This window comes from Niabella pedocola, assembly GCF_021044425.1.
Classification (GTDB): Bacteria; Bacteroidota; Bacteroidia; order Chitinophagales; family Chitinophagaceae; genus Niabella; species Niabella pedocola.
The window spans coordinates 57,497-518,869 of record NZ_JAJNEC010000007.1 but is presented as its reverse complement, the minus strand read 5'-3'; the positions used below and the strand labels follow the sequence as shown (position 1 = coordinate 518,869).

General features: G+C 47.6%; 348 protein-coding genes and 1 tRNA gene (2 of these 349 only partly in view). 201 read left to right on the top strand and 148 right to left on the bottom strand.

From position 1 onward, the window contains the following. The 11 genes from LQ567_RS23080 to LQ567_RS23030 all read left to right on the top strand — a co-directional run. A protein-coding gene (locus tag LQ567_RS23080) for a FecR family protein (protein ID WP_231008240.1) crosses the window boundary here: on the top strand, window positions 1-896 show its 3' portion. The gene continues 265 nt to the left of window position 1, outside the view; only the last 896 of its 1,161 coding nucleotides appear in the window; the start codon falls outside the window, past its left edge; it ends in the stop codon at window positions 894-896. 223 nt (window positions 897-1,119) lie between these two features. After that, window positions 1,120-5,178: a SusC/RagA family TonB-linked outer membrane protein gene (locus LQ567_RS23075; RefSeq protein ID WP_231008239.1), complete on the top strand. Its 4,059-nt coding sequence runs from the start codon at window positions 1,120-1,122 to the stop codon at window positions 5,176-5,178. 26 nt (window positions 5,179-5,204) lie between these two features. Next, window positions 5,205-6,599, top strand: a complete 1,395-nt coding sequence (locus tag LQ567_RS23070) for a RagB/SusD family nutrient uptake outer membrane protein (protein ID WP_231008238.1) — start codon at window positions 5,205-5,207, stop codon at window positions 6,597-6,599. Window positions 6,600-6,617: 18 nt separating this feature from the next. Continuing rightward, complete coding sequence (locus LQ567_RS23065; RefSeq protein WP_231008237.1) at window positions 6,618-7,373, top strand: RNA polymerase sigma factor; 756 nt, start codon at window positions 6,618-6,620, stop codon at window positions 7,371-7,373. A gap of 98 nt (window positions 7,374-7,471) precedes the next feature. Continuing rightward, window positions 7,472-8,395 carry an ABC transporter ATP-binding protein gene (locus LQ567_RS23060; protein ID WP_231008236.1) on the top strand — a complete coding sequence of 308 codons (924 nt, stop codon included), beginning with the start codon at window positions 7,472-7,474 and terminating at the stop codon, window positions 8,393-8,395. A gap of 108 nt (window positions 8,396-8,503) precedes the next feature. After that, on the top strand, window positions 8,504-10,876 hold the full coding sequence (locus LQ567_RS23055; RefSeq protein WP_231008235.1) for a Gldg family protein: 2,373 nt from the start codon (window positions 8,504-8,506) through the stop codon (window positions 10,874-10,876). Window positions 10,877-10,967: 91 nt separating this feature from the next. Further along, window positions 10,968-13,277 (top strand): Gldg family protein, encoded by a 2,310-nt coding sequence (locus LQ567_RS23050; protein ID WP_231008234.1) that lies wholly within the window; start codon window positions 10,968-10,970, stop codon window positions 13,275-13,277. A gap of 10 nt (window positions 13,278-13,287) precedes the next feature. Further along, window positions 13,288-14,637: a MutS-related protein gene (locus LQ567_RS23045; protein ID WP_231008233.1), complete on the top strand. Its 1,350-nt coding sequence runs from the start codon at window positions 13,288-13,290 to the stop codon at window positions 14,635-14,637. Then, entirely contained in the window at window positions 14,634-15,788 is a 1,155-nt protein-coding gene (locus tag LQ567_RS23040) for a TlpA disulfide reductase family protein (protein ID WP_231008232.1), read from the top strand. Before LQ567_RS23045 ends, LQ567_RS23040 begins: the two co-directional genes overlap by 4 nt. 31 nt (window positions 15,789-15,819) lie before the next feature. Continuing rightward, complete coding sequence (locus LQ567_RS23035) at window positions 15,820-17,133, top strand: MutS-related protein (protein ID WP_231008231.1); 1,314 nt, start codon at window positions 15,820-15,822, stop codon at window positions 17,131-17,133. Window positions 17,134-17,177: 44 nt separating this feature from the next. Then, a complete protein-coding gene (locus LQ567_RS23030; RefSeq protein WP_231008230.1) occupies window positions 17,178-18,656 on the top strand; it encodes a S41 family peptidase in 1,479 nt (492 codons plus the stop codon). A gap of 449 nt (window positions 18,657-19,105) precedes the next feature. Here the strand turns inward: LQ567_RS23030 and LQ567_RS23025 are convergent, their stop codons facing one another. The 3 genes from LQ567_RS23025 to LQ567_RS23015 all read right to left on the bottom strand — a co-directional run bounded on the left by LQ567_RS23025 (window position 19,106) and on the right by LQ567_RS23015 (window position 24,496). Beyond that, window positions 19,106-22,006: an outer membrane beta-barrel protein gene (locus tag LQ567_RS23025; RefSeq protein ID WP_231008229.1), complete on the bottom strand. Its 2,901-nt coding sequence runs from the start codon at window positions 22,004-22,006 to the stop codon at window positions 19,106-19,108. Window positions 22,007-22,028: 22 nt separating this feature from the next. Then, entirely contained in the window at window positions 22,029-23,294 is a 1,266-nt protein-coding gene (locus LQ567_RS23020; protein ID WP_231008227.1) for a 6-bladed beta-propeller, read from the bottom strand. Between the two features lie 314 nt (window positions 23,295-23,608). After that, entirely contained in the window at window positions 23,609-24,496 is an 888-nt protein-coding gene (locus tag LQ567_RS23015; protein WP_231008226.1) for an AraC family transcriptional regulator, read from the bottom strand. A gap of 331 nt (window positions 24,497-24,827) precedes the next feature. On the opposite strand from LQ567_RS23015, the gene LQ567_RS23010 reads away from it, so the two are divergent. From LQ567_RS23010 to LQ567_RS22975, 8 genes are all read left to right on the top strand, one after another. After that, a complete protein-coding gene (locus LQ567_RS23010) occupies window positions 24,828-26,393 on the top strand; it encodes a glycoside hydrolase (RefSeq protein ID WP_231008225.1) in 1,566 nt (521 codons plus the stop codon). A gap of 315 nt (window positions 26,394-26,708) precedes the next feature. Then, window positions 26,709-29,474 (top strand): sugar-binding domain-containing protein, encoded by a 2,766-nt coding sequence (locus LQ567_RS23005; protein ID WP_231008224.1) that lies wholly within the window; start codon window positions 26,709-26,711, stop codon window positions 29,472-29,474. 194 nt (window positions 29,475-29,668) lie between these two features. Next, window positions 29,669-31,006, top strand: coding sequence for a sugar porter family MFS transporter (locus LQ567_RS23000; RefSeq protein ID WP_231008223.1), 1,338 nt, complete (start codon window positions 29,669-29,671; stop codon window positions 31,004-31,006). A gap of 42 nt (window positions 31,007-31,048) precedes the next feature. Further along, the gene (locus tag LQ567_RS22995) at window positions 31,049-34,360 is read left to right on the top strand and encodes a DUF5107 domain-containing protein (RefSeq protein ID WP_231008222.1); all 3,312 of its coding nucleotides are present in this window, start codon (window positions 31,049-31,051) and stop codon (window positions 34,358-34,360) included. A gap of 1,171 nt (window positions 34,361-35,531) precedes the next feature. Next, a complete protein-coding gene (gene istB / locus LQ567_RS22990; RefSeq protein WP_231008221.1) occupies window positions 35,532-36,278 on the top strand; it encodes an IS21-like element helper ATPase IstB in 747 nt (248 codons plus the stop codon). Window positions 36,279-36,845: 567 nt separating this feature from the next. After that, complete coding sequence (locus LQ567_RS22985) at window positions 36,846-37,937, top strand: family 43 glycosylhydrolase (RefSeq protein WP_231008220.1); 1,092 nt, start codon at window positions 36,846-36,848, stop codon at window positions 37,935-37,937. A 118-nt stretch (window positions 37,938-38,055) separates the two neighbouring features. Next, the gene (locus LQ567_RS22980; RefSeq protein WP_231008219.1) at window positions 38,056-41,142 is read left to right on the top strand and encodes a DUF5107 domain-containing protein; all 3,087 of its coding nucleotides are present in this window, start codon (window positions 38,056-38,058) and stop codon (window positions 41,140-41,142) included. A 152-nt stretch (window positions 41,143-41,294) separates the two neighbouring features. Further along, the gene (locus LQ567_RS22975) at window positions 41,295-43,010 is read left to right on the top strand and encodes a DUF4091 domain-containing protein (protein ID WP_231008218.1); all 1,716 of its coding nucleotides are present in this window, start codon (window positions 41,295-41,297) and stop codon (window positions 43,008-43,010) included. Between the two features lie 447 nt (window positions 43,011-43,457). On the opposite strand, the gene LQ567_RS22970 is transcribed toward LQ567_RS22975, so the two are convergent. Beyond that, complete coding sequence (locus LQ567_RS22970) at window positions 43,458-44,642, bottom strand: hypothetical protein (RefSeq protein WP_231008217.1); 1,185 nt, start codon at window positions 44,640-44,642, stop codon at window positions 43,458-43,460. 192 nt (window positions 44,643-44,834) lie between these two features. Then, window positions 44,835-45,305 (bottom strand): response regulator, encoded by a 471-nt coding sequence (locus LQ567_RS22965; protein ID WP_231008216.1) that lies wholly within the window; start codon window positions 45,303-45,305, stop codon window positions 44,835-44,837. A gap of 77 nt (window positions 45,306-45,382) precedes the next feature. Between LQ567_RS22965 and LQ567_RS22960 the strand changes: the two genes are divergently transcribed. From LQ567_RS22960 to dcp, 5 genes are read left to right on the top strand one after another with little or no spacing between them, the layout of a single operon-like run. Next, window positions 45,383-46,504 carry a ThiF family adenylyltransferase gene (locus LQ567_RS22960; protein ID WP_231008215.1) on the top strand — a complete coding sequence of 374 codons (1,122 nt, stop codon included), beginning with the start codon at window positions 45,383-45,385 and terminating at the stop codon, window positions 46,502-46,504. Between the two features lie 10 nt (window positions 46,505-46,514). Continuing rightward, on the top strand, window positions 46,515-47,201 hold the full coding sequence (locus tag LQ567_RS22955; RefSeq protein WP_231008214.1) for a hypothetical protein: 687 nt from the start codon (window positions 46,515-46,517) through the stop codon (window positions 47,199-47,201). Window positions 47,202-47,205: 4 nt separating this feature from the next. Next, complete coding sequence (locus tag LQ567_RS22950) at window positions 47,206-49,344, top strand: sensor histidine kinase (RefSeq protein ID WP_231008213.1); 2,139 nt, start codon at window positions 47,206-47,208, stop codon at window positions 49,342-49,344. A gap of 14 nt (window positions 49,345-49,358) precedes the next feature. Beyond that, complete coding sequence (locus tag LQ567_RS22945) at window positions 49,359-50,453, top strand: hybrid sensor histidine kinase/response regulator (protein ID WP_231008212.1); 1,095 nt, start codon at window positions 49,359-49,361, stop codon at window positions 50,451-50,453. 51 nt (window positions 50,454-50,504) lie between these two features. Continuing rightward, window positions 50,505-52,640 carry a peptidyl-dipeptidase Dcp gene (gene dcp / locus LQ567_RS22940; RefSeq protein WP_231008211.1) on the top strand — a complete coding sequence of 712 codons (2,136 nt, stop codon included), beginning with the start codon at window positions 50,505-50,507 and terminating at the stop codon, window positions 52,638-52,640. Window positions 52,641-52,791: 151 nt separating this feature from the next. On the opposite strand, the gene LQ567_RS22935 is transcribed toward dcp, so the two are convergent. The 8 genes from LQ567_RS22935 to LQ567_RS22900 all read right to left on the bottom strand — a co-directional run bounded on the left by LQ567_RS22935 (window position 52,792) and on the right by LQ567_RS22900 (window position 64,055). Next, window positions 52,792-54,261, bottom strand: a complete 1,470-nt coding sequence (locus LQ567_RS22935) for an alpha-L-fucosidase (protein WP_231008209.1) — start codon at window positions 54,259-54,261, stop codon at window positions 52,792-52,794. 166 nt (window positions 54,262-54,427) lie between these two features. Continuing rightward, a complete protein-coding gene (locus LQ567_RS22930) occupies window positions 54,428-55,180 on the bottom strand; it encodes a DUF4998 domain-containing protein (protein ID WP_231008207.1) in 753 nt (250 codons plus the stop codon). Between the two features lie 44 nt (window positions 55,181-55,224). Then, window positions 55,225-56,466 carry a DUF4959 domain-containing protein gene (locus LQ567_RS22925; RefSeq protein ID WP_231008205.1) on the bottom strand — a complete coding sequence of 414 codons (1,242 nt, stop codon included), beginning with the start codon at window positions 56,464-56,466 and terminating at the stop codon, window positions 55,225-55,227. A 38-nt stretch (window positions 56,467-56,504) separates the two neighbouring features. Next, entirely contained in the window at window positions 56,505-58,412 is a 1,908-nt protein-coding gene (locus LQ567_RS22920) for a RagB/SusD family nutrient uptake outer membrane protein (protein WP_231008203.1), read from the bottom strand. 15 nt (window positions 58,413-58,427) lie between these two features. Next, window positions 58,428-58,778 carry a hypothetical protein gene (locus tag LQ567_RS22915; RefSeq protein WP_231008201.1) on the bottom strand — a complete coding sequence of 117 codons (351 nt, stop codon included), beginning with the start codon at window positions 58,776-58,778 and terminating at the stop codon, window positions 58,428-58,430. Beyond that, window positions 58,756-61,887: a TonB-dependent receptor gene (locus tag LQ567_RS22910; protein WP_231008200.1), complete on the bottom strand. Its 3,132-nt coding sequence runs from the start codon at window positions 61,885-61,887 to the stop codon at window positions 58,756-58,758. The genes LQ567_RS22915 and LQ567_RS22910 overlap by 23 nt, the downstream gene beginning before the upstream one ends. Window positions 61,888-62,183: 296 nt before the next feature. Next, the gene (locus LQ567_RS22905; RefSeq protein ID WP_231008199.1) at window positions 62,184-63,389 is read right to left on the bottom strand and encodes a FecR family protein; all 1,206 of its coding nucleotides are present in this window, start codon (window positions 63,387-63,389) and stop codon (window positions 62,184-62,186) included. Between the two features lie 93 nt (window positions 63,390-63,482). After that, window positions 63,483-64,055 carry an RNA polymerase sigma factor gene (locus LQ567_RS22900; RefSeq protein ID WP_231008198.1) on the bottom strand — a complete coding sequence of 191 codons (573 nt, stop codon included), beginning with the start codon at window positions 64,053-64,055 and terminating at the stop codon, window positions 63,483-63,485. 358 nt (window positions 64,056-64,413) lie between these two features. Here LQ567_RS22900 and LQ567_RS22895 point away from each other — a divergent pair, with 358 nt between their 5' ends. The 6 genes from LQ567_RS22895 (at window position 64,414) to LQ567_RS22870 (ending at window position 71,478) form a co-directional block, all read left to right on the top strand. After that, window positions 64,414-65,598, top strand: coding sequence for an acyl-CoA dehydrogenase family protein (locus LQ567_RS22895; RefSeq protein ID WP_231008197.1), 1,185 nt, complete (start codon window positions 64,414-64,416; stop codon window positions 65,596-65,598). 415 nt (window positions 65,599-66,013) lie between these two features. After that, on the top strand, window positions 66,014-66,520 hold the full coding sequence (locus tag LQ567_RS22890) for a shikimate kinase (protein ID WP_231008196.1): 507 nt from the start codon (window positions 66,014-66,016) through the stop codon (window positions 66,518-66,520). Next, on the top strand, window positions 66,513-66,899 hold the full coding sequence (locus LQ567_RS22885; RefSeq protein WP_231008195.1) for a DUF423 domain-containing protein: 387 nt from the start codon (window positions 66,513-66,515) through the stop codon (window positions 66,897-66,899). The genes LQ567_RS22890 and LQ567_RS22885 overlap by 8 nt, the downstream gene beginning before the upstream one ends. 147 nt (window positions 66,900-67,046) lie before the next feature. Next, a complete protein-coding gene (locus tag LQ567_RS22880) occupies window positions 67,047-69,632 on the top strand; it encodes a DNA translocase FtsK (RefSeq protein ID WP_231008193.1) in 2,586 nt (861 codons plus the stop codon). Window positions 69,633-69,723: 91 nt separating this feature from the next. Continuing rightward, window positions 69,724-70,371, top strand: coding sequence for a LolA family protein (locus LQ567_RS22875; protein WP_231008192.1), 648 nt, complete (start codon window positions 69,724-69,726; stop codon window positions 70,369-70,371). A 72-nt stretch (window positions 70,372-70,443) separates the two neighbouring features. Further along, window positions 70,444-71,478: a S66 family peptidase gene (locus LQ567_RS22870; protein ID WP_231008191.1), complete on the top strand. Its 1,035-nt coding sequence runs from the start codon at window positions 70,444-70,446 to the stop codon at window positions 71,476-71,478. A 21-nt stretch (window positions 71,479-71,499) separates the two neighbouring features. Here the strand turns inward: LQ567_RS22870 and LQ567_RS22865 are convergent, their stop codons facing one another. Beyond that, complete coding sequence (locus LQ567_RS22865) at window positions 71,500-72,513, bottom strand: LacI family DNA-binding transcriptional regulator (protein WP_231008190.1); 1,014 nt, start codon at window positions 72,511-72,513, stop codon at window positions 71,500-71,502. A gap of 232 nt (window positions 72,514-72,745) precedes the next feature. Here LQ567_RS22865 and LQ567_RS22860 point away from each other — a divergent pair, with 232 nt between their 5' ends. The 5 genes from LQ567_RS22860 (at window position 72,746) to LQ567_RS22840 (ending at window position 78,790) form a co-directional block, all read left to right on the top strand. Next, complete coding sequence (locus LQ567_RS22860) at window positions 72,746-73,558, top strand: SDR family oxidoreductase (RefSeq protein WP_231008189.1); 813 nt, start codon at window positions 72,746-72,748, stop codon at window positions 73,556-73,558. A 49-nt stretch (window positions 73,559-73,607) separates the two neighbouring features. Then, complete coding sequence (locus LQ567_RS22855) at window positions 73,608-75,101, top strand: sulfatase (protein ID WP_231008188.1); 1,494 nt, start codon at window positions 73,608-73,610, stop codon at window positions 75,099-75,101. Between the two features lie 884 nt (window positions 75,102-75,985). Next, on the top strand, window positions 75,986-77,653 hold the full coding sequence (locus tag LQ567_RS22850; RefSeq protein WP_231008187.1) for a hypothetical protein: 1,668 nt from the start codon (window positions 75,986-75,988) through the stop codon (window positions 77,651-77,653). Further along, the gene (locus tag LQ567_RS22845) at window positions 77,650-78,228 is read left to right on the top strand and encodes a hypothetical protein (protein ID WP_231008185.1); all 579 of its coding nucleotides are present in this window, start codon (window positions 77,650-77,652) and stop codon (window positions 78,226-78,228) included. The genes LQ567_RS22850 and LQ567_RS22845 overlap by 4 nt, the downstream gene beginning before the upstream one ends. Continuing rightward, on the top strand, window positions 78,212-78,790 hold the full coding sequence (locus LQ567_RS22840; protein ID WP_231008184.1) for a hypothetical protein: 579 nt from the start codon (window positions 78,212-78,214) through the stop codon (window positions 78,788-78,790). The genes LQ567_RS22845 and LQ567_RS22840 overlap by 17 nt, the downstream gene beginning before the upstream one ends. Window positions 78,791-79,147: 357 nt before the next feature. Here LQ567_RS22840 and LQ567_RS22835 read toward each other — a convergent pair whose 3' ends face one another. Together LQ567_RS22835 and kdsA are read right to left on the bottom strand one after the other, a co-directional pair. Beyond that, on the bottom strand, window positions 79,148-80,236 hold the full coding sequence (locus tag LQ567_RS22835) for a calcium:proton antiporter (protein ID WP_231008182.1): 1,089 nt from the start codon (window positions 80,234-80,236) through the stop codon (window positions 79,148-79,150). Between the two features lie 10 nt (window positions 80,237-80,246). Continuing rightward, complete coding sequence (gene kdsA / locus LQ567_RS22830) at window positions 80,247-81,074, bottom strand: 3-deoxy-8-phosphooctulonate synthase (protein WP_231008181.1); 828 nt, start codon at window positions 81,072-81,074, stop codon at window positions 80,247-80,249. A 177-nt stretch (window positions 81,075-81,251) separates the two neighbouring features. On the opposite strand from kdsA, the gene LQ567_RS22825 reads away from it, so the two are divergent. Continuing rightward, on the top strand, window positions 81,252-82,214 hold the full coding sequence (locus tag LQ567_RS22825) for an NAD-dependent epimerase/dehydratase family protein (protein WP_231008180.1): 963 nt from the start codon (window positions 81,252-81,254) through the stop codon (window positions 82,212-82,214). Between the two features lie 655 nt (window positions 82,215-82,869). Here the strand turns inward: LQ567_RS22825 and LQ567_RS22820 are convergent. The 3 genes from LQ567_RS22820 to sucC form a co-directional block, all read right to left on the bottom strand. Then, window positions 82,870-84,315: a SusD/RagB family nutrient-binding outer membrane lipoprotein gene (locus LQ567_RS22820; protein ID WP_231008179.1), complete on the bottom strand. Its 1,446-nt coding sequence runs from the start codon at window positions 84,313-84,315 to the stop codon at window positions 82,870-82,872. Between the two features lie 12 nt (window positions 84,316-84,327). Beyond that, the gene (locus LQ567_RS22815; RefSeq protein ID WP_231008178.1) at window positions 84,328-87,933 is read right to left on the bottom strand and encodes a SusC/RagA family TonB-linked outer membrane protein; all 3,606 of its coding nucleotides are present in this window, start codon (window positions 87,931-87,933) and stop codon (window positions 84,328-84,330) included. 486 nt (window positions 87,934-88,419) lie between these two features. Continuing rightward, window positions 88,420-89,631, bottom strand: a complete 1,212-nt coding sequence (gene sucC / locus LQ567_RS22810) for an ADP-forming succinate--CoA ligase subunit beta (RefSeq protein ID WP_231008177.1) — start codon at window positions 89,629-89,631, stop codon at window positions 88,420-88,422. A gap of 394 nt (window positions 89,632-90,025) precedes the next feature. Here sucC and LQ567_RS22805 point away from each other — a divergent pair, with 394 nt between their 5' ends. The 17 genes from LQ567_RS22805 to LQ567_RS22725 all read left to right on the top strand — a co-directional run bounded on the left by LQ567_RS22805 (window position 90,026) and on the right by LQ567_RS22725 (window position 105,222). After that, complete coding sequence (locus tag LQ567_RS22805) at window positions 90,026-90,484, top strand: hypothetical protein (protein ID WP_231008176.1); 459 nt, start codon at window positions 90,026-90,028, stop codon at window positions 90,482-90,484. A gap of 133 nt (window positions 90,485-90,617) precedes the next feature. Next, window positions 90,618-91,442 carry a purine-nucleoside phosphorylase gene (locus tag LQ567_RS22800; protein WP_231008174.1) on the top strand — a complete coding sequence of 275 codons (825 nt, stop codon included), beginning with the start codon at window positions 90,618-90,620 and terminating at the stop codon, window positions 91,440-91,442. Window positions 91,443-91,451: 9 nt separating this feature from the next. After that, window positions 91,452-93,503, top strand: a complete 2,052-nt coding sequence (locus LQ567_RS22795) for a putative porin (protein WP_231008173.1) — start codon at window positions 91,452-91,454, stop codon at window positions 93,501-93,503. 87 nt (window positions 93,504-93,590) lie between these two features. After that, window positions 93,591-93,947 carry a heavy-metal-associated domain-containing protein gene (locus LQ567_RS22790; protein ID WP_231008172.1) on the top strand — a complete coding sequence of 119 codons (357 nt, stop codon included), beginning with the start codon at window positions 93,591-93,593 and terminating at the stop codon, window positions 93,945-93,947. 84 nt (window positions 93,948-94,031) lie between these two features. Beyond that, entirely contained in the window at window positions 94,032-94,469 is a 438-nt protein-coding gene (locus tag LQ567_RS22785) for a peroxiredoxin family protein (protein WP_231008171.1), read from the top strand. Window positions 94,470-94,542: 73 nt separating this feature from the next. Continuing rightward, window positions 94,543-95,721 (top strand): PepSY-associated TM helix domain-containing protein, encoded by a 1,179-nt coding sequence (locus LQ567_RS22780; RefSeq protein ID WP_231008170.1) that lies wholly within the window; start codon window positions 94,543-94,545, stop codon window positions 95,719-95,721. 373 nt (window positions 95,722-96,094) lie between these two features. Next, complete coding sequence (locus LQ567_RS22775; protein WP_231008169.1) at window positions 96,095-97,126, top strand: LacI family DNA-binding transcriptional regulator; 1,032 nt, start codon at window positions 96,095-96,097, stop codon at window positions 97,124-97,126. A 117-nt stretch (window positions 97,127-97,243) separates the two neighbouring features. Next, complete coding sequence (locus LQ567_RS22770) at window positions 97,244-98,086, top strand: AraC family transcriptional regulator (protein WP_231008168.1); 843 nt, start codon at window positions 97,244-97,246, stop codon at window positions 98,084-98,086. Between the two features lie 10 nt (window positions 98,087-98,096). After that, window positions 98,097-98,561, top strand: a complete 465-nt coding sequence (locus LQ567_RS22765) for a DUF983 domain-containing protein (protein ID WP_231008167.1) — start codon at window positions 98,097-98,099, stop codon at window positions 98,559-98,561. A gap of 303 nt (window positions 98,562-98,864) precedes the next feature. Further along, window positions 98,865-100,799 (top strand): 30S ribosomal protein S1, encoded by a 1,935-nt coding sequence (gene rpsA, locus LQ567_RS22760; RefSeq protein WP_231008166.1) that lies wholly within the window; start codon window positions 98,865-98,867, stop codon window positions 100,797-100,799. 147 nt (window positions 100,800-100,946) lie between these two features. Further along, entirely contained in the window at window positions 100,947-101,438 is a 492-nt protein-coding gene (locus tag LQ567_RS22755; protein ID WP_231008165.1) for an RNA polymerase sigma factor, read from the top strand. 5 nt (window positions 101,439-101,443) lie between these two features. After that, complete coding sequence (locus tag LQ567_RS22750; protein WP_231008164.1) at window positions 101,444-102,007, top strand: hypothetical protein; 564 nt, start codon at window positions 101,444-101,446, stop codon at window positions 102,005-102,007. Window positions 102,008-102,431: 424 nt separating this feature from the next. After that, window positions 102,432-102,995, top strand: coding sequence for a Crp/Fnr family transcriptional regulator (locus LQ567_RS22745; RefSeq protein ID WP_231008163.1), 564 nt, complete (start codon window positions 102,432-102,434; stop codon window positions 102,993-102,995). A 72-nt stretch (window positions 102,996-103,067) separates the two neighbouring features. Further along, window positions 103,068-103,397, top strand: a complete 330-nt coding sequence (locus tag LQ567_RS22740) for a DMT family transporter (protein ID WP_231008162.1) — start codon at window positions 103,068-103,070, stop codon at window positions 103,395-103,397. An 86-nt stretch (window positions 103,398-103,483) separates the two neighbouring features. Beyond that, on the top strand, window positions 103,484-104,317 hold the full coding sequence (locus tag LQ567_RS22735; RefSeq protein WP_231008161.1) for a helix-turn-helix domain-containing protein: 834 nt from the start codon (window positions 103,484-103,486) through the stop codon (window positions 104,315-104,317). Between the two features lie 79 nt (window positions 104,318-104,396). Next, the gene (locus LQ567_RS22730) at window positions 104,397-104,972 is read left to right on the top strand and encodes a DUF417 family protein (protein ID WP_231008160.1); all 576 of its coding nucleotides are present in this window, start codon (window positions 104,397-104,399) and stop codon (window positions 104,970-104,972) included. Window positions 104,973-105,024: 52 nt separating this feature from the next. After that, a complete protein-coding gene (locus LQ567_RS22725) occupies window positions 105,025-105,222 on the top strand; it encodes a hypothetical protein (RefSeq protein ID WP_231008158.1) in 198 nt (65 codons plus the stop codon). Between the two features lie 328 nt (window positions 105,223-105,550). Here the strand turns inward: LQ567_RS22725 and LQ567_RS22720 are convergent, their stop codons facing one another. Beyond that, on the bottom strand, window positions 105,551-106,702 hold the full coding sequence (locus tag LQ567_RS22720; RefSeq protein ID WP_231008156.1) for a serine hydrolase: 1,152 nt from the start codon (window positions 106,700-106,702) through the stop codon (window positions 105,551-105,553). Between the two features lie 447 nt (window positions 106,703-107,149). On the opposite strand from LQ567_RS22720, the gene LQ567_RS22715 reads away from it, so the two are divergent. Then, complete coding sequence (locus tag LQ567_RS22715; RefSeq protein ID WP_231008154.1) at window positions 107,150-107,548, top strand: hypothetical protein; 399 nt, start codon at window positions 107,150-107,152, stop codon at window positions 107,546-107,548. 164 nt (window positions 107,549-107,712) lie between these two features. Here LQ567_RS22715 and LQ567_RS22710 read toward each other — a convergent pair whose 3' ends face one another. The 12 genes from LQ567_RS22710 to LQ567_RS22655 form a co-directional block, all read right to left on the bottom strand. Further along, window positions 107,713-108,384, bottom strand: coding sequence for a YceI family protein (locus LQ567_RS22710; RefSeq protein ID WP_231008152.1), 672 nt, complete (start codon window positions 108,382-108,384; stop codon window positions 107,713-107,715). 126 nt (window positions 108,385-108,510) lie between these two features. Beyond that, window positions 108,511-108,945, bottom strand: a complete 435-nt coding sequence (locus LQ567_RS22705; RefSeq protein ID WP_231008151.1) for a hypothetical protein — start codon at window positions 108,943-108,945, stop codon at window positions 108,511-108,513. 158 nt (window positions 108,946-109,103) lie between these two features. Beyond that, entirely contained in the window at window positions 109,104-111,452 is a 2,349-nt protein-coding gene (locus LQ567_RS22700; protein ID WP_231008149.1) for a multicopper oxidase domain-containing protein, read from the bottom strand. 63 nt (window positions 111,453-111,515) lie between these two features. Further along, on the bottom strand, window positions 111,516-111,968 hold the full coding sequence (locus LQ567_RS22695) for a heme-binding domain-containing protein (RefSeq protein ID WP_231008147.1): 453 nt from the start codon (window positions 111,966-111,968) through the stop codon (window positions 111,516-111,518). After that, entirely contained in the window at window positions 111,965-112,543 is a 579-nt protein-coding gene (locus LQ567_RS22690; RefSeq protein ID WP_231008146.1) for a DUF3347 domain-containing protein, read from the bottom strand. The genes LQ567_RS22695 and LQ567_RS22690 overlap by 4 nt, the downstream gene beginning before the upstream one ends. A 28-nt stretch (window positions 112,544-112,571) precedes the next feature. After that, window positions 112,572-113,429, bottom strand: a complete 858-nt coding sequence (locus LQ567_RS22685; protein WP_231008144.1) for a DUF3347 domain-containing protein — start codon at window positions 113,427-113,429, stop codon at window positions 112,572-112,574. 105 nt (window positions 113,430-113,534) lie between these two features. Further along, window positions 113,535-113,915 (bottom strand): hypothetical protein, encoded by a 381-nt coding sequence (locus LQ567_RS22680; RefSeq protein WP_231008143.1) that lies wholly within the window; start codon window positions 113,913-113,915, stop codon window positions 113,535-113,537. A 180-nt stretch (window positions 113,916-114,095) separates the two neighbouring features. Further along, window positions 114,096-114,539 carry a GNAT family N-acetyltransferase gene (locus tag LQ567_RS22675; protein ID WP_231008142.1) on the bottom strand — a complete coding sequence of 148 codons (444 nt, stop codon included), beginning with the start codon at window positions 114,537-114,539 and terminating at the stop codon, window positions 114,096-114,098. A 23-nt stretch (window positions 114,540-114,562) separates the two neighbouring features. Next, window positions 114,563-115,024, bottom strand: a complete 462-nt coding sequence (locus LQ567_RS22670) for a GNAT family N-acetyltransferase (RefSeq protein ID WP_231008141.1) — start codon at window positions 115,022-115,024, stop codon at window positions 114,563-114,565. 165 nt (window positions 115,025-115,189) lie between these two features. Next, a complete protein-coding gene (locus LQ567_RS22665) occupies window positions 115,190-115,555 on the bottom strand; it encodes a DUF1801 domain-containing protein (protein ID WP_231008140.1) in 366 nt (121 codons plus the stop codon). Continuing rightward, a complete protein-coding gene (locus LQ567_RS22660) occupies window positions 115,552-116,016 on the bottom strand; it encodes a GyrI-like domain-containing protein (RefSeq protein WP_231008139.1) in 465 nt (154 codons plus the stop codon). Before LQ567_RS22660 ends, LQ567_RS22665 begins: the two co-directional genes overlap by 4 nt. A 51-nt stretch (window positions 116,017-116,067) precedes the next feature. After that, window positions 116,068-116,778: a helix-turn-helix transcriptional regulator gene (locus LQ567_RS22655; protein WP_231008138.1), complete on the bottom strand. Its 711-nt coding sequence runs from the start codon at window positions 116,776-116,778 to the stop codon at window positions 116,068-116,070. Window positions 116,779-116,916: 138 nt separating this feature from the next. Here LQ567_RS22655 and LQ567_RS22650 point away from each other — a divergent pair, with 138 nt between their 5' ends. Both LQ567_RS22650 and LQ567_RS22645 read left to right on the top strand, forming a co-directional pair. Next, window positions 116,917-117,417: a methylated-DNA--[protein]-cysteine S-methyltransferase gene (locus tag LQ567_RS22650; protein ID WP_231008137.1), complete on the top strand. Its 501-nt coding sequence runs from the start codon at window positions 116,917-116,919 to the stop codon at window positions 117,415-117,417. Between the two features lie 12 nt (window positions 117,418-117,429). Further along, a complete protein-coding gene (locus LQ567_RS22645; protein WP_231008135.1) occupies window positions 117,430-118,062 on the top strand; it encodes a DNA-3-methyladenine glycosylase family protein in 633 nt (210 codons plus the stop codon). A 107-nt stretch (window positions 118,063-118,169) separates the two neighbouring features. Here LQ567_RS22645 and LQ567_RS22640 read toward each other — a convergent pair whose 3' ends face one another. Both LQ567_RS22640 and LQ567_RS22635 read right to left on the bottom strand, forming a co-directional pair. Then, window positions 118,170-118,724: an NADPH-dependent FMN reductase gene (locus LQ567_RS22640; RefSeq protein WP_231008134.1), complete on the bottom strand. Its 555-nt coding sequence runs from the start codon at window positions 118,722-118,724 to the stop codon at window positions 118,170-118,172. Beyond that, on the bottom strand, window positions 118,721-119,284 hold the full coding sequence (locus LQ567_RS22635; protein ID WP_231008133.1) for a DUF2480 family protein: 564 nt from the start codon (window positions 119,282-119,284) through the stop codon (window positions 118,721-118,723). The genes LQ567_RS22640 and LQ567_RS22635 overlap by 4 nt, the downstream gene beginning before the upstream one ends. Window positions 119,285-119,328: 44 nt before the next feature. Between LQ567_RS22635 and LQ567_RS22630 the strand changes: the two genes are divergently transcribed. Beyond that, window positions 119,329-119,964 (top strand): helix-turn-helix transcriptional regulator, encoded by a 636-nt coding sequence (locus tag LQ567_RS22630; RefSeq protein WP_231008132.1) that lies wholly within the window; start codon window positions 119,329-119,331, stop codon window positions 119,962-119,964. A gap of 103 nt (window positions 119,965-120,067) precedes the next feature. Here LQ567_RS22630 and LQ567_RS22625 read toward each other — a convergent pair whose 3' ends face one another. From LQ567_RS22625 to LQ567_RS22610, 4 genes are all read right to left on the bottom strand, one after another. Further along, complete coding sequence (locus LQ567_RS22625) at window positions 120,068-120,547, bottom strand: DinB family protein (protein WP_231008131.1); 480 nt, start codon at window positions 120,545-120,547, stop codon at window positions 120,068-120,070. A gap of 11 nt (window positions 120,548-120,558) precedes the next feature. Continuing rightward, complete coding sequence (locus LQ567_RS22620) at window positions 120,559-121,032, bottom strand: hypothetical protein (protein WP_231008130.1); 474 nt, start codon at window positions 121,030-121,032, stop codon at window positions 120,559-120,561. 276 nt (window positions 121,033-121,308) lie between these two features. Continuing rightward, complete coding sequence (tamL, locus tag LQ567_RS22615; RefSeq protein ID WP_231008129.1) at window positions 121,309-123,597, bottom strand: translocation and assembly module lipoprotein TamL; 2,289 nt, start codon at window positions 123,595-123,597, stop codon at window positions 121,309-121,311. 193 nt (window positions 123,598-123,790) lie between these two features. Next, on the bottom strand, window positions 123,791-128,818 hold the full coding sequence (locus LQ567_RS22610; protein WP_231008128.1) for a translocation/assembly module TamB domain-containing protein: 5,028 nt from the start codon (window positions 128,816-128,818) through the stop codon (window positions 123,791-123,793). A 286-nt stretch (window positions 128,819-129,104) separates the two neighbouring features. Here LQ567_RS22610 and LQ567_RS22605 point away from each other — a divergent pair, with 286 nt between their 5' ends. Together LQ567_RS22605 and LQ567_RS22600 are read left to right on the top strand one after the other, a co-directional pair. After that, the gene (locus LQ567_RS22605) at window positions 129,105-129,257 is read left to right on the top strand and encodes a hypothetical protein (protein WP_231008127.1); all 153 of its coding nucleotides are present in this window, start codon (window positions 129,105-129,107) and stop codon (window positions 129,255-129,257) included. Between the two features lie 202 nt (window positions 129,258-129,459). After that, window positions 129,460-131,256, top strand: coding sequence for an alpha-L-fucosidase (locus LQ567_RS22600; protein WP_231008125.1), 1,797 nt, complete (start codon window positions 129,460-129,462; stop codon window positions 131,254-131,256). Window positions 131,257-131,265: 9 nt separating this feature from the next. Here the strand turns inward: LQ567_RS22600 and LQ567_RS22595 are convergent, their stop codons facing one another. Genes LQ567_RS22595 through LQ567_RS22565 form a run of 7 tightly spaced genes read right to left on the bottom strand, consistent with a single transcriptional unit; the run spans window position 131,266 to window position 138,138 of the window. After that, window positions 131,266-132,381: an ABC transporter permease gene (locus tag LQ567_RS22595; protein ID WP_231008123.1), complete on the bottom strand. Its 1,116-nt coding sequence runs from the start codon at window positions 132,379-132,381 to the stop codon at window positions 131,266-131,268. Then, window positions 132,378-133,484 carry an ABC transporter permease gene (locus tag LQ567_RS22590; RefSeq protein WP_231008122.1) on the bottom strand — a complete coding sequence of 369 codons (1,107 nt, stop codon included), beginning with the start codon at window positions 133,482-133,484 and terminating at the stop codon, window positions 132,378-132,380. Before LQ567_RS22590 ends, LQ567_RS22595 begins: the two co-directional genes overlap by 4 nt. 55 nt (window positions 133,485-133,539) lie before the next feature. Continuing rightward, window positions 133,540-134,322, bottom strand: a complete 783-nt coding sequence (locus tag LQ567_RS22585) for an ABC transporter ATP-binding protein (RefSeq protein ID WP_231008120.1) — start codon at window positions 134,320-134,322, stop codon at window positions 133,540-133,542. Further along, window positions 134,306-135,295, bottom strand: coding sequence for an ABC transporter ATP-binding protein (locus LQ567_RS22580; protein ID WP_231008119.1), 990 nt, complete (start codon window positions 135,293-135,295; stop codon window positions 134,306-134,308). The genes LQ567_RS22585 and LQ567_RS22580 overlap by 17 nt, the downstream gene beginning before the upstream one ends. Beyond that, window positions 135,282-136,223, bottom strand: coding sequence for an HlyD family secretion protein (locus tag LQ567_RS22575; protein ID WP_231008118.1), 942 nt, complete (start codon window positions 136,221-136,223; stop codon window positions 135,282-135,284). The genes LQ567_RS22580 and LQ567_RS22575 overlap by 14 nt, the downstream gene beginning before the upstream one ends. Window positions 136,224-136,234: 11 nt before the next feature. Further along, entirely contained in the window at window positions 136,235-137,473 is a 1,239-nt protein-coding gene (locus LQ567_RS22570; protein WP_231008117.1) for a TolC family protein, read from the bottom strand. A 53-nt stretch (window positions 137,474-137,526) separates the two neighbouring features. Continuing rightward, entirely contained in the window at window positions 137,527-138,138 is a 612-nt protein-coding gene (locus LQ567_RS22565; protein ID WP_231008116.1) for a TetR/AcrR family transcriptional regulator, read from the bottom strand. 268 nt (window positions 138,139-138,406) lie between these two features. Between LQ567_RS22565 and LQ567_RS22560 the strand changes: the two genes are divergently transcribed. Then, a complete protein-coding gene (locus tag LQ567_RS22560) occupies window positions 138,407-138,619 on the top strand; it encodes a hypothetical protein (RefSeq protein WP_231008115.1) in 213 nt (70 codons plus the stop codon). A 22-nt stretch (window positions 138,620-138,641) separates the two neighbouring features. Here LQ567_RS22560 and LQ567_RS22555 read toward each other — a convergent pair whose 3' ends face one another. After that, the gene (locus LQ567_RS22555) at window positions 138,642-139,718 is read right to left on the bottom strand and encodes an NAD(P)/FAD-dependent oxidoreductase (RefSeq protein ID WP_231008114.1); all 1,077 of its coding nucleotides are present in this window, start codon (window positions 139,716-139,718) and stop codon (window positions 138,642-138,644) included. Further along, complete coding sequence (locus LQ567_RS22550) at window positions 139,718-140,506, bottom strand: Fic family protein (protein ID WP_231008113.1); 789 nt, start codon at window positions 140,504-140,506, stop codon at window positions 139,718-139,720. The genes LQ567_RS22555 and LQ567_RS22550 overlap by 1 nt, the downstream gene beginning before the upstream one ends. A gap of 161 nt (window positions 140,507-140,667) precedes the next feature. Between LQ567_RS22550 and LQ567_RS22545 the strand changes: the two genes are divergently transcribed. Then, complete coding sequence (locus tag LQ567_RS22545) at window positions 140,668-141,378, top strand: tRNA1(Val) (adenine(37)-N6)-methyltransferase (protein WP_231008112.1); 711 nt, start codon at window positions 140,668-140,670, stop codon at window positions 141,376-141,378. Here the strand turns inward: LQ567_RS22545 and LQ567_RS22540 are convergent, their stop codons facing one another. The 13 genes from LQ567_RS22540 to LQ567_RS22480 all read right to left on the bottom strand — a co-directional run bounded on the left by LQ567_RS22540 (window position 141,379) and on the right by LQ567_RS22480 (window position 158,044). Then, the gene (locus tag LQ567_RS22540; RefSeq protein ID WP_231008111.1) at window positions 141,379-142,659 is read right to left on the bottom strand and encodes an HAD-IIIA family hydrolase; all 1,281 of its coding nucleotides are present in this window, start codon (window positions 142,657-142,659) and stop codon (window positions 141,379-141,381) included. It abuts the gene before it with no gap. Between the two features lie 95 nt (window positions 142,660-142,754). After that, the gene (locus LQ567_RS22535) at window positions 142,755-143,330 is read right to left on the bottom strand and encodes a D-sedoheptulose-7-phosphate isomerase (protein ID WP_231008109.1); all 576 of its coding nucleotides are present in this window, start codon (window positions 143,328-143,330) and stop codon (window positions 142,755-142,757) included. Window positions 143,331-143,332: 2 nt separating this feature from the next. Further along, window positions 143,333-144,355: a GHMP family kinase ATP-binding protein gene (locus LQ567_RS22530; RefSeq protein WP_231008108.1), complete on the bottom strand. Its 1,023-nt coding sequence runs from the start codon at window positions 144,353-144,355 to the stop codon at window positions 143,333-143,335. Then, complete coding sequence (locus LQ567_RS22525) at window positions 144,339-145,538, bottom strand: glycosyltransferase (protein ID WP_231008107.1); 1,200 nt, start codon at window positions 145,536-145,538, stop codon at window positions 144,339-144,341. The genes LQ567_RS22530 and LQ567_RS22525 overlap by 17 nt, the downstream gene beginning before the upstream one ends. A gap of 59 nt (window positions 145,539-145,597) precedes the next feature. Further along, the gene (locus LQ567_RS22520) at window positions 145,598-146,542 is read right to left on the bottom strand and encodes a glycosyltransferase family 2 protein (RefSeq protein WP_231008106.1); all 945 of its coding nucleotides are present in this window, start codon (window positions 146,540-146,542) and stop codon (window positions 145,598-145,600) included. Between the two features lie 2 nt (window positions 146,543-146,544). Next, the gene (locus tag LQ567_RS22515; RefSeq protein ID WP_231008105.1) at window positions 146,545-147,027 is read right to left on the bottom strand and encodes a DUF4199 domain-containing protein; all 483 of its coding nucleotides are present in this window, start codon (window positions 147,025-147,027) and stop codon (window positions 146,545-146,547) included. Between the two features lie 11 nt (window positions 147,028-147,038). Further along, on the bottom strand, window positions 147,039-148,304 hold the full coding sequence (locus LQ567_RS22510) for a dihydroorotase (protein WP_231008104.1): 1,266 nt from the start codon (window positions 148,302-148,304) through the stop codon (window positions 147,039-147,041). A gap of 477 nt (window positions 148,305-148,781) precedes the next feature. Then, window positions 148,782-148,855 (bottom strand) — tRNA-Pro (locus tag LQ567_RS22505). A 104-nt stretch (window positions 148,856-148,959) separates the two neighbouring features. Continuing rightward, window positions 148,960-150,225: a histidine-type phosphatase gene (locus LQ567_RS22500; protein WP_231008103.1), complete on the bottom strand. Its 1,266-nt coding sequence runs from the start codon at window positions 150,223-150,225 to the stop codon at window positions 148,960-148,962. A 79-nt stretch (window positions 150,226-150,304) separates the two neighbouring features. Then, window positions 150,305-151,990 (bottom strand): RagB/SusD family nutrient uptake outer membrane protein, encoded by a 1,686-nt coding sequence (locus tag LQ567_RS22495; protein WP_231008102.1) that lies wholly within the window; start codon window positions 151,988-151,990, stop codon window positions 150,305-150,307. A gap of 14 nt (window positions 151,991-152,004) precedes the next feature. Continuing rightward, on the bottom strand, window positions 152,005-154,953 hold the full coding sequence (locus tag LQ567_RS22490; RefSeq protein ID WP_231008100.1) for a SusC/RagA family TonB-linked outer membrane protein: 2,949 nt from the start codon (window positions 154,951-154,953) through the stop codon (window positions 152,005-152,007). A 217-nt stretch (window positions 154,954-155,170) separates the two neighbouring features. After that, entirely contained in the window at window positions 155,171-156,781 is a 1,611-nt protein-coding gene (locus tag LQ567_RS22485; protein ID WP_231008098.1) for a DUF6377 domain-containing protein, read from the bottom strand. 216 nt (window positions 156,782-156,997) lie between these two features. Beyond that, window positions 156,998-158,044, bottom strand: a complete 1,047-nt coding sequence (locus LQ567_RS22480; protein ID WP_231008097.1) for a LacI family DNA-binding transcriptional regulator — start codon at window positions 158,042-158,044, stop codon at window positions 156,998-157,000. 112 nt (window positions 158,045-158,156) lie between these two features. Here LQ567_RS22480 and LQ567_RS22475 point away from each other — a divergent pair, with 112 nt between their 5' ends. Together LQ567_RS22475 and xylA are read left to right on the top strand one after the other, a co-directional pair. Beyond that, a complete protein-coding gene (locus LQ567_RS22475; RefSeq protein ID WP_231008096.1) occupies window positions 158,157-159,671 on the top strand; it encodes a xylulokinase in 1,515 nt (504 codons plus the stop codon). Between the two features lie 4 nt (window positions 159,672-159,675). Then, window positions 159,676-161,004 carry a xylose isomerase gene (gene xylA, locus LQ567_RS22470; RefSeq protein ID WP_231008095.1) on the top strand — a complete coding sequence of 443 codons (1,329 nt, stop codon included), beginning with the start codon at window positions 159,676-159,678 and terminating at the stop codon, window positions 161,002-161,004. 39 nt (window positions 161,005-161,043) lie between these two features. On the opposite strand, the gene LQ567_RS22465 is transcribed toward xylA, so the two are convergent. Further along, window positions 161,044-162,207, bottom strand: a complete 1,164-nt coding sequence (locus LQ567_RS22465; RefSeq protein WP_231008094.1) for a serine hydrolase domain-containing protein — start codon at window positions 162,205-162,207, stop codon at window positions 161,044-161,046. Between the two features lie 531 nt (window positions 162,208-162,738). Between LQ567_RS22465 and LQ567_RS22460 the strand changes: the two genes are divergently transcribed. From LQ567_RS22460 to LQ567_RS22375, 18 genes are all read left to right on the top strand, one after another. After that, on the top strand, window positions 162,739-164,163 hold the full coding sequence (locus LQ567_RS22460; RefSeq protein ID WP_231008093.1) for an MATE family efflux transporter: 1,425 nt from the start codon (window positions 162,739-162,741) through the stop codon (window positions 164,161-164,163). Window positions 164,164-164,304: 141 nt separating this feature from the next. After that, window positions 164,305-165,333: a LacI family DNA-binding transcriptional regulator gene (locus tag LQ567_RS22455; protein WP_231008092.1), complete on the top strand. Its 1,029-nt coding sequence runs from the start codon at window positions 164,305-164,307 to the stop codon at window positions 165,331-165,333. Between the two features lie 130 nt (window positions 165,334-165,463). Then, complete coding sequence (locus tag LQ567_RS22450; protein WP_231008091.1) at window positions 165,464-168,658, top strand: SusC/RagA family TonB-linked outer membrane protein; 3,195 nt, start codon at window positions 165,464-165,466, stop codon at window positions 168,656-168,658. A gap of 17 nt (window positions 168,659-168,675) precedes the next feature. Beyond that, window positions 168,676-170,532, top strand: coding sequence for a RagB/SusD family nutrient uptake outer membrane protein (locus LQ567_RS22445; RefSeq protein ID WP_231008090.1), 1,857 nt, complete (start codon window positions 168,676-168,678; stop codon window positions 170,530-170,532). 15 nt (window positions 170,533-170,547) lie between these two features. Next, complete coding sequence (locus tag LQ567_RS22440; protein WP_231008088.1) at window positions 170,548-171,786, top strand: glycoside hydrolase family 172 protein; 1,239 nt, start codon at window positions 170,548-170,550, stop codon at window positions 171,784-171,786. Between the two features lie 60 nt (window positions 171,787-171,846). Next, the gene (locus tag LQ567_RS22435) at window positions 171,847-175,023 is read left to right on the top strand and encodes a SusC/RagA family TonB-linked outer membrane protein (protein WP_231008087.1); all 3,177 of its coding nucleotides are present in this window, start codon (window positions 171,847-171,849) and stop codon (window positions 175,021-175,023) included. A 19-nt stretch (window positions 175,024-175,042) separates the two neighbouring features. Then, window positions 175,043-176,785 (top strand): RagB/SusD family nutrient uptake outer membrane protein, encoded by a 1,743-nt coding sequence (locus LQ567_RS22430; RefSeq protein WP_231008086.1) that lies wholly within the window; start codon window positions 175,043-175,045, stop codon window positions 176,783-176,785. Window positions 176,786-176,815: 30 nt separating this feature from the next. Further along, the gene (locus LQ567_RS22425; protein WP_231008085.1) at window positions 176,816-178,654 is read left to right on the top strand and encodes a sodium:solute symporter family transporter; all 1,839 of its coding nucleotides are present in this window, start codon (window positions 176,816-176,818) and stop codon (window positions 178,652-178,654) included. Between the two features lie 39 nt (window positions 178,655-178,693). After that, a complete protein-coding gene (locus tag LQ567_RS22420) occupies window positions 178,694-179,506 on the top strand; it encodes a glutamine amidotransferase (protein ID WP_231008084.1) in 813 nt (270 codons plus the stop codon). After that, window positions 179,503-180,738: a hypothetical protein gene (locus tag LQ567_RS22415; protein ID WP_231008083.1), complete on the top strand. Its 1,236-nt coding sequence runs from the start codon at window positions 179,503-179,505 to the stop codon at window positions 180,736-180,738. The genes LQ567_RS22420 and LQ567_RS22415 overlap by 4 nt, the downstream gene beginning before the upstream one ends. Before the next feature lie 4 nt (window positions 180,739-180,742). Continuing rightward, window positions 180,743-182,896, top strand: coding sequence for a hypothetical protein (locus tag LQ567_RS22410; protein ID WP_231008082.1), 2,154 nt, complete (start codon window positions 180,743-180,745; stop codon window positions 182,894-182,896). Further along, on the top strand, window positions 182,896-184,077 hold the full coding sequence (locus LQ567_RS22405) for a glycoside hydrolase family 172 protein (protein WP_231008081.1): 1,182 nt from the start codon (window positions 182,896-182,898) through the stop codon (window positions 184,075-184,077). Before LQ567_RS22410 ends, LQ567_RS22405 begins: the two co-directional genes overlap by 1 nt. A 379-nt stretch (window positions 184,078-184,456) precedes the next feature. Next, window positions 184,457-185,629: a glycoside hydrolase family 172 protein gene (locus LQ567_RS22400; RefSeq protein ID WP_231008079.1), complete on the top strand. Its 1,173-nt coding sequence runs from the start codon at window positions 184,457-184,459 to the stop codon at window positions 185,627-185,629. Between the two features lie 56 nt (window positions 185,630-185,685). Further along, window positions 185,686-186,963: a histidinol dehydrogenase gene (gene hisD / locus LQ567_RS22395; protein WP_231008077.1), complete on the top strand. Its 1,278-nt coding sequence runs from the start codon at window positions 185,686-185,688 to the stop codon at window positions 186,961-186,963. Window positions 186,964-187,044: 81 nt separating this feature from the next. Then, window positions 187,045-188,736 (top strand): DUF4091 domain-containing protein, encoded by a 1,692-nt coding sequence (locus LQ567_RS22390; RefSeq protein ID WP_231008075.1) that lies wholly within the window; start codon window positions 187,045-187,047, stop codon window positions 188,734-188,736. Window positions 188,737-188,784: 48 nt separating this feature from the next. Next, window positions 188,785-189,741, top strand: coding sequence for a family 43 glycosylhydrolase (locus tag LQ567_RS22385; protein WP_231008073.1), 957 nt, complete (start codon window positions 188,785-188,787; stop codon window positions 189,739-189,741). Window position 189,742: 1 nt separating this feature from the next. Further along, the gene (locus LQ567_RS22380; protein WP_231008071.1) at window positions 189,743-192,010 is read left to right on the top strand and encodes a DUF2961 domain-containing protein; all 2,268 of its coding nucleotides are present in this window, start codon (window positions 189,743-189,745) and stop codon (window positions 192,008-192,010) included. Next, entirely contained in the window at window positions 192,007-193,410 is a 1,404-nt protein-coding gene (locus LQ567_RS22375) for a sialate O-acetylesterase (RefSeq protein WP_231008070.1), read from the top strand. Before LQ567_RS22380 ends, LQ567_RS22375 begins: the two co-directional genes overlap by 4 nt. A gap of 22 nt (window positions 193,411-193,432) precedes the next feature. On the opposite strand, the gene LQ567_RS22370 is transcribed toward LQ567_RS22375, so the two are convergent. The 8 genes from LQ567_RS22370 to LQ567_RS22335 all read right to left on the bottom strand — a co-directional run bounded on the left by LQ567_RS22370 (window position 193,433) and on the right by LQ567_RS22335 (window position 200,887). Further along, the gene (locus LQ567_RS22370) at window positions 193,433-194,782 is read right to left on the bottom strand and encodes an alpha-L-fucosidase (RefSeq protein WP_231008068.1); all 1,350 of its coding nucleotides are present in this window, start codon (window positions 194,780-194,782) and stop codon (window positions 193,433-193,435) included. A gap of 252 nt (window positions 194,783-195,034) precedes the next feature. Then, complete coding sequence (locus LQ567_RS22365; protein WP_231008066.1) at window positions 195,035-195,841, bottom strand: DUF4382 domain-containing protein; 807 nt, start codon at window positions 195,839-195,841, stop codon at window positions 195,035-195,037. A 72-nt stretch (window positions 195,842-195,913) separates the two neighbouring features. Then, window positions 195,914-197,236, bottom strand: coding sequence for a sensor histidine kinase (locus LQ567_RS22360; RefSeq protein WP_231008065.1), 1,323 nt, complete (start codon window positions 197,234-197,236; stop codon window positions 195,914-195,916). Then, on the bottom strand, window positions 197,233-197,913 hold the full coding sequence (locus tag LQ567_RS22355; RefSeq protein WP_231008064.1) for a response regulator transcription factor: 681 nt from the start codon (window positions 197,911-197,913) through the stop codon (window positions 197,233-197,235). Before LQ567_RS22355 ends, LQ567_RS22360 begins: the two co-directional genes overlap by 4 nt. Window positions 197,914-197,922: 9 nt before the next feature. Next, window positions 197,923-198,783, bottom strand: a complete 861-nt coding sequence (locus LQ567_RS22350) for a hypothetical protein (RefSeq protein ID WP_231008063.1) — start codon at window positions 198,781-198,783, stop codon at window positions 197,923-197,925. Window positions 198,784-198,828: 45 nt separating this feature from the next. Continuing rightward, a complete protein-coding gene (locus tag LQ567_RS22345) occupies window positions 198,829-199,140 on the bottom strand; it encodes a hypothetical protein (RefSeq protein ID WP_231008062.1) in 312 nt (103 codons plus the stop codon). 78 nt (window positions 199,141-199,218) lie between these two features. Continuing rightward, window positions 199,219-199,488 carry a hypothetical protein gene (locus LQ567_RS22340; RefSeq protein ID WP_231008061.1) on the bottom strand — a complete coding sequence of 90 codons (270 nt, stop codon included), beginning with the start codon at window positions 199,486-199,488 and terminating at the stop codon, window positions 199,219-199,221. 112 nt (window positions 199,489-199,600) lie between these two features. Then, window positions 199,601-200,887, bottom strand: coding sequence for a dicarboxylate/amino acid:cation symporter (locus LQ567_RS22335; RefSeq protein WP_317206847.1), 1,287 nt, complete (start codon window positions 200,885-200,887; stop codon window positions 199,601-199,603). A 350-nt stretch (window positions 200,888-201,237) separates the two neighbouring features. Between LQ567_RS22335 and LQ567_RS22330 the strand changes: the two genes are divergently transcribed. After that, complete coding sequence (locus LQ567_RS22330) at window positions 201,238-201,816, top strand: hypothetical protein (protein ID WP_231008060.1); 579 nt, start codon at window positions 201,238-201,240, stop codon at window positions 201,814-201,816. A gap of 95 nt (window positions 201,817-201,911) precedes the next feature. On the opposite strand, the gene LQ567_RS22325 is transcribed toward LQ567_RS22330, so the two are convergent. From LQ567_RS22325 to lpdA, 3 genes are all read right to left on the bottom strand, one after another. Further along, the gene (locus LQ567_RS22325) at window positions 201,912-202,262 is read right to left on the bottom strand and encodes a DUF5615 family PIN-like protein (RefSeq protein ID WP_231008059.1); all 351 of its coding nucleotides are present in this window, start codon (window positions 202,260-202,262) and stop codon (window positions 201,912-201,914) included. Next, window positions 202,259-202,552 carry a DUF433 domain-containing protein gene (locus LQ567_RS22320; protein WP_231008057.1) on the bottom strand — a complete coding sequence of 98 codons (294 nt, stop codon included), beginning with the start codon at window positions 202,550-202,552 and terminating at the stop codon, window positions 202,259-202,261. The genes LQ567_RS22325 and LQ567_RS22320 overlap by 4 nt, the downstream gene beginning before the upstream one ends. 89 nt (window positions 202,553-202,641) lie before the next feature. Then, on the bottom strand, window positions 202,642-204,045 hold the full coding sequence (gene lpdA / locus LQ567_RS22315) for a dihydrolipoyl dehydrogenase (RefSeq protein WP_231008056.1): 1,404 nt from the start codon (window positions 204,043-204,045) through the stop codon (window positions 202,642-202,644). 440 nt (window positions 204,046-204,485) lie between these two features. On the opposite strand from lpdA, the gene LQ567_RS22310 reads away from it, so the two are divergent. From LQ567_RS22310 to ftsY, 6 genes are all read left to right on the top strand, one after another. Next, window positions 204,486-205,115 (top strand): DUF5034 domain-containing protein, encoded by a 630-nt coding sequence (locus tag LQ567_RS22310; protein WP_231008055.1) that lies wholly within the window; start codon window positions 204,486-204,488, stop codon window positions 205,113-205,115. Window positions 205,116-205,120: 5 nt separating this feature from the next. Beyond that, the gene (locus LQ567_RS22305; RefSeq protein ID WP_231008054.1) at window positions 205,121-205,918 is read left to right on the top strand and encodes an outer membrane beta-barrel protein; all 798 of its coding nucleotides are present in this window, start codon (window positions 205,121-205,123) and stop codon (window positions 205,916-205,918) included. A 250-nt stretch (window positions 205,919-206,168) separates the two neighbouring features. Further along, complete coding sequence (gene rpmB, locus LQ567_RS22300; RefSeq protein WP_231008053.1) at window positions 206,169-206,405, top strand: 50S ribosomal protein L28; 237 nt, start codon at window positions 206,169-206,171, stop codon at window positions 206,403-206,405. Window positions 206,406-206,430: 25 nt separating this feature from the next. Further along, on the top strand, window positions 206,431-206,619 hold the full coding sequence (rpmG, locus tag LQ567_RS22295; protein WP_231008052.1) for a 50S ribosomal protein L33: 189 nt from the start codon (window positions 206,431-206,433) through the stop codon (window positions 206,617-206,619). A 90-nt stretch (window positions 206,620-206,709) separates the two neighbouring features. After that, window positions 206,710-206,883, top strand: a complete 174-nt coding sequence (locus LQ567_RS22290) for a DUF4295 domain-containing protein (RefSeq protein WP_018628658.1) — start codon at window positions 206,710-206,712, stop codon at window positions 206,881-206,883. 173 nt (window positions 206,884-207,056) lie between these two features. Continuing rightward, on the top strand, window positions 207,057-208,019 hold the full coding sequence (ftsY, locus tag LQ567_RS22285; RefSeq protein ID WP_231008051.1) for a signal recognition particle-docking protein FtsY: 963 nt from the start codon (window positions 207,057-207,059) through the stop codon (window positions 208,017-208,019). A gap of 212 nt (window positions 208,020-208,231) precedes the next feature. Here the strand turns inward: ftsY and LQ567_RS22280 are convergent, their stop codons facing one another. After that, entirely contained in the window at window positions 208,232-208,825 is a 594-nt protein-coding gene (locus LQ567_RS22280; protein ID WP_231008050.1) for a hypothetical protein, read from the bottom strand. Further along, window positions 208,812-209,414 carry a hypothetical protein gene (locus tag LQ567_RS22275; RefSeq protein WP_231008049.1) on the bottom strand — a complete coding sequence of 201 codons (603 nt, stop codon included), beginning with the start codon at window positions 209,412-209,414 and terminating at the stop codon, window positions 208,812-208,814. The genes LQ567_RS22280 and LQ567_RS22275 overlap by 14 nt, the downstream gene beginning before the upstream one ends. Before the next feature lie 276 nt (window positions 209,415-209,690). On the opposite strand from LQ567_RS22275, the gene LQ567_RS22270 reads away from it, so the two are divergent. Next, on the top strand, window positions 209,691-210,056 hold the full coding sequence (locus LQ567_RS22270; RefSeq protein WP_231008047.1) for a hypothetical protein: 366 nt from the start codon (window positions 209,691-209,693) through the stop codon (window positions 210,054-210,056). A 146-nt stretch (window positions 210,057-210,202) separates the two neighbouring features. Here the strand turns inward: LQ567_RS22270 and LQ567_RS22265 are convergent, their stop codons facing one another. Continuing rightward, complete coding sequence (locus LQ567_RS22265; protein WP_231008046.1) at window positions 210,203-210,715, bottom strand: outer membrane beta-barrel protein; 513 nt, start codon at window positions 210,713-210,715, stop codon at window positions 210,203-210,205. Window positions 210,716-211,000: 285 nt separating this feature from the next. Beyond that, complete coding sequence (locus tag LQ567_RS22260; protein ID WP_231008045.1) at window positions 211,001-213,640, bottom strand: valine--tRNA ligase; 2,640 nt, start codon at window positions 213,638-213,640, stop codon at window positions 211,001-211,003. 513 nt (window positions 213,641-214,153) lie between these two features. Here LQ567_RS22260 and LQ567_RS22255 point away from each other — a divergent pair. The 8 genes from LQ567_RS22255 (at window position 214,154) to LQ567_RS22225 (ending at window position 218,655) form a co-directional block, all read left to right on the top strand. Continuing rightward, entirely contained in the window at window positions 214,154-215,083 is a 930-nt protein-coding gene (locus LQ567_RS22255; protein ID WP_231008044.1) for a pentapeptide repeat-containing protein, read from the top strand. A 20-nt stretch (window positions 215,084-215,103) separates the two neighbouring features. Next, entirely contained in the window at window positions 215,104-215,316 is a 213-nt protein-coding gene (locus tag LQ567_RS22250) for a hypothetical protein (protein ID WP_231008043.1), read from the top strand. A gap of 132 nt (window positions 215,317-215,448) precedes the next feature. Continuing rightward, window positions 215,449-216,171 (top strand): hypothetical protein, encoded by a 723-nt coding sequence (locus LQ567_RS22245; RefSeq protein ID WP_231008042.1) that lies wholly within the window; start codon window positions 215,449-215,451, stop codon window positions 216,169-216,171. 19 nt (window positions 216,172-216,190) lie between these two features. Beyond that, on the top strand, window positions 216,191-216,667 hold the full coding sequence (locus tag LQ567_RS22240) for a VOC family protein (protein ID WP_231008041.1): 477 nt from the start codon (window positions 216,191-216,193) through the stop codon (window positions 216,665-216,667). Between the two features lie 470 nt (window positions 216,668-217,137). Beyond that, the gene (locus LQ567_RS22235) at window positions 217,138-217,767 is read left to right on the top strand and encodes a DUF4240 domain-containing protein (RefSeq protein WP_231008039.1); all 630 of its coding nucleotides are present in this window, start codon (window positions 217,138-217,140) and stop codon (window positions 217,765-217,767) included. 39 nt (window positions 217,768-217,806) lie between these two features. After that, window positions 217,807-218,118, top strand: a complete 312-nt coding sequence (locus tag LQ567_RS26135; protein ID WP_262909694.1) for an RNA 2'-phosphotransferase — start codon at window positions 217,807-217,809, stop codon at window positions 218,116-218,118. Next, window positions 218,111-218,347, top strand: coding sequence for an RNA 2'-phosphotransferase (locus LQ567_RS26130; RefSeq protein ID WP_262909693.1), 237 nt, complete (start codon window positions 218,111-218,113; stop codon window positions 218,345-218,347). The genes LQ567_RS26135 and LQ567_RS26130 overlap by 8 nt, the downstream gene beginning before the upstream one ends. 29 nt (window positions 218,348-218,376) lie before the next feature. Next, the gene (locus LQ567_RS22225; RefSeq protein ID WP_231008037.1) at window positions 218,377-218,655 is read left to right on the top strand and encodes a hypothetical protein; all 279 of its coding nucleotides are present in this window, start codon (window positions 218,377-218,379) and stop codon (window positions 218,653-218,655) included. Between the two features lie 471 nt (window positions 218,656-219,126). Here the strand turns inward: LQ567_RS22225 and LQ567_RS22220 are convergent, their stop codons facing one another. Beyond that, a complete protein-coding gene (locus tag LQ567_RS22220) occupies window positions 219,127-221,526 on the bottom strand; it encodes an ABC transporter permease (RefSeq protein WP_231008035.1) in 2,400 nt (799 codons plus the stop codon). A gap of 892 nt (window positions 221,527-222,418) precedes the next feature. Between LQ567_RS22220 and LQ567_RS26345 the strand changes: the two genes are divergently transcribed. Further along, window positions 222,419-222,802 carry a transposase gene (locus tag LQ567_RS26345; protein ID WP_394800433.1) on the top strand — a complete coding sequence of 128 codons (384 nt, stop codon included), beginning with the start codon at window positions 222,419-222,421 and terminating at the stop codon, window positions 222,800-222,802. A 373-nt stretch (window positions 222,803-223,175) separates the two neighbouring features. Here LQ567_RS26345 and LQ567_RS22215 read toward each other — a convergent pair whose 3' ends face one another. Together LQ567_RS22215 and LQ567_RS22210 are read right to left on the bottom strand one after the other, a co-directional pair. Then, entirely contained in the window at window positions 223,176-223,958 is a 783-nt protein-coding gene (locus LQ567_RS22215; RefSeq protein ID WP_231008033.1) for an NIPSNAP family protein, read from the bottom strand. A 409-nt stretch (window positions 223,959-224,367) separates the two neighbouring features. Beyond that, window positions 224,368-225,960: an FG-GAP repeat domain-containing protein gene (locus tag LQ567_RS22210; RefSeq protein ID WP_231008032.1), complete on the bottom strand. Its 1,593-nt coding sequence runs from the start codon at window positions 225,958-225,960 to the stop codon at window positions 224,368-224,370. 436 nt (window positions 225,961-226,396) lie between these two features. Here LQ567_RS22210 and LQ567_RS22205 point away from each other — a divergent pair, with 436 nt between their 5' ends. The 4 genes from LQ567_RS22205 to LQ567_RS22190 all read left to right on the top strand — a co-directional run bounded on the left by LQ567_RS22205 (window position 226,397) and on the right by LQ567_RS22190 (window position 229,509). After that, entirely contained in the window at window positions 226,397-227,164 is a 768-nt protein-coding gene (locus tag LQ567_RS22205) for a DUF4262 domain-containing protein (RefSeq protein ID WP_231008030.1), read from the top strand. A gap of 122 nt (window positions 227,165-227,286) precedes the next feature. After that, window positions 227,287-227,883 (top strand): hypothetical protein, encoded by a 597-nt coding sequence (locus LQ567_RS22200; protein WP_231008029.1) that lies wholly within the window; start codon window positions 227,287-227,289, stop codon window positions 227,881-227,883. 128 nt (window positions 227,884-228,011) lie between these two features. Further along, window positions 228,012-228,905 (top strand): hypothetical protein, encoded by an 894-nt coding sequence (locus LQ567_RS22195; RefSeq protein WP_231008027.1) that lies wholly within the window; start codon window positions 228,012-228,014, stop codon window positions 228,903-228,905. Between the two features lie 154 nt (window positions 228,906-229,059). Beyond that, window positions 229,060-229,509 (top strand): hypothetical protein, encoded by a 450-nt coding sequence (locus tag LQ567_RS22190; RefSeq protein ID WP_231008026.1) that lies wholly within the window; start codon window positions 229,060-229,062, stop codon window positions 229,507-229,509. A 350-nt stretch (window positions 229,510-229,859) separates the two neighbouring features. Here LQ567_RS22190 and LQ567_RS22185 read toward each other — a convergent pair whose 3' ends face one another. Then, the gene (locus tag LQ567_RS22185) at window positions 229,860-230,393 is read right to left on the bottom strand and encodes a helix-turn-helix domain-containing protein (RefSeq protein WP_231008024.1); all 534 of its coding nucleotides are present in this window, start codon (window positions 230,391-230,393) and stop codon (window positions 229,860-229,862) included. A 429-nt stretch (window positions 230,394-230,822) separates the two neighbouring features. Here LQ567_RS22185 and LQ567_RS22180 point away from each other — a divergent pair, with 429 nt between their 5' ends. The 8 genes from LQ567_RS22180 (at window position 230,823) to LQ567_RS22150 (ending at window position 236,503) form a co-directional block, all read left to right on the top strand. Further along, window positions 230,823-231,119, top strand: a complete 297-nt coding sequence (locus LQ567_RS22180; protein ID WP_231008023.1) for a YciI family protein — start codon at window positions 230,823-230,825, stop codon at window positions 231,117-231,119. A 111-nt stretch (window positions 231,120-231,230) separates the two neighbouring features. Further along, complete coding sequence (locus LQ567_RS22175) at window positions 231,231-231,569, top strand: hypothetical protein (protein ID WP_231008022.1); 339 nt, start codon at window positions 231,231-231,233, stop codon at window positions 231,567-231,569. Between the two features lie 130 nt (window positions 231,570-231,699). After that, entirely contained in the window at window positions 231,700-231,972 is a 273-nt protein-coding gene (locus LQ567_RS22170; RefSeq protein ID WP_231008021.1) for a hypothetical protein, read from the top strand. A gap of 35 nt (window positions 231,973-232,007) precedes the next feature. Next, window positions 232,008-232,292 (top strand): hypothetical protein, encoded by a 285-nt coding sequence (locus LQ567_RS26340; protein ID WP_394800432.1) that lies wholly within the window; start codon window positions 232,008-232,010, stop codon window positions 232,290-232,292. A gap of 555 nt (window positions 232,293-232,847) precedes the next feature. Continuing rightward, entirely contained in the window at window positions 232,848-233,378 is a 531-nt protein-coding gene (locus LQ567_RS22165) for a hypothetical protein (RefSeq protein ID WP_231008020.1), read from the top strand. A 731-nt stretch (window positions 233,379-234,109) separates the two neighbouring features. Continuing rightward, window positions 234,110-234,622: a hypothetical protein gene (locus tag LQ567_RS22160; protein ID WP_231008019.1), complete on the top strand. Its 513-nt coding sequence runs from the start codon at window positions 234,110-234,112 to the stop codon at window positions 234,620-234,622. Between the two features lie 265 nt (window positions 234,623-234,887). Continuing rightward, window positions 234,888-235,502, top strand: coding sequence for a DUF4304 domain-containing protein (locus tag LQ567_RS22155; protein ID WP_231008018.1), 615 nt, complete (start codon window positions 234,888-234,890; stop codon window positions 235,500-235,502). A gap of 437 nt (window positions 235,503-235,939) precedes the next feature. Continuing rightward, a complete protein-coding gene (locus tag LQ567_RS22150; RefSeq protein WP_231008016.1) occupies window positions 235,940-236,503 on the top strand; it encodes a hypothetical protein in 564 nt (187 codons plus the stop codon). On the opposite strand, the gene LQ567_RS22145 is transcribed toward LQ567_RS22150, so the two are convergent. After that, entirely contained in the window at window positions 236,444-236,818 is a 375-nt protein-coding gene (locus LQ567_RS22145) for an ATP-binding protein (RefSeq protein ID WP_231008014.1), read from the bottom strand. The genes LQ567_RS22150 and LQ567_RS22145 overlap by 60 nt on opposite strands. Window positions 236,819-237,480: 662 nt before the next feature. On the opposite strand from LQ567_RS22145, the gene LQ567_RS22140 reads away from it, so the two are divergent. The 4 genes from LQ567_RS22140 (at window position 237,481) to LQ567_RS22125 (ending at window position 241,955) form a co-directional block, all read left to right on the top strand. After that, window positions 237,481-238,659: a hypothetical protein gene (locus LQ567_RS22140; RefSeq protein ID WP_231008012.1), complete on the top strand. Its 1,179-nt coding sequence runs from the start codon at window positions 237,481-237,483 to the stop codon at window positions 238,657-238,659. 135 nt (window positions 238,660-238,794) lie between these two features. After that, complete coding sequence (locus LQ567_RS22135) at window positions 238,795-239,889, top strand: ParA family protein (protein ID WP_231008011.1); 1,095 nt, start codon at window positions 238,795-238,797, stop codon at window positions 239,887-239,889. Between the two features lie 187 nt (window positions 239,890-240,076). Beyond that, window positions 240,077-240,961, top strand: a complete 885-nt coding sequence (locus LQ567_RS22130; RefSeq protein ID WP_231008009.1) for a hypothetical protein — start codon at window positions 240,077-240,079, stop codon at window positions 240,959-240,961. Between the two features lie 94 nt (window positions 240,962-241,055). Continuing rightward, the gene (locus tag LQ567_RS22125; RefSeq protein WP_231008007.1) at window positions 241,056-241,955 is read left to right on the top strand and encodes a hypothetical protein; all 900 of its coding nucleotides are present in this window, start codon (window positions 241,056-241,058) and stop codon (window positions 241,953-241,955) included. Between the two features lie 175 nt (window positions 241,956-242,130). Here the strand turns inward: LQ567_RS22125 and LQ567_RS22120 are convergent, their stop codons facing one another. Beyond that, a complete protein-coding gene (locus LQ567_RS22120; protein WP_231008558.1) occupies window positions 242,131-242,370 on the bottom strand; it encodes a helix-turn-helix domain-containing protein in 240 nt (79 codons plus the stop codon). Between the two features lie 306 nt (window positions 242,371-242,676). Here LQ567_RS22120 and LQ567_RS22115 point away from each other — a divergent pair, with 306 nt between their 5' ends. Together LQ567_RS22115 and LQ567_RS22110 are read left to right on the top strand one after the other, a co-directional pair. After that, window positions 242,677-243,180, top strand: a complete 504-nt coding sequence (locus tag LQ567_RS22115) for a hypothetical protein (protein ID WP_231008002.1) — start codon at window positions 242,677-242,679, stop codon at window positions 243,178-243,180. Between the two features lie 412 nt (window positions 243,181-243,592). Continuing rightward, on the top strand, window positions 243,593-244,171 hold the full coding sequence (locus LQ567_RS22110; protein WP_231008000.1) for a hypothetical protein: 579 nt from the start codon (window positions 243,593-243,595) through the stop codon (window positions 244,169-244,171). 430 nt (window positions 244,172-244,601) lie between these two features. Here LQ567_RS22110 and LQ567_RS22105 read toward each other — a convergent pair whose 3' ends face one another. The 8 genes from LQ567_RS22105 to LQ567_RS22070 form a co-directional block, all read right to left on the bottom strand. Next, window positions 244,602-244,919 carry a GIY-YIG nuclease family protein gene (locus LQ567_RS22105; RefSeq protein WP_231007998.1) on the bottom strand — a complete coding sequence of 106 codons (318 nt, stop codon included), beginning with the start codon at window positions 244,917-244,919 and terminating at the stop codon, window positions 244,602-244,604. Between the two features lie 1,342 nt (window positions 244,920-246,261). Then, entirely contained in the window at window positions 246,262-247,542 is a 1,281-nt protein-coding gene (locus tag LQ567_RS22100; RefSeq protein WP_231007997.1) for a multidrug effflux MFS transporter, read from the bottom strand. 102 nt (window positions 247,543-247,644) lie between these two features. Further along, entirely contained in the window at window positions 247,645-249,081 is a 1,437-nt protein-coding gene (locus LQ567_RS22095; RefSeq protein ID WP_231007996.1) for an efflux transporter outer membrane subunit, read from the bottom strand. A gap of 383 nt (window positions 249,082-249,464) precedes the next feature. Continuing rightward, window positions 249,465-252,629, bottom strand: coding sequence for an efflux RND transporter permease subunit (locus LQ567_RS22090; RefSeq protein ID WP_231007994.1), 3,165 nt, complete (start codon window positions 252,627-252,629; stop codon window positions 249,465-249,467). 270 nt (window positions 252,630-252,899) lie between these two features. Beyond that, entirely contained in the window at window positions 252,900-254,075 is a 1,176-nt protein-coding gene (locus LQ567_RS22085; RefSeq protein ID WP_231007992.1) for an efflux RND transporter periplasmic adaptor subunit, read from the bottom strand. A gap of 204 nt (window positions 254,076-254,279) precedes the next feature. Continuing rightward, window positions 254,280-254,876, bottom strand: a complete 597-nt coding sequence (locus tag LQ567_RS22080) for a TetR/AcrR family transcriptional regulator (RefSeq protein WP_090388972.1) — start codon at window positions 254,874-254,876, stop codon at window positions 254,280-254,282. Window positions 254,877-255,257: 381 nt separating this feature from the next. Next, on the bottom strand, window positions 255,258-256,367 hold the full coding sequence (locus LQ567_RS22075; RefSeq protein WP_231007991.1) for a PDDEXK nuclease domain-containing protein: 1,110 nt from the start codon (window positions 256,365-256,367) through the stop codon (window positions 255,258-255,260). Between the two features lie 246 nt (window positions 256,368-256,613). Beyond that, window positions 256,614-257,648 (bottom strand): hypothetical protein, encoded by a 1,035-nt coding sequence (locus LQ567_RS22070; protein ID WP_231007990.1) that lies wholly within the window; start codon window positions 257,646-257,648, stop codon window positions 256,614-256,616. A gap of 70 nt (window positions 257,649-257,718) precedes the next feature. Between LQ567_RS22070 and LQ567_RS22065 the strand changes: the two genes are divergently transcribed. From LQ567_RS22065 to LQ567_RS22055, 3 genes are all read left to right on the top strand, one after another. Then, the gene (locus LQ567_RS22065; protein WP_231007989.1) at window positions 257,719-258,324 is read left to right on the top strand and encodes a hypothetical protein; all 606 of its coding nucleotides are present in this window, start codon (window positions 257,719-257,721) and stop codon (window positions 258,322-258,324) included. A 32-nt stretch (window positions 258,325-258,356) separates the two neighbouring features. Next, window positions 258,357-258,632 carry a helix-hairpin-helix domain-containing protein gene (locus tag LQ567_RS22060; RefSeq protein WP_231007988.1) on the top strand — a complete coding sequence of 92 codons (276 nt, stop codon included), beginning with the start codon at window positions 258,357-258,359 and terminating at the stop codon, window positions 258,630-258,632. 274 nt (window positions 258,633-258,906) lie between these two features. After that, window positions 258,907-259,560 (top strand): hypothetical protein, encoded by a 654-nt coding sequence (locus tag LQ567_RS22055; RefSeq protein WP_231007987.1) that lies wholly within the window; start codon window positions 258,907-258,909, stop codon window positions 259,558-259,560. A gap of 39 nt (window positions 259,561-259,599) precedes the next feature. On the opposite strand, the gene LQ567_RS22050 is transcribed toward LQ567_RS22055, so the two are convergent. The 7 genes from LQ567_RS22050 to LQ567_RS22020 all read right to left on the bottom strand — a co-directional run bounded on the left by LQ567_RS22050 (window position 259,600) and on the right by LQ567_RS22020 (window position 271,116). Beyond that, entirely contained in the window at window positions 259,600-259,938 is a 339-nt protein-coding gene (locus LQ567_RS22050) for a DUF3574 domain-containing protein (RefSeq protein ID WP_231007986.1), read from the bottom strand. A 295-nt stretch (window positions 259,939-260,233) separates the two neighbouring features. Continuing rightward, on the bottom strand, window positions 260,234-261,817 hold the full coding sequence (locus tag LQ567_RS22045) for an alpha-L-arabinofuranosidase C-terminal domain-containing protein (RefSeq protein WP_231007985.1): 1,584 nt from the start codon (window positions 261,815-261,817) through the stop codon (window positions 260,234-260,236). 68 nt (window positions 261,818-261,885) lie between these two features. Further along, a complete protein-coding gene (locus tag LQ567_RS22040) occupies window positions 261,886-263,499 on the bottom strand; it encodes an alpha-L-arabinofuranosidase C-terminal domain-containing protein (protein WP_231007983.1) in 1,614 nt (537 codons plus the stop codon). 33 nt (window positions 263,500-263,532) lie between these two features. Further along, a complete protein-coding gene (locus LQ567_RS22035) occupies window positions 263,533-265,167 on the bottom strand; it encodes a RagB/SusD family nutrient uptake outer membrane protein (protein ID WP_231007981.1) in 1,635 nt (544 codons plus the stop codon). 57 nt (window positions 265,168-265,224) lie between these two features. Then, on the bottom strand, window positions 265,225-268,302 hold the full coding sequence (locus LQ567_RS22030; RefSeq protein ID WP_231007980.1) for a SusC/RagA family TonB-linked outer membrane protein: 3,078 nt from the start codon (window positions 268,300-268,302) through the stop codon (window positions 265,225-265,227). 74 nt (window positions 268,303-268,376) lie between these two features. Next, entirely contained in the window at window positions 268,377-269,630 is a 1,254-nt protein-coding gene (locus LQ567_RS22025) for an MFS transporter (RefSeq protein ID WP_231007979.1), read from the bottom strand. Then, the gene (locus LQ567_RS22020; protein WP_231007978.1) at window positions 269,623-271,116 is read right to left on the bottom strand and encodes an FAD-dependent oxidoreductase; all 1,494 of its coding nucleotides are present in this window, start codon (window positions 271,114-271,116) and stop codon (window positions 269,623-269,625) included. The genes LQ567_RS22025 and LQ567_RS22020 overlap by 8 nt, the downstream gene beginning before the upstream one ends. 244 nt (window positions 271,117-271,360) lie before the next feature. On the opposite strand from LQ567_RS22020, the gene LQ567_RS22015 reads away from it, so the two are divergent. From LQ567_RS22015 to LQ567_RS21995, 5 genes are all read left to right on the top strand, one after another. Then, window positions 271,361-272,377, top strand: a complete 1,017-nt coding sequence (locus LQ567_RS22015) for a LacI family DNA-binding transcriptional regulator (RefSeq protein WP_231007977.1) — start codon at window positions 271,361-271,363, stop codon at window positions 272,375-272,377. Window positions 272,378-272,629: 252 nt separating this feature from the next. Next, on the top strand, window positions 272,630-273,307 hold the full coding sequence (locus LQ567_RS22010; protein WP_231007976.1) for a DUF2625 domain-containing protein: 678 nt from the start codon (window positions 272,630-272,632) through the stop codon (window positions 273,305-273,307). 123 nt (window positions 273,308-273,430) lie between these two features. Continuing rightward, window positions 273,431-274,060, top strand: a complete 630-nt coding sequence (locus tag LQ567_RS22005) for a TetR/AcrR family transcriptional regulator (RefSeq protein WP_231007975.1) — start codon at window positions 273,431-273,433, stop codon at window positions 274,058-274,060. A 5-nt stretch (window positions 274,061-274,065) separates the two neighbouring features. Further along, entirely contained in the window at window positions 274,066-274,293 is a 228-nt protein-coding gene (locus tag LQ567_RS22000) for a hypothetical protein (protein ID WP_231007974.1), read from the top strand. Between the two features lie 31 nt (window positions 274,294-274,324). Then, window positions 274,325-275,596, top strand: coding sequence for an MFS transporter (locus LQ567_RS21995; protein WP_231007973.1), 1,272 nt, complete (start codon window positions 274,325-274,327; stop codon window positions 275,594-275,596). Between the two features lie 130 nt (window positions 275,597-275,726). Here LQ567_RS21995 and LQ567_RS21990 read toward each other — a convergent pair whose 3' ends face one another. The 4 genes from LQ567_RS21990 to LQ567_RS21975 all read right to left on the bottom strand — a co-directional run bounded on the left by LQ567_RS21990 (window position 275,727) and on the right by LQ567_RS21975 (window position 283,674). Then, a complete protein-coding gene (locus LQ567_RS21990; protein WP_231007971.1) occupies window positions 275,727-276,257 on the bottom strand; it encodes an outer membrane beta-barrel protein in 531 nt (176 codons plus the stop codon). Window positions 276,258-276,303: 46 nt separating this feature from the next. Continuing rightward, entirely contained in the window at window positions 276,304-276,984 is a 681-nt protein-coding gene (locus LQ567_RS21985) for a hypothetical protein (protein ID WP_231007969.1), read from the bottom strand. A gap of 43 nt (window positions 276,985-277,027) precedes the next feature. Next, window positions 277,028-277,417 (bottom strand): VOC family protein, encoded by a 390-nt coding sequence (locus LQ567_RS21980; protein ID WP_231007967.1) that lies wholly within the window; start codon window positions 277,415-277,417, stop codon window positions 277,028-277,030. A 119-nt stretch (window positions 277,418-277,536) separates the two neighbouring features. Beyond that, window positions 277,537-283,674 carry an alpha-2-macroglobulin family protein gene (locus LQ567_RS21975; protein ID WP_231007965.1) on the bottom strand — a complete coding sequence of 2,046 codons (6,138 nt, stop codon included), beginning with the start codon at window positions 283,672-283,674 and terminating at the stop codon, window positions 277,537-277,539. A 180-nt stretch (window positions 283,675-283,854) separates the two neighbouring features. Between LQ567_RS21975 and LQ567_RS21970 the strand changes: the two genes are divergently transcribed. Both LQ567_RS21970 and LQ567_RS21965 read left to right on the top strand, forming a co-directional pair. Continuing rightward, the gene (locus LQ567_RS21970) at window positions 283,855-284,511 is read left to right on the top strand and encodes a protein-L-isoaspartate(D-aspartate) O-methyltransferase (protein WP_231007964.1); all 657 of its coding nucleotides are present in this window, start codon (window positions 283,855-283,857) and stop codon (window positions 284,509-284,511) included. Window positions 284,512-284,521: 10 nt separating this feature from the next. Further along, on the top strand, window positions 284,522-285,214 hold the full coding sequence (locus tag LQ567_RS21965) for a LysE family translocator (protein ID WP_231007963.1): 693 nt from the start codon (window positions 284,522-284,524) through the stop codon (window positions 285,212-285,214). 24 nt (window positions 285,215-285,238) lie between these two features. On the opposite strand, the gene LQ567_RS21960 is transcribed toward LQ567_RS21965, so the two are convergent. Together LQ567_RS21960 and LQ567_RS21955 are read right to left on the bottom strand one after the other, a co-directional pair. Further along, window positions 285,239-285,793 (bottom strand): FEKKY domain-containing protein, encoded by a 555-nt coding sequence (locus LQ567_RS21960; protein WP_231007962.1) that lies wholly within the window; start codon window positions 285,791-285,793, stop codon window positions 285,239-285,241. A 297-nt stretch (window positions 285,794-286,090) separates the two neighbouring features. Continuing rightward, the gene (locus LQ567_RS21955; RefSeq protein WP_231007961.1) at window positions 286,091-287,407 is read right to left on the bottom strand and encodes a (Fe-S)-binding protein; all 1,317 of its coding nucleotides are present in this window, start codon (window positions 287,405-287,407) and stop codon (window positions 286,091-286,093) included. Window positions 287,408-287,487: 80 nt separating this feature from the next. Here LQ567_RS21955 and LQ567_RS21950 point away from each other — a divergent pair, with 80 nt between their 5' ends. Continuing rightward, window positions 287,488-287,979, top strand: a complete 492-nt coding sequence (locus tag LQ567_RS21950; protein ID WP_231007960.1) for a phosphoribosyltransferase family protein — start codon at window positions 287,488-287,490, stop codon at window positions 287,977-287,979. Between the two features lie 424 nt (window positions 287,980-288,403). Here the strand turns inward: LQ567_RS21950 and LQ567_RS21945 are convergent, their stop codons facing one another. Beyond that, the gene (locus tag LQ567_RS21945) at window positions 288,404-289,285 is read right to left on the bottom strand and encodes a dienelactone hydrolase family protein (RefSeq protein WP_231007959.1); all 882 of its coding nucleotides are present in this window, start codon (window positions 289,283-289,285) and stop codon (window positions 288,404-288,406) included. A gap of 155 nt (window positions 289,286-289,440) precedes the next feature. Between LQ567_RS21945 and cmk the strand changes: the two genes are divergently transcribed. From cmk to LQ567_RS21930, 3 genes are all read left to right on the top strand, one after another. Next, entirely contained in the window at window positions 289,441-290,118 is a 678-nt protein-coding gene (gene cmk / locus LQ567_RS21940; protein WP_231007958.1) for a (d)CMP kinase, read from the top strand. A gap of 72 nt (window positions 290,119-290,190) precedes the next feature. After that, window positions 290,191-291,309, top strand: coding sequence for a Gfo/Idh/MocA family protein (locus tag LQ567_RS21935; protein WP_231007957.1), 1,119 nt, complete (start codon window positions 290,191-290,193; stop codon window positions 291,307-291,309). A 137-nt stretch (window positions 291,310-291,446) separates the two neighbouring features. Then, window positions 291,447-293,042, top strand: a complete 1,596-nt coding sequence (locus tag LQ567_RS21930; RefSeq protein ID WP_231007955.1) for a C1 family peptidase — start codon at window positions 291,447-291,449, stop codon at window positions 293,040-293,042. Between the two features lie 83 nt (window positions 293,043-293,125). Here LQ567_RS21930 and LQ567_RS21925 read toward each other — a convergent pair whose 3' ends face one another. Next, window positions 293,126-294,352, bottom strand: a complete 1,227-nt coding sequence (locus tag LQ567_RS21925; protein ID WP_231007953.1) for a transglutaminase domain-containing protein — start codon at window positions 294,350-294,352, stop codon at window positions 293,126-293,128. 173 nt (window positions 294,353-294,525) lie between these two features. On the opposite strand from LQ567_RS21925, the gene LQ567_RS21920 reads away from it, so the two are divergent. From LQ567_RS21920 to LQ567_RS21830, 19 genes are all read left to right on the top strand, one after another. Next, the gene (locus LQ567_RS21920; protein ID WP_231007951.1) at window positions 294,526-296,268 is read left to right on the top strand and encodes a leucine-rich repeat domain-containing protein; all 1,743 of its coding nucleotides are present in this window, start codon (window positions 294,526-294,528) and stop codon (window positions 296,266-296,268) included. 1,048 nt (window positions 296,269-297,316) lie between these two features. Beyond that, entirely contained in the window at window positions 297,317-297,970 is a 654-nt protein-coding gene (locus LQ567_RS21915) for a response regulator transcription factor (RefSeq protein ID WP_231007950.1), read from the top strand. Window positions 297,971-298,516: 546 nt separating this feature from the next. Continuing rightward, the gene (locus LQ567_RS21910) at window positions 298,517-299,908 is read left to right on the top strand and encodes an exopolysaccharide biosynthesis polyprenyl glycosylphosphotransferase (RefSeq protein WP_231007948.1); all 1,392 of its coding nucleotides are present in this window, start codon (window positions 298,517-298,519) and stop codon (window positions 299,906-299,908) included. A 48-nt stretch (window positions 299,909-299,956) separates the two neighbouring features. Beyond that, window positions 299,957-300,655, top strand: coding sequence for a hypothetical protein (locus LQ567_RS21905; RefSeq protein WP_231007947.1), 699 nt, complete (start codon window positions 299,957-299,959; stop codon window positions 300,653-300,655). Between the two features lie 21 nt (window positions 300,656-300,676). After that, window positions 300,677-302,332, top strand: a complete 1,656-nt coding sequence (locus LQ567_RS21900; protein WP_231007946.1) for a hypothetical protein — start codon at window positions 300,677-300,679, stop codon at window positions 302,330-302,332. A gap of 345 nt (window positions 302,333-302,677) precedes the next feature. Beyond that, window positions 302,678-303,475: a polysaccharide biosynthesis/export family protein gene (locus tag LQ567_RS21895; RefSeq protein WP_231007945.1), complete on the top strand. Its 798-nt coding sequence runs from the start codon at window positions 302,678-302,680 to the stop codon at window positions 303,473-303,475. Between the two features lie 65 nt (window positions 303,476-303,540). Further along, window positions 303,541-305,916, top strand: coding sequence for a GumC family protein (locus tag LQ567_RS21890; protein WP_231007944.1), 2,376 nt, complete (start codon window positions 303,541-303,543; stop codon window positions 305,914-305,916). Between the two features lie 134 nt (window positions 305,917-306,050). Further along, entirely contained in the window at window positions 306,051-307,544 is a 1,494-nt protein-coding gene (locus LQ567_RS21885) for an MATE family efflux transporter (RefSeq protein ID WP_231007943.1), read from the top strand. Continuing rightward, window positions 307,541-308,602, top strand: a complete 1,062-nt coding sequence (locus LQ567_RS21880) for an NAD-dependent epimerase/dehydratase family protein (protein ID WP_231007942.1) — start codon at window positions 307,541-307,543, stop codon at window positions 308,600-308,602. Before LQ567_RS21885 ends, LQ567_RS21880 begins: the two co-directional genes overlap by 4 nt. Window positions 308,603-308,613: 11 nt before the next feature. Beyond that, window positions 308,614-310,362, top strand: coding sequence for a thiamine pyrophosphate-binding protein (locus LQ567_RS21875; RefSeq protein WP_231007941.1), 1,749 nt, complete (start codon window positions 308,614-308,616; stop codon window positions 310,360-310,362). 55 nt (window positions 310,363-310,417) lie between these two features. Next, on the top strand, window positions 310,418-311,557 hold the full coding sequence (locus LQ567_RS21870; RefSeq protein ID WP_231007940.1) for a polysaccharide pyruvyl transferase family protein: 1,140 nt from the start codon (window positions 310,418-310,420) through the stop codon (window positions 311,555-311,557). Next, entirely contained in the window at window positions 311,554-312,597 is a 1,044-nt protein-coding gene (locus LQ567_RS21865; RefSeq protein ID WP_231007939.1) for a glycosyltransferase family 2 protein, read from the top strand. Before LQ567_RS21870 ends, LQ567_RS21865 begins: the two co-directional genes overlap by 4 nt. Before the next feature lie 327 nt (window positions 312,598-312,924). Next, entirely contained in the window at window positions 312,925-314,040 is a 1,116-nt protein-coding gene (locus LQ567_RS21860; RefSeq protein ID WP_231007937.1) for an O-antigen ligase family protein, read from the top strand. Then, entirely contained in the window at window positions 314,006-315,022 is a 1,017-nt protein-coding gene (locus LQ567_RS21855; RefSeq protein ID WP_231007936.1) for a glycosyltransferase, read from the top strand. The genes LQ567_RS21860 and LQ567_RS21855 overlap by 35 nt, the downstream gene beginning before the upstream one ends. Window positions 315,023-315,037: 15 nt before the next feature. Next, window positions 315,038-316,147, top strand: a complete 1,110-nt coding sequence (locus LQ567_RS21850; RefSeq protein WP_231007934.1) for a glycosyltransferase — start codon at window positions 315,038-315,040, stop codon at window positions 316,145-316,147. A 40-nt stretch (window positions 316,148-316,187) separates the two neighbouring features. Further along, a complete protein-coding gene (locus LQ567_RS21845; RefSeq protein ID WP_231007932.1) occupies window positions 316,188-317,264 on the top strand; it encodes a glycosyltransferase family 4 protein in 1,077 nt (358 codons plus the stop codon). Further along, window positions 317,261-318,361: a glycosyltransferase family 4 protein gene (locus tag LQ567_RS21840; RefSeq protein WP_231007930.1), complete on the top strand. Its 1,101-nt coding sequence runs from the start codon at window positions 317,261-317,263 to the stop codon at window positions 318,359-318,361. The genes LQ567_RS21845 and LQ567_RS21840 overlap by 4 nt, the downstream gene beginning before the upstream one ends. Window positions 318,362-318,517: 156 nt before the next feature. Further along, the gene (locus tag LQ567_RS21835) at window positions 318,518-319,486 is read left to right on the top strand and encodes an SDR family oxidoreductase (RefSeq protein ID WP_231007929.1); all 969 of its coding nucleotides are present in this window, start codon (window positions 318,518-318,520) and stop codon (window positions 319,484-319,486) included. 22 nt (window positions 319,487-319,508) lie between these two features. Beyond that, window positions 319,509-320,789 carry a nucleotide sugar dehydrogenase gene (locus tag LQ567_RS21830; RefSeq protein WP_231007927.1) on the top strand — a complete coding sequence of 427 codons (1,281 nt, stop codon included), beginning with the start codon at window positions 319,509-319,511 and terminating at the stop codon, window positions 320,787-320,789. A 284-nt stretch (window positions 320,790-321,073) separates the two neighbouring features. Here the strand turns inward: LQ567_RS21830 and LQ567_RS21825 are convergent, their stop codons facing one another. The 3 genes from LQ567_RS21825 to mtaB form a co-directional block, all read right to left on the bottom strand. Beyond that, a complete protein-coding gene (locus tag LQ567_RS21825) occupies window positions 321,074-322,336 on the bottom strand; it encodes a DUF2130 domain-containing protein (RefSeq protein ID WP_231007926.1) in 1,263 nt (420 codons plus the stop codon). A gap of 85 nt (window positions 322,337-322,421) precedes the next feature. Further along, a complete protein-coding gene (locus LQ567_RS21820) occupies window positions 322,422-322,715 on the bottom strand; it encodes a hypothetical protein (RefSeq protein ID WP_231007925.1) in 294 nt (97 codons plus the stop codon). A 340-nt stretch (window positions 322,716-323,055) separates the two neighbouring features. Beyond that, the gene (mtaB, locus tag LQ567_RS21815) at window positions 323,056-324,345 is read right to left on the bottom strand and encodes a tRNA (N(6)-L-threonylcarbamoyladenosine(37)-C(2))-methylthiotransferase MtaB (RefSeq protein WP_231007924.1); all 1,290 of its coding nucleotides are present in this window, start codon (window positions 324,343-324,345) and stop codon (window positions 323,056-323,058) included. 111 nt (window positions 324,346-324,456) lie between these two features. Between mtaB and LQ567_RS21810 the strand changes: the two genes are divergently transcribed. Beyond that, a complete protein-coding gene (locus tag LQ567_RS21810; RefSeq protein ID WP_231007923.1) occupies window positions 324,457-325,221 on the top strand; it encodes a lysophospholipid acyltransferase family protein in 765 nt (254 codons plus the stop codon). After that, window positions 325,218-327,710: a replication restart helicase PriA gene (priA, locus tag LQ567_RS21805; RefSeq protein ID WP_231007922.1), complete on the top strand. Its 2,493-nt coding sequence runs from the start codon at window positions 325,218-325,220 to the stop codon at window positions 327,708-327,710. The genes LQ567_RS21810 and priA overlap by 4 nt, the downstream gene beginning before the upstream one ends. Before the next feature lie 149 nt (window positions 327,711-327,859). Here priA and LQ567_RS21800 read toward each other — a convergent pair whose 3' ends face one another. Next, window positions 327,860-329,002 carry a S1C family serine protease gene (locus tag LQ567_RS21800; protein WP_231007921.1) on the bottom strand — a complete coding sequence of 381 codons (1,143 nt, stop codon included), beginning with the start codon at window positions 329,000-329,002 and terminating at the stop codon, window positions 327,860-327,862. Between the two features lie 7 nt (window positions 329,003-329,009). After that, complete coding sequence (locus tag LQ567_RS21795) at window positions 329,010-329,576, bottom strand: RNA polymerase sigma factor (protein ID WP_231007920.1); 567 nt, start codon at window positions 329,574-329,576, stop codon at window positions 329,010-329,012. Between the two features lie 137 nt (window positions 329,577-329,713). On the opposite strand from LQ567_RS21795, the gene LQ567_RS21790 reads away from it, so the two are divergent. Both LQ567_RS21790 and LQ567_RS21785 read left to right on the top strand, forming a co-directional pair. Next, a complete protein-coding gene (locus tag LQ567_RS21790) occupies window positions 329,714-329,923 on the top strand; it encodes a hypothetical protein (RefSeq protein ID WP_231007918.1) in 210 nt (69 codons plus the stop codon). 145 nt (window positions 329,924-330,068) lie between these two features. Then, complete coding sequence (locus tag LQ567_RS21785; RefSeq protein WP_231007917.1) at window positions 330,069-331,730, top strand: DEAD/DEAH box helicase; 1,662 nt, start codon at window positions 330,069-330,071, stop codon at window positions 331,728-331,730. A 69-nt stretch (window positions 331,731-331,799) separates the two neighbouring features. Here the strand turns inward: LQ567_RS21785 and LQ567_RS21780 are convergent, their stop codons facing one another. Further along, on the bottom strand, window positions 331,800-332,573 hold the full coding sequence (locus tag LQ567_RS21780; protein WP_231007916.1) for an SIMPL domain-containing protein: 774 nt from the start codon (window positions 332,571-332,573) through the stop codon (window positions 331,800-331,802). A 404-nt stretch (window positions 332,574-332,977) separates the two neighbouring features. Here LQ567_RS21780 and LQ567_RS21775 point away from each other — a divergent pair, with 404 nt between their 5' ends. Together LQ567_RS21775 and LQ567_RS21770 are read left to right on the top strand one after the other, a co-directional pair. Beyond that, window positions 332,978-335,419 (top strand): outer membrane beta-barrel family protein, encoded by a 2,442-nt coding sequence (locus LQ567_RS21775; RefSeq protein ID WP_231007915.1) that lies wholly within the window; start codon window positions 332,978-332,980, stop codon window positions 335,417-335,419. 117 nt (window positions 335,420-335,536) lie between these two features. Then, on the top strand, window positions 335,537-336,172 hold the full coding sequence (locus tag LQ567_RS21770; RefSeq protein ID WP_231007914.1) for a DUF4136 domain-containing protein: 636 nt from the start codon (window positions 335,537-335,539) through the stop codon (window positions 336,170-336,172). Window positions 336,173-336,332: 160 nt separating this feature from the next. On the opposite strand, the gene LQ567_RS21765 is transcribed toward LQ567_RS21770, so the two are convergent. The 3 genes from LQ567_RS21765 to LQ567_RS21755 form a co-directional block, all read right to left on the bottom strand. Then, window positions 336,333-336,821: a VOC family protein gene (locus LQ567_RS21765; protein WP_231007913.1), complete on the bottom strand. Its 489-nt coding sequence runs from the start codon at window positions 336,819-336,821 to the stop codon at window positions 336,333-336,335. Window positions 336,822-336,903: 82 nt separating this feature from the next. After that, on the bottom strand, window positions 336,904-337,869 hold the full coding sequence (locus LQ567_RS21760; RefSeq protein WP_231007912.1) for an ROK family protein: 966 nt from the start codon (window positions 337,867-337,869) through the stop codon (window positions 336,904-336,906). A 22-nt stretch (window positions 337,870-337,891) separates the two neighbouring features. Continuing rightward, window positions 337,892-339,382, bottom strand: coding sequence for an MFS transporter (locus LQ567_RS21755; protein WP_231007911.1), 1,491 nt, complete (start codon window positions 339,380-339,382; stop codon window positions 337,892-337,894). A gap of 97 nt (window positions 339,383-339,479) precedes the next feature. Here LQ567_RS21755 and LQ567_RS21750 point away from each other — a divergent pair, with 97 nt between their 5' ends. The 4 genes from LQ567_RS21750 (at window position 339,480) to LQ567_RS21735 (ending at window position 345,737) form a co-directional block, all read left to right on the top strand. Then, complete coding sequence (locus LQ567_RS21750; protein ID WP_231007910.1) at window positions 339,480-340,943, top strand: glycogen synthase; 1,464 nt, start codon at window positions 339,480-339,482, stop codon at window positions 340,941-340,943. Window positions 340,944-341,011: 68 nt separating this feature from the next. Beyond that, entirely contained in the window at window positions 341,012-342,292 is a 1,281-nt protein-coding gene (locus LQ567_RS21745; RefSeq protein WP_231007909.1) for a glucose-1-phosphate adenylyltransferase, read from the top strand. 148 nt (window positions 342,293-342,440) lie between these two features. Beyond that, window positions 342,441-343,793: an MFS transporter gene (locus LQ567_RS21740; RefSeq protein WP_231007908.1), complete on the top strand. Its 1,353-nt coding sequence runs from the start codon at window positions 342,441-342,443 to the stop codon at window positions 343,791-343,793. A gap of 108 nt (window positions 343,794-343,901) precedes the next feature. Further along, the gene (locus LQ567_RS21735; RefSeq protein WP_231007907.1) at window positions 343,902-345,737 is read left to right on the top strand and encodes a glycoside hydrolase family 13 protein; all 1,836 of its coding nucleotides are present in this window, start codon (window positions 343,902-343,904) and stop codon (window positions 345,735-345,737) included. Window positions 345,738-346,034: 297 nt separating this feature from the next. On the opposite strand, the gene LQ567_RS21730 is transcribed toward LQ567_RS21735, so the two are convergent. Together LQ567_RS21730 and LQ567_RS21725 are read right to left on the bottom strand one after the other, a co-directional pair. Then, a complete protein-coding gene (locus tag LQ567_RS21730) occupies window positions 346,035-346,787 on the bottom strand; it encodes a GLPGLI family protein (RefSeq protein ID WP_231007906.1) in 753 nt (250 codons plus the stop codon). Between the two features lie 15 nt (window positions 346,788-346,802). Then, on the bottom strand, window positions 346,803-349,622 hold the full coding sequence (locus LQ567_RS21725; protein ID WP_231007905.1) for an outer membrane beta-barrel protein: 2,820 nt from the start codon (window positions 349,620-349,622) through the stop codon (window positions 346,803-346,805). A 504-nt stretch (window positions 349,623-350,126) separates the two neighbouring features. Here LQ567_RS21725 and glgB point away from each other — a divergent pair. Continuing rightward, window positions 350,127-352,091 (top strand): 1,4-alpha-glucan branching protein GlgB, encoded by a 1,965-nt coding sequence (gene glgB / locus LQ567_RS21720; RefSeq protein ID WP_231007904.1) that lies wholly within the window; start codon window positions 350,127-350,129, stop codon window positions 352,089-352,091. A 52-nt stretch (window positions 352,092-352,143) separates the two neighbouring features. Here glgB and LQ567_RS21715 read toward each other — a convergent pair whose 3' ends face one another. Further along, a complete protein-coding gene (locus LQ567_RS21715; RefSeq protein ID WP_231007903.1) occupies window positions 352,144-352,533 on the bottom strand; it encodes a hypothetical protein in 390 nt (129 codons plus the stop codon). Window positions 352,534-352,975: 442 nt separating this feature from the next. Between LQ567_RS21715 and glgP the strand changes: the two genes are divergently transcribed. Further along, the gene (gene glgP, locus LQ567_RS21710; protein WP_231007902.1) at window positions 352,976-354,640 is read left to right on the top strand and encodes an alpha-glucan family phosphorylase; all 1,665 of its coding nucleotides are present in this window, start codon (window positions 352,976-352,978) and stop codon (window positions 354,638-354,640) included. A gap of 116 nt (window positions 354,641-354,756) precedes the next feature. Here glgP and LQ567_RS21705 read toward each other — a convergent pair whose 3' ends face one another. From LQ567_RS21705 to LQ567_RS21695, 3 genes are all read right to left on the bottom strand, one after another. Continuing rightward, the gene (locus LQ567_RS21705; RefSeq protein ID WP_231007901.1) at window positions 354,757-356,142 is read right to left on the bottom strand and encodes a sulfatase; all 1,386 of its coding nucleotides are present in this window, start codon (window positions 356,140-356,142) and stop codon (window positions 354,757-354,759) included. A gap of 143 nt (window positions 356,143-356,285) precedes the next feature. Beyond that, window positions 356,286-358,400: a polysaccharide lyase 8 family protein gene (locus LQ567_RS21700; protein WP_231007899.1), complete on the bottom strand. Its 2,115-nt coding sequence runs from the start codon at window positions 358,398-358,400 to the stop codon at window positions 356,286-356,288. Between the two features lie 101 nt (window positions 358,401-358,501). Further along, window positions 358,502-359,749: a glycoside hydrolase family 88 protein gene (locus LQ567_RS21695; RefSeq protein WP_231007897.1), complete on the bottom strand. Its 1,248-nt coding sequence runs from the start codon at window positions 359,747-359,749 to the stop codon at window positions 358,502-358,504. 680 nt (window positions 359,750-360,429) lie between these two features. On the opposite strand from LQ567_RS21695, the gene LQ567_RS21690 reads away from it, so the two are divergent. From LQ567_RS21690 to LQ567_RS21670, 6 genes are all read left to right on the top strand, one after another. Continuing rightward, window positions 360,430-363,558 (top strand): SusC/RagA family TonB-linked outer membrane protein, encoded by a 3,129-nt coding sequence (locus LQ567_RS21690; protein WP_231007896.1) that lies wholly within the window; start codon window positions 360,430-360,432, stop codon window positions 363,556-363,558. A gap of 20 nt (window positions 363,559-363,578) precedes the next feature. Further along, on the top strand, window positions 363,579-365,186 hold the full coding sequence (locus LQ567_RS21685) for a RagB/SusD family nutrient uptake outer membrane protein (protein WP_231007895.1): 1,608 nt from the start codon (window positions 363,579-363,581) through the stop codon (window positions 365,184-365,186). 52 nt (window positions 365,187-365,238) lie between these two features. Further along, window positions 365,239-366,177, top strand: coding sequence for a DUF5017 domain-containing protein (locus LQ567_RS21680; RefSeq protein WP_231007894.1), 939 nt, complete (start codon window positions 365,239-365,241; stop codon window positions 366,175-366,177). A gap of 128 nt (window positions 366,178-366,305) precedes the next feature. Beyond that, window positions 366,306-367,844: an alpha-L-fucosidase gene (locus tag LQ567_RS21675; RefSeq protein ID WP_231007893.1), complete on the top strand. Its 1,539-nt coding sequence runs from the start codon at window positions 366,306-366,308 to the stop codon at window positions 367,842-367,844. Window positions 367,845-367,899: 55 nt separating this feature from the next. Continuing rightward, entirely contained in the window at window positions 367,900-368,262 is a 363-nt protein-coding gene (locus tag LQ567_RS26335) for a glycoside hydrolase family 16 protein (protein ID WP_394800430.1), read from the top strand. A gap of 15 nt (window positions 368,263-368,277) precedes the next feature. Next, window positions 368,278-368,688 (top strand): glycoside hydrolase family 16 protein, encoded by a 411-nt coding sequence (locus LQ567_RS21670; protein WP_394800429.1) that lies wholly within the window; start codon window positions 368,278-368,280, stop codon window positions 368,686-368,688. A gap of 16 nt (window positions 368,689-368,704) precedes the next feature. On the opposite strand, the gene LQ567_RS21665 is transcribed toward LQ567_RS21670, so the two are convergent. The 10 genes from LQ567_RS21665 to LQ567_RS21620 all read right to left on the bottom strand — a co-directional run bounded on the left by LQ567_RS21665 (window position 368,705) and on the right by LQ567_RS21620 (window position 380,962). Beyond that, entirely contained in the window at window positions 368,705-369,457 is a 753-nt protein-coding gene (locus LQ567_RS21665; protein ID WP_231007892.1) for a response regulator transcription factor, read from the bottom strand. Further along, entirely contained in the window at window positions 369,454-372,690 is a 3,237-nt protein-coding gene (locus LQ567_RS21660; RefSeq protein ID WP_231007891.1) for a ligand-binding sensor domain-containing protein, read from the bottom strand. Before LQ567_RS21660 ends, LQ567_RS21665 begins: the two co-directional genes overlap by 4 nt. Window positions 372,691-372,853: 163 nt before the next feature. Next, window positions 372,854-373,957, bottom strand: coding sequence for a hypothetical protein (locus LQ567_RS21655; protein ID WP_231007890.1), 1,104 nt, complete (start codon window positions 373,955-373,957; stop codon window positions 372,854-372,856). Beyond that, a complete protein-coding gene (locus LQ567_RS21650; RefSeq protein WP_231007889.1) occupies window positions 373,947-375,551 on the bottom strand; it encodes an FAD-dependent oxidoreductase in 1,605 nt (534 codons plus the stop codon). The genes LQ567_RS21655 and LQ567_RS21650 overlap by 11 nt, the downstream gene beginning before the upstream one ends. Beyond that, complete coding sequence (locus tag LQ567_RS21645; RefSeq protein WP_231007888.1) at window positions 375,551-377,077, bottom strand: polyamine aminopropyltransferase; 1,527 nt, start codon at window positions 377,075-377,077, stop codon at window positions 375,551-375,553. Before LQ567_RS21645 ends, LQ567_RS21650 begins: the two co-directional genes overlap by 1 nt. A gap of 1 nt (window position 377,078) precedes the next feature. Beyond that, window positions 377,079-377,282 (bottom strand): DUF350 domain-containing protein, encoded by a 204-nt coding sequence (locus LQ567_RS21640; RefSeq protein WP_231007887.1) that lies wholly within the window; start codon window positions 377,280-377,282, stop codon window positions 377,079-377,081. A 16-nt stretch (window positions 377,283-377,298) separates the two neighbouring features. Continuing rightward, window positions 377,299-377,484, bottom strand: a complete 186-nt coding sequence (locus LQ567_RS21635; protein WP_231007886.1) for a hypothetical protein — start codon at window positions 377,482-377,484, stop codon at window positions 377,299-377,301. 6 nt (window positions 377,485-377,490) lie between these two features. Continuing rightward, window positions 377,491-379,362, bottom strand: a complete 1,872-nt coding sequence (locus tag LQ567_RS21630) for a DUF4178 domain-containing protein (RefSeq protein WP_231007885.1) — start codon at window positions 379,360-379,362, stop codon at window positions 377,491-377,493. A gap of 4 nt (window positions 379,363-379,366) precedes the next feature. Continuing rightward, a complete protein-coding gene (speD, locus tag LQ567_RS21625; protein WP_231008557.1) occupies window positions 379,367-379,717 on the bottom strand; it encodes an adenosylmethionine decarboxylase in 351 nt (116 codons plus the stop codon). Window positions 379,718-379,735: 18 nt separating this feature from the next. Next, entirely contained in the window at window positions 379,736-380,962 is a 1,227-nt protein-coding gene (locus LQ567_RS21620) for a 4-hydroxy-3-methylbut-2-enyl diphosphate reductase (RefSeq protein ID WP_231007884.1), read from the bottom strand. Between the two features lie 299 nt (window positions 380,963-381,261). Here LQ567_RS21620 and LQ567_RS21615 point away from each other — a divergent pair, with 299 nt between their 5' ends. Further along, window positions 381,262-382,569, top strand: coding sequence for an alpha-amylase family glycosyl hydrolase (locus LQ567_RS21615; RefSeq protein ID WP_231007883.1), 1,308 nt, complete (start codon window positions 381,262-381,264; stop codon window positions 382,567-382,569). Window positions 382,570-382,894: 325 nt separating this feature from the next. Here LQ567_RS21615 and LQ567_RS21610 read toward each other — a convergent pair whose 3' ends face one another. Further along, window positions 382,895-383,329, bottom strand: a complete 435-nt coding sequence (locus LQ567_RS21610) for a CBS domain-containing protein (protein ID WP_231007882.1) — start codon at window positions 383,327-383,329, stop codon at window positions 382,895-382,897. Window positions 383,330-383,442: 113 nt separating this feature from the next. Further along, window positions 383,443-384,582, bottom strand: coding sequence for an aminofutalosine synthase MqnE (gene mqnE / locus LQ567_RS21605; RefSeq protein WP_231007880.1), 1,140 nt, complete (start codon window positions 384,580-384,582; stop codon window positions 383,443-383,445). A gap of 242 nt (window positions 384,583-384,824) precedes the next feature. Between mqnE and LQ567_RS21600 the strand changes: the two genes are divergently transcribed. The 25 genes from LQ567_RS21600 to LQ567_RS21480 all read left to right on the top strand — a co-directional run bounded on the left by LQ567_RS21600 (window position 384,825) and on the right by LQ567_RS21480 (window position 427,817). Then, on the top strand, window positions 384,825-386,084 hold the full coding sequence (locus tag LQ567_RS21600; protein ID WP_231007879.1) for a nucleoside permease: 1,260 nt from the start codon (window positions 384,825-384,827) through the stop codon (window positions 386,082-386,084). Window positions 386,085-386,228: 144 nt separating this feature from the next. Continuing rightward, window positions 386,229-386,549 carry a thioredoxin gene (gene trxA, locus LQ567_RS21595; protein ID WP_090388478.1) on the top strand — a complete coding sequence of 107 codons (321 nt, stop codon included), beginning with the start codon at window positions 386,229-386,231 and terminating at the stop codon, window positions 386,547-386,549. 400 nt (window positions 386,550-386,949) lie between these two features. Next, window positions 386,950-387,963: a LacI family DNA-binding transcriptional regulator gene (locus tag LQ567_RS21590; protein WP_231007877.1), complete on the top strand. Its 1,014-nt coding sequence runs from the start codon at window positions 386,950-386,952 to the stop codon at window positions 387,961-387,963. A 388-nt stretch (window positions 387,964-388,351) separates the two neighbouring features. Continuing rightward, a complete protein-coding gene (locus tag LQ567_RS21585) occupies window positions 388,352-391,438 on the top strand; it encodes a SusC/RagA family TonB-linked outer membrane protein (RefSeq protein WP_231007875.1) in 3,087 nt (1,028 codons plus the stop codon). Between the two features lie 22 nt (window positions 391,439-391,460). Beyond that, window positions 391,461-393,311 (top strand): RagB/SusD family nutrient uptake outer membrane protein, encoded by a 1,851-nt coding sequence (locus LQ567_RS21580; protein ID WP_231007873.1) that lies wholly within the window; start codon window positions 391,461-391,463, stop codon window positions 393,309-393,311. Between the two features lie 52 nt (window positions 393,312-393,363). Next, window positions 393,364-394,341, top strand: coding sequence for a BT_3987 domain-containing protein (locus tag LQ567_RS21575; RefSeq protein WP_231007871.1), 978 nt, complete (start codon window positions 393,364-393,366; stop codon window positions 394,339-394,341). A gap of 160 nt (window positions 394,342-394,501) precedes the next feature. Further along, window positions 394,502-396,616: a hypothetical protein gene (locus LQ567_RS21570; RefSeq protein ID WP_394800427.1), complete on the top strand. Its 2,115-nt coding sequence runs from the start codon at window positions 394,502-394,504 to the stop codon at window positions 396,614-396,616. Between the two features lie 115 nt (window positions 396,617-396,731). Further along, complete coding sequence (locus tag LQ567_RS21565; protein ID WP_231007867.1) at window positions 396,732-398,663, top strand: glycoside hydrolase family 172 protein; 1,932 nt, start codon at window positions 396,732-396,734, stop codon at window positions 398,661-398,663. Window positions 398,664-399,007: 344 nt separating this feature from the next. Then, window positions 399,008-400,051 (top strand): LacI family DNA-binding transcriptional regulator, encoded by a 1,044-nt coding sequence (locus LQ567_RS21560; RefSeq protein WP_231007865.1) that lies wholly within the window; start codon window positions 399,008-399,010, stop codon window positions 400,049-400,051. 140 nt (window positions 400,052-400,191) lie between these two features. Continuing rightward, on the top strand, window positions 400,192-401,358 hold the full coding sequence (locus LQ567_RS21555) for a glycoside hydrolase family 172 protein (protein WP_231007864.1): 1,167 nt from the start codon (window positions 400,192-400,194) through the stop codon (window positions 401,356-401,358). A gap of 166 nt (window positions 401,359-401,524) precedes the next feature. Beyond that, window positions 401,525-402,787: a DUF6786 family protein gene (locus LQ567_RS21550; RefSeq protein ID WP_231007862.1), complete on the top strand. Its 1,263-nt coding sequence runs from the start codon at window positions 401,525-401,527 to the stop codon at window positions 402,785-402,787. Window positions 402,788-402,880: 93 nt separating this feature from the next. Beyond that, window positions 402,881-404,668 carry an L-fucose isomerase gene (locus LQ567_RS21545; protein WP_231007861.1) on the top strand — a complete coding sequence of 596 codons (1,788 nt, stop codon included), beginning with the start codon at window positions 402,881-402,883 and terminating at the stop codon, window positions 404,666-404,668. 355 nt (window positions 404,669-405,023) lie between these two features. Beyond that, the gene (locus LQ567_RS21540) at window positions 405,024-406,316 is read left to right on the top strand and encodes a sugar MFS transporter (protein ID WP_231007859.1); all 1,293 of its coding nucleotides are present in this window, start codon (window positions 405,024-405,026) and stop codon (window positions 406,314-406,316) included. Window positions 406,317-406,703: 387 nt separating this feature from the next. Beyond that, window positions 406,704-409,886 carry a SusC/RagA family TonB-linked outer membrane protein gene (locus LQ567_RS21535; protein WP_231007856.1) on the top strand — a complete coding sequence of 1,061 codons (3,183 nt, stop codon included), beginning with the start codon at window positions 406,704-406,706 and terminating at the stop codon, window positions 409,884-409,886. Between the two features lie 18 nt (window positions 409,887-409,904). Further along, window positions 409,905-411,689: a RagB/SusD family nutrient uptake outer membrane protein gene (locus LQ567_RS21530; protein WP_231007855.1), complete on the top strand. Its 1,785-nt coding sequence runs from the start codon at window positions 409,905-409,907 to the stop codon at window positions 411,687-411,689. A 27-nt stretch (window positions 411,690-411,716) separates the two neighbouring features. Further along, window positions 411,717-412,934: a DUF1735 domain-containing protein gene (locus LQ567_RS21525; protein WP_231007854.1), complete on the top strand. Its 1,218-nt coding sequence runs from the start codon at window positions 411,717-411,719 to the stop codon at window positions 412,932-412,934. A gap of 63 nt (window positions 412,935-412,997) precedes the next feature. Then, window positions 412,998-413,993, top strand: coding sequence for a glycoside hydrolase family 43 protein (locus tag LQ567_RS21520; RefSeq protein WP_231007853.1), 996 nt, complete (start codon window positions 412,998-413,000; stop codon window positions 413,991-413,993). A gap of 319 nt (window positions 413,994-414,312) precedes the next feature. Further along, window positions 414,313-417,570, top strand: coding sequence for a SusC/RagA family TonB-linked outer membrane protein (locus LQ567_RS21515; protein ID WP_231007852.1), 3,258 nt, complete (start codon window positions 414,313-414,315; stop codon window positions 417,568-417,570). A 15-nt stretch (window positions 417,571-417,585) separates the two neighbouring features. After that, a complete protein-coding gene (locus LQ567_RS21510; protein WP_231007851.1) occupies window positions 417,586-419,331 on the top strand; it encodes a RagB/SusD family nutrient uptake outer membrane protein in 1,746 nt (581 codons plus the stop codon). 1 nt (window position 419,332) lies between these two features. Then, window positions 419,333-419,803: a TlpA family protein disulfide reductase gene (locus tag LQ567_RS21505; RefSeq protein WP_231007850.1), complete on the top strand. Its 471-nt coding sequence runs from the start codon at window positions 419,333-419,335 to the stop codon at window positions 419,801-419,803. Between the two features lie 123 nt (window positions 419,804-419,926). Further along, window positions 419,927-421,996, top strand: coding sequence for a glycoside hydrolase family 88 protein (locus tag LQ567_RS21500; RefSeq protein ID WP_231007849.1), 2,070 nt, complete (start codon window positions 419,927-419,929; stop codon window positions 421,994-421,996). 91 nt (window positions 421,997-422,087) lie between these two features. After that, on the top strand, window positions 422,088-422,888 hold the full coding sequence (locus LQ567_RS21495) for an MIP/aquaporin family protein (RefSeq protein WP_231007848.1): 801 nt from the start codon (window positions 422,088-422,090) through the stop codon (window positions 422,886-422,888). Beyond that, window positions 422,881-423,978, top strand: a complete 1,098-nt coding sequence (locus LQ567_RS21490; RefSeq protein WP_231007847.1) for a GTP-binding protein — start codon at window positions 422,881-422,883, stop codon at window positions 423,976-423,978. Before LQ567_RS21495 ends, LQ567_RS21490 begins: the two co-directional genes overlap by 8 nt. Window positions 423,979-424,012: 34 nt before the next feature. Next, window positions 424,013-426,625 (top strand): GH116 family glycosyl hydrolase, encoded by a 2,613-nt coding sequence (locus tag LQ567_RS21485; RefSeq protein WP_231007845.1) that lies wholly within the window; start codon window positions 424,013-424,015, stop codon window positions 426,623-426,625. Window positions 426,626-426,641: 16 nt separating this feature from the next. Beyond that, window positions 426,642-427,817, top strand: coding sequence for a DUF4185 domain-containing protein (locus LQ567_RS21480; protein ID WP_231007844.1), 1,176 nt, complete (start codon window positions 426,642-426,644; stop codon window positions 427,815-427,817). A 186-nt stretch (window positions 427,818-428,003) separates the two neighbouring features. Here LQ567_RS21480 and LQ567_RS21475 read toward each other — a convergent pair whose 3' ends face one another. The 3 genes from LQ567_RS21475 to LQ567_RS21465 form a co-directional block, all read right to left on the bottom strand. Then, window positions 428,004-429,578, bottom strand: a complete 1,575-nt coding sequence (locus LQ567_RS21475; RefSeq protein ID WP_231007843.1) for a SusD/RagB family nutrient-binding outer membrane lipoprotein — start codon at window positions 429,576-429,578, stop codon at window positions 428,004-428,006. A 19-nt stretch (window positions 429,579-429,597) separates the two neighbouring features. Next, complete coding sequence (locus tag LQ567_RS21470; RefSeq protein ID WP_231007841.1) at window positions 429,598-432,711, bottom strand: SusC/RagA family TonB-linked outer membrane protein; 3,114 nt, start codon at window positions 432,709-432,711, stop codon at window positions 429,598-429,600. A gap of 460 nt (window positions 432,712-433,171) precedes the next feature. Further along, window positions 433,172-434,398 carry an ROK family protein gene (locus tag LQ567_RS21465; protein ID WP_231007840.1) on the bottom strand — a complete coding sequence of 409 codons (1,227 nt, stop codon included), beginning with the start codon at window positions 434,396-434,398 and terminating at the stop codon, window positions 433,172-433,174. 177 nt (window positions 434,399-434,575) lie between these two features. Between LQ567_RS21465 and LQ567_RS21460 the strand changes: the two genes are divergently transcribed. After that, window positions 434,576-436,246 (top strand): glutamine--tRNA ligase/YqeY domain fusion protein, encoded by a 1,671-nt coding sequence (locus tag LQ567_RS21460; RefSeq protein WP_231007838.1) that lies wholly within the window; start codon window positions 434,576-434,578, stop codon window positions 436,244-436,246. 73 nt (window positions 436,247-436,319) lie between these two features. On the opposite strand, the gene LQ567_RS21455 is transcribed toward LQ567_RS21460, so the two are convergent. Continuing rightward, complete coding sequence (locus LQ567_RS21455) at window positions 436,320-436,625, bottom strand: hypothetical protein (protein ID WP_231007836.1); 306 nt, start codon at window positions 436,623-436,625, stop codon at window positions 436,320-436,322. Window positions 436,626-436,847: 222 nt separating this feature from the next. Here LQ567_RS21455 and LQ567_RS21450 point away from each other — a divergent pair, with 222 nt between their 5' ends. From LQ567_RS21450 to LQ567_RS21440, 3 genes are all read left to right on the top strand, one after another. Further along, complete coding sequence (locus tag LQ567_RS21450) at window positions 436,848-437,057, top strand: hypothetical protein (protein WP_231007835.1); 210 nt, start codon at window positions 436,848-436,850, stop codon at window positions 437,055-437,057. Window positions 437,058-437,141: 84 nt separating this feature from the next. Further along, window positions 437,142-438,329: a cupin domain-containing protein gene (locus tag LQ567_RS21445; RefSeq protein WP_231007834.1), complete on the top strand. Its 1,188-nt coding sequence runs from the start codon at window positions 437,142-437,144 to the stop codon at window positions 438,327-438,329. A gap of 19 nt (window positions 438,330-438,348) precedes the next feature. Continuing rightward, the gene (locus LQ567_RS21440; RefSeq protein WP_231007831.1) at window positions 438,349-439,242 is read left to right on the top strand and encodes a sucrase ferredoxin; all 894 of its coding nucleotides are present in this window, start codon (window positions 438,349-438,351) and stop codon (window positions 439,240-439,242) included. Between the two features lie 24 nt (window positions 439,243-439,266). On the opposite strand, the gene LQ567_RS21435 is transcribed toward LQ567_RS21440, so the two are convergent. The 4 genes from LQ567_RS21435 to LQ567_RS21420 form a co-directional block, all read right to left on the bottom strand. Further along, a complete protein-coding gene (locus LQ567_RS21435; protein ID WP_231007830.1) occupies window positions 439,267-439,755 on the bottom strand; it encodes a hypothetical protein in 489 nt (162 codons plus the stop codon). Between the two features lie 82 nt (window positions 439,756-439,837). Further along, window positions 439,838-440,794, bottom strand: a complete 957-nt coding sequence (locus tag LQ567_RS21430; protein WP_231007829.1) for a bifunctional helix-turn-helix transcriptional regulator/GNAT family N-acetyltransferase — start codon at window positions 440,792-440,794, stop codon at window positions 439,838-439,840. Between the two features lie 119 nt (window positions 440,795-440,913). Then, window positions 440,914-441,315, bottom strand: coding sequence for a hypothetical protein (locus tag LQ567_RS21425; protein ID WP_231007828.1), 402 nt, complete (start codon window positions 441,313-441,315; stop codon window positions 440,914-440,916). A gap of 65 nt (window positions 441,316-441,380) precedes the next feature. Beyond that, window positions 441,381-442,919 carry a serine hydrolase gene (locus LQ567_RS21420; RefSeq protein ID WP_231007827.1) on the bottom strand — a complete coding sequence of 513 codons (1,539 nt, stop codon included), beginning with the start codon at window positions 442,917-442,919 and terminating at the stop codon, window positions 441,381-441,383. A 494-nt stretch (window positions 442,920-443,413) separates the two neighbouring features. Here LQ567_RS21420 and LQ567_RS21415 point away from each other — a divergent pair, with 494 nt between their 5' ends. Next, on the top strand, window positions 443,414-444,457 hold the full coding sequence (locus tag LQ567_RS21415) for a flavin reductase family protein (protein WP_231007826.1): 1,044 nt from the start codon (window positions 443,414-443,416) through the stop codon (window positions 444,455-444,457). 227 nt (window positions 444,458-444,684) lie between these two features. Here the strand turns inward: LQ567_RS21415 and LQ567_RS21410 are convergent, their stop codons facing one another. Further along, the gene (locus tag LQ567_RS21410) at window positions 444,685-445,581 is read right to left on the bottom strand and encodes a L,D-transpeptidase (RefSeq protein ID WP_231007825.1); all 897 of its coding nucleotides are present in this window, start codon (window positions 445,579-445,581) and stop codon (window positions 444,685-444,687) included. A gap of 209 nt (window positions 445,582-445,790) precedes the next feature. On the opposite strand from LQ567_RS21410, the gene LQ567_RS21405 reads away from it, so the two are divergent. After that, complete coding sequence (locus tag LQ567_RS21405) at window positions 445,791-446,951, top strand: Gfo/Idh/MocA family protein (protein ID WP_231007824.1); 1,161 nt, start codon at window positions 445,791-445,793, stop codon at window positions 446,949-446,951. 210 nt (window positions 446,952-447,161) lie between these two features. On the opposite strand, the gene LQ567_RS21400 is transcribed toward LQ567_RS21405, so the two are convergent. The 7 genes from LQ567_RS21400 to LQ567_RS21370 form a co-directional block, all read right to left on the bottom strand. Next, on the bottom strand, window positions 447,162-448,499 hold the full coding sequence (locus LQ567_RS21400) for a TolC family protein (RefSeq protein WP_231007822.1): 1,338 nt from the start codon (window positions 448,497-448,499) through the stop codon (window positions 447,162-447,164). 48 nt (window positions 448,500-448,547) lie between these two features. Next, a complete protein-coding gene (locus LQ567_RS21395; RefSeq protein WP_231007820.1) occupies window positions 448,548-451,643 on the bottom strand; it encodes an efflux RND transporter permease subunit in 3,096 nt (1,031 codons plus the stop codon). A 25-nt stretch (window positions 451,644-451,668) separates the two neighbouring features. After that, window positions 451,669-452,718: an efflux RND transporter periplasmic adaptor subunit gene (locus LQ567_RS21390; protein ID WP_231007818.1), complete on the bottom strand. Its 1,050-nt coding sequence runs from the start codon at window positions 452,716-452,718 to the stop codon at window positions 451,669-451,671. Between the two features lie 105 nt (window positions 452,719-452,823). Beyond that, complete coding sequence (locus tag LQ567_RS21385) at window positions 452,824-454,497, bottom strand: PNGase F N-terminal domain-containing protein (protein WP_231007817.1); 1,674 nt, start codon at window positions 454,495-454,497, stop codon at window positions 452,824-452,826. Window positions 454,498-454,732: 235 nt separating this feature from the next. Further along, a complete protein-coding gene (locus tag LQ567_RS21380) occupies window positions 454,733-455,671 on the bottom strand; it encodes an XAC2610-related protein (RefSeq protein WP_231007816.1) in 939 nt (312 codons plus the stop codon). A 15-nt stretch (window positions 455,672-455,686) separates the two neighbouring features. Continuing rightward, on the bottom strand, window positions 455,687-456,877 hold the full coding sequence (locus LQ567_RS21375) for a dipeptidase (RefSeq protein ID WP_231007815.1): 1,191 nt from the start codon (window positions 456,875-456,877) through the stop codon (window positions 455,687-455,689). A gap of 266 nt (window positions 456,878-457,143) precedes the next feature. Next, window positions 457,144-459,528 (bottom strand): outer membrane beta-barrel protein, encoded by a 2,385-nt coding sequence (locus LQ567_RS21370; RefSeq protein ID WP_231007814.1) that lies wholly within the window; start codon window positions 459,526-459,528, stop codon window positions 457,144-457,146. 253 nt (window positions 459,529-459,781) lie between these two features. Here LQ567_RS21370 and LQ567_RS21365 point away from each other — a divergent pair, with 253 nt between their 5' ends. Both LQ567_RS21365 and LQ567_RS21360 read left to right on the top strand, forming a co-directional pair. Continuing rightward, complete coding sequence (locus LQ567_RS21365; RefSeq protein WP_231007813.1) at window positions 459,782-460,381, top strand: sigma-70 family RNA polymerase sigma factor; 600 nt, start codon at window positions 459,782-459,784, stop codon at window positions 460,379-460,381. 60 nt (window positions 460,382-460,441) lie between these two features. Then, window positions 460,442-461,373 carry the 5' portion of a FecR family protein gene (locus tag LQ567_RS21360; RefSeq protein WP_231007812.1) on the top strand. Its footprint extends 112 nt past the window's final position, so the window shows 932 of its 1,044 coding nt (coding positions 1-932); the start codon lies at window positions 460,442-460,444; the stop codon falls past the right edge of the window.

Sequence of the window (461,373 nt, the reverse complement as noted above, 5' to 3'; positions counted from 1 at the left end):
CGGCGGCCGTTTTAACGCTGGCAGTATTAGGCGGTGTTTTTTACCAGATGCAAAAAACGGACTGGCAAAAACCGGTCGCGCAAACGGTCATTAAAAATGATGTACATCCGGGCCGGAATGGGGCGGTACTAACCCTTTCAGACGGAAGACAGGTGTTGCTGGACAGTGCGGGTAACGGATTCATTGCCATGCAATCGGGAGCAGAAGTAGAATACAGGGACGGGCAGATATTGTATAACAAAGGCGCAGCTGCTGTTGCCGTTACCAATACCATGACTACAGACCGAGGCCGGAAGTACCAGTTAACACTGGCGGATGGCACGAGGGTTTGGTTAAATGCGGCTTCTTCCATTCGTTTCCCAACGGCTTTTACCGGTGCAGACCGGAGCGTTTCAATTACCGGGGAGGCCTATTTTGAAGTAACAAAAGATGCAGCAAAACCCTTTCATGTAAAAGTGAATAATATGGAAGTAGAAGTACTGGGCACTCATTTTAACATCAATGCATATGGGGACGAACCGGTCATAAAGACCACCTTGCTGGAAGGATCCGTTAAAGTAACCAAAGGCGCCGGCAGCCAGCTGTTAAAGCCTGGGCAGCAGGCTCAATTAAATCAAAACGATCAGCTGAAACTGATAACAGATGTAGATACCGGTTACGAGATGGCGTGGAAGAATAATGAATTTAGTTTTAAATATACCGATCTGAAAACGGTAATGCGGCAGCTGGCACGTTGGTACGACCTGGATATAGCTTATGCGGACGGTGCCCCGGTTGAAAAGCGGTTCAGCGGCACCTTGCCCATGGATGCAATGGCCTCCCAGGTATTAAATGTGCTGGAAAAGAGTGGCGTACATTTTCGATTGGAAGGGAAAAAACTGACCGTATTACCCTAAGTGTTAATACAATTTTGATCCGAATAGCTTGTTAAAAGCGAAACCTGTAAAGGTTGGCAGGCTTGCCATTTTATTTTAGTGATTGTCATCAATTAAAAAAATGCGATACATTTTTAGGAGAATTATTTGCCCTGTAAAAAAAGAAGGGAGCGCTAAAAAACTGCTGTTGTTGGGAATGATTTTCTTTTCAATTCCTTTTAACGGTCGGGGTCAGACAGTGACATTGAAGGCCAGTAATGTTGCGATTCAATCGCTCTTCCCGGAAATAAAAAAGCAGACGGGCTATAGCTTTTTTTATGATGTGGATCTGATTGCACGGGCAAAAAAAGTGTCCGTCAATATTAAAAAGCAACCCCTGAAAGCGGTGCTGGAACTTTTATTTTCGGGGCAGCCCTTTACCTATTCCATAGAAGGCAGGATTATTACGCTTAGTCCGCTGCCGGTACAAAGACCCACGGCCGCTGTTCAAACGCAAATCGAAATTGTTGTGGTACAAAACCAGCTGGTACCGGGAGCCGTGAAAACAAAGACCGGCGCCGCGATACCCGGTGTTACCATCAAAAAAACGGGGAGCCGAACGGCCATATTTTCCGCAGATGCACAGGGCCAGTTTATTATTTCATTAAGGAAAGGTGATAAATTATTGTTGACGGCCGTTGGATTTGAAGATGCTGAAATTGAATATGCGGGGCAGCCGCAACTACAGATCGTTATGAACCAGGAAGTGACCCTGATGGAGAGTATTGAAGTTTCTGACGGGGATTTTTTCAAGAAGAGAAAAGTACCATGGACGGATACCGTTGATCTTACTCATCGCAGTCACCTGAACCTGGGGCAGGTATTGCAAGGCACCGTGCCCGGGCTTACACTACAAAATTCATCTCAAAGCGAGCGGGTACTGAGCGGACTTACAGTAGGCCGTAACGGATCGTTTCAGGACCTTGAATATCTTAAACAGACATATGCAGATTTAAAGAAACAGATCCCGCACTATATGGAGTTTGATAAGTTTATTGCTGCATTGATGCAAAGTAGCTCGCTCATCAAAGCCAATTACGGTACGTCTGTTAGCAACAACGGTCTGATACCTCAATTAAGGGGTGTGAGCGGCTTCAATGGAAATACTTCAGGAATGTTGATTGTGATTGATGGTTTTCCGCAGAAAGGGTTTCCCGCAGATTATCCGATGAATAATGTAGAATCAGTAAAAGTGATAAAAGACCCCGAAGAACTTGCAAAATGGGGGCCGGGGGCTTCGGGAGGTGTGATCTTGATTACCACAAAAAAAGGTACTTCAGGCAAGATAGAACTAAACTACAGCACCAATCTGTATTATGCACCGGCACCGGTCTTTAATCGTAAGGCGCTGCGTTTGGCTTCATCGCCAGATGTGCTGGACTATCTTAAAGCTGCCTCTGATTCGGGATTTATCAATTTAGCCCAAAAAAGGGGAAATGGGTTTACCTATGACGGATTTAATAAAAACCCGGCTCAGCAGTTACTTCAGGGCTTAATAACAGGAAGAATTTCGGGAGAAGCCTTCAATGAAAAATGGGATTCGCTTGCTGCAATCGATAACGAAGCACAAATGCACCTGCTGCAGCAAAGCAGTTTCCGGCAGAACCATATGCTTACATTATCGGGGAGCACAAAGGGGTGGCAATTTCGTGGTACCGGAAGTTATAATACGGATCGCTCTACAGCTCTCAACGATGAGAACCATGGTATGGGTTTGAATTTGATGAATAATTTTGACTTGCTAAAGGGCAAACTCAGGGCTACCTGGTTTGCAGCTGTTGGCAGACAAAAAGGGCGGCGGGGTTCTTCGTTTGATCCTTTAAATAATAGCCTTCAGCCATATCAGTTGTTACTAGACCCTCAGGGAAATTATGTATATGATTATTCAGGATTCAACCCGGATGCCAATGCGATCCTGGAACACTATGGATATGAAAACCATGGTGTCAATCTGTTGCAGGACGCCCGGGTTAATAAGCAGTTTACCAACGTATTGAATCTTCAATCTAGATTGAATATGGATTGGAAGCTGTTGCCTGGCTTAATATGGACCACCGCGTTGCAATATAGTTCCACTGAAAGCAACAGCCGGTACCTGCAGGATGCTTTAAGCAGCCAGACAAGGCAATTGATAAATAATTATGGCAGCCCGGTTACCGACGAGGAGGGCAATATTTCCGGGATTGATTTTTATGTACCGAGGGGCAGCATTTTGAAGGAGTTTAACGTTCGGGCACTGAGCTGGAACCTGCGCTCTGCGTTATTGTACGACCGTTATTTTGGGCAGCATCATATTGCCATCAGTTTGGGTGGCGGCGGTTTCGATAATACACAAAAAAGACCTTCATATAATACAATATATGGGTACGATCCGGAAACGGGGGGCCACCAGGCGGTGAAACTTCCTTCCGCAGACCCTCAGAGTGCGCTGTCTAAATATTATACATCGCTGCCGTTGCCAACATCCATCTCCACCATTGGCTGGGGTGCGCATACGCTTTCATATCCTTATACGTTATTAACACCCAATGCGGGCGACACAAGCGTTAACCGGGGACTTAACTGGAACGGTAATTTCAGCTATTCGTTTAAGAATATTTATATGTTGAAAGGTCGCTATAACGCAATCCTCAATCCCAGGTACGGCAGCAATCCGCCCTTCAGCCGGTTTGATAATTATTATGGAGAGGCAATATGGCGTCTGTCAAACTATTCATTTATACCCTTACCCGAATGGATAAGCGATCTTAGTCTATCATCCGGGATTTCAGGGATGCAAATGCCGGATCTGCCGGTGCAGATCAATGCTATACGCAGCCTGCAGAATAGCTGGAATAATTATGGCATTTGGGTTAATGAGTATAATACGGCGCAGCAATCCGGCCAAAGCATGCACCATGTTTTTGAGAAAATGAGCCTCGGATTTGACCAGAACCGGTTCCGTTTCGATATCAGCTATAATACCCGTCGTTTGCAAAACAATGCCAATGGAGCGGATACGGTCATCAGGTATATCGGTGTTCAGTCGAAACTGAATTTGAGAAATGCAGCGTTAAAATTATTGGCCGGATATGGACGCTCGCCCGAGGGGCAGCCGCAATCCAATATATCAATGCAATATGATATAGCCCGGGAATCTTATTTTCATTCGAAAAAGATCAGCAGCTTATCGCTTGACTATATTCTTCAGCAAATCAGTTCCTTTCAGGGCATGGAGCTGATGGCAGATACCTATGTTCCTGAATCCGGCGGCGGATATAATATAGCTGTAAGCAACAATTTTGGATTGTTGCCGCCAAGAGTTAAAAATATGGAAGTACATGCCGGGATCGGTTTTTTAAAAGACCGGTACCTGTTGGATCTGCGTTATTATCATAAAACCACCGACGGGCTGAATAATAATACCCAACAACCCGTAGATCCGGCTACCGGACTGCAAACGCAGGTTTCCTATAGCCAGATCATAAATAAGGGGCTTGAATTGTATCTCAAAGTACAACTGATTGCACGAAAGAAATTGAATTATACGGTTATTTTAAATGGCGCGTACAACCAAAGCATCGCAGAGAATGTGCCGGTTGTAAACTATTCCCAATCCGTATCTTATTTAAGCGCCCCCAGAAATGGGTTCAATACGGATAATCTGTGGAGTTATCGATGGGGTGGGCTTGACCCGAAGGGTGATCCGCAGATTTATACTGCCAACGGACAAAAAACAGCTGCACCAGACAGTGCAATCCTGGCCTCGGCATTGGTGTATAGTGGTGTTACGCGGGCGCCGTATACCGGAGGTTTTATACAGGAATTGAATGTTAGCGGTTTTTTTGCCAGGATAACGATGTTGTTTAACCTGGGCCACGTGATGCGGGAATATATTCCTGTACCATCCGGGGCTATAGATAACAGTGTTTTAATACGTGACCGCTGGCGTAAACCGGGTGATGAATTGTTTACAAATGTGCCGGCGATGGCCAATACCAATGCCACCAACGCACGGGCCTTTATTACCCAAAACGCCACCAACAGCATTCTTCCGGCAGATTATATGCGTCTTCAGGAAGTACAATTCGGCTGGCAATTACCCCGAAGTCTGCTACGGCACTTGTTTATTAAAGATCTTACCGCGTCGGTACAGGTGTTGAACCTTGCTTTTTGGGCCAGGAACAAATATCATATAGATCCCGAAACGGTTGCCAGTGGCGGGCAAATAGGACTTACGCAAAATCCAAGGCAGTATTCCTTAACGCTTAATGTCGATTTTTAATTAATAACAACGAAAAAAAGACACAGATGCAAAATAGAAAAGCTTTTTTGAGTATAGTGCCACTTTGTTTATGCATGTTGCTCTTGCTATCCGCATGCCGGAAATTCTTAGATCAACCGGCGGGTACCACTGTCATTAATCCATCTACGATAAAGGACCTGCAGGAAATGCTCAATCACGATTCCATAGCACTTTGCAATTTTATTCTGGCTGATATTATGAGCGATGATATGAAGATAAGCGATAATGCGCTGCAACTTGATACTTCATCTTATTATGCACGGACTTATTTGTGGGGCAAGGATATCTGGAACTCCGGAGATCCTGATTTTATATACAACAGTGCCTATCGCCGTATTTTACAAATGAATATCATATTAAACAAGATTGATGCAGTTGAAGGTAGTGCACAACAGAAAAATATACCGCGGGCTCAGGCGCAGATCAACCGCGCCTGGTATTACCTGCAGTTGGCTAATCTCTACGGGCCGCATTATCAAAGCACAACAGCCGCTGCTGATTTATCGGTGCCGTTGATCCTGCAGCCTGATGCCGGCACATTGCCGGCAAGAGCTACGGTGCAGGATGTTTACAATCAGATATTGAAAGATCTGAATGCTGCGGTGTCGAATCCCGATCTGCCGGATATGGGTGCAACGATCGTGCAACCCGGCAAAGCCGCTGCGCTGGCCTTGTTGGCACGTACGTATTTATATATGGGCAATTATCAGCAGGCGGAAGAGGCAGCCCATCGCTCACTGGTCATGCGGAATGAACTGCTGGACTATAACGTTCATTTTATTCCGACCACTTCTTTATTGGATTTGTCAAAAAACCCGGAAACATTGATGGGGAAGCTCCGGATGGATTACTCCGGATTTTATTCTAAATATACTTCTTCCTTTTTTATCAGCAAGACACTAGGAGACCTTTTCGATACAAATGACAATCGGCTTATAAAGTTTTTCAAACAGGACGGAGATGTTTATATACTAAACTGGATTGATGGGGGGCAGGATCTTACCTATATGTACTTTAATTACAGTATCGGCGTGCCGGAAGTCTTGCTCACAGAGGCCGAATGCCTGGCGCGACGGGGAGATACTGCGGGAGCTCTGGCGCTTGTGAACCGGCTACGACAAAACCGCCTGATCCAATACACTCCAATAGAGGGCGCTACTGATGTATTGGCCACAGTATTACAGGAGCGGAGAAGGGAACTGTTTTATCACGGCGGCCTGCGGCTCTTTGATCTGAAGCGGCTTAACAGGGATCCCCGTTTTGCACAAACACTTCAACGGACAGCCGATGATGGAAGTACGGTATTAGCTGTATTGGAGCCCGGCGCACCGCGCTACCTGATGCAGTTTTCTCCACTCATTATTGCCAATAATCCTCATATGATACAGAACCCAAGATAACAAATTAAAGTGTTAACAATGATCTCAACCCATCGGCTTCGTAAGGATCCCTGTTCGTTTACTTCCATTGCATTGGGTGATGAGCGGGCGTTTAACGAACTGGTTGTAGCGCATATGCCTCATCTAATAACGGCTATTGCTGCTATTACCAAATGCCGGCATACAGCAGAAGATATTGTACAGGATACCTTTTTAAAACTATGGTCAAAACCGGAAGCGCTTATTTATGAAAATCCGGGCGGATGGCTGTACCGGGTAGCTGTGCATGCGGCATATAAATACCTTAAAAAGGAAGCCAAAAGAACAGCTTTCTTAAATGGCTTCAAAGCAATTAATGAACCCGTTTGTGCGGCTGCGGAGAACCGGTTGATCAGTAAGGAACGACTGGGTCAGCTAGAACAGTTATTTGCCCGCTTACCAAAAATGCAGAAAAAAGTATTCTGGCTGAGCCGGGAAGCAGGATTGAGCCGCGATGAAATTGCGGACAGGCTGGAAATATCCTGTAATACCGTTAAAGTACATTTAACCCGGGCACAGCGTTTTTTCAAGGAGCAGTTAAATGCCGTTGGTCTTTTCCTGGTTTTTTTCGGATTTAATATTTTTTGTTCAAATGTAAGTAATACCAAAACCCAACGCGAGGATTTATATAATACAGGTAAAGGTATTTATCAAATGCTGCCTGAAAAAAATGAAGATGATTTTTTGAATGATGAAATTTCATTGCGTATTACAGTGACCGATGAAAACCGTTTGATACCACCTGGCCGTGGGTAGCTACGGCAAAGATAAGCGACCTGGTTGTTACAGCTAGAAGCAGGCGTGAACCCTGTTAGCAACGTACCGTATTTGTTTAGTCATTTATAACAAGAACCATGATACTTAAAACTGAAAACCTATCGCATAAATATACCAGTACCTGGGCGATCCGCGATATTAATATTGAAATTGCAGACCCGGGTATCATCGGGCTGCTGGGATCTAATGGCGCCGGTAAATCCACTACCATGAATATCATTTGTGGTACGTTAAACCAAACGGAGGGGAATGTATATGTCAACGATATTGATTTAAGAAAACATCCGCTCGAGGCAAAAAAGCAAATCGGTTTTTTGCCGCAAATTGCGCCGTTGTATACAGACCTTACCATTGATGAGTACCTGGTATATTGTGCAGAGCTACGGCTGATGGAGAAGAATAAAATAAAGGCCGCCGTAGAAGAAGTAAAGGAACGCTGCGGCATTGCACATTTCGCCTCCCGGCTGATAAAAAATCTTTCAGGCGGCTACCGTCAGCGGGTGGGTATTGCCCAGTCCATTATCCATAAGCCCAAACTGGTGGTAATGGATGAGCCAACCAATGGGCTGGACCCTAACCAAATGATTGAGGCGCGAAAACTCATCCGGGAAATTGCAGAAGAACATACGGTGCTTTTTTCATCGCATGTATTATCAGAAGTAAACCTGCTTTGCCGGGAGGTGATCATGATTGAAGGAGGGCGAATCGTTTTTTCGGATAGCATGGATGCATTTAACAACTATGCACAATCCAGTGCGGTGCTGATGCGGATGGATCATCCGCCGGCGGTAGCTGAATTACTAAAGGTTGCAGGTGTGACAGGGGTGGATTTTGTTTCGGACAAGCAGGCCAGAATACATTTCGAGGGCAGTGAAGAAGAGGTTACCGACCGGCTGGTTGCAGCCAGTGTGGCCGGTGGCTGGCGCCTTAAGGAAATTAACCCGGATAAGGGTGTGCTGGACGATGTGTTTAAACAGCTGTCCCAAACCGCAGGGCAATAGTTTTTTCATAATGGCATATTGATACGTTTTATGGCGAAAGCCAGCCGGGAGCCTGTTGCTGCTGCCGGAACGGGGATGCTATCAAATTAAAAAAGTAAAAGATCTGGGATGCGATTAATACTCAAAATAGCGAAGAACGAGTTACGGAATCTCTTTTATACACCGGTGGCCTGGTTTACCTTGATCGTTTTTTGGGTGATGTGTGCATTTTTCTATACACACCGCCTTCAACGTATTGGGCCCAGGATGTATAGTACGGCTAAGGAATACCCCTATCTTCCTCATGTTAATCCGGGGACGCTCACCGAAGGGTTTATCACCGGTCCTGGTTCGGGTATGCTCTCGGACGTATTACAATACCTTTATTTGTTTATACCATTGCTTACTATGGGGATAATCAGCCGCGAGTTTAATGCTGGTACGTACCGGTTATTACATTCATCGCCGTTGCGGCTGCGCCAGTTGATAATCGGCAAATTTTTAGGTGCTACCTTTTTTAACCTATTTTTTATGGTTATGCTGGCCGCTTTTATGCTAACAGCGGCATTCGATATAAAATCCATTGATTATGGGTTATTGGTTTCGGCAAGCATAGGTATTTTCCTGTTGCTTTCTGCTTATACGGCCGTCAGCTTCTTTGCTTCCAGCCTTACCCGCTATCCGATCGTAGCAGCGGTGGTCAGTTTCACGATCCTGATTAGTTTGAATAAAATAGATGCATTGTGGCAACAGTATGATTTTGTAAGAGACCTTACCTATTTTCTTAGTCTCAAGGGTCGAACAGGAAGAATGCTAAAAGGGCTTATTACTACCAGGGATATCATTTACTTTATGATCATCATTGTGATGTTTGTTTCTTTTGCCTTATTGGTAATAAAGAGTAGTATGCAGCAAACTTCACGTTATCTTAAAGTGGGGAGATACCTGGCAGTTATTATTTTATGCCTGACGGCGGGCTATTTTTCATCCCGGCAAAATGCCATCGGATACCTGGATGTATCCGCAGGAAAAACGAATTCACTGCATCCTAAAACACAACAGCGCCTGCAACTACTTGATGGGGCACCAATGGAGGTGACCCTTTATACAAACTTGTTACCTCCGGATCCCAACAGGCAGTACGCCTTTATTGGGTTTCCCGAAAACATGAATGCATATTTGGATTTATGGGAGCCTTACCGGAGATATAAGCGGGATATCCGGTTTAAGTATGTGTATTATTATGCTCTTGCGCCCGGCGATAGTTTGAGATACAAAACTTTTCCGGGAAAAAACCTGGAACAGATTGCAGGCCTCACGGCACGGGCTATGAAAATTGACGCATCCTTGTTTATGGGACCGGAGGAGATAAAAAAAATAATAGACCCGGGTGTATTGGGCTATGAAAGGGGCATGAAAATAACCTGGAAAGACCGTTCGGTTTATATCAGATACTTCCCTTCAAAAACCGGGGAGTCTATATTTAATGGTGTTGAGGCAACCAGTGAACCTCCTTTTAATGCCGCTTTTCAACGCCTGGCAGGTGCGAGAATGCCACATGTAGGGTTTGTTACCGGGCAGCTGGAGCGCAGTATTACCAAAACCGGCGAGCGGGAATATGCGTGGCTGAATGAATTATATCCCCTCGGCTTCGACCTGGACACGCTGAATCTTAAAACACAAAACATACCGGCTGATATTACAACCCTGGTTCTTGCCGATCCAAAGCAGGAGTTGAGTGCCGGCGTGGAAGAGAAGCTGAAAAGCTATATTTCCCGTGGTGGTAATATGTTCATTCTGGGCGAACCGGGGAAGCAAAATGTGCTGAATCCTTTGTTACAACAACTGGGCGTGAAATTGCTGCCCGGTCAACTGGTACATCCTTCATTTCATAATGAGCCGGATGTAATATCGTGCTATGAAACTCCCTTCATATATGGATTGGCCGATGAGTATCGTTTATCAATAAACCGGCGTTTGATGAAGGTTACGAACTACCGTATACCTTCCGGTGATACATCCGCTTTGGTAATGAACGGTGTTGCCGGACTTTCTTATAACAAGGACAGCGGCTTTAATATGGCTCCGTTGATTATGACCATTCCGGAAAAATCATGGCAGGAAATGGGAAAGCTGGTGCAGGACTCGGTGGTACCACAGTTTGAACCGCAACGAGGAGATCTGAAAGCGCATTCCTATCCCGTTGCCATAAAGCTAACAAGGCCTTTTAAGGGAAAAGAGCAGCGCATAGTTGTTACCGGGGATGCAGATTTTGCGAGCCCGTTGCGGTTGGAAGGGAACGCATATTATGTACGTGGTATTTTTAGCTGGCTGGATTATAACCGGAACCCGGCTTATACATTGTTCCCTTTTCCCCGGGATAACTGGCTCTTAATGACGCCTTCCTGGGTGAAACTGGAGCGGCTGACTTATGTATGGGTCATTCCGTCGCTTTTATTACTGCTGGGCATTGTACTGCTGGTAAGAAGAAAAAGGCGATAACGATAAATCGCATTGATACACGGATCCGAATAATTGTTGCCGGGTGTAGTTGTATGAAGCGAATCTGTATTTAACAAAAATAAAAACGCACATGCGATTAATCATTAAAATAGCCAGGAACGAATTGAGGTACCTGTTTTATTCGCCCATTGCCTGGATTGTACTGCTGGTGTTTTGGGTAATGATCGCAGTGGCATATTTTAACCCACTGCATGATATGGCCAATTTTCAGGAAATTATGATTAAGAACAGCAATTCAAAGTGGACCTGGCCATCTACCAAATCTTTAACGGGCAGTCTGTTTGGTGGTGTATATACTACCGCTGTATCCTATCTCTATCTTTTTATACCACTGCTTACTATGGGGCTTGTCAGCCGTGAAAAGAATACCGGTGCTATCCGATTACTGTATTCATCTCCCGCCAGGCTTCGCCAGATTGTACTGGGTAAATACCTGGGGATTGTGCTGTACCTTTTATTGCAGGTGGTAATTGTTGGTATGGTAATGGTGGTAGGCGCACTCAATATCAGGGATGAAGATTACGGGTTGTTCCTGTCGGGCCTGCTGGGGTTTTATTTGCTGGTATGTACTTATTCAGCCATCGGATTGTTCATGTCTGCTATTTCGGTACACCCGGTCATATCGGGGATCGGCACTTTTATGATCATTTTCGTGCTGGACAGAATCGGGGGACTTTGGCAGCAATATGATTTCATCAGGGACCTTACCTGGTTTCTTTCCCTGCAGAACCGCAACCAGAAAATGATCTTTGGCCTGATTGTAACCCGGGATATTGTTTACTTTATGGCCATCGCTTTTATTTTTGTAAGTTTTACCATTATTAAATTGCGTGCAGAGCGGGAGTCCAAACCCTGGTATATAAATGCAGGTCGTTATATATTGGTAATGATACTGGCACTGTCAGTAGGGTATATAACCTCCCGCCCGGTACTTACAGGCTACTGGGATACAACGGCTGCAAAAAAGAATACAATATCCACGGAACTGCAAAAAATGATCAAAGCCTTGGGTGACAGTACGCTGGAAGTAACGCTTTATGTGAACTTGCTAAGTAGAACATCAAAAATGGCGCGTGGTCTTCCGGAGGCTCGTAATCCCAGTTATCTTACCTCATTTTGGGAGCGGTACCTGCGCTTTAAGCCGGATATCAAATTCAACTACGTATATTTTTATGATATAGACCCGCAATCAAGCGACAGTAGCTGGTATCATATATATCCTGGTAAAACCGTACAGCAGATTGCGGCAAAGGTGGCAGAAAGAAGTGAGCTCGATCTGGATATGTTTAAAACGCCGGAACAAATACGCAAGCTGATTGATCTGAAGTCGGAAGGCAACCGGATGGTGATGCAATTGAAATACCGGGGGCGTACCGAAATATTGCGAACCATGGATGATGTGGAGTGCTGGCCCGATGGGTCCAATATGGCATCGGTACTGAAGCGGTTGCTGGAGCCGGATAAGATTTTCAAAGTGTATTTTTTGACGGGCGATCTGGAACGCGATATCCATAAGGTGGGCGACCGGGGCTATGCAGCGCATACAGCTAAAAGCATAAGAGCATCTATTGCCAATATGGGACTGGATGTGGATACGCTGAATTTAAATGTGCAGGATGTGCCTGCGGATGTGGCAACACTGGTGCTGGCGGATCCGGTTATGAACCTGAGCGCCGCAGTGCAGAAAAAAATAGAAGGCTATATTGCCGCCGGTGGTAATATGCTTATTTTGGGAAAACCCGGTAAGCAGTATGTGTTGAACCCCTTGTTACGGCAGCTGGGTGTACAATTAATGAGCGGTCAGCTGGTGCAACCCACGTATGACGAAACGCCCGAGAAGGTGGTTTGTTTAACCACTCCGTATATAGATACGCTTTCTTTTTTGACCCAAGGACTGAGGGGCGTAGGAATGCCCTTTGTTGCAGGCCTTACCCAGCTAAATGACAGTATTTATAAATTCAGGCCGTTGTTGTTGGGCCTGCCAGGTAAAACCTGGCTCAAAGCCGGCGATCTGGTTATTGATTCAACACTGCCGCCTTTCAATCCCCTGGCGGGTGATATACTGCGGGATACGTTTATCACTTCAGCGCAGCTAAGGCGGAATATCCGTCAAAAAGAGCAACGGATCATTCTTTTCGGGAGTGCAGATTTTATCAGCAACCTGCGGATTGCGCAGAATCGTGATCTTATCGCAGGCGCATACAGCCACCTTACCTATAACCATTTTCCGGTTCAACTATCAATAATATTATCCAAGGATATTTTACTGACAATTTCCGAGCAGGGTGCATACATAGAAAGGATTGTATTTATATGGGTGCTGCCGGGATGCATATTGTTGGCGGGAACTATATTGTTGATCAGGAGAAAAAGGCAATAAAACAGCGATTATGAATTTACTACGAACAGATGAGCAGACGATTGGAGACCTGGAGATTTTTGGAAAAAAAAGCGGCAGCGGGATCTTCGATCTTTACAATCATGCGTATACCCGTGGTGGGGCAATGCTGCTGAGTGAACTATTCCGGAATCCGCTTTCGGATAAAGAAGCCATTAACCGGCGCAGCAGTATCATTGAAAGCTTTGCCCGGTTACAGCTCCGGTTTCCTTATGAGGCGGCGCTGTTTGATACCGCTGAAAAATACTTAAGTCATACAGAAGAGGAAATGAAGGCGAAGGGCAACCGGGTGGCCCTGGGTGAAAAGGAGATCCAGAGCGGGGTGAATGCGCTTATTGATATTATTAAAGCCACAGCCCGGTTTATGGAGCTGCCCGATATAAAGAACATTAATGCCTATGATATGGAACGTAGTACAACGGTAGCACTACTGGCAGACCCGGCTTTTGAGCCGGTGTTAAAGGAAGCAGGTAAAGGGAAAATTTCGTACAGTGCGGTAACGGCCTATGATGTGTTATTGCGGATTACTGAAAAGCAAAAGGTAAAGGAATTGCTGGAACATATTTACCTGCTGGATGTATACATGTCTGTAGCCATGACGGCTTTGGAACGGAGTTTTGTTTTTCCCAGGGCATTGGAAAAAGGAAAATGTTTCTTAAAGCTGGAGGGCGTATACCATCCGTCTTTAAAAAAGCCTGTGGCAAATGATCTTGAAATGAAGGCTTCAAAAAATGTGCTGTTTTTAACGGGGGCCAATATGGCCGGGAAGTCTACCTTTTTACGCTCGGTAAGCACGGCCCTTTATATTGCACATATGGGTTTTCCGGTGGCGGCATCGGTAATGGAGTTTTCTGTACTGGACGGCATTTATACAACCGTAAATCTTCCGGATAACCTGGGTATCGGGGCCAGTCATTTTTATGTGGAAGTATTGCGGGTAAAAAAGATGGCCAGGGAGCTGAGTACCGGGCAGTCCTTTTTTATCCTCTTTGATGAACTCTTCAGGGGCACGAACGTAAAGGATGCGCATGAGGCTACCGTGGCTGTTATAAAAGGATTTGCGCGTAAAAGCAACAGCATGTTCATCGTTTCCTCACACATTGTGGAAGCCGGCGATCCGTTGAAAGCAATGGATAATGTAGACTTCCGGTACCTGCCCACGCGTATGAACGGCCATGTACCGGAGTACACCTATAAACTGGAAGCAGGTATTACGGATGACCGGCATGGAATGATCATCATTCGCAATGAAGGCATACTGGAGCTGTTGAAAAATGGAAAGCAAAAGAACAGTAGCGCCGGATCGATAACCTTACGGGATCCTAAACAAATACAATTATGAAGCAAAAATACTTCCTGCGCATGTTGCTGCGCTGTACAGGAGCTGCTCTGTTATGGGGGTGCGCGTCAAAACAAGAAGGATTTCAATTAGAAGGGAAGATAAAGAACCTGAAACATCCGGCTACCATTTACCTGGTGTATGCGGTTGCCGATACCGGCCGGGTGATCGACTCAGCCCGGATCCAAGATGGCGTATTTGCATTTACAGGATCCGTGCCAGACACAACTCCTGCCGATCTTGTAGTGGACCATGCCGGTTTGGGGCTGGATAAGCTGAACAGGGAAACCGCCGACTACCTGAGGATCTATCTTCACAATAATGCATTTTCCGTTACTGCCACTGATTCTATAAATAAAGGCACTGTTAAGGGATCGGCGGTAAATGATGCGTTTATTACCTACAACGCTTTATTGAAAGGATGGCGGGAGCGGAATCAGCAGTTGCTTGCCGAAGTGCAGCGCATGACTCCGGAACAGCGGGCAGATATTGCGATGCAGAAACAACTCGAGGCCAGGCAACGGGCCATAGCGGAAGAAGGAATCCGAACCATGGAAAGCTATATTGGGAAGTATCCGGGTGTTTACTTTAGTCTGGATGCCCTGGCGCAGCTTTTGACCCTGAAAGCGGATCCAAAAAAGATCGGAAAGCTGTATGCGTCCATGCCGCAGCCCTTGCGGCGGTCGCTCAGAGGTAAACTGCTTCAACACCGGGTCGAAACACTGCTCACCACTTCAATTGGAGCAAAGGTACCTGCATTTACCCAGGAGGATATTAACGGTAGGCTGATACAACCCTCCAACTATACCGGTAAATACCTGCTGCTGGATTTTTGGGCCAGCTGGTGCGGACCGTGCAGACAGGAAAATCCCAACCTGGTAGCGGCCTACCGCAGCTATCAGTCAAAGGGGTTTGAGATCCTGGGTATATCGCTGGATGAGTCGGCTGAAAAATGGCAGGACGCGATCTTCCGGGATGGGCTCACATGGACGCAGGTGAGTGATTTAAAAGGAGGCAGGAATGCGATAGCACAGCTATATGGGATCACGGCCATCCCGCAGAATTTTCTGATCGACCCCCAGGGCACCATCATTGCCACCAACCTCCGGGGCAACGCCCTTCAGGATAAGTTAAAAGAACTGTTCAAAAACTGATCATTCATCTGTTACATCTAAACTCACTTTCATGTTCAATAACGACAAACAAACGATCGAAGAGTTAAATATCATGGGCCGGTTCCGGCAGGGCTCTGTATATGGTCTGTTCAGCCAGGTGAAAACCCGTGGCGGTGAGCAGTTGCTGGATCAGATGTTCCGTAATCCTTTGCAGGATGCGGCGGCCATCAACCAACGCAGCGGTATTTTCCGCTTTTTTCAGGAGGCCGCACTTGTATTTCCTTTTGATCCGGCAATGTTAACCACTATGCGGGAGTTTTTGGATACGGATGCGCATGCAAACAAGGCGCTGGTTGTTGCTGCTACGCTGATAAAAAAAATGCTCTCTTCTCTTACCAGAGATGAACGCTATAAAAAAATGATGCAGGGATTGCACGCAACCATCCTTACACTGAACCGGTGTTTTCAGTTTGTAACGCCGCTTGCTGATATGCCGGGGCCCTATGAGGAGCGCTTCCGGGAAATAAAAAACATCCTGCTTGCCCCGGAACTGGGGCGGTTGCGGATGATCGATATTTACCAGGAACTCCCGGTAAAAGCACTGGCCGGTTATGAACACCTGTTAAAGGGGCGACTAAAAGAGCAGCTGATGGGAGTGTTGTTGTTTATCAGTGAGGTGGATGTAAATATCGCGGTGAGCAACACGGCTGTATCCAAAAGGTTTAACTATGCAACGGCGTTGCCGGCAGCAGCCAATAAACTGGAGGCCTTAAACCTGACCCATCCCTGTGTGGAACATGCAATCGGCAATGACCTGAAAATGGATGGGGCCTCTAATGTGCTGTTCTTAACAGGTGCTAATATGGCGGGAAAGTCAACCCTGATGAAAGCGGTCGGAATTAACTTTTATCTTGCTCATATGGGGTTTCCGGTGGCAGCCAGTGCCATGGAATTTTCGGTAAGGGAAGGCCTCTATTCCTCTATCAACGTGGCCGATAACATCGGGTTGGGATACAGTCATTTTTATGCCGAGGTAGTGCGCGTAAAACAGGCAGCGGTGGCGGCGGCCAGCGGAAGGAAGCTGCTGCTAATGTTCGACGAGCTTTTCAAAGGTACCAACGTTAAAGACGCTTATGATGGTACATTGGCGGTTACGGAAGGATTTGCAGATTACCAGAATTGCCTTTTTATCGTATCTACGCATATTATTGAAGTTGGGGCTGCATTAAAAGGAAAACACAATATCCAGTTTGTTTATATGCCTACAGTTATGGATGGTCCGCACCCGAAGTATCCGTATAAACTGGAAAAGGGCATTACTGAAGACCGACAGGGGATGCTTATTATTAAAAACGAAGGAATACTGGAGCTGCTGAATTCCTGATGACAACTAATTTTCTTTCATCATTTGAATAAAATCTTAATAATATGAAGTATGATCTGCGATCCTTTTTCGTAATGTTCCTGTTTGGCTGTTTTCTGAATGTGGGAGGGCAGGTAAAAGAATTGCCCGGTCTAAAGAAGGAAGACATTATTGCAGATTACCGCCTCGCAATGGATATTCTGAAAAAGCAGCATCCCAACCCCTATAAGTTCATAGACTCGATTGCCCTGGAACGAAAGGTAGACAGCCTGATGAAGGAGGCCGCAAAACAGGAAGATGTATTTGCACTTGCTAACTATTCACCGGTTTATCTGATCCGGGATGTGCATCTGAACCTGCGATGGTCGGCGGATAATGGAAAGGAAGCGATTAAAGCAACAAATTTTTTTCCTGTTCCCGTGATGATTGAGCGAGGAAGGGTATTTGTAAATTCAAAAGAAACGGAATTGCCGTTTGCTGCTGAAATTATGACGATTAATCTACAGCCGGTAGCATCCGTGCTGGATGGGATCAGTTCCCAGATCTATGCAGATGGCAACATAGCAACCGCTACCGACCGCTTTTACGGAGAATTTCAGGCAGCCTTAAGCTTGAAAAATCATAATCGGAAAAGCTACGAGATCGGGTACAGGGAACCATTTAAAAACGAAATAAAGCGGGTGACCCTTTCTGCCGAAAATCCATCGGAGGGGATCCGGCGGGCACGTCACGCATTTTACCCGGTAAATGTATTGCAACGCAGCTACTGGATCTATAGCGATTTTGATGATGTTTCAAAATTAGCCGTACTAACAGTGAACTCGTTCAATCTGGCGGAATCTTATGCCTATAAAGAGTTCAGTACTTTCTTTAAGGAGGTCAATAAACGGGGATACAAAAATGTGATCATCGATATCCGCAGCAACGGGGGGGGCAATCCCAATATATCGGCATTGCTTTATTCTTTTCTTTCGCTGATGCCGTTTCATAATATCTTTAACTACCGGACCAGGACAATTGATATCGCCTACCCGGAGTACGCCATAGCAGACGGCAGGAAAATGTCGGATGACGATATTCAGAGTCAAAAGAATTTCCTGTACCAGCGTTACGATAAAGATGATAAAGCAGGCTTTTACATCGGCAACACCCGTTTAAGAGAAGGCCAGCTGGAAAATTTTCCGCCCGATAAAGACGCATTTAAAGGCAGCGTATACGTTTTAACGGGTGGGGGAACGGTATCGGCCGCAACTTATTTTGCTTCCCTGGTGCAAAAAAACAACAGGGGACTGATTGTTGGAAAGGAAACAGGAAGCGGGGAAAACGCCACCACGGCAGCCTGGTTCCTAACCTATCAGCTGCCCCGCACAAAATCCATACTGACGGTTCCGATGTCGGAACTGTATTTTTTTAATGCAACAATAGATAAAGGCCGGGGAATAATGCCCGATAAAGAAGTTCCCATGGATCAGTTTATGACCTATATGAAAAATGGCAAGGATCCGGAACTGTGTTCTGTAAAGGACATGATCCTGTTGAAATAAACAACGGGATATTGCGGATCCTGGTTCCCGGCCTGATTTGCTGATAAAAAGTTTAGCGTTCCTTATGATTTGTTTGATAGTCAGTCTCATGTTATACCCGGTAATGTTTTTACGTTGGCCGGTTTTAAATAAACCGATTAAGATTGCATAACAGCATCCATTATAGCATTTTTGTAATGCAGCAGGCGATCGTGCGGGGCAAAAAGACTGTCAATAACAACTGCGGTGGCACATCTATATATTTAAAATTTGGCACAGAGATCTTTGCCCGACGGTCCTTACCGGGCCAGGCTGTATAAAAATATAGAGCCCGGCCCTTGCAACAGGGGAATAACAAGGAACCTGCCTGCAGCAATGCTCTCGAAAGTGCAGGCATATGATGCCCGCTCCGGGTAGCAACAAATTACCGGTAGAAGCCAGGAAGTGTGTTACAACCGGGTATTTGCCGGCTATCTGGCCCGGCCGCCAAATTGTTTGGGAAAATAGGAAAGTGTAAGCTGGAAATAGCGCTGCAGCCCTTGCGACACGGAAGTGGTAGTAGTGCTGCCGTTTGAATAGCTGTTCACTGCCTGGTTTTGGCCCAGGATATTGAATACAGAAACCCGGGTTTCAAACATTTTTTTCTTTTTGGGAAAGGCATAGCTGGCATACGCATCCCAATTGATATTTTGGATGGGCTGCCGGTTTACCGAAATGTTTTTGCTGTAACGGAAGCTGTTTCCTAATGTAAAATTTTTGGGCACCTTCAATGTAGCTCTTGCGGTGGTATTGAACGATTGTGTTTTTGTAGGCGTATAGGCGCTGCGTCCGCCAAACTGTTCAGCATTGGTGCCTGAAATTGATTGCTGTACTGATACCTCAATAATCCCCGGTGCATTAAAGGATACAGCAAAATAGTGATTCCGCCGGTCATTTCTGTAAGTTAATAGGTCGCCATCGATATATTGCGGACCCTGCGAGCTTCCCCAGTTTCCACTATAGTTGAACTGGTAAATATTCTTGCGTACAGGGTAGGATACGTTCATACTGATACCGCTATTAAAGGAGCTGTTGCTGCCGGAGCCGGCGGTATAATAAATACTGCCATTAGTATATCCTCCATTGGTGTTTACCTGAAAGGTTGCTTTTTTAAATGTAAGTGATAACCCCGCATTTAAACCCGCGTTGAATGTTTTCGTGCCGGGTGTATTAATAAAATAACTGGTGCTGCCACCATTGCCATCATAGATCGTGCTGTCTGATATACCATTCCGCTCCTTATTATACCCCATGTTAAATGCTGTGTTGTAGGAATACTTGGTTTCAAACCCCCCGTTGTTATTATACGAAAAATTGAAATTATACGTATTGTTGAGCCGCGATTTTAAATAGGGGTTGCCTACCGTCATATGATACCGGTCGGCCGCACTATCCTGGATGGGGTATAGCTGGTCGATGGTTGGGGCGGTTGCCGTACTGCTGTGCGTCAGGTTCATATTGATATTCGGCCCCTGTATTTTGGAATAATTATACGAGATGCCGGATGTGGGCGTAAAAAAGTTGTATACAAATGTCCGGTTGCGATAGCTGAGGGTTGAAACATTTTTTTGATACAGCAACTGGTTTTGCAGGTTGGTGCTGATACGTATGGTTCGCTGGAACCGGTCGGTAATTGTTTTTGAAAAAGTTTTTTCCAGCTGGAACCCGGTCCGGTTATTAATATTAGAGGTACTGCTAAGGTTTGAAAGGCCTGGGTTGCGGGTATACAAATGGGTGAGTGTATCCCTGTCACTTACCAATGCATTGATTTCCGCGCCCGAATATTGAATATGATTGTTCAATCCCATATTAATATTCCAGAAATTGTGATCTTTTAGCAGCAATTGCCGCAAACCACCGTAATTCAATCCCAGGCTGCCGTTCAGGTTTGAATTTCTGGTAACATATTTCCGGTCATAAAGATTGGTGTAAATGCTGTCTGCGAGTGCTTCAAAGCGGCTGTAGGTATTGCTGTTGCTGATGGTGTTTCCGTAACTGACTGAATAAGTAGCTGAAAAATTTTTTGCGTCCGGGTCTTCATTCACTGAAGTATTGCTGTAGTTTCCATTAAGACTGAAATCGTTGCCGGCGCTCTCCGTTTGGGAAGTATTGTTGGAGCGGCTTGCCAGCGTAGAGTCATTCCGGTATGAGGTTACATTTGCTTCAGATGCGGAGCTGGAATTTGTGCGGCGATAGGAAACATTTGTTGAAAAGGACTGTTCTTTTTTCCGGGCATTGTATTCTCCCCGGAGCGATTGGGATAGTAGGCGCGACAGTCCATAGCCGTTGCTTACATCAGTGAACCGGGTGTCGCCCAGCGTTCTTACGGTAGTACGGTTATTAATGGAGCTGTTCCGGTTGCCGGATATATAATACTGCCCGTTGAACGATTTTTCATTAAAGAAGTCGCTGGCTTCATTGAAGCTTTTTCGTAAAGAGATGCCTGATGTCCAGTTGTTTTGAATGTTCAGATCTTTGTTTTGCAGTACCGGCTCAATTTCGCCCAGTGCCTTTTTTATCGTGTTGACATTTGCGTTCAGGCCCAGATTTGTTTTTTTATTATAAAGCTGCATGGAAGTGTTGCCGCCATAACTTTTATTGGTTCCGGTGCTGGCTGTAACTGTTCCGAAATACCCTTTTCGCTTATTGGGTTTCAGCTTTATATTCATCACTACCGTGGTGTCTTTCTGAATATCTTCTATTTTCTGTTTATAAAGATCGCGCTCCTGGTATACCTGTATTTTTTCAATGGCATGTTTCGGCAGGTTCTTGAGTGCCATATTAAAGCTGCCGTCGAAAAACGGCCGGCCATCCACATATATTTTTTTTACCCGTTTCCCGTTCACGGTAATGGAGCTGTCCAGCCATTGCGCTACACCGGGTGTTCTTAATAAAACTTCTTCGGCAACTTCTGTAGAATCCAGCCGGATACCAGCCGGATTAATTTCCAGTGTATCTCCATTAATGGTTACGGGGGCTACGGTTTTTACCGTTACCTCCTCCAATACCTGCCCGGTATCGCTGATCAGGTTTATTCTATTGAAGGTAATGGTATTTGTTGCGGAGTCCAGGTAAAGATCTTTTATAAAAGATACAAAACCGGTGTGGCTCACAGAAATATAAAGCGGTGTTTTGAGTGGCAGCGCTTTTATTTCAAAAAATCCCTGCTCTGTGGTTATCTGGTAATCGATGGCTGATGAATCTGCTTTTTTAAAAACGGTGACCGTTGCGGAGGGAAGTGCGCTGCTGTCTATTGAGCTGAGCACCGTGCCTTTAATGCTACCTTTGTTTTGAGCAAAAGATGCCAGTTGAAAAAGGAGTAATATGATCAACAGCCATTGTTTCATGCATGCATTAATCTGCTTTGGTTTTAAGGCGAAGAATAACAGGGTTGTTCACCGGTTTACCGGTGTCGTAAAAACGGGAGAGGCTTGCCTCATATTGCAGCTTTGCAGACCCGGTGCTTTTTTTCAGGTTGAAAAGCACTCTCGAGGAAAAGCCCTGGTAGATGTTGTTTTCATCAAACGCCAGTACCGGTCCCTGAAGAGAGAATTGAAAACGGCTGCTGTCTGCTTTTAATTTATTCCGGTTGTAAAGAATCTGTTCCTTTTTGTCGAACACATAGTAGTTGTAATAGCCCATCGGTTGCCGTACATTAAAAAAAAGAAATCGCTTCTGGTCAACGAAATTATTGACGGTATTTGTATTGCTCAGGAAAATAGGGGCTTCCCGGCCGGATCTTGCAGTAGTAATTGTCATACTGCTTATAGAAATGCGGTCAACAGCTGTAAATGAAAAGGCTCCCGCCGTGGCCGGGGCACGATCCGTTTTCGGGGCTACTATTTGGTACGCCTCTGTAAGCGAATCCGGTGTAAGCCGGTAAATATAGGGCTGAAAAGGACGTGAAATAAAAAATACAGCATCATTCAGGGTTGGGAAAAAATTGCATTGGTAGGCAGACCTTCCATAAAATGCGGAATCCGTCTTTGTATGATACGGGAAAAAGCGTTGTGCCACGTTGCCGTTGTTCATCATCTTTAATCCATAATCCTGTGTATCGGTATTTTTGCCATTGGATCTGATAAAACTAAAGGCAAATCTGCCCGCACCCAGGCCCACCGGATTGGTCAGCAGGTATGCTGATGGGGGTAAGGTTTCTGTAGATAAAGTATCCAGGTTGTTAAGAGAAAGCCGTGCGGCCATTACCCGGGTTGATAACTGTTCTCCTGGCCCCTTTGCCAGTAAGGCTTGCAGCTTTGCCGCCGTAATGGTATAGTTCCTGTTTTGACTGAAGATCAGCAGTGCATGATGATTCTTGTCCAGCTGGATAAAGTTGATCCGGTAACGTTTGGGTTTGTTCTTATATTTTGTTATGAATTTTCCTTGCCGGTCAAAAAAAAGAACCGCATCGGTATCCGTATCCAGGATGATGAAGTACCGGTCAGTGACCACCAACTGGCTAATCACTCCAAAAGTGGATTGACGGGTTGTTTCCAGGGGAATAACCTCGGTTTCTTCGAAAATGCAAGAGAGCGTGGTGTCTTTTGCTTTAGCAGGATCTAATAATACCGGTGGAAGCTGGGCCCATGCAATATGCCAGACCCCTATCAGCAAACTCAAAAGCATTCGTTTTTTCATACCCGGATGAGTGTCAATCAATGCTCCAAATGTACGCGCGCAAAACCAGTTGATGCCCTTTTTTTATATAGGAATTTGTTAATTCTGAAAACTGGTGCCAGAGGATCCGGGCCGGCGACGCACAAATGTTTTTGGAGCCGGCTGAATGCGGTAGTTTGAATACGGGCGTCGCCAAGCATAAAGGCCGTGGTGTGGCCTCCTGGTTAAGGAAAAAGAGGCATCAGTGCTTTATAGAATAAACACTGAATAGCTTGCACAGAAGCCGGCGCGGTCATTAAAAAGCCTGTTATCCTGTGTTATTTATTCTTAAAATGTTTGGGGGCAATGCCCATGATCTTTTTAAAAACCCTGGAAAAATGGTACTGGTCCTCATATCCCAGGCTATAGGAAATGGTTTTGATGTTGTGCGAACTATCCATCAGCATCTGGCAGGCCTTCTGTATTTTGAGGGAGGTGAAGAGGTGAACGGGGCTGGATTTGACCTGCTTTTTAAACAGGGAAGACAGATGGGAGGCCGAAAGTCCAACGGCGGCACTGATTTCATCCAGCCGCAGCGGCTTGTCCAGGTTTTGTTTCATAAATTGAATACACTGCTGAATGATATCCTTTTCGTTGGCCGTGCGCTTGATCTGGGTATTTTGAAAAGAAGCCAGGTATGCATGCACAAAGCTGCAGCTGTAAAAAATATTATCCGTGTTGTCCATTAACTCAAGGTGCTGCAGCATATCATAGAAGATAAGTTGCCGTGAAGTGTTTACGACCGCATTCGCCGGTGCCTTGCCCTGTGCTTTTGTAAGAAACCGGTAGTAAAAATCGGCGTCGGAGCCGGAAAAATGCAGCCAGTAAATGCTCCAGGGGTCGTTGACATCGGCTCCGTAATGATGCGCAGTACCTGCGGGGATGATAAAGAATTCGTTGGGGTTTACCGTGTAGTGATGCTTTCCGCTGGCGTACCAGCCCCGTCCTTTTACGCAGTATATGAGGATGTATTGGGCACATCCCTGCTGACGCTCCCGTTCATGGAGCGCTGCGTTAGGGTAATAACCGATATCGGTTATATAAAGTTTTTTGCAAAAAATATGTTGGGCACAGAACCTGACTTTAGCCTGTGGCAGGATATAGGTGAGCTGGCCTGCAAAGCCCTCCATCTTTTTCTGAGCGTTTTCTGAATTAAATGATTTCATCGAAGATCCGTTTTGTTGCGGAAACTTCCGCAGCCTTGATCCTGTAAAAGTATTTATATTTTTCACAGCCTGTTATATCGGGGTAAAAATAATACAGGCAGGCTGGTATTGCCGGTATACTGTCCGGCCCGTTGCCTTGCAAACCGGAAGGTAACGGGTTTGAAAGGCGTTCGCCGGGCAACCCAGAAAAAGCAGTATTTTTACCGGAAGCAGTATGTTCCTGCGTTCCGGTTGCCCCGGGGAATTTGAAAGCCGATTGTTTGCCGGGTAGTGTTTTGTAGCCTTGCCACCTGGCTAAAAAGGAATAACGCAAATACAATAGAAAGATCGTATGGTTAAAAAGATATGGTTCGCTTTGCTGTTGGTGCCGGTGGGATTGCTGTTGGGATATGATGAACAACAGGGTGCCCGTGATGCATGTTTAGAGGATCCTTTGGAAAAAATAACCGTTACCGTTGATCCGGAGGCAATACAACAGACGATACATAGCTTTGGAGCTTCTGATTGCTGGACGGCCAAGTTCATCGGCAGCTGGCAGGATGCGCAGAAAAAGGAACGGATCGCAGACCTGCTCTTTAGCATGGATACATTAAAGGACGGAAGCCCCAGAGGTATCGGGCTGTCGCTATGGCGCTTTAATATTGGTGGCGGAAGTTTTGAACAGGGTGTCGCCAGTAATATTAAAGATGAGTGGCGAAGAGAAGAATGCTTTATGAATGAAGATGGTTCCTATCGTTGGGATAAGCAGCAAGGACAACAATGGTTTCTGCAGGCGGCGCGTAAGCGGGGAGTGCGGTACACACTGGGCTTTTCACTAACGCCCCCTGTTTTTATGACTCGAAATGGGAAAGCGTATAATGCTTCTGGCAATACACAGATGAATATCCGGGAGGGAATGATGGATGCCTATGCCGGTTTTTTAGCGAAAGTTGCTGGTCATTTTAAATTTGATTTTCTGAGTCCGGTGAATGAACCGCAATGGAAATGGGGACGGGCAGATGGTGCCAGCCAGGAGGGTACACAGGCGGTGAATACAGAGATTTCGGGGCTTGTAAAGGCGGTTGCCTCTAAGATGAAAGGGACGCGCACAAGAATCGTAGTGGGCGAGGCCGGGCAGTGGGATTATCTGTTTGGTAAAAATGAGCAGGAATGCGGAGACCAGATCAACCAGTTCTTTGCACCGGCCGGGCCCGCGTATCTGGGGGGGCTGCCGGCAGTGGCCAAAATTATTTCAGGCCATAGTTATTTTACCACCTGTCCGGATACTGTGGCTGTGCGCATCCGGGAACAGGTGCAGGCTGCAGCTGCGCGTATCCCCTCGTTACAGGTTTGGCAAACCGAATTTGGTATCCTGGGTAATATCTGTAATCAATACAATGGTGCACCCCGCAATACCGGTATCGAATACGGTCTTTATGTAGCAAAAGTAATCCACCAGGATCTTACCGTTGCCAATGTTAGTTCCTGGCAATGGTGGCTGGCAATGGCACCCTATGATTATAGCGACGCCCTGGTGTATATAAATGCGCCTTCCGGTAACATTGATGTGCCGGCCTGTAAATCAGATGGTGTGATCTTGGATTCAAAACAGCTTTGGGTAATGGGCAACTTCGCCCGGTTTGTAAGGCCCGGTATGAAACGGATGGCCGTAACCCTGTCCGCAAACGCAGGTAGTGTATTGGCATCCGCCTATAAGGATACAAAAAAAATGGTATGGGTGCTGATCAATCCAACACTTCAGGCAAAAACCGTACAGCTCAGGGGATCGGATGATCAATGGCTTGATGTGTATACAACAGACCGGACGCAAAACCTGAAACGGTCGGCGGCGCGTGCAGGCGAAATACAGCTTCCTGCCCAATCGGTGGTAACGGTCACCGGAAAGGGCCAACGATGATATCCATAATGCACTGAAAAGCAGGACCCGGCGGGCTTAAAAAAACGGATCGCAATTGTTCCACTAAGCCCTTCGCCTCGCCGTAGCTGTATTACAGCCTTTCTTAACAGATACTCATGCACATCCGGGGCAACCGGCAGCATCAGAAAATCTATCATTTTCCGAAGATTAGCCATTGAAAACCTGGCAGCAGGGTGCTATGTTTGACCTTTCAATGTGGACGCTGCCTGCTATATGTATATGGCCGGCGTGCCGGCTTCAGGAATGCGCCATATCCATCTTTTAAAAAAAAGTTGAACTGCGATGATACAACCAATGCGTAGATTATTACCAGCTACAACGCGAAGCGGGTGGCTGTGCTTTTTCCTTTTTTTATTTGTACAGGCTCATGCACAGCAGGATATTTCGCTGGCGGGGTCATGGAAGCTGCGGCTGGATAAAGAAGACCGCGGAATAAAAGAGCAATGGTTCCTTAAAGATGAAGGCCAGGCTATACAATTGCCGGGAACCCTTGATGATGCAGGTATCGGAGAAGCAATAAAGCGGGATACCAACCAGATGAATAAGGAGGTGATGATCCGGCTAACCCGTAAGCATGCATATACCGGGGCCGCCTGGTATAGCAAACAGATCGTGATTCCTCAGGGATGGAATGATAAAATGATCCGGTTATACCTGGAGCGTGTGATCTGGAATACACGGGTTTGGGTAGATGGCCGCGAAACGGGAACCGGTGAAAGCCTGAGCGTGCCGCATGAATTTGAGTTGAGCAGGTATCTTACACCGGGCGTGCATCTTTTAACGATCCGTATCGACAACCGGAAACAATATGATATTTCGGTGAATGAGATGGCCCATGCCTATACCGACGGAACCCAGATCATTTGGAACGGTATCATCGGTGCCATAAAATTAAGTGCCCGGAACCGGCTGTCGGTGGGTATGATACAAACCTACCCGGATGCCGTACAAAAAAGGGTAGGCCTGAAAATAAGATTGGAGAACCAGCATCCCGGCATCCAGAAAGCAGTATTGAAAACAGCCATATTTTTTGGAGCAAAGCAGGTAGCCGTACGTACCATACCGGTTAGCCTGGCATCCGGTACATCGGATAGTGAAATGGAATGCGCCTTGGGGAACCAGGCAAAGCTATGGGATGAGTTTCATCCGCAGTTATACCAGGTGGAGGTAACACTACAAACAACCGGTGGAAAATTGCTGGATCGCAGCAAAACCAGCTTCGGGTTAAGAACCCTGACGAATGACCGGCAAACCCTGCGTATCAATGGCCGTCCGGTGTTTTTAAGAGGCACGCTGGAGTGTAATATATTCCCGTTAACAGGCTACCCGCCAATGACAAAAGAGGGCTGGTTAAAGGTATTCCGTGCAGCAAAAAGCTACGGCCTGAATCACCTGCGTTTTCACTCCTGGTGCCCGCCGGAGGCTGCTTTTGAAGTAGCCGATGCTATGGGTTTTTACCTTCAGGTAGAATTGCCGTTATGGAGTATGCATGCAGGAGAGGCTGCGGCAACCAACCGGTTCCTGGAAAAGGAAGCCATACGGATCAGCGAAACCTATGGCAACCATCCCTCATTTTGCCTGTGGTCGCTGGGCAATGAACTGGAGGGCGATTTTAACTGGTTACATGGATTGCTGATGCAGCTGAAACAAAAGGATGGCCGCCACCTGTATACAACAACCACGTTTACCTTTCAGAAAGATCACGGCCGCTGGCCGGAAACAGGAGATGATTTTTTTATTACACAGTACACACAGAAGGGATGGGTAAGAGGGCAGGGAGTATTTAATGATCATGCGCCCGATTTCTCCACTGATTATACCGGGGCTGTTGAAGGTGCTTCAGTGCCCCTGATCACCCATGAGATCGGGCAGTACTCTGTATATCCCAATCTCAGGGAGATTCATAAATATACCGGCGTCCTGGATCCGCTCAATTTTAAAGCAGTCCGGAATGATCTCCGGAAAAAGAACCTTTTATCGCTGGCCGATTCATTTACACGCGCCAGCGGCGTTTTTGCAGCGCAGCTATACAAAGAAGAAATGGAACGTGCATTAAAAACCAATGGCATCAGCGGCTATCAGTTGCTGGACCTGCATGATTTTCCCGGACAGGGTACGGCACTGGTAGGGATCCTCGATGCATTCTGGGATAGCAAGCAATTGGTAAGCCCTGAGGCACACCGGATGTACAGCTCGGAAGTAGTACCCCTGATCCGCTTTAGCAAAGCGGTGTATACAAACAACGAAGTATTTAAGGTGGCGGCATCGGTAGCCAATTTCAGTGCAGGCCCGCTCACAAAGGCGTTGCCGCAGCTTACTATAAAAGACCAATCAGGAAAACTGCTGTTTAAAAAAGAATGGCCGGCGGCGGACCTGCCGGTTGGAAACGGCAGCCGGATCGGGGAAACCCGCTTTGCATTGCATGGCTTAAAAAATGCAACAGCACTTACCGTTGAACTGAAGCTTAACGGTACGCCGTATAAAAATCAATGGCGGATCTGGGTATACCCTGCAACCATCGAGGACAACGCAGACGAGGTATACGTTACCCGTTCCTTTTCAGAAACCCGGCGGTTATTAGCAGAAGGAAAGAAGGTATTGTTCAACCCGGATACCGCTGCTCTGAAGGGTGTTAACGGCCGTTTTGCCCCGGTGTTCTGGAGTCCGGTGCATTTCCCCGACCAACCCGGCACAATGGGTATTCTTTGCAATCCGCAGCATCCGGCGCTGCAGCAGTTTCCTACGGCATTTCACAGCGACTGGCAGTGGTGGGATCTGATCACCTCTTCAAAAACGATGATCCTCGATGCATTGCCCGCCATGACGCCTGTAGTGCGTGTGATTGACAATTTTTTTAAGAACCGGAAAATGGCCAATGTGATCGAGGCCCGTGTGGGAAAAGGAAGGCTGCTGATGACCTCCGTTAATATTACCGACGGGTTGGAGCAGCGGCCGGCGGCACGCCAGCTGCGATACAGTTTCATCCGGTACATGAACAGTACCCGGTTTATGCCGGAAACCCTGCTGACGCCGGAACAGTTGCAGTTGTTGATTCAATAGCCGGCTGTTGCGTTTTGGTTACTGTGCTGGAGTAGCGGAGCAGAACAGGAAGACTGTTTACCGGTGACCAATGGGCTGCCGGCCGGTGCAAACGGACCATACTGCTTCATAAGATCATCCTTTTTTTTCGTAAGGATATCCATTCTATTTACCTTTTTATGTGCGCATCTTTGTATTTCTAAAATCGCTTCAATATGAAAAGTCAGTATCCGTTTAATACTTCCTATATTATCGGTATTTCATTTATTTCGGCGCTGGGCGGTTATCTGTTCGGGTTCGACTTTGCGGTGATTGCAGGAGCACTGCCATTCCTGAAAGAACAGTTTGGGTTCAATGAGGTACAGGAAGGATTTGCGACGGCTTCGCTGGCGCTGGGTTGTATTGCAGGATGCTTGCTGGCCGGCAGGATCTCCGATCGCTGGGGACGCCGGCGCGGATTGATGCTGGCCGCCGCGGTATTTTTTGTTTCTTCACTGGCGATGGCCTTCTCACACAACAGCGCCGTATTCATTGCAGCGCGTTTTGCTGCGGGCATAGGAGTAGGGATGGCTTCCGTATTATCGCCCATGTATATTGCAGAAGTAGCGCCCGCCAATATGCGTGGCCGTATGGTAGCAATCAACCAGCTCACCATCGTAATCGGGATTTTTGTTACCAACCTGGTAAACTATAGTTTGCGGAACGAAGGTGCAGATGCCTGGCGTTGGATGGTGGGGCTGGGGGCCGTACCTGCTGCACTTTTTTTACTTGGTGTTTGCTGGTTGCCGGAAAGCCCGCGCTGGCTGGCCAAGGCAGGCAAGCTTGCCCTTGCGGAAAAAATATTGAAAAAGATCGGTGGCGCTGATTATGCCACAGATACGCTGAAGGCTATCCGCCGGTCGGTTGCCGGCGATACCGTGGTGCGCTATAAGGATGTATTCCAGCGCGCGGTTTTTCCCGTGGTAATGATCGGTATCGGGTTGGCCGTGTTTCAGCAGCTTTGCGGTATCAACGTAGTATTTAATTATACGGCAAACATTTTTGAAAGTGTGGGTTTTAGCCAGGATGATCAGCTGAAACAAACCGTGTTTATCGGGTTGGTCAATATGATTTGCACCTTGATAGCCATGTGGCAGGTAGATAAACTTGGGCGCAAACCACTGATGTTGTTGGGAGCAATCGGACTAACCATTCTGTATGTGATCAGTGCCGCCTTGCTGAAACAGCAATCAGCCGCTGCCTCCTGGTCGCTGCTGGCTGCCATCGGGTTATATGCCATGTCCCTGGCTCCGGTTACCTGGGTACTCATTTCAGAAATTTTTCCGAATAAGGTTAGAGGTGCTGCTACCTCCATTGCCGTGCTGGCCCTCTGGGCTTCCTATGCGATACTTACGTTTACATTTCCGATACTGGCAAAAAAACTGGGTACCTACACGCCTTTCTATATATATGCAGGTATCTGTGTGCTTGGATTTTTGTTTGTAAAATTCCGGGTAAAAGAAACCAAAGGAAAATCGCTGGAGGAAATGGACACTGTTTTCTCCGGACATTGATAACGACTACAATTTAAGTTCTACAATTATAAAAAGATGACTATGGAAGTGCAAGCATGGCAGGAAGTAGTTAAGATTCCTACTTACAAAACCGGCCATCCAGACAAAAACCCGATGTTCCTGGAAAAACGGGTGTACCAGGGAAGCAGCGGCGTGGTATATCCGTACCAGGTGATCGATAAAGTATACGATGAAAAGGAAGAAAAAGAATGGACCGCTTTATACCTGGAGAACGATTACCTGAAGGTAATGATCCTGCCGGAACTGGGCGGGAGGATACAGATGGCCTATGATAAAACAAATGACTATCATTTTGTGTACCATAACCGGGTTATTAAACCGGCGCTGGTGGGGTTGCTGGGGCCCTGGATCAGCGGAGGAATCGAGTTCAACTGGCCGCAGCATCACCGGCCCACTACCTTTGATGCAACCGATTTTCAGATCGTTGAAAATAAAGACGGCAGTAAAACGGTATGGGTGAATGAGTATGAGCAGATGTTTGGAACCAAGTGCGCCCTGGGTTTTACCCTTTATGCTGATAAAGCCTATATTGAGCTGGAGGCAAAATTGTATAACCGCACACCGTTTCCGCAAACTTTTTTGTGGTGGGCCAACCCGGCTGTGGCGGTAGACGAACATTATCAAAGTGTATTTCCCCCGGATGTAAATGCGGTCTTTGATCATGGAAAAAGGGACGTAAGTTCATTTCCCATTGCAACCGGTACCTATTATAAGGTGGACTATTCGCCGGGTACCGATATCTCAATTTATACCAATATTCCCGTGCCTACTTCGTATATGGCCGTTAACAGTGCATTCAATTTTGTAGGAGGCTATCATCATCAAAAAAAGGCGGGTATCATGCACGTGGCCGATCATCATGTAAGTCCCGGTAAAAAACAATGGACCTGGGGCTGTGGCGCGTTCGGCAAGGCCTGGGACCGCCAGCTCACCGATGAAGACGGCCCTTATTTTGAACTGATGTGCGGGGTATATACCGATAACCAGCCGGATTTCAGCTGGATCATGCCCAATGAAGTAAGAACATTCAAACAGTACTTCATGCCCTATAAGAACATCGGATATGTAAAGAATGCTTCCATAGATGCCATGATAAACCTGGAAGTTGTGGCAGATACCGCCACCGTACAGGTGTACGTAACAAAGGAGCAGGCGGTAACGATACAATTAATGCAGGCAGGGGATCTGCTTTTTTCAGAAACGGTACAGCTCTCTCCCCGGAAGAGTTTTGAAAAACAGGTTCCCATCAAAGATGCATCGGATACCGAAGGGCTTGTTGCAGAAGTACGGGATGCCGGTGGTAAGTTGCTGATCGCCTATACACCGGTAGCACGCAATACGGAGGCGATACCCGATCCGGCAAAGCCTGTATTGCAACCCGAAGCACTGACTACCAATGAAGAACTCTACCTGGCCGGTTTGCACCTGGAGCAATACCGGCATGCCACGTATGCACCGCTGGATTATTACCGTGAAGCATTAAAACGGGATGCAACAGATGTGCGCTGTAATAATGCCGTGGGACTATGGTACCTGCGCCGCGGTCAGTTTGAAACCGCAGAGCCGTATCTCCGCGCTGCAACGGAAAAACTTACACAAAAAAACCCCAATCCTTATGATGGTGAGCCACTGTATAACCTGGGACTTTGCTTGCGCTACCAGCACCGTTTGGAAGAAGCTGCGGCCTGGCTGCATAAAAGTGCCTGGAATGCCGCCATGCAGGACAATGCTTACCTGCAGCTGGCATACATTCGTGCGCTGCAGCATAACTGGGAGGCTTGCGCGGGGTTTGCAGAAAAATCCGTTTTAAGAAACTATAACAGCCTGAAGGCACGCCATATAAAAGCAGTAGCATTACGGCAGCTGCAGCGCTGGGAAGAGGCAGCCGCCTTGTTAAAGGAAACGCTGGCTATTGATGTGTTTGATTTTGCGGCCCGGTTTGAGTGGTGCCGCTACCTGCAGCAGCAGGGAAATGACGGAGCTGCTGAAACGGAACGCAGGCTGCTTCAACAGCAAATGCGCAACCGGGCTTATTCTTTTGTCGAAATGGCCCTGCAATATGCTGTTGCGGGCTTGTATGAAGATGCGATTACATTTTTATCAATGACCGCCGGTCATACAAAGGACCCCCTGGTATATTATTACCTGGGGTATTTCAACTATTTATCCGGCAAGCACGAACAGGCTGCGGCATGGCTTGGAGATGCGTTTAAGATGGATCCGGATGGCGTATTTCCCAACCGCATTGAAGACATCGCGGTGCTGGCAACTTCAGCAGAACTAAATCCCGGCGACTACAAAGCGTTGTATTACCTGGGTAACTTTTATTATGGAAAACGTTTGTACGATTCTGCCCGCAGCTGCTGGGAGCAATCGCTGGCCATAAATCCCGGCTTTGCCACCACTAACCGGAATCTCGGCATCGCCTACTATAATAAGTTTGGTAAAAAACAGGAAGCCCTCCGTTTGTTTCAAAAGGCATTTGATGCGGATCCTTCAGATTCAAGGATATTATTTGAACTGGATCAGTTGAAGAAGCGGTTTAACCTGCATCCGGAGCAGCGCCTTTCGTATTTAAATCAATATCCGGAGCAGGTACGGGAGCGGGATGATCTTTATATCGAATACATCGGGCTGCATTCCCTGCTGGGCCGGTTTGAAGAAGCAAACCAGCTGCTGAAAGCCCGGAATTTTCATCCCTGGGAGGGGGGCGAGGGCCGCACTTCTGGTCAGCATGTGCTGATCCACGTAGAACGGGCGAAACAGGCACTGGCGAAAAACGATCTGGATGAGGCCGAACGTTTGTTACATAAGGCTCAGGAATACCCGGCAAACCTGGGTGAAGGAAAACTGTATGGCGCGCAGGAGAATGACATTGATTACTGGCTCGGATGCATGGAGGAGGCCGGCGGCAATTTGCCCGCGGCAAAGATCTACTGGGAGAAGGCTGCCGTAGGGCTTTCGGAGCCCGCACCTGCTATTTATTACAATGACCAGCAACCCGATAAGATCTTTTACCAGGGAATGGCATTGCAGAAACTGGGAAGACCGGAGGAGGCGATACAACGTTTTCGCAACCTGATCCGCTATGGGGAAACGCATTTAAAGGATACGGTTACGATCGACTTTTTTGCAGTCTCGCTGCCGGACCTGATGATCTTTGATGACGATCTGAACCTGCGGAACAGGATCCATTGCTACTACCTGATGGGGCTGGGATACCTGGGGCTGGGTAACGCTGCAATGGCAGATCAATACCTGGGCCAGGTGCTGGAGCTGGACCCTGCGCATTCCGGTGCTGTTCTGCACCGGAATCTGGTACCCGTGTACTGACCGGATCGGTTTTACAAAAATATTGAATAGTATAAACCGGATTTTATCATTAAGATCCGGTTTTTTTATGGCCGGCGTTTTAAAAAAGCCTGCTTTTCCCGGACCGGAAAGGGGGGCTGACCGGCCTTAATGTATTTTCCCCGATGAGTATCTTACACAGCCTCAATGTGCTTTGGTGTTTTTTACGGGTACGTACACTTTTTTTCGGCAGTTTCTTATAAAATTGTTATTTTGCGTAAGATGTTATTGGACGATCGACTGCTGATGCAACTGAAAAACGGTGATGGGAAGGCGTTCGTTGCGATTTATAACCAATACCATCAGCAATTATATTCCTATATGTTATCCCTTATAAAGACCGTCAGTTTGCGGGAGATGTGCTGCAGGGAGTGTTTGTAAAGATCTGGGAACATAAAAGCAGGATCAACCTGCGGCTGCCTTGAATGCGTATGTATGCCGTATTGTCTGTAACGCAGTGCTGAAGCGGATGCGAGTATGGTCTATGAAAAAGTGATCGCAGATGCCGGCGCGGAACAATGCTTCCATTGCAATAGTGAAGATGCACTTTTAAGGAAGTTATACAGCGCGCAGTTCCGGTAAACCGTGGCGCTTCTTTCGGGGCAGCGTAGGAACATTTTTAAGCGTTGCAGGAAATGATCATATAATCAAAGTGATCCGGTTTATGGACGCATGCAAATAAAGCGGCCGATCTGCAGCGGATCTGTTCAGGTTGATGATCGCCGTTCATGTTTTGAGGAAGCATTCCCTGGCTGTTGCTTTTGGGATAATGGTAAGTGTATAGGGCATTCATTAGAAAAAATAACGATTGCGCGCTTGAAGGATCTGGGGTAACGGGCGCATATCCTGGCGGTGATGATCCGGCAGGTACGGTTTTGGGCTGTGGCGCGGAGGTACATCGCCGCGGGAATACGCTTGTTATGGGGTGTTGGGCAACCGGATACGCACTGTATAAATAGTTTCAGAAATCTTGGTTGTGTCAAAAGTCGTTTAAACAAACGGTGTTCTGTCTGCTGCGGTGAATCAGCATCTATTGTGGATCACTTTTTAAGATACCGGAACGACCCCGGTGGGAGGGCAGGACAAATAGCGACTTTGATACCGCCCATGGGCAACAATTTTCTAGGTTATCAACATTTAAATAATACAGATTATGAATGCCGCAACACTTAACAAAATGAAGGAGATGAAACTCCTGGGCATGCACCGGGCGTTTAAGGCCAGCCTGGAAGCCGCCAAATCCGGCGCCTGCTCACCCGATGAGCTTATTGCTCAGCTGGTGGAGGCAGAGTGGAATGACCGCCAGAACCGCCATATCGGGCAGCGGATAAAAAATGCCCGGTTCCGGTACAAAGCCGAAATAGAAGATATTTATTATCATGGCGACCGTAACCTCGACCATCGCCAGATGATGCAGCTTTCGGACTGTGGTTTTATAGACCGGGCCGAATGTGTACTGATTACGGGCAGTGCCGGTATCGGTAAAAGCTATATCGCCTCCGCGCTGGGCCATCATGCCTGCAGCATGGGCTACAGGGTTATGTATCATAATGCATCCCGGTTGTTTTCTATGCTTAAAATGAGCAGGATCAATGAATCCTATAACAAGGAGATCGGCCGCATCGAACGGCAGCAGTTATTGATACTGGATGATTTTGGCTTGCAGCCACTTGATGCGCAAAGCCGTACAGCACTGATGGAGATTATAGAAGACCGGCATGGAAAGAGCGCCCTGATCATTACGTCGCAGGTACCGGTAAGTAAATGGTACGATATCATTGGAGATCCAACGATCGCAGATGCGGTTCTTGACCGGATCATACACCAGGCACACCGGCTGGAACTTAAAGGCGCATCGTTGCGAAAAAGCAGGAGTGCCGAATACGCAATGATCGCGTAGACTTGTACGACCGGCAAAAGAGGAGGCAGCCGGTTTACATTGATGTCTGCCCCGATCAGCTGTACCTGCTACACGAAGTGGCTTTTGAGCCTCATACAACAAGGATAACGAATTGAAAAGGCGTTCCAGGAACGCCGGAGAAAAGCTATGTTTCAGCCGTTTAATGATCAACCCTGGCTGCCACCTGATTCCGGCAGGATTTTTATAAAGATTTTGACGGCGTTTGCTTGTTTTACGCGGTTACCGGATATGAATCATTAAACAATGAAGATTGTTTAATGATTGCTCCATTTTTATTTTTTTGATCAGTACCCGCCGGCCCTTATGTTGGGCAATGACGTCATATGATGTCAAAGGCAACCACATATTATGGTTGATTCAATCACAGCTGTCTGCTCCACAGGTTCTTAGCTGGCCTGTACCTGAAAAAATAACGGTGCGGAAACGTAGGTATTGTTTTGGAATTGGTGAATGGCAGAACCGTGAAAGGGAACGTGAACGATGGATGTATACGTACAAGCACTATCGGCTACACATTTTCTCTTAAAACCAATAAATCAAAAATGTATGAAAACATGTAAAACGTTCATGGCCATTGCAGCTGCTGCAATGTTGTTCACCGCCTGTTCCCGTAAGGATGCCGTACCGGAAACCAAAACCTCCGCGGCCGGTACAGTGCCCGCAAAGACAGCGCTTGCGGCTGCCACACAATATTTCTATAATCCGCTTTTTGCGGGCGACCAGCCGGATCCGTATTTCTATCCGGAAAAGGATGCCCTGGGTAATTATTACTACTTTTTTTCGGAGGGCGACCGGCTGAGCATTCGTAAAGTAAGCAACCCGGCCTATGTGCAATGGAGCACTGTAACCACCTTATTTATGGGTGCTGCTTACGGCCTGAAACAGATCTGGGCTCCGGAGCTGCACCGTATCAACGGCTTCTGGTACCTGTATTTTACGGCCACCAAAACCGATGATGCCGGGCACCGGATCTACATGATGAAAAACACGCACGCAGATCCCACGGATCAAACCTGGACGGAACCCTATCCGATGGAAAATATGCCTAACAGCTTTGCCATTGATCCCAATATTATGCAAACGGCAGACGGATCAAAGAAATGGCTGTTGTGGACCGGCCGTGGCAGCGATGGGGTCATGCGCATTTATTATGGGAAGCTGATCTATCCCCAGCGGGTTGATCCTGCAACGATCAAATTACTGGCACAACCTACCTATGCGTGGGAAAAGGCGGATGGGCCGGTAAACGAGGCTCCGGAATTTCTCCGAAAGGATGCACAGGGCATCTGGTTTATTTATTTCTCTGCAAACGGAACGAACAGTCCGGATAAGTATTGCCTGGGAAGGATCTTTTTAAAACAGGGTGGTAATCCGGATAACCCGGCCGACTGGGTGAAGCATCCTTCCCCGGTTTTTCAGACCAGTGTTACCAACTCCGTATATTCCCCTGGGCATTGCAGTTTTTTCACCGCAGGCACCGAGTGGTGGGTTGCGTATCACGCCAAGAGCGTAAAACAAAATACCTATGGCGGGCGCACAGCAAGGATACAGGAGTTTACCTGGTATGACGGCCATACACCGGTATTGGGAACGCCGGTAAAAACGGGTATACAAACCCCGGTTCCGGGCAGTAATTAGCAGAAAGGCCTCCCCGGGGTGTTCAAATGGAGCAGCAGGCGTCTGCAGATAAAACATGAAGACAAACGTTTGCATGGGAGTCTTCGGTTAAGATTCGATAAATTCGAAAAAAAGAAACATGAAACGAGCTTGCTTCTGTATGACCGCCCTGTTGTTTTTTTTCCTGCCGGCAGCGGCACAACGCAATGCAACCATTAGCGAGCAAATAAGGATGTATAGTACCTATCCGTTTTCGGACCCGAACCCGGTACCGTCATTTGGTAAAATATATCCTTATTTCCGCTTTGATGGTTTTGCTGCCACACCGGTTCAGAAGGAGTGGAAGGTGGTGCGGCTCGAAAATGATTACATCCGGGTGGAGGTATTTCCCGAGATCGGAGGCAAGATATGGTCTGCCTACGATAAAATACATCAGCGCTATTTTTTGTACAATAATAATGTAGTAAAGTTCCGGGACATTGCCATGCGCGGTCCCTGGACGAGTGGCGGGGTAGAGTTTAATTATGGCATTATCGGGCATACACCCAATACCGCAACGCCGGTTGATTACCGGTTGCATACCGGAACAGATGGCAGCGTGAGCTGTACGATCGGATACCTGGAGCTGCTGACCCGCACACGGTGGAATGTGGAAATAAAGATTGAAAAGGATAAGGCCTGCTTTACCACCCGTTCCTCCTGGTTCAACGCCACTGCTGCTGAGCAACCCTATTATCAATGGTCCAACGCTGCGGTTCCCGCAAAGAACGATCTGCAACTGGTTTACCCGGGAACCGCAGCCATTGGCCATTCCGGGGAGCGCATTCAATGGCCTTATGATTCCGTTGCCGGGAAGGATATTTCACAATGGAAAGCGAATGATTATGGCGGCTCTAAATCCTTTCATATCATCAATAGCGGTAAACCCTATTTTGGAGCGCATTGGAAGGCGGAAGATTTTGGTATGCTGCATTATACTGCCAGTGATGAAAAACTGGGCCGTAAAATGTTCTCCTGGGCATTGAGCGACCAGGGCGATATCTGGAAGGAATTGCTAACCGATAAAGACGGGCAGTACGTGGAAATGCAGAGCGGGCGTTTGTTTAATCAAAACTCCATACCCAGCAGCTTAACGCCGTTTAAACAAACACAGTTCATACCCTATGGTACCGATCAATGGACGGAATACTGGTATCCCTTTGCAGGTACCGGTGGGGTTACCGATGCCAATGATATGGGGGTGGTACATGTAAACGGTACGCTGCTCACCATTTCCCCGCTGAAAGCCGTTCGGGATACCCTGTATATCCGGGATGCGGACGGAAGGGTGTTGTATGCCGGATGGGCAGACCTGAAGCCGCTGACGGCAAAAAAAATGGAAACAGGATTGTTGCCGGAGCAATGGAAAACCGCCACCATCAGCCTGGGTGCTGATACCTGGACGGTGGATGATAAAGCATTGCAACGGCCGCTTACTGCCCCGGCTGATTTTAACTGGGAGGATGCCTATGGATGCTATTTGTATGCGAGAGACCTGGCAGGATTGAGAAATTATACGGAGGCAGAACAAAAAGTACGGCAGGCGCTGGATAAAAATAAAAACTATGTACCGGCCCTTACCTTGCTATCGCAGTTACTTTATAACCGGATGCAATATGATGCTGCTTTTTATACCGCTAAACAAGCGCTGAGCATCGATACCTATGATGCTGCCGCCAATTATTATTATGCATTGGCGGCATTAAAAACCGGAAGAATGAATGATGCGGTAGACGGACTGAACGTAGCTGTACTTACCACGGAGTTCCGGAGTGCCGCTTATACGGCAATGAGCAGGATCTGCTTTCTCCGGAAAGACCTGGCCGGAACGGCAACGTATGCGGAGAAAGCCCTGCTTCAAAACCGGTACAATGTTGAAGGATTGCAGTTGCAGTACCTGGTCAACCGTATAAAAGGAAACAACAACCACGAAGTGGCGGAACGTATAATGGAGGCCGAACCGCTGAATCATTTCCTGCTGTTTGAAACGTTTCTTGCAGCGCCTACGCCTGAAAATGAAAAAGCCTTTACCGGCAGCATCCGCAGTGAACTGCCTTACCAAACCTATCTGGAACTGGCGATCTGGTACGAGCAACTGGGCTGTATTGAAGAAGCCCGGAGATTATTGTTGCTGGCTCCGCAACATAATGAGATCCGCTACTGGCAGGCGTACCTCAACCGTGACCGGCCGGCCGGCGCAACCTATCTGAAGGAAGCCATTGCTGCGGACCCGGATTTTGTATTCCCGTTCCGGGAAGAAGCAAAACCGGTGTTTGACTGGGCCATCAGCCAAACAAAAAGCTGGAAACCGGTGTATCTGCTGGCGCTATTGCAGCTGGCAAAAAACAACCGGGATGAAGCACGTTCAGTACTGAACCGTATCAGCGAGCCCGTCGGCTTTGCCCCTCTTTACATTGTAAGGGCATCGTTGGGCGAGCACGCGGCATTACAACTCAGGGACCTGCAACTGGCCGCTAAAGTGGACAGCGGTTGGCGGTATCAGAACTACCTGACACGATTCCATCTGTCCGCAGGTTCGTATAAAACGGCCTTACAAACTATCGAGCCCTATTTTAAAAACCATCCCGCTGATTATATAAACGGAATGTTATATGTACGCGCACTGATGCGGAATGACCGGTACCGGCAGGCAGACGAAGTATTACAGCGGCTGACGATACTGCCCTTTGAAGGTGCCGGTGAAGGACGGCGGTTGTATGAAGAAACAAAACTGATGCTGGCGTTGGAAATGCTTGCGGGGAAAAAATATGCCACCGCCCTGCAGTATGTCAACAAGGCTACATTATGGCCCCGGAATATGGGATCAGGTAAGCCTTATGATGATCTTATAGACAACCGGCTGGAGCTTTTTTTTGAAGGGATTATTAAACTGGCCATGAAAAAAGAACGGGAGGGACGTCTTCTGATGGAACAGCTTTCCGGGGCAGATCAACCCTCCGGCTCCGTAAATGCATTGGTGCAGGTGGCGGCGCTAAACTGGCTGAACCGGGAGGAAGCAGCGGCCGCACTGTTTAATAAATGGGCTTCCGGCCAAAAAGAAGCAGACCGGGTTCAGTGGGGAAAGCGGTTCCTGGAGGAACCCGTGCATACCGGTCAGCCGGATCTTAACCTGTACAAGCAACTGGTAAAAAAGATCACGGAAACAGAAGATAAACGGTTGTTTTAAAGATACATGAGTGGATGTTTAATACAGGATGAACAACGTTCTGTTGAAAAATCGCTGGTATTAGATGCAGTGACGTTGGATGGACGGGCTAAAGGGCATAGAAAGTGACTAATAAATTTTATCAATATATTAAACGTGTCAATTAAAAATATATGATCAGGAAATTAGGATTACTGGCAGTTATGGTTGCCTTTTTGAAAGGGTATGGTCAAAGCGGTGCCGATCTTTACCAGGTAGATGCACTGGAAAAAGTGTTTAAAGAACGCGCGTATTTCCCGCCGCTTACAGATGATACCATCCGGGCCGCCGCTGGTGAAACGGCATCCATTCAATTGGTGTTAAGGGCCAACCGGCCCCTGCGGGGTTTATCAGCTCTAGCCGTTTGTTTACCGGGTACGCTACCGGCGCTTGCGGCAAAAACGGGTTGGGTAACCTACGTTCCGGTGGGGCGCAGCTATACGCCGGCTTCCAAGGACCTGCTGCATTCGGTTTCGGGGTACTTTCCGGACCCGATCGTAGATGATACTTTGCTCAACCTGTCTCAGGGCGAGATCAATCCGCTGTGGATATCTGTACCCATACCTGCAAACACGGTGGCCGGTATCTACCGGGTGCAGGTAAGCGTAAGCGGGCTTGCGAACGGAAAAAAGGAACAGTTCCGCCGCACCATTCCGGTTAAGGTATATCCCGTAAAAGTGCCGGAAACCTCGTTGTGGATCAGCAACTGGTCTGCGCATTTCAGCCCGGTATCGCTGGAGTTATTGAATAAAGGGAATAAGGTAGTATTATATTCACCGCTGTACTGGGAGCTGCTAAAGGTGCACGCTGCTATGATGGCGGGGCACAATCAGAATGTACATCGGATTTATGCAGCATGGAATACACGGTATACGCTGCACAACGGACAATATACCTTCGACTTTTCCAACTTTGATAAAGAGGCGGGATTGTTTGAAGAGGCCGGAGCGCTCAAACGGATCGAGGGCGGGCACCTGGCGTGGAGGTCCGGCGCCTGGGACGATCCGTTTTTCGTAGAAGTGCCCCTGGAAGATAATGCGGAAACAAGGAAGCTGAAACAGGCACCCAACCCATCTATCAGCCTGTCCGGCATGCGTTCCGTGCTGTTGCCGGTAACCGATAGCCGGACCCAGAACTTTCTCAACCAGTTCCTGCCGGCCCTGAAAGCGCATCTTGAGAAAAAAGGATGGCTGGGAAAATATATGCAGCATATTTCCGATGAACCAACGGCAAAGAATGCGTCTTCCTATGTGGCCATCAGCGATTATGTGCGGAAATACCTGCCCGGTGTAAAGATCATGGATGCGGTACTGACCTCAAAAGAATTGAAAGATGGAATTGATATATGGGTACCGGTGCTGGATGTATACCACAAGGACTACGCCTTTTACCAGGAGCTGAAGAAAAACGGGAAGGAAATATGGTTTTATACCTGTGTAGGCCCGCGGGGCAATTATGCCAACCGTTTTATCGAGCAGCCGCTGATCCAGACCCGTTACCTGCACTGGATCAATTATAAGTACGGGGCTACCGGCTATCTGCACTGGGGACTCAACTATTGGGGCGGAAGGGATCCGTTGCGGGACGATGCTTCCAGGGATGGTGGCAAACTACCTGCAGGCGATGCCAATATTGTATATCCCGGTTATAAAAAGCTATACACGTCTATCCGGTTTGAGGCGATGCGCGATGGTATCTACGATTACGAACTGCTGAAAATGATGGAGCGGAAGGACCCGGCAAAAGCGAAACGTTTTGTAAACGACCTGGTCCTGAATTTTAACGATTACGATAACAGCATCCGGTATTTCCGGAAAATAAGAAAACAATTGCTGGAGGCGTTGGAGTGAGGGCTGGTTCGTGAGATTTGAGATACCGGATTCGAGAGGTTAGATTCGATATATCATATCGTTACTTAAGCGATTGTTTCATAATTGCCGCAGATATGCTGATTGCGCCTGCGGCATTTTCGCCGCGGTATAGTTGAGTACTGTTACAGCCTTTACAATATCTGCGCGTCTGCGGCCATAACGAAATGATATTGATCCCGGACTCCGGATTTGAGCGTTAAAGAGATTGCCTGGCGGCGGGTTTATACCGGAATCTGGCCTCAGGCATGTATGGGGCCGGCATCCGCCGGAAACGATCGCTGGAAGCCACAGGAGCAGCCCCGCCCGCCATCAGCTATTTATCTCAATCCGAAGGTTCGAATTTCAAATCTCAAGTCTGAAATCTGGTATCTCAAATCTGGTATCTCGAATCCGGTATCTCGAATCTCAAATCTGAAGTCTGAATGCTCACACCTTATACATCCTGTTTGCGGAGTTAATATACTCCAGCGGGTCAAATGTTTTATCAAATGATTCCTGCAGGTCTTTCATTTTAATTTCAAGATCCTTGATCCGGCTTCCCAGCTGCGGGTCCGTCCGGTATTTATCAAAAAGCTCTTTATATTTTAAAAGATTCTGACTGATGCGGAAGGTGACCTGGCCGAACCGTTGTTTTAACGATTGTACATCATTCATCTGAACATAGGCCGCCTGGCGCCATTCTTTGGGATTGTTCTTTTTTTCATTGGCTACAAACCGGGCGGCCTCATCCCTTACCCTTGTGAGGTACTGATAGCGTCTTTCCGCATCATTCTGCCGGGAAAAATTATTGTCAAAATCAGCCTGGGATACCTTGATGATGCCCAGGTTTTCCTTCAGTGACTTGTCGTATTTTTTTTGCAGATCCTGTAATTCAGTGGTAATGGCTTCCCATTCGTTTTCGATCTGGCCGTTATCAAAATTAAACTGGCTGATCTTCATGGTAAGCGTCAGCATCTCTTCGCTTTGGGTTTTCAGGGCCTTTTCCTTTTTGCCGATATTGTCGATATAGGTGGTCATGCTGGAGAAAAGCGCAGAAGTGATGGGCCCTGTAACCGGAACACCCTTGGCAAAACCACTGGCAAAATTGAGCAGGTTGCTGGTTACGTTCAGTACAGGGCTCTCGGCTTTCTTTTCTTTTACAAATGCGGCGTAAGCGTTATACCATTTTGTATATCCTTCGTAGTTCATCGGGTTGCCCGTTTCGCTTAAGGAATTAAAAAAGGCCTTTGTGGAATTAAAAAGTACCAGTGGTTTGATCTCGCGTTCCATGGAAATGAGGTTGACCATGGCCGACTGGTAATTGGCCTGGAAAATATTCAGCTCATTCTGCTCAATGGCTTTTTGTTTTTCCTCCACCGCCTGAACCCGCAGTACCAGTTTGTCTGCTTTGTCCCTTACATCCTTGGATTCGTTGATCGATTTGTCCAGTGCCGACATACGCTGGTCCAGCTGCGACACGGTTGAGTCGAACGATTTTGTCTTTATAGTAAAATTTTTCTGAATATCATCTAGCACTTTATCCCTCAGGGATTGGGCCCCGGCCGGGTCCTGTGCATGGGCGGAAAGAAGAGTATACAAAAAAACTGACAGCAACGCGCATTTTTTCATCATGTACATTTATAGTTTTAAAATAGGATCCATTCGCAGATTTCCTGATCTACATTGCCAGACAGCAACATTTTCCTGCTGGTTGTAAAAACACAAATAACCAGCCAAAATTGGCTTTTACAATCGAAACAGGAGGGGCAGTCCGGTATAATAAAATTGGGAATCAGCGGTTTAGGAGCGAAAATACTAAAAACTTCAGGAAAGAAGCGATTGTCTTAGTAAGAATTCCATTTGTTTATTGTTCTCTTCCAGCTCCTCGGTGAGCTTTTTGTTGGCACGAGTAAGGGCATAAAGCTCCAGGCCTTCCTGGATGGTTTTTCTTAAAACGGCCTCTTCCCAGGGTTTCTGTATATATTTGAAAACCCGGCCTTTATTGATGGCATCTACAACGGCATCAATATCGGCATAACCGGTAAGCAACATGCGGACAGCATCCGGATAGTCTTTTATAATTGACTCCAGGAACTCAATACCGGTGGTTTCCGGCATCCGCTGGTCGGTGACGATCAGATGGATTTCCTGCTCCTTCAAAATCCGCAAGGCTTCGTCTACTGTTTGTGCGGTGAAGACGGAAAAATCTCGCCTGAAACATGCTTTAAATGAATTCAGGTTATGCAATTCGTCATCAACATACAAAACGTTTGAATACTGAAGACTTTGTTCCATAATTTCTTTGGAATTAATATTTGTGTAAGTTTGTGTTTATGTTTATATGTGTATAACTTCAAAATTACTTAATATTTATGGAAAAAAACGCAACGGCTAGAGAATCAGCCTTGTTGCAGGTATTATCGGATCCCGGTAAAACCTACAGACCCCTGTTTTTCAGGGTATATAACCAAGAAGATCAAAAATTACTCCAACAACTGCAGCAAACCGTAAAAGACCTGGAAGTTCATGACCAGATTTTAAGTCAGCTTCACGAATATGTAAAGATTTGTTACCTTACGAAGTTAAACACGGGAGAGGATCCCGCGCCTTTTATAGCGGAAGTTCTGGGAACACACACACCAGAAACATATGGGGTATGGGTGTATTACCCCTGGTCGAAAAAACTGGTGCACCTGTTGGATGAAGAAGCCTTTGTGGCACTGCGAACCAGCAGGAACACCTATAAGATAACGCCGGAGGAGCGGGAAGTGTTACGGTCGAAAAAAATCGGGGTGATCGGGCTGTCTGTAGGGCAGGCCATTGCCCAGACGCTTGCCATGGAGCGGGTATGTGGCGCCCTGCACCTGGCAGACTTTGATTCCATCGAATTGAGTAATATGAACCGGCTGAACGTTGGCGTACAGGATATCGGGCTGAACAAGGCTATTTTAGCCGCGCGGAAAATAGCAGAACTGGATCCCTTCCTGGATGTATTATGCTTTACCGAAGGCATTACGGAAGACAATCTGGAGGCATTTTTCCTGGAGAATGGCAAAATCGATATTCTTGTAGAGGAATGCGACGGCATTGATGTGAAAATTTCCAGCCGTTTAAAAGCGCGCTCCCTGGGGATTCCGGTGGTAATGGATACCAACGACCGGGGTATGCTTGATGTGGAACGGTTTGACCTGGAGCCCGAAAGGCCCATATTCCATGGCAGTATAGACGAGGGAATGGATACCGCGAAGCTGAAAGGATTAACAAATGAAGAAAAAATTGTTATTCTGGGCAAGATATTTGATCTTTCAAAAATTTCCGACAGGATGAAGATGTCACTTGGTGAAATGCGAAAAACAATCAATGCCTGGCCACAACTTGCATCCTCCGTAGCTCTGGGCGGAGCCATGGTGACGGATACCTGTAGAAGGATTTTACTATCAGAGATCCACAATTCCGGCCGGTATTATATTGATTTTAATGATTTAATAAAATAAGATCTGACCATTGGAAATTGTAATAAGAGCGTTCAGAGCTACTACAGACTCCGTTACGTGTTTGAATTTTATCGAAGGTCATCGTCGGCTGCTTGAGTTACATTTCGGTATTGTTGCCATTACGTCAAGTAACCAGGACTGGATGTATCATGACAATACATTTGTGATCGTAGCCGAAGATAAAGAACGAACCAAGGTTTATGGCGGAGCCAGGGTGCAAATGGCAGACGGAAAGCTGCAGTTGCCCATTGAAACGGCGATCAGCAAATATGATCCGTCTGTACATGCCATGGCCCAACAACCCGGTGTTTCGGAGATCTGTGGTTTATGGAATTCGACGGAAGTGGTCGGATGGGGTATCGGCAGCTTTTTCATGAGCCGTGCCGGAGTAGCGGTTGCCTGTATGCTGAAATCTACAAAAGTGCTGTTCCTGGCAGCGCCCATTACCGTGCGCATGGGCAAAAGAATGGGCGCGGAAATCGAAACATCATTGGGAAATAAAGGAAATTTCTTCTACCCGAAGGATGACTTTATTGCCACGGCGATGGCTATTAATGATTGCCCGGTGCTTTCCAAAGCCGATGAAAACGAACGGAAAAGGATCTATAATATTTTGGAGCATCCGGTGCAGCAAACGCCGGAAGATGGCCCCAAAGGACAATTGATGATCGACTACCAACTGGATATAACCGGCTAATAGCATGCATAAGCTGATAACTATACTTTTTTTATCTTTTTTTATTATACGTGCGCAGGGGCAGCAGGTAACCAGTATCGACGACAGTAAAAAAACATACCTGGTTACCCATGCGCAGATTGAATACCTGGAGGACCAAAAAGGCCAGTACAGCTTTCCATCGGTTACCCAGATGCCTTTTCAATCGTATAAAGGGCAGGTACCTAATTTCTTCATCAGTCACTCCGTATTCTGGTTGCGGATCCGGGTACGGAACAATACCGATTTTACCCGTTTGTTGATTTCGCTGAGCCATCCTACCCTGGATGAAGTGGTGTTTTATGCTATGAAAACAGACGGAGCATTGATCGACTCGGTGATGATGTCTGAAAAAGAACCGTTCGGCAGCCGGGCCAATAAAAATCAGAATTATCTGTTTAATGTTACAATGGATAAGGGCAGCGAGCAGATTATTTATATCAAACTCTACGCGTCCGAACAGATACTGGTGCCCATAGAAGTAGGTACCATTAAATCGATCCAGGAGGGGCTTGCTTTAAAGGACCTGGTTTTCGGCCTGTACACCGGGTTGATTTTGGCGATGTTCCTGTATAACTTTTTCCTGCTCTTTTCAACCAACGATAAAAGTTATTTTTACTATATCCTCTACGTTCTTTTGGTGGGGCTGAGCCAGGCCATGCTCCAGGGATATTCCTTCCGGTTTTTGTGGCCCGGCATTCCCGGCATTAACGATTATGCAAATGTGCTGATCCCGTTCTTCAATGGTATTGCCGCGGCTGAATTTATCCGGCATTTTCTGAATCTCAAACAGCTGTCTGTAAAACTGAACCGGCGCATGCTGATTATAGAGCTGGCCTATTGCGTGGCCTTTGTACTCTGTATCCTGAAATTCCGGCAGGAGGCCCAGGTGGTCGTGCAGTTTGTTGCAGCGGCCGGATCTGCCTACGTGTTGGTGATGTTAAGTAACCTGAGTTACCGGAAAATAAGAGAAGCAAAATTCCTGTTGCTGGCATGGACGGTTTTTTTATGCAGCGTTATTATTTTCGTATTAAGGAACGCCGGATTGCTGCCCTATAATGACCTTACCTATTACGCCCTGCAGATCGGATCGGCAGCGGAGGCCATATTGCTTTCCCTGGCCCTGGCAGATAAGATCAATACCTATCGGCGGGAGGAAGAACTGGCCCGTAAGGAAGCGTTAAGGGTTTCCAGGGAAAATGAGCAATTGATAAAAGAACAGAACATCGTCCTCGAAAAAGAAGTAATGATCCGTACGGAAGAGTTGCAACATACCAACGAAGAACTGAAGGCCGCGATGATCCAGATACAGCATACACAGGCTAAACTGGTAGAAAATGAAAAAATGGCTTCACTCGGTCAGCTTACCGCGGGAATTGCCCATGAGATCAATAATCCCATAAATTTTGTAACTTCAAATATCCGTCCGCTGGAAGCCGATGTAATGGATCTGCAAAAAGTGATCCGCCGGTACGAAACGCTGGATCTTACAAAAGAGGTGCCGCCGCAACTGCTCGATATCGAAAAGTTTAAAAAGGAAATTGACCTGGAATATGTGTATGAAGAGATCGCGATCCTGCTTTCCGGAATAAAAGAAGGTGCAAGCCGCACTTCTGAAATTGTAAAGGGGCTGAAAAGTTTTGCAAGGGTAGATGAGGCCAACTGGAAGCGTGTGGATATCAATGAGGGCATCGACTCTACCCTGTTGCTGGTAAAGAACAGTTTTCCCCAGAATTTCCAGTTGATAAAAGAACTGGGCGCCATCCCCAGGATTGAGTGCGAACCGGGAAAGATCAACCAGGTGATCATGAACATTGTTACCAATGCGGTTCAGGCGATCCTGGAACGTATCCAGGAAGACGGCAAACAGGGCGTGTTAACCATAAAAACCTGGGAGGAAGATCAGATGGTGAAAGTGAGCATCGGCGACAACGGGATGGGAATGACGGAGGAAGTAAAAAATAAAATATTTGATCCTTTTTTTACCACAAAAGATGTTGGTGCGGGAACCGGGCTCGGCCTGGCTATTGTTCAGGGCATTGTAGAGCGGCATAATGGCACGATTCAGGTATTTACGGAAAGAGGAAGAGGCACTACTTTTGTAATTAGTTTACCCGTTCGTTAAAATACAGATCTTACATGGCACCCGAAATTAACGTACTCTATGTAGATGATGAGCAGCAGAACCTGAACTCCTTTAAAGCTTCTTTCCGTTCGCGGTACAAGATCTTTACGGCAGTATCTGTACCCGTGGCGCTGGAAATCCTGGAGCGGGAGGAGATTCATGTGCTGATATCCGATCAGCGGATGCCGGAGATCTCCGGGGTTGAATTTTTTAAAATTACAAAAGAACGCTTTCCGCATATCCCAAGGGTATTATTAACCGGGTATACCGATATTGAAGTGCTGGCCGAAGCAGTTAACCAGGGCGATATTTACCGGTATATTACCAAGCCCTGGAACGAACTGGAATTACACAACAGCGTGCTGAACGCCTATGATCATTATAAAGCGAACCGCGACCTTGAGGAAAAAATAACCGAACTGCAAAAAGCCAATGACGGGCTGAACCGGTTTGTATACAGCCTTTCACATGAGTTACGGGCGCCCATTGCTTCGGCAACCGGCATCCTGGACCTGGTAAAGATGGAGGGACGGATCGAAGACTCCGGCGGTTACTGGAAGTTGATGGATGCCTGTATTCAAAAGCTGGATTACTATGTGTCGCAAACCGTTCAGTTCTATAAAACCGCCCGCTTTAAAGCAGTGCAGGAAGAAATTCATTTCGAAACGCTGGTACACTCACTCATTGACCTGTACCGTACATCCAATGGTACCAAGGGTATTACGTTTGATATCGGTGTGGAAGAGCAGCAGGCGTTTTACGGAGACCTGTTTCGCGTGGAGATCGTGATTGCCAACCTGCTTTCCAATGCCATCAAATGCCAAAGGCCGGAAGAACCGGATAAAAAGGTAGCCATCCGCATCACTACTACTGCGGAGGAAGCCCGCATCCTCATTACAGATAACGGTATCGGTATGGAAGTGGAAGAGGCTACAAAGATCTTCGATCCCTTTTTTAAAGGAGCGCAGCCCGGAAGTTTGGGACTGGGACTCTTTATTCTGAGAGAGGCACTGGAAAAACAGAACGGAACGGTAACGGTAACATCCGAAAAAGGCAGGGGAAGCACCTTTGAAGTTCATATTCCCAATAACCCGGAACAAAAAGATTAAAACGGTGCCGTTATAACGGTCACATCGTCGTTTTTATTTAAAACAAATTTTATGAAGCAGCACTTATTTGTATTTTTCATTTTTTTAATCCTAAGTTCCTGTAACATGCCTGGCAAAGCCCCCGACACCACTTCAGTTTCCATAAACCCGTTATTTGAGGAAAGTACGCTGCCGTACCACACCATACCATTTGATAAAATAAGGGAAAGTGATTTTGAGCCCGCTTTTGACAGCGGAATGAAGGAAGAAATGGCGGCAGTAGACAGTATTGCACAGAACCCGGCGGCCCCAACCTTTGAAAATACGCTGGTTGCCCTTGAAAAATCAGGCCGGCTGCTGCACCGGGTGAACAGTGCGTTCAATGCACTCACCAGTGCCAATACCAATGATCATCTCCAAAAGATCCAGGAGGCGCTGGCGCCCCGCCTCTCAGCGCACGGAGACTCTATTTATATGAATAGGCGGCTGTATGAACGGATCGATACCATCTATAAAAAACTGAGCCAGGTTCAGCTGGATCCGGAATCCAGGCGGCTGGTAGAATATTATCACCAGAAATTTGTGATGAACGGGGCGGCACTTCCTGATTCGGCCAAGGCGCAGCTGAAAAAATTAAATGAGGAAGAAGCAACATTAAGCACAAAGTTCAGCAACCAGTTGCTGGCCGCAGCTAAGGCCGGTGCACTGATTGTAAAAACGCCCCAGGAACTGGCAGGGTTATCCGATGCCGAGATACAGGCGGCGGGAGAAGCCGCAAAAAAGGCCAATCATGAAGGAAATTACCTGCTTGCGCTGATCAATACCACGCAGCAGCCGGCATTGCAATCGCTTAGTAACCGGGACACGCGTAAAAATCTTTTCGAGGCTTCCTGGACAAGAGCGGAGCGGGGCGATTCGAACGATACGCGTAAAAACATATTGCGGATCGCTGCCATCCGCCAGGAAAAAGCGCGGATCCTGGGCTTTTCTGATTATGCTGCCTGGAAGCTGCAGGATCAGATGGCAAAAACACCCCAGGCGGTGAATGCATTTTTAGGGAAACTGGTGCCGGCGGCGCTCGCTAAAGCAGCCGCAGAAGCGGTGGATATAAAGGCAATGAAGCAGCGGGAAAAAGACACTTCCGCGCTGGAGCCTTACGATTGGGATTTTTATGCGGAAAAGGTGCGCAAAGAAAAATATGACCTGGACGAATCGGTGATAAAGCCCTATTTCGTACTGGACAGCGTGTTAAAGAACGGCGTGTTTTACGCGGCTACTCAATTATATGGCATTACATTTAAAGAGCGTACCGACCTGCCCGTATATCAGGAAGATGTAAAGGTATACGAAGTATTTGACCAGGACGGATCGCCCATGGCCCTGTTTTACTGTGATTATTTTAAGCGGGACAACAAAAACGGCGGGGCCTGGATGGATAATTTTGTAACACAGTCGAAGCTGCTCAATACCCGGCCGGTGATCGTAAACGTATGCAATTTTGCCAAACCGGTAAAAGGGCAGCCGGCATTGCTGAGTTTTGACGATGTAACCACGATGTTTCATGAATTTGGCCATGCCCTGCATGGGCTGTTTGCCAATCAAACCTATCCATCCTTATCCGGAACCAGTGTGGCCCGCGACTTTGTGGAAATGCCATCGCAGTTCAATGAGCACTGGGCGCTCGATTCAACCGTGTTGAAGCATTATGCCCGCAATTATAAAACAGGAGAAACCATCCCGCAGGTATTGGTTGACAAGATCAGGAATGCGGCAACTTTTAACCAGGGATATGCCATGACCGAATTGCTGGCGGCGGCAAAGCTCGACATGCAGTGGCACCTGCTTGCAGCCTCGGACAGCGCGGTTACGGACGTGGATGCATTTGAACAGGCGGCACTTCAAAAGAACGGTCTTCTCATAGCGTATATTCCTCCACGGTACCGCTCTTCTTATTTTTTACATATATGGGCCAACGGTTATTCCGCGGGCTACTATGCGTATAGCTGGGCAGAGATGCTGGATCATGATGCCTATGCCTGGTTTATGGAAAACGGCGGGCTCAGGCGGGAGAACGGACAACGGTTCCGGGAAATGGTTCTTTCCAAAGGGAATTCGGAAGACCTGGCGGCGATGTATAAAACATTCCGGGGAAAAGAACCCAGTATTACACCCTTGCTGGAAAACCGGGGATTGGTTCCGGGAAAATAGTTCGGGGAAACACCGAACGATAGAGGAACGGAAAAATGCATGCGGCCCTTGCCGCTTTCCTGCAGCACGAATATTCGGTATGCCAGGGCTTGGTGTTCATGCACAGGCGGGGATAGTTATCATCTGTTGCGGCATGCATCAGTGAGTATTCTTAATTTATTATTTGGCGTTTGGTATTTGAAACTTGTTCTTCCAAAACTACTTTAAACACGTTTACATTAACATTTGTATTGGTTAATGGGGGTAAAGGCAATATCAATGCGGTTGCTTTTTGCTGCCATTTTACTTTTTTACCGGAGCCCAGCATTGAAACCGATTTTATTTTTTCTCCGGATGCTTTCCCCAGGGCTTTTACTGCAACCTGTTTTTCATGCATGCTGTTGGCAAAAACATAGACCACATTTTTTTTTGCTGTAAACCGTATTTCAGGAAATATATGTTTTGAAGTGGCATCATTCAATACATCCTTCATGGAATTGCTGGCTGCAGTATGCGTTGCTATCGCAATAGTGTCAGGGAGCTCACCCGCCGTTTTCCATGGCGTTGTTCCGTAGATGGCTTCGCCGTTTATCCGCATCCATTTTCCCAATACGGATAACCTTGTGATTGCCTGATCGGGGAAGCTGCCATCACCCTTCGGGCCAACATTCAGTAAGTAATTTCCACCTTTGCTCACAATTTCTGTTAGCTGGCGTACCAATAGTTCCGGGCTTTTCCATACAGAATCGTAGCGGTTATATCCCCACATGCCACTCATGGTAATGCATGATTCCCATGGCCGGGTTCGGATGGCATTGCCGATTTCCTGTTCCATTACGGTATAATCGCCAAAGCCTCCGCCGATCCTGTTGTTTACGATGCAATTGGGTTGAATGGACAATACCAGTTTTTTTAACGCTTCGCTTTGCCGGGGCGTAACCAGCTCAAAGGTGTCAAACCAAACGATGCCTATTTCGCCATATTGTGTTAGCAGTTCCCGTAACTGGGGCTTTACTTTCCGTTCAAGATAGCGGGTTAATACTTTCGCATCTTCATCCGGATAATCCCAGGTATTGCTTCTGCCGCCTTTTACCGGCCAATTGGTGGGTACATCCGGATCCTGCCAATCCCTGCCCAGGGAATAATAGATGCAGAACCTGAGGCCATACTTTTGGCAGGCAGCGGCAATAGCTTTTAAGGGGTCTTTGGCAAACGGTGTTTGCTTTACAATGTTATAATCGCTTGAAGGGGAGTTGTACATGGCAAAACCATCGTGGTGCTTGGCCGTGATGACCACATATTTCATACCGGCGTCCCGTGCCATGCGTACCCAGGCGTCTGCATCAAATTTTTGAGGATTAAAGCGGTGGCCCAGTACGGATCCGTATTCTTTCCAGGGAATTTTTTCGTACAGCATAAAATGCTCGTTACCCCGGTAAGGTTTTCCCTTCCAGTCGCCCGCGGCTTCGGAATAAAGTCCCCAATGTAAAAACATGCCAAACCTTGCATCCGTCCACCATTGCATTCGCTTTGTGCCGGCTTCAGCCGTTTGATTATCCGCGCCCGGCGTTGCGGTTTGCGCGGTTGCGTTTGCAAATAAGAAAAGAATAACGGTGAATAGGATGAGGTTCCGATGCATCATTTGAAATGATTCTGTTTTTTGGGTAAATAAATACAGGCCTGTGTTTCAGCCGGCCTGGAACGAAATTATTAAAAAGATCCTTTGTACGATAGCTCCTGAAACGGGTCCGGGGCAAAGCTTTTTTGAATAGGTCCTGCTGAATTTGTTTCAGCAGGACCTATCTTCATTACTGCAGGGCCAGTGAAAGACTCCCATTTGCGGCCTGTACAATTTTTATAGAGTCTTTACCCCGCACGGGCGTGTACATTTCATCTGTGAACCTGTTGGGTTTGTAAAATGAAAGATAGTATACCCAGGTATTGATTTTGAAACCGGGCAACAGCACTTTTGCATTCTTATTGTCTATTTCCGTAATTTTTGCGTTGCCCGACTGATCTGTCCAGTAAATTTCTGTTTTGACATTTACGGTGTCTACAATCCCTTTAAATGCCAGATACACGGAATCCATGGGTATCTTGGTGCCAAGCTTGGTGGCGGCAGCAACACCGGTTACCAGCCTGTTATTAAGCCCCGCCAGGTACACGTCGCCGATACTCCGTACATTGCTTAAATAGATGGCCTTGGAATAGGTGCCATTGCTGTAAACAGACTGGATGGTAAAATTATTTACCATATAATCTGCAATGTTGGGAATGGTTAGCTTCATGAAGGACGCGGGATCATTGGATGTGGCCGGAAACCGCATCGAATCGTTTTTGTTGTTCCAGTAAACCATGTATGCCGCCACCCTGGGGTCGGGGCTGGGGTTGAACCGGAACGTGATCTGGTGATATTGTGGTTGAATGACTACGTTTTGAGGCGCTCCGGGGTAATTGATTTCATCATCACCCAGGTACTTCCTGTATTCTGTAGGTTTATTGCAGGCATAGATAACGGCCATGATCAACACGATGCCCAGCAGTAGATATTTACCTCTCATTTTATTTTCGTTTAATGTTATTTTAAGAATGTGCCGGCCTGCGTTTATTTTGCAATCTGCCCGAAAAATATAAGTTCGTTAAAAAGGCATTCTCCCAATGTGCCATCAAAATTCTGTTCGCAGGAGAACCGGATATATCTTACGTCAGGAATGTCGAGGTCAAAATCAAACGGGAAGCCGGCGTTCAGCAGCGCCACATCGGCCGTACTTACGCCGCTTGCCTGCCCGGATGGTTTTGGGGGATGAAGAAACCTGCCCAGGCACACCCAGTTACCGGCAGCGGTTCCTTTTTCGGCACCCAGGGGCAACGGAACATCCTGGGGAACAACATCGCTGCAGCCCCATATGGTCCACTCCATCGGGTTTTGGTTGGTCCATGCAAATTGGTTCGAGGCCCCGTTTCTTGTATATAATAAATACCGGCTTAAGGTTCTTTTACCGCCCAGGTCAATGGTGCAGGAAACGGGGAAGGCAGGAGCACCGGTGCCACGCCAGCAGTTGGCCGCATCATTATTATTCGCAAAGGTGTTGTTTACCAGGTTCACTACCGGCCAGGCAGGATTGGCATCTGTGGTTAACGCATAGCTTTGCATGGTAGGAAATTTGGGTAATTGTATTTCAAATATGGGCTTTATCCATTGATAAATGGTGTCCGAGTGGTTGCCAAACTGATCCATGGTCACAAAGCCCCAATAATAGTTTAATGAATCATATCCGCGCACGGTAGTGGAAAGCATCGAGTCTTTCCCGAAATGCTGGGTAATGGGTTTCATTACCTGGTAGGCAGAATCATACTTTAAAATGGCTACGCCTACATTAGAGCGGCTTTGATTGTTGAGTACCACATTTACGCCACCGAAAGTGCTCCGGATCACCATGTCGTCTTTTACCAGCAAATATGGCGGTTTGGTAGGGCGCACGGTGGTACTTACCGGTTCCGAGCGTACATTGGCCCTGCTTACAGTAACCAGCTCCACCTTATAATCTGCATCCGTTGCAAAACCGTCCACTACCATCTTGTTGGAGTAATAGCTGGAAACGGATTGCCGCCTGATGCCGGGTCTTATTTCGTAGGTAGCTTCTACATACAAAATATTATCTGAGTGGGGGAGGGTATACGTGATGGTTGCTGTACCGGCGTCGTTTTGCACCTGTACGTTTGATACCTGGCCGGGAGGAGTTTTGTCTGCAGCTACAATATCGTTGTAGCTAACCGGCTTGGTGCAGGCCACCGGCAAAAAAGCGGCTATTAAAAGGATCCATATAATATTGAATATCGTTTTCATTCTTTTATGATTTTTGTCCAAGTGCTCAGTTAATAGGGCTACCAATATAAATTTTGCACGATAAGTGGATTGTTTAAAATAACCGTTTCATCAAACGGCCAGAAGTAGTTCTTCTCCGTTATATTGGGAGAGAATAAGTTGGTTAGCCGGTAGAAATCAGCGGCCGTAGTGGTACCCCGGTAATTCCAGCCCTGGTACGGGAGCGAATTCACCGCAATGTACTCTTTCCATCGTTTCAGATCCCATCCAACTTCTCCCTCAAAGCATAATTCAATTCTGCGTTCCTGGTGTATAATGCTTCGCAACCCTTCTTTTGAAAACGGTTTGGACGCGTTTGAGGAATAGCTGGTCCATGACTGTACAACACCCTGCAGGCCTGCTCTCAGCCGTACGGAATCGATATACCGGTAGGCTTCTGCATTGGGGCCCTGAGCCTCATTCAGCGCTTCGGCATATAATAATTGTAAATCGGCCAACCGGATAATTGGGGGGTAATACGCTACTTCTGTGAGCGAATTGCCGTTAAACGTGGTTTTATAATTGACCAGCTTTTTAGGCCAGTAACCGGTATAACTGGATACCAGGCCCGGGTACCCCTTTGCATAATTGAGGCCGCTGGGGTTGGCTGCGTTTTCTACACCCATGCCGTACCAGATGCCACGGTCAAAAGCCAGGCTGGCATAAAATCGCGGCTCGCGGTTAAAATGCAATTTCGCTGTGGGACCGCTGGAGCTGATATAGTATTTATGATCGGCGCCGGCGGTTGTGGTCGTATACCGGCCTGCATAATCATAGGTTAAATCTTCGTCAATCGGCACTCCGTGATTGCTGTAAAAGAGCTCAGCAATATTTAAGGGAACGGCGATCACCGCATCACCGTCAACGCTCCTTGTGGCGCTTGCAGAGGCCAGCGGGGCAAAGTAGCGCTGATGCCTGTTGATAATGTTGCCGGGCCAGATCACCTCGGGAATGATGGCATTGACAGACCGGTCAAAATTAACCGGCCCCTGGATGGAAAGCAATTGCATGATCGAATCGGGAATGTAATTCGTATTATTGGTGGGCTTTACATATTTATACAGGGTTGCTCCAAGCTCTTCACACATATCGAGTGCTTTGCGGCAGGCTCCGGCAGCAGCGCTCCATTTGGATGCATCAAATGTTTGGGGAAACAACCGTACCCCATCTTTGTTGGCCAGTGCTTTAAAACTTTCATCACCGTTAAATAAGGGGCTGGCCTGCAATACCGCAGCCTTTGCTTTAAGGGTGGCCGCCATTACCTGGGTAAACCGGCCATATTCCGTTGTTACATCGTAAACCGCAGGGGGCAAACCGGGAAGCGCTTCATCTATTAAGGAATAAATATGTGCAAATACCGAGTCGCTCGGAGCTCTTGGCACGCGTGCTTCTTCCGTTGGGGTATAGATGGGCTGGTTTGTTTTTACTAAAGGAACCGGTCCATATTTTCTTACCAGCCAGTAATAGTAAAAGGCTTTGAGTGTTTTAGCTTCAGAGATCCACCTGGTTTTTTCATCCAGCCCCAGGTCTGGTGCTGTGTTTACGTTTTCCAGGAAGGTATTGCACCGTCTGATGGCTACATAAGTACTCGCAAAATCATTTTGAATATTGGTATTGGCCGCCGTTCCATAGGGCGATAAGTTGCCATACAGTACCCAGAAGCCATTTACATTATATTCACTTCCGAAATTAATTCCGGTAAGGTTGTTCCGCATGATCAATTCGCCCGAACTCGTCCAGCCCGGATTGTTTTCCGGTGCTTCTAAAGCCTGCATGCGCTGGTAACAGGAAAATAAATAATTTTCTGTTTCATTCCTGTTCCTGAACGCATATTCGATCGTAGCCACATTGTCTGGTATAATATCCAGGTACTTTTTGCAGGAAACGGCCATAAAGATCGCAAGGCAGATGATAATATATTTTTTCATACACTTGACTATAAATTAGTTTATACTTATTTGTGCGCCAATATTTACTACTTTTTGAATGGGATACGCAAAGCCGTTGCCGCCCTGCTCTACATCCCATAGTTTAAACCCGCTGATGGTGAGCAAATTCATGCCGCTGGCATACAACCGCAGGCTTTTTATCCGGAGCCTTTGTAAAAGCTGAGGGGACAGGGAGTATCCCAGCTCCACGCTTTTTAATCTCAGGAACGAACCATTGCGCATCCACCAGGTGCTGGTTTGCAGGTTATTGGTAATTTGATTGGAGGCGGTTGCAAAGCGCGGATATAATGCATACAGGTTTCTGTCCGACTCGGACCAGTGGTCATCTGCAAACGCCTGCAGCAAGAGCGTGGTACTGGCCGGTGCTCCACCACCTAAAAACGGGCTTACGGCGCTGGGGGTTTATAAAGAGGCTTGTTTTGGCATTGCCCTGGAAAAAGAAAGCGATGTCAAATTGTTTGATCCTGCTGCTTAAGCCGAAACCGTAGGTGATCTGGGGTGTTGCAGGGTCGCCGATGGGTACCATATCGGCCGTGGTGATTTGTCCGTCGCCGTTTACATCGCGGTACTTGATATCGCCACCCATGGTTCCGGCAAACTGGTAGGGCGAATTTGCAACCTCCTGGTCATCTACAAACAACCGTTCTGCAACGTAGCCGTACCGCTGGTTAATGAGCGCGCCGGTTTTGCGGCGCCAGGGCTCACCGGGATAATCGGGCTCTTCGTTGAAGATGTATTTTGACTGTGTTGCTGTCAGATTCGCCCGGCCGGCAATCATAACATCTTTTGCCACCATGGTACTATAATCGAGGGAGAGATCAAGTCCTTTGGATTCAGCCTTGCCCAGATTGGCGCCGATACCCGTTTCCAAACCCATAGATGCAATCGGCAGCCTGGTTTGGTAAATATTATCCCGTTTTTGTTTGTAAACCTCCACAACCGTTTTCAAATCTTTTAATATGGTTAACTCTGCACCCAGGCTCAACTGGTTAGACCGCTCCCAGGTAACAAGCGGGTTGGGATAGTTGGAGATTGCAACCCCGGGCCGGGAATAACCGTTTACAACTCCAAAGGAGGCGCCGTTGCCACCGGTTAAGTCCACATTGGAAAGATAAAAGAACCGGTTGCCCGAGATATTATCGTTACCGGCAAAGCCGTAGGAGCCCCGTAGCTTGAAGGAGCTGATCAAATCGGCCAGGAAGGATTCCTGCCAGAACTTTTCACGGGAAAGTACCCATGCGGCACCCACTGTTGGGAAAAATCCAAACCGCTTCTCTTCCGAAAAGCGCTCCGATCCATTGTATCCGAAACTGAAATCGGTGATGTATTTACGCGCGTAGGTATAGGTAACACTACCCGAGTAGTTGAGATTCCTGTAAGGCAAGGTTCCCTGCAGGGAACCGTCGAAAGTGCCGTTGGCCGAGGTGCTCAGCACCCGTTCCTGGCGGGCGCCGATTAATTTTGCACTGATATTATGATCGCTTGCAAAGGTTTTATCATAACTCAATACGCCCTGCATATATACCTGTGACGTAACGATATTGGGCGATCTGCTAAAATCCAGGTATTCCGTTGGCTTATTGCCATCTGTAACATTGTTCAGCCACAATAAGCTGTACTGGTCCTTAACCGCGTTATAGTTCTGCACTGCATAATAAAACGGATTATAGGTGCGGTTGATGCTATAATTGGAGAACCGGGTAGTGGAGATCATTCCCGAAAACTTTAAACCGGGTAATAACATTTTCAGATCCTGTGCAATATTGAGCTGCGCATTAATGGTAGACCGGTAAAACTGGGAGTATCCTCTCATCAGGTTTGCATAGGGGTTCACGGACAGGCCTCCATTGGTATTTCCAAATAAAAGATGCTTTGTGTAGAGGTTGGCGGAGTCCGGTAAAAAATAAGCAGGGAACGCAACGGGATCCGTATGCATTACAATATTCCATAAATCGGAGGCACCGCTCGGATCGCTGGTTATAGGACCGTTGTACTGGTCAAAAATACCGCCCAGCAGTACGGATAAAACGGTTGTTTTGGTAAGGTTCATATCAATGTTCGACCGCAGCTGATAGCTGTTGAGTTTAACATTGTTATTAAAATTGTTGATTGGATCTACCTTGAGGATGCCATTATCTACATTATACGAACCCGACACAAAATATTTTGCAAGGTTGCTACCGCCCCTGATATTTATATTGGCCCGCTGGTTATTGGTATACTTTTTAAATAAAAGATCCATCCAGTCATTTACCGGGTACACATAAGGGTTATATCCGGGGGCTTTATCAATCGTTTGTTGGGTAAAGTAGATCTTGTCTGCAGTGTAACGTTCGCCGGCATAGGGATCACGGGTAACGGAGGCCTCGTTGTAGAGCTTCATAAAAGTGATAGGGTCTGCAAGCTGCAGGTTTTTTGTAGGCCGCGACAGCGAGTTGTCAAACTGGCCGCTTACAACAGGGGTTCCGATCTTTCCTCTTTTTGTCATTACCAGCACAACCCCGTTGGCACCGCGGGATCCGTACAGGGCCGTAGCCCCGGCATCCTTCAATATAGAAAACGACTCAATATCATTCACCTGCAGGCGTGCCAGGTCGTTGGTACTGGATTCGAGGTTGTCAATGATAATTAACGGGCTGCTGGAGTAACCAAAGGTGGTTACACCGCGTATAAAGAACTGGGCATTGTCGTAGCCGGGCTGCCCGCCGGGCTGATAGGCGATGATACCGGCTATCTGGCCGGCCAGCGAAGTGGTTAAGTTGCTGGAGGGGATGCGCAGGTTCTCCGGGTTAACGGTGGTTACCGACCCGGTAACAGCCTCACGCATCTTTTTTTCGCCGTATGCCGTAATTACAATTTCTTCCGCCCGCGTATCTGCCAGGCTTAAAACGGCATCGATCACGCCTGTTTTGCTTACGGGAATTTCGACCGTATTATATCCTGTATAGGAAATTTCGAGTGTTCCTCCTTCGTCTGGTATCGAAAGGGAATAGTTACCGTTCGCATCGGTTTTGGTGGCAATAGCCGTTCCTTTGAGGGCCACGGTAGCGCCGGCAAGCGGGTTCCCCGTTGAGTCTTTTACAGAACCAACTATATTAATACGCGGTGGGGCAGCCGGCTCCTTCCGGACTGGTTTTATGGCGGGGGCAACATCCCGCTTTTGCTCACTTTTAGAAACCACAATGGTTTTGCCAACAATTTTGTAGTCGAGCCCTTTCCCATCCAAACAAGCATCCAGCGCTTCTTTTAAAGGAACGTTTTTTACATTTACGGTTATGGGTCCAACCTCCTGTGTCAGTTCATACCGATACAAAATATCATAACCGCTTTGCCGCTGAATTTTCCGGAGCACATTTGACAGGGGCACACTTTTTTCCGAAAGGGTTATTTGTGAAAACCCCGTAGCGCTCGCAGCCAAACATGTAAACAGCAGCAGGATCGTCGTTAATTTCATAACACGCAATACTTGTTTGATGAAGATTTTTTGTTTTGATTCCTTTTCCGGCAGCAGGCGCTTTGCTTCATTCGCAAAAGAACTGCGGGAGAAACAGCACATCTGACCGTACGATTTTAATACCATACCTTTGTTCTGATTTGAGCGTTAATAAATAAAAAATGGCAATCAGTTGTTATTGATTGTTGTTTACCGACCATGCCTCCAAGCCCGGACGGATAAAAAGTTAACCTCTAAGAGACCGGGGCGTTGCTGCGCCACCGGTCATTTATTTTTAGTTAATTGAAAATGTATAATCAGGGGGTAATCGTTACCGTTTTTCCTTCTATCCTGAATTTTGCACCGCCGGTAGCTTCTAAAAGCTTCAGCACCCCGGAGACGTTTACCTGTCTCGATATGGAGCCGCCAAAATGCGCGTTGATCTTTCCTGCATAATGCACATCTATATCATACCATCTTGCGAGTTGTCGCATGAGGGTTTCTATATCGGTTTTCTCCCCAAAATCAAACCGGTCATTTTTCCAGGCCATCACTTCTTCCAGGTTCGGATCACTGGCCACAACCAGGTCGTCTGCGATGCGGGCTTGCTGGCCGGGCCGCAGCCGCGCCGTCTGTTTTGTTTGAGACGGCGATGAAAGATTCAGGAGTACACTGCCTTCCAGAAGGGTGGTTTTTATTGCTTTTTCATCATCATAAGCATTTACATTGAAGTGTGTACCCAATACTGTTATTTCACCGCCCCGTACGCCTTTGAAAGAAGGCAGTACCACCTTAAAGGGCTTTTTTGTATCCCGCGCCACTTCAAAATAGGCCTCCCCGGTAATGGACACCTTTCGTTCATCGCCCACAAAAGCCGCGGGATAACGGATGGACGAACCTGAGTTCAGCCAGATATGTGTGCCGTCTGCCAGTATCATATCAATTACCTTGCTGCCCCGGGGGTTGGTAAGGGTATTGTATAACTCTTCGGAGGCTGCGCCTTTATAAATGATCCGGCCGTCCGCAAGTTTAAGCACCTGCACACCACCCTGGGCAACAAGTGCTCCCCGGGCCATGCTATCCAGGTAAACTTTTTGCCCGTTTGAAAGGGTGATGGTCGCCCGGTTTGTTTGCGGCGCTTTTATGTCGTGAAGCGCAGTAACCGGTTGCTGACTGTGGTCTTTTTTGAAAAAGGCAAAATAAAAGCCGGCCGACAATACCGCCAAAATAGCAACGGCCGCAGCAACCTGGTGCCAGCGCATAAACAGGCGTTTTCTCCGGGGTATTGTTGGCACCATTTCGTTTCGGGAAACAATGGCATCGAACATCCGGTCCCAGTCTACCTGGTTAAATGTTTGATCCGGCGGTTGCCCGTTCCAAAGTTTATGAACATAATCTCTTAATACAATATCTTCCTGCGCATGCTGCACCCAGTCCCAAAGCTCTTTTTCTTCCTGCGAAGTGGCTTTTTGCGACGTATATGCTTCCAATAAAAAAATGATCCGTTCTCTGGATAATGGCATACAATTCAAATTATAAAAAGCAGTTTGCTAACTGGTTCCTAATAAAGATCCCTGAAAAAGGCGCTTGTACTACCCAGGTTGCTATTTTTTTTATTATTTTCCTATGCTGTTGAAAATCATTAGCATATAAACTAATGCAGCTTTGTCTAAATAGGTCCGGATAAATTTGGTGGCATCTGCAAGATGGTTGCGCACCGTATGCGGCGAAATATGCAGTTTTTCGGCGATCTGTTCCCTGGAAAACCCGTCCTGCCTGGATAGTTTGAATACTTTTTGCTGCTGCAGCGGCAGTTTAGCTACGGCCTCGTTAATAAGCCGTTCACTTTCGCGAAGCAGCAATGTTTCTTCGGTAATATTATGGAACCGGGGAGATTCGGAGATCAGTTTTAGTAGTTTACGGTCTAATGCCAGTTTTTTGTAATGTTTGTACACCTGGCGGTAAAGTGTTGTAAAAAAATAGGCATCCAGGTTTTCAATATGCGTCAGTTCTTCTTTTTTCTGCCATATTTTAATAAAAATATCCTGCACCATTTCCTCTGCAATCACATCCGATACCGTCATTTTTAATGCAACCGCATAAAACCGGCTTCTGTATTTGTCGAATAGCACACGGAAAGATTTTTCGTCGCCCGCTGCAACCAGCCTCAGCAGTTCATGGGATACCATATGATCGATTTGAATAACTCAGCGTATTTAAGTAACGGGCGAAAGATAGCAAAAAGTTAAAACAAGTATACACTTCAGGGCAGGAGGATGCATTGGCCCCGGAGGAATGTTAAAGATGTGCCGGGAACTCTTTTGGCGTTTTCCTGGTAGTGCATCTTTCGGGCAGCAGGGCAATCTGCGAGGACTGCGACCGATTCTCCGGCAAATGACCTGTTCGCAGATCCTGCATTTTTTCTGCGAACTCCCTATTCCGTGTTTCCGTGGCTTGCGGGTTCCAAACTTCGAGTTTCCCGGCATCCGGGCGCCTTCGTTGCGATTCTTAAAATCAGTTACCTTTGAGGATCATCAAATTTCTGTTATGTCTGTAAAAGCTGATTTGTTTCAAAGCCCGGATTATTTTGCAGTGGACGCGCTTTTTACCGAGGAGCACCGCATGATCCGTGATGCGGTACGCGCCTATGTAAAAAAGGAGATTTCACCCATCATTGAAACCTGTGCGCAGGAGGCCGCGTTCCCGGAGCATATTGTAAAACAGTTGGGCGCGTTGGGTTGTTTTGGTCCAACGGTACCGGTGCAATATGGCGGCGGCGGGTTGGATTATATCAGCTATGGGTTAATGATGCAGGAGTTGGAAAGAGGCGATAGCGGCGTGCGTTCCACCGCATCGGTTCAGGGGTCACTGGTAATGTTCCCGATCCTGGCATATGGCAGTGAAGAACAGAAAATGAAATACCTGCCGCGGCTGGCCAGCGGTGAATGGCTGGGCTGTTTCGGGCTTACCGAGCCGGATCATGGCAGCGATCCTTCCAGCATGGCAACCCGTTATGTGGAGGACGGAGACCACATCATTCTGAACGGCGCCAAGATGTGGATCAGTAATGCCCCTTTTTCGCAGGTGGCCGTGGTTTGGGCAAAGGACCCATCCGGTATCGTACATGGTGTGATCGTAGAGCGGGGTATGGAAGGCTTTTCCACACCAACCACCCATAATAAATGGAGCCTGAGGGCATCGGCTACGGGTGAACTGGTTTTTGATAATGTAAGGATCCCCAAAACAAATATTCTTCCCGGGGTAACCGGTATGAAGGGACCGTTGAGCTGCCTGAACAAGGCGCGGTATGGCATTGCATGGGGGGTAATTGGTGCGGCTATGGATTGTTATGATACGGCGCTGCGTTATGCAAAAGAGCGCATCCAGTTTGAAAAGCCCATTGCGGCCTTCCAGTTACAACAAAAAAAGCTGGCGGAAATGATCACCGAAATCACAAAGGCACAATTGCTCAACTGGCGGCTGGGTGTACTGATGAATGAAGGCAAGGCATCGCCCCAGCAGGTAAGCATGGCCAAACGCAACTCCTGTGCCATCGCCACACAGATCTGCCGGGATGCCCGCCAGATACTGGGCGGAATGGGCATTACCGGCGAATACCCCGTTATGCGACATATGATGAACCTGGAAAGTGTGATCACGTATGAAGGCACGCACGATATTCATTTACTTATCACAGGTATGGATATAACAGGGATCAATGCGTTTAAATAAGTATATTTCTGGTTGTGGGTTTAAAGTTTCTGGTTCCAGGTTGGATAGCGTTTGATGCCTGATTCCCCATACTCCATTCTTTAACAGGTGTGAATTCTGTTGATAGGATTGCGTTCTTGGTTCTTTGGATCTTGGAATTTAGAGTTTGAATGGCATTCATGGTAACAGGCGAAACATTGATTGCCTTGTCACGTTTTGAGATCATGATCCTGGGTTCTCGCTTTTTGATGCGTGGTCTTTTGGCCCTTGGAATTTGGATTTTAGGATTTAGTATGTAAAATTTAGTTCACCATCCACCCCGAATACCGGATATTTGCCGGAGTCCGTATAGGTATTTAACATTTAGTATTAGAGTTTAGTATTTAGAATTTAGGGTTTAGAATTTGATATTTAGTATTTAGAATTTACCACCGTTATGCGTATATATCTGATCGGTTTTATGGGTGCGGGAAAAACACATTGGGGAAAGATCCTGAGTAAAAAGCTGGAGCTGCCGTTTTATGACCTGGATGAGCTGATTGTGGCGTCCGAGGGACGGCCCATCACCCGCATCTTTGAAGAGGAAGGAGAAGAGTATTTCAGGATGAAGGAAAAAGAAGTCCTGTATATGATCACCGACAGCCATCCTAATATCCTGCTTTCCTGTGGCGGCGGCGCGCCCTGTTATTTTAATAACATCGATTATATGAACCAGCATGGAACCACGGTGTGGCTGAACACGCCTTTCGATATCCTGCTGGGAAGGTTGCGGCAGCAAAAAGCACACCGCCCGCTTTTAAGGGATCTGGACGATGAACAATTGCAGGCGTACATTGTTAAGAAAAACAACGACCGGCGAATCTATTATGATCAGGCAAAACTAAAAGTAGACGATTGTCATATCCGGCCGGAGGAATTTGTAAAAAAGATCATCGATGCATAAAGCTTATCTTTCTTTAGGTGCCGCACTGTCCGGACTGGGTGTAATACTGGGGGCTTTCGGAGCGCATAAATTAAAACAAATAGCACCGGATTCGGTACCCACCTTTCAAACCGGCGTCCAATACCAGATGTATCATGCCATTGCATTGATCCTTGTGGCCATTCTTTTCGAAAAGTACCCCGTGAAGCTGATGTCCTGGGCCGGTATCGCCTTTTTGATCGGCATCCTGCTCTTCTCCGGGTCACTATATGCACTGGCTGCGCTTAAAGCCACTGGTAAAGTGGGCCTGGGCGGCTTAGGAATTCTTACGCCCATTGGCGGATTGTTCTTTATTGCCGGATGGGTGTTCTTTACGCTTAGCGTGCTCAATAGCAAATAGTTAGGATCGGTTCCATGTTACAGGCTTCTATGCTGGCTGAACGTTCGGGGATTGATGCTGACTGCGGGATCTGGTCGCCCGGTTTTCAAATCTCAAATCCCGATTCCCGATGCTCAAATCTTTAACCAGTAATAGTATCTTTGCTCCATGGCGACTAAGAGTAAACCGAAGAATAAAAAACCAATAGCGCGGAATCATAATACGACTGGAACCTGGAAAGTTGAAAAAGAAGAAAAAGTTCAGCTGAGGGAGTTGGCCAAAGACGAACGCACCTGGAAAATTGCCGGAACCACATTTCTGCTGGTCTCCGTTTTCCTGATCATTTCCTTTATTTCCTATTTCTTTACCTGGAGGCAGGATTTTACCCAGATCTCACGGGGAAGCGATATCCTTTGGGACCCCGATGTAAAGGTGCTCAACCTGCTGGGAAAGCTGGGCGCGCTAACGGCTCATTATTTTATTTACCGCTTATTTGGCGTAGCGGCTATTTTGATCTGCACCTTCTTTTTTGTAGTAGGAGTAAATCTTTTATGGCGGCGGCGGGTGTTTTCAGTTTGGCGTAACCTCAAATATGTAACCCTGGGCATGCTGGTGGTATCTGCCATCTTAGCCTTCCTGTTGCCCGATGAAGAATTTCGCTGGGGCGGGGGTGTAGGAAATATGATCGCCAGCTGGCTGCGTGGTTCGCTGGGTACCATTGGCGCGGGGGCTGTGCTCGGCTTGATCGTGATCGCTTACTTTATCTGGCAGTTTAACCCTGCGTTCAGTTTCCCTAAAAAGCTGAAACGGGCACAACCGGAAGCGGATACCGCGGCAGCAACGGAAGCGATGGAGCAACCCGTTGAAGAAGAAGCGGTGCCGGAAATAAAGAAGCCGGCTGCCGGCGAAACGAAGGGCGCGAAGCTCGTGATCGATACCGAGGTTGAAAAACCGAAATATGACATTAAACTGATCAATAAGGAACCGGTGGTTCAGGCCAAGGAAGAAGAGGAGGGCTATGAGCGGATCACGGTGCTGAAACCGGAAGTGCGGAAACCAACGCCCCCTGTGAAGGAAGCCGTTGCCGAACCGGAGCCGGATCCTGCACAGGAGCTGGAAATGCCGGCTGCTGTAAAACCCGTAAAACCAGTGAAGCCTCTTTCGGATGAAGCATTGAAACTGGAGATCAATTCAGGACCGATTGCGCCAACGCCCGAAGCCGCAACGCCCGCCCCGGTAGAAAAAACAAAGGCATACGAACCCGCGCTGGATCTGAAACATTATAAAAAACCATCTGCGGATCTGCTGGAATCGCACGGCAGTGAAAAAGTAGTGCAGGATCCTGCAGAACTGGAAAATAACAAGAACCAGATTATTAAGACCCTTGCCAACTACGACATCGAGATCCAGAAGATAAGTGCCACCGTAGGACCAACGGTAACCCTCTACGAAATTGTGCCTGCTGCCGGCGTGCGCATTTCAAAGATCAAGAACCTGGAGGATGATATTGCGTTGAGCTTATCGGCACTGGGCATCCGGATCATTGCGCCCATTCCCGGACGTGGAACCATCGGTATTGAAGTACCCAACGCGCGTAAAACAATCGTAAGCATGAAAACCCTGCTGGCGTCGGATGCATTCCGGAACAGCAGCTTCTCATTACCCATCGCATTGGGAAAACGGATCGACAATGAAAACTTTATCGTAGACCTGGCCACGATGCCGCACCTGCTGATGGCGGGCGCTACCGGCCAGGGGAAATCTGTTGGGATCAATGCCATTCTGGTATCCTTGTTGTACAGCAAACATCCTTCACAGCTGAAGTTCGTATTGGTGGATCCCAAAAAGGTGGAGTTAAGTGTATACAGCCAGATCGTTAATCATTTCCTGGCGCGTTTGCCTAATGAAGAGGATGCCATCATTACCGACACCAAAAAAGTAATCAATACATTGAATGCATTGTGTATTGAAATGGATAACCGGTATGACCTGTTAAAGGATGCCGGTTGCCGGAACATTAAAGAATACAACGCCAAGTTTACCGCGCGTAAGCTGAATCCCGAGAAAGGACATCAGTTCCTTCCTTTTATTGTGCTGGTGGTGGATGAGTTTGCAGACCTGATCATGACGGCCGGTAAGGAAGTGGAAATGCCCATTGCGCGCCTGGCACAGCTGGCGCGGGCTATTGGCATCCACCTGATCATTGCCACCCAGCGTCCGTCCGTAAACATCATCACCGGTATCATTAAAGCCAACTTCCCGGCCCGTATTGCCTTTAAAGTGAGCAGTAAGATCGACAGCCGTACCATCCTGGATGCGGGTGGGGCCGATCAGTTGATCGGGAAAGGAGACATGCTGATCAGCCTGAATGGCGAGCTCTCCAGGTTGCAATGTGCTTTTGTGGATACACCGGAAGTGGATAAAGTGGTAGATTTTATTGCCTACCAGGAAGGATACCCGCAACCCTTCCTGCTGCCGGAATACATTGATGAAAAAGACCTGGAAACGGGCGATTTTGACCTGGACGACCGCGATTCATTGTTTGAAGATGCAGCCCGGCTCATTGTGGCCAACCAGATCGGATCTACCTCCTTGCTGCAGCGCCGCATGAAACTGGGATACAACCGCGCCGGGCGTTTGATGGACCAGCTGGAGCAAGCCGGCATTGTGGGGCCCAACCAGGGAAGCAAGGCCCGGGAGGTGCTGATTAAAACAGAATCGGAGCTGCAACAGCACCTCGATATGCTGGGTTAAAATCTGTTAAAATCTGTTAAACGCCGCAACCCGGTATAAATCTTGACGTCTAAGGAGTATAAAAATTATCAAAACCAATTTAAAAAAGAATATGAAGAAAGCATATGTAAGTGCCGTGTTTTTATTAATGACCGTGTGTTCGTTTGCGCAGCAGCGGGATCCGGCGGCAAAAGCGATCCTGGATGAGGCCAGTGCAAAATTCAAAACCTATAAAACAGTAGTGGCCACGTTTGGATATCAGATCCAGAGCGCAGTAGGAAAAGTGCTGACGAGAAAAAGCGGTACGGTGAATATGAAGGGCGATAAATTCAATATCACTTTTGGCAGTAATAAAATTATCAGTGATGGTGCTACGGTGTGGAATTATGACCCTGGTACCAAGGAAGTAACCGTTAATAATGCCAACAAATCGGAGAGTACGATCACCCCGCAGAAATTGTTTACCGATTTCTACAATAAGGATTTTATGTATACCATGTCGAAGGACAGCAAGGTAAACGGAAAGCCAGTATCGGTGATCCTGATGCAGCCGATCGATAAAAACAAACCGTTCAGCCGCTTGTACCTGGCCATCGATAAAGCCACCAAAACCGTGGTAAGTGCTACGGTGGTTGAAAAAAACGGCAACAAATATGTATACAGCATCGGAAGTTTAAAACCCAATGTAGCGCTGTCGGATGCCCAGTTTGCATTTAATAAGGCCAGCTACCCGGGGGTGGAAGTGGTAGACCTGCGTTAAATAAACCGGTATAGAACGAATAATAAGTGCTCCGGGAACGGGGCATTTTTTTTTAATAGCTATTAGCTGCACATGCAATTAATGATTCCCCAGGCGTTGAAAAGTGGTGATACCGTAGCAACGATTTCCCTGTCGTGGGGCGGTGCCGGCGATCTGCCGCGCCGGTATGCGAAGGGAAAGGAACGGCTGGAACGTATTTTCAACCTAAACGTTATCGAAACCCCGCATGCGCTGAAACCCGCTGACTGGGTGTATAGGCATCCCGAGGAACGTGCCCGGGATCTGATGGATGCGTTTGCAGACCCCTTTGTAAAAGCGATCATTTCCAATATCGGAGGTGAGGATAGCATCCGGATATTAAACTATGTAGATGTAGCGGTTATTCAAAGAAATCCCAAGATATTCCTGGGGTTTTCAGACAGTACCATCACTCATTTTCTTTGCCTGAAGGCGGGACTTAGTTCTTTTTACGGTCCTGCGCTGTTAACGGCATTTGCAGAGAACGTGGAAATGCACCGCTATCAGATCGACGATATCCGCCGGACACTTTTTTCAACCGGTATCATCGGGCCCATTGCTCCCAATAAAAGCGGGTGGACATCCGAATACCTGGATTGGTTTGATCCGGCGTTACAGCACACCAGGCGCAGCCTGAATCCGCATCCGGGATGGCGCTTTATTCGGGGCAATACGGTGGTAAGCGGGCGGCTGATAGGGGGATGCCTGGAAGTAATGGAAATGCTTAAAGGAACAAGCTGGTGGCCTGAGCCGGAGGTATGGGAAAACGCTATTTTATTTTTTGAAACTTCAGAGGAAAAACCACGGCCCGAATTTGTAAGGTATTGGCTGAGGAACTATGCGGCCACAGGAATTCTTAAACAGGCCAACGGCATCCTTATGGGCCGGCCTTATGATAATTGCTATGCGCAGGAATATGAAACGGAGCTGTTAAAAGTATTGGATGAGGAAGGATTATATGACCTGCCGGTGATTACACAAATGGATTTCGGGCATACCTGCCCGGTGTTTACTATTCCCTATGGGCGGTTGGCTGAAATCAATTGCCGGAGCCAAACCTTTTCCATCCTGGAGAACGGTGTACAGTAGCGGGTGAGGTAATGGGAATCTTCAGTTTTGGTGCACAATCAGTTTACACGGGATCCGTACCGTTGAAACCGGCAGTGGGTCTGCTTCGTTATTTTCAATGTGCTTCAATAATAGTTCCGCAGCGGCTATACCCATGTCGAATGAATTTTCATCAATGGATGCACTGGGCTTAAGATCCAGGTACTGGATCAGCGGCAGGTTTCCAAAGCCTACAATATCCACCTGCTGTAATTGCTGCGGGTATTGCGCTTTGATGAAACGCAGGGCATCGAGGCTTACATAGCTTTTGAAGGTAAAAAAGGCGGTGGGCGGATCGGGAAGGGCAAACAAGGCCTCCATCATTTTGTCGGTTTGTGTGGCTGAAAAATCAATTTCCCGAACCAGGCTGGCATCGTAGGGGATGCCGCGTTTTTCAAGGGCCTTGCGATAGCCTTCATGCCGGAGATGACTGGTGCCCAAAGCCTTTGGCCCCATCAGGTGCGCAATGCGGCGGTGCTGCTTTTTTACAAGGTAATCGATGGCCAGTTCCGCAGCATGCGCATTATCGGTAACAACGGCGTCAAAGCCGGGATCGTTCAGTGAGCGCGACAGAAAAACCACGGGGATACCGGTTTGCTCCAGTCGCTGGAAGAGTGCGGTCTTTTTGGTGTTTTTGGAAATAGCGATGATCACGCCGTCTACGCGGTTGCTGATCAGGTTCTGGATGATCTGTTCTTCCTTGCTGCTGTCTTCATGCGACTGGGCCACAATTACCTGGTATTTATTGGCACCGGCAACGGCTTCCACGCCGTTAATCGCCAGTACATAAAACTGGTCCAGCAGATCGGGGATCACCAACCCGAGGGTAAACGATTTGCTTTGTTTAAAATGCCGGGCCGCTTCATTGGGAACGTAATTCCATTCGTTTGCCAGTTTTACCACGCGTTCCTTGGTCATGGTGCTAATGCTGGAATTATCATTCAGCGCTTTTGAAACCGTGGAAACGGACATGTTCAGTTTTGCCGCAATATCTTTTATAGTAACGCCCTTTTTCACGATAAATACACTCGGTTATTTTTCAAAAGTTCTGAAAAAAAATGTGATTTTCAAAAAAAACTCAAAATATTCAAACGTTGTAATAGAACCTTCCCGGGCTTTTAGCATCTTTGCTCTTGAAAACAGGCTGTATAAATAATATATTCGTGCTGTTGATAAAGTTGCCGTCTATTGCCATTCAAAGAAAAGCATGCACGGTTTTTCGCTTGTCGTTCAGATTTAAAAAAGAAGTATGACTGCATTTGATCTTGCCGGTAAAGTTGTTGTAATTACAGGTGCCACGGGTATTTTGGGAAAAGCGTTTGTAGCGGGCGTGGCTGCTGCCGGCGGGGCAGTGGTTATTGCCGGCCGCAACGAGCAAGTGGCAAAGGAGCGGGAAATGGAGGTAAAGGCCAATGGCGGCCGGGCGCTTTCGGTGATTGCGGATGTTACAAAAGAAGATGAGCTGGAGGCTGCGCGGGACCAGGTGCTGCATACGTTTGGAAGGATCGACGGGTTGGTAAATGCCGCCGGCGGCAACATAAAGAATGCCATCATTCAAAAAGATATGGGGCTTTTCGACCTGGATATTGCCGCCCTGCGTGCGGTGATGGACCTCAACCTGATGGGAACGGTGCTGCCCACACAGGTTTTTGGAAAAGTGATCGCCGAAAATGGCGGCGGCAGTATTGTAAATATATCGTCCATGGCTTCGCAGCGGGCCATCACCCGGGTATTGGGATATAGCCTTGCCAAAAGTGCCATTGATGCCTATACCAAGTGGTTTTCCATGGAACTGGGAAACCGTTATGGCGATGCCGTCCGCATGAACGCCATCGCACCGGGGTTCTTTCTTACCGAACAAAATCGCGAGTTGCTTACAACACAGGAAGGCGGAATGACGGAGCGCGGCGCGGCCGTAGTGCAGCATACGCCCTTTAAACGGTTTGGAGATCCTCAGGAGCTAACCGGTGCGCTGGTATGGTTACTGAGCGATGCCGCCCGGTTCGTAACGGGAACGGTGATCAATGTGGACGGCGGGTTTTCTATCTTCAGTGGTGTATAAGCGTGGCGGCACCAGAGGGGCGCCGTTTAAAATATAAATTCAGGTGTCTATGCAGCGCATCCGTTCTGTTTTTTTTTATATATTGTTGTTGCTGTTAATACCTGTTTCAACAACGGGCCAGCGCAAGCCGGCAGCTCCGTCTTATAACATTCTTTTTATAGCGGTAGACGATCTGCGGCCCGAACTGGGAGCGTATGGAAAAAGCTATATGCATACGCCGCATATAGACCAGCTGGCCCGCACCGGGCGGGTATTCCTGAATCATTATGTAAATGTGCCCACCTGCGGGGCATCCCGCTACGCCCTGCTTACGGGCCGTTTGCCGCAAACACCTGCTGCGCTTGCAAATGAAGCGTTTGAAACGTTTACGGCCGGCGAACCGCGCAAGGCGCAACCGGAATCTTTTGCGGCGCTGTTCAGGCGTAACGGGTATACAACGGTGGGTATCGGAAAGATCAGTCATGCGCCCGATGGAAAGGTGTACGGCTATAACGCCCCTGTATCAGATAAGTGGGAGCTGCCCAACAGTTGGGATGCTTTTTATATGGATGCCGGCAAATGGGGTACCGGCTGGAATGCTTTTTTTGGTTATGCAGGGGGCACAAACCGCCAGGGTATGAAAAACGAGGTGTTCCCTTATGAAGAAAAAGATGTGCCGGATACGGCGTATCCCGATGGCTTAACGGCCCGGCTGGCGGTACAGCAACTATCCGCATTGAAAAAACAGGGGAAGCCCTTCCTGCTGGCCGTGGGCTTTTTTAAGCCGCATCTGCCGTTTACGGCACCCAAAAAATACTGGGACCTGTATGAGGAAGCCGCATTGCCCTTATCGGCTTCGCCGGCTATACCGGCAGATGTGAACGGTAAGAGCCTGCATAACAGCAATGAGTTTAACCAGTATAAAATGGGGATCGAAAAGCCTTCGTTGAAAACGCCGGTATCGGATGCCTATGCGCGAAAATTGCGACATGCCTATTTTGCTGCGGTCAGTTATGTGGATGCGCAGGTAGGGCAGGTGCTGGACGCACTGGTTGAAACGGGGCTGGATAAAAATACCATCGTGGTATTATGGGGCGATCATGGCTGGCACCTGGGAGATGAACGGGTATGGGGTAAACATACCCTGTCCGAATATTCGTTACGCAGCCCGCTGATCATCCGCGTTCCGGGGATGCCTGCGGCGGGTTCTTCCTCCGGCAGGATCGTGCAGTCTGTGGATATTTATCCAACCCTGCTGGAGCTGGCTAAACTGGCACCTGCCGATACATTAGACGGCAAGTCGTTATACCCGGCACTGATGCGCAGGCTCGGTAAACCGGAGCCATCCGTTGCTTACAGTTATTTTAACCGGGGCATCAGCATCCGTACCGGCCGGTACCGGCTTACAAAATATTACCGGAAGGAGATGCCGGTTATTGAATTGTATGATTATAGCGCCGATCCCAATGAAACCCGCAACCAGGCGGCACAGCAACCATCGGTTGTGAAGCAGTTGCTGCCATTGATCGAAAACAAAAAAACATCGATACAGCAATACTGGTAGAAAAGCCACCCATAATCATATGGACAGTAAATTCATCCGCGGGGACTATAGCCGCTGATGCGCATTACGGTAGCCATCTATCTGTGGAGATCAGCAGAAACTATAGCCGCAGATGCATTGATTATCTATTTGTGAAGATCAGCAGGGACTATAGCCGCTGATGCGCAGATTGATATGCGTTAGCCATTACCGGAGATCAGTGATAAATAGCTGCTGATGCGCAGATTATATGCATCAGTCGTTATATAGACGTGCTCTTCGTATTATTAATAGAAGCAGTGACCCTTCCAGACATGAGACCTTGAAGCTGTATGAGTCAATTTTTAAGACGTACGCTCTTTCTAATCAATAATGATAGAGACCTGGTAACCGATGCCCCTTATACAGACGCCGGCAGTATTTACAGAGATGTCCTTAGCTATATAGCTGCAGACACCCAGTATGTGAGGATAATGGAAGATGATGACATTTTTCTGCCCCAACATTTTCAAAAGGCGCTAAGCAACTGTCCGAAAATAATCAATTTAAAGTTTGGCAGCCTGGTTACTATTTCTATAAAACCAGCCATAGCGATGTCGATTATGCAAAGACAGACAGTCACCTGGTATGTACTTTTTATGTTCAGGTTCTGTTGCGGAAGCAATCTCTTTACTTAGGGAGCTTTTAATTTATGCTGCGATTGAAGAAATATTTTATCTATATACTATATATTTGCACTAACCAAATGAAGCATTAAAATGGACATGTGATAAACCTGTAACCATAACTCGGCTTAGAAGAAACGGAAAATTAAATATTGAAATTCCACTGTTTGATGCAGTCATTGATAAATATATGGGCTGAATCATGGGAATATTTTATACCAACACACCAAATAAAAGAATATGAAAATCCCTAAACAACTATCTGCTCTATTACTGCTTATTGCTTTTTTCTTCATTTTTCATGGGTGTAGCCGAAAGGATTTTTCCGAATCCGGCATAATGAAAGATGGATCAGTAAACGTAAGCTGGCTGAAAAGCAATTTTGAGAAAAGTAATGCCAATGGACTACTAAAAGTTACCTACGGTGCGGATCTTTCCTATAATCAGACTCCTCAATGGGATAAAGCATCTAGCGCTCGAAACGCAGCTGGCAAAAATTACTATTTTGTACCGTTGATTAATGACGAGTTTGTCACTATGAACGGCCAGAAGCGAAAATTAAGTGTAGTAAATCAAAAATCGTATCTAGTTGCTTACTCGGCAGCTAATAATTCAGAAACTCTAACCTTCCTGAAAGGGGACTACCAGCTTACAGACAATCTGTTGCCTGGGAGCGCTCCAATTAATGGGAGCACAACAGAAAAGATATTTTCAGGTATTGTAAACTACACTGACATCAATAAAAGAGTTGCTTCATACTCTTATTCTTCTAAGCCAAGAAAAACTTCAAATAAACGTACACTCTCCCGAGCCGCGACGGACTCCATCGTTATCGACGCCGTCTGGCTCGAAATGTTTTTGTATAAGAAAAAAGCCGATACTTTAATGGCAGAGTGGAATATGCCGATCACTGTAGATTCACTAATACAACTTAAAGGCAGTGACGAGGAATATTTGATGCCGGGTCAGTACGTTTTCAATATAAATACGCTTCAAAAAGTTGAACTACAGTCTTACCTGCGATTGTTTGGCATTATCGTGGAGTATGGTCTTGACATATTACCAGTCGGTGAATCAACAATGGTTTGTACCAGAATATGCCGCTGGGGCGCTGAATGTCCAGGAACAGGCGAGGTATTTGTAGCTGTTACAACGATAGCGGATGACCGGTTAAACTGCGAGGCGCCGACATGGAATGGCGCTTGCGGGTCGAATTGGACACTTGTGGAGAGTGAAACTGGCTCCTGCGGATGGACCGAGGGGACTGGCGGGGCTTATCCGGGAGGAGGAACACCACTTCCTGGGGATGGAGGTATAGGAGGCGGCGGAGACGGTGGCGGAGGTGGAACCACGACTCCTGCTGTAAGAGTTAACGATAAGCTGTGCCCCCAAACATTTAAATCATTTACAAAGGGCAATGATAAATCTTTTTTTAAAACCAATGCCAAAGGTCTTAAATTTGAAACAACAGCAACTCAGGTTAACAATGTGCCTAGCACGTTGATACATCTAACAAATGGTATTTCTGATATAGCGATGAACACGGTGCCTACAAATGATTATCTTAATTTACATAAAACCTCGATGGGGTACCTAAAAGAGATCTTCCCGCAACTAATTGCGCATGGAGATGTATACTATCAAATAGAGGGTGGTCAAAAGTATTGGTATTTCAGCGATTATGCTGCAGCAGTAATTACAACATGGAGTTTGGACTTTGCCGGCAGGGAAGTGGCATTGTTTGATAGATTTGCTTCGAATCCCGGGAACCAACGAGCCTGGGGGGCTTTATGGAATCAAGCTAATACGTACATAAGAACTTTTATGCCTGGTTCAAATATCAGACAAGGTGAAGATCCGAATGCAACAACGTCTAACGCAATTTACGACCCAAAATGTCAATTTTGAAACCAGAAAAGTATATCGAGCTTCTGAATAATTATTTTTATTCATTTCCTGTAGACATTGAAGGCTCGGGCGAAGCCGCGGCAGCAGGGGAAGATCGTTTCAACGCAGAGCAGAAAATGTATCTTTTATTGCAAAGTGAGCACTGGAAAAACTTTTACAATTTACTAGCAAGAATCCAAGGTATACGAAAGATCAGGGAATTCCAGCCCACCAGACATTCTATAAAAATATTGTGTGCTTTGGAAAATTCTATGATCAACGGAATCGGTATGTACCTAAGTTTGTTGGGTGACTTTTATGGCTTGTACTACATTACCGAAAGCTCCACAGAACATGTTGAATACTTTGGTAAAGAATTTGGAGCCGATCTTTCTTATGTTCCGCTAACTGATCAGCAAAAGAAAATTTCTACGCTGATAGAAGAACTGATAGCTAAGCATTTTCCGGCTTTTCAAAAGTTCGATAATAAATGGGCTGACTATCCAGTTCAAATGCCCATGGACCTTAACTTTGAAGAAAAGTCTACTCTTTTTAAGGTGTTTTTTGAAAAAGACCCCGGTGGAATATTTTTCTAGATATAACAATAGCTATAAGAAACTGGTAAAAATCATATTTTTTATTGGAGTATTTGGCCAATCCTTTATTACTCCCAATATGGTACAGGCACAGTTTATATTTGACGGAAAAGGTATTGATTCCATTTTACTGGGTCGAAAAGTTTCTAAGTGCTGGGTATCTGAGTTAAAAGCTGAGGACCTTTTATATGTGCAACTGGGAATCCTAAAAATTGACGGTACTTGCAACATCAATAAGGGGAAAATAAATGAAGCCACTCCTGTAACAGAGAGAATATATTGCCGTAGAATAGGTGGTAAAATTCGCACGCTTTACTGGCTCGTAACAAAAAGTGATACTAGTTTGACAAATAGACTGCAAGCACTGTATGGAAAGCCCTATCAAACAATACGACCTATCATGCGATCATCCGATGATGAAATTGCAAGCATGGTTTGGGTGTTTTCGGATTATTCAATTTATTATTGGCCTGATTTTGTTGAGTATAAGAATAGGGATCTAATTGTTGTTAACTATCACAAGGAAGCGGACTTTTTAAGAAGCTTTCCAGAAAAGAAATGATCGCTTTCTGAGCGATCATTAGATAATCGAGGTGGAATATGTATCTCAACCTGGCAGGGGGGTGTGAGGAGTGTGAACAAGTTCAATTTTAAATGCATAGACAACAAGTCCGGTTCTCGATTTTATGTTCAGCTTTTCAAAAAAATTATCGCGATAGGTATAATTCAAGAACAGCAAAAGACTCCTACGCAGAATACCGTTGATTTTGGAATAGTTGTTGATTTTAATGGGATTTGGTACTGTTTTCTTTTGACAGGGTAGAATGGAATGATCTAAAAAATACTGGCAGAAAGCTTTTTTATTTTATCACAAGGGGGCCGGGCGGCGAGGTATCCGGAAGCCGGAGGGTTCCGGTGGTTATGGGAAAATCGTCAGGAATAAATAGGCCGCAAAAATAACAAGCAGCACCACCCCGTACAGGATATTGGTTTTACCGGTTACCAGCGACAGCATTACCGTAAAAATGGAAAGGATCAGCAATACCACGGACGTGGTGTCGATGCCCAGCAGCACGGGGGTATGACTAACCATGGTATAAATGGCAACAGCGGGAATGGTAAGGCCGATGCTGGCCAGCGCGGAGCCCAGGGCCAGGTTCATACTGGTTTGCAGCCGGTTTCTGCGGGCGGCCTGTATGGCGGCAATACATTCGGGCAATAAAACCACCATCGCAATAATGATCCCTACCAGCGAGGCGGGCGCACCAATGGAAGCCACACCGGCTTCTATGGCCGGAGAAAGCATTTTTGCCAGCAATACCACCGCACCCAGGCTGGCGATCAGTAATGCCAGGCTGGTAAACGTGGTTCTGTTGGTGGGCGGAGCCGCATGCACGTCCTCGTTTTCCTTCCCCTCCGGGTCGGCCGGCAAAAAATAATCGCGGTGCCGGATGGATTGGATCATAATAAAACTGGCATAAATGATGAGGCTGACCACAGCGGCAAATACCAGCTGCGGCTGGGTATATTGGGGGCCGGGCTGGCTAACGGTATAGTTGGGCAGCACAAGGGTTAATACCAGGATGGCTGTAAGCGCCACCAGCGCCGATGTGGTGGAATGTTTTGTTACAAACTGTTCCCGGAACTTGGCACCGCCGATAAGAATACAGATTCCGATAATAAAGGTGAGAATGATCATGATAGCTGCAAAGACCGTATCCCGTGCCAGCGTGGCGGTATTGGCCCCGCCGGAAGACATCAGCGATACCAGCAGCGAAACTTCGATAACGGTAACTGCCAATGCCAGGATGATGGTACCAAAAGGTTCTCCTACCCGGTGTGCCACCACTTCCGCATGGTGCACGGCGGCCAGTACACCGGCAATAAGCACCACACATAGAACAACCAGGGGCAGGGTCCCTGTCATTGAGCCCATGGTGAAATAGGCGATCCATGCAATAACGGGCGTAATTAACGTCCAGACGGGCAATGACAGGTTGAACTTCATAAAATACGATTTAGGTAGAAATAACGGCTTTCCGGATCCGGATCAGTTGCTCCAGCAGGGGCTCCAGGTAATCCAGCTTCAGCATATTGGCCCCGTCGCTTTTGGCTACCGCCGGGTTGGGATGGGTTTCTATAAAGAGGCCATCGGCACCCGTGGCAATTGCCGCTTTGGCAATGGTACCGATCAGCTCCGGGTTACCGCCGGTAACACCACTGGTTTGATTGGGTTGCTGCAGGCTATGCGTACAATCCATCACCACCGGCACCTGGTGTTCCTTCATCCAGGGAATATTCCGGAAGTCTACTACCAGGTCCTGGTATCCGAATGTATTGCCCCGTTCGGTGAGGATCACTTTTTCATTGCCGGCATGTGTTACCTTATCTACCGCAAATTTCATCGAAGGCCCGCTGAGGAACTGTCCTTTTTTTATGTTTACAACTTTTCCTGTTTTGGCGGCTGCTTCCAGCAGGTCTGTTTGACGGCTCAGGAAGGCAGGGATCTGCAGCATATCTACATATTCCGCAGCAATAGCGGCTTCTTCATGTGCGTGGATATCGCTTACGGTAGGGATATGAAAACGTTCTTTAACCTGTTTGAGTAATTGCAGGGCTGCTTCGTCGCCGATGCCGGTAAATGAATTGACGCTGGTACGGTTTGCCTTCCGGTAAGATGATTTAAATACATAGGGGATACCCAGGTTTTTGCAGATGCCGGAAACTTTTTCGGCTACTTCCATCACCAGGGGTTCACTTTCGGCCACACAGGGGCCTGCCAGCAGGAAAAAATGATCCGCATCGTATTGCTGACCGGCAAAAAGATCCGTTAGGAATTGATTCATAATTGCAAATATAGCCCGTAAGGGGGCGTTCAGCCAAAACAGGTTTTTTGTCCGGAAAACGGCCCGTTTATCGTTGCGCAATAGTATTTGCACAAAAAAAATCAAATTTCAATCGTTTGCGCAGGAATTGCATCCTGAACAATCTGCCAGTATATTTGCATTTTAAAATACTGCGGCATGACAAAAGAAAAGATCCTGGTGATCGGCGCCTCCGGTCAGATCGGTGTGGAACTGACCCTGGCTTTAAGGGAAATTTACGGAAATAACAATGTGGTGGCTTCTGATCTGAGAGAGGAAAATCCCCTGCTGAAAGGTTCTGGTCCTTACGTTAGCCTGGATGTAATGAACAAGGAAATGCTGCATGTACAGGTGATCCGGCAAAACGTTACGCAGATCTATCTCCTGGCGGCCATTTTATCCGCCACCGGTGAAAAGAACCCCGGACTGGCCTGGCACCTGAATATGCAGGGGCTTTTGAATGTACTGGATATTGCCCGGGAAGAGCATATCAGCAAAGTGTACTGGCCCTCATCTATTGCCGTATTTGGCCCTACTTCCCCCAAACAGAACTGTCCGCAGCAAACCATTATTGAGCCTACAACCGTGTATGGTATCAGTAAATATGCCGGGGAGTTCTGGTGCAATTATTATAATATGAAATACGGGGTGGATGTAAGAAGCATCCGGTACCCGGGACTGATCTCTTATAAATCGGCTCCGGGCGGAGGTACCACCGATTACGCCGTTGAAATTTTTCACGACGCACTGGAAGAGAAAAAATACACCAGCTTTTTAAGTAAAGACACCTATCTGCCGATGATGTATATGCCGGACGCGATCCGCGCCACCGTCGAATTGATGGAAGCGCCTGCAGACCGGATCTCCATCCGGACCTCGTACAATGTAGCGGGCATCAGTTTTTCTCCAAAGGAGATCGGGGCGGAAATAAAAAAACATATACCGGAGTTTGAAATGACGTATGAACCGGATTACCGCCAGGAAATTGCCAACAGCTGGCCCGAGAGCATCGACGATACCGTTGCCCGCAACGACTGGGGATGGAAGCATGAATACAGCCTGGCCACCATGACGGAGGATATGCTGAAAAACCTGCAGGAAGCGGAAGTATTTACGGTTTAGGGATTAAATTCTGAATACTAAATATCAAATTCTAAATCCTAAACTCTAAATACTAAATGTTAAATACCTATACGGACTCCGGCAAATACCCGGTATTCGGGGTGGATGGTAAACTAAATTTTAAATACTACATTCCAAGATCCAAAGAACCAAGAACCAAAAGACCAAAGAAGCAAAAGGCAGGAACCCGGATCATAATCTCAATGCGTGGTAAGGCAGTCAATGTCCCGCTTGTCGCCCTGTCACCCGATACTAAAGACGATACTTTTTAAGTAACCGGTAAGAGGTGAAAAGTCAATGATATTGCAGCGAGGGCAAGCTCCAAGGCCGGGCACCAAAATTCAAAAATCAAGATCCGAAAAGAAAACACCAACTGTAAATTTTAAAATGCTTCCAAAACCAATCAACCTTCAAAACCAAACGCGACCAGCAGGCAACTGAAAACTTAGAGCTAAATGCTCTTTCGCAACGTCCCCTGCGGGAGACATCGCGGGAAAGGAGAGAATTAAATTCTAAAAACCAAGCCCCCAAATCCCATCAACAGGATTTACATCTGTTATAAGAATGAGACATAGGGAATCGGCAGAACATCAGGTATCAAACGCCATTCAACCTTACCTGAAACTTTAAACCTGAAACCTTAAATATCACCCTCTCACTGCCACCAAAGCTTTGTTCCCTTGGTATCGCCGCCAATGGCTGCCGCAGCGGCTTCTTTATTTTTATTATTGGTATTGGATTCTACAACCGGGTAGGTTAACCGGCTGGGCACCATCGTTACATTGGCATCCAGTGAGCCGGCAACAGGCGCAATGAACAGCGGCGTTCCGTCTGGTTTTGTAAAGGATAGCCGGAGCCGCTCAAACCATGCCTGCAAACCCTGCATATACAACGCGAGCCATTTTTGGGAACCGATCTGGTTTTTCCAGTTGGCGCTCTTGTAAGGAACGGAGTTGATATAGGTTGTGGCCGCTGCCTCCGGGATCTTCCAGAAGTTCATACTGGCCCGGATCCCCGCTTTATAAAAAGTTTCTGCGGTTCCGCCCACATTCATGCCTCTGGCAGCCGCTTCGGCCATCAGGAACTGTACTTCTGAAGCTGTTATCAGGATACCGGGGAAATCCGGCGCGTACACACGCACACCCGGTGTAGAATATTTCTGGGCATCGGCTGCAGAATTGGTTCCAAGTCCGTAAGGCTTGCCCACAATGGTTTTTGAGGTTTTTGCCGGGCGGGCATAGATCTCCAGCCGGGGATCGTTCAAGGCCTGCATATAGTTGACCATCGTTTCACTTACCACAAATTCTACCTGCTCTCTTCCGAAATCATTATACGGATACTGGTTCGGTGCCTGGCTGGTATAGGGGAACAAGGCATTGTCGGCACCGTCTGTGATCACCCCGTTCGTTACGGCGGTTTCGATGGCAGATTTGGCTTCCGCAGGTTTTGCTTTGCTCATGCGCATGGCAATCCGCAGGATGAGCGAATTGGCTAGCTTTTTCCACTTCATTACATCCCCGTTATAGATCACATCGCCGGACTTGTAACTGTCTTTGGAGGCGTCCAGCACACCCTGGTATTCCTGCAGTCTGCTTAAAAGACTGGCATACATACCGGCCGCATCGTCGTAAGCCGGTGCGGGAATGCTATCGGATAAAGCCTTGGAATAGGGAATATTGCCGTAAGCGTCTGCCAGGGTTTGATACAGCCATACCTGCAGGATACCGGCAATGGCGTTTTGATTGGGAACGGGATCCTGGATGGCCGCGGTGCGGTTCAGATCGATCAACGTTTGAAGGTCTTTCAGGGGGCGGTTATAAAGCGACCATAGGGTGGAGTTACCGGCTTCGCCAAGACTATAGCGGCTGTCTTCCTCCTTATCGGATGCAGCCCAGTATTGGGCATAGTGCATCCCGATGCGGTTATTGACCACCGAATTATATAAAATGTCCATGGCGTTCTTTTCTGCTGAAAGCAATAATTGTTCGGGTGTTACGGCAGATGGCTTTACCGGGTCTGTGTTTAGCGAATCAAATTTGCTGCAGGACGTTACCGCAAATACCAGGGATAACAGCAGGTATGTATGAAACAACGATTTCATGGGTATGTATTTTTAAAATCCGATATTGAGGTTTAAACCAAAGGAGCGGATGGAGGGCAGGGCGCCTCCTTCCAGCCCCTGTATATTCCCCGTGCCGTTGGCAATATTGGAGGGATCTACATTGGGCGCGTTGGATTTGATCAGCCACAGGTTGCGCCCGTAAAGCGAGAGCCTGATATTGCTGGCGCTTATTTTATCGGCCCAGGTGGGAGGCAGCTGATAACCCAATGTAACTTCGCGGAGGTATACATAGCTGGCATCATAGATATTGGCAGCGTTGATGTTTTTACCAAAGTTATTTTTGAAATGATCCATCGCCGGGATGGTCTTCGTGAAAGGTGTTCCATCTGCTAATACACCCGATACGTCTACCCCCGTTTCTCTTATATTACCGTCGGCAGTTTCTTCCAGCAGCCCTGATGCCAGCCCGTACATATTGGTATAGGAGAAGAATTTACCACCCTTGCTGTAATCGACCAGCGCCCCTAATGAAATGTTTTTGTACGTGAGGTTATTGGTAATGCCGCCTACGTAATCGGGGTATACACTGCCTAAGGGAACAACGGTGGCCGTTTTAATATAATGACCAGATTCATCCAGTACTTTTTGTCCGTTCAGATAGGTGTAATCAAACCCATAGAGTGTACCCAGCGGCTGACCCTTAACAGCCACCACCGATACCTGGTTCAATCTTCTTTCGGTACCGATATTGATCCGGTCGATGACTTCATTGCCATTTTGTGCCAGGTCCAGGATCTTGTTTTTGTTTTTTGAAAAGTTGAAGCCGATATTCCATTTGAAATGCTCCGATTGTACAGGGGTTCCGTCAAGCCGGAGTTCGATCCCCTTGTTGCTTACACTGCCGGCATTTAGCAGGTATTGCGTGTAGCCATCGGCCGGTGAAACGTTCACGGGGATGATCTGGTTTTTTGTAACGCGGTCGTAATAAGTAAAATCAATACCCACCCGGTTATTGAAGAGTTTCAATTCGATCCCGGCTTCTTTTTCAGTGGTTTTTTCCGGTAACAGGGAAGGGTTCCGTTTCAGGTCATCTACAGATACATAGGGTGTTCCGTTAAAGAGCTGGGGCAGGCCATAGGTCAGGTAAATATTATAGGGGTCGGTATCGCTGCCCACCTGTGCAATCCCAGCCCGTACTTTACCAAAGCTCAACCATTTTGCGTTCTTCAGCCAATCTGAAAAAACGATGGAAGTGGAGGCGGAGGGATAAAAGTAAGAACGGTTTGCTGCAGGCAGTGTGGAAGACCAGTCATTTCTTCCGCTTAGTTCAAGGAAAATATTGTTATTATAACCAATGGTGGCCGTTCCAAACAGGGAATTGATCTGCTTGCGCGGGCGTGCTTCGGTGATGGTTGGTGGTGCCGAAATATTGACCAATGTGTATACGCCCGGTGTGATAAGACCGGCTCCTGCAGGAGTGGCTCCTGTAAAAAGATGTACATTTTGTTTCATGATATTGCCGCCGATGGTAGCCCCTATATTGAACCGCTGACCAATATCCTTTTTTATATTGGCGGTCAGCATATAATTCATTTCCCGGAAGTCGATGGTATTGCGGGCATAGCTCCCCAGGAAATAATCCTTGGCGGTCCGTTCTTCCTGCAGCGTGTTATAGCTGTCCATAAACGCTTGTGCATTGAAGGAGAGCCAGTCAAGTGGTTTGTATTCCAGCCCTACGGAACCAAAAAGGCGGCTCCGGTCGTCGTTCTGGTATTCCATATAGCGGGTCCAGTAAGGATTGTTGGCAAAGTTGGGTGTGGGATCATCAAAGGTTTTCCGGTTCCAGCTGATCTGTGTGCCGTCTGCATATTTATAGTTTTTCATCCGGCTCATATCCCATTGCCGCTGGCCATATTCGCTAAACAGGTTCATTACATTTTGCCCCGTAAAGCCGGTGCCCGGCCGTCCTTTTGCCTTTGTATAGGAGTACCGCATCCCGGCGCTGGCGGTTAACTGCCCGGTTATTTTGTAGGTTCCGTTAATGCCAACATTGGTTCTTGAAAGCTGTGAATTGGGTAATACAAAACGCTGGCGGGTATCTGCCAGTCCAATCCGGATGGAGCCCTTATCACTGTTGCCCCCGGCACTTACGCTGTTGGTAACGGTTAGGCCTGTTTGGAAAAAATCTTTGATATTAGAAGGCTGGGGAGCCCAGGGGGCTGCTTGTCCGAAATAGGGATTGTTCTTATTGGGATCGAACGACCAGTAATGGCGCACCAAACGCCCGTCGAGCGCAGGCCCCCAGGATTCATCCACTGCAAATTCCGGCAGCAGGTCGTACCCGCCCGATATGGGGTCCCGGTAAGTGGGGGCTGTACTGTTTAAGAATTGTTCGGGGTTCTTATTATAAAAAAGCGTATCAAATGTTGGCTTGGAGCCACCACCATATTTGTTTTGATAGCTGGGTAATACATATACCTTGTCGCTTTGTACATTCAGGCTGTAGTTGATACCGATCTTTTTGCCGCCACCATTGGTCTTTTTGGTAGTTACCAGTATCACTCCATTCTGGCCACGGCTTCCATAGAGTGCAGTGGCGGCTGCGCCTTTTAATACGGATATCTGGTCAATATCATCGGGGTTGATATCCTGCACGGGGCTGCCATAGTCAAAACCACCGCCACCGATCTGCTGGCCATAGGAATTGGTGTTCAGGTTGCTGAAGGGGATGCCATCCACCACAAACAAGGCATTGTTATCTCCTAAAATAGACTTGGGTCCCCGGATAGTAACCTTACTGGAACCGCCCATGGATCCGCTGTTGGTGGTGATGTTTACACCGGGCACCCTTCCCGCCAGGTTATTAACAAAATTAACTTCCTTGGCTGTTTGGATTTCAGATCCCTTCACTTCGGATATCGCATAGCCTACCGACCGGCTTTTTTTGGAGATGCCCATCGCGGTAACCGTTACCTGCTCCAGTTCTTCGGATGATTTTTTGCCGCCTAAACGCACGGATAGTGGTTTGTTGGGATTGGTGAGCGTTACTTCAAGGTTGGGTGTGCCTACATTGGAGAACACTACTTTTGCACCCTGCTGAAAGGGAATGGCAAAAGTACCGTCCGCACCTGCGGTATACATTTTTCCATTAGGATAAGTGATGCTGGCATTGGCAAGGGGCTGGCCATTGCTGTTGGTAACCCGCCCTTTTATGAGCACGGTATCACCGGTAGCGGGTGCGGGAGCAGGGGTGGCGGGCACCGTATCGGCACGGGTGATAGGCGTATTGGTAGCTTCAGAAACCGTGTCTTTCAAAGTACCTGCGGAGCTGCTCCATTTGCCGGTCCGGATCTGCCGGTCTTCAATGCGGATCAGCACACTGTCGTAACCGGGAACGGCGATGGTATAGGTTTCCGGCAACAAGGCACTTTCAATCCGCAGGGAATCGCCCTGTTTGGCTTTTATGGAAAAGAGGCCTTCAGCGTCCGTTCGTGCAGAATCACCGGTAGCGGTAAGTCTGAGGGTGGTATTGGGAAGGCCGAGCCCCGACCTGCCAATGATTTTCCCATGTATACCGGGAGCGGTTTGAGCCTGCAAATGGATCGTTGTGGTTAACAAAACTACGGTGATGAGTAGCCGGATAGGTCTGCAAATCATAATAGAATTTCAGGTTTAGTAGCATAAAAGATCAGACCCGGGTTAGAGGACGGGTCCGGATAGAGGTTATTATGTATCTAACGCGGGAGGTTGCGGAAGATTGCCTGCTCAATCGTTAAAGTTGGCTTAATTGTCCGGGGAGATAGTATGCAGATTGGAGATTCGAGATTCCAGAATCCAGAGTTCAGCGTTCAGAATCCAGAAACCAGAATTCAGATTCCAGATTTAAGCATGCTGATTCCGGGTTCCGGCGTTGAAGGTATGGGTGGAAGCGTAGATACAGCCGGAATGGCGCAGCCCATATACTCGGCACCCGCATCCGGAAGTTCAATCTCGAATCTCAAGTCTGGATTCTCAAATCTGAAATCTCAAATCTCAAATCTGAAATCTCAAATCTGAAATCTCAAATCTGTATTCTCGCTACTGCACAAAAAAAGCGGTCACTTTTAAAAGTAACCGCTCTCATTAATTGTAAATAAAATCAAACTATGCCACGGCCTTCTTCACCAGGTCAGCTGCTTCACTCAACAAGATGGCGGATTGTACTTTCAGTCCGCTCTCATCAATGAGTTTTTTTGCTTCCTCTGCATTGGTTCCCTGCAAACGCACAATGATCGGAATATTAATATTTCCCAGGTTTTTGTAGGCATCAATAACGCCGGCGGCCACACGGTCGCAACGTACAATACCTCCAAAAATGTTGATCAGGATTGCTTTTACTGCGGGGTCTTTCATAATGATTTTAAAACCGGCTTCAACGGTTTGGGCATTTGCGGTACCGCCTACATCCAGGAAGTTGGCAGGCTCACCACCGCTCAGTTTGATCATGTCCATGGTAGCCATGGCCAAACCGGCACCGTTTACCATACAACCCACGTTACCATCCAGTTTTACAAAGTTCAGGTTGTATTTCCCGGCTTCCACTTCCGTAGGATCTTCTTCGGTAATATCTCTCAGGGATGCCAGGTCTGCGTGGCGCATCATGGCGTTATCATCCAGGTTCATCTTACAGTCAACGGCGATGATCTTATCATCGGCCGCCTTAAACAGCGGGTTGATCTCCAGCATGCTGCAGTCGAGCCCTACGTATGCGTCATAAAGATTGGTTACAAACTTTACACAGTTTTTAAAAGCGGCACCGGTGAGCCCCAGGTTAAAGGCAATTTTACGTGCCTGAAACCCCAGTAAACGGCCGGAAGGATGTACCCACTCTTTAAAGATCTTTTCAGGTGTTTCATGCGCCACATCTTCAATGCTCATACCTCCTTCGGTACTGTACATGATCACATTTTGCCCATTGCTGCGGTCCAGGAGGATGGATAAATAAAATTCCTGTCTTTCAGAAGGACCATCATAATACATATCCTGGCCTACAAAAATTTTGTTTACTACTTTTCCTGCAGGTCCGGTTTGAATGGTTACCAGTGTTCCGCCCAGGATGCCTTTTGCAAATTCCTCCACGTCTTCCAGGGACTTGGCTACTTTAACCCCATTGATACCGGTTTCTTTAATAGCGCCCTTTCCGCGGCCGCCCGCATGGATCTGTGCTTTTACCACCGCAAACTTGCTGCCGGTATCCGTTTTGATCTTCCGGTATGCTTCTTCAGCTTCCTGTACGGAGCTGCATGCATAACCTTCCTGTACCGGAACATTGTATTTTTTTAATAATTCCTTGGCCTGATATTCGTGAAGATTCATCTGTAAATAGTTTTTTTGTTTATGGATGATCACATGAAATACGCCCCTTCGGTCCTCATGCAGAATGATGAAGTCGTTAGGACCCATTTCATTAAAAGAACTTTGCCACGAAGATAAGGATTCAACGGAAACGGGCGTCATTCAAATTTTTGCGGTGCCGCGTGCATTTGTTTATGGCTGATTTATGAGCAGGGAAGAGCATGCGCAGCCTACAGCGTAAGGATTCATTTTGGGACTTTGTGCCGTTGCAACCTCCGGAACATGGAAGCGTCTTCTATAAAACCGTATCTTTAATATACAACGGAAGCGACGGTACATAATGTTGTTCTGCCGGGGAAAACAAGCGCTGTAAAAGCGAAATTCCGGAACCCCATCGTTAACAAAACAAAAAACAATGAAAAAAAACACACCATGTCTGCTTTTAATGCTGGCTTTTATGCTGGCTGCAACCAGTTTTACACAGGCTCAATCCGTTTCTGCGGATTCCATCAAAGCGTTAAAGCTGCACAAAGAGATCCTGAAACAAACCACGGAACTGAACAAGCAGAAACTGAACCTGGCCGATTACCAGAACAAACTGGTAAAACTTCAGAGCGATCTTGAAAAGGCGAATAAGGATGCCGCAAAATCGGCGGCGGAGAGTAAGGACTATTCCCAGAAAATGGCAAAGAATCCCGGCGATGAGAAACTGGCCCGGAAGGCAAAAAAAGCCGCGAAGAGCGCTTCATCCAGTAATAACAAGGCAGAAAAACTAACCTCCGGTGTGGCCAGTACGCAACGGAACATTAACAAGACCAGCGATAAAATAAGTGATCTTGAAAAAAAGATCGCCGGCCTGCGCAGCAAGGGCTGACCCTTCCGGCCGGCTGTCAAATGCTGCTAAGCATCTGGATGTTAAGAGTTTTAAAAGAAACACCCGATTCTTAACAGGAGCGTGTGTAGCGCTGTTAGTTTCATTATATTTGCCCACACTTAATGCAGGATTTATGTCAGAATCAATTGTGGAGCAGGTACAGGAAACCGTTGCTTTTTTAAAAGCGCAATACCCGGAGACTCCGGAGGTAGGAATCGTGCTGGGCAGCGGGCTGGGAAACTTTGCGTCGGCCATTACCGTAGAAAAAGAAGTACCGTACGCGGCTATTCCCAATTTTCCCGTGTCTACAGTAAAAGGACATTCCGGCAAGTTGATCTTTGGAGAACTGGCCGGCAAAAAAGTGGTGGCTATGGCGGGGCGGTTTCATTTTTATGAAGGGTACACGCCCCTGGAGATCGTTTTCCCCATCCGGGTAATGCAATTGCTGGGCATCCGGCAGCTGCTGCTGAGCAATGCTGCGGGAGGCGTGAATCCGGGGTTTTCCGTAGGCGATATTATGATCATTACCGATCATATCAGCTTTGGTACACCTAATCCGCTGGTAGGAAAAAACATTGAAGAATGGGGCACCCGTTTTCCGGATATGAGCGAGCCCTATAAAAAAAGCCTTATCACAAAAGCGAAAGCGATCTGTGGAGAAGCGGGTATCGCGATACGGGAGGGCGTTTACTATGCCGTTACCGGCCCAACGTTTGAAACACGCGCCGAATACAAAATGATTCATATACTGGGAGCTGATGCCGTGGGAATGAGCACCGTGCAGGAAACCATCGTGGCCAACCATATGGGGCTGGAGGTTTTTGCCGTAAGCATTATTACCGACCTGGGCATCCGGGAAGAAGAAAATGTAATTACACACGAGGAGGTACTGGAAGCGGCCCGGGCGGCAGAGCCGAAACTGGCGCATTTATTTACGGAAATGGTGGCCCGCGCATAAACTCAATAAATGAAATTCTATTTTATTTTATTTCTTATGGTGACGGGAATCTGCGCACAGGCGCAGGATCCATTGGGTGGGATGGGTAACCGGTTCCGGGGGATCAAAAACGCCGGTTCGGGAAACGACAGCCTGACTCGGAGAAATAAATTTGAAGATTCTGTAACCATTACTTACCGCTACCTGGATACCCTCCGGGGGTATAAACTGGACTCCTCTATTAACGATTTTACGAAGTATTATCCCATTCCGGCTGATTATAATTATCTCGGGAATTTTGGAAATGCAGCGCAATCCTATGTGTTTAAACCAAGGATGCAAACGGGCTGGGATCCGGGGTTTCATGCATTTGATATATATAAGTATACGGTAGAAAAAGCCCGGTTCTTTACCGCCACCCGGCCTTATTCAGAATTAAACTACCTGTTAGGTGCGCGTTCCGAGCAATTTATCGAGCTGATGCATACGCAAAATATCCGGCCTAACTGGAATGTGCATTTTTCATACCGCCTGGTAAATTCACCCGGATTGTTCCAGAATCAAAAGTCGGCCCACAATAGCTACTATGTTACCAACTGGGTGCAATCCACGAATAAGCGCTATAATAACTATTTTATTCTTGCAGCCAATAAATTGCAGAACACTGAAAACGGCGGTGTTGTAAACAGCAGCTATATCGACAGCGTGGATTACGCCCGGAGAGATTATATCCCCGTGCGTTTGGGCGGCAGTACCCGTTATTCTGCTGATTTTTTTAATACCAATATTTCCACGGGGAACCGGTACGCAGATTTTAACGTGCTGATGCGCCAGCAATATGACCTGGGCCGGAAAGATTCGCTGGTAACCGATAGTTCCGTGGTGCCGCTGTTTTTCCCAAGGATCCGTTTGGAGCATACCGTACGGTACAGTAAGTATACCTTCGAATTTACAGACGCCGCTCCGGACGCTGCCTATTATAAACAATATTATGCCTTGTCCGGCGGTAGCGCTACCACCGGTTTTTCAAAGCGGGACGACTGGAAAGAAATCGTGAATGATTTTTCCATTTATACATTCCCGGATTCGAAGAATACCCAACAGTTTATTAAACTGGGTGCCGCTGTTCAGAATCTGTCGGGTGTGTTTGATACCCTGCGGCGGGAGAGCCCGCTGGAGCTGATCCGGGACCGGGAGAAGAAGAATTATTATAACATTTTTGGACACGGGGAATACCGTAACCGTACAAAGAACCAGAAATGGGATATGATGCTGAATGGGAAGCTCTATTTTACGGGTATGAATGCCGGTGATTATGAAGCCGGGGCCAGCATCCAGAGCCTGCTGGGCAAAAAGATCGGCAGCCTGATGCTGGGTGCACAAAACGTGAACCGGACGCCTTCTTTTATTATGCAGAACCCGCTCAGCAGTTTTTACCTGATGGAAGGAGAGAATCCGGGTCTGAAAAAAGAGAATATCACCCATTTATATGCCACCGTGTATCAGCCCGTGCTCAAACTGGGGCTGGTGGGGCATTATTACCTGATGACTAACTATACCTACTACACCGACTATTACAAGGTGAATCAATATAATTCCCTGTTTAATGTGTTACAGATTGGCGTAAACAAAGTGTTTGAGGCCGGGAAAACCAAACAGTGGAAATGGCGTACCGAAGTGTATTTCCAGCAGGTAGTGGGTGGGGCACCGCTGCATATACCGGCCATCTATACACGTAACAGGCTGGGTTATGAAGGAAAACTGGGCTATCCCCGGTTAAATATCGCCATGGGACTGGAAGCTAAATACCGGACCAATTATAAAGGCGATGGCTATTCGCCGGTGCTGGGGCAGTTCTTTTACCAGGATGATCAAACGGTACAATATAAATTGCCCAATATCGCCGCTTACCTCAACTTCCGGATCAATTCCTTTAAGGCATTTGTGCGGGCCGAGAACCTGAATACCTTCCGCAATCTGGATGGAAGCTGGGGCTTTACCAATAATAACTTTGCTGGACCGGACTATCCTTATCCCGGATTGCTGATCCGCCTGGGCGTTTTCTGGGGATTTGTGAACTAGGGCCGGAGGCGTTGAACAATTACGCATACAACCTGTTTTGAAACCGTGCAGTCTTATAAGGGTAGGTTTATATAAAATAGATTAAATATGAAAAGAGTTGGATCAATGCTCCTGGGGATGCTGCTGTTATTAGCGGCCTACGGAGCCCAGGCACAAACAAAGACCGATAAGATCGCCGTTTCCGGTAATTGCGGTATGTGCAAGAAAACGATTGAAAAAGCGGCGAAGGCGGCCGGCGCCCGGGAAGCCGTTTGGGACATCCCTTCAAAAACACTTGCGGTAACATACAACGCAAAAAATACCAGCAACACCAAAATTCAGCAGGCGGTTGCCGGTGCAGGCTACGATACCCAGGAGGTAAAGGGCAGCGACGCCGCCTATGAAAAGCTGCATGCCTGTTGCCGGTATGAGCGTACGAAAACATATGCGGCTGCCAAACCTTAGCCGCATCGCTGTTAGCCGATGATAAAACGGAGCATCTGCATATTTTTAGGGTGTTTGTGCGCAGCCTTGGCTCCGGCGCAAACGATGGTTACCCCAACGCCTGCCATCCCGTTTACCTTAACCAGCCCGAAAGGAAATCTTGTTTCACTAAGCGACTATAAGGGAAAAACCGTGCTCGTAATTTTTTGGGCCTCCTGGTGTGCGCCCTGCAGGGTAGAAAACCGGAAGCTGGCGCGCCGGTACCACCGGTTTAAAGACCTGCCTTTTGAAGTGATAAGCATTTCGGTTGATACCGAACGGGAAAAATGGGAACACGCCATTGCTGCCGACAAGATGGCCTGGCCGCAGCTGATCGATACCAAAGAAGCATGTGCTGCGTGCCGGTGGAATGCGCGTGCTTTACCCGCTTCCTTCCTGGTGGATCCGAAAGGGGTCATTCTTGCCTTGGATGCCGCAAGGCTCCCGGTAGCCGATCCCGGTGGATTCCGGAGCCTCCTCAAAAAACTGGCCGGTATGGAGTAAAACGGGGTGCTTTTTAAAAAAATTCCCGATTTCGTAAATGCCGGAGAACCGGTCCCGGATAATTTTGCCGCCTATGCAGCGGGGAAAATTCAGGAAATTCTTTAATGACATCCATTTGTGGCTTGGACTGGCCAGCGGAATCGTACTTTTTCTGGTATGCCTTTCCGGTACCATTTATACGTTCCGTACGGAAATAGAGGAACGCGTTAATAAAAACGTATATTTTGTTACCTATAAAGAAGGGATGCAAGCGCAGTCATTAACCACGCTGGTGGCTGCTGTTGAAAAGGTACAGGGGAGCCCGGTTACAGGAATAACCATTCCCGGTCAGCCGGAAAAGGCCTGGTCTTTTTCCGTAAAACCCAAGGGCAAGGAAAAGGGCAGGGGAAAAACGGTGTTGGTAAACCCCTACGCCGGCACCATTACGGGCGATACCGAAACCGGGAGCAGTAAGTTTTTTATGACCATGATGAAACTGCACCGCTGGCTGCTGATGGAGCAATCTACCGGTCGCATCATTGTAGGTATTGCCACCCTTATTTTTGTAGTGTTGCTGCTTTCAGGGATTATCTTATGGCTTCCCCGGAGGTTACGCTACTGGAAGCAGGGGTTCGTGATCCTGTTTTCGGGAAAATGGAAACGGATCAATCATGATCTGCACAATGTACTGGGGTTTTATTCTTTTATTTTTTTATTGATCATGTCGCTCACGGGTTTGTGCTGGTCATTTGAGTGGTATAAAAAGGGCGCGTCCACGGTATTGGGGGCAGAAGTGTTTGGTGGTAAGAAGGAAAAACCGCTCAAATCATTGGCTTCCGGCACGGCAATGCTTTCTGCGGATGATGTATTAAAAGTGGCCAACGGCCAGCTCACCTATACCGGCATCACGCGTCTGGGTTTCCCGGCCGACAGCTCCGGAACCTTCAGCGTTTCAAAAATTAATGCCGCTTCCTGGAACAATGCGGCAACGGATCGCGTTATGATCGATGCATACAGTGGTGTGGTATTGAAAAAGGAACTTTTTGCCTCCAAAACCGCCGGCCAGAAAATAGCCGCGAGCATCCGGCCGATACATACCGGTGAAATCTACGGACTTTTTTCAAAGATCATCTATTTTATCTGTTGTTTGATTGCTACCAGTTTGCCGGTAACCGGCACCATTATCTGGCTCAATAAACTAAAAAAGAAAAAGCCCAGGAACAAAGCGGTAAAACTGCCGGCAAAAGCACAACCGGTGGCGGCGGCTGTCTGAGTTTAGCATCGGGATCTGAGAATTCAGAGTCCAGATTCCAGAGTCCATGCCGGTTACCAGGCGATTTTTGTCATTGCCGCAGATGCGCTGATGTTGCCTGCGGCGCTTTGGCTGCGATTCTATTAAAGCTTGTACCATATCTGCACATCTGGGCCTTAACAAAATGGTATCGGATCCGGAATCGGACGCTGGCATCCAGGCCCGGCATTCCTCATCTCAATTCTGAACTCTGAGATCTGAATTCTGGATACTCAATTCCCGGCTACCGGCAACGATTCCGTAATTATTGGATGAGCGGCAACCCCGAGGGGTGTTTACCATTATTAATTTCTTATCTTCATTCCCGAAAAGGATTTATAAAAAAGGGGTAAGGATGAACATGGAACCGATCAACTTAAAAAAGCTGGCTTCTCTTTTACATCTTTCTATAAGCACTGTTTCAAAGGCACTGCGCGACAGTCATGAGATCAGTGCGGATACAAAGAAACGGGTAATGGATCTGGCCCGTGAGCTGAACTATGAACCCAATCCTTATGCCGGCAGCCTGCGGAAGTTTAAAAGCAAAACAATCGCGGTGATCGTACCGGATATTATCAACAATTTTTTCATTTTTGCTATCAAGGGGATACAGGAAATGGCACATGCCCGGGGGTATCATGTACTCATTTATATTACCAATGAAAACCCGGAATATGAAAAAGATGTGGTGCGGCATATGACCAACGGCCGTGTAGATGGTGTGGTGATTTCCCTTACAAGTCCTCTTGATGATACCGAACATTTGCAAGCCCTGCAGGAAAAGGGGTTGCCCATTGTATTTTTTGACCGGGTGGCGGAAGGGTTTGGTAACAGCAGTATTATTGCTACCAATAATTATGAAAGTGCCTATAATGGTACCCGTTACCTGATAGAACAGGGGTGTAAACGCATTGCGCATTGCCAGGTGTCGGACAAAATATCTATTGGCATCGACCGGCTGCAGGGGTATCAAAAGGCCCTGGAAGATGCCGGTATTGCCGTTCGCCCCGAATGGATCCTTACCAGCCGAAAGGATTATATGCACGATACCGCGCTGATTGAGCAAACCCTGTTACAGAAAAATGCCCCGGACGGTTTATTTACATCGGTGGAAACGCATGCGTTGATTGCATACGACATTTGCCGGAAACACCAGATCGATATACCCGGGCAACTGAAGCTGCTGAGCTTTAGCAATATGCCAACGGCACACCTGCTGAAACCATCGTTGTCGACCATTACCCAGCCGGCCTTTGAAATCGGACAGGCGGCGGTACAGCAACTGATCCTGGCCCTGGAAAAACCCGCCCGCTATGTGCCGGAACAGATCAATATGGATTCGGTACTCGTCAAACGGGAATCCACCGCCAAACAGCCTGATCAGTAAAAAGTACCATAAATAGCTGTTTTTAGTCCGGGTTGTGGCAAAACCGTTCTGTACCTTTGCAGTATCAAATGCAGGATGGTACAAAAAGAGAAAATACCCGTTTATTCAATCCAAAACATGGTTCGGGAGCCGTTGCAGCAAACAGAATTGCAGGCGGAGCGTTTTTCGGGATACCTGGAAAAGCATTATGAGCATTTGCACCGCCCGCATCGCCACTCCTTTTACCATATGGTACTTTTTACTTCTGGTGAGGGGATGCATACGATCGATTTTGACCGGTTTGAGGTAAAGCCCTTCCAGGTATATTGTATGATCCCGGGGCAGGTGCACAGCTGGCATTTTACCGCGCCTGTGGATGGGTATGTGGTCAACTTTCCCGATCATTTTTTCAGGGACTTTTTGTACAATCCCTACTACCTGGAGCGGTTTCCTTTTTTTAGCGGTATCAGTGCGGAAGGTGTATTCCAGCTGCCGGCATCGCTTCAAAAAAAAGTACCGGCTCTTTTTGATGAACTGATCGCAGCGGCGTTGGATGCGGCAGCGCCGCCCGATATGAACCGGGTGCTTTTATTACGCATCCTGTTACTGATGAGCAACGCCGTGGCGGGGTACCCTGCCAAAGCAATACCGGAGCAGAAGAAAATGATTTTACATAACTTGCGGCGGTTGATCGATATGCATTACAAATCCATACGACTGCCGAAAGAATATGCAGATCTCTTATACATTACGCCCAATCATTTGAATGCGCTTTGTAAGGATCTGTTGGGGCAAACAGCAGGGGAGCTGATCCGTAACCGGGTATTGCTGGAAGCCAAACGCCTGCTGATCAATGTAAATAAAACAGTGGCGGAGATCGCTTATGAACTTGATTTTCAGGATAACTCTTATTTTAACCGCTTTTTTAAGAAATATGAAGGGGTGACTCCTGATGAATTCCGAAAACAATTTTTAAAGTAACCAATATATCATGGAAACGGTATCTACAACAGCAGCAACCGATAACGAAAAAGATAAAGTGCCCAGTTATTTAAACGTGGTGGCCTCTAAATGCCCCCGCTGCAGGCGGCACAGCATGTTTGAGGTAAAAAATCCGTACAAGTTAAAAACGACCATGCGGATGTACCAGGCATGTCCTGTTTGTAAACAGCCTTTTGAATTGGAAACCGGCTTTTATTTTGGGGCGGGCTATGTGAGTTATGCGCTGGCCGTGGCATTCAGTGTGGCTACGCTGGTGGCCTGGTGGGTTTTTATCGGGTTGAGTATTTATGACGACCGGTGGATTTACTGGCTGATCTTTAACGCCCTGTTTCTTATTTGTATGCAGCCGGTGCTGATGCGGATGGCCCGGAGCATCTGGCTTTCTTTTTTTGTACGGTACGACCGTAAATGGTATGCGAACGCCCCGTCGAGGGTAAAGAAAAAGGGCTCCTGATCGTTCCTTCATTAGCCGCAGCGTCCCCTTTGGGAGACGCCGCGGGGAAAAATGTTTCTAACAAGCGAATGAGTGACTTATTAGACGCAGGGCACTGTCCCACAGGTGGCCCTTGTCCCCGGAGGCGGGTACCAAACTGCTGCCATATATTCCGCAGTACAAGTGTGCGACGCAAGCATGTTGATCATAGTACTGAAGATGACTAAATGATAATCAGTCGGTTAGGTATTAAAGGCCAATTAGGTGAATCCCCCGGAATTTCGTAACTTTGCAGTCCGAATTTAAAAACCTTCGGATTTATTTATGTTTCAATTATTTTTTAAACAATTAAACGCTGATGCACAGGAGAATGCGGGAGCTGCCGGAGAACCGGTGGAAGAAGCATCTACAGCGACAACCACTGCACCTGTAGAAGCTGCTAAGCCCGTAGAAGCACCTGTTGCTGTTGAAACTGCGCACGACGATTTCGATTGGAGCGTGGACAAACGCAATGTTTCTTCTTACTCAAAAGAAGAAAAAGAAAAGTACGATAAGGTGTATGAAAATACTTTCGTACAATTAAACGATGGTGAACTGATCAACGGTACCGTTGTAGGTATTACCAACACAGATGTAGTATTGAACATCGGTTTTAAAAGCGATGGTTTGATCTCTCTGAACGAATTCCGCGATCTTCAGGGATTGAAAGTAGGTGATGAAGTAGAGGTGATGATCGTTGAGAAAGAAGACCGGGATGGTCATCTGAACCTGAGCCGTAAACAAGCCCGCACTACCCGTGCATGGGAGCGCATTGTTGAGGTGAACAAAACAGGAGAAGTAGTTACCGGACAGGTTACATCAAAAACCAAAGGTGGTTTGATCGTAGATGTATTTGGTATGGAAACCTTCCTGCCAGGTTCTCAGATCGATGTAAAACCCGTTACCGACTACGATCAGTTTGTGGGTAAAACCATGGAGTTTAAAGTGGTTAAGATCAACGAAACCATTAAGAATGCCGTGGTATCGCACAAAGCGCTTATCGAAAGCGATATTGAAGCACAACGTGCTGAAATCATCGGTAAACTGGAAAAAGGTCAGGTACTGGAAGGTACCGTTAAGAACATCACCGACTTTGGTGCGTTTATGGACCTGGGCGGACTGGATGGTTTGCTGTATATCACCGATATTTCATGGGGACGTATCTCTCATCCGAACGAAGTGCTGAAGATCGATCAGAAAGTGAACGTGGTAGTACTGGATTTCGACGACGAGAAAAAACGGATCAGCCTGGGTCTGAAACAACTGACTCCGCACCCATGGGATGTATTACCCGAAGGTATTGTTGAAGGCAACACTGTAAAAGGTAAAGTAGTAAATATTGAAGACTACGGTGCATTCCTGGAAATCACTCCAGGTGTTGAAGGTCTGGTTCACGTAAGTGAAATTACATGGGCAAATACCCCTGTAAACGCCAAAGACTTCTTCAAACTGGGTGATGAGCATGAAGCGAAGATCGTAACACTGGATAAAGATACCCGCAAAATGAGCCTGTCTATCAAACAACTGACAGAAGACCCATGGAGCGATATCGAAACCCGTTTTGCAGAAGGTACCAAGCATACCGGCGAAGTGAAGAACATCACCAACTATGGTGTGTTTGTAGAACTGGCACAGGGTATTGGCGGTATGATCCATATCAGCGACCTGAGCTGGCTGAAACGCTTCAACCATCCGGGGGAGTACACGAAAGTGGGCGAAAATATCGACGTGGTTATCCTGGGTATCGACAAAGAAAACCGCAAACTGCAGCTGGGACACAAACAGCTGGAAGAAGATCCCTGGAATACCCTTCAGGACACTTTTGCCATCGGCAGTGTGCATGAAGGAACCATCGTACGCAGAGACGATAAAGGAGCTACCGTTCAGCTGCCTTATGGCCTGGAAGGATTTGCACCTAACCGTCACCTGGCTACACAGGATGGTAAGTCTGTAAGCCTGGATGAAACGGCTCCGTTCATGGTGATCGAATTCGATCGCAATGAAAAGCGCATTGTACTGTCGCACGCACGCGTGTGGGAACAGTCTGCATACGAAGAAAGAGAGTCTGTGAAGAAGGATGCACGTGCTGAAGCAGAAAAAACCAAGAAAGCAGTGAAGAGTATCCAGAACAAAGTTGAAAAAGCAACACTGGGTGATCTGAGCGCTTTGGCGGATATCCGGAAAAAACTGGATCAGGAAAATTCTGGTAAATCAGAATAATACGATCCGTTTTGATATTAAAAAGCTGCACTGTTTTAACAGTGCAGCTTTTTTTATGGGCATTATTGAAATTGTTTGATAGATCTGTAATATTTTATCCTAATAAGCAACTTATGTAGTATACGGCGGAACTTTAAAGTGTATTGAATGACTACAAATAAGGATGGCATGGAAACAGAAATTTTAAAGACAATCCATGAACATCAGAAAATTATCTATAAAATCTGCAACCTGTACCGGAACAACCGGGAGGATCAGGAAGACTTATTTCAGGAGATCGTTTACCAGCTCTGGAAATCGTATCCGTCATTCAAAGGCGCCTCTAAAGTGAGCTCATGGATCTACCGGATTGCGCTGAATACGGCGCTTACTATTTACCGGAAACCATCCATAGCAATTGACTACTACCGGGAATTGCCTGAAGGTATTCATCCATTTGAAGACTGGAAGACCCCAGAACATACAGAACGGTTGTTTTGGGCTTTGCGTACTTTAAGTGATTCCGAAAAAGCCATTATAGCGCTGTATCTCGAAGACTTTAATTATAAAGAAATTGCGGCAATAACCGGTTTGAGTGTAACGAATGTGGGGGTGCGTTTAAACAGGATAAAAGTGAAACTGAAGGAACTATTAAAATAGATATTATGGACCTAAATGAACTGAAATCGGGATGGCAAAAAGCCGGAGGCTCATTCAAAAGCGAGGCCGACCTGCGGCGAATGACCAGGATCATGAACCATCCGTCAATAAAGAAAATAAGAACCAAGCTGGTTATTGAAATCATAGTCCTGTTATTTATCTTATTTATTTACTACGATTGGTTTGACGGAGATCAAAAGCCTTTTTACGCAAACCTGGCCCTGGTTGCAGGTTTATTGTTATATATTGTCAATGATGTTATTGGCCTTATTTGCATACTGAAGCCCGTAAACACAATGAATTTAAAAGAAAGTGTAGCGGAGTACCTGATGCGTGTCAAACGCCTGTCTGTTTTTTCTGTAATCATCGCCTTCCTTTACAGCATTTCCATAATGATCTTTTTTGCATCGGCCATAAATTTTACAAAGGAAAAAGGGCTGGTACTGGTATTTAGTTCAGTGATTATGTTTCAGCTGATCCTGTTATCCTTTAATGTATGGAAGAAGCGGATTAACAATTTAAAGCAGCAGGTAGCCGACTTTGGTCCGGATGAAGCCATATCGGTTTGATGCTCCGGATCTGTTATGGGATCAGCCTTTGTTCAGGCACAAACAGCCGGAAGGCATATGCGCCTGGTTCATTTTGGCCGATGAAACACTGTTGGACAGCGGAGTGCTCTTTCGTAAACGGCGCAAAGTTGTACCGGCTGGGGCATGGAATTACCAGCACGCCGCGGCATTCGTTTTTCAATATGGGTTACAAAGATTTCCGGTGTGCCGGGCCTTTATTTATTCTTTGCTGTTATCGGGCACTGTGCAACAGAGCGACTGACACCCGGCGCATTTCATTTGGAACAGGTCTTTCTTAGCCACACGCGCATGCGAGGGGCCGGGATCGCATGACGATACACGATGGATGGGCGTTTGAACCTCTTTTTATTGCAGGGTAGAATCCGGAAATAGTTTAATTTAGGTGCTTTGATAATCAGAAGTGATGCAGCTTACACAGATACTGGAACAGGTATATCCCTTGCCTGCAACCGCCCTGGAAAAAATTACCAGGCGGGTAGTGGAGGTTGGGTTTGAAAAAAATCATTTACTGATGCGGGCCGGCCGGATTGAGCGGAACTTGTACTTCATCAAAAGTGGCATTGTGCGGGCATATGCTCACACGGAGGATCATGAAATAACCTTCTGGTTTGGCGGCGAAGGTGAAACCATTGTATCGATGAACAGCTATGTGACGGGCAAACCAGGTTATGAGCATATTGAATTACTGGAACCCTGTGTTTTGTTTGCACTCCGGGCGGAGGAACTGCAACAGCTTTACCAGGAAGATCTGCAGATTGCCAATTGGGGACGGAAATTTGCGGAAGGGGAACTGATCAAAACGGAGGAGCGGCTGATCTCCCGGCAGTTTAAAACGGCCGCCCAGCGGTATAAGGAACTGCTGGCAGATAATCCGGGCCTGCTGCAGCGGGTAGCCCTGTGTCATATCGCTTCTTACCTGGGCATTACACAGGTAAGCCTGAGCCGGATCCGGTCGGAGATCCGCTGAAGCGTGTTTTATTTATCATTTGTAAAATTTTATTTCCGTGCTTCAACAGAACTTTGCAGGAAATTTAAAGATATGAACTGGATTATTCTGATCATTGCGGGTTTGTGTGAAGTGGCGTTTACTTCCTGCCTGGGTAAAGCAAAGGAAACAACAGGGGCTGCCATGTACTGGTGGTATGCCGGTTTTTTTATAGCGCTTACAGCGAGTATGTTATTGCTTATGAAAGCCATCCAGGGACTGCCAATTGGAACGGCTTATGCGGTGTGGACGGGTATCGGTGCTGTGGGCGCTGCATTGATGGGGATCCTGGTGTTTAAGGAACCGGCAACATTCTGGAGATTGTTTTTTATCACCACGCTGATCGCCTCTATTGTAGGGCTAAAAGTGGTTTCATCACATTAACGGGCGACCAGAGCTGATCCGTCAGGCGGCAGGATAACCGGCTTCCGCGGCAGATGCGTTCGGATCAAAAACAGCTTAAAATCATCGTGAAAAAAGAGCAGGCACTGATCAATGTTTCCAAGCGGAAAGGGCACTATTTTCAACGGCCATTTTCATCATCCTTTTACCAACTGCTGGTGTTTGAAGGAGAGGGCCGTTTTGAGGTAGACCTGACGGAATATAGCTGTTCAGGAAAAACGGTATTGTGTTTAGCACCCTATCAGCATTTTAAATGGAAGAGCGCTCCTTTAACAGCAATGCAGCAGCTGGAGTTCCATGGTGATTTTTACTGTATTGAGTATCATAAAGAAGAAGTGGCCTGTAACGGATTGTTGTTTAATAATATTTACCTGGTGCCGCATGTGCGCCTGGCGCCGGCTGTATTTAATGAAGTATGCGCCGTGTTTGCAAAAATAGAGAAAGAGCAGCGGGTGGGAGCGGTATTCTCTACGGCAGTGCTTAAGGCATACCTGCAACTGGTTTTGGCTTTGTGCAGCAAGGAGAAAAAGGCATTCCTGGATAAAAGAACTGCACAGATGCCGGTGCCTGAGGGCGATCGCGCTTTTCAGCAGCTGTTGGAGCAGTATTATCTTACAGAGCGGACACCTGCCTTTTATGCGGCACAGCTTTCCCTGTCGGTTGATGCTTTTAGTAAAAAGATCCGCCGCGGGTTTGGAAAAACACCATCGAAGCTGATTCAGGACCGGGTGATCCTGGAAGCAAAAAAGCTCCTGCATCTTTCCAGGAAGTCGGTTAAAGAGATTGCGGCCCAATTGAAATTTGAAGACGTATTTTACTTCAGCCGGTATTTTAAAAAACATACCGGGTGCGCACCGACCGTTTTTAGATCACAGACCGGTATTTCCATTGTGGCAAAATAATCTATAGGAATGCCGGGTTTGTCCATGTTTCCTGCCATACAGATGGTCTATTTTTGGGCGGAATAAAACCGCAAAAAATATGAACCGACTTCTCCTACTCTTAGTTCAATGCCGTGCAGGGCTGGTGCAGCTGATGCGCATCGCTATATTTATTGTAATGGCCTGGATCGGTGGGCTTAAGGCATTTCAGTATGAAGCCGAAGGTATTGTTCCGTTTGTGGCCAACAGTCCGCTTATGCATTTTTTTTATAAAGATCCGGCAGCATACCAGGCGCACAAAAATCCTGAGGGAAAAGTTGTAAACAGGAATATTGAATGGCATAAGGCAAATGGTACCTATACTTTTTCCTACCTGTTGGGTGCGTGTATTGTACTCATCGGATTTTTAACCCTGGCCGGGATCTGGTGGCCCGGGACCGGTGTTGCGGGCGGATTGCTCACCTTTGGGATGTCGCTGGTGACGCTCTCGTTTCTGATAACGACTCCCGAGGTCTATGTGCCGGCATTGGGCGGAGACGGGCCCACGCCGCAGCATGGGTTCCCTTATTTGTCGGGCGCAGGGCGACTGGTGCTCAAGGATATTATCATGATGGCAGGGGGGCTTATTGTTGCAGCGGAGGCGGCAGAGCGGGTATTAAAACGGAGCGGGTCCTGAACGTGGCGGAACGTTGATGAACCCCGGAGATTGAAAAATTATAAACGGGATTATGCTGATCATTGCGGGAATATTTGAAGTGGTATTTACCCCATCCTGGGTAAAGCAACGGAAACAACAGGGCTGCTATGTACCGGTGGTATGGCGCGTTTACAGCGAGTATGTTATTGCTTATGAAAACCATCCAGGAACTGCCGATTGGAACGGCTTATGCGTGTGGACGGGTATCGATGCTGTGGTCGCAGCATGAATGGGCATCCTGGTATTTAGGGAACCGGCAACATTCCGGAAATTTTTTTTATCACCCCGCTGATTGTCTCTATTGTTGGGGTTAAAAGTAGTTTCATCACATGCATGTTATGGCCACAGAACCTGGTGCATGTGATGTGCAGGCAATCCTGTGCATACAAAAAAATCCGATCGCCGGATCGGATTTTGAAACAGGAAGATGTATCCCGTTAATTTTTATGAAGCCTCAGATCCCGGGTAGCGGTTTTACCGGTATGGTTTTTTGTGCATTCCCCTGATCGTTTTCTTGTATGGCAATAATTCACCTGTAGCTGTTGCATGAACAATAGTTACCTCCAGGCATTATCGTAGGCTTTACCCGTTATTCCCATTGGATCTCCAATATCGGTTTGGATGGAATTGGTATGCCATGCAATCTGCACATTGTTGGGGAAGTGCATGATTACCGTAAAAATGCCCCGCGTTTGATCATCGTACCAATAACCGTTTTTCCAGTGGTATTCACCTCTTTCACCGGTAACAAAGCCATCGTAGCCCATGAGCAGATCCTTCATCTTATCCAGCATCAGGCCCGATACATATTTTCCGGCTTCGGCTGTCAGCAATACCTGCGCCATCTCAGGAGTGTTGATAAACCAGCCGCCAGCACCGGCATCCTTGTAGGTAGTGTAAGCCATGATGCCCGGGAGCAAAGGCTTGGAATAATTATAATACATCGTCATCTGGCGGTCGGGCGCGGCTTCGGTAATGGATCCGTTGGCGTTCCAGGGGCCGATATTGATCTTTTGCCAGTCGGGCAGCCCGGCTACTTTGAAGATCTTTTCGCGCACATAATCACGATGCGCCTGAGATACGGCTTCATCGGCCTGCGCATCGGTCAGATTTGCATAACTTTCTTTACCGTTTACTACACATGGAATTAATACACGGCACATAAGGTAATTGACGTTATCATATTTCTTTTGGGTAAGATAGCCGAAGCCGGTAGTAGGTGTTTTCATCGTTTTGCGCAGCGATGCATAGTCGTTACCGAAGTATGTAAGACCCGCCTTATGTGTAAGCATGTCCATAACCCTGATCTTCCGGTTTTCCGCAGCAATATCCCATGATGAAGGTAGCAGGTCTGCAAGGTACGTATACTCATCAAGATCTTTTGCTTCCAGCGCGCCCAGGAGTGCCAGCGCCGAGATGGTCTTGCTGCAGCTGCCTATGGCCTGGCGGGTAGTATATGTGTATTTTACTTCCGGATTGTTGGTACTGAGGCGTGCATATCCGTCTGCATCATATTGAACGATTTTTCCATTCTGGGATATGGCGAAAGACCAGCCAACCGTTTTTTCATTAAGGCTTTCCCGCATGTTCTTTGCAAAAAGCGCGGCATCGAATCCTTTGTTTACAATACTGCCGGACTTTTGACAGGCGGTGAACGTCATTGTTGTAAGCCCAAGGATGATCCAGGAGTTTTTTAATACATGTTTCATTTTTCTTGATTTTTAAAGTTTAGTCCTGTAAAGATGTGGTATGGAAAGAAGCGTTGAATAGCAGAATGAACAAATAGCGCTTCCGGATTAACGAAACAGAAAGTTTACATCACAATGCCTGTTGCTGCCTGCCGTTAACGTATACATGAACGACTATGGATTGGAAATCCCAATGTTTGAAGGGATACACGGGCGGCTGTGCTGCTTCTTTTTGTTTGTTATTCGCTCGCCGGAGATTTGGAGCGATTCAAACATATGCTTCTTCCCGTGTTTTATAAGCCTGAAAAGAATAGGCCGCCTTGCTTAAGCAGCTGTGCTGTTTTATTAAGCCAATCAACCGTTCTGTTAAAGGCCGCTGGCAACAGCGTTACATCACAATAATTTGCATTGATTCTTTTACAGAGGCGTAACACATTTAAACAAATAAAACAATTAAATCTTTAAACGATGAACGTTAAAAACCGACTACTCATTACACTGAGTTTGGTGTTGATGGCTGCAGCGATAGCCTGCAAAAAAGACCGTAGCGCTTCTCATGATGCCCTTGCCAATAGTACCTGGAAGGGGACATTTGTTGTTAAGAACAACGGGCCCGATCCGCTTGTTATTAAATTCAGCGAAAGCAAAGAGACTGCTTTATTTTTTGGTGATTTGAATGCGCCTGCTGAACACCAGGCCAAGGGCAGTTATACGTTCGCCAATAACAAATTGATATTTAGCGTTACCGATTATTATAACGAAAAGATGTCGTTTACCGGAACCCTTACTAATAATACGATTACCGGCACCTGGGGGCATGCGGATGCCGATAATGGCGGAGGTTCTTTTAGTATTACCCGGCAATAACACAGCAGCAACAACGGATCTTCATTTCTTTTGTTGGAACGTTCCCCGCACAGAAAAGAGGCTGTCTTAAAACAAGACAGCCTCTTTTCTGTTATTTGAGTAGTGATCGGTTTTTAGTGAGCAGCTTTAAATTTTTTCACTGCAGACGCATCACCTTTCACGATCTATTTCTTCGCAGCCTTCAGGTTAAACCCTACTTCCACGTCCTTACTGATCATCCAGTTTTCGGGACTGCCGTCTGTTTTATAGCTGATACCCCAGGCGCTCCGGTCGATGGTGAATTTTGCAGTTGCATTCACTTCGTTATCGGTAATGGTAACCTGTGCCGGGAATGTAATGTTCAGGGTGCTGTCTTTTAATGTAAGATTGCCGCTGATCAGATTGGTAGCGCCGGGTAACAGGCTTTTTTGCACAGTACTGTCGTAAGGGGCTACTTTTGTGATCACAAATTTTGCGGCCGGGTGTTTAGCCACATCAAAAAAGTCGGGGCTTTTCAGGTGCGCTTCGAGGTCGGCTGCCTTTTTATCGGGCTCGGTAACCGATGCGGTATCTACCTTTAAACCGGTGAGGTTAATGGTGAAGTTACCACCGGTAATGGCACCATTTTCAACGGAAAGCGATCCGTCATTTACACTGATTACACCAAAGCGGGGTGCGAAGCCGCCTTTGTGCGTTGCCCGCCAGTCTACGCTGGTAGACAGGGTGTCAATTACATAGGAGCTTCCGGTAGCTACAGCAGCTTCCTGTTTTTCTTCGGTTTTAGCTTGGTCGCTCGAAGCACCGCCGCAGGCGGCCAGGGTGAGCGCAAGGGCAAAGATGGAGATTGTTTGTTTCATATTTACGTGTTATTTTTAAAAACTGGGAACAAAATTAAATGGTTCTTTCTAAAAACAATGTTTAAACACTAAATATGGCAATTTCATAACAATTGGCGTTTGTCTAAATTACCATTTGTTAGTTGTTTATGGATGCTGCCTGCTCTTTTTATAGGTATCGGCGCTTTCAAAATACGAAACCTCGCCATTATTTCCGGTAATTACAATGTAGGCGGATGCCTTATCCACTATATTGCCTGTAGCGGGGTCGGTAGCTTTTCGTACCGCGGCATCCTGCGGGATCCTGTTTTTACACATTTCGCAACAGCCATAATAGGTTTTGCCATTAAACGGCACCGCAATTTGCGCTTTGTTCATAAAGGCGTCATTAACCATACATACAAGGTTGGCGGGCACGGCGTCTCCTTTTGTATAGTTGACGGTTCCCGGTTGTAATAATGCCGGCGCTGCTGCGGATGCCGGCGGCGTATTGATTGCCTTTTGCTGTTCTGCAGTGTTGCCGCAGGCCGTTAAGAAAACGGCTATACCAATGATGAGACTGGTTTTTGTAACGTGATTCATTGTAACTGTTTTTGTTTTTCTTTAATAAAATATCGGTTCTCGCGGATTTGCTCAGATGAACACAGAAGATTGGAGAACCGGTCTGACTGATTCTTCTGTGTTGAACCGGGGATTCTGTGAGCAGCTTTTGTATTGCTTTGCGTCCGCAGGGGCCGTTATTAATAAGTAAGCACCAATCCGCCTCCAAAGCCATATTCGGTATTGTAGTTGGCAGATATGCTGAAGTTCCGGTTAACGATGTACCGCAATCCGCCCATATATTCCCTGCGGGTGTCGAGTGAGAAAGCACCTCTCAACCGTTTTGAAAGCGGAATATCTTCCCTGCCCAGCTCAACGCGTACCTGCCCCCGGGTGTCGATCTGTGTTTGTAAGAGCACCAGCCAGGGAAGGGTATAGGCAAACCCGGCCGTGTAGCGTAGCTTGCCATCATGTTTGAACGTTTGTCCAAACAGGTCCCGCTCTTCGTGGCTATCCTTCCTGTAGGTCCACTCAACCCCTACAAAGGGACGGAACCATTGCATCTGCCCCAGGAAACGGCCGAAATTGGCTTCAATCTCATGCCCTCTGCTGGCGGTATAACCCAGTTTCCATTCGGCATTCAGGGCCCAACGGGTATTGTGGTAGAGTGCGGATCCGAAATTACCGTTGGATGCTACTTCGTTCTCGGCCATCAGGAAAAACATACGGTCATCGCGGTATAGTTTTTTAATGGTTTTCTGCGGGTTTGAAATATAGGGATTGGGCGCCTGGTTCTGATACGTGAAAATCCGCCCCATGCCTGCCATCATATGGTACAGGATATGACAGTGAAAAAACCAGTCGCCTTCCACGTTGGCTTCAAACTCGATCACGTCGGTTTCCATGGGCATGATATCAATTACGTTTTTCAGTGGGGCATATTCACCCTTGTCATTGAGCACCCGGAAATCATGTCCATGCAAATGCATGGGATGCCGCATCATGGAGGCATTGTATAATTTGATACGAACGATCTCGCCTTTTTTGATCTGTATCTTATCTGTTTCGGAAACCACCTTGTTATCAAGGCTCCATACATAGCGGTTCATATTACCGGTGAGGGTGAACGTAAGCTCTTTAACCGGTGCATTTTCCGGTAAAACGGTTTTGCTCGGCGCCTTCAGCATATTGTAGTTGAGCGTAAGGATGGCCGGAGGCATACCCGGATCTGCCGGCATGGAGTGCCCTGCATGCGCTGCCATACTGCTGTTGTCCTGTTTCATAGATGTGGGCTCCTGCATTGCCGGATGTGCAGTATGGGCGGTTGGATTTTCGTGCATATGCATTGGAACTTCTTTGCCGGCTTCCGGCTTTCTTTTCCCTATCCTGGGTGTGGCAGGGCCGGTAACCTCGGGGTACATGACAGTATTCATATCCATCTGCTGTAAACGCATGGCCATACCCATATCATTCATTGTGCCGTTCATGCGCATCATGCCGTTCATCATTTTCATCCCTTCAAAATACTTGAGCCGGCCGAGTGGTTGGGCCAGTTGTTTTTTGCCCTCCCCGATAAAGAGCGCGGTGCTGTTGGTGCGGTCTTCCGATGTGGCCAGCAGTTCGTAGGAAATGCCGGGTTCGGGAATGGTTACCACGATGTCGATGGTTTCGGACGGCGGCAAAATAAACCGGTCTACCTCCACCGGCACCACATCATTTCCGTCATTGGCCACTACGGTTATTTTGCCACCGGCATAATGTACCCAGAAGTAAGTGGAGGCACCTCCATTGGAAATCTGTAGCCGTACTTTATCGCCTGCTTTAAATTGGTCGAGCTGGCTTTCATTCCGGCCGTTGATCAGCATCTTATCGTAATAAACATCGCTTACATCCATGGCCAGCATCCGCTTCCATTCGTTCACGAGTTTGGTTTTAAAATGACCGGCTTTTATGGCTTCCGCATAGCTTTGTACGGCATTCTTTTTAATGGCCGCCCAATCATTGGCATTGCGCAACATGCGGTGAATATTATGGGGCATGATGTCGGTCCATTCGCTTAAAATTACCGGAACAGATGGCAGGTCGTCAATGCCTTTGCGAAAAGCAGGATCTCCTGGTTTTTTATGAAAGATCATCGATCCGTACATACCTGTTTGTTCCTGGAAGCCATAGTGACTGTGATACCAGTGGGTGCCGTTCTGGATGATGGGAAAACGATACGTATATGTTGTTCCCGGCTCGATGGGCATTTGTGTTAAATAGGGAACTCCATCTTCTTTATTGGGAAGGAATACCCCATGCCAGTGCAGGGCGGTTGGCTCTTTAAGCCGGTTATGCACCACGATCTCCGCAGTATCTCCTTCGGTAAATTCCAGGGTGGGCATAGGGATCTGCCCGTTAACCGCAATGGCCATTTTATGTTTACCGGAATAATTGACCATGGTATCTGTTACATACAGGTCATAGCGCTTTACGCGTTGGGCCTGCGGGTGCAGCATCGCCATTATAAAAAAGATAAAGATCCCTGCTGTTTTTATTTGTTGTTTCATTTCTGTTCTGCTTTATCAGGTAGAGCTACCTGTTTGTCTGTAGTATATTGCCCGAAGGCGGTTCTATTTCCCGGAGCGGTCTTTCAGCCCTGTAAAATAACGGATCAGCATTTCCTTGTCTTCTGCAGCAAGACGCCCGTGTACCAGGGTATAAGATCTCAGTGGCATGGACCCTTCATTCAGCGCGTTGATGATTCCGCTGAATTGCATACGTTGTTTACGTATTCCATAACCGGCCACTTCATCAAAGTTCAGTTTTTTCTTTCCTTTTTGGATATGCCGGTTCATCCATGCATTTGCCGGTTGCAATACCGTATACCAGGGATAACGGGTATTGTTACTGTGGCAATCGAGGCAGGCAGCTATTAATGCCCGCTGTACCTGCTGCGGAGGTGCAAAACGGTCTGCAAAACTGCCGGCTGTGGTTGTGGCCCGGTTCCGGGGTGCCCGGGGAACGAGTTGCAGCCCTGCCAGGAGCAGCAATACGATCCCGGTTCCGGCGTGAAACGGTTTCATGGCTTCAATATTTCGGTGATGGTACCACAATTGTTGCGGGCCGATCCGGTATAGGGATTTTTTACGGTTGGCTGGTTGCTGAGCCAGAACCCTCCTTTTCCATTGTTCAGCGAAGCACAGGCAAATTTATAAATGGCGGCTTTTGCGCCTGTTATTTTTACCAGATCGTACAGGTCTTCACTTAACAACTGAAAATGCTCCCGCTGGTGATCCGGCTTATCCTTGCTGGCTGCAATATGCGCTGCATTTTCAATGGAGGCTTCGACGATTTCCTGTACCTCTTTTTGCTGTGCTGCCGGAAGCCCTGTTACCAGTTGTGTTTGCAGCTGGTTTCCAAGAGCGCCGGCGGCATTTGTAATCCCTGTGGACTGTTCTTCAAAAAGCGCCGTTCCTAATACAAAGTAGGCGTGCAGGATTTCTGCTGAAGAAAAGGATCGTGCTGTAGTGTTTGCCTCCCGGGTGGATGTCTGCGATCCGGTAACCGTACCGGTGGCCATTGGCTGCTTCTCGGTTTCCGTAGTATTGCAGGCTGCTATCGCAATAGCCATTCCTCCCCATAAAAATAACTGTTTCATGAGTGCTGTTTTAAAATGAGGAATCTGGTTATTGAAGCGTTTCCTTTGTAGAACCGCAGGTCAGCATTTTAGAGCCGTAATAGGGATTTTTGATCCCCTGTTCGCTGCTGAGCCAGTTGGCACCACCCTTGTACATCGGACAGTGATTATAATAGACTTTATATGGTAGGGAGGATGCTTTTATCAGTTTATAAATAGTTTCTGAAAGCGGTCCAAAAGCAGCCCGTTGTTTTTCGATTCCACCGGCTGATTGCAGTGCGGCCGCCTGTTTTTGAAGATCGCCCATCACCGTCATCCATACCTGGTGCTCGTTTTTGCTTAATACATCCATTTTTACGGCTTTAACGGCAGCGTTCAATTGCGTGGCCTTTTGAGCAGCAGCTTTGTCATCCGACTGCACCAGGGCATTATTGATGGCAAAGTAAACTTTATACAATGGTTCCAGTGCCGATGCCGTGGCCACCTCTGGTATGGATCCGGTTGGAGTTCTGCCCTGCATAGGGGTAGGACCGGTATGTGCCTGCTGGGGCAGGGTTTCCGGATCGCCCTTATACTTACAGGCCTCCGGAAGCGACCGGTAGATTTCAAGCGGTGCATAGTAGCTTTCATTATCGAACCCGGCAAGAGCCACGCGTTTCAGCACCGCATCTTTTGTGGTGGCATGACTGTTATAGACGAGCGTGGCTTTTTGCGTAGCTGCATCCCAGGTTAATTGTGCCTGTTTTTTTTGTGAACCGGCTTCTTCGATCAGCGTTTTGCAGGCAGACGCATTTCCCCGGATAGATACGGTGACGGTTTTCGAATGCTTTATTTGTCCGTGTGCATAAGAAAAAGTGGTAGCGAGCCCCATCAGGAGGGCTAGGAATATATTTTTTGTTGATTGCATGATTGTATGATTAATCAGTGATAAATCGTATGCGAAAGGATCGCATACAGCATAAGTGAACGCCTGAGCGTTAGGGAATGGGCACAAAGAGCCCTCTAGTACTGATTAACCCAATCGGGGTGGTTGCCAGATCGTGTAGGCATAAGAAGGCAGGTGCAACGGATTGCGCCCGATACGATGATCGGCTACGGCTGCCGGAAGAGAACTGATCTCAAGAAGGTTCACCGTATGCAGGCTGTAAATGGAAACAGGATGACAACTGTTGTCCGTACAGTTATCGTGCGTACAATGCCCTTTTTGCTGATGGGCTGCGGGCGACTGGCTGCAACAATCGGCCTGGTGTGTCACCGCTTTTACGGTATGCGAAGTTGGGTGAACGGCTTTTGTATTTTTTTCGGTTTTTTGATGCATTTCACAGGCACTTGCTGTGAGCGCCGGCCCCATAAAAAAGGCGGCCAGAAATAATATCAGTACTATGAAACGCATTTGTAACACTATGCAAAATTACATGCTATTGTTTTCTGAACAAAAAAAATAGCATGTGATTTAGATTCTAACAGTTTGATAACAATTGATATTCATTTACTTATCGTTTCTGTAAATGATGTAAGAAAACCCTGAAATTCTGTAAGAGCGGGTTGCATAACTTTCCTTATTATAAAACTGTTACGGGGTGATTTTTTTTACGTACCCGGTGGAAACGGCCTCAAATCCCATCTTTGGATAAAACTGATGGGCCGCTTCTCTTTCGGGCCGGTTACCGGAATTTAACAGGAGCGCACCGGCTCCGATGGTACGGGCATGTGCTGCTGCCGCATCCAGCAATTGTTTACCTACTCGTGCCTTCCGGTGATCTTTATGTACCACCAGCGCCTGGATCCGGAGAAAGGTTCCGTTTTTCTCCCAGTACCATCCCGTGGCCAGTCCTGCATATCCTACCACCTGGTTATCGATTACGGCTACAAGGGTCCGGTAATGCGCATTGCCGGAGATGGCGTTCATCCGGAGTTGCATTGCTGCTGTGGTGGTGGGATAACCGAGCTCGCAGGTGAGCCCGGTTACAGCCGCCAGGTCTTTTTGTTCATAATCGCGGATAATGCATGTTGTCATTGTTGTTGCGGTTTTTACAGGGGTTACAATGGCTGCCGGAGAAGGACCATATCTTTTAGCTGCACGCCATTTTCAAAAATGGGTTGTGGGTAATGCTCGATAAAAAAGTTTTTTCTAAGTGCGTACTTTTTGAAACCGTTGCGCTCATAAAACCGGATCTGCTGTAGTCCTGTATCTGCCGTTCCAACAACGAGCATTTTATATTGTTGTGTGCGTGCCAGCTCAATGAGCTGCCGGATCAGGAAGGAACCGAAACCCTTGTTTTGATGCGATGCAGCCACTGCTATATTTTTTATTTCCAGCTCATCGGCTGATAAGGGATACAGGGCGGCAACGCCAATGGTTTCACCCGATTGCATCAATACGTATACTGCTGACGCATAAATGTATTTTTCTATGGCCGCGATCGTTTCATCCGCCAGCAATAATAAACCGAAGGGAAGTGCGTCTGTTGACCGGAGTTTTATAAGCCGGAGCTGCTGCATGGCGGGTATTGTATCGGCCTGTATGCATCGCAGGCGGAACAAAGTAACAAAATCCGGTGGAAAAATCCCTGGTTCAATAGCCTATTCTCGTTCGTTCTCTATTGTTGAGAGGGCGCAGCGGACACAGGAAGGCGGGGGCGCTCAATAATAATGAATATTGCCCGGCTATTTTATTTTTACGATTCCATCGCGGTACAGCCGGAGCATATCCTGCAGGATCTTTGTAATGATGGCTGCCGGGAGGTCCTTGTTGGGGTTGAAGCTAATGGTTTTCATCCTTGCCCGCTGCTCCTGTTTCAACAACGGATGATGAAGGTGCTTTCCCTCTACAATGCCCAGGTAGGGATGCCCCAGTTTTTTATCGATCCAAAGGTAACAGCACATTTTTCCTTTGTAACAAAAAAAGGGCATCCCATATTTCCAGGCTGCGGCAACATGGACATCCTGCGAAAGGATCATCGTTTTTAAAGCGAGCAGGCAGCTTTTTAACGGTTCTTCCTGCCTGGCGTAAAAATCATCGAGTGCGTTCATTTATTTTCCAGTGCTATAAAAATAGGAACTTCTGCGTTCTCCGGATCCTGCGCCTTTACTCCGTATAGCTCAAAGTCTGTAGTGTATTTCCGGGGCAGCGGCGTCTTCCAGATCTTCAGCCATTCGTTAAACACGGATCCTTCGTTTATTTTGCCGGTTGTTGTAAAACGGGCATAATTTCCTTCTGCAATTTCCACGGCTTCCATCCCTTCGGGAATCTGGTCAAAAGACGATACCCGGCAACCCAGTACCGTTGTATAGGGCCGTGTATGATCCTTTTCATAGGCCGTGTAAATAGTATAAATTTCATCTCCGGTCTTGTTGGGGATCTGCTGTGCGATACCTGCTGTTAAAAACCGGTTCCAGAGTGCAGGAATATCGGTTGCCGCCTGGTTGTTTTCGTTAGTGGTTCGTACACTGATGCCGATTACTTTAAACGATGTTATGTGTTCCGTTGTCATAAAATATTGTTTTAGTAAGCGAAGCTAAAAAGCCGTTGTGACAACCCTGTGTCAGGGGTGTTCCGCTTTTTTTCGGCACAGTGCTGCATAGTCTGCAAAGGTGATGGGGTGTGGTTCAAAATATGAAGGAAGCGAAGTCAGCCGGCGGATACGGTCCAGCCGGAATGCCCGGAATTCTTTTCGTAAGCGGCAGTATGCTACCAGTACCCAGTGCTCCCGGGTATGATACAGGGCAAATGGTTCAATATCCCTACTCGAGTCCTGTTTGTTTTCGGATGTATAATCGATCCGGATAAGCTGGTAATTGGTCAGGGCCAGCTGCAGTGCTGAAAGATGATCGCCCGAATGAGCGTTTGTGCTGTATTGCCGGAAGTGAACCCGTTCTGAAAGCAAGTGTGCCTTTTCTTTTGCAGGGTGCCGGAGCACAGCCTTTATTTTTTCAACGGCATCGTTGTAGGCTTTTATAAAAGAACGGTCACTGTTGTTTTTTACCAGTTCGCCCGCCGTGATGAGCGCATTGGCTTCCGGCTCTGTAAACATCACCGGTGGAATCCTGAATCCTTCCATAAGGGCATAGCCCCTTCCTTCTTCCACGAGCACAGGAACGCCGGCCTGTTCCAGCGTTTTTATGTCGCGATAGATGGTGCGGGTACTTACTTCAAATTTCCGGGCCAGTTCCGGTGCTGTTACAATACGTTTGGTTTGTAACTGGGTGAGGATTGCGGTAATGCGGGTAATACGCCTGATGTCGTTCCGGTCCATTTTTTTACAAGAAGTTTGGCCGCTGTAAATTTAATGAATAACGGATATTCCCCTATTAGAAAATACAGCGCGGCTTATGGTGGCTGCTAAAGGAGAATGGTGTATTTTAGATGGCTGGACTGTTAATCCCTGGCAAAGATGGAACCTTATTTTTACAAAGAGATGGCATCACCCACGGGGCCATTGCGCCTGATAGCCACCGCCACACATCTGGTTGGCGTGCAGTGGCGAACCGATGAGAAATATGTACGGGATGCCCATTTTTTTAAGGACATGGCCAACCCGTTACCGCTGGAGGCTGAACGTCAGCTCAATGATTATTTTGAGGGAAAGCTAAAAGCGTTTACACTGCCGGTAATGCTGACGGGCAGCGATTTTCAGAAAAAAGTTTGGGAGCTGCTTGCAGGTATCCCCTTTGGGAAAACGATCAGCTATGGCGAAATGGCCAAAAGGGTGGGCGATATCAAAACCGTACGGGCAGTAGGGGGGGCATTGAACAAAAATCCCATACCCATCATTGTTCCCTGTCACCGTGTAATTGGTGCTGATGGAAAGATGATTGGCTTTGGCGGCGGCCTGCAGCGTAAAATTTATTTATTGAATCTTGAAAACCCAAAACCACAGCTGGATCTGTGGTAATCTTTCAAATAGATGATCCGTTCTTTTTCTGAAAAAACATTTAAACGTATCTGCAACCAGCTTGCTAAAAAGGATGCACACCTGGCGGGTGTTCTGGCAACATACGGGCATCCGCCGATGTGGACGCGCTCCAACAATTTTGAATCCCTGGTACATATCATCCTCGAGCAACAGGTTTCGCTGGCTTCGGCGTTGGCTGCGTTAAAGAAATTACAGGAATATACCGGGCATATCCATCCCGAAGCTATTTTAAAACTGAGCGATGAAGCGTTGCGCGCCTGTTATGTAAGCCGGCAAAAGGCGGGATATATCCGGGGACTGGCGGCGGCCATTGTCAGCGGGGCTATCGATTTGGCCGCCATGCCCCAGTTGCCGGATGCGGTAGTGCGTGAAAAGCTGACGGCGTTAAAGGGAATTGGTAACTGGACGGTTGACGTATACCTGATGTTTGTATTGCAACGTGCGGATATTTTTCCGGTGGGAGACCTGGCCGCCGTAAATGCATTAAAGCGATTAAAGGCCTTGGATAGGGATACCTCCAGGGAAACATTGCTTGAGGTTGCAGCAGCCTGGGCGCCGCACCGTACTGTTGCAACGATGATCCTGTGGCATCATTATTTATCGGCCGGGAAGCGCAGTTATTAGCTATCAGCGATCAGTTCTCAGCCGAGAGCAACCGGAGTAACAAGGGGCTTCTGAATGCTGAATGCTAAACGCTGAATGCTGAATGCTAGACGCTGAACGCAGCGCCATCAGATCGTTACCACCCGCTTGGAAGTGATGATACTGGTCAGCAGGTTGATCTTGTTCTTATATTCCTGGGTAATTTCCTGATAATCGGGGGCCATAAATAATGCATTGCGTACGATGGGCACGCTGAACGGAACGGGCCAGGCTCTTAATGATTTGGCTACGGCGTCCATCGCATTGATGCCTTGCATTGCCTGCCCCCCATCCGCCCAGCAGATCAGCCCGATGAGTTTGTCGATCAGGTAAGGCCGTTCTTCCTTTGAGCTCAGTTCCAGCCAGTCGAGACAGTTCTTCATTACGCCGGTCATGCTGCCATGATAAAGCGGGGTAAGCCAAATATGGGCATCGGCATTCCGGAACAGGTTGAGCATTACCTGAACACCGTTGGGAACCTTCTGCAGGGTATAGTCAAATAAAGGAATACCGGAGGCCACCATGTTAAAAACGGAAACGGTAGCGCCCTGGGCTTCGAGATGTTGTTTCAGATATGCAGAAAGTTTTGTTGGAGTAGAACCTTCCCGTTCATCCAAAGACCCGTTCAATACTAATATATTCATGATGTGATTTCTGTTGTTGGTTTCTGTAACTTATAAATAACTTTTGGCAGCCCGGGTTCACCATACATAAGCGAAAGTACCAGGGGCATTAATTTTTCTGTAGCTTTCATATACACGGCTTCCGGTACATCAGCGTCTGCCCGCAGGGTCACTTTTTTCCCCGCCAGGCTGCTGAAATCTGCATCTTCAATGTTTGCAACCCATCGCCCGGTTTTGTGTGCTTCCGTGCTGCCAAATATAATGCTTTTTGCGAATGGCTGTAATTTTACACAGACCAGCATCCATACCCATTGCGGAAGAATGGCGCCGGAAGAACAGTAAAGCGATACATAGCTTCCCGTGTATTGAGCCCAGTTAAGCGCGTCCATTGCGGTTTTAAACTCCTTTTCTTTTAGCATCAGGCCCTTGTAACAATAAGGGGTAATATCGAAATCCATAAAAGACGCATCCGGTGCGTAATCCACCAGGTTCATGCCGATGATACCCGATTGGGTTACTTTGTTTGGGATGATATCCGGAAGGTGCTGCATGCTTTTATCCATATGTTTCAAGTGGAACAAAAGTACTAAATTTGTATTTAAAATAAATAATTACTTTGTTTATTATGCAAAATCAACTTCCCGAAAATGAAAAAGCACTGGGTATTATCAAAACCCAGGGGCCGCAAACATTGCTGGACCTTGCTGCGGCAATGGAGATCACGGTGGAAGGCGCCCGGTTTCATTTGCTGAAGCTTGCAAAAGAAGGGCTGGTAGCGGCTACCACCGAGTCCAAAGGCCGGGGAAGACCACAGCAGATCTGGGCTTTAACAGACCTGGGACATGCCCGGTTCCCGGATATGCACGCGGCCTTAACGGTAAATCTGATCGAATCGATCCGCGGAACCTTAGGTCAGCAGGCGCTGGATAAGATTATTGCAGCCAACGGTAAGGCCGGCCTGGAACGCTATCTGCAGGAACTGGAGGGCAAAACCACGCTGAAGGAGCGGCTGAAGGGGCTGGCGGTGATCCGCACCCGGGAGGGCTACATGGCGGATATTAAAAAAGAAGGCGAAGGTTTTCTGCTGGTGGAAAATCATTGCCCGATCTGCGCGGCAGCCGCCAGCTGCCAGGGCTTTTGTGCGGCTGAACTGAAAACATTTAAAACGGTATTGGGTAAGGCGGCTGACGTGGAGCGTGTGGATCATATTTTAAAAGGCGCGCGGCGGTGTGCCTACAAGGTAACACCAGTGGCAGGATGATGCTGCTGTATTCGGGCACGGGTACCCGCACCAACCGGTACCGTTCATGCTGATCATTTATTTCGATACGTTGACGTACAGTTGTGCAACGCCTTTTTTCCTGTTAATGAATGATATCCGTATCTACCGGCGTATACCCCATGAGCCGGCTGATGGTAAGGATCTGCCCTTTATGATGGCATTCGTGTGTGATTACATGGGTGAAGATCCGGAACAGCGAAGTGGTGCGCTGCTCCTTGTTGAGCGAAAACGGAACCTGCGTTGCGGCAAGCGCTTCCTGTTGCAGCAGTTCGGTTATCAATGAATCGATGGTGCCATAAAGGATACGAACCTGCGGAATATCGGTGAAATCTTCATATGCTGCATAAGTGATCGCCTTGTTCAGGGCAATGATACCGGTCCAGTGCTGATATACGTTGGCCACATGTACCAGCAGGTTGCGGATGCTGCCGCCGTTGCTGAAAGAAGGTACCTCCTGGAGCAGCATTCCGGGTGCCAGCGTTTCCAGGTAAAGCAGGAGCCGGTTCCGGGATTCGGTTACCCATTGGTATTGCAGGATACAATCTTGGTTGAGTTGTTGCATGGGGCTGTGTTTTACAGGACCTGTATTGTTTTTGACCGGTAATGACGACGGGCTATAAAGGCCAGCGGAATTCCGATGGCCAGGATCAGTATTGCAGCATTGATGAGCATACCTGAAACCTTGTTGGGAAAGGTTCCGATCCTTGATAAGGGAACAACGATTAAATTCATAACCACCCAGATAAAAAGACCATAAAAGATACCCGTGGCCACCGGGTTGCGCCGCAATATATTTAAACGGGGATACAGCCAAAAGAAAAACAGGGTAAACGCAAATGCCACAAGGTAATGCAGCAGGAGTCCGGCTACATACATTTCCGGTCCTCCTGAAAACGCCATGGGCCCCAGCAAGGCGCTGGCAATATACCGGAATATAAAAAGCGGATTTTTCCCGGTTGCCAGGAAAAAATGCAGAAACGCAGCAAGAATATCCAGCGTGCCTGCAAGCATACCGGCTTTTAAAATGGTGGGGAGCGGTTTATTCATATAGAACGCGTTTAACGATTTTGCCTTCGCAGGGTTGAACAATACTGGTGCCGGCATGCGATCGTTTGCCGGGTAAACTCAATAAGGCAATTACAACTTTTGCGGAGTTACGCTGAATCATACATTGATGACGGATAAAAGCGGAGCCGCCGCGCCGGATAGCCCGGCCTTGTTCGATATGCCGGATGTATCATTCATTGCAAGGCAATGACGTAAAGAATCTCTACTGTACCCGAAATGACAACGATGCTTTTTAGTCATCACCGGCAGTGCAGATCAGAACGGATAACCGATACCGATATTAAATATAAGATTTTTTTTGCGCCATTCGGGATCGCCAAAGCGAACCTGGTCAAATACCCATCGCTCACCTGGTGGCAGCCAGGGTTTGCGGAACGGCATGGCCAGATCGAAACGCACCACAAAGATCGAAGCATCTACCCGGAGACCGACGCCGCCGCCAATGGCTGTTTCACTGAGTACATTTCCAAGCCGGAATTGTCCGCCCGGACGGCTGGTATCAGTTTTGGCCAGCCAAATATTACCGGCATCAATAAATACGGCGCCCTGGATAACACTGAAGAGCTTGGCTCTTAATTCGGTGTTCAACATCAGCTTTACATCCCCACCCTGATCGGCAAAGAGGTCCAGGCTGTCTGTGTTGATATAAAATGTTCCGGGGCCCAGTGAACGGGAACGGAAGGCGCGGATATCATTGCTTCCGCCTGCAAAGAACTGGCGTACATAGGGCAGCACAGAACTGTTGCCATAAGGAATTCCATATCCCAGGTTTAGGCGGTTAGCCCAGATAAGGCCGGGACTGATCTTGTAATAATCTCTGAAATCTGCTTCCAGGCGTACGAACTGGTTGGTGATCGTTTGAAACAGCCGTTTCTTGCCGTCCTCATCTTTGCGCAGAAATGCATTGATCAGGTTGCCCGCGGATTCCACCGATCCCATAAAGAGAAAGTTATTGCGCAGCTCATTCTTTACCTGGTTGCTGTATGTATAGGTATAGTTGGTTCCGATGATGAACTGGTTCTCAAAATTGTTTTTTAAGGTGGGTACCTTTTCGAGCATCCTGTTGAAACTGTCGGTAGTATTGGCGGTGCGGATATAACTTACAGAAAGCGGGTTGAACTGGTGTTCGTTGAACTCATTGCCTTTCCACAAATAACCGAATTCACCTTTTCCCGAAAGCAGGGTATAATAATTGGCACGGTTCAATAGCTGCGATCCGATGGTGATATGGGTTTTGGGTACATAGGCATTGTGCGTGGTAAATCCTTTTACGGGGATCAGGAAGCGCGGGAACAATAACCGGGCCTCGGCACCCAGCGAATAGGAGGTGAGGTTTTTTTGCTGTCCGCTAAACTGTTTTTCAAAGCCGCCGGAGAGACTGAGGTTGAGCTGTTCTGCACCCCGGAAGGTATTTTTATTGGTATGGGTAACTTTTACTTCTGATCCGATAAAGTTATTGGACTTGCTGGTTCCGGTTACCGAAAGCGACAGTGCATTCTTCTTGGAGGAGGTGAGCAGGAAGTCTACATCCATATTGTTACTGGAGGCCGTATCAATGGGATTGAACTCCGCCTTTACAAACCGGAAAGTACCGATGTTCACCAGCCGGTTGAGACTTAACGAATGATCCGTACGGTTATACCGCTCGCCTTTCTGGAAAAAGATCAGGTGCTCGAACAGCCGGGGTTTATACTTATGGTTGGGATCATAGATGGTAAAATCTTTGAATTGCACCGGTTCCGAGGCCCGGGTAAAGGAATCCCGCCGTAAGCTGTAGTCCGGATAGATATGGATATTCCGGATAAAATAGGGTTGAAGAGCGGCCCGGGGTGCATCATTTTTAAGTTTAAGATCAATGTCTACCTGGTTGCCGCCGATGGTGCTGTCTGCCTGTATCAGCAGGAAATTCGGACTGAAATAATAATAGCCCTTTTCTTTGAGTTGTACATCGATCCGCTCCCGTTCCGCTTTAAAAACATCCAGGTCATAATAATGGCCCTGTTTCAGCAGTGTTTTATTTTGGGAGGCACGGATCAGTGTTGTAATCTCATTGCTGCTGTCGCCGGGAAAGCTGATGTTGTGCATGGTATAACGGGGGCCGGAATAGACCTGGTAAAATGCCTTGCCCGTTTTCCCTTTGATGGTAGTGTCGCCGGTGCCGGAGGATTGCAAAAAACCTTTGCTGGCCATATAGCTGGTCATTACGTTTACATTGTTCTGTAACCGCACCTGGTTCATTAACACCGGCGGTTCGCCCAGTTTGTATTTGATCCAGTATTTAAATCCTTTTTGTTTTTTGGGTTCGCTGACAAGATTATAAAAAAATAATTTGTAACGCCAGCCGAGTAACTTTTTATTGGGTGCGGGGCGTACTTTTTCTTCCAGCTCTTTTTGAAAACGTTTCTGATCTTTGACGGCAGGCGTATCCGGGTTTAATTTTACAGTGGCACCGGTATAAAGTATTTCACCCGGTTTTAATTTTTTGGTGGTAGAGCAGGAAACGGCGAATAATGAACATATCAGCAGGCTGAAAATAGAAACCACCAGGAGTGTTGATGGCCGTTGCCGCGCCCCGGTAGCGGCTGACGACTGACCGCTGATAGCTGAAGTCTGAAATCTGGCATCTGAAGTCTGAAGTCTGACATCTGAAGTCTGGTATCTGAAATCTGAAGTCTGAAATCTGGTATCTGACTGTTGACCCGCCCTACGCGTAAAAACCAAATATGAATAGCTCCGTTTACTCATTTCCCCTGTTTTGTCGGTTACTGCTGGAAGTGCCGGTTCCGCGACGCTGATCCCGGTTCCTGAAACTGCGGAACACCTCTCTGAATTTATTGTAGTCTACCACAATGATAAAGCCTACACCGGTTTCAATAATCTGCCCTTCAATGATTCCTTCGGTCTGGTTGCGGCGGTAGGCCCTGAGGCGGTAGCGTCCATCCCGGGAAAGCATGTATTCGATGTTTACATTGCTCGCCAGCTGTGCCGCACCCTGGTTGGCATTGGCTCCTTCCAGTGCAAAATTGTTTCCTACCGTAACACTAAGACGGTCATTCAACAGCCGCTTTGTAAAGGCTACATTCAGATCGGTCTTGGTTTTTTCCTGTCCGGTTGAATAGTCTTCCTGGGAGGTAAGGTCAAAATTAATATCTACTCCTTTGATGAGATCAGAAGCAAGATTATTGAGCTGCTCGGTAAGCAGCTTGCTCACACTTTGTCTTGCCAGTGCACCCGCAGAAGTACCACCGGCAAGGCTTTCAAATGGATTGTCGGCAATAAAACGGTTGAGCGCCAGCAGGGCAAATACCTGTTTGTTTAACTCGCTTTCATTAGCGTTGATCTGTTGCAGGCGGGTATACACAATGCCATTAAAAGCATTCCGTTCACTTTCCCGCATATCGATCTGGAAGCTGATCTTGGGTTTTAATAATTCCCCGCTCATTTTGAGATACACATAAAAGGGAAGTTTTTGCCGGTACATCGTGCGGGTTGTGCTGCTCTCTGATTCGAGCTGTGCCGCAACCAGGTCAATGGGCGAAGTGTTGACTTCATAAATGGCCGTGATATCCGCATTGGCTTCCGTGGGGGCACCGGTCCATTGTATAGAGCTTCCCTGCTGGATCTTAAATTCCCGTTTGGCCAGTCCACCGATGGTCAGGTTATATCCTCCCTCGGTAATTTCATACCGTCCTGTTAAGGTGGTACGGCCGCTTGGATCCATTTGCAAACTGAGGTCGGCTTCGCCTTTCACCCGCAGCGCATCCCCGTTTTGCGGATCTACCACAATGGTGATCTCTGCTTCTTTATCGATGCTAACATCTCCCGAAATATCCAACCCGGTAATGGGGGAGCGGGTCATACTATCTACATTGATCGGCTGCCGGCCGTTGAAAGGCGGGGCATCTTTGTCTACAAATTCCACAATGCCTTCCTGGCTGGCCACCAGCGGATCATCGTTCGGTACTACAAAATTGAATTTGGTGCCTTTATTGATGCGGGCCTGCATGTTTACTTTGGGCTTGTTTAGGTCGCCGGTGATGCGGGCGTTTAAGGTAACGAGCACCGTACCATAGAACAGCTCGTTGTCTGCCACGGTAGAGTTCATTACCTTAAAGTTATTGGCACGAAGCGTGAGGTTAAAGCCGGGGTTCGAAAAGTTGGGCAACGTAATCATGCCATCCAGCGTCAACGGCTGGTTGGCAGAGTCGCGGATGGTGAAGTTATTAAAAGAAACGCCGGATTCTACAAAACGTACGGTTTCATTTTTAAGCTGGTAATATCCGTTGAGTTGCGCAATATTGAACCCTGCATCTTTAAAGGCCAGGGCGCCCAGGATCACCGGTTTGCTTACCGGTCCCTTTGCCGTAAGCTTGCCGGTAAGGATTCCTTTACCGTTTCTTACCTGGCCGCCGCTGATGCTTTCGATATGCTTCAGATCGATCTTATTAACGGCGATATCCAGATCCAGTGAACCCGTAAGACCGGTGTAGTAGAAACCGGTTACGGCCAGGTCGTGCAGACCCGATAAACGGATATCGGCCTGGTAAGCATTCGCCGTATTGTTGTTTACTTTTATAGTTGCATCACCTAGGGCGTCTTTCTGATACCGGAGCTGGTTAATAGTAAGATCTGCTTCAAATTTCGGACTGGTAGCAATATCGGTAACATCAACCACCCCATTGAGTTTCCCGCCCACCATCGCAGTATCCTGGTCGGCATACCGGGTGAGGGTTTCCAGCATAAAGTTGGTAAACTTCACATTTACCGGTGCATTGGGTTGGGTAGACCGGCTGTTGATGGCCAATGACTGCCCGTTATTGCTGATCTCAAAATTGCGCACATACACGCCGGCCTTGCCATACTGGATCAGGTTGTCGGGGGCTACTTTCCAGGGATCGTAGTTCAGCAAAAGCTTTTGCGGATCGAGTGTAAACTGATAGGTTTGATCCATCGATTTAAACTGCCCGCCAATGCGGTATTTATCTTTATTGCTGCGGTCTCTTAAATAAATGTTCAGATCCAGCAGGTTGTTGAGTGCCGCCCCGCTTACTTCCGCATTGTATAAATTAACGGACGGGCTTTGGATCTCTTTAATGTTCAGCGCGTAATTCAACCTTGCCGAATCGGTGTTGCCGGCTTTCAGTACAATATCTTTTACATCAAAACTATCGTATACCACATGTGGAAAAGAGGCGTTCAAACGGAAGCTGTCGCTTTGCGTATTAATGGCACCGTTAATGGTGGAAGGGGCCAGCGTGGTTAAGGCAGGTACAAACTGTTGAATCAGTTTTGGATCGGTGATGGCGATCTGGAACTGCATTTGCTGCGGGGCGATTTTCTTTGTAGGCGCAAATGCATAATATTTATTGATCTGGTTGATAAAGGCCTGCCCGATCTGGGTGAGCTGATATTTGCCGTTGAAATGTGCTGTAATAAAGTCCGATTGCAGGCTGAGCTCATTGTGTTCGGTGCTAGAAACGGCGTTAAGCGTTAATGTATCGATATTATAAACGGATTCATTAAAGCCGATCTGAACGCTTCGAAGGGTGGCACTGCCGTTCAGATAATCCGGATCTACCGAGCTGAAGTCAAGATCAACCAAACCGGCCAGCTTCAGCGGATCGGAATAGAAATGCAATTTTTGAAGATCGATATGTTTCAGATCGGCTGTTCCTTTGATGGCCGGTGTTTTTTTGTTGAGATCCACTCTGGTGTCTAAGGCAAAGTGCGCATTACTATCGTTGCTGATCGCCTTCAGCACGGCAATATTACCGGCATAGCTGCCCTCCAGTTTGATGTCTTTATAATCATATTTGTTATAGCGGGCATGATAGATGGTGCCGTTCAGTTTTGCCCGCATTCTTTTAGTATCCAGGCTCTGGCCGCTTACATTGGCCAGGAGGGATACGGTTCCCAGCTGATCCTGTTGCTTTAACAAACGTCCGAGGTTAAAGTTGTTGAGCTGCACCTTGGCACGATAGGTTTCCCTGTTTTTAGGACCGCCCATGGCGGCCTGCAGGTTGGCGCCTCCCATATCGGTTTTTAATTGGAGGGCCGTGGTGAAATTGGTAAGGCCTCCGTTAAATGTTCCGCTTGCGGAAAGATAGCCGGGCAGTTCTATGCTTTGCGGCATGGAAGCGGGTGGCAATAATGCAAACAGATCTCTTTTTGAGGTTTGCAGTTTACGAAGGGTGAGGTTAAAGATGGTTTTGTCCATATCGGGCAACCCGCGGATCCCACCGGCAATATCAATATGGGTACTGGTTAAACCCTGTATCTGCAATTTTTCAATATCGAGGTCGTTCAGGTAACCCGTAAAGGCCGCTGCCAGTCGGATCTGCCGGCCACGGTAACTGGCCGGAACCGATGGCATCAGGTAATACAGATCCTGCATCCCTATAATGGTATTGCGGAACTGTACATCCATCTTTACTTTTTCCGGATGCTTGCTCAGGTCGTTCAGCGCTGTGTAGGTCAGTAAACTGTTATTATCGATCTGTGTATAGGGCGTTTTTAAAATGAACCCGTCTACCTTTATCTGTTGATCGTCGTATATGATATTTCCTTTCAGATCATTGAGCACAAAACCACTGGTATCCTTCAGTTTACCCCCCAGTATCGCGGCTTTAATACCGCTGCTGTCGATGGATACATCGTTACCGGTAAGCCCCAGTTCTTTTATATTAAGGTGATTGAAATCCAGGTGGCCCGGCACCGGCTTTTCCGACAGGTTATTATATGTAACCTGGTTGTTTGCCAGGATCACTTTATTCAGCAGTAAACTGAAGGGGGAATCGGATGCGCTGTCTGCGGCGGTTTTAATGGCTTCCTTATTGGATGGCGTGGGCCGATAGGCGAAATCGACCACCGAGTTTTCCAACAATACATCAGACGAACGGTAGCCGCCATTGGTTAGGTCGAGTGCCAGGTTTTCCAGGTGAAAGGTATGCAGGTTGGCCAGGGCACGGGTATCGGACAAACCATCGTCATAATTGAGGAATACATTGTCCAGTGCCAGTTTCCCAAATTCGATGAGCGGCAGCCGGCCGCCTTTTTCAGCCGCCGTTTTGTCGATGCTGGAATCGGCCTTTTGTTGTAATACCGTCAGCGGCTTATGCTGGAAATAATGCAGGCGGGTATTTTTGAGGGCTAAAGCACTGAGTCCATAATGCATTTGCTCCAGGTCGAATGTTTTTACCCGGGCATCAAGGCTTCCCAGCACGATGCCGGCATCATTTCCCACCACATCATCTTTGAACCGGATGCGGATATCATTGAAGGTTATTTTGTTCAGCCGGAATTTCAATGCCGCCGTTGAATCCTTTTTTTCCTCTTCCTTTGGTTTTGTTTCATCCGATACAAGTGAATCTACCAGGAACTGATAGTTAAACACCGTATCGGGATGAAGCCGGTACACATTTGCACGCACCGTGTTGAGCTCGATACTATTTATCTCTACGCGGTTGGAGAGCAGGGCCAGCATATCCAGATCCACACCCAGTTTTTCCGCATAAAGAAGGGTATCCTTCTTTTTATCGGCCACATACAGCTTGTTCAGCTCAAGATCCTTTGGAAACCCGATGCGGATGCGTTCGAGGCTTATTTCGGTATCTGTCTTCTTCTTTAGATAAGCAACTACTTTATTCTTGATCAGGTTTTGAACAAAGGGCAGGTTCAGCGAAAGAATGAGCAGGATGATGAGCACAAGAATACTTGCAAGTATTTTTACAACGATCTTTATACCTTTTTTAACTGCTTTGTTCAAGTGTGCAATGGGTTAATAAATGAACGAAAAGATTCTGTCCTGTTTCTGCAAACCTAACAGATTTCTTAGTTTTTGCCTGCTTTTTATAGGGAAATCTCCCAAATATTAAACCAAAATTGCTCAATACTGCAATTTGGAGGTGTACAATGAAAAAGTAAACCAGTATCAATGGTTTGGCCTGAAATTCGTAGTGTTCGAATATGAATAAGAACCGATAACGGGTTGCCTGTATCTCCTGCGGTTCTTTATTGTTTGCAACTGTACTAAACCTCTTAAAATAACAAGTATGAAAAATTTTCTGTTTTGTGTATTGGCCGGCATGTTGCTGCTTCAAAGCTGTAGTGCGGTAGAAGCTGTTTTCAAAGCAGGTATGTGGTGGGCTTTTTTCCTGGTTGGTATCGCGTTGCTGGGCATATTTCTGCTGTTACGGAGAAAATAGCCGCCTTTATTGGAAAAGCCCGACGCCTGGCCGGTTTATGACTAACTGATACCCGCAGCAAAAGCATCGGCGGTGATCCCCCCGGAAAGGATCATTATCAGCGGAGGAACCGGTTGGTAGCATTCCTTCAGCCGCGTTTGCTAGGGGCGGAAAAGCGGTACCACTGCAAAAGTTACGTATCTTAGCCGGAATCAGTTTACGTATGAAATTAAAGATCGTATTTCTCTGGAGTATGGTGGTAGCCGCCGTTACGCTCCATGCTCAACCGGAACCTGCTGCAGCAAAAACAAAATGGTTTACCGATGCCCGTTTCGGAATGTTTATTCACTGGGGATTGTACAGTGCGGCAGAAGGAATGTGGAAGGGGGAACCGTTGCGGTATGGAAATAACTATGCGGAATGGATCCGTTACCGCAACCGTATTTCAAAAGAGGAATACGGTACGTTGGCAAAACGGTTCGACTGGAAGCGCATCAACCCGGAAGAATGGGTATTGCTGGCGAAAAAGGCCGGTATGAAATACATAACCATCACCTCCAAGCATCATGACGGCGTGGCACTTTGGAACAGCAAGGTGAGCGATTATAATCTGACCAAATTAAGCGGTACCAACCGGGATGTGATCAAAGAGCTGGCCGCCGCCTGTAAGAAACATGGCATAAAGCTGGGTTTTTATTATTCGCATTGGGTAGATTGGGACCATCCGTACGGATGGGATCATAATAAGGAACTCACCGGTATAAAGGACGAGGAGTATGATAAATACTGGCAGGAGAAAGTAATTCCACAGTTGCGGGAATTATTGACCAATTATGGCGACATTTCGATGTTCTGGTTTGATATGTGGCTGAATTATAAAAAGACCGTAGTGAAGAAGGAGCAGCTGGACCAGGTGGTGCGCCTGATACGGGAATTGCAGCCAAACTGTTTGATCAACTCCCGTATCGGTTTGCCGGCAGATGATCCTGGTGTGGATTTTGAGTCGAAGGGCGATAACGAATTCGGCTCGGCTTATACGGCACATCCCTGGGAAACCTCGGGGACCATTGCACATTCCTGGGGATATTATGGCCAGGAAAATGAATGGAAATCGACCAGCCAGTTATTGCAATCACTCATCGGAAATGTAAGCCTTAACGGCGATTTTACATTGAATGTAGGACCAAGGGCCGACGGATCGATCCCGTATGAAGGGGTGCGTCGCCTGGAGGATATGGGTAAATGGCTGGCAAAAAATGGTGCCGCTATTTATGGCTGTACGGGCCTGGAGCTGCGTGCGGGCCAGCACGACTGGGGAAGGATCACCACAAAAAAGGTAAACAACAAACAGCTTGTGTACCTGCATGTATATAACTGGCCGCTGGATAGGGTATTGCGTCTTTCCGGCATCCTGTCCAAACCCGAAAAGGCTGAACTCATTACAGCTGCGGGAAAGAAACCGTTGCCGTTCACACAAAACGGACCGCTAACGCATATCCGCTTACCGGATGCGGCCGCTGATCCTTTTGTTTCGGTGGTAGTATTGCAGTACCCGGCGCCTGTAACACTGGATGGGGAGATGGTGGCGGAATCTACCTTTGGCGGCTTCGCTCTTACAGCTTCCAATGTATGGGAGCGGTCTTCAAACTTTAAGGTGATGCGTTACGACGGTCTGCGTCCCACACACCTGGTGCTGGATAAAGAAGGTACACTGAGCTGGGAAGTATATATACCGGAGGGCGGAAATTACCAGATGGATCTTTCCTATCATAACCATTCAAAAAATGCTGCGAATGTATCCGTGCGGGTTACAGACGAGCACCTGGAACAGCAATTAAAGCCATCCGGTACCATTGTGGCGGAGCCTCATTCCAGCTATACGGATGAGTTTGCAAACACTTCACTGGGACGATTACATTTTCCAAAGGCGGGGTTTTACCAGGTATCCTTTAAAGCGGCGCCGGGGGCGGAAGGAGCGTTGTACTTTAACAGGATCTGGATCAGCAAGCCCGCGCAGTAAAATATAAGCCTATTGGGTTTTACGGTAATTCCAGATGGCCAGCGCATTGAGCCCGATGGCAAACAGGCCTTCAATGATAAAGACCGGCAATACATCCTTAAAGCTGCTTCCTTTTAGTATGATCATGCGGACTGCTTTCATAAAATGGGTAATGGGGAGGCCGGCGGCAATGGTTCGTGCCCAGGCCGGCATACTGTCTACCGACGTAAACAGCCCACTCATTAAAACAAAGATCATAATGAAAAAGAAGGCAATGAACATGGCCTGTAATTGATTATTACTGATGGTGGATACCAGCAGCCCGAACCCCAGCAGCGCGATCAGGTAAACTGCTGCCAGCAGGTACAGGAGAAAAAGACTGCCCACCGGAATGATACCATAAAAAAGCCGTGCAACCAGCAGCCCGACGGTTAATACGATCATACCCACCACCCAGAAGGGAACCAGTTTCCCCAAAATGAATTGCCACTTTTTTACAGGGGTTACATTGATCTGTTCAATAGTGCCGATCTCTTTTTCACGCACAATATTGAGGGCAGAAAGAAATCCTCCAACCAGGGTAAGCAATAATACCAAAACACCGGGAACGATATACCAGGTGAATTTTTCATAAGGGTTGAACCAGGCAGACGTGGCCGTATCGATCACTGCCGGAGCGATAACTGGTTGCCCGTTGTTCAGGAGCCGGATATCCTGGTTAAAGTCCCGGATGACGGTGAGCAGGTAGGCAGCACCGATACCGGATTTGATGCCATTGATGGCGTCAACCGTTACATTCAACGGCTGACTGCCTTCTCTTATAAGATTGCGCTCAAATGATGCCGGTATTTCCAGGATGATATCGGCCGTGCCGTTCTCCAATGTAAACAAGGCCTGCTTATAGGCCGGTGCTGTCGTTACAATTATAAAATAGCCGGATGCGCCTATTTTGGAAATCAGTTTTTGCGTGTAGGTGCTGTGGTCGTTATCGACGATGGCAAGGTTGATATGCTTTACATCCAGGTTCATGGCAAGCGGCAATATGCCCAATTGAATGAGGGGAAGCATGAACATCATCGCCAGGATGGTGCGGTCCCGGAACATCTGGCGGAATTCTTTCTGCAATATGAAGCGAAGTCTTTTCATGCTAATCTGATTTTAAACCGTTTTACGGTGATCGACAGCAATACGATGGTCATACCACAAAGCACGCTCATCTCCTTCCATACATCAGCCAATCCCAGCCCTTTCAACATAACCGATCTTACGGCAGCGTAATACCACTTGGCAGGCACCAGGTTGGAGATCCACCGGAAGGGTAAGGGCATATTCTCCAGGGGGAAAATAAACCCGGTAAAAATGATGGTGGGCAGCATCAGGCCCATCATGGAAATGAGCAGGGCTACCTGCTGGGAATTGGTTGCGTTGGAAATCAGCAATCCGAATGACAGGCTGGTAGCGATAAACAGCAAGGTAATTATGAACAACAGGAGAAGGCTCCCGGCTATGGGTACCTGTAACAGGTAAACGGCCAGCAGCAGGATAAATGCGAAATTGGCCAGTGAGAGGATCAGAAACGGAATGGCCTTTGCAACCAATACCATCACGGGTTTGAACGGGGATACCAGCAGGATCTCCATGGTGCCGGTTTCCTTTTCCCGGACCACCGCTACGGAGGTCAGTGCGGTACAAACGATCATCAATATGAGCGCCAACACCCCCGGCACATAGTTGATGGAACCATTTCCTTCCTCATTGTATAAGAGACGCACCTCTGGCGTAATGACCGGAGATATGGATGTGACGGGTTGTTGCGCACGCTGGAAATCCTGTACAATGGCATTCACATATTGAAGAACGGTTTTTGAGATATTGGGTTCGCTGCCGTCTGTAAGCAGCTGGAGCGTTGCATGCCTTGCTTTGGTAAAATCGGCACTAAAGCCGGCAGGAATGATCAGGGCCGCTTTGATCTGTCCTTTTTTAAAAGCGCTTTCTATTTGTGTGGGGGAAAGCGGCTGTTCCTGTACGTTGAAAAATGCAGAAGACCTCAATTGGTTTGTAAGCCGCTGCCCGAGAACGTCGTTGGAAACATTGGTAACTACAAGATCTATATTTTTTACCTCGCTGGTGAGGGCGTAACCAAAGAGCAGGATCTGTACCAGGGGAAGTCCGAACAGGATGAGGAGCGTCCGCCGGTCCCGGAAGACATGGTAGAACTCTTTGCGGATAAAAACGAATAATTGTTTCATCTTTCTGCGGATTATTGGTCATTCATATACAACTACCGGTAATCACCTGAAGGCTTCAGGCATCACTGCGTTGGGCCGTTCTGGCGAGCCGGTAAAACACTTCATCCATATTGTCGCAGTGAAACCGGTGTTTCAGATGAACCGGTGTATCCAGCGCCTCTATCTTGCCATCAACCATAATCGTTACCCGGTCACAGTATTCAGCTTCGTCCATATAATGGGTGGTTACAAAAATGGTAACACCCTTTTCAGCCGCTTCATAAATCATATCCCAGAACTGCCGCCGGGTTACCGGATCTACTCCTCCCGTAGGCTCGTCCAGGAAAACGATCCGGGGCCGGTGGAACAGCGCTACTGCAAATGCCAGTTTTTGTTTCCAGCCCAACGGCAGTGCGCCTACCAGTTTGTTTGCCTCCTTTTCCAGGCCCAGCGACTGCACCAGTTCACGGCTCCGTTCTTTGATCACCCTTTCTGCAACGCCGTAAACACCGCCAAAGAACCGGATATTTTCCAGGGGCGTAAGGTCATCATACAGGGAAAATTTCTGGCTCATGTACCCGATATGCTGTTTGATCTTTTCCTGTTCCCGGTATACATCAAATCCTGCTACGGTAGCGTGGCCCGAGCTCGGATAGGAGAGCCCGCAAAGCATCCGCATGGCGGTGGTTTTTCCCGCACCATTGGCGCCCAGGAACCCGAAGATCTCACCCGGCTGCACATGGAAGCTGATCCGGTCCACGGCCATAAAATCGCCGAATTTTTTGGAGAGTTCCCGGCATTCAATGGCGGCATCCGCAGTGGCCGGAGATGGAAGCTGATGGTTAATGACCGGATCCATAAGGCAATGTATTTGAGGTTGCGAGTCGTATAAAACTGTCTTCGATGGTGGGCGCAATGGTTTGAACAACTACCTGCGCATGCGCCCTGGATGCCGCATATTCCCGGATCAGTGCCTGGCCATTGCCGGTATCCTGCCGGAGTGTTACATGCAGCCATTCTCCAAAAGCATAGCAACTTTCTACCTGGTTCCAGGACCTCAGGTCTTTTAACAGTGTATAGATCGATGCAGCTTTGGCGGCATATAGATTTACAGGAAAGGCCCCGGTGATCCGGGAAGGCGTATCTACATGAAGGATCCGGCCGTTCTGGATGAGGGCAATACGGTCGCACCGTACGGCCTCCTCCATATAAGGGGTAGATACCAGTATGGTAATGCCCTGTTGCTTCAGTTGTTGCAGCATTTCCCAGAACTCTCTCCGGGAAACCACATCAACACCGGTGGTTGGCTCATCAAGAAATAACACCGCTGGTTTGTGAATCAGTGCGCAGCATAGCGCCAATTTTTGTTTCATGCCCCCGGAGAGTTTTCCTGCCCTGCGGTCGCTGAACGGTTTGATCTGGTCATAAATATCCTTTATCAACTCATAGTGTGTTTCCACACTTGTACCAAAAAGGGTGGCAAAGAATGTCAGGTTTTCCTGAACGGTCAAATCCTGGTATAAAGAAAATTTTCCCGGCATGTACCCAACGGTCCGGCGGATCTGTTTAAAGTTTTTTACAACATCGTATCCGGATACCCAGGCCTGCCCTTCGTCGGCCAGCAGAAGGGTTGTGAGGATACGGAAGAGCGTTGTTTTTCCTGCTCCATCCGGTCCGATCAGTCCGAACAGTTCGCCCTTTTTTACCTCCAGCGATACGTCGGAAAGCGCCGCCACGGTTCCTTTGTTATAGCTTTTGCTGAGGTGGGCTGCTATAATGGGCGTATCTGCAGGAACGGCGTCCGGGGGAGTATGTAAATTATTTTTTTTCATGGAATAAGGCTTCACCATACATGCCGATCTTTAGATACCCGTCATTTTTAACCCGGATTTTTAGCGCGTATACGAGGTTGGCGCGCTCATTTTTGGTTTGGATCGTTTTAGGCGTGAATTCGGCTTTGTCACTGATCCAACTGACGGTACCCCTGTAGTTTTTGTAAGACTGGTTGCCATTGTCAATGCGTACAGTAACCAGCTGTTGCAGTTTAAGCGCAGGTAATTGATCGCCTGTTATATACGCCCTTAGTGTAAGCGTATCCAGGTTGGCAATTTTATATAGCGCTTTCCCGATTGTTGTCATTTCTCCCTGCAGGGCATATTTAGTCAATACCGTACCCGCTACAGGATTGATGATCTGTCCCTTTTCTACCTGCAACTGTGTTTGAGCCTTTGCTTTTTCAAGCGGTGCCCGTTCGCTGAGAATGGCCCTGTTTCTTGTGGCGGCATTAGAACGGTGCAGGCTGATCTGCTGCCGGGTCACCGCCATTTGTTTTTCTGTTTGTATGATCTGGGCATTCATATCATCCAGTTGTTTTTGCGGTGCGGCTGCGGCCGCTACAAGATTTTGCAGCCGCTGGCGCTCTTTTTTCTGATTTTGCAAAAGCGATTCCTGTGTAGCCAGCTGCCGTTCTGCCAACCGGATCTCTTCGACCGGTGATACTACCTGCTGCTGAAGCGCGGAGATCGTTGCCTGGGTTTGTTCCTGTTGCAGTTGCTGCAGCGTTACGTCGATCTGACCTACCACCTGGCGATTTTGCAGTAGATCTCCTTCCTGGATGGCGAACCGGAGGAGCGTACCGCTTTGCTCTGCCGATACAATGACTTCATCTGCCTCAAAATTGCCCGCTGCATCAAAGTCCTTTTTGTTTCCGTTACAGGCCAGGAGTATGAAAAACAACCCGCTGAGAAAATTCAGTTTCATAGTTGTACGGTTTAATGTCCGGAAATAGTTTGATAGTTCACCTGCGCATTCAGCAATTGTACCTGGTGCAGGTTTTTAATTTGTTTGGCCAGGTGCTCGGCGTTGAGCTGGGTAATGTATTCGTGCGTGGTGACGACGCCGTTTTCCAGCTGGGCGAGGGAAGACCGGGTAACCTGCGTGCGCAATGCTATGATGGTATCGTCCTGTTGCAGGAGCGCTGTATACTTCTCTATCGCATTGGCTTCTTTTGCCAGTGCGGTTTTTGTGTTTAATATAAATGTTTCTTTATCTGCTTCAAGTTCGCTGCGGTTAAGCTCCAGTATTTTTTTATTGTTCTGATAGGTATATAAACTGCCGAGGGGAAAGCTGAACCGTATACCGCCTATGGCAAAGGCATCGAAGGAATTTTTAAGTACATTCAATGCAGGACGTCCATAACCGGCCTGTACAAAAGCTGCAATTTTAGGTGTCCAGCCGGTTATGAGGGCTTTTTCCTGTATCGCCACATTTTTTTTCTGCAATTCAAAAACCTGCAGCTCGGGACGAAGGATGTCCAAATCAACATGCTGGGGTGCCGGCGGTATCAATGCGTCTGTTACCGGGGCTCCGATCAGGAGGGCCAGCATTTCCTGTACAGCCTTTTGATCGGAACGGATCTCGGCATTTGCCATAGCTGCTTTCATCTGTTCCGCTTTTAGCTCGGTTACGCTGCTTGGTGCCACCGTTCCGTTTTTTTCGGCTGCTTTTGCTTTTTCCAGTGATGTGGCGATATTGGCGCTATAGATTTCCTGTTGTTTCAGTTGGGCAGCCAGTAACAGGCTGGAAAAAAATAATTGGGCTACCCGTTCTTTAACCGCTTGAAAACTTACTTCAATTTGCTGTAATTGCAGGGCTTCACCGGTTTTTAAAAGCGCTTTTTGATTTTTGGAAATGCCTCCGTCGTAAACGGTTTGCGTTACTTCGCCCTGCAGGCGGTACTGGTCCTTACTCAATTCGGGCATCCCGGGCATGGCAATGGGGATCCTGGTAACATCTGTTTGGTACGTGGCCTGCCCGCTCACGGACAGTTGCGGTAACCAGGACCGGCCTGCATTTTCGATGGAGTACCGGGTGCTTTGCTGCAGCAGCGCCTGTTTTTTTATGGTTGGAAAATTTTTCCTCGCCAGCTGATAACAGTCATCTAGGCTGAGCGACTGTCCGGCACACCAAAGGGGCAGGAGCAGCAGAAGGCAGGATGTTAACCGGTTCATATTTTATATGTATTGTTTGATTTAATCATTTGATTAATTGTAAGGCAAAAAAACTATTTTACCTTTAGCATGGCCCGCATCCATTTGGGCACCAGCTTTTTCCGCTCTTCCATAAGCACATTGAATGTTGCCCCGATCTCCGGCGAAATCACTTCTAGCCCCGGACGCATGGCAAAAGGAAAGATGCAGAGCGACATAATGTTGATGAAGAGCTGCTCGGGCGCTACATGCGGATTTCGTTCTTTAAGTTGCCGGGCAAATGCGGATTGCAGCAGATGGTCGGCACCCTTCAGCATGGCCGCAAATTTTTTGGGTGCATTGCGCATTGCATTCAGCACGAACAGGGGAAGATCCGGATTGGCGGCCAGCATGCTGATGTACCGGTCTGCAATGGTATGTATCTTGTCGTCGAGCGAGGAGGCCGGATCCTGGAGTACGGGAAGTATCAGTCCAAAAAAACTACTCAGTTTCTCCTGCATCACCAGTTCAAATAATTTCTCTTTACTGCGAAAATAATAATTCAGCAGTGCCAGGTTAATCCCGGCGGCTTCTGCAATATCCCTTGTGCGGGTGGCCGCATAGCCTTTTTCCATAAATACTTTCCGGGCAGCCTCTTTTATTTTTTCTTCAGAGGATAAAGTGTCCTGTTGTTTCTTTTTTGCCATTACACTGCAAAGCTGGGAAGAAAAATTAATTTAAACAAATTTTTTAATCAAATGATTAATTTTTGTTTCATTTGCCCATACCGTTGCTATATTTTGGTTAATACGCGGTGGGCTATCCGCTGAGCAGATGGGTTGCTTCGGGGGCTGAGCCTGCCGGAACCGTTTCTAAACGGAAAATTGGCAACAATTTTGTTTCAGGTTTAACATCTGTTGCCCGCATCGGTTGCCCGGTACGCGGCAGCGCATTATTCACCGTAAAATCTATGTTATGAGCCCCGTACGCTATTCACTTTTACGTTTCTTTTCAGCAATCTTCCTGTTGTTGTGTACTGTAGCCATCCAGGCACAGGAAGAAAAGGTAACCACCACTACTACAAAGACGGATGTGCAGATTCAGCCCTGGATGTGGGCGGTGGGCGCGGCCCTGTTTATCCTTATTCTGGTATCGATTTTAAAAAGCGGCAGTAAAAAAAGGGAGTAACGGTTCATAACCGGTTGGCCTGTTACTGCAGCGGGCGGCTTAGTATATTTTTAAAACGGCTGATATCCACCTCTGGTTGTAATGGACGTTGATCGCGCAGGTGCTCCACCAACTGGTGTGCAAAATACGGCGCCAGCGAACAGCCCTTGGTGCCCATACCATTGAGGATACCTACATTGGTATGTACGGGGTGGAAGCCGGCAAAGGGTCTGCGTTCCACGGTGGCCGGGCGTACGGATGCCTTATGGTCAACAATCTTAAACGGAATGTTCAGCCATTGTTTTAATGTTTGGGTGGCGGACTGATAGAAGGCAGCCGTAGGATTTTCGTCTTCAAAATCCCAAATGTAATTGGTGCCGGTCCAGAAAATGCCCGGCTCTGCCATGGGGGCCAGCAGCATGGATTTTTTATACAGGTGGCCGGAAGGCAGGTCCGGGGCTTCAATGAGCAGGGCTTCTCCTTTATTTAGTGCAAAGGGGAGTAATGAAAAATAGGGATTGGCTGCACCGGCGGTACCATCACAAAAGACCAGGGTGGTGGCCGTTATTGCGTTATAGCGGATATGATCCGGATGAACTTCGAGCGCCGAAACATCCAGTGTTTCTTCCAGCAGCAGGTTTTGTTTTTTTAGAAAAGCGTTCCAGGCAGGCAGCAATTGCTGCAGGTGTACTACATAGGCCGGCTCGATCATCCCGATGCCAAATTCATAATTGAAATAAGGAGCATAGGCTGCTTCATTTTCAAGGATCGAGATATAATTTTCTTTCTGTGCCAGTTTTTTCAGGAAACTTTCCTTCATGAAGGGATTGGGAAAGAAATCAACGATTGCGGTTTTGGTAATGGCAGGCAGATTCAGGAAGGCGCCCATTGCCTGGTAAGCACGTTCAGCGAAAGGAATGATGATATCATCCAGCCATACTTTAACGACCCGCCGCCCGGTTACCGGGTTGATGATGCCTGCCGCTACCCTGGAAGGCACATTGGGCCTCGGTTCGTCGATGACGATAAAATCGATACCTGCCTGGTAGCAAAACCAGGAAAGGAATGTGCCACTGATACCCTGACCGACAATAATGATTTTTTTTTTATTGGAATTCATTAATCTACTGGTTTATAACAAACAGCTTTTGGCAAAAGGGTGAGAAACGGTAAAATGCGATCGGTTTGTTTTAACGTTTCATAATAATCAATGCCCACATTTAAACCATTATAGTAAGCGGTCCGGTTATCATAGTAATATTTTTCTGAAGGAATACCCCAAATAGCGGTGCCTAAATGTGCTGCAAGGAACCACTTTTCGAGTAAACGGGCTACCCGGCCATTGCCATCGGCAAAGGGGTGTATTTTTGCAAAGATAAAATGTATGTAGGCTGCGTAATAAAGCACCTGCTTTAAGGTTAAGGCTGCTTCGAGTAACAAGGCTATATCGGCAAATAATTTGTTCATTTCATCCGGTACGTGTTCCGGTTCGATGGCCAGGTAGACGAGTCCCTGCCAGCCCCTAATGCCCACCTGTGTTTTCCGGTATCTTCCTTTTTGTCCTTTTGTGATATGTGTAAAACTTCCGGAAAGTATTTCGTGGCATTTTAATAAACCCTTTTGCGTGAGTTCATAGCGTTTCGCATACTGGTAAGCTTTTACTAAGTGTTCAATTTCTCTAACTTCCCGGATGTTTTTATGATTGGACTTGCTGACAAAAAAGCTGTTCAGATCCAGGGTGCTGCCCTCAATTTGAGAAGAGGCAACCGCACCGGCCAACAGGTAGTGTTTAAAGTCCTGTATGGTAAAATCCGTTTCGGAAAGGTCCTTAAAGCATTTGCTAACAGCAGCCGCTACTTTTTTTTCAAAGACTTTGAGCAGATCGGTTTTTAATAATTCAAATTCCATCTTTGTTTTCGTTATCGGAGGCCTTTCTTTATAAACGAATTGATTTAAGTTTTAATTATGTGATTGGTATTTGCACACAAATATAACTGATATTGTCGTCTGAAGAAGATCATTGCTGGTTATGAAGAGCATTCTTTACCGTTTATTCTCCATCTTTGCATATGCCGAATCCGTATTTCCGTTTTAAACAGTTTGTAATTTACCAGGACCGCTGTGCGATGAAAGTAACCACCGATGCCTGTCTGTTTGGAGCGTGGGTGGCCGGCCGTATCGTGGCGGAAGCGGCAACAGTACTGGATATCGGAACCGGAACGGGATTGCTGAGCCTGATGATTGCACAGACCGGAAATCGAATGATTGATGCGGTTGAGATACAGGAAACCGATTATCAACAGGCTGCAGAAAATATTGCGCAAACAGACTGGCAGGCATCTATCCGGCTGATAAAGGGCGATGTACTGGAACAGGCGTTTCAAAAAAAATATGATGTGATCATCAGCAATCCACCCTTTTATGAAAAGGATCTTAAAGGCGGGCAACTGCATAAAAACATTGCACATCATAGTGCCGCCTTATCCCTGCAGCAACTGCTTTTGTTTATCCGGGAACAACTGACTGCCGGCGGTACCTTTTTCCTGCTGTTGCCGGCCAGGAGGGAGGCGGAGCTGATCCGGCAGCTGGAACCCCTGGGCATGCATCTTAACAGCTGCTGTTATGTACATCAAACAGAAAAACATGTGCCGTTCCGGATCATGGTGGCGGGTACCTTTAAGAAAGGCCATTACCTGGAAGAACGGATCGTGATCCGTAACGGGAATGCATATACGCCGGAGTTCAAAGCGTTATTGCAGCCCTATTACCTCCATCTCTGATCAGGGAAGCTGGGCCGCCAGGGCCTTCAGGTCGGGTAACTGCAGGTCGATATACGGATGGGGCAGTTCCTCCGATGCATTGGTTGTGGTGAGGTAAATGGTTCGCATGCCGGCATTGCGGCCAAATTTCATATCGGAAATATTATTGCCTACCATCACCGACCGTGTAAGATCGATGTCCGGAAAATCTGCTGCAGCCTGTAAGGCCATACCGGGGTTGGGTTTCCGGAAAAAATCGCGGGAATCTACCGCCGTTGCAAAATAAATGGCAGGAATATGACCACCGCTTTTTTTGATTTCATCGCTCAATAAATCATGAATGCCCTGTAATGCGGCTTCATCCATCAATCCTTTGCCAATGCCACGCTGATTGGTAACTACGATCACATGCCGGAAGTAATGGGTGAATTTATGAATGGCTTCCGGAACGCCGGGATAAAACCGGAATTCATCTTTATGAAATACATAACTCTCCGGTTTCTCTTCATTGATAACGCCATCCCGGTCAAGGAACAACGTCCAGTCACTGGTTAACGCTGCAAGGGTAAAAGGAGGGGCCTGGAAGTCGTGCTGGGCGCGGTTGTAATCCTCAGGAATACCGATGTCAATAAAATATCCATCGGCGGCTGCGCCGGAAAACGCTCCTTCGTTTACGAATTGCTCCAGGTATTCCTTTTCAAAGGAAAATTTTGCGGGGAATCCTTTTTGCAGGAAAGCCGCTTTTTGTATCAGGTATACGCCGGCGTTGATCAGCCCGCTTTCATAATATTGTTTTTCCCGGAAGCTTAAAATCTGCTGCTGTTCGTTGGTGGTTACGACGCCATACCGGCTGAACTGCTGCATGGATTTTAAGGCCAGTGTACAATCCGCCTGAGTTTGGTGGTGCAGGGTTAACAGCTGCTGTGCGTCAAACGCAAAAAAGCTATCTCCGTTTACCACAAAAACATCATCCCCGGTTGTTTTTTGCAAAGCCAGTTGTATAGCACCTCCGGTTCCCAACGGTTCTTCTTCAATACAGCAATCATATTGCAAGGTTGAAAACTCCCGGGCCAGGTAATCTTCAATCACTTCATGCTTATAACCCAGGCTGAAAACAATGCGCTGAATTCCCTGCCGGCGCAGGTAATTGATCACATAATAAAGAAAGGGACGCCCCGCAACGGGGGCCATACATTTAGGAAGGTCCGGCACCGCTTCGCGCAACCGGGTACCCAATCCGCCCGCCAGTACAATGGCCTCCTGGCCTTTTTCCCAGCTGCCTTCCACACGTTTTTGAAGCATACGATCTGTTTCAGTTTAAAGTTCCTGTAGAACGTTTCAGGTCTCAAGTTCCGGGTGCTGCTGTATGCGTCCGGAACTTACAACCCGGCACCGCTTTATTGAAAATATTGTTCCTCTACCAGCTGGCAGATGCTATGTCCCAGCAGCATATGGCATTCCTGGATACGGGGGGTATCAGAGGATGGGATATTGATCAAAAAGTCTGCGTTTGCTTTCAGAAGACCGCCGCTGGCACCGGTGAATCCAACGGTGATCATGCCCTTGGTCTTCGCGTGTTCAAAGGCCCGCACAATATTCTGCGAATTTCCGGAAGTGCTGAGCCCGATCAGTACATCGCCGCTTTTGCCGATACCATCGATGATGCGGGAATAGATCAGGTCAAAGCTATAGTCGTTGGCAACTGCTGTCAGGTAGGATGTATTGCAATGCAATGCTTCCGCCGGAAGAGCCTTGCGGTCTTTATAAAAACGTCCGCTGAATTCTGCAGCCAGGTGCTGGGCATCTGCCGCGCTTCCCCCATTGCCGCAAAAGTATACGCTGTTGCCGTTTTGAAACGCCGTTACAATGGTACGGATTACGGTTGCTACGGTTTGCAGCAGCTGATCGTCTTCCAGTACCTGTTTTTTTACATCAATAGAAGCCTGTACGAGAGATTGGAGTTGATGATTCATAATTAAACTGTCCAGGTTTTTAAACCGTGTTTTACAAATTGATAGTTGCGGTACTGGCCGCCAAACTGTTCAAGGCTGGCCCGTACCTTATATTTGGTATTGCCGGGGCAATAAAAGATCATAAAACCACCACCACCGGCGCCGCTGATCTTTCCTCCCGAAGCCCCGTTCTTCTGGGCCGTTTCATAGATGGTATCGATCAGCTGGTTGTTGATACCGGCAGCCATGCGGCGTTTTTGCTCAAAGCCGATATTCAGGATCCGGCCAATTTCATCCAGCTGTCCTTTTAACAAGGCCTCTTTCATCATTTGTGCCTGGTGTTTTAACTGGTGCATGGCTTCAATAGACTGGCTTTTCTTGTCGGTTACATTCTTGCTTTGTTCAATGATGATCTTTGCCGACTCCCTGCTGGTGGAAGTGTAGTAAAGAAGCAGGTTGTTTTCCAGTTCATCCAGGTACCGCTGCCGGATGCGCAGGGGGTTCACGATCACCTTGTCATCGCTGTAAAACTCCATATAGTTTACCCCACCGAAGGTGGCCGCATATTGATCCTGGCGGCCGCCGGCGAGCTGCAGGTCACTGCGCTCGATCTCGTAGGCATAGTGTGCAATATCGTATTCACCCAGGGGAAGCTGCAACATTTCTACAAATGCTCCAACAATAGCTACCACCAGGGTGGAGGAGGTTCCCAAACCGGATCCGGCCGGTGCATCTACATAAGTGCTCAGGCGGAACCCTTCATTGGTGAACGGATAATCTTTTTGTATGCGGTTGTAAACACCTTTTAGCAGATCGAGGTGCCCGTTGAGGGGAAGTGTGTCAGCCCAGCTGAAAACTTCCGATTCATCCCGGTCCAGGGCTTCGAGCGAAATCTTTCCGTCGTTGGTTCGTTCAATGGTGGCATTGGCATTTAAAGAAATGGTGGCATTAAGGATGGCGCCGCCGAACTCATCGCAATAAGGGCTTACATCCGTGCCTCCGCCTGCGAGTCCAACCCTTAAAGGTGCTTTACTTCTGTGAATCATCTTTTTTCGATTTATCAGCCAGATCAGCAATGGCATTGACCAGGTGATCCCAGCTGTATTTTTCTTTTTCGCTGCGAAGATGTGGAATAAAGTGGGTTTTTCCTAATCGGAAATATTCGTTAATGGCATTGGCAATGGAGGTGGGTTCGGGTTCGGCCACCAGCCCGCTTTTCATATGCGGAACCAGTGCCGGTAAACCGCCTACGTTGGTTACCACCATCGGTTTTTCAAAATAATAGGCCAGGGGTGTTACCCCGCTTTGGGTGGCATTCCGGTAGGGTTGTACCAGCAGGTCTGCGGCGCATAAGTAATACCTGACCTCACTGTCAGGGATAAAATCGGTTCGCAGGATCAGTAAGTCGCGGATGCCCAGCTGGTCGATAAGGGCCTGGTAGGCGGCCGCATCTTCGTAAAATTCACCGGCGATCAGCAATTTGGGAGTTGAGGTTTGAGATTTGAGATTTGAGGTTTGAGATTTCTGATTTCTGATTTCTGATTTCTGATGGCTGATGACCGAGATGGCTTCCAGCAGAAGGTCCAAGCCTTTATATTTCCGGATGAACCCGAAGAATAAAATGATCTGCTCCTCCTCCGGAAGTTGCAGATGCCGGCGTGCTTCGGCCTGGGAAACAGGCGCACCAAAATTGTCGTACAACGGATGAAGCACCTGCAGGGCCGGCTTTTGGGTAAACCTGCGCAGATCGGCAAACACCTTTTCACTCATGGTGATAAAGCCATCACAGGCTTTTACAAAGTAGTTGGTGAAAGGGATATCGCCGGGTCTTTTTTCGTGGGGAATGATATTATCGGCGATGCAGATGATCCTTGTTTTTTTATTTTTCCGGATCTGCCGGAGAATAGTGCCCAGCGCGGGCCCCATAAAGGGAAGCCAGTAACGGACCACTACAATGTCCGGTGCTTCTTTTGCAATTTCACGGCCAACCTGTATCCAGTTAAACGGATTAACCGCATTGATACGGGTATGGATGGTGATGTTTTCCGGTGCGGGATCATCCGTATATTGCGATTTTCCCGGGAAAAGAAAGGATGGGTATTGTAATGAAAAGGACCAAACCGAACAATCATAGCCGCTGTCCGTAAATGCTTTTGCAAGCCGGTGATTGAAGGTGGCCAATCCACCCCTTAGGGGGTGCGCAGGTCCTATAATAATTACTTTTGGCATAAAAGAAAGCACAGCGGTTTACGATTGAATGCTTGAAGCTTCATTGAACCTTAAACAAATTAATCCAGCCCTGTTTTTGCTTCAATTAAATAGGCATTCCGGCTTGGCGCGTTCCGCGAGATCAGCTCCCCGATAAAACCGGCCATGAACAGCTGTACGCCGATGATGATGGCCACCAGGGAAATATAAAAAACCGGGCGATTGGTAATGGAAAAATCGCTGCTGATAAATTTTGTAATGATCAGGTATAGTGCAGATAAAATCCCGATCATGAAAAAGATCATGCCCCAAACACCGAAAAAGTGCATCGGGCGTTTGGAGAACTTTCCTACAAACGTAATCGAAAGCAGGTCCAGGAACCCATTGATAAACCGATCCCAGCCAAATTTGCTTACCCCGTATTTGCGCTTGCGGTGCTCTACTACCTTTTCCCCGATCTTTTTAAAGCCGGCCCATTTGGCCAGCACCGGTATGTAGCGGTGCATCTCCCCATATACTTCAATGCTTTTGATCACTTTCCGGTTATAGGCTTTCAGGCCGCAGTTAAAGTCGTTGAGCTGTATTTTAGATACTTTACGGGTAACCGCATTGAAAAATTTGGAAGGGATGTTTTTGGTAACCGTATTGTCATACCGCACTTTCTTCCACCCGCTTACCAGGTCGTACCGGTCTTCCCGGATCATTCTGAACAGCTCGGGTATTTCATCGGGACTGTCCTGCAGGTCGGCATCCATGGTAATGACCACATCACCCTGTGCGGCCCGGAAGGCTTCATTCAATGCGGCAGACTTGCCGTAATTGCGCTGGAATTTGATACCCCGGATGTTGGGGTTTTTTTCACGTAGGGAACAAATGACCTGCCAGGAATCATCCGTGCTGCCATCGTCTACAAAAAGGATCTCGTAACTGAAATGGTTTTCCTGCATGACCCGGGCAATCCATTCGGCCAGCTCGGGCAACGATTCCTCTTCATTTAATAAAGGTATAACTACAGAAATGTCCATTTTTAGTTTTTCTTTGACAAAGATAAGGTGCCTGCTGCGGTAACGGTAACAATTACACCAATCAGCAGGTATTGGAAAATGGTTTGCGATACCATTATCGGAACATAATACTTGCGGGTGGTTTTTGCTTCCTGTTCTATTTCATCCGGTGTACGGTTATAATCTTTAGCGGTTTTCAGGCGTTCCTGTTTGGTGGCTTCTATTTCACGGTCGATCATTTTTCCGTTGGCCTGGAAATAAATAAATGTATAAAGCGCCATGATCAGGGCCACCACAACAAAACAGCGAAAGCCCTGGTTGAACAGCACGCCGAATGCCGCGCCTTTCTGGCTATATACGGCCCAAACAATACCGGCTCCGTAAATTAAAAATACGAGGTATTGTAAAGCCGAGTTTGTAGGTACTTGCTGCCAAAGCAGCAGCAATCCCAGCAATACCATCAGTATGCCTGTTATCAATCCCTTCCTGGTTGCGTTTAAAATCATGCGTTGTGAAACTAAAATGAAAGATTTGTCTGATTGTTATGAATGATGCCCAGCGGTTTTCCTGTTAAGGTTTTCCCAATGAAAGCGGAATTCCGGCTTTGCGACAGGATCGCGTCTGTATTCAATACCCATTGCCGGGCGGGATCAAAAACCGTTAATGAAGCGGCGGCTCCTTCCTCAATGGAGGGCACCGGCAATCCCAGTATCTTCCGGGGATTAATGGACAGCAGTTCTACCCAGCGATCCTGCGGCATCTCCGGTAATACGGTATTGAGCACCGCGTAGGCGGTCTGTAAGCCAAGCATCCCGTTTTTGGCATATTCAAATTCCACCATCTTATGATCGGTATTATAAGGAATATGATGAGAAGCCACACAATCGATGGAGCCGTCTGTAATGCCTTTCAGCAGCGCCTTCCGGTCATTAACCGTGCGCAACGGCGGGTTTAACTTCAGGTTGGTATCGTAGGTGTTGAGGTCTTCCTCGGTAAAAAACAGGTGTGCGGGTGTTACAGAAACGGTCACATTTGTTTTTTTCTGCCGGGCTTCTTTGATCAGTTTCAGCGAAGCCGCGGTGGTAACCCCTGTAAGATGCAGGCGGGAACCGGCATATTCGGCCAGTTTAAGGTCACGGGTAATCAACAACTCCTCGGCAATGGCCGGCTTTGCCTGGAGGCCTAACCGCGTAGACAGGATGCCTTCATTCATCAGGCCGTTGGGCTGTATATCTTTATTATCCGGCAACTGGATCAATACCCCGTTAAATGGCTTAATGTATTGCAGGGCCTTTACCATAATATCCGAAGACTGGATGGCATTTTTGCCATCGGTGAAGGCAATGGCGCCGGACTGCCGCATATCATAGATCTCGGCCAGTTCCTTACCGTCTGTATTTTTAGTAACCGCACCTAACGGGTGAATGCTTACCGGCAACTGTGCGGCTTTTGCGCAAATATATTCCACCACTGATTTTTGATCAACGGCCGGTTTGGTATTGGGTACAATACATACGTCGGTAAACCCTCCGGCGGCAGCAGCGGCACTGCCACTTGCCAGCGTTTCGCGGTATTCGAATCCCGGATCCGCGAAGTCTGCAAACAGATCTGTCCAGCCCGGACTTATATGCAGCCCTTTTGCGTCCAATACTTTGGCGCCTTTCTGAACCAGGTTTTTACCAATAGACTGAATGACTCCATTTACGATAAGGATATCTGCGGTGCGACCATTAAAAGAGGAGGTGGGGTCGATGATCTTGGATTGCTTAATGAGAATTTTCATTAAGGTGCGAAGATAAGCGCAATTTCTGATTTTTAAAGGAATATGCAGGGAGATAATGGAACCGGCACCTGAAATTCTATGAAAAAGCTGTTGTTAACGAAGGTCAGCAACATTTGTTTTTACATGCTCTATGCAAAGTGGTTTTTTGTGGAAAGATCGGATTCGGACCTGTAATTTCCTGCACCGGGGCGCAAGCATCAACCTAAGTGAAAGTGGAAGCCGGGTGCTACATTGATCTACATGGGAAATACACCATACTTCAGGTACTCAATCTGCCAGTTGTAGGTATATAACCCGGAATGCATGCAGGAGTTGTTGATCTATACAGTCCGATGGGCTTATTATAAGTTATGACAATATGGAGGTGTAAAAGCGCAAAGCTGGAGCTGCATGGTCCACCCTCATATACCAACGAACCGTTGTTACAGAATGCGCTAAGGGCATAAAAAAGCCCAGCATTTGCTGAGCTTCTATTCGTCGGGACGACTAGATTCGAACTAGCGACCCCTTGCACCCCATGCAAGTGCGCTACCGGGCTGCGCCACGTCCCGAACCGGATCCCGTGTTACCGGGAGGGGTGCAAATATACTGTTTTTTATTGTTCAAAAAACAGAAAAAATAGTTTTCGCGATAGAAAGTATTTATTGTGTTGTTTTTATAACTGTTTCTTATAAAAGGATTTCACATCCTCCCAGCGATAATAAGGTGCGGTTTTTGTTGAAACGGGTGGTACCAGTACTTCTTTTTCATGCAGCAGGAATTTTACCAGGATATCGGATGTACCCGTATTCCTCCTGTAAAAAACGATCTGGATATTCCCAGCCATGGGGGCTACTTTAAAATCACTCCAGGCTTTATAAACGTCTGCAGGAGCCGCAACGCTGTTATAACAATCTTCAAGGTGCAGGAGCATTGCCAGGGGAATGATATTGCCGTCGTGTGCAAACCGCAGGTCGGCGCCCCTGCCTCCGGAGCGGATAACTGCATCCGCGCTGTCCAGGATGTCTTTCAGCAGCGGCCGGGTATTTTCCATCATGATGCCGCCGTTGATGGCCGCGTTTGCATCATTCACATAGGTTTTATAATTTTTGCATTGCCAGAGGTCAAAAAGTTCCTGTGGGGTAAAGAGGTCATAAAAAGATCCCGGAGTTTCAATATTCTGCATGCCACCGGCGATGGCAAATAAGGACCACATAAGGGTTGCCGGATCGGTTTTTCCGCGAAGAAAGCCGGTGTCCGCAAACAAGGATCGCAGTAACCGGTTCGGGTGTACGTGTTCTTTTTCAAATTGCTGGTACCCGGGCCTCCAGGTATTGGCTGCCGAGCGGAAGGCGATGGCTTTTTCGGTATGATGGTTCAGGTAGCGCTGCCATTTCAGGCCTGCGTTCCGGGGAATTGTAAGCGCAGGATTCAGTTCCTTTAGCCGTTCGCAAAACGCATCCATGCTTAATACGCAGCGCACAATTGTGGTGGCGCAGGCAGACATGCGGCTTTCGCCGGTAAAAACACCGGCATAGTTGCGGTACATCCGTTCGGCTATGCCCCGCTGCTCGCGTACTCCCTGCGGGGAAAGATCACCTCCGCGAAACTCCACCTCCTTCCAAAGTTGTTGAAGCCGTTTTCCTACATCGTTGCCCAGGGGGGTGAGTGCATGGCCTTTGCGGGCCGCTTCAAAAAGATCGATCATGTCTTTGTATTCACTGTCGCTGATGAGGTACCGCGATCCGTGCCGGCCCAGGTGGCTGATGTAAAAAGGACTGTAGCCGGGAGGTGCGGGCGTTTGGGGAATGATCTCTTTTTCGGGGTAGGCAACGTATACCCCCGCGGTTTTTTCAGGATGCTGAAACAGTGCTTCTTTTGATGTCTGCGCGGCAGTCCGGCCCGGGACAAAGCACAGCAGGATAAAATAAAGGGCTCTCATTGTTTGTTTGAAAAGAATAAGGAAGTGCTTCGGGGCTGTGTACCTGTAACTGTTCCCCTGGCACTTCCGGGTTGATGAATCATTTAAAATCGGGGTTTTGGGTCAGGTTGGGATTGACCGTAAATTCGTCCTGCGGAATGGGAAACAGTTTGAATTTATCATCGATATCCTTACCGGTGTAATTGTTGGCCGTTCCATCGCTGCCCTTCCAGTCCCAGTTATAGCCTTTTGTAAATTTATTGAAGCGGATCAGGTCCGTACGCCGCACCGATTCCGTATGCAGTTCGCGTGCGCGCTCATCCAGGATAAAATCCAGCGTTAGCTGGCCATCATTGATTCTTCCGGAAACACCGCTGCCGTAATTGCCGGATAAATAGGCCCGGTCGCGGATCTCGTTTACATAGTTTAAGGCTTCTGCCCGGCTTCCGCCGGCGCCCCGCAGTATGGCTTCCGCGGCCATCAGGTAGGCATCGGCAGTGCGAAACATCGGATAATTCACCGAGCTGTACGTCGTTCCTCCAGGTGCCAGGTCTTTGCGGTCCTTTGTTACATTGCGCCATTTGATGCTGGCATACCCGTTGTTAAAATCGTTTTGGAAACTTTTGCCGGCAACCCATGTAGCTTTGGTATGTCCGATGGTAAAGAACTGGGCCCGCTTATCTTTTTTATTATCGCCCCAGGTATCGGTAGCATCGAAGGTTTGGTCGGATAATTCGAATTTGTCTACCAGCTGCGTTTTTACGCGGGCATTTCCCCAGCCCCGGGCACCAATCCCGGTAAGGTAATAATTGCTCATATCGCCGTTGATGAGCGCTTTGATCTGGAAATTGGTGCCGGCACTGTTAATGGTATTGTTCTGGTCCTGTACCAGTGGCCATATGATTTCTTTACAGGTGTTGTTATCTGCGAGGAATACAAAACGGTAGTCCGGTGCCAGGGGATAGGTAGTATTTGCAATAATGTTTTTTGAATATTGATAGGCTTTTTCATATTCATTTTTTCCAACCCATGTTTGCGCATTGAGGTATACGCGCGCCAGCAGGAACCAGGAAGCTGCCTGGTCTACGCGGCCGTATACATTTGCGCCCGGTGCCTTTAGCTGTGTTTTTACAGCCTCCAGTTCGGAAACCACATAGTCGTAAATGGCGGCCCGTGTTTTTTGCTGGGGGATGAGGCCTACGGGCATTGTTTCATCGATAAACGGACCTGAACCGTAAAGATCGCAGATCATGCTGTAGCAATAAGCGCGGATAAAGCGTGCTTCCGCACGGTATGCGTCGATGTCATTTTTCAGTGATTCGTATAAACCCCGTTCCTTTAATTTATCATCGGTGGCTTCGCGTAAAAATTCATTGCAATAAGCAACCGACATATAAAGGCGGTAATAGGAATACTTCATGATCATAGTAGATGGGTTCCAGTTCAGGAACAACAGGTCGCGGGAACCCTGCGAACTGCCGGAGTGAAGGGCCACTTCATCGGTAGTACATTCCTGCAGATAGAACAGGGCACGTGTGTAGCCGCTGTAACCCACATCCAAACCGCCCAGGTCTCCATCGCTGTCCGGACCGGCCTGACCATTTAAAATAAGTGAGCCGTAGCATTTGGCTAAAACACCCTGGTACCCTGCGGCCGTTTTATATACATCTTCATTGATGAGTTGTTTTTTGTTAAGCGGCAGGGTATTCAGATCTTTAAGGCAGGACGATAATCCGCCTGCGAGTAGCAAACAACTGAGTATAAAAATAAGATTGCTGCGTTTCATAATTTTTGGCTCGTTTAAAAGTTAAGATTCAATGACAGGGTATAGATCCTTGGCCGTTGGTAAATATTGTTGTCGAGGCCCGTATAAATTTCGGGGTCTACGCCTGAATAGTTCGTAAATGTGTGCAGGTTCTGGGCACTGAGCGCAATGCGCAAACCGGCATCATCCTTCCATAATTTTGAAATGGTGTACCCCAGGGTGATATTATCCAGCCGGTAAAAGGCGCCGTTTTCTAAAAAGAGATCTGAAAAATAACGCTGCTGGGCAAATCCCCGTTCCAATGCGGCGCGGGAAATATTACTTGATACTTTTTCCGAACTGAACAGCGAGATCAGCGCCTGGTTGGCCTGCTGGTAGTTGAACACGTAGTTTCCGAAACTGCCGTGGCCGTTGATGCCCAGGTCAACCTGCTTATAGCGCAGCCGTGTGGAAGTGCCGTAATAATACGGAACTCTGGAGCTCTTACCGGTTATGTATTTATTGGCATCCTGTTCGCTGCTGGTAATGCTGCCGTCTTTTGATATGTATTTGCCCTCAAGCGGTTTGCCGTTATCATCATACGCCTGTTTCAGCAAAAAGAAGGTGTTGGGGGTTTCACCTACTTTTTGCACCTGGAAATCATTACGGCTGATGGTACCTGTTTTAACATAATTGTTTTCGGTATCGATCGTATTGAGCTTTTTTATTTTAGCAGTACCATAGGTGAAGTTGCCGTTAATGCTCCATTCAAAATCGGTTGTTTTTACAGGGGTGCCGCCCAGTGCAATTTCAAATCCTTTGCTTTCCATATCGCCGATATTGGTTTCGATAATATTGGTGAAATTGCTTCCCGCCGGAACGGCGATCCTGTTTAAAAGATCACGGGTATAGCGGCTGTAAAGATCCACACTACCAATGATGCGGTTCTTCAGCAATCCGAAGTCGAGCCCGAAATTATAGGTACCGGTGGTTTCCCAGCGGATGTTGGGGTCGTATCCGTTCGGGCGGTACATGTTTAACCAGTCGTTGCCAAACCGGTACCGGGCTGCGTCGGTAGAAATGGTATAGCTGGCCAGGTAGGGATGGTAGCCGCCAATATCCTGTTGTCCTGTTTGTCCGTAACTGAGCCGGAGTTTGAGGTCGGATATCGTATGACTGTTCTTAATAAAGGGCTCATCGGCCAGGCGATAGGCCAGGGCGGCAGATGGAAAATATCCCCAGCGGTTCCGGGGCGCAAAGCGGGAAGAAGCATCTGCCCGCAAAGTACCGGTAAGCAGGATCTTTTGTCCGAATGAATAATTCACCCTTCCGAAAAAAGAAAGCAGGTATAACACATCTTCATCAGGAACCGAAGTATCATCTACTCCTTTTACCACGCTTTTGGGAACGGTTTTGTACCAGAAGCGCTGCCATTCATAGCCGGCCATTGCATCTACCTGGTGTTTGGGTGCGATCTTCTTTACATAATTGGCATAGGCCGTAAAGATATAATTGGTGTTCTGATCATCCTGCGTAAGCAAACGTCCGCGTCCGTCGTTCCGGTTGGAGGTGTACATGGAAGGGGCTTTATCCGGTATGGTTTCCGAGTAATTCCGCTTGCGCACATCATAGCCCAGGTTCATATTCAGGCGCAGGTCTTCAAAGCCATGTACTTTATAGTCCAGCGCAATATTGCCGATCGAGCGTTTAACCTGGTCCAGTTTGTCGGCCAGCTCCAGATCGGCTACAGGATTACTGGCAGCCAGTGTTACGGGCTTGCCACCGTTCATCCATACATAATAACCCAGGCCCGTGCTGTCGGGGTAGGTTTCATATACCGGCCGGGTTGGATCAAAGGTAATAGCGCTGCCAATGACCCCGTTCGATACCGGTCGTTCCCGTTCAATGCTTCCTTTTAAATTGATATCGAGCGACAGGTGCCGGTTTAGAAATTTAGGAGAGAGGCCCAGGCCCAGGTTGGTACGCTGGTAGTTATTATCCTTCAGGATGCCGTTCTGGCTGGTGTAACCGGCAGACAGGCGATAGGGCAATTGACCCGGGTTTCCGGTTACCGAAAGATTATGGTCATTCCCGATGCCTGTTTGATAGATCTGCTGCTGCCAGTTGGTGCTGGCGGTTCCCAGCTGAAAATCTGCCGGAGCGTTTGCTTTTTCTGCAAATAGTTTCCGGTATTCATCGGCAGAAAGTACATCATAATACCGGGGTACCTGGCTCAGCGTAAAATTGGATGCATAGTTGATATGCGGTTTTGACCCTTTAGTACTGCCTTTTTTGGTTGTAATGATGATGACGCCATTGGATGCACGGGAACCGTAAATGGCCGTGGCCGAAGCATCTTTTAATACAGTAAAGGTTTCGATATCGTTCGGGTTGATGGAGCTCAACGGAGCTCCGCTGCCAACGGGAACCCCATCGATCACGATGAGCGGATCATTGGAGGCGGAAAGGGAAGCGCCCATGCGGATGCGGATCACCCCTTCACTTCCGGGTGCCCCGTTGCCGGGTACAATGTTGACCCCGGCTATTTTCCCCACCAGGGCATCCTGCGGCGTTACCTGTAATCCCTTATTCAGCGGATCCGGTTTCAGTGTGGCCAGTGCACCGGTTGCGTCTCCCTTTTTTACCTGTCCATAGCCGATCACCACAATTTCGCCCAGGCTTTCTGCCGATTGCTCCAGGTAAACAGTCAGGTTGGCCGGTTCCTGCACGGCTATTTCCTGGGTTTTATACCCGATACTGCTGATTACAAGGATGGCATTGGCCGGGAGTTGGATATGGAAATTTCCATCGGCATCCGAAGTAGTGCCGGTCATTTGTCCCTTAATATAGATACTGGCCCCGGCTACCGGCTTTTGAGTGGCCCGCTCGATCACTGTTCCCCTGGCATTTGTTAGTTGCTGTCCGGAGACCTGGAAACGTGAACATAAAATTGCGATCAGGCATAGAAAAGCCAGCAGGCCTTTCCTGCGAAAAATACATTTCATAAACGGATCTGATTTAGTTTTTTTGATATGAATATGGCAAAACACAATTCCCCGAAAATATCGGAAGCGGGTGCACGGCCCATCACCAGGAGAAACGGAAAGTAGGAGGTAAAGTGCTGTTTTTTATTGCAAGTGTTTGGTAATTAGGTTATTGTTTTGCACAGGGAGTTATAATAAAGTAGGGGTTTGCCGGTTGCAAAGTAGGTGCCGGACCCGGTCATTTCCCGATTTGCTGCATCCTGGCGGCAAATTCCTCTTTGGAAACGGCCAGTTTGTTCTTTATTTTCAATTTGTAATTGTACACGGTTTGGGGCGAGTAATGCAGGAAGCCGGCAATTTTGCTGCTGTCGGTCACGCCCAGCCGCATCAATGCAAATACCCGGAGTTCGGGGGTAAGAATGTCTCCGGCCCTGGGAATGATCTGCTCTTCTTTTTTCAGCAGGGCATTAAACGCGTCTACGAAATTGGGGTAGATATTTAAAAAGACGGCGTCGAAATTCTGAAAGAATTCCTTCAGTTCATTGGTTACAAGCGATGCGCTTCCGGTAATTTGAAGTGCCTCATCTGTTTGGCGGGCCTTTAGTTTTTTATGAAGCGTTAGCCGGTAGTTTTCCAGTTTATTGATATAGGAGGAACAAAGGTTGAAGACATAACCAATATAGGTTTCTTTTACCTGGTCCGATTCGGAGAGTTTTTTGTTTACCTCTTTTAATGCTTCGTTGATGACCGTTAGCTCTTCATTGGCGTTCCGGATAAGTTGTTTTGCCGCGGATATCTTTTTGAGCTGATTGTAAATAAATACGATACAGAGCGTAAGTACCAGGGTAAGCGCCGAAATAAGCAAAAGGTATTTAAAAAGACTGTCCTTTTCCTCCTTCATCTTTTTGTCGTAGGTAGCCACAATAATGGGCAATGCCTCCGAGATTTCAATCATCCGGAAACGGGCTTTGCAAAAAGTAGCATCCTCCATACAACACCGGATATAGGTATAGGCACGCTCCAGGTCACCTTCCTGGTACAGCAATACCGTCAGCTTCCGGAGGGCTATATAGCTTTTAACGGCTCCCTGTATATCGGCAATAGCAGCAATGGCCAGGTATTTTTTTTGTTGTTCTGCATTGCCCAGTGCTTCGTATATGTCGGAAAGCCCGTAGGCGATGGCGCCCCGTTCGGCTTCCTTACGCCCGGGTGTTTGGTAGCAGCGGGTCATCAGGGTAAGGGCCTCGTTGTATTGGCCTGCTTCCAGGAGTTTTCCGTTCTGAATCAACTGGTAATCGAGACTTTGGGGATCGGTTACCTGCAGCAATGAATCTTTGTAACCTTTAATGAGATCCTTGTAATATAATTTCTCTTCCTGCGAGAGGGCATTTTGCAACAGCAGGGAACAAATCGAGTGGTAGAGGTGAAAAAAATAACGCCACTGCTGCGGATCCAGGTCGCTCTTCCGGATGGCATCGATGATGTCAAATGTTTTTTTGTACATCCCCATTTTGCCCATGATCTCGGCAATATTCATCCGGGACTCGTATTGGTATTGACGGTTTTTTAACTGACCGGCGATGTCATTTTTCCGTTTTGCTGCCTCCAGTGCCGTGTCCAGGTTGTAATGTTTATACTCCATGAACAGCTGGTTATACAGGCTATAGCTCTTTTCCGGGTTGGTATTGCGGTTGATCTGTTCCTTCAGGCTGTCCAGGCGCCCTTCCTTGATGCGGGCAAATTGAGGCCGTTTTTTGATCGAGACATCGAGCAGATGCAACAGTGAATCCGTTTGAGCCAACAGCAGGGTAGGAACGTAAAAAATAAAAAGGAAAACAAACTTCTTCATAAACACCAGCAAATAACAATACAGGAGAAAACACTCAATTCGCCACAATAATATAAAAAAATGACCAGCATTGTATGAATCCAGGCCGCAACCCGGGGGTGAATGCCTAAATTCGCCGGCGGAGTTATTGGTGTATATCCGGCAGTTAAACCGTTTTTAGCAGAACATGAAGGGCGCGCCTGTTGCTTCGCTCATGACGGGTGTAGCCGTAAAATATTATTTATGGCCCCGGCGTTGCCGGGCTTTTTTTACGGATGATTCACGGATGAGCAGGGTACTGGAAATGATGACGCTTTTATGTTCGGCCGTTGCTTTGCCATTCTTTTTTGTTTTGATCTTATCGATCAACATTTGCGCGGCGGTTTCGCCCATTCGTGTGCCTGGATAATCGATGGTAGACAGCCTGGGATTAATGAGGCTGCCGAGGATATCATTGTTAAAACCCATCATCCCGATATCCTCAGGAATGCGGATGCCGCTCCGCTGCAGTTCATCCATGCAAACCGCCGCAGCGAAATCGTTGGTAATAAAAAAAGCATCGGGCTTTTGCTTCAGTAGTTGATGCATTACCGCCAGGGTATCTTCCCGGTTCAGGCTGCAGCTTTCCACCAGCAGCGGATCAAAGCGGATATGATGATCCGTTAGCGCCTTCTTGTAGCCCCTGAACCGGTCTTCGTACACATTCCGCTGTAAACTGGCGGTGATATGCGCAATACGCCGGTAACCCTGTTGCAGCAAATGGGTGGTGGCTTCGTAGCCCGCTTTAAAATTGTCGATCACAATTTTATTGCAGGGCATCTTTTTAGCAACCCGGTCAAAAAAAACAACCGGGATCCCCTGTTCAAAAAACGGGTTGAAATGATCGGTGGCTACTGTGCTCATGGCCAGCGATACGATCAGCCCGTCTACCCGTTTATTAAAAAGATTGCGGGTGTTGGCAATTTCCCGTTCACCGTCTTCACCGGAGTGGGCAATCAGGATATCATATTTTTCCCTGGTGGTGATCTTCTCAATGCCGGCCAGCACAGAGGTGGAAAAATAGGAGTTAACCTCATGCAGGAGTACACCAATGGTACGCGACTGCTGTTTGCGCAGGTTGCTGGCGATGAGGTTTTGACGGTAACCCATTTTATCGGCCATGGCCCGGATCTTTTCCCGCGTTTTGGGTTTTACCAGCGGACTATCATCCAGTGCACGGCTGATGGTAGCCGTAGAAAGATTGAGCGCACGTGCAAGATCATATATGGTCACCTGTTTTTCCATAGCAGCAAATGTACCCCTTTTCCGTCCATTTTATTTCTATAATGAAATCGATTACATTTTAAAAAACAGTATATTGCATCCGTTCCCCGGGCGGGAACCAAAAAAGGAACGCATGATTGCTGAAAAAAAGAATCGTTTTTTACTGGGAATTGATATCGGAACCTCCGCTGTGAAGGTTGCCCTGGTGAATGCCATCACGCAGACGGTGGTGTGTACGGCATCCTGTCCGGACACGGCGGAGCGCAGTATTCGATCCGTACAACCGGGTTGGGCTGAACAGGATCCCGGCCAATGGTGGGCCGATGTAGAAGCGGCGATCCGTAAACTGGGGGAGCAGCCAGACTGCAACCTGCAGGCCATTGAAGCGATAGGGATCACGTATCAAATGCACGGGCTGGTGGTTACGGATGCTGCAAATAACGTGTTGCGTGACGCCATCATCTGGTGCGACGGCCGTGCCCTGTCCGAAGGGGGACGCGCATTGCAGGCTATCGGAAAGGAACGGTGCCTGCAGCATTTGCTGAATTATCCCGGCAATTTTACGGCAGCCAAACTGGCCTGGGTAAAAGCGCAGGAACCGGCCGTTTATGACAAGATCCAAAAAGTGATGTTGCCGGGCGATTATATTGCGCTCCGGCTGAGCAATACGGTTACCAGTACGGTTTCGATGCTTTCGGAAGGCACATTCTGGGATTTCCGCAGCAACACGGTGTCGGAAGATATCCTGGATTTTTTTGGATTTGATCCCCGTTTTTTTGGAGCCCTTCAACCGGTATTCTCGGTTCATGGAACATTAAGTGCAGCCATCGCGTCAGCACTGGGTATGAAGGCCGGAACACCCATCACCTACAAAGCCGGCGACCAGCTGAACAATGCGCTTTCATTAAACGTATTAAAGCCGGGTGAAATAGCAACCACCGCCGGCACCAGCGGGGTTATTTATGCCGTAACCGATCAGTTGGTTTACGACCCGCTTTCGAGGATCAATAGTTTTGCGCATGTAAACCATCTTCCGGATCGGGCGCGTATCGGGCTGTTGCTTTGCATTAACGGTGCGGGTATCAGCAACCGTTGGATCCGGGATTGCACAGGAGGAATACATTCTTATGCCCGGATGAACGAAATGGCTGCAGGCATAGCGGCGGGTGCCGCAGGTCTGCGCTATTATCCCTTTGGAAATGGTGCGGAACGGATGCTGGAGAACACCCTGGTAGATGCGGGTTTTTCCGGCATCGATCTGAATCTGCATACACCGGCTCATTTGTACCGGGCCGTTCAGGAAGGTATTGCGTTTGCCTTCCGGTACGGGCTGGATATTATGCGGGAAAACGGGCTGCGGGCAACTGTTGTAAAGGCGGGTAAAGCCAATCTTTTTTTAAGCGAGGTATTTGCCCGGGCGTTTGTAAATGTTACAGGACTTACACTGGAATTATATCACACCGACGCCAGTGTGGGAGCCGCCATCGGTGCGGGCATCGGGCTGGGAATATATACGGAGACCAATGCTTTTGAAAACCTGCAGCGGGTGGCCGTAATTACACCGGATGCATCACTGCAGGCGATTTATGAAGCCATTTACCAGGAATGGCGGATACAACTGGATCAACAAATTCATCAAAATAAATAAGGTTATGCAGGTACTTACAGGAACTACTGAATATTTTAAAGGAATCGGTCCGGTAACATTTGAAGGACTGGAATCGGATAATCCGCTGGCGTTTCGCTGGTATGATGAAACAAGGGTAGTGGCCGGCCGGCCGTTAAAAGACTGGCTGCGTTTTGCCTGTTCCTACTGGCATTCTTTTAACGGAAACGGATCCGATCCTTTTGGCGGACCTACGCATTTTTTTGCATGGGATCAACGCAGCGATGTGCTGGACCGGGCCCGCGATAAAATGGACGCTGCATTTGAATTTTTTACAAAAATGTCGCTGCCGTTTTATTGTTTTCATGACGTGGACCTGGTAGATTATGGCAACGACGTGGCGGAGAACGAACGGCGGCTGCAGGCCATTACCGATTATGCGCTTGAAAAACAAACAGCTACCGGCGTACAATTATTATGGGGTACCGCCAACCTGTTTTCGCATGTACGGTATATGAACGGGGCTGCCACAAACCCTGATTTCAGGGCAGTGGCCCATGCCGGAGCCCAGGTAAAAGCAGCGTTGGATGCCACGCTGAAGCTGGGGGGCGAAAACTATGTGTTCTGGGGTGGCCGCGAAGGATATATGAGCCTGCTGAACACCAACATGAAAAAGGAACAGGAGCATATGGCGCGGTTTTTACACATGTCAAAGGATTATGCCCGGAAACAGGGCTTTAAAGGCACTTTTTTTATAGAACCCAAGCCCTGCGAGCCTACCAAACACCAGTACGATTATGATGCGGCAACAGTGATCAGTTTCCTGCGGCAATACGATCTCCTGAACGATTTTAAATTGAATATAGAAGTGAACCATGCAACCCTGGCCGGTCATACATTCCAGCATGAGTTACAAGTGGCCGCGGATGCGGGGCTCCTGGGTTCGATGGATGCCAACCGGGGCGATTACCAGAACGGATGGGATACGGACCAGTTTCCCAATAACCTGAACGAACTGACCGAGGCGATGCTGATCATCCTTGAAGCCGGCGGGTTTAGCGGGGGCGGGATCAATTTTGATGCGAAGATCCGGCGGAACTCAACGGATGCTGCGGATCTTTTTTATGCGCATATCGGTGGGATGGATGCTTTTGCACGGGCATTGATCATTGCAGATAATGTGCTGCAAAAATCCGAATACCGGAAACTGCGTGCCGACCGTTATCAATCCTTTGCGGATGGGCCCGGACGGGATTTTGAAGAAGGCACCTTAAGCCTGGAGGCGTTGCGCGACCTGGCCATTCAAAACGGAGAGCCGGAGCAGATCAGCGGCAGGCAGGAGTACTATGAAAATATCATCAACCGGTTTATTTAAGATATAAAACGTTTTCCTGTAAACGGCGGTCGGTTGCTTTTAAGGAGCAACGGCCGCCTTCTTTTTTCCGATTAGCCGTGCAAGGGCAAAGCAAAGCTGGTCGACCCGTTCTTTCTGCGGATGGAATGCAGAAATATTTGAAAGAATGATGATGCCTGCTTGAGCGGCGATATCGATCGCCATCGATGACGTATATCCCCCGGTGCCCCCGTTATGCCAGTACAGTTGGCGGCCGTCATTGGTGTGGATAATATGCCAGCCCAGCCCCATTTGCATCCGGTCGCTTACCGTAAACGTGGGCATTCTTGTAAGCGCCAGCTCCTTATTGGATGCATGAAATTGCGCCGTAGCAAACATTGCCAGGTCCTGTGCACAGGATAGCAGGCCCCCTCCGCCAAACAGCACGTCAAAATCCCAGTTGGGAACTTCGTTGCCTTTTTCATTGAGCCCTTTTACAAGCTGAGAACCGGTCTGCCGTGCACTGGTGTACGTATGTTGCAGGTGGTATTTGTTCAACACAAGCTTCTTTAACAGTTCCGGGAAACTGGTTTTTTGCGATAATCCGAGTGTATACCCCAATAGTCCCGCGCCCAGGTTGGAGTATTCAAATTTTTCTCCTGCCGGTTGCTGCAGGCTCAGTTCATTTTTAAGGTAATCTTCAAGCTGAAGGCTGCCGTAATTTTTGTAAGGATTCAGCGGTGCCGTTCTTGCTGCCGCAAAATTGGAGGGAAGTCTCGGAAGTCCGGAGGTATGATTGGCCAGGCTTTTGAGATCGGGCTGAATGTTCTGGTTAAATAAGAATGGGTAATAAGGATTGATCTTGTCTTCGAGCTGTAATTTTTTTCTGGTCACCAGATCCGCCAGTACCGTAGCGGTAAATACTTTGGTAATGGAGCCGATCTCAAAGATGGCGGTGCTGTTGTTAACGGCGCGGATACGCTCCTGATCCTTTATCAGGCCAACGAAAGAAACCGTTCCGTTTTGAAGCACCGCGATGGAAAACTGCGTCTTCTCAGGAAAATTTTTGAGTTGTTCCATGGCCATCTCCGGGATCCTCTGGTCGCTGATGGTATCCGTAGCCGGCATGATCTTTTCACCGGTTACAGAAGCCCGGGGCTGCAACCGGCCGGTTAACGGTCCGCCGGATATATAAAAAATACTGCCCGCAAGTAATGGCAGCAAAAACTGCAGTGATCGGTTCATATGCTGAAGTTGATGGTATGGGTTAAATACTAAATTCTAAGCACTAAATTTGAAAAAGTCAAATGGAAAGCGCCAAAGATCAAATAATAAAGATCAAATAGCAAAAAACAAATTTCAGTAAATGCTGAATTTTAAGATCTCAAATAACAGGCAAAGAGCAAATGACAAAAACAAGCTTCGGGAAACGGCGGGGTAAATGCTAAGCACTAAATACTAAAATCTAAATTCTGGAAAAAACAAACATCAATGATAATGTCAAATAAAAAAAAACATTTCGAATACCACACTGTAAACTAACCGTGAATACCGAATGCTGAAAACTGACGGCTGACCACTGAATTCTGAACTCCGGATTCCCAAAAAATCCTATCTTCGCGTTTCAAAATCTACTTTGATGAAAATCATTGCCGCTTCGATCGTTGTACTGCTCCACTAAGTATCATTAAACGATCTCCGTTGTAACTATTTGCCAGGTGGCGTTCCGCTGTTGCGGAATCGCGTTTTATTTTCATTTAAATTAATAAGAAATTTATGTCTTTTGATCATAAAGGTACCTCGAAGGTATCGGCTGCGCTTTTGTTTTTGAAACAGGCGTTTAACGGAACAGAAACGGATTATACAACCATCAGCATCCGCAGGGCGGTATTGATGCTGGCCATTCCCATGATGCTGGAGATGAGTATGGAGTCTGTTTTTGCATTGGTTGACCTGTATTTTGTAGGGCACTTAAAGGAAAGCAGTTTTGCCATACAAACGGTAGGCCTTACGGAATCGGTATTAACCGTTATGTATTCCATCGCTATCGGCATGAGTATGGCGGCTACTGCTGTGGTGGCACGCCGCATTGGTGAAAAGAACCCCGAGGGTGCGGCGCATGCCGGGGCACAGGCGCTGCTGATTGCAACAGCCGTAACGGTATTGCTGAGCGTAGCCGGTATGTTCTATGCCAAAGAGATCCTGTTGCTGATGGGTGCATCGGAACCTGCTGCCGAGCACGGGAAACAGTTTACGGCTATTATGATGGGCAGCAGTATCTCCATCATGCTATTGTTCCTGATCAATGGTATTTTCAGAGGCGCCGGTAATGCGGCCATTGCTATGAAGAGCCTGTGGATCGCCAATATCTGTAATATCATCCTATGCCCGGTATTCATTAACGGGTGGGGTGGTATACCCGCTTTTGGTTTAACCGGCGCTGCCATGGCCACGGCCACAGGCAGAACGATCGGGGTGTTGTACCAGCTGTATCACCTGTTTCGCGGCAAGGGAACATTCAGGATGCGTGCTGCTCACTTTAAACTGGATCTGCCGGTAATCCGTTCCATGGTGAAAATTGCCGTGCCCGGTATCTTCCAGTTCGTCATCGCATCCTGCAGCTGGATCGTGCTGGCACGCCTGGTAGCAGTAACCGGAGGTGATGAGGGCTCTGCCGGCTATCAAACGGCACTGCGGCTGATGATGTTTTTTATGTTGCCGGCCTGGGGCATGAGCAATGCCGCGTCTACGCTGGTAGGGCAGAACCTGGGTGCCAACGCCCCCGATCGGGCAGAAGCCTCGGTGATGACTACCGTAAAATACAATGTATTGTTTATGCTGCTGGTAAGTGCCGTGTTCTTTTTGCTGGCCAACTGGCTGGTTTCCTTTTTTACCACAGAGCAGCATGTGCAATCCATCGCTCAAACAGCCATGTACACGATGGCCTGTGGCTTTGTGTTTTACGGGGTAGGGATGGTGATGATCAATGCCTTTAACGGATCGGGCGATACCTGGACGCCTACCTGGGTAAATCTTTTTGGCTTCTGGTTGTTCCAGATACCGCTGGCGTATTTACTGGCGGTGTATGTTGGATTAAATGAACGGGGGGTATTTATTGCCATACCCGTGGCAGAAGCCGCTATTACCGTGGTGTCATTCATCCTGTTTAAACGCGGCCGCTGGAAGCTGAAGAAAGTATAATAAGTGGGCACGATAGGGATCAAAGAGGCGGCTATTAAAAAGCGAAACGCCACCTCTTTGATCTTCTTTTTAAAAAAGAATAAAAAAAATTTGTCAGTTTGTAAGAAAGTTTTACCTTAGTTTTTGAATACGTATTCAACAATGAAATCGGCAGGTAAATCAAATCCGGAAAAACGAAATGCCACCTCGGAAGATGTGGCGCAACTGGCGGGAGTGTCACAGGCCACTGTGTCCCGTGTGTTTGCCGGAGGTGCCAATGTATCGGAGAAAAAGCGGAAGAAGATCCTGGATGCGGCCGCGGAGCTTGAATACAAACCCAATGCCCAGGCAAGAAGCCTTATCACCCGCAAAACGATGATGGTGGGCATCATTATGCGCAATATAAAGGACCCGTTTTATTCTGCGGTACTGGAAATTTTTCATACGCGTTTATCGCCGCTTGGCTATCAGCTTATATTCAACAATTCGGAGAATGAGATCATCGAAGAATGGGAGATCGCCAAGCTGCTCGAATTTAATGTGGAAGGTATTATTGTAACCGATGCCCTGCTTTCAGAAGGCGCTACGCGTAAACTGAAACGAAGCGGCATCGTTTCCATCCTGTTTAACCGACATGCCGAGGGATTGAATTGCAGTGCTGTTTATTGTGATAATTACCTGGCGGCACAGCAGATTGCCACCTACCTGGTGGAGATGGGACACCGCTCATTTGCCTTTATATCCGGCCCGCGGAATACTTCTACAACGGTAGACCGTTTGAAGGGGTTTCAGGAAGTGCTGCGGGAGCGGAACATCAAAGAACTTACGATCATCCCCGGAACCTATACCTATGAAAGCGGGTTTAAATCGGCACAGGAGCTGTTAACCCGTAACAAAAAGATTGATTGCATTTTTTGCGGGAGTGATATCATTGCGCTTGGTGTAATGGATGCGGCCCGGCTGGTGGGCTTCCGCATTCCGGAAGATTTGTCGGTAGTAGGGTTTGATAATATCCGGATGCTGGGATGGACACCCTATCCTTTAACGACCTGGGAACAGCCGCTGGAAGATATGGTAACCAGTACCGTTGAATTGCTGTTAAAAGAAATAGACGATAAAAATGCCGCGCCCCGGATTATTGCCATGAAGGGGCGGCTGGTAATACGGAATACAGTAAGAAAGAAAAAATAGTTTTTTTTCATCTATTTTGAATACGTATTCAAAATAGATGACGCAGCCATTGACCCGTGCGGGACGATGCAGGGGCTTTTTGTTGCCAGGAAAAGGCTGCCAATCAACCATAAAAAAAATTGCCTCAAATATGAAAAGAATAACAATTTCGCTGCTTTGCTGCATCCCGGCCGCAAAAAAGATTCCGGCCCCGGATGCACCCGCACGGCGGATTACCAAACGCTGTTTAACCATTTTTTTGTTCAGTCTGATGCTGAACAGTGCGCATGCTGCTGCCGCCGGCCGCCCCGGCAGATCGCCATCCTTTCTCTTCATACAGGACACGGTGCCATCTTATGTACTGAACGGCCTGGTACAGGACGAAAATAAGAACCCCGTGCCCAATGCTTCGGTGCAGATCAAGGGAACACCCCGCAGTGCGGTTACGAACCTGGATGGAAAATTTATTATTGAAGCGCGGAGCGGCGACTCCCTGGTGGTAACCTCTGTGGGCTACCTGGAACAGGCGCTGCTGCTGGATAAACGCCCAACGCTTGTGATCCAGCTGGCGCAGGACCTGGAAGGACAGAAAATGAATGAAGTCCAGGTGGTGGGCTACGGGTCGCAAAAGAAAACCACCATGGTGGGCGCGGTTTCAACGGTGAGCGTTGCCGAGATCCAGAAGTATTCTACCCCGCAGCTTACCAATGCCATCGGCGGTAAACTGGCCGGTGTGTTAACCCGGCAAACTTCAGGAGAACCAGGCTATGATGCGGCGAAGATCTATATACGCGGACTGGTTTCACAAAGTGGTGTGAACAAGCCATTGATCATCGTAGACGGGGTGGAGCGGGAGCTGAACGATTACTGGACCAATATGAACATCCAGGATATTGAGAGTTTCTCCGTGCTGAAAGACGCTTCCGCAACCGCGGTATATGGTAACAGGGGCGCCAACGGTGTGATCCTGATCGTAACCAAGAAGGGCGTGATCGGACGGCCGCGGGTGATCTTCCGTACGGAAACGGCGGTAGCAACCCCGCAGCGGATCGAGGACAATATCAATGCCTACGAGTATGCATCCCTGGTAAATGAATCCAGGGCCAACGTGGGGGAAGCGCCGAAGTATTCCGCTACCGAATTGCAAAAATTTAAAGATCATTCAGACCCGTATCTCTACCCGGATGTGGACTGGTACCGGACCATCTTCCGGAAAAATACCATGCAGAGTATTAACAACCTGGGCATTACCGGCGGAACCGAAATCGTGCGGTATTATGTAAACCTGGGCTACACCCTGCAGCAGGGGATGTATGTAGAGGATCCCAAAGTAGAATATAAGACCAACGCGATGATGCGCCAGTATAACTTCCGTTCGCGGGTGGATGTAAAGCTGAACAAACGGCTGACCGTAGACCTGGGACTGGCAGGGATCTCAAAGGCTGCCAATTTCCCCGGCAGGGCACGATCTACCATTTTTGATGTCCTCAAGCTCACGAACCCATTGATGTACCCGGTGAATAACCCGGACGGATCCAATCCCGGTGCTTCCGGCGACTCGCGGATCAATCCCTATACACTGGTTACACAAACCGGTTACACCACGCAGTTTTATAATACCATTACCAGTAACCTGAATGTGCGCTGGGATATGGGTGGCCTGGTGCGGGGCCTGTCATTAAACGGCCTGGCTGCATTTGATGTGGTGGACATTACCCAGAATGTACGCTCAAAAGACCCGGCTACCTTTTATTATAAAAAAGATCCCATCACGGGCAAGGAAAGCTATACGCCCATTGTTACAGAAACGGCGCTGGGATTGTATAACCTCAATGAAAATTACCGTACCGTGTATGAAGAATTGCGGCTGGATTATGTACGCAGTTTCGGAAAACATAATATCACCGCTTTGCTCGGAGCAAACAGACGGCAATATAACAATGTTAATGCCGGCAACTCCATTGATAATATCCCGGAACGCCGGCAGGGCCTGATTGGGCGGATTACCTATAACTATGATACCCGCTACCTGCTGGAAGTAAATGCGGGATATACGGGCTCTGAGCAGTTCCCGAAAGGAAAACGGTATGGTCTTTTCCCGTCTATAGGACCGGGCTGGATCGTGTCCAATGAAAAGTTCTGGAATTCCGGGTTCATCAATCTTTTAAAATTCAGAGGTTCTTACGGATTGGTGGGTAACGACCGCATCGGTGGCGGCCGGTTCCTGTTCCAGACCCGGTTTGATAAAAATGCACCCGGCTATGTGTTTGGCCAGGATCAGAACATTAACCCCGGCGGTAAGCGGGAAAACTTTATCGGCAACCCGGATGTGACCTGGGAGCATGCTTATAAATCCAATATCGGCATGGACCTGGAGCTTTTGCAGGGCATGATTACGCTTACAACGGATGTATTCCGCGAACGGCGGGAAGATCAGTTGCTCAGCCGGCGGATCATCCCGATCTATGCAGGATATCCCGATTTTATTATTCCTTTCGGGAACGTGGGCATTACAGAAAACAAAGGGATCGACGGAAGTTTCCAGTTCCGGAATACAACCAAGGGCGGCTTTTATTATTCCGTGAACGGCAACCTCACATTTGCAAAAAACAGGATCATTGAAAATGACTACCCCAAACTGCAATACCCCTGGCAGGATCTGCGCGGTTACCCCATCGGTTCAAACCTGGGATATATCGCCGAAGGCTTTTTTAAAGATGATGCCGATATCGCAAACAGTCCGAGCCAAACCTATTTCCAGTCGGTGATCCGCCCGGGCGATGTAAAATACAAAGACATCAACGGCGATAATAAGATCGACAATGCAGACATGACCGTGATCGGCAAATACGGGTCTGAGCCGCAGATGATGTATGGCCTTGGGATCGTATTATCCTACAAAGGATTTGATGCCTCTATTTTCTTTACGGGGGCGGCCCGGCGCGACTTCTTTTTTACACAGCAATGGACGGCCATGCCTTTTGCTTCCGGCGAGAGTATGTATAATGTGATGCAGATGGTCTACGACCAGCGTTGGATACCCGGTGCGGATAACAGCGAAGCAAAATTTCCGGCCGTACGGTCATTAAGTAAAAACAACTATGTAGGTTCTACGGTATACCTGCGCAGCGGCGATTACCTGCGGATCAAGAACGCAGAGATCGGCTATAATTTTCCCGATGCATTGATGAAACGCTGGAAACTGAATGGCGCCCGGCTTTTTGTACAGGGCACCAACCTGGCTACCTGGGATCATATCAAGGCCATTGATCCCGAATCGGATTTTGGAACGGGAAGTTATCCCATCAGCCGCAATTTCAATTTTGGCCTGGAAGTCAGGTTTTAACGAAAAAAAAAATCATTATGAAAAAGTGCATACAATTAATAACCGTCTTGCTGGTGTTTGCCTTCCTGTGTGGCTGTAAAAAAGGATACCTGGATAAAACTCCGGACGGCGACCTTACACTGGATCAGATCTTTACCAATTCGGGGTTCACCGAACAGTTCCTTACCAATATTTACTCGCAACTGCCGCAGGAACTGCGTATGGTAGACAACCCGGGATCGGGATTGCCCAATAATCCCTTCAATGGCGCTTCAGATGATATGGAGATGAGTTACGAAGGCAATTTTGCCACCAATATGAATCTGGGAAACTGGAACCCTGTAACCTATACATTGGATTTTTGGTCGAATTGTTATTATGCCATCCGGAAGGCCAACCTGTTCCTGGAAAATATTGAAAAACTGGCGCCCTCCGACCTGGCACCGGCAACAAAGATCAACCGCTGGAAAGGGGAGGCTGTTTTTCTGCGGGCCTTTTATCATTTCCTGCTGATCCGCGTGTATGGTCCTGTACCGATTATCGATCGCACCTATAACCTGAATGAGGATTTTACTACGGTAAAAAGACAACCCATCGATCAGTGCGTGAATTTTATTGTATCGGAATGTGATAAAGCGGCCGGATTACTGGAACCCAAGGTAAGCTCTACAAGTGATTACGGACGTCCTTCCAAAGCTGCAGCACTGGCGCTTAAAGCCCGTACGCTGTTGTATATGGCCAGCCCGTTGTGGAATGGCAACCCGGATTATGCCAGCTTTAAAGATAAGGAAGGCGCCCGCCTGTTTCCCGATTTTGACGGTGGTCGCTGGCAGGTAGCGGCTAATGCAGCAAAACAATGTATTGATGACGCAACCGCTGCGGGCTATAGCCTGTACCGCGCTGCGGATAATAACCCGGTAAAAAATTATCAGGAGCTGTTCTATATGAACTTCAACAATGAGGTGTTTTTTACCTGTAATGATCCGGACTATCAGAATATTGATGCCTACAGTGAACCACGGGGCATGACGGGTGCCAACTGGCCGCTGCAATCGCCCACACAGGACCTGGTAGATGATTATGAAATGGCCAACGGCATCCGGCCCATCACCGGCTATAATGCAGACATGACGCCCATTATTGATCCGCTGTCGGGGTATACCGAAAATGCACAGGCTGCCACAGAAACGGATTATTATTATGCCGGCACCCGCACGATGTATGTGAACCGTGAGCCCCGCTTTTATGCCACCATTAGTTTTACCGGTGCAAAATATAAAACAGGAACGCCGCAGCTGCGCAAAACACCCCTGCAATTCTGGAAGCTGGGGCTGGATGGGCGCACAAACGTAAGCACCGATTTTTACAGCAAAACAGGATACCTGCTTAAAAAACTGACCCACCCGGCATTTGTGATGTCGCCAAAGTCGGATCCCAAGCGCACCTGGATCTTCTTCCGGCTGGGCGAGCAATACCTCAACTATGCAGAGGCATTAAATGAAGCACAGGGGCCCATTGCCGATGTATACAAATATGTGAACCTGATACGGGAGCGTGCCGGGTTGCCGGGGCTTACAGCCGGTCTTTCAAAAGACGCCATGCGGGAAGCCATCCGGCACGAGCGGCGTATAGAGCTGGCATTTGAAACCCACCGCTATTTTGATTGCCATCGCTGGAAGATTGCGGAGGTTACGGATAACCGGAATATATACGGCTTAAATGTAAACGGGTTAACAAGCGAAAGTCCCATCGTGCCTTATACGATTGCCAGTGATGCTTTTTATAAACGTACGGTGATTGAAAAACGGATTTTTGATAAAAAGCATTATCTGTGGCCGATACAGCAGCGGGATATTGATAAAAACCCCAACCTGGTACAGAATCCTCTTTGGTAATGAATAAGCATATTTATGAGCATGTATTGTAACAATTTCAGCAATCTTGGTAAGGCATTGTTTAAGGTTGCTTTATTATGGTGGTTATTGGGGCATAGCGGATCCGTGCAGGCGCAGCCGTTATATGAGCTACAGGCTGCGGGCACCGAATCGCGGTGGATCAGCTTTGAAAATATCCGCGGCGAAAAAGGCGGAGCCGCAAAAGAAAACAAGGGTGCGAAAGGGCATTCCTCCGAGTGGATTAAGCCGGGAGCAAGCAAAGTGCTGATGGATTATTCCGGCGCAGGTATTATTCACCGGATCTGGATGACGGTCATCGACCGGAGCCCGGCGGCGCTGCGTTCCATCCGCATCGAGATGTATTGGGATAACGCTTCAACCCCCGCCGTGTCTGCACCCTTGGGCGATTTCTTCGGGATCAGCCTTGGTTTGAAAACCGCCTTTCAGAGTGCTGCTTTTTCAGACCCGGAAGGACGGTCGTTTAATTGTTATATCCCGATGCCGTTTAAAAAACATGCGAAGATCGTATTCATCAACGAGTCGAAGGTGAACCAGTTGCTTTTTTACGATGTCAATTTTTCCGCGCTGAAACAGCCGGTTTTGCAAGCCGGGTATTTTCATGCCTACTGGAGCACCAACAAAGGCGCAACGCTCGGGGACGATTTTGCCATTCTTCCGCAGATACAGGGAAAGGGCCGCTTCCTGGGTACCAATATCGGCATTATAACAGACAAAGTATATGGCAGTACCTGGTTTGGTGAAGGAGAGGTGAAAATATACCTGGATGGCGATCAGCAATATCCCACGCTGGCGGGAACGGGAACGGAGGATTATATCGGCTCTGCCTGGAACCTGGGTCCTTTCGCCAATCTATACCAGGGTGCTCCCATCGTGGATAAGGTAAAGGGCCGTTTTTCATTTTACCGGTATCATATTCCCGACCCGGTTTTTTTTAACAGTAGCTGTAAGGTCACCATCCAGCAAATGGGCGGTGGCGGAAGAGATTCCATCCGGGCCATCATTAAAGCTGGCGGCCGTGCCCGGCCGGTAACGGTAATGACTTCGGAACGCCTCATCAAAATTTTTGAGGAACAGCAGTATCCGGATCTATTTGACGAGCGGTTTCCGAAGGACGAGTGGACAAATTTTTACCGGGTAGATCATTATTCCGCCACGGCATATTTCTACCTGGACCGCCCTGAAAGTAAACTGCCGCCGCTGCCGCCCGTGGCCGAACGGATACAGGGATTGTAAAAATTGCTGTTTGGCTACCCGGTATCAGAACCCTTAATGATTGAATAAAAATAAATGCGCATGCAATGTACTATTAAACGAATCACTTCCCGGTACCGGATGCTGTTACTGTGTGCGGGGCTGGTTGCATTTTTTAATGTTGCAGGTCAGGACGGTGGTGTTTCCTTAACGGGAATGGTTACAAATGAAAAGGACGAGCCATTGTCCGGAGCAACCGTTGCTTCGAAGAGTGGCAGGCGTACGGTTGCCACCGGTGCAGACGGCCGGTTTTCCATTGATGTAACGGGTATTACCGATTCGCTGGTGGTTTCTTACCTGGGGTACCAAAGCCGGGTGCTGCCGGCAACGGATGATAAGGTTCGCAATATCCGCCTGGCACCCGATACGGAAGGCCAGCAATTGAATGATGTGGTAGTGGTGGGATTTGGCACACAAAAGAAAATCAACCTCACCGGTGCCGTGTCGCAGATCAGCGGGAAGGAACTTCAGAATCGTCCCATTGCCAACCTGGGCCAAGCCCTGCAGGGAAAAGTGGCCAACCTCAATGTAACCACCACGGGTGATCCGGGCGGACCCGGCACCAATGCCTCGTTCAATATCCGTGGCAATACTTCGTTATCCGGCGGCGGACCGTTGTTTGTTGTGGATGGTATTCCGGTGGCGGATATCAACGATATCAATGCGCAGGATATAGAATCCGTTTCCGTATTGAAAGATGCGGCCTCCTCTGCGATCTACGGGGCACGGGCTCCTTACGGAGTGATACTCGTTACCACCAAACGGGGTAAAAAAGGAGAGAAGGTTAATGTGGGCATTAATTCCATGGTGGCACAGAGTAGCTACACCCGCCTGCCCAGGCTGGCCAATTCCCTGCAGTTTGCTTATGCATTAAATGATGCTTCGGTAAACAGCGGGCAGGGGATCCTCTTCTCCGATGAGATCATTAAAAAGATACAGGATAATATCAACCGGCCGGGCACCTGGCCCGTAAGTACGCCGGACCCGGCCAACCCCAACCGGTATACGTATGCATCTCCGCTGAATACAGACAATGTGGACTGGTACCGGGAGTACTTCAAACCCTGGTCCCTAAGCCATAAGCACGACCTGAACATCAGCGGCGGATCGGATCATACAACCTATTATATTGGGGTAGGGTATTATGATCAGGGCGGACAATTGCGCTATGCCGATGAAAAATTTAAACGGTATAATGTAACGGGCAATATCCGTACCGAGCCTACGAAATGGCTGCGGCTGGGATTGATCACACGGTTCTCCCGGCGGTATACCGATCTGCCGCATCCTTATGCCAATCAGCTGGGCAACTGGATCCATATGGCATCCACACGATGGCCCAACTGGGCATTGCGGAACCCTGACGGGCAATTCAGTACGGCGTCAAATGTGGAGTTCCTTACCAGTGGCGGCCGCGATACCCGCTACCTCAATGACCTTTCGTTAACGGGTTCCATTGAAGCCGAACCGGTAAAGAACTGGAAGATCAACCTGGATTATTCGTATAACAACCAGGCTACCCAATATCAGGAGCATAGCGCTTATGTGTATTCCTGGAATGTGGATGGCACCCGGTACAATATCGGGCCTTCCGTAAATTCAGTAGCAGAAGGAGGTGTGGCGGATAATTACAATACGCTCAACCTGTATTCTTCCTGGTTTAAAAATTTCGGAGCACATCATTTTAAGATCCTTGCCGGTACCCAAATCGAAACGTTCAGAGGGTTTGACGTCAGCGGCAGCCGTTCGGATCTGATCACGGATAAGATCCCTTCCATCAGAACTGCAACCGGTATACAGAATGCATTTGACCTGCTGGGTCAGTATGCAACAATGGGTACCTTCGGAAGACTCAATTATGATTACCGCGAAACCTACATGATTGAACTGAACGGCCGTTACGATGGATCTTCAAGATTCAGTGAAGGGCACCGCTTTGGATTTTTTCCTTCTGTTTCTGCAGGATATAATCTTGCCCGTGAAAAATACTGGGGCCATCTTAAGGACGTGATCAATGAATTCAAGATCCGCGCCGGCTATGGTTCGCTGGGTAACCAGAATGTACCCAATTATCAATACCTCGCACTCATTCCTATTGGTACCAACCTGGGATATATTTTAAACGGCGAGCGACCGGGTTTTATCAACCCTCCCGGATTGATCAGTCCGGATCTTACCTGGGAAACTTCGCGCACACTTGATGTAGGACTGGATGCGGCGTTTCTTAAGAACCGCCTTACCCTGAATTTTAGCATGTACACCCGTACCACCTTAAATATGCTGGGGCCTGCATCGGTATTGCCCGCTACATTGGGCGCGGCTGTTCCCTATCAGAATAATGCGGATATGCGCACACGCGGATTTGACCTCACGCTGGGATGGAAGGACCGGATCGGTGAGGAATTGGCCTATAATATCGACGTGCTGCTGTCGGATTATCGATCCCGTATCGTTAACTATTATAATCCCAGTAAACTGCTGTCTGGTTACTATCCCGGCGCGGTAGTGGGTGATCTATGGGGCTATGAAACCGCCGGCATCCTTCAAACCGAACAGGACCTGGCCAACATGCCCAACCAATCGTACCTGTTTGGCCAGTGGAATAAAGGTGATGTGCTGTATACAGATCTGAACGGGGATCATAAGATTGATATCGGCGATAATACGCTGGATAAACATGGTGACCTGAAGGTGATTGGTAACAATACACCGCGTTATAGTTATAGTGTAAACCTTGGTGCTAACTGGAAGCAGTTTGATCTGTCGCTGTTCCTGCAGGGCGTAGGCAAACGCGATCTTTGGCTGGGCGGTGCGCCTGGTAATAATTCCGGAAGTCTTTTCTGGGGCTTTGTTCCCAACTTCGGTAATAATATTTATGCAACTACATTGGATTACTGGACGCCGGAGCGAACCGGTGCTTACTGGCCCAGGCCCTATACGTCTTCTGAAGCCGCCAAGAACCACCAGGTGCAAACCCGTTACCTGCAAAGCGGTGCGTATATGCGCTTGAAAAATGTACAATTGGGATATGATTTTTCACAGCTCCTCCGGCTTAAGGGAATGGGACGGGTGCGGTTGTACTTCAGCGGGGAGAATATCCTTACGTTTTCGCGCATCAACAAAAATTATGATCCGGAAGTAGTGAACGGTGGATGGGGAACCGGGAAGATCTACCCCTTACTAAAGACCTATTCGCTGGGGGCAAATATCAATTTTTAAATTCTAAAACACAGGAATCATGAATATGCACAGGCGTTTTTATTACGGGGTTATTGCCGGCATACTGCTGTGGAGTTCCTGCAGTAAGATACTGGACAAACCGCCGCTGGACCAGATACCGGATACCGAACTGAGTTTTACGGCCACTGAAATGAAATTGTATTCCAACCAGTTTTACCCGGCATTTCCGGGATGGTTTCCCAATGCCTATACCGGTGGCATCTTCTGGCTGGATAATGCTTCCGATAACCTGGTACATGGTAACTACAATTACAGTGCGCAGTTATCCGGTACCGGTACCGTGCCGCCTTCAGGTGGCGGCTGGGATTGGGGGAATATCCGGGCGGTCAATTATTTCCTGGCCAATTATTATAAATCGGCCGATGATCCGGCGCAAACCAATACCTATGTAGGCGAAATGTATTTCTGGCGCGCCTGGTTCTATTTTAGTATGCTGAAGCAGTTCGGAGATCTTCCCTGGTACAACCAGCCGTTGACCACGGCCGATATGGAGGCCCTGCAGGCACCCCGGCTGAAGCGAAATATCATCGCCGACTCTATTCTGAAGGATCTCGATAAAGCAGTACAATTGCTGGCAGCTCCCGGGAAGGCAGAACCATTGCGGATCAACCGTGGCGCGGCACTGGCCTTTCAATCACGGGTAGCCCTGTATGAAGGAGCCTGGGAGAAATACCACGATGGTACCAGCTTTGGCGTAAGCGGAGCCAACTATAACAACTATTTCAGAAAGGCTGCGGACGCCGCATTAACACTGATGAACGCAGGGTATTACAGCATTACTGCTATTAATGAAGATCCGCAGTTCGGGTACTGGCGTCTCTTTAACCAGAAGGATCTTTCTAACAACACAGAGATGATCCTGTGGAAGAAATTTGATAAAGCACTTGGCCTTACTCATTTCGGACAGAACATGATGGCTTATGGCGGGGGAAATACGGGATTATCAAAACCACTGGTAGATGCATATTTATGTACGGATGGTAAACCCATATCCATCAGTACCCGCTATCAGGGCGATCAAACCATCGAGCAGCAGGTGCGCCAGCGGGATCCGAGGCTGGCCCAAACCCTATTACTGCCGGGCTATCCCCGCATCATTGCCAACGGAGATACAACGGGTCGGTTCCTGCTTCCGGATATCAACCTGCTGGGCGACGGTCGCTGCACCACCGGTTTTGAGATCTTTAAAGGGATTGCACCCGATGATGCGGATGGAACCGGAAGCGTTACCGCCAGTATTATCTTCCGGTATGCGGAAGTGTTGCTGAATTACGCAGAGGCCAAAACAGAACTGGGTGAAGGCAGCCAGGAGGTACTGGATAAAACCATTAATGTATTAAGAGACCGCGTACAGCTTCCGCATTTAACCGTAGGAGTGGGCTTTACAGATCCCCAATGGGAATTTACCAATATTACGCCTCTGCTGAATGAAGTAAGGCGCGAACGGAGAGTAGAGCTGGCGCTGGAAGGATACCGCTTTGATGACCTGATGCGCTGGAGAGCGGCACACCTCATCAAACGCCCGTTATACGGCGCCAGATACCAGCAGTTTGCAGGCAAGCCGTTTGATCCGCCTTTAAACAATATCCCGGTTTCTGATAACGGGTACATATTCCCGTTGAAAAATACCCCCGCTGCTAATGGCTGGCAGTTCAATCCCAACCGCGATTACCTGCAGCCATTACCTTCCAATGAGCTGGTACTGAATAAAAGCCTGAAGCAAAACCCCGGTTGGCAATAGTGTATCTTTCCTGTAATAAAGTATATTAAAATGAGGATTTGGAATCATCTGGATATTTGGATTGTGATCGGGTACCTGCTGCTGATGCTGGGGATTGGTCTCTGGCACCGGCGCTTTGCCAACAAGAGCATGGATAATTTTTTCCTGGGCGGCAGGAAGATCCCTGGTTGGCTCAATGGTGTTTCGTATACAGCGGCGCTGGTGAGTCCCGACGCGGCCACCGGCTATGGCGGGTTGGCCGTGGCTACGGGCGGGTTTATCTGCTGGTGGTATTTGAGCCGTTTTGGGTTGGCATTGTTCCTGGGTGGTGTGCTCTTTGCTTTTTTCTGGAGACGGCTCAACCTGTTTACATCCCTCGAGTTTTATGATCTTCGGTTTCCCAAAAGGGCCGCCGGTATCATGCGGTTGTGGATCGCCCTGCGTACGTCGCTGATTGCAATGCCCGCCTGGACGGGTATCACCTTGCTGGCCGCTTATAAAATAATGGGACCGGCCTTTGATCTTACCAAGTTTGAAACGCTTTGCCTGGTAGTGCCCGTATCCCTGTTGTTTGTATTTTCATCGGGGTACAAAGGTGTGGTGATCTCCAATTTTATCCAGATGCTGATCTTCCTGGCGGGTACCCTGCTGTTGTTGTTCCTCACCTTGCAACATTTTGGCGGAGCCACCGCCATGGTGCAGGCGATCGAACACGCCTTTGGTCCGCACAGTGCAGAAATACTGGGAAGCATACCGCCTGAAAAACAGGAGGTATTTCCGCTGGCTGCGGCCTTTGGCTGGCTCATCGGGCAAAGCATTGGCTATGGCGGGGATGCCGCACCGATGGGTGGTGCTATGGAAGGACAGCGCATTCTTTCCACGCGCACGCCATCGGAGGCATTGACGATGTACGTAGTGGCGGCAATCTCCATGTTTGTATTATTATTGCTGGTAACCTTGCCCAGTATCAGTGCGGCTGTGTTGTGGCCGGAGCTGCGGCAAACAGGGGCCGACAGGGAGCTGGTATATGGCAGGCTGATGAAGATGTTGCTGCCACCCGGTGCCATGGGGCTGATGGTGGCGGCAATGCTGGCGGCTACCATGTCTACCGTGGGCGATAACCTCAACTTTGGCAGCCAGATACTGGTTAGTGACATTTACCGCCGATGGTTTGTTCCTGACCGCTCTGAAAAGCATTACCTGTTTATTGGCAAGATCTCTATGCTCGTTATACTTGCTGTTTCTATTGCGGTGGTGTACAACGTACTCATCATTACGGATGTGGCCATTTTTATGTTGTCTTTAAGTGCGGCTGAACTGCCGGCCAACTGGGCGCAATGGTGGTGGTGGCGGTTTAACGGCCCGGCAAGGATTGCTGCATCTTTTGGCGGAGCAGCCATATTTTGTTTGGTAGTACTGGGGCCCCGCTTACTCATGTACCTGGGGGTGGCTGGCGCTGAGCGGCTGGTGATTGCCTGGTACTGGCAAACCCTGCTGGTGATGGGACTTACCACGCTGCTCTGGATCGTTGTGGCATTGCTTACCAAGCCCGATCCGCAGCCACTGTTACAGGATTTTTATAAGCGCGCGCGACCACTGGGTTTTTGGAAGCCCTTCCGCAATAATGGGCAGCCCGGTGCTTACCGGCCGCTGCGTCCCATCCTGAAAGGGATCTTTATCGCCATCATTGGAACCGTATCTGTTTCATTATTCATACTCGGTCTTACCCATGCCTGGTTTGCGCGGTATGGTACCAGTCTTCTTACGCTGCTGGCAGCCATCGTGCTTTTTATAGGCTTTCGCAAAATGGCTTCCGACTACCTTAAGGAACTGGAAATAAGCACGGGTGATCGTAAAGCCGATGCGGTCCCTTATCACGAACAATCTTAAAACGATCCATATCGGATTCATAAAACATATATAAAAGTTATGAGAGCAAAACAAGTAGTACGAACAAAAGAAGAGCATGTGCTGTATCTGGGTGATTGGGTATTTCACGTAGGGCCCACATTTATTGAAACACCTTTTGGTACGGAAACCAAGGATGCCGATCTGCATTTTTATGGGGAGCGTTTGACGGAAGCGCTGGAACAGCAGGCAGATGTAACGCCTTTATCCAACTGGGAACTATACCGGCTGGAACCGGGCAAACTGGAGGAATACCTGCAACAATCCGAAGCGCTGATCATTAGTGATGTGGAGGCAAAATGCTTTCACCTGTATCCCAGCTTTTTCGACAGGGCACGCCGCGAGCATAAGATCGTTACATTCCCTGACCGTATTGAGTCCATTAAAGAATGGATCCATGGTGGTGGCGGCATGATGATGCTGGGCGGATGGTTGTCATTCAGTGGCGTGCAAAGCCGGTCTGGTTGGGGAAGGAGTACGTTGCAGGAGGCACTTCCGGTGAATTGCCTGCTGATCGAAGACCTGGTGGAATCATCAGCCGGGTTTACCGCGGAAGTGGTAAAGCCCGATCATCCGATTGTAAAAGGATTGGCATGGGACAAGTTTCCACCGATATTCGGTTATAATGAAGTTACGGTTAAAAACGAGGAGGAGGTGATCGTACGCGTAAAAGAAACCGGGCATCCGTTGGTAGTGGCCGGCGCATACGGCCAGGGCCGCGTGTTTACGTATATGTCGGATCCTGCACCGCATTGGGGCATCAATTTTGAGTTGTGGGAAAGCTATAATGACTTCTGGCTGCAGGCCTACAACTGGATAAAAGGAACACTATGAGTCAGTCTGAACTATATGCGGGCGCCGCAGTAACCGATATTACACCACCGCTGGAAGTAGGGTTACTTACTTCATCTGTAAAGGCGGAATATGCTTCCTTTGAATCGATACGTACACCATTGAAAGCGCGGGTGCTGGTCTTGCAATCCGGAAAAGAAAAACTGGCAGTAGTGTCGCTGGATCTGTTGTCACTTACCGATACTTCGGTTGGGGGATGGGAACATTTTAAGGCGGAAATGGCCGGTGCAGTCCCGGCCGCAAATATTGTGATCTGCTGTACCCATACCCACAGTGCTCCGGAGTCGGGCGGTCTTACAGGGCTTTATCAAACACCGGCATTTATTAACTGGCTAAAAAAGATGCAGCAGGATATCCGGGCTGCGATTCATACGGCGGTGGACCGGCTTCAGCCCTGCACACTGTCGGTAGCAACAGCCGTGCTGGAAGGATATTCGTTGCAACGGCGGATCCGTTTGCCCGAAGGCATGGTGATCTCCGATTCGCTGCAGCCTGTATCCGAGGAGCTGATGAACGGCGAACCGGTAGACCGGCGGGTTAAGGCGGTCCGGTTCACTGGTAACGACCGGCAAGGCATCGCAACAGTGGTACAGGCAGTTTGCCACCCGGTACACGAAATGTGTATCCCGCTGGTATCTGCCGATTTTCCGGGAGAACTATGCAGTGCACTGGAACAATCGGATCAGAACGGTACGGCATTGTTCCTGAACGGAGCCGCCGGTGATATCAACCCGCCTACGGTATCCATGGGGGCCGCTTATGCAGAAGCACATGGCGTGGCGATGGCGGAACTGATAGCAATGCAGGAGCCGTTGCAAATGGCGGATACCGCATTTTCTTTTCAACGCAGCGCCATTCCTTTTGCGGTCAGGGGCGGATCCGGTATCACCAATCCGCTGGATGCACTGGCACGGATCAGCCTGTTGCATTTTAATTCCCTGGCCATCCTGTTTTTACCCGGTGAAATTTTTGTAGAAACGGCCCTGGAGATTGAGCAGGCGTCCCCCTTTGAACATACCATCATTGCAGGGTTTTCCGAGAATAATATCGGGTACGTACCAACAAGCCATGCATTTGAAGAAGGAGGCTATGAAACAGGTCCCGGAAAATGGTCCTTCCTGGAAAAAGATGCCGCCGGACGCATAAAAGCGGCTGCGATCGACCTGCTGCAGCAACAATTTTATAAACTGAATACGCACCTGATAAAATCATAAGTATATGTTTTGGCGATATAAAATAATAAGCCTTCTTCTTGTATGGTGTATCACTGTTACAGCATCGGCCCAGTCTCTGAAAAAAAGCATTTCCTATTACGGAGGTGAAAAAAATGATCTGTACCTGTTGCTGAAGGCACAGGGCTATATGGTAAAGCGCTACAACAGTCCGGCGGCTGCAATTGAAGCGGCTCCTGCCGGGTCAGGGGTTTTTATCACGGCAGACCGGTACCCGGCGCCGGATGCAAAGAACCGCATCAGCGAAGCACTCTTAAAAACTGCAGCTTCCCGGAAACTGCGGCTATATGTGGAATATCCCTCTGCTTATCCCGGACTGGATATACCATCGCAACCTCTGGAAACGCATTTGGAGCGGGGTGTGGTTACCACCGGTTTGTTTGGTGCCCGGCTGCCACGCCTGGCATTGCTGGGGATTCATAACTGTTATGTATGGCCGGTTAGTGCGGCCGATCCCTTGCTGGTGCTGGCCAAAGTAGTAGGGGTGGATAAAGCAGAACTGGGTCTCGACAGCACGAAAACCTATCCGTTGTTATTCCGGAAGAACGGTGTACTCATCAGCACCACCGCCCTGAGTAATTTCAAAACCGGTCGCTATGGCCCGGCACAACCGGTTAAAACTGTTTTGTCGTATATTATAGAACAGCTTACCGGCAATGCTACGGTTGCCATTAACCACTGGCCGCAGGATGTACGGCCGATGTATGACCGGAATGCACCGCTGCCTGCCGGTGCCTTGCGGAACAGTGTGCAAAAAGGAGTGGAATGGTTTGCGAACGGCCGCTTCTATGTACATCCCAGCTGGAAGGCAGACTGGATGAAATATGGTGGTGTGGACGGGCTGAAGCCGGTAGGCCCGCCGGTACCGCAGGATAAGCCCAATGGCGACGGATCACTGGGAATCATTGAAGGGCACACGTCCACCATCTATTACGACGGCAGTCAGCAATACCGGTACTGGATGCGCGCCGATGTGCAGGGAGAAGCCAGTATGGCACTGGCGGCAGCCGGGCAGTTACTGAACAATGGGGACTATAAAGCAAGAGCAACAAATATTATTGATTTCCTTTTCAAAACCTCCAACCTGCGGGCCGGTCCCAAGAACGATCCGGCCAGTCCGGCTTACGGGCTTATCGGCTGGGCAACCACCAATGCCGGCACCTTTTACGGAGATGATAATGCCCGTGCCATACTGGGCGCACTGGGAGCGGCGGGATATCTGAAAACGGATCAGTGGGATAAGGAGCTGGCGGAAGCCATCATGGCGAATTTCAGAACCACCGGTAAACAGGGCTTCCGGGGCGAACGGCTGGAAGAAAATGACATCATCAAAAACGGATGGCCGTATTATTATAACCGCAATCTGGAACATCCTTCGCCGCATTTTGAGTCCTGGATGTGGGCCCTTTATTTGTGGTTGTATGATAAAACACACTATGCGCCGTTGCTGCAACGTACAAAGGAAGCCATTGCCATTACCATGAAAGACTACCCCGATAAATGGAAATGGGGCAGCAGCCTGCAAACCCAGCGCGCCCGGCTCATTTTGCCCCTGGCCTGGCTGGTGCGTGTGGAGGATACGCCGCTGCACCGGCGCTGGCTGGATGAGATGGTGCGGGAGATGCTGAAATACCAGGATGGAAGCGGCGCCATCCGGGAGGAACTGGGAAAAGGAAAGGGGATGTTCCGGGAACTGAAGTCAAACAATGATTACGGTTCGGATGAAGGTTCGCTGATTTCACAGAACGGGCAAAAAATATCCTGCATGCTGTACACGAATAATTTCGCGGTGTTCAGTTTGCACGAAGCGGCACTGGCAACGGGCAACAAAGGATACATGCAGTCGGTGAAAAAGCTATCAGATTTTTTGACTCGTATACAGGTGCAAAGCAGCAGGCATAAGGATCTGGATGGTGCCTGGTTTAGGGCTTTTGACTATGGTAAATGGGAATACTGGGCCTCCAATTCAGATGCGGGCTGGGGCGCCTGGTGCACGCTTACGGGCTGGATCCAGAGCTGGATTGTGACCACACAGGCCGAGATCCTGCAGCAGCAAAGCTTTTGGGATGTTACAAAAAACTCCGGCATGCGTACCACCGGTACGGCCGTTATTGATCAGATGATGAAAAAACCTGAATAATGAAAAGAATTGCAATTGTATTAATCATTGGAATAGGTATGGCCGGCACTGTTTGCGGCCAAACAACAGCCAATGACCTCGCTGCGCTTTCGATGATGCAGGACGGGGTGATTTCAAAGCGCGTAAGCAGTTATGATACGGCCGGGGCCGGTAATGATTTTATACGCATCGGTGATAAGGAAACAAGAACCATTTTTGATGTAAAGGGCGCCGGTATGATCAACCATATCTGGATTACGATGGCACCGGGGCCGGAGGCTTTGAGCCGTAATGATGTGATCCTGAAAATGTATTGGGACGGAAATTCATCGCCTTCCGTGATCGCGCCCATCGGGCCTTTCTTCGGACAGGGATGGAATGAATCCTATACCTATACAGCCCTGCCATTGTCTGCCAGCCCGGTAAACGGGAAGGGGATGGTTTGTTATTTTTCAATGCCCTTTGCAAAAGGGGCCCGTATCGAGATTGAGAACCAGGCCGGAAAAGAGATCAGTCATTTTTACTATTATGTGGATTATGTGGAAATGGACCGGCTGCCCGCAAAGGCAGGTCGGTTTCATGCCTGGTACAATAAGCAGTTGACCGAAACTTCCAAAACCGAAGGCGAAAATGAATGGGCCATTTTTGGAAAGCCGGGAAATAACACAACAGGCAAGGACAATTACCTGATTGCCGATATCAAGGGCAAGGGCCATTTTGTAGGGGTGAACTATTATGTGCATGCACCCACGCCGATGTGGTATGGTGAAGGCAATGACCGGATCGAGATCGACGGTGAAAAGGGAAGTATTCTTAAGGGAACGGGTACGGAAGATTATTTTAATACCGCCTGGTGTCCCAAGTCTGTTTTTTCACATCCCTATTACGGTTATGCACGGGTGAACAATGATATTGGCTGGCTGGGCAGAACACACCTGTACCGGTTCAATATCACCGATCCCTTCTATTTTAATACGGCATTCCGTTTTTCGATTGAACACGGACATAACAATGTGTTGACACTCGATCTGGCCAGCGTGGCCTACTGGTATCAGCCCGAGGCACATGCGGTTCCCGCCATTCCTTCAAAAGAGGCAAGACAGCCAATGCCGATGATTGATATTGGGGATATTCACCGCTGGCGCAATGAATGGCGTAAAAGCAGGAACAATGACCCGAAATTATGGGGCAACGAACGTTGATGTTTGCGTGCTGCAATTAAGGAACGATCATACTTTGTCATGCTGGGTATTTCATTTGCATAGCGAAATCTGTGAGGCGATGACAAAATATTCATTCGTCACCTTGAGCGAAGCCGAAAGGTCTCTTCATTATCGGGCAGTCCGGTATCACAGAGATGCTTCGACTCCTCCCGCCGTCGCGGGATGTGCTCAGCATGACGAAAGTATAATTGGTTTTCAATAACAATACAATCTGTCATTGGCAGTATGTCATCCCAGACTTGTTCCGGGATCTGTTCCTGTTTCAGGATCTGCCTGAGGGCTTTATTAACTGAAAATATTTTTCGTTTGCGACGCTGTCCTTTGCAAGATCAAATAACGCATAGATTATAAAAAAACAATGACATCTATAAAAGCAAAATGGATGCTGGTGCTATTACTCACAGGTACGCTGCACCTGGCTGCGCAGGACCTGATGGGACTTACTGAAATAAAACAGGGCGTAAAAACAAAACGGGTCAGCAGTTACGACCCGTCCGGAGATAATCATGATAACCTGAAGAATATTAAGCCAGGCGAAAAACGCACGATCTTTAACGTGGCGGGCGCGGGGATCATCGATCATATCTGGATGACGCTTTCGCCGGAGCCAAATGTACTGAGCCGGAATGATGTGATCCTGAGGATGTACTGGGATGGCAATGCCTATCCGTCTGTAGCATCGCCGGTTGGGCCGTTCTTCGGGCAGGGATGGAACGATGCATACCTGTTTACATCAGCAGCCCTGGCAGCTACACCTACAAACGGAAACGGACTGGTCAGTTATTTTGCCATGCCTTTTGCAAAAGGCGCCCGCATAGAAATTGAAAACCAGACGGGCGGCACTATCAATGCACTGTATTTTTACATCGATTACCAGGAGATGAAAACCTTACCTCCGCAAACGGGCCGGTTTCATGCCTGGTATAATAAACAGCTGACAATGCCGGTGGATAGCGTGGAAAATGAACACTGGATGTTTGGCGGCAACCCGCCCAATAAGAATGGCAAAGAAAACTATGTGATTGCAGATATCAAGGGGAAGGGGCATTTTGTAGGCGTTAATTATTATGTGCAGGCACCCACGCCTTACTGGTACGGTGAGGGTGATGATATGTGGTTTATAGATGGCGATACCTTGCCCACGATGAATGGTACCGGTACCGAAGATTATTTTAATACTTCCTGGGGTGCGCCCAAACAGCCGTACGCATCCCCTTATTTCGGGTACGCAAAGGTGAATGATGATATCGGGTTCCTGGGGCGCACCCATATCTACCGCTTCCATATCGCCGACCCGGTTTACTTCGACCGGTCGTTGCGGTTCTCCATCGAACATGGAAGTAATAATGTATTGACGCTGGACCTGGCCAGTGTGGCTTACTGGTACCAGGATACAGCCGCCCGGATACCATCCATACCGGATGCCGCAGTACGCCGGCCGATGCCGCTGATCGGGCCCACCGATATCCATCGCTGGCGGAATGAGTGGCGGAAAAGCAAGGGAAATGATACCCGCCTTTGGGGCAAATGAGTAATGACTTTAATAACAACAGGATCAAATAAAGAACTCAAAAAGAAAAAATAATTATGGCACGCTTTATCAAACAGGGGAAGGCTGTAACCGAATTGCAGCAGGAGCATTCAAACGTAAAAGGAACCGTGGAAGCGATGATCCGGAGTATTGAATCCGGCGGGGATGAGGCCGTACGTGCATATGCAGAACGGCTGGATCAGTGGACACCGGCATCCTTCCGGCTTTCAGCTGACCAGATACAAGCCATTGTAGACCGCACACCGCAGCAGGTAAAGGACGATATCCTTTTTGCGCAGCAGCAGATCCGTTTTTTTGCACAGCAACAGCGGAACACCATGCTGGACCTGGAAGTGGAAACCCTTCCGGGTGTGTTTTTAGGGCATAAGAACATTCCCGTAAACAGTGTGGGTTGTTATATTCCTGGAGGCCGGTATCCGATGGTGGCCTCGGCACATATGAGTGTGCTTACCGCAAAGGTGGCGGGTGTACAAAGGGTGATCGCCTGCACGCCACCTATACAGGGAAAAATACCGGAGGCAACGGTTTGTGCCATGCATTTTGCCGGCGCAGATGAAATTTATATATTGGGAGGGGTACAGGCACTTTGTGCAATGGCCATAGGCACCGGTTCTATCCCCGCAGTAGACATGATTGTAGGCCCCGGCAACGCCTATGTGGCAGAAGCAAAACGGCAGCTTTTCGGAAGGGTGGGGATCGATCTGCTGGCAGGTCCTACGGAAGTGTTGGTGATTGCGGATGAAACGGCGGATGCAGAGATGGTGGCCTGTGATCTCCTGGGACAGGCGGAGCATGGCCCTACCTCCCCGGCGGCCCTGATCACCACTTCTGAAGAACTGGCCCGGGAAACCATTGCCGCAATCGAAGAGCAGCTGAAAACGCTTTCCACTGCGGATCTGGCCGGAGCGGCATGGAAGGACTATGGCTCCATCATACTGGTAAAGGATATGGAGGAAGCCGTGGTTGAAGCCGACAAACTCGCCTATGAACATGTAGAAGTGCTTACCGCAGATCCTTTCTATTTCCTGGAACATATGACCAATTACGGTGCGTTATTCCTGGGTCCCGAAACCAATGTGGCGTATGGTGACAAGGTTATCGGTACCAATCATACCCTGCCTACCATGAAGGCGGCCCGGTATACCGGCGGGCTATGGGTGGGGAAGTTTTTAAAAACCTGTACCTATCAGCGTTGCACCCCGGAAGCCAGCACCACCATCGGCATGTATGCCGAACGCCTTTGTGAACTGGAAGGTTTTGCAGGACATAAACGGCAGGCCAGCTTACGGGTAAAGCGTTATTCCCAAAAATAATGGTGAATTAAATAAAATTTTGCAACTTTGAATGGTTGCTTAAACGATAAAGTAATACGCTTTCCTTTAAACAGAAAAATCATGAACAAACATGCACAACGATTGTTGATTTTTTTTGCCGGTTGTTTGTTGAACACCGTCAGTGCCGGGGCTCGTACAACGGAGCCGCCGATGTCTATCTGGCTCACCAGTTCGCTGCAACGGGTATTTCCGCAATCACCGGCTCAGGCTGCCACCGAGCTGGAGTTGCTGGCGGCCCGGAACAGCCGTATTTCATTCCAGGTTGCTTTCCGGAGTAACATGAAAGATCAAACGCATATATCCTGCAGTATAGAGAACGCTGCAGCGGTACATCCGCAGGTGCGTTACGTAGGGCTGGTACCGATGCCTCATTTTAATACCGATGTCAGCGCGGAGGAGCTGGACGGCAGGGGATACCTTCCCGGCTGGCTGCCCGATCCGCTTTACCCCGTAACCAAAACAGAAGCCAATCCCTTTGAAAGCCGTTCGTTCTGGATCACGCTTCAGGTTCCATCTGCACTATCGCCCGGGTTGCACCGGTATAAAATACGGATGCGCTGGCAGGAAGGGAAGGAGGAAAAGGACACGGCATTAACGGTTAACCTAACTGTAAGTACATTGATCCTGCAGCCCCGGAAAAATTTCCATGTAACCCACTGGTGGCGGGGTGAGGCCATTGCCCTTCAGTACAAAACAAAAATGTTCGACGAGCAATGGTGGAAACTGACGCGGGCCTGCATGAAAAACCTGATAGAACATGGCAACGACGTGGCATTTATCCAGAATTTCTTTGAGCTGCGGGCTGTATTCAAAGAACCCTGTCAAATGCTGATCGTAAATGAACCAAGCCCCGGGAAATATGAATTCGACTGGTCGCGGATCAAACGGTTTGTAGACCTATGCCGGGAACTGGGCTACAAGAAATTTGAATGGGCGCATCTATGGCTGTACTGGGGTGTACAGGACGCCATGCATGTGTATAAAAAAGAAGGCGATACCAATAAATTGTTGTGGGCGGAAAATCTTTCGGGAACATCCGATACCTATATCAATTTTCTGAAACAATACCTGCCGGATTTACACCGGTTCCTTATAAAGGAAAAGCTATTGGATGATTCTTACTTTCATCTCTCGGATGAACCCTGGTCCGAACACGTGGAAAATTATAAAAAGGCGCGCGACATCCTTCGCCGGCTGGCTCCCTGGATGAAGGTAATGGATGCGTTAAGTGATGTGCGGTACGGCCGGGAGCACCTGACCGATATCCCGGTGCCCATCATCAGTTCGGATGAGGCTTACCGGAAGGAGCATATTCCGCACTGGGTTTATTTTTGCACGGGTCCGCGCAATAAATGGCTCAATCGCCTGTATGATACACCGCTGCCTAAAATACGTATGAGCGGCTGGCTGTTTTATAAACTGAAAGCCGAGGGCTTTTTACATTGGGGATATAACTTCTGGTATAAGCTGGACAAAGAAGAGGCGGGAGATCCCTTTACCGAAGGTGCCGCCTATGCCTATCCGGGTATTGCGTCGGGTGATCCGTTTGTGGTATATCCCGGTCCGGATGGTCCGTATGACTCGATCCGTTGGGAGGTCTTTTCGGAGTCGTTGCAGGATTATGCTATTTTACAATCAGCGGGTATACAGCCGGAAGACGCCCTGTTGTCATCGCTGCATACCTATGAAGATTTTCCCAGGAGTGAGCAATGGATCCGGGAAACCCTTAAGAAAATCTTGGTCAAAAATTAAATAAATATATTGGTGCCGGTGCGTGACCGGTTCCATAAAACAGCTGCAGTGTATAAGAAAAAATGGATCATAGGACTCTGTTTATTGAGCATTCAATTGGTAAAGGCACAGGGCCAAAAGATAGAAGTGCCGCAGATTGCAGGCGCGTGGGTGCATATTTTTGATCCGGCAGATACCCGGGCCAAAGACAGCTCCTGGTATACCAATGATCATTGTTTTGTAAAAGCGGCCGATGGTTCCTGGCATGCTTTCGGGATCATACACCATTTGCCGGTTGCACCCTGGAAAGAAACCCGTTTCTTTCATATTACCGCGCGCTCTTTGACGCAGGCACACTGGGCAGATAAGGGCTATGCCATGACGGCGGAACCTGGTGTGGAACGCGTATTATGGGCACCGCATATTGTTAAAGAGAGGGGACGCTATCATCTATTTTACAATACGGGTAATATGCAGGAAAATGCACCCAACTATGCTTCCTGGGGGCAGCTGCGCCTGGCTACCGGTACGAATCTGTATCAATGGGAGCGGCATGCGCTGAACCCGCTGTTCAGTGATGCCGGTCATGCCCGGGATTCGTACATCATGAAGCATAAGGGCGTGTATTACTATTACTATACACGTACGTTCAGCGAAACCGATCTCCGTTCGGTAGTGGCCGTACGCACAGGACCGGATATGTATCACTGGAGCGGACCGCAGATTGCCCATACGCAGCCCTACCGGGTGGATTGGGGCGGGGATGCCGAAAGTCCCTTTGTGGTAAAAAAGGGTGGATTGTTCTACCTGTTTATCTGCCGGGCGATGACGGAGTATAATCGTACAGATGTATATTGGTCTGCAGACCCGCTGCATTTTCCTAATGAAAATTTTGTGGGCACTTTACCGGTACATGCTGCGGAAGTGATCTACGATAAAAAGGAAGGCTGGTTTATTTCCAATACCGGCTGGGATAAAAAGGGACTCTACCTGGCGCCGTTAAAATGGGAATCAAAAGAAAAATAAAATGAGCATAAGGGATTTAAAACAATGGCTGTTTTTGGGGCTGATGGCACCGCTTTGTGCAACAGCACAATCACGCAAAGAAGCATTGTTGCCGGCACAGCCTTCCGGTTATGATGCCTATCAGCTATGGAGCAGCCTGCCGCAACAGCGGATAGGGGTAAGGGCCTATATGCGCAGTACCTATGACCGCGGCGGCGGTGGATACGATGCTTCCAATTTTCTTTTTATGAAAAAGGAAGATGAAAATGTAACGCTGGACGTAAAAGGAAACGGTACCCTGTGGTTCTTCCGGGCTAATCACTGGCATGGTAGTCCCTGGCATTTTGTGGTGGATGGAACCGACAATATTGTTAAGGAAACCGCAACAGCCGATCCGGTAGACGCGGTTAAAAAATATAAGACAACCGCCTACATCCCGGCAGCAGCGCTTCCGGAGCCTTTTGCATGGACCTGGGGCACCACCAAGGGGGCCAATCTTTCCTGGATACCGATGCGGTTCAATGATTCGCTGCAGATCGCGTATTCCAGAACCTTCTATGGCACGGGCTATTATATCTATCATCTTTATGCAGGCAACGAACGGTTGATGAACAGGGGTGCCTCGTGGAATCTGCAACAGGTGCCACCGGCAGATGCTGTTGCTTTGCTAAACCGGGCGGGTACCGATATTGCTCCGGCAACTATTCAAAAAATACAGGGAACGGTTGCGCGCAGCCGGCAACAGGCGGTACTTGCTACCTTAAAAACCGGGCCGGCCACAATTCGTGCGCTAAAGCTCACGTTGCCATTGGATGAGGCAGAACAATTGGAGCGGGTACGACTGAAAGTGAGCTGGGACGGGGCAAAGCAACCCTCCATCGATGCACCGCTCTGCCTTTTTTTTGGAGCAGGTACGTTTTTCAACCGGGAAAAAAAAGCATACCTCGTGAAGGGATTGCCGATAAACATACGCTACGATTATAAAAAGGGAACCGTAGAGCTGGCCTGTTATTATCCCATGCCGTTCTTCCGCTCCGCAAAGGTTGAACTGGCAGGGCTCCCCTCAGGAGAAGGCGCTATAACCTATGAGCTGCGCTATGAAAAGCAGGTGGCAGCAACGCCGGCGCTCAGCAGTTATTTTCATGCCACGTATCGCGATTTCCCAAAACCGGCACTCGGGCAGGATATGGTTTGGCTGGATACAAAGGGCCTGGAAGGGCAGCAGGAATGGTCCGGAAGCTTCCTGGGCAATTCCTTTATTTTTTCGCACAATGCCAACCTGAATACCCTGGAAGGCGATCCCCGCTTCTTTTTTGACGACAGTCAGACCCCGCAGGCTTACGGTACCGGCACCGAAGAGTGGGCCGGTGGCGGCGATTATTGGGGCGGAGAGAACATGACGCTTCCGTTAGCGGGGCATCCCTGCGGTGCTATTGAAAAGAAAAAAGCAGTGAATGAAAAAGACCTGATCCAGTCGGCCTACCGGTTCCTTTGGGCCGACCTGATGCCCTTTGGAAAACGGGCTGTGATCCGCTTTGAGCACAACGAGAATGTTTCGCAGGAACATTATGAATCGGTTTGCTACTGGTACGGACTGCCATCGGCTTCGCTGGTAGCAACGGATCAGCTGGATGTTGGCAATGAAGCGGATGAGCGGCGGCACCGGTACCATTCGCCCCAGGCATCCGCTGTGCAAACCATTGAATCCAGATATGAATGGGGACCGGATGCATATCCCGCTCATGCATGGGGCTATGATCTTCCTAACCGGCCGGGGTATAAGGAATATATCGGGAAGGAGATCTATCCGGCTCAAAAGGAAGATGGGCGTACTACTGAAGGTACAACGGAATTTGACATCCGTTTGCGAAAGGATAACCAGGGCGTATTGTTGCGCAGAACGCTGGATTATGGGTATCCGAATCAAACGGCCGAAGTGTATATTGCCGTGCCATCCGGCAAAAAGAACATCAATGAAACCAGTTGGAAAAAGGCGGGCGTATGGTACCTGGCCGGTTCCAATGTGTCGATGACCTCCCGACCGAAAGACGAGCTGGGCAAGCGGGTATACGAGGTACGTACTTCCAACCGACGGTTACGCGATGATGAATTCCTGATTCCTGCGGAACTTACAAAGAACAGAACAACGGTACGCGTACGGATCAAAAATATCCCCAACCGGCAGGAGCTCTATCCAGGCCGTCCTTTTCCCCTGGAGAATAAATGGAGCGAGCTGCGGTACCAGGTGTTCTGTTATACCATCCCTTCATTTAAAGTTCCCGTAAAATGAGTCTGAAAAAATTATGGTTGATGTTGCTGGTTACGCTGGTAGTGCTCCATACAAAAGCCAATATCCGTTTGCCGGATATCATAGGCAATAACATGGTGCTGCAACAGCAAAGCAAGGTAAAGCTTTGGGGCTGGGCCGATCCTTATGAGAAGATCAGCATTAAGACATCCTGGGATAATAAGGTATATGAAGCCACCGGCTCCCGTGATGCCAAATGGGTGGTTGAGCTGCAAACACCTGCAGCCGGCGGCCCTTACTTCATATCGTTGCAGGGAAAGAACCGGTTGTTGCTGGAGAACGTACTCATCGGGGAAGTGTGGCTTTGTGCCGGGCAGAGCAATATGGAAATGAGCGGCAGCTGGGGATTACCGGATATTCAAAAGGAATTGCCGAAGGCGCATCAGCAGGAGCTGCGTTTTTTTCATATACCCAAAACAACGGCCGCTTTCCCGCAGGAACAGGTAAGAGGAGCGTGGGTGGTATGCGACAGCAATACATTGAAAACATTTAGCGCAGTGGGCTATTTTTTTGGAAAGCACCTTCGTCAGCAATTGCGCAGGCCTGTCGGCTTGATCGAAGCCGCCTGGGGCGGTACGGCAGCGGAAGTGTGGACACCGGACAGTATCGTGAACAGCAGCCCTGTTCTTAAAAAGGCGGCCGGGCTGATACAACCCAGCGACATGTGTCCCTATATTCCGGGAAGCGCCTATAACGGGATGATTGCTCCCATTGTTTCGTTTGCTATTGTGGGTGTTACCTGGTACCAGGGCGAAAATAATTCCGACGCGGCCACTACGTATCGCCCGCTATTTACGGCCATGATTCATGCCTGGCGTCGTGCATGGGATCGCCCATTACCTTTTTATTATGTGCAGGTGGCTCCCTTCCGGTATCGAAAAGTAAATGCAGGTGCCTTGCTCCGGGAAGCCCAATGGCAATGCCGGGTGATTCCGCATACCGGTATGGTGGCTACCAATGATATAACCGGCAATGTAAATGAGGTGCATCCGCAGAACAAGCACGATGTAGGACTGCGACTGGCTAACTGGGCGCTGGCAGATCATTATGGAATAAAAGGCATTGTATATAAAAGCCCGGAATACAAAAGCATGGAGGTAAAAGGATCGAAGGCCTTCATTAAAATTTCCGGTGCTGAAGGTGGACTGAAGCTGCTGGGCGATACCCTGGCTTCCCTGCAGATCGCCGGTGCTGACAAGGTTTTTTATCCTGCGGAAGCCAGCATACAGGATGATACCATTGTGGTTTGGAATACCAGCGTAAAAAAGCCAATGGCCGTACGGTATTGTTTTACCGATACGGCCATTGGAAATGTATTCAGCAGCGCGGGACTTCCGCTGTTACCCTTCCGTACCGACCAATGGGTATTGCCTGGATTCTGATACGGGCAACGTTGTTCCGCGGTTATTTTAAAAACAATTCGATCACCGGGATCTCATAAGGTGGCTTTTGTTTGGGCAGTTCCAGGATCACATCGCCGTTCTCTGTTTTATAAAGGATCTCTGATGCATCATGCAGGAACTGCGCATAGCTGATCTTGTCTGCATAACCCGGCAACACCAGTTTCCCGTAGTTGGAAGGATAGGTAAACAGGTGCAGGTAGAGCTTTTTTGTTTCGGGGTTGTAGGTCTGTTTAATATCCAGCGCTTCGGGCAGCTTATAGGTATCCGGCGGATACGTACAATTGTAAATGGACTTGTTATTGGCATGCATCCAGTAGCCGATGCTGTCGAGCGCATTGTTGGCGCGGTAGTCAAATTCACCGCGGGCGGTGGGGCCTACATTCAGGATCAGGTTGCCACCGTTGGCGGCAGAAGTGATCAGCAGGTCCAGCAACTGCCGGTGCGTTTTCCAGGTGTTTTCATCCCGGTAGTATCCCCAGGAGCCGGAAAAAGTTTGGCAGGTCTCCCAATACTTGCCTTTGTACTTTAACAGCTCAGAAGGCTTTACCTGCTCCGGTGTTTCAAAATCATAGCCGTCTGAATAATTATTCAGATCCAGGCGGTTGTCTACAATGATGCCGGGTTGTAATTTCCGGATCAGTTTTAATAACTCAACAGAGCCCCAGTCTTCATGACCCTTTCCGTTCTTTCCGGGATAAGAGAAGTCGAGCCACATGATATCGATCTTACCATAGTTCGTCAGCAGCTCTTTGATCTGGTTTTGCATATACTGCCGGTACTTGCTCATATCCTTACCCTTGTTCAGTGGGGCATAATCCGCTTCTGAGGCATCGCCACCCAGCCGTTGCGGGTGGGTACGGTCGATGGTGAAATCCGGGTGGTGCCAGTCGATCAGCGAATAGTAAAACCCGATCTTAATCCCTTCTGCCCGGAAGGCATCTACAAATTCTTTTACCAGGTCGCGTTTGGCCTGTGTATTGGTAGCCTTATAGTCGGTGTATTTTGAATCGAATAAACAGAAACCCTCGTGGTGCTTGGTAGTAAGCACGGCATACTTCATACCTGCAGCTTTTGCTTCTTTTGCCCATTTCTTCGGGTCAAATTCATCGGGGTTGAAATGATCAAAGTACTTCTGATAGTTCTCGGTAGTAATGCGTTCCCGTTGTTTTACCCATTCATGTCTTGCTGCCTGTGCATACAATCCCCAGTGAATAAACATACCAAAGCGGGCATCGGTCCACCATTCCATCCGTTTTGCTTTTTCGTTCGGGGTTTCTTTAAATAACTGTTTCGGTTGTGCATGCAACAGGCCGGTTGTGATCAGGGCTATTGCCAGAAGGATTTTTTTCATTATGCTTACTGTAGATTTAATCGTGTACAATCGCTTCCAGTAAAAATACAAAAGAAAGGCTTCGGGAAGCAGGCAGCTGCTGTTTCCGGTGTAAAATGGGTAATATATTTGATGAAAAAGGTAATTTAATAGAGCAGGTACAGAAGATAGAAGGGCGTAAACCAGTGAAATCATGCCTGCTGGATCCAAATAAAAGAGGCGGCATCTTTTTTGAGATGCCGCCCGGAGGAGGGTGATATAACTTATATAGAACTATTTGGTAAGCGTAACGGTACCAACATCGGTCACTTTACCAAACACCACGTTGATATTGCTGATGGTAGAATCCCGGTATCCGCTGGTGCTGTCTGCATCAATACGCAGTGCATATGCGCCATCCGGCAATCCAACAAAGTGGAAGAATCCATCGGCTGCAGGAATCGCACTTCCAATAGTGTCTGCACCTTTTAAGGCATAAAGCCAGGGTTTGGCCTCCAGGGGTTTAACATAACCTCTGAATTGTCCGTTTGCTTCTTCGCTAAAGGCTTTTACTACAGGGTTCAGCATGTATTTACCGCTTTTTCCGGCTGCGTGTACGGAACGGGCCGCATCAAAATCCAGCCAGATCTTATAAACACCATCCGGAGCCAGTTCTTTATGAAAATTGATTTTATAACCGCTTGTAGAACCGGAAGGTACGGTTAATGCATGTTCCACGCCGCCTATGACAACTTTGTTGTTGTCGCCAAGTATGAGGCGGATCTGTTCAATTTTTCCGGGAGCTATTGTCAGCGGATCGCCCATCGCCACCACGGTACCGTTGCGGTAATCCAGGATATTGACCGGCGCGCTGAATTTAGGATCCAGCGGGTAGTTGATCCATCCTGCATCGTTTGTACTGTTGTTGATTGAAACGCTTTTTACATCCAGGAAGATAGCGTCATAGGTAGCCGGGGCGTCGGTAAGCATCAGCTGAACTTTTGCCTGTCCATTGGTGTCCTGATCCGGGCTGCTGCTTTTTGAACAGGAAGCAAGTGCCAATAAGCTGGCCGCTCCCATCGAAAGGAATAGTAATTTCATATCTGAGGTTTTACATTATAGGATCCAAAACTAAAACCCCAAGATGAACGTAGTATGAAAAAACGGCGGTCGTTATTTGGTGAGATGGGTTGCCGGAAAATGCAGCTCAAACTGCGAGCCCCGGTCAGGCTCTGAATGCAGCGTAATGCCGATGCGCTGATAATCGGCGATCGATTTTACAATGGAGAGGCCCAGGCCAAAACCCTCCCGTTGGGAAGTGCTTTTTTTAAAGCGGTCGAAGATGCGTTCGTGCTGCGGCGCTTCAATACCAATGCCGGTATCTTCGATGCACAATAAATATTCCTGGTTTACATAACGGTCGCTGATAATGATACGGCCATTGGGTCGGTTATAGCGGATGGCGTTATGAATAAGGTTATAGAACAGCTGAAACAGGAGGTCGCGGTTTACATGATATAGTATTACACCATCTGTAAGCCGCTCTTCTACGGTAAGGGCTTTTTCGTCTGCCCGGTGTTGCAGTTCTTCCAGTACTTCACGGATCATCGATTTTACGGCTACCACGTCGTTCCGGTTGTATTGTTCGTTTTCAATCCGCGAGATCAGCAACAGCGCGTTTACCACTTTTTTTAACCGTTTCATGATCCGCATGGTGTCTTCCAGTTTGAGTACGGTGCCGGCCGGAAGCTCGGGGTCCGTAAGCATATTCTCAATTTTGCTCTGCATGATGCTGATGGGGGTCATCAGTTCATGGGATGCATTGGATGTAAATTCTTTTTCTTTTTCAAAGGCATGGTTTACCTGCTGCATTAATTGGGCAATGGAGTCATCCAGGTACCGGAAATCATAGGTAGAGGTCGTTAGGGCACGCTGGGGTTCACGGAACGGAAAGCTTTTCTTTATCAGCCGGTTGCGGATGATGGACGCCAGCGGTTTCAGCAGGTAGCGGGTATAAAACAGCTGAATGAGTGCCATGATAAGGGTAAGCACAATCAGTACACTGATGGTAGCCCGTTGCAGTGCTACACTGTCTTCCTGGATGGAGGTGATCTTTTTCCCGATCTCCAGCAGGTACACATGCTGTTGCATGGCAAACGTGTCTATAAGGATCCGGTAATTGATCGTATCCCCGTCGATGATACGTTCAGCGGTTTGCAGCCGGGTAAGGTCTGCTCCGGTATAATAGGGTTCCAGCGAAATGTATTCATCTTTGAGCATCGAATAGCTGCCATAGGCAGAATCACCCTGGAAATAATAGTCGATGCCGTTTTTCTGAATGGCGCTCAACGCCTTTTCCCGTTGCTGTATAAGGTTCTTATTCGTATTGCCCGAGGCTATTTTTTGCATGAGCAGGGGCAGCTGCCATACAAAGAGGCCCAGTACCACAATGGTTGCGGCAACAGCAAATAAGGTGAGTTTGGTATACAGCCTCATGCGTCGGTTCTTATTTTATAACCTATGCCGCGTATGGTTTCCAGCCATTCGGTATCGGCATAGGCATTGAGCTTTTTACGGATGTTCTTGATATGTACATCAATATAGTTTGAGTCATACTCGTCATCTGCATTATCGCCCCAGAGATGATCACTTAGCTGCATCCTGGAAAGCGGCCGGTTTTTGTGCAGTAGCAGATAGTTCAGCAGATCAAACTCTTTGCGGGAGAGAAAGATCTCTGTTTCTTCGTAATGAATGGTCCGGTTCTTTACATGAATGGTAAAAGCGCCGAGTGTCAACTGCTGGTCATGCAACTTGAATTTTCTGCGAATGATGGCCTGCATACGGGATTGCAGTTCCAGCAGGGAGAACGGCTTTGCCAGGTAATCATCGGCTCCCATATCCAGCCCCCGGATACGGTCTTCTACTTCTCCGCGCGCGGTAAGCATGATGATTACAGTTTCTGAATGATCCTTCCGGATCTCCTGCAACAGCCAAAATCCATCTTTGTCCGGTAAACCAATATCCAGTAAAATAAAGTCATAGCTGCCGGTATCAGTACGGTCCAAAGCTTCCTTTGCGCTGTGTGCTGTATCGCAAAGAAAATGGTTTTTCTGAAGGGCGGTCTCGATTTCTGTTGCCAGGGATTGTTCGTCTTCTACGATCAGTACGCGCATAGGGGTGGATTAAAACTGGTAATAAGCACTTAGGGTAAAGAAAGAATTGATGCGGCCTTTATCGGCGGTATTGCTGCCCAATAAGGAAAATTTCAAAGCGGCTTCTATCAGATAAGAGGCCCGGTTGTAAGATACGGGCAATTTGAGGTTATATGATAGCAGCCCGTATTTTTTGTAGTCGATGGTTGTTTCGGTTGTTTGCCCCGGCGGATTATTGCCATTGCCGTTCCCATTACCTTTTCCTTTTCCATTGCCATTCCCATTCCCGTTGCCTTTTCCCTGGTTTGTTTTTTCTACCAGGTAGGTTTCATAATATTGTTGGGTACCGGCCGTAAGCGCCAGTTCTGGTGTAAAGTTGAGGATGGCCCGTCCGCCCGAGAGGTTAATGTCAAACGATTTTGAATTAGAAAGGGTGGTAAAGTAATCGGTTTGTTCACCAAAGGCTAAATCGCCCTCAAGGGTGGTTTTAAGAAAATATTCATAGCCCAGGGAGGCACTGGCCATATTGGGACTGGAGGCCTGCAGAAAGGGTGATTTTGAAGGGAAGAAGGTATGCGTAAAACTTACGTCCCCCGATAATTTAGAAGTAATATTAAACCCATAGCCGGCACTCAATGCGGCAGCCGACATCAGCAGGCTATCGGAAAACAGGTGAAAACCCGTTGCGGAAAGATAAACGCCTGCAGGAATGCGTACCGTTGCATTTAAAGCCAGGTAGGGGAGGCGCTGTTCAGTGGTTTGACCGTAGTAATCAATGCCGGTTCCATAAAGCGCCGCAATGGTGAGGGTCGTTTTTTCTTTTGCCGAATCTACAGGTTGTTCCACACGGACGCCGGCCGTATCCTGGGCGAACAGCAGGGGAATTCTCATACAGCATAGTAACGCAACAAATAGTTTTTTCACAATACCTTTCCTTTATCGTCCTAGCCCTTTCCCGTTAATTTTTGGTTTAATGATTTTTACCGGTTTTATTTTGATCGAAGCGGGCGTTACCATTTTCGGCTTTGCCTGGTTTTTTGCCTTGGGTACTTCCTTAATCGGTTTTCCTTTAGCCACCGGTTGCCTGGGTGCGTCCTGTTTATTATCCGGAACTGTTGTTTGCTGCCGGGGAACGGTATCAGCAACAAACAACCTTTCTTTTCCCTTTTCGAACGAATGTGGCAAACGTGTCCCGGCGTTAACCGGTAGCCATCCTCCCATCAACAAAAAAAGAAAAAAGATTTTCATAATAGAAAATATCAGATAGCAGTTAAGCTATCTGATATAAAGGTACTGATTAAAAAGAAATCGGGCTGTTTGTTCCCGCTATCTTAGGGCACGAACTTTGTTGCCATTTGCCGGCAACCGGATAGTTTCTTTTATATGCGTTTTCCGATACTTTTTTCTATTTGCTTTTGAAGACGCAACACCGCTGATGATTCGTCCGTCATGAGTACGGTGCGCAACGCTGCGTACCACGGTCCCATGATTTAAAACGGGTTTGATCGCCTTTACTTTAAAAGAACCTTTCCCGGATTGAGCGATTAATGAGTTTGAAGCAAAAAGCAGGATCAGAAATGCCAACATCAATTTCATCGCTCTAGTTTATTATACAGGTACATTACCTATAGTACAAACCTAGGTGGGAATTATGAAAATTTGATGAAGAATCAGATACGGGGCATATCTTTTTCGTGTACGGTAACGGCTAATAGGCAGTTTTGGGAAGGGGCGCGGCACTCTTTTGATCCAGTGCCTGTTGGAGCTGCGTTTTATCCAGCTGTTTTTCCCAGTTGGCCACTACGATCGTTGCCACACCATTACCAACAAGGTTCGTGAGGGCGCGGCATTCCGACATAAAGCGGTCGATGCCCAGGATCAGTGTCATGCCGGCAATGGGCACTTCCGGTACGATGGCCAGTGTGGCAGCCAGGGTAATAAAGCCTGCGCCAGACACTCCTGCGGCGCCCTTGGAGCTCAGCATTGCCACCAGTAACAACAACACCTGGTGTTCCCAGGTAAGGGGAATATTGCAGGCCTGCGCAATGAACAAGGCGGCCAGGGTCATATAAATATTGGTACCATCCAGGTTAAATGAATACCCTGTAGGTATGACCAGTCCTACCACGGGCTTGGCACAACCGGCGTTCTCCAGTTTTTGCATCAGCGTGGGTAAAGCGGCTTCTGAAGAGCTGGTGCCCAGTACCAGCAACAGCTCATCCTTGATATAACGCATGAACTTAAAAATGGAGAACCCATTGTAACGGGCCACGGCACCCAGCACAAGGATCACAAACAGGGCGGCAGTGAGATAAAATGTGGCAACCAGCAGCCCCAGGTTCATTACAGACCGGATGCCATACTGGCCAATGGTGAAGGCCATGGCTCCCAAAGCTCCGATGGGCGCCAGCTTCATTAAAATCGCTACCACCTTGAAGACCGGATAGGTAAGGGCTTTTAAAAAATCAATCACGATCTTGCTTTTCTCCGCGGTTAAAGCCAGTCCAACACCAAACAAAATGGCAGCAAACAATACCTGCAGGATATTATTGCCCGAAAGCGGGCTTACCAGGGTTTGCGGAATGATGTCAAAAATAAAATGCTCCAGCGTTTGGTCTTTTGCCTGCGATACATATTTGGCAATGCTGCTGGCATCGAGCGTACGGTGATCGATATTCATACCGGCACCCGGGCGAACGGTGTTGCTCACAATAAGACCCACGATCAGTGCCAGCGTTGAAAACGTGAGGAAATAGATAAAGGCCTTTCCGGCAACCCGTCCTACTTTTTTTAGATCATTCATGCCGGCAATGCCGGTGCTTACGGTAAGAAAAATAACCGGGGCAATGATCATTTTTATCAGCATGATAAAACCATCGCCCAGAGGTTTTAACTTTTTTCCTGTATCCGGAAAAAAATGTCCCAACGTAATACCAATAACGATGGCAACGATCACCTGGAAATAAAGTACCTGGTACAGCTTCTTTTTTTTCACTGGCTTTTGCTGGCCGAGATCCGCAACAATCATTCGTTTTTGCCCAACAAGATAAATAAATTTAAAATGAGACACTATAATTTTTAAGAACATACAAATGATTGTTATTGCGGGTTGTGCTGAAAAGAGGATTAAACTTATAACAGCGGGTTGCTTTTGATTTACAGGCGCATGTATCATACACCGCCTGTAAGAAATGCACTACAACATGTATGTATAAAAAATTGGTATTGTTTTTTCTTATAGCTTATACGTACCCTGCAGTAAAACTTGATCTGGATCCAGTTCCGGTTCTTTTAAAAACCTGCAGCGTTCTTTGTTGTTATTTATGTAGATTAAATCTTATAGTTATGAAAAAGGTAGTTTTAGCAGCAGCGATGGGTATTTTATCCATCAGTTTTGTACAGGCGCAAAGTATGAAGAATACCCTTAAAGTGGGTGTAATGGGAGGCGCAGCAGTGCCCAATGAAAATGCTGCGGCAAACCTGGGCGTAGACGTATCGTATCAGAACCTGATTACGCCGCATGTAGGGTTGGGTGTTGCCACCGGTTACAATCATTTTTTTGGTAAAGACAATGACCTGGGCGGCACAACACTTCAAAACAATAGTTTCGGAGTAGTGCCGGTGGCTGCACTGGTTCGTTACTATCCGCAGGCAAAAGGTATTTATGTAGGTACCGACCTGGGATATGGATTTATTACCGGCGATGAGAAAGTTGCCAGTAACAGCAGTGTAAACCGTCCGGACGGCGGGTTTTATCTAAAACCTGAACTAGGATGGCATAACCGCAACTGGAATGTGTTTGCGCATTACACGAAGGTATTTACCGGGGATGATGGTAAGATCAATATTGGTAATGCTACCCAAAAGTACAATGCCGGAAGCATTGGGGTAGGCGTGGCTTACAATATTGGTTTGGGCAGATAGGTTGATTTTTTTAGATTTGTGAACCGGGTAAGCAGGCAATAGTTGCCTGCTTTTTTGTTGCAGGCCTGGTTGTGGAAATGATCAAAAAACTCATTTTAAACCTTCCGGATACGGATCGCCTCTTTTTGTATAACCGTAAAAGCATTAGGTAATTGATGCTGGTATTTTTCCGTTAAAGAACATACTATAGTTGTCCGCTCCTGCGTTGTGCATCCTTCCAGTCTTAATAAGACAACACCGCAATGCACCTGGTTGAGCCGGAAGACCAACTCGCCAAAGTCCTTGTCTCTTGTAATAAGGATTCTTTTTTCCTCTGCAGCAATTTGTAGTAATGTTTCATCATCAAGCGATCGTATTTCATCGATAACATAATATACATCAAAATTCAACCTGCGAAGGCAGTTTACAGTACTTCTGTCAACGCCTTCGTCTGCTAAGAATTTCATACCGCTACAGGATAGATGCGTTCAGTTTTCAATGCTTCAACTGCAAAAAATAGCGCAGCAGAGATCGCTTCTTTGGTCAATCTTGGATAAGATTCAAGGAGATTGTCGGCTGTCTCACCAGCGCCAAGTGACTCAAGAATCATCTCTACAGTGATGCGGGTACCTTTGATCACGGGCTTGCCCATCATAATTTCAGGGCGGATTTCTATGTAGGAAGAGATGTCCATTACAATTATTGTTTGTTCTTCAAAGTTACAATCTTCCCAGTAATTATCAAACTGGCTGTTCATCGGCCAGCGTAGCATTGCACCGCAGTACCACGGCCCGGCCCATAAAAAAAGCCTCCCCGCAGGAAGGCTTTTTAACCCATCTGTAAATATTATAAGTGAATGGCTTCACCGTAGGCCACTTCAATAGCGTCTTTTACACTTTCGCTGATCGTGGGGTGCGGGTGAATGCTGTTCAGTACTTCGTGGTATGTGGTTTCCAGCTTACGGCCAACAACGGTTTCCGCGATGATCTCGGTTACATTATAGCCGATCATATGGGTGCCCAGCCATTCGCCGTATTTGGCATCAAAGATCACTTTTACAAAACCTTCGGTATGTCCGGCAGCACTGGCCTTTCCGCTGGCGCTTAAAGGGAACTTGCCTACTTTTATTTCGTAACCGGCATCCTTAGCCTGCTTTTCGGTAAAGCCCACACTGGCTATTTCCGGATAGCAATAGGTACAACCTGGTACGTTGCCGTAATCCAGGGCCTCCGGCTGATGGTTGTATTTCTTTTCACCAAAGGCGATATTTTCCACGCAGATGATGCCTTCTTTTGAAGCAACGTGTGCCAGGGCCTGACCGGGAACGCAGTCACCGATGGCATACACACCCTCTACATTGGTTTTGTAATATTTGTCTACAACGATCTTCCCTTTATCGGTTTTTACACCCAGGGTTTCCAGTCCGATGCCTTCGATATTGGCAGCCACGCCTACAGCGCTCAGCAGCACATCTGCCTCAAGGATTGCTTCACCGGTGGCAGTTTTTACTTTTGCTTTTACGCCGTTGCCGGAGGTATCTACAGAAGTTACCTCGCTGCTGGTCATTACCGTAATGCCCTGCTTTTTGAGGTTCTTTTCCAGTTCTTTTGAAATATCTTCGTCTTCAACCGGAACAATGCGCGGTAAAAATTCAACGATGGTCACTTTAGTGCCCAGGCTGTTGTAGAAATAACCGAATTCCACACCAATGGCACCGCTTCCTACCACAATAATGCTTTTAGGTTGCTGGGGCAGTACCATGGCCTCACGGTAACCAATGATCTTTTTGCCATCCTGTTTCAGGGCAGGCAATTCGCGGCTCCGGCCGCCTGTAGCCAGGATGATGTGTTTTCCTTCTACCAGGGTTGTTTTTCCATCTGCACCCTTTACCTCTACCTGGCCTTTGGCTTTCAACGTGCCAAATCCCATGATCACGTCAATTTTATTTTTCTTCATCAGGAACTGAACGCCCTTGCTCATTTTATCGGCTACACCACGGCTGCGTTTTACAATAGCTTCAAAATTGGGTGTTCCGGAGGCCTCAATACCATATGCCTGTGCGTGTTGGATATCATTAAAAACCTGCGCACTTTTTAATAAGGCTTTGGTAGGAATACATCCCCAGTTTAAACAAATTCCCCCCAGGCTCTCTTTTTCAATAATTGCAGTTTTCAAACCCAGTTGGGAAGCGCGTATAGCGGCTACATATCCGCCCGGGCCACTACCTACAACTATCACGTCATATGCCATAAAATGTGTTATTTAAAAAATTAAAAGATCAGTGAGAGTGCGAATTTAGTTGAATTACGGTAACGGGCAAAATGCCGTTTCAACCAAATACGCAATCGTTTTTGTACGCCAATTACCAGAAATACAACAATTAAGAAGCGGCTTTGTTGGGCTGGGGCGGATAGTATTGGCCCTGTTTATGCAAGTGCGCCCCGGATGGACCGGGGTATATACACCAGATAAGTATAAGCGATGTTTTTGGTGATGCCCTGGATGTGAAAGAAGGAAACCTGCCGGGATAATGATCCTTCAGGCTGTTGTACATGTATTGTAAGTATATGGCTTCCAATTAAATAAATAATTTTTCGGGGAGGCAGGAATGAATGAATTATGTAGGCCGGTGGTTGATTGTTGCGAATAGCCGGGAGAACACGTTATAGTATTCAGTTTAATGAACTGCTATGAGTTGCCGTATCTATTTCAAAGGAGCTATTTTACTGATGCTTCCGTACATTTTTACCGTATTTGCAGGTTGTGTGTGTAATGTAAATACCCTTTATTACCGGTATGATTTTAATATGCTGGAGTTACGGCACCTGCAGGGTGCAAAGCCCATCGGGGAGAATGCCGGCGCCTCCATTCATAAAAATGCCTACGGGATTGAAGCAAAGCTTACGGCCATAACGACCCTGGCAAAGACGGAGGGAACAAACGGGTGGGTGCTATGGAACACCGCCCATGCAATGACCAAGGTGCAATGCCGGTATTCGGAGTATATGCCTGTGGACAGTATCCGGTCTATAGTAATAACGGATTATTTACAGGAAACCGGAGGCGGATGGTCTTCCGGAACAGATGTAAGCAGCCGGTTCCGGATTTATAATGGAGGTTATGTAACCGTTGCTGATTATCTGAAGTATTGGCCGTATCCCAATTATAATGATTCCAAAAAAATGGATGTTTCACTGGTAGAAAAATACCTGCTCATGGAACCGTTGCCCGACAATGGCTGGCATAAGTTTAAAATGGCTTTTACCATGAAGAGCGGCAGCATCATAGAACAAACCACTGCTCCCGTTTACCTGCAATAATGCGTATGAGAACATTCATATTTACATCCATATTGATCAGCAGCGTCCTTGCTGCTAACGCCCAGGAATGGGCAGCGTACCAAAAGCAGCTCATTGTAGGAATGGGCGGTGGGCTTTCGATGCCCTTTAAGAAGTCTGAAACGGCGGATCTGATGGATGCGCGGGTAGGATACCGGGACCGTTACTGGGGCCTGAATCCTTCCCTCCAGGTGTTTGTTTTCAAAAAATGGGGTTTTATGGCAGATTTTCAAATTGATGTTTCTGCCGTCAATAAAAAGCAGCGGGCAATGCTTGACCAGTCTTTTGAAGCACGCTATTCCGGGGATTACGAAATACTTACGGATAAATACTTTTATGGGCACGGATGGCAACGGTATGAGTCGCCGGCAACATTTCGCTTTACGGCGGGGCCTGTTTACCGGTTTGAAAAAAAACATTTTTTGGTTTACGGAAGCCTGGGGCTGGGAGTTACAAATTTTGAAGTAACCGGTATCCGGGCCAACCTGCTCCGGAAGAATTCTAATAATTACTACAACGTTTTGTTAGACGGCCGGGGAACGGAGACTCCATTTACCGTAACCTCCGGAATACGGATCGGTTACCGGTTTTCCCCGCACCTGATCCTTGCCCTGAATACAAATGCCGCCTATTTTAAAACCGATTTTTCGCAAACAATGACCCGCTGGGATATTTATACGGGCGCGGCGGTGGTGGATGGAAATTTCAGGTATCAACGGCAGCATTTGAACTTTAGCACCAATCTCAATCTTCAGGTAGCGGCCAATTTTAAAAAAAGGCGGTAGTTGTTAAATGAAAGGGTGAACTTTGCAGGGCAGGGGATTTCTGTTGGGGAATCAATGCTGATTTTTATTTATTGATTACCAGTGTTTTTCTGCTTTTGCCGGTGCAACCGGGTCTTTTAAAAGGCAGGTTTCCGCACAAAGCTCCTCCGCTATTTTAGATGCTGTTCAGAAAGGTTTAAAAATAATTGAAAAATTATTACATAATGCCAGGTTAATTCCCTACCTTTGCACTCCTAAATTTTTATTCATTATGGCAAGAGTATGTCAGGTTACAGGTAAAACCCCAATTGGAGGCCACAAGGTTTCTCACTCCAATATTAAGACAAAGCGCCGTTTTTTGCCTAATTTGCAAAAGAAGAAATTTTACCTGGTAGAGGAAGACAAATGGATCACTTTGAAATTATCTACAGATGCCCTGCGCACCATCAATAAAAATGGTCTGTATGCTGTAGTGAAAGAATTGCGTGCGAAAGGCGAAAAAATCTAACTAAAGCAGTTTAAAGCATTATACAATGGCGAAGAAAGCAAAAGGAAACAGGGTACAGGTAATTCTGGAGTGCACCGAGCACAAGACCAGCGGTAAACCCGGAACCAGTCGGTACATTACCGTAAAGAATAAGAAGAACAACCCTGAACGTTTAGAGTTGAAGAAATACAATTCTATTCTGAAGAAAGTAACTGTTCACAAAGAAATTAAATAATTTAGTTTGAGAATTTGAGTATGTATCCATTTCAGAATGGTGCATTTATTTTCAAATCTTCAAATTATCACATTTTCAAATTAATATAAGATGGCAAAAGCAGCTTCAAAGAACGCGAAGGTAAAAGATGCTAAAGCAGCAGCAGAGTCTAAAAACTGGACGAAGGTGATCCGTGCGATCCGCAGCCCCAAAACAGGTGCCTATACCTTTAAGGAGCAGATCGTTCACAAGGAGAAAGTTAAAGATTTTTTAGCTCAGAAATAAGCTCCTGCTTTCATTACAATATTAAAAAGCTGTTCGTTTTTAAAACGGATGGCTTTTGTTTTTTCTAATGTTTAGGGTTTGCTGTTTGACGTTTATGGTTTTGGCCGTACCTTCAACCCTCAGATTTTAAATCCGTCCGTACCGGCTTTTCCGGCGGGCTTCAAATAAATGAAATGAGTTTTTTTGGAAAGTTATTTGGAAAGAAAGAAAAGGAATCGCTGGACCAGGGATTGCAAAAAACCAAGGAAGGCTTTCTCTCAAAAATAGGTAAGGCAATTGCCGGGAAGAGCACGGTAGACGAAGAGGTGCTGGACAGCCTGGAAGAAGCACTGGTAGGGGCCGATGTGGGTATTGAAACCACCGTGCGCATTATTGAACGGGTAGAGAAGCGGGTGGCTAAGGATAAATATATGGGCACCAGTGAGCTGAACCGGATCCTGCAGGAAGAGATAGAGGGCGTACTCGTGGAGGCTCCTTCGGGGTCGAGCTATACCTTTGAAAGCGAGCTGCCTGCCAAACCGTATATCATCCTTGTAGTAGGGGTAAATGGTGTTGGAAAAACCACCACCATTGGCAAACTGGCCTATAATTTTAAAAAAGCGGGTAAGAACGTACTACTGGGTGCTGCGGATACCTTCCGTGCAGCGGCGGTAGACCAGCTCACTATCTGGAGCGACCGCGTGGGGGTGCCCATTGTAAAACAGGCCATGGGCAGTGACCCTGCAGCAGTGGCTTTTGATACCGCACAAAGTGCCGTAAGCAGGGGGAGCGATGTGGTGATCATTGATACCGCCGGCCGTTTGCATAACAAAGCGCACCTGATGGATGAGCTGAATAAGATCAAACGGGTGATCCAGAAATTTATTCCTTCGGCTCCGCAGGAAGTATTGCTGGTGCTGGACGGCTCTACCGGGCAAAACGCATTGGAGCAGGCCAAACATTTTACTGCTGCCACGGATGTAACTGCGCTGGCCATTACCAAACTGGATGGCACCGCAAAAGGTGGGGTGGTTTTGGCAATTGCCGATCAGTTTAAAATACCGGTGAAATTTATTGGTGTGGGTGAAAAAATGGAAGACCTGCTGGTGTTTGATAAGCACGAGTTTGTAGATAGTTTATTTAGCCTGGATAAGTAAGGGGAGGGCCGGGCCACGAAGGCTCAAAGGCTGGAAGACACACGCAGCACTACAGCCCTCAGCGGCAAATAAAGAACCTTAGCGTTTCTTAGTGCCTTAGTGTCTTTGTGGCGATAGAACCACGAAGGCCCGAAGGCTGGAAGACACACGAAGCACTTCAGCGCCTCAGCGGCAAATAAAATCTCCTTAGCGTTTCCTGGTTTCTTAACGCCTTAGTGGCCACCGACCTGCTTTTTTACCGCGGCTACCAGCGGTTGATTCTTCAGCTTTTGAAATTCGGGAACGCCGATATGCGTGATCAGCAATACTTCATTGGGAGTGGTGGCAAAGTAACAGGCAATGGGCGCTTCTGTTTTCGCCATCCTCCGTACATAACCCTCTTTAGCTGTATCCAAACGGGTAATCAGCTGTTGCAATGTGCCTGTATTTTCTGTTTTAATCAGGTAATACGTTGTCTTTAAGGAATCACGACCGGCATTGTTCAATACGGCCGTACCCTGGTAAATGATCGCTTCCAGCTGCGTTGCTTTGTAGGCGGGTTCCAGCAGCTGCAGGGCAGCAGTGATGAAATCCACATCCGATTTACAATTTTTTTCTGTGGTAGCGCAATTGGTGACCGCATTGTTCTTAACGGCGACGGTGTTGTACTGCAGCGGGTTTTCGAGCCGGATACGCATGGTATCTTGCTGGGCAGCCGCAGCAGCAGGGTGGTTTTTATTTTCCTCCGTTTGGCCGGCGCAGGCATAAAGCCGCGTAACGGCGGCAAGCAGGAGCATCAGGAATAGAGAGCTTCTAATATTCACCATAAAATGCTGATTTAATGTCCGGGGGAGCGGCATAGTCTACCTGGATGTATAACTGGCCGGCTTTTACAAGCGCTTGTATCGCTGCATCGGAGGTTTTAGAAGGAATTCCCGCAAGCGTTTGAATATCTGATTTGAATTTATCAAATCCGCCGATGATTTCTACGCAACCGGCCGCGCCCCAGCCATATTCCGAAAGCGAAGCTGGGCCTGCATGCACGAGGAAGGAATCTTCGATCTGGATGGCGCCGTCGTAGGGCGAATAGGTATTGTGTATCTTGTAATTCGGGTTGTAATACGTAACTTTTTTCTTACTTACCTTATGTTTGCCGGAATTGACCCAGCCTCTGTGGCGGTAGCGCTTGTCCGGCTGTTTGGGATCATTCCAATAGGGCATAAAGCGCAGGGCTTTCCACTTCAGCGTTACTTTTTTATTACTGCTGTCCATTCCTTCAAGATGTACATAATAGACCGGGATCTTATAATACTCCGTTTTCCCATTATTGTCATAGTCGCTGTCGGGGTACGACCTTCCGATATAATGATCGCCGGTAGTGTTGTTGGTAACGATGATGTTAACTGTTCGGGGCATTTTTCAGAAATATTGGATCAAATCTACTAAATTTTTACATTTTTTCGTCCGGATGGTTGGAAATGCGCTTCCGGATGGAGAAAGGGCTATCAGCAAAAGCATTCGTGTGAGAGGCGCCGATTGCACCAATGGAAACACGTTGGTTGTATCGCCGGAATTGGCGATGTCTGAAATTTGGAAACCGGCATGTTTACATATTATCTTCATTTTTATATGTTTCGATGCTTTGCGTACCCAAATATTTAATTCGTATTCTTCACTTTAAATTTTCAAAAAATGAAAAAAGTAAGCATTCTTTTTGCAGCAGCATTTGCTGTTGTAGGCCTGTTGGCCAGTTGGAAAGCTGTAAACAACAGTGCGGTTGTGATTCAGGATGGAGGCTGTTGGTTTAGTATTAATGGTTATTCGGGTACAACCGATAACGGGAATTTTGTGGCTACAAACAGTGGCAACGGAATTGTCAGTTGTCAGTTTTCGGGTGTAGAAAACAATACAGGGAAGGCCGTTGTCTTTAATTCTAAAGACTTCCCTGGGGCAACCTGCGGTACCATGGCAGGCCCAACGGACGACTGGCGTATTGTTATTTCTCCCAGCGGCCAGGCGAGTTTTACCTGCAAATTGAACGGGGCTGGCGGCCATTAAAGAATGTGCAAACGATGACAGGGGTAGAGGTGATGCTTTCTTCTGTGATTTTTAAAGCCCGGCCGGTATTTCCTGGCCGGGTTTATCAGATATGCGCAGCGGTCATGTTTAACGCCGGATTCCTTAAATTTATTATAAGAAATGTTCTAGAAATTCCAACCCGCCTTAAATCCTATAAATCCTTTGGTGCCATCTTTCATCCACGCTTCGTACTTGGCCTGCAGATCAAATCCCAATATGCGCAAGCCTACGCCTGGCGAGAGGATAAAGGCCGAACCATCATAATGGTTGCCGCTGTAGTTGGCGCTGCCGGCTTCCAGTTTTACATATAAGAGCGGTATTAACCGGTATTTCAATCCAACGCGGATGGGGACGGCTTTCAGGTCATACACACGGTAAGGGTTTCCTGCATCGTCAGCACGATCAGCTCCCCGGAAATACATATAACCTACAGAACCCGTGAGCGCCAGCTTTTTAATCAGGCGGATATCGGCCGTGCCACCCACACCCACACCCCAGTTAAAGTTGGTGCCAAAATCACCCTGGGGGACGGCGTATTCACCGTAGGGCCCAATACTGAAACCTTTCCATTGTGCCGACAATTGAAGTGTACTACCGGAAATCAGCAACAGGAGCAGCAGAAACCGAAATTTGTTCATGGAGCGAGGGTTTAGTGAACAATAGGGTACTTTAACCGGGTCGCAATTATTGTACCTGTTTTGCTGCTATCGTTTCCCAATGCGTTATTTTGAGACAATTTTAGGAGCACTATTTCTGGAATATCCTTAATAGCAGGCCGGATTTTATTTTTTATAAGGACTATATAGAAGGAGGCTTAAACATAAGAAAAAGAGGTGTATCCGTTTTTTGATACACCTCCAAATGGGTTGCGCCGCTGCGTGCTTCGTATTCCCGAAGCAGGGGTCGCATCAATATTATAAGGATTATAAGGCCGCCAGACTTTCCTCGATGGCCTTTATCTTTTCCTCTGCATCTGCTTTCTTGCGGCGTTCAATGTCCACTACCTCCGGTTTTGCATTTTGCACAAAACGCTCGTTGCCGAGTTTCTTTTCCACGGATGACAGGAAGCCTTGCAGGTAGGCCAGGTCTTTTTCCAGTTGCTCTTTCTGGATGCTGGTGTCCAGCTCGGTGGCCGGCTGGATGAACAGTTTGTCCTTGCCTACGAGTACGTTGATACATTTATCAACAGCTTCTGTAGTGATGGCAACCGCTTCTACATTGGCCTGGCGCTCAAGGATGGATGCCAGGCTGGTATAATTATCCGGCTGCGCCGTTTGTACAAACAGTTTTACCGGTTCCTTACTTTTAATATTGTTCTTTACGCGCGCATCGCGGATGGCAGTGATGGTTTGCTTCAACAGCTCGCCCTGTGCCAGTATGCTGCTGTTTGTTGCCTGTGTAGGTGCATATTGTTTTACGGAAAGATCATCGCTCTGCTCGCGCAGGAGGTGATAGATCTCTTCCGTTATAAATGGCATATAAGGATGCAACAATTGCAGCAGCTCTTCAAAGAATGAAATGGTGGCCTGCAATTTGGCATTGCTGGTAGGTTGTCCCTGTGCGGGTTTCTGCCATTCCAGGTACCAGGAACAGAAATCGTCCCAGATCAACGAATACAAGGTTTTCAATCCCTCGCTGAGGCGGAATTCTCCAAAGAGGTTTTCCATTTCTGCTTTTGCCTGCTCAATACGGTTACGCATCCAGGCGGCAGCAATATCCGGTTCGTTGCCGGTGGTTTCAGTAATTCCATTGGGATTGTTCTGCCACATGCGTACCAGCTTCAGCGCATTCCAGATCTTGTTATTAAAATTACGGCCCTGTTCCAGCGAGCTTTCATCAAATAACAGGTCATTACCCGCGGGGGCGGAGATCATGATGCCGAAACGTACTGCGTCGGCTCCGTAAGTGTCGATCAGTTTCAGCAGGTCCGGTGAATTACCCAATTGCTTACTCATTTTTCGGCCCAGCTTATCGCGCACCATACCGGTAAAATAAACGTCCTTAAACGGAATTTCTTTTTCATATTCCAGTCCGGCCATTACCATGCGCGCCACCCAGAAGAAAATAATATCCTGCCCGGTTACCAATACGGAAGTGGGGTAGTAGTACCGGATATCGGCATTGCCGGGGTTGGTAATACCATGGAATACCTCACTGGGCCAGAGCCAGGAAGAGAACCAGGTGTCGAGTACATCCTCATCCTGCCGAAGGCCGAATGCTGAATGCTGAACGCTTGATCCGCCTTTTGCTTTCAGCATTAAGCGTTTCGCGTCTTCCTCATTTTCCGCTACATAACAATTTCCTTCCTCATCATACCAGGCCGGTATCTGCTGGCCCCACCACAACTGGCGGCTGATACACCAGTCCTTTACGTTCTCCAGCCAGTATTTGTAGGTGGCCAGGAAACGGTCTCCGGGATGTATTTTGATGTTGCCGTCTACCACCGCTTTTAAAGCCGGATCGGCCAGCTCCTTCATTTTTACAAACCACTGGGTGGAGATGCGGGGCTCTACCACGGCATTGCTGCGCTGGGAGAAACCGTTCTTATTGACAATATCCTCTGTTTTCACCAGGTTACCCGCCTGTTCCAGGTCTGCCACAATCTTTTTCCGTACGGTAAAACGGTCTTCACCCACGTACAATTGTGCCGCTTCGCTGAGGGTACCGTCTTCGTTCAGCGTGTCAATCACTTCCAGGTTATGTTTCAATCCCAGGTTGTAGTCGTTGATATCATGTGCCGGGGTAATCTTTAATGCCCCGGTACCAAACTCCATATCCACATAGTCATCAAAAATAACGGGGATGCGGCGGTTGAGCAAAGGTACCAGTGCATAGGCGCCTTTCAGGTGCTGGTAACGCGCATCATTGGGGTTTACGCAAATGGCCGTATCGCCCAGGATGGTTTCCGGGCGGGTGGTGGCAATGGTAATAAAGCCATCCTGTCCGTCCAGCTTGTACTGTACATAATACAATTTGCTCTGTACCTCGCGGTATTCCACTTCCTCATCGCTAAGGGCTGTTTTGGCAGCCGGGTCCCAGTTAATCATGCGGGCCCCGCGGTAGATCAGTCCTTTATTATACAGGTCTATAAAAACCTTTATAACGGCTTTGTAATAGTGGTCGTCCATGGTAAAGTTTACCCGGTTCCAGTCTACGCTGCATCCCAGGCGCTCGATCTGGTTATAGATGATGCCGCCGTATTTTTCTTTCCATTCAAAGGCATATTTGAGGAATTCTTCGCGGGAGAGGCTGTTTTTATCAATGCCTTTTTCTTCCTTCAGCATCTGCACTACTTTGGCCTCCGTGGCAATGGACGCGTGGTCGCTGCCGGGTACCCAGCAGGCATTAAAGCCGCTCATGCGGGCACGGCGCACCAAAATGTCCTGCACGGTTTCATTGAGCGTGTGTCCCATATGCAACACACCGGTAACATTAGGAGGCGGAATGACCACGGTATAGGCCGGGCGTTCATCCGGGGTGCTGTTAAAATACCCTTTTTCCTTCCAATGCCCGGTCCACCGGGTCTCAATAGCTGCTGGCTCAAAATTCTTTGTTAATTCCATAAGGCGGCAAATTTACTGCATTTTTTGCATCGAAATAAATGTTGAATGCGGAAAACCATGGCTACAGATTACACAGAAAAACACAAAAGGCAGTTGATAGCGGCCGGCAAAGCTGCCTGTGTGGATCGGGGGAATGAGCCCTGGTGGGGTTGTCCCGGATCATGCAGATGGATATAGAATGGAGTTGCAAAGGGCGCGGTATAACAGCTGGTGGCGCCCGTCTTTTCAGCGTACTTCTGTGGCGTCAGTAAGAAAAAAGGCTCACAGAGTATACGGATTGGCACAGAGCATCCGCACTGATCCGCGTAAACAATCCGCGCCAACCGGCGGGAAGCCTTTGGGTGCCAAGGGGCGGTGGAACCAGTGAAGGCCGATTTTTTTATATAAACCACCATCCGTTGCCAAAAACAACCCTAAGTAGCGTTGTTACTACCCTAAGTAGCGGCTTTTTTTTGGAAACGGAGGCAGAATGCAGCCAACTTTGTGGTGTTGAAAAATAAAACAGGAATAATTATGGACACGAAGATCATGGGCGGTAAAATAGCCACAGCAAGAAAGAAAATAAATATCTCCCAGGCGCAGCTAGCCGAACAGTTGTTCATCAGCCCGCAGGCGGTAGGCAAGTGGGAGCGCGGAGAATCGGTGCCGGATATTATTACCATGAATCGCCTTGCGGTTATTTTAGGGGTGGACCTTAACTATTTTTCAGAAAGTTTTTCATCAGCCGCATTCACCCCCGGTGTCTATGAATCTCCCTCTGAAGCGCCAATAGATGCGGCGCCGACGGTGCGGTTCGATGAAAGCCAGGTGCTGCAGGGAACAGGCCCCAAAAGGCGCAGCTGGGATATGTCGCGCGCCAGTTGGGTGGATGCTGACTTTTCCGGCTTGAAAGACCTGCATGAAAAATTCAGTTCTTCCAATATGCAGCGCTGTAAGTTTATGGGTTCGGATCTCTCGGGCCTGCTGATGAAAAGCAATCATATTGTACACTGCGATTTTTCAGACGCTATTATCAGCGGCAGCCATATCCAGAGTTCCCACCTTGCCAGTGATCAGTTTAAAGCCTGTATGCTGAAGGAAGCCGTGTTTTCAGGGTGTCATATCCAGGGCTGCGATTTTTCTGATGCGGATTTTGCCGGTGCCACTTTTAAGTTCAGCAGCTGTCAGAAAAATACCCTGACGAACACGCGGTTTCACCGTACCTCATTTATAGGGAGTGATATCAGTGATATGGTTTTTAATGGCGAGGTGAAAGATTGTTATTTTGAAAACTGTGCCTTTTCACGGGTTACTTTCCAGGATGCAACCCTGATCAATACCTTTTTTAAGGGGAGGAGCTTAAAGAAGATCCGCTTTGTAAATTGCCGGGCAGACCGGATGACCTATGAGTTTTTAAAGAATGGGAAGGCAGACCTGAAGGGTATTACCCTGCTGGCATCATAAACCTGACAAAAAACAGCAAGATGATCTATGTATTTAAAACCTCCGTTCAGCGCCGGAAAGATGTGCTGCGGTTGCAGCCCGTTTTAAATGACCTGTTGCCGTCTTTAAACTGGAATTTTGATCTTGATGATTGCGATAAGATTTTACGGATAGAAAGTGCAATGGAAATAGCGCCTTCCGTAATCAGGTTATTGCAGGAGGCCGGCTTTGATTGTGAGGAACTGGCTTGCTGAGGTTGGCTGCGCAACAGGGTTGTTCAACCGGTACGCTTTTTTGTTATTATCAAAATGAAGTATCTTAGTAAGGCAACCACCGTAACCAAACGAATGCGCATGCGGCATAAGGTTGCCAAATAACCATAGAGAATGAAACGGTGTTTACTTATTGCTGCTTTTATTACCATATCGGCCGGGGCTGGGGCGCAAAACTATGAGCGAAACCCTGTTTGCAGTTCAGATACCGTTATGGTACCCCACAATCCAAAAATGAGCGGCCGGTTGTACAAAGCCTTTGAATGTACGAAGGTTTCTAAACTGGGGTTGCGGGTAGAGCTGGGTTTTAACCATTACAGCTACAACCCTCAAACCCGGAATTGGCTGGGCAATCATAACGGGCCATTGCTTGGATTGGCCATCGCTTATGGTGATTTTAACCTTGGTATAAAATTTAAGCCGGCAACCGTAGGGCCCCGGCGGGAGCTGGCGTTTAACGGGGTAGTCTTAACAAAAGATGCAAAGCTTAATCCCAATAAGATCGACTACGATCTCAGTTACTCCATCAATTTTAAACACAATATTTCCCTGGAGCCTTATATCGCACTTACGTCAAACAGTTTTGTGGTCATTAATGAAGAGGAACTGGACCAGCAATATCATATCGGTAAAACAAGGGGGTTAACGCTGGGCACATCGCTTAACAAATACTTCCGGCTCAAAAACTTTCAGTTCTTTTCCGTTTTTGCCCGGTATGGTTATGGATTGTCGGATTTTAAAAAGATACATAGCAGTTTGGGCCGGGGGTATGGGGATATAGCAGTGGGGGTTGCCTATAAGGGCTTTATTAAGCAAACTTACTGGAAGCGTCTTTAACAGATTTAAACGATCAACAATGAAAAAAATATGGTTATTCCTGGTATTGACGATATCGTTCAGCCTGGGCTTTGCCTTCAATTCCGTTATTACAACATCTAATAAAAAATCCATCAATATGAAACGCGTAACAGGCATCGGCGGCATTTTTTTTAAATGCAAAGACCCGGAAAAAGTCAAACAATGGTACCAAACCCATCTCGGGTTTGATACAGATCCCTACGGAGTAAAATTTGAGTGGCTGCAGGAATCGGATTCTACGAAAAAGGGGTATACGCTCTGGAGCCCTTTTCCCGAGGAAACTAAGTATTTTGAACCCTCTACCAAGGAGTTTATGATCAACTACCGGGTGGAGGACCTGGAGGCGCTGGTAGCAGCATTAAAAAAGGAAGGGGTAACGGTGCTGGACGCGATCGAAACCTACGACTACGGAAAGTTTGTACACATCCTTGATATAGAAGGCAACAAAATTGAATTGTGGGAACCGGCAGGATAATCCTTGAAATGAATAAGGAAAGCAACGGGGCCATATCAGAGCGCCTGCGCTGCTGTGCTCACTGCTTACACAGACTGGCACAGAACGGATTTTAAAGAGACATTAAATAGAGTGTTTTTTTTTTGTGTGTTTCCACGGCAACAGGAAGCCGGAACGCCGGACAGGGGATGATAAATTGCGTAGGTGGGCATCAGGCTGCACGATACAACCACTTGCCGGCTACGGAATTTCTCCCCTGGGAAAAAAAACTTATTTTAGCGCATTCTGTGTATACAGGGTAACCAAATAATTGAAGAACAATGCGCAATAAAAAACAGCTGCCGAATATGAACAAAGCTAATCCTACAACCTTCAAATGCTCTGTAAATAAGAGTGCCGTTAAAAAACGGTCTTTTAGCAATTTTATACGGAGCATTATCCTATTCCTGCCCTTGCTACTATCTGGCTGTGCAAATGCTGATAATACAAATATGAAAGATCAATCATTGGGAGGCAAAAACGCAATTGAAGCGCAAGCGCAGCAAATAGTATTTTTTGATTCAACACAATTGGTAAAAACGGCAGAGATGCTGGATGAGGAGTTATACTGGTCCGTTATAGACAAATCACTAAAAAACACAAATAATCAGGAGCAGCAGGAACAATTCCTGATAAAAGAGATCAGCAAATTAACGCCAAAGCAAATGATTGGGTTTCGTCTGCGAACGGATAAACTGCTTTACGATACCTATAACGCTGAAATGTGGTGTGCCGGCTATATTATGAACGGGGGATGCTCCGATGACGGGTTTGAGTATTTTAGAAACTGGGTTATTTCGCGAGGAAAGGATACCTATCTTAAAGCGAAACAAAATCCGGACAATCTGATTACCCAGGTTCGTGAGGATGTTGAATACTATGAATTTGAAAGCTTTTGGTATGTGGCGCTTGAAGCGTTCAGGCAAAAAACAGGGAAAAATTTATATGATTATATCGATAACGATCATTTCACTACCAAAGAGGGAAATTATCCGCAGTTCAAATTTACATGGAAAGAGGAGGATCCGGAAAGTATGAAGAAGATCTGCCCCCGGCTTTTTGAAAAATTTGAGCATAACTGATGATAAATATGAAGGTGATCGCACATAATACAATGAACAATGAGCAATGAAAAACAACTTTTAACGGTCGGTAAATTCCTGAGCCTGGTGTTGCGGCATAAACCGGAAACAATCGGTATTCAGCTGGATGAAAACGGCTGGGCAGACGTTGAAGTATTAATTGAAAAAGCGGGTATTTACGGGATGTTTTTTGATAGGGAGCTACTAAAAGAAGTTGTAACAACCAATTCCAAAAAGCGGTTTGCTTTTAACGACGCCATGAACAAAATAAGGGCAAGCCAGGGGCATTCTATAACCGTTGATCTGGGCTATAGCCATCAAAAACCACCGGAAATATTGTATCATGGGTAAGCAATCCATTCCTTCCATTCTGAGTACGGGGCTTGAAAAACGCAACAGGCAGCACGTGCGCCTGAGCAGCGATATGGAAACAGCTATTAAAGTAGGGCAACGGCATGGCAAGCCCGTTGTGTTGAAAGTAGCTGCCGGGCAAATGTATACGGATGATTTTGTATTTTATCTTTCAGACAATGGCGTTTGGTTAACGGAGCATGTTCCTGTGAGGTATCTAGCCCGGTAGCCTTTGTTCGCGTAAAGTCAGATTAGCATATGAACGTTAATAGAAACCCGATTTTTAAAAAGTACGGTATCAAAGAAAGATTGAGAACCGGTTTCAAGGCAGTGCTTGATAATCATTCTATGCGTGCGTTAGATATAACTACCAAGGAGCTTCGTCTTGATTTTAGTAAAATTGAGGTAATATCGGAGCCTCAGGGATTGCAAACGGTTAAATCTAATATTATACAGAAAGGAACAGTTGTTGGATATTATGCGCTGGTACTTACGGAAAATGGTGATTGGGCGGACGATTTTTTTGTAATATTTTAGTGAATCTGTTAGTAGCATCATGGTTGCTCAGGCGCATTTAAGAATATGTGAAAAATATAATAGAGATATGAATGCATTTAGCCGCTCCAAAATTATGGCGGAACAGGCTATAATGAATAATGAAAATGGATGACAATAGAGACGTTTATCCAAAATCTGGTAATTATAGAAAAGGTCTCGGCGCCGGAACATTTATAAACGATACACGGGATATTATAAAAGTATGCATTGACGAAAAGGCGATCGGGGAACTACGGAACCTTGCGCTGGTTCGTTTAGATCACTAACGAAGATGTGTTTGCAACTGATGATAGAAGCAATCATGAGACTTTTTGTATGTAGTATGTTCTTGGATTACTCAGATTTGCACAGCGGCAGCAGCATTCGCCTGCATCACCTTCCCCCCGCGCCCGTGCTGGCGTGCGCACAGATTACACAAAATAACTGAAGTTGTATAGATCTGCAGTAAACCTACTCCGTTCTCAAACTCTTCACCGGGCTCACCACGGCCGCTTTTACAGCGCGGTAGCCCACCGTAAGCCAGGCAATGATTTCCGCAATCAGGATCGTTAATAAAAATATACCAACGCCGATATCGACCCGGTAGGCAAAATTTTGCAGCCAACGGTGCATTATGTAATAAGCCACCGGCATCGCTATTAAAAAGGCGATCCCTATCAGCAGGGTAAATTCTTTTGAGAACAGGTAAATGATGCTACCCGTGGAGGCACCTAATACCTTGCGAACGCCCACTTCTTTGGTGCGCTGCACCGCCATAAAGGATACAAAGCCATACAAACCCAGGCAGGAAATAAAGATGGCAATGCCCGCAAATAACTGGTACAGCCGGGAAATCTGGTGTTCCTGTTTGTAAAAGCCGGCGATCTTTTCATCGAGGAACTGGTATTCATACATAAAATCCGGATAGGTGCGGTTCCAGAGCTGCTCAATTGCGGCCAGGGTTTGCCGGGCATTCTGCGGCTGTATTTTTATATTAAAGATCCGGTAGAACATTTTGTTGGAGCTCAGTACCATTGGTTTCATCGCTTCCTTCAGCGAGTAGCCATTAAAATCCTTCACTACGCCTACAACCGGCGCCACGATCTTCCCGTCCCAGAAACTGATCTTTTTCCCGATAATGCCTTCCGGATTTTTGAACCCCAGTTTTTTGGTCATCATTTCATTGACCACAAACCCGTTTACAGAGTCGGCCGGGCGGTAAGGGGCTCCTGCAATAAACCGGATGTTGTAGGTATTAAAATAATCCGCATCGGCCCATTTGAAATCGGTTTTAAACCCTGCTTTTTTTGTGGCATTGTCAAAGATGAAATCATCATCCCAACCCGCCTGGTCCATCGGGCTAAAGGCACTCTGGCTTACGTCTTTGATACCGGCCTGTTGCTGCAGTTGTATTTTTAATGCATCCGCTTTGGCGCGGCCTGCGGTATCGTTGGCCATCGGTACGGTAATGATGGCCTCCTTATCAAAACCCACAGCGGCATTTTGAAAAAAGTCCATCTGCTTTACAATGATCAGTGTGCCGATGATTAAGATCTGGGCAATCGCAAACTGGAATACCACCAGCACCCGGCGCATGGAAAAACCGCCCACCGTTTTGCTGGTCATTTTATTTTTAAGCACCGCAATGGGATTAAACCCTGATAAAACAATAGCGGGGTAGAGGCCCGATAAAAAGGTGACGCTGATCATCAGGATGCCTAAAAAAGCCATCAACGCAAGCCCCGGCCGGATCTTCACCGAGATCTGCAACAGCTGGTTCAGCAAGGGCAATGCCAGCCACGCAATGCCTATGGCGATGACCACCGAAGCCAGTGTGATCAGGAAGGTTTCGCTCAAAAACTGGAGGATCAGTTGCTTTTTACTGCTGCCCAACACCTTGCGGATGCCTACTTCTTTTGAGCGGTTTGCGGCCTGTGCTGTGGCCAGGTTGATAAAATTGATGCAGGCAATGATCAGCAGAAAGAACCCGATCAAACTTAAAGCCGTGATCAGTTCCTTGCTAAAGGTTTTGCCGCTGAAAGTGCCAAACGCCCGCTCAAAATGGATGTTGCTCAGCGGCTGTAACTGATATCCCTGGTTGGCATATTCGGCAGGCGTATGTCTTTTTACAAAAGCATTCAGGTCGGCAGCAAACTGCGGGGCCGACATGCTTTTGGGAAGCAGCACAAAAGTGTTCAGTGATCCGTCCAGGGCCGCCCAGTCGGTAGAAATATCTTCCTGCAAAACGGACTTAAACGAAAAAACCACCTGCAGGGGGAAATCAGTATTCGCCGGTGGATTTTGCAGGATGCCGGTTACTTTAAAAACGGGACTGTTGTCATATTTGATCAATTTGCCGATGGCGGTATGCCAGTCGCCAAAATATTTTTCTGCCGTTGCCTGTGAAAGCACCACGGTATGGGTTGCGGACAACGCCGTTTTGGGATCGCCCGCCAGTAAGGGAAAGTTGAACATGTTAAAAAACGCGGGCTCAGCATAAAAGACCTGTTCCTTAAATTTTTTTTGCGCCGCATTGCCCGCATCGTTCAGCACGGTGATCTGCTTATCCCGCCGGGCATAGATCCGGGCCACCTGTTCCAGCTGCGGAAAGTCCAGCTGTAATGCATCCGCTACCGGGTAGGCGCTGCCCTGTGAATAATTCATCCCCTCCGGGGTTTTTATGGCGGACACGATCCTGTAAATGCGCTCCTTGTTTTGATGAAAATTATCAAAGCCGGTTTCATATTGGATCAATAAGAACACAAGCAGGCAGGCGGCAATGCCCACTGCCAGCCCGATGGCATTAATGGTTACATAGGCTTTATGATTGCGTAAATTTTGCCAGGCGGTTTTTAAATAGTTTTTCAGCATCGTGAATATATATTATATGTAGCGTAAGCGCAACAAACAAACGTACCAACAAAAATGCCATTTATCTATTGGTTTGAAAAGCAAAACAATGCAAAATTACAGCAAAGACAACATGTACGTTTTTGATACAGTGGCTGTTCATTTATAGGATGGTATTGGAGTTTTTATTGCCCCGGCTGTGGTGCAGATGGCAGCTTCGTTGTGTCACTCACTTGTGCTGTGGTGCATAGGGCGACTGATGAAAATGCTCGTTAAATAGATGCACCCGAACATTTTTAAAAGGCCATTGCTACCTATCTGATAGCTATCTTTTACACATTATAGGTAATATAGGGATTAGAAAATCGAAAAGAAGATAGACTGCAAAACCGGGCTTATTCTTAGAAGGTAGCCGGCAAAGCAGCAAAAGAAAAAATGAAGCGGAATGGGGGCGGTGACGCCCTTTGGGCATTTGCAGGCTTCCGCCGATTGGCGGGCGGAGCCGCCAAAGCCTGTAGCGCAGTTTTTCCTGGTCCCGCCCACCCGGTGAGGACAAGAAGGCGGAAGTGGACGAGCCACGATCGCTATCGGGGTTGCCTACTTTTTCCTTCCCGATAAGTCCTATCTTGTGGACAGATTTCCTGAGGTTGTACGGGAATGATCTTTCTGTGGTTGTTGTTGAAGTGCCCGGAGGGTGCCATGTGCATAACCCTCAGCGTTAGCTGGGGGAAAGAAATACCTGGAAGATGCGGCCCCGGAGGGGTCGAATGTGATAAATGCAGATTGGACTTTGGAAATTTAGATGTAAATTAGAGCGGACCGAGCAATATTTATAAACCTATGAAATAGCTATCATGAGCTACCGTCAGATTTTCTACCAGATTGCTTTGCTACTAAAAACCGACGTAAAACAATTGCAGAAGCCCACTGCGAAGAGCTTTACAAGTATATCTGGGGTATTGTAAAGAACAAAAAATGTAAACTTTATCGTATCAATGGTATAGAAGATCATATACATATTTTTTCAGATCTTCATCCCTCAATATCATTAGCGGATTATATCAGGGATATTAAGTCATCCAGTAGTATATGGATGAAAAGCAGTAATCTGTTTCCTGAGTTTCGTGGATGGCAAGAAAGCTACGGGACCTTCACCTATTCAATAAAAGAAAGGGATACTGTTCTCAACTATGTCAAAAATCAAAAAGTGCATCATAAAAATGAAATATTTTACGATGAATATAGGCGATTGCTAATTGAAAATGGTATCGAATTTGATGAAAAATATTTATTGTGAAATAGTATTCGACCCCTTCGGGGCCGCTTCCTCCACAACCTGTTACCCCTGGCACAGCCAGGGGCCATGCACGTTGCACCCTTCGGGCCAGGCCTGCTTTATTAAGTTGTCGCAAACCTGCCCCTGATACAGTTTCGGATTGTTAGATCCTCTTCAGAAAAGGTGTTTACACGACAGAATTTATCGGGAGTAAAGTAGAAAAGAAAAGCAGCAACAGACTTTGAAATATTCCGATTGTCGAAAGTGTTTGTTATTACTGCTCTGATTTTGTGTTTACAAATGGAACTCAGAAAGACACAGAAAAATCCGTAATCATCAACGCAAGCAATCTACATATATCAGCGGGAAAATAAAACCGTAAAAATGGCCAAGGCTACACCTGCGAGTAAGCCGTCGGCACCAAAAAAGTATTGCTGATCTTAGAAATCGTATTGGCATACTGGGCATCTCCGATTAGCCGTTTCCACTCCGGGTCCGCCACAAAGGCGCCCCAGCCTTTATCCCGTTCCTCCATATTATTGCAGGTAAGCATATAAGTAATGCGCGGCAGCCTGTCGCCCGCAATCACTTCACCAAAAAATACCGGGTTTAGTTTTGCCCGCTTAAAAATATCAAACTCTCCGTCGTGGAACATCTTCACCTTTCTTTTTACCGCATCCTCACTATAGCCCTCATAGGTACGCAATTCAAAGATCCGGGGTGCGCCCGGCGGCACCGCTATCACAGGCCAGCCATCAAAGGCCGTCATCAACGAAGCCGTAAAGCGATTGTATACCGGTTTATCAGCCGGAATGCTGTTATACACGGCACTATTTTTAATATAATCTGCATCTGCCTTTAGCTTTGTGTTTACCAACAGGTAATTCTCAATAGACGCATAGGGAATCAGTACGTATAATTTGGCCGGCTCCGTTTCCTTCCATTCCTTAAACACGCCCACTGTTTTTACGCCGTGCTTGTTCAGTGCCGGTATCAGCGCCGTTTTAAAATATTGCTCAAGCTGCCCCTTATCCACGCCAAAGTGCATTTCATATTCGCGCCATTCATATATTTCTTTTTGCGCCGCCGGCCGCTCACCGGCGGATACGGTGGTGCTCATTGTTGCTAAACCGGCAGTAGCTGCCAGCGAGGAGTGGAGGAATTTCCTGCGTTTCATTATGAATGATTTTAGTGTGTTGATTTATTGGTACAATCTTGTTCTGTACAGGTGTTTAAAAATAAGTCATCTTTTTGGTATCATTAAAAAAAACTAACGCAGCAGTGGCTTCTTAGCCGGTAGGGTGCAGGGGCCGTTGGGGATTGAAACGCTATTCCTGGATGATCATTTTATGGCCCCGGCTGTAGTGCCAGTGGCAGCCTTCTTGTGTCACTGCACTTGTGCTGCAGCGCGTAGGGCAGCAGGTTATTTGCGGAACATGGGGGACTGGTGGGACATGGAGCTTCCAGTTGGCCAGGCCGGTTTTGCAGGTTGTAACGGCAGGTCCTTAAAAACGGTGGCGCACACAATTTGCGATAGCTGCAAAAAGCAGCTGCACACATCTGTAGAAAAAGCCGGCAGTGCCTTGCTATTCCACCTCCGTCTTTACTATCTTGCTGTAATGAAAGCTGCCGTCCTTATTCACCTGTTTGATCCGCACAAATAGGGCAGAAACGTCTTTCATATCCACCCCGTTGTTTTTATTACAGGATATGCCTGCGATGATGCCCAAACCGGCCATGAGCAATAGTGCCCACATACGCTTCCTTCCTGCATTGGGTAATGCCAGGCCCAGTAATGCCAAAATGCCCATGGCAGACAGGGCCGTGCCGGCAGTGGTAGTAAAATCGTAATCCAGCGCGGTACTGGAGTTGCCGTTTGCTGCTTTTGTTTTCAGTTCCCCGATTTTTGTAAACCTGCTGCCATCTGTTGAGGCTTCTATTTCAAAGCGGTCGTTATTGATTTCTGAAGCCGTTGTCCATTGTACAGACAGCTGGCCGTTTTTAATAATGGCCCGGATTGCCGCAATAGCTACCGGTAAGGGCGTGGAGGTGGTTGTATTCAGCAATATGCCGATACTGGTGCCGGTTCGGTTTGCTACGGCCAAATCGGGTTTGCCATCCCCGTTAAAGTCGGCGGCTATTACTGAATTGGGGCCTGTGCCCGTTGCAAAAGTAACCTGCGTTTGAAAACTGCCGTCGCCATTGCCGCGCAGTAAGCTAATTGTATTGCTGTTAACATTGGATGCGGCAAGGTCGGGCTTACCGTCACCATTAAAATCGGCAACGGATAAAGACAGCGGAATGGAACCTGTTGCAACGCTGCCCTGTGTTTGAAAACTGCTGTTACCATTGCCCAGCAAAACAACCAGGTTATTGTTCGTTATATCCGATACGGCGATATCCTGCATCCCATTTCCGTTAAAATCGCCGATGGCCAGGGCACTGGGACTACCACCTGTTGGGGTGGCAACCTGTGGCTGAAAAGTACCATCGCCATTACCCGGCAAAATACTGATACCGCCCACTGCTGGTTTCACAACAGCAATGTCTGGCTTACCGTCGCCGTTAAAATCACCGGTGGCTATAGAATTGGGGTTACTTCCTATTGGATAGGTTGCTGGTGGTTGAAAGGTTCCATCGCCATTGCCCGGAAAAATGCTGATGCTGGCCGAGGCTCCATTGGCAACGGCAAGGTCTGGTTTACCATCGCCGTTAAAATCAACTGCAACCACAGCAATCGGGCTAATACCGGCTGGATACATCATCGGCAGCTGAAAGCTGCCATTGCCATTGTTCAGAAAAACGCCCATGGTACCGCTGGCCTGGTTGGCTACAGCAAGATCGGGCCGGCCGTCCCCATTGAAATCAGCGGCAGCCACCGCCTTCGGCCCGGCACCTGTTGCATAGGTAACCGCCGGCTGAAAGGATCCGTCGCCATTGCCGGTAAAAATGCCCATGTTGTTGTTATTAGCGTTTACTGCGGCAAGATCTGGTTTGCCATCTCCGTTAAAATCTGCCGCAGCTATGGCAACAGGATCGCCCGCGGGGTAGGTAACCTGGGGCGCAAAGCTCAGCTGTGCAGTTGCCGCAGCAGCTGCTGCCATGCACCCGGTAAAGAATATAAAAGACTTTGTTACAAAAGCAGTTGCGCTCCGTACCGCGCGTGGCAATGGGCTCATTTGTTATTGTTTAGTAAGGGGCAAAAATAAAGTACAAATACACGCAACGCAATAAAACATTTTAACTGGTTAAAAACGGATCATTTAAAGTAGTGGCAGTGGGGGCGGTTTATTGGAGGGGCCTGGGCGACTGGTGGGATGTTGGGCGCAAAGTGCATAAACTTAGCCCGTTTTTGCAAAGGGCCATCGGCCCGGGAGATAGCTACAACTCCGGTATTGATTCCTGAAGCCAAAACATGCTTCTGATTGGGGGGAGTGTAGGCATGGCTTGTATCGGTGTTCGTATGTCCCACAAGTACCGTGTACTACTAATGCAAGTATGTGTACCGGGCGGCAGATTTTTTGTTAGTAGAAAATAAGTATATTAGCGGGGGAATATTTGTTTAAGGTTGAAGACCCAATGAAAAATCAATATACCTGAACAGTATAAAATACCATGGACAAAAGAGAAACACATAAATGTGTTGATAAAGATGAGCTGCTTATTCAAACAGCCGCCAATATTGAAAAATTCGGACTCCAGGTTATTATGGTTGGTGGAACAGATTATTCACCGTCTTTTGCATACAGCATAGGATTGTATAAAACTTACCGGCATCCTGAAATTATCTGTTTTGGACTGTCGGATAATTTGGGACATGTGATCATCAATGACGTTGCCGAATTGATAAAAAGCGGGGAATGGATAGAATCATTAAAGGATTATGATAATATTTTCAGAGATAGCAGGGCCGCGTTTTTAAGAGTAGATGAACGAAATGTGGATCACTATTTTCGTACAGCAATAAACTTTTACGGCGGAGCAGAGTTTCCGGCGCTTCAGCTTGTGTGGACAGACCGTAATGACAGATTCCCCTGGGAAGAAAATTTTGAAGAAACATTTTTATACGACCAGCCTTTATTGGACAGGAATGCGGATTTCAAATTCAGAGAGGAAAAGAACCTGGCGGTATTTACAACGCGGCAATGGCTGGAGCTTAAGGAGGCGGTATTGAGGGTTGTACACGATACGGATGGCGACTGGCAATTTTTAACCGGCGATCAAACACCGGAAGATATACGGCTGGTTGCATTGGAGGAAATTGTGACAAGCGACAAAACGCTAAATGAAATTTTTGATCTGGATTATGGGCATTCAGCAGAACGAGCGTTTCCCGGGGATGAATGGGTATGGTCAAAAATGGACGATGCTGAGCAGGGATAGCATTGAAAGCAATTGCTGTACGGTATCGTTAACTGGTTGGTGTATCGTATACTTTTAAATAACTGATCACAATATCCGTTTGTTGATTGATTTTTAAATCGAAGCAAATAGTTTTAATGTTTATGAGACGAATATTGGCTTATATTTTATTTGGACTGGGATTGTTAACAATGACCTTTTTTAGAGAATACACGGGAGCGTTATTTCCCTATCCTTCATTATTTTATTTTTTGGGTATTGCCATGTTTTTGGGAGCACTGCTGTTTTTACGCTATACCCCCACTACAAAAGAGATAAATGCTCAGAAGCAGCTTACAGCGGCTATTGCAGACCTAAAGCTAAACGGCAATAGAATACGGGTAGATCTTACCCAATGTGAAGTAAAAGAGCACAATTATGCAGAAGAGCGGGAGCGATACGGGCATTCCAACCCGTTGCTGACACTGAGTTTTGAGGGGGATATACAGGCCTGGAATGCAATAGGAGGCGGGTCGTTTCGGAATATTGAGCAGGTGCAGGTTACGCAAACGGTTATTGTTTTTAACTATCTGAATCAGCAAACAGGTAAAATGGAAAAATACGTAAGCCGGGTGATCCCCAAAGATAAGGTTACCCTTTCGTTTTACATGGATAAGCAAAAACAGACAGACCTGTATGTTGATAAAGTAAATAGCAATAACTACTACTTTGATCTTGAATTTTTAAACAACGAATGTTGAGAAAGGAATAAAAACAATATTGTTCCGAACTTATGTACAGCAGTGCCGGCGTGCGTTCATGCCTGATTATAAATACTTAACACCGCGCTGCTCCGGAAGTGATTAGTAACCTTTAAGACAAACATAAAATGGCAACAGACGGAGTTAAAATAATTGATGGTGATACCGCCAATGATACCTATTGGGGTATTATGGACTTGTATGATAGCGGAGCGGACTTTGATACCATCAATAGAGCATTTCCTTTAATGCAGCCCGACTACTTTGACGATTTTGACCAGGAAATTTATGTTACCTCCTGTGCCCTGGCACTTTGGGAAACCGGCCAGATGACCGGTGATAAACTGGCCTATGTAAAATCGATTATTGATAAGGGAGCTTGTGTAAAAGTGTGGTCGGAGGAATGTGATCCAAAGGAGGGTAGGGCAAGACAAAAGGAACTTGATAAGTTTTGGAAGAAAATCAGCGCAACGAATACAAAAGTAAGGGCAAGAAAAAAGTATCGGGAAATTACCAAATTCTATTTTCAACCGGACGACTTGTTAGCCTTTCAACTTAAAGACGGAAACTACCGGGCCGTTATCTGTACCACCATAGACCAATACAGGGGCCAATGTAATTACATTTTCGTGCCTACAACGTACAACGCTGCTAAAAAACCAACGGCCGATGATTTGAAGGACCAGGAAATCCTGGGCAACCGGATCGGCAGCGGTTACGACCAGCAAACAACAAGGGATATGCAACCGGGTATTGAGCGGGTTTGGGCGTTAGCCGGGTGCGATTGTAATTTCTTTTTTGGGGTGATCCAGATGGCCGTCAACCACAAAGATCTGGTCAACTTTAAAGACCGGTTTGAAAAAGTGGGCACGTTAAAAATAATCGAGGAACTTAAAAAGGCGGCTTCTTTTGGCTATGAGGAGGACTTTGAGGCTTTTGAAGAAGTGTTTGGCGATCTGGAAAACCACATAAAGATATTTAAGTACGATACGTACCCGGTTACAACGCTATGTGACGTATAATATTACACGTCGGTATAATAAACGATGGCCAAAAGCGGGGATGATGAAGCTTCATATATTAACCCCAGACTATCACCAAGCGATAAATAACCAAACCAACAGAGACCCGCATGTTAAATGAGGTGAATTATTATACATACAGACGACTTTTAAAATGAAGAATAACTATTTACCTAAGACCAAAAAAGAACTTGAACGTTGGATGAATGATAATTGCTGCAATTTCAATGGCTATTCAATAAACGGAAATGCTATTTATGAAGGTTTTGGGATTGACAATTTTGGAGGCCTTTATAGTTGGTACTATACCGAACGTGGCGAAAGCAAAAAAATAAAATACTTTCAATCAGAAGCTGAAGTTGTTGAATATGCCTTCAATCAAATTAAGGCAGACAGATGGGCAAGGACCCATTGCATAGGGGTTACTACAAAGGCAGGGGAAGCAAAGGAACTGGGAAAGATTCTTAAAGCTTTAAATGTGGATTTTTTTCAAGATGAAATTCCATATAACGGACTTGAAAGACCTGTTTACAGAACGTTTGTTTTGGGGTGCGACATTAAAAAAGCCGAGCATTTAAAAACAAAATATTACAAAGGGAAATAGAAGCCTATCAGTAAAGTATTGTCACATGCGGGTAGGTGCGTTTGTTTAGAAGGAATGATTGAGCACAAAGCGAAGCGCGGAAGAAAACAATATATAGAATCGTTGCGAGTGCGGATCTCTGATTTCACATCCTCGCGCTTCTTTGCGCAAGGCTAGCTATCAGGATGAAAGTTTCATTGTTTTTATCACCCGGCTGCAGTGTCCTGAATAGTTTCGGGAGCTGCTGCTTTGCCTGCCTGTTCAGTAAAAAGGTGTTACTCACTGGTGCTGTAATGTAGATGGCATTAGTTTGATTTGTGGCACTCGAACCACTAGCCACACAACTCGCTTACTCCCAAAGCATTCCCATATCAGGCCCCCTTTATCAATTTGCCGGCATTGAGTGCCGCCCGCTCCAGCGCTTTGCTGGTGGCCAGCTTATATGCCACCCATGCCTGCCGGGCGGGGGAGCAGCGCTCCATGGCATCAATTACGGTTACTTCCATATGCAGCAGGGCCGCTTTTTGCAATGAGTCCGTCGGCGCGGTGGGGAGCGTGGCTTGTATCAACAACATTTTTTGGTATAACTGCTTGTAGCGCTGCTGCATTTTATCCAGCAGGCGGGCGGCGCGGGCGGCTTCCATTGCTGCTTTGCCGGCCCGGTCGTTCAGCAACCTGGCCGTTTTTGTTTGCTGCGCCTGTTGGCGCTGCAGCAGGACGGCGGGTTGTATTTTACTGGTGGATGGTTGTTGCAGCAACAGGTGCAGTTCCGCCAGCCGGATACTTGCCGGGGTAGGCAGCTGGCGGCGTCCGCTTTCATACATGGATAACAGGCCGCGGGTAACGCCTATTAATGCCGCCAGTTCTTCCTGGGTAAGGTGCCATTGTTTTCTAAGGTTCTTCATGTCAGTCAATTATTGTTGTTATAAAAATACCATTTAACCTTGCAAAACGGTTGGTTGCAATGTTAAAAACCGGATAAAATGATGCAACAAATCTGTTGCACTATTTTATGTTGCAATTATTTCTGCAACCAGAATAATTGCAACAAAACTGGCTGCCTGGTGTTGAACGGAGCGGCTTATTTATAGTCCGGTAAGCAGGAACACTAAATTGGAGCTGCATGAGTATCAGCCTTGTTTGCGGTAACCAGGGTGACTGGCGGACATAGCGCTAAAGCTAAACTTAAGGAGTGGTAAATGCGGTCATCCGGCAGTCGTCTGCAATGCTGAAAAATAGCTATATTAGCTAAACGACCATTTAGCGAAAGCAGCAACAGCCAACACACGGATGCCGGAGCGGTTACGGACAAAAAATCATTTTCAACAAAAACGATGGACAAGCAACAATTTTATCTCAAATTAAATCCGCCGCGACCAACCTTTATGGCAGATATGACGGCCGGTGAAAAAGCCACCATGCAACAGCACGTTGCCTATTGGGCGCAGCTGCTCCAACAAGGAATTGCCATTGTTTTTGGCCCCGTGGCCGACCCCAAAGGAGGGTATGGGGTTGGCGTGGTATCGGTGGATGATGAAGCGCATTTAAAAAAGATCATAGAAGCAGATCCTGCAAACGGGCTCAACCAATATGAATACTATCCCATGCGGGCCGTGTTTAAGCAAGGCTGAAAGCAGCCATCTATACCATCTAAAAGTGAGGATCAGTAGCGTGCAGGTAATATGTCGGGTTCTGAATATATTAATTAGGAGTAACAGCTAATTTACACAAATACCAGACTTATGGATGTCTCTAAATATATTGAAAATACTTTTATATTGATCGAAAGCGAATTGTCTAAAAGGCTGGAACAACAGAATTTCAAATTGTCGCAGTCAGAAATTTCCAAAGATGATTTTGGATCGAGGTATTGTACATGGAAAAATTTTGACGAACTAACGGCAATAAGACTAGTTTGGGATGCAAAAGAATCATGGTTTCTGGTTGAAGAGTCCCCATTCAGTTTGAATAAGGAACCAGTTTCATGGGCGGATCTTGTTTTAGTTCCAATTAATCGCAGTGAAATAAATCAACATTATTTACAACAATTGGCTGATGATATTTTAAATGAAATCAACTAAAGGGAGTAGTTGTAAAAAATAACTATTTTAGCAAAATAACTATCCGGAAAAAAGATACTCAAGGGTTAGTACATTTGTAGAACCAGTGATTTTGTAATTAATAAAAGCTAATTGCGTTGATTGGCGAGATATGACACTTAAAGAAATAACCTACGCTTTATTTTATCTTTTAGCTTTTGGGCTCGCAATCTGGAGCGGGTTAACCATAGGTTTTACAGATACGCATACACCGCCAATGCCGTTTTTGATTGAATGTATCGCTTTAATTATAGGTGCGGTTATTCTTTTTGCTGATATTTTTAATAAAGGACTTTCAAAGACATTCTCAAATTTTAAAATTCACATTATAGGACTGGCAATGAATGGGCTTGTTATGGCATATATCCTGGCTTTGACACTTTGAGCCCTTTAATTTGTATGATAACTATATGACTACGGATTACATTTTCTGAAATTGGAATCGATGATATAGGGCGGCTTTTTGTCAGACCCCGGATGCAAACATTTGATTATATCTATCGGGCCGCGGCAGAAGTTGGCAGGGATAATAAAGAAAAATTCTTGTTTTCGCCAAAACCACGGGAGTGGACATATTTTACCTGGTACAAACATATTATTCAAACGGCCAAAGAGGAATATAACTGCAAGCTTTGTCTGGTAAAAGAAACAAAATGGACCAATATTTCAGACGAGCTAAAACAACAAATTAAAGAAGGACATTAGCCTTTCCTGCTCTTTCAGATAAATTTAGGTACTTGCTGTTGATCTGCTACCTGATGTCGTAAACCCGGGTACCAGCCATTTCAAGAACCGACTACTGATGAAAAATAGTGCTATACTTAAATAAGGAGGCTTATTCTTTTTATAAGCCCATCGGCCCGGCAGATCACTACAACGCCGGAATTGATTCCGGGATCCAAAACATGCAAGGGTGAAGGGGAATGCCGTAGGCACGGTTCATATATCCCCCAAACCTCCCTATCCCACCAATGCAAGTACACCACCCACCAAATTTGCAAAACAATATTTCCCTTTACTGTGTTCTCCGTAAAAATGCTTTGTTAAGGAATATATAAACCACCAACCCCACCTTTTCATAAATAGCAAAAAACAACTATATTAGCCAAACAACCGGTTGAAAGAATGAAACTGCTATAGCTCGGGTGCCAGAACGGTTGCGGAGACCTAAGATTTTTAAACCAGGAACGCGAATATATCGTCCTGTTACAGCGACAGCAAACCAGTAAATCCTTAACAATCACAATAAATCCGCAGGTTATGAGATATTTATTAATGGCAATCATCCCATTTTTGGCCGTCCATGCCGTGGCTCAGACGGAAACGGTGAAAATTTTCAGGAAAACGGAATATAGTAATGGCAACTTTTACCGGCAGCGCTACGACACTATAAAAGTAACCCAGGAGCCTGTTGACATTTATTTTTTTAAAAAACACTTCAACTTTCCTTATTACCTGCCCGGTAAGTTTACAGACGAGGCCCTTAAAAACAGGACCGTATCCGTTTTGCAAAATCCAAATGGCAAAAAGAGCGATAAAGGTAATTGGGAAAACACATATACCTATGACCATTTAGGACGTATCACCAACTATACCTATTCAAGTTGCTTCTTATGTTCAAGCTTGCCTTACAACTACAGCGTAACCTACAACAAGGACGGGCAAATTGAGGCGCTTAACGAAACAATTAATAACCTGCAAAGTTTCAGGTTCTACTATGATGCCAAAGGTGCTATTGTAAAACTTGAAAAATACGTATCCGGCAAATTGCAGACGGAATTGGTAAACTGACATACGGTGCCCAACCGGCGGTTTGGCTATGTGGCAGGGGATAGGTACTCCCGGCAACAATCAGCATCTTTATACAGGCAGCTAAAATAATTTTTATGGTCCCGGCTGCAGTGCCAATAGCATCTTCGTTGTGTCACTCACTTGTGCTGCGGTGCAGGTGGCGGCGGTTTGTTTGTTGTTGGGACAAGGGTGACTGGTGGAACGCTGGAGTGCCATCGGCACGGCCCATAGCGCCGCCCGCATGTCCCCCGGTCTCTCTATCCCATCAATGGAAGTCTCTACACCACCCGCCGCATTTGCAAAGCAATATCCCCCGTACGGTTTTCCGTAATATAGCGATACTGCATACTGCTATTTTTGTGTAAATGAGGTGCGAGCAGTTTATGATATCCATTCTGCGAACTGGCATTAAATACAATATGTGAACGTTTGAGGTATTAAAAGCTTGTGGGGATTTTGGCGAGAAAAGGATAATAGAGCATTGAAAAGTGAATAAATACTTAAATGTTTCGTGTTTAAAAAAGATTAACTTCAGCAATATTGCTAGCATAGATAAAACCTGAACTACAGAAAAATACAAGGGCCAAACAAGGGTGCGAAAAAAAATAGTAAAATTTAAAAAGACTTTTAAAGAAAAAACCGGATAAGTTATCATCAAGATCAATGTTGGTTGTTGTAGAAATTTGTTGATTAACGACCCGTTTATATTGTGTACAGCTATAAATATCGTTATGCAAAAAAAACTATTTGCCATAGTAGGCTATACAAATTGGGGAAAATCAAACACGCTGTATGACCTTTTTGGGCGTCGGCAATTTTTCCCTTTAAAAACGCCCATTTCCTATGATCGTGTATTTGGGGATAAAAAATTTTCTGTAGTTAATGCATCCAATGAAGACCGCCCAACACATGATTACCTGGAGCGCCTAAAGAACGTACTGGAAATACAGCGGAATGCTAATGCCTATTTTGTTATTACCATCAGCCTTATTTTTAACGATGGATCTCATGATGTAAAGCCTGTTTTTGAGTATTTAAACTCTCTTGCGGATTATGATATAACCTACCTGGTTTTAAAAAACGGATGGGAGCCTGGTGCATCTCTTAAAGAAGATGATCTCACCCGGATGAGGGAAGTGGCAACGGGCAGGATTGTAGATTTGGATACAGTTATAAACAAATCTAATGCGAACTTTAGAGAGCGTGCTGATAAAATTGTTTCAATCATTAATGAAAACAGATAACACTCATTCGGACATTTTATGTATTAGAGAGCCTTGTATGCCCGACGAATTTTTATGAATTGTAAAAAATGACTATATTAGCAAAACAACCATTTGGGAAAAAAACTGCTGAAGCTCAAAAGCCAGGACGGTTGCGGAACTAATGTATTTTTAATGAAGCGAGGGTGTAGCCGTGTTTAAGCGTTTGTAAACGGTTGTAATCGTTTAGTAGCTGCAATAATGAGAAAGTTAGCTGTAATTTTGAAATAGCATTCCGACAGACAAAATGAAGACCATATCAGAAATAAAATTTGCCAAAGTAATTAAAGAAGGATTTCACGAATTATTAAAGCCACTAGGTTTTAAGAAGAAGGCAAATAACTTTTATTTACAGCTTGATGGTATTGGGCAAATTATTAATATTCAAAAAAGCGCCTGGGGAAATAAAGACAATATAGGCTTCACTATAAACACGGGAATTTTTGTACCTGAATATTGGTTGACATTTTACAATTTTAGCAGCAAAGAGCTGCCAGATTATCCAACGGAGCCAGAATGTTTGATACGAAAAAGAATTGGTGAATTAAGAAATCAGCACGATACCTGGTATGATATTAAGGAAAGAACAGATGAGCTGCAACTAATAGCAGAAATGAGAAAAAATTTGACAGACTTCATATTGCCCTATTTTAACAAACTGAATAGCACCGAGAAAATGCTTAGAGAGCTGGACAGTGCTGATATGATACTGACACCTTTAGGTAAATTGATAGTGTACGGGGAGTTTGGGTTATCGGGCAAGGCGAAGCAAGAATACAAAGCACTTCTAAGCACCAAAACGAATCCTTCATTTTTATTGACAATAAAAGAATATGGGCAAAAATATGGCCTTGACAATTAGAACGCCAGAGCTGTCCTTACGGTTTCCGTAAAAATGAGTTGTTGTGGAGGAATATATTTGTACAAACCGCCGGAGATGGCTTTTGGTAACCATTTGGAAAAATTGAAACTGCCAAAGCATAAATACCAGAACGGTTGCGGAATAAATAATGGCTAAGACACTACGACGATGTATGTACCTCCTTGTAATTTTCTGCCGCCGCGATTGTTGTTTTTCACCCGATCGAACTGGCCAATTCTCCCCTATGATGAGGCTTGCTGGTGAGAAACACTAGCAAGGGCCAAAAATATGTGCGGAACTTTTATTGCTCAAACATAGGAATCCAATTCTTAGGTAGACTAAAACCTGATTGTGCTTTTATGAATATACCTCCCTTACGGAAATCCGTAAAATGCCAGCTACTGCATTTCATAGTTTTGTGCAATAAAAAAATACTTATGATTATGATGTTCGCGAAATTTAGAGTTAGCACATTGCCCTTATTTTTTAAACTGTTCATGCTGCTGTTTTTTCTGGGATCTTGTAAAAAAGCAGCCAATGACTTGCAAAAGCAACCGGAGCCCACTTCAACAGTTTTTGCTTACGAAGTTCATTGCGATCTCTGTAATATAACTTATAATGATTTAAATGGTGAAAGCAGGACTGTAAGAAATAATACCGGTAAATGGAGTTTTAATATCCTGGGGAAAACACCATCAAACCTCAAGCTAAGTGTTGTAACAACTTTACCGGGCAATCAGTCTATCCAGGCATACATTCTGAAAGATGGCGAGGTGGTTTATGGAGATCTTGGCTATAATCGTGCAGAGATTACCTACAGTACGGTTAATGGTAATGGCACCTCTAGTTTTGGAAGTTATATACCGTCAACTTCACCAGGGGGAAGCAATCAAAATGGAGGTACTTCTTCGAGTTCGTCTGTATGTGGTGCAAAAAACAAATCAGGAGGATATTGCAAAAGAGTAGTTGCTGGTGGTGGCAGATGCTGGCAACACCGGTAATTGGGAGGCAATATTGGGCGAGCCATTCGCGTAGCGATCTTCCAGTATCTGTAACAGTGTCATCCTCATATCATGGGTAAGCGGCTGTAGTCCAAAATCGTCAAAGATCCATAAAGGCGTTTTTGACAGCTGGTTGAGTAATTTGATATAGGATCCGCTCAGGCGCGCAGCGGTAAGGACCTCAACAAAACGGTTCATAGAAAAATAGATAGCCCGGTACCCCAGCATCGCCGCCGGACAACCTCCGGTTGCCGTTCTTATAAGGGTTTCCGGAACTTTTTTTGAGTGTGTTTTGCAGACTTTAAACGGCTGCATTTTTTATGTGAGTGCCATACGGCCATCAGCATTACCCCATCAGCGACTGAGATACTACCCCCTTACGGTTTGCCGAAAAAATGCTTTTCTCTTGGTGTATATATATGGTCCCGGCTGCAGTCCCGATAGCGATCGGGATGGCAACGGTCTTGCGTCGCACTCTTGTGCTGCGGTGCAGGTAGCATCGATATCCCGCTGAAAGCGGGATCACTCACTTGTGCTGCGGTGTCCCGATGGCGATCGGGAGCATCAGTTTAGCGCCCCCGTGTCCCGCGTCTTCCAAACGTAAATGCGTGCCCCATGTCCCCCCGGTCCTAATATCCCCCAATGCAAGTACACGCCGGCCCACCCGCCCGATCCTCCATATCTTAGCAATATCCCCTTACGGTTTTCCGTAAAAATGTGCTGTTGTTAAAGAATATATTTGTACAAACCGCCGGGGATGGCATTTGGTAAATAAAAAAATATGTATATTAGCAAAACAACCATTTGGAAAATTGTAACTGCTGAAGCCCAAATACCAGAACGGTTGCGGAAAGAATAAAACTTTTAATGAATAAGCGACGACATTGCTGTTTTAAGTGTTTATAAATGACTATAAACGTTTAATGATTGAGACGATTGGCAAGTTGATGGTAATACAAATTAAGAACCGAACTAAAATGGACAATATAACAGAACAAAACTTAGAAGAAAAATCAGAGCCTAAAAAAGTGACCGCTAAGAAGGTCGTTCCCAAAAAGGGCCTCAAAAAGCGTACTCCTAATAAAAAGGCCGAGAAAGTAAAAAAAGCTTCCAAGCCTACAAGAACATTTCCAATTATTACAGTAGAGAAGTGCTTGGTGATCGCGCAAAAACTAAAAGAAAAGAATGGTGGAAACCCTTGGTCTCCGTCAGAAGTACGAAAAGCTATTGAAGTAGGTGATACAAATAAATTCTTTTACATTTCTAAAGCGTCAAAAGATTTTGGATTTACATATGGAACGAGAGATGCAAGTGAAATTGGTTTAACTGATTTTGGACGTTCAGTGGTATATGCCCCTAATCCAGAAACAGAGAAGAAATTAAAGATTGAAGGGTTTTTAAAAGTTGAAATTTTCAGAGAGGTGCTCAATTATTATAAAGGAAGTCAGCTTCCTGAAATGAAATATCTGAGTAATACACTTGAAGATAAGTTTAAACTGGCACCCGAATTTCATGAAGAATTTTCTGCTGTTTTTAGTGAGAACTGCAAAGAGCTGGGTATAAACAATGGCAATCCGCTTGATGGTGCAGATTTGCCACTCCCTAAGCAGTCAACTATTTTAGTTGGTGAAGCAAAGCGGAGTAAAAAAGCAAACCTTAAGGCTTTTGTAATAATGCCCTTCGTTGAAAGGCACAATAATAGACCCGCAGGCTTTTTTAAGGAAGTGCTTGATAATCTATTAATCCCCGCTGGTATTGAGGCTGGTTTTGATGTCGAGACTGCTAATAAGCAAGGCTCAGATGTAATTCAATCGACTATTATTAACGATCTTTTAGAAGCTGATTTGGTTATTGCCGATTTGACGGATCATAACCCAAATGTATTATTTGAATTGGGTTTGAGAATGGCAAATGATTTGCCCATTGCATTAATAAAATCAAAAGACACTGGAAGGATTTTTGATGTTGATAATATGTTAAGGGTCTACGAGTACAATCAAAACCTATGGAAGTCGACTATTGAAAATGATATTCCAAATTTGATCGAACATTTTAAAGCAGTTTGGACTAATAAGGATAGCGAACAGACTTATATGAAGATTCTTAGACGAGTATCAAATCAATCACTACATATGGTTAGTGAGGAAAAACGATAAATACGAGGGACGGTTGCGGAAGTAATAAAATTTTTAAACAGTAAAAGCTTTCAGTAGCTATTTATAAACGTTTAGTAACTGGGGCGATCGGTGAGTTAGCTGTAATTTTGATAAACAGTCAAAACATAAAATAGCATGGCAAAAATCATTTCAGTATTTAATAACAAAGGAGGCGTTGGAAAAACAAGTTTATGTTGGAACATTGCCGACACTTTAGGACGCAAAGGAAAAAATGTCTTATTAATTGATTTTGACCCGCAATGCAATTTGTCTATTGCTGTTCTTGGTGACAGTACTTTCGTAGGAGCCCTTCCTACTCAAAACGCCCCGTATGGGACTACTATTAGAGCCTTTCTTCAAAGATTTTTACAGAATACTGGGGGAGAAGAAATTTTTACACATAATGGTCCTCACACTCATTCAAATGTTGACCTTATTGCTGGCGACTTTTGGCTTAATATATACGCCGATTCTTTGAATGTTGGCGGAGATTTGCTATCTGGAACTGGTTTGTCAAAATATGTAGTACTGAAGACAATTGTTGGAAGAGCTGAACAATTAAAATCAAAAAATTACGATTTTGTAATAATTGATTTGCCTCCCTCATTTGGTTCTTTAGTTCGTGCAGCTTTTTGCTCATCCGATTATTTCATTGTTCCCTGCACATCCGATAATTTTAGTGTCTATTGTGTTGGTTTAATTGGACAAATGATTCCTGGTTTTGTAAAAGATTGGCAAGATGGTTTAACAAGATTTAAACTTACAAATCCTCATTTTAATGATTTTGACCTTCTTGGTAAACCAACGTTCGCTGGTTGGGTATTCAACGGATTTGACACTGCAAAGGAACGCCGTACAAACGCCGAGATTCAAGCGGGTGTTCCCCAAAAAGATAAAAAGATGATGCAGGCTGATGAGACATTCCATACATCGCTGCAACAAGCTATAGACAATGACCTTGTACAAAAACTAAATTCTGAAATAACAAGTTATTCACCAACTGCGGCGGGTATTCAATCTGTGAATAAAATCGGCGATATAGAAGATGCAAACGTTTTAATACAGAATAGTCTTTGGTTAAATGTTCCTCTGGGACAGTTACATAATTTTCGGCAGGTAAAATCTTTAAACAATAGAACAAATTGGGCTCAGAACCAAGTTGACCAAATTGCTTTGTTACGACAGAAAATGGAGGAATTAGCAGATAATATTATCAGAACCTGTGTATGAAATTAACGCTACAAATTGTTTTGTAATAGTGCGGCTGACTGTCGTAGGCTCACTTGAGTAATTCTATTTAACTTCGGTACAAAACTCAGCCGACGGCTTGTCATTGCCAAAACATCGCAGAGCCGCTACCTAGTAGCAGTAAGTTTAACCGGAAGTACGTGTATTAACGAATAAGCCAAGAATTGATATGTTGACATATAACGGACTCATAGAGCTAAGGAGCAAATTGGCAAGTGGCGAAATTAACTTGGAACTCGCAAAAGCACAATGTTGGAATGACTTCAAAGAAGGACAACGATCCTGGTATACAAAGGATTGGAAAGAAAGGAGGGCTGAATTTATTAAAGACAAATGTGAAATATGTAGCGGTAAGGAAACATTGACGTTACAGCATCTTTCTCATCCAAAAAGATACTCCGAATATTTAATAGAAATAACAAGGACTTATGCAAAAGATTATATAGGCTCCAATCCCCAAATTGATAAATCTGACTTTAATAATTACGTACTAAGAAATTATGATTATTTGCCTATTCCTTTGTGTCCAAATTGTAAGAGTAGAAATCCTAACAAAAGGATAAGAAAAGTTCCACAGTATCTTTGCACAGAATGTCGGTACGAATTTGATAACCCAGATTACAAAGCCATTGAAGAACTTATTTCAGCTTTTTACGAAGATAAAGAGGCGATTGAAGTTCGAGACAAATGTTTCGTATCAAAGGGTAAATGGAGAAACAAACATAACCTATCAAATATTCGGTATTGGCTACAAAGAGAACGAGCAAAGAATAAAAACACTGAAGCGATAGAGAAAGAGGCATTTTTGCTTTATCTAAATGATAACATTAAATATCTTTCCTTTGAAGATACAATAACTGCTTGTAAAAAATGTGCATCTAACTTTGATTTATATAATATGGAATTATGCCCCAAATGCAAATTATATTACAAAGGTGCTCAATATTCTACTTGCATTCAATGTTTGCCGGAAGAGAAACGAAAAGCTGCACTAGAAAAAATTGAATTTAGAAAAGGATGGCAAGCAATGCATGAAAATTTAGAAATCGATTAATAGAGTTAAAATTTGGAACCTCTTGTAAACCCCTATATATCGCTGAACAAAAAATAAGCATATTGCAAACTGATTGGAAGGAAATTTGAATAATATGAATTTTATAACGGAAAACGACGAAGATTATATTCTAATATCCGATGAAAGCCATTTGGATGAAGTGAAAAGTCTAATTTCTGCACTAACGCCATTCGCAGACAAATTCAAGTTTTCTAAAAGGGAGCTTTTCATTAAGTTGCTTGAGATACTAGAGATCAATTACAACAACTTCACAGAACAATATTTTTATTATGACTCAATTAGAAAGCTTCATGTTTCAGAAAGTGAATTTGGTTATATATGGATTAGCACTGCTGGTTTAGTTCCAACAGAAAAAGCAACTAAAAGTCGTTCTGTCAACGCATGTTTAAATCAATATTTAGTAATCTCACTACTTTTTGAGAAAGCTATTGATGTTGTTCAAGATAAAAGAGTTTACGATATTGACTCATATAGTTCTAGTCTTTTAAATAAATTATCTCCGGCAATATTTCATAATCTTACCTTTTACATTGAAGTATTTTGTAAGGCTTATCTTTCACTAACAAAAATAAAAGCCCCCTACACACATTCTCTATTAGAACTTTACCATAGAACTGTGGAAATTATGGTAAGCAAGAAGCATAATAATTCTCTTTTTCAGATTTTAGTGCTAGATCCGTTATTCAAACTTGTTGATCATGTAAGTAGAATTCCTGGAAATTTTAAAGAGCACTTCATAAAGTATGATGATAACGCTTTAGATGATTCTGTGATTTTATTTGATCATGCAAACCTTGCTGAAATGACGACTGTTCTTGAATTATCTGTTGATTTCATAACCGAATATTACTATATGGGTAATAAAACCCATTATTTAGAATCAAATGCTTATCAACGAATGTTGGAAAAAGCAGAGACAGAAGAAAAAAAAGAGAAAGTGCGAATAACGTATTCGCATTTGGTTAATAGCTAAATTTTGTCGTATGTACCCCCCCCGATGGAAATAAGATAAGAAACACTTAAAGCAGGTTGAGTTTAAAGTTTTATGTAGGAATCAAAAGAAACAAAAATTGCCGGTGCTTTAGAACAATCAATTCCAAGAACGGCAATTAAAGTAAGTAATTCATAAAGCATTTTATCATCACCCGTCACTCTTCAAATTCAAAATCAAAATCCAACAGTTTTTTTGGATGTACTTCCAGCCCTTTTGCTATTGCAACTAAAACCGATAAAGTTGTGCTGTGCTCACCGTTAATGATTCTGTAAACTTGTTTAGTCTCTATACCTCCCAGTGCGGCGACATCTTCAGCAGTTTTGCGCTTTTGCTTGATTAAGTCTTTGAGGTGTTTACCAAAAGCATCCAGATATTTTTGATTTCTGATTTTCACCAAATGAAAGTCAAAAATATTTTGAAAAATAAATTGTCAAGTTTGACAATAATTAAAAACTTTCCTTATTTTTACAGTGTAATTATATTTTTGCGACTACTTCATAAACTTATTTGAAGCATTCGCTTTGAATCTCGCGTTTTGGAAACTGGTAATTTTTAATTGGAACGAGATGATAAGCAGAATAGCTCACGACCTAGGCGTGGGCTCTCTTATCTGTTCCAAGGGTATACCAGTACCTCAAAAAGCGGTAAGTTGAGCACCACGCCTTTTTTATGCGGGTGCCCGGCCAAAAACCTATTTGATATGAACAATGCCGTTGCTACACCCGCACCCAACACCAACACCTGTTTTAACGAAGCACAGTGGCTACAAGTGCTTTTTTTATTGGCAGATACCCAAAGCTGGCTGCAGCAATTGCAGGAAGGGCTTATATGGCAGTTGCCGGTAAAGAACCGTAAAAAACTACTGCGCAAAGGCTGGTACCTAACCGCAACCGCCCTGGCGCATATATTAGAGCGCCATTATTATAAAGTACCCCGCCACCCACTGGCCAGTAAGTTTACCCTGTCCATACCCGCTATTGCCGCCGCCATACGGGATGCTTACCAGCAGCCACCCGCGCCCATGCCGGATAGTGAGCTGCTGCAACGCGTGTGGGATACGGGCGCACCGCTGGGCTATGATACCACCGGCCGCGTGGTAAGCGTGCTTACCGTCATCAGCACCGCCGCCGGGGAAATTGTTACGGCTTTCCCGGGTACGGTAGATCCGCGGGGGGAGAGGGGTAACCCCGTTTCACCGCCCTAAAGATCCGCCACATAAAAAAGAGAAGCTGCGATATCTGCAGATGACAGTCGTTGTGATCCCGTTCCGGAGCAAAGGAAGAAAAGCCCACCCGATGAAAAAGAATCAAAAAGGTGAACGTGTTTTCTCTTAGAAGGTCGTCCGCCGGGCAGATGCTGAAACAAGTTCAGGGTGACGCCCGTAATTATACTTTCGTCATGTTGAGCGGATCCCGCGACAGCGGGAGTAGCCGAAACATCTCTGTATTCCCGGGTCGTCCGATATTTAAGAGACCCTTCCGCTCCTTCCGCTTTCAGCGGAATGCGGTCAGGGTGACGAAAGAGTGTTATGTCATAGACACATTGGTTTTACAACGTAAATTAAAAACTCGGCATAACAAAAGCATGATGAATCTTTTAACCTAAAACAATAACCGATGCAAGCCTTAAAAACAACCGATCCCTTTCACACCGGGGGCTGGAGCCTGGAGCGCACCACCGATCCGTACCGCGTATTTGCCCTCTGCTTTTACCATGCCGGGGATATACACGCCTTTCGCCAATGGCTGTTACACATCTTTCTTTTTATAGAGCGGTTTGAGGGGCAAACAAAAGTGCCGCCCTTTACCCTCTGTTGCGCGTTTATGGCCATTGATTCCGTTATTGATGCCGCCCATTATATTTATGAAAATGAGCTGGAGCCGCACCATCAGCCGGATTTGAGCATGATTTCAGCCGAGCCCTTACCCGGTCAGCAACAGTTTGCTTCCTATTTTATAGAGGAGGAGCAGGGAGATATCCGCAAGGTGATTGAGCAGTTTTTTACCTATCAAACCTGGGATGAGTGGAAATCCGACCTGAGCCTGGTCCTGTATAACGGCGTAACAGAGCATGCCGTGGGCGTGGAGCTGGATGAGTTTTCGGTATGGTATTATTTAATGAAGCTGCTGGAAGCGGCGTATATTCAATCCCGCGGTGTGGTTATTTATGAGCTTTGCGGTTTTACAGAGCTATGATGGGGGATATGCTGTTACCATGGTCGCATGATACAAACCCCGTTTCGTCACCTTGTGCGGAATGAAGTGAAACGGAAGGGGCTCACCATTTTAGGACAGTTCGAGATTACAGGGATGCTTCGGCTACGCTCAGCATGACGGAAGCGTGATTGTTGTTTGTTAGCTTGGTCGCGTAATACGCAAATATTGTTCCGTCACCCTGAGCGCAATGCAATGGAGCCGAAGGGTCTCACGATTGTCGAGGCCTTCTGTATGGCAGAGATGCTTCGGCTACTCCCGCTGTCGCGGGATCCGCTCAGCATGACGAACGTATAATTATGGACGTCACCCTGAGCGGAACAAAGTGGAGTCGAAGGTTCTCACAATTTTAGGACAGTCCGATGTCACAGGGATGCTTCGGCTGCGCTCAGCATGACGGAAGTGTGATTGCTCAATATAAAAGACTGTATATCTCTTTAGCTATTTCTTCATTAAGAACTTTCCACTGCGGGTTCTTTCGTACAATCAATTGTTCTTTCTTTTTTCTAACCCATCCCTTCAATTGTTTTTCCCGTTCAATTGCAGAATTAATCGTATCGAGCGATTCATAGTAAATTAGCAATGTTGCATTGTATTTATCTGTAAAACTACCGGGTATTTCATGATGTTCATGTTCCCATAATCGCGCCCGGAGGTTAGATGTAACGCCGATGTAGAGCACCGTTCTTAGCTTGTTTGTTAGGATATATACAAAGGCTCCTTTTTGCATAGTACAAATTAGTAAAAATAATTTTGTTTCGTCACCCTGAGCGGAACAAAGTGGAGCCGAAGGATCTCTCAATTTTCGGGCTGTCCGAAATCACAGGAATGCTTCGGCTGCGCTCAGCATGACGGAAGCGTGATTGCTGTTTATTACGTAATCGCTTGACGCAAACCTGGTTTCGTCACCCTGAGCGGAACAAAGCGGAGTCGAAGGGTCTCACAATTTTAGGGTAGTTCGATATCACAGGGATGCTTCGGCTACGCTCAGCATGACGGAAGCGTGATTGGCTTTCATTGCCATGATTACAGAACGCCAACTTTGTTTCGTCACCCTGAGCGCAATGCAATGGAGTCGAAGGGTCTCATAATTTTCGGGAAGTCCGATATCACAGGGATGCTTCGGCTGCGCTCAGCATGACGGAAGCGTGATTGTTGTTTATTACGTAATCGCTTGACGCAAACCTGCTTTCGTCACCCTGAGCGGAACAAAGTGGCGTCGAAGGGTCTCATAATTTTAGGACAGTTCGATATCACAGGGATGCTTCGACTGCGCTCAGCATGACGGATGCCTGATTGGTCAAATCTCGCGCTGGTCTTCTGACCAGTGCGCTGCTGTTATTGCTCTTTGATTGTCACTTCCACTTTTTCTTGACAAAAAGTGGAGCAAAAGTCAAGGTCAAACGAATGCTCCGCCGTTTGACCGGCCACGCACTGTAAACCCGGATCGAAAAACGGCTTTACTTCTTTTCCGAAGGAATATGTTGAGCATCTTGCTGCCGGGCTGTTGTATAATCATTACTGCGCTGCTTTTTTACGGGTATGAAAGCTTTTTGAGAAAATCCACGGCGTAAAAAAGAGGCGCTGCGACACTTGCTGATGGCAGTAGTTACTATTCCGTTCCGGAGTCATTATAGAAAGACCTGATGAAAAAGAAACAATAAGGTGGACGTATTCTGTCTTAGAAGATCGTCTGCCGGTCACCAGGCGAAGGATAGGCGGACGGGATTCGGTAGGCGTTACCCTTCGTTAGGCTGCGAATGACAACATCACTACGCTCAGGCAAGAAAGAAAGATTATCGTCACCTCGACCAAAGCGGAGCGATCTTTACGGAACCATCCAGGTAAAAGGAGTTTTGAAATTTATTTGCTAACAATAATGACGGCGTAAAGATTTTTCGGCTGCGCTCAAAATGACAATGATACTTTTGTCATCGAGGCCATTGATTTTGCATCGTAAATGAAATAATCGCGGTGACAAAGGGCATTACCCAAAAACAAACCAGCGGAAATAAATCCCGCTGGTTGCACAGATACACTCAAAAAACAAATCTGCTCTCTATACTTACTGATTATGCGATGATGCAGGCCTCTTCCGCTTCCTGTTCCGCCACTGCTTCAACAGGTGCGGCCTCTTCCGCCGCAGGCGCTTGTTTAATCCTGCGCTGACCGGCCAGCAATAGCACCAGTGCCAGCAACCCGCTGGCGGCAATAATGATGGCCAGGGGCGCGGGCGTTTTATTATCAAACACACCGGTAAGGGCCGCGGCCAGGGCACCCAGTCCCATTTGCAGTGCACCTAGTAAAGCCGAAGCACTGCCCGCCTCCTTGCTAAAAGGCAGGATGCTGAGCGCGGCTGTATTGGGAGAGCTGATGCCCAACGTACAGAAAAGGAGAAAGATAACGGCGATGGTGCCATACAATCCTAAAATACCGGTGGTGATGCCCGCCAGCAGCACAAACCCAATAATTGTTTGCAACAGGATGGATGCGGTAACCAGCTGCTCACTGGAATATTTTTTTAATAAGACCGCATTTAACTGGCTGCTGCCGATAAGCCCCGCCGCTATAATGGCGAAGATGGCCCCATACGCGGTTTTGGATACGCCAAAATATTCCATAAACAAATAGGGCGAACCGGAGAGGTAGGCAAAGAGCCCCGCAAAGGAAATGCCACCGGCGAAGGCATAGGTAAAGAACTGTGGATTTTTTAATACCCCGCCAAAGGCATTGAGGATAGGCCGCGGTTTTAAGGATACCGATGCGTCCGGTGCCCGGCTTTCCCGGAACCGGAAAATAACGGCGGCCAGGGTAGCGGCAGCGATCAGCGCCAGGATGATAAATACATCCTGCCATTGATAATAGGCCACCACGTAGCTGCCAAAGGTGGGCGCCAGGATGGGGGATACCCCTAATAACAGAATGAGCAGGGATAATACCTTGGCATTATCTTCCAGCGGAAACAGGTCGCGGGTAATGGCCCGTGGTGCTACCATGGATACGCAACAACCCAGGGCCTGGATGAACCGCAACACGATCAACGCTTCCGGCGTGCGTACCAGCACGCAACCAATGGATGCGGCTATATAAATGACCAACCCGATGACGAGCGGGCGCTTTCTGCCATACCGGTCCAGCAACGGTCCGCTGATGAGCTGCCCGATGCAAAGCCCGATAAAGAAGCTGGACAGGGAATAGGCAATGGTGTTGATGGAGGTATGCAGGTCCTTTGCCATGGCCGGAAAGCCGGGCAGGTACATATCTATGGAAAACGGACCAATGGCGGTGAGTAAGCCAAGGATGGCTATGAGCACCACCCTTGTTCGCTTATTATTAATATCAGTTGTTTGCATAAAAACAATTGTTTTATTGGAGCGCAAAACATTTTCCTTTTTTTACCGCAAAGGCGCAATGATTACGCAAAGGGCGCAAGGCGGCAGGGAAAATGTGCTGCACTATTTCCATCCGCCGCCGAGGGAGCGGTACAAATCTACCGCGGCGCTCAGCTGCAAACGGTGTATGTTGGCGAGGTTCAACTCCGACTGCAATACGTTGGATTGTGCAGAGAGTACCTCTATATAATTGGCCATACCGCTTTTAAACAACAGCCGCGCATTTTTTATGGCCAGCTGCAAGGTATCTGCCTGACCGGCGGCAATGGTCTTTTGCTCCTTTAATTTTTCGGTAGCTACCAGGGCATCCGATACCTCGCCAATGGCGGTGAGTACCGACTGGCGAAACTCCAGTACCGATTGCTCCCGCTGGATCCTGGCCGTTTCCAATTCGGTTTTTAACCGGCGCTGCTGAAACACAGGCTGGGTCACATTGCCCAGCAGGGTGCCAAACAGGGAAGCGGGTATATTGAACCAGTTATTGGCCAGGTAGGAGTTTAACCCGCCCTGCGCGGTAATGGACAGGCTGGGATACATATTGGCCTGGGCAATACCGGCCTTTGCATTGGCGGTGATGAGCTCCATTTCCTTAGCGCGCACATCGGGCCTCCGGCTAAGGATAGCGGAAGGGATACCGGGCGTTAACCATTGCGGCACATCGGAGCTGAAAAGTCCTTTGCCCCGCTCCACGGCCGCGGGCAGACTGCCGGTTAAAATGCTGAGTGCATTTTCCTGTATGGCGATGTTCTGCTCCAGCTGGGGAATGAGCAGGGCGGTGGATTGCTTTTGTGCCTCTACCTGTTGTACGGCAAGGGTGGTTACTTCACCGGCGTTGCGCTGCAGCTGGGTAAAGCGGAGCGTACTATCTGTTAATGCCAGGTTCTTTTTGGCAATGTTCAGCTGCTCATCCAGCATCAGCAGGTTATAATACCCCTGTGCAATATTGGATACGATCTGCGTTTGCACGGCTTTTGAAGCCTCGTAGGTTTGCAGGTACCCGGCCATGGTGGCTTCCTGCTGGCGGCGGATCTTGCCCCAGATATCGGCCTCCCAGGTAAGGTTAAAGGCGGCATTGAAATCTTCCACATGCTGCTTTTTGATAAAGCTGCCGATGCTTAACCCGTTTAAACTGTTGTTAGACGGGTTGGTGGTTTGCCCGGTTACGCTAAAGCTGAGCTGGGGCAGTTGCAACAATTTGGCCTGCTTTAAGGTTTGCTCAGATGCGGCTACGCGTTTGAGCGCGATCTGCAGGTCGTAGTTATAGCTAACACCCTTGCTGATGAGGCTTTGCAAAGCAGGGTCTGTAAAGAACTGCTTCCACTCCACATCGGCAATGCTGCTGGTATCGGCCGTGGCCACTGCGCGAAATTCCTGTGGCAGCGGCACTTCCGGGCGTTTATATGCTTGTCCTACTTTACAGGATGCCGCCGTAACCAATAATGCGATCACCGGCAGCAGGTATTGTAGGGTATGTCTTCTTTTCATATTTAAATAATTCATAGTTGATTTTGATCCTTTTGAAGAACTTTTTATGATGCTATTTACTTTCTGTCGTCATGTTGAGCGAATCCCGCATGGGCGGAAGTAGCCGAAACATCTCTGAGTTATCATACCGTCCGATATTTGTGAGACCCTTCGGCTTCACTTCGTTGCGCTCAGGGTGACGAAACAAGGTTCGTGTCATGCTGAGCGAAGTGTAACGTAGCCGAAGCATCTCTGAGTTGTCATACCGTCCGATATTCGGGAGACCCTTCGGCTCCGCTTCGTTGCGCTCAGGGTGACGAAACAAAGTTTGGGTCAAGCTGAACTTGTTTCAGCTTCTATGCGCGGCTCACATGGACCCTGAAACAAGTTCAGGGTGACCATAAGTGTGTTTGCAACGACTATCCCAATTCCCAATCCTCATCATCATCTGCTCTTTTTGATACGATCTTTTCCTGCAAATACTGGAAGATGATGTATAGCACGGGGATGATGAACACGCCCAGCAACACACCGGTAAGCATACCCCCTACGGTACTGTAGCCGATGGAGTGGTTACCGATGGCGGAGGCGCCTTTTGCAAATACCAGGGGCAACATACCCACGATAAAGGCAAAGGAGGTCATCAATATCGGGCGCAGGCGCAGCCTGGAGGCTTCCAGCGCCGAGGCTACCAGGCTCATGCCTTTTCTTCGCCGCTGTACCGCGTACTCCACAATCAGGATGGCGTTCTTGGCCAACAGCCCGATGAGCATGATCAACCCAATCTGCACATAAATGTTATTTTCCAGTCCGGCAAAGCCGATAAACATAAATACACCCAGTATACCCGCCGGTACGGTAAGGATCACCGCCAGGGGCAGCACATAACTTTCGTACTGGGCCGCCAGGAGGAAGTATACAAAGATGATGCTGAGCAGGAAGATATATACCTGCTGACTGCCGGCGCTCCGTTCCTCACGGGTAATACCCGTCCACTCATACGAGTAGCCTCTCGGCAGGGCCGTCTTCGCGGTTTCCTCAATGGCACGGATGGCATCCCCGGTACTAAAGCCTGGTTTGGGTACCCCGTTAATGGTAACCGCATTAAAGAGGTTGTTACGGGTTACGGTTTCCGGACCAAATACCCGCTTCAAGGTAACCAGCGTTTTCACCGGTACCATTTCGCCCAGGTTGTTCTTTACAAAAATACCATCCAGGGAGGCGGGGTCTTTACGGTAGGGAATATCTGCCTGCGCCATTACGCGGTAGTATTTACCAAAACGGTTAAAGTCGGACACAAAGCTGCTACCAAAGTAGATCTGCATGGTTTGCATCAGCTCGCTTACGGATACACCTAATTGTTTGGCTTTTATAAAATCAGTTTCGATGGTATACTGCGGGTTGCCGGCGGCAAACGTGGTAAATGCATACGCGATTTCTTTCCGCTGCATCAGCGCACCGATAAAGGCTCCCGCGGTATTGCCCAGCTTTTCCAGCGGACCATTGGTACGGTCCTGCAACATAAACTCAAAACCACTTACGTTACCAAAACCTTGTACGGTGGGGAAGTTGAAGAAGAAGGTATTGGCGTCCTTTACCGAAGTAACCTTGCCGGTAAGGGTGGCCGCAATTTCATCCGGGTTCTTCAGCTTGCCGCGTTTGTCCACATCCTTCAGCCGGATAAAGCCGGCTGCATAAGGAGAGGCACTGGCGCTGCTGATAAAGTTCAGTCCGTCGATAACCCAAAGGTTATTGGTCGATTCTTCCTGTTTGATGATCTTATCAATTTCCGCGGTGGCTTTATGGGTTCGGTGCAGTGAACTACCCGGAGGTGTGTTTACGGCATACAATACAAAGCCCTGGTCTTCCGTAGGAATAAAGCCGGAAGGCGTTTTTTTGATGAGCCAGTAACTAACCCCGGCGATGAGCACCAACCCTGCAATGGCGATCCACTTTCTGCGGATGAGGAATTTTAAACTGCCGATATACCGGTTGGTGAGGGTGCGGAACCCTGCATTGAACGCGGTAAAGAAGCGGGCCATAAATCCTTTCTTTTCGTGCGGATGTCCTTTTTCGCCCGGTGTATGCGGGTTTTTGAGGAACAGGGCACAAAGGGCCGGGCTGAGCGTTAACGCGTTTACTGCGGAGATTAAGATGGCGATGGCCAGTGTAAAGGCAAACTGCCGGTAGAACACACCCGCCGGGCCCTGCATAAATCCCACCGGTACAAATACCGCTGCCATTACCAGCGTGATGGAGATGATGGCTCCGGAGATTTCGTTCATCGACTGCACGGTGGCTTTGCGCACCGGCATATCCTTATGTTCCATTTTTGCGTGCACGGCCTCCACTACCACGATGGCATCATCCACCACAATGCCAATGGCCAGTACCAGCGCAAAGAGCGTTAACAGGTTAATGGTAAACCCAAAGAGCTGCAGGAAGAAGAAGGTGCCCACAATGGCTACCGGTACGGCAATGGCCGGTATGAGCGTGGACCGGAAATCCTGCAGGAAGATGAATACCACGATGAATACAAGTATAAAGGCAATGATCAATGTTTCCCTTACCTGGTGGATGGAGGCATCCAGGAACTCCTTGGAGTTATACATGGTAATGGGTTTGATGCCTTTGGGCATGGTGGTATACAGCTCTTTCAGCTGCCGGTCTACCTCAGTAAGAATATCATTGGCGTTGGAGCCGGCGGTTTGCAAGATAGCGAAACCCGCTACCGGTTTGCCATTCAGCCGGCTGTTGGCATTATAGGTAAAGGCGCCAAACTCCACACGGGCCAGGTCTTTCAGCTTTAACACGGAACCATTGGGATTTGCTTTTACCACAATGTTCTCGTAGTCCTCGTTCCGGTTCAGCTTGCCCTTGTACTTTAATACATATTCAAATACCTCGTCGCTGTTCTGGCCCAGTCTTCCGGGCGCGGCCTCCAGGCTCTGGTCACGGATGGCGCCCAGTACATCCTGGGGTGAGAGGTTGTTGGCGGCCAGCCGGTCCGGCTTCAGCCAGATACGCATTGAATAGTCTTTGGCACCAAATACCTGGGCCTGGGCCACACCGGGGATCCGCTGGATCTGCGGGATCACGTTGATCTTAAGATAGTTTTCCAGGAACAGTTCATCATACTGGGCGCTGTCTTCACTATAAAGCCCGGTGAACATGATAAAACTGTTCTGCACCTTTTGGGTGGAGATGCCCGACTGCACTACTTCCTGGGGGATCTGATTCACGGCTTTGGAAACGCGGTTCTGCACGTTTACCGAAGCAATATCGGGGTCGGTACCCTGTTTGAAAAATACCGTAAGGGTCATGGTACCGTCGTTGCTGGAGTTGGAGGTCATGTAGGTCATGTTCTCCACACCGTTAATGGCTTCCTCCAGCGGAGTGGCCACGGAACGCGCTACTACCTCACCGTTGGCACCGGGATAGGTGGCGGTAACCTGTACGCTGGGCGGCGCAATGTCCGGGAACAGGGTAACAGGGAGCGCAAAGAGTGAAAGAATACCCAGCAAAAGCAGGATAATGGAAATTACCGTGGATAACACGGGTCGTTGTATAAATTTCTTTAGCATGATATCGAGTTGTAAGTATGCTGTGCGTAAAAAATGGGGGTAAAAGATCCCTGTGCGGCAGGGGCTGCTGCTTTATCAGGGCGCTTTTACAGCGGTGTGCTGTGCCGCGAAGAATAAGTGTTGTGAGAGAGGGGTGACCAAAAGTCTCTACTTTGTCATGCCGAACTTGTTTCGGCATCTAAGGAAGCGCATCTGTCAATAGATTCTGAAACAAGTTCAGAATGACAATACGTTTTAAACAGAGACTTTTAGTCAGCCCTGTAAACCCCGCTAAATCGGATTCGCCTTTAACACGCTGTCGGCTGAAACGATCTGCGGCTGAATCGGCGTTCCGTCTTTTAAATTACCGGTGCCGGAGAGCACGATTTTTTCGCCTTTGGAAAGTCCTTTGTTTACAAAGTAGTAGTAGGAGGTTTTACCGGAAACGGCAATGGGTTTGCTGGTTACCTTGTTACTGCTGTCTACTGTAAATACAAATACTTTATCCTGGATCTCGAACGTAGCTTCCTGTGGTACCACCAATACTTCGTTAAAGAGCTGCGGCAGGCGGATCTTACCGGTATTGCCGCTTCTTAATATTTTATTGGGGTTGGGGAAGGACGCGCGGAAGTTAATGGCGCCGATGGTTTTGTCAAACTGACCCTGAACCAGTTCGATCTTTCCTTGCTGCGGATAAATGGTATTATCGGCCAGCAGCAATTCAACAGAAGGAACGTTCTTCAGTTTCTGCTCAATGGTTTCGCCCGCGTACTTGTTTTTAAAGGCAATGAAGTCGGGCTCACTCATGGAGAAGTAGGCGTACATCGTGTTCACTTCACTCAGCACGGTAAGCGGCTGCGTTTCACCGCGGCCTACCAGGCTACCGGTTTTGAACGGGATGCTGCCGATATAACCGCTTACGGGCGCCTTGATCAGTGTATAACCTACATTGATCTGCGCGTTGCCCACCATGGCCCTGGCCTGCGCCAGTGCGGCGGTGGCGGCGTTGTAGTTGGCCTTTGCGGTTTTCAGCTGTACGTCGGAGATCACGGCGTTATCTACCAGTGGTTTCAGACGGTCCAGGTCTACCTGTGCCTTTTGTACATTGGCCTGTGCAGCCAGTACATTGGCACGTGCGTTGTTCAGCGCTTCGTTATACAACTGGGCGTTGATCTTAAATAACGGTTGCCCTGCGGTTACGTAAGCGCCTTCGTCTACGTAGATCTTCTCCAGGTAGCCGTCTACCTGGGGCCGTACTTCCACGTTTACCTTTCCTTCCAGCGAAGCTGAAAATTCCTGGTAAACGGTTACGGGTGATACGGGCGTGCCCATTACCGGCAGTGCCGGCGCCTGGCTTTGCGGGCTGGGGTTTGCTGAGCCGCTTGTGCAGCTGTGCAGCGATATGGAAAGCGCAATAAGCGCAGGTACAATAATGCTTGTGTGGATGGTATGGTTGTTTGCTTTCATCTGTAGTGTTGTTTTTTGAGTCAAAGAAATATAAATCCTGCCGGGGTACATACCGGAGAAAGGCGCCCAGGGTATTGCCGGGGCCAGTGATCCTGTTGATAATGCAATTTCTTCGTGTTAGGGAGTGGCAACCATTGCCCGTTGTCATCCCGAGGCGAAATGCACTAAAAAATAATTACTATTTGAATTGTCGTCTTTTTTGGCTTAAAGATTTTCTATAATGTTCACCACCATTTGATCGAGCACCGATACATTCATTGTTTGCGGAACATCAGCGCTTCTTGCGATCATGATTGAAGTAAAACCATGTATTGCCGACCAGAAAGCGTGCGTTTTATAACACGCGGATTCAATATTGGTTTTCTTTTCAACGATTATTTTTTTTATGATTTCATAAATTATATCCTGTAAGGCTCCAAATTCTGTTTTCATCTTTCCTTCTCCGCAACAAGGCATGCCTACGCCAAACATGAGTTTGAAATAGCTCCGGTTCTTGAGCGCAAACTTCCAGTAGGTGTCTACCAGTGCTTTCAGCTCTTCCCGTGGCGACGCTTTTTTTGAGATGGCTTTGTGAATATTTGACAGCAGCAGTTTAAAACCGTCCTGCGAAATCTCAAAAAGAATGGCCTCCTTGTTGGCGAAATGATCGTAGATCACGGGTGCGCTATATTCGATGGCATCTGCGATCTTTCGAATGGACAACGATTCCCAGCCTTCATTCTTTACCAGCTGCAAAGCTGCATCGATGATCTTCTTCCGGATCATTTCTTTTTCTCTCAATTTGCGCTCTGCTACACTCATAAAAAATAAATTTACCTAACAGTGTTAGCAAAGTTAACGGTGTTTTGAAGCTACTTCCAAATTTTTTTTGAAATGCTTCCAGCTCAAACGTTTGTTAGTGCCAACCCATTGGTAGTTACTTCCTTAAAGTGTTGTAATTGTAGACAAAGCACCTGCGTATTGCTTAATACTGTTCTTTAAAAAAGGTAACCTGATTTTTTTGTTCCGGCCCAAAAGTAATTCAAAAAACTAATAAACCAAATAATTGCTTTGTTTAATTTGTGTAAAATAATTGCTACGAAACGCTGCTGTTTTATTTGGAGGACCGAAGCTAAAACAGGGAAGTGACAACAGTATGTCAGGATGTTTTTTAGCTTTTGATAAAGATGGTGCCGGTTTTTTCTACAATAATTTTTTCAAGGCATCGGCATCGGGTAATATTTTTCTCAGACGGGCCGGCAACTGTTTACTGGTTTTGTAGGTGGCAACGCCCATTGCATTGTGCATACTTTTAAAGGCATATTCCACGACTTTATTATTCTTTTCTTTGCAAAGGATGATACCAATGCTATTATGTTCGTGGGGAAGCTTTACCTGGTCGTCCAGCAGGTTCAGGTAAAAATTAAGCTTGCCTGCGTATTCAGGTTTAAACCTGCCCTTTTTTAATTCAATCGCCACCAGGCACTGCAATACGCGGTTAAAGAACAGCAGGTCAGTAAAAAATTCTTCTTCGTTAACCATCAGCCGGTACTGCGTGCCCATAAAGGCAAATCCTGTTCCCAGGGACAGGATGAACTGTCTTATATTATTGATGATCTTACTCTCAAACACCCGTTCATCATCCTCCGGACTGATATTAATAAAATCGAGCAGGTATTCATCTTTGAAGGTATCCAAAGCACGTGCGGCTATTGTTTTGGGGAGTGCTTTCTGAAAATTATTAGGCAACTTCCCTTTCTTGTGATAGAGGCGGCTTTCGATATGATGTTGTAAAAGGATCACCGTCCAGTGATGGGCCACAGCTTGCCGCATATAATAGATCCGTTCGTTTAACTCTTTGCATTTGTTTATTACCAGCATATGATGGGTGAAGCTAAGTGCGGTAAAAATGGTGTCAATAAACGGAGCGTCTAATTGGGCAGTTGGCGACTGCCCAATTGTGTTTTTTAATGAAGAACGCGACTTTTGTTTTGAGGAGACCGGTAATTGGGCAGTTGACGACTGCCCAATTAGACCCCCCTGATAACATTCATAAAACTGCCGCATATTTTTCAGGCTCCTGTAAGAAAAACCGCGCAAACCTGGTAACTCTTTTTGCAAGTCGGCAGCGATTTGCTGCAACACTTTATCTCCCCAGCTGGCAGCGGTCAATTTTTCGTGCAGGCTGCGGCCAATACTGAAGTATAATAAAAGTAACTCGCGATTCACCAGTTTTGCTGCCTGATAGCGGCTTTGTAATATCTGTTTCTTTACTGTTTGTACAAATTGGAGATAAGGTTTTCCTGGTTTCATATTGGTGCTTTTTAGATCAGGTATTTGATGCCGTCCGGAGACGGCCTTTTCATGGGGGGATATTAGCAGTATAAATATATATAAAAAATATATAAATATAATGTTATGCGATTTTCTTTCTTTTCGCAACGAGCAGCGGTATAGTGTTTCCCGGCCAAAGGGAGCAGGATTATACGTGACAGTCAGATGCAATGAGCCATAATTTCCGGCATTTGCTGCTTTTTATTCTTGGTGTTGCATCTGGCTTTATCGATAAAAGGTATACGTGACCTCCAGTACCCGGTCTTCAAAATAATCTGCTACTTTGGCGGACGCCGATTTGCGCTGGATGGATTTTAAAAAAACCCTATTGTCGTAAGTCATGGTTAATGTGCTTACGACCTGGCCGCCCCATTCATTCTCCATCCGCATCAGGTTCTGATGCTTGTCGTAGCTGTATTGCTCGTTCCGGGGATCCGGCCGGTTTGGGTTTTCCCGTATGCCCGTCAGTAAACCATTCTGGTAATTATAATATTCGGAAGGCGTTAATTTGGCGTCGCAGTCCCTGTGAAGAAACAGGAGTACCGGTACTCCATTCTTATAATAAAAGGTTTTACGACTGCTGCAGGTGTCCCGATCCTGGTATTGTTTTTTAAAATCAAATATTTCGGTCTGTTCTACGGCGTTGGCGCCATTTTCCGTATAGTATCGGTAGTGCCGGGATGAAAAATTATTTTCCTCGATTTGCTTTTCGTAAAAAGCGTCACCAGGGGCATGTCCGTTTATAAGGGACCTATAGCTGCCAGGTACTGTTTGGTAATTCATGATACTGCCTTTTTGCGGCCTGCCGGGCATGTCTGCGTCCAGGGTGAAGTTCCGGATAACGGAAAGCGTTCCTTCCTCATTGTAGGCATATTTACTGGTTCTTACAAGCCCGTTGTGGTAATCGATTTGGGCGGTATAGTCGGTATTGCCGGTAGCCGTATAACCATAAACGGTATAAAATACGGTATCTGTTTTTTCGCCCTCCCGCTGCAGGGTAATAAAACCAGTTGTTCTTCCGTTGGTATCAAAAGAATAATGATAATCGCGTCCGGTCTTGTCCTGATCGTACAATACAAGGGTCTTGACTTTTTTTGATTTTATAAACGCCGGGTTGAATGGAAAAACCGTTTTGGAAAAATAGCCCTCCTCCTCAAAAGGCGTTACCTTGTAAAATGGCGGCGTTTGAGCAATACCGGAGCAAACGGTCAGGATAAAAATACTGGTTAAGAACAGGTGGTTTATGCGTAGGTACTTCATCCGGCAAAAATAGTGAATAGTTTTTCGCTATTTTATGAAAGCGGTTTATATTAGCGGTATAAACAAACTTATGAGAACAAGAATATGCTTATTTACGATTGGAGTTTTAACACTCGCCGCCTGTAATCATCACCGGGTGCAACCACAACCGGTGGCCGATACGCCAAAGGCCTTGGAAGACAATAGTCCTTCTGCTAAACTGATTTCAAAAAGAGGGGATGGCGACCTGGTGGAAAGTCTTTACGGTGAACTGGCAGGGACGGACGCTGGGTTGAAGCAGCTGGAAACAACACTGGATGCGCTTAGCCAGAGCAAAAGTGATTCTACGAATTTATTTCATCAGTTTGATGCGAAAAACCAATCATATTATAAGGCAGCGGGTCAACATGCTAACATTATCAGCGATTCTCTTCTGAAAGATAAGGTCAGGCAACTTGTGGCAGATCATCTTGCAACATACAACGCCGTAACCGCAAGGCATCAGGAACTTTTAAAGGCGATCGATGCAAAAACGACAAAGCTGGAGGATCTTCATGCCGTATTAAAGATAGTGAAAACCCTGCCGGTAATGGAAAAGTACCAGAAGGACAACCGGCCGGGAACCGCGTCGCTTGAAGGGTATAGTCAAAAGCAGGATGGTGCGGTTGGAGACTTAAATAAAATGGTAAATCAATAATATCCCGGAGGATAAATCTTCTAAACGAAATAATGGAAAAAGTATTTATTATAAAAGAGTTGACCCAAATACCGGGCGTGGGAAAATCGATCGCTGCGGACCTGTACAATATTGGCATCCGGCGTATTGAAGATTTAAAAGGGCAGGATCCGGAGCAGCTTTACAATGCATCGAACCACTTTGTTGGCTGCGTGCAGGACCGGTGCCTGCTCTATGTGTTTCGGTGTGCGGTATATTTTGCGGAAACCCCTCCGCATATGCGGGAGACGGATAAACTAAAATGGTGGAACTGGAAGAATGGAAAGTGATGCCTGTTATTGCTCAATATCCGTATTAGGTGTAATATGGAGCGCACCATATTTTTTGGATTGTTTTTAACGCAAAGTGCGCCAAGAATCCGCAATGAAGGGATGGCGCTATTGGATGCGTTTGCGAGGCCTTCGCGGAACCTTGCGTTCCTTGCGGTTGAAAATGAACTGCAAAGTATCCGATAATGAAAAAGGTGATTCGTCTGCTGTTTTCACTATCCATTCAGAAGTTGATGGGATAACAGTAATTTTACCAAAACAGTGTATCGTTTATATGAAACATCCCTACCTGATCCTGGCCATCATCTTGATGATTACCTTGCTGCTGATCTTTGACCGGCTGGAGTTGAGGACCCGGCGCATGCGGGATAGGGCAGAGCAAGGAGAAGCCTCTGACGGGATGTTGCCTAGAGATAAAGTTCCCAATGATAAACTGATTGTTGCGGAGGGGATGCATGAAGACCTCATAAAACGAATCATCCGGGATTTTTGCGGGTGGCATAACCGGGAAATGCTGCAGGTGATACCAGTGGTGACAAGAATAACGGACCAGCAGTTTGCCATAACCTTTCCGTATGATGTTTCGTTTGACATCTTTTGCTCTTTTATAAATTATCTGAATTACCCCAAAGGATATAACCGGCGCTTTTATGCCATGGGCTGGACCACCACCCGGCTAACGGATCTGTGGATGACTGCAGAAAGCGCCGGCAAACAGGTGCTCTTGTTTGTTCCGGATGCTGACCGGGAATATGATCATGTTTTTATGACAACTGTGGATCAGATGGGGTATCAACTTGGTTTTTCCACTGAAATGGCGCTGCTGCTTGAACATCCAGCCCGGCCGTACTGCACGCCTCCGTTTACTACCGGTGATCTTGATCTGGCGGGCAGGGAAACGGTTGCGGTTTCGTTTGGTGAAACCTGATCCGGGTATAAGGTGTTGGACGCGGTGTCCGGCACTTGTTTAATGGGTATTTTTTTTTGTGATCAGCCGGTACCGGATCTTTGTATCTACCCGCAGCACGGCCTGCTGGTGGAAGCGGTGGATATACGCCTGTGTGATTTGATTGAGCTGGCCGTTCCTTTTGGCACTGCGTTTACCAATTACGGTGATCCGTTTTGTGTCTTCGGCGATCGTTTCCCGGCTTTCGGTATCCATCCATTTACCTTGTGCATCGGATTCGGTATATCCTTCGGGGAAGGCCGGTGTAATGATGCTATCGCTGAATGCTTTCCATTGCTGCTCCGTTACCTGGCCGCCATCGGGAATGTTCCGCCCAAAATAAAGATCGGTATGTTGCATAGTGGCGCAACCCGCCATGCAGCATATCCCGGAAAGTAGTATAAAAATTTTGTTACCGGTGGCCATCTTTACAAAGGTTTAATAAAATAAACCTGTCACAAATTTAGCGGTTAAAAAGATAGCGGATTAACAATTTATAAGTTGCAGTTGCAATCCGGGGCTGCGGTGACTGGTGCGACAACGCAAGGCAGTGGAGTCTGTTGAAAGGGGGGCTAAGATATGTTGCGTGTGTTTTAAGATGGACAATATGTCGCACTGGTAGCCCTTGTAACCAAATGCCTCCTTTTTTTAATGCTTACTTCTTCTCCAGCTTCAGCAGCATCACTGCACAGGGGAGCAGTGTTGCCGTATAGCCGCCTTTCTTACCGCTTACTTTGCGGATTTTGGGAACCAGCACATCCCGGTTCTCCGGATCGTTAAAGGCATTGATGTTGGTATGTTGCAGCTCCCACCGTTCAACGGCACGATAACCATCCGGCAGCGCAACCGCTACGTTGCGGCGCGTGTTTGAAGAACGGTTGACCAGGGATACATAAACAGTTCCTTCCGTGGATTGTACTGCTGCCGCATCAATATAGGCCAGCTGTTCGTTGTTCATTTGTACTTCCTTGCAATCGCCATCAATTGTAGGTGCGGCAATGGCTCCGCTGATGCCTGGTCCATTTACGGTTACATTCAGCTTTGCACCGGTCATCCATTGCCGGTATTGTTTAAACAGGTGGAAGAGCGGTGTTATCAACGCATCGCTGGTACCTACCGTGCGAATGAGCCCATGCCCGTTTACCGGGAAGATATAATTGGCCATGCCCACAGTAGGGCTTTGACGAATGAACACATTGAGCATGCCGGCCGCCACGGCTACATCAAACTGGCGACGGGGCGATTGGCGGGTGAACTTGTATTCATTGTTTTGTAAAACGGAATGGCGGTTGTTCCATTCATCTATAGACAAGCGTATCGGGTTGTTGGCCCTGTCTTTATTATAAATGGCCAGCAGGTTGCCCTGGGAGCGCAGGTGTGCTTCCATTTTTGAAGGTGCAAAAAGGGTGTGTTCCGGGTTCTGGATGTTACCATCTTTTAATTTACTCACCACGTAATAATGCTGGGTAAGGAAGTCGATGTCCTTCCCGCTTTTTTCCAGCACGGTTCTGTTCCAATCCAGCGTATGGCCTACGCCCAGCAGGCGCAGCCCGGGATATTTATTACGAATGGTGCCAGCCCACAGCGCCAGCCGGTTGCCATACTCCGCGGCCGTTTCCACATTATGCCGGCCCCAGGGACCGTAGTTCTCATTGCCAATGCCCCAGTATTGTACATTATACGGTTCTTTATGACCATAAGCCGCCCGCAGCCGGCCGCCATTGGTGGTATCGGCAGTGCCGTTCACATATTCGATCCAGTCCATTGCCTCCCAAAGCGTGCCGCCATACAGCGGGTGGTTGGCCATATTGAAGTTGATATACGGCTGTGTATTGATTTCTTTACACCAGTTCAGGAATTCATCGGTCCCAAACTGGTAGTTCTCTTTTCCCTTCCAGGCATAGGTGCTTACTACCGGGCGTAACCGGCGTGGCCCGATCCCGTCGCGCCAGCGGTATTCATGAATAACGGTGCCCCCAGGCCAGCGCATAACGGGGATGTCCAGTTCCTTTAGCAGCTTTGTAATATGCGGCTGCACATTCCCATTACCATCTGTAACACCGCCATAAATCACGCTGTCGTTTACATTTTCCAGCATCTGCCCGTAAATCATCGGATCGATCGGTATGCGTTGCTCCGGAATAGTGATGGTTACCCGGGTTTTTTGTGCGGTTGCCGTTCCAAAGCCGGTCATCCATATCATAAGGGCGATGCCTGCCGCTATTTTTGTTTTTTGCATTATTGGTTTCTTTACAATTATTCGTTTATCGGTTCCTTCTATTTTTTTTTTGAGAACAAGTGCTATTATCATTCTGCGATCAGCTGCAACATGACAACGGCGCAGGGTAGCAGCCGGATGTTGATACGGTTCCCTTTTTGCTGCACCGATTTTGCCCGGGGCACAATTTCAACCCGGTTGCCGGCCTCATTGGAAGCATTGATGTTTTTGTGCGCCAGCTCCCAGGTTTGAACAGCCTTATAACCGGAAGGTGGGGTAATGATGGCTTCCTGGGCTTTGTCCGCCGACCGGTTCACCAATGCGATATGGATCTGCCGTTCCTCATTTATGACCGCTGCTGCATCGATAAAGGTCAATGGCGCGCTGCCCATTACTACTTCATCGCAATCGCCTGTAATGTTCAGTTGTGCATTTTTGGTATCCATACCCGGACCATTTAAAGTTACAGCTATTTTATACCCGGTCATTTTTTCGCGGTATTGTTTAAACAGGTAGTAAAGGGGCGTACGGAATGCATCATCGGCGCCCACCGTGCGTATCAGTCCGTGCGCATTCACCGGGAAGATATAGTTGGCCATGCCCACTACCGGGCTTTGCCGTATGAACACATTGAGCATACCGGCTGCCACGGCTACATCAAACTGTTTTCTTACGGACTGGCGGGAGAACCGGTAACTGTTTCCGTCATAAATGCCATGCCGGTCATTCCATTCATCTACCGACAGGCGGACAGGATTGTTTACGCGCCCCAGGGCTTGATTCATTTCAGTGAGCCGAGCACCCAACAGTTTTAAATGCGCTTCCATTTTAGCCGGTGCAAACAGGGTTGCTGCCGGATCCTGTAACAACCCTTCCTTTACTTTGGCATTTACATAATAGTGTTGCGTTAAAAAATCGATATACTTTCCGGCCCGCGCCAGCACGGTATCGTTCCAGCCGGATGTATGACCAATTCCAAGAAGGCTTAGCGCAGGGAAACGTTCTTTTATGACCGATGCCCACAGGCGAAGCCGTTCTGCATATACGGTATCCGGATCCTGTACCCTGGCGGCCCGGCTGGGCAGGTAATTCTCATTGCCAATGCCCCAGTATTTAACCGCGTAGGGGACTTTGTGCCCGTTGTATGCCCGCAGTTTTCCCAGGTTTGAGTCCTCCGGTCCGTTTACATATTCGATCCATTCCAGTGCCTCCCGGAGCGTGCTGCCATACAGCGGATGCGTCCCCATATTCAGGTTGATATACGGTGTGGTGCCAATCTTCCGGCACCATTGCAGGAACTCATCGGTGCCAAACTGGTAGTTTTCTTTTCCCTGCCAGGCAAGAGTAGGCACCACGGGCCGTAAGGAGCGGGGCCCAATGCCATTGCGCCAATGGTATTCATACACAACGGTTCCTCCCGGCCACCGGAGTACCGGTATCTGCAGGTCTTTTAATAAGGGAATCACCTGCTTTTGCTCATTCCCTTGGAGATCGGTTACGCCGCCGTAGATCATGCTGTCGTTTACGTTCTCCAGCATCTGACCATAGATCATCGGATCTACAGGCGCAGGTTTTTGGGGGATGGTAATGGTGACTGTTGTTTTTTCCTGGCCGTTACCGCATAATTGCACCGCTGTAAAAAACAGCACCAGCAGCGGCTTGCGGAAAAAGAAGAACCGTATTGTTTTATGGGTTGCTTGCATGAGCTGATCAATACAATGACAGAATAAATAACATTAATACCCGGGATTTTGCGTGAGTTTTTTGTTGGTCTGAATCTCGATATCCGGAATCGGCCATACGTAATTGGCGGGGTTGATAAAGGTGCGTACCTGTATCACCCGCATTTTGTCCTTATCGGGCACATTGGTATAATCCGGTGTGCCGTTGGCGTCGATGACAGGTGCTGCAGAAAGGAATCCTCTTGGGTTGCGGCCATAGCAGGGCCCGTTCAATACCCGGTCTGCGATCTTCCAGCGGATGATATCAAAATAACGCAATCCTTCACCGGCCAGTTCCACTTTGCGTTCCTTACGAATGATCGAACGCAGCTCAGTGGTGTTTTTACCAGTAGCTATATCCGGCATGCCGGCCCTTTTACGGATCTTATTGATGGCCGTATAGATCGATTCATCGGTTTGCCCGGCTTCTATTTTTGCCTCTGCGTAGTTGAGCAGCACTTCTGCATAACGCATGACGATCGGGTTGATTTCGGATCTTGTGGCATGTGCTTCTGTTGGATCTGCATATTTCCGCCAGCAATAGCCGGAGAAGCTCGCAAAGGTATGCGTGGCATCCAGGTTATCGACCCGTACTGCCGGCGATACGTTGTAGTTCCAGCATTTCAGGCTATCCTTATGTGTTTCAAACTGGTAACCGTAGTAAACGGAACCGGGCAGGGCAATGGTTTTGGCCAGCCGCGGATCGCGGTTGTCGAATGGATGTGCGGGATCATATTTGGGCGATTTGTCGATCGGCAAGCCATCCGTACAATCATAAGCGTCAACCAGGGCCTGTACCGGGATGCGGTTGCAGAAGCCGCTGGCCATGCGCGAACGGAAGGAGACCGGGGTCTCATGAAAAATATCATTATAGTTGAACTGTATGGCCCAGATGATCTCTTTGGAGGTTTTGCCTGCGCGCAGCGCGATAGTGGCGTAGTCGGGATTTAATACAAATTCTGTTCCTTCCTGGGCCATGACTTTTTGTGCGGCTTCAATGGCATCGGTCCAGCGTTCGTTGTAAAGGGCTATGCGGGAAGCCAGTGCCCATGCGGCTCCGGAAGATACGTTCATCGTGTTGGGCTGGTTGGTGGCGGGAAGTAGTGCCGCTGCTTCCTTAAATTCAGTAAGTATAAAATCTACAACCGCCTTCTTTGCCGTGCGCCCGATATACGCTTCCTCCAGGCTGAGGGTTTTGGTCACCAGCGGTACATCACCATAGAGCTGAGACAGGATACCATAACAATAAGCCCGAAGAAATCGCGCGGTGCCGGTCACTTTTGCTTTTGACTGATCGGAGGCGCCCACCACCCGGTCCATATGATCCAGCAGGAAATTGCAACGGGAGATCACAGTATACATCGTGTTCCAGATCGTATTCACATCGCCTGCGGTGGGTGTGCCCCAGGAGGCATTGGGTGTCACATCGCGGTTGGCCGCAATATCGGAATACATTTCGAACCAGATGGCATATGGATTTTCGCCAAACCGTAAATTTAACGGACTAAAACAACCTACCAGTGCCGCCTGCATTTCAGACTCTGTAGCCGGGAAGGTTTCTGTAGACGGGGCATCCAGGGGCAGCTTGTCCAGTTCCCGTGTGCAGGCCGTCATCAGGAGTATGATATATAAAAAACAAATCTTTTTCATCTGCATCGTTTTATTTTTTTAATAGCTACCGGGTGCTTTGTATAAAGCATACCGCTATCAGAATTTGAGATTGATACCCAGGTTATAGGTTTTTACCTGCGGATAGTAGGCCCCATTGCTGGCGGCATCTATCTCCGGATCCCAGCCCGGCCAGAATTTGTCTGCCGTAAACAGGTTTTCACCGGAAAGGTAGATCCGCAGCTGGCTGATACCGGCTTTTTGCAATAGCTGTTTGGGAATGGTATAGCCCAGCTGTACATTCTTCACCCGCAGGTAGGCAGCGCTTTTCATCCAGAAATCGGAGATCTGGGTATTATTGGTTTCCCCAAATGCAAACCGGGGAAAAACAGCATTGGGATCCGGGTTTTCCTTGGTCCAGCGGTTTTTCTGATATTCGTAGGCGGTACCTCCGGACAGGAAGGGGGTGATGGCATTACCGGTGAGGTAACCATCGCGTTTGCCTACGCCCTGCAGGAATATGGAAAAATCGATGCCCTTATAATCTGCATTCAAATTGAGACTGTATGTAAAGCGGGGAATGGTGCTGCCCAGTACCTGGCGGTCGTTACCGTTAATGATACCGTCTGCCACCACATCTGTATAACGGATATCGCCGGGTCCCAGTTTTCCAAACTGTTGCGCATACAGGTACTTGCCACCGGCATCAAAATCTGCAGAAGATAACAGACCCATCGATTTTAACAGGTACAGGGAGTTAATGGGATACCCTTCGCGGTTTACGATGGTTCCGGTTTGCTGGATGCCTTTAATATCGAGTATTTTATTCTTTACATCCGACAAAGTAAAAGTGGCTCCGTATTTAAACGCATGTGCGGTATTGGAATAGTTCAGCTGAAAATCCCAGCCCTTGTTCTCCACCACACCCGCGTTCTGGAAAGGTGCCGCTACGCCCATGGTTTTGGGAATGCTGAGCTCCAGCAGGATGCCATTTGTTTTTTTGTAATAATAATCAAAAGACACCGACAGGTTGCGGAGTAAACGCGCATCCAGTCCGATATTGCTCATCTCCGTGGTTTCCCAGGAGATATTGGTATTGGCCAGGTTCATGATCGCCGCACCGTTCTGGATCTGTCCGTTGGAAATATATTTCGGATCGAGGTACACGGTGGGGGCGAAGGGATAGTTATTGCCAATCTCCTGGTTGCCCAGTCTTCCCCAGGAAGCTCTTAATTTGAGTTCACTTAACACGTCTCGGGTGGCAGCCATAAATGGTTCTTCAGAGATGCGCCAGCCGGCGGAGAAGGAGGGAAAGGTGCCCCATTTGTTGCCGGCAGCAAAACGGGAGGAACCATCATACCGGAGGTTGGCCTCGAGCAGGTACCGGTTGTCATATGCGTAATTGATCCTTCCGAAATAGGAGATCAGTGCCCATTCCGTAGCATAACCGCCGTTCTTCATATTGGCAGAAGAACCACCGGAAAGCACGGGATAATCGGGAAATAAAAAATTATCGCGGAAGGCGCTGAAACCGCTGTTGGAACCGGTATAATACTGGTAACCGGCCAGCGCACCCAGGGAGTGTTTGCTGATATTTTTGGAGAAGGTCAGCGTAGCTTCCAGCTGGTTCGTCTTATCCTGCGCTGTACTTTGATCCATCGTGTTTACACCGGGAACGGTAAAACGCAATGTGCCGTTGGGATCGTAGGTTTTTACCACATTTACAAAGGAGCGTACGTTGGGTTGGGAGTATGTGGGTGCAAAGCTGATCTTACCGGTTAAGAACTCAAAGGGTTTATAGCTTAAGGAAAAATTGCCGGATATGGGATAGCTGGTCTCCCGCCAGAAGCCACCGTTGCGGATAATGGCAACGGGGTTCACCCCATTCTGTCCTTCTGCCCATTGCCCGTTCGAATATTTCACCGCTTGTATAGCCGGCAGTTTGTTCATCAGTGCGAAGATCAATGCGGTACCCGTGGTGCTGCCCAATGCAGCGCCGGAGCCCCCGGGAAACTGGGATACCGATTTGCGGTCGTTGTTCACCAGGAATACATCAAAGGATCCGCTGAGCTTTGGAGAGATCTGCACGTTGGTATTTAACCGGGCATAGTAACGCCGGAAGCTGACGTCGTCGATCAGTCCGCCCTGGTTCAGGTAACCAAAGCTGCCGAAGAACTGTACCCTTTCGGTACCGCCGGAAAGTGCAATGACATGGTTGGTCTGAATGCCGCTGCCGGAAAGCACTTCCTTTTGCCAGTCGGTGTCGGGATACAGATCCGGCTTGCTGTCTTTATTGGTTTTGTAGTTGTTGATGTATTCTTCGGAATACAGCGGACTGAGCCCCACATTGGTATGTGCCTCATTGATCAGCAGCATATGGTCCAGTCCGTTTACCATCTTGGGCCGGTCTGTAGCGCTTTGTTTACCTACATACCCGTCATACGAAAATGAAAATTTTCCTTTCTTTCCTCTTTTGGTGGTGATGAGGATCACACCGTTGGCAGCACGCGATCCGTAGATGGCAGCGGAAGCCGCGTCTTTTAATACGGAAATCGATTCAATAGAAGATACGTCTACCGCGTTCATCGACATCACGATACCGTCTACCAGCACCAACGGATTGGAATTATTAAGCGTACCGATACCGCGGATGCGGATGGTGCCACCGTCCACACCGGGCTGACCGGTACTTTGTGTTACGGTAACACCCGGTGCCACGCCCTGCAGGGCCATGGAAGTTTGTCCTACCTGGCGTTTGGCCATATCTTCACCGGAAACGGCCGATACCGCACCCGTAAGGTTCACCTTCCTGGTGGTGCCGTAACCGATCACCACCACTTCTTCCATCCCTTTGGTATCCGGCTCCAGGCTAAGGTTCAGCACGGTGCGGCCATCCAGTGACTGCTCCTGTGTAAGATAGCCGATGGCAGAAATGATGAGTACGGCATCGGGAGTGGTTTCCAGCCGGAAATTTCCCTGCTCGTCGGTGGTGGTGCCCTGGAGCGGGTTGTTCTTTACCGTAACAGATACCCCTTGCAGCGGGCCACCCGCAGCGGCAGTAACGTTTCCGCTCACTGCTTTTTTTTGCTGGGCGTTTGCTGTCAGTGAAGTGAAAAGGAATGCCAGTAAGCAGCCCAATATCGGGCTCCGGGCATAATGCAGGATCTTTTTTATCATATGGACATAATTTTGGTGATCAATGTTAATGTTGCAATCGTTAGACCTGTAAGGCTAAAAGACCTTACAGCTTTTTATAATTTGATGATCTGACCCAGTTTGCCGATCAGTAGTTGTACGCCAAAAAAAGTGAGCAGGTACATCAGTCCTACCGCAATAAAAACCGGTGTGTACGAAACGTTCTGAACCGTCCACCCGATGGCAAATTGCGTAAGGATCGATGCGCATCCGCCCAGCGTGCCACCCAGCCCGGTAAGGGTTCCCTGTACCGATTTTGGAAAGACTTCTGCAGGAATGGTAATATTTCCCCATAACCCATGTCCGAACATCACGCCGGTGATCGCCAGTATGGCAATAGTCAGGCTGTGCGATGTAAACAGCAGCACACAGCAAAGGGGGATCAGCAGGGAGGCCGTCAGCATTACGGTTTTGCGGGAACGGTTCAATGACCAGCCGTTGTTGATGAGCCGTCGCGGAATGATGCCCCCTGCAATGGTGCCAATGGCCAGCGCCAGGTAGGGGATCCAGGCGAAATAACCCACCAGGTTCAACGTCATCCCCTGTTCTTCCTGTAAATATTTGGGAATCCAGAAGATCAGGAAATAGGTGCAGGGATCAATAAAGATGCGCGCTACAAAACAACCCCAGGATTGCCGCATGCGCAACAACTGGCCAATGCTGATCTTTTTTTTCGTGGGTTCCGGTTCTGCATCGCCTTCGATATATTGCAGTTCCTCTTTTGAGATGCGCGGATGGGTTTGCGGCGTGTAATAATATTTCCACCAGCAATACACCCATATAAAACCGATCAGACCGGTTACTACAAAGGCGGACTGCCAGCCCCAGGCAATAGTAATAAAACTTACCAGCGGAGCGGCTACCGCGGCACCGGCCGATGAACCCGCGTTCAGCAGCCCGATGGCCAGTGCACGCTCTTTTAAAGGGAACCATTCCGCCGCCGCTTTTACACCGGCGGGAAAGTTTCCGCTTTCTGCGGCGCCCAGCAAAAAACGGGCACCGCAGAACTGGGCCACGGTTTTGGCGAAGCCATGCAGCACGTTGGCTACAGACCAGCTGCCGGCAAACCACAGCAGGCTTTTGCGCGTGCCCCATTGATCTACCAGCCGGCCGCTGATGGCATACATAATGGTATAACTGAGCAAGAAGGAAGAGGTGATATAGGAATAGTCAATATCCGACAACCGCAGCTCCTTCTGGATGGAAGGAGCCAGTACCGACAGCACCTGGCGGTCCAGATAATTGAGGGCTGATACAAAGAACAGCAATGCGCCGATGCCCCACCTTAAATTCCCGTTGCTTTTATCCATGTTCAATATCTTTAAAAGGATTAAAATGACTCGCCGTGGCGCCGGAGCCTTCGCCCTTGTTAAGCACCAGGCCGGGATCCGCTTCCATGGTATCATCCATACCGATCAGGTATTGTCCCTGCCGGATCAGCGCTGCCCTTAATGCGTTTGTATCCACCTGGCGGCTGGTTAGTTTTGCTTTAACCATCGCCGCTGCGGCTACACCGGCACCCTGCCCGATACCCATGCAGGTAGCCATCACCCGTGCCGATCCAAAGGCAGTATGCGTAGCTGAAATACTCCGGCCGGCCACCAGCACATTGTTGAGACCGGTTGGTAATAAGCTCCGGTAGGGGATCTCATAAACAGCTTTTCCGGATCCGGTGAAGATCTGTTGTTCACCTTCCGGCGGATGAATATCGATGGCAAAAGTACCACAGGCAATGCCATCTTCAAAGGCCCGGTTGGAAAGTACATCCTGCTCGGTGAGTTTATAATCGCCTTTTATATGCCGGGTTTCACGTACGCCTACCTGCACACCGGTATCCAGGATATAGGATTGTTCAAATCCGCCTACATGTTTTTTCAGAAAATGATGGATCTGCCAGGCCTGGGAGCGGGTCTCTATTTCAGCCCGGGTAAGATCGGCCGCATTGGTACCGTCGATGCCCTGGAGCCTTGTGGCATTTACTGCGATCTGGCCTTCCATCGGTAATTGATAAAATAAGATTCTCGGTGCGGCATCTTTAGGAAACTCGCCGCTTTCCATTCCTTTTTTTACCAGTTCCTTTAATCCCAGGAAGGCAATGGCTTCGCTGGAATCGATCTCTTCGTCAGTAGGCGAATCTTTCAGCAGGTCGCGGTTATGTTTCATCCAGCTTCTGAGCGCTGTCATGTCAATGCCGCCGATCCGGTAAAACAAGGTCACCGGCTGCATGGCACCGTCTTCTTCACGGCCTTTTACAAAGGGCGCTCCGGCCATGGCGGCAACATCTGCGTCTGCAGAACAGTCGATGATCACCTGCGGACAAATGGCCTGGCGGCCTGATTTGTTTTCAATAATAACCGCGGTTACATTGCCGTTTTCTTTTTGCACGCCAACGGCCCAGGTATGCAATAGTAATTCCACACCAGCTTCCAGCGCCATCTGGAATAAAAGATATTTCATTCCCTCCGGATCAAAGGGGGTCATGGAGGCATTATCAAAAGTAAGATCAGTAACATGTCCCTGTGAGGATTTCAGTGCTACCAGGCGGTTCACCAGCTCGCCCGCAATACCGCGGATCACCTGTTTGCCTTTTACATCATGGAACGTAAACATCGGGTTTACCATTGCAATGGTCAGGTTGCCGCCCAGGAAACCATAACGTTCCAGCAGTATTACTTTCGCGCCATTTCTTGCAGCGGCAATGGCTGCACCAATACCAGCAGGACCGGCACCCACTACCAGTACTTCCGGGCGGGCATACACCGGCAGCTCCCGTTTTTCTTCTTCGATCGAGTTCATATGACAAATAATTTTCTGCTAATCTATTGCCCTGTTCCGGATAAAACAATGAATTGTCTTGTAATTTACGCGGGAACATTCCCGCAACCGTTCCCACAATTTCGTATCTTTCAGCAAGACGCGGCGATTTTGTTTTTAATGATCAAAATGGTTGTTTTGCAGATGGAGGGTTTGCTATATGGCACTTCCGGATGAGCATGCCGCTGCAGGTCTGGCAGCATTGATAACGTATAAAAGAGGATAGATGAAAAATCATCAGGTAACGATCATCGATATTGCCCGTGAGCTGGGCATTTCCAAGTCTACGGTTTCCCGTGCGTTAACCAACAGCACCAATATCCTGCCGGAAACAAGAGAGGCGGTATTGAAGAAAGCAAAGGAGCTGGATTACCAGCCCAATATGCTGGCATTGGGATTGATCCGGAACGAGTCGCGTACATTAGGAGTGGTGATACCGGATATCCAGAAGCCTTTTTTTGCGGCCATTGTAAGTGGTATTCAGCACACGGTGAGCCGCATCGGTTACCGGATCGTGATTGCGCAGTCGGATGAGTCGCCGCTGGAAGAAAAGGAAAATATAAAAGCCTTGATGCTAAGCAGGGTGGATGGCTTTATTGTTTGTCATACCCGTGATACAAAAGATTTTGAACACATTAAGCTTCTGCATGGCAAAGGCTATCCGTTGGTGTCTTTTGCCCGCATCTGCCCGGAACTGCCTATTCCTAAAGTGGTGGAAGACGATTTTAACGGGCTTTATACCACCACGCAGCACCTGATTGAACAAGGGAAAAAACGGATTGCGCTGCTGGCCGGGCCGCGACAGCTGCTGGCCAGCAAATTGCGGGTAAATGGATACAAGGTAGCCTTGCAGCAGCACGGTATTCCGTTTGATAAAGAACTGGTGGTGCATACAAAGTTCCTGCACGACCAGGTAGCAGCGGCACTGGAACGTTGGCTCAGCTTAAAACATCCGCCGGACGGTATTTGTACCATATATGATGCCGGTGCGGTAAAGCTGATTGAGCTACTGAAGCGAAAGGGAATCAAGATTCCGCATGAAATGGCTGTGGCCGGTTTTGGTGATGATCCGGCTGCATCGATCATCGAACCGGGGTTGACTTCCTATGCACAAAGGCCCTATGAAATAGGAGTGATCGCGGGAAAATATATGCTGGATCTGCTCAGCAAGAAGTACCCGGTGCATCATTCAGATATGACCATTTGTAAAGGGGCGCTGGTAGTGCGGGGCAGCAGCAGATAATTTTAATGGTTTATGAGCCCGGCTGCAGGAATGCTATGGAGCCGGGTTGCGTCGCACACTTGTACGGCAGCACAGATCCTGGCATAGCATATAACGATCTGTTTTTTCAATAAAATAAATAAACTATTTTAGTGCCGGCGCCAGATGCCAATAGTATAATATACGCTTATGGTAAAAACGCGTAATAGCCTACGTCTTCTGTTGCTCGCGACATTAATGATCTTTACTTTAACAACAACCGCTCAAAAGAATATGAAACCGATTGAAGAACTGACTAATACCACCGAGCCCGCATGGCCCCTGGTGCAGGATTGGATCAAAAAAGCAAAAAATAAAGTGGCGATTTTACCGGCGGATACCGCCCGGGCGAAAGACGCATTGCTGAAGCTGCAGGTGACCACCCGGTCGCCGATGGGAGCGCTTGTTTATGAAACCGGCGGCCTGCTGATCGACGATGGCTGGATCCGGATCCTGGGATCGGGTAGTGAAAAGCTGAAGCGCAGTCTGCCCCGCTGGAATAAAGGAAAATCGTTTAAAGATTACGGCGAACCGCCCGCATTTTTACTGATCGCGGATGATGCCATTGGTGGATTTTTCCTGTTGAATGGCGGTGCACTAGGTAAAGATGCCGGGAAAATATATTATTTATCTCCGGACAACCTGGAGTATGAGCCATTGGGTATTGGCTATACCGATTTCCTGCATTTTTGTTTTAACAGCGACCTGGAAAAATTTTATCAGGGAAACCGATGGACGGGCTGGAGAAATGATGTGTCCGGCCTTGAGGGTGATAACGTGTTTAATTTTTATCCGTTCTTATGGACAAAAGAAGGAAAGGATATAAACAAAAACTCAAGGAAGATCATACCGGTTGAGGAACAGTACCAGGTGAACATTGATTTCCGGAAACAATTGGGGCTTGATCAATAGTGCGGCTGACCATTACTACAAAAAAACTTCGAAGGTAGATCACCAGAGGCATATACAACGATAATATGGAAGTAGCCCTGGGTTAGATAAAATAAAAGTGAATGAACGCTCACTTATTAATTTTTGTTTCCTATTTTTGCGCCTGTAATGAGGGGACGCGATTTAAATAAGGAACGCCTGGTACGGGATACGGCCATTCAAATGCTGGTGGAACAGGGGCTTCAAGGCTTCAGCATGAACAAACTGGCCGGCGCCTGTAATATATCGGTGGCAACATTATACATCTATTATAAGGATAAGGATGATCTGATCCGGAAGTTGGGAGATGATGTGGGGAGCCGGCACATGGATGCGCTGTTGAGCGGGTTTTCACCGGAGATGCGGTTTCGTGAGGGGATCCGGAAACAATGGGAAAACCGTTCACAGTTTTACCTGAAATACCCGTTAGAGGCAATGTGTGCCGAAATCATCCGCCATTCGCCTTATGGTGAATGCATGGATAAAAAAAAGCTCCGGGTCTTTAAGGATGCAATGAGCGCTTTTGTTCAAAATGCCATTGACAGGGGGGAGTTGAAACCCATGCCGGTTGAAGCATTTTGGAGTATTGTATATGGACCGCTCTATACATTGCTGCGCTTTCACAGCCAGGGCAGTTCATTGGGTGGAAGAAAATTTGTATTTACAAAAGAGCTGATGCTTCAAACCCTGGAAATGGTACTGGACGCATTGAGCCCTTCTGTGAGTAAAAAATAAAGCCTATGTGCAACGATCTGAGTCATATTCTGGTTTTTAAAACCAATATCAGAACCGTCCGTAATAAAAAACGGGTACAACGCTTATTGGAAAACCGGGAGGGACTGTTGGCTTTTAACGTTGATCAGCAGGATTCGGATTGTGTACTCCGGGTGGTGGCCGCTACCATAACTGCAAAGGAAGTTAAGACGTTGCTGCAGGAAGCGGGCTTTGAATGTGCCGAGCTGGACTAATGAGTAGTTCCGTTAATTAAAAATCATACAAATGCAACAAAATACGGCGGAGTTGGTGCCGCTTTCGGGTTACCAGAAACTGGTTATTTTTATACTGGCGATGACGCAGTTCACCGTGGTACTCGACTTTATGGTTATGTCGCCCATGGGGGATATTTTAATGAAGTCGATGGGATTGACCACTTCCCAGTTTGGTATTGCAGTTTCCAGTTATGCGTTCAGTGCCGGACTTTCGGGGCTGCTGGCTGCAGGATATGCAGACCGGTTTGATCGTAAGAAGATCTTCCTGTTTTTTTACACCGGTTTTATAGCGGGCACTTTTTTATGTGGCATGGCCGGCTCTTATCCGATGCTGATTGCAGCACGCATTATAACCGGGCTTTTTGGTGGAGTGATCGGTTCCATTTCTATGGCCATCATTACCGATATTTTTGTACTGCAGCAAAGAGGACGGGTGATGGGATTTGTGCAAATGGGATTTGGTGCCAGCCAGGTATTGGGCATTCCGGTTGGATTGTTCCTTGCCAACAGCTGGGGCTGGCACAGTGCCTTTTTGTGGATTGCGGGTATGGCGGTAATTATTTTAGTGCTGGTTTCGTGGAAATTAAAGCCCATCAATAAACATCTGGCGTTGCAGCATGATCATTCGGCGTTCCGGCATTTATGGAACACGTTTTCAAAAAGGCAATACCGGATTGGTTTTGGTACCACGGCGCTGCTGTCCATCGGCGGATTTATGATGATGCCTTTCGGCAGCGCCTTTGCTATCAATAATCAGGGAGTAACGGAGCATCAGCTGCCGCTGCTTTTTATGATTTCCGGCATCAGTGCCCTGCTGATCATGCCGTTTATTGGAAAACTGAGTGATAAGAAAGATAAGTATACCATTTTTGCAACGGCTACTGTTGGGATGATGCTTATTGTGTTGGTGTATACAAATCTGGGCGTGATTCCTTTCTGGCTGGTGGTGCTTATAAACATCCTGATGATGGCGGGCATATTGGGCCGGATGACGCCGTCAACGGCACTGATAACGGCCGTACCCGAAATGCAGGACCGGGGCGCTTTTATGAGCATCAATGCCTCACTCCAACAACTGGCAGGTGGTATTGCCGCTGCTGTTGCCGGAATGATTGTGGTACAGAAAACAAAAACCAGTCCGCTCGAACATTATAATTTTGTTGGCTACGTAGTAGCGGCCATTTCTTTGCTGGCCATCTGGATGATGTTCCGCTTAAGCAATATGATAAAGCAACGAACCTTCAAGCGAACGCGGCCCGACCTGGCAAATCCTGAGATGTAACAGGTGCCGGGCCGCACCTATAAGAACTGCCTGTTTCAATTGTAGGCGAATTACCGCGCGCAACAGTTGATCCGGAAAACAATCTCCTGAACCAGGAGGCGTTACCGTCTTGGGTATGCGGCGGCCGTTTTTAAAAGATATAGGCCAGCTTTAATCCCAAATTGTGTTCATTTACATTGGCCGGGCGATCCTTTTTATCAAACCGGGAACGGCCAACCTTTACTGCCACGTCAAAATGTTTGGCGAATTCATACCCCAGGGAAAAATAATAGGTAAAACCTCCCGGTACCTTTTCGCCGTTATTGCGGTAATGTACATCGGTGGCAATGGTGTAACCCATAGCATCCTGTCCGTATAAGTTTTTAATAAGGGGCAATGGATATTTGATCACTGCCAGTACCGGAATCGCATTATAGGTGATGGTACCTGTTGGTATCAGAGGCCGGGTGCTGGCAAATCTTAAAAAGCCTGTATTTAAACCCAGGCCCAACCGCTCTTTTACCCATACCTCGCCCTGTGCAGAAACGCCGGCACCCCAAAAACCGGGATCGTGGCTAAAGGAGTGGAGGAACTCGGGACCGGCATTAACCTTAATGGTTTGTGCGTTTGCTCCATAAACGAGGGCCAGAACAATAGACAGTAAAACTATTCGCATCTTCATTTATTTTATTTTAAATAGCATTGAGCAATCATGGTGCAATCCGGTTTTACTGTGGCAGCTCCCGCGAACCTCTTTTTCGCGCAGTATAATACATCAGGTATTCTCCCAGCTTTCTTTGCTTGCCGGATTCTTTTTCAAAGACAGCCAACAGCTCCACATCGTCTTTTATCCGTTCTATTAAAATTCTTTTTGTCAATTCGGTGAGTTTGCCGGTCCTTATATCCAGTATATTACCCCTTACATACAGGGATGGGTTTGCGCCTCCGGAGGTTATCCCGTAGGGACCTACTACCGGAACACCAACAGGCGCTGATACACCTATATCCTCAAAGTAACTAATGGTGTCCAATATCAGCAATTTGGCAAAACGGGCATTTGGACCGAGGGGGGCGTCCGAGAATAGCGGGAATGCATCCTTTTTATACGAACGTGACCATATATAAATATAAGTGCCATCACAAAAACCAAATACAGGTCCGATCTTCCGTCCTTCTTTCTTACGAATTTCCAGTTCGTAAAGACGTTGCACCCGTTTATCAAAAAGAGAGGGTTTGGTGTCTTCCGAAAAGATTTGATACGTAAGCGGCAGTGAAGGATTGTTGTTTTTAAATTCTTCAAAGTTTCGGTACAACCCCCGCTTGTAACTTGTTTGCTCCAGGACCGGGTATTGTGCGTTTACCGCAGCCGTAATAAACAACAACAACAGTAAGATCCATTCTTTTCTCATAAGGGTTTATGTTGTGCGGCAAAGATAGCAGAAACTTTATGATCTACTGTTCATATAACTCGATCGGTAATCCATCAGGATCCGCGAAAAAGGTGAATTTTTTACCGGTATATGCATCCACCCGAACCGGCTCTGCCGCTATGTTTTTTGCAAGCAGTTGCTGAACGGCGGCTTCTACATCCGTTACTTCAAAGGCCAGATGCCGGAGACCCGTGGCCTCCGGCCTTGTAGGGCGTGCCGGCGGAGCGGGGAAGGAGAATAGCTCGATAAGATACTGCCCGTTCAGTGCCAGGTCCAGCTTGTAAGAATCCCGTTCGCTGCGGTATACTTCCTGCAGGATCGTAAAGCCCAGGAGCTCCGTATAGAATTTTTTTGAACGTGCATAGTCACCGCAGATGATTGCGATATGATGTAGCTTCTTTAAATCCAGCATAATGTTGTTTCGCTCTTTTGAGTACCAATAATACCTGTTTTAATTGAAAGTAGTTGTCTTTACTATACGATTTCCGGTTTTGTTCCGCTTCTGTTCAACGTCCGGCTTCAATGCTTCGTTTACTTTCCCACTGTAACCCTTACACCCTCACTATGTGCGGTGAACTCCGGGGCATACATGCATTGAATGCTGGTGATACCGTTGCTGAAGTTGCCGGCTACTGTGGCAAACAGACTGTATTCAAAAACATAAGTCCCTTTGGGCAGGTAGCCAAAGAAGAAATTGGTACTGGCATCCTTTGTGGTTTCATAATACCCCAGTCCGCCCTGCCATTTATAGGAGCTGAGCACATTGGTGGGCTCAAAACTGCTGGCCCGCATATCCTTCATGTGTACATACTCCATATCCCGGTCTGCCCGCAACTCTATACGCACCTTTATCTTATCGCCCACTTTTACCGTGTTACCTTCAGTTATAGGAGTTAATACAGGTCCCCGGTCGCTGTTGGTTTCGATAAACAATTTTTTGTTAAGTTTTAAAGGTGTTGCGGCAAAGGTAATCTTGTCGAGATCTTCAAAATACTGCCAGTACAGACTGCCCCAGGTGGGCAGTTTGCTCTTTTGGTATCCGGATACAGGATCTGTTATGGAAACGGTGATGTTCCCCATTTCCGGGCGCACTTTTTCTCCGGAGATGATCTTTTTCAGATAACCGGTGCCGGCTTCTGTTTTTTCCAGTGCCGATTCCACTTTTAGTCCGCCCAGGTCGATGGTTACTTCGGGCGCAATGCTTAACCATTGGGTGCCCTGCAACAATAATGCATAACAAGCTTCGGCCGTAGCCTTGGTGCTTTCCCAGTTATTGGTCTGTTTGTTTTTCAATAACCAGGTGCGCAGGTCGTCTGCTGTTGCCCGGTCTTTTGCGATTTCTTCAAAGGCCTCAATGATCAATGCCTGACGCTCAATAGGCGCCTCATACCACCACCAGCTGCGGGCGGCATCTTTATAGTACATGCCGAGTTCTTCGTTATTGATGGATGTTTCTTTCAACGATTTTAAAATGGCTTTGGGAGTTACAGCGTCTCCTTTGCGATGCAGGGCCAACGCGGTCATGCCCTGCATGTACTTATTGGTTTTTACCCATGTTTTGGCGGCCCGGTCGGTGAAATAGGCGGCGGCTTTTTGGGCGTTCGGAGCAATGCTGATCTGGTTAAAGAAGCTCCGCATATATAAATACTGGATCACATAATAGGAGGGAACGTATTCACCCAGCTTTGTTTTGCTGCGGATGAGTTCATCGTACGCTTCCTTTATTTTCCCGTCGAGATAGGGGATCGCCTTGCTGATCATATTGTCCAGTTTTTGCGCCTGTGTTTTTTCGATGGCATTTATTTTCTTCAGATGGCCAATGCCGGTTACAATATACTGCGTCATATACCGGTCGTCGCGTCCGCCCTTGAACCATACAAAGCCACCGTTAGAGCTTTGTAGCTGACTCAGTTTATCGTAGGCCTTGTTGAGCTCCCCGCTCATACGCACCAGGTCAAATAACAGGGCCAGGTTCTTTTTCTGTTGGTTTTCGTTCTGCGCCTGTAATACCCAGGGCGTTTCTTCCAGCAATACCGATTTGAGTTCCTGGTTCTTTTGGAGATTACTCAGCAATGCCGCTGTATCCTGTGTGCTCCAGGTACCGAAGATCTTTTTGATCTTCGGTGAACTATTGGCGATCAGGGTTGCCAGCGAGTTGGCATAATAACGGTTCCAGGTTTGCTCGGCACATTCATAAGGATACTCCATCATGTAGGGCAGTGCCTGCACGGCATACCAGGCAGGGTTGGAAGTGTATTCAACCGTTAGGGCCTGGGTACTTAGGGTTTCACTGTTACCGCTTTTGAGCAGTTTATCGAAGCTGAATTTTTTTGATCCGGAGCCCCGTAATTGCAGGGGCAGGGTTTCCGTAACCAGCATCCGGTTGGTGAGTACCGGAAGCATGTTTTCTTCGCCGTCGCTCAGGGCGGTAGCGTCATTGCTGCCGGTCACTTTTGCAACGATACGCCAGGTAACCGGTTTGCTGAACTGGTAGGGCACTTCAAGCGGGAAAAGCACAACCTGGCTTTGTCCCGCGGCAATGGTAAAGTATTGTTGCGGAATGGCATTCTTAAACCAGCCGTCCACCGGCTCATTGGTGGCCGCATCAAACAATTGCAGCGTGGCGATACCGGTAACTTCTTTTGGAGAAAGGTTTACAATTTTGCTGCTGAGTTCCAGCTTGTCGCCCTCTCTTAAGAACCGGGGTACATTGGGCTGCACCATCAGCTCCTTCTGGGTTACGATCTCCCGGGATGAATAGCCAAAAGCCAGTTCCTTTGTATGCGCCAGGGCCTGGAACTTCCAGCGGGTCAGTGCTTCGGGCATGGTAAAGGAAAAACGGATATTTCCTTTTTCATCGGTTTTCAGATCCGGGAAGAAGAAGGCGGTTTCGTTCATGTTTTTACGGATCTGTGTTCCCGGATCCTGTGGGAGCCCGGTTGTTGCCGCCACTGTTTCTGAATCTTTCAGCTCTTCAATTCCTTTACCGTCCATTACCGCCGGAGCCGGTGCCATTTCGCTTTGCATGGCGCTAACCGACCCGGTCAGGTCTTTTCTTTTGGCACCCGTTGCCATAGCCACCGTTTCATTTGCCACTGCACCTCTGGCCCGCAATCCTATCGGTCCGTCCCATCCATAAATACCCGGGAGCTCGGGGCCAAAAAGCTGGTCATAGCGTTTGTCGATATCCTGGTAATCATAATTAAGCGTTGTACGGGCCATCGAATGGATATTGCTGAAATTGGCAGCTGCATTCCAGTTGGTATAATTGTAGTAATTGGGCCAAATGCCAGGTACGTTCCATTGATGCGGGTAAAACTGGTCGAGAGACGCGTCGTACATACCCGCGAGCATTTCCGCCGCTACCTTGTCGCTCTTATGGCCGCTGAGCAGAACACTCCATTTCTCTTCGGCTCCGGGCAGGGTTTTATCCCGGAAGGTTTCATAAGTAATCTTCAGTTGCTTATTGCTCCAGGGCACGGAGATGATATTATAGTTGGTATAGAGCCGGTTGTTCTTTACAAACATATAACTAACCCCGTACCCGCCCCGGTCTGCCTCCGTGGCTCCAAAATCAAAGCTCTTTATTTCATCGTTCAGGGATGCATAGCTATAACCGGTGGTGGTTTTGTCAAGGGCCTGTACCAGGAATACATTCCGTGCGCTGCTTCCGATTTTTACGGTGGTTTTTTCGCCGGGTTCAATAGCGCCGGATGCTTTCGTCCAGAGGTATTGCGGAATGGTGGGGCGTTGCTGCTGCTCCTGGTAGATCTCCGTATAATGCACGTCTTTTATGGCGTTGCCATCCTTATCCTTAGTTGTTATTTCGATGGCATAATAACCGGCTTCTGTGATGGGGCGTGATAACCGGATGATGCCCGTGGAGTCGGTAGTGGCCGGTTGGCTCAGGATCTCTTTTTCTTTTGGCCAGCTGGCAGGATCGTTTTCGTTCTTATAAATATCATTGGGAAAACTTTGCACATAGGCTTCCCTGGTCATTACAAACTGATCAGGCAGCTCCCAGTACCGGTTCCGCAACAGGCGTTGTTCGGGCAACAGCCGGCTGATGCTGATCTGGATGCCGGCTTTTTCAAATTCGCCGGCCATGTTTTCTGTGCGGACATTTAATTGTTTTGCAGCTGTTACACTGATCCGCTGGGGAATATCCGCACGTAGCAGCAACGATTTGTAGCCGACGGAAACAGACCGTTCGCCGCTTCTGACTTCTCCGTTTACATCGGTGATATCTGCATAAACCTGGTAGTCAAACACCGGGTCCATTTTGGGGTCGATGCTACGGTCAGGGATCGCATTGAAAACGATTTTGAATCGTCCATCGGCATCGGTTTGGGTTTCTCCCTGCGTGATCTCCATTTGCTCCTGGTTAATGGGGAACCAGTAACGGGCAAAGATCCAGGGGTAGGGAAACCGGGCCTTGCGTACCACCCGGTATTTGACATGAGCTCCGTCGATATTGTTACCGGCATAGGCTTTTGCGGTTCCCGAAACCGTAATGTTTTCATTCAGCTTATACGTGCCTTTTTGTTTTTCAAAGTCTACAAAAAATTTGGGCCGCTTGTATTCTTCCATCTTAAAGCCAATACTGCCTTGCGGGGTTGCAATACTCAAATTACCGTTCAGCAAGCCTTCCGGTAACTGGAAGCTTCCGGAGAAGGAACCGAAATCGTTTGTGACGAGGTCTGTTGAGGCCACTTTCTGATGGTTGGCGTCGTAAAGCGTTACGGTTGTTTTAAATGCTGCTAATACCGTCGACTTTTTCTCCTTCGGCTCATGGCTCATGGCAATGCCCTTATAATAAACCGTTTGTCCGGGCCGGTAAATACTCCGGTCGGTAAATAGCACAACAGAAGTGTTCTTTTTTTGGTTTTCCGCCGGCTCATAACTATTGTAATAATAATAACCATAATTGTTATCGTCCATAAAGAACCGTTCGTCTTTATAGGTAATATCCAGCAGGTAATTATTTCCCGGGTTCCGCTTCCCGTTCCCGGAGTTACCGGCATTCATCCGGAAATACCCGTTTTTGTCGGCCGTCGTTTCTGCTACTTTAGTGTTCTGATAGGTACTGGTCTTATAATCATATAGCTTTTGCCAGATGGTAACTTTTGCTGCGGCAAGGGGCTGACCGCTGTTACGGTCGAGTACAAAGAAATCATTTTTCTGGTTTACATAACTGATGCCGGAATGATAAACGAGCTGAAAAGCCAGGATGTTCTGGTCCTGGCTAAACGCTTTGTTCAGGGAAGTAAAAATGAAATATTCCCCTGCAGGTAATCCTTCAGCTTTGATCTCTGCACTATGCGAACGATAGTCGTCAGCTGCCGGTAAAGCCTGCTCCCAGGATTGCACCGGCGTGGCTGCGGCCAGTTGTGCCCAGTATTTTTCTTCGCCGTTGCGGTTTTTAATAGCTGTTTTGAGTGATTCCGTGGCTTTTACCACCCGCAGGTAAACCAGGGGTACGTTTTTATAAGACACCAGTATGCGGAACGGGGTTTGGGGCAGGTTTACCTTTTCCAGCTGAAAGCTAAAGCTGGGTTGCCTGATCTGTTGCAACAGATTATAGGCATTGGCGCTTCCTTCGCTACGTTCTTTTTTTGCAACGATCTGCTCCAGGATGTTTTTGGCGGTTATCAGGTCCCTGTTCTCAGGATTTTTGCTGTTGTTGGGCAGTTGTGCCTGAGCATAATGCCACTGTGCCATCAGGTACAGTGCCTGCGTGGCCGCAGGCTGACCCTTATGCAGCTGTGTGAGCTTTTCCATCGCCGCATAATAAAGGGCTTCTTTATCCGGGTTTACCGCGTGCTCGTATACAAACTGTAGCCGGCTGATGTCTGCATCGATCAATGCATCCGGTTTGGGATCATTTAAATGAAATTGAAGCAGCTTTTGATACAGTTGCAGCGCTTTAAATGATAATGAAAGGGAATCCCGGGTTTCGAACCGGTTGGCCGCGAAGTCTGCGGCAGGTGCAAATGCGGCCGGCTGGTTGATCTCAAATTTATAGGCCGGCTGAGTGACCGAACGTTCGGAGCTGCTAAAATAGCTGAGCGCCCGGAAGGCCAGCAGATCGTAAAGGGTAGGACGCAGGCTCCGGGTATTGCCTTTTTCAATAAGCGCGTCGTAATCTTCCAGTCGTACCCGGTGCAGGAGCGCCTCGTCCTTCAGGGATTCCAGGTAAAGGCTGCTGATCTTTTGTGTAAAATCATCGATGGTCCATGTAGCCGGATCCGATTTTTGAAAACCGGCCGTATTGGTACGGTTATAGAGTTGATACCGGTTTTGATTAAAATAAGACTGGTATACGCCGGCCAGGTAACTATTGAGCAATGCCGTCACGGCTCCCTTGCTGCCCGCTATTTCTTTTTCCAGCTCCGTAATACTGGAAAGGGCATTGTTTTCGCGGTTTTCATCCTGGAGCCGGTTCATATAGATGAGGGCTTTCACCAGTTGCGCCTCCTGGCGATCGGTTTTTGCCCGGGTGTACAAGGTTTTTACGGTTGCCAGGGCCGATGCAGGGAGCCCCTTGTTTATGTATTGTTCAACGGTCTTCCATTCCGTTTCATAATTTTTGATCGTTTGTGCGTTTGGTTTCATACAGGTAAACAGGATAATCAGTAATAAAAAGATGCCACTGTTCAGTATTTTCATATAAAGACGTTTATTAATGGATGCGCTTTTAGGTAAAATTACATAACCCGGCGCATTTTACGGATGGTAACGGAATACTGGTGCAGAACGCAACAGGAAACGCATTTCAGAAGGGGATGGGGATAAGATTTAACGGATATATGTGCCAAATAGGCCAGGCTTTTTTACATTTGCACACTTATGAGGAGGACGTTAGATGATACATACAGGCATAAGGGATTAAGAAAAAAGCTCGTAGAAGTAATAAAAGAAAAGGGCATAACAGATGAAGCGGTGCTTGAAGCTATGAACACCATTCCCCGCCATTTCTTTTTGGATTCGGCTTTTGATGATGTGGCCTATGAGGACCGGGCGTTCCCGATTGGTGAAGGACAAACCATTTCGCAACCGTATACGGTGGCCTATCAATCGCAATTGCTGGAAACCGTACCCGGACAAAAAGTGCTGGAGATTGGTACGGGAAGTGCGTACCAGGCCGTGGTACTGGCAAAAATGGGATTAAAAGTATTTACGATCGAACGGCAGAAAAAACTGTTTGAGGAAAACAAAAAATTCACCTATCTTAAACAATTTCCATTTATAAAATTTTTTTATGGAGATGGTTACCAGGGATTACCTACCTACGGTCCTTTTGACCGGGTGATCATTACGGCGGCGGCACCCTCCATTCCACCAAAACTGGTAGAACAGTTGAAACCGGGGGGCATGATGGTAATACCGGTAGGCGCGGGAGATGTACAACAGATGCGGCGGATCATTAAGCAAACCGACGGAACGATAAAGGAAGATCTGTTCGATAATTTTTCGTTTGTACCGATGCTTGCAGGCAAAAACTAAATGATAAATCGTGAGTGAACAACAGGCAGGAGGCTTGGTGAAGATTTTTTTTACGGGAATGCTGGTGAGCTTTCTCGGATCGTTGCCCCTGGGCACATTAAATATCGCGGCTATGCAGATCGCGATCAGCCAGTCTGTTAAAAATGCGCTGTTGTTTTCTTTGGGTTCGCTTACTGCGGAGGTGGTGTATGTGCGGCTGTCCCTGGTGGCGATGGATTGGGTGCGCAAGCAGGAAAAGATCTTCCGGTTGCTGGAATGGTTAACCCTGCTGATTATTGTGGCGCTGGCTGTTTCCAGTCTGTATGCAGCCATGCATCCTTCCGGTGGAAAGAACGTGATATTAAACAATAACCTTCCGTCTTATTTACTGGGGCTTACCATGAGTGCGGTCAACCCGGTGCAGATCCCGTTCTGGTTCGGTTGGAGCACGGTGTTATTTACAAAGAATGTGCTGAAGCCCAAGGCTTCTTATTATAATTTTTATATTGTAGGCATCGGACTGGGTACCTTATTGGGAAACTGTGTATTCATTTTTGGCGGCCGGCTGATCGCCGGTAAGATCCAGAATAACCAGTCGTTGATGAACTACATCATCGGTGGCGTGTTTGTCATAACGGCGCTGATCCAGGCCTGGCGGATGTTTATCAAAAAGAAAGATATCAGCGCCAAGCTCCATGAAACGGAACAGGAAAAGGACCGATGATCGTACACGCCAGGTTTTAATGCATTAAGGGCAGCAGGCATCCAGTTCCTTTTGCATGCGTTTCTTCCAGCCCCGGCCATTTCTTTTATTCAGATAATCCGCGGTTAACTGTTCGTAGTATGCATCTGCTTTTTCCTCAATCGGCCCAAGCACACAATAAAAACTGGTGGAGATACCATACCTGGCCCGGATGCTGTCTTTTTTCAGATCGGTTGAATCATATACCGGCAACCCATAGGATACAAAGGTGACAGCGTCTTTTTGTATGTCATTCTCCGCCCGCTTTTTTGTTTCCCAAATCATTTCCTTATACTTCTGGTGGGTCTTATAAATGCCTGTTAGCCCCAACGCCATAAAAAGTAAGGCTGCCATAACCTGCAGGATAGATGCGATCTTAAAAAATACCCTGATAAAGGAATGCCTCCGGGAGATAACGAATGCAAGTGTGAAAGCAAACAGGAGTAATGCCAGGTATAAAAGAAGTAAAGGACGCCATTCCACCAGCTTTGCCAGGTATGCAATATCAAAGGGCAGCGGATAGCTAAATGCGTAGTAGCTGCAAATGATCAAGGACCACATCAGCAGGGCGGTGGCCAGGGTCAGAAACAGGATTTTTTCATATATATATCCAGATGCAAAAATGTGTAGTTTTCCATATGCCGGTTTAATACGGTTCCGGATTCGATACGGTCCGGAACGGTAATGAAATCAATATACCGGCCGCTAAAAAGATATCCGCCATACCTGCATTTCAGTCCAGGTGATAGCGGATAATAAGTACGGAATGTTAAAGGGGTGGTTTGAATAGCATAACCTGCCTTGTCATCGGAGGGTGTACGGCCTCCTGACTGAGGAGCTTAAAAGTGAAACTTGAATCTACATCGTTTGTGTCCAGGCATCCCGGTCATCCGGGCTGAACTTCCAGGGAGCAAAATTATTTTCTACATTGCTGAACATCGTATTCCATTCCTGGGGTGCATTGCTTTCTTCCATTACCAGGTAGCGGCGCAGCTGGAGAATGATATCAAGCGGATTAATGCTTACCGGGCATTCCTGCACACAGGCATTACAGGTGGTACAGGCCCGCAACTCCTCCACAGAAATATAATCGTGCAGCAGGCTTTTACCGTCGTCTTTCCATTCTTTATGCTGGGTGATGTTTTTACCCATTTCCTCTGCGCGGTCGCGGGTATCCATCATGATCTTACGAGGAGATAATAATTTGCCGGTACTGTTTGCCGGGCAGGCAGCACTGCAACGGCCGCATTCGGTACAGCTGTAGGCATCCAGCAGGTTCTTCCAGCTGAGGTCCGTTACATCTTTTGCCCCGAAGCGGGAAGGGGGGGCGGCATCGGTTGGTGCCAGTTCCGGCTGCATGGCATATAATACCTCGTTCTGTACCGCGGGCATATTCTCCATTTCACCCATGGGTGTTAACCGGGCGTAATAAGCGTTGGGAAATGCCAGCAGGATGTGCAAATGCTTGGAGTAGGGCAGGTAATTTAAAAACGCCAGGATGCCGATGATATGCAGCCACCAGCAGGCCCGTTCCAGCAACTGCAGCGAACCATCGGAAAGCCCGCTGATCAATGGTTGAAGGTACTGGGATATAATAAAATTACCGGTAAAATGTGCCGCATAATGCTCCGCGCCGCGTGCCTGGAGCAAGGTATCGCTGGCATTCATGGTAAGAAACAATGCCATCAGCACAATTTCTGTAATAAGAATATAATTGGCATCGCTGCGGGGCCAGCCGTTAAGGTCCTTGCTTAAAAAGCGCCGGATCTTTAATACATTTCTCCGGATCAGGAAAATGGCACAGAAGGTCAGCACAGCCAGTGCCAGCAGTTCAAAAGCGTTGATCAGGAAGGTGTAAAATCCTCCGAGTGCCCCGGCAAACAGCCGGTGCGTACCCAATACACCGTCCAGGATGATTTCAAGGACCTCGATATTAATGATGATAAAACCAGCGTATACAAAGAAATGCAGTACACCTACCAGTGGGTTGCGGAACATTTTTTTTTGTCCGAGAGCCAGCAACAACACATTCCGCCAGCGCTGATCCGGATGATCGTTGATGGCTTCATCCCTTCCCAGATTGATATTCCGGCGGATCTGCGTTATTTTTTTTGCAAAAAATACAACGGCGGCGATAAATAACAGTACAAATAAAATTTGTTGAGCAATTTGCATGAGCATTCAGTTACAAAGTGCTAATTTACGGCTTCCTTTACAAGTAGAGGCATTTTGAAAGCAATTTAAACGCATCGCAGGTGAAAAAATATCTATTGAATACCGAAACCGTGGAGAAGAAATTGCAGCGACTGGCGCTGGAACTGATTGAAAACAATCTGGATGTGCCGGAGCTGATCCTCGTAGGTATTGAAGAACACGGTGTGGTGCTGGCAAAAAACATACAGCAACTGATCCAAAAAAACAGTAAGATCGCTACCGAGTTGCTCACCCTGCAGCTGAACAAGAAAAAGCCGGAGGCTGTAACACTGAGCCGGGAAATGGATTTTACGGATAAGGTGATCGTGCTGATTGATGATGTAACCAACAGCGGTAAAACACTGCTTTATGCATTAAAACCATTTTTGAATGCGCATCCCGCGCGCATCCAGACGCTGGTGCTGGTAGAGCGTACCCATACCCTGTTTCCCATTACACCGGATTATAAAGGAATTTCCCTTGCCACTACACTTCAGGATCATATTTATGTAGAGGTAGACGGCGATAAGGTTACCGGTGCGTATCTTGCTTAGTTTTTGGGTTCCAGGTTCAACGTTTAAAGTTTCAGTTAGATTCGTTTCGTATTTGAAGATCTATTGCCCATTCAATGCTATTTTCTTAAGCGATTTTTTGTGGTAATTTAACCACGATGGACGCAATGCATCCGCAAAGGCAATGAAAGTCCTTATGGCAGGTGTCCTGGCGAACCTGGCGCGGCCCTCGCGCCCGTTGCGGTAACACTCAACCACAAAGATGCCGGTACCATTACTATTCAATGTGGTTTTCTTAAAGCCGCAGATACGCAGATTTTGTACCGGCTTTAATTGCCGAGACTACTACGGCAAAAGCACCGCAGGCGCAATCAGCGCATCTGCGACCATCATAAAAACAACGTAGGAAAACGACATTGATGGTTACTCTCCATTGTCCGCCGGGCTTCAAATCACAACCGCCGGCTCAGGAAAATATCTTTACCAGGAATTTTTTCATTTCTTCCCAGGACGCCTTGTCCGCAGCCTCATCATATTTGATATCCAGCTTGAATTTTTCGCCGATGGCGGTAGCCCCGGGGTTGGTAAAAGCGTGCTTGGCATTGGGATAACCGATAAACTGCATATTGGCATTTGCCGCTTCCATTTCCTTTTTAAACTCGTTCACAGCACTTACCGGTACAAAAGAATCCGCATCCCCATTTAAAACAAGAATGGAAGGTATAATACCACCTTTTCTTGCAGTGAGCCCGTTGTTTTCCAGGCCTCCGTGAAAGCTTACCACTCCCTTCAGAGGTTCGCCCAGGCGCGCCATATTTAAAGCCATGGAGCCTCCGAAGCAATAACCGATTGCTGCAATTTTGGTCGTATCCGCCTGCGGATAGGTTTTTGCAATTGCCAGCGCATTGTCAAACCGTTCTTGTGCCAGTTGGGGGTTCTTATAGTATTTCATAGCCTCCTTGCCGGCATCTTTTGGATTATTCAATATTTTACCTCCACCGTACATATCTACTACCAGTGCGAAATAGCCCAGTTCTGCAATCTGCTTTGCGCGGTCCTTTACATAATCCGTAACCCCCCACCATTCCGGAATGATCAGTACAATGGGTTTTCTTCCGGCATTGGCACTGTCGTACGCCATGATGCTGTTAAATGACTTGATGCCATCCTCATACTCCACGGGCTCCGTTTTTACATGGGGCAGCTCGCGCACCACGGCGGTATTGCTGATACTGGCAGTGTCCTTGTCCGCTTCCGCATCCGGGGTTTTGTCGGAGCCACCATTACACGCGATAAGGAAGAACAGAGCACCGGCTGAAAATAAAGAGGCGATTTGCTTTAGGATCATAGTCGAAGGTTTGTCTGAATATACGAATAAGATTTTAATTATAGTACCGGTTGCAAATTTATTCTAAAAGCCACAATTATCCCTTAATAAAATTGTATCTTGCCTGTGATTTCGGATGAATTGTACGTGGTGGTTTTAAGAGGAGCGTTGATAACATGAAACAGATTATTGTTGCGATAGATGGCTGGTCCAGTTGTGGAAAAAGTACCCTGGCCAAACAGATGGCTAAAGTACTGGGATATATTTACGTGGACAGCGGAGCAATGTACCGGGCGATCACCCTTTATTTCCTGCGAAACCATATCGACTGGACCGAAAAAAAAGAAGTAAAAGAAGCGTTGAAAGATATCGAGCTCGACTTCCGGACCAATGATCAGAACGGCACGATTGAGATTTACCTGAATGATGAAAATGTAGAATACCTCATCCGCGACCTGATCGTTGCGGAAAAGGTGAGCGAAGTGGCTGCGGTGAAAGCGGTGCGGGAGTTTGCCGTAGCGCAACAACAGAAGCTGGGAAAGAAAAAAGGCATCGTGATGGACGGCCGCGACATCGGTACGGTAGTGTTTCCCAAAGCAGAGCTGAAACTGTTCATGACGGCAGATAATGCCGTACGTGTAGAACGGAGATTTAAAGAATTGGTTGAGAAAAACCCGAATATAACGATTGAAGAGGTTGCGGAAAATATCCAGATGCGGGACTATATTGATTCTAACCGTGAAGTAAGCCCCCTGCGACAGGCAAAGGATGCCATCGTAATCGATAATACAAACCTGACACAGGAGGAGCAACTGAAGAAAGCATTGAAATTGGTAAAAAACATATCGGGATAACCGGCCGTATCTTCCCGGTTCCGTTACGGATAACGGCGGCGCGGCGATCCCTGAACCCTAAACATCGATCACATGCGTACACGCCGGAATTTTATTCAGAAGATGGGACTTTCTGCCCTTGGACTTTATACATTCCAGGGACTAAATGCAAGCAGTTTTTCATTGCTAAAACAAAAGGCCGCCGATGGCCCGGTATTGCGGGTGGCATTGATGGGTCTGGGCGGTTACGCCACCCGCGTTGCCGAATCCATGCAGCAATCCGGCAGAGCAAAGATCACCGGCCTGATCAGCGGTACACCTGAAAAACTAAAAACCTGGGGCGCAAAATATAATGTGCCCGAAAAGAGCCGGTACAACTACGAAAATTTTGATGCCATTCGCAATAACCCCGATATCGATGCGGTGTATGTAATTACCCCCAATGCCTTGCACCACAACCAGGTGATCCGTAGTGCCCGGGCAGGCAAACACGTGATCTGCGAAAAGCCGATGGGATTGAACGCTAAAGAAGGCCGCGAAATGGTGGAAGCCTGTAAAAAGGCAGGTAAAAAATTACTGGTGGGTTACCGGATGCATTTTGAGCCACTCACGCTGGAAATTCACCGGATGCGTACAGCCGGGGAGCTGGGGAATATTAAATTTTTCCAGGGACTTTCGGGGTTCCGGCTGGGTGATCCCACCCAATGGCGGGTAAATAAAGCCCTGGCCGGTGGAGGCGCCCTGATGGATATTGGTATTTATGCATTGAATGGCTGCCGGTATATGGTAGGAGAGGAACCGGTTTGGGTTACGGCCCAGGAAACCAAAACCGATCCGGTAAAGTTTAAAGAGGGGGTAGACGAAACCATTACGTTTCAACTGGGATTTCCAAGTGGCGTCACGGCCTCCTGTCTTTCTTCTTATAATATGAACAATCTCGACCGGTTTTTCCTGAACGGGGATAAAGGATTTGCAGAGCTGCAGCCGGCTTCCAGTTATGGACCTATTAAAGGACGAACGCATAAAGGTCCGCTGGATATTAGCTCCGACCGCCCGCAGCAGGCCGTTCAAATGGATGAGATGGCGGCGATTATCCTGGACGATAAAAAGCCGGTAATACCCGTTGATGGGGAAGAAGGGGTCCGTGACCTGGTGCTCATCGACGCGATCTATAAGGCTGTAAAAACGGGAGGAATGATAAAACTGGGGTGAGTTCTAAAATCAGCTGAATGCTGAATGCTAAAGGCTGAACGCTTACAGCTAAAAGCTGAGATCTGAAATCTGATAACAGACCAAATTTCTGCTGCTTATTTCCCGACTCCATATTATTTTTATACAAAATTTAATCTATGCCTATCAGAATGACGGATGACCCCAATAGCGGGGATAACGACTTTAATGATGACCGTGGCGGTGGCGGGTCTGGTCCGGGCGGCGGTGGAAGCGGATTGTTTGGACTGCTGCCCTTATTGCTGGGACTGTTCCGGGGAAAGGGGATCATTGTATTGGTGATCATTGCAGCAGCGGTTTATTTCCTGGGCGGGCGTGGCGGCTGCAGTAATATCGGCGGTTTAAGTGATGCGGCGCAGCAATTGTTCTCTCAAAGTGGTTATAGCTATAGCCCCAACGAATTTAATAAGGCTAAGATTTATGAAGGCCTGGAAGAAAATAACAATAAGAACCCGCTTCCGGAAGCCGTATCCCTGCTGCGTTTTGCGCCCCAAAGAGGTGATCAGGGACAGCAGGGAAGCTGTGTGGCCTGGAGCAGTGCTTATGCAGCGCAAACCATTTTAACGGCCGCTTCAACCGGGCAGGATCCGAATACCATTGCATTCAGCCCTTCGTATTTATACAACCAGATCCGCCTGGGCAGCGATTGCCAGGGATCGTATATACAACGGGCTATGGAAGCCATGAAAGCCAACGGGGGCGTGCCATTGCGCGCATATCCTTACGATGACCAGGATTGCAGCCGGACACCGGATGGCGCAGCGCTTCAGGCGGGGCGTCAGCATACCATCCATGGCTTTACACGGCTTACGCAGGGCGATAACCTGAACCAGATCAGCGTAAGAGCACTCAAAGAACATCTGGCCAAGGATGCACCGGTTGTGATCGGTATGCTGGTGGGCCAGAGCTTTATGCAGGATATGATGGGCAAGGATCTTTGGCAGCCGCAGGGGATGGACCAGTCGCAGGTAGGCATGGGGGGCCATGCGATGTGCGTGATCGGGTATGACGACCGGAAATACGGCGGTGCCTTTCAGATCATGAACAGCTGGACGCCTCAATGGGGGACTAACGGTGTAGCCTGGATACGCTATGGCGATTTTAAAAATTATGTACGGGAGGCTTATGGTATTGATCCGCTACCTAAAGCGGCCAACGTAGCGGCCATGCCGCTGGAATGTAATGTGGGCCTGGTTGACAATAGTACCAAACAATACATCCGTTTAAAATCAACGGGAAGCAATGCCTTCCAAACCGTAACGCCGATAAAGGTAGGTACCCGTTTTAAAATGGAGGTAAAGAACACTACCGAATGTTATATCTATATTTTTGGCCAGGAAACCACCGGCAGCAGTTATGTACTGTTTCCCTACCTGAAACCCGGGCAGGCGGTTTCCAAACATTCGCCTTACTGTGGCATCACCGGTTACCGGTTGTTTCCAAGGTCGGAATCCATGGAGGCAGATAACCAGGGCACCAGGGACCAGATCGCCATTGTTGCCAGCAAAAAGGAACTGGATTATAACCAGCTGAATGATGCGATCACTGCCAGCACCCAAACGACCTATGCCGGCAAGGTAAACGAAGCATTGAGAAGCCTGCTGGCTCCCGGAGCTGTTTACAATAGTACGCCCGATGGCCGTATTTATTTAAAAGCTACGGCCAATGCCGGTCAGGCAGCTGTTACGGTTGTTGCTTTTGATAAAGTGCCCTGATCCGGCATATTGAAAAAGCGCGCAGCTTTATTTGAAACCTTCTGTGTATGGAGATGCCCGGCGAGGACGGTTGGGGGAAACGTTTAATTGAGCGGAATTCCAAACCAGCTAAGCTTTCGCTCGTAAAACATCGCTTTGCGTTTGGCTTTGGATTTAGAAAGATACTCATCCAGCCAGTCTTTTTGCTCCTTTAGCTGGGGTTGAATTGAGCGGATGGATTTTTGCAAAGAGGCTTTTGCCGAAGCCACATTTGAAAACGTATCATCCACTTTTGATAACCGCTCGGTGATGCCGGTAAAAGCCCCGGCTGCTGTATCAAACATTTCCTTAACGGCGGCATCCGGTTTTGACGGAGTGAACTGATGATTGCGGTAGTCGATATATTCGTTGATCAGGATGATGGCGTCGTTATAATCATCGGTGATGCGGTTGATGTCATCCACGGCGGCTTGCTGCTTTTCGTTCTGTTCCTTTATCCGGAGATTTTCAAGCTGCATTTTTAAATGATGCAGGCGGTCAAAGATCATGGCGTTGCGCACACCGTTTTTTTCGATGCGGTAAATAGCACCCTGCAATTGCTGTTGCAGACCGGCCTGATCGTATGCCCGGATCGAATCCTGATAACTGAAATAAGAGGACTGCTGGTTTTCGGATGTTTTGTTTTCATAAAACTGGGCAGTTGTTACCGGGTAGTTCAGGAATTGCCATAGATAATCAAAGGGCATATGTGACCGGATCAGCTTCTCGGGTTTTACCTGGTAATAGTCGTTGTTTCTTTTTTTTACAAACTGCTTATTGGAAAGATAACCCGAACCCCAGGTAGGATCAAACAAATACCAGGAGCCGTCTACCTTTGCGGCGCACCAGGCATGTGGAATATAATCGGTAAAGCCGTTTTGTTTGGTATATCCTTCAATAGTATAGGCCGCTATATTTAATTGTTTACAGATAGCGGTAAAGAGCAGCGCAAAATGCTCGCAAATGCCGTTGCGGCTGGCCAACACCCGTTTTAATTTGTCATCCTTGTTTTCGTAAAAATTAATTGCAAACATATTGGCTACGTCATACCCGATATTTTGAGTTACCCAGAAAAAGGCGGCACGTACCTGTTCGGGCTCCTTGCTAAAATGGCCGCTGATATAGGCCGCAATATCCGGTACCGAATTTCCGGAAGCAGCTGGCATCGCCGCCATTACCTGGTCTGTTTGCTGGTAGGGGTTGGATGGCGCCGGTTTTTGCTGGGCAGCCGCCAAACCGAAGGTGTAAATCATCATAAAGGTTACAAGAACCCGGACACAGTAGGGTTGCATACTATTTTTTTTCAAATATAGGGGTTCACCTGATATTTTTGGTGCGCATTGGCTGCCGGATATCGGTCTGTGATATAAAACGCTGCTCCTGGGATGATTTCTGTTTTGTGGAAATTGCATCAATCGGCGTCCTGTGATAGCAGGTGTGCACTGCCCATTCAAATAGAAACAAGATGTTTAAAGTATGCTGCTATATATTATTGACGGGCTTCCTCGCCACAGAAGCAAATGCCCAGGCCTGGGGATATGTAAAAGACAAACCGGTGTATCGAAACCTGGATTCGGCATACCGGAACCGGGATGCGGTTTACAACCTCGAGCTTTCCCACAGGAGCATTATCCCCGAAAAACTGAAATGGATCGGCGATATGCCCAATCTGACATTTCTGTTTCTCAGCGGGGATCTGTCGTATTTGCCGGAAGAAATATTCAAATTAAAAAAGATTCGCAGGTTGGCTTTATGGGGAGATTTTGATGCGATTCCCGAAGGAATCCGGCACTTTGAAGATCTTGAAATTTTAAGTATGCCGAGCAACCGGATCAGAGCCGTTCCTGCCTGGATCGGGGAACTGAAAAAGTTAAAGGGGCTTTACCTGGGCCGGAACGGGATTGAAAACATACCCGATGAAATAGCTAATTGTACGATGCTGGAACATCTGAGCCTGGATGAAAACCGGTTAGATCATTTGCCTGAAAGCCTGGTGACCTTGCCGCATCTTAAAAAACTGGATCTGGGAAGCAACCGGCTTACCCGTTTGCCGGAGGGCATCGCGTCTCTGAAAAAGTTAACCAGATTATCGGTGCCGGCCAACCAGCTAACGGCCGTCCCAAATGGAATCGTCATGCTCGAACAGCTCGATACGTTGGTGCTATCAGGCAATCGCCTTTCACAGCTGCCTGCAGGGTTACACCGGCTGCACGCCCTCAAATTGCTGGATGTGTCGTTTAATCCCATTGCAAACACCGGTTTTACCCTCCCGGCTTCGCTAAAGCGGTTCGTGCTTGTGAATAGTCAATTGCGCGCCTTTCCTGAAGCATTAAAAAACTGCAGGCAGCTGGAGGAGTTGCAGCTGGTACAGTCGCAGATACAAATGATACCCGAATGGATAACAGCGCTGCCAAACCTGAAGAAGCTTGATTTAAGCGGCAACCAGCTTGTGGCGATACCGGCATTTATATGCAGGATAAAAACATTGGAATCGCTTGATCTGGCAAATAACCGCATTGATACGATCACCGGCCTGCTGGAACTGCCGGCGTTGAAGCGTCTGGATCTTTCGCGGAATCCTATACGAAACGCTCCTGGTACATGGACTCCGTTGCCCTCACTGCGCTATTTAAATATATCAGGAACAGGAATATCCCTGGAAGACTATAAACGTTTTAGGAAAAAGGTGGGGCGTCAAACATATATTATGCAGGATCTTGTGCATTTTAATGAAGATGAACAGCGCCCCTGTTATCCCGAAAACGCATCGATTATAGATGCTACCAAAGAAGCGGATCCGGTTAATAAACCCGGTATCCCGGTACCGGAAATCTTTACCAAGGCTGAAATGCTGCCCCGCTTTATAAAGGGGGATAGTGCAATGGTGGCTTTTTTTAACCGGCACCTGATATTTCCGGATTTCAATATACCGGGTGTTAACAGCAATTCCTTTACAGATACGGTACTGCTGAGGTTTGTTGTGACCCAGGAAGGCCGCATATCCGGAATTACACTATTAACCTACAAAACAGTTTCGGCCAAAGCAGAGGCTGTACGGTTGACCATACAATCCTGCTCTTATTGGAGGCCGGCCATTCAGGGGGGAAGGGAGGTGAAAGCATATAGGAAAATAGCTTTTATTTTCAGGCAGTTTTATGAAAAGGGGGTGCTCAGAAAAACACTTTTAGTGGAACGATGGCCTTACTGATACCTGTTTGAAAAAACGGTAATAATATCGGTGGCGCTTCGTACGCCGGTCATCATCAGTCGTTGCAATAGGTGGATGGGTTTGGCCGTTTTTGTGTACGCTATTGGTTGTTAGTTTTTGCTGCATATCGGCGAGGAACAACGCTGCCGAACCCGGACGACATCTGTTTTATACCGCCAATTACGCCAATAAAGAATTTATTTAGACCGGGCTGAAAACGAATATCGACGTGGCTTTGAATATAAAAGTCTTGTGAAATAGTAATTTAGTAGTAGGTACTACTTTTTTACTACCTCTGTTTTTGGAAATATTGACCTAAATTTGCCATTAGTCAAAAGCCATGAATAATGCGATTGGAATATACCGGTCATTATTTCTGGCTTTTAATAAAATGACTATAGCCCTCAATACTGCGTAGCTGAACCCATAGAAGAATGCATAAAAGTGACAACGTATTTGGAACAGGATGCCGGATGCGTAGGTTCATTTTTAATCCATAGTTTTCGCTATGGTTGATCTGCGTGGAATACAGGGCGGGTTGTTTTAGATTGTATACTGTAATGACAGAGGCGCTTGTATGCGGCCCTGATCGCAGCGATCCTTATTATCGCTCTGACTGCTTTATGTGTTGAGAAACTAAATGCGGGGAACGTATAAAAATTGCTTTTAAGTGGTGTATAATCAATGATGACAGATTAAACAAAATGCAACCAAAATATGCACATGGATATGACCACTTGCTGCAAAGGATCGGTATTTAAGAGCGATTCCTTTTTTCCGGTGAAACCGTTAAGCGGTAGCACGAAGATCCTTTGGCGGGAAGAGATACGTTTGAACAGATAAAACAACTGCAGGTAGCCACAATCATACGCAATACGTACTTGGCCTGGTGCTGGCGGCATGCCGGATAGCAGGGGCAATGTTGGTTGTATATCTGATACATAGTATGAGAGATTGTGGCGGTATCGATCGCACGCTTTTGTTTACCCATTAATGTTAGAACAGGCATGATAAATAAGAATACTGCCTCTGTACAATATCGTTTAATATGCATAAAATAAAAGTAGCCGTTTTATCAGATGAGGAGCTGTTGGGAACTACGCTTGTAGCTTTTTTAAACAAGCAGACGGAGGTAGAGGTGGTGCGTATATTTAAGGACGGGGAATCGGCACTTTCCGGTATTGAAAAGCAGCCGGTGGATGTATTGCTTTTTGATATTCACCTGCCCGGTATTTCGGGTATAGAGGTTGTTGGCCGGCTAAAGGAACGCTGCCCGGCGATGGCCTGTCTGGCGCTTACAAGCAAGGACGATGACGGTACTATTTTTGAAGCATTGCATGCAGGAGCTTCCGGCTATCTGCTCAGAAATGCTGGCAATACGGCCATTATAGAAGGAATAAAGGATGTATATAAAGGCGGATTTCCTATGAGCAGCATGGTTACCCGGAAGGTAATCAACCGGCTCTTTGTTGCACCCGCACCGGGTTTGAAGTCGGAAAAACTATCTCAGCGGGAGAATGAAATATTGCTGCAGCTATCAAAAGGGTACCGGTATAAAGAAATAGCCGCGCACTTTTTTATCAGCGTGGAAACCGTACGCACACATATCCGGAATATATATGAAAAATTGCAGGTGAACTCAAGGGCGGAAGCGATCCGGAAAGTAAAAGACAGCATGACTGCATCCATTCACAATACTTGAACCCGTATACAATGTTGTTTCGTCCTGTTTTAAAAGTCCCGCTCACGAATACTACTCTTTTACCATTTTTTGGTATGGATACACGGTTTATATTTGCAGCGCATTCGGATACATATTAAAAGAATACTGCTGTGTAGCTGGAAATAAGCCCTCTCTGCTACAAACAACGATCCGGATGGTTTTAAAAATAAGAAAGAGATATTGACATTACCAGGTGGACAAAGTGGTCCATGCATTTAAGTGTATTTAACAAGCTCTGGTGACTTGCGCTTTGTATTTTGAATAGCCCTCAAAACCGGTGCAGATGTACATCCAGGATTTTATGGTGTTGGAAATAGCCCCCGGTGGCAGTATGCCCTGTTGGTGTGGCGCATCAGGTATGTATGGATATGCCGAGGTATATCATTGATCCCTGTTGTGTTCACCGTGTGAAGGCGCATGTTTTATCCGGTGAGATAACCGGCTGCCGCATGGCGCTGTATGGTTAAGGGAGTATGCATAGGTAATATTCATTGGTTCGATAACTGCTTAAGTAATCCTGATAAAATGATACGTTTAGATTTACCATTTGTGAAGCGGGTCACGAAGTTCATGATTGTACTGGATGTGACCGTGTTGGGCATTTACCTTTTGGTAAAAATGATGTCCATAAGTATAGGGTTCCAGGTGATACTGTCTACATTATTGCTTCAGGGTATTACCTGGTGTGGCATTACGGACTATTTTAACTGTTATAGCAACCTTTTCTTCAAAGAGTCCACAGCCGTATTTTCAGAAACACTGAAGGTGTTTGTATATTATTCGGTTTGTTCCTGCTGTGTTTATTTATGTACGCTGTATAATGTATTACTTCCGCGGGAACTGTTGGTCTTTATAGCAAATTACCTCTTGTTTTTTATCAGCTACATCCTGATGAGCCGGATGGTTTTTTTCGCAGTACGTAAGTATTGCCGGGAAAAGGGCGGGATCGTGCAGCACGTGGTTTTTATTGGTGGCTCTGATTCGCTGCAGGAAGTAATGCGCCAGATGAATGATCACCGCTATATGGGCTATCATTGCGTAGGGTACTATCATACACATGAGTTGAAATCATTGCCGCTTACCTATTTGGGCGACTATCGCCAGCTGGATGCGGCAGGCGATATGCATGCACAGTCAGAGGCGGTGATCAGCTTGTCTGCACTAAGCGTGGATGAGGTAAAACGGTTCTGTGAACGGGCGGAGAACTTCCTGATCCGCACCCGCTTTTTGCCCGAATTCCTGAGTGTGGGAAAAACGGTGGTCATGCGGAATATGGGCAGCTTCCCGGTATTGAGCGTGCGCAATGAGCCCCTGGAAAAAGAAGGGAGTTCGCTGGTGAAAGACGTTTTTGATTTCGCTTTTTCGCTGTTGGTTTGCATATTTGTTTTATCCTGGCTGATCCCGATTGTGGCATTGCTGATCAAGCTGGAATCGCGGGGGCCGGTATTTTTTATACAGGACCGTTCTGGCAGGGGTGGGTCTGTATTTAAATGCTTTAAGTTCCGGACCATGCGGGTAAATGCGGCTGCCGACAGCCAGCAGGCAACAAAGGGCGACGCCCGTATTACAAGGGTGGGTGCGTTTTTGCGAAAAACCAGTCTGGATGAATTGCCCCAGTTTATAAATGTGTTAAAAGGCGATATGTCGATTGTAGGGCCCCGGCCACATATGCTTTCCCATACTAAAAAATTTACAGAAGTGATCAGCACCTTTATGGTTCGCCACTACATAAAGCCGGGCATTACCGGCCTGGCCCAGGTAAGTGGCTTCAGGGGAGAAACGAATGAATTGTGGCAACTGGAAAAACGCGTGGAACACGATATTACCTACGTGGAGAACTGGAATTTCCTGTTGGATCTTAAGATTATATTTCTAACGGTATGGAATATGGTAAGGGGCGAAAAAAATGCCTATTAATATTTATTGAGAACATCTCATATCACATTCTTTAAAAGCAAACAACAAATGAAGCAACTGTTACTTTTATCTTTTTCAATGCTGAGTGCGGCAATGATATCTGCACAAAATGGAAATGATGCTGCGTCTGCCAAGGAACAGCGGTTTTCAACAGGTATTCATGTAGGAACACAGGGGTTTGGTGTTCATGTGGGCTATCAGCTCCATCACCGCTGGCTGGCCGGGTTGGCTACCAGTTATGCGCCTTATGGATATACGGCTACGCGAACGCTGGGAAAGAATGCATATGATATAAAAATGAAGGAGCAGCTTGGTAATGTACAGGCATTAATCGGCTGGAAGCCTTTTGCCGGTGAAAATGCCGGTCGTTTCCTGCATAAATTGTATATCAATGGCGGGGTTGCCGTTTTTTATAAGCAGGAAGCAAATGCTACCGCAACGCCCAAAAATGATTATCAATATGGCGACATCATTATTAAAAAGGAAGACCTGGGAAAAGTAAATGCTGCGGTACAATGGAAGAAGGTGGCACCTTATGCAGGACTGGCCCTGCGCGGGCTGAGCCTGGGCGGAAATGTTGTCTTCAATGCAGATCTGGGAACCTACTATCTTTCAAAGCCTGAGGTACATATTACAGCAGATAACCTTTTATCTGAAAATACCTCCCAGGAAGCTGCCGTTCAAAAAAACCTGGACAATTACCGGTGGCTACCGGTATTGCAGGTAGGTGTGGCATACAAATTCTAAAGCATATTAAAAATACAGATAATGACAAAGAATCGTATTTCGTTTATCGCACTGATGTTCCTGGCTGTAGTGGGGATGATTGTTGCCTGTACAAATCCCTTTAAAGACCTCGAGATCTCGGTTAGCAGTAACGTGTTTAAAAATGTGGTAAACCTGGAAGTGGGCAGCAGTGCCGGTACTTCAATGGAAAATGCAACGGTTTCCATTACAGGGCCGGATGCAGATAAAATTTATAATGCAGAGGGTAAGAAACTATTTAAAGTTACCGGTGGCTTTTTGTTTTTAGCCGTGGATCCCAATGTAGTGGTTACTGAACAGGCGCCGTTGAATATCAACGTAGCGATTGCGGCGGCCAACCATTTGGGTGTGCAGATACCGGTAAAAATAACCGGCAGTGAAAAGATAACTATGCGGAAGGTGGTGTTGCTGAACACGGCTGCCGCTTCTTCTGATATGGCCGTAAAAAATACATCAGTGGCGCTGGGCGCTAACGGAACTCCTTCGGCAGATGTTACCGTAAATATTCCGCCGCCCTCCGGATCTTCGGAGTCTGCCACCATCACCATTTCGGCGGGAACGCAGTTCCGGGATGCAAATAATAATGTGATTTCAGGAACAGATCTGAAAGTGAGTATGGTTGTTCCCAAAACCGGTTCGGAGAGCCTTGCAGAAGTATTTCCCGGAGGAACAGGGTTAACGCAGCCGGTTATCCAAACAGCCAGTGGCACCAGTGCCGGTACGTTGCTGCCGGGCGGTATGTCTGAGGTAAGCTTTTCGCTGAACGGTACGGCCATCACAAATTTTTCCAAGCCGGTTGACCTGGGCATTAGTCTCGATCCGGATTTTGTAAATCCTGAAACAGGGCAGAAGGTAAAAGCAGGAGACAAATTGAGTGTATTTAGTTTCTCCAGCAATAATCCGATATGGAAACATGAGCAGGAAGCTACCGTGCAGTCGGTAGGTGGTAAGTTAAGCGTAAACTTTTCCAGTACACATGCTACCTGGTTCCTGGCCGGTAATTTTGTTGAGTCATGCGACAATGCCCTGAAAATAAAATTAACGGCAGATTGGTTAAAAAATGGAGTAACCCATCCTGTAACGGTAAAAGTATTTTCAAGCACGGGAGATGATGCCGATAAATTGCTGGTGCAAAAAAGCATAACTGCAACCGATGGATCGGAGCTGAGCTTCGACAATCTGCCCCAGGCTGCCATTATCATAAAAGCCTTTGATGCAGATGGAAACGGGCTTTCGGAAACAAAGATCTCCAATCCCTGCAACGGCAATCTGCAAACCATCAATTTAGCCGCGTCACCGGTTGCCGGAAATCCTAAAACAACCATGCAGTTATACGTACGTTGCCCCAATCAGGCACAGCGGGTAAATGTATTACCTACGTTTTACCTGTATTATAAGATCCATGGACAGGCTGGGTATAAATTACTGGGCATTGTAACAAACGGATATATTTCCACAACCTTACTGGACCCCGGGAAGAAATATGATTTCAGGGCGGTATGGGGAGCTACGGTAAAAGATGTAAATGACGTTGCCGTAAAAGTAGATAATACCGCTACGGTAGGCGATAATGCCGCTGGTGGGGAGATACTGGGTACAAAAGCGGGAGCTACCAATCTGGAGCTGCTGAAAGAAAAATGTAAAGAGGCCGGGTTATGAGTATCCGGCGAAGGAAAAGAAGACGAGGGATAAAATAAACACTACCGGGAGATGATTGCTTAAAGGCTTCATCTCCCTAATTTGTTTAAGCGCGTAAAGAATGTTGGTAGTGTTGTTTGAAGTTATTACTTTTGGCGCATCAAAAGAACTAATGCCCTCCAAACACTGCTTTGTTATTGATTTTAGCATGTGTTATTTTTTTTAAAAAAACAGCTGCTGCGCTGCAGCTGCTAAAGACTAGCTGATGCTACGGCCTACCGGTTGGTGGCTGCCGGCAGCGTCCTTGAGTCCCGGTTCCACGGGCTTTAGCGGCCGAATGCGCGATGGTAAATATTGACTGTATTTATGTATAAAATCAGAAGCACAACTGCAATACTGCTTGGTGCGTTCATGCTGGCACTAACAGCTTGTAAAACGTATCAAAAAGTGCCCTACTTCAGAAACATTCCGGCAGATAGTTCGGTATATTCCCAGGGACGGGTGATCCCTACAGTAAGCTATCAGGCGCTTAAAATTAAACCGGACGATCTGCTCGGAATTACCATTACTACATTGGATAACAGCACGGCGGTATTAACAGAAGCAGTCACAAGACCGCAGAGCGGACCGGGAGGTGTGGTGTCACAAGCAGGCAATGGGTTCCTGGTAAGTGCAGCCGGCACCATAGAGCTGCCGCTGCTGGGTACGCTGCAGGTAAGCGGATCTACCACAGAACAAATAAAGACGCAGATACAAGCCAGGGCGATTACCTATTACAAGAATCCTGTGGTGAATGTACGGCTCATGAATTTCAAAGTAACTGTGCTGGGGGAAGTAGGGCGCCCCGGAACCTATTTTGTAAACGGGGAGAAAGCCACATTGCTGGATGCGTTAGGTCTGGCGGGAGATCTTACCATTTACGGTAACCGGAGGAATGTACTGTTGCTGCGTGATGCAGACGGGAAGCAGAAATCGATCCGGTTTGATTTGAACAACGGGCAGGCGTTAACATCGCCCTATTTATATCTTCAGCAAAATGATGTGGTATATGTAGAGCCCGGAAAGGCAAAGGCGGCGGCAAACAATGCGGCACGTACACAAACCATAGCTATTGTCGGTTCAATAATATCCGTACTGATCGTAGCATTAACCCGGATCCGGTAGGTTTACCTGTTAACAATAACGGCTGGCAGCAGCAGTTAAATTTATATCAGAACGATCATAGATTTATGCAAAAAGATATCAACTGGGAAGACGAATTTGAGTCCGGCGGGCACAAAAGTGATAATAAAGCGTTGTTGCGTTTTATTCACCGGGTACGGGCCAACTGGTACTGGTTTTTATTATGCGGAATAATGGGCTTTTCCGGTGCTTTTATATATCTGCGCTATACATTGCCCCAATATAAGATCCATGCCAAGCTCCTGGTGTCTGATGATAAAAAAGGGGGCAGCTTGTTGCAGAATGCAGCCCTGAGCGAGTTGTCGGGTATTATGGGAGCAAAGAGCTCCGTGGATAATGAAGTCGAAGTACTGAAAACCGCCGATCTGATGCATGAAATGGTACTGGCGGAAAAAGCATACGTTTCATATTTTAAGCCAGGTACCGTGCACAGCGTGCCGGTAATGCAGATACCGTATCAGGTTGCCGTAGAAACAGCGCCGGATTCCATTCAGAAGGCAAATTTCTTTGATATTATGGATGCTGAAAGAGGGTTTGTGCAGCTTCAGAACCCCGATACCACACTTCGTGTGGCGTTGGACAAGCCCTTTTTTCTGCCGGGAACCGGAACCGTAAAGGTAAGCAGGGGGCTGGGGAAACGGTACCCGGCTGAACGGTATGGCTTTTCGATCCTTCCGGTACGTAAAGTAGTGGAAGGGCTTAGAGGAGCGCTGACGGCCGAAGTAACAAATAAACAGGTTTCAACGATTGACCTTACGCTGCAGCATACCCTTCCCAAAACAGGAGAACAATTTTTGCGTACGCTTATTGATAAATATGTAGAGCGCAATCTTACGGATAAGAATGAGATCGCCGATTCCACACTGGCGTTTATCAATGCCCGGCTTGAAAAAGTTACCGAGGAACTGGCGGAGGTAGAGGACCGGATATCCGGGTATAAAAAGGAAACGCGGTTGGCCGATATCTCCCAGCAAAGCCGGATCTTATTAGAAGGTGCTGCCGATTTTACCAGGGGACTGGCCGAGGCCGATGGTCAGCTGGCTTCGCTGGATATTGTTTCGGATTATTTAAAAGACAGGAACCGCCCGCGTGTGGTACCGTCTGCCTTGCTGCCGCAGGATGCAACGTTTAGTGGCCTTACGGGCCGGTATAATGATCTTATCCTGCAGCGGGAACGGATGCTGCTGTCGAACACAGAAAATAATCCGCTGGTAAAAAATGTGGATGGGCAAATTGCCGGGTTACGGCAGGACATGATCAGTAACCTGGCCAATACCCGCAATCAACTGGAGCAAACACGCCGGAGTCAGCAGCAGCTGGCCAGCCGGTTCAATGGCCAGCTCAACGAGGTGCCGTTAATTGAACGCGGCTATATCGACCTGGCACGGCTGCAGCAGATCAAGCAGGCGCAATATGTGTTCCTACAGGAAAAATGGGAGGAAACGGCTATCGGCCGTACAGCGAATGTGGCCAATTCAAAAGTGATTGATGTTCCTAAGGCAGAGGAATTGCCATTTGCGCCTAAAAAGAAAATGGTGTACGCATTGGGCCTGCTGCTGGGACTGGCATTGCCACTTGTTACAGGATACTTCCGGGACCTGTTAAATGTAAGAGTACGTGGGGTTGAGGATGTACAGGCGGCAACTGCTCTGCCCGTGCTGGGTGTAGTGGCCCACTCGGAAAATGAGCACCCGGTGGTTGTTACTCCCGGAGCCCGGTCGGCTATAGCAGAGCAGTTTCGCGCTGTACGTACCAACCTGGAGTTTTCGCTTAATGGGGGCAATACGATCCTGTTTACTTCCTCTATGTCTAATGAAGGTAAATCCTTCATAGCCCTGAACCTGGCCATGAGCCTGGCGCTGCTGGATAAGAAAGTTTTGCTGATGGAGCTGGATCTCCGGAAACCCAGCATTACGGCCAAGCTGGGGTTACCGCGCGAACTGGGGTTTTCGCATTATATCGTGCGGCCGGAGCTAAGCATTGAGGACATCATCCGTCCTTCCGGCATCCATGAAAATGTATTCCTGGTGCAGGCAGGCGTGTTGCCTCCGAACCCGGCAGAACTGCTGGTTAATAAGCGCGCAGCACAATTGTTTGAGCAGGTAAAAAAACAGTATGATTATGTACTGATGGACACGCCACCGGTGGGCATGGTAACGGATGCTCAGCTATTATCGCGTTATAGCGACCTCTGCCTGTATCTGGTGCGCCAAGGGTATACGTATAAAGAACAACTACATCTGCCGGATGACCTGGTAACACAGGAAAAAATAAAGCCAATACAACTGATCGTGAATGATGTTCGGGCCAAAGGCGGGTACTATGGTAAATATGGTTATGGGTACGGCTATGGATATGGCTACGGATATTACGGCCAACAGCCCGGCAAAAAAAAGTGGTGGCAGATCCGGAAAAAGGCCTGACCTCCTGCCGCCCGATACAAGCGACGAGTTACGAGGGAAAAGATCATGGTTGCCGCGAGCAAACCACAGACAAAATCATTTACGAGCGATCATCAAAAATGTCACAGGGAAAAAGAATAGCAAACAATACCTTAATGCTCTATATAAGGCAGGTACTTGTTTTATTGATAGGGCTTTATACGGTGCGGGTGGTATTGAATACGCTCGGCGTAGAGGATTACGGTATTTTTAATGTGGTAGGTGGTATCGTTTCTTTTTTTTCTTTCCTGAGCGGAAGTATGGCCTCTGCAACACAACGTTTTTTTTCATTCTCTTTGGGAAAAGAGAATGGAACGGAGGAACTGCAAAAGATCTTTTCCATCAATATACTCATCTATGGAGGCATTGCCCTCCTGGCACTGGTACTGCTGGAAAGTGTTGGCCTGTGGTTTGTATATCACAAGTTAAACGTGCCCCCTGAACGGTTTGATGCTGCCCTGTGGGTATTTCATGCTTCCTGTTTTGCATTTGTAATTACCATTTTATCGGCACCGCTCAACGCCATTATTATCGCGCATGAAGACATGCGGGTTTATGCCTATGTATCTATATTTGAAGTGTTTTTAAAACTGGGGATCGTGTATGTATTGCTTGCAGTACCGTACGATAAATTGAAAGTGTATGGCTGTCTTACGTTGCTGTCGGTGCTTGTTGTAGGGATGATCTATTTTATCCATTGCTTCAGGTCCTACGCAGCGTGCAGGATCCGCGGAATTTATTATAACCGGGCGCTCTTGAGCAATATTCTTGGTTTTACCGGGTGGACGGTTTTTGGCCAGGTATCTACCGTTGCCCGGCAGGAGGCGGTTACCATCCTGCTCAACCAGATGTTTAACCCGGTTACCGTTGCGGCACGGTCCATTGCACTCAATATCTGCAACCAGGTAAGTGTGTTTTCAAACAGTTTTAATACCAGTTTGTATCCCCCCATCATAAAAAGTTATTCCAGAGGTGATAAAAACGAGATGTACCGGTTTGTGTTTAAGGGGTCAAAAATTACATTTCTGCTTTTCTGGATTTTTGCACTGCCCATGTTTATGGAAATGGATGTGCTGCTGAACCTGTGGCTGAAAAATCCGCCGCCGGAGGCGGTGCTCTTTACACGGCTGGGCCTGATAGAAGTACTGATCATGTCTGTTTCCCTTCCCATAGCAACGGCTGCACGGGCCCCGGGGAAAATGAAAACATACGAGCTTGTATTGGGCCTTATACAATTCCTTATCTTCTTCCTGGACTGGCTGGCCTTGCATTGGGGATATCCGGCGTATAGCATCTACCTTGTTGCCGCGCTGGTGAATGTGCTCATGTTCCTGGTGCGGCTATACCTGGTTCAAACACTTACCGGCCTCAATTTCGGCGCATTTGTTAAACAGGTATTGTTACCGATACTTTTTGTGGTGCTGCTTTCGGCCAGTCTGAGTTATGGTATTTCCGGGCTTGTCCCGGCGGGGATCCCCGGCGCTTTTCTTTCGGGAATGGTATGCGTGGGATGCGCGTTCCTTTTTATGTGGATCGTTGGATGGAACAAGGAAGAGCGGCTGCAATTCAAAACCTTTATTGTTTCTAAACTACCAAAGTACAGGGCATGAAAATTCTTATACTGGGAGGCACGGGAGCGATGGGGATACATCTGGTTGAGCTGTTGAAAGCAGAACACCAGCTTTTTGTTACTTCCCGCCGACGGCAAAAGCAGCAGGAAAAGGTGCATTATATACAGGGAGACGGTAAGGACCTGTTGTTTGTACGAAAAATATTGCAGGAAGAACGATGGGATGTTATCGTGGACTTCATGGTGTATACGACCGCGGAGTTCGAGGAGCGGTATGCACTGTTTTTAAAGCATACTGCTCAGTATATTTTTTTGAGTTCCGCAAGAGTATATGCAGATCAGCATTCCATTATAAAAGAGAGCAGCCCGAGACTATTGGATGTTTCAACGGATGATGCGTATCTGGCGTCAGATGAATATGCGCTTGCAAAGGCAAGACAGGAAGACCTCTTGTATAACGCAGAGCAACGCAACTGGACCATTATCCGCCCGTATATAACCTATAGCGAAAACCGGTTTCAGCTGGGAGTGCTGGAGAAGGAAGAATGGCTGTACCGCGCAATGAAGGGCAGGACAATCGTCTTTTCTGAGGAGATGATGCAGCGGTTTACCACATTGACCTATGGGTTTGATGTGGCCAGGGGAATGGCTAAGGTGATCGGCAACAGCGCAAGTTTTGGAAATACCTTTCATATCACGGGTAATGCCCCGGCCAAATGGGAGCAGGTATTGAAGATCTATTTATCCTTACTGAGACAGAAACTTAACCTGGTACCCCGGATTAAACTGGTTGATACAGCAGTGTTTCTGGAAATAAAAAGAGGGCGCTATCAGATCCTCTATGACCGGCTTTATGATCGCAGGTTTGATAACCAGCGGATCAATGCATTGATTGCTGTTGACGATTTTCGGGAAATGCAATCCGGATTATCGGCCTGTATGGATATTTTTTTAAACGCGCCATCTTTTCTTACCATCGATTGGAGAAAGGAGGCGCAGAAAGACCGGTTAACGAAAGAGGGGGCATCGCTCAGCGAGATCAGCGGTGTTAAAAATAAATTTCGCTACCTCTTGTACAGATATATTAAAAATGTTTAGTTAAACCAAATATGGAAAAGCGTTATTCAGACGAGAAACATGTACAGATCCTGGTTTCATTGTTAAAACAGCACGGCATACGCCGCGTTATCGCCTCTCCGGGAACTACAAACTCGGGTTTTGTAACCAGCCTGAAGTATGACGGGAGTTTTGAAATTTACTCTTCGGTAGATGAACGGTCGGCCGCATATTTGGCCTGCGGCTTGGCGGCAGAATCCGGGGAGCCGGTGGTGATCACCTGTACGGGAGCTACCGCTTCAAGGAATTATATGCCGGGGCTTACGGAAGCCTATTATAGAAAGCTTCCCATCTTAGCGGTAACAGGTGCGCAGCACTATTCAAAGATCGGGCACCATATTGCCCAGGTAATAGACCGGACGGTTGTGCCGAATGATGTGGCAAAATTGAGTCTCTCGCTTCCCGTGGTGAAGGATGACACGGATCGCTGGGATTGTGAAATCAAAGTAAATAGGGCGATCCTGGAATTGAAGCGAAATGGCGGAGGACCGGCGCATTTAAATCTTCCTACAACCTATACGCGTGAGTATACCACGACAACGCTTCCGGATTACAGGAAAATAGACCGGGTGCTGATCGATAGCACATTCCCGGTACTGGATCCCGGCAAACGCGTTGGTGTTTTTGTGGGAGCTCATGCCACCTGGTCGGAGGAGGCAACAAATGCATTGGATGCTTTCTGCTCCACGAATAATGCCGTGGTCTTTTGCGATCATACCAGCGCATACAGGGGAAGGTACCGGGTGCAATATGCACTGGCTGCGGGCCAGAGCTCTTACAATATTGCAAAAGCTTCCAAACCCGATGTGCTGATCCATATCGGAGAGATCTCCGGCGACTATGCCAGTTTATCGATCCGGGGCACCGAGGTTTGGCGGGTGAGCCGTGATGGTGAGCTGCGCGATACATTTGGTACGTTAACGCATGTGTTTGAAATGTCTGAAACGGCATTCTTTGAGAAATACACCCGGTCTAAACGAACGGATGATGTGTATTTGCACTTCTGCCAGGAGCGCTACAGGGAAATATATGAAAGGATCCCGGAGCTACCTTTTTCCAATATTTGGGTGGCCTCGGTGATGGCGGATAAAATCCCGGGTAATTCTGTTATTCATTTTGGTATTTTAAATTCACTCCGTTCCTGGAATTATTTCGAGCTCCCTCAATCGGTATCGTCTGCATCCAATGTCGGAGGCTTTGGTATCGATGGAGGTTTGTCTTCTGTTATAGGTGCCTCCCTGTACAACCCCGCTAAATTGTATTTCTGTGTGATCGGGGACCTGGCGTTTTTTTATGACATCAACGTATTGGGAAACCGGCATGTGGGTAAGAATGTACGGATACTGCTGATCAATAACGGCAAGGGCACCGAGTTTCGCCATTTTAACCATTATGCCGCGCAGTTTGGAGCGTCGGCGGATGAATACATCGCAGCGGCCGGCCATTTTGGAAACAAATCGAAGGACCTGGTTAAGAGCTTTGTAACCAACCTGGGATATACCTACCTGAGTGCAGCTACCAAAGACGAGTTTATGTTAGCCTATCCTCAGTTCGTTGATCCGCAGATGCTGGAGACCCCAATGGTGTTTGAGGTATTTACAGACAGCGAGGAAGAGAGTAAGGCACTGGAACTGATCGTGGAAATTGACGAGGGCGAGCGGCTGGATAAGGCTAAACAATTTGCAAAGAAGATCGTAGGTGAAAAGACCTTTGGTATCATGAAAAAAATGCTGAAGAAATAACCAGGAGTTAAAGCCGGCCAAGGAAGCCGGCGGTTTATCTCCAATAAAACGGATTATGAAAATAGGAATATTAACCCTCCCGTTACATACCAATTATGGAGGAAATCTGCAAGCGTACGCTTTGATGAGCATTTTAAAAGAAATGGGACATGATGCCTGCCTGATCAACCGGCGAAGCACCCGCATCCCTCGTTGGAAATTGCCCCTTGCGATCGTAAAGCGTTCCCTGATGAAGTATGGCCTTGGTAAAAAAGGCACGGAGATTTTTGTTGAGGCGAAACTGCAACGGGAATATGCCGTCATCAGTCAGTATACCCAGCCCTTCATCAATAAACACATCCAGCCGCAAACAAAAGTTGTATATACCTCAAAGCGGTTAGCCGGCTTAGCAGCCCGGCAGCGGTTCGATGCCGTTATTGTGGGAAGCGACCAGGTTTGGAGAACCGCATATACATCCAATATAGAAGATTATTTTTTGAGCTTTTTAAAAGGGAATCAAACAAAGCGTATTGCTTATGCGGCTTCTTTTGGAACAGAAAGCTGGGAATATTCCACGGAACAGGAGCAAAATTGTGCCAGGCATTTAAAGTCGTTTGATGCGGTTTCTGTGCGGGAAAATACAGGCGTAGCGCTTTGTAAAAAATATTTTGATGTAGCGGCACAGCATGTGCTGGATCCTACCATGCTTTTGGATGCCTCCAGGTATCTTGAGCTGATCAGGCCTCTGGAGCATACAACGAAAAAGGAGGGCGTGCTGGTATATATTTTAGACGAAACGGCGGACAAAACGGCCATCATCGATCAGGTTGCGCAGGTATTGAACCGTCCGGTTTTTAGGGTGAATGCCAAAACCGAGGATGTAAAAGCTACATTGGATGAGCGCATTGCCCCGCCAACCGAAAACTGGATAAAGGGGTTTTATGAAGCCGATTTTATCATCACCGATTCGTTTCATGCCTGTGTTTTTGCAATACTCTTCAAAAAGCCGTTTTTGGTATATGGCAACCGGCACAGAGGTGCCGCACGCTTCGAGTCGCTATTGTCAATGTTTGATCTGAAGGACCGGCTGGTCTTCTCCTCAACGGAGGTGCAATCGGGAAATATTGAACAGGAGATCAACTGGAAGGCCGTTGATGCTGTTTTGGAAGAGAAAAGAAGGATATCCCGGGCGTTTTTAAACCAGGCTTTAAAATGAATGAGCCGGCAATCAGCATCATCGTTCCTGTTTACAGGGTAGAGCAATACCTGCCGCAGTGTATTGAAAGCATCCGCATGCAATCATTTACTGATTTTGAATTATTGCTGATTGATGATGGCTCTCCGGATGGCAGCGGCGCGCTATGTGACGCATACGCAAGGGAAGATCACCGCATTCATGTGATCCATAAAGAAAACGGAGGCGTGAGTACTTCCCGGAACAGGGGGCTGCAGCACGCACGGGGAACCTGGGTTACATTTATCGATAGTGACGACTGGATCGACAGGGACTATTTATCCGGGTTAATGGCTCAAACATACGAAGGCGCGGACCTGATCATGGGAGGATATAAAATACAATCGCGGCGGGGTGCAATGACCTGCGCGCCGGGCGGCGATCGGATGTATTACAAACAGGAAGTGGCCTGTTTTTACGATGATTTTATTGCTGCCAGCCTGGTTCGTACGGTTTGGGGCGGGCTTTATGCATGCGCTGTGATCAGGCAAAACGAGCTTCGGTTTGATGAAACAATGGCGATAGGGGAAGATACCCTGTTTAAATTTAATTATATCAATGCCATGAAGGGGCCGGTTGTGGTTGTTAACAGCACCGGTTATAACTGGCGCAGTGTTGAGGGATCGGCTTCGTTATCGAAAAAGCCAAATGTGGAAGGATGGTATCAATACATTCAATTATACTACTCCTCGCTGACGGTACAGTTTGCGGAGAGTAAACGATCTGTTCCGGTTAAGAATAGCCTGGTGGCAGATTGTTGCTCGGCGGTTTTTATGTTGTATAGCCGGGGAGGAGTACAGCTGCAGCAGTTAGCGCAGGCGTATTCACTGCTTTCCCTGGCGTCGCAGAAAATTGATATAACGCCGATCAAAAGAAAGGGACTCGTGATGGTGCTGATCGCCTGGCTGTTTAAATATAGTAAAGCGACAACGGTGAGTCATTCGTTTTTGCGCATCAGTTTTGGCCTGTTGAAATGGAAGCAACGTTTTTCCGGGCAAGGCCGGCGGTTGGCGGCTCAATAAGAATGCGTTTGTAAAATTTGAGATTTGATGGGAGTCATGGAAAGCGGCACAGGCGGAAGACCCTGGAGTGAACGGGAAGAAGCGCCGCTTGATACAATTCAGGAAGATTAAGAAAAATGGGGTTACAGCAGGTAGATTACCCCGCATAAAATGATGCTGGTATATATTATTATAACGCTTTTTTTTGTTGCGTATGCATTCTTGAATTTCAGGAACGCATTATTTCTTTGGGCAGCATGTTCCATATTCTTTAACCTGGCTACCTGTTTAAAATTTTCTGCACCATCCCTCACCGTTACGTTTGCCTTAAACACTTTTTTTACGTTTTTGTATTGTATCAGGTTCCCGGTTAAAAGACTGGTAAATCCTTTTACAAATCCCTGCCTGATCTTATTGTGCTCCTACTTGTTTGCTGCTTTTTTCCCGGTGAATAATTTTAATGACTCCTTCCTGAAGATTGTTCAGTTTGCGGTGAATGACCTGGTGATCGTTCATGTTGTATTTGCCACTATCAGGAATCCGCGGGATTTGAAAGTATTGATCGGCTACCTGTCCGTAGCCATGCTGGTGTCGTTGGGGTATGGTGTTTTCTCTTATGTTACGGCATCCAATCCGGTTGTTGATTTTGAAATAGCGCTGGCCGGATCCCAAACCGAGGAGATGAAAATGTTGTCTTATATGAACACCGAACGGGGCATCCGTCTGCAGTCGTTGTTCATGAGCCCCTTCGTGTTTTCATTAACGATTGTTTCCTATCTGTATATGATCCTGATCATTCATTTTTATTTTAAATCCTTTTTTAAAAAATACAGCCGGTATATCGTATATCTGATATTGATCATTGCACTTTCTGTTTTTTTATCAAATTCAAGATCCACCATTCTGCCGTTTGTAATTGTAACACCCTTGCTGTTGCTACGGATGCCGGAACGCTATCGTACAATCATAACGGTTGGTTGTGTATTGGTGGTACTGATCGTTCCCCTGGTAATGGATAAGCTTACGATCATTACTTCCGTTTTTGATGAGCAATCGAAATCGGTGGCGGGAAGTTCTTTATCCATGCGGGGCGCCCAGTACGCCATCGCGTTGAATAGTTTTTATGAAGCACCGCTGATCGGGCATGGGTTGGGCTATACAAGCATTTTGAGAACGAGTAATTATGATCTCTATGGGGCAGAAAGCGTTTGGATCCCGATCCTGGTGGAGCAGGGGATTGTGGGTGTTATACTCTACCTGTTGTTTTTCACGGGGTTGATAGCTGTAGATAAATTCAGGGGGAAGCGGCTGATCGTGATGTCGATCCCCGTTTATTACCTGCTCCTGGTTACCATGAATGGAGCGGTATCGATTAGTCTGTATATTGTTTTTCTTACGTTGGTGGTTTTGTATAAGCTGTTTTTTTATTATGATGTATGGCGAAAGCATAAAATCCGATCATAACCTGATCTCGGTAATCGTTCCGGTATATAATGCGGCGAACGATCTCCGGCGCTGTCTGGATAGCTTGTTGCGGCAAACGTACACGGGTTATGAAGTGCTGCTTATCAACGATGGCAGTACCGACGGTTCCGGGCTTATATGTGATGCATATGCGGAAGCGCATCAGCAATTCAATGTATATCATTTGAAGAACGGGGGCGTTAGTGCTGCGCGGAATACCGGCATGGAAAAGGCCCGGGGAAATTATATTGCTTTTGTGGATGCAGATGACTATGTTGAGGACACGTATTTGGACTTGCTGCTGCCGCCCCGGGGTGAGGATTTTTCTGTTTGCGGTGTAAAAATCCTTGCACCCAATGGTGCGGTATCCGTTGAGCATGTGCCGGGTGCTGATGGGGATAACGCACAACAGACTGTCATCAATCATCATCTTGTTCGAACCGTATGGGGAAAGCTGTTTAAACGATCGGTGGTCGCATCCGCCGGAATAAAGTTTAATGTTTCTCTGAGAGTGGGGGAAGATACCTGTTTCGTTCTGGAGTTCCTGAGTGCTGCAACATCCGTTTTTATTAGGAAAGACCTGGGATATGTTTATATAAAGCCCGGCTACAGGATCGATAAATACAGAACCGGTCCCGGCGACCTGGTGGCGCTTTATACAGTGCTTTGCGCATGTGAATTGAAGTTGGCGCAACGCGGCTTTGATGTTGAGGGTTTGGAAAAGTACAACCGGAATGTGATCGGGTTTAACCTGCTGACCGCTCTTTATCTTGTAAAAAAATATTCCGTTAAGACCCGGGATCAATATATCACGGCATTTAAGAAGGCCGGAAAACAGGCCGCGGGGGATATGGGATTGCCCGGATTCGTTGCCGGGGGCATGCGTTTTATAGAGCGGTCCGGATCACGGGTATTGACAGACCGGTTCCTTTTTCTTTCCATGAAAATGATCTGGCTGAAAGCAAAGTTTTTAAACAACTAAACAAGGAATTACCGAATGCGAATATTGGAAATCATTCACTCATTGAACCTGGGCGGCGCCGAACGTTTGCTGGTTGACCTGAGTAACCGGCTGGCACTGGAGCGCGATACAGAAGTTTTTGTGATGGTGTTAAAAAACAGGGAGGAACTGAACGAAAATTTTCTGGTTGAAGAATTGTCTGAACGGATCCATTTCATCCCGATGGGTTTTGGGGATGGTCCGAAGTTAAGGTACCTGGTGCGGGTATATGAAAAGATCCGGGAGATCCGGCCGGATATGGTTCACATTCATTGCCAGATTCACTATCTGTTATGGGCCCTTTTCTTTTATAGGAAATGTCATTATATATACACGCTACATAGCAAACCCGAGGCATACCTTTTCGGGTATAGAAAACCCATTGCCCGTTATTTAGCCCGGCGAGAACGGTTGACCCTTGTTTCGATATCAGAGTCGAACAGGAGCGCTTTGCGCCGGTTCCTGCAACTAAATAATGATATGCTGATTTACAACGGCAGGTCGGTACCGGGGAAAAGTGCTGAATATGACGAGGTGGCCGCCTTTATAAACAACATCAGACACACGCAGAAGGACATTGTTCTGTTATCCGTGGCGCGATGCGCAGCACCGAAAAATCTGCAGCTACTGATTCGATCAGTGAATCAGCTGGTGGAGGAAGGGCTGCGGCTACAACTGGTGATCGCTGGAGGCAATTATTTCAATACGCCATTGGGCGATGAATTGAGAAAGATGGCGGGAGATAATGTGCATTTCGTAGGACCAAAGAAAAATGTGGGCGACTATTTTTTATGCTGCGATGCATTTTGTCTGTCTTCGCTTTATGAAGGGATGCCCATTACATTACTGGAAGCATTTGCCTGCGGCTGTATACCGGTGAGTACGCCGGTAAGTGGAGCTGTGGACCTCATCGAAGATAGCAAGAATGGGTTTTTAGCAACCGGCTTTTCAATAGAAGCATACACTGATGTATTAAGAAGATTTGTTCAGAAGCGGCAGTGCATAGAAAAAAAGGCGATGATCGACTTTTATGAGAAGAATTTTTCAATGGAAAAATGTGCGAAAGCATACCGGGAGGTGTTCAACAGATTGCAAAAAGCTGAATAAGGTATGGGATCCCGTTTATGATGCAAGAGTATAGTTTAATATGAATAAAAAGGTAATTGTCGTTTTGGTGAAGAACCTTACCAGCGGCGGGGCCGAAAAGCAATCTGTTTTACTGGCAAAGGCGCTTGCCGGTAATTATAAGGTACATTATGTGATCCTGAATGCAGCATTTCAGGAGCCCAAATATTTGCGGCTGTTGCAGGAAACCCCGTCCATTGCGGTAAAAGCTTTTAAAGGCAATCTTGCATCGCGGTTTAAACAATTTTGTCAGTATCTCCGGCAGCAGGAAACAGCGGTGATATTTAGCTATTTAACAGGTGCAAACTTTCTTGCCGTTATGGCTGCCAGGCTGGCTGGAGTGGGCAATGTATATACTGGTATACGAAGCACCTATCTTCCGCCTGCGAAGGCGTTTATAGACCGGTGGCTTTGCAATAACTGGGCAACCAAGGCTGTTTTGAACTGCTACTCGGGCCGGCAATATTTTCTGTCCCGGGGATTTGCCGCGGATAAAATGGTGGTAATCCCCAATTGCTTTGATTCCATCCGTTCATACCGGGAAAAGGACGGGCTTCAGGCACCGCTTCGCATTATAACAGTGGGGCGCTTTGTAGCAGAAAAGGATTATCATACGGCGTTGGATGTAATCCTTAAACTAAGCCGGATGCACCCTGGTGTAAAATACCAGATCATTGGTCATGGTGTGTTGGAAACAACCATCCGGAACCGCATAAACGAATTGAAGCTGCAGCATATGGTAGAAGTATTTATTAACCCGGGTAACATTACAGCGTTATTGGACCAGGCAGATATTTATTTCTCAACTTCTGTATTTGAAGGAACCAGCAACGCGATCATGGAAGCGTTAAATGCAGACCTTCCGGTGGTAGCCACTCATGTGGGGGATAATGACCAGTTGGTACAGGATGGTTCGAATGGTTTCTTAGTGCCTGTAAAAGATGTGGATGCAATGGTTGCCTGCCTGGATCGATTGCTGTTAAATCAAAAACTACGACTTGAAATGGGACGAAAGGGAAAACAACGGCTGCTTGAGCAGTATTCAACGGCACAGTTCGAAAAAAATTACAAGGTACTGATAGAAGGAGGCAGGTCATGAAAATTATTGTATTGGGTACCCGGGGCATTCCCAATATACCGGGCGGTGTGGAAACGCATTGTGAAGAATTGTACCCGGTTCTGGCGAATGATTTTAAGCATGAGATAACCGTGATCGGGCGTTCCTGTTATGTTGGGGATAAAGCCGGCAATCATTTCAGAGGCGTGCGGCTAAAGAATATTTATGCACCCAAAAGTAAGGCGTTTGAGGCCATCGTACATTCAGCCCTGGCGGTATTGTATGCGGCGGTTAAACGGCCCGATCTTGTTCATGTGCATGCTGTTGGGCCCAACCTCGTTACACCGCTTGCCCGTTTATTGGGTCTTAAAGTGGTGATGACGCATCACGGGCCCGATTATGAGCGGAAGAAATGGGGGAGAATGGCGAAGCTGTTTTTGAAGGCCGGTGAACAGGCAGGGGTAAAATACTCCAATGAAGTGGTGGTAATATCAGAGGAGATCCGTAAAAGCATCGCAAAAAAATATGACCGTAAAGATGCCGTATTGATTCCGAATGGGGTGTCTATTAAAGGCCGGCCCGTTTTTAGGCAGGAAATACTGGAACGGTACGGACTTCAGCAATACCAGTACGTCTTTACATTAGGCCGTTTTGTTCCCGAAAAAGGATTTGATTACCTGATCACTGCCTTTATGGAATCAGGACTTTCGGATCGGTTCCGGCTGGTTATCGCCGGCGATGCGGATCATCCATCTGCTTATTCAGACGCATTAAAAAAGCAGGCCGCATCTGCGGGTGTGCTGCTGCCGGGATTTATTAAAGGTGCAGCGTTGGCGCAGTTATTTTCCAACTGCGCGCTTTTTATATTGCCCTCTTTTTATGAAGGCCTGCCCATTGCCTTACTGGAGGCGATGGCTTATCAGCTCCCGATCATTGCTTCGGATATCCCGGCCAATACACAGGTAAACCTCGATTCGGATCACTATTTTCCGGTGGGCAACGCCCGGGCATTGGCGGAAAAACTGGTACAATTCGCCGGAAATGGCAACATCGGCAAACCGGCTGTGTATAATATGGCCGCTTATGACTGGAAAAATATTGCCCAAAAAACAGACGAGGTATACAACCGCATGGTATAATGCGGTAGATTTGCCGGCGCTGACGACCTGTTGTTCCGGCCCGTTCTGGCGCAACCGGTGCGCAGGTATCTGTAAAACAATCTGTTAACCTATACTCGTTCCGTTATAACCGGAGCGTTATTCGGAAGATATAATGAATGTTTTTTAAGTATTGATATGAAAAAAATTCTAATTACAGGAGGGGCGGGCTTTATCGGATCCAACCTTACTACCTATTTTCTCGAAAAGGGATATGGTGTGGTTGTGCTGGATAACTTCTCTACGGGATACAGGCATAATATTGAGCAACATTTTGGAAATACACATTTTAAACTTATAGAGGGTGATATCCGTAACCAGGAAGACTGTGAAAAAGCGGTAACGGGTGTGGATTATGTATTGCACCAGGCCGCACTGGGATCTGTTCCACGTTCTATAAAGGATCCGGTTACTTCCAATGCGGTAAATATATCCGGATTCTTAAATATGTTGGTGGCTGCCCGGGATGCGGGTGTAAAGCGTTTTGTGTACGCCGCATCCTCTTCTACTTATGGCGATTCCGAAAGTCTTCCCAAAGTAGAGGATGTGATCGGCAAACCCCTGTCGCCCTATGCCATAACCAAGTACGTAAACGAGCTGTACGCGGAAATATTTTCAAGAACCTATGGCATCGAAACAATCGGTCTGCGTTATTTCAATGTGTTTGGACGGGGCCAGGATCCCAACGGAGCCTATGCGGCTGTGATCCCCTTGTTTGTAAAACAACTGATGAATCATGAAAGTCCGGTGATCAATGGTGACGGGAATTTTTCGCGTGATTTTACCTATATCGACAATGTGATCCAGATGAATGAACGCGCTATGTTAACCAACCGCCCCGAAGCAATAAATACCGTTTATAATACGGCGGTGGGAGACTGTACTACATTGAATGACCTGTTAAAATACCTTAAAGAATACTTAAGCGAATTTGATGCTGAAATTGCCGGCATCCCGGTTGTTTACGGTCCGAACCGGATGGGAGACATTCCGCATTCTTTGGCATCGGTTGAAAAAGCCATGACCTTACTGGGATACCAGCCCACACATACAATTGATAAGGGGCTGAAAGAAGCCGTTAAATGGTATTGGGAAAATTTAAGATAACATCAATTATAAATACGTATATATGAAAAAGATCGCCGTTATCGGCTTGGGGTATGTAGGATTACCCCTGGCCCGTTTATTTGCTACCAAATATCCGGTTATAGGTTTTGATATCAATCAAAAACGCATTGATGAGTTACGGGATGGAAAAGACCTGACCCTGGAGGTGGAAGAAGCGGTGCTGCAGGGAGTACTGATCCCGGAGCATCCGTTTGGCTCTGGTGAAAAAGGATTGTATGTATCCAATCGGCTGGAAGATATTGCTGCTGCCGATTTTTATATAGTAACGGTACCAACCCCCGTTGATAAACATAACCGCCCGGATCTGACGCCGCTCTACAAGGCTTCTGAAACGGTAGGTAAGGTGCTGAAGAAAGGGGATATCGTTGTGTATGAGTCTACCGTTTATCCTGGTGTTACCGAGGAGGAATGCATACCGGTACTGGAAAAAACATCCGGACTGAAATTTAATGTAGACTTTTTTGCAGGATATTCACCGGAGCGGATCAACCCGGGAGACAAGGAGCACACCGTTGAAAAAATATTGAAGGTAACATCCGGTTCCACACCCGAAACCGGCCGCGAAGTGGATGAACTCTACAAATCGGTAATTACTGCCGGAACACATCTGGCTCCAACAATTAAGGTTGCTGAAGCCGCCAAGGTGATCGAGAATTCGCAGCGGGATATCAACATTGCCTTTGTAAATGAGCTGGCCAAGATCTTTAATATCCTGGGCATCAATACGCACGACGTGCTAAAGGCCGCCGGCACCAAATGGAATTTTTTACCCTTTAAACCGGGATTGGTTGGCGGACATTGTATTGGTGTAGATCCCTATTATCTGGCGCAAAAGGCCCAGGAGCATGGCTATCATCCGGAAATTATCTTAGCCGGGCGGCGGTTGAATGATTCCATGGGAGCGTATGTAGCGGCCCAGGTAGTAAAAACGATGATCAAAAAAGGGATCGGCGTCAATGGTGCGGCCATACTCATGCTGGGGATTACGTTCAAGGAGAACTGTCCGGATGTAAGAAATACTAAAATCGTAGACGTGATTTCGGCGTTAAAAGATTACGGCGTTGAAGTAACTACGTTTGATCCGAAGGCCAACCCTGCAGAAGTGCTTCATGAATATGGAATTGAAAGTACCACCACGTTGCCTGAAACGAAATTTGATGCCATCGTTTTGGGGGTGGCGCATAGCGAGTTTCAGGAGCTGGATCTGAAGCAACTCAAAAAGGAGCAGGCGATTGTATATGATGTAAAAGGAATACTGGCCGATTGCGATAATAAGTTATAATATACTGGGGCCACAAAGACACGCAGGCACTGAGAAACACGAAGATATTGATTTCCTTTGTGCCTAGGTGTCTTTGTGGTATTCATGATTAAGAATGGCTTAAATAAAGCGCGCACCGGTTTCTCAGATACACACGGAATGGCATAGCATCTGTTATCATCGGTGCAATCTGTAAGCGCAAATGAAGGACATCATGAGATGTTTATTTTCGTTGTGCTGTTTTGTGCCTTGGCGTCTTTGTGGCATTAATGATACATCATCTTTGTGCTTTGCAATAACCTCGCTTATTCCTCTTCCTCATATCCCAGCAGGTTAAGGTCTACCGATTCCAGGCCGCTGATGCCATCAATGGAGCCGCGGATATGCGTAGCATTAAGCAATACTTTTTCCAGTTGCTTTTCCCGCGCTTTCCATAGGCGTTCCATGGCATCGCGTTCTTTTTGAATGGAGATCTTCATGCTTAAAAAGCCTTCCCGGATCGCCTTCCACTGTTCGGCAAACTCCGGGCTGGTGAGGTAGGAGTAAAGCAGGTTCATTTTATCGCCCTTATTTTCCTGGCTTTTTGATGCATTGAATATTTTAATGATACCATCCCTCAATACACTGGCGAGGGCTTTTGCCTCATTGAAATTGCAGATCCAGACCCCTTCCTTTTCGCCAAAGCGTTCCATGTCTTTGGGGTAACGCCGGGTAACCAATACCGCTACATCGGCACCCTGGCTGCGCATATCGGCTTTGAGCTTTTCGATCCAATCGCCGCCAAAGTTTTCGGCCCGCTTGCTTTCCCATATGATCTTGCCACAGGCCACGCCCAGGTTATTGCGAACGGTTTGGATGGAATCCGCTCCGCGTACGCCTTTTCCTACCTCTTCAATAAGATCGAAGGGGAATGCCGTTGTAAGCAACTCTTCCAGCGCCAGTTCCTGGCTTTCGCCCTGCAATTGCATGGAACCCTGTTCCGCTTTTCGCTGCATTTCCGCTGCCAGTTTCTTCTGTTGTTCCAGCTGGGTTTCCAATTCCTTTAGCTTCAGGTTGAACTCATTTTCCCTTAACGCCGTTTTTTCGCTCTCGATCCGCCGGAGTTCTTCCGCTATTTTTTCGCGCTCGGTATTCAGTTTTTTCTGCACCGTTATTTCGAGCTCTGCTTCCCGGGTCTTGAAATCCTGCTCTTTTCTTAAAAAGTCAGCTTCCTTTTGCCGGGCCAGCTTCAGCTTTTCCTCGCTCTCCTCATTGGCCTTCTGTAAGGAACCGATGCGGTTCTCAAAATCGGTACTGATGCTTTTGCGCAGCTGGGCCTCCAGCTGCTGTTGCAACGCCTGTTTTTCGGTAGTTAATTTTTGCTGCCACTGTTCATTGGCCTTGTTTACCTCCAGTTCTGCGGTTTTCTTCAGGAGGGCAATCTCTTCATCCTTGTTCTTTTTATAATCCTGCATTTGCTTGCGCAGGCCGTCTTTTTCTTTTTCAATGGCGTTTTTCAGCTCATCGGTAAGCGCGGCCTCAATTGGAAACTCATGCTGGCAGTTTGGGCACTTTATTTTTGTAGACATAATTTTCTCTTCTGTCAGTCAAACTTACAAAAAAAAACCACGCTGGTTTCCCAGTGTGGTTTTAATGAACCGGATTCTATAAAAATTAGGCCTCTTGCTTTTCTGCTTCAACCGCTGTTTGCTTGTTGCCCAGCAGTTCCCTGTTGGTAGCAACCCAAACATACGTATTATTCTTAACTGAAGGAGCAACAGAAGCCTGCGGTGGTGTAGGAGTTGCTGTTGAGTCTTCCTTAGACTTGTCATCTTTTTTGTCTGTTTGTGTAGAATCTGTAGACACGACTGTTGAGTCTGTTTTTGTGCTGTCTACCTGAGCAAATGCACTTCCGGTGATCACGGTTGCAGCCAATGCCATCATTACTGTTTTTGTAGTTCTTTTCATGATTAAAATTTTAATAAAAAATATAAATAATAAAGGTTTACATACTTCTTTCTAACGCGTAAAAAAGATTCAGTGTTATACAGGAGTTGTTAATAAATAATATAAAAAATATTAAAACATTGCCGGCTGTAGGCCAGTACTGTAAACGGTTTAAAGGATTATATCAACAGATATAACGAGCTTTTCAAAGTATCTTTCTGCGTTATTGAAATACAAATACAATACCACGAAAGGCAGGAAATAAAAAGAAAATGTTAATGTAAAAGCGGTGTTTTGTAACTGGTTGTGATCAACAAATATAAATATAGCAATAAAGTAGCAAGGATGAAATAAAGGCGGGCTACAGGTTCCAGTCGATGATCTGGTTCTCCCATTCATGCCGGTACGGGGTGGTTATGCGGATATAATTATCGGTGTATCCTTCCATCATGCCATTCTTATTGTGGTTTTCAAACAACACTTTCCGGGTTTGCCCCGCATGCTGCTGTTCAAAGTACTGCATTTTCATATAGGAGAGGTTCCGCAATGTTTTATTACGCTCATTCCGCAGGGGAACGGGCACTACCGGCTGAAGCGTAAGCGCATGTGTATTGGCACGCTCCGAGTAGGTGAAAACATGCAGGTAGGATATTTCCAGCTCGTGCAGGAAATCGTAGGTCTCTTTAAAATGGGTGTCGGTCTCACCCGGGAAGCCAACGATCACATCCACGCCGATACAGCAATGGGGCATCAGTGCCTTGATCAGGCCCACCCGGTCTGCATACAGTTCGCGTTTATATCTTCTGCGCATGGCACCCAAAACGGCGTTACTACCGCTTTGCAGGGGAATATGAAAATGGGGCATGAACTTTTTGCTGTTGGCCACAAACTCAATAATCTCATTTCCCAGGAGGTTCGGTTCAATGGAAGAGATCCGGAAGCGTTCAATGCCGGCCACCTGGTCGAGCTCCTGGATCAGTTTGTAAAAATTCTCAGCCCTGCCGTTGATGGCTGCTGCGGCATTACCATCCGGACCTTTGCCAAAATCGCCGAGGTTAATACCCGTAAGCACGATTTCTTTGGCCCCGGAGGCCGCCAGTAACTGCGCGTCTTTCAGTACAGCGTCAATGGAAGCACTGCGGCTTTTGCCACGGGCCATAGGTATGGTACAAAAAGAACAGGTATAATCACAGCCGTCCTGTACCTTTAAAAAGGTGCGGGTACGGTCGTTAATCGAGTAGGAACTATGGAAACCGGTTACGTCTTCAATATCGCAGCTGCATATCTTGGCAGCATCGTTTTTCGACAGTTCGTTAATATGTTTTACAATATTGAACTTTTCGGCTGCACCCAATACAAGGTCAACGCCCGGTATATCGGCGATTTCTTTGGGTTTCAGCTGGGCGTAGCAGCCGGTGATCACCACCACGCTTTCGGGTGCTTTTCGCTGGATGCGGCGTACCAGTTGCCGGCATTCTTTATCGGCGTTATCGGTTACGGAGCAGGTATTGATCACGTACACATCCGCAACATCGGTAAACTCCTTTTTTTCAAACCCTTCCCGCTCCATCAGCCGGGAAAGCGAAGAAGTTTCCGAATAGTTGAGTTTACAACCAAGCGTATGAAATGCGACTGTTTTTGTGCCCTGCATAAAGGCTGCAAAATTACGGAAAATTAGCCGATGCGGCACCTTTTGGCGGCTGTTGACAAATATCCATGCTGTATTTTGCCATAACCATTTATTTTTGAAGGACTAAGCACTATGTTTCGATTATTTTATATGATTTATGCGGCATTGATCTTCCTGGTGGTGATGCTGCTCATTTTTCCGCTTTGCATCCTTGCGGCTTTTCTGGGCCGGATAAAAGGGGGGAATGTTATTTATGCCCTTTGCACCTTTTGGGCGGATATCTGGTTTGCGATGATCGGCATCCGGGTAAAGAAATCGTATACCACACCCTTCGACGGCAATAAGAAATACATCCTCATCGCCAATCATATCTCCTACCTGGACATTCCGGTGATGGTAAAGGTTTTTCGTAAACCGATGCGCGCATTGGGAAAGATGGAAATGGGTAAACTGCCCGTTTTCGGCTTTATTTACAAACGCGCCATTGTAACCGTTGACCGTAAATCGGCTGAAGGCAGGGCCCGCAGTATCCGCATCCTGCGTTCCGTGATCAACAAAGGAATCTCTATTTTTGTTTTTCCTGAGGGTACTTTCAATGAAACGAACCGTCCGTTGAAGGATTTTTATAACGGGGCTTTTAAACTGGCGCTGGAAACCAATACCCCGATCCGGCCCGTGTTGTTCCTGGATACCTACGACCGGATGCCTTATTCCAGGCGGCTTTCGCTAAACCCTGGTAAATGCCGGGTGGTATTTTTGGATGAAGTACCCGTGGAAGGCTGGCCGGTAAAAGATCATGAGCGGCTGAAACAGCAGGTTTATTCGCTCATGGAAGAGAAGCTGCTGGAGTATCAAGTAACCTGGGTAAAACACCCGGATAAAGCAAGGAATGCATGAAGAATGAATTGCCCTATCAATCAGCCGCAGCAACGGATTTTGCCGAAGTGGTCATCCCGCTGGCATTACCGCTGAATTATACCTGGGCGGTTCCGGAGCACCTGAAAGAGGCTGCGCTGGTGGGGTGCAGGGTAGAAGTAAATCTTGGTAAAACCAAAAAATACGCAGGTGTTATCAAACGGATACACCAAACACCTCCGGAATTTTTCGAGGCAAAGGAGCTGGTCAGTGTATTGGATGCCGCACCGGTGGTGTTTGAGTCACAGCTGCAGCTTTGGGAATGGATGGCCCGGTATTATATGTGTACGGAAGGGGAGGTGATGGCGGCCGCACTGCCGGCGCATTTTAAACTCAGCAGTGAAACCATCCTGGTGTTTAATGAAGAAGCCGGGGACGATTTTACCGAGCTAGATCATGAAGCTTTCCTGGTGGCAGAAGCCCTGTTGCTGCGCAAGGAGCTAAAGCTCACGGAAGTACAGCTGATCCTCGATAGCAGTCATGTATACCCGGTGGTGAACCGCCTCATACAGGGAAAGATCTGCTATGTTTGGGAATCATTAAAAGATAGCTACAATCCCAAAAAAGAAACCTATGTGCTGCTGCATCCGGACTACGACAATGAGGCAGCACTGGAACAGTTGCTGAATACGGATGCCAAGTTACAGCGGGCTGAAAAGCAGCTGGAGCTGTTGCTCGGGTACCTGCACTTTCAGAAAACGGAAGGCGCCATTACGAAGCAGGCCCTCCTGAAGAAAACGGGTGCGAGCGATGCCCAGTTAAAAGGACTTGCGGATAAAGGGATCCTGATGCTGGAGAAAAGATCGGTGGATCGGATCCGCAGCCTGCCCAAAGACATCCAGATCAATTTTGAACTATCTGCTGCTCAATCCGCAGCGCTTGAAAGTATCCGGACGGTCTTTTCTGAAAAAGATGTGTGCTTGCTGCATGGGGTTACCTCAAGCGGAAAAACGGAGATCTATATTCACCTGATCGAAGCGCAGATCCGCCAGGGCCGGCAGGTACTGTATATGCTGCCGGAGATCGCATTAACCTCGCAAACCATCCGGCGGCTGCAGCGGCATTTTGGAGGGCATATCGGCGTATACCATTCGCGGTTTTCACAAAATGAACGGGTAGAGATCTGGAATAAGGTAAAAGACGGATCGCTGAAAATTGTACTGGGGGCCCGTTCTTCCCTGTTCCTGCCTTTCTACGACCTGGGATTGATCGTTTGTGATGAGGAGCACGATCCTTCCTATAAACAAATGGAGCCCGCCCCAAGGTATCATGCCCGGGATGCGGCCATTTACTTTTCTTCGTTGTTTAAAGGATGTAAGGTGCTGCTGGGCAGCGCTACTCCATCTTTTGAATCGTATAACAATGCGGTTACCGAAAAGTACGGACTCGTACAACTAACGGAGCGGTTCGGGAATATAAAACTTCCGGAGATCGAACTCGTGGATACCCGCCGCTACCGGACAAAAGAGTTTGCGGATACCATTATCTTTCCACCGCTTGCGGAAAGCATCCGGAATACATTGGGGCGCAACAAACAGGTGATTCTTTTTCAAAACCGCCGCGGGTATACACCCTATCAGCGCTGTAATACCTGTGGCTGGGTTCCGCAGTGTAAATACTGCGATGTATCGTTGAATTATCATAAGGTGTACAATAAACTGGTATGCCATTACTGCGGCACCAACTATCCCCTGATGGTTACCTGCCCCAGCTGCGGCGGTCATGATTTTATTCAAAAACAATTTGGAACCGAGCGGGTAGAAGAAGCACTTCAGGAGTTGCTGCCGCATGCCCATATCGGAAGAATGGATGTGGATACCGTGCGGGGAAAACATGCGCACGATCAGCTGATACAAACCTTTGAGCAACAGAAACTGAACATCCTGGTGGGCACCCAGATGGTGGTAAAAGGACTGGACTTCGAACATGTGGAATTGGTGGGTATCGTAGATGCGGATGGCATCCTTTCGTTTGCCGATTTCCGGGTCAATGAGCGGGCATTTCAGCTGATGGAGCAGGTAAGCGGCCGTGCCGGAAGGAAACATGGTGTGGGCAAAGTAATGGTACAAACCACCCAGCCGGAGCACCCGGTATTATTGCAGGTACAGCGGCACAATTACCGGGCGCTCTTTGATGATGAGCTGCCCAAAAGGGAGCAATTTGGTTATCCGCCTTATACAAGACTGATCCGGCTTACGTTTAAAAATAAGATCAAAGAGGTGGTACAGGATGCGGCGGCCTGGTTCGCTTCCGGCCTGCAGGATCCCTATGGCCGGTTTATTATGGGGCCTTCCGAGCCGCTGATCAATAAAGTGCGGAACCAGTACCTGATGGAACTGCTGTTAAAACTACCCCGGAATACACGTTTGATCACTCAATGTAAACAGGATATCCTTTTCAAGATCGCACAATTGCACCAGGAAAAAAGGTATAAATCAGTGGTGGTGATCCCCGATGTGGATATGCTGTAAGTGCCCTGTATTTTCAAAGGAGGCGTTGATTTCAAAAAAGATTCCGTTCAATGACCGGAAAACTGCCGGCTCATCGGGCTCCGCTCAAATAAAGAGGGTGCCTCAATCTGAGACACCCTCTTTGGGTTTGGTTAATGACTAAAAAAAGATTAATTCACTTTCACTACAAATACATAATCCTGGATCTTCTTTGTCTGCTGTGTGCGATTCAGACTGGCTATGGAGGATTTTGTATTCAGCTTCACATTCTGGATGACGGAGTCATTTTTCTCCTTGTTTTTGACTTCATTCAGGATATTATAAAGATTTTTAGACCGGATAAAGAAAGCGACCCCTTCCTGGTCTTTCTGGCGCCCGTTTAACACACCAATCACATCGCCCTCATTGTTCAGAATGGGGCTTCCGCTGTTTCCACGGTTGGCCGAGATTTGTATCTGGCAGCTAAGCGTATCTCCGTTAAAGCCCGTTTTTGCACTCAGGTAGCCCTGGTTGTAAGAAATTTCTTCGTCTTCACGGGGATAGCCCAGGGTGAACACCGGCTCCGCCAGATCGGCCATTTTGCGGGAGAACCCGTATGGAATCGGAGGCAGCGATTTAAAATCCTTATCGGTGATCTTTAACAGCGCAATATCTCTTACAGGATCTGTATACACCACTTCGGCAAAATACTCGATCCCAGTATTACTGGCCACCGCTATATTTTGTGCATTCTGGATTACATGAGCATTGGTTACCAGCAATCCTTTACTGTCAATGATGAAACCTGTTCCCCCAGAGCTATAGGTGATCTCGGGAGTTTTAGCATCGCTGCCCTGGCTGTTTTTAAGATTATTGATTTCTTCGGCCTGTTTCCGTGATTTATTTTCAAGAGAACTGAGATTCCGGCTCAGGTTTTCAATCTGCTGCGCATTATGGGTTTTGGGTGTTACCGACCAGAGGATGGCGGAAACCATTAAAGCGGTAAGCCCTGCAATTGAGGCCGCAATGGATGCCACTCTTTTATACCGGTTGTACAGGTAGGCCAGTTTGGCTTTTCCTTTAAGTGCGGGAGAATCGATTTTTCCCTGGGCAGCCAAATCGGTGTGGATCTCGTTCAGGGAAGCATGAAATTTCTGCCATTCATTGTAGCGGTTCATACGCTGCATAAACAATGTATGGGTAACCACCATCTGGTCGATTTCGCTATCGGCCTTTCTTAAGTTTTCGAAATGTAAACGTTCATCTGGAGTCATTTCCCCGGAAATATACCGTTCTACCGCCTCGGTTAACAATATATTGTCGTGCTCGTGCATTATCCAACTACTTTTTATATTGAGAAAAGAAAATTTTTTTCAACCGCATCAGGCATTTGTATTTCTGGGTTTTTGCATTTTCCGCATTCGTATAGCCAAAATTTTCGGCGATCTCCTGCATGCTCTTTTTCTTAAAATAAAATGCCTCCAATAAACTTTTACAAGGCTCACCCAGGTGCTGGATCGAATGATGCATCAGGTCGTACTCCTGGTCTTTTTGCTCATGAACCTCCAGGTCTTCCTCCACTTTTACCAGGTTCCCTGAATCATTCCACTCCTCAGTAAACCGGCTTTGCTGCTGTAATTTCTTCAGCCACAGACGTTTAGCTACTGAGTACAAATACGTTTTGATCTGGCAGTTAAGTTCAAATGTGCCTGAACGCGCCTTTTCAAAGAGCACTACCATCGCTTCCTGGAAAATATCCCGGGCATCGTCGGCAGTACCATTATTATTGACTACCAAAGCCTGAATGAGGTTGTAATGCTGTTTGTATATTTCTTCGGTTGATTTCTTATCATTGCGCGCTAAACCCTTCAGTAGCAATATTTCCTGTTCTAAGATCGTCTCTTTCACGCTTTGTTCTGTTTATAATACTTTTTTTTAAAAATAGTAACCCTTTCTCACTAAGAAAAACTTTTTTACCGGCGGAGGGGTTACCTTTCCCTAAGTTTTGTATTAATCTTTAAGTACTAATCTAAAATTTTAAGGTAATGAAGAAGCTATTTATTCTACTGGCAATCAGCTCGATAGGCTTTGCGTCATGTAACAATAATGCCGAGGGTGAAAAGGGGGCAGATTCTACGGCCGTGGCTCCGGATACCATACCGGTACCTCCGGCAAATATTGATACCGTAATCAACCTGGATACGAATAATGTCCCTGCATTTGATACTTCGGATGGTCAATCTATAAAGAAATAAGTTATCTATATTCGGCAAATAAAAGGCCATCCCCAAACAGGCAGGATGGCTTTTTTATGCACTTCGCTCTTTGCTCTTTGAGACTTCAGGTCCGAAGAACGAAAAATATCATACCTTTGCGGGTTCAATTTATAAAAATATTTTAGTGGTTACATTTGAATCGTTGGGAATTGAAGAGGGATTACTTCAGTCATTACAGCAAATAGGTTTTCAAACACCTACTCCGATACAGGAACAAGCAATACCGGTTTTATTACAGGGAACAAAAGACTTTATAGGACTGGCGCAGACGGGTACCGGTAAAACGGCTGCCTTTGGTTTACCGTTGCTGCAATTGATCGACCGGTCATTTCCTGCACCTCAGGCCCTGATCATTTGCCCTACCCGTGAATTATGCCTGCAGATCGCAAACGACCTGCAGTCCTTCCGCCAAAAAAATGCGAGCATTGGGGTTACGGCGGTATATGGTGGAACAGCCATCAGCCAGCAGATCCGTGAAATAAAAAGAGGTACACATATTGTGGTGGCTACTCCGGGACGGTTAATTGATTTAATTGAGCGTAAAGCAATCAACCTGGAAGATATTCATTATGTAGTACTGGATGAGGCCGATGAAATGCTGAACATGGGTTTTAAGGACGATATTGAGTTCATCCTTAAAGAAACACCCAACCGCCAGAGCACCTGGTTATTTAGCGCTACCATGCCCAAGGAAATCCGCCAGGTGAGCAAGCGCTATATGGAAAACCCTTTTGAAATTACGGTAGGCAAGGCCAATTCAGCCAACACCAATATCGCACACCAATATTATCAGACCCAGCACATCAACCGGTACGAAACATTAAAACGCATTATCGATTTTAACCCGGGCATGTATGGTATTGTATTTACAAGAACTAAAGCAGATGCCCAGCAAATTACCGAGCAGCTGATCCGTGAGGGATATGATATTGAAGCGTTGCACGGAGATCTTACCCAGGCACAACGGGACAAGGTAATGGCCCGTTTCCGCGAGAAATCGCTGGAGCTGTTAATTGCTACAGATGTGGCGGCACGCGGAATTGACGTGCAGGGGATCACACACGTAATCAATTATGAGCTTCCTGATGATACGGAGGTGTATACCCACCGGAGTGGCCGGACCGGCCGTGCAGGATTGAGTGGTATCTCCATTTCTATCGTAACACCGAAAGAAGTGTACCGCTTAAGACAAATTGAGAAACTGATCAACACGAAGTTTAATAAGATCGATATTCCATCCGGGAAAGATGTTTGCCGGAAGCAGTTCTTCCATTTTATTGATAAAATGCTCAAAGCCGATATCAGTCATGGGGAATATGAAGCCTACGTACCGGTGTTAGAGGAAAAGTTTGAAAACATCAGCAAAGAAGAAGTATTGCAACGTGTTGCCGCCCTGGAATTTGACCGGTTCTTAAAGTATTATGAGAACTCCGTGGATCTGAACCTGCGGAATGACCGCGGAGGGGATGACCGTAAAGGTGCACGTGCACAGGAGCGGGGTGGCCGCGGCGGACGCGCATCCGGTAGCGGGCAGTACCAGCGCCTGTTTGTAAACCTGGGCACAAAAGACGGCTTTTATAAGGCCAGCTTCCTGCAGTTTATCCTGGATATGAGCCGCCTGAGTAAAGACAACCTGGGCCGGATCGATATGAAGGAAATGAACAGCTGGGTAGAAGTGGATACGGCTTCTGCACGCATCATGATCAAGGCGCTGGATGGTAAAAACTACCGGGGAAGAAGGATCCGTATGAACGACGCCGAAAGTGGCGGCGGACGCAGAAAGTGATAAGACTTACAACAAAATAAGCATATAAGTGTGAGCAGCGAAATGTGACGTATTTCGCTGCTCACTTTTTTATTGCACCACACATTCCAGGTTCACGGTAATACTCGCCGTTTTGTTTTTGGCAGCGGTATTGAACGTTCCCCCATAGCTGTAATCTTCATTACTGTTTTGCCCGGTGATTTGAAAGATGCCCATATTGGCCTTAACCACGTTGCCCAAAGCACCGCCGGTATTCTTGGCAATGGTTTCTGCACGCTTACGTGCATCTGCTGCAGCTTTGGCCAGCAGGTCCAGCTTAAGATCGGCAAGCTTGGTGTAAAAGTAGAGCGGTTCGGGGGAGTTGAGTTCGATACCGGTTTCGATCAGCTCTGTAATTTCCCGTGAAAGCGCTTCTACCTTTGCAATATCGCCCGATTCTACTTTTACATTCTGCGTAAGGTTATAACCGCCAAAAGTAGTGGTGGTCGATTTTGTTTCTTCGCTATAGTTCGACCGGAAGATCTTATCGATCTTTACGGAAGAAAAGATCATCTGCTGCGGCGTAATGCCTTTCCGTGTGAGATAATTGCGCACATTGGTCTCATCCTGTTTTAACTGGGCATATGCGGCTTTTAAATCAAAGTCTGTGCGGTTATAACTGCCGTTCCAGGCAATAAGATCACTGGTGAAATCTTTTTCCGCGCTGCCCGTAACCCGTATGGTTTGACGGGTTTTGAATTTATACTTATAGGCGCCGGCAACAATGAACCCCGCCAGCACAATGCAGATTCCAATAATAACAAGACCGATGAAACTGCGGTTTCCGGAAACGGTGTTCGTTGCTGTGTTTTCTGTGTTGCTCATACAACTAAATTAGGCAAAAGACTACAGCTGGCAAAATTCACAGCGGCATCCCAAACGGAGATAGCGAATGCAGAGGGGTTGTTTATATATCGGTTAACCGCTGCCGCGGAAAGGCTCTCCTGTTGTATGTTCCGCTCATCCGGTATACGCCGTGCCGGTTTATGCCGCTCCACCTGTCTGTTGATCGTCACCGGCATTCCTTAGCCCGATTCCGTTTCTGATTCTGCACAATAGCTTCCTGACCGGGAAGCATATGCGAACGCTTTGAAGGGGCATTCATTACAGCTGTTGAAACGCGTGCATGAAACGGCAGTGCGCTTCAAGGCCTGAATAAAGCCCGGGTATTAAACCTTTGCAATAAGCAACGGTCTAATACGGTTTATGCAAAACTGCTGATGCGCTTTATGAGAATTTATTGGAGTATACTGCTTTTATTGCTGACTGCCGGAACCGGCTGGGGACAAAGCACGGTGAAGGGAATCCTGGCCGGGAATATGATTGATTCCACGAGCGGGAAGGCATTAGCCGGTGCCACCATCGCATTGACGCGGATGGGGGAAACCAGTATCTACAGATCCTTTGCCAGTGACGAAAAAGGGGCCTTTGAAATAACAGCGGTCGATTTTGGTTACTACAGCATTCAGTTTTCTTCCATTGGGTACACAACCATTCAACTGGATAGTATTCACATCCGGGCAGACCGGTATGACTTTAACCTGGGCGATATAAAAATGTTTTTACAAACGGGGGAAATGCAAACGGTGATCGTGTACTCGGAAAAGCCCCTGGTGGAAAACAAAGACGGTACCATCATTTATAATGTGGGCGAATCGGCACTCAGCGCTTCGTCGAGCACCGCTGAAATTCTGAAGACCATGCCCCTGATCTCGGCAGATGCCGATGGTAAGCTCCTTTTAAAAGGCCGGGAGCCCCGTATACTCATCGACGGGAAGCCTACAAATCTTACTGCGGAACAGTTGAATGACCTGCTGGAAGCTATGCCGGGCGGCATGGTAGAGAAAATTGAACTGATGACGAACCCTCCGGCTGAATATGCCACCGATAACGGAGGGGTTATCAATATTGTTACCAAAAAGGGAAAAGTGGGGCTTACCGGCCGGTTGAATTTCTTTTATGGTACCCTGGGCGATGCCAATCTTTCGGCCAATATTTCTTACAGGGATAAGAAGTGGATCCTGCAGGCCACCGGCGGAGTGGGCGCTACCAGACTTAAAGGTGACAACCGTTCTACACGGGAAAATTTTTATAAAGACTCCAGTAATTTCCTGAACACGGAAAGTTATTTCATAAATAAAAGCATTCGCCCCAACTTACGGATATCCTCCGATTATGAATTCAACAAACAAAGTTTATGGAATGTAACAGCCGTGTTCAATATGAATACAATCGACAATGTAAATGAAACGAATTATAAAAACATCAATGCATCGGGAGCGCTTTATAAATTAAGCACAAGAACCAATACGGTAACGGGTGAAACGGTGAACCCGGTGCTGACCACCAATTACCGTTGGGTCAGTAAAAAAAATGCAAAGGAGAACCTGAACCTTTTTGCGTCACTGGCGGCGGGCTGCTATACCAATGAACGCGTTTTTTTTCAGCAATTCAAAACGCCGGACGGAGGGCTTACCGGAAAAGACAGTACGCAACGGCAAACCAATCAAAACGATAATACAGCATGGTCGCTCAGGGCAAATTATAACAAGCCGATGTCCAAAAAAATACTGTGGAGCTCCGGGTTTACGGTTTCGGACAATCATTTCAGAAACCGGCTGACAACGGATATCCTGCAGCAGGAAAATTTTTCAGCCGTTGATTCCCTGAGCCCGCATTTCCGGTATTTTGAAAACATTTACACGCTGAGAACCGGCGTGACGGTAGACCTGCCCGCGCTGTGGCGGATCATTACAACCGCGCAACTGGAAAACACCAGGTTCCGCTTTGATTTTTTGAGCGGTGGTGAAAACCGCTCCAATGATTATTGGAATTTTTTACCCGGCGTTACCATACGAAAGGAATGGCGGGGCAGCGGATATAATACTTCCCTGGTATACCGGCAGCATATCCGTCGCCCGGTATTAAGCCAGCTGAACCCCAGCGTCGATTACAGCAATCCGTATAATATCAGTTTTGGTAATCCCGCCCTCGTGCCGCAACTGGGGCATGATATCGATTGGAATGCAGGCTTGTTCCGGAGCCGGTATTATATCAATCTTTCCGCCGGTTATAATTATGTAAAAGATATCATCCAGCGGATCCGTACATTGGTACCCGGCGATAAAACCCAGCTCACCTATGAGAATATTACAGACCGGCAGGAATATACCTCCAGCTTTTTTGGAGGCTACACCATCAGCCGGAAATTGCGTTTAAACCTGGGTGCCGGTTATACGTATAACCAGTACAGTGCTTACGACCGGGAGGTGAATAAATACAAAAACGGCGCGTCGTACTATGCCAGTCTTAACGGGAATTTTATTTTTACGGATCGCATTACCTTCGAAACCAATATCCGCTACCATTCCCTCGCAGATGCCCAGGGTCGTGCACGCAGTTCGCTGAAGCAGCTTTTTGCCGTACAAACCCGCTGGTTTAAAAAAAGGCTTACCCTGGGTATTACAGCCATCGATCCCTTCCGGCAGCAGGAGTTTACAACCTTTACTTACGGGAAAAACTTTACGCTGGAAAACAACGCCTTTACTCAAACCCGGAATTTCAGGATCTCGGTTTCGTATAACCTTATAAAAAGCAATGCGGTATCCGCGGCGCAAAAGCAAAAAGCCATCCAGGGTGCGGTAAAACAGGTCCGCTCCAAAAAAAAGTAACCCGGCCTCCTGAATAGGAGCGTCTTTGCGATCCGGCTTTTTTCACAAATAATTTACAACCTCGCTGTTATCTATTGACTGTTTTCAGCGTCTTACTTATAGAAAAACAGAAATAAAATGAAAAGCCGTTTAATAAAATTTTTAGGTGTAGCGGCAGTGATCCTGGTGCTGGCGGGCTGTGGTCCATCAGCACATGTAGAAACCTCCCGCAATGCCAATTTTGACCGGTACCGCACATTTGCATGGGCCGAGAAAAAAGACCGCCGCGGACGTACCGGCAGTAGCACCATGATGGAAAATCAGGTAAAAAGTGCCATTTCAGACCGGTTGCAATCCCGTATGGGGTGGCAGCAGGTATCGCGCAATCCGGATGTGGTTTTAAGCTATGATGTACTGGTAGAACGCGGATCAAGAGTTGAATCCGATCCCCGGTACAGCTGGGGTGGATTCCGCACTTTTTATAACCCATACAGCCGCCGTTTTTACAATGTATATTATCCTTCCATGTTTATGGGGTACGACAATTATGAAGTGCCTACAAAGGAAGGTACCATTACGGTAACAATGGTGGATACGCGTTCCGACGAAACCGTGATGCAGGGTTGGGCTACGGATGAGGTAAATAGCCGCAGGATTTCCGGAAGGGAAATCGACCGGATCGTGGATGCCATCTTTAGAAAATGGGAGTCCGGTTCGAAAAATAACCGGTATAACGAACGGGGTAGAAATGGACGCGCCAACGGGCGTTATTAAGAACGATATTGTTGAAGAGAGTAGTTTGGTTTGGTAGTTACAACGGGCCTCTGTTATTTTTAACGGAGGCCCTTCTTTTGGATCTGAGATTCGAGATTTGAGCTCTGAGATTTCAGTAAACAGTGTTTAGTGAAAGGAATGACAGGTGGATGCTCCTGGTTCAATGCTCGCGTTCCTGCAGCAACTGATCCAGGTCCAGTTCACGGGTATACATTTCAAGACTGCCGTCTGCATGCATGGGCCAGGCGGCTTTCGGGCGGTCCCAATAAAGTTCTACGCCGTTTTCATCCGGATCATTCAGGTACAGCGCCTCCGAAACACCATGATCGGCAGCGCCCGTAAGCGGATAGTTGTGCTGCACCAGCCGGTATAAGATATTGGCCAAGTCTTTTCGTGTAGGATAGAGAATGGCAGTATGGAACAAACCGGGCGCCTTTACCGGTGCGGGTGGGGTATTTTTGCTGTACCAGGTATTGAGGCCGATATGATGATGGTAACCACCGGCGGATATAAAAGCAGCCTGACTGCCATACATCGTAGTGATCTCAAATCCCAGCAGCCCGCAATAAAAATCGATCGACCGCTGGAGGTCGGAAACTTTCAGATGTACATGTCCTATTTGGGTTGCGGATGGAATTTTGTAATCCATAATGTATGTTTGAAGTTTCAGGTTTAACATCCCTGTTGGAACAGCACGTGAAACCTGAAACCTGTAACATGAACCTGTAACGTTAAGCCTCCCAGGCCAGCGCACTGGCACCCAGGATTGCAGCATCGGCTTCTTTCAATTCGCTGAATACCAGCTTCACCTTATTTTGAAAAATAGGCAACAGGTTATTTTCCATATGTTCCTTCGTGGGTTTCATAATATAGTCACCCGCTTTTATTACGCCTCCAAAAAGAATGATGGCTTCCGGGGATGAGAACATAATGAAATTGGCCAGCGCTTCTCCCAGTATCTGGCCGGTGTACCGGAATACTTCCATCGCCGTTTCATCGCCTTTTTCGGCCAGCTCAAACACCGCACGGGAATCCAGGTTTTCTTCTGCAACCTCATTCAGTGCGGAATGAATATTTTCAGCCCTTAATTTTTTAGCAGTAATGGCAATACCCGTTGCGGAGCAATACGCTTCCAGGGAACCATGCGCACCGGTGCTCCAGTGTTTACGTCCTCCCGGGCGTACAATCGTATGCCCCAGTTCACCGGCGAACCCGTCATGGCCGTAAAGCATCAGCCCGTTGGCAACAATACCGCTGCCTACACCGGTGCCCAGGGTGATCATGATAAAATCTTTCATACCCCTTGCAGCGCCATACATCATTTCGCCCATCGCCGCCGCATTGGCGTCGTTGGTAAGGGTGCAGGGGATGCCAAATTTATCGCTCACCATTTTTGCAATCGGGATCACACCTCTCCATGGCAGGTTCGGTGCATATTCGATGGTTCCTGTATAATAATTTCCATTGGGCGCACCCATACCGATACCCTTTATGCCCACGGAGCTGTTTTTATCGATGATCGGCTTCATGGCTTCATAAAGCCCTTCGATAAAGGATTCAATCGTAGGGTAAGCATCCGTTTTTATATCGCCCTTATCTAAAATTTCACCCCGGTGATTCACAATGCCGTATTTGGTATTTGTACCGCCTATATCAATGCCAATCGCTAGTTCACTTGACAAGTCTAAAATTCCCATATCATTATCCATTTAATACGTTTTAATGTCCGCCTCCGGAAGTTTTTACATCATAGTCGATGCCTTGCTGCTTCAGAGCGGCCTTTGCCCTTATGGCATAAAAGGCAAGATACGCAAAGCAAGCCACACCAACAAAGTAAGAATACTGAATGCCCAGATGTTCCGGAGCTGCCAGCCAGCCCTGGAGCAGGCTTACAAATCCGCCTCCCATAATCATCAGGATGAGCAGGCTGGAACCTTTATTGGTGAACTTGCCTAAACCGGCGATGGACAACGTAAAGATACAGGGCCAGAGGGTAGAGCAGAAGAGCCCTACGCAAATGAAGGCATAAACGCTGATCATTTTATCGGCAAAGATCCCGACCAGCAGGGCGAGCATACCCATACAACTGAAAATAAGCAATTGTCTTGCAGGGTTCCCTTTACTTAAAATATCGCAAGCGATCAGGCCTACAATCAGGAGGGCATAAATATAAAAAGGTGTAATGTCGTGGTTGGCGATCCTGTTAACCAACAGGAAAACGGCGAAGGCGATATAGGGCATCAGGAACCGCAAAATGCTTTTTGCTCCTTTTGAAATATCAAAAGCCCCAACGGATCCGGTCCAGCGGCCGATCATCAGGCTGGCCCAGTACAGCGATACAAAGGGAGCGATCTTATCCGTTGGTGTTTGCAGATGCTCTTTCATAAACTCCGGCAGGTTGGCCGCAGTGCTTACTTCTGCACCTACATAAACAAATATGGCGATCATGCCCAGCACCAGTTGCGGGTAGGCAAAAACAGAACGCCGCGCCGGCACTACGGCAGCAGTATCGGCTTCGAGCGATTGTTTGCTGCCGTCGACCTCCACGTTATCGGATGTATCTGCCGCTTCCAGATCAATTTTATTGGGAACGGAGGAAAACCGGAAAATAATGGCAACGATCACAAACGCCACTCCCAATACCAGGTAGGGCACTTTGATGCTCTGGATATCGGCACTGGCACTGGATGCCGTAACCGATCCGAAAATAGCAAAGCTTACCACGAGCGGACCAATGGTGGTTCCAAAATTATTAATACCGCCCGCAAGACTTAAACGCTGGGACCCCAGCTTGGGATCGCCCATAATAATGGCCAGGGGATTGGCGGCGGTTTGCTGCAGTGAGAAGCCGAGCCCTACAATAAACAACCCTACTATAAATAAGGTAAAGGATTCCTGTTGCGCGGCCGGATAAAACATCAGCGTGCCCAGGGCCGAAATGATCAGGCCCAGGGAAATACCATTTTTATAGCCGATCTTTTGCAGGAGGTCTTTGCCAATGGCGCTGCTGATCAAAAGAAAGATGAGGGAACCGATGGTATATGCTACATAAAAAGCAAAAGAAACCATCTGGGATTGCACCTGCGTCAGGTGAAGCTTTTCTTTAAATACCGGTATCAGGATATCATTACTGGCAGCAACGAAACCCCAAAAAAAGAACACGATAATTAACGTTCCAAATTGGGACCACTTTGTCGTTTGATTCGTCATGTCAATCGTTTATTTTTTACGGAAGTAAATGTAAATAGTTATCATCTAAATAAAAATTTTAATTCTTTCTATAGCAATTTCTATTCATTTATAAATAATGCTTACATTAGTAACGGAAGAAATCAGTATTATGGAAATAATTCATGTATCAGCAGAATGTTATCCGATGGCAAAGGCTGGCGGATTGGGAGACGTGGTAGGTGCCCTGCCTAAGTACCAGAATGAACTTGGGCATGTTGCTAAAGTAGTAATGCCGATGTACCGGACAAAGTTCTTATACCAGAACGAGTGGGAGCTGGTACACGAAGGCGGGCAGGCTTTGGGCAGTGAATGGTTTAAATATAGTGTTATAAAAGAGAAGACCAATAAGCTGGGATTTGATCTGTACCTGGTAGATATCAACGGGAAACTGGACCGGGAGCGGATCTACGGATATGAAGATGATACCGAGCGTTTCATTGCTTTTCAGCTGGCGGTTTGCGACTGGATCGGACGCTGGCAGCATCGGCCGGATGTGATCCACTGTCATGACCACCATACCGGGCTCATTCCGTTCATGGCGCGGCATGCCTATGCCTTCCGCTACCAGCTGGGAAATGTGCCAACCGTGTTTACGATACACAATGGAGAGTACCAGGGCCAGTTTGGCTGGGATAAATATTATTACCTGCCGGCTTACGATACCTGGAACTGGGGACTGCTGGACTGGAACGATGCCATTAACCCGATGGCCTCTGCGATCAAATGCGCCTGGAAGGTAACCACCGTAAGTCCCAGTTATATGGATGAACTGAAGCACTCGGCAAACGGCCTGCAAAATCTTTTCGAATATGAAAAAGGTAAATGCCAGGGTATTATCAACGGGATTGATACCGAGGTGTGGAATCCGCAGACAGACGGGTTTATTGCAAAAAATTATGATACCGAAGCCGTAACGCCGGGCAAAGAAAAAAATAAGAAGGAGCTGGCGGCACAGTTCGGACTTGATCCGGAAAAGCCGTTGATCACCTTTATCGGTCGCCTGGTGGGTGAGAAGGCTGCGGACCTGCTGCCCGACGCTATCAGCCAGTCGATTTACCAGTACCAGGGAAAGGCCAATTTCCTGATCCTGGGTTCCGGGGAGCCGGAAATTGAGCATCAGCTGGATGCGATGAAAAACCGGTTCAAAGGGTATTTCAACGCGTATATCGGTTATAACGAAGGGCTGAGTCATTTGTTGTATGCGGGCTCCGACTTCCTGCTGATGCCCAGCCGGGTAGAACCCTGCGGGCTGAACCAGTTATATGCATTGCGCTACGGAACGGTACCGGTGGTGCGGAATATCGGCGGACTCAAAGATACCGTTGTGGATTTCGGGGATCAGGGCGGTTTTGGGATTAAAATGGAACAATCAAGCGTGGGGGATATCGCATATTCTGTAGGCCGGGCCATTGATCTGTATTCCAACAAACGGGATCTGTACGCGGCTATGCGCGGCCGGATGATGACCATCGATCATGGTTGGGATATGTCTGCAAAACAGTACCTCCAGGTGTACGAATCGCTGCAGCCAAAACAATAAAATAATAATAGCGGTTTTACTGATTCCTGTTTATATTTATAACACCAAGCAATTTTAAACTATTCTATATGTCCATTTCAAATCAGATTATCGCCATGATCTTAGGCGGGGGAGCAGGATCGAGACTGGCTCCTTTAACCAGCACCCGCTCCAAGCCGGCGGTACCCATTGCAGGAAAGTACCGGCTGGTTGACATTCCCATTTCCAATTGCATCAATTCGGATATACACCGCATGTTTGTATTAACGCAGTTCAACTCGGCGTCTCTGAACCGGCATATTAAAAATACGTACCGGTTCAGCGCTTTTAGTACCGCGTTTGTTGACATTCTTGCCGCGGAGCAAACACCGGACAACCCTACCTGGTTTCAGGGTACGGCGGATGCTGTACGGCAAAGCCTGAGGCACCTGGGGCCTTTTCCAAGCGATTATGTACTGATCCTTTCCGGCGATCAGCTGTACCAAATGGATTTTAATAAGATGCTCGAACATCACAAGGAATGCGGCGCAGAGATTTCGATTGCTACCATACCGGTGGGAGACCGTGAAGCGCCGGAATTCGGAATCTTAAAAACCGATGAAAATAATTTTATTACTTCCTTTATAGAGAAGCCGTCGAAAGACATACTGGGTGAATGGGAAAGCGATACCGGTGCGGCTATGCAGCAAAAAGGGCGGAACTATCTGGCGTCCATGGGCATTTATATCTTTAACAGGAAACTACTGGAATCCCTGTTGTTGAAGAAACATCCCGAAGCCACTGATTTTGGTAAAGAGATCATTCCCGCATCGATCAGCGAGTATAAGGTAACCAGCTTCCAGTACGAGGGCTACTGGACTGATATCGGAAATATCTACTCTTTTTTTGAAGCCAACCTGGAATTGACCTCAGACATACCGGAGTTCAACCTGTTCGACAATACCAAGGCGATCTTTACCCGTCCCCGCATGTTGCCTCCGGCAAAGATCAGCGGCACCACGCTGGAAAAAACGGTGATTGCCGAGGGCTGCATCATCAATGCCTCGCGCATTGAACATAGTGTGATCGGCATCCGGTCACGGATCGGTTACGGTTCCACGATCGTAAGCTGCTACATTATGGGTAGCGATTTTTATGAAACGATTGAAGACCTGAGCCGCGATCAGAATAAGGGGATTCCGCCCATTGGCATCGGGAAGCGCTGTTACCTCCGCAATTGTATTATTGATAAAAATTGCCGTATCGGAGATGACGTGCGCCTGAACGGTGGTACCCACCTGGAGAATACGGATCACGAACTCTATACGGTGAAAGACGGCATTATCGTTGTAAAAAAGGGAGCGGTGCTGCCCAGCGGGTTTGTGATTTAGGCCGCCGTAAATGACGATGATTTTAGCGGAACGCCTGTTTTTAAAGATATGATTATAAAAGGAGTTGGATAAGCAGCTCCTTTTTTTTGAAAATAATTTTTAATGTGTATTAAATACATATTAAATTTGCTGCTTAAACCCGGTTGCTATGTCTGTAACATTAAACGATTCGAAGCCGAAATTGTCTCTGGCGGAGATCATCAACATGAGTGTCGGATTCTTTGGGATCCAGTTTGGCTGGGATCTGCAACGTGCCAATATGGGGCGCATTTATGAGAACCTGGGGGCCAACCCGGATCAGGTACCCCTCTTATTTCTGGCTGCGCCGCTTACCGGTCTGTTGGTACAACCCGTTATCGGATACCTGAGTGATAAAACCTGGCATCCGCGCTGGGGCAGGAGGCGACCCTATTTTATGATCGGGGCACTGATCAGTTCCATTGCCCTGCTCTTTATGCCGCACAGCAGTGCGCTTTGGATGGCGGCCGGACTGCTTTGGGTACTGGATGTGTTTGGCAATGTGGCCATGGAGCCGTTCCGGGCCTTTGTAACCGATAAGCTGCCGGATAGCCAGGTAAACCGTGGTTTTATTATGCAGAGTTTTATGATCGGGCTTGGGGGAAGTATCGCATCGGCCCTGCCCTGGTTGATGAAAAATATGTTTCATTTTCAGAATACAGCGGTGCCGGGTGAAATCCCTGAAAACGTAAAATGGTCTTTTTACCTGGGCGCCTTTTTCTTCCTGGCGGCTGTTTTATACACGGTGTTTACATCGAAAGAATATCCGCCGCAGGACCTGGGATACAGGGAAAAAGTAAAGGAATCGCATAAGGGATTTGGAGGCGGATTCCGGGAGATCATGCAGGCGTTGGCAACCATGCCGCCCCGGATGCGGATCATTTCATTGGTGCAGTTCTTCACCTGGCCGGGCTTGTTCTTGATGTGGTTTTATTATACTACCGCGGTTGCGGTAAATGTATTTGGCGGCAGGGACGCCAGCGACCCGGTATACGCCGCGGGCGCAGATTTTGGCAGTTTGACCCTGGCCTTCTACAGCGTGGTTACCTTTTTGTTTGCGTTGGTTTTACCCGCCATCGCAGACCGGTTGGGGAGGAAGGCCACCCATGCTTTGTGCCTGTTGGCAGGCGCACTGGGGTTGATCAGTGTTGCCTGGGTTACGGATAAGTACATGTTATATGTATGCATGACCGGCGTGGGCATTGCCTGGGCCAGTATCCTGAGTATGCCGTATGCGATGTTGAGCGGTGTATTGCCCAAGGATAAAGTAGGCATCTATATGGGTATTTTTAATTTCTTTATTGTACTACCGGAGATCATTGCCTCCTTAGGGTTTGGATGGCTGATGCGGAATGTATTGAACAATGACCGCCTGCTGGCTGTACAGATGGGCGGCGGTTTGATGATTGTGGCGGCGGTTATTTGTTTTTGGTTCGTGAAGGAGGACAAGGAACGTTTAAAGGTTGAAGTTAGATCCGTTTAATACCTGATGTTTGGAATCTGATCCTGCATCCCATGATATTAGCAACTGAAAGCTAAAGGCTGAAAGCTGACCGCTGAAGCCAAATACGCCTCTTAAAAATACATGACAATGAAAAGAATTATTTTGTCACTTTGCGTTTTGCTGATGGTTCAATTGGCACACGCACAGTATGAACTTTATCCTGCCAACTGGTGGGTGCATATGAAATGGAATAAGGTGCAGGTACTGGTGCGGGCTGCCGGTAAAGATCTGAAAAACCAAACCGCTGCTGTTCAATACCCGGGTGTAAAGCTGGAGAAAATTTCACGGTTTCAGAACCCGCATTACCTGGTATTGCACCTGGCGATTGGTCCGGAAGCGCGTCCGGGTGTTGTAACGATCAGGATCGGTACGGATCTGGTACAATGGCCGCTCGGGAGCCGGCGGCCGGGCAACGGTACGGCCTTTGCAAATGGTGCCACGGCTGCAGACCTCATGTACCTGATCATGCCGGACCGGTTTAGTAATGGCGATCCGTCCAACGACCGGGTGCCGGGTATGCGGGACCAATCGCTGAACCGGGATTCGGTATTTGAACGGCATGGCGGAGACCTGAAAGGGGTGGAGGCGCATCTTGACTATTTAAAAGACCTGGGGGTAACGGCAATTTGGCTGAACCCCGTGATCGAAAACGATATGCCCAACCGTACCGAGCATGGCTATGCTTTTACGAACCACTATAAAATTGATCCCCGTATCGGCGGCGCAGCAGCGTATAAAAAATTGATCGATGCGATGCACACGAAGGGAATGAAAATGATCCAGGATGCGGTGTACAATCACACCGGGCTGGAGCACGTGCTGTTCCGCGATCAGCCGGACAGTAGCTGGTTTCATCGCTGGCCGAAGTTCACACAAACCAATTATAAAGACCAGGCAGTATTTGATCCATATGGTTCAAAAGTCGACCGGAAGATCATGGAGGACGGCTGGTTTGTTCCTTCCATGCCGGATTGGGATCAAAGCAACCCGTTTGTGCAAACGTTTTTAATACAACACGCATTATGGAGCGTGGAGGAATTTGGTATTGATGGCTGGCGGATTGACACCTATGCGTATAATGATCTTCCGTTTATGAACCGGTGTAACCAGGCTTTGTATGATGAGTATCCCCGCATCAGCATCTTTGGGGAAACCTGGGTGCATGGTGTGCCCAACCAGAGCTATTTTTGCCAGAATAATTATTCTATTCCGTTTAAGAGCAACCTGCAGGCCACCACCGATTTTCAGACCCTTTTTTACGGGATTATTCCGGCCGTAACCCAGCCGTTCGGATGGACGGAAGGGGTAAATAAACTGTACACCACGCTGGCACAGGATTTTGTGTATAAAGATCCCATGCGCCAGGTGATCTTCCTTGATAACCACGATCTGGCCCGCTTTTACTCTGTGGTAAATGAAGATACCGCCAAGTATAAACTGGCTTTTGCCTGGCTGCTTACCGGCAGGGGGATTCCGCAGATGTATTACGGAAGCGAAATTTTGATGAAGGGCACTACCTGGCCTAACGACGGGTACGTGCGGTTGGATTTTCCGGGGGGATGGAAGGGGGATGCACAGGATAAATTCACGGCATCCGGACGTACCGAAAAAGAAAACGCGGTGTTCAGTTATATCCGTACGCTGGCCAATTACCGGAAGCGGTCTCCTGCGCTTACCAGCGGGAAATTGTTGCAGTTCGCGCCTTATGATGGCATTTATATTTATTTCCGGTATAATACCACGCAAACCATTATGTGCGCGATGAACACCAATAGCAAGCCGGTAACCATTGCTACGGACCGGTTCCGGGAAGTGCTGCAAAAATTTACAGCGGGCATCGACGTAGTTAGCGGAAGCCGGATCTCGTTAAAGGATTCGCTGACATTGAACCCCATGTCGAACCGGGTATTGGAGTTGAAATGAGGTTTGTTTAAAGTTCCAGGTTTAGAGTTCCAGGTTGGATTCGTTTGATGCTGGATGCTCGATGCTTGATCCAATAGTATGGCCAACTGATAGCTAAGGCTGAAGGCTGAACGCCTGCTCAACTGAAGACTACGGTGGTTTAACGTTTAAAGTTCCTGCCTTGGGATCTTTGATTGGATCGGTGTAATGCTTCAGGCGGGATGCACGCTACCAGGGCGTTTCCCGGACGCCCCCTGCGGGAGACATCCCGGGAAGAACCCCACAAATTAAAAACAGGGCACTGAAAACCGCTCCGCTCTAAAGAAAGGTTTGCCAGATGGTAGGCTGCAGGTATTTGGCGCCATCCTTACCCCAGGATTTGCTCAGGTCTACCAAGGCCTGCATAATTTCCGCATCCGTTTTCTTTTTACCTTTTGAAGGAGGCGTAATTGTGCCTGCATTTAATGTTAATGATGTAGCTACCCAGCTGGTATACATACGGGGGATCGTTACCCCCAGGATCATTCCTGGCAACCCGTGTAAGCCCATCGGGCCGCCACTTACGGTTATTTCATCGGTATAGTACGCAAATACGTACACACTGTCAAACATAACCGCTGTTGCCTTTCGGCAATTGAAACCCGCAATAATGCGCTGGTCGTTGGGACTGATCTTCCAGTTGATGGGTTTAAGCGGACCGGAGATCAGGTAGTTGTCATCGATCACTTTTACATTGGTAAAGGTGTTGCCGGCATAGTTATTATACCATACATTATCTTCCTGCCCGCGGGAGAACCACATCGGCATTTTCTGTTTATCGGCCGTACGGGTAAATTTATAGAGCCCGGATGTTTCATTAAACTGGTAGGTGTAGTAATTCAGACTGAACTGGGGAACCTTATCCTTTATCTGGGCCCAGAAACCATTGTCGTCCTCATCCGTGTCAAAACGGCTCATTTCCTTCTTCTGGTTCTTGCGTACTTCGTATTCAATGGTACCGCTGGTAATGAATTTTTGAGCGGTGGCGCTCAGCACCATGAATAGTGAACCGCACAATAATAATTTTTTCATTTTTTCTCTTTATAATTATTTAGAAGCCGGTGCCGGGCTGCTGCCCGATTTGGTGATATTCCACACAAAGGATACCATCCAGAACCGTTTTAATACCGTACGATACGATTCTGTAAAACTGGAGGAGGAGAAGTTCCGGTTATAACTCCTGTTCTGATTCAGGATATCATACACGGCAGCCCTGGCTTCAAACTTATTTTTAGCAAACTTCTTGGTAAGGTTGGCATTCCATTTTACGTAGTCGTAATTGCCGGGGTATTTGGGATCTTTTTGCTGGAAGTAAAGATCCACATCGCTGGACAGGTCCAGGTTTTTTACGATCGTCCATCTGCCCGAAATGTCTCCGCCACTGGTCCAGTACCGGATATCCGATTCCTTATTTGCGGAATTAGCCGATATATTGTACCCGATCCGGGGATTGATCCGGAAATCATATTTATCATCTTTATTCTTGGACACGGAAAAATCAAAATTATAAGCCTGGGTTTTTGTTTTGATCTTTGTGGCATCGCCGCTGATGCCTGCCGCTGTAAAGTCTATGTTTTGTGAAAAGGCAACCTCCGGTCCAAAACCGATAAAGATGTTGGGCCCTTTCAGCTTGATATTATAATTCATGTTGGCGCTCACATCATACATGCCATTGGCATTTACGGTTTGGTAAGTGCGTATTGAATCCTTAAACCGGCTCAGGTTCACAAATGCATTCCGGGTGAAGTTATAACGTGCACTTGCCCATATGCCCCGTTCCTTCAGCATTTTCCAGGAATTGTACCAGAGGCTGAATCCATGCCGGAAGGAGGGGTTCAGATCCGGGTTCCCGATCCGCTGGTTCAGGGGATCACTGTTATCCCGTACCGGTTGCAGCTGCTCCAGTGTAGGAGCGTTGGTGGCACCGTAATAATTGAAATAAATATTCTCGGAAGGGCGGATCTTATAGTTGAAGCTGGCGCGGGGAAAATAGTTTACAAAATGATATTTCCGTTCCGTATTCAGCGTGCGGTCCAGCTGTTCATAGTTGCTGAAACCGGTGGTGGTCCCAAACGAAAAATTGTATTTCTTTTTGGTAAGCCGGAAATTCAATCCGGGGCTGTTGGAAAGCGTATTGTAAACAAAATCGTTGCTCAGGGAATCAATGGGGTTATTGTAAGCACCCAATGTTCCCCGGGCGTTCACGATCCGGTTGTTTGTACGGTTATTGATGCCCAGGGCATAACTGAGTTCCAGGTAGGCATCTTTCATCAGGGGTTCCGTATAGGCGATTTTGGCATTCAGATTGTTGGACTCGTTATTATTCAGCGTGTGCTGATCGATGAGGCGTTGCCCGGTAGAGTCGCCGTTGGTAAAATAATCGATATCGGAATATTGAAATCCATCCGCCTTTAATTTATTATAATCGAAAGAAGCATTAATGGAGAGTGTGCGCGAAGGCTTTTTGAATTTATGCATCCATAGCAAACTGGTATTAAGATTACTCCGGTCGCTTTCTGATGATCCGTGGCTTTTGTTGGTATTCAGGAACCGGCCCAGCGTATCGGTATATTCGGTATGCCCGGTATAATCGGAATAGGTATGGTTCTGGTTGCCGCGTGCGATCCATTTCAGTGTATTGGAGGAATCCAGTTTTATTTCGTAGGTAAGATTTATATTGTGTTTAAAAGAAGAGCTGTAGGAGTTGCGCTCATTGTTCACCAGCCAGGTAGAGTCGCGCCCGTCCAGCTTGATGAAGTTGCGGGAGAAACTGCGGTTATAGGCCGGCGCATTGATCTTGGTAAATTTATACCCGGTGTTCAGGCTCTGTTTATCCTGGTTGAATTTATTGCTGTAATGCACGCCTCCGTTCCAGTTGGTAGGGATGCCGTCGCTGGAGTTATAGTCGTCGCCACCGGAGTAGAACATAATGGATCCATCGCTGCCCATTTCCATATTGGCATCACTACCGCCGTATTTGTTCCGGTCGTCCCAGTTCAGATTCAGAGTACCGGTATTGCTCATGATTCCGTAGGCAGCAATTTTCCGTTTGCCTTTAAAGGCATTGATCATGGCTGCATTGTTGAATTTGTTCTGGGTGCCGGCGTCTTCATTTTTTCCCAAACCGCCGCCGGCTTCAATTTTTCCGAAGTAGCCCTTCTTTTTGTCTTCCTTGAGTTTTAAATTGATCGTTTTTTCGCGTACCCCGTCATCGATACCGGTAAACGTGGCCTGGTCACTTTTTTTATCATATACTTCCACCTCCTTTACAATATCAGCCCGCAGGTTTTTGGTGGCGATGCCCGGATCGTTCCCGAAGAATTCCTCCCCATCCACCAGCACATTTTTCACGGTTTCACCCATTGCCTTGATGGTGCCGTTGCGGTCTACCTGTATCCCCGGTAATTTGCGCAGGAGTTCCTCTACATTTGCGCCTTCCCTCACTTTAAAACTGTCGGCAGTATATACGGTAGTGTCTCCCTTGATACGGATCGCCGACCCGCTTTTTACGACCACATTCTCCAGCATTTTCAGTTTGGAAAATAATTGAATGCTGCCCAGGTCCAGCGGCGTATTCGGTTGCAGGGTAATATTATCAAAATAATCCGCAAAATACGGATGGGTAACCATTACGATGTATTTGCCGGTATCCACGTTGGCAATCTGAAAATCGCCCTGTTTGGAAGTTCTTGCAAATTTAATAAGCGTGGAATCTTTCTGGCTAAGCAGCGATACCAGGGCATTGGTAAGATCCCTGTGCTCTGCGGTATCCGCCAGCTGGCCCTTAATGCTAACGGCTGATTGTGCTGTTACAATATGACCGGCACAAAGGGCCAGGGCTAGCAAAGCGATCAATTTTAATCTCATGGTTTGTTTGATAGTGGATTTATGTATATAACGCACCCGATGACTTTTTGTTACAAATGTGGTACAAAACTACGAAAAAAACGTAATAAAACTAATTTGATAGTTTATAGCTGTAAGAAAAATAGTTTCATGAAGTATGGTGCCTGTGATGCCTGTTTTCCCGGGCCTGGTACATTGGGCTGAATTGCGTAAAGGCTGGTGCATAGACATAAGGGTAACCTACCGCCGTATGTGCATCTTCCGGTGCGTACATGCCCCGTTGCGGTCTTATAAGTGGAAACGAACGCCTCGTTTTTTTTCTTCTCATTGGTTAATTGTTGGAGTTTGTTTGAACTGATCAATAAGCTAAAACGCAAAAATGAAGGTTTTCCATAAATTCAGTATGAACGCGGGCCGTCCAATACGTTAAAGTATGCAAAAAATGTGGTGAACACCCGCAAATACGGGATTAACCCGTCCGGAGAATTCCTGAAAAATGTTGTACATTGCTGAACAACTGTTCATATGCCAATAGACATAAAAAAAATCCAGGAAACATTTGAAACTGCTAATTATATTGATACTTCCAAAACGGTATGGAACTATTCGCTGCTGACGGAGGAGGATGTCCGGAACTTTCAAAATGGTACGAATTATTCGTTGTATGAGAAATTCGGATCGCATTCCATACAGGTGAACGGCGAATGGGGTATGTATTTTTGTGTATGGGCACCCAATGCGGAATTCGTATTTGTAACCGGAAATTTTAACGACTGGAACAAGATCACCCATCCGTTAACGGCACGCTGGGATCACAGCGGCATCTGGGAAGGTTTTATACCGGGCTTTAAACTGGGCGAATTATACAAGTATCATATAGTGGGTGCGCAAAATACGGTAACCGATAAAGGAGATCCCTTTGCGCATTACTGGGAGTTGCGTCCTATGACGGCTTCCATCTCCTGGGATCTGCACTACGAGTGGAAGGATGCGGAGTGGATGGCCACCCGGAAAAAGAAGAATGCACTGGATGCGCCCTGGAGTGTATATGAAGTACACCTGGGCAGCTGGCAGCGCCCGGATCCTTCAGATGAACATTCCTATAATTCGTATGATCAGCTGGTCGCCAACCTGGTGCCTTATGTAAAGGAAATGGGCTTTACACATGTGGAGCTTATGCCCGTAACCGAATATCCGTTTGACGGAAGTTGGGGATATCAGACCACGGGATATTTTGCACCTACCTCCCGGTTTGGAGATCCGCAGGGATTTATGCGGCTGGTGGATGCCTTTCACCAGGCCGGCATCGGCGTGATCCTGGATTGGGTGCCTTCGCATTTTCCTTATGATGCGCATGGCTTGTATTTATTTGATGGGGAACATACCTATGAATATGCAGATATGCGGAAGGGATATCACCCGGATTGGAATTCCTATATCTTTAACTACAAAAGAGGAGAGGTGAAATCCTTTTTGATCAGCAGTGCCCGTTTCTGGCTGGAACAATTTCATATTGACGGGTTACGTGTAGATGCCGTAAGCTCAATGCTGAAATTGAATTACTCACGGAATGAAGGAGAGTGGGAACCCAATGAATTCGGCGGAGATGGCAACCTGGAGGCCATTACATTCATCAAGCATCTGAATGAAACCATCTATCGTGATTTTCCGGATGTGCAAACCATTGCCGAGGAAGCTACCGACTGGCCCGGCGTTTCCCGTCCTACTTTTGAAGACGGACTGGGGTTTGGCATGAAATGGATGATGGGCTGGATGCACGATTCCCTCGATTATTTTAAACTGGATCCGCTGCACCGCAAATACCACCAGAACGACTTTACCTTTAGCATGATGTATTATTATGATGAGAACTTTATGTTGCCCATCAGTCATGATGAAGTGGTGCATGGCAAAAGCCCGCTGATCTATAAAATGCCCGGCGATCTGTGGCAGAAATTTGCCAATCTCCGCCTGTTCTTCACGTATATGTGGACGCATCCGGGAGCCAAGTTGCTATTCATGGGATCGGAATTTGGACAAACCTCCGAATGGAATTATAAATCACAACTGGACTGGTCCCTGTTACAGCACGATAGCCATAAGGGCGCACAACAATGTTTGCGGGCCCTGAATGCCGTACTGGTGCAGGAGCCGGCAATGTATGCCAACCAGTTTAATACGGATGGGTTTGAATGGGTAGACCTGGAGCATCGCGCCGAAAGCGTGATTGTGTATAAGCGGAAAGGGTTGCAGCCGGAAGACGATCTGCTGGTTCTGCTGAATATGACGCCGGAAGTACGTTACGACTGGGTGGTAACGGTTTCGGGCAAAGCCTATACGGAAGAGCTGTTCAATTCGGATGGAAAGGAATACGACGGAACCGGCGATGTATTTAACAAAGACATCCGTATGGAAGTGATCGACGAAACTACCCAACAGTTTAAGATCACGCTGAACCTGCCGCCACTGGCAGGAATCATTCTTAAATAGCCTCCAGTGATCAGAATTTGAAGATTGCAAAATGGGAATTAGCTTTCAGTAGTCAGCTATCAGTTTCGTTTCCCGCGACGTCTTCCGTAGGAGACGTTGCGGAAGAGGCGTTTCTAAATTCGCGCATGCCTGTGAAATAGATCAGCACTGCAATTGGAGGCGTATCATTATTGTTTCCCGCGACGTCTTCCGCAGGAGACGTTGCGGAAGAGGCGTTTCTAAATTCGCGCATGCCTGTGAAATAGGCCAGCACTGCAATTGGAGGCGTATCATTATTGTTTCCCGCGACGTCTTCCGCAGGAGACGTTGCGGAAGAAGGGTTTCTAAATTCGCGCATGCCTGTGAAATAGATCAGAACCGCAATTGGAGGCGTATCATTATTGTTTCCCGCGACGTCTTCCGTAGGAGACGTTGCGGAAGAAGCGTTTCTAAATTTACGCATACCTGTGGAACAAATCAGAACCGCAATTGGAGGCATATCATTATAGTAAACTTGCGGATGTGCACTTTAGGCATCCATTATGGTCGTTTGAACAAAAAAAAATTAGAAATTGTAGTAATGACACTTTCAGCGTTCCCTTTAGGAGACGCTGAAAGGAAAAGAGAGCTGCCGTTGCTGCCGGGCTTCTGGCCTGAAGATGCGTTGCCGCTTCTGTATTTCTTAAAGCCGCTGAACGGGTACCGGCCCCGGCTGTATTTATATATCCCTCAGCGCAGATGCCACAGGTATAATCAGCGCATCTGCGGCCATTAAAAATATTAAATGCAGGAGTGTTGCATGGCGGTTGCTAATGTGTTTTATCCACACATTTATTAACGCTGTTGTATTTTATAATGATTTCTTGGTATAAATCACTTATTTTGCTAACCGTTAAATAAAGTGTATGAGTTTTGAAAATTTTAAGGTACCCTACGAGGTCGATAAGAATTATGAAAAAAAGGTTGCTTATTTCTCAATGGAGTTTGCCATTCATCAGCCATTAAAGATTTACAGCGGAGGGCTGGGCTTTTTGTCGGGCTCACATTTCCGCAGTGCCTATGAATTGCGGCAAAACATGATTGGTATTGGCATTTTATGGAAATATGGATATTACGACCAGGAACGGAACCAGGACCAAACCCTGGATGTGGCCTGGAACGAAAAGCTGTATAGTTTCCTGGAAGATACGGGCATCAAATTCCAGATCATGGTGCACGACGCGCCGGTTTGGGTAAAAGCCTGGTACCTGAACCCGGAAACGTTTAAAACCGCCCCCTTATTTTTACTGAGCACAGATCTGCCGGAAAACGATTATGTATCCCAAACCATTTCCCATAAATTGTATGATGCAAATGTGGCAACAAAAGTAGCGCAGTTTATTCTCCTGGGTGTGGGCGGTGCCAAATTGATCGACCTGCTGGGATTCAATCCGGAGCTTTATCACCTGAATGAAGCACATGGTCTTTCTGCTGCATTTTACCTGTACCGCAAGTTTAATAAAAACCTGGAGGAAGTTAAAAAGCGGCTGGTATTTACTACGCATACACCGGAAGAAGCGGGCAACGAAAAGCACGATATCTATCTCTGCCATAAAATGAGTTATTTCTGTGGGCTAAGTGTAGACGAGGTAAAAGCGCTCACCCGCGATTATAGCGACCAGTTTAACCACTCACTGGTAGCATTGCGTTTTGCGCATGTAGCCAACGGGGTATCAAAACTGCACGGAGAAGTATCGCGGGAAATGTGGGGGAAATATGAAGGGATCTGTCCCATTGTATCCATCACCAATGCGCAGAACTGGAACTATTGGGCCGACAAACAAATGTATAAATTTAAGGATGTAGGCGATGACTATGGCTTCGACGACCGTAAATGGTTTTTGAAAAAAAGAGCCTTCGAAATAGTGGCCGATCAAACGGGTAAGTTATTTGATCCTAAAGTGCTGACCATTGTATGGGCCAGGAGATTTGCAGGATACAAACGGGCAGGCCTTATCGCATCAGACCTGCAACGCTTTAACCAGCTGCTGAATAATCCGCAGTTCCCGGTTCAGATCATTTGGGCTGGCAAGCCTTATCCCATGGACTTTCCGGCTATATCGGAATTTAACGAACTGGTGCACCTTAGTAAGAATTATAAAAATGTGGCGGTACTCACCGGCTACGAGTTGGGATTGTCGAAACGGCTGAAACAAGCCGCGGATATATGGCTGAATAATCCCCGGGTACCAAGAGAGGCATCGGGCACCAGCGGTATGACGGCGGCAATGAATGGTGCGGTGAATTTTTCTACAGATGATGGCTGGATCCCCGAGTTCATCAATCACGGTCATAACGGGTTCGTGATCCCTAAAGCGGATTACGCAACTATGCATACTTATGAGCAGGATCAGTATGATCTCAACAAGCTGTATGAGATCCTAACCGGTCAGGCCATTCCGTTGTATTACCAGGATTATGGTACCTGGCGCCAGATTATGAAGAATGGCATGCAGGATGTACGCTGGCAGTTTGAAAGCAACCGTATGGCCCACGAATATTATGCGATGATGTACAACGCCAATTATTAGAATACCGTTAGCATATTTTTTTAAGCCGCTTTCATAACAGGAAAGCGGCTTTTATATGCTGTAAAACGGGTGAATGCCCTGTGGGCACCGGGCAAATGCCTATGGACGGAGATGCTTTATGGATACTTGCGCTCCATATCCCTTCCTTTAGTTTCCATTTTATGTTTCATGATCTGGTTATAGCCACCAAAAGAGCTGCCCCAGTGTGGGGTTTGCAGGCCTTTTTCCCATTGCTCCAGTTGCTGTAAAAGATCTTTTACGATTGGGGGATGCTGTGCTGCCAGGTTGCGGGTTTCAGAAATATCCGCCTCCAGGTCAAAAAGGAGGATAGGGTCCGACTGTACGCGGATCAGCTTCCATTTGCCGGAACGTACAGCGGCAGCAATACCTCTGCGCCAGAACAATGCTTTATGTGGTGTTTTTTCTGTGTTGAGGTAGGGCAGGAGGTTAACCCCGTCCAGTGCATAGGATGCCGTTTGTTTTGCATGGGCGGCTGCCAGTGCAGTGGGCAGGATATCCAGGGAGATCACCGGCTTGTTGTAAACCGTATGCGCGCGGATATGCCCGGGCCATTTCATAATGGTGGCCACCCGGATGCCGCCTTCCCATTTGGAGCCTTTCATGCCGCGCAGGAGGCCATTATCGGAAGCATTGTTGGTGGCGCCTCCGTTGTCGTTAATAAAGAAAACAAGCGTATTGTTTTCCAGTCCCTTTTCCTTAAGTGTGCGTAGCACCGTACCGATACCGGCATCCATCGAACTCATCATGGCGGCATAGGTTTGCCGTTTTTTCTCTTTGATAAAGCCAAAACGCTCCAGATCCTGTTGCTTTGCCTGTAAAGGTGTATGAATGGCATTATATGCGAGGTACATAAAAAAAGGCCGACGTTGATTTTGATCGATAAAATCAACAGCCCGTTGTGTAAACATATCCGTAAGATAGGTAATGTCTTTTTCGGGTACGATGGTTTGGTTATCATACAGTGCAAAGGGTTCTTCCCTGGTCTCTTTGAAGGGAAAAAAATCCCGGTGCCCTTCTTTAAAACCATAGAACTCGTCAAACCCCCGGTTCAGGGGAAAGTACGCGCTGGTATTGCCCTGGTGCCATTTACCGATGGCAATGGTACGGTAGCCGTTGGCTTTTAGTTCATCGGCGATGGTTTTTTGATTCAGGTCCAGGCCCATATCCGCTTCCGTGTAGCCTGGGGACGGTTTGCCGGACATATTGTGTTCGAACCCGAACCGCTGTTGGTACCGCCCGGTAAGGATGCCCGCTCTTGAGGGCGCACATACAGACGCCGATACATAGGCGTTAGTGAACCGTACTCCTTCTGTTGCAAGCGCATTGATATGGGGTGTGGGAATTTGTGTACCGCCATAGCATCCGAAGTCGGCATACCCGCCGTCATCACTGACAATTACAAGAATATTGGGCTTTTTATTTGGCTGGGCATTGACGTGCAGGCAAAGGAAAAGCCCTGCCATCCATAAAACGATTTTCATTGTTGTGTGTATTACTGTGCGCATGATCTTTTATATAAACCGCCGGTGAATCATCGGCAATGGCCCTTGGGTGTATGATTACAAATGCAAACAGATCTGTTCCAATGTCAAAAGCGCAACGCGCAATTGCGGTATGCGCTTGCTTATTCCACGAGTAACGATACTGACTGACCGGCATAGGGTCCCTTGGGTAAGGGAACCGAAAAATCTTTTTTAATTTTTGAGGAGGTAAACGATAACGGAATGGCCTGTAATTGTTGTGTAGGATCCGCTACATGGAGTACCGCCTTTCCGGAAGGCATATTCCGTACCTGTACGATACAGGGCTGGGCAACCGTTACCGTTATGTCGTTGAGTGTAACGCTGCCGGGTTTATAAAAAACAGCCTGTAGTATTCCCAATTGCTGCTGTGCTACGGCCTGCAGGTCTGCAGTATTGGAAAGAATCCGTACCGCTGCCGGGTTATACGATCCTGTATTGTTAGCACCGATACCCGGAACCACTATATAAGAATAGGAAGCATCCTGCGGTTTGCTGTTATGATCGAACCAAAGTTTAAAAACCTTCCCGTTCACCGTGCCCTTCCGGGAATAATTGATCCGTGACCAGTCTCCGGATTGTTCCTTGTTTGAAATCGTGATCGCTGAAGGTTCTGGGAAGAAATAGGCAATACTGTCATGCCATACCCAGCGCGGGTGCACAACGGTGCGTGATGGATCCAATGTACGGGAACGGCCGTTTTCATTGATGATCACAGGCCCATTAGCCCAGGCCTGGTTGATAGTTGTAGTGATGGGTTCCGGGGCATTGCTGTGGATCTCGGCGCCCAGGCAAACCACTTCATTATCGAAAAAGAACCAGGATTTTTTTGCGGTTACACTATCATAATTAAGCGTGTAGGCCGTTACGCCGTATAAACTGTCTGTTACACCCCCGGTAAAATCCGTGCTGCCGTAAACACCCCAATCCGTTTTCATCACAACAGCAGTATCATAATCGCGGGCCGTTACACCGGGGATCTTGTCCCATTCCCAGGCCGGCATAATATTGAGGTATTCGTTGCCGCGCCGTACAAGGTTTACAGATCCGTCGGGGAGTACCGTGCCCAGCATGTTTTCCCCGTTACCGCTTTCCGTGCGGATGGTGCGGCGGGAAACCGTGCGTACGTTGAATGAATAACCTGGCCGCAGATGCAGGGTATAGTCGCCCCGCCAGAAATACGTGTGGCCGGGTGTGACCTGGTAGGACGGCGGTTCCTGTTGCAACAGGCGTGCTTTGATGGCCGCAAGCGCTGTAGCCTGCTCCGGACTTACAGCCAGGATATGGCTAAACAGTCCGGCTACATCATTATTGTCTACAATTTTTGTTTTATCCAGTGCATTGGGCCGGGAGATGCCCCGTCCTTCTACATTGTAGTCGATACCGCCACCCCGTAGTGTTCTGGCAAAGCTGTTAAAAAAGTAGTGATCCAGCAAGGTGTGTTTTTCCCGGGGGATAGCATAATGTGTTCCCGCAAGCCAGGCCGCAACCCGGTAAGAGCCAATCAGGAAAACCAGTCCATAGCTCGAGATCTGCAGCTGTTCTTTATGCTGGAGATAGGAGTAGTCGTTTTGCAATCCTTCCTTTGTGGTAAAGGAGATGGGCTGAAAGGCCTCATCCACGGCTGTCTGCATCAGTTGTGCATCCTGTAGTACAGCTGCGCGGCAGATATAGTGAATGGCGATATCCAGTTTATTGGCACCGGTAAACGCCGAAGGAGGCCGGGCGGATTCCATTACTTTTAATACTGAATCCTGTAAGGCCGGCGGCAGCTGTTTTTTTCCGAACTGGAGCATGGCAAGGATCTGCCCCAGGTGTTGCGGTGTATTGATGTCGTTATGCCACCAGTTATTACTTTTCGGACGGATACGGCACCAGTATTGAAGCCCGTTACTGATAGCGCGGAACAGGGTTTCATCGCCCGCATAAATGCTGCGCGGATTGCAATACCCCGCTGCAAACAGCCGGATACGGTCGAGATGTGCGGTTGGCAGCCACAGGGTGGCCGAACGGTCGTCATACCGGATGTCCGGCCAGCTTCCATCGTTGTTCATATTGGCTTTATAGGCCAGTATACCTTTGGTTACCTGTGCGTCGGAGGTTTCGTCAAATACTTCCTTGCTGATCCGCGCCAGGATGGTCGACATTTCGTTCTGGGCTACAACCGGTATACACCTGGCAAGCAGCAGCAGCAACAGAACGGTTATTTGTTTGCTCATTTTTTGTGCAGATTTTATGCAATTGCCTGCAACCGCGGCCGGCGCAGGAGTAGCTCCGGTGTAATCCCGGGGTACGGTTGCGCACACAAAATACTAATAAATTAATTCATGTTTTTAAACCGCAGCAATGCCTCCAGAAAATAATAGTCGGCATAAACCAGTGGCACATCAATTTCATTGCCATGCGGAATGCTGCCTACGGAATGTTTCAGGAGGAAATGACTATTCGTGCCGGGGGCTGCCAGGTAGGCCGGACTGCTTAATGACTTCAGGATCGCTATGGCAAAGTTCTTGTACCGGGTGCCGGCTTGCCCCAGGTATCCCTGCATTTCCAGTAAGGCCGAAGCGGTAATTGCCGCAGCGGAAACATCCCTGGGTGTATAGGTAAAGACTGCCGGATTATACTTCCAGTCGGCTTTATAGCCGGGTTGTCCCACATTAAAGTCCCAGTAGGGAATTTTGTCTTCAGGCAGGTTCGGATGATCCATAAAGAAATCGGCCATCTTTTTTGCGGTATTGAGGTATCTTTTATCTTTTGTTTCGCGGTACATCAGCGTAAATCCATAAATTCCCCAGGCCTGGCCACGGGCCCAGGTAGAGTTGTCGGCAAAGCCCTGGCAGGTTTGCTGGTGCAGCATTTTCCCCGTAAGAGTATCATAATCCACCACATGATAGGAGCTGTAATCCTTACGTACATGGTATTTCATGGTTGTTTCGGCATGGTTGATGGCCACTTTTTTAAACACGGGATCACCGGTTACTTTGCCGGCATAGAACAGTAATTCCAGGTTCATCATATTGTCGATGATCACGGGGAAGAACCATTCGGTTTTGCCATCCCATGATTTGCGGTAGTTCCAGGATTTGATCGACTTTACCACCGGACTGTAACGGGTAACCAGTGAGCGCGCCGACTGAACCAGGATCTTTTTATAGGAGGGGTCAGGTGCAGACTTTAATGCGTTTCCATAACTGCTGTACATCATAAAACCGATATCATGATGCCGGGTGTTGTATTGATTGTTTTCGAGACTTTCGGTCCACTCAATAGCGGCTTTCTTCCAGGGGGCTTTGCCGGTAGCCTGGTAAACATTCCATAAACAGCCGGGCCAGAAACCGCCGGTCCAGTCATCAACGGTGTCATAATGCACACTTCCGTCCGGGTTGCTGGTCCTCGGGTATTGATGCAGGTCTTTTGCGATGGCCAGCATATCGGTATACTGGCGTTCGGCCAGTTTAAAAACAAAATCAAAATCATTCTTTCCCGGTTTCTTTTGAGCAGCACCACATAATGCACACAGGTTAAAGAGTAATAGCAGTGTAATACTTCCACATTTTTTGATAAACATAGTTCTGTATTCGATGATTAAAAATTACGTCAGCAAACAATTGCAAGCAACGGATGCTGCAAATTGCGGAATGATTTTGGAGAACAGGGGGGATATCTTATCGAAAAGGGGGTAGAAATATATTTTCTTTTGCCGGTGGCCATTGAAGCACAGAAAGACGGAAGAAGCAACATGCATTGTTGCACAGCGGATGGATACACATTAAGGAATGCAAGGGGGAACGCGGGGAGCAGTATTAAATTGATGTACGCCATTGCGTATCCTTCGCGGTTAAACCGCTTCTTCATGATTTCATTTTACCGCAATGGACGCGAGGGTCACGCAAGGGATATCTCCCACAACGGCTTTCATTGCGATCGTTGCGGATGCCTGGCGATCTTCGCGGTAAATCAGAACCGCAATCAGCGCATCTGCGGTAATCCAATCATCGCTACTTTTATATGCCAACCATTTCTCATAGCGATCTTGCGGCACTTTGCGTGTGTTGCGTTTAATGCTTCAATGCTTCAGCGGCGCTTTCCGATAAAAAAACACCCCCATTTTGAGATATTTGCACCCCTTGCAAATAAAAGGGGAAACCTAGGTTTGCGTAGAAATGACTGGCCTCCTTGGGTGGCTCATAATGATTGCAGATCGTTTAGAAGACTATTATTATACTATCAATTAAAAAATCGTTGCTTATGATGCGTTGTTTGCTGGCATGGATGCTGCTTATGGGAGTAACCTCTCTGAGCGCACAGCAGGTGAAGGTTAGCGGTACGGTTACAGGGGCTGATGGACTGCCGCTGTCGGGCGTATCGGTAAAAATTAAAAATTCCCAGGGTGGAACCACAACCGATGCAGACGGCCGGTATGCGATCGGGCTTCCCACTGCTGAATCGGTGCTCCTCTTTTCTTTTGTAGGGTATACCACACAGGAGCTTTCGCCTGGATCCGCGGCTGTTTTAAATGTGCGGCTTCAGGCGGCTGATGCGCCCGGGCTGGACGAAGTGGTAGTGGTGGGTTATGGAACCGTGCGGAAAAAAGATCTGACCGGCTCCGTGGGAAGTGTCAATGTGAGTGATATGAATAAAGCACCCGTGCGCTCATTTGACGAGGCCCTGGCCGGCCGTGCAGCCGGCGTACAGGTTTCATCAAATGATGGTCAGCCCGGATCGGGGATCAGCATTGTAGTGCGGGGGAATAACTCCATTACGCAGGAAAATTCCCCGCTTTATGTAGTGGATGGCTTTCCCATCGAAAACCCGAATAACAACGTGATCAATCCCAGTGATATTGAGTCTATCGAAGTATTGAAGGATGCATCGGCAACCGCCATTTACGGTGCGCGGGGTGCCAACGGGGTAATCATGATCACCACCAAAAAAGGAAAGGAAGGACCGCCGGTACTTCAGCTGGACGTTTCCTACGGGTACCAGGATCCCACAAAAAGGATGAACATGATGAGTCCGTATGAGTTTGTAAAGTATCAGCTGGAACTGGATACCACATCGGTTTCCAGCGGAACGGTACTCACTCCCAAACAGGTTTACTTAAGCGATGGTAAAACCCTGGATAGTTATAAGAGCATAACAGGTACCAACTGGCAGGACCTGGTAATGCAACGGGCACCCATGACCAATTATAATGTATCACTCAACGGCGGAAGTAAACAAACAAAATATGCCGTTTCAGGGTCCTTGCTGGACCAGGGCGGGGTACTGATCAATTCCGGCTATAAACGCTACCAGGGTCGGGTGATCCTGGACCAGACGGTTGGCCGCAAACTCAGGGTGGGCATCAATACCAACTATAGTTACCTGATGCAATCGGGCGTAAGTCCCAGCCAAACACCTTCTTCTTCCACCAGCACCATCTTTGCTTCGGTATGGGGCATGCGGCCGGTATCACCGAATGTAGACGGAAGCCTGGAAGACCTGTTTTCGGACCCCAGTATCGACCCCACCAATGATTACCGGGTGAACCCGGTGATCAACTTAAACAACCTCGTGCGAAAGAACAATACCAAGAACCTGAGCGCAAACGCCTACGCAGAATACACCCTGCTTCCGGGTTTGAAGCTGCGGGTGAGCGGAGGCCTGAACGATAACCTGCTGCGTCAGGAACAATTCAATAATTCCAAAACACAATACGGACATTCCGGTACACTGGATGGTGTAAACGGGTCGCTGACATTTGCACAAACAAATTCCTGGGTGAATGAAAACATTCTTACCTGGAGTAAAGTGAAAGGCGATCACTCCATAAATGCCGTGGGCGGCTTTACAGCACAGGGTGGTAAAACGTCCATATATGGTATGCGTGCTACCAACCTGCCTAATGAAAGCTTAGGGATCAGCGGATTGGATGAAGGTACTTTTCAACCCATTACCGCTCGCAGCTCGCTCTGGAGCATGGCCTCATTCCTGGGAAGGGTCAATTACAGTTACCGTTCCAGATACCTGCTTACGGCATCGTTCCGGTCAGACGGCTCTTCTAAATTTTCCGAAGAAAACCACTGGAGTTATTTCCCCTCGGGTGCTTTTTCCTGGCGTTTTTCAGAAGAGAAGTTCCTAAAGGATAACGAGGTTTTATCAGACGGCAAGATCCGGGTGGGCTATGGGGTTACCGGTAACAACCGTGTAGGTGATTTCTCCTATTTAACCACGTTTGGATTGCCGATCGGAAGCGGGTATGTATTTAATAACAGTTTTGTGAGTGGAATTGTACCCACGGCTTTAGGCAACAGCGACCTGAGATGGGAAACCACGGGGCAAACGGACCTGGGGCTCGACCTGGGATTATTTAAACAACGGGTGTTGTTAACGGTGGATGTATACCGGAAGAAAACAACCGATCTTCTGCTGGACGCCAGCTTGCCCAATTCTTCCGGTTTTAATTCTGCCTATAAAAACATCGGCAGTGTACAGAATGAAGGACTGGAAATTACCCTGGAAACCGTGAATATGCGAAAGAAGGATTTTTCCTGGACCAGTAATTTCAATATCTCCTTTAACCGCAATAAAGTACTGGGACTTTCGGAAAACCAGGAGTCATTGCAAAAAGCCATCGCCTGGGATAACGGCTGGTCGTCTACCTCCGCCTATATCGCCCGCCTGGGAGGCCCGCTGGGACAGATGTACGGATATATCTGGGACGGCGTATATAATTATGATGATTTTGACCGCACGGCATCCGGCGGGTATGTGCTGAAAGACAATATAACCACCAACGGAAATACAAGAGATAAGATCCAGCCGGGAGATATCAAATACCGCGATATTAACGGAGACCTGAAAGTGGATGCCAGCGATTATACGGTGATCGGCAGGGGATTGCCCATTCACTACGGTGGGTTTTCCAACAATATCACCTATAAGAATTTTGATTTGAATGTGTTCTTCCAGTGGTCCTATGGAAATGATGTGATCAATGCCAACAAACTCATGTTTGAGGGCCGGAATGCTTTATCTTTTAACCAGTTTGCATCTTATGCCGACCGGTGGAGTGATGATAATACCGATTCAAAGTTGTACCGGACAAAAGGCTATTTTGGCGGAGGCTATTCTTCCTACCTGGTGGAAGACGCTTCTTATCTGCGGCTAAAAACGGTGGCACTGGGATATAATTTCAATAAAACCGTATTGAACCGCATCCGGATAAAAGGACTGCGCGTATATGCTGCGGCACAGAACCTGATTACCTGGACCAGGTATACCGGAATGGATCCGGAAGTGAGCGCCTATAATTCGGCCCTAACACCCGGGTTTGATTTTTCTACCTATCCCCGTTCGCGTACCATCACCTTCGGGGCAAGGATCACATTCTAATATTTTAAAAACTGGATTGTATGAAAGTTATCTATATATCATTCTTAGTGGTGTTGGCAGCCGGGTTGGGTGGCTGTAAGAAATTTTTGAACACCAAACCCACCGATGCGCTGACCGGTGAAGAATATTACAGCACAGAAGCAAAGCTGATCAATGCGCTGGCCGGCGTTTATGATAAACTGGGGTCGGGTAATCTTTATGGAGACTACCTGTTTTCGGAATGGGATGCCTGTACGGACGATTCTTATTATGCGCGGTCGGCTACTGCAACCGGAATTACGGTATATAATTTTGATTTCACAAACGACCGCATCCGTAACCTTTGGCAGGATTGTTATATCGGCATTGAACGGGCAAATCAGCTGATCGCCAATATCAACATTCCTTCCATGAATGAGGACAAACGTGCCGTGATCCTGGGCGAAACCAAATTTTTACGGGCCTATTATTACTTTTTGCTGGTAACCCGTTTTGGCGGTGTGCCGCTGGTATTGCAACCGGTTACCTCGCCCAATAACCTGGATATGGCCCGTACGCCGGCAGGCGAGGTATACGGCCAGATCCTGAATGATATGAAGGAGGCCGAGGCGGTATTGCCCTTATCGTCTACATTAGGCTATCCCAGCCGTATCTCTAAAACCGTGGCGGAGGGCATACTGGCGCGGGTGTGTTTGCATATGGCAGGATTCCCGTTAAATGATCAGTCGAAATATGCAGAGGCACTCAGCTGGGCAAAAAAAGTAAAGGAATCCGGGGAACATGCATTGAGCACCGCCTTTAATAATACCGTAGCAACCAGCGCCTATAGCCAGATCTTTATCAATCACTCGCAGGATATTTACGATGTAAAGGAAAGTATGTGGGAGGTGGATTTTAAAGGATTTAACGGAGACGGGTATAACGAATCGGGAAGGGTGGGCAATACCCTGGGTATTACGATGACCAGCGCCACTTTTCAAAACGATAGCGGGTACTGCTATGGATTTATAAAGGGCACGGGAAGATTATTTAAATTATATGGTAATGGCGATCAGCGGAGAGACTGGACCCTGCAACCATACAGCTATAACGGCACTACCGGTGCACGGGTGCCCATTGTAACCAATGCATCTAATATGTACAGCCGGGACGCTGCGAAATGGAGAAGGTCCTATGAAAATCTGCGGCCCAAGAATAAAAATTACGGACCTACCAATTTCCCGCTGCTGCGTTATTCGGATGTGTTGCTGATGCTGGCAGAAGCGGAGAATCAGGTGAACGGTCCAACGGCAGCGGCTTATGAAGCCATAAACTGGGTACGGAGACGGGCGTATGGAGTGGCCTTGTCAACACCGGATCCGGTAGCGGATGTACCTGGCGGATTGTCTAAAGATCAGTTCCAGCTTTTTATTGAAGATGAACGTTCCCGTGAACTCTGTTTTGAAGCACTGAGAAGACAGGACCTTGTACGCTGGGGAAAATTTGTGCCGGCGATGAAAGCGATGAGCGCCGATATGGCATCGAATGGCGGTGGGGTGGCCTATGGGGCGCTGGGCGGAAAAAATGTAACCGATCGAAACCTGCTTTACCCCATACCATCCGGCGAAATGGCGCTGAATAAAAAGATGGTGCAAAACCCGGGATGGTAACGGCGGCATTGACCGGCTGATATTTTATTTCATATTGATAAACTAAAAATTTATGCGAATTAATATAATAACGGTTGCGTTGGGTATGGCGGTGTTGGCGTCCTGCAGCAAAAAAATGGATCTGCGTGCGCTGGACTTTGATGTGCATACAGACAGCCCTTCCTATACGGCTGGCAGCCCGGCCACTTTCCGGTTTAACGGCAATCCTGATAACATTACTTTTTTTTCCGGTGAAGTGGGCAAGCGGTATGCATTTAAAGACCGCACTGCTGCTGCAGGCATTCCGCAGCTGAAGTTCAGCACGGCATTAAACGGCGGTGTACAACCCAATTCGCTGGCATTGATGATCTCTTCGGATTTTGGAGGGAATGTTACCAACACATCCGACCCATCGGCCATAACATCGGCCAGCTGGACGGATATCAGCAGCCGGGCTGTGTGGGCTGTTAATGGTACCGCCGTTGCCTCCGGTACTGTGGATCTGTCAGACATTGCATCGGCCGGGAAGCCGGTATATATTGCCTTTAAATACACGGCAGCAGCGGGCAGCATTCAAAACAGATGGACCATTACCGGGTTCTCGCTCCGGAATCTACTGAACGATGGTACGGCTTATACCATCGACACCCTGCCTACATTTGCTACGGTTACCAATTATGGGAATACGGGCAATGTGCCGGGATGGGCCGCAAAAACAGTTGCGGGTACGTTCCGGTGGACGCTAAGTGCCACAAATCTTGTAATAGCCGGAGCTACAACCGCCGCCGCAGCTACCGATGCCCTTGAAGCCTGGGCCATTACCGGACCGGTAGACCTGAAGAAAGTGACACCGGATGCAGGTGTCATTGTAAAAACGATGGCCAACACGGTACCTGCATTTGGATACACCTATGCCAATGCCGGTAATTATGAAGCGGTATTCCTGGCAGGCAATGCCAATGCAGACGGGCAGAAGAGCACAGTGAAAACGATAACCGTTCAGGTGCAATGACCGGAAGGCTTTGCAAGGTGATAAAAAGGAAGTGCGCTGCATCTGACAGGCATCTGTTTAAGAAAAGCCTTGCGCGGCCTGCGTCAACCGACACAATTATTGAAACCTCTTAACAAGCAATCGTCAATATGAAGAAACGGATCTTATTATCTGTCCTGTCAATGCTCTGGTACAGCGCAACGCTATCGGCGCAGCAAAAGGAGCAACAGGAAGATGAAAAAGTAAAAATGGAGCATGCACAAATCGGTATTACGGAGGATCTGAAAACATCTTATAAGCGCACAGCGCACCCGGATGCACAATGGTATCCGCAGGCCGGCTTTGGAATGTTTATTCACTGGGGCATTTCTTCTGTAAAAGAGCTGGATCTGTCCTGGCCGATGATGGCGGGCACACAGATCGGCTGGAGTTCCAACAAACCATCGCAGGATTCGGTAGACCGGTTTATTGCTGCCGGTGATTTTTTTGCGGGGCATCGCTGCAAACTCAACGGCACCTGTGTTACCCCCAACCAGTACTGGGAGCAGGCAAAGGATTTTAACCCGGGATCCTGTAACCCCGATGAGTGGGTGAAGCTGGCCCGGGATGCCGGCATGCAATACGTGGTGCTGACAACCCGCCATCATGATGGATTTGCCCTGTGGCCCAGTAAATACGGTGACTTTAATACCCGGAATTACCTGGGAGGCAGGGATTTTGTAAAAGAATTTGTAACTGCCTGCAGGAAGTATGGGCTGAAGATCGGGTTGTACTACTCCGGCCCTGATTGGCATTTTAACCGCGCATTCCAGAGTTTTTTGTATTATGGGGTGGGAAGGGATTATCAGCGCGTACCATCGGTGGATGCAGATCTGAAAATAAGAACGGCTGTTGCAACAGCTGCCGAAAAGCAGCAACATTATGAAGCGGTGGCTGCTTATATTAAAGGACAAGTAGAAGAGCTGCTGACGAATTACGGCAAGATCGATATGATCTGGTTTGATGGCTCGGCCGATATACCGAAAGGGAATGAAGCCTGGAAACATTGCATTTCCATGGAGCGGATTCATCAATTGCAGCCGGGCATTGTGGTAAGCCCGCGGTTTTTTGGGTATGGCGATTATAAAACGCTGGAGGGAGATAAATCGCTGCCCGCTGTGCGGCAACCCGGATGGGCCGAATTATGCGCCACCATTGCAGAGCCGGGCTGGGGATACACGAGAGCTCCGTTAAAATCGACCGCCTATGTATTGAACCAGCTGGCTGTTTGCCGCTCAAACAACGCTAATTTTTTATTGAACTTCGGACCTACAAAAGACGGCGTCTTCTCCGGCGAAATGATCAGCCGCCTGCGGGAGATCGCCGGGTGGATGCAACAAAATCATGCCGCAGTAACCGGAGCACAACCGCTGGATGAAGCGGAACAGGCTTCGGTACCGGCCACTGCCCGCGGCCGTCACCGGTACCTGTTTGTAATGCCGCCGGTTCCGGGTAAATTAAAGGCACCGGTGTTGCCGCTAACGCCGGCAACCGTTACCTTTAAAACAACAGGTTCCGTAAAAGCAGTTACCATTTTGGGTAAAAACACGCCGGTTCCATATACCGTCAGCAATGGGGTGATTATGATTCAGGTATCGGCCGGCCTGAGGTCGCAGAACGGGGATGTTATTGACGTGGCGTTAAAATAAAACCGGTAAAATTGTATTAGAAATTCCGGTATATGAAAAGGGAACCAGGATATTATTGGTTTTTGCTCAGTGTCCTGTTGCTCATCGCCTGCAAAAAAAAAAGGGTCTGAGCTCCTTAACGCCTGTTGCGAAGCAGGATGGCTATCGGCTTGAATGGTCAGACGATTTTTCCGGTCCTAAGCTGGATGCCGGCAATTGGTACCACCGGTATCCGGGTGTGCGGCATGATGGGTTTAACGACAGCACAACCGTATCTGTAAGCAACGGTAACCTTTTAATAAACGTATATTCAGACACGATCGGTGGTATTGTAACGCATCATACAGGTATGATTGCTACGAAAAGAGAATTCCTGTATGGAAAATTTGAAATAAAGGCAGCCTTTGTAAATCAATCCGGATCCTGGTCTGCCTTTTGAGTGCAAAGCCCTGTAATGGGAAACCCGGTTGGAAATCCGCAACAGGCAGGAATGGAGATCGATATCGTGGAAACCCTTCCAAAAGATGGCAGGGTATATCAGAGTCTTCATTGGGATGGTTATGCGGCTGATCATAAAACGGCAGGCATAAAAACAGCCGATCTGGGCGCTAATAGCGGCAGCTATCATGTTTATACCCTTGAATGGTCACCGGAGTTCTATAAATTTTATGTAGATGGCCAGCTCACCTGGACCTATACCGCCAATATAGCTCAACGGAGTGAGTTTATCATATTAAGCTCAGAAGTAAGGAATGCGGCAGCCGGCTCCTGGGCGGGACCAATCGTTCCGGGTGGCTATGAAAGCAGGGAACATACCAATACGGTTATGAAAGTGGATTATATAAAATATTACAAAGCCTTATAAAGGGCGGGGAAACGTGCTACCCGGCGATATATTCTGAAGGTGTTTGCCCGAAGAATTTTTTAAACTCTTTGCTAAAGTATTTACGGTCATTGAATCCTACTTCCCAGGCTACTTCGGCGATGTTCAGTTTGTCGTTGCGCAGCAGCAGGGCAGCTTTTTTCAGCCGCAATGATTTGATAAACTCCCCGATGGGCATCTGGGTAAGCGCATTGAATTTCTTATACAACACGGCCGTACTCATACCCACCTCCCGGGCAAGCGCAGATACATGGAACTCGGGATTGTTCAGGTTGGCTTCGATGACTTCCATCAACCGCTCCATAAACTTTTTGTCAACCGTTCCGATCTCGGTTTGTGTTGGTTCCAGGAATATTTTCTGACTGAAATGTTGCCGCTGGGATTCCTTCAGGCGGAGCAGGTTCTTTACATAGGATTGGAGTACTTTTACGCTGAAGGGTTTGGTCAGGTATACATCGGCCCCGCTTTCCAATCCTTCCAGCTGCTGATCAACACTTGTTTTGGCTGTAAGCATGATCACCGGAATATGGCTGGTGCGCACATCGTTTTTAAGGCGCTGACAAAATTCGTTCCCATTCATTTCGGGCATCATCACATCGGTAATGATCAGATCCGGAAGGTCGTTAACGGCACAATCCCATCCGGCCTTACCATTGGGCGCTTCTGAAACCGAATGATCCGTTTGCAGGCAAATGCGGATAAAATCCCTCACTTCAGCATTGTCTTCTATAATCAGGATATTCGTATTCAATTGTCTCCGGGTTGTAAAAAATGATCTTGGCCTCCTTTCAAAGATACAAAAAAGCAGGTTTTGTTCTCGCCGTGGGTTTCACTGAGGGTACTGGTAAACCGGATATTGCCGCCATGCAGGGTTACCAGGATCTTTGAAAGTGCCAGTCCGATGCCTGTACCTGTTTTTTTATCACCGGCAGCATCTACCTGGAAGAACTGGGTAAAGATCTTTTCACTGCTTTCCGGAGGGATGCCTGCCCCATTATCACAGATGCTGATTTCGGCGTCTCCATTTTCCAGCATTATCAGCTGCATGGAAACCCTTCCTCCCGGCGGAGTAAATTTGAGCGCATTGGATAGCAGGTTATAAAAAACGATCTCCATATAATGCGGATCAAAATAAAGGTCGATCGCCGGTGCCGCAGCATCGAACCGGTAGCGGATGTTCTTTTCGGCGGCCGCCACCGAAAACTTTTCAAACACATCCCTGCAAAAGGCAACCAGGTCGTTCTTTACCGGATGTAATTGCGTATAGCCCGAATCTGCTTTCATAAAATCCAGGAGATCATTGGATAGTTTTAACATCCGGTCGGCATTGGATTTGATCGATGCCAGTAACTTTTTCTCCGAGTTCCGGTCGAGGGCATTGTCCAGGAGCATTTCTGCGGGCCCCATGATCATGGTGAGCGGCGTCCGGATCTCATGGGAAACATGAGTAAAGAAATCGGTTTTCATCTGCTGCAGCTCCCGCTGTTTTACATTGAGCGCGTGTTCATATTCCAGTTTCCGTTTTAAAGAAGCCCTGGACTGAAGGAACCAGAAAACGGCACCTGTTGCCAGCAGAAACGCAAGTGCATAGAGGGTATATGCCCACCAGGTTTTCCACAACGGCGGCCTGATGGTAAAGCGTGCCATTGGCCGGGCAAGATTCCATACCCCGTCGTTATTGGCAGCTTTGATCAGTAAGGTATAATTCCCGGGGGGAAGGTTGGAATAGGCCGCTGTATGTGCCCCTGTGTAATTCCATTGCTGATCAAAACCTTCCAGCTTATAGGCAGAGCGGTTTTTTTCAGGCTTGATAAAATTCAGCACGGCGTAATGGAATACCAGGTTGTTCTCATCATGCGATAGGGTAATAAGGGCGGGCGCCTGGCGCGATGGTGAAGGGATTTTAAAGCCGGCTCCGTTAACGGTCATCTCAACCAGCTCTACGGGCGGGGGAACAGGATTGGCCTCAATCTGCCGGGGATCAAAGGACACCAATCCATTGTATCCGCCAAAAAAAATGCTCCCGTTCTGATCCCGGTAACGGGAATTGTAATTAAAAGCCTGGCCGGGCAGCCCGTCCTGTGTGTTGTAGACAGTAAATTGTTTCCGGGCAGCATCCAGTCTGGATATACCGTTATTGGTACTGATCCATAAATGATTCTGATCGTCTGCAACAATGCCTACAACCTTGCTGCCGGATAATCCGTTCTGCGTGGTAAAGGTTTGCGGTTGCGCCGTAGCCGGGTTCAGGAAGGAGAGGCCGGAATAGCTGCCAAACCAGATCACCTGGTTCTGATCCTCCGTAATGCAGTAAATATAATCAGATAGTAATCGGGGGTTTGTGTTTTCCCTGGTGTACTGAACCAGTTGGCCGGATACCGCGTATAACACGTTCAACCCTTTTTTGGTACCGATCCACATATTGTTTTTAGAATCCCGGTACAGGTGGGTAATGGCGTTGCTGCTAAGTTTTTTCCCGGGATACGCTTCATCAAATGTGTGAAAACTGCGGGTGACCGGGTCGTAAATATTTACGCCGGCTTCTTCGTTCCCGATCCATATGTTCCCGTGGCCGTCCTGCGCCAGGGTAATGATATCGTCGGCATCCGGCGGCGCGTGTATATTGGTTTGGCGGATCCGTTCAATGGTCCGGTGCAATGAATCGATCACATTGAGTTCTCCGTTGAAAAAGCCTACCCAGATCCTGTTTTTTTCATCCAGCAGCATAGCTTTGATCAGGTTGGAGCTGATTGAAAAAGGCGTGCCGTCATTTTTCAGATGGGTAAAGCGGTGGGCTGTCCGGTTAAAATAATTGATGCCTTCGGCTTCTGTCCCGATCCACAGGTTGCCGGAAGCATCACCAAGAATAGAGCTGATGATATTGCTGCTGATGCTGTTTGCATTGCGATTGTTCTGATAGCTGGTAAACGGTGTTTGATACCGGGTGGTCATATTAAGGCCCCCGAAAAAAGTGCCGATCCAGACATTTCCCTGCTGATCCTGGAAAATGTCGTGAATGGAATTGAAGTTCAGGCTCTGCGGGTCATCCGGATCATTGGTGCAGGTATGCAGGGTTTGATTTGTGGGGTTGTAAATATTCAATCCCTTCAGCGTGCCGATCCATACCCGGCCGTCTGCGCTGCAAAGGATCTTGCGGATCGTGTTACTCACCACCGATCCCTGCGGGCCGTTTTGAGCGGTATAATGGTGGGCCAGTTTCTTTTCTGCTGTAAAAAGATACACGCCCGCATTTTGAGTGCCCACCCATAGCTGATGGTTGCGGTCGCAGGCAATGGCGCTTACATTGATATGGCTACGGATGCATTGCAGCCGGATCGCCTGGTTTTGATGAAGGGCTGCTTTGGAACAAGCGTACAGGCCCGCTGCTGTTCCCAACAAAATATTTCCGGATGAATCACTGCTGATATACTGAATGTTTTTTAAAAGGGTATCGTCGGTACCGGAGGCGGCTTTCACCGGTATTGCGATAAAACGCGGCCCGGTTTTTATCAGGCTCAGTCCACCGGGCGCTGCAATCAGCATGCTGCCGGAGTCGGACGCAAAAATGGCCTTAATCGTATTGCCGGTTGGTTCCATCGCAGCAGCAGTGGGCACCCGGTAAAAAGAGTCGGTGCCTGGGAGATGCGCGTAAAGCCCGTTATTGGTGCCGATCCACAGATAGCCGTTCCCCGAAACCAAAGAAGTGATCTTGATACTGGGGCTCATGGGGTTAGACTCGTAGAATGAACGGTAGATCCGGATCGTTTTACCATCATAACGGTTTAACCCGTCCATGGTGCCCGCCCACATAAAACCCATGGCATCCTGTGAAACCGCTAATACAGACCGGTTGGATAATCCTTCTTCTGCAGTGATATGATTGAAGCGAAGCTTTTCCTGGGCATGCACCGGCTGGCAATAAAGGACCCAAAGAAGTACAATGAAGAAAAAAGCGGTTCGGTATCTGCTGAAAAGCTTTATCATGGATGAGATATGCATCAAATATAAATCTTATTTGCCGATCTGAAAGAGCAGTGCGGGTCCGTAATACAGAAGCTGTTTAATCTTTTGGTTAACGGTAAATGTTAATGTTGTCGCCCAGCAATGGATCCTGGTTGGGGTAAGGGAAGCTGCTTAAGCCTGCTGTTTATTGCTTCGTTTCATTGCTCCATTTTATTTCGTTCTTTTGAATCTTCCAGATAAAGCCGTCCAGGATATAATGCGTGAATTGCGGCAGCGCAAGAAGGGGCACAAGAATGTTGAGCAGCTCTTTTCCGGGTTGGAAGTCTGCAAAATAGGATCCACCGAAGGCAGATCGGTGCTCCTTCCATACGGCAATATCCCAAATAAATTCTTCGGTGAATGCCAGACCAAAAATGATCAGCAGGAAAATGATGAGTCCTTTTTTTGAAAAAATCCGGTATAAAAAGGGGTTGGTTGCCTTTTGCTTTGAATAAACCTTCCTGCCATGTACCCAAACAAGGGCCATATATGGAATGCCATGGCTTACCACGTTGAGCAATGTAAATGCCATATCGCCGTTAAAGTATACGATTCCAAAGTACCAGGAAATAACCGTGCCGGCAATAACCCCGAATTTGGGCAGGTTAAAGCGCCGGGTCGTTATGGTTTGAATGATAAGATGGACGAGGTAAACAGCAAGTAATGTAAAGTAAATACCCTTGAGAAGGGGCAGTATAACAGCGCCATTGAAATACAGGAAATCACCGGTAATAAACCAGTTGAAATTGCGGGGACCAGACAGGTGCCAGTAAAGAAGCGGGTAAAGCGTGGCGCTGTAAATAACCACGCTATCCAACCGGGCAGTAAACGACCTCTTGTTTTCAAACCGGCTGTACAGGCGCATAAAACCATATTGCTGCCGGATAAAATGGTACACGGCGGCATAGGCCAATACCCTCCAGAACCATAATACACTGAAATGGTACAGCAACAATCCTGCGGTAAATGCAATGAATGGAATAAGCCAAAGGATGGTGCCCTGTTTTTTTAATGCGTTCCGGTCGAAATAAGTACGGTAGAGTGTCGTATATACGTGGCCAACATCGATCAGCAATACCAGGAGGATCCAGCCGGTAAGCGACATCTGATCATTGTTTTGAAAGATGTTGGGAAACAACACGATGATCAGCAGGCATGCAAACGGGGGGAGCAGGATAAAGAGTAGATCCGTGCTTTTGTTTTGCAACCAGGGCTGCCGGTAGGGGTGTAACGATGGTTTAACTGGCATGAATTATTTTTTGGGCGGCTTCAATGCCCTGGTAAAACCCTTCTTCAAAAATACTGATGCCTGCATAATCGGTATGTGCAAAAAATAGCTGGTCGTTCACCGGCTGATGCAGCACTTTCCGGAATGCTCCAAAGATATGCCCCGGCAAAGGCTTGGGCATGGCATGCCCCCAAACGGTAATATTTATTTCTTCAAGATCGTCTTCTATTTTGGGGTGCGCCGTTTTCAGATCATCCAGTACCTGCCTGCACCAGCTGTCGTAGCTGGTTTTGTAAGCCGCCATGCGTGCTGTTGTGGCATCGGTATCTGTTAAGGGAAGGTAATAGGTGATATTCTTATACGGCGTTAACTGATCCACCAGCTGGTGCGTGGCGTCTACATAACCCAGCGAATTACTGTTATAGATCACATTGTCCCAACACATTCCCGGCCAGCTCGAAACAGACGGCTGACGCAGTTTCAGGTTGGCCACTACCCAGGGCGTATAAATAAACTTTTCTTTGTATGCGTTGAAGGCTTGCTGGTCTTTTAGTAGTTTTCCGGTAATGAAAACAGGTGTGGCCAGGATGCATTTTTCTGCCAGCAGCCCCTTTACCTGCTTTGATTTGACATCCAGGTAATGAATCGCGATCTTTTTGTCTTTCTGAAAAACAGAGAGCACAAGGCTGTTGACCCGGATCTTTTTGTCAATGTCTTTTTTTAATTGTTCCACCAGGTAACCGTTACCCTGTGGCCAGGTGATCACATCGCTGTGTGTGGCATTGGTGCCTTTGCCTTTGCGGGAGGCGAAATAATGAATGCCTACCCACGCACTAACCGAAGCAGCGTTACAACCAAAGTCATCACGGGTGCAGTAGTTTACATACCACCGGAGGGCCGGGGCCGTTAGACCCTGTTCCCGGAGCCAGCTGTCCATCGTGATCGTATCCAGCCGGGTATACGCGGCATCGGTGCTTGACCGGTCTACGGGTATATCAAAAATATAGCGCTCTTCGGCATCTTTCAGATACCGGTAATGTTCCATCAATGCGAAGAACTTTTGGAATTGTGGCTGTTCTTCTTTGGTGATTCCTTTAACCGGTACGAGGCCCTCCTGCCAGGTTCCGTTGATGAACAGTCGTTCCTGCGGATCGGCGCAGAGATATTCTTCGTTGTAGAAGGGGAGCTGCTCTCCGTTCTGGTATTGTAAAACATTTGATTCCTGTAAAAAATCGAGGTATTCCGTAAGATGGTTGTTGGGAATAGGTATATAATGCGCACCCAGGGGGTAGGCCGAAACTTCGTTTTTACCATTCGCCGCATTTCCGCCGGCATGATCTTCCAGCTCCAGGATCGTGAAATCCTCCTTCCCGTATTTATACAACCACCTGCCGGCACTCAGTCCGCTGATGCCTGCGCCGGCAATAACCGTATGAATGGTTTCATAGGTTTGCGGAACGGGGAACGTTTTCAGATCCCTTAACAGGTGGCCCGTTTGCGCGGCCGCACCGGTAATGCCTCCTTTGAAAGAAGGAGCCGGCTGCTTACACCCGGTATCTGCAAGCAATGCGGCGCTTCCGGCCATGCAAAGTTCTATAAAGTTTCTCCGCTTCATCAGGAATCAAGATAATGGCTCCATTCGTCTTCAAAATAGGTTACCAGCGACTGGTTATTAAGCTTATTGATGGTGAGCTTTTTGGTGGGGTGCATATCTGGGGGAAAATAAAACATCTGCTCGATGCTCTGCCGGTTTGCAAAGCGCAGGTGGGGCGGAAGCTGCGAGAACCACTGTTTTGTTGAATCCTTCATCGCCAGGATATAGCCCCAGTCTCCAAAAGAAGGTACCAGGTTATGATAGGGTTTTGTAATGAATCCGGAGGACCGCAGCGTAGTGTCTACACACCAGAAGCTATTGGGTGCCACATAGGGCGAAGTACTTTGAATGACGGCGATACCTCCCGCCTTTAGCCGGTTAAACAGGGTTGTGTAGAAGGTATTGCTGTAAAGCTTTCCTATGGAATAATTAGATGGATCCGGAAAGTCGATAACGACCACGTCAAAGTTTTGCTCCGATTTGCGCAGCCAGGTAAAGGCATCGGCATTTAAAACCGTTAGTTTTTTGTTCTGCAGCGAATGATCATTTAATTGGGAGAAGCGTTCCTGTGTACTGAAGAGCCGGGTCATTGCCGGGTCCAGGTCTACCAGCGTAATGGATGTTACATCCGGGTATTTCAGGATCTCCCGGGCTGCCATGCCATCACCGCCGCCCAGGATCAACACGTTGGACCGGTTTGAAACGGAAGATAAAGCGGGATGCACCAGCGCCTCATGATAGCGGTATTCATCCGCGCTGCTGAACTGGAGATTGCCATTCAGGAACAGGCGGGTTTCGCGTTTGTTGCTTGTAACCACAATCCGTTGGTAGGGGGTCGATTTGGCGTATACAATGTTGTCTGCAAAGCCATTGGTTTCGGCCTGCTCCATGATCCGGTCCGCGTATACAAAGGCGATCAGCTGAATGAGGATGATGGAAACGGATGCTGCCGTCAGCGCACGGTGGTTTTTTAATTCCGGCCGGAACCTAAGCGAGAGGTACAATCCTACCAGTGTATTCATCATCCCGAAAAACAAGGCAGTTTTGATGAGGCCCAGTTGGGGAACAAAAACCAGCGGGAAAATAAGACTGGCTAGCAATGCGCCGATATAGTCAAAGGTAAAAACACGGCTTACCAATTCTTTAAAAGCCACTTTGCCCTGCAAAATGCGCATCAGCAGCGGAATCTCGAGCCCTACCAGTATACCCGTAATGCAAACAAGCGCGTAAAGAATGATTCTGAAGGAAGCCGCAAGCGGGAACACATAAAACAAAATGACCGCACTGAATCCGCCGATAAGGCCTACAAGCAATTCGATTTTTATAAACCAGGACAAGAGATGCCGCTCCAGGTATTTGGAAAGAAAAGAGCCGATCCCCATTGAAAAAAGATATACACCAATGATCGTGCTGAATTGAGTTACGCTGTCGCCCAGTACATAGCTGGCAAGCGTGCCTGCCACAAGTTCATAGATAAGACCGCAGGAAGCGATTACAAAAACGGCCAGCAGCAGAATGAGCTGGTTGTTACTTTTGGGAAGCCGCATGTTAATGAATGGCAGATGCAATAATGATAGCCACGGATAACATAAAGCACCCCGCCAGTACGGCAAGCGCCATATTTTTATTTTCCAGTATTTCCTTGCGGATATTGTGCCTGGGCGTTAATACCTCTACCAGCACAAATGCAACGATAAGGATGGCAATGCCGAGCGCCGAATAGATGATCGAATTGATTACAGGTTGATACATACAATGAAATTTAATGTTATTTATGATAAATGCCGGTTCTTGAAGAACCATAGCTATTGCTGTTATTGTTGCTTCCTCCAAACATACGGGTTCCCTGATAATCATACCAGGCCATGGCTGCAACACATGCTAAAATGACCAGGATAAACCACCGGTAGTGGAATAACGGATTGTTGGAGTTGAATATGTTGAATCGTTTCATGTGTAATTATGCGTTCCAGCGTTTGTTTTTGTTATAATTGCTTATAAGTACATGAATAGCCCCGGTGATGCATACGATAAGGATAACAGCCTTCAGATTCCGGTGCACGGGTACGTCGTACAATGTTTGGATGGTAACCTCGTTCATAGACCGGTTGGAGTCGCTCACACCCTCAAACTCGATATAATAGTTCCCTTCCGGGATCTCGGTAAGCAATGCGGAACCTTCTGTACTGCCTTCCGACCAACGTTCACCTTCTTCGATACCGCTATAAAAAGACAGGGTCCTGGAAAAAGGAAACGAAAGCCCTTTGTCGGTGTTTACGAGGGTTCCGCTGACCTCAACCCAGTTGTCGGACAGGTCCGGTGCACGTAGTTTGAATTCTATATTACTCAGGGGTTTGTTCAGGTAAAATTTATTACTTGTGTATGTTTGCTTTACAGAATCCTGGAAATTGAAGGTAGTGGTAAGGATGGACTTGCTTTGTTTGCTCATCGCTGAAACCATATGCAGCACCAGCAGCAGCACGATGGCTGCTACACCCATTTTTATAACCCCCGGCAGGTCCACGATCATCAGCGGCTGCACGCTTCCCGTTCCGTAGCGGGTTGGCGGTGGGGTAGTTATCCGGAACGCTTTTTTTACCTCAGCAGGATTGATATGTTCGCCATAGAACCAGCACTCTTCCGATCCGGATGTTTCTTCGATAAGGGTTTGCGGGGGGTAAACAAATTCGCGCACATAGGTGTGACGGGTATGATGCAGGTCGTAAATATGTTCTCCCCACGCAAATTTTACCTGGTACCGGTATGCGTTGTAAAGGTCGAAATGATTATCATTTTCAATAATATAATCCTTCCCCTTTTCTGATATCAGGGGTGGCCGGGGCCATTCTTTTACATACACCCAATGCCCCTTATATTCACTGAGGTAGGAGAAGCCTTCTTCCGGATTGAAAAGGGTATATTCCGTCCAGCTGGGATAATCGCCGGAGGTTTCTTCTTTGATACAGCACCCTACTACGGTAAACGGAATTTTGTTCAGCGAGCCTTCCATCCCCGGCAACAGATAGGGCGTAGAGCGTTCATCGTTAAAGGACGCTTTTTTTAACAGCTCAAAGTGCTGGCCAAAATAATTGTAGGTGTATTGTGCCTGGCAGGAACCGCAAATAATATTGCGGGTATACGGTACCGTAACACTCGTGAGCGTGGTATGGCATTGCACACAGGAGAACGAGCTGTTGAATGACGTAGCAGCAGTGTGCGCAAACAGGAATTTTTCCGGTTCCAGAAATTCCAGTTCAAATATTGCCGCGAGGTCGTTTCCGAAATAAAAGAGCTCCAGGTAGCCGTTTTCCTCGCTAAACAGTTCTGCGGTTCTGAACGGTGTTCCGGGGACTGGAATGCAGATGGCGCCTTCAATACTCAATTGCTCGTAGGCCGACTTCCGCACCAGGCGATAGGGGCGGTTGCCATTAAGGTATATCGTGGCGCCTGCGTCGGAACGGTTTACCTGTATCCAGCCGGGGCCATCCATTGTTTCCAGTTTACGAAACATGCTGTAATGCCCATAGCCCTCCGAAAGCATCGTGGCGGCGCCGTTTTCAAAAACGGCGGTCCAGTAGTTGAATGCCCCGCCAGGCCCTTCGGCAAGAAGGCGACCGCTCAGTGTGAATTTTTCACGCTTCCAGGTACCGGTTGTTCCGGGTTGTAAATAGTGGTATGCTCCCGGCTCAAGGATCCGGATGCTACCTGCTTCCATAACCTCCGGCCTGTTATCCGGCCGGAGGTTTACAAGGGTTCCGCAGGCACAGGCCACCACCCGGATATCTTTTCCCGGTAAATGAAGTGTTTGGTTACAGTTGGGACATTGGTGCATTGAATTATCGTATTATCCGTTGTGCTGATTCAATGGTGGCGTCGTAAAATGAAACCACCTCCTCAAAAATGCGATCAACGGTTTCATCATTGCTGCGCTCGTGGTTACTGAGGTAAATATCCAGATTTACAAGATCGTACTCCGGCCAGGTGTGGATAGAGATATGGCTCTCGCTTAAACATACAACCGCAGTAAACCCCTGGGGTGAAAAATTATGGTACACTTCCCCCAGTTTGTTAAGGGAAAATGTTGCTATCATACGATCCGCAAGCTTTTTAAAGCCTGTATAATCGTTGGTTTTAGCCTGGTTGCTGGTTTTTAAGGTCGCTATGATGTGCGTTCCCGGTTTGTACATGGATTTCAATAGGTGAATTTACAAAAAATGTTCAACCATCGTATCCAGCGGACTACTTTCTTTAAAAAATGCGGTCAGCTTCTCAATTACGCGTTCCACCAGTGCATCCGGGCAGGAAGCTCCGCTGGTCATCAGGATCTTCACAGGAGTATGTGCAGGGAGGAAATCCCTGGTAAGCAGTTCCTGTTTTGTGTGGAAGTTATAATGAAGGATTTCGTCCGGGCTCAGGATCTTTTCCGCATTATTGATAAAATAGGTGGGTAGCTTTTCTTCACAAAGTTCTACGAGGTGCGAGGTGTTGGAGGAATTATATCCGCCCACTACAATCGCAAAATCGGCCGAGGTTTCCAGCATTTCACTTACGGAGGTCTGGTTATCATTGGTGGCATAACACAAGGTATCCCTGGTGTCTGCAAACCGTTCGGCCAGGTTCTCTTTGGTAAGCCCGTATTTTTCGATCATCACCTGTTTGAGATAATCGGCAATGGCTTGGGTATCGCTGGCCAGCATGGTGGTTTGATTGACTACACCCACCCGGTCCAGGTCTCTGGTAATATCGAACCCTTCGCTGTATTGCCCTTTGAATTCGGTATAAAAATCCCCGGGCGATTTTTCACCGGTTATGTATTTCGACAGTTCGATGGTTTGCGCCATATTCTTTACCACAACCGAAGGGGCATTGAACGCGGCATGCGAAAACGTGGCTCGGGTTTCTTCATGGGTGGGCTTCCCATGAATCACAATGGAATATGCTTTTTTGGCGATCACCTCACTCCGGTTCCATACTTTTTCCACAAAGGGGCAGGTGGTATTGTATTTTTCCGTGTGAATGCCGATGCTGTTTAGTTTTTGCTCAATCTCCAGTGTGGTGCCAAAAGCCGGGATGAGCACGATATCCTGGGGGGTAAGGTCTTCAAAAGCAATGATCTGCCGGCCATGCGTGTCCTGCAGAAAATGAACACCTCTTGAAAGAAGGTCCTTATTCACTTGGGGATTATGGATCATTTCGCTGAGCAGGAAGATCCGTTTCCCTGGGTTTTCATCGATGGTTCTGAAAGCGATTTCAATAGCGTTTTCCACGCCGTAACAAAACCCGAAATGCCGGGCCAGGTAAATCTGCACCGGGCCAAAATCCAGGAACGTAGGCGAGAAGTCTTTTTTGAGCTTGTCTTTTTCCTTGCGTTTTCTTTTTATTGCGGAAATCAACGGGCTTCTGTAAAAAACAGGTACATCAAACTGCTTCATCCGGCAAAATTACTTGATATCTTTTAAAGCGCCGCAACGGAGTTCTGATCCCGGATTTCACCCCCGCCTGAATTCTCAAGTCTGTAATCTGAAATCTCAATTCTCAAATCTGAATTCTCAATTCCCAAATCTGAATTCTGAAATCTCAAATCTCAAAAAAACAATTATCTTCAGGCAAAAGATGCAACATGAGCAAATGGTATTTACTTGCAACGTTGCTTTTGATAACGGGGGCGTGTAAACTGATGCCCAGGGAGGATCATAAAAAAGAACCAGAAGCAAAATCAAAAACGACAGCAATGACAGCGGAAACAACAGACTGGAAACATACGACCAATATATACGAAGTAAACCTGCGGCAGTACACACCGGAGGGCACCTTTAACGCGTTTGCGGCGGCGTTGCCCCGGTTAAAGGACATGGGAGTGGGTACACTTTGGTTTATGCCCATTACGCCGATCGCTAAAGAAAAAATGAAGGGCACCCTCGGCAGTTACTATGCCTGCTCCGATTATACGGCCATCAACCCGGAGTTTGGCAGCTTACAGGATTTTCAAAACCTGGTAAAGCAGGCGCATGGAATGGGCTTTAAGGTGATCATTGACTGGGTGGCCAACCATACCGGTTGGGATCATGTGTGGACGCGTACGCATCCGGACTATTATTTAAAGGACAGCGTTACGGGTACCTTTAAGATGGCCAGCGGAATGGATGATATTATAGAGTTAAATTATGGTAATCCCGAATTACGGAAGGCCATGATCGACGCGATGAAGTTCTGGGTGCAGCAGGCGGATATCGACGGGTTCCGGTGCGACCTGGCTTCCTGGGTGGAGCTGGATTTCTGGAAGGAGGCCCGTCCGCAGCTGGATGCGGTAAAACCGTTATTCTGGCTGGGGGAATATGATGAGCTGGAGAACCCCGATTATGGAAAAGTATTCGACGCCAGTTATTCCTGGAAATGGATGCACAAAACCGAAGACTTTTTTAAGAAGCAGCAACCGTTATCAGAATTATACGACCTGCTGCTGCAATACAATACCATTGGCGATTCCAGCATGCGTGCCTGGTTTACCTCAAATCATGATGAAAACAGCTGGAACGGAACCGAGTATGAAAAATATGGAGACCTGGCGAAACCGCTGGCGGTGTTCAGTTGTACCTGGAACGGTATTCCGCTGATGTATAGCGGCCAGGAGATACCGTTGAAGGAAAAACGGTTACAGTTTTTTGATCGGGATCCCATTCCCTGGCCGGGGAATAATGCGGCACAAACAGATGGATTGGGTCTGTTCCATTTTTACAAAACATTGCTGAACCTGCACACCGGCAACCCGGCGCTCCGGGGGGGAGATCCGGCCGTGACTAGTTTTAAACTAACCACTACCGCAGACGATAAGGTGTTTGCTTACCTGCGTAAGAACGGCAATGACGAAGTGCTGGTGGTATTGAATTTTTCCGGCGCCTCCAACCTGCCGGTGACGATCACGGATGCCCATGTAAACGGTTCGTTTACGGATGTTTTTTCCGGGACCGTCCGTGATTTTTCGAATGCAAAAAGTATGGAGCTGCAACCATATGGATACCTGGTTTACGAGAAGCATTAGGGACGGTTTCTGGTTTGCTCCGGAAGCAGGCAGTAATCATTGTTGCAGGGGTGTGGGCATATAAGCCGCTCTGCGCATATTTGATGATGAGGTAATTTACCAGGCAGATAAGAGAGGGAAATCTGGGCACAAAGACCCCAAGATTCCGGGCTGGCTTTATTGCATGTAGTTACGATACTTTTCAGGACCGCGGACTTATCGGGTTGAGCCTGCGCAAGACACAATAAACACCGGATATTGAGCTGGCCCGGACGTTAAGCCCGGAATGGGACCTGCAACCTTAAACCTGAGACTTGAAACCTGAAACATGAATTAAATGGGAGCCTCATCCGTTGCTGTGAATATAATCCTGTAAATGATTGATGGTTTCCTTTTGCTGAAGAATGGTTTCTTTTACTACATCGCTGATAGAAATGATGCCGGCCAGTTGCCCGTTGATAAATACCGGCAGATACCGGATATTCTTATCGCTCATCAGTTCCATGCAATGTTCCACCGAATCTTCAGGAGAGATATGGGGCAGTTCGGTCGACATGATTTCCTCCACGGTAGTATCAGAAGAATGTTTTCCCTTCAGAATGACCTTGCGGGAATAGTCGCGCTCTGTGATGATGCCCAGGTAATTTTCTCCATTTCGTACAACCAGGGCGCCAATATTTTTTTCGGACATTAATTCCAGCGCATGGTAAACAGAAGTAGACGGAGCAATGCTGATTGCGTCATGCCCTTTACGGGCAAGAATATTGGAGACCTTAGCCATGATAGCAATGATTTTGAACAGCAATATATCAAAAATAGCGCAGAAAACCTAATCGGATTACCGGCTACCGGCTATCGGTGAAATGCTGAATGCTAAAGGCTGAATGCTTTTTATCACACAAGTGCTTCCGCGCTGTAATCTTTGATCACATTGTACAGCGTTCCTCTCTCTACCGGTTTCCGGTGCGCCTGCTGAATCAATACCACCAGGTCCTGTGTAGACATTGAAGGTACCTGTTCCTCGGCGCCGGCCATGGAATAGATCTTCGTGGTATCATCAATGGTGCCGTCAAGATCATTTACGCCAAAGGAAAGCGACAACTGGGCATTCTGCCGCCCCAGCATGGGCCAGTAGGCCTTCAGGTGCGGAAAATTATCCAGGTAAATACGTGCAATGGCATAGAGCCGCATGTCTTCTACCAGCGTAGATTCGGATACATGACTCATATCATTATCCTTGTTACGGAATTTCAGCGGGATAAAGGTATTGAATCCGCCCGTCCGGTCCTGCAGTTCGCGGAGCCGGCGCATATGGTCAACCCGGTCTGCAAAACTTTCAATATGCCCGTAAAGCATGGTCGCATTGGTATGCATGCCCAGCTCATGGGCGGTACCATGGATGTTCAGCCAGCCGTCGGCATCTACCTTGTCCGCACAGATCGCTGCGCGTACTTCGGGGGCAAAGATCTCGGCACCACCGCCGGGAAGGCTTTCCAACCCCGCATCCTTCAAATATTCCAATCCCTCCCGCACGGTTTTTTTCGCCTTGCGGAACATATAATCCAGTTCTACCGCTGTAAATCCTTTTATATGAAGGCCGGGCCGGTGTGCCTTTATTTTCCGGAGCAGTTCAGCAAAGAACTCCAGGTTCATTTTAGGATGTACGCCCCCTACAATATGCACTTCCGTTACCGGTTCATCGTCGTATTTTTTCACAATGTCCAGCATCTGCTCCAGTCCCAGTTCCCAGGCCTCATCCCGGTGCGCGTATAAGCGGCTGTAGCTGCAAAAATTGCAAGTATAGATACAGGCGTTGGTAGGCTCAATATGAAAATTCCGGTTAAAATAGGTAATGTCTCCATGTAGCCGCTCACGCACGAAATTGGCCAGCGAACCCACAAAACCCAGGCTGCCTTTTTCAAATAGGAGCAGGGCTTCTGCATCCGTAATGCGTTGGTTGTCGTAAACTTTTTGAGCGATGTTTTTCAGATCGGTATCTTCCGTTAAAATAGATGTCTCTAACACTGCTGCCATGCTGCTTATTTTTTGCAAATTTAACGCTTTTCACCTTCAGGGTCAAAGTTTCAGGTTCAACTGCTGGGCCATGATCCGTTCCCGAACCGGAATGAACGCATTGGTACTCCGCAAACCCAACAGGAAACCGGCATGCTTAAACCTGGAACTGTTTCAGGCGTCTCCGTATATTTTTATAAAACTTCGGGTTTAATAGTTATCTTCAATGGTTGTATAACAAGAGGGTTAAACTAAAGTTTACTATGCGTTTAAAATTCAGATTGACGATCCTGAGCTTCCTGCAATTTTTCATCTGGGGTGCCTGGTTGATCACCATCGGTGCTTATTGGTTTCAGACAAAAAAATGGTCGGGCGGCGAGTTCGGCGCTATTTTTTCCACCATGGGTATTTCTGCCCTCTTTATGCCCACCGTAATGGGGATGCTGGCAGACCGTGTGATCAATGCTGAAAAATTGCTGGGCCTTTCACACCTGATGGGAGGACTGGTATTGATGCTGGTACCGTTGGTAGACAGCCCGGTAACAATGTTCCCCGTGATGCTGATCAATATGATATTTTATATGCCTACCATTTCGCTGGCCAACAGCGTTTCCTATACCTCCTTAAAGAACGCGGGGAAGGATGTGGTAAGAGATTTTCCGCCGATAAGGGTATGGGGGACCGTAGGTTTCATCGCTGCCATGTGGACGGTGAGCCTGCTGCAGCTGGAGAAAACCGCGGGTCAGTTTTATGTAGCCGCAGGGGCTTCTTTTTTGCTGGCGATCTACTCATTTACGTTGCCCAAATGTCCGCCTCCGTTAAAAGGGCAGTCGAACAGGGAAGCCGGTGCACGCATGGGAAAAGATATGTTTTCGCTGTTCCGCAACCGGAAGATGGCCCTGTTCTTTATTTTTTCGATGCTGCTGGGAGCGGCGCTTCAGCTAACGAACGCTTACGGAGATACCTTCCTGCATGATTTTGCCAGGATCGATATATATAAAGACAGCATTGCCGTAAAGTACCCGGCCATTATCATGTCCATATCGCAGATCTCCGAAACGCTGTTTATCCTGGCCATTCCCTTTTTTCTGAAACGGTTCGGAATCAAACAGGTGATGCTCATCAGTATGATTGCCTGGGTACTGCGCTTTGGTTTGTTTGCTTATGGAAATCCCGCTGAAGGGCTCTGGATGATTGTTCTGTCCTGTATTATTTACGGCATGGCCTTCGATTTTTTCAACATCTCCGGCTCCCTGTTTGTGGAAACACAAAGCAGCCCTTCCATCCGGGCAAGTGCGCAGGGTATTTTTATGATGATGACCAATGGCATCGGCGCGGTACTGGGAAGTGTGATCAGTGGTATTGTGATCCAGAAGTTTTTTACAGCGCCCGGCGGCGTGATGAACTGGCATGAGATCTGGCTGAGTTTTGCAGCGTATTCGCTGGTGGTGGCCGTTTTATTTGCCCTGTTGTTCAAGCATAAACACAATCCTGAAGCGCTGGAAAAGGCCTCAATACACTAAATGAACGGCTGTTAGCGGTCATTTGTCAGGCGTTTTACCTGTATTGACATTTTCTGCACAACTTTTTGTCAATATTGCCTGTTATTAAAATGGGAACTAAATTTGTAATTCGTTATCAACAATTAATCAATTAAAATATTCGAAATGGCAAAAGAATTTAATGATTCCAACTTTCAAACAGAGGTTTTGGACTCTGATAAATTAACGGTGGTGGATTTTTGGGCAGAATGGTGCGGTCCCTGCCGCGCAATCGGGCCGGTAATTGAGGAATTATCTAAAGAATATGAGGGAAAGGTAAATATCGGTAAAGTGAACGTAGATGTAAATCCCCAGGTTTCCATGAATTACGGAATTACTTCCATTCCTGCCATCCTGTTTATCAAAAATGGCCAGGTAGTGGATAAACTGGTAGGTGCACAGCCTAAAGGTAACTTTGTAAAGAAGATCGAATCACACCTGAACTGATCCGGACTAATATCTTAACTTTTTAAAGCCCCGCCGAGTTTTTCGCGGGGCTTTTTCGTTTACAGGATCGGCCTGCCGGGAAGCGGAACCGTTTGCTGGATGTACCAAACGGGGTAGGGGAAGACTGTATGAGGGCTGAATTGACGAAGTATATCCGGCAGGGGAATCGATTGCACAAAAAAAGATTACCGGATAATAATACCACCGGTTTTTATCCGGAATGCGCGCCGGTACTGCGTTTCGGCCGGAATTTCATCGGCTGTAAAAGGGGTGGGCTAAGGAGGTAGCTACCGGAAAAAAAATATCTCCGGGTACTAAATACCAAAAACCTGCTAATTTTATTCTATCCGGATTCGCAGGAAACAGGATTACTGAACGTCTAATTTTCTGATTATTTGTAGTGAAACATTTATCCATTAAAGACATTGCCCGGCTTGCAGGGGTTGCTCCATCCACGGTTTCGTTCGTTGTGAACGGCAAACACCAGGAGATGCGGATCAGCGAAGAAATGGTCAAGCATATCCAGGCCATCATAAAAAAAACCGGTTATATTCCCAATCGGGCTGCTGCAAGCCTCCGTACCGGAAGAACGCATGTGATCGGGCTGATCGTGGAAGACATCGCCAATGCTTTTTTTGCATCCCTGGCCAAGTCGGTTGAATCGGTAGCCGCCAAAGTGGGCTACCGCGTGGTTTATGGAAGCACCGAAAACGATGACGGCAAGGGTAACGACCTGATCCAGTTGCTGGCCAAGCAGGTGGACGGCTTTTTGATCACACCCTCTACAGGTATGAAAGCCGGGGTACAGGCATTAAAAAAGACCCGTAAACCGCTGGTGCTGATCGACCGCTATTTTCCGGATGAAGAGATCCCGTTTGCACTGGTAGACAATTACGGGGGCGTAAGCCAGGCCACCGAATACCTGATTGAGAAGAACAAGAAAAATATTGCTTTTGTGAATGTAGCCCTTGACCAGGTACAGATGAATGAGCGGGAGCGGGCCTTTGTGGACGTGATGAGCCGTCGTGGGCTGTTTCATAAAAAGCTGTTGTTACGGCTTCCGTATTACCAGGATAAAACCCAATATGAGCCGCGGATCCGTAGCTTCCTTCAAAAACAACCCGGGATTGATGCTATTATTTTTGCCACTAATTACCTGGGCATGTTCGGGATCAAAGCGCTCAAGGACCTGGATATTGCCATTCCCGGAAAGGTGGCGGTACTAAGCTTCGACGACACTGATCTCTTCCGGTTTTCCTCACCGGCCATTTCGGTAATCAGTCAGCCCGTACAGGAGATTGCTGCACAGGCGATGCGGCTGCTGCTGGATCAAATGAATGCCGGCCCAAAGAAAAAAGCTGCAGACGAAGGCGTGCTGGTGCCTCCCCAACTCATCTTGCGAAATTCCGTATAAAAAATTTTGTTAATTAAAATTATCCCTTTAATTTTAGTTTTGCAAAAACGATTTTGTTGTTTTTGCTGGCTAATAGAACTGTTAAAAAATTTGAAGGATACTTTAATTCAATGAAGGACGGAATATTAAGTCTGACGATGGATTGCTTGTAAGCGAATGCTGTGAAATGAAAAGTACAGGGCAACAGGAGCCTGTTTGAAGTTTTCAGATTTAAAAATTTAAGGAGTAAACATTTAGAGAATCATTAGTCAGGAGGCGAAACCGATCGCGTTGACTTGCTTTGTAATTATTAAACGATTAAGCTTGATGGAAAGCTTATGCGCAGGCGATGGATGCGCGTAGCAGATGAATCATGTTCACGGTATTAAAAATCAATAATTGTATTTCTATGAGTGTACACAAAACTTTGATGCTCTGGATTTTCATTCTTTTTTTTGGAGCTATTCCCGGTTTGCTCAAGGCACAGGAAACGGGTTCAATTGCCATCACCGGTACGGTAAAAGATAAACTGGATGCTGTTATGGAGGGCGTAACGATCGGGAATTTACGTTCCGGTGAAACCGTGGTAACAAATGCACAGGGACAGTTTTCCATCCGCGCCAATAAGGGTGATTCGTTAATGGCTTCTTATGTCGGATATCAGCCATTCCGGTGGGTATTCCGGGAGCGGATCGTTGAAAATATTTCGCTGGAAGCCATTGCCGGTAGCCTGAATGATGTGGTGGTGGTGGGCTATGGACGGCAGAAAAAGGTAAGCCTGGTGGGAGCGCAATCTACCATAAAGGCGGAAGAACTGCAACACCCTGTAGCAAACCTGAGCACCATGCTGGCCGGGCGTATTGCAGGGCTGGTAGGGGTGCAGCGTTCCGGATTGCCGGGAAGCAATTCGGCGGATGTATGGATACGGGGCATTCAAACATTCGGCGGCAGCCAGAGCGGCGCCTTGATCATCATTGATGGTATACAGGGACGTGATTTAAACAGCATTGATCCGGAAGATATCGCATCTTTTACGGTATTAAAGGATGCGGCGTCTACGGCCGTTTATGGATCACTGGGGGCGAATGGGGTGGTACTGATCACTACAAAAAAGGGAAAGACAGGTAAGATAAGCCTGATGGCCAACTACAATGAAGGCATAACAAGCTTCACCAAGGTGCAGGAAATGGCGGATGCAAAAACCTACATGAATATAAAGAACGAGGCGATGATTGCTTCTGGTCTTCAGCCGCAGTTTACCCAGGCCTATATCGACAGCACATTATCTGGTACTGCAAATCCTTATGTGTACCCGAATATCGACTGGATCGATTATTTATTCAAAAAATATTCATCAAACAGGCGGTTTAATTTCAGTGCTTCAGGCGGTTCGGAAAATACAAAGTTCTATACTTCGGTGGCCTATTATAACGAGGCTTCGCTTTTGAAAACGGATCCCAATGTAGACTATGATGCCGGTACCCGCTTTCAACGTTATAATTTTACGTCCAATATCGATATGAACTGGACAAAGACCACAAAGTTCAGTTTGGGTATTACGGGATATATTACCAATTTCAATGAGCCGGGCAGCGGCGCGGGACAGGCTTTTGTTCAGGCAATGAATGCCAGCCCCGTATTTTACCCGCCCATGTATCCGGGAAACCTGGTTTCTGGTATCGCTTACGGAGCCACGCCTTCTCCCAATCCCTGGGCTGCGGTTACGCAAACCGGGTATGTAAAAAGATTCCAGTCGAAGGTACAAAGCAATGCAAGACTGGAGCAGGACCTGAGCTTCTGGTTAAAGGGCCTTTCCATCAATGGAACGTATTCCTTTGATGTGTTCAACGAGTCGTTCCAGTACCGGAGAAGAAACAGGAGTATCTATTACCTCAACCAGGCACAGCATTATAAAGAAGACGGATCGTTGAACCTGGAGCAAATGATTAATGGAACGGATGATCTTGGCTTTAGTATTGGAAACGGGGGCGTGCGTCAGTTTACTGCCGAGGGGCAACTTTTATATGACCGTACATTTGGGGTGCATCATATTACGTCAACCCTGGTATATAACCAGCTCAGCCAGATATATCCGTTCGAGGGCGATTTAAAGCAGTTTATCCCGCACCGGCAACAAAACTATGCGGGAAGGGCCACCTATGCCTACAAGGATAAATACTTTGGAGAGGTGAACATCGGATACAACGGTTCTGAAGATTATGCGCCTTCCCGCCGGTTTGGATTTTTCCCTTCTTTTGGAGTGGGTTGGGTATTGTCGAACGAGAAGTTTTTTGAACCATTGTCCAACGTATTCCAGTTCTTCAAGCTGCGGTATTCCAATGGTATTGCAGGCGCTCCCGGAACGGGGCTGCGTTTTGGATATCTTACACTGATTACTACCGGCGCAAGAGGCATCAGCTTTGGGTTGCCGGGCAACAGCACCAGTATATCCGGCATTAATATCTCTCAATATGGAGCCGATGTTTCCTGGGCCACGGCGCATACACAGGATCTTGGACTGGAGTTTAATGTGTTGAACAACAAATTATCGTTTGTGCTGGATTATTTTAAATCCTACCGTACCGGTGTATTCCTTACCCGCGCCGATTTTCCGAGCTATGCCGGACTTCAATACAATCCGGTTGGGAACTATGGAACGGTGGATGCTTCGGGCTTTGACGGAACCGTGGAGCTGAAAGCCATCCCGCTGGGAATGAAATCCAATATTTCCTTCAGAGGCACATTTACCTATAATACCGATGTGCTGGTAGAGAACAAACAGGCTCCTTTTGCAGACCCCTACCAGGAACGCCGCGGGCAGAATATCCTGGCACAGTTTGGATATGTGGCAGAGGGATTGTTTCAAAGCCAGGCTGAAATAGAGAACAGTGCCGATCAGAGTGCCCTTGGAAATCCGCGTGTTGGAGATATAAAGTACAAGGATCTCAATGGAGATGGCGTGATCAATGTATACGACCAAACAAAGATCAGCCGCGGCGATGTACCCAACCTGGTATATGGGTTTGGCTTTAATGTAAATGTGGGCCAGTTTTACCTGAGCGCCTTCTTTCAGGGTGTTTCCGGAGCTTACCGTACCATTGGCGGGATTGCCCGGGTACCCTTTAGCGGCGGCGGAAACGATGGTAATGTGTACGCCAATATTGTAGACCGGTGGACGGAAGATAATCATGCCGAACATCCGTTTTATCCGCGGTTGGGCTTTAACAGCAACGCTACTGCAAATAATAATCAAACAAGTACCTGGTGGGTAAAGGATATCAGCTTTATCCGGTTTAAAACCTTAGACCTGGGGTATAATTTGCCCAAGGGAAGTTTTAAACGGATCGGCATGCAAAATGCAAGGATCTACTTTTCCGGGGTAAATCTGCTTTACTGGAGTCCTTTTAAGCTTTGGGATCCGGAAATGAATACAGGGGACGGAAACACGTACCCCAATACAAGAAACTTATCGGTAGGAATCCAAGCTAATTTTTAATCTTATGTAAATCCTGAATACAATGAAAAGTAGAATTATTATTATCGTCATTGTTCTGAGCGCATTGTCTATTTCCTGTAAACGGTTCCTGGACCAGATCCCGGATAATATTTTAAAAGAGGAAGATATTTTTAAATCACTGGTTAACACCAGGGCCTATCTGGCACAGGTATATACCAATATGCCTGATGATTTCAGCAGCCGGTTTGCACCAAGCAATTATGCCGGACCATGGACGGGCGCTTCCGACGAGGCAAACTACTGGTCGCTCTCCTGGGTAATGTCCAATGCCCTCAACCAGAGCACCTGGGATAATAACATCGGGGGTACTTACTGGATCAACTGGTATAAGCCGGTGAGAACAGCGACCGACTTTATCAATAAAGTTGATGGCGCCAATCCCAACGAAGTAAACGCAATGATCAGGATGCACTACAAGGGAGAGGCACGGGCGATGAGGGCTTTGTTTTATTTCTGGATGTTGCGCCTTTACGGGCCGCTGATCATCCTTCCCAACGAAGTGCCGGTTAACGGAAGCGGGGACGAGATCTTTTTTAAACGTTCCACCTTTGATGAGTGTGTAACCTACGTGGTAGGGCAGCTGGATTCGGCGTACAACGAAATCAAGCAGTCGGTGGCCGGTAGTCCGCAGGCCCCGGATCAGCCGCTTACCTACAACAATACAAAAGAGTGGGGCCGTGTTACCACCGGTGTTTGTAAGGCATATAAGTTCCAGGTGTTAATGTTAGCTGCAAGCCCGTTGTTTAACGGAAATAAAGAACTGGCATCCTTAAAGAACCAGGACGGCACACAGCTGATTAATCAAACCTATGATCCCAATAAATGGAAACTGGCAATAGACGCGGCGAAAGACTTTTTAAATGAATTTGATAATAAGACCTATTCGCTTTACCGGGAATCCGATAGCGATCCCTGGGTAGCAGCCTATAAGTCCTGTAAAAATGTGATGATAAAAGATTGGAACTCGGAATGGATATTTGCAAAATCCATGGCCAGTGCGGGTGATTACTGGTATGATATCACTCCGAAATTGGTGGGATATGGCAATACGGTGGGCAAAGGCGCCGGCTTCCTTTCCGTAAATCAATCGATGGTGGATGCCTATAACATGAGGAGCGGATATCCGATCACACATCCCGAATCCGGATATGTGAATAGCGGATTTTCCGATTTTAAATCGCCGTATGACGTTAAAGCAAGGTCTACATTCAACCAGTGGGTAAACCGGGAAGCCCGGTTTTATGTAGGGGTTACCTACAATAAGAGTTATTGGCAAAACCAGGGAGGGAGCTCTACAGAAGTGATACCCGTTTTTGAGCTGAGTGGTAATTCCGGTAAAACACAGAGTTCCTGGGATGTAACTTCCACCGGGTATGTGGTACGGAAGCAACTTGCCAATAGTGGTGACAGCAGGGGTTGGGTACATCTCCGGCTGGCCCAAATCTACCTCGATTATGTAGAGGCGTTGAATGAGGCAGATCCCGGCAACCCGGATATATTGAAGTACCTGAACCTGATCCGGGAACGGGCAGGGGTTGCACAGTATGGAAGCGGCGCGAATGCGATTCCACTGCCTTCAGGACAGCAGGAAATGCGCGAAGCGATCCGGCATGAACGAATGGTGGAGCTGGCATTTGAAAATGTCCGTTATTTTGATGTACGCAGATGGAAGATTGCACCGCAGACGATGGGGGCAGATGTATATGGTATGAATGTATATGCCGATGGGAATGACTTTTACAAAAAAACGCTGGTACAAAAGCGGCGGTTTTTGCCCAGGGACTATTTGTGGCCCATACCCAATGATGAAGTTTTAAAAGATAAATACCTGGTGCAAAATCCCGGATGGTAAGTAAAACAGTGTACGTTGATATTTATACTCTATTACAATTAAAGCAATACACATGAAGTGTTTTAATACAAATATGTTCTTTATACGAATGTTGTTTTGGACGGTTGTGGCCGGCTGCAGCAGCTTGCTCATGGCGGGTTGCGCCAAATCGAAGGAACTGTATTCACCAGAAGAAGGAAATATATATATGCCGCAGGCATACCAGGACCGGTCTGTAATGACCCTGTATAAAATGGACTCCATACAGCGGGTTACTTTTGGGGCCTACTACGGCGGGTTTAATGGTCCCAATTCGGATGTAACAGTCAAGTTTGAAGTAGCACCCTCTCTGGTAGATCAATATAATATCACGAACGCTTATCTGGGATACACCTATTACCCCCTCCCGGATAGCGTTTATTCACTATCCTCCACAACGGGTGTCATCCGGGCCGGCAAACAAAGTTCAGACCCGCTGTTCATTTTAGTAAGCGGCAAGAAAATATCTTTTGGATATCATTATCTGCTGCCCATCCGGATAACCAGTGTTTCGGGAGGTAATAAAGATACCTCGCTATCGGTTGCCTATTTTAAACTGGATTCGTTGCTGACAAGAGTAAAAGATCTGACTTCATCGGGCACCTTAACCGTTAGCGATGAAAATCGCGATGGCGCTAATGCGAAGGAAGGCTCCTCAAAACTGGTGGATAACGATTATTCAACAAAATTTCTGAGTTTCAATTACAACCCGAATTTCTGGACAAAGCTTAAGCTGAATGCGCCTCAAAAACTGGACGCTTACGAGATTACGTCCGGTAATGATGCTCCCGAAAGAGATCCCCGTAACTGGTTGTTTCAGGGATCGAACAACGGTACCGACTGGACAACCCTGGATACAAGAACCGGAGAGATATTCCTTGGACGGCAATTGACACGCCGTTTTAACCTGAATACATCCGACGCTTATTCCTACTACCGGTTGCTGATAACGGCAAACGGCGGCGCTGACCTGATCCAGATCACAGAGTGGAAACTAATTCAGTTTTATTAACAGGGTAAAAAAGTGAAGGCAAAAGGTGGCTGTATGAGGGTCGTATTTATTGAAGGTTGCCGGCGACCGTTCGCTTGTAAATAATAGAAAAGCATTTTCCTTTTTTGAATGGTGAATGATGATCAAAAGACATAAGAGATTTTGGAGATGGATACTTCTCGTGGCCTTATTGCAGCCAAGCGCAGTGCAGGCCCAGGAGAAAACCGCCTTTCAGATCGCCGCCCCCTGGAATGAAGTTTATGATGTACGTTCGGATGTGGCTATTGTATATGGGATCAATGATGCGGGGGGCGCATTTGAAAAGCGTGTAAAAGGCTGGCGGGATAAGGGATACCAGGTGCATTTTATGACCGGCATCGCCTGGGGCCAGTACCAGGATTATTTTAAAGGTGCTTTTGATGGGAAACCCCATTTTGATGAGGGGCAGGTACAACAAAACGGCGACACGATCTGGCATGGAAAGGATGTGCCGTATATTGTGCCTTCCGAAAATTATCTCCGGTACATCAAAACACATCTGAAACGGGCCATTGATGCGGGCGTAACCGCCATTCACCTGGAGGAACCGGAGTTTTGGGCAAGAGCCGGTTACAGCACTGCATTTAAAAAAGAGTGGCAGCAGTATTACGGATCGGCGTGGAGACCGCAGCACGAATCGCCGGAAGCGACCTATCTGTCTTCCAAGCTCAAGTATCATTTATACCTTCGTACCCTTCAGGAAGCCTTTTCCTATGTAAAAACCTATGCCAGGAGCCAGGGAAAGGTCGTGCGCTGTTATGTGCCTACACACTCGCTGCTGAACTACGCTTCCTGGCGCATTGTAAGTCCGGAGGCAAGTCTGGCGTCTCTTAAAGACATGGATGGATACATTGCACAGGTGTGGACGGGTACTTCAAGGGAGCCGGTATATTACAACGGCGTGAAAAAGGAGCGGGTATTTGAAAATGCATTCCTCGAATATGGATCCATGGTATCCATGACCGCGCCTGCCGGTAAAAAAATGTTCTTTCTTACGGACCCTATTGAAGACTGGCCCCGTACCTGGGACGATTATAAAAAGAATTACCAGGCTACATTTACTGCACAACTGCTGTATCCAACAGTGGCCAACTATGAGGTAATGCCCTGGCCTAACCGCATTTATCAGGGGCGTTTTAAGCTGGAAAACGATAGCGTACGACAGCCCATTTCCAAAGCCTACGCCACCCAGATGCAGGTAATGGTAAACGCACTTAATACAATGCCGTTGTCGTCCAATAAGATCAGCGGCAGTCATGGAATCGGTGTGCTGGTTTCCAACTCGATGATGTTCCAGCGCTTTCCCACGCATGCCGGATACGAAGATCCGCAGCTTTCCAATTTTTATGGAATGGCCCTGCCATTGCTGAAGAAGGGCATTCCGGTGGAAACGGTGCATATGGAAAACCTGGAACAGGCCCATGTACTGAAGGATATCCGGGTATTGATCATGAGCTATGCTAATATGAAACCCTTATCGCAGCAGTACCACCAGGTGTTAAACAGGTGGGTACGTTCGGGTGGCATACTGCTTTATTACGGGCGCGATAACGATCCGTTTCAATCGGTAAGCGAATGGTGGAACAGCAACGGGCTTAGCTATAAAACTCCGTCGGAAGACCTGTTCCGGCTGTTTCATTTCAGCGAAGGGCAGCCGGGATTTGTAAAAACCGGTAACGGCTGGGTGGTGGTTACCCGCATGGATCCGAAAGAACTTGTATTGGAACCGGGGCGGGATACAGCGTTCCTGGCATTGGTAAAAAAAGCCTACGCCCGTTCAGGAGCCGGCACACTGGAAGAAAAAAATCATTTCATTTTAAAGCGGGGCCCCTATATTATAGCGGCTGCGTTGGATGAAAACGATGATAAAAAACCGTTGCTGCTGAAGGGACCGCTTGTAGATCTTTTCGATCCGGAGCTGCCGGTGCTCACGCAGAAGGAACTGCAGCCCGGGCAGCAGGCCTTTTTATACGACCTGAAAACGATAAAAAATAAAAACCCGCTGATCCTGGCTGCGGCCGGGCGCGCCTATGAAGAACGGTACCGGCAGGGGCTGTATACCTTCCTGCTAAAGAGTCCCACCGGCACCATGAATGCAATGCGTATTTACCTGCCTGCAAGCCCCAAAACAATAACGCTTACCCGTGATGGTACCCCAGCCCGGTTAATAAAGAACGATTGGGATGCAGCCTCAAATACCTTGCTGCTGCAGTTCGAAAACGACAGCAGGGGCATACAGGCTCGTATACAATTGTAAACCGGAAAAAACGGTCGTTCCCGCAAAAGATGCCGCGTCCCGGACCCGCCAGCCGGAAATCTTTGGTAAATACAACGCTTGTATCTATTTTTGCTTTAACGATTAAGTACAGCGTATGAAACGTATAGTGTGTTATTTGCTGATATGCATTCCGGGGATGATCACAGCCCTGTGCGCACAGATTCCGGTAACCTTCGCAACCGAATCGGCCCGTCTTTCAGATCTGAAAGTGTTGCCCCGTTACCTGGATGGTACCCTGGTAAAGCAGGTGTCGTCCTATGATACCACAGGCGGTAATGACGACGGTTTTGGCGGAAAGTACTCTTACCTGCGAAAGGAACCGGGCGGCCTGGTGATCTTTGATCAGCAGGGGCAGGGAGTCATCGAACGGATCTGGACACCCACGCCTACCGATGACACGCTCGATTTTTATTTTGATGGAAATACCCGGCCGGGGCTGTCGGTTAAATTCCGGGATCTTTTTAACGGAACCGTGCCGCCTTTCCTGGCGCCATTGGCTGCGCATAAAGTGGGCGGTTTTTACAGCTATGTTCCGATACCGTATAGCAAACGTTGCAAGATCGTGTTCCGTGGTGCAAAGATCCTGTTTCACCAGATCCAGTACCGTACCTATGACCAGCGATACCAGGTACGCAGCTTTCAAAAAGCAGCTATATCCGGTAGTGCGGCAGCACTCAAAAAGGTCGTTGCCCTGTGGAACAACCCAGACCGCGATATCCGGAATTTTTATGCCGCAGCTCCCGCTTCACTCACAAAAACAATAACACTTGCGCCGGGAAAGACCGGTGTGGCGGCCACCTTCCGGCAGGGAGGAAGGATCCTGGGTATCGAGCTGAAACCGGCTGCGGCTTTCAGCGGTAGCTGGAAGCAACTGGACCTGAGGATCCGCTGGGATGGAGATGCGGTGCCGGCGGTGCTGGTTCCTGTGGCGGATTTCTTTGGATTTGCCTATGGCTCCCGGTCGATGGAAAGCCTGCTGCTGGGTGCCACCAGTGCAAAGGCATATAGTTATATTCCGATGCCCTTCGACCGGGAAGCTACCATTGAACTAGTCTACCGGGGCGGGGATGCAGCACTGAAACCGGTTGATCTTTCCGTTACCATCTATTACTCGAAGGAACAACGGAATGCTGCAACAGAAGGCCGCTTCTATGCTTACTGGAAAAATGAACGCCCCCCGGAAGGAGCGCCCTATGTTTTTTTGGAAGGCAACGGGCGCGGACATTATATCGGAACCCTGCTGCAAGGGCAGGCTACGGATTGTACCAATTTCACTGAATTCTTTGAAGGAGATGATTATACCGCCATTGATGGAAGCATGACGGCACATGGCACCGGCTCCGAAGATTATTTTAATGGCGGCTGGTATGCGCAGCCGGGAGGCTGGGTAGAACGGTTGGGTGCACCATTGAGCGGCTGTTTGGATTATTCGCTGCCCCTGGGCCGCACTGGGGGGTACCGGTTCTTTTTAATGGATAAAATGCCGTTCTATAAAAGCATAGAACATACCATAGAACACGGGCCGGTAAATAACAACCGGCCGGTACAGTATACTTCTGTAGCGCTGTATTTTGCAGACCACGCCATTGCCCGTTCCATGATCCCGGACAATGAACATACGCGGTTATATATACCAGACACCATTACGTTTTATACCCGCCTGATGCGGCACCTGACCTACAATGGTAACCTGCAGCTCCGGCGGGATGTGGCCACATTGGTTGGGAAGGAAAACGCAAGCCTGAATATAAATGTAACCGAAGTGCCACCGGGAACATACCGGGTATTCCTGCACCAGCTGAAGCAGGCCCCGGCTCACCTGGAAGTGCGTATTGCGGATGCGGTAAGCGCCGGGGACTGGAAAGCGGTACCGGTTAACGTGAAGGAGGCACCGGCAGACCTGCTGGTTGGCGAAATCGTAATAACCGACAGGTCCATACCGGTGAACCTGCTCTTCCGGACGAATGATCCGCAGCCCGTGCTGGAATTTGACCGGGTGCAGTTAGTAAAAGAAAAGCAGGAGTAGTGATCCGCCGGAGGAGTGTGCACGAACCCCGGGGGCTACGCAATCCGGCTGCCGGCGGATCAGAACGGCAGTTGTAAAGCGCGTAGGGGTAATGGTGCGGGTTGCAGGAGGAATAAGGGCAAGCAGCATCCGGACGTTGCTACAGGGGCGGGTTTGCAGTCGGAGCGGTGTGATAGAAGGTGGTGCCCACAGGACAGGAATTCAAAAATCTGAAAATAAACAACGCAGAAAATATTTTATTCAGTCAATAATTCCAATTTTTGTAATTTAGGTAATAATCGACTGTTCTTATGAGAAATGGAGTTATGGAACATCGGCAAATGATCATTCAATAAAAGAGGTTCATGATAAAGAAACGTGTATCGTTGAAAGATATCGCGCAAAAAGTAGGTGTATCTACCGCCCTGGTATCTTATGTGCTCAATGGCAAGGAGAAGGAAGCCCGGGTGGGGGAGGCGGCAGCAAAGCGGATAAAAAAAGTGGCAGCGGAAATGAACTACCAGCCGAACCTGATCGCGCGGGGGCTGAAATTTGGAAAAACACATACCCTTGGCCTTATTGTGGCAGATATCTCCAACCCGTTTTTTGCAATGCTGGCCCGCATCATCGAACTGGAAGCCCAGAAGCGGGGATACACAGTACTGTTTGGCAGCAGTGATGAACAACTGGAAAAATCACAGAACCTGATCAATACCTTCCTGAACCGCCAGGTGGATGGGTTGATCATTACCCCGGTAGCCGGATCGCAGGCGCAGATCGAGGAGCTCCGGAACAAGGGCGTTCCGTTTGTGTTAATGGACCGTGGATTTAGCGAAATTGAAACCAATGCGGTGGTTACAGACAATCATGATGCAATGTACAATGCGGTTAAACTGCTGATCCGGAACGGGTATAAAAAGCCCGGTATTATTGCTTATGATACAACGCTGACGCATATGATGGACCGTATTGCCGGCTACAAGGACGCCTTAAAAGACAGCGGCATTAAGTTCAATTCGAAATGGATGGCGAAGGTACCTTATGGCAATTATAAGGAGCATGTTGCCGCTGCGCTGGACGGCTTTCTGGATGCAAAAGGGCGAGCCGTAGACGCTCTTGTTTTTGCCACCAACAGTATCTCCGTGCAGTCGCTGAAAGTGATCCATGCACGGGGCATTAAAGTGCCGCAGGACCTGGGGGTGATCAGTTTTGACGAAAGCGATGTGTTTGATTTTTTCTATTCCTCCATTACCTATATAAAACAAAATCTTCAGTCTATCAGCGAAAATGCGGTGCAGTCGCTGATGCAATCCATTGATTCCCGCAGCAAAAAATACACTAAAATCACGGTTCCTTCGGTGATCATAAAAGGCGAAAGCAGCAGCCGGCGTACAACGCGGGGCTTGTAAGACCTCCGGTTGATAAGGCGGCAATTAGGGAAAGCCCCTGCGCCGGAAGAATAAATTTGTGATTATAAAGAAACTTATTATTTTTGCTTAAACGTATAAGCTTTTTCTATTTTTACGATTGTTCATTAAAAAATGTCTGTATGAAAAAAATTGGACTCCTGTTCTTATCTGTAATTGCATTTTGCTACGGCTTTGCCCAGCAGGAAAAATTTAACGGGCTTAATATGAGCCTGGGAAACCTGTCGCGTCTTTCAGATGCAAAAACCCGTTCTATCAGCCCGGAGAACTTTACCGGTGAAAAAGGAAAAGGGGGGATGGCGGATCCGGTGCGGGATAAAGGAAAGCGCAACATTGCCAATGCGGCGAATGAGGCGCGCGATCTTGGAAAGGGTTGGAAGGTAAATCCCTTTATCATCATCGAACCGGGCGAAACCTTTACGATGGCGGATATCGCCGGTCCGGGAGCCGTACAGCATATCTGGATGACCCCAACCGGGAATTTTAATTTTTCAATATTCAGGGTTTATTATGATGGGGAATCGGATCCTTCGATCGAAAGCCCCGTAGGCCCGTTCTTCGGCATCGGGTGGAATGAATTTTCTCCGCTGAATTCCCTGGCAATGACGGTAAACCCGGGCAGCGCCTTCAACAGCTACTGGAAAATGCCGTTCCGTAAGAATTGTAAGATCACCATGCAGAACCTCGATACCCAGCCGATGCGCTTGTATTACCAGGTAGATTACACCCTTACCGATGTAGGTCCAGATGAAGGCTATTTTCATGCACAGTACCGCCGCAGCAAACCGAATATGGGCTCCCTGCACACCATCCTGGATGGGGTAAAAGGAAAAGGCCAGTATGTAGGCACTTATATGGGCATTGGCGTTACAAACAATGGCTGGTGGGGCGAAGGAGAGATCAAATTCTTTATGGATGGTGATGATGATTATGCAACCATCGTAGGTACCGGTACTGAGGATTATTTCTGTGGTTCGTATAATTTCGAAAACAAACGGACCCGGCAGTACCAGGAGTTCTCAACCGCCTATGCCGGATTGCACCAGGTACTAAAGCCCGACGGGCTTTACGGTTCGCAGATGCGCTTTGGTATGTACCGCTGGCATATTATGGATCCCATCCGGTTCGATAAGGAGCTGAAGGTAACTATACAGGACCTGGGATGGAAATCGGGTGGGCGTTACCTGCCACAGCACTCCGATATTATAACGGTGGCTTATTGGTACCAGACCGAGCCGCATAAAAAGTTCCCTAAACTACCGGAGATGGATATACTGGAAGTGAATTAAAGCGGAAGGGAGAGACGGCTATCAATCTGCCGTTCTTAGTTATCCGCTTCTTAAAACCGGGTACCGGAAGCTGAACGATATAACCCGATAACGTACATTCTACCGTCAACGTTTTTACTGCTTCCTTTCGTTATTCGACAGCTGTTCCTCAACAAAAAACAAACACATGAAGATAAAAAATACACTTTCTGTGATAGCCGCCACCGCTGTGCTGGTATCTTGCAATAGCGACACAAAAGCGCCGGGGGCTGCGGCCGACTCAACAAAAACCAATACAGTTATGGAAAACCACACTCCGGGAAGCTTTGGGTATGATGCGCAGTTCCTCCAGCAAAAGGACAGCGGGCTCATTGTGCTGAAAAGCACTGACGGTGCCAGTCAGGTCATTGTTTCGCCCCGTTATCAGGCCAAGGTGTTCACCTCTACTGCAGACGGACTGTTGGGTAAGAGCTTCGGATGGGTTAATTATAAAGCATTTGAAGGCCCTGAAGATGCACATATGAATGCCTATGGCGGAGAAGACCGCTTGTGGCTGGGTCCTGAGGGAGGCGTATTCTCCCTGTACTTTAAGCCGGGTACAAAAATGGAATTTACAAACTGGAAAACGCCCGCACCCATTGACACAGAACCCTGGACGCTGGATGGCGCTGACGCGGCGTCCGTTTCCATGAGCAAAGTCATGAACCTGCAAAACTATACCGGCACGGCCCTGCAATTAAAAGCGGTGCGGCAGGTATCGCTGATCGGGGCGACGGCAATCGCATCAGACCTCGGACTGTCATTAAGCTCGGGTGTTAAATCGGTTGCCTTTAAAACCGTAAACAGTATCACCAACAGCGGAACCACGGCCTGGGATGAAAAGACCGGTGCTCCCTGTATGTGGAACCTGGATATGTTTATGCCCTCCGAGGCCTGTACCATCGTGATTCCCTACCAGGACAATGCCACCGGAAAAGTAGCCACTACCGATTATTTCGGAGAGATCGCAAAAGACCGCATCCGGTACAGCAATGGGCTGTTGTATTTTAAAGCAGATGGTAAATCACGCGGTAAACTGGGCATTCCGCCGGCACGAGTAAAAGATGTGGCCGGCAGCTATGATGCCATTGGCAATGTACTTACCATCGTAAAATACGACATCGATCCCGCAGGGAAATATTTAAACCAGGAATGGCGTACAGACCGGGCGCCGTTTAGCGGCGATGCAATGAATGCCTACAACGACGGACCGTTGGCCGACGGAAAACAGATGGGACCGTTCTATGAAATTGAAAGTGTATCCCCGGCAGCCTTTCTGAAGCCGGGAGCTACACAAACACATAAGCACAGTGTATATCATTTTACCGGCGATAAAGCCGCACTGAATGCCATCGCACAAAAAGTATTGGGTGTATCTGCAGATGACATCGAAAAAGTATTTGGTAAATAACAGTGAGCCGGGAACGCACACCGGGGGCGTGCAGCAAGACTCCGGTACCAGGGAACAAGCTATCAATAATCAGTATCCAGCAACAACGAAACAATGAAAGTAAAACAAAGAACAAGCAAGCATTCATATCCTAAAATAGGCATCCGGCCCATTATCGACGGGCGTTTGGGAGGTATCCGGGAATCTTTGGAAGCAACAACTATGGGAATGGCCAAAGCCGTCGCAGCATTATATGCCCGGCATCTCCGGTATCCCGACGGAACGCCGGTGGAATGTGTCATTGCCGACACCTGTATTGGTGGCGTGGCGGAAGCCGCAGCCTGTGCTGTAAAATTTGCGGCCAGCAATGTGGGCGTGTCTTTATCGGTAACCCCCTGCTGGTGCTATGGTTCCGAAACCATGGACATGAATCCGGCAATACCCAAGGCCATCTGGGGATTTAACGGAACGGAACGGCCGGGTGCCGTATACCTGGCGGCAACACTGGCCGCACACAACCAAAAAGGTCTGCCTTGTTTTGGGATCTATGGCCGCGATGTGCAGGATATGGGCGATACCTCCATTCCCGCAGATGTGGAAGAAAAGCTGCTTGGCTTTGCAAGAGCTGGTATGGCCGTGGCCCTGATGAAAGGACAGGCATACCTGGCCGTGGGTTCGGTATCGATGGGCATTGCCGGTTCCATCGTAGACCCGGCGTTTTTCCAGGAATACCTGGGCATGCGCAATGAATATGTAGATTCATCAGAGATCCTGAGACGAATCCAGCTCAATATCTTTGATCCGGCAGAGTTTAAAAAAGCCATGGCATGGGTAAAGAAGTATTGTAAAGAGGGAAAGGATTATAACCGTAAGGAGAAGATAAAATCAAGAAAGGAAAAGGATAAAGACTGGGAGTTTGTGGTAAAGATGACGATGATCATCCGCGATCTTATGATCGGTAATCCCCGCCTGAAGGAAATGGGATTTGCAGAAGAAGCACAGGGCCACCATGCCCTGGTATCGGGTTTTCAGGGGCAGCGGCAATGGACCGATTTCCTGCCCGACGGCGATTTTTCGGAAGCAATGCTCAATTCTTCGTTTGACTGGAATGGCATCCGGAGTCCGTATATGGTAGCTACAGAAAACGATTGCTACAATGGTGTGTCCATGCTGTTCAATTACCTGCTCACCAATACCGCGCAGATTTTTGCCGATGTGCGTACCTACTGGAGCCCGGAAGCAACAGAACGGGTATCCGGGTGGAAGCCGGAAGGACGTGCACAGGATGGGTTTATCCACCTGATCAATTCCGGTTCCGCTACATTAGACGGAACGGGGCAGCAGTCCCGGAACGGGAAGCCGGCAATGAAACCCTTTTGGGAGATCCGGCCGGCGGAGGCTGAGGCTTGCCTGGCGGCAACCACATGGAGTCCTTCCAACCGCGATTATATGCGGGGCGGTGGCTATTCCTCCACCTTTCTTACAAAGGGCGAAATGCCGGTGACCATGTGCCGGTTAAACCTGGTAAAAGGGCAGGGGCCGGTGTTGCAGATTGCAGAAGGATATACCATCGACCTGCCCGGTAAGGTACATGCTATTTTAAATGAGCGTACCGACCGGATCTGGCCTACGACCTGGTTTGTACCCAACCTCACAGGAACGGGCCCCTTTAAAGATGTATATGCAGTAATGGCTAACTGGGGGGCCAACCACGGAGCCATCAGCTATGGCCATATCGGCGACCAGCTGATCACGCTTGCTGCGATGCTGCGCATACCGGTGGCCATGCACAATGTGGCCGCAGAAAAAATATTCCGGCCCTCGGCCTGGGGTGCCTTTGGTATGGATACCGAAGGCTCAGACTATAGGGCCTGCTCGGTATATGGTCCCTTGTACCGGTAAAGAGGCTGCCGGTTGATCATGAATCGTGAACCGAGAATAGTGAAGTGCATTACTGGTAGCTGATGACTAATAGCTGACAGCCAATAGCTGACGGCTGACAACAGAACCGCTATAAACAAAATTCACATTTTTATAGCTTATCTTAACAAGGGCGAACGGGATTCTGTAAAAAGATGTATTTTACCGTCTTATTAAAGCTAAAAACGATCCGCGATGTCGATGAAAAAAAGCAAGACCATCTTTCTGCGCAGGCCGGTTGCGATCCGGTTTGGTTTGCAGGGGCTGCTATTCATTGGTACGGATTGTACGATGAACACGCTTCGATGCATCCATTTATCCAACTTATAAAATTGACATGAGCAAAAAGAAATCACTTTTTATCCGGGACGGTGTGAACTATGCGGCGCCATTTGCAGCGATCAGTGCATTGTTTTTTCTTTGGGGGGTAGCACACGGAATGCTGGACACATTGGACAAGAACTTTCAGGAAATGTTGCACCTGAAAAAGTGGCAATCCAGCTTTATCCAGTTCTCCTTATACGGTGCCTATTTTTGTATGGCTATGCCCGCCGCAATTTTTATGAAAAAGTATGGCTATAAGAAGGGGGTGATATTTGGATTATTGCTTTTCTCCGGCGGCGCCTTGCTGGCGGCTGCTACGGCTCCCCTGGAGTCCTTTGTATGCTTTTTATGCTGTTTACTGGTTATTGGTGCTGGTTTGACCACACTCGAAACTGCTGCCAACCCATATACCACCAAGCTGGGACCAGCGGAAACCGCAGAGCGGCGGATCAATTTTTCCCAGTCGTTCAACGGCCTGGCCTGGGTGGTGGGACCATTGATCGCCCTGTATGTATACGGGAATCAAAGTCATGTAGAAGGTGAAAAAATGATTTCGATTGTATTGCCCTTTGCTATTATCGGTTTGGCGGTGCTGGCGGTAGCGTTTATTTTTATGCGCCTGAAATTACCTGAAATAACCGAGGAAGATGAGAACGCTGCGCACGGTCATGGGGCATCTGCGACACCCGGCGATGATCCGGAAATTTTGCCGGTTAACGGTGGTGAGATGACTGCAACTAAATCCGTATGGAGCAAGCGGCATTTTGCGTTAGGGGTAGCGGCGCAGGCCTGTTATGTGGCGGCACAAACAGGTGTATTTAGTTACCTGATCAATTTTGTAACCGATCATGATATGTCGCCCCGGTGGGATACAAAATACGGACCTTATTTTTTATCGATCGGTTTTGCATTGTTTATGCTGGGAAGGATCACCGGCAGTATATTGATGAAGTATTTTAAACCAACCAGGCTGCTGGCATTGTACGCCCTTGCCGTATGTGTGCTGCTACCCGTGGTTTCAGCAGAAAAAGGATGGCCTTCGCTTATTGCGTTATATGGCGTATTCTTCTTTATGTCCATTATGTTTCCTACCATCTTTGCACTTGCCATCAAAGGCATGGGCACCAGTACCAAACAGGCGGCCGCATACCTGGTAATGTCGGTAGCAGGTGGTGCCGTATTTCCGCCCATCATGGGTGCTATTTCCGATACGTATGGAATGGCAAAAGGATTTTTGGTGCCGATTCCCTTATTCCTGTTCATCCTGTACTACGCAACCAACGGCTATAAAATGAAAAAAGCATAGTCAACATCCATTAAACATCATAGAAGGCGCGGGTAATCATCCCGCGCCTTTTTTGTATCAACGGAGCAGCAATAAAGTCGCAGCAGGAAAATGATTACGATGTATCAGTAGGTGGATTCCCGGGTGGATTAAAAATGGGAGGTACATGATTTTTGAAATCAGCCGCCGATTTTTTGCAGGAATATAAAAAAAACCTATTTTTACTTAAACGATTAAGCTTTGATGAAAATCCGGCAGGGTCCGGAGGAGAAAAACAGGCATTTAAGAAGGGGGTGGCTGATTGCTTATAACGGATATTTTTAAATGCCTTTATTTAAACGATTAAGCTTTTTATGAGTCGCGTATTTATCAGCAGGACTTCCTGTAATTTTTAATAATCTATAGTTTATGAACCAAAAACGAACCCTTCCTCTTCGCCGTTTTTCGCGGCGGTATTACCTGGTGGTTTTATGGGCCGTTTGCACGCTGGCAGTATGCCGGCCGGCCTGGGGCGGCAATGCTCCGTTGCACGATCCTTTTAATGCGCTGCAGGATACCCTTCCTGAGAAAAGCTGGGTACTGCGCGGTACGGTAACCGACCCTGCAAAAAAGCCCGTGCCGGGTGCTTCGGTAACAGCACTCCGGTCCGGAGCCCGGGGCACGCTTACCGATGTGAGCGGAAATTTTATGATTGAAATGAGCAGTGAAACAGATACGGTACTGGTGACCTTTGTGGGCTATCTTGAACAAAGGATCGTACCCGGAAGCCGCCGGAATATTGCCGTGGTGCTTTATCCGGATGAAAACCAGCAAAAATTAAATGAAGTGGTGGTGATCGGGTATGGTACGCAAAAGAAGCTGACGGTTACGGGGGCCGTTTCCGAATTATCTGTGTCGCAGCTGCAGCAGGTACCGGCGCCTTCGCTTTCCAATGCGATCGGAGGAAAATTGCCGGGCATCATTACCCGTCAGAGCAGTGGAGAGCCCGGTTATGATCAGGCCCAGGTATTTATTCGCGGGGTAGCCACCTTTGCCGGTAACCAGGCGCCACTGATCCTTGTAGACGGAGTGGAGCGGGACATGAACAACATTACTACCCAGGAGATCGAAAGCTTTACGATACTGAAAGATGCTTCGGCCACGGCCGTTTACGGGGTGCGTGGGGCCAATGGTGTGATTCTTATCAATACAAAGAAAGGTAAGGTTGGTAAGCCGGCCATTACCTTCAGGGCGGAAGGTGCCCAGCTAACCTCGCTTCGCATGCCGGAATACATTGATGGCGCGGCTTATGCAGGGCTCTTAAATGAAGCATTACAGCATGTAGGATTACCCCCGCAATACACCCAAGAGGATCTGCAAAAATATGCGGACGGTAGTGATCCGTATTTTCATCCGAATATAGACTGGACCAATACCATCTTAAAGAAACATACCTATCAAACGATCAACAACCTGAGTGTTTCGGGCGGATCTGAAATGGTACGTTATTATACCAATGTAGGCTTCCTGTTGCAATCGGGCATCTATAATACAGACGGATTAAACAAGTACAACACCAATGCCAATGTGAAGCGGTATAACTTCCGGTCTAATATCGATGCCAACCTCTCTAAGTCGCTCAGCATTACCGTTGGTTTAGGCGCCATCATTCAAAATGGCCATTACCCGGGTTCCAGTGCACCGGATATCTTCAGCGCGCTTTCCGTGATTTCGCCCATCCAGTATCCGATTACCAACCCGGATGGCTCCGTGGCCGGAGGCGCTTCCTACCTGGGAAGGAATCCCTGGGCGCTGGTAACACAACGGGGCTATTCAGATCAGGCCCGCCATACCCTGCAGGGTACTTTTGGTGCCAAGTGGGATCTGTCGCAACTCATTACAAAGGGCCTCGCCATTAATGGAAAATTTGCGTACGATTATTACAATTTCAGCGGTATCAACCGCATCCGGGATTATGAGATCAAGCAATACCTGGGAAAGGATCCTGTAAGCGGCGAAGACCGGTACAGCGTGGTACGCGAGGGCGGAACCCTGGGCTATGGACCATTCACCGCCAATAATAACCGCAATTCTTATATTGAAACTTCTATAAATTATCAGCGCAGTTTTGGAGGCAAGCATGATGTAAACGGCTTGCTGCTGTTTAACCAGAACGAGTTTACCAACCTCGTTGCAGATAACTCCATTAACGGGCTGCCATACCGGAGACGGGGTTATGCCGGACGCGCTACTTATGCGTATAGTAATCGGTACCTGGTAGAGTTCAACTTTGGCGTAAACGGTTCTGAAAACTTTCCCCCCGGAAAACGCTTTGGATTCTTCCCTTCGGTAGCTGCCGGCTGGATTGTTTCCAATGAAAAGTTCTGGAACCTGGATGTGATCAATCAGCTGAAGATCCGTGGCTCCTTTGGTAAAGTGGGGAATGATCAGATAGGTGGGGCCCGCTTTCTTTACCTGACCCAGATAAAGAAAAATGCCAACACCTATTGGTTCGGTTCCAGCCAGCAGGAGTTTCCGGGTTATGATGAAGGGCAGATCGGATATGAAGATGTAACCTGGGAATCTTCGTTAAAGAAGAACATCGGATTGGATCTGGGACTGCTCAATAATGTGATCCAATTGCAGGTGGATGCGTTTCACGAACGGCGGACCGGCATCCTGATGCAGCGGCAAACCATTCCTTTTGTATCCGGCTTTTTCCCCTGGATCGTTCCTTACGGAAACCTGGGAGAGGTTGAAAATAAAGGGCTGGATGCCAGTCTTAAGTTACAGAATAAACCCACAGCAGGGGGCGTGTATTATTCGCTGATGGGCAATTTTACCTATGCACATAATGAAATCATCGAAAATGATGAACCCGTAAAACACGTGCCGTATCAATCGGGAAAAGGACATCCGATCGGTGCGCCCTACGGATTGTTGGCCCTCGGGTTATTCCGCAACCAGGAGGAGATCGACCAAAGTCCGCTCCAGCAATTTACCAGCACCGTTTACCCAGGTGATATCCGCTTCGCAGATGTAAATGGCGATGGTGTGGTAAATGCAGACGATTATATGTTCCTGAAAGGCCATCCCCGTACACCCGAGATCGTGTATGGATTTGGCGGAACGGTGGCCTGGAAGGGTGTTGATATAAGTGTATTCTTTTCCGGCGCTGCACGCACCAGTATCTTTATCGTGGGCCCGTCCATCTATCCGTTTTTGAGAGGCCCCGGCAGTTATAATATCCTGCGTGAATATTACGACAACCGCTGGACGCCGGATCATCCGGATGCCCGTTATCCGGCTGCCACGCCGGCCAATAATTCGAACAATTTTCAGTACTCTTCGCAGTACCTGCGGGATGCTTCTTATCTGCGGTTAAAAAATGCAGAGATTGGTTATAGTCTGCCCACGGCGATGATCCGGCGGTATAAGCTGAGCGCCTTCAGGGTCTTTATCAATGGTACGAACCTGCTCACATTTGACCACCTGAAATTCCTTGACCCGGAGTCTAACAACGGTACCAACCGGGGACTGGATGGCGATAACCTGGGCATGTATCCTTTGCAGCGCGCATTGAATTTCGGACTACAGCTCAATTTTAACTAATGCATTAAACCTATAGCAATGAAAATAAAATTATTCATAGCAGTTGTTACAGCAGTATGCCTGTTTTCCTGCAAAAAGTACCTGGATAAAACACCGGATGAGGACCTTACCTTAAAGGATGTATTTGCCAGCCGTTTGCATACCCAAGCCTTTCTTACATCCATGTATGCAGGGCAAACCTGGGAGATCAATCCCGTGGATCCCTGGGCCCGTAGTCCCTGGACCGGTGGCTCCGATGAAATGGAAATTACTTTTCCGGGCAGTTATATACACAATATGAACCGGGGTGGATGGAATGCCCAGAACATTTTGGACAACTGGCAGTTTGCCTACCAAACCATCCGCAAAGCGGATCTTTTCCTGGAGAATATTGACCAGTTGCCACTGCAGGAGGGGTATACGCAGGAGAACAAGAATAACTGGATCGGCGAAGCCCATTTTATAAGAGCGTACGATCATTTTATGATCTTCCGCCTTTATGGTCCCATGCCCATTATGGACAAGTCGAAGAATCCTGATGATGATTTTAAATTGATCAAACGGTCGCCGGTTGATTCCTGCGTGGATTTTATCGTAAAGGAATGTGAAGCCGCAGCAGGCTTGTTGCCCATCACCCGTACCAGCGATCAGTTAGGACGTGCTACCCGTGCTGCAGCGCTGGCACTGAAGGCAAGGGTACTGCTCTATGCCGCCAGCCCGCTGTTTAACGGTAACCCCGATTTCAGGAATTTCCGCAATACCGATGGCGGTGCGCTCTTTCCGCAGGCATATGATGCCGGAAAATGGAAACGGGCTGCAGACGCGGCAAAAGAATGCATCGACGCCTGCACCGCTGCGGGATATGGGCTGTATACGGCACCCAGTAATGATCCGTTGGAAAATTATACCAACCTGTTTCTTCAGAATAACAATAAGGAAGTGCTTTGGGCCTCCAATCACCAGGCCTATCAGCATCTCGAACGGTGCTCCAGTCCTTTAAGTTACGGCGGGTTTTCGATTATGTCCGTATCCCAGCAGCTGGTAGATGCTTACCGGGATACCCTGGGACGCGATGTCATCACCGGGTATAATACCGATGGTTCTCCCGTGATCAATACCGAAACGGGATATACCGAAAATGGCTTTGCGGCCAAGGCATATAAATACTGGCCGGCGGGTGTAAGCAATATGTACGTGGCCCGGGAACCCCGTTTTTATGCCAGTGTACACTACTCCGGAGCCTTATGGAAAGGAACGGCGATCCAGACGTATTTCAGCGGTAAAGATGGCGCTTCAAAGAATACGACTGATTTTTCCAAGACCGGATATGTGCTACGGAAATTTGCCAACCCGCTCATCAATATTCAAACCAATACAGGATGGGATTTGAAAACCTTTATCCTGTTCCGGTTGGGAGAACAATACCTCAATTATGCGGAGGCGCTCAATGAAAGCCAGGGACCTGTATCCGACGTGTATACCTATGTAAATGCCATCCGGAAGCGGGGCGGCATACCCGATCTGCCCCAGGGCTTATCGAAGGAAGAAATGCGGAAGCAGATCTGGCAGGAGCGGAGGATTGAGCTGGCGTTTGAAGGGCACCGGTATTTTGACAGCCGGCGCTGGAAGATTGCGGTGCAAACCAATAACGGCAATTTGTACGGACTCAACATCGGCGCAGGATCCAGCCAGCAGGATGCAGCTTTTTATAAACGGGCGGTGGCTGACAAACGCATTTTCGTGGCACCCCGCGATTATTTCTGGCCCGTACCGCAGCCGGAACTGGACAAAGATCCCAACCTGCTGCAAAGCATGTACTGGTAAAATTCTCTTAACTGTAAAACAGGTATCATGAAATCTACAATTTACTGGCTGATCGCGTGCACGCTCAGCGTCCTCACTTCCTGTGATAAATATAACAGCGGCATCACCGAACCGGCTGCCTACAGCAATGTGTACATGCCCAGGGCAGTGGTAAACAATCCATATATTACGGGGTTGCCCCTTTCCGATACTACCTATACGTTTGCTTATAATGCCTTCCTGGGTGGGATTCCCGATGCCGGTTCGGGTCTGAACATCCGGTTTGATGTAAACAAAAACCTGGTAGATAGCTTCAACCGCCGCAATAACACGACTTACGAGTTGCTGCCTGCGGGAAGTTTCCAGTTTGCGCAAAATGCGGCTATTCCCGCGGGGGAGCGTTCTACGCCCACACTAACCCTTAGTATTCAAACAAGCAATATCAGGCCCTTCCAGGCATACATGCTGCCGCTGAGTATTGCCGATGCCGGCGGGCAACAGGTAAGCAATGTAAACGGCACTACCTACTACATCTTTACCCGTTCCTATATGGCCGATGTTGAAAAAAGACAGAAAGTACTGTCGCTGGGGACTGCATTGGACTGGAACAATAAAAGCCGGATCATTATGGCAAGAGGACGCCAGAACACGCTGGTGGTGCGGCATAAGAATAACGACCTTCATTTATATACGCCGCAGGCGGATGGTACCTATAATCCCCAATCGAAGGTACTTGGCGTTAACTGGGCCGATTCTGAAGCCTGGTATTATATCAATGAAACGGATATCGTGGTACGCAATTATCCCTACTGGGCAGGATTGTTTTATTTTAAATGGGAGCCGGATCTGACCATGCACCAGGCAAGCCCGGTATGGGAAGAATGGTGGCTGGGTGATTTCTGGGATAAGTATACCACCATCATCCCCTTTAAAAATTATTTTCTGCTGGTAGATAAAAACAATGGTGACCTGCTCCGGCAGCCGCTGCTTTCAAGAGTAACCACAGAGAAAACAGTAGTGGGCTCCGGATTTTCTGGTTACCGCCAGGTACTGGCCTGGGATAACTATTTACTGGCGCTGGGAGGCGACGGAAATTTATGGCTGTATAAAATGGCGGCCGATGCTACGCCGGGCGAGAGGATCCTGGTAGGTACCGGGTGGAACCGTTATGAAAAACTGGCGGTGATCGGTAAAGACATACTGGCCCTGGATACAAACGGCGATGTGTACCGGTACCAGTTCGATCCGGTTCCATATCTTCAATAATGATTTGCCGGCGGAATAAGCCGGTTGATATGATTTTTCAGGAACCTGTTTTAAAATGATCTTATGCGTATATCAATAAGGGTGGTGGTGGGCTTGCTGGCGGTTCTTTATTGCTCCTGCGGAAAAAAATCGCCGGATGATGCCAACCGGAAACCCGACCCGCCGATTGCTGAAGGGCAGCCGGTTTATCAGGCAGACCCCACCATTTTCCCCTATCAGGGTAAGTACTATCTGTATGGAACCGATGGCGCCGCTCCCGACCAGGGTATCCGGGTATTTGTTGCACCGGATAAAAAACAATGGAAGCTTTCCTCCAGGTCTGCAGATGGGTTTGCGGTAAGAGCGCTTGAGTCTTTTGGAACCCGGGGCTTTTGGGCGCCCCAGGTATGGGCTGCCAATAGTAAATTTTATATGGCATATGTTGCCAATGAGCAAATCGCCATTGCCGCTGCCGATAGCCCGGAGGGGCCGTTTTATGCCCGGGAGCCGCTGGCTTTCGATCAAAAGAATATCGACCCTTATGTGTTTTTTGATGAAGACGGCAAAAAATACCTCTATCATGTGGATATTACTAATGGAAATAAGATTTATGTGGCATCAATTAATGATGCGTTTACAGCCATCGATAAGCAAAGCCGTAAGCTATGTATTACCGCAACCGATCCCTGGGAAATCATCCAGGCAAGGGTTGCGGAGGGGCCTACGGTTATAAAGCATAAAGGCATCTACTACCTGGTTTATTCCGCCAACCATTTTGAAAACCAGCGCTACGCTGTAGGGTATGCCACCGCCGCTTCTCCCTGGGGACCATGGACGAAAGCCGCCGAAAACCCGGTGCTGAGTATGACCAATACCGGTAAGCCCGGGAGCGGGCATGGCGACCTGTTTACAGATCCGGATGGGTCGATGTATTACGTATTTCACACGCATAACTCGATGAATAATATACTGCCCCGGCGCACAGCGCTGGTGAAGGCGTCGTTTGTGGCAAACCCCGGTGGCCCAGACAAGCTGGTGATGGATGTAGGCAGCCTGTATTACCTGCAGACAACACCCTAACAATTCAGTGCAATAGCAAACAAGTACAGCCCCGCATCCTGTGGGGCTTCTTGTTTTAAAAGAGCGTTTGACAAGAACCCGCAGGACGCATAAAAAGATGCCTCCAAATTTTTTTTGAATCGGAAGTGAAAAATACTACCTTCGTTTAAACGATTAAGCTTTTTAATAGTCAATAAGCAATAGAGGGTTCGAAAAATTACGCTGTAATGGCGGCCGTATGTACCCCGTGGGAAATAGTGTACTGTTGCTGTATTTAGTTAAACGATTAAGCTTTTTATGAAAAAATAGGTTTGTTCCCATTCACTTTAATTTTTATTTTATGAATCAACGACATCGCATTCCCTTGAGCCGCTGTTTATTGCGGTATTGCATGATGCTTATAGGGGGCATTTGCATAGGAGCCGTTTATGAGCCGGCATTTTGTAACACCATGCCCCCAAGTATAAACGGGATGCAGGATACCATTCCGGGCAAAAGCTGGGTGTTGCATGGCTCCATAAAGGATGAGGCGGGTAAACCGGTTCCCGGAGCCACCGTGCAGGTATTACGAGCGGGTGCCAGGAGCAGTGTGACCGACCGGGCGGGGAATTTCATCATTGAAATGAATAATGCACAGGATTCCCTGGAAGTATCCTTTGTAGGGTATCAGACACTACGGCTGGCTCCCGGAGAACAACGTACCGTTGCCATAACACTGCTGCCGGATGAGGCCGGCCGGCAATTGGAAGAGGTGGTGGTAAACACCGGGTACATGACGCAGCGGAAGGCCGATCTAACAGGGGCCGTATCGATTGTATCTGCCAAGGAGCTTACCAAAGGACAGGGCGTTACCAACGTGCTGCAGTCCTTGCAGGGGGTAGTACCCGGGTTGCATATTACCACAGATGGTAACCCTACAGGTAATGTAGGCGTAGAGCTGAGAGGGCTAACCTCTATCAGAGGCGGCGCCCCGCTGATTGTAATAGATGGGGTGCCCAGCTATATGAATTTAAGAGATATTAACCCCAATAACATCGCTTCGATACAGGTGCTGAAAGATGCCTATTCCGCCAGCATTTATGGTACGCAGGGTGGGGCCGGGGTTATCCTGATCGAAACAAAAAAAGGAAGGGTGGGCAGAACGAAAATCGATTACAGCACCACTATGGGTTTTGCCGAGTTTAACAATAAACCCGAAATGCTCAACACCCAGCAATACGGGCAGGCAATATGGCAGGCTTTTGTAAATACCTATGCAAATGCGAGCGAAAAGGATGTTAAGGACGCGATCCGGATTTACAATTATCAATGGCATCGGGATGCCAACGGGTTGCCTGTTTTGGATCAGGTAACACCCATTAAATACCTGAATGCAGATTCCACCATGCCCTCGGCCAACACCAACTGGCTGGACGCTATTTCACAGCGCGGGCTTCAGCAGGAACATCAGTTAACCGTATCCAGCGGCAGCGAAAAAGCCAATTCTTTATTTTCACTGAACTATACCGAAAACCAGGGTACGCAGATCCACACCGGGTTTAAGCGGTTTACCGGCCGTGTGAATACGGAATACAAATTGTTTGACAACCGTGTTACCATCGGCGAAAACCTGGAAGCCTCTCATTTGATCGAACGCAATATGAATGTGATGCACCAGGCATTAATAGAACCGCCCATTGTGCCGGTATATACCACCACCGGCGGATGGGGCGGATCTGCGGTGGCGCTGGGAATGGATGATTACTGGAACCCGGTGCGCGACCTGACCCTTAATAAAAACAATGGGAACAATTACAATAAGTTGTTCGGAGATGTACATGCCAGCATCCGCATCTTAAAGGATTTTGTATTCCGGACGCAGTTGGGGTTGATCTATACCGATGGATATCACCGGAACATTCAGTTTACCTTTAAAGAGGGCGGCGGAAAGGTGAACAATATCAACAGCGTGGATCAATGGTATTGGAGAGAAGCGGCTTTTGATTGGACCAATACACTCACCTACAGCCTCAGAAGAGATAAGCACAACCTCGATGTACTGGCTGGTATGGAAGCCAATAAATATACCACCGAAACCTCACAAATCGGGCGTCAGGGCCTTGCTTTTGAAAACTACGATTTTGCCTATGTTAGTTCGGCCACGGGTAATACCATTATAAACGGTTACGGCAGTGGTGGCAGCGGAGGCGATAAGTATAATTTGTTATCTTATTTCGGAAAATTCAATTACGCATTTAACTCCAGGTACTTATTGTCCGGTTCGCTGCGTTACGATGGCTCTTCGAAATTTGGGGTCAACAACCGCTTTGCCTTGTTCCCGGCTATTTCTGCCGGCTGGCGTGTGAGCCAGGAAGATTTTTTAAAGGATAATGAAGTCCTGTCCGACTTAAAGTTGAGAGCCAGCTGGGGCCGTAACGGTAGCCTGGCCAATATAAATTCACTGAATGCACAGACCTACTTCCGCCCGGATTATAATTTCACTTCTTATGCCATTGGCGGGAGTGAAACCGGCAGCCTGCCCTCCGGATTTTTCAAGGTACAAACCGGTAATCCTAATTTAAGATGGGAAACCACCACGCAAACCAATATCGGTCTTGATTTTGGATTTTTGCAACAACGGTTAGCCGGTACTTTAGACTTTTACCGGAAACACACGGACGGCATGCTGATCCAGCCTCCTTACCTGGGTACCATTGGTGAAGGGGGGTATCAGTTTATCAACGCCGCCAATATGACCAATAAAGGCGTAGAATTGACCCTTACGTATAGCAGCAACACGGCCAGGGACTTTAACTACCGGTTGCAGGGAAATGTTGCTTACAATAATAATGTAGTAAATGATCTGCCTTCTACCGTTACGTATTCATGGGGTGGAACGGTACAAAAACAGGATGGCATAGCCGGCCATCCCTGGGGTGCGGTATACGGGTTTATAGCCGATGGCCTTTTCCAAAACCAGTCGGAAGTAGATCAGTCGGCCGATCAGCCGGGCAAGGGTATCGGCCGGATACGGTATAAAGATATTTCGGGACCGGATGGAAAACCCGATGGCAGAATTGATGATAACTACGACCGTGTCTGGATCAGTGATGGAGGCCGGCCAAAATTTGAATATGGGTTAAATGTAAACCTGGCGTATAAAAATTTTGATTTTTCTATGTTCTGGCAGGGTGTAGCAGGTGTAAAAGTTTATAACGGCTGGAAAAGCTATAGCGACTTCTGGAATGTTTGGATCCAAAACGGGTTTAACCATCCTACCCGTGTGCTGGATGCCTGGACACCTACCAACACCAGCTCTACTATCCCGGCATTGTCATGGAATAACGCAAACGGCGAGCTGAGGTCTTCTACGTACTTTATAGAGCCCGGCCAGTATTTAAAACTGCGAAACCTTCAGTTAGGCTATAGTTTGCCGCAATCGTTGATTTCCAAAATCAGTATGGATCGTATATATGTATTTGTGATGGGGCAAAACCTGCTGATACTGAAAAGTAAGAAATACACCGGCCTTGATCCGGAAAATCCGGAGGGAAATGATTATGCCAATCCTTACGTGATCCCGAGAGTTTTTAAAGCAGGTATTCAAGTATCCTTTTAATTAAAAATGAAACTGATGAAAAAGCATTTAGTCTACATATTATGGATAGCCCTGTTAACTTCAGCAGCAGGGTGTAAAAAATTCCTGGATGTAACACCACAGGGCGTTGTAACGGTAGAAAACGTAAGCACGCCGGATAAAGTGGACGGGCTGGTAATTGCGGCCTATGCCTGGCTGCCGCATGAGGGTACGATTAACGGTCGTATGAGCCCCTGGCTGGCCGATATTAAGTCCGACGATTCCTATAAAGGCGGTGGCGGTATCGGCGACCAGTTGCCCTGGTACCAGTGGGAGGTTTTTACATTAAATAATGCCAACACCGGCAACAATGATGGTATCTGGTATGCCGAATACCAGGGTGTATCCCGGTGCAATACGGCTATAAAAGCACTTGCCAGCATCAATGAAACGGACTATCCCGCCAAGCAGCAGCGCATTGCGGAAATGAAATTTTTGCGTGGCTATTTTTTCCTGAATCTGAAACGCTGGTACAAATGGATTCCTTATTTTGATGAAAGCCTTCCGGTAGATTCTATACGAACGGTTCCCAACAGGCCTGCGGGTGCTGCCAATGACCTGGCGATCTGGCAGAACATTTACAATGATTTCGATGCGGCCTCCAAAGTGTTGCCGGCCGATCAGCAGGAGCCCGGCCGTCCCACAAAATACGCGGCACAGGCACTGATGCTGGAAAGCCTGATGTGGATGGCTTATGAACAGGATATGAGCAATAAGGTGGTAAACATCAATAAGGAAACGCTGGCGAAGGCACTGCCCATTGCAGACGGTATCATCAGCAGCGGCAAATACAGCCTGGCGCCGGATTATGCGATCAACTTTCTTTTTGATTATGATAACAAGTCGCCTGAATCCATTTTTGAATGGCAATATTCGCACAGCGATGGTACCCCTAATGGTAACTTAAATGGTGGTACACCGCTGAACGCGCCCTGGTGGCCGCCCAGTTTCAGCTGTTGCGATTTTCACAAAGCATCGTATAATATGGTTAATGCGTTTAAAACAGATGCAAAAGGCATCCCGATGTTTGATGATTATAACGACCAGGATATTACCCCCGCAAACAGAAGCATCTATTTCAGCAGTAACAAATGGGATCCCCGCATTGGCCATACCGTAGCCATACCGGGTTTGCCGTGGAAATATCAGCAGAACTTGTTGTTTGACAGCAGCGGGTCCCGTGATCCGGCTACATTTGGCTATTTCAATTCACTTAAGGAAAATGTGGAGTCCAATTCACCGGGATTGGTTAACCTGTTCTGGATGTGGAATTCAAAGAATGAGATTGCCATACGGTATGACCGGATCCTGCTTCAAAAAGCGGAGATCCTCATACGGCTGGGAAGGGAGCAGGAAGCATTGCCCATCATTAATTCCATCCGGCAACGGGCTGCCAACAGCACGGGGCGGCTTAAATTTTCAAATGGCACGCCCACGTTGCCTTATAATATCAGCTTATATATAAACGGTGTCAATTGCAACTGGACCAGCGATTTTGCCTGGAAGGCGCTAATGTTTGAAAACCGGCTGGAGTTTGGTATGGAAGGTGTAAGGTGGTACGACCTGGTGCGATGGGGCATTGCTGCACAAACCTTAAATGCGTATTTTGCCAAGGAGTTGCCGCGCGGCAGGGCCTGGCTGAAGGATGGTAAATTTGCTACGGGGCGTGATGAGTTTATGCCCATTCCGCAACCCCAGATAAATTACGCGTTTGGAATGTATCAGCAAAACCCGGGATACTAATATGAAATATTTTCTTTGTCTGTTTTTTTTCTTTTGTTCGGCGGGAACTGCCTTTTCTCAAAAGGACAGGGCAGCGATCCCACCCTTTAAGATCCGGTTAACAAACGGCGATGGGTTTACGTATGAGCAGGTAGATAAAAGCAAGCCATTGGTGCTTATTTATTTTTCGCCTTCCTGTGATCATTGTAAGGCATTTACGGAAGCATTGCTGAAACAAAAAGGAAAATGGGCAAACAAGCAAATCGTAATGATCTCCTATGTTCATATCCGGGAAGTGCAGGCGTTTGACCAGCTGTATCATTTATCGCAGTATTCGGATATAAAAATAGGATCGGAGGGGCAAACCTTTATTGTACAGCAATACTACCAGATCCAGCACTTTCCTTTTGTGGCGCTGTTTAATAAACAAGGGCGGTTAATAAAAATAATAAGGGATACGTTAACTCCGGAAGCCATGGTGCGGGAGCTGTAATGATCACTGGAAGTAGCATATAAAGGCAAAATATCTACGGAAGAACATGTAGGTTAAAAACGGATGCACAGGTAAAACAAGATATGAGCGATATTGCATGTAATGAACAGGCGGATAAAATATATGAAGTATAAATGGCTGATGGCGGTTTTTTTCCTGTTACCGGTTTGCGTTGTGAGGGCAGCGGAACCCATTCCCGGGAAATTCCGGATGTATCTAAAAGAGATCCGTTCCGATAGGATCGGAAATACACCAGGCGTGATTACGTACCAGGTAGTTTCGCCGGATCGTTTGTATGTGCGCATTACCTGGAACCTTCCGGCAGCCGTATCGCAGGATTCGCTAAATGTATCCGTGCTGCCTGCATTTACACCCGGTTTTAACTGGGCGCCGTTGCTAACACCAGAAAAACATCATGTGATTGCGCAACACGTATTCCGGGCTCCGGCATTGATAGTGGCCAATGATGCAAAATTATTGTCGGTAGTGCCGGATCTCGACCTGTTGCAACAGGAACGCTCCGTGCCCTGGTATATGGATATGGACGCAATCCGGAATCAATTGGTGCTGGGCATGGGCAACACCACTGTAAAAGAACATGTGCTGTTTACAAGAGCGCCGGGTGCAGTGTTTCCAAAGGGAACGGTGTCGCTGGGTTTCTATTGCCTGGTTTCAGAAAAAAAGGATGCACTTCAAAATCCGTTTCAGCAAACGGTATCGTTTTTATGGAGTAAATGGGGCGCACCGCTCTACCGCGAAGGTGAGCCGCTACAGCGTACAGACCTGGATCCTTATGTAAAGCAAACCTATGAGTGGGCGTTTAAAAACTGGCGTCCGGCCGTTTGGCAGGAGCTGGAACTGGACGGTAAAAAAGTGGGAGCCCCGGTATTTATTGTAAATATGACACAGAGTCCCAATTATAAGGGGATCCCCAATCAGCGCGAGTTTCGCTCTGTTTGGAACCAGGCCTGGTTCAATTCATTGCGTTCTGCGCAGGGATTGTACCGCTACGCCCGGAGAACGGGTAACGATACGCTGAAGCAATATGCGCTGCAAACAAAGGAACTGGCGTTGTCCTTCCGCCAGCAGCAGGGCTTTTTCAAAAGCGTGGTGGCCACCGAAATGGAGGAGGTTACGGTTGATGGCAAACAATATATGCGCTCGAAAGGTTGGGATACGCGTTACTGGGGCAATTCCAACCGCAATCCCTACACCTGGGATGCCCGTATGGCACCTTATCATATTGCGGATATGAGCTTTACAGCCTACTGGATGCTGGTATGGCACAACGAGCTGGAAAAAGACCGGCGCTTGCTGGAATATGCGGAAACGTATGCCAATGCATTGATCCGCCTCCAGGATAAAGAAGGCTTTTTTCCTGCCTGGCTCGATCTGAAGGAGCTGCAACCTCTGCAGCACCTGAACCGCTCGCCGGAAACCAGCATATCGGTAACATTTTTATTAAAGCTGTATGCCGTTACAGGAGACGAACGTTACCGCAGCAGTGCCGTAAAAGCGCTGGATGCGGTTATGAAAAATAATCTTCAGCAGGGACAATGGGAGGATTTTGAAACCTACTGGTCCTGCAGCCGTATCGGAACTGAAGAATGGGTAGGGAAAAAGATTCCCCGTAACAATATGTATAAGCAAAATAATTTTTCAATATTCTGGACGGCACAGGCCTTACTGGAAATGTACCATGTTACCAGGGAAAAAAAGTATCTTGTTGCAGGACAGCGTACGCTGGATGAACTGCTGATGTGGCAGGCTGTATGGCAGCCCCCTTACATGGCGGTACGCACCCTGGGTGGTTTTGGTGTAATGAATGGGGATGCGGAATGGAATGATTCCCGGCAAAGTCTGTTTGCAGAACTGATCCTTCAATACGGACAGTTACTGCATCGCAAGGATTACAATCAGCGGGCGATTGCGGCCCTGAAGGCGTCTTTTGTAATGATGTACACACCGCTAAACCCGGGAACGATGCAGCAATGGCAGGCCCGCTGGCCCTTTTTTAATGCGAAGGATTATGGATTCATGATGGAGAACTACGGGCACGGTGGGGTTACCGATGCGCAGGGACTGGGTATCGGTGAGTTTACCATCTACGACTGGGGCAACGGTGCCGCAGCAGAAGCCTATAACCGGATCTATGACCATTTTGGAGCAGGACTGTTCCGTACAAATTTCTAAACTCAATCCCGGCTATCAATAAAGGTGTTGCGGGCAAATGGTTTTGATCTAAAAGCATACAGTATTTAAACGATTAAACTATCTTAGTGGCATGCGGAGTTTGCTGAATGAATGTTTGGGAGAACTGGCCGGTACCTTTATGGTGGTCTTTCTGGGTTGCGGCGCGGTAGCCGTTTCCCTGTTGTTTAATGGTCTGCCGCATATTACAGCCATTGCCGCAGTATGGGGCATAGCGGTTATTACGGCCATATATCTCTTCCGGTCTGTATGCGGTGCCCATTTCAATCCCGCCGTAAGTATTGCGATGGTCATTGCCGGCCGGTTTGAAAAACGAAAATTGGTCGGGTATTTTATGGCCCAGCTTGCGGGAGCCATGGTGGCTGCCGGCATGCTATACCTCCTGCTGAAAGGATCCCTGACAACATATGAGAACACGCATGATATCGTGAGAGGTACACCCGGATCCGCGGCCTCGGCGCGGATGTTCGGAGAATTCTATGCGCCCAACCCGGTGCTGCTGGCCATGCTTGCCGAATGTGCCGGCACTTTTTTATTAACCACCGGTATTTTTATAATTACCCATGCGCAACCGGGCAAAAAAAGCCGTTTAACATATGCACCGGTAGCTATCGGAATTTTGTTGGCGTTGCTCATTTGTGTTTTTGCATCGGTTACACAGGCCGGTTTTAATCCTGCACGGGACTTTGGCCCGCGATGCATTGCATTCCTGTGTGGATGGCAGGCGGCGGCATTCCCGGACCAGACCGGTGGTTTTTTCTGGGTATACATCCTGGCTCCGTTTATGGGTGCAGCAATGGCCGCAGTGCTTTACAATTATTACCGGAGGTGGTCCCTGGGTACCGCATTAAAAATGAAATATGAAAATGGGTAAGACAAAGCTGATCTTTACCGGTGGTTTTTTGGGCGCCGGAAAAACAACATTACTGCAATATGTTTCGGGCCTGCTTGCCGCTAAAGGGCAAACGGTTGGGTTTATTACCAATGATCAGGCAGAAGGGTTGGTAGACACGCAGCTTTTAACAAAAGGCGAAGGCATTATTAAGGAAGTGAGCGGCAGTTGTTTTTGTTGTAATTATACTGGGTTTACAGATGTAATTCAGCAACTGCTGCGGCATCCACAAGGAATGGATGTGATCATTGCGGAGCCGGTAGGCAGCTGTACGGATATTTCTGCTACCGTTTTACAGCCGTTGAAAGAACAGTTGTCACCGGTGATGGAAATGGCACCTTTTACGGTGCTGGCAGATCCGCAAAAGCTGGAACAGATCCTGGATGGACAGGACGCGGGTATGCATCCGTCTGCCGCCTACATTTACCGGAAGCAGCTGGAGGAAAGTGATGTGATCCTTATTTCCAAAGCGGACATCATTCCACCAGAACAGCTGCAGCGGCTTACAGAAAAAGTAAACCTCGTATACCCGGGGCGGAAAGTGCTGGGTGCAAGCGCCTATAATGGCGTGGGAGTTGATACCTGGCTCGATCATGTAATGGGAACGGGTGTTTCCGGCAGCCGGATCGCTGCAGTGGACTACGATGTTTATGCGGAGGGTGAAGCGGTTTTGGGATGGCTCAATGCCTCGGTTTTATTACAGGGCCATTTCGTAGACTGGGATGCATTTTTAGCGCACTATTTCACAAACCTGAACGCATTGCTGGGAACAAAGGCTTCGGTAGGCCATATAAAGATCATGCTTGAATGTATGGGCAACCGGTACCGGATCGGGAATCAGACGGGACCAACGGATACCTTGCGTTTCAGGGGGGCTGCGGGCATCACTAATATTGCGCAAATGACCATCAATGCACGGGTGGAATCGGATCCCGGGATACTGGAGCAGCAGGTATTTGAAGCATTGGCGCAAACGGCAGGCGATGAACTGTTTTACGATATCCGGCAGTGCCGGTCGTTACGTCCCGGTTACCCGGAACCTGCATACAAATACAATTATGTAGTAGCGTAAACAAAAATAAATTCTTTAAAAGAAAACGGATTTTATGAGCAGCACTAAGGGAAGAAGATCATTTATTAAAAAGGTAGGGTTGGGAAGTCTGGCAGCGGTTACCTCCGGGGTTGCCGGAGCCGTGTCGGCAGATAGCAGCCTTGCGACTGGTTTGGCACCGGAGTCCTATACTCCTGGTTTGGAAAGAGCCTATAACGGCGTTTATACCGGTGAATACCTGAACCGTGTAGCCTTTCCGATCGGCGGGCTGGGGGCAGGGATGTTTTGCCTGGAGGGAACAGGCGCTATTTCGCATATGTCGATTAACAACCGCCCGGAAGTTTTTTTTGAGCCCAATGTATTTGCCGCTCTTTGTGTAAAAGGGCCGCAGCCGGTAGCACGCGTGCTGGAAGGACCGGTGCCGGAATGGAAGATCTTTGGTCAGCGGGGAACCGGCAATGGAGCCAGCGGTACCAGCTATGGATTGCCCCGGTTTGGCAGTGCTTCGTTTCAGGCACGTTTTCCTTTTGCTACAATTCAGCTGGAGGATCCGGAAATGCCGCTGAAGGCAACCCTTACCGGCTGGAGCCCGTTTATCCCCGGGGATGAAGACAATTCAGGTTTGCCCGCGGGGGCATTGGAATATACATTTACCAACCGTTCTTCAAAAACGGTGGAGGCAGTGTTCTCTTACAACGCGCGGAATTTTGTGGCAAGAGGGGAGCGCGGGCGTATCCAGAAAATGGATAACGGGTTTATCCTTTCACAGGAACCAGGCAAGGAGAAGCCGTTTACAAAAACCGATTTCGCGGTATATACTACAACAGATCAACAGGCGGTGGTTGATTATTGCTGGTTCCGGGGCGGCTGGTTTGATCCGCTGACAATGATCTGGAATACCATCGAATCCGGATCAGTGAACGCCAACCCTCCCGTGGAATGGGATGCCCCGGGCGCTTCTCTGTTTGTGCCGCTTACCATCGCACCCGGTGCGCAAAAAACAGTAAGGGTAATGATGGCCTGGTATGTTCCGGAATCGGACCTGCGTATACAGGAAAAGGGCCCTGATGGAAAGGAGCATTGCAACAGTGCGGAATGTTGTATCTCACCTGCAGAATCAGGCCTGGAGTCTTATGTAAAGTTTACCGGCGATAAATACAAACCCTGGTATGCCTCCAGGTTTAACAACGTGCAGGCGGTTGCTGCTTACTGGATGCAGCAATATGCCGTATTAAAGCGGAATTCGATCGTATTCAGAGATGCGTTCTACAACAGTACACTGCCCGCTGAGGTAATAGAAGCAGTGGCCGCCAATCTTACCATATTAAAATCGCCGACGGTATTGCGGCAGTATGACGGACGTATGTGGGCCTGGGAAGGATGTGGTGATGATAACGGTTGTTGTCATGGAACCTGTACCCACGTTTGGAATTATGCGCAGGCCGTTTGTCATTTGTTCCCAAAACTGGAGATCGGGTTGCGAAACACGGAGTTTTGCGAGGACCAGAGTGCCGCAGGGCATCAGACCTTCCGGGCTAATATGCCTATCAGCCCCGTAAAACACGATTTTCATGCGGCGGCAGACGGGCAACTGGGCGGTATCATGAAGGTGCACCGGGAATGGCGCATCCACGGAAACACGGCCTGGCTGAAAAAGATATACCCGCTGGTAAAACGCAGTCTGGATTATTGCATCGAAACCTGGGATCCGCTGCACAAGGGCGTTCTGGAAGAGCCGCATCACAATACCTATGATATCGAATTCTGGGGCGCGGATGCGATGTGTACTACTTTTTACCTGGGCGCGTTGCAGTCCATCATTGCCATGGGGCATTTTTTAAAGGACGATGTTGCGTCCTATAAATCGTTGCTGGAAAAAGGAAAAGCCTTCCTGGAAGATCAGCTGTACAATGGTGAATTCTTTTTTCAGAAAATACAATGGGAAGGTTTGAAGGCCAAGAGCCCTGCAGAAGCACAATCTTTTGGAGGCGCTTATTCCAAAGAAGCGGTGGAGATCCTGAAGAAGGAGGGGCCTAAGTACCAGTATGGCAGGGGCTGCTTGTCGGATGGCGTATTGGGAAGCTGGATCGCTGCTGTTTGCGGACTGGAAGATCCGGTTGATCCGCAAAAGATCAGCAGCCACCTGCTTTCCGTACACCGGTATAATTTGAAGAAAAACCTGAAAGGCCATGTAAATCCGCAACGGCCTGCTTATGCCCTGGGAAGCGAAGGCGGTTTGTTATTATGTACCTGGCCGAAGGGCGGCAAATTGTCGTTGCCATTTGTGTATAGTAACGAGGTGTGGACGGGGATCGAATACCAGGTGGCGGCGCATTTAATGATGATGGGGAAGGTAAAGGAAGGCCTGGATATTGTAAGGGCCTGCCGCAACCGTTATAATGGAAAGGTACGCAATCCGTTCAATGAATATGAGTGCGGGCACTGGTATGCAAGAGCAATGTCGAGCTACGGCATGTTGCAGGGACTGACGGGATTGCGGTATGATGCGGTTGATAAAACAATCTATATCCGTTCAAGGGTGGGCGACTTCACCAGTTTTCTTTCCACCGCTACCGGCTTTGGAACGGTGACCTACCGGAATAAAAAAGCCAGTCTTAAAGTCGTGCATGGCACCATTGATGTAAGCGAAATCAGGATCCTGGCTTAACGGGTTCGATCTCCGGATGACCCGTGATATATCTTTTATCATAAAACAGCAAACAATTCTATTTGACGAAACAACGACTATTGGTGTGCAACGGTTAACCCTTATTTTACTGCTGCCGGCCTTTCTGGGAATGCCCGAAAGTAAAGGGCAGGCGCAGCCGCCGGCATTGCTGCCGTATCATGTAGAACGTGTGGCGCGTGTTACGGGCGTTACGGCAAAGAACGAGCGTCTTCCTGATCCGAACCGGACAGCAGTTCGTTATAACGTGGGGGGTACCGATCTGGGAATTGCATGGCGGATGGGCAATGGAACCGTTGGCTTGTTCTTTGGCGATACCTATGGCCGGGACTTCAGGCCCGGAACGGGCGGACCCGGGAACGCAGGCGACTGGCGTTCCAATGTGTTGGCGTTCTCTACGGATAAAGACCTGTCTGACGGGCTTATGATCGATGCTATGTTACCGGATGCAGGTGGTAATGCCCGGGAAGTGATCGCCAGCCGGCATGATCCGGACTGCAAAGGCGAACATACGATGATCCCAACAGCGGCGATCCATGCAGGCGGTGCAGACTATGTGCATTGCATGAATATTCATTGCTGGGAGGTACCGGGGAAATGGACCACCAATTACTCGGCATTATTCAAATCTTCCGATAATGGGAAAACCTGGAGCCGTTGCCCGGGTGTACGGTTTGCAGCAGGAAGCCGGTTTGCGCAGGCGGCTTTTGTAAAAAGAAACGGCATGGTATATCTGTTGGGAACACCTGCAGGGCGGCAGGGCGCCATTTACCTTGCGCGGGCAGGTGAACAGGATCTGGCTTTCCAGGACCGGTACGAATACTGGTGTGATGGCCAGGGATGGGTGAAACATGCGGAAGCAGGAGCCACACCGGTGATAGAAGCGCCGGCAGGCGAACTGTCCGTTACCTATAGTGAAACCTTTCAGCGGTGGATCGTTGCATACCTGGATATAAGCCGTAAGGCCCTGGTGCTGCGCGATTCAAAAGAGATCCAAAAGGGATGGAGCCAGCCAAAGATACTTGTAAAGAGTGCCGATTACCCGGGATTGTACGGATCCTTTATTTACCCGATGGAAACGAAGGACACCCGGTTGTATTTCCTGATGTCGGTGTGGAAGGATTATAACGTGTTTTTAATGAAAGCGGATCTGAAGATGGGGGAGGAAGAGTAAGGATTGCAGTGAATATCGAATTACAAAACACATAACGCTTTTTTCGGATGTGCTGAGCATTGCGGCATGGTTGCTTCCAGATGTCATGGCTTTATGCATAAAAGAGGCTGTATCAAAAGTTATTCTGAAACAAATTCAAAATAACGACTTTTGATACAGCCTACTTTTTATGGACTTGATACCGGCTTAGAAATTTGATCCGCCGGTATCCCACCACAGGCGGGTAGCAATATCATCTTTAGCACCCGCGCCCATTTTTGTTACCGCGTCGGCAACAGCGGCGGTGTTGCCGGTACGCTCGGCAGGAATAAATGGCATACGCTTGATCCATTGGTCGCCCGGAATAACCCCCCAATCCGGACCACTATCGTTTTTAGCAACATGAGGGATTTTTGGATATCCGGTTCTCCTGAAATCCACCCAGGCTTCCAGTGTTTGTGTAAAAGCCGCCAGATATTTTTGGGTGATGATCTTTTCTAATTTCAGTTCGTTGTTATCCGCCGCATTCCAGGCTACTGTAACGGTGGACGCTGCTGTAAAATTATTACGGGAGTCTTTGGGATCCACATAATTGATCGGTTTGCTGCTGGCATCGGCCAGATATGCATCAACTCCGCTGGCTCCCCAATCTGCGAATGACAACCGCACACCGTTTTCATAATTGGTTTTGGGATCTCCGGCACCGGCCCAGCCTCTCAGCCCGGCTTCTGCTTTAAGAAAGGCAACTTCGGCTGCACAAAAATCCCTTCGGGTAGTAACGCTGTTAAAATCATTAGATACTTTGGAGAAGGGAACACGGTCGGCCTTGGCATTAATATATGCCCCGTTACGCACGCCTTTGTAGGGTGTAGCCGGATGATCGGCCGCCAGGCTGGCATTATCCAGTGGAGCAAAATATCTGGAAATCCGGCCGTCTTTCAATCCCACCATAAACGACTCGATGACACCGCCCATACGGGTATCATCCCACTGGTAACAAATCTGGGCTACAGGCATTATATTTCCATTGAGCGAATTGATAAAATTGTCTGCATTGGTAGCAATCAATCCTGCCGGATCACTCAGGGCTTTTTCGCCTTGTATTTTCGCCGTTGAAGGATCTATTTTTGACAAGCGCATGGCAAGTCTCAACCGCAACGAATTTGCCAGTTTCATCCATTGAGAAATATTGCCCTGATAAGCAGTGGGATCAAATTTTGTAAAACTTTTATAGGCGGTATTGGCTCCAAAATCTGATTGAATAGAATCTAATTGCTTAAAGAAAAGGGTATATAAATCGGACTCCTTATCGTAAAGGATAGAGGGAGCGGTGCTGCCATAATTCGTATAAATAACTGGTCCGTGGATTGCAGTCAGTTTCGATATGGCCAATATGCGTACCAATTTAGCCCAGGTAGCAAAAAGGGGTAGCTTATTTTCCTGCGCCAGTTGGATAACTTGCTTTGCGGGCGACATTACACTGCCGTACACACGACCCCAGTAAGAATTCCAGCGAATATAGTAGGTAGTGTTATTTACATTACCCACAAAGTCGGTGGGGGTACCCATATATCCCATCCAGTTATCGTAACAAAGGTCTTCCTCTATCTGGTGGCCGTTAAGGTTAAAGATCATGCCAGAGAAAGGAGACCCCACCAGGTTGAAATCCTGTTTAAGTAATTCATCGGAAATTTGATTGGGGTCCTGGTTCGCAGTCTCAAAACCTTTTGTGCACGAACCAAATACAATCAAACAGAATAAAGCGACAATTATTTGTTTCATGTTGATTTGATTTAAAATTCTAAAATGTAAACTTCACGTTAAATCCAAATGACCTGGTAGAAGGCAGGCTAAACACGTCGTTTGACTGCATAGCGTTACCGGTGCTCATCGCCTGTTCCGGATCAAAGGGAGCTTTTTTATAGAAGAAGAATAAATTTCTTCCTATCAATGAAACGGAAGCATCTTTGAATACGGGGTTTGCTCCTTTAGATTTAAAGTTATATCCAAATACCAGTTGACCCAGTCGTACATTGGTTCTGGAAAATATATAGGGCTCCATGATCTTGTTCCGGTCGCCTACCGCGGAATAATATGTTGCCGGATCAAGACTTGTTACAGGAGTTGTTCCGAAAATAGCATTGATCGGTACATTGCCTCTGTCTCTTGCATCAGCCGTCCTTTCGCTTACGCCATAGGAATCCAGGAATGCCTCTGTTTTTGAAAAGGCAACGCCCCCGAATTTTCCATTGATCAGGAAGCTGGCAAAGAAATTATTATAAGAAAAGTTATTGCTCCATCCCAGCAAAAACTCAGGGTTGGCATTGCCTACTTTTTCCTGAGTTGCGGCCTTTGTCGGTACAGCTTTGTCGCTCAGTATGATTTGACCCGCCTCATTTCTTGCAAATTTATAAATATATACATCGTTGAAAGATCCTCCGGCTTTGATAATAGAGGCAAAACCCTCATCATCGCCACCCACCTGGTAGTTAGGGTTGGATGCGATTAACTCTACAATTTTGTTTTTGTTCCGGGAACCATTGAATGCGGTTCTCCAGTTGAAACTTTGCGTACGAACCGGATCGGCGCTCAGCGTAAATTCAAAACCATGATTGTCGATTTTTCCGGCATTCACATAGTAGGTTGTAAAGCCTGAACCCGAAGGTGCTGCCAGCGTAAGAAACTGATTGGTACTTATGTCTTTGTAGTAGGTGAAATCAAATCCGAGCCTTCCATCTAAAAACCGGGTTTCGATACCATATTCATTACTTACAATTTTTTCAGGCTTCAGATTGGTGAAGGGAACCTGGGTATTCCGGTTGATCCCTCCAATGCCGGAAGGCCCGCCTGCACCGCCGATGGTATTCCATGGATTTACGACATTAAAAGGAACTTCATTGGCCGTTTGCGAAAACGAAGCCCTTACTTTTAAAAATGAAATGGCCTTTGGTAGCGTTGCCATTTTGCTGATGATAGCACTACCACCAATAGAAGGGTACAAATAGGAATCGTTGCCGGTAAGCGACAGGGTAGATGCCCAGTCATTGCGGGCTGCCAGATCGAGGAATAACATTTCTTTATACCCAACGGTTGCATTTGCAAAAGCACCTTCTTTTATAGTGTTACTGTAAATAAAGCCCGGATTAACCGATTGGTAGAAGATCACATTGTAAGGCATGTTGGAAAATGTGAAAAAATTGGGGTATTGTAAGGATACGGTACCATTATTTACGGTCATGCCATCATTGAAAATATTTTTCTGATAACTAAGCCCTGCCAATGCATTTAAACTGATGGATCCAAAAGTTTTGTTGTAGGTTAAAATTCCATCGGTATACAGCGACTGGTCCGTGTATTTTGTATAGTTCCAGGTTCCGTTGGGGCTTACACTTACCGAGTTACCGGCTGCTGCATAACGATAGTCTCTTACCACATTATTATAGTCGATATTACCTCTCAATTCAAACCGGAGGTTCTCCGCAATGTCGTAGGCGAGTTTCAGACTGGCAATGGCACGTTTAGAAGTAGCTATCTTAGGATCGTTGTTAAGTTCCCAATAAGGATTGTTTTGCTTTTCCTCAGTAGAATACCAATTCATTTTATACAGGTTCCGGGTACTGTCAAATACCTGATAATTATTTTTATAAGTATCAAAATTCCGGTCTCTGGCAAATAGGTATAAACCGGTAAGCGGGTTGTTATAGTATCCGGCCCCCGGGCGGTTTTTAGATTTTTCCGAAGACAATATCACATTGGAACTGATCGTCAACTTATCGTTAAACAATTTTGTGCTCTGATTAAATGCGAAATTGTTTTTGCTGTAGGTATTGGTAGGCATCACACCCGTTGCCGAAATATTTGCATAAGAAAAATAAACGGTTGTTTTGTCATTACCTCCGGATATAGATACTGAATTGGTAACAGTAGCGCCTGTCCGGAAAAAATCCTTGATATAGTTTTTTTGGTAATTATCAGACGTGATATTTACAACCGGTGATTTTTGAATATTAATAAGTTCCGTTGGCTTAACTCCATCTGCACCGGTAGGGTCAACTTTGGGATATACCCAGCTATAATCACCACCTGTAGTGCCGTAGCGATACTGAAATTCGGGAAGCCCGGATACCTGTTCAAAAATAGTACTGGAGTTGAAGTCTACAGAAACCTTACCCGTTCTGCCTTTTTTGGTAGTAATTAAGATAACGCCATTGGCACCCTGGCTACCATAAAGAATAGCAGCGTTGGCCCCTCTTAAAACGTTGATACTTTCAATGTCAGAAGGGTTGATCGAGGAGAGACCATCTCCTCCATCCGTTCCTCCGTAGGAGCCAGGCTGAGCAGTTTTATTATTCACTAAGGGAATACCATCAATTACATAGAGCGCTTCACTCGTACCAAGCAGCGATTTGTTACCTCTAAGCACGGCTTTGGTAGAGCCTCCGGCACCAGAGCCGCTTACTTTGATATCAAGCCCCGCCGCCTTACCGCTCAGGGCATCTACAAAGTTTGTATTGGAAGCTTTCCTTAATTCGTCTCCGCCCACCGTTTGCGAGGCGTAGGTTAGCGATGCTTTATTTCGTTTAATACCCAGCGCTGTTACCACTACGGATGTTAACTCGGTGGCGGATGATTGCAAGGTTACATTCAGCTCGTCACTGCTTTTAACGGTGATTTCCTGGGTAACATAGCCCACATAAGAAAAAACCAGGGTCTCTCCGGATGCGGCTTTAAAATTGTACTTTCCATCAGCGTCCGTAAGTACGGCTCTGTTTGTTTTTTTGACGGAAACGGTTACACCGTACAATGGTGCACCGTCTGCTCCGGTAACACGACCGTGTACCGCTTTGTCCTGAGCCTGCACCGCAAAAGCGCAAAGCAGGAACAGACAGAAGGCAATAAATTGTTTTGCTTTCATTTTTGTTGATAGTTTTGCTTTAGTAAATAATAACTGCTTATTAAGGAGAAGCCGCCCTGCCGTACCGCGTCCTTATCCGGGCGCGCGAACAGGCAATACTTCCCCTCGTCCACATAAAATGGTCGTTTTTTTTGATGTATTAAAAAGTACATCCCCTGTTCCCGAAATCCAATAGATGACGGGCATCCCTGAGAGCCAGGGTGCTGTTGTTATGGCATATACAGGTTTATACGCCGGGCAGCAAACAAAGTGCAACGGATCGTTTCGTTCTCATGTATAATGGATCTTTTTGCATTGATGAGTAATAAAATTTCATGCCAGGGGTTCGGAATAAAGCGATTCTTTTCAGCTTTTTTTCAGCACGTGCCGGGCACATATACCCAGCAGGAAATGGCAGGCAACGGGTTGTTTTGATTTCATGTGTGTGATCGTTTTGTTTTCGTGAATAATAGGGTTTCTGTCAGGGCGCTGTTGTGCTGCGCCTGGGTTCTCTTATCTGTTCCGGATTTGCAGCAGACAAACTGTTTACCACCAGTGCCGCTGCTCCCATTGAATATGCTTTATATCTAAGTGTTGATACATCCAGCTCCACACCTTCCATCAACCGCGGAATACTGTAGGTATTTAACGCCTGCTGAACGGGCGCCATCAATAATTTTCCTACCTCGGAAGCCCGGCCGCTGAGCAATACCAGCTCGGGATTGATGATATGAACCAGTATCGCAAGCGCCTTCCCGATCTTAAAGGCCATATCCGATAATAATTCAATACAAAGCTGATCTCCCTGGGCGGCCAGTTGCATAACGGCGTAGGCCACGTCTTCCACTGCGGGCGTGGCAATCTTCAGGTGCTCCAGTTTGCCTTCATCAATCAGTGCTAATGCTTTTTGGGCCACCACTCTTAAGGAGGCTTCGGTTTCCAGGCAGCCTCGTTTGCCACATTCGCATAGGATATGATTATCGGAAATGGGAATATGGCTCAGTTCGCCAGCATAGCCGGCATGGCCGCGGAAGAGTTTGCCATCTACGATCATTCCCAATCCTATGCCCCAGCTGATATTCACAACCATTACATCGGTTTTTCCCCGGGCGATGCCAAATTTAGATTCGCCCAGCGCGATGGTACTCGAGTCGTTGTCGATAAACACGGGAATTTGAAATACCTGCGCCAAATGATCGCGGAGGCTGAGCGTGTTTTTTGTAAAAACGTAAGACTGGTTAATACCCTTTTTGATATTGATAAATCCCGGCATACCCAGTCCCATTCCCAGGAACTGATCGCGCGGGATGCCCGAATGCTCCAGGGTGGCGGTGATGGCGGCGGTAAGGGAGTGGAGGGCCTCGCCGTTGTTGAGCAGCTTTAATTCAAAACGCTGTGTATAAACAGCATTGTTCAAACCCGCATCCATAACAGAAACCGTGGTGTAGAGCTGGTCCATTGCCACAGAAAGGATATACATGGTTTCGGGCTTTAGCCGGTAAAGCAGGGCTTTTCGTCCGCCGGTTGAATCGGCATGCCCGTCGATGACCACAATGCCGTCCTGCTTCAATTCCGAAAGCGCCGTTGCCACCAACGGAACACTTTTATTCAGCAGCGCACTCAGATCGCTGCAGGTCAACGCCTTTTCGTAATATAATTTTTCAAAAATAGTACGCTTTAATTTGCTGTATAGGGCAAGCTTGTGCAAGTAATCGGTTTATTAGTCCTAAGATAATAAATAGTTCCAAATACTTACAAAAAAGTTTTAAAAAGTTTTTGACATGAACTTAGAAACTTTGGCAAACATTTTAAAGAAGTAGATCTGTAGCTAGATAACTCATTTACTAACAATTGGCTACATTTGTAGACAGAACAGATTATTTTTATGACAGAAGATTATAAAGCGGAAGAAAAAAAGAGCCTGAATTTCCTGGAGGAGATCGTAGAAGCCGATCTGGCAGCCGGAAAATATAAAACGATCATGACCCGGTTTCCCCCGGAACCCAATGGATACCTGCACATTGGACATGCCAGCAGTATCTGCCTCAATTTTGGATTAAGCCTGAAATACGGAGGCGGAACCAACCTCCGGTTCGATGATACCAACCCGGTAACAGAAGAAACGGAGTATGTGGAGGGCATTAAAAAAGATATTCAATGGCTGGGTTTTGAATGGGCCAACGAACTGTATGCTTCCGATTATTTTGAGCAATTGTATGCATACGCCGTAACGCTGATTAAAAAAGGACTGGCTTATGTAGATGACAGTACCAGTGAGGAAATAGCCGAACAAAAAGGAACGCCTACCCAACCGGGGCGCAGAAATGTTTATGCGGACCGTACAGTAGAGGAAAACCTGCAGTTGTTTGAAGCGATGCGCAACGGGGAGTACCAGGATGGGGAAAAAGTGCTGCGTGCCCGGATCGATATGAGTTCGCCCAATATGATCATGCGTGATCCCATTTTATACCGGATCAAACATGCCCATCATCATCGTACCGGCGATCAGTGGTCTATTTACCCGATGTATGATTTTGCCCATGGGCAAAGTGATTCGATCGAACACATTACCCATTCGATTTGTACGATGGAGTTTGTGCCGCACCGGGAAGTGTATAACTGGCTTATCGAACAGCTGGAGATCTATCCTTCACGTCAATATGAATTTGCCCGCAGGAACCTGAGCCATACACTTACCAGTAAACGGAAACTGCTGCAACTCGTAACCGAAAAATACGTTTCGGGCTGGGATGATCCGCGGATGCCTACCATTGCCGGCCTGCGGCGGAGGGGCTATACGCCGGAAAGCATCCGGGATTATTGCGAGCGCATCGGTGTTGGAAAAAGGGATAACCTGATCGATGCCGGTGTGCTGGAATTTTGCGCCCGGGAGCATCTCAATAAAATTGCGTTACGCCGCATGGTGGTATTTGATCCGCTGAAAGTGGTGATCACCAATTATGAGGGTGAGGGAGAGTGGCTGCATTCCGAAAACAACCCTGAAGATCCGGACGGAGGCACCCGCAATATTTCCTTTAGCAGGGAATTGTTCATTGAGCGCGACGATTTTATGGAAGATGCGCCCAAAAAATATTTCCGCCTGGCACCAGGTAAACAAGTGCGGTTGAAAAGCGCTTACATCATCCAGTGCGATGAAGTAATAAAAGATGCGGATGGCCGCATCACCCAGCTGAATTGCTCGTATTTTCCCAACAGTAAAAGCGGGGAGGATACTTCTGGTATTCATGTAAAAGGAACGCTTCATTGGGTAAATGCCCGGGATTGTTTCCCGGTTCAGGTGCGCGAATATGACCGGTTGTTTACGGTGGAAGACCCCGGGAATGCCGAGGGTAATTTTACCGATTATATCAATGGTCAATCGTTACAGGTTGTTGAAAATGCGCTGGCAGAACTTGCGTTAAAAGAGGCGATGGTTAATGAACGGTTCCAGTTTCTGCGAAAGGGCTATTTTACCCTGGATCCGGACAGCACGCCGGAACAGCTGATCTTTAACCGTACGGTTACGTTAAAAGACAGCTGGGCGAAGGCAAAGTAGCCACGTCCCGGCTCAGCTATTAGCGATCAAACCAAAGCAGATCGCTAATAGCTGACAGCCGATAGCCCGAAAGCTAATGAATAACATTGAACACAAACAAAAGCGAAACCACAAACAATAGCCCGAGTCCGGCAAGAAATACATAATCGGCAAAGGTTTCCAGCTTATTGCTCCGGGTACCGGATGACCGCATCGAAAGAAATGACAGGATGCAACTCGTCATAAAGAACAGGATGGCAACGGCTGCGGCTTCATCCATTACGGTACGTTCTCCTTTGTTGGTAAAAATCCTTAAGGAAGTGATCAGGATAAAACAGATACCGGTAAGGTTGGAAGCCGCGTTAAGAATATGTGGCGATTTTTGATGCTCCTGCTTCATGTTCGTTTACAATAAAGAACCGTTAAGGTACTTAAAAAACAAAACCATCGTACGGCCCGCAGGCAATTGCATTTTATTTTATAAAAAATTTAAGCACAGGCAGATACAGATTTCGGCATACGCATTAATGAACTATTAAATTTGCCGGGGAAACGGGCTGTTTAAAAAAAAAATCATAACTTACTTTGGTAAACGATTTCTAAACTTCTTAAACTTTAATTTATGGAACTGAACGAATTTTTATTAAATGAGGAAGAGCTGCAGGTAACACGTGCCACGGAGCAGGAGTATTCGGAAATGGATGGTGATGGTGCAGATGGCGATGGCAGTGACGGAGATGGTTCTGATGCATCGGATGGTGATGGCGGAGCAGACGGCGACGGGGGTGCGGATGGTGATGGCAGTGATGCAGACGGATCCGATAACGCCTGATTAAAATGAATGTATTGAAAAGCTGCGGCATCCGGTATGCTGCGGCTTTTTTTATTATCTTGTATCATAAACCCTTTTTCCTATATGACCGCTTTTTTTGATAAGATCATCGCTCCCTGTTCGGTTGAAGCTTTTTTTAATACCTACCACGAAAAAAAGATCCTGTATATCCCGCGGAATGACGCTTCCTACTATGAACCGGTGCTCACCAGCCGGGAACTGTCGGCTTTTCTGGACCGGCAGGATATTTTTTATCCTTCGCTGCGTATGGTAAAGAATGGAAAAGAGCTTCCTTCGGGTGAGTATACGCTGAAGGGGGTGCCCATCGGGCATCATAAAAAGGATGGGATCATTCATACAGAGAAGGCATTTGCATTGTTTAATGATGGGGCTACCATGGTAGTACAGGCGGGGCAGCGGTATTTTGATCACCTGTCTGCCTGTTGCATGGAGTTATCCCGGAAATTCAACGCCCCGGTGCAGGCCAACCTTTATATTACGCCCAACCGGTCCCAGGGTTTTAACCCACACTGGGATACGCATGATGTATTTGTATTGCAGATAGCGGGCACCAAAACCTGGCATCTGTATGGGTTCGAAAAAGAGCTGCCTACAAAGAACCAGGGTTTTGTAAGCAAGGGCTACAGCAAAGAGCCGGAACAAACCTTGCAGTTAAGTCCGGGTGATTTTTTATATGTGCCCCGGGGCTATGTACATGATGCGGTGGCCGATGATGGTATTTCGGCCCATATTACGGTAGGGATCCTGTCCTTTACCTGGATCCGGTATTTTTCGGAGCTGCTCACACAGCTGGAGAATGAAAAAGCATTCAGGGAAGCCATTCCTTTTTGGCGCAGCGATCTGGACGCGGCCATCGGGGAAAAGACCGGCTTATTAAAAGAATTGCTCGGCCGGTTGTCTGCGGAAGATGCGCTGGAGAAGCTGAACAGCCAGTATCAGAAAATGCAGCCGCAGCAGATGCACGGATATTTCGACGGGTTGCTGAACCTGGATCAGCTGCAGCCGGATATGGCGTTGACGGTTAACCGCAATGTGTTCTTTGAACGGGGCCAGGCAGATGGACAGTGTTTTGTAAAATGCTTTGGTAAGACCATTTCCTTTTCAGATGCCTTAAAGCCGGTAATTGATCATATATTTGATATCGAAAAATTTACCGTGGCCGATCTGCCCGGTGATCAGCCTGAAGCCACAAAGATGGCTGCGGTTGTCCGGTTGATAAAGGAAGGGGTGATCTATCGCGCTATTTTATAACCATTATTAAACGTTATCATTGAATAATACAGGCACCCGGCACGTTTTTTTTTGCAGCGCGGCATCGCGGTATTTTAAAGAGGATATTCATGGGTCCGCTGCTAATTATAACGGGTTTATCCTGCTGGAGCACAGCGATCCGTTTCCTGAAAAAGTAACCCAGGCACATTTTGATCCGCTTTTTCTTGCTAGTCTTCAGGAGCTGGCCAAACAAAAGAAGGCAAAGCTCCTGCTGATCCGCAACCGGAAAACAGGATTTAAAACCTGCCGGCTGATCTATGTGGATTGTATCCGTAACCGGTACCTCACCCTGCATTCAACGCCTGCAGATGTGGCGGCTATCCGGCTGGAGTATTATATTGATAACCCGCATGCGATCTGGGAAACAGACCCATTCTATATCGTATGCACCAACGGTAAGAAAGATAAATGCTGCGCAAAATTCGGATTCCCGGTATTTAAATTTATTGAGAACCATGATAAGGCGGTTTCGGTTTTTGAAAGTACCCATGTAGGCGGTGACCGTTTTGCCGCCAATGCGGTTTGCCTGCCGATGGGGATCTATTATGGAAGGGTGATGGTAGAAGATGTAGACGCGATCCTGGAGGCCACAGAACAGGGGCAGATCTATTATCCCAATTACCGGGGCATTTCCACGCGGTCCTTCCTCTACCAGACGGTCGAATGCTACCTGCGTGAGCGGCTGGAGCATTTTTCCATGAACTTCGATTTTACTATTGAACACCACGAAGAAACAGGTTCCGTTATAGAAATTACGGCTGTTGTGGCCGGGCGGCATTACCAGCTATCCCTTCGCAAGGAAGTGGTGCCGTATCCCTATTATCTTACCTGTAAAGCACAGAAGCCGGGAAACATCACAAAATATGTACTGGAGCACTTTGTGGCCACATAAGCCGGTACCGGTGCGGCCGCTTGTTTATTTTAGCTGCCTTAGCAGGAAGGTTTTCAGTTCCAGGAAATGGCTGATCATTTCTTTCTCCATATCATAGTCTTCGTCCTCTGTTTTGCCATGCCCTAAAGACCGGATGTAAACGATGCGGTTTGCCTTAAAGTATGCTGTAACACTCCATACATTTACATCGTTGCGGTTTCCGTTTACCAGCAGGATCTCGCTTTCGTAAGCCCGGGTCAGTTGCCCTTGGTGAAGGTAGTATTGATATTCGTTTTCGATGATATGGTTATCAGATGTTTTATCCGACCATTGTTTTTCAATTTTGAATAACCGTTTTTTATATAACCAGTAACGGTAAGTAACGCCATTGCGTTTTATAACATGTTTGATAAGTTCAGGACGTTCTTCAATCCGGGCGATGGCACCTTCAACCCGGTTTCTGTAAACCGTATCCAGCTGGGCATGAAGCGGCGAAGCAACAACACAAAGCAGGAGCAGGAGCATCCATTTCATATTCGTGATTGAAAGATAAATATACGGTGATCTGTGGTTTTTGATAACCCAATTACCGGAACAGTTGCCCAATCCATCGGGCTTAAAGATCAAGTGCCATCTGTATATTGGCCCGCTTATAGGGACTTGGACGGTTGTTGAGCTTTTTGAACCCGAGTTTGTAGTAGAGATTGATGGCGGCCTTTAAACGGGTATTGCTTTCCAGGTACAGTCTGGAGGCCCCCAATACTTTTGCTTTATGTATGATGGCATCTGCCAGCAGTTTCCCGATATTTTTTCCCTGCGCTTCAGGTGCAACGGCCATTTTGGCCATTTCATAATCATAATCGGGGTCATCCATTTTAATGAGCGCGCATACACCTACCGGTTGTTCTTCGTATAAGGCTACCAGGATATGGCCTCCTTTGTTGAGAATATACTTATCGGGATGATTTAATGCGCGGATATCTGCTGCTTCCATTTCAAAGTATTGCGAGATCCAGGCTTCGTTCAGTGTGCGGAATACCGTTTTGTATTTCGGTTCATAATTAACAATACGTACCTGGCTGCTTTCGCGGATCTTTTTCTGCTGCAGTACGCGGCGGGAGAGGGGCTGCTGTTCCAGCAGGAATTCCCATTCTTCAATGGCTTCCCAAAGATCATGGGTGGCTTCACGGATCAGTTCTTCTACCGCATTGTGCACGTCTGCGCACTGTTCAAGTACCCGGGGCACCAGTGTTTTTCCTTTGGCAGACAGCGCCACGCGGTTCTGGCGCTTATCGCCCGATTTTTTATTTTCGGTGATCAGCCCCTTAGCGGTCATCTCCCGGATGATGCGGCTAACGGACGGCTGCGAGTGCCCGATTTCCTGTGCAATTTCAGTGATCGTTTTTTCTTCGTTCTGCGAAAGCATATAAAAAACGGGGAACCACTTGGCCCTTACGGGAATCCGGTTTTGCTCATAGATCTTCTCGGCTTCTTCCGTAAACAGGCTAGACAGCATCCGGAGCCGGCTCCCAAGGGCCATTTTGCCGGTACGGGTATAAAATATTTTTTCCATACTTAATTACATAACTGGTTATGCAAATATAGTCATAATTTTGAAAAGAGCGGCAAATCATAGTTGGAGAACAGGTGCCCGGAGGCTGGCCGGTTCGGCCCAAAACGATTTGAAGGGAATTACCAGATTATGATTGCAAGAAATGCAGACAGGAGGTAAAATCCTGTCCCGAAAACTGTCCATTTACTGAGCTCCGCTGCTTTTCGATGATAGCCGTCAGCTTCAAAAACACCCATAAAAACGAGCTGTATAATACCTGGGAAAAGGAAGGCCAGGAATTTTAGGTACCTATCCAGGGGAGCAGCGGCACGGGCCTGAACTGCCTCATCGGCTTCTTTTGATATGATATTTGTGTTTTGGGAAAGGTTACGGTTATCGAATTCGGCTTTAGCCGCCTGCAGCGCTTCGGGCAGAAAAAGGTCTTCCCGTACCGACAGGATGCGCATCAGTTCCGCATCGGTTTGTTCTTTCATCACTGCTTTAAAATCCATTTCTTTTATCGCTGTTGTTTTAATGCTCAACGCCAGGTTATAGCGGGCGGTTCCTGCTCCGCTTCAAAAATAAATGATGAGAATAGCAGCCCGGATCATTTTATCATCAGGCCCTGCGGGTCTTTTGCAAACAGGTAGGCATCATATTCAATAAAGTCTGTGGCCTTGATCTGTACCGTTTCCGCCTTGCCGTTTTTAAGGGTAAAAATGGCGGGAAAAACACCAAAGCCGATATTGGAGTAGGTGAGCCGGAAGGTATTGTCATCCATATATTCCAGTGTTGCGGAAAGATCCGGGTGATGCTGAAAGGAACAGCGGAGCTGGTTATTGCCCGCTTTCGAAACCTGGATCTTTCCGTAAACCGTATTGTAATAAGCACCGGTATAGGCATCCAGCGGTACGGGCGTATGGTTTTGGGCGTTCACCCTTGCCTGCATATTTTTCAGATCGGCTTCCATCTGCCGGTTGTTTTTTGTTGCAATACCCTGCAGGAACCGGCTGCGGTCTTTATACGGTACACCCAGGTAGGCGTCCAGCAGCTGGTAACGTAGGGCTTCAAAAAAATGTTGATTGTCGTTATTGGTTAGGATCACGATGCCCAGTTTTTCTTCCGGAACAAAACACAGATTGGTTACAAAACCAAAAGCACCGCCGGTATGCCAGTATACCTGCCGGCCATTGTAGTCCGCCGCATAAACGCCCAGGCCATAAGTTACAAAATGAATGGGATAGTTATTGTTTTTACGGTTGTTTACCGTAATATTCGCATCCCGTGTTTTTTGCAGCACTTCCCAGGGCAGGATCCGGTTGCCTTCAAAGCGGCCACTGTCCAGCTGCAACCGTAGCCAGCGTGTGAGATCTTTTACATTGCTGACCATGCTGGCGGCCGGTCCCAGGTTATCGATCTGGTCATAGGGCAATACCGTAAGCGCACCGAACATATTGGTATGTGGTGCCGCGGCATTAGCCCGTTGCGCCATACCCGCAGTATTCATATATGTTTGATGCATACCCAATGGCGCCAGGATCTGTTGCTGAACATACTGCTCCCAGGTTTGCCCGGTTACCTGTTGCAGGATCCGTCCGGCGGTTAAAAAACCTGCATTACAGTAACCATAATCCTGCCGGAACAGCCCCGATGGCTTGAGGTAGCGCAGCTTCCAAAGGATGGAGTCCTGGGGAAGATTCGAATCCCAGAAGGTAAAATCGCCCTGGAAAGTACGGGTTCCCAGGCGGTGGCAGAGCACATCCCGGAGCGTGATCAGCTGAGTGGTGGTACTGTCCCACATCCGGAACCAGGGAAGATACCGCGTTACCTTATCGTTGAGTGAAAGTTTTTTTTCATGATCCAGCTTTGCAATGGCCGTTCCGGTGAATAGCTTGGAGTTGGATGCAATCATAAACAGGGTATTTTCATCCACGTTGCCGGGTTTGTTCATCTCCCGAACGCCGTATCCTTTTTGCAGGATCACCTGCCCATCTTTTACAATGGCGATGGCCAGCCCGGGGATCTGCCATTGCTGCATACCCCGCTGAATATAACGGTCCAGGCTGTCGCTGATAAAGGAAGGTGTTTGTGCAGACAGGAAGCCGGTACAGCCGGCCAAAAAAGCAGCAAGTCCTATTTTTTTCATATGTCTGTGAGGATTGAATGAACAATTACAGGATAAATATAATGAAAGGCGCTAAATGAACCGGGGTAAATGCTTGTTTGCCGACAGTTATTGCCTTTTGAGCCATTATTGAAACGAACGGCTCGGAGGGCAATTACCTTCATAGGGTTATCGGCAACCGCTGATATTTGGTTCCTGTGAAAATGAAACTTCAGTTACGCGCTTTCTGATGGATGCAACGGCTGAACAACGGGAAAAACGGGCGGTTTGCTGCATTCACAAAAACAGATATAATGCGTATGTAAAACAATAGGCAAACAACTTAGAGGCAAAGACAGGCGTTCTGGTTTTTACCGGGGCGCTTTTGTTTTTAATCGTATCTGTTCCTGCGGAAGCCGCTGAGGTAGCCGCAGCGGGTGTTCCTGTATCCGGTTGCGGTTTCAACTGGTTCGGTGTGGCGGCTCCTTTTTTCTAAAAGATTACGCTTTTCAATTGGATTTAGTACATTTATCCGGATGAACGACCCGATTACAAAGCGCCTCCGGATCGCGGCAATTATACAGGAAACGGCGGATGCAAAAACCTTTATTGTAGAGCCGCTGGATGGATGGATACCGGTGTACCGGCCGGGTCAGTTCCTGACGCTCATTTTCCAAAATCACCTGGGTGAGCAGCGTCGCTCGTTTTCTATTTCTTCCAGTCCTGATACCGATCCCCAGCTATCTTTTACGGTAAAAAAGCTGGACAATGGCGAATTCAGCCGGTACCTGATCTATAAGGCAAAAACCGGGGATGTGCTGAAGACTTCCGGTATCAGTGGTTTTTTTGTATTACCGGAGGATACCCGTGGAAAGCAATTCTGTTTTCTTGCAGCAGGAAGTGGCATTACGCCTTGCTTTTCGCTGATCAAAACGCTTTTAAAAACCACTGGTGTGCAAATGATCCTGTTGTACAGCAACCGTTCAGAAGCCGATACCATTTTTTACGAAGAGCTCAAGTTGTTGCGGGATGCCTATGCCGGCCGGCTGCTGATCCATTTCATGTTCAGCAATCATCCGCAGGTACTGCAAAAGCGGCTCAGTCATTGGGTGCTGACGCACCTCGTAGCCCAACACCTTCCGGTACAGATCCGGAAGGACACGCTTTTTTATATATGCGGTCCGTATGATTATATGCTGATGGCTGATATCTCGTTAAAAAGCAACGGGGTGAAGGGAACGCAGATCATCAAGGAAGATTTTTATCCGTTGCCGCGGCTGGTGAAACCCAAACCGCCAGACCTGGATGCCCATAAGGTAACCATACATATCGGATCCCTGGTGCGTGAGCTGGAAGTACAATATCCCAATACGATAACGGCAACCGGCAAGCGGGCAGGACTTACGTTGCCTTATAGCTGCGAATCTGGTCAATGCGGCAGTTGCGTGGCTACCTGTACTTCCGGGAAGATCTGGATGGCCTATAATGAGGTACTCACGGATGAGGAAGTTGCAAAAGGAAGGGTGCTTACATGCCAGGGCTATCCCATCGGCGGAGATGCCATAATTGTGTTTGAATAGCAGCGGCTAGTTGTGTTCGGCGAAAAAAATAAGGCATTCATCGTAAAAAACGAGGAATTCGTCGAATTTTTTCAATTAACATTTTTTTAGCGAATAATTTTATGGCTGCTAAAGAGAAACATTGACTATTTCTGAAAAAATTATATGCAACCACAGCTAACTGCTTTTGATTCTGAAAAACCAATTTCACATTTTTTACGGGCGTAACAACTTATCTGAACAGGGGTTTAACGCATGGTTACCGATGCGGTCTGCAGCACAGAATCCCGTTGTTGTTGTTTTTTAAGGATCTCGGGAAGCCAGGCCGATAAATGGCTCTTTAAGCTGTCTGGAGCAATGGTAAGTGCCGCCGGATCTTCTGTCAGTTTAAACCAGGGGCGTGGCTGTCCAAAAGGATATTGTCCAAACACAACAACCGGTGTACCCGTTGCAACCTGCTGGTTGTTCTTTAAAATCCATTGATCCGCCCAGCTGTAAAGAAACTGTGCATCCCGTTCCTGGAGACGCATGCAGCTATGGGATGCCGGATAACCGGGGAGTGCATATTCATGAAACCCGATGCCCCAGGTATTGTGCACATTAAAGTTCCATTTTAATACCCATTCATCATTAACAGTGCTGTTGGTTTTGCGGGCCTTCCAGTTTGCAAAGTACAGGTGAGCCGGTGTGGGCTTGCTTTTGCGGCCGGTGTTGGTTTGCCCGGTAAGCACCAGTTTGCCGTTTTCATACGCCCCAAAGGCCTGGGCATTGAGCGAAAAAACGAGGATCTTGGGAATGTCTTTTAAAAACGGCACCTCCTCGGGAAAAGGCATATATGCGGCAAGCGGCCGTGAAAAATCGCTGGGCACCAGGATGCTGTCGAGCCGGCGGATATGGCTGGAGTCGGTCCGGTTAATCGCCGTTAAAAGGTCGAGATGCCGCGCACCCTCAAAACTGTCTTTTAAAGCCTGCCATTCCTTCTTTTTTACAAAACGGTACGTGATCCCGGGTAGTTCCGGTGCCGCTTTTACAACGGAATCTTTTGCCGTTGGCTGCTGCGGGATGATGGCGGTTTGTTTTTCGGCCTGTCTGCAGGCGGTAAGCAGGATACAGATAGCTGTTACAGTTAAGAAGTTGGCGTTCATTTTTTAGTAATTGCTCCGCAATATCGGTAAAAAAAATTACAGATGTATAAAGCGTTGTTTAAATCTTCCTCCCCAATTCCGGTGAGGAGATCGCCGGATTTGGCTGCCGGAATGGTGGCCAGGAGGGCTGTTACGGCTCTATATCCAAACCCTTTTTCAAACAGAAATATGTATATTCGTAACCATTCACTTTAAATAAAAATTACTATATGAAAAGAGAAAAATTGCGCGTTGGTATGATCGGTGGGGGAAAGGATGCTTTTATCGGAGCTGTGCACCGCCTGGCGTTAAATATGGACGGATTGATTGAGCTGAGCTGTGGAGCGCTTAGCGTGCATCCGGATGTAGCAAGGGAGTCTGGAGAGCTGCTTTTTTTACCTGAGGACCGTACGTATCTGAGTTACGAGGAAATGATCCGCAAGGAAAGCGAACTCCCGGCGGATAAACGTATTCATTTTGTATCGATCGTAACGCCCAATTTTGTGCACTTTGCTCCCGCCATGATGGCGCTGGAACATGGGTTTAATGTAGTGATTGAAAAGCCGATGGTATTTAGCCTGGATGAGGCCAAACAATTGCAGCAGAAGGTAAAGGAAACAGGGCTGATGCTTTGTCTTACACACACCTATACCGGTTATCCGATGGTAAAGCAGGCCCGTCAGATGGTGGCAGAAGGTGCCTTTGGGAAAATAAGAAAAGTATATGTGGAATACCCGCAAGGCTGGTTGAGCCGTTTGTCTGAACGTGAAGGCAATGCCCAGGCAGCCTGGCGCACAGATCCGAAGAAGAGTGGAAAAAGTGGATGTATGGGAGATATCGGTACCCATGCGGCCAACCTGGCAGAATACATTACCGGTCAAAAAATCTCCAAACTTTGTGCGGATCTGAACACGATCGTGGAAGGCCGTAACCTGGATGATGACGGTGCGGTATTATTGAAGTTCGACCAGGGCGCATCCGGTGTACTGATCGCCAGCCAGGTGGCTGCCGGCGAAGAAAACGCGTTAAAAATTAAGATCTATGGTGAAAAGGGCGGACTGGAATGGCATCAGCAGGAACCCAATACCTTACTGGTAAAATGGTTGGATGCTCCCACGCAGGTATATCGCGCGGGTAACGGGTACCTGGGCGACTATGCAAAGCATAACTGCCGCACTCCGGGAGGTCATCCGGAAGGATACCTGGAAGCATTTGCCAATCACTACCGGAACTTTGCCACGGCATTACAGGCGAAAATGAACAACGAAACCCCGTCCAAAGAAAGCCTTGATTTTCCTTCTGTAGATGATGGTGTGCGGGGTATGGCGTTTATCGACAATGTAGTTGCTTCCGCACAATCCGATAAGAAGTGGTGGGATTTTGAGGTGTAGGTTTGAGCATTCAGATATGAGAATTGAGATTTGAGAATTCAGAATCCAGAATTGAGATTCGGGATGTTGGCAGTCAGTTTAGTTATCAGCCATTAGTGATCAGTTTTCAGCTGACTGCTGATGGCTGACTGCTGTTACTGCAATCCCCGGGATCTGGCGTCTGACCGCCGGATGCTCGCATCTGGATTCCGGATGCTCGAATCTCGCCGCTCATTTCACCAACGCGCCTTTCAGCCGCATCAACTCTGTTTCTGAAAGCTTGGTATTGTACCGTGCTTCAATCAATCGGTCGTAAGCCTGGGCCAGGCTGAGCTGCGCTTCCCGCAACTGCACCAGTGTAGCCATCCCCAGCTTGTAGGTCTGGAAAACAATTGCTACATTTTCCCGGGCCAGTTCAATATTTTCCTCCTCCAGTTTCAGCGCACGTTTTTGCTGGTCATAGTTCTTATAGGAGTTGAGCACATTCAGATTGAGCAGGGAACGCTGGTTATCGTAGTTTAACTCCTCCATTTTTAAGCCCCACTGGCTTTGCCGGATATCCCTCCTGGCCAGCAGTTGATTGAAGATGGGAATGGTGGCCGTTAACCCGTAATTATAACCATGGCTTTGGTTAAACAAGGTAGAGAACGGATTGATGACCTTCTTGTTTTCTGTTCGTGTAAAATTGTACATGGAGTTGAACGAAAGGGTAGGGTACAGCCCCGCCTTGCTTTCCTTAACCGTGTATTGTGCGATCTGGATACGGGTTCTCGCCAGTTGCAGGGATGGATTGCTTTGTTCAATTCCTTCGAGGATATTCCCGAGGGCTAGCTCGTAATTGAGCGGGATGGTATCGGGAATATCGAACGCCGCGCCACTGATCTGGCTGTTCATCGCCTGGGCCAGCTGTTCCTTTAGTTGTGCAACCTGTACTTCCTGTTGCATCCGTAAGGATTTCTGGCCATTCAGGTCTACCTTGCTTTGCAGTACATCCGGTTTGGCACCGGTGCCGATATCCAATTTGTTCTGCGCCAGTTTTGCCCGTTCTTCATTCAGCTTTATTTGTACATCCGTAGCTTCAATTTGCTGTTTACCCCTGGCAATAGCATAATAGTTCGCAATTACCGAGGCAATGGTATTCACGATCTGCTCTTTTATGGTGTATACACCGGCTTCCAGCAGGGATGCCGCTTTGTCGCGTGTGGCAAACATCTTTAACCCGTCAAACAATACCCAGTTTAGCGAAACGTTGGCCTGCACATTATTGCTCCGGAGATTGCTGGATTTCCGCTCCGTACCATCAGCCAGAGTTTGCTTCTGGTTGTTGTTGGTATTCGTAAGTCCGGCATTGCCGTTGATACTGGGCAGGAACACCATATTGCGGTAGCTGTAGTCAATGGCCGCGATGGTAGAATCATTTTTCGATAATTGTATCTGGTAATTATTGAGCAGGGCGGTAGCGATGGCTTCTTCCAGCGTGAGTAGCCGCTGCGCACGGAGCTGCCCGGAAAGTGTCAGCATCAAAACGATGAAGAACAGCGGCCGTAATTTATAAAAATAGTTGATCATTTATTAAAGCATTTTATCGTTGTGCGGGCGGTAGCTTCGCACAACCCCTTATGATGAAGCGTTCGCATCTTCCAGCCGCAACATTTCATCAAATTCTTTATTCTTTTTATTGGAAGAAAGATAACTGTAAATAGCAGGAATCACATACAGGGTAAGCACCAGTGAAAAAATGATCCCACCTACAATCACAATACCCAGCGGTATGCGGCTGGTGGCTGCGGCTCCCAGGGACAGGGCAATGGGCAATGCACCCAGGGCCATGGTCATGCTCGTCATGAGGATGGGCCTTAAACGCTGACCTGCTGCAAAAATCACGGCCTCGGTTTTGCCCATATTTTTCTTCCTGCTCTGGTTGGCAAACTCCACGATCAGGATCCCGTTCTTGGTTACCAACCCAATGAGCATGATCATCCCGATTTCGGAGAAGATGTTGAGGGTATGACCAAAGATCCAGAGCGAGAGCAGGGCGCCCGCCAGTGCCAGCGGTACGGTAATCATAATAATAAAGGGATCCACAAAGCTTTCGAACTGGGCAGCCAGGATCAGGAAAATAAGGCCCAGCGCCAGTAAAAAGGCAAAGCTGGTATTGCTGCTGCTTTCTGCAAAGTCGCGGGCCGAGCCGCTCAGTGAGCTGGTGAACGATTCGTCCAGTACTTCTTTTGCGATCCGGTTCATTTCTTTAACCCCGTCGCCTACGGTATGGCCTTCGGTTAAGCCGGCAGATATCGTTGCTGATTTATACCGGTTGAAGTGATAAATAGTAGGCGGGGTGGTAGACTCTACCGCGTTGGTGATATTATCCAGGCTGATCAGTTGTCCCTGGTTGTTGCGCACAAATATTTTTTTCAGATCATTGGGGTCATCCCGGTTGATGCGGTCTACCTGTGCCATCACCTGGTATTGCTTGCCGCTCCGTGTAAAATAACCGAGCCGCTGGTTACTGTACGCGGTTTGCAGGGCCTGTGATACGTCGCTTACCGTTATACCCAGCTGCGCTGCTTTTAAGCGGTCCACATGTACCCGCAACTCCGGTTTATTAAATTTGAGGTCGGCATCCACCTGCTGCAGGATATCGCTTTTGTTACATTCCTCCAGGAATTTCGGTAATATTTCAGAAAGCTTTTCAAAGTCATTGTTCTGGATCACAAACTGTACATCCTGCCCGCCACGACGGTTCACCTGGATGGTTTGATCCTGGATGGCAAAAGCGCGGGCCTCCGTATATTTGGAAACATGCCGGTTCACATAGTCCACGATCTCCTTTTGAGACCGGCTCCGTTCATTGGGCGGTACCAACCGTACCCGCACCATTCCCGAGTTAGCGCTTCCGCTCATACGCGATCCGGTGATCGAAAGCACGATCTCTTTTTCCGGAACAGAATCGATGAGGAACTGGGATACCTTGTTTACATAGTCATCCATGGCATAAAAGGAAGTGCCCTCCGGTGCGGTAAGGTTTAACCGGAACTGGCTCTTGTCTTCCATGGGGGCAAGCTCCGATTGTATGTTGCGGCCGATTACCAGGATGATGCCAAGGCAGGCGAGAAGGATCACCCAGGATACCCACCGCACTTTCATGAATGCTTTTAGCGACCGCTCATACTGTTGTTCCATGCCCCGGAAAAAAGGTTCGGTCTTGTTATAAAACCAGGAATGCTTGTGTACATCTTTTTTTGAAAGAAATACGTTTAGCACCGGTGTAAGGGTAAGCGACACAAAGGCGGAGATCAATACGGCACCGGCAACTACGATCCCGAACTCGCGGAACAGGCTGCCCACAAATCCCTGAAGGAAAATGATTGGCAGGAAAACAACCGCAAGGGTGATCGAAGTGGCGATCACCGCAAAGTAGATCTCTTTGGAGCCCTCCAGCGCGGCTTTCCGTTTGCTCATACCTTGTTCCAGCTTCTTAAAAATGTTTTCAGTAACCACGATCCCGTCATCCACCACCAGCCCGGTTGCCAGTACGATGGCCAGCAGCGATAATACGTTGATGGTATAACCCATTACATACATAATAAAGAAGGCGCCGATCAGGGAAACCGGGATATCGATAAGCGGACGAATGGACAGGATCCAGTCGCGGAAGAAAAGATAAATGATGATCACTACCAGGCCAATGGCAATAAACAAGGTTTCTTCTACTTCGGTGATCGACTTTTTAATGTACTGGGTTTGATCGAGGGCGATGTTGAGTTTAATATCATTAGGTACTTCTTTCTTGATGGTTTCCAGTCGTTTGTAAAATTCATTTGAAATAGAAACATAGTTGGCGCCGGGCTGGGGAATGATGGCCAGTGCGATCATGGGAATGGCACTTTCCTTTAATGCCGATTCTTCGTTTTCTGGCCCAAGCACCACGTTGGCTACATCTTTAACCCGTATATCGGCACCCCCCACATTTTTAATAATGATATTCTCAAATTCCTCTTCTGTATCCAGCCGCCCAAACGTACGGATGGTGAGTTCGGTATTTTCACCGGTCAGCTTCCCGGAAGGCAATTCGATATTTTCCCGTTGCAGGGCCGACTGAATATCGGCGGCGGTGATGTTGAAGGCGGCCATTTTATTGGGATCGAGCCAAAGCCGCATTGCAAAACGCTTTTCTCCCCAGGTATCAATACTGCTAACGCCGGGTATGGTTTGCAGCCGGTCTACCAGATTGTTGGTGGCATATTCTGTAAGCTCCAGCGGGTTTTTGGTATTGCTTTGTACAGTCATGGAAAGAATGGGCTCAGCACTGGCATCTGCCTTGGTAACGGCGGAGGGCTCTTCCAGATCTGGCGGAAGCTGGCGTTGAGCCGCAGAAACCTTATCCCGGACATCATTTGCCGCGGCTTCCAGGTTGGCGCCTACTTCAAATTCCACGTTGATATTGCTGCTCCCGTTGCTGCTGCTGGAGGTAATGTTCCGGATACCGGCAATACCGTTGATGGCATCTTCCAGTGGTTCCGTGATCTGGCTTTCGACGATATCGGCATTAGCCCCCGGGTAGGTGGTGCGCACACTGATATTGGGCGGATCGATGGCCGGGTAATCGCGTACCCCCAGGAACTTAAAGCCGATGAAACCAAATACGATGATCACTACGTTCATCACAATGGCCAGTACCGGCCTTCTCAAACTTAGCTCAGAAATATTCATCAATAAAGTATTGGATGGTATGCCATCATCTTTTTCCGTTAACGATTTTATTTATGCTCACTTTCGCATTCGGCTTTGTGGCCATTACCCCGGTTACGAGAATGGTGTCACCCGGTTTCAGCCCTTTGATGATCTCTACCCGTGCAGAATCCCTGCTGCCGGTTTCTACATCTGAAAAAAGGGCTTTGCTGTTGCTAACCAGGATCACCTGTTTTCCGCGGGCGGTGGGTAATATGGATTGTGTAGGAATAAAAAGGGCATCGCTTTTTGGAGCGAAACTGATCTTTACTTTGGCAAAGGCCCCGGGTATCAGGCCTTGTGTATTCCCGGTTACGGTTCCTCTCACGGTCAGGCTCCGGTTGGTAACCGCCACATTGGATTCGGTAGCCATTACTCTTGCGGTATAATTGGTCTGGTTGCCTTCTACGGTAAAATTTACGATTTGTCCGGAGACTATTTTAGATGTGTATTTTTCGGGTACTACAAAATCGATCTTCAGGGTGCTGGTTTGGTTGATGGTGGCAATAACGGTGGCGGGGGTTACATAGGCCCCGATGCTGATGGCCTTTAATCCCATTTTACCGTTAAACGGCGCCCGGACCACAGTACGGGAAATTTCGGTGCGGATCAAAGCAATATCTGCCTGGATATTCTGCATGGTAAGCAGGCTGTTGTCGTAATCCTGTTTGCTGATCCCCTGTATATTTACCAGCTGCCGGGCCCGGTCTTCGTTTACTTTGGCAATATTAAGCTGCGCTTCCAGCTTTTTTAACTGTGCCTGCAGGTCTCCGTCATAGATCTTTGCCAATACCGTACCCTGCGATACAAACTGACCTTCACGGATGTTGAGCTGGGTTACCCGGCCGGATACTTCGGGATGAATTTCTGTTACTTCATTGGCAACGATGGTGCCGGGTGTTTCAATATTTTCAGCGAAGGATTCTGAAGTTACAATAAAAGCATCTACTTTGGCGGTGCCTTTTTTCTGACCGGCAGGGGCGGCCTTCTTTTCATGGCAGGCCAGGGTACTCAATAGCGTCAGCAGCAGGAGTAAGGGCGTTGAAATCCGGTTCAAATGAATGTTTTTTAATTGTATAATGAATATTCGGTATAAATAGATATAAGACTCTTTTACTGCGAAAATCTTGCGTAAAATTGCGAGTTTTTCCGTTTTAAAGCATTAGTCAGCTACCAAAACGCCTGAAACATTCCAGGCGCTGAAGCTGGACCCTTCCGGTTTCCCCTGTGGAATTTTTACCTGAAGGGTATAGGCTCCTGCCTCCAGCCGGCCCAGGCTGATGCGGAAGGGATTGGTTACGGTTCCGGGGCACCAGTTGGAACGGCTCAGATCGGAAGACGAAAGGCCGCTGTTAAAATTACCGGATGCGGGATTGTACAGCCGGTAAGAGCCGCAGTCCTGCCGCCAGGGCACCAGGTCAAAGATGACCTTCTGATTGAGCAGGATCGTATTTTTTTTGGGCACAAATTCATCTCCATTTCCCCAGCCGCCATGCCCCGTGGTGGTATACAGCAAATAGGCATTGTCCAGGGGATGATCGATGCGGAAATGAACGGTCAGCCCGTTTTCGTTGTCGAACATGGTGGCATAATCCTGCCCGGCCATTTCCATAATATTAAGGGTATTAAAGAGCGGCAGGATGGTTTGCTTCGGCTTGTCGGGCCCGCCCCGGTGAATCGTAAGATTGGCCGTGATTTTATGCCCGCCTTTATCATAATTACCAATAAATACACCGATATATACTTCCCTGTTATTGAGCGCGGCGGCAAAGTCGGTAATATCCTGCCGGTAGGGAACGGCTTCCTGCCATTGTTTTCCTTTGAGCTGGATGTGGTTGAATTGCTTTACCCCGAAAGGTGTGAAAAAACGCATCAGCTCCAGCGGCGGCGTATAATCCGGGGTGGCAGCCACTCCCTGGTAGGTTTTGCCATTGCCATTGGTATAAGCCGGAAGGGTTTTGGCCCCGTTCTTCAGTCCGTCCAGGAAGGATTGTTTGGTATCGGTTGGAATGAGAAACACCGTGCCGGTGCGGTCGTATGCATCGCCATTCGATTGTTCCCGGAGGTCGAGGAAAAGCGTGCTGCTGCTATCCAGTACCGGTATTTTTATTTTTTTTACGACGATGGTGCCGTTGGCAAAACGTAGTACATCGCCGGCAGACCGGCTGGTGTCGGAGAAGTTGATCACCTGGTTGGTAAACAGGGGGATGGTTGTAAACCGGCTGTTCCAGATGGCATCACGGTAGCTCAGAAGGTCCGTTTGCAAAGTGGGCCGCGTCATAAAGGCCGGACGGGACATTTGTTGCTTTTCAATTTTTTCGGCCCGTACCACATTATTGCCGTTACGCACCTGCTCCAGTACCAGGCCCAGGTTTTGCCCCAGAACAGAGGGCGCGCCTTTTACCGGAAGCTGATCGGTGTACCATAGTTCGATGGTATTGGAGTTAACCACCGTCTTGGCTTTTTTACAGCGATACCCCAGTATTTCTTTGGTTTCCTCCAGTAATTCGAAACGCTGGGTACGCAATGCGGTATCGGAAGACGTAATGGTTTCGCGGTCATTGAGAAACGCATAGAGTTCCTGCCGGTTGGCCATGCGGTCGATCACCGAAAGCTCAAAGGGATAGGAGGTTGTTCCGCTGAAATCTTTTTCCGTGGTAAGCAGGGTTTGCCGGGGACCCGCAAATACCCAGACCTTATTTTGCCGTTCAGGGGTTTTGCCATTAAAGCTGGACCCATAGGTGATCTTGTAAACCGGGTTGTCTGTAAAGGTTACCTGGGCATTTCCCCGCATATGTGTACCTGTTAATACGGCAACCAACAGAAAGATATTCATTTTCATCATAATGTTATTCAGTGGTGTAAAGATAGCCACCTGTCCGGTTGTTGCAGTCTGAATCTCTAATAGCGCAGTGCAGATTTCTTCAACGCAAACGGCGTATGGATCTTCTTTTGTTCACGCGACGATATGGCGGAGCGTCGGTGCAACCGTTCCTGGCGATCTGTTGCGTCCCTTACGTTTTATAATAACCGCGAGTGCGCAAGGTTCCATAAAGATCGCAACATGGGGGCTACTTTTTATAGGTTTTTGTTTTGATGGATTGCCCGTTCCGGATCGTGTATTCCGTATAAAAAACCTGCGGACTGTCCTCATAGCTGCGCACTTCCCGCACCATGTAAAATTTATTGTTCACCCATTTGTAGTAGGCGTCACCTTCGTTACCCCTTCCATCGGCGTCGGATTTCCGGAATTCTTTTGTTGAAGCATTGAAGTCGAGGTATCCCAATTCATTTAATGCGTTATTAAGAACGAACTGCCGGCGTTCGGGATGGTAAATAAAATAAAGATAAGCGCCGTCATTTTTTACAGCCTGCGGAAAATAGATGGGAATCTTCAGATCCGGGTACCTGTCAAAGTTGAGGTCTTCCAGTTCTATTTCCCCGTAATTATGGTACAAGACTTCATCAAAACCACTCAGCAATCGGGTGCTTTTTGTTACCGGATCATAAATGATGAGCTTGTTTGCCCGGGTATAGGTTTGCAGGGAACCACCGGCGTTTTCCACCTGGCCTTTATAGAGCTGTAACCGGATATCCCATTGTTGCAACTCATTTATAAAATCGTTCTCTATGCGCCTCAACTGCACCGGTAGTGTACGCTCATGTATATCGGTCCATGTACCGGTCAGCATGTTGCTGCCGATGGAGTTGAGTACGAATGTACCGGTTTGTTCGTGCTTTTGTAATTGCCGGTTATAAGCATGCTCACGGAGCTGTGCGCCGCCGGCTTTTGTTGTTCCGTCGAGATAAATGGACGCTGCGCTTCCCTGTTTTTTATAATAATATTCGCCCCAAACGGAATCGGCATTTTTGGTGGATCTTATTTTTACCTCCACGGGGTAGCTGCCAATGGTGCCGCTGTAGTGCGCCCAGGTGTAAACGCTTGTTTTTTGAGCACCGGATAGATGCCCTGCAAACAGCAGCAGCAGTAGCAGGTATTGTTTCTTCATATTGTTGTGTTCCGGTTAAAAGCTGGCTTTAACCACCCGCAATACATTTCCACCCAGTATTTTGCGGATCGATTTTTTGGTGTAACCGCGTTTTACTAGTTCGGCGGTAATATGGGGATAGGCACTTACATCCTCAAGGCCGACGGGAACCGAGCCGATGCCATCAAAATCGGCCCCGATACCTACATAATCATCACCCACCATTTTTACAATATAATCGATATGATCCACAACATCTGAAAGCGAGGGCCGTACTTTTTCCATTTCCTGTTTTTGATACGCTTGCCATTGTTTCCTGGCCTGCTGTGCATCGCCGGTGCTTTTGAAAACCGAGTCGGTAAAACGTTGCTCCGCGGCTGTATTCAGGGCGGTGAGCCGGTCGTCAAATTTTTTGCTGATAAAGCCCGAATAAAAGTTGATGCAGATAACGCCGCCGTTCTTTGCAACCGCTTTTATCTGTTCGTCTTTTACATTGCGGAAAACCGGGCAAAGGGCATACACAGAGCTATGTGAGAGGATAACCGGCCGGGTACTGGTTGCAATGGCATCGTAAAACGTTTGTTCGCCGGTATGGGAGAGATCTACCAGCACGCCCAGCTCGTTGAGTTTTTTAACCACCGATCTTCCAAAATCCGTGAGACCTTTATGTGTTAAGGTGTCGGCATGCAGGGTTTCGTCCATGGCACTGGTGGCCCAGGAGTGGCTGTTGTTCCAGGTAAGCGTAAGGTAGCGCATGCCCCGTTTTTGAAGGGCTTCAAGCTTGCCCAGGTCATGCTCGATCATATGCCCGCCTTCCACACCGATCAGGCCCACCAGCTTTTTTTGTTTTATACCTTTTTGGATATCCCGGTAGCTTTGTGCCAGCATCATTTGTTGCGGATGACGGCGGATCAACGCTTCCAGGGAATCAATCTGGTCATTGGCATCGGCGTATACCCCTTTGGGGTTATGCGCTACCGGCCCTGTAAAAATGGAAAAGAACTGTACATCCAGTCCGCCTTTTTTCCAGCGGATCAGATCCGTATGCCGGTCGGGCTGCGGCTCGGTAATATCTCTTCCCTGAACGATGGATGCAGAAGTTACGTCATTGTGCCCATCTACGAGGATGGCTTTATCATGGATCCTCGCCTCCCGCTGTGCCATTGCAGAAAGGGAGCCCAGCAACAACCATAAAAGCCCTATTGTTTTTAAACCGGATCGATTCATATTTGTAAGGATTGATGTGTAGCCACAAAGGTCCTAAAGCACGAAGGTACACGAAGAATTTTTAGATCCAGATAGTGTTTGTGTAGCCACAGAGGTACTAAGGCGTTGATTTTTTACTCCCATGTCTTGCCATAGCAACAGTGGATCGGGAAAAGAACCTAAAAGCTCTGTTTCAGTGTTCCGAATAGTGGCAAACACAAGATACAGCTTCGGTCCTGGAACGCTGGTAGAAAAAAGCTGTGTTTCTGAGTATCTGTGGCATTTCCTTATATCCGTTCCCGTTCTTCCTGGTTGCTGTTGGTGCGCTCCGAAGCAGGTAACTCTTTTTTGCCAAATTTAAAGATCAGGGTCAACGAAAAGTTGCGGTTCAACTGCAGGTTGGCGTATTTCTGCCGGATGCCGTTGATCACCGTTGTATACGAAGCGCCGCTGGTGCCAAATACGTCCTGCAAATTGGCGTTTAGCGATAGCTTGTCTTTTAATAGTTGTGCATTCAGCCCCAGGTCGATATTGTAATAGGCATCCGATTGATTTACGAGCGTTACCTCCCGGAACTGGTACCAGAAGTTTACGGCTGCCGACAGGGTTTTGTTGCTGTTTAAATAAAAATTATTACTGCTGGAAACATAAGCGCCCCAACCTTTACGCCCTTCCACATAATCCAGTTTCGATCGCCCGTTGGTATAATAAAGATTAAACAGGTTATTGCTTTCCCACCAGCGGATGGCGGAGAAGTTATACGTTTCGGAAATACCAAAGCGGGTGCTGTTGACAAAGTTCTTGGGGGTGCGCATCACAAAATTGGTATCCACATGTGCAATGGTAATATCGTCAAACCCATTGTTGGTAAGGGCAACAAAGAAAGCACTGGTGAGTTTGTTGTTGTAATTATGTTGCAGCTGAAAATTGCTGTTGTATTCCGGTTGCAGGAACGGGTTGCCTTCGTAATAGCTATATGCCGTAAGTATGGAAATATAAGGGTTCAGGTTCCAGAAAGTAGGGCGGCGCACCCGCTTATTATAGCTAAGGGCAAAGTTGTTTTGATCGTCCTTTTTAAATTGAACCAGGGCATTGGGGAATAATTTTACATAGTTGTTTTTATTGCCTTGTTGCCGGATATAAGAGTACCCGTTGGTTTGGGTAAGCTCTCCCCGCAGGCCGGCCTGGAAGGACCAGTTACCCGCTTCCCGGCTGCCGTTCAGGTAAAGCGCCTGGGTGTTTTCGGTGTACTTATATTCATTGCTCAGTTGCCCGTCGTAGTCTTTACCGGATCCGTTTAAACGGTAATACCGCATATTATTGTAGGTTTCAATAAAGTTTACCTTGCCGCCCCATTGCAGTTTTGCCACGCTGGTTGGAAACTCCATATCTGTTTTTAGTGCATAGATATTGATGTTCTGCAGGGTATTGTTGTAAAAGCGGGCCGTGGAGGGCTCAATGGGTTGACCCTGGGGTGTAAACGTTTTAGCGGTAACATCCGATTCGTCGGTGCGGTAAAAGGTAAGAAAGCTGCCATCCATCGAAAAGGTTTTGCCGGTTGTATCCAGTTTGGTTTTGTAGTAAAGATTATACGATTGGGTTTTGGCCAGTGGTACATAGGTGGCATAGGTGGTGAGTACCGAATCGGTTTGCCCCTGCCCGTTGTAAAAATGATTGCGTACATAATCGGCTCCGCCTTCAAAGTACCGCGAAAAGCCGGCGCTGAAGCCTATCTGTGATCTTTGAGAAAGCTGGTAATCGGCCCCGGCATTGAGCACCAGGTTGTGCTGTTTATAATCGCCGGTATCACTCATGATCCAGGAACGGTTCGGGTAATACTCTTCCCAGCGAAAACCGTATTTATGGCGGATCCGGAACAGGTTGGCATTGGCATAAACATTCCATTTCCCCGAATTGTAATTGATGTTGCCGGTAACGTCCATACCCGGGTAATGCTGCCACTGTTTGTAACCGGCCTGGATGCTTCCGTTATAGCCCTGTTGTTTGCTGCGCCGGGTAATGATATTGATGAGCCCTGCATTGCCTGACGCATCATAAGCCGCAGAGGGGTTGGTGATGATCTCTATTTTGGAAACATTTCCGGCGGGGATGGATTTTAAATAATTGAGAAGGTCTTTTTGAGAAAGCTGGATCAGCCGCCCGTCCTGCATCAACTGTACATCTCCTTTTCCCGGAATGGTAACCCGGTCGCCGTTCATCTGAAGCCCGGGGATCTTTCCCAGGGTTTCTGCAATACTGTTGCCAACAATGGTCATGTTGTCGGCCAGGTTCACCACTGTTTTGTCAGGTTTTATTTCTATGAGCTTTGCTTTGCTGGTTACTGTTACGCCTTTTAGAAGGGTGCTGCTGCGTGTCAGAACGATGTCAAGTGTAGTATCACCCTGTAACTGAATTGCCAGGGCCTGCTCCTGGTAGCCCGTGGCGGAAACCTGCAGCAGGTATTTTTCCCCCGCTCTGAGTGCGTCGATTTTAAAACTTCCCGAAGCATCTGCCGCCAATGTTTTTGCGGCCTGGCCACTGCTGTAAAATTCGATTGTTACTCCCGCAATTGGCGCGGCTGTTTCATCATGGATGATTCCGTTGATGGTAAACTGGGCAAAAAGAGCAGAGCTTAGAAAAACAAAAAACAATAGCGCGGTGATCTTCCTCATTCGCCAAAAATAGGGAAATAGGTGGTTTAAATATCAATTAGTTACGTGTGGCTGAATGCAAAAAGTGCGGGAAAGTGAAACACTGAACGGAAGGTTTCTGCATTGGAATTATATTTTTATTTACTTTAGTGCTGTGTTGGTGACAGGGAAATGCATGCTTGCTTAGGGATGAATAGCGGAGACGAATGGCTTTGCCGGTAATCGCTCCTGTGTTTTTATACGGGCTCCCTGGCATATTGAACCTTGTTGTTATATGAACCGTACCGGCAAAAGCCGTAATTATACATTGAGAAGCAATAGCGAAATATTATTTCTACAAAATAGGGTGGCCTATTTGCAGGATGAAACGGCGTACAAGAAACTGTTTTTTCATTTTCATCCTGTATTATTAAAGTTTGCCGATGCCATTTTAAATAACCGGGACGACGCTGAGGAAGTGGTGTCCGAAGTATTGTTAAAAGTGTGGACAATGGGCCGGGAACTGAATTATGTTGAAAATCTAACCCTGTACCTGTATAAATCAACCCGTAATAAAGCTTTTGATTACCTGCGAAAGCGGAATACCGGTTTGCCGGTTGTTGCCATGTCGGATGCCGAAGCACAGGTGGCAGACCCTGAACAACCCGAATATAAACTGATGGCCAATGAGCTGGACCAGCATTTTCAACGCGCGATCCGCCACCTTCCGCGGCAATGTCAGCTGGTTTTTCGCCTGGTAAAGGAACAGGGGTTTACCTATAAACAGGTTACCGAAATACTGGGGATTTCCCTGAATACCGCCGAAACCCATATGCGGCTGGCACTGAAAAAGATACGGATCGCCCTGGACGACTATCTGCAGCTTCAAAAATAATTTTTTGCTTTTTTCACGGTAGCTTCTTTTTTTTTCGTCGTTTCTTTTAAGGACAAGGATATGCATTTTTCAGAAAACCGATTTTATGAATTGCTGTACCGCAAACTGGCCGGAGAGGCCGGTATCGGGGAATTGAAGGAACTGGAGCAATTACTTCAGGAAAACCCCGGATTCGGACTGTTGCATGACCAGGTACTGAAGCCGGATCCGGTTGCCCCGGTGGCTGAAACGGAGGCTGCTTATATGGCACATTATGTAAAAATGATGCAGGCTGGAGCTGCGCCCCCAAAAATGCCATTGGTTGTTTCCCCGCGGCAGTCTGGATCGCGCCGGGTTAAAAGAGTGGTTCGCCTGGCGGTGGCTGCCGTGGTAATACTGGCTATTGGAACCTCCTTGTGGATGTTTAACCGGAAAGCGGGGGGATGGCCATCGTTGAAGACCGTAGCAGCAACCGAGCATGGTTCAAAATCCAAACTGACCTTATCAGACGGCTCTGTGGTACATCTGAACACGAACAGTAATTTAAGCTATGGAGCCGGTTTCGGCCGGGGAACACGGGAAGTGTATCTGACGGGTGAAGCGTTCTTTGAAGTGGCGCACAACCCCGATATCCCGTTCATTGTACATACCGCTGAAGCCGATATTAAAGTGCTTGGAACCGTTTTTAATGTGCGGGACTATATGGACGAGTCAAAAATGGAAACCTCCTTATTGAAGGGGAGTATTGAACTGGCACTGGCAACCAATAAAGACCGGAGAATCCGGCTGCATCCATCTGATAAAGTAGTTATTGAAAAGCTTTCCGGAACAACTGCGGATTCCAGAACCGTTCGCTTAACAAATATTAACGTCACCGACAGCGTAGTGCTGGAAACCTCCTGGCTGCAAAATAAGCTGGCGTTTGCCGACAAGTCCTTTTCTGAAATAGCGCTGGATCTGAAACACCGGTTTGGACTAACGGTTGTGTTCAAAAACCCGGAAGTGGAGCACTA

What these genes read in the sequence shown, in the direction of transcription:
- LQ567_RS23070 (WP_231008238.1), top strand. Translation starts at nt 5,205, where the DNA reads ATGCAAAATAGAAAAGCTTTTTTGAGTATAGTGCCACTTTGTTTATGC.
- LQ567_RS23065 (WP_231008237.1), top strand. Translation starts at nt 6,618, where the DNA reads ATGATCTCAACCCATCGGCTTCGTAAGGATCCCTGTTCGTTTACTTCC.
- LQ567_RS23060 (WP_231008236.1), top strand. Translation starts at nt 7,472, where the DNA reads ATGATACTTAAAACTGAAAACCTATCGCATAAATATACCAGTACCTGG.
- LQ567_RS23055 (WP_231008235.1), top strand. Translation starts at nt 8,504, where the DNA reads ATGCGATTAATACTCAAAATAGCGAAGAACGAGTTACGGAATCTCTTT.
- LQ567_RS23050 (WP_231008234.1), top strand. Translation starts at nt 10,968, where the DNA reads ATGCGATTAATCATTAAAATAGCCAGGAACGAATTGAGGTACCTGTTT.
- LQ567_RS23045 (WP_231008233.1), top strand. Translation starts at nt 13,288, where the DNA reads ATGAATTTACTACGAACAGATGAGCAGACGATTGGAGACCTGGAGATT.
- LQ567_RS23040 (WP_231008232.1), top strand. Translation starts at nt 14,634, where the DNA reads ATGAAGCAAAAATACTTCCTGCGCATGTTGCTGCGCTGTACAGGAGCT.
- LQ567_RS23035 (WP_231008231.1), top strand. Translation starts at nt 15,820, where the DNA reads ATGTTCAATAACGACAAACAAACGATCGAAGAGTTAAATATCATGGGC.
- LQ567_RS23030 (WP_231008230.1), top strand. Translation starts at nt 17,178, where the DNA reads ATGAAGTATGATCTGCGATCCTTTTTCGTAATGTTCCTGTTTGGCTGT.
- LQ567_RS23015 (WP_231008226.1), bottom strand. Translation starts at nt 24,496, where the DNA reads ATGAAATCATTTAATTCAGAAAACGCTCAGAAAAAGATGGAGGGCTTT.
- LQ567_RS23010 (WP_231008225.1), top strand. Translation starts at nt 24,828, where the DNA reads ATGGTTAAAAAGATATGGTTCGCTTTGCTGTTGGTGCCGGTGGGATTG.
- LQ567_RS23005 (WP_231008224.1), top strand. Translation starts at nt 26,709, where the DNA reads ATGCGTAGATTATTACCAGCTACAACGCGAAGCGGGTGGCTGTGCTTT.
- LQ567_RS23000 (WP_231008223.1), top strand. Translation starts at nt 29,669, where the DNA reads ATGAAAAGTCAGTATCCGTTTAATACTTCCTATATTATCGGTATTTCA.
- LQ567_RS22995 (WP_231008222.1), top strand. Translation starts at nt 31,049, where the DNA reads ATGGAAGTGCAAGCATGGCAGGAAGTAGTTAAGATTCCTACTTACAAA.
- istB (WP_231008221.1), top strand. Translation starts at nt 35,532, where the DNA reads ATGAATGCCGCAACACTTAACAAAATGAAGGAGATGAAACTCCTGGGC.
- LQ567_RS22985 (WP_231008220.1), top strand. Translation starts at nt 36,846, where the DNA reads ATGAAAACATGTAAAACGTTCATGGCCATTGCAGCTGCTGCAATGTTG.
- LQ567_RS22980 (WP_231008219.1), top strand. Translation starts at nt 38,056, where the DNA reads ATGAAACGAGCTTGCTTCTGTATGACCGCCCTGTTGTTTTTTTTCCTG.
- LQ567_RS22975 (WP_231008218.1), top strand. Translation starts at nt 41,295, where the DNA reads ATGATCAGGAAATTAGGATTACTGGCAGTTATGGTTGCCTTTTTGAAA.
- LQ567_RS22970 (WP_231008217.1), bottom strand. Translation starts at nt 44,642, where the DNA reads ATGATGAAAAAATGCGCGTTGCTGTCAGTTTTTTTGTATACTCTTCTT.
- LQ567_RS22965 (WP_231008216.1), bottom strand. Translation starts at nt 45,305, where the DNA reads ATGGAACAAAGTCTTCAGTATTCAAACGTTTTGTATGTTGATGACGAA.
- LQ567_RS22960 (WP_231008215.1), top strand. Translation starts at nt 45,383, where the DNA reads ATGGAAAAAAACGCAACGGCTAGAGAATCAGCCTTGTTGCAGGTATTA.
- LQ567_RS22950 (WP_231008213.1), top strand. Translation starts at nt 47,206, where the DNA reads ATGCATAAGCTGATAACTATACTTTTTTTATCTTTTTTTATTATACGT.
- LQ567_RS22945 (WP_231008212.1), top strand. Translation starts at nt 49,359, where the DNA reads ATGGCACCCGAAATTAACGTACTCTATGTAGATGATGAGCAGCAGAAC.
- dcp (WP_231008211.1), top strand. Translation starts at nt 50,505, where the DNA reads ATGAAGCAGCACTTATTTGTATTTTTCATTTTTTTAATCCTAAGTTCC.
- LQ567_RS22935 (WP_231008209.1), bottom strand. Translation starts at nt 54,261, where the DNA reads ATGATGCATCGGAACCTCATCCTATTCACCGTTATTCTTTTCTTATTT.
- LQ567_RS22930 (WP_231008207.1), bottom strand. Translation starts at nt 55,180, where the DNA reads ATGAGAGGTAAATATCTACTGCTGGGCATCGTGTTGATCATGGCCGTT.
- LQ567_RS22925 (WP_231008205.1), bottom strand. Translation starts at nt 56,466, where the DNA reads ATGAAAACGATATTCAATATTATATGGATCCTTTTAATAGCCGCTTTT.
- LQ567_RS22920 (WP_231008203.1), bottom strand. Translation starts at nt 58,412, where the DNA reads ATGAAAAAATATATTATCATCTGCCTTGCGATCTTTATGGCCGTTTCC.
- LQ567_RS22910 (WP_231008200.1), bottom strand. Translation starts at nt 61,887, where the DNA reads ATGAAATTAACGACGATCCTGCTGCTGTTTACATGTTTGGCTGCGAGC.
- LQ567_RS22905 (WP_231008199.1), bottom strand. Translation starts at nt 63,389, where the DNA reads ATGCCATTATCCAGAGAACGGATCATTTTTTTATTGGAAGCATATACG.
- LQ567_RS22900 (WP_231008198.1), bottom strand. Translation starts at nt 64,055, where the DNA reads ATGGTATCCCATGAACTGCTGAGGCTGGTTGCAGCGGGCGACGAAAAA.
- LQ567_RS22895 (WP_231008197.1), top strand. Translation starts at nt 64,414, where the DNA reads ATGTCTGTAAAAGCTGATTTGTTTCAAAGCCCGGATTATTTTGCAGTG.
- LQ567_RS22890 (WP_231008196.1), top strand. Translation starts at nt 66,014, where the DNA reads ATGCGTATATATCTGATCGGTTTTATGGGTGCGGGAAAAACACATTGG.
- LQ567_RS22885 (WP_231008195.1), top strand. Translation starts at nt 66,513, where the DNA reads ATGCATAAAGCTTATCTTTCTTTAGGTGCCGCACTGTCCGGACTGGGT.
- LQ567_RS22880 (WP_231008193.1), top strand. Translation starts at nt 67,047, where the DNA reads ATGGCGACTAAGAGTAAACCGAAGAATAAAAAACCAATAGCGCGGAAT.
- LQ567_RS22875 (WP_231008192.1), top strand. Translation starts at nt 69,724, where the DNA reads ATGAAGAAAGCATATGTAAGTGCCGTGTTTTTATTAATGACCGTGTGT.
- LQ567_RS22870 (WP_231008191.1), top strand. Translation starts at nt 70,444, where the DNA reads ATGCAATTAATGATTCCCCAGGCGTTGAAAAGTGGTGATACCGTAGCA.
- LQ567_RS22860 (WP_231008189.1), top strand. Translation starts at nt 72,746, where the DNA reads ATGACTGCATTTGATCTTGCCGGTAAAGTTGTTGTAATTACAGGTGCC.
- LQ567_RS22855 (WP_231008188.1), top strand. Translation starts at nt 73,608, where the DNA reads ATGCAGCGCATCCGTTCTGTTTTTTTTTATATATTGTTGTTGCTGTTA.
- LQ567_RS22850 (WP_231008187.1), top strand. Translation starts at nt 75,986, where the DNA reads ATGAAAATCCCTAAACAACTATCTGCTCTATTACTGCTTATTGCTTTT.
- LQ567_RS22835 (WP_231008182.1), bottom strand. Translation starts at nt 80,236, where the DNA reads ATGAAGTTCAACCTGTCATTGCCCGTCTGGACGTTAATTACGCCCGTT.
- kdsA (WP_231008181.1), bottom strand. Translation starts at nt 81,074, where the DNA reads ATGAATCAATTCCTAACGGATCTTTTTGCCGGTCAGCAATACGATGCG.
- LQ567_RS22825 (WP_231008180.1), top strand. Translation starts at nt 81,252, where the DNA reads ATGACAAAAGAAAAGATCCTGGTGATCGGCGCCTCCGGTCAGATCGGT.
- LQ567_RS22820 (WP_231008179.1), bottom strand. Translation starts at nt 84,315, where the DNA reads ATGAAATCGTTGTTTCATACATACCTGCTGTTATCCCTGGTATTTGCG.
- LQ567_RS22815 (WP_231008178.1), bottom strand. Translation starts at nt 87,933, where the DNA reads ATGATTTGCAGACCTATCCGGCTACTCATCACCGTAGTTTTGTTAACC.
- sucC (WP_231008177.1), bottom strand. Translation starts at nt 89,631, where the DNA reads ATGAATCTTCACGAATATCAGGCCAAGGAATTATTAAAAAAATACAAT.
- LQ567_RS22805 (WP_231008176.1), top strand. Translation starts at nt 90,026, where the DNA reads ATGAAAAAAAACACACCATGTCTGCTTTTAATGCTGGCTTTTATGCTG.
- LQ567_RS22800 (WP_231008174.1), top strand. Translation starts at nt 90,618, where the DNA reads ATGTCAGAATCAATTGTGGAGCAGGTACAGGAAACCGTTGCTTTTTTA.
- LQ567_RS22795 (WP_231008173.1), top strand. Translation starts at nt 91,452, where the DNA reads ATGAAATTCTATTTTATTTTATTTCTTATGGTGACGGGAATCTGCGCA.
- LQ567_RS22790 (WP_231008172.1), top strand. Translation starts at nt 93,591, where the DNA reads ATGAAAAGAGTTGGATCAATGCTCCTGGGGATGCTGCTGTTATTAGCG.
- LQ567_RS22785 (WP_231008171.1), top strand. Translation starts at nt 94,032, where the DNA reads ATGGTTACCCCAACGCCTGCCATCCCGTTTACCTTAACCAGCCCGAAA.
- LQ567_RS22780 (WP_231008170.1), top strand. Translation starts at nt 94,543, where the DNA reads ATGCAGCGGGGAAAATTCAGGAAATTCTTTAATGACATCCATTTGTGG.
- LQ567_RS22775 (WP_231008169.1), top strand. Translation starts at nt 96,095, where the DNA reads ATGAACATGGAACCGATCAACTTAAAAAAGCTGGCTTCTCTTTTACAT.
- LQ567_RS22770 (WP_231008168.1), top strand. Translation starts at nt 97,244, where the DNA reads ATGGTTCGGGAGCCGTTGCAGCAAACAGAATTGCAGGCGGAGCGTTTT.
- LQ567_RS22765 (WP_231008167.1), top strand. Translation starts at nt 98,097, where the DNA reads ATGGAAACGGTATCTACAACAGCAGCAACCGATAACGAAAAAGATAAA.
- rpsA (WP_231008166.1), top strand. Translation starts at nt 98,865, where the DNA reads ATGTTTCAATTATTTTTTAAACAATTAAACGCTGATGCACAGGAGAAT.
- LQ567_RS22755 (WP_231008165.1), top strand. Translation starts at nt 100,947, where the DNA reads ATGACTACAAATAAGGATGGCATGGAAACAGAAATTTTAAAGACAATC.
- LQ567_RS22750 (WP_231008164.1), top strand. Translation starts at nt 101,444, where the DNA reads ATGGACCTAAATGAACTGAAATCGGGATGGCAAAAAGCCGGAGGCTCA.
- LQ567_RS22745 (WP_231008163.1), top strand. Translation starts at nt 102,432, where the DNA reads ATGCAGCTTACACAGATACTGGAACAGGTATATCCCTTGCCTGCAACC.
- LQ567_RS22740 (WP_231008162.1), top strand. Translation starts at nt 103,068, where the DNA reads ATGAACTGGATTATTCTGATCATTGCGGGTTTGTGTGAAGTGGCGTTT.
- LQ567_RS22730 (WP_231008160.1), top strand. Translation starts at nt 104,397, where the DNA reads ATGAACCGACTTCTCCTACTCTTAGTTCAATGCCGTGCAGGGCTGGTG.
- LQ567_RS22725 (WP_231008158.1), top strand. Translation starts at nt 105,025, where the DNA reads ATGCTGATCATTGCGGGAATATTTGAAGTGGTATTTACCCCATCCTGG.
- LQ567_RS22720 (WP_231008156.1), bottom strand. Translation starts at nt 106,702, where the DNA reads ATGAAACATGTATTAAAAAACTCCTGGATCATCCTTGGGCTTACAACA.
- LQ567_RS22715 (WP_231008154.1), top strand. Translation starts at nt 107,150, where the DNA reads ATGAACGTTAAAAACCGACTACTCATTACACTGAGTTTGGTGTTGATG.
- LQ567_RS22710 (WP_231008152.1), bottom strand. Translation starts at nt 108,384, where the DNA reads ATGAAACAAACAATCTCCATCTTTGCCCTTGCGCTCACCCTGGCCGCC.
- LQ567_RS22705 (WP_231008151.1), bottom strand. Translation starts at nt 108,945, where the DNA reads ATGAATCACGTTACAAAAACCAGTCTCATCATTGGTATAGCCGTTTTC.
- LQ567_RS22700 (WP_231008149.1), bottom strand. Translation starts at nt 111,452, where the DNA reads ATGAAACAACAAATAAAAACAGCAGGGATCTTTATCTTTTTTATAATG.
- LQ567_RS22695 (WP_231008147.1), bottom strand. Translation starts at nt 111,968, where the DNA reads ATGAAACCGTTTCACGCCGGAACCGGGATCGTATTGCTGCTCCTGGCA.
- LQ567_RS22690 (WP_231008146.1), bottom strand. Translation starts at nt 112,543, where the DNA reads ATGAAACAGTTATTTTTATGGGGAGGAATGGCTATTGCGATAGCAGCC.
- LQ567_RS22685 (WP_231008144.1), bottom strand. Translation starts at nt 113,429, where the DNA reads ATGCAATCAACAAAAAATATATTCCTAGCCCTCCTGATGGGGCTCGCT.
- LQ567_RS22680 (WP_231008143.1), bottom strand. Translation starts at nt 113,915, where the DNA reads ATGCGTTTCATAGTACTGATATTATTTCTGGCCGCCTTTTTTATGGGG.
- LQ567_RS22675 (WP_231008142.1), bottom strand. Translation starts at nt 114,539, where the DNA reads ATGACAACATGCATTATCCGCGATTATGAACAAAAAGACCTGGCGGCT.
- LQ567_RS22670 (WP_231008141.1), bottom strand. Translation starts at nt 115,024, where the DNA reads ATGCAGCAGCTCCGGCTTATAAAACTCCGGTCAACAGACGCACTTCCC.
- LQ567_RS22665 (WP_231008140.1), bottom strand. Translation starts at nt 115,555, where the DNA reads ATGAACGCACTCGATGATTTTTACGCCAGGCAGGAAGAACCGTTAAAA.
- LQ567_RS22660 (WP_231008139.1), bottom strand. Translation starts at nt 116,016, where the DNA reads ATGACAACGGAACACATAACATCGTTTAAAGTAATCGGCATCAGTGTA.
- LQ567_RS22655 (WP_231008138.1), bottom strand. Translation starts at nt 116,778, where the DNA reads ATGGACCGGAACGACATCAGGCGTATTACCCGCATTACCGCAATCCTC.
- LQ567_RS22650 (WP_231008137.1), top strand. Translation starts at nt 116,917, where the DNA reads ATGGAACCTTATTTTTACAAAGAGATGGCATCACCCACGGGGCCATTG.
- LQ567_RS22645 (WP_231008135.1), top strand. Translation starts at nt 117,430, where the DNA reads ATGATCCGTTCTTTTTCTGAAAAAACATTTAAACGTATCTGCAACCAG.
- LQ567_RS22640 (WP_231008134.1), bottom strand. Translation starts at nt 118,724, where the DNA reads ATGAATATATTAGTATTGAACGGGTCTTTGGATGAACGGGAAGGTTCT.
- LQ567_RS22630 (WP_231008132.1), top strand. Translation starts at nt 119,329, where the DNA reads ATGCAAAATCAACTTCCCGAAAATGAAAAAGCACTGGGTATTATCAAA.
- LQ567_RS22625 (WP_231008131.1), bottom strand. Translation starts at nt 120,547, where the DNA reads ATGCAACAACTCAACCAAGATTGTATCCTGCAATACCAATGGGTAACC.
- LQ567_RS22620 (WP_231008130.1), bottom strand. Translation starts at nt 121,032, where the DNA reads ATGAATAAACCGCTCCCCACCATTTTAAAAGCCGGTATGCTTGCAGGC.
- LQ567_RS22605 (WP_231008127.1), top strand. Translation starts at nt 129,105, where the DNA reads ATGAAAAATTTTCTGTTTTGTGTATTGGCCGGCATGTTGCTGCTTCAA.
- LQ567_RS22600 (WP_231008125.1), top strand. Translation starts at nt 129,460, where the DNA reads ATGAAATTAAAGATCGTATTTCTCTGGAGTATGGTGGTAGCCGCCGTT.
- LQ567_RS22595 (WP_231008123.1), bottom strand. Translation starts at nt 132,381, where the DNA reads ATGAAAAGACTTCGCTTCATATTGCAGAAAGAATTCCGCCAGATGTTC.
- LQ567_RS22590 (WP_231008122.1), bottom strand. Translation starts at nt 133,484, where the DNA reads ATGAAACAATTATTCGTTTTTATCCGCAAAGAGTTCTACCATGTCTTC.
- LQ567_RS22585 (WP_231008120.1), bottom strand. Translation starts at nt 134,322, where the DNA reads ATGGATCCGGTCATTAACCATCAGCTTCCATCTCCGGCCACTGCGGAT.
- LQ567_RS22580 (WP_231008119.1), bottom strand. Translation starts at nt 135,295, where the DNA reads ATGAAAAAAAATAATTTACATACTCCCCCGGACGCCGTTCCTGCAGAT.
- LQ567_RS22575 (WP_231008118.1), bottom strand. Translation starts at nt 136,223, where the DNA reads ATGAAACTGAATTTTCTCAGCGGGTTGTTTTTCATACTCCTGGCCTGT.
- LQ567_RS22570 (WP_231008117.1), bottom strand. Translation starts at nt 137,473, where the DNA reads ATGAACCGGTTAACATCCTGCCTTCTGCTGCTCCTGCCCCTTTGGTGT.
- LQ567_RS22565 (WP_231008116.1), bottom strand. Translation starts at nt 138,138, where the DNA reads ATGGCAAAAAAGAAACAACAGGACACTTTATCCTCTGAAGAAAAAATA.
- LQ567_RS22560 (WP_231008115.1), top strand. Translation starts at nt 138,407, where the DNA reads ATGAGCCCCGTACGCTATTCACTTTTACGTTTCTTTTCAGCAATCTTC.
- LQ567_RS22555 (WP_231008114.1), bottom strand. Translation starts at nt 139,718, where the DNA reads ATGAATTCCAATAAAAAAAAAATCATTATTGTCGGTCAGGGTATCAGT.
- LQ567_RS22550 (WP_231008113.1), bottom strand. Translation starts at nt 140,506, where the DNA reads ATGGAATTTGAATTATTAAAAACCGATCTGCTCAAAGTCTTTGAAAAA.
- LQ567_RS22545 (WP_231008112.1), top strand. Translation starts at nt 140,668, where the DNA reads ATGCCGAATCCGTATTTCCGTTTTAAACAGTTTGTAATTTACCAGGAC.
- LQ567_RS22540 (WP_231008111.1), bottom strand. Translation starts at nt 142,659, where the DNA reads ATGCTTCAAAAACGTGTGGAAGGCAGCTGGGAAAAAGGCCAGGAGGCC.
- LQ567_RS22535 (WP_231008109.1), bottom strand. Translation starts at nt 143,330, where the DNA reads ATGAATCATCAACTCCAATCTCTCGTACAGGCTTCTATTGATGTAAAA.
- LQ567_RS22530 (WP_231008108.1), bottom strand. Translation starts at nt 144,355, where the DNA reads ATGATTCACAGAAGTAAAGCACCTTTAAGGGTTGGACTCGCAGGCGGA.
- LQ567_RS22525 (WP_231008107.1), bottom strand. Translation starts at nt 145,538, where the DNA reads ATGCCAAAAGTAATTATTATAGGACCTGCGCACCCCCTAAGGGGTGGA.
- LQ567_RS22520 (WP_231008106.1), bottom strand. Translation starts at nt 146,542, where the DNA reads ATGGACATTTCTGTAGTTATACCTTTATTAAATGAAGAGGAATCGTTG.
- LQ567_RS22515 (WP_231008105.1), bottom strand. Translation starts at nt 147,027, where the DNA reads ATGATTTTAAACGCAACCAGGAAGGGATTGATAACAGGCATACTGATG.
- LQ567_RS22510 (WP_231008104.1), bottom strand. Translation starts at nt 148,304, where the DNA reads ATGAAAATTCTCATTAAGCAATCCAAGATCATCGACCCCACCTCCTCT.
- LQ567_RS22500 (WP_231008103.1), bottom strand. Translation starts at nt 150,225, where the DNA reads ATGAGAGCCCTTTATTTTATCCTGCTGTGCTTTGTCCCGGGCCGGACT.
- LQ567_RS22495 (WP_231008102.1), bottom strand. Translation starts at nt 151,990, where the DNA reads ATGAAACGCAGCAATCTTATTTTTATACTCAGTTGTTTGCTACTCGCA.
- LQ567_RS22490 (WP_231008100.1), bottom strand. Translation starts at nt 154,953, where the DNA reads ATGAAATGTATTTTTCGCAGGAAAGGCCTGCTGGCTTTTCTATGCCTG.
- LQ567_RS22485 (WP_231008098.1), bottom strand. Translation starts at nt 156,781, where the DNA reads ATGAAGAAGTTTGTTTTCCTTTTTATTTTTTACGTTCCTACCCTGCTG.
- LQ567_RS22480 (WP_231008097.1), bottom strand. Translation starts at nt 158,044, where the DNA reads ATGGAAAAACAGGTGACCATATATGATCTTGCACGTGCGCTCAATCTT.
- LQ567_RS22475 (WP_231008096.1), top strand. Translation starts at nt 158,157, where the DNA reads ATGATTGCTGAAAAAAAGAATCGTTTTTTACTGGGAATTGATATCGGA.
- xylA (WP_231008095.1), top strand. Translation starts at nt 159,676, where the DNA reads ATGCAGGTACTTACAGGAACTACTGAATATTTTAAAGGAATCGGTCCG.
- LQ567_RS22465 (WP_231008094.1), bottom strand. Translation starts at nt 162,207, where the DNA reads ATGAACCGATCACTGCAGTTTTTGCTGCCATTACTTGCGGGCAGTATT.
- LQ567_RS22460 (WP_231008093.1), top strand. Translation starts at nt 162,739, where the DNA reads ATGTCTTTTGATCATAAAGGTACCTCGAAGGTATCGGCTGCGCTTTTG.
- LQ567_RS22455 (WP_231008092.1), top strand. Translation starts at nt 164,305, where the DNA reads ATGAAATCGGCAGGTAAATCAAATCCGGAAAAACGAAATGCCACCTCG.
- LQ567_RS22450 (WP_231008091.1), top strand. Translation starts at nt 165,464, where the DNA reads ATGAAAAGAATAACAATTTCGCTGCTTTGCTGCATCCCGGCCGCAAAA.
- LQ567_RS22445 (WP_231008090.1), top strand. Translation starts at nt 168,676, where the DNA reads ATGAAAAAGTGCATACAATTAATAACCGTCTTGCTGGTGTTTGCCTTC.
- LQ567_RS22440 (WP_231008088.1), top strand. Translation starts at nt 170,548, where the DNA reads ATGAGCATGTATTGTAACAATTTCAGCAATCTTGGTAAGGCATTGTTT.
- LQ567_RS22435 (WP_231008087.1), top strand. Translation starts at nt 171,847, where the DNA reads ATGCAATGTACTATTAAACGAATCACTTCCCGGTACCGGATGCTGTTA.
- LQ567_RS22430 (WP_231008086.1), top strand. Translation starts at nt 175,043, where the DNA reads ATGAATATGCACAGGCGTTTTTATTACGGGGTTATTGCCGGCATACTG.
- LQ567_RS22425 (WP_231008085.1), top strand. Translation starts at nt 176,816, where the DNA reads ATGAGGATTTGGAATCATCTGGATATTTGGATTGTGATCGGGTACCTG.
- LQ567_RS22420 (WP_231008084.1), top strand. Translation starts at nt 178,694, where the DNA reads ATGAGAGCAAAACAAGTAGTACGAACAAAAGAAGAGCATGTGCTGTAT.
- LQ567_RS22415 (WP_231008083.1), top strand. Translation starts at nt 179,503, where the DNA reads ATGAGTCAGTCTGAACTATATGCGGGCGCCGCAGTAACCGATATTACA.
- LQ567_RS22410 (WP_231008082.1), top strand. Translation starts at nt 180,743, where the DNA reads ATGTTTTGGCGATATAAAATAATAAGCCTTCTTCTTGTATGGTGTATC.
- LQ567_RS22405 (WP_231008081.1), top strand. Translation starts at nt 182,896, where the DNA reads ATGAAAAGAATTGCAATTGTATTAATCATTGGAATAGGTATGGCCGGC.
- LQ567_RS22400 (WP_231008079.1), top strand. Translation starts at nt 184,457, where the DNA reads ATGACATCTATAAAAGCAAAATGGATGCTGGTGCTATTACTCACAGGT.
- hisD (WP_231008077.1), top strand. Translation starts at nt 185,686, where the DNA reads ATGGCACGCTTTATCAAACAGGGGAAGGCTGTAACCGAATTGCAGCAG.
- LQ567_RS22390 (WP_231008075.1), top strand. Translation starts at nt 187,045, where the DNA reads ATGAACAAACATGCACAACGATTGTTGATTTTTTTTGCCGGTTGTTTG.
- LQ567_RS22380 (WP_231008071.1), top strand. Translation starts at nt 189,743, where the DNA reads ATGAGCATAAGGGATTTAAAACAATGGCTGTTTTTGGGGCTGATGGCA.
- LQ567_RS22375 (WP_231008070.1), top strand. Translation starts at nt 192,007, where the DNA reads ATGAGTCTGAAAAAATTATGGTTGATGTTGCTGGTTACGCTGGTAGTG.
- LQ567_RS22370 (WP_231008068.1), bottom strand. Translation starts at nt 194,782, where the DNA reads ATGAAAAAAATCCTTCTGGCAATAGCCCTGATCACAACCGGCCTGTTG.
- LQ567_RS22365 (WP_231008066.1), bottom strand. Translation starts at nt 195,841, where the DNA reads ATGAAATTACTATTCCTTTCGATGGGAGCGGCCAGCTTATTGGCACTT.
- LQ567_RS22360 (WP_231008065.1), bottom strand. Translation starts at nt 197,236, where the DNA reads ATGAGGCTGTATACCAAACTCACCTTATTTGCTGTTGCCGCAACCATT.
- LQ567_RS22355 (WP_231008064.1), bottom strand. Translation starts at nt 197,913, where the DNA reads ATGCGCGTACTGATCGTAGAAGACGAACAATCCCTGGCAACAGAAATC.
- LQ567_RS22350 (WP_231008063.1), bottom strand. Translation starts at nt 198,783, where the DNA reads ATGAGAATTCCCCTGCTGTTCGCCCAGGATACGGCCGGCGTCCGTGTG.
- LQ567_RS22345 (WP_231008062.1), bottom strand. Translation starts at nt 199,140, where the DNA reads ATGAAAATCTTTTTTCTTTTTTTGTTGATGGGAGGATGGCTACCGGTT.
- LQ567_RS22340 (WP_231008061.1), bottom strand. Translation starts at nt 199,488, where the DNA reads ATGAAATTGATGTTGGCATTTCTGATCCTGCTTTTTGCTTCAAACTCA.
- LQ567_RS22330 (WP_231008060.1), top strand. Translation starts at nt 201,238, where the DNA reads ATGAAAAAGGTAGTTTTAGCAGCAGCGATGGGTATTTTATCCATCAGT.
- LQ567_RS22325 (WP_231008059.1), bottom strand. Translation starts at nt 202,262, where the DNA reads ATGAAATTCTTAGCAGACGAAGGCGTTGACAGAAGTACTGTAAACTGC.
- LQ567_RS22320 (WP_231008057.1), bottom strand. Translation starts at nt 202,552, where the DNA reads ATGAACAGCCAGTTTGATAATTACTGGGAAGATTGTAACTTTGAAGAA.
- lpdA (WP_231008056.1), bottom strand. Translation starts at nt 204,045, where the DNA reads ATGGCATATGACGTGATAGTTGTAGGTAGTGGCCCGGGCGGATATGTA.
- LQ567_RS22310 (WP_231008055.1), top strand. Translation starts at nt 204,486, where the DNA reads ATGAGTTGCCGTATCTATTTCAAAGGAGCTATTTTACTGATGCTTCCG.
- LQ567_RS22305 (WP_231008054.1), top strand. Translation starts at nt 205,121, where the DNA reads ATGAGAACATTCATATTTACATCCATATTGATCAGCAGCGTCCTTGCT.
- rpmB (WP_231008053.1), top strand. Translation starts at nt 206,169, where the DNA reads ATGGCAAGAGTATGTCAGGTTACAGGTAAAACCCCAATTGGAGGCCAC.
- rpmG (WP_231008052.1), top strand. Translation starts at nt 206,431, where the DNA reads ATGGCGAAGAAAGCAAAAGGAAACAGGGTACAGGTAATTCTGGAGTGC.
- LQ567_RS22290 (WP_018628658.1), top strand. Translation starts at nt 206,710, where the DNA reads ATGGCAAAAGCAGCTTCAAAGAACGCGAAGGTAAAAGATGCTAAAGCA.
- ftsY (WP_231008051.1), top strand. Translation starts at nt 207,057, where the DNA reads ATGAGTTTTTTTGGAAAGTTATTTGGAAAGAAAGAAAAGGAATCGCTG.
- LQ567_RS22280 (WP_231008050.1), bottom strand. Translation starts at nt 208,825, where the DNA reads ATGGTGAATATTAGAAGCTCTCTATTCCTGATGCTCCTGCTTGCCGCC.
- LQ567_RS22275 (WP_231008049.1), bottom strand. Translation starts at nt 209,414, where the DNA reads ATGCCCCGAACAGTTAACATCATCGTTACCAACAACACTACCGGCGAT.
- LQ567_RS22270 (WP_231008047.1), top strand. Translation starts at nt 209,691, where the DNA reads ATGAAAAAAGTAAGCATTCTTTTTGCAGCAGCATTTGCTGTTGTAGGC.
- LQ567_RS22265 (WP_231008046.1), bottom strand. Translation starts at nt 210,715, where the DNA reads ATGAACAAATTTCGGTTTCTGCTGCTCCTGTTGCTGATTTCCGGTAGT.
- LQ567_RS22260 (WP_231008045.1), bottom strand. Translation starts at nt 213,640, where the DNA reads ATGGAATTAACAAAGAATTTTGAGCCAGCAGCTATTGAGACCCGGTGG.
- LQ567_RS22255 (WP_231008044.1), top strand. Translation starts at nt 214,154, where the DNA reads ATGGACACGAAGATCATGGGCGGTAAAATAGCCACAGCAAGAAAGAAA.
- LQ567_RS22250 (WP_231008043.1), top strand. Translation starts at nt 215,104, where the DNA reads ATGATCTATGTATTTAAAACCTCCGTTCAGCGCCGGAAAGATGTGCTG.
- LQ567_RS22245 (WP_231008042.1), top strand. Translation starts at nt 215,449, where the DNA reads ATGAAACGGTGTTTACTTATTGCTGCTTTTATTACCATATCGGCCGGG.
- LQ567_RS22240 (WP_231008041.1), top strand. Translation starts at nt 216,191, where the DNA reads ATGAAAAAAATATGGTTATTCCTGGTATTGACGATATCGTTCAGCCTG.
- LQ567_RS22235 (WP_231008039.1), top strand. Translation starts at nt 217,138, where the DNA reads ATGAAAGATCAATCATTGGGAGGCAAAAACGCAATTGAAGCGCAAGCG.
- LQ567_RS26135 (WP_262909694.1), top strand. Translation starts at nt 217,807, where the DNA reads ATGAGCAATGAAAAACAACTTTTAACGGTCGGTAAATTCCTGAGCCTG.
- LQ567_RS26130 (WP_262909693.1), top strand. Translation starts at nt 218,111, where the DNA reads ATGGGTAAGCAATCCATTCCTTCCATTCTGAGTACGGGGCTTGAAAAA.
- LQ567_RS22225 (WP_231008037.1), top strand. Translation starts at nt 218,377, where the DNA reads ATGAACGTTAATAGAAACCCGATTTTTAAAAAGTACGGTATCAAAGAA.
- LQ567_RS22220 (WP_231008035.1), bottom strand. Translation starts at nt 221,526, where the DNA reads ATGCTGAAAAACTATTTAAAAACCGCCTGGCAAAATTTACGCAATCAT.
- LQ567_RS22215 (WP_231008033.1), bottom strand. Translation starts at nt 223,958, where the DNA reads ATGAAACGCAGGAAATTCCTCCACTCCTCGCTGGCAGCTACTGCCGGT.
- LQ567_RS22210 (WP_231008032.1), bottom strand. Translation starts at nt 225,960, where the DNA reads ATGAGCCCATTGCCACGCGCGGTACGGAGCGCAACTGCTTTTGTAACA.
- LQ567_RS22205 (WP_231008030.1), top strand. Translation starts at nt 226,397, where the DNA reads ATGGACAAAAGAGAAACACATAAATGTGTTGATAAAGATGAGCTGCTT.
- LQ567_RS22200 (WP_231008029.1), top strand. Translation starts at nt 227,287, where the DNA reads ATGAGACGAATATTGGCTTATATTTTATTTGGACTGGGATTGTTAACA.
- LQ567_RS22195 (WP_231008027.1), top strand. Translation starts at nt 228,012, where the DNA reads ATGGCAACAGACGGAGTTAAAATAATTGATGGTGATACCGCCAATGAT.
- LQ567_RS22190 (WP_231008026.1), top strand. Translation starts at nt 229,060, where the DNA reads ATGAAGAATAACTATTTACCTAAGACCAAAAAAGAACTTGAACGTTGG.
- LQ567_RS22185 (WP_231008024.1), bottom strand. Translation starts at nt 230,393, where the DNA reads ATGAAGAACCTTAGAAAACAATGGCACCTTACCCAGGAAGAACTGGCG.
- LQ567_RS22180 (WP_231008023.1), top strand. Translation starts at nt 230,823, where the DNA reads ATGGACAAGCAACAATTTTATCTCAAATTAAATCCGCCGCGACCAACC.
- LQ567_RS22175 (WP_231008022.1), top strand. Translation starts at nt 231,231, where the DNA reads ATGGATGTCTCTAAATATATTGAAAATACTTTTATATTGATCGAAAGC.
- LQ567_RS22170 (WP_231008021.1), top strand. Translation starts at nt 231,700, where the DNA reads ATGACACTTAAAGAAATAACCTACGCTTTATTTTATCTTTTAGCTTTT.
- LQ567_RS22165 (WP_231008020.1), top strand. Translation starts at nt 232,848, where the DNA reads ATGAGATATTTATTAATGGCAATCATCCCATTTTTGGCCGTCCATGCC.
- LQ567_RS22160 (WP_231008019.1), top strand. Translation starts at nt 234,110, where the DNA reads ATGCAAAAAAAACTATTTGCCATAGTAGGCTATACAAATTGGGGAAAA.
- LQ567_RS22155 (WP_231008018.1), top strand. Translation starts at nt 234,888, where the DNA reads ATGAAGACCATATCAGAAATAAAATTTGCCAAAGTAATTAAAGAAGGA.
- LQ567_RS22150 (WP_231008016.1), top strand. Translation starts at nt 235,940, where the DNA reads ATGATTATGATGTTCGCGAAATTTAGAGTTAGCACATTGCCCTTATTT.
- LQ567_RS22145 (WP_231008014.1), bottom strand. Translation starts at nt 236,818, where the DNA reads ATGCAGCCGTTTAAAGTCTGCAAAACACACTCAAAAAAAGTTCCGGAA.
- LQ567_RS22140 (WP_231008012.1), top strand. Translation starts at nt 237,481, where the DNA reads ATGGACAATATAACAGAACAAAACTTAGAAGAAAAATCAGAGCCTAAA.
- LQ567_RS22135 (WP_231008011.1), top strand. Translation starts at nt 238,795, where the DNA reads ATGGCAAAAATCATTTCAGTATTTAATAACAAAGGAGGCGTTGGAAAA.
- LQ567_RS22130 (WP_231008009.1), top strand. Translation starts at nt 240,077, where the DNA reads ATGTTGACATATAACGGACTCATAGAGCTAAGGAGCAAATTGGCAAGT.
- LQ567_RS22125 (WP_231008007.1), top strand. Translation starts at nt 241,056, where the DNA reads ATGAATTTTATAACGGAAAACGACGAAGATTATATTCTAATATCCGAT.
- LQ567_RS22115 (WP_231008002.1), top strand. Translation starts at nt 242,677, where the DNA reads ATGAACAATGCCGTTGCTACACCCGCACCCAACACCAACACCTGTTTT.
- LQ567_RS22110 (WP_231008000.1), top strand. Translation starts at nt 243,593, where the DNA reads ATGCAAGCCTTAAAAACAACCGATCCCTTTCACACCGGGGGCTGGAGC.
- LQ567_RS22105 (WP_231007998.1), bottom strand. Translation starts at nt 244,919, where the DNA reads ATGCAAAAAGGAGCCTTTGTATATATCCTAACAAACAAGCTAAGAACG.
- LQ567_RS22100 (WP_231007997.1), bottom strand. Translation starts at nt 247,542, where the DNA reads ATGCAAACAACTGATATTAATAATAAGCGAACAAGGGTGGTGCTCATA.
- LQ567_RS22095 (WP_231007996.1), bottom strand. Translation starts at nt 249,081, where the DNA reads ATGAATTATTTAAATATGAAAAGAAGACATACCCTACAATACCTGCTG.
- LQ567_RS22090 (WP_231007994.1), bottom strand. Translation starts at nt 252,629, where the DNA reads ATGCTAAAGAAATTTATACAACGACCCGTGTTATCCACGGTAATTTCC.
- LQ567_RS22085 (WP_231007992.1), bottom strand. Translation starts at nt 254,075, where the DNA reads ATGAAAGCAAACAACCATACCATCCACACAAGCATTATTGTACCTGCG.
- LQ567_RS22080 (WP_090388972.1), bottom strand. Translation starts at nt 254,876, where the DNA reads ATGAGTGTAGCAGAGCGCAAATTGAGAGAAAAAGAAATGATCCGGAAG.
- LQ567_RS22075 (WP_231007991.1), bottom strand. Translation starts at nt 256,367, where the DNA reads ATGAAACCAGGAAAACCTTATCTCCAATTTGTACAAACAGTAAAGAAA.
- LQ567_RS22070 (WP_231007990.1), bottom strand. Translation starts at nt 257,648, where the DNA reads ATGAAGTACCTACGCATAAACCACCTGTTCTTAACCAGTATTTTTATC.
- LQ567_RS22065 (WP_231007989.1), top strand. Translation starts at nt 257,719, where the DNA reads ATGAGAACAAGAATATGCTTATTTACGATTGGAGTTTTAACACTCGCC.
- LQ567_RS22060 (WP_231007988.1), top strand. Translation starts at nt 258,357, where the DNA reads ATGGAAAAAGTATTTATTATAAAAGAGTTGACCCAAATACCGGGCGTG.
- LQ567_RS22055 (WP_231007987.1), top strand. Translation starts at nt 258,907, where the DNA reads ATGAAACATCCCTACCTGATCCTGGCCATCATCTTGATGATTACCTTG.
- LQ567_RS22050 (WP_231007986.1), bottom strand. Translation starts at nt 259,938, where the DNA reads ATGCAACATACCGATCTTTATTTTGGGCGGAACATTCCCGATGGCGGC.
- LQ567_RS22045 (WP_231007985.1), bottom strand. Translation starts at nt 261,817, where the DNA reads ATGCAAAAAACAAAAATAGCGGCAGGCATCGCCCTTATGATATGGATG.
- LQ567_RS22040 (WP_231007983.1), bottom strand. Translation starts at nt 263,499, where the DNA reads ATGCAAGCAACCCATAAAACAATACGGTTCTTCTTTTTCCGCAAGCCG.
- LQ567_RS22035 (WP_231007981.1), bottom strand. Translation starts at nt 265,167, where the DNA reads ATGAAAAAGATTTGTTTTTTATATATCATACTCCTGATGACGGCCTGC.
- LQ567_RS22030 (WP_231007980.1), bottom strand. Translation starts at nt 268,302, where the DNA reads ATGATAAAAAAGATCCTGCATTATGCCCGGAGCCCGATATTGGGCTGC.
- LQ567_RS22025 (WP_231007979.1), bottom strand. Translation starts at nt 269,630, where the DNA reads ATGGATAAAAGCAACGGGAATTTAAGGTGGGGCATCGGCGCATTGCTG.
- LQ567_RS22020 (WP_231007978.1), bottom strand. Translation starts at nt 271,116, where the DNA reads ATGAACTCGATCGAAGAAGAAAAACGGGAGCTGCCGGTGTATGCCCGC.
- LQ567_RS22015 (WP_231007977.1), top strand. Translation starts at nt 271,361, where the DNA reads ATGAAAAATCATCAGGTAACGATCATCGATATTGCCCGTGAGCTGGGC.
- LQ567_RS22010 (WP_231007976.1), top strand. Translation starts at nt 272,630, where the DNA reads ATGAAACCGATTGAAGAACTGACTAATACCACCGAGCCCGCATGGCCC.
- LQ567_RS22000 (WP_231007974.1), top strand. Translation starts at nt 274,066, where the DNA reads ATGTGCAACGATCTGAGTCATATTCTGGTTTTTAAAACCAATATCAGA.
- LQ567_RS21995 (WP_231007973.1), top strand. Translation starts at nt 274,325, where the DNA reads ATGCAACAAAATACGGCGGAGTTGGTGCCGCTTTCGGGTTACCAGAAA.
- LQ567_RS21990 (WP_231007971.1), bottom strand. Translation starts at nt 276,257, where the DNA reads ATGAAGATGCGAATAGTTTTACTGTCTATTGTTCTGGCCCTCGTTTAT.
- LQ567_RS21985 (WP_231007969.1), bottom strand. Translation starts at nt 276,984, where the DNA reads ATGAGAAAAGAATGGATCTTACTGTTGTTGTTGTTTATTACGGCTGCG.
- LQ567_RS21980 (WP_231007967.1), bottom strand. Translation starts at nt 277,417, where the DNA reads ATGCTGGATTTAAAGAAGCTACATCATATCGCAATCATCTGCGGTGAC.
- LQ567_RS21975 (WP_231007965.1), bottom strand. Translation starts at nt 283,674, where the DNA reads ATGAAAATACTGAACAGTGGCATCTTTTTATTACTGATTATCCTGTTT.
- LQ567_RS21970 (WP_231007964.1), top strand. Translation starts at nt 283,855, where the DNA reads ATGAGGAGGACGTTAGATGATACATACAGGCATAAGGGATTAAGAAAA.
- LQ567_RS21960 (WP_231007962.1), bottom strand. Translation starts at nt 285,793, where the DNA reads ATGTGGTCCTTGATCATTTGCAGCTACTACGCATTTAGCTATCCGCTG.
- LQ567_RS21955 (WP_231007961.1), bottom strand. Translation starts at nt 287,407, where the DNA reads ATGCAAATTGCTCAACAAATTTTATTTGTACTGTTATTTATCGCCGCC.
- LQ567_RS21945 (WP_231007959.1), bottom strand. Translation starts at nt 289,285, where the DNA reads ATGATCCTAAAGCAAATCGCCTCTTTATTTTCAGCCGGTGCTCTGTTC.
- cmk (WP_231007958.1), top strand. Translation starts at nt 289,441, where the DNA reads ATGAAACAGATTATTGTTGCGATAGATGGCTGGTCCAGTTGTGGAAAA.
- LQ567_RS21935 (WP_231007957.1), top strand. Translation starts at nt 290,191, where the DNA reads ATGCGTACACGCCGGAATTTTATTCAGAAGATGGGACTTTCTGCCCTT.
- LQ567_RS21930 (WP_231007955.1), top strand. Translation starts at nt 291,447, where the DNA reads ATGCCTATCAGAATGACGGATGACCCCAATAGCGGGGATAACGACTTT.
- LQ567_RS21925 (WP_231007953.1), bottom strand. Translation starts at nt 294,352, where the DNA reads ATGCAACCCTACTGTGTCCGGGTTCTTGTAACCTTTATGATGATTTAC.
- LQ567_RS21920 (WP_231007951.1), top strand. Translation starts at nt 294,526, where the DNA reads ATGTTTAAAGTATGCTGCTATATATTATTGACGGGCTTCCTCGCCACA.
- LQ567_RS21915 (WP_231007950.1), top strand. Translation starts at nt 297,317, where the DNA reads ATGCATAAAATAAAAGTAGCCGTTTTATCAGATGAGGAGCTGTTGGGA.
- LQ567_RS21910 (WP_231007948.1), top strand. Translation starts at nt 298,517, where the DNA reads ATGATACGTTTAGATTTACCATTTGTGAAGCGGGTCACGAAGTTCATG.
- LQ567_RS21905 (WP_231007947.1), top strand. Translation starts at nt 299,957, where the DNA reads ATGAAGCAACTGTTACTTTTATCTTTTTCAATGCTGAGTGCGGCAATG.
- LQ567_RS21900 (WP_231007946.1), top strand. Translation starts at nt 300,677, where the DNA reads ATGACAAAGAATCGTATTTCGTTTATCGCACTGATGTTCCTGGCTGTA.
- LQ567_RS21895 (WP_231007945.1), top strand. Translation starts at nt 302,678, where the DNA reads ATGTATAAAATCAGAAGCACAACTGCAATACTGCTTGGTGCGTTCATG.
- LQ567_RS21890 (WP_231007944.1), top strand. Translation starts at nt 303,541, where the DNA reads ATGCAAAAAGATATCAACTGGGAAGACGAATTTGAGTCCGGCGGGCAC.
- LQ567_RS21885 (WP_231007943.1), top strand. Translation starts at nt 306,051, where the DNA reads ATGCTCTATATAAGGCAGGTACTTGTTTTATTGATAGGGCTTTATACG.
- LQ567_RS21880 (WP_231007942.1), top strand. Translation starts at nt 307,541, where the DNA reads ATGAAAATTCTTATACTGGGAGGCACGGGAGCGATGGGGATACATCTG.
- LQ567_RS21875 (WP_231007941.1), top strand. Translation starts at nt 308,614, where the DNA reads ATGGAAAAGCGTTATTCAGACGAGAAACATGTACAGATCCTGGTTTCA.
- LQ567_RS21870 (WP_231007940.1), top strand. Translation starts at nt 310,418, where the DNA reads ATGAAAATAGGAATATTAACCCTCCCGTTACATACCAATTATGGAGGA.
- LQ567_RS21865 (WP_231007939.1), top strand. Translation starts at nt 311,554, where the DNA reads ATGAATGAGCCGGCAATCAGCATCATCGTTCCTGTTTACAGGGTAGAG.
- LQ567_RS21855 (WP_231007936.1), top strand. Translation starts at nt 314,006, where the DNA reads ATGATGTATGGCGAAAGCATAAAATCCGATCATAACCTGATCTCGGTA.
- LQ567_RS21850 (WP_231007934.1), top strand. Translation starts at nt 315,038, where the DNA reads ATGCGAATATTGGAAATCATTCACTCATTGAACCTGGGCGGCGCCGAA.
- LQ567_RS21845 (WP_231007932.1), top strand. Translation starts at nt 316,188, where the DNA reads ATGAATAAAAAGGTAATTGTCGTTTTGGTGAAGAACCTTACCAGCGGC.
- LQ567_RS21840 (WP_231007930.1), top strand. Translation starts at nt 317,261, where the DNA reads ATGAAAATTATTGTATTGGGTACCCGGGGCATTCCCAATATACCGGGC.
- LQ567_RS21835 (WP_231007929.1), top strand. Translation starts at nt 318,518, where the DNA reads ATGAAAAAAATTCTAATTACAGGAGGGGCGGGCTTTATCGGATCCAAC.
- LQ567_RS21830 (WP_231007927.1), top strand. Translation starts at nt 319,509, where the DNA reads ATGAAAAAGATCGCCGTTATCGGCTTGGGGTATGTAGGATTACCCCTG.
- LQ567_RS21825 (WP_231007926.1), bottom strand. Translation starts at nt 322,336, where the DNA reads ATGTCTACAAAAATAAAGTGCCCAAACTGCCAGCATGAGTTTCCAATT.
- LQ567_RS21820 (WP_231007925.1), bottom strand. Translation starts at nt 322,715, where the DNA reads ATGAAAAGAACTACAAAAACAGTAATGATGGCATTGGCTGCAACCGTG.
- mtaB (WP_231007924.1), bottom strand. Translation starts at nt 324,345, where the DNA reads ATGCAGGGCACAAAAACAGTCGCATTTCATACGCTTGGTTGTAAACTC.
- LQ567_RS21810 (WP_231007923.1), top strand. Translation starts at nt 324,457, where the DNA reads ATGTTTCGATTATTTTATATGATTTATGCGGCATTGATCTTCCTGGTG.
- priA (WP_231007922.1), top strand. Translation starts at nt 325,218, where the DNA reads ATGAAGAATGAATTGCCCTATCAATCAGCCGCAGCAACGGATTTTGCC.
- LQ567_RS21800 (WP_231007921.1), bottom strand. Translation starts at nt 329,002, where the DNA reads ATGCACGAGCACGACAATATATTGTTAACCGAGGCGGTAGAACGGTAT.
- LQ567_RS21790 (WP_231007918.1), top strand. Translation starts at nt 329,714, where the DNA reads ATGAAGAAGCTATTTATTCTACTGGCAATCAGCTCGATAGGCTTTGCG.
- LQ567_RS21780 (WP_231007916.1), bottom strand. Translation starts at nt 332,573, where the DNA reads ATGAGCAACACAGAAAACACAGCAACGAACACCGTTTCCGGAAACCGC.
- LQ567_RS21775 (WP_231007915.1), top strand. Translation starts at nt 332,978, where the DNA reads ATGAGAATTTATTGGAGTATACTGCTTTTATTGCTGACTGCCGGAACC.
- LQ567_RS21770 (WP_231007914.1), top strand. Translation starts at nt 335,537, where the DNA reads ATGAAAAGCCGTTTAATAAAATTTTTAGGTGTAGCGGCAGTGATCCTG.
- LQ567_RS21765 (WP_231007913.1), bottom strand. Translation starts at nt 336,821, where the DNA reads ATGGATTACAAAATTCCATCCGCAACCCAAATAGGACATGTACATCTG.
- LQ567_RS21760 (WP_231007912.1), bottom strand. Translation starts at nt 337,869, where the DNA reads ATGGGAATTTTAGACTTGTCAAGTGAACTAGCGATTGGCATTGATATA.
- LQ567_RS21755 (WP_231007911.1), bottom strand. Translation starts at nt 339,382, where the DNA reads ATGACGAATCAAACGACAAAGTGGTCCCAATTTGGAACGTTAATTATC.
- LQ567_RS21750 (WP_231007910.1), top strand. Translation starts at nt 339,480, where the DNA reads ATGCTTACATTAGTAACGGAAGAAATCAGTATTATGGAAATAATTCAT.
- LQ567_RS21745 (WP_231007909.1), top strand. Translation starts at nt 341,012, where the DNA reads ATGTCCATTTCAAATCAGATTATCGCCATGATCTTAGGCGGGGGAGCA.
- LQ567_RS21740 (WP_231007908.1), top strand. Translation starts at nt 342,441, where the DNA reads ATGTCTGTAACATTAAACGATTCGAAGCCGAAATTGTCTCTGGCGGAG.
- LQ567_RS21735 (WP_231007907.1), top strand. Translation starts at nt 343,902, where the DNA reads ATGAAAAGAATTATTTTGTCACTTTGCGTTTTGCTGATGGTTCAATTG.
- LQ567_RS21730 (WP_231007906.1), bottom strand. Translation starts at nt 346,787, where the DNA reads ATGAAAAAATTATTATTGTGCGGTTCACTATTCATGGTGCTGAGCGCC.
- LQ567_RS21725 (WP_231007905.1), bottom strand. Translation starts at nt 349,622, where the DNA reads ATGAGATTAAAATTGATCGCTTTGCTAGCCCTGGCCCTTTGTGCCGGT.
- glgB (WP_231007904.1), top strand. Translation starts at nt 350,127, where the DNA reads ATGCCAATAGACATAAAAAAAATCCAGGAAACATTTGAAACTGCTAAT.
- LQ567_RS21715 (WP_231007903.1), bottom strand. Translation starts at nt 352,533, where the DNA reads ATGCGTAAATTTAGAAACGCTTCTTCCGCAACGTCTCCTACGGAAGAC.
- glgP (WP_231007902.1), top strand. Translation starts at nt 352,976, where the DNA reads ATGAGTTTTGAAAATTTTAAGGTACCCTACGAGGTCGATAAGAATTAT.
- LQ567_RS21705 (WP_231007901.1), bottom strand. Translation starts at nt 356,142, where the DNA reads ATGAAAATCGTTTTATGGATGGCAGGGCTTTTCCTTTGCCTGCACGTC.
- LQ567_RS21700 (WP_231007899.1), bottom strand. Translation starts at nt 358,400, where the DNA reads ATGAGCAAACAAATAACCGTTCTGTTGCTGCTGCTGCTTGCCAGGTGT.
- LQ567_RS21695 (WP_231007897.1), bottom strand. Translation starts at nt 359,749, where the DNA reads ATGTTTATCAAAAAATGTGGAAGTATTACACTGCTATTACTCTTTAAC.
- LQ567_RS21690 (WP_231007896.1), top strand. Translation starts at nt 360,430, where the DNA reads ATGATGCGTTGTTTGCTGGCATGGATGCTGCTTATGGGAGTAACCTCT.
- LQ567_RS21685 (WP_231007895.1), top strand. Translation starts at nt 363,579, where the DNA reads ATGAAAGTTATCTATATATCATTCTTAGTGGTGTTGGCAGCCGGGTTG.
- LQ567_RS21680 (WP_231007894.1), top strand. Translation starts at nt 365,239, where the DNA reads ATGCGAATTAATATAATAACGGTTGCGTTGGGTATGGCGGTGTTGGCG.
- LQ567_RS21675 (WP_231007893.1), top strand. Translation starts at nt 366,306, where the DNA reads ATGAAGAAACGGATCTTATTATCTGTCCTGTCAATGCTCTGGTACAGC.
- LQ567_RS21670 (WP_394800429.1), top strand. Translation starts at nt 368,278, where the DNA reads ATGGGAAACCCGGTTGGAAATCCGCAACAGGCAGGAATGGAGATCGAT.
- LQ567_RS21660 (WP_231007891.1), bottom strand. Translation starts at nt 372,690, where the DNA reads ATGATAAAGCTTTTCAGCAGATACCGAACCGCTTTTTTCTTCATTGTA.
- LQ567_RS21655 (WP_231007890.1), bottom strand. Translation starts at nt 373,957, where the DNA reads ATGCCAGTTAAACCATCGTTACACCCCTACCGGCAGCCCTGGTTGCAA.
- LQ567_RS21650 (WP_231007889.1), bottom strand. Translation starts at nt 375,551, where the DNA reads ATGAAGCGGAGAAACTTTATAGAACTTTGCATGGCCGGAAGCGCCGCA.
- LQ567_RS21645 (WP_231007888.1), bottom strand. Translation starts at nt 377,077, where the DNA reads ATGCGGCTTCCCAAAAGTAACAACCAGCTCATTCTGCTGCTGGCCGTT.
- LQ567_RS21640 (WP_231007887.1), bottom strand. Translation starts at nt 377,282, where the DNA reads ATGTATCAACCTGTAATCAATTCGATCATCTATTCGGCGCTCGGCATT.
- LQ567_RS21635 (WP_231007886.1), bottom strand. Translation starts at nt 377,484, where the DNA reads ATGAAACGATTCAACATATTCAACTCCAACAATCCGTTATTCCACTAC.
- LQ567_RS21630 (WP_231007885.1), bottom strand. Translation starts at nt 379,362, where the DNA reads ATGCACCAATGTCCCAACTGTAACCAAACACTTCATTTACCGGGAAAA.
- speD (WP_231008557.1), bottom strand. Translation starts at nt 379,717, where the DNA reads ATGTACAAACCGGGAACGCACATCATAGCGACCTTAAAAACCAGCAAC.
- LQ567_RS21620 (WP_231007884.1), bottom strand. Translation starts at nt 380,962, where the DNA reads ATGAAGCAGTTTGATGTACCTGTTTTTTACAGAAGCCCGTTGATTTCC.
- LQ567_RS21615 (WP_231007883.1), top strand. Translation starts at nt 381,262, where the DNA reads ATGACAGCGGAAACAACAGACTGGAAACATACGACCAATATATACGAA.
- LQ567_RS21610 (WP_231007882.1), bottom strand. Translation starts at nt 383,329, where the DNA reads ATGGCTAAGGTCTCCAATATTCTTGCCCGTAAAGGGCATGACGCAATC.
- mqnE (WP_231007880.1), bottom strand. Translation starts at nt 384,582, where the DNA reads ATGGCAGCAGTGTTAGAGACATCTATTTTAACGGAAGATACCGATCTG.
- LQ567_RS21600 (WP_231007879.1), top strand. Translation starts at nt 384,825, where the DNA reads ATGCGTTTAAAATTCAGATTGACGATCCTGAGCTTCCTGCAATTTTTC.
- trxA (WP_090388478.1), top strand. Translation starts at nt 386,229, where the DNA reads ATGGCAAAAGAATTTAATGATTCCAACTTTCAAACAGAGGTTTTGGAC.
- LQ567_RS21585 (WP_231007875.1), top strand. Translation starts at nt 388,352, where the DNA reads ATGAGTGTACACAAAACTTTGATGCTCTGGATTTTCATTCTTTTTTTT.
- LQ567_RS21580 (WP_231007873.1), top strand. Translation starts at nt 391,461, where the DNA reads ATGAAAAGTAGAATTATTATTATCGTCATTGTTCTGAGCGCATTGTCT.
- LQ567_RS21575 (WP_231007871.1), top strand. Translation starts at nt 393,364, where the DNA reads ATGAAGTGTTTTAATACAAATATGTTCTTTATACGAATGTTGTTTTGG.
- LQ567_RS21565 (WP_231007867.1), top strand. Translation starts at nt 396,732, where the DNA reads ATGAAACGTATAGTGTGTTATTTGCTGATATGCATTCCGGGGATGATC.
- LQ567_RS21560 (WP_231007865.1), top strand. Translation starts at nt 399,008, where the DNA reads ATGATAAAGAAACGTGTATCGTTGAAAGATATCGCGCAAAAAGTAGGT.
- LQ567_RS21555 (WP_231007864.1), top strand. Translation starts at nt 400,192, where the DNA reads ATGAAAAAAATTGGACTCCTGTTCTTATCTGTAATTGCATTTTGCTAC.
- LQ567_RS21550 (WP_231007862.1), top strand. Translation starts at nt 401,525, where the DNA reads ATGAAGATAAAAAATACACTTTCTGTGATAGCCGCCACCGCTGTGCTG.
- LQ567_RS21545 (WP_231007861.1), top strand. Translation starts at nt 402,881, where the DNA reads ATGAAAGTAAAACAAAGAACAAGCAAGCATTCATATCCTAAAATAGGC.
- LQ567_RS21540 (WP_231007859.1), top strand. Translation starts at nt 405,024, where the DNA reads ATGAGCAAAAAGAAATCACTTTTTATCCGGGACGGTGTGAACTATGCG.
- LQ567_RS21535 (WP_231007856.1), top strand. Translation starts at nt 406,704, where the DNA reads ATGAACCAAAAACGAACCCTTCCTCTTCGCCGTTTTTCGCGGCGGTAT.
- LQ567_RS21530 (WP_231007855.1), top strand. Translation starts at nt 409,905, where the DNA reads ATGAAAATAAAATTATTCATAGCAGTTGTTACAGCAGTATGCCTGTTT.
- LQ567_RS21525 (WP_231007854.1), top strand. Translation starts at nt 411,717, where the DNA reads ATGAAATCTACAATTTACTGGCTGATCGCGTGCACGCTCAGCGTCCTC.
- LQ567_RS21520 (WP_231007853.1), top strand. Translation starts at nt 412,998, where the DNA reads ATGCGTATATCAATAAGGGTGGTGGTGGGCTTGCTGGCGGTTCTTTAT.
- LQ567_RS21515 (WP_231007852.1), top strand. Translation starts at nt 414,313, where the DNA reads ATGAATCAACGACATCGCATTCCCTTGAGCCGCTGTTTATTGCGGTAT.
- LQ567_RS21510 (WP_231007851.1), top strand. Translation starts at nt 417,586, where the DNA reads ATGAAAAAGCATTTAGTCTACATATTATGGATAGCCCTGTTAACTTCA.
- LQ567_RS21505 (WP_231007850.1), top strand. Translation starts at nt 419,333, where the DNA reads ATGAAATATTTTCTTTGTCTGTTTTTTTTCTTTTGTTCGGCGGGAACT.
- LQ567_RS21500 (WP_231007849.1), top strand. Translation starts at nt 419,927, where the DNA reads ATGAAGTATAAATGGCTGATGGCGGTTTTTTTCCTGTTACCGGTTTGC.
- LQ567_RS21495 (WP_231007848.1), top strand. Translation starts at nt 422,088, where the DNA reads ATGCGGAGTTTGCTGAATGAATGTTTGGGAGAACTGGCCGGTACCTTT.
- LQ567_RS21490 (WP_231007847.1), top strand. Translation starts at nt 422,881, where the DNA reads ATGGGTAAGACAAAGCTGATCTTTACCGGTGGTTTTTTGGGCGCCGGA.
- LQ567_RS21485 (WP_231007845.1), top strand. Translation starts at nt 424,013, where the DNA reads ATGAGCAGCACTAAGGGAAGAAGATCATTTATTAAAAAGGTAGGGTTG.
- LQ567_RS21480 (WP_231007844.1), top strand. Translation starts at nt 426,642, where the DNA reads ATGACCCGTGATATATCTTTTATCATAAAACAGCAAACAATTCTATTT.
- LQ567_RS21475 (WP_231007843.1), bottom strand. Translation starts at nt 429,578, where the DNA reads ATGAAACAAATAATTGTCGCTTTATTCTGTTTGATTGTATTTGGTTCG.
- LQ567_RS21470 (WP_231007841.1), bottom strand. Translation starts at nt 432,711, where the DNA reads ATGAAAGCAAAACAATTTATTGCCTTCTGTCTGTTCCTGCTTTGCGCT.
- LQ567_RS21460 (WP_231007838.1), top strand. Translation starts at nt 434,576, where the DNA reads ATGACAGAAGATTATAAAGCGGAAGAAAAAAAGAGCCTGAATTTCCTG.
- LQ567_RS21455 (WP_231007836.1), bottom strand. Translation starts at nt 436,625, where the DNA reads ATGAAGCAGGAGCATCAAAAATCGCCACATATTCTTAACGCGGCTTCC.
- LQ567_RS21450 (WP_231007835.1), top strand. Translation starts at nt 436,848, where the DNA reads ATGGAACTGAACGAATTTTTATTAAATGAGGAAGAGCTGCAGGTAACA.
- LQ567_RS21445 (WP_231007834.1), top strand. Translation starts at nt 437,142, where the DNA reads ATGACCGCTTTTTTTGATAAGATCATCGCTCCCTGTTCGGTTGAAGCT.
- LQ567_RS21435 (WP_231007830.1), bottom strand. Translation starts at nt 439,755, where the DNA reads ATGAAATGGATGCTCCTGCTCCTGCTTTGTGTTGTTGCTTCGCCGCTT.
- LQ567_RS21430 (WP_231007829.1), bottom strand. Translation starts at nt 440,794, where the DNA reads ATGGAAAAAATATTTTATACCCGTACCGGCAAAATGGCCCTTGGGAGC.
- LQ567_RS21420 (WP_231007827.1), bottom strand. Translation starts at nt 442,919, where the DNA reads ATGAAAAAAATAGGACTTGCTGCTTTTTTGGCCGGCTGTACCGGCTTC.
- LQ567_RS21415 (WP_231007826.1), top strand. Translation starts at nt 443,414, where the DNA reads ATGAACGACCCGATTACAAAGCGCCTCCGGATCGCGGCAATTATACAG.
- LQ567_RS21410 (WP_231007825.1), bottom strand. Translation starts at nt 445,581, where the DNA reads ATGAACGCCAACTTCTTAACTGTAACAGCTATCTGTATCCTGCTTACC.
- LQ567_RS21405 (WP_231007824.1), top strand. Translation starts at nt 445,791, where the DNA reads ATGAAAAGAGAAAAATTGCGCGTTGGTATGATCGGTGGGGGAAAGGAT.
- LQ567_RS21400 (WP_231007822.1), bottom strand. Translation starts at nt 448,499, where the DNA reads ATGATCAACTATTTTTATAAATTACGGCCGCTGTTCTTCATCGTTTTG.
- LQ567_RS21395 (WP_231007820.1), bottom strand. Translation starts at nt 451,643, where the DNA reads ATGAATATTTCTGAGCTAAGTTTGAGAAGGCCGGTACTGGCCATTGTG.
- LQ567_RS21385 (WP_231007817.1), bottom strand. Translation starts at nt 454,497, where the DNA reads ATGAATATCTTTCTGTTGGTTGCCGTATTAACAGGTACACATATGCGG.
- LQ567_RS21380 (WP_231007816.1), bottom strand. Translation starts at nt 455,671, where the DNA reads ATGAAGAAACAATACCTGCTACTGCTGCTGCTGTTTGCAGGGCATCTA.
- LQ567_RS21375 (WP_231007815.1), bottom strand. Translation starts at nt 456,877, where the DNA reads ATGAATCGATCCGGTTTAAAAACAATAGGGCTTTTATGGTTGTTGCTG.
- LQ567_RS21370 (WP_231007814.1), bottom strand. Translation starts at nt 459,528, where the DNA reads ATGAGGAAGATCACCGCGCTATTGTTTTTTGTTTTTCTAAGCTCTGCT.
- LQ567_RS21365 (WP_231007813.1), top strand. Translation starts at nt 459,782, where the DNA reads ATGAACCGTACCGGCAAAAGCCGTAATTATACATTGAGAAGCAATAGC.